Annotated in this window: 398 protein-coding genes, 2 tRNA genes, 3 pseudogenes and 4 riboswitches (2 of these 407 cut by a window edge); of the genes and pseudogenes, 212 read left to right on the top strand and 191 right to left on the bottom strand. The window is 71.6% G+C overall.

What is annotated here, in order from left to right:
• Window positions 1–1,520, top strand: the 3' portion of a protein-coding gene (locus tag OG521_05750; GenBank protein WUW20319.1) for a cytochrome P450. 67 nt of this gene lie to the left of the window's left edge; the window shows 1,520 of its 1,587 coding nt (coding positions 68–1,587); its start codon lies beyond the left edge, outside the window; it ends in the stop codon at window positions 1,518–1,520.
• Window positions 1,521–1,641: 121 nt separating this feature from the next.
• The gene (locus tag OG521_05745; GenBank protein ID WUW20318.1) at window positions 1,642–2,982 is read left to right on the top strand and encodes a 6-phospho-beta-glucosidase; all 1,341 of its coding nucleotides are present in this window, start codon (window positions 1,642–1,644) and stop codon (window positions 2,980–2,982) included.
• Between the two features lie 13 nt (window positions 2,983–2,995).
• Here the strand turns inward: OG521_05745 and OG521_05740 are convergent, their stop codons facing one another.
• Window positions 2,996–3,442, bottom strand: coding sequence for a hypothetical protein (locus tag OG521_05740; GenBank protein ID WUW20317.1), 447 nt, complete (start codon window positions 3,440–3,442; stop codon window positions 2,996–2,998).
• Window positions 3,436–3,894, bottom strand: coding sequence for an ATP-binding protein (locus OG521_05735; protein WUW20316.1), 459 nt, complete (start codon window positions 3,892–3,894; stop codon window positions 3,436–3,438). Before OG521_05735 ends, OG521_05740 begins: the two co-directional genes overlap by 7 nt.
• Window positions 3,895–4,099: 205 nt before the next feature.
• Between OG521_05735 and OG521_05730 the strand changes: the two genes are divergently transcribed.
• The 4 genes from OG521_05730 to OG521_05715 all read left to right on the top strand — a co-directional run bounded on the left by OG521_05730 (window position 4,100) and on the right by OG521_05715 (window position 6,672).
• Window positions 4,100–4,960, top strand: coding sequence for a helix-turn-helix transcriptional regulator (locus OG521_05730; protein WUW20315.1), 861 nt, complete (start codon window positions 4,100–4,102; stop codon window positions 4,958–4,960).
• Entirely contained in the window at window positions 4,960–5,196 is a 237-nt protein-coding gene (locus tag OG521_05725; GenBank protein ID WUW20314.1) for a DUF397 domain-containing protein, read from the top strand. Before OG521_05730 ends, OG521_05725 begins: the two co-directional genes overlap by 1 nt.
• Window positions 5,197–5,297: 101 nt before the next feature.
• Window positions 5,298–6,104, top strand: a complete 807-nt coding sequence (locus OG521_05720) for an SAM-dependent methyltransferase (GenBank protein ID WUW20313.1) — start codon at window positions 5,298–5,300, stop codon at window positions 6,102–6,104.
• A 127-nt stretch (window positions 6,105–6,231) separates the two neighbouring features.
• Complete coding sequence (locus OG521_05715) at window positions 6,232–6,672, top strand: YchJ family metal-binding protein (protein ID WUW20312.1); 441 nt, start codon at window positions 6,232–6,234, stop codon at window positions 6,670–6,672.
• A gap of 40 nt (window positions 6,673–6,712) precedes the next feature.
• Here the strand turns inward: OG521_05715 and OG521_05710 are convergent, their stop codons facing one another.
• Together OG521_05710 and OG521_05705 are read right to left on the bottom strand one after the other, a co-directional pair.
• Window positions 6,713–8,785 carry an MFS transporter gene (locus tag OG521_05710; GenBank protein WUW20311.1) on the bottom strand — a complete coding sequence of 691 codons (2,073 nt, stop codon included), beginning with the start codon at window positions 8,783–8,785 and terminating at the stop codon, window positions 6,713–6,715.
• 55 nt (window positions 8,786–8,840) lie between these two features.
• Window positions 8,841–9,668, bottom strand: coding sequence for a hypothetical protein (locus tag OG521_05705; protein WUW20310.1), 828 nt, complete (start codon window positions 9,666–9,668; stop codon window positions 8,841–8,843).
• Between the two features lie 78 nt (window positions 9,669–9,746).
• On the opposite strand from OG521_05705, the gene OG521_05700 reads away from it, so the two are divergent.
• A complete protein-coding gene (locus OG521_05700) occupies window positions 9,747–11,003 on the top strand; it encodes a cytochrome P450 (GenBank protein WUW20309.1) in 1,257 nt (418 codons plus the stop codon).
• 6 nt (window positions 11,004–11,009) lie between these two features.
• On the opposite strand, the gene OG521_05695 is transcribed toward OG521_05700, so the two are convergent.
• From OG521_05695 to OG521_05680, 4 genes are all read right to left on the bottom strand, one after another.
• Complete coding sequence (locus tag OG521_05695; GenBank protein WUW20308.1) at window positions 11,010–12,224, bottom strand: acyl-CoA dehydrogenase family protein; 1,215 nt, start codon at window positions 12,222–12,224, stop codon at window positions 11,010–11,012.
• A gap of 4 nt (window positions 12,225–12,228) precedes the next feature.
• Window positions 12,229–12,702 carry an SCP2 sterol-binding domain-containing protein gene (locus tag OG521_05690; protein ID WUW20307.1) on the bottom strand — a complete coding sequence of 158 codons (474 nt, stop codon included), beginning with the start codon at window positions 12,700–12,702 and terminating at the stop codon, window positions 12,229–12,231.
• 87 nt (window positions 12,703–12,789) lie between these two features.
• Window positions 12,790–13,053 (bottom strand): hypothetical protein, encoded by a 264-nt coding sequence (locus OG521_05685; GenBank protein WUW20306.1) that lies wholly within the window; start codon window positions 13,051–13,053, stop codon window positions 12,790–12,792.
• Between the two features lie 218 nt (window positions 13,054–13,271).
• The gene (locus OG521_05680; GenBank protein WUW20305.1) at window positions 13,272–14,489 is read right to left on the bottom strand and encodes a helix-turn-helix domain-containing protein; all 1,218 of its coding nucleotides are present in this window, start codon (window positions 14,487–14,489) and stop codon (window positions 13,272–13,274) included.
• A gap of 766 nt (window positions 14,490–15,255) precedes the next feature.
• On the opposite strand from OG521_05680, the gene OG521_05675 reads away from it, so the two are divergent.
• From OG521_05675 to OG521_05595, 17 genes are all read left to right on the top strand, one after another.
• Window positions 15,256–15,864 (top strand): hypothetical protein, encoded by a 609-nt coding sequence (locus tag OG521_05675; protein WUW20304.1) that lies wholly within the window; start codon window positions 15,256–15,258, stop codon window positions 15,862–15,864.
• Window positions 15,865–15,954: 90 nt separating this feature from the next.
• Window positions 15,955–17,460 carry a hypothetical protein gene (locus OG521_05670; GenBank protein WUW20303.1) on the top strand — a complete coding sequence of 502 codons (1,506 nt, stop codon included), beginning with the start codon at window positions 15,955–15,957 and terminating at the stop codon, window positions 17,458–17,460.
• Window positions 17,461–17,527: 67 nt separating this feature from the next.
• The gene (locus tag OG521_05665; protein ID WUW20302.1) at window positions 17,528–18,478 is read left to right on the top strand and encodes a hypothetical protein; all 951 of its coding nucleotides are present in this window, start codon (window positions 17,528–17,530) and stop codon (window positions 18,476–18,478) included.
• 708 nt (window positions 18,479–19,186) lie between these two features.
• Window positions 19,187–20,185: an ATP-binding cassette domain-containing protein gene (locus tag OG521_05660; protein ID WUW20301.1), complete on the top strand. Its 999-nt coding sequence runs from the start codon at window positions 19,187–19,189 to the stop codon at window positions 20,183–20,185.
• On the top strand, window positions 20,182–21,042 hold the full coding sequence (locus tag OG521_05655; protein WUW20300.1) for an ABC transporter permease: 861 nt from the start codon (window positions 20,182–20,184) through the stop codon (window positions 21,040–21,042). Before OG521_05660 ends, OG521_05655 begins: the two co-directional genes overlap by 4 nt.
• A 3-nt stretch (window positions 21,043–21,045) precedes the next feature.
• The gene (locus OG521_05650) at window positions 21,046–21,849 is read left to right on the top strand and encodes an ABC transporter permease (protein WUW20299.1); all 804 of its coding nucleotides are present in this window, start codon (window positions 21,046–21,048) and stop codon (window positions 21,847–21,849) included.
• The gene (locus OG521_05645; protein ID WUW20298.1) at window positions 21,849–23,174 is read left to right on the top strand and encodes an MCE family protein; all 1,326 of its coding nucleotides are present in this window, start codon (window positions 21,849–21,851) and stop codon (window positions 23,172–23,174) included. The genes OG521_05650 and OG521_05645 overlap by 1 nt, the downstream gene beginning before the upstream one ends.
• Complete coding sequence (locus OG521_05640) at window positions 23,171–24,202, top strand: MCE family protein (GenBank protein ID WUW20297.1); 1,032 nt, start codon at window positions 23,171–23,173, stop codon at window positions 24,200–24,202. Before OG521_05645 ends, OG521_05640 begins: the two co-directional genes overlap by 4 nt.
• Complete coding sequence (locus OG521_05635) at window positions 24,199–25,218, top strand: MCE family protein (protein ID WUW20296.1); 1,020 nt, start codon at window positions 24,199–24,201, stop codon at window positions 25,216–25,218. Before OG521_05640 ends, OG521_05635 begins: the two co-directional genes overlap by 4 nt.
• Before the next feature lies 1 nt (window position 25,219).
• Window positions 25,220–26,341, top strand: coding sequence for an MCE family protein (locus tag OG521_05630; protein WUW20295.1), 1,122 nt, complete (start codon window positions 25,220–25,222; stop codon window positions 26,339–26,341).
• Window positions 26,338–27,519 carry an MCE family protein gene (locus OG521_05625; GenBank protein WUW20294.1) on the top strand — a complete coding sequence of 394 codons (1,182 nt, stop codon included), beginning with the start codon at window positions 26,338–26,340 and terminating at the stop codon, window positions 27,517–27,519. The genes OG521_05630 and OG521_05625 overlap by 4 nt, the downstream gene beginning before the upstream one ends.
• Window positions 27,516–28,778, top strand: coding sequence for an MCE family protein (locus OG521_05620; protein WUW20293.1), 1,263 nt, complete (start codon window positions 27,516–27,518; stop codon window positions 28,776–28,778). The genes OG521_05625 and OG521_05620 overlap by 4 nt, the downstream gene beginning before the upstream one ends.
• Complete coding sequence (locus OG521_05615) at window positions 28,775–29,296, top strand: hypothetical protein (GenBank protein WUW20292.1); 522 nt, start codon at window positions 28,775–28,777, stop codon at window positions 29,294–29,296. Before OG521_05620 ends, OG521_05615 begins: the two co-directional genes overlap by 4 nt.
• A complete protein-coding gene (locus OG521_05610) occupies window positions 29,293–29,904 on the top strand; it encodes a hypothetical protein (protein ID WUW20291.1) in 612 nt (203 codons plus the stop codon). The genes OG521_05615 and OG521_05610 overlap by 4 nt, the downstream gene beginning before the upstream one ends.
• Window positions 29,905–29,996: 92 nt before the next feature.
• Window positions 29,997–30,494: a hypothetical protein gene (locus OG521_05605; GenBank protein ID WUW26582.1), complete on the top strand. Its 498-nt coding sequence runs from the start codon at window positions 29,997–29,999 to the stop codon at window positions 30,492–30,494.
• Between the two features lie 39 nt (window positions 30,495–30,533).
• Window positions 30,534–31,280: a hypothetical protein gene (locus OG521_05600; GenBank protein ID WUW20290.1), complete on the top strand. Its 747-nt coding sequence runs from the start codon at window positions 30,534–30,536 to the stop codon at window positions 31,278–31,280.
• Between the two features lie 22 nt (window positions 31,281–31,302).
• A complete protein-coding gene (locus OG521_05595) occupies window positions 31,303–32,547 on the top strand; it encodes a lytic murein transglycosylase (protein ID WUW20289.1) in 1,245 nt (414 codons plus the stop codon).
• Between the two features lie 20 nt (window positions 32,548–32,567).
• On the opposite strand, the gene OG521_05590 is transcribed toward OG521_05595, so the two are convergent.
• Window positions 32,568–33,632, bottom strand: coding sequence for an ATP-dependent DNA ligase (locus OG521_05590; protein WUW20288.1), 1,065 nt, complete (start codon window positions 33,630–33,632; stop codon window positions 32,568–32,570).
• Between the two features lie 97 nt (window positions 33,633–33,729).
• Here OG521_05590 and ligD point away from each other — a divergent pair, with 97 nt between their 5' ends.
• Both ligD and OG521_05580 read left to right on the top strand, forming a co-directional pair.
• On the top strand, window positions 33,730–34,746 hold the full coding sequence (ligD, locus tag OG521_05585) for a non-homologous end-joining DNA ligase (protein ID WUW26581.1): 1,017 nt from the start codon (window positions 33,730–33,732) through the stop codon (window positions 34,744–34,746).
• Window positions 34,743–35,834, top strand: a complete 1,092-nt coding sequence (locus OG521_05580; protein ID WUW20287.1) for an ABC transporter permease — start codon at window positions 34,743–34,745, stop codon at window positions 35,832–35,834. Before ligD ends, OG521_05580 begins: the two co-directional genes overlap by 4 nt.
• A gap of 15 nt (window positions 35,835–35,849) precedes the next feature.
• Here the strand turns inward: OG521_05580 and OG521_05575 are convergent, their stop codons facing one another.
• A complete protein-coding gene (locus OG521_05575; GenBank protein ID WUW20286.1) occupies window positions 35,850–38,087 on the bottom strand; it encodes a DUF1080 domain-containing protein in 2,238 nt (745 codons plus the stop codon).
• Window positions 38,084–40,522 carry a ThuA domain-containing protein gene (locus OG521_05570; GenBank protein WUW26580.1) on the bottom strand — a complete coding sequence of 813 codons (2,439 nt, stop codon included), beginning with the start codon at window positions 40,520–40,522 and terminating at the stop codon, window positions 38,084–38,086. Before OG521_05570 ends, OG521_05575 begins: the two co-directional genes overlap by 4 nt.
• Window positions 40,523–40,775: 253 nt before the next feature.
• On the opposite strand from OG521_05570, the gene OG521_05565 reads away from it, so the two are divergent.
• Window positions 40,776–41,789 (top strand): multicopper oxidase domain-containing protein, encoded by a 1,014-nt coding sequence (locus tag OG521_05565; GenBank protein WUW20285.1) that lies wholly within the window; start codon window positions 40,776–40,778, stop codon window positions 41,787–41,789.
• Here OG521_05565 and OG521_05560 read toward each other — a convergent pair.
• The gene (locus tag OG521_05560; GenBank protein WUW20284.1) at window positions 41,783–44,014 is read right to left on the bottom strand and encodes a DEAD/DEAH box helicase; all 2,232 of its coding nucleotides are present in this window, start codon (window positions 44,012–44,014) and stop codon (window positions 41,783–41,785) included. The two genes, OG521_05565 and OG521_05560, sit on opposite strands and share 7 nt — an antisense overlap.
• 115 nt (window positions 44,015–44,129) lie before the next feature.
• A complete protein-coding gene (locus OG521_05555) occupies window positions 44,130–44,912 on the bottom strand; it encodes an IclR family transcriptional regulator (protein WUW20283.1) in 783 nt (260 codons plus the stop codon).
• A 468-nt stretch (window positions 44,913–45,380) separates the two neighbouring features.
• On the opposite strand from OG521_05555, the gene OG521_05550 reads away from it, so the two are divergent.
• The 11 genes from OG521_05550 (at window position 45,381) to OG521_05500 (ending at window position 54,886) form a co-directional block, all read left to right on the top strand.
• Window positions 45,381–46,409 (top strand): ABC transporter substrate-binding protein, encoded by a 1,029-nt coding sequence (locus OG521_05550; GenBank protein ID WUW20282.1) that lies wholly within the window; start codon window positions 45,381–45,383, stop codon window positions 46,407–46,409.
• Window positions 46,406–47,428: an NrtA/SsuA/CpmA family ABC transporter substrate-binding protein gene (locus OG521_05545; GenBank protein ID WUW20281.1), complete on the top strand. Its 1,023-nt coding sequence runs from the start codon at window positions 46,406–46,408 to the stop codon at window positions 47,426–47,428. The genes OG521_05550 and OG521_05545 overlap by 4 nt, the downstream gene beginning before the upstream one ends.
• The gene (locus OG521_05540; GenBank protein ID WUW20280.1) at window positions 47,425–48,309 is read left to right on the top strand and encodes an ABC transporter permease; all 885 of its coding nucleotides are present in this window, start codon (window positions 47,425–47,427) and stop codon (window positions 48,307–48,309) included. The genes OG521_05545 and OG521_05540 overlap by 4 nt, the downstream gene beginning before the upstream one ends.
• The gene (locus OG521_05535) at window positions 48,306–49,064 is read left to right on the top strand and encodes an ABC transporter ATP-binding protein (GenBank protein ID WUW20279.1); all 759 of its coding nucleotides are present in this window, start codon (window positions 48,306–48,308) and stop codon (window positions 49,062–49,064) included. The genes OG521_05540 and OG521_05535 overlap by 4 nt, the downstream gene beginning before the upstream one ends.
• Window positions 49,065–49,952, top strand: a complete 888-nt coding sequence (locus OG521_05530) for an ABC transporter substrate-binding protein (GenBank protein WUW20278.1) — start codon at window positions 49,065–49,067, stop codon at window positions 49,950–49,952.
• A gap of 4 nt (window positions 49,953–49,956) precedes the next feature.
• Window positions 49,957–51,030 (top strand): LLM class flavin-dependent oxidoreductase, encoded by a 1,074-nt coding sequence (locus tag OG521_05525; GenBank protein ID WUW20277.1) that lies wholly within the window; start codon window positions 49,957–49,959, stop codon window positions 51,028–51,030.
• Between the two features lie 88 nt (window positions 51,031–51,118).
• On the top strand, window positions 51,119–51,577 hold the full coding sequence (locus tag OG521_05520) for a MarR family transcriptional regulator (GenBank protein ID WUW20276.1): 459 nt from the start codon (window positions 51,119–51,121) through the stop codon (window positions 51,575–51,577).
• The gene (locus tag OG521_05515) at window positions 51,574–53,055 is read left to right on the top strand and encodes an MFS transporter (GenBank protein ID WUW20275.1); all 1,482 of its coding nucleotides are present in this window, start codon (window positions 51,574–51,576) and stop codon (window positions 53,053–53,055) included. Before OG521_05520 ends, OG521_05515 begins: the two co-directional genes overlap by 4 nt.
• Window positions 53,052–53,606 carry a cysteine hydrolase gene (locus OG521_05510; protein ID WUW20274.1) on the top strand — a complete coding sequence of 185 codons (555 nt, stop codon included), beginning with the start codon at window positions 53,052–53,054 and terminating at the stop codon, window positions 53,604–53,606. Before OG521_05515 ends, OG521_05510 begins: the two co-directional genes overlap by 4 nt.
• 117 nt (window positions 53,607–53,723) lie before the next feature.
• Window positions 53,724–54,524 (top strand): VOC family protein, encoded by an 801-nt coding sequence (locus OG521_05505; protein ID WUW20273.1) that lies wholly within the window; start codon window positions 53,724–53,726, stop codon window positions 54,522–54,524.
• 107 nt (window positions 54,525–54,631) lie between these two features.
• The gene (locus OG521_05500; GenBank protein WUW20272.1) at window positions 54,632–54,886 is read left to right on the top strand and encodes a WhiB family transcriptional regulator; all 255 of its coding nucleotides are present in this window, start codon (window positions 54,632–54,634) and stop codon (window positions 54,884–54,886) included.
• Window positions 54,887–54,956: 70 nt separating this feature from the next.
• On the opposite strand, the gene OG521_05495 is transcribed toward OG521_05500, so the two are convergent.
• Entirely contained in the window at window positions 54,957–55,868 is a 912-nt protein-coding gene (locus OG521_05495) for a chitosanase (GenBank protein ID WUW26579.1), read from the bottom strand.
• A gap of 72 nt (window positions 55,869–55,940) precedes the next feature.
• On the opposite strand from OG521_05495, the gene OG521_05490 reads away from it, so the two are divergent.
• Window positions 55,941–59,297, top strand: a complete 3,357-nt coding sequence (locus tag OG521_05490; protein WUW20271.1) for a hypothetical protein — start codon at window positions 55,941–55,943, stop codon at window positions 59,295–59,297.
• A 133-nt stretch (window positions 59,298–59,430) separates the two neighbouring features.
• On the opposite strand, the gene OG521_05485 is transcribed toward OG521_05490, so the two are convergent.
• The 3 genes from OG521_05485 to OG521_05475 all read right to left on the bottom strand — a co-directional run bounded on the left by OG521_05485 (window position 59,431) and on the right by OG521_05475 (window position 61,752).
• Complete coding sequence (locus OG521_05485) at window positions 59,431–60,408, bottom strand: acyl-ACP desaturase (GenBank protein ID WUW20270.1); 978 nt, start codon at window positions 60,406–60,408, stop codon at window positions 59,431–59,433.
• Window positions 60,409–60,697: 289 nt separating this feature from the next.
• The gene (locus tag OG521_05480; GenBank protein WUW20269.1) at window positions 60,698–60,889 is read right to left on the bottom strand and encodes a hypothetical protein; all 192 of its coding nucleotides are present in this window, start codon (window positions 60,887–60,889) and stop codon (window positions 60,698–60,700) included.
• Window positions 60,890–60,900: 11 nt separating this feature from the next.
• The gene (locus OG521_05475; GenBank protein WUW20268.1) at window positions 60,901–61,752 is read right to left on the bottom strand and encodes a helix-turn-helix transcriptional regulator; all 852 of its coding nucleotides are present in this window, start codon (window positions 61,750–61,752) and stop codon (window positions 60,901–60,903) included.
• 165 nt (window positions 61,753–61,917) lie between these two features.
• Between OG521_05475 and OG521_05470 the strand changes: the two genes are divergently transcribed.
• Window positions 61,918–62,382 carry an ATP-binding protein gene (locus tag OG521_05470; GenBank protein ID WUW20267.1) on the top strand — a complete coding sequence of 155 codons (465 nt, stop codon included), beginning with the start codon at window positions 61,918–61,920 and terminating at the stop codon, window positions 62,380–62,382.
• A 33-nt stretch (window positions 62,383–62,415) separates the two neighbouring features.
• On the opposite strand, the gene OG521_05465 is transcribed toward OG521_05470, so the two are convergent.
• The gene (locus OG521_05465) at window positions 62,416–64,047 is read right to left on the bottom strand and encodes an ATP-binding cassette domain-containing protein (GenBank protein ID WUW20266.1); all 1,632 of its coding nucleotides are present in this window, start codon (window positions 64,045–64,047) and stop codon (window positions 62,416–62,418) included.
• 315 nt (window positions 64,048–64,362) lie between these two features.
• On the bottom strand, window positions 64,363–64,779 hold the full coding sequence (locus OG521_05460) for an SsgA family sporulation/cell division regulator (protein WUW20265.1): 417 nt from the start codon (window positions 64,777–64,779) through the stop codon (window positions 64,363–64,365).
• A 183-nt stretch (window positions 64,780–64,962) separates the two neighbouring features.
• On the opposite strand from OG521_05460, the gene OG521_05455 reads away from it, so the two are divergent.
• Window positions 64,963–66,066, top strand: a complete 1,104-nt coding sequence (locus OG521_05455) for an oxidoreductase (protein WUW20264.1) — start codon at window positions 64,963–64,965, stop codon at window positions 66,064–66,066.
• 7 nt (window positions 66,067–66,073) lie between these two features.
• Here the strand turns inward: OG521_05455 and OG521_05450 are convergent, their stop codons facing one another.
• Window positions 66,074–66,367: a YciI family protein gene (locus tag OG521_05450; protein WUW20263.1), complete on the bottom strand. Its 294-nt coding sequence runs from the start codon at window positions 66,365–66,367 to the stop codon at window positions 66,074–66,076.
• A gap of 73 nt (window positions 66,368–66,440) precedes the next feature.
• Here OG521_05450 and OG521_05445 point away from each other — a divergent pair, with 73 nt between their 5' ends.
• On the top strand, window positions 66,441–67,118 hold the full coding sequence (locus OG521_05445; GenBank protein ID WUW20262.1) for an endonuclease V: 678 nt from the start codon (window positions 66,441–66,443) through the stop codon (window positions 67,116–67,118).
• Between the two features lie 82 nt (window positions 67,119–67,200).
• Window positions 67,201–67,344, top strand: a complete 144-nt coding sequence (locus tag OG521_05440) for a hypothetical protein (protein ID WUW20261.1) — start codon at window positions 67,201–67,203, stop codon at window positions 67,342–67,344.
• A 7-nt stretch (window positions 67,345–67,351) separates the two neighbouring features.
• On the opposite strand, the gene OG521_05435 is transcribed toward OG521_05440, so the two are convergent.
• Complete coding sequence (locus tag OG521_05435) at window positions 67,352–68,542, bottom strand: saccharopine dehydrogenase NADP-binding domain-containing protein (GenBank protein ID WUW20260.1); 1,191 nt, start codon at window positions 68,540–68,542, stop codon at window positions 67,352–67,354.
• A gap of 204 nt (window positions 68,543–68,746) precedes the next feature.
• Here OG521_05435 and OG521_05430 point away from each other — a divergent pair, with 204 nt between their 5' ends.
• The 4 genes from OG521_05430 to OG521_05415 are packed head-to-tail and all read left to right on the top strand — an operon-like array spanning window position 68,747 to window position 74,554.
• The gene (locus OG521_05430) at window positions 68,747–69,907 is read left to right on the top strand and encodes a CoA transferase (GenBank protein WUW20259.1); all 1,161 of its coding nucleotides are present in this window, start codon (window positions 68,747–68,749) and stop codon (window positions 69,905–69,907) included.
• A complete protein-coding gene (locus tag OG521_05425; protein WUW20258.1) occupies window positions 69,907–71,049 on the top strand; it encodes an acyl-CoA dehydrogenase family protein in 1,143 nt (380 codons plus the stop codon). The genes OG521_05430 and OG521_05425 overlap by 1 nt, the downstream gene beginning before the upstream one ends.
• A 51-nt stretch (window positions 71,050–71,100) precedes the next feature.
• Window positions 71,101–72,315, top strand: coding sequence for an acetyl-CoA C-acetyltransferase (locus tag OG521_05420; GenBank protein ID WUW20257.1), 1,215 nt, complete (start codon window positions 71,101–71,103; stop codon window positions 72,313–72,315).
• Window positions 72,316–72,346: 31 nt separating this feature from the next.
• Window positions 72,347–74,554: a 3-hydroxyacyl-CoA dehydrogenase NAD-binding domain-containing protein gene (locus OG521_05415; protein ID WUW20256.1), complete on the top strand. Its 2,208-nt coding sequence runs from the start codon at window positions 72,347–72,349 to the stop codon at window positions 74,552–74,554.
• Window positions 74,555–74,613: 59 nt separating this feature from the next.
• On the opposite strand, the gene OG521_05410 is transcribed toward OG521_05415, so the two are convergent.
• Entirely contained in the window at window positions 74,614–75,345 is a 732-nt protein-coding gene (locus OG521_05410; protein WUW20255.1) for a MerR family transcriptional regulator, read from the bottom strand.
• A gap of 118 nt (window positions 75,346–75,463) precedes the next feature.
• Here OG521_05410 and OG521_05405 point away from each other — a divergent pair, with 118 nt between their 5' ends.
• Both OG521_05405 and OG521_05400 read left to right on the top strand, forming a co-directional pair.
• Window positions 75,464–75,940, top strand: coding sequence for a macro domain-containing protein (locus tag OG521_05405; protein ID WUW20254.1), 477 nt, complete (start codon window positions 75,464–75,466; stop codon window positions 75,938–75,940).
• A gap of 118 nt (window positions 75,941–76,058) precedes the next feature.
• Window positions 76,059–76,691, top strand: coding sequence for a TetR/AcrR family transcriptional regulator (locus tag OG521_05400; GenBank protein ID WUW20253.1), 633 nt, complete (start codon window positions 76,059–76,061; stop codon window positions 76,689–76,691).
• Here OG521_05400 and OG521_05395 read toward each other — a convergent pair.
• Window positions 76,609–77,583, bottom strand: a complete 975-nt coding sequence (locus OG521_05395; GenBank protein WUW20252.1) for a DUF2236 domain-containing protein — start codon at window positions 77,581–77,583, stop codon at window positions 76,609–76,611. The genes OG521_05400 and OG521_05395 overlap by 83 nt on opposite strands.
• 282 nt (window positions 77,584–77,865) lie before the next feature.
• On the opposite strand from OG521_05395, the gene OG521_05390 reads away from it, so the two are divergent.
• Window positions 77,866–78,738, top strand: a complete 873-nt coding sequence (locus OG521_05390) for a DUF2236 domain-containing protein (protein ID WUW20251.1) — start codon at window positions 77,866–77,868, stop codon at window positions 78,736–78,738.
• 39 nt (window positions 78,739–78,777) lie between these two features.
• Here OG521_05390 and OG521_05385 read toward each other — a convergent pair whose 3' ends face one another.
• A complete protein-coding gene (locus tag OG521_05385; GenBank protein WUW20250.1) occupies window positions 78,778–79,890 on the bottom strand; it encodes a LacI family transcriptional regulator in 1,113 nt (370 codons plus the stop codon).
• Window positions 79,891–80,032: 142 nt separating this feature from the next.
• On the opposite strand from OG521_05385, the gene OG521_05380 reads away from it, so the two are divergent.
• Window positions 80,033–81,364: a M14 family metallocarboxypeptidase gene (locus OG521_05380; protein ID WUW20249.1), complete on the top strand. Its 1,332-nt coding sequence runs from the start codon at window positions 80,033–80,035 to the stop codon at window positions 81,362–81,364.
• Between the two features lie 74 nt (window positions 81,365–81,438).
• On the top strand, window positions 81,439–83,184 hold the full coding sequence (locus OG521_05375; GenBank protein WUW20248.1) for a BCCT family transporter: 1,746 nt from the start codon (window positions 81,439–81,441) through the stop codon (window positions 83,182–83,184).
• Between the two features lie 85 nt (window positions 83,185–83,269).
• On the opposite strand, the gene OG521_05370 is transcribed toward OG521_05375, so the two are convergent.
• Window positions 83,270–84,193, bottom strand: a complete 924-nt coding sequence (locus OG521_05370; protein ID WUW20247.1) for an FAD-binding oxidoreductase — start codon at window positions 84,191–84,193, stop codon at window positions 83,270–83,272.
• 106 nt (window positions 84,194–84,299) lie between these two features.
• On the opposite strand from OG521_05370, the gene OG521_05365 reads away from it, so the two are divergent.
• The 5 genes from OG521_05365 (at window position 84,300) to OG521_05345 (ending at window position 90,719) form a co-directional block, all read left to right on the top strand.
• Complete coding sequence (locus tag OG521_05365; protein WUW20246.1) at window positions 84,300–85,346, top strand: oxidoreductase; 1,047 nt, start codon at window positions 84,300–84,302, stop codon at window positions 85,344–85,346.
• Between the two features lie 104 nt (window positions 85,347–85,450).
• A complete protein-coding gene (locus OG521_05360; protein ID WUW20245.1) occupies window positions 85,451–87,088 on the top strand; it encodes an ATP-binding cassette domain-containing protein in 1,638 nt (545 codons plus the stop codon).
• 220 nt (window positions 87,089–87,308) lie between these two features.
• Window positions 87,309–88,784: a chlorohydrolase family protein gene (locus OG521_05355; GenBank protein ID WUW20244.1), complete on the top strand. Its 1,476-nt coding sequence runs from the start codon at window positions 87,309–87,311 to the stop codon at window positions 88,782–88,784.
• Complete coding sequence (locus OG521_05350) at window positions 88,781–89,449, top strand: GntR family transcriptional regulator (GenBank protein ID WUW20243.1); 669 nt, start codon at window positions 88,781–88,783, stop codon at window positions 89,447–89,449. The genes OG521_05355 and OG521_05350 overlap by 4 nt, the downstream gene beginning before the upstream one ends.
• A gap of 61 nt (window positions 89,450–89,510) precedes the next feature.
• Window positions 89,511–90,719, top strand: a complete 1,209-nt coding sequence (locus tag OG521_05345; GenBank protein ID WUW20242.1) for an amidohydrolase family protein — start codon at window positions 89,511–89,513, stop codon at window positions 90,717–90,719.
• Window positions 90,720–90,795: 76 nt separating this feature from the next.
• Here the strand turns inward: OG521_05345 and OG521_05340 are convergent, their stop codons facing one another.
• The 7 genes from OG521_05340 to OG521_05310 form a co-directional block, all read right to left on the bottom strand.
• Window positions 90,796–91,827, bottom strand: coding sequence for an ATP-binding cassette domain-containing protein (locus tag OG521_05340; protein ID WUW20241.1), 1,032 nt, complete (start codon window positions 91,825–91,827; stop codon window positions 90,796–90,798).
• Window positions 91,824–92,900: an ABC transporter ATP-binding protein gene (locus OG521_05335; protein ID WUW20240.1), complete on the bottom strand. Its 1,077-nt coding sequence runs from the start codon at window positions 92,898–92,900 to the stop codon at window positions 91,824–91,826. The genes OG521_05340 and OG521_05335 overlap by 4 nt, the downstream gene beginning before the upstream one ends.
• On the bottom strand, window positions 92,897–93,805 hold the full coding sequence (locus tag OG521_05330) for an ABC transporter permease (GenBank protein WUW20239.1): 909 nt from the start codon (window positions 93,803–93,805) through the stop codon (window positions 92,897–92,899). Before OG521_05330 ends, OG521_05335 begins: the two co-directional genes overlap by 4 nt.
• Window positions 93,802–94,776 carry an ABC transporter permease gene (locus OG521_05325; GenBank protein WUW20238.1) on the bottom strand — a complete coding sequence of 325 codons (975 nt, stop codon included), beginning with the start codon at window positions 94,774–94,776 and terminating at the stop codon, window positions 93,802–93,804. The genes OG521_05330 and OG521_05325 overlap by 4 nt, the downstream gene beginning before the upstream one ends.
• Window positions 94,773–96,383, bottom strand: coding sequence for an ABC transporter substrate-binding protein (locus tag OG521_05320; GenBank protein ID WUW20237.1), 1,611 nt, complete (start codon window positions 96,381–96,383; stop codon window positions 94,773–94,775). Before OG521_05320 ends, OG521_05325 begins: the two co-directional genes overlap by 4 nt.
• A gap of 371 nt (window positions 96,384–96,754) precedes the next feature.
• Window positions 96,755–99,199: an RNA-binding transcriptional accessory protein gene (locus OG521_05315; GenBank protein WUW20236.1), complete on the bottom strand. Its 2,445-nt coding sequence runs from the start codon at window positions 99,197–99,199 to the stop codon at window positions 96,755–96,757.
• A gap of 155 nt (window positions 99,200–99,354) precedes the next feature.
• Complete coding sequence (locus OG521_05310; protein ID WUW20235.1) at window positions 99,355–100,212, bottom strand: hypothetical protein; 858 nt, start codon at window positions 100,210–100,212, stop codon at window positions 99,355–99,357.
• Window positions 100,213–100,345: 133 nt separating this feature from the next.
• On the opposite strand from OG521_05310, the gene OG521_05305 reads away from it, so the two are divergent.
• A complete protein-coding gene (locus tag OG521_05305) occupies window positions 100,346–101,347 on the top strand; it encodes a GlxA family transcriptional regulator (protein WUW20234.1) in 1,002 nt (333 codons plus the stop codon).
• Between the two features lie 24 nt (window positions 101,348–101,371).
• Complete coding sequence (locus OG521_05300; GenBank protein WUW20233.1) at window positions 101,372–102,007, top strand: DJ-1/PfpI family protein; 636 nt, start codon at window positions 101,372–101,374, stop codon at window positions 102,005–102,007.
• Here OG521_05300 and OG521_05295 read toward each other — a convergent pair.
• Window positions 101,994–102,791, bottom strand: a complete 798-nt coding sequence (locus OG521_05295) for an enoyl-CoA hydratase-related protein (GenBank protein WUW20232.1) — start codon at window positions 102,789–102,791, stop codon at window positions 101,994–101,996. The two genes, OG521_05300 and OG521_05295, sit on opposite strands and share 14 nt — an antisense overlap.
• 80 nt (window positions 102,792–102,871) lie before the next feature.
• On the opposite strand from OG521_05295, the gene OG521_05290 reads away from it, so the two are divergent.
• Both OG521_05290 and OG521_05285 read left to right on the top strand, forming a co-directional pair.
• The gene (locus OG521_05290) at window positions 102,872–103,495 is read left to right on the top strand and encodes a DUF308 domain-containing protein (GenBank protein ID WUW20231.1); all 624 of its coding nucleotides are present in this window, start codon (window positions 102,872–102,874) and stop codon (window positions 103,493–103,495) included.
• 135 nt (window positions 103,496–103,630) lie between these two features.
• A complete protein-coding gene (locus tag OG521_05285; GenBank protein WUW20230.1) occupies window positions 103,631–104,086 on the top strand; it encodes an ATP-binding protein in 456 nt (151 codons plus the stop codon).
• A gap of 23 nt (window positions 104,087–104,109) precedes the next feature.
• On the opposite strand, the gene idi is transcribed toward OG521_05285, so the two are convergent.
• From idi to galE, 4 genes are all read right to left on the bottom strand, one after another.
• A complete protein-coding gene (gene idi / locus OG521_05280; GenBank protein WUW20229.1) occupies window positions 104,110–104,703 on the bottom strand; it encodes an isopentenyl-diphosphate Delta-isomerase in 594 nt (197 codons plus the stop codon).
• Window positions 104,704–104,851: 148 nt separating this feature from the next.
• Window positions 104,852–105,397 carry an N-acetyltransferase gene (locus OG521_05275; protein WUW20228.1) on the bottom strand — a complete coding sequence of 182 codons (546 nt, stop codon included), beginning with the start codon at window positions 105,395–105,397 and terminating at the stop codon, window positions 104,852–104,854.
• A gap of 66 nt (window positions 105,398–105,463) precedes the next feature.
• Window positions 105,464–106,405 (bottom strand): cation transporter, encoded by a 942-nt coding sequence (locus OG521_05270; GenBank protein WUW20227.1) that lies wholly within the window; start codon window positions 106,403–106,405, stop codon window positions 105,464–105,466.
• 167 nt (window positions 106,406–106,572) lie between these two features.
• Entirely contained in the window at window positions 106,573–107,556 is a 984-nt protein-coding gene (gene galE / locus OG521_05265) for a UDP-glucose 4-epimerase GalE (protein WUW20226.1), read from the bottom strand.
• Window positions 107,557–107,784: 228 nt separating this feature from the next.
• On the opposite strand from galE, the gene OG521_05260 reads away from it, so the two are divergent.
• The 19 genes and pseudogenes from OG521_05260 (at window position 107,785) to OG521_05170 (ending at window position 128,121) form a co-directional block, all read left to right on the top strand.
• On the top strand, window positions 107,785–109,617 hold the full coding sequence (locus OG521_05260; GenBank protein ID WUW26578.1) for a CDP-alcohol phosphatidyltransferase family protein: 1,833 nt from the start codon (window positions 107,785–107,787) through the stop codon (window positions 109,615–109,617).
• A complete protein-coding gene (locus OG521_05255; GenBank protein ID WUW20225.1) occupies window positions 109,614–110,351 on the top strand; it encodes a phosphocholine cytidylyltransferase family protein in 738 nt (245 codons plus the stop codon). The genes OG521_05260 and OG521_05255 overlap by 4 nt, the downstream gene beginning before the upstream one ends.
• Window positions 110,339–111,400 (top strand): iron-containing alcohol dehydrogenase family protein, encoded by a 1,062-nt coding sequence (locus OG521_05250; protein ID WUW20224.1) that lies wholly within the window; start codon window positions 110,339–110,341, stop codon window positions 111,398–111,400. The genes OG521_05255 and OG521_05250 overlap by 13 nt, the downstream gene beginning before the upstream one ends.
• On the top strand, window positions 111,378–112,157 hold the full coding sequence (locus OG521_05245) for a CDP-alcohol phosphatidyltransferase family protein (protein ID WUW20223.1): 780 nt from the start codon (window positions 111,378–111,380) through the stop codon (window positions 112,155–112,157). The genes OG521_05250 and OG521_05245 overlap by 23 nt, the downstream gene beginning before the upstream one ends.
• Window positions 112,158–112,165: 8 nt before the next feature.
• Window positions 112,166–113,038 (top strand): glycosyltransferase family 2 protein, encoded by an 873-nt coding sequence (locus tag OG521_05240; protein WUW26577.1) that lies wholly within the window; start codon window positions 112,166–112,168, stop codon window positions 113,036–113,038.
• Between the two features lie 108 nt (window positions 113,039–113,146).
• Complete coding sequence (locus OG521_05235; protein WUW20222.1) at window positions 113,147–114,076, top strand: ABC transporter permease; 930 nt, start codon at window positions 113,147–113,149, stop codon at window positions 114,074–114,076.
• Window positions 114,069–114,854, top strand: coding sequence for an ABC transporter ATP-binding protein (locus OG521_05230; protein WUW20221.1), 786 nt, complete (start codon window positions 114,069–114,071; stop codon window positions 114,852–114,854). Before OG521_05235 ends, OG521_05230 begins: the two co-directional genes overlap by 8 nt.
• 459 nt (window positions 114,855–115,313) lie before the next feature.
• The gene (gene hpnC, locus OG521_05225) at window positions 115,314–116,234 is read left to right on the top strand and encodes a squalene synthase HpnC (protein WUW20220.1); all 921 of its coding nucleotides are present in this window, start codon (window positions 115,314–115,316) and stop codon (window positions 116,232–116,234) included.
• A 29-nt stretch (window positions 116,235–116,263) separates the two neighbouring features.
• Complete coding sequence (gene hpnD, locus OG521_05220) at window positions 116,264–117,184, top strand: presqualene diphosphate synthase HpnD (protein WUW20219.1); 921 nt, start codon at window positions 116,264–116,266, stop codon at window positions 117,182–117,184.
• A 119-nt stretch (window positions 117,185–117,303) separates the two neighbouring features.
• On the top strand, window positions 117,304–118,692 hold the full coding sequence (gene hpnE / locus OG521_05215) for a hydroxysqualene dehydroxylase HpnE (protein WUW20218.1): 1,389 nt from the start codon (window positions 117,304–117,306) through the stop codon (window positions 118,690–118,692).
• Window positions 118,689–119,792 (top strand): polyprenyl synthetase family protein, encoded by a 1,104-nt coding sequence (locus OG521_05210; GenBank protein WUW20217.1) that lies wholly within the window; start codon window positions 118,689–118,691, stop codon window positions 119,790–119,792. The genes hpnE and OG521_05210 overlap by 4 nt, the downstream gene beginning before the upstream one ends.
• 107 nt (window positions 119,793–119,899) lie before the next feature.
• Window positions 119,900–121,903 (top strand): squalene--hopene cyclase, encoded by a 2,004-nt coding sequence (gene shc / locus OG521_05205; GenBank protein ID WUW20216.1) that lies wholly within the window; start codon window positions 119,900–119,902, stop codon window positions 121,901–121,903.
• Window positions 121,903–122,562: a 1-hydroxy-2-methyl-2-butenyl 4-diphosphate reductase gene (locus OG521_05200; GenBank protein ID WUW20215.1), complete on the top strand. Its 660-nt coding sequence runs from the start codon at window positions 121,903–121,905 to the stop codon at window positions 122,560–122,562. The genes shc and OG521_05200 overlap by 1 nt, the downstream gene beginning before the upstream one ends.
• 5 nt (window positions 122,563–122,567) lie before the next feature.
• Window positions 122,568–123,587, top strand: a complete 1,020-nt coding sequence (gene hpnH, locus OG521_05195; GenBank protein WUW20214.1) for an adenosyl-hopene transferase HpnH — start codon at window positions 122,568–122,570, stop codon at window positions 123,585–123,587.
• 85 nt (window positions 123,588–123,672) lie between these two features.
• Window positions 123,673–123,822: pseudogene (locus OG521_05190) on the top strand (4-hydroxy-3-methylbut-2-en-1-yl diphosphate synthase).
• 71 nt (window positions 123,823–123,893) lie between these two features.
• Window positions 123,894–125,822: a 1-deoxy-D-xylulose-5-phosphate synthase gene (gene dxs, locus OG521_05185; protein ID WUW20213.1), complete on the top strand. Its 1,929-nt coding sequence runs from the start codon at window positions 123,894–123,896 to the stop codon at window positions 125,820–125,822.
• Entirely contained in the window at window positions 125,819–127,216 is a 1,398-nt protein-coding gene (locus tag OG521_05180; protein WUW20212.1) for an aspartate aminotransferase family protein, read from the top strand. Before dxs ends, OG521_05180 begins: the two co-directional genes overlap by 4 nt.
• A gap of 72 nt (window positions 127,217–127,288) precedes the next feature.
• Window positions 127,289–127,897 (top strand): XRE family transcriptional regulator, encoded by a 609-nt coding sequence (locus OG521_05175; protein ID WUW20211.1) that lies wholly within the window; start codon window positions 127,289–127,291, stop codon window positions 127,895–127,897.
• A gap of 47 nt (window positions 127,898–127,944) precedes the next feature.
• Complete coding sequence (locus OG521_05170) at window positions 127,945–128,121, top strand: DUF6126 family protein (protein WUW20210.1); 177 nt, start codon at window positions 127,945–127,947, stop codon at window positions 128,119–128,121.
• A gap of 20 nt (window positions 128,122–128,141) precedes the next feature.
• On the opposite strand, the gene OG521_05165 is transcribed toward OG521_05170, so the two are convergent.
• Entirely contained in the window at window positions 128,142–128,954 is an 813-nt protein-coding gene (locus OG521_05165) for a tyrosine-protein phosphatase (protein WUW20209.1), read from the bottom strand.
• Between the two features lie 468 nt (window positions 128,955–129,422).
• A riboswitch (cyclic di-AMP (ydaO/yuaA leader) is annotated at window positions 129,423–129,576 on the top strand.
• A 5-nt stretch (window positions 129,577–129,581) separates the two neighbouring features.
• Between OG521_05165 and OG521_05160 the strand changes: the two genes are divergently transcribed.
• Together OG521_05160 and OG521_05155 are read left to right on the top strand one after the other, a co-directional pair.
• Window positions 129,582–130,517, top strand: a complete 936-nt coding sequence (locus OG521_05160; GenBank protein ID WUW20208.1) for a peptidoglycan DD-metalloendopeptidase family protein — start codon at window positions 129,582–129,584, stop codon at window positions 130,515–130,517.
• Window positions 130,518–130,700: 183 nt separating this feature from the next.
• Complete coding sequence (locus OG521_05155; GenBank protein ID WUW20207.1) at window positions 130,701–131,543, top strand: SGNH/GDSL hydrolase family protein; 843 nt, start codon at window positions 130,701–130,703, stop codon at window positions 131,541–131,543.
• A 15-nt stretch (window positions 131,544–131,558) separates the two neighbouring features.
• Here the strand turns inward: OG521_05155 and OG521_05150 are convergent, their stop codons facing one another.
• From OG521_05150 to OG521_05125, 6 genes are read right to left on the bottom strand one after another with little or no spacing between them, the layout of a single operon-like run.
• Window positions 131,559–132,470, bottom strand: a complete 912-nt coding sequence (locus OG521_05150) for an STM4011 family radical SAM protein (protein ID WUW20206.1) — start codon at window positions 132,468–132,470, stop codon at window positions 131,559–131,561.
• A gap of 7 nt (window positions 132,471–132,477) precedes the next feature.
• Complete coding sequence (locus OG521_05145) at window positions 132,478–133,842, bottom strand: STM4012 family radical SAM protein (GenBank protein ID WUW20205.1); 1,365 nt, start codon at window positions 133,840–133,842, stop codon at window positions 132,478–132,480.
• Window positions 133,839–134,654: an STM4013/SEN3800 family hydrolase gene (locus OG521_05140; GenBank protein ID WUW26576.1), complete on the bottom strand. Its 816-nt coding sequence runs from the start codon at window positions 134,652–134,654 to the stop codon at window positions 133,839–133,841. The genes OG521_05145 and OG521_05140 overlap by 4 nt, the downstream gene beginning before the upstream one ends.
• Window positions 134,655–134,691: 37 nt before the next feature.
• Window positions 134,692–135,834, bottom strand: a complete 1,143-nt coding sequence (locus tag OG521_05135) for an STM4014 family protein (protein ID WUW20204.1) — start codon at window positions 135,832–135,834, stop codon at window positions 134,692–134,694.
• Complete coding sequence (locus OG521_05130) at window positions 135,815–136,786, bottom strand: STM4015 family protein (GenBank protein ID WUW20203.1); 972 nt, start codon at window positions 136,784–136,786, stop codon at window positions 135,815–135,817. Before OG521_05130 ends, OG521_05135 begins: the two co-directional genes overlap by 20 nt.
• A gap of 7 nt (window positions 136,787–136,793) precedes the next feature.
• Window positions 136,794–137,747: an STM4015 family protein gene (locus OG521_05125; protein WUW20202.1), complete on the bottom strand. Its 954-nt coding sequence runs from the start codon at window positions 137,745–137,747 to the stop codon at window positions 136,794–136,796.
• A 175-nt stretch (window positions 137,748–137,922) separates the two neighbouring features.
• Between OG521_05125 and OG521_05120 the strand changes: the two genes are divergently transcribed.
• Window positions 137,923–138,249, top strand: coding sequence for a hypothetical protein (locus tag OG521_05120; GenBank protein ID WUW20201.1), 327 nt, complete (start codon window positions 137,923–137,925; stop codon window positions 138,247–138,249).
• Between the two features lie 111 nt (window positions 138,250–138,360).
• Window positions 138,361–139,362: a hypothetical protein gene (locus OG521_05115; GenBank protein ID WUW20200.1), complete on the top strand. Its 1,002-nt coding sequence runs from the start codon at window positions 138,361–138,363 to the stop codon at window positions 139,360–139,362.
• Between the two features lie 94 nt (window positions 139,363–139,456).
• Here the strand turns inward: OG521_05115 and OG521_05110 are convergent, their stop codons facing one another.
• Complete coding sequence (locus OG521_05110; GenBank protein WUW26575.1) at window positions 139,457–140,047, bottom strand: TetR family transcriptional regulator; 591 nt, start codon at window positions 140,045–140,047, stop codon at window positions 139,457–139,459.
• Window positions 140,048–140,261: 214 nt separating this feature from the next.
• Entirely contained in the window at window positions 140,262–141,470 is a 1,209-nt protein-coding gene (locus OG521_05105) for a glutamate dehydrogenase (GenBank protein WUW20199.1), read from the bottom strand.
• Window positions 141,471–141,723: 253 nt separating this feature from the next.
• On the opposite strand from OG521_05105, the gene OG521_05100 reads away from it, so the two are divergent.
• From OG521_05100 to OG521_05055, 10 genes are all read left to right on the top strand, one after another.
• Entirely contained in the window at window positions 141,724–142,164 is a 441-nt protein-coding gene (locus OG521_05100) for a PPOX class F420-dependent oxidoreductase (GenBank protein WUW20198.1), read from the top strand.
• 111 nt (window positions 142,165–142,275) lie between these two features.
• Window positions 142,276–143,541 (top strand): MBL fold metallo-hydrolase, encoded by a 1,266-nt coding sequence (locus tag OG521_05095; protein ID WUW20197.1) that lies wholly within the window; start codon window positions 142,276–142,278, stop codon window positions 143,539–143,541.
• 129 nt (window positions 143,542–143,670) lie between these two features.
• On the top strand, window positions 143,671–144,672 hold the full coding sequence (locus OG521_05090; protein WUW20196.1) for a winged helix-turn-helix domain-containing protein: 1,002 nt from the start codon (window positions 143,671–143,673) through the stop codon (window positions 144,670–144,672).
• Window positions 144,673–144,837: 165 nt separating this feature from the next.
• Entirely contained in the window at window positions 144,838–145,551 is a 714-nt protein-coding gene (locus OG521_05085; GenBank protein ID WUW20195.1) for a C39 family peptidase, read from the top strand.
• A complete protein-coding gene (locus OG521_05080; protein WUW20194.1) occupies window positions 145,548–146,543 on the top strand; it encodes an esterase family protein in 996 nt (331 codons plus the stop codon). Before OG521_05085 ends, OG521_05080 begins: the two co-directional genes overlap by 4 nt.
• Before the next feature lie 314 nt (window positions 146,544–146,857).
• Window positions 146,858–148,771 (top strand): ATP-binding protein, encoded by a 1,914-nt coding sequence (locus OG521_05075; GenBank protein WUW20193.1) that lies wholly within the window; start codon window positions 146,858–146,860, stop codon window positions 148,769–148,771.
• A 7-nt stretch (window positions 148,772–148,778) separates the two neighbouring features.
• Window positions 148,779–149,213 (top strand): roadblock/LC7 domain-containing protein, encoded by a 435-nt coding sequence (locus tag OG521_05070; protein ID WUW20192.1) that lies wholly within the window; start codon window positions 148,779–148,781, stop codon window positions 149,211–149,213.
• A gap of 2 nt (window positions 149,214–149,215) precedes the next feature.
• Entirely contained in the window at window positions 149,216–149,587 is a 372-nt protein-coding gene (locus OG521_05065) for a DUF742 domain-containing protein (protein WUW20191.1), read from the top strand.
• A 220-nt stretch (window positions 149,588–149,807) separates the two neighbouring features.
• Window positions 149,808–150,377 carry an ATP/GTP-binding protein gene (locus OG521_05060; GenBank protein WUW26574.1) on the top strand — a complete coding sequence of 190 codons (570 nt, stop codon included), beginning with the start codon at window positions 149,808–149,810 and terminating at the stop codon, window positions 150,375–150,377.
• Window positions 150,374–150,964, top strand: coding sequence for a GAF domain-containing protein (locus OG521_05055; GenBank protein WUW20190.1), 591 nt, complete (start codon window positions 150,374–150,376; stop codon window positions 150,962–150,964). Before OG521_05060 ends, OG521_05055 begins: the two co-directional genes overlap by 4 nt.
• Before the next feature lie 21 nt (window positions 150,965–150,985).
• Here the strand turns inward: OG521_05055 and OG521_05050 are convergent, their stop codons facing one another.
• From OG521_05050 to OG521_05030, 5 genes are all read right to left on the bottom strand, one after another.
• Window positions 150,986–152,923 carry a DUF2264 domain-containing protein gene (locus OG521_05050; protein ID WUW20189.1) on the bottom strand — a complete coding sequence of 646 codons (1,938 nt, stop codon included), beginning with the start codon at window positions 152,921–152,923 and terminating at the stop codon, window positions 150,986–150,988.
• A gap of 36 nt (window positions 152,924–152,959) precedes the next feature.
• Entirely contained in the window at window positions 152,960–155,371 is a 2,412-nt protein-coding gene (locus OG521_05045) for a polysaccharide lyase 8 family protein (protein WUW20188.1), read from the bottom strand.
• Window positions 155,372–155,393: 22 nt separating this feature from the next.
• The gene (locus OG521_05040; protein ID WUW20187.1) at window positions 155,394–156,755 is read right to left on the bottom strand and encodes a M60 family metallopeptidase; all 1,362 of its coding nucleotides are present in this window, start codon (window positions 156,753–156,755) and stop codon (window positions 155,394–155,396) included.
• A 158-nt stretch (window positions 156,756–156,913) separates the two neighbouring features.
• Complete coding sequence (locus OG521_05035) at window positions 156,914–158,008, bottom strand: LacI family transcriptional regulator (protein ID WUW26573.1); 1,095 nt, start codon at window positions 158,006–158,008, stop codon at window positions 156,914–156,916.
• Window positions 158,009–158,070: 62 nt separating this feature from the next.
• Window positions 158,071–159,057 carry a hydroxyacid dehydrogenase gene (locus OG521_05030; GenBank protein WUW20186.1) on the bottom strand — a complete coding sequence of 329 codons (987 nt, stop codon included), beginning with the start codon at window positions 159,055–159,057 and terminating at the stop codon, window positions 158,071–158,073.
• 339 nt (window positions 159,058–159,396) lie between these two features.
• Here OG521_05030 and OG521_05025 point away from each other — a divergent pair, with 339 nt between their 5' ends.
• From OG521_05025 to OG521_05005, 5 genes are all read left to right on the top strand, one after another.
• On the top strand, window positions 159,397–160,410 hold the full coding sequence (locus OG521_05025; protein WUW20185.1) for an ABC transporter permease subunit: 1,014 nt from the start codon (window positions 159,397–159,399) through the stop codon (window positions 160,408–160,410).
• Between the two features lie 82 nt (window positions 160,411–160,492).
• A complete protein-coding gene (locus OG521_05020) occupies window positions 160,493–161,353 on the top strand; it encodes a carbohydrate ABC transporter permease (protein WUW26572.1) in 861 nt (286 codons plus the stop codon).
• A 57-nt stretch (window positions 161,354–161,410) separates the two neighbouring features.
• Window positions 161,411–163,084, top strand: a complete 1,674-nt coding sequence (locus OG521_05015; GenBank protein WUW20184.1) for an extracellular solute-binding protein — start codon at window positions 161,411–161,413, stop codon at window positions 163,082–163,084.
• Window positions 163,081–164,547 (top strand): M1 family metallopeptidase, encoded by a 1,467-nt coding sequence (locus OG521_05010; GenBank protein ID WUW20183.1) that lies wholly within the window; start codon window positions 163,081–163,083, stop codon window positions 164,545–164,547. The genes OG521_05015 and OG521_05010 overlap by 4 nt, the downstream gene beginning before the upstream one ends.
• Window positions 164,544–166,742: a right-handed parallel beta-helix repeat-containing protein gene (locus OG521_05005; protein WUW20182.1), complete on the top strand. Its 2,199-nt coding sequence runs from the start codon at window positions 164,544–164,546 to the stop codon at window positions 166,740–166,742. The genes OG521_05010 and OG521_05005 overlap by 4 nt, the downstream gene beginning before the upstream one ends.
• 72 nt (window positions 166,743–166,814) lie before the next feature.
• On the opposite strand, the gene OG521_05000 is transcribed toward OG521_05005, so the two are convergent.
• Window positions 166,815–167,540, bottom strand: a complete 726-nt coding sequence (locus tag OG521_05000) for a TetR/AcrR family transcriptional regulator (GenBank protein ID WUW20181.1) — start codon at window positions 167,538–167,540, stop codon at window positions 166,815–166,817.
• A 138-nt stretch (window positions 167,541–167,678) separates the two neighbouring features.
• On the opposite strand from OG521_05000, the gene OG521_04995 reads away from it, so the two are divergent.
• Entirely contained in the window at window positions 167,679–168,626 is a 948-nt protein-coding gene (locus OG521_04995) for an NAD-dependent epimerase/dehydratase family protein (protein WUW20180.1), read from the top strand.
• Between the two features lie 34 nt (window positions 168,627–168,660).
• On the opposite strand, the gene OG521_04990 is transcribed toward OG521_04995, so the two are convergent.
• Window positions 168,661–169,569, bottom strand: coding sequence for a transketolase (locus OG521_04990; GenBank protein ID WUW20179.1), 909 nt, complete (start codon window positions 169,567–169,569; stop codon window positions 168,661–168,663).
• Between the two features lie 64 nt (window positions 169,570–169,633).
• A complete protein-coding gene (locus OG521_04985) occupies window positions 169,634–170,335 on the bottom strand; it encodes a transketolase (protein ID WUW20178.1) in 702 nt (233 codons plus the stop codon).
• A gap of 128 nt (window positions 170,336–170,463) precedes the next feature.
• On the opposite strand from OG521_04985, the gene OG521_04980 reads away from it, so the two are divergent.
• A tRNA-Pro gene (locus OG521_04980) sits at window positions 170,464–170,537 on the top strand.
• A gap of 124 nt (window positions 170,538–170,661) precedes the next feature.
• Here OG521_04980 and OG521_04975 read toward each other — a convergent pair.
• Window positions 170,662–171,498 carry a hypothetical protein gene (locus tag OG521_04975; protein WUW20177.1) on the bottom strand — a complete coding sequence of 279 codons (837 nt, stop codon included), beginning with the start codon at window positions 171,496–171,498 and terminating at the stop codon, window positions 170,662–170,664.
• A 231-nt stretch (window positions 171,499–171,729) separates the two neighbouring features.
• On the opposite strand from OG521_04975, the gene OG521_04970 reads away from it, so the two are divergent.
• A complete protein-coding gene (locus OG521_04970) occupies window positions 171,730–172,929 on the top strand; it encodes a DUF2236 domain-containing protein (protein WUW20176.1) in 1,200 nt (399 codons plus the stop codon).
• 52 nt (window positions 172,930–172,981) lie between these two features.
• Here OG521_04970 and OG521_04965 read toward each other — a convergent pair whose 3' ends face one another.
• The gene (locus OG521_04965; protein WUW20175.1) at window positions 172,982–174,178 is read right to left on the bottom strand and encodes a TetR/AcrR family transcriptional regulator; all 1,197 of its coding nucleotides are present in this window, start codon (window positions 174,176–174,178) and stop codon (window positions 172,982–172,984) included.
• Window positions 174,179–174,265: 87 nt separating this feature from the next.
• On the bottom strand, window positions 174,266–174,934 hold the full coding sequence (locus OG521_04960) for a TetR/AcrR family transcriptional regulator (GenBank protein ID WUW20174.1): 669 nt from the start codon (window positions 174,932–174,934) through the stop codon (window positions 174,266–174,268).
• A gap of 269 nt (window positions 174,935–175,203) precedes the next feature.
• Between OG521_04960 and OG521_04955 the strand changes: the two genes are divergently transcribed.
• Entirely contained in the window at window positions 175,204–177,039 is a 1,836-nt protein-coding gene (locus tag OG521_04955) for an AMP-dependent synthetase/ligase (protein ID WUW20173.1), read from the top strand.
• Window positions 177,040–177,097: 58 nt separating this feature from the next.
• Here OG521_04955 and OG521_04950 read toward each other — a convergent pair whose 3' ends face one another.
• Window positions 177,098–178,237 carry an acyl-CoA/acyl-ACP dehydrogenase gene (locus OG521_04950; GenBank protein ID WUW20172.1) on the bottom strand — a complete coding sequence of 380 codons (1,140 nt, stop codon included), beginning with the start codon at window positions 178,235–178,237 and terminating at the stop codon, window positions 177,098–177,100.
• 90 nt (window positions 178,238–178,327) lie between these two features.
• Between OG521_04950 and OG521_04945 the strand changes: the two genes are divergently transcribed.
• The gene (locus OG521_04945; GenBank protein ID WUW20171.1) at window positions 178,328–178,954 is read left to right on the top strand and encodes a TetR/AcrR family transcriptional regulator; all 627 of its coding nucleotides are present in this window, start codon (window positions 178,328–178,330) and stop codon (window positions 178,952–178,954) included.
• A 31-nt stretch (window positions 178,955–178,985) separates the two neighbouring features.
• Here OG521_04945 and OG521_04940 read toward each other — a convergent pair whose 3' ends face one another.
• Together OG521_04940 and OG521_04935 are read right to left on the bottom strand one after the other, a co-directional pair.
• Complete coding sequence (locus OG521_04940) at window positions 178,986–180,491, bottom strand: aldehyde dehydrogenase family protein (protein ID WUW20170.1); 1,506 nt, start codon at window positions 180,489–180,491, stop codon at window positions 178,986–178,988.
• A gap of 190 nt (window positions 180,492–180,681) precedes the next feature.
• Entirely contained in the window at window positions 180,682–181,605 is a 924-nt protein-coding gene (locus tag OG521_04935; GenBank protein WUW20169.1) for an LLM class F420-dependent oxidoreductase, read from the bottom strand.
• A 206-nt stretch (window positions 181,606–181,811) separates the two neighbouring features.
• Between OG521_04935 and OG521_04930 the strand changes: the two genes are divergently transcribed.
• Entirely contained in the window at window positions 181,812–183,257 is a 1,446-nt protein-coding gene (locus tag OG521_04930) for a glyceraldehyde-3-phosphate dehydrogenase (protein WUW20168.1), read from the top strand.
• Window positions 183,258–183,376: 119 nt separating this feature from the next.
• On the opposite strand, the gene OG521_04925 is transcribed toward OG521_04930, so the two are convergent.
• The 5 genes from OG521_04925 to fusA all read right to left on the bottom strand — a co-directional run bounded on the left by OG521_04925 (window position 183,377) and on the right by fusA (window position 189,945).
• Window positions 183,377–184,048, bottom strand: a complete 672-nt coding sequence (locus OG521_04925; GenBank protein WUW20167.1) for a response regulator transcription factor — start codon at window positions 184,046–184,048, stop codon at window positions 183,377–183,379.
• Window positions 184,045–185,352 carry a sensor histidine kinase gene (locus OG521_04920; GenBank protein WUW20166.1) on the bottom strand — a complete coding sequence of 436 codons (1,308 nt, stop codon included), beginning with the start codon at window positions 185,350–185,352 and terminating at the stop codon, window positions 184,045–184,047. The genes OG521_04925 and OG521_04920 overlap by 4 nt, the downstream gene beginning before the upstream one ends.
• A 40-nt stretch (window positions 185,353–185,392) precedes the next feature.
• Entirely contained in the window at window positions 185,393–186,607 is a 1,215-nt protein-coding gene (locus OG521_04915; GenBank protein ID WUW20165.1) for an acyltransferase, read from the bottom strand.
• Window positions 186,600–187,601 (bottom strand): alpha/beta hydrolase family protein, encoded by a 1,002-nt coding sequence (locus tag OG521_04910; protein ID WUW20164.1) that lies wholly within the window; start codon window positions 187,599–187,601, stop codon window positions 186,600–186,602. The genes OG521_04915 and OG521_04910 overlap by 8 nt, the downstream gene beginning before the upstream one ends.
• Window positions 187,602–187,860: 259 nt before the next feature.
• Window positions 187,861–189,945, bottom strand: a complete 2,085-nt coding sequence (gene fusA / locus OG521_04905; protein WUW20163.1) for an elongation factor G — start codon at window positions 189,943–189,945, stop codon at window positions 187,861–187,863.
• A 468-nt stretch (window positions 189,946–190,413) separates the two neighbouring features.
• Here fusA and OG521_04900 point away from each other — a divergent pair, with 468 nt between their 5' ends.
• Complete coding sequence (locus OG521_04900) at window positions 190,414–192,126, top strand: hypothetical protein (GenBank protein ID WUW20162.1); 1,713 nt, start codon at window positions 190,414–190,416, stop codon at window positions 192,124–192,126.
• Here the strand turns inward: OG521_04900 and OG521_04895 are convergent.
• Window positions 192,111–192,413 (bottom strand): hypothetical protein, encoded by a 303-nt coding sequence (locus OG521_04895; protein WUW20161.1) that lies wholly within the window; start codon window positions 192,411–192,413, stop codon window positions 192,111–192,113. The genes OG521_04900 and OG521_04895 overlap by 16 nt on opposite strands.
• 107 nt (window positions 192,414–192,520) lie before the next feature.
• Window positions 192,521–193,417: a DUF2510 domain-containing protein gene (locus tag OG521_04890; protein WUW20160.1), complete on the bottom strand. Its 897-nt coding sequence runs from the start codon at window positions 193,415–193,417 to the stop codon at window positions 192,521–192,523.
• 507 nt (window positions 193,418–193,924) lie between these two features.
• Between OG521_04890 and OG521_04885 the strand changes: the two are divergent.
• The 9 genes and pseudogenes from OG521_04885 (at window position 193,925) to OG521_04845 (ending at window position 202,084) form a co-directional block, all read left to right on the top strand.
• Window positions 193,925–194,293: pseudogene (locus OG521_04885) on the top strand (cytochrome P450).
• A gap of 117 nt (window positions 194,294–194,410) precedes the next feature.
• A complete protein-coding gene (locus tag OG521_04880) occupies window positions 194,411–195,190 on the top strand; it encodes a crotonase/enoyl-CoA hydratase family protein (protein ID WUW20159.1) in 780 nt (259 codons plus the stop codon).
• Window positions 195,191–195,354: 164 nt separating this feature from the next.
• The gene (locus tag OG521_04875; protein WUW20158.1) at window positions 195,355–196,527 is read left to right on the top strand and encodes a beta-lactamase family protein; all 1,173 of its coding nucleotides are present in this window, start codon (window positions 195,355–195,357) and stop codon (window positions 196,525–196,527) included.
• Window positions 196,528–196,600: 73 nt separating this feature from the next.
• Window positions 196,601–196,984 (top strand): DUF4440 domain-containing protein, encoded by a 384-nt coding sequence (locus OG521_04870; protein WUW20157.1) that lies wholly within the window; start codon window positions 196,601–196,603, stop codon window positions 196,982–196,984.
• Between the two features lie 58 nt (window positions 196,985–197,042).
• Window positions 197,043–198,086, top strand: a complete 1,044-nt coding sequence (locus OG521_04865; GenBank protein ID WUW20156.1) for an LD-carboxypeptidase — start codon at window positions 197,043–197,045, stop codon at window positions 198,084–198,086.
• 140 nt (window positions 198,087–198,226) lie between these two features.
• Entirely contained in the window at window positions 198,227–198,958 is a 732-nt protein-coding gene (locus OG521_04860; GenBank protein ID WUW20155.1) for an FCD domain-containing protein, read from the top strand.
• 191 nt (window positions 198,959–199,149) lie between these two features.
• Window positions 199,150–199,917: a (Fe-S)-binding protein gene (locus OG521_04855; GenBank protein ID WUW20154.1), complete on the top strand. Its 768-nt coding sequence runs from the start codon at window positions 199,150–199,152 to the stop codon at window positions 199,915–199,917.
• Window positions 199,914–201,455 carry a LutB/LldF family L-lactate oxidation iron-sulfur protein gene (locus tag OG521_04850; GenBank protein ID WUW20153.1) on the top strand — a complete coding sequence of 514 codons (1,542 nt, stop codon included), beginning with the start codon at window positions 199,914–199,916 and terminating at the stop codon, window positions 201,453–201,455. Before OG521_04855 ends, OG521_04850 begins: the two co-directional genes overlap by 4 nt.
• On the top strand, window positions 201,452–202,084 hold the full coding sequence (locus tag OG521_04845) for an LUD domain-containing protein (protein WUW20152.1): 633 nt from the start codon (window positions 201,452–201,454) through the stop codon (window positions 202,082–202,084). Before OG521_04850 ends, OG521_04845 begins: the two co-directional genes overlap by 4 nt.
• Window positions 202,085–202,160: 76 nt before the next feature.
• Here the strand turns inward: OG521_04845 and OG521_04840 are convergent, their stop codons facing one another.
• The 6 genes from OG521_04840 to OG521_04815 all read right to left on the bottom strand — a co-directional run bounded on the left by OG521_04840 (window position 202,161) and on the right by OG521_04815 (window position 209,675).
• Window positions 202,161–204,071 carry a DUF2264 domain-containing protein gene (locus OG521_04840; protein WUW20151.1) on the bottom strand — a complete coding sequence of 637 codons (1,911 nt, stop codon included), beginning with the start codon at window positions 204,069–204,071 and terminating at the stop codon, window positions 202,161–202,163.
• Entirely contained in the window at window positions 204,068–205,108 is a 1,041-nt protein-coding gene (locus tag OG521_04835; protein WUW20150.1) for a hydroxyacid dehydrogenase, read from the bottom strand. Before OG521_04835 ends, OG521_04840 begins: the two co-directional genes overlap by 4 nt.
• Before the next feature lie 39 nt (window positions 205,109–205,147).
• Complete coding sequence (locus OG521_04830) at window positions 205,148–206,023, bottom strand: carbohydrate ABC transporter permease (protein WUW20149.1); 876 nt, start codon at window positions 206,021–206,023, stop codon at window positions 205,148–205,150.
• Complete coding sequence (locus OG521_04825) at window positions 206,020–207,012, bottom strand: sugar ABC transporter permease (GenBank protein WUW20148.1); 993 nt, start codon at window positions 207,010–207,012, stop codon at window positions 206,020–206,022. Before OG521_04825 ends, OG521_04830 begins: the two co-directional genes overlap by 4 nt.
• 47 nt (window positions 207,013–207,059) lie before the next feature.
• Window positions 207,060–208,418 carry a sugar ABC transporter substrate-binding protein gene (locus OG521_04820; GenBank protein WUW20147.1) on the bottom strand — a complete coding sequence of 453 codons (1,359 nt, stop codon included), beginning with the start codon at window positions 208,416–208,418 and terminating at the stop codon, window positions 207,060–207,062.
• Between the two features lie 102 nt (window positions 208,419–208,520).
• Entirely contained in the window at window positions 208,521–209,675 is a 1,155-nt protein-coding gene (locus tag OG521_04815; GenBank protein ID WUW20146.1) for a substrate-binding domain-containing protein, read from the bottom strand.
• 137 nt (window positions 209,676–209,812) lie between these two features.
• Between OG521_04815 and OG521_04810 the strand changes: the two genes are divergently transcribed.
• A complete protein-coding gene (locus tag OG521_04810) occupies window positions 209,813–210,583 on the top strand; it encodes a sulfite exporter TauE/SafE family protein (GenBank protein ID WUW20145.1) in 771 nt (256 codons plus the stop codon).
• 55 nt (window positions 210,584–210,638) lie between these two features.
• On the opposite strand, the gene OG521_04805 is transcribed toward OG521_04810, so the two are convergent.
• On the bottom strand, window positions 210,639–212,168 hold the full coding sequence (locus tag OG521_04805) for an amino acid permease (GenBank protein ID WUW20144.1): 1,530 nt from the start codon (window positions 212,166–212,168) through the stop codon (window positions 210,639–210,641).
• A 61-nt stretch (window positions 212,169–212,229) separates the two neighbouring features.
• Window positions 212,230–213,237, bottom strand: coding sequence for a hypothetical protein (locus OG521_04800; GenBank protein ID WUW20143.1), 1,008 nt, complete (start codon window positions 213,235–213,237; stop codon window positions 212,230–212,232).
• 320 nt (window positions 213,238–213,557) lie between these two features.
• Between OG521_04800 and OG521_04795 the strand changes: the two genes are divergently transcribed.
• Genes OG521_04795 through OG521_04785 form a run of 3 tightly spaced genes read left to right on the top strand, consistent with a single transcriptional unit; the run spans window position 213,558 to window position 217,667 of the window.
• Window positions 213,558–214,991, top strand: coding sequence for an FGGY family carbohydrate kinase (locus OG521_04795; GenBank protein WUW20142.1), 1,434 nt, complete (start codon window positions 213,558–213,560; stop codon window positions 214,989–214,991).
• A gap of 19 nt (window positions 214,992–215,010) precedes the next feature.
• The gene (locus OG521_04790) at window positions 215,011–216,441 is read left to right on the top strand and encodes an NAD(P)/FAD-dependent oxidoreductase (GenBank protein WUW20141.1); all 1,431 of its coding nucleotides are present in this window, start codon (window positions 215,011–215,013) and stop codon (window positions 216,439–216,441) included.
• Window positions 216,438–217,667 (top strand): NAD(P)/FAD-dependent oxidoreductase, encoded by a 1,230-nt coding sequence (locus OG521_04785; protein WUW20140.1) that lies wholly within the window; start codon window positions 216,438–216,440, stop codon window positions 217,665–217,667. The genes OG521_04790 and OG521_04785 overlap by 4 nt, the downstream gene beginning before the upstream one ends.
• Before the next feature lie 41 nt (window positions 217,668–217,708).
• Here OG521_04785 and OG521_04780 read toward each other — a convergent pair whose 3' ends face one another.
• Together OG521_04780 and OG521_04775 are read right to left on the bottom strand one after the other, a co-directional pair.
• Window positions 217,709–218,047: a hypothetical protein gene (locus tag OG521_04780; GenBank protein ID WUW20139.1), complete on the bottom strand. Its 339-nt coding sequence runs from the start codon at window positions 218,045–218,047 to the stop codon at window positions 217,709–217,711.
• A 129-nt stretch (window positions 218,048–218,176) separates the two neighbouring features.
• On the bottom strand, window positions 218,177–218,725 hold the full coding sequence (locus tag OG521_04775) for a DUF309 domain-containing protein (protein ID WUW20138.1): 549 nt from the start codon (window positions 218,723–218,725) through the stop codon (window positions 218,177–218,179).
• Window positions 218,726–218,833: 108 nt separating this feature from the next.
• Between OG521_04775 and OG521_04770 the strand changes: the two genes are divergently transcribed.
• Both OG521_04770 and OG521_04765 read left to right on the top strand, forming a co-directional pair.
• Window positions 218,834–221,467: an AAA family ATPase gene (locus tag OG521_04770; GenBank protein WUW20137.1), complete on the top strand. Its 2,634-nt coding sequence runs from the start codon at window positions 218,834–218,836 to the stop codon at window positions 221,465–221,467.
• Between the two features lie 49 nt (window positions 221,468–221,516).
• A tRNA-Pro gene (locus tag OG521_04765) sits at window positions 221,517–221,590 on the top strand.
• Window positions 221,591–221,685: 95 nt separating this feature from the next.
• On the opposite strand, the gene OG521_04760 is transcribed toward OG521_04765, so the two are convergent.
• From OG521_04760 to OG521_04725, 8 genes are all read right to left on the bottom strand, one after another.
• Complete coding sequence (locus tag OG521_04760; GenBank protein WUW20136.1) at window positions 221,686–222,264, bottom strand: type 1 glutamine amidotransferase; 579 nt, start codon at window positions 222,262–222,264, stop codon at window positions 221,686–221,688.
• Window positions 222,265–222,331: 67 nt separating this feature from the next.
• On the bottom strand, window positions 222,332–222,658 hold the full coding sequence (locus OG521_04755) for a plasmid stabilization protein (protein ID WUW20135.1): 327 nt from the start codon (window positions 222,656–222,658) through the stop codon (window positions 222,332–222,334).
• A 166-nt stretch (window positions 222,659–222,824) separates the two neighbouring features.
• Entirely contained in the window at window positions 222,825–224,321 is a 1,497-nt protein-coding gene (locus tag OG521_04750) for an MFS transporter (protein ID WUW20134.1), read from the bottom strand.
• Between the two features lie 204 nt (window positions 224,322–224,525).
• On the bottom strand, window positions 224,526–228,308 hold the full coding sequence (locus OG521_04745; protein WUW20133.1) for a discoidin domain-containing protein: 3,783 nt from the start codon (window positions 228,306–228,308) through the stop codon (window positions 224,526–224,528).
• 122 nt (window positions 228,309–228,430) lie between these two features.
• Window positions 228,431–229,264: an NAD(P)-dependent oxidoreductase gene (locus tag OG521_04740; GenBank protein WUW20132.1), complete on the bottom strand. Its 834-nt coding sequence runs from the start codon at window positions 229,262–229,264 to the stop codon at window positions 228,431–228,433.
• A complete protein-coding gene (locus OG521_04735) occupies window positions 229,264–230,139 on the bottom strand; it encodes a carbohydrate ABC transporter permease (protein ID WUW20131.1) in 876 nt (291 codons plus the stop codon). The genes OG521_04740 and OG521_04735 overlap by 1 nt, the downstream gene beginning before the upstream one ends.
• On the bottom strand, window positions 230,136–231,134 hold the full coding sequence (locus tag OG521_04730; GenBank protein ID WUW20130.1) for a sugar ABC transporter permease: 999 nt from the start codon (window positions 231,132–231,134) through the stop codon (window positions 230,136–230,138). The genes OG521_04735 and OG521_04730 overlap by 4 nt, the downstream gene beginning before the upstream one ends.
• The gene (locus tag OG521_04725) at window positions 231,131–232,486 is read right to left on the bottom strand and encodes an extracellular solute-binding protein (protein WUW20129.1); all 1,356 of its coding nucleotides are present in this window, start codon (window positions 232,484–232,486) and stop codon (window positions 231,131–231,133) included. Before OG521_04725 ends, OG521_04730 begins: the two co-directional genes overlap by 4 nt.
• A 167-nt stretch (window positions 232,487–232,653) precedes the next feature.
• Here OG521_04725 and OG521_04720 point away from each other — a divergent pair, with 167 nt between their 5' ends.
• The 4 genes from OG521_04720 (at window position 232,654) to OG521_04705 (ending at window position 240,334) form a co-directional block, all read left to right on the top strand.
• A complete protein-coding gene (locus OG521_04720; protein WUW20128.1) occupies window positions 232,654–233,463 on the top strand; it encodes an IclR family transcriptional regulator in 810 nt (269 codons plus the stop codon).
• 104 nt (window positions 233,464–233,567) lie between these two features.
• Window positions 233,568–234,839, top strand: coding sequence for a mandelate racemase (locus OG521_04715; GenBank protein ID WUW20127.1), 1,272 nt, complete (start codon window positions 233,568–233,570; stop codon window positions 234,837–234,839).
• Window positions 234,840–235,065: 226 nt separating this feature from the next.
• Window positions 235,066–238,173: a glycosyl hydrolase-related protein gene (locus tag OG521_04710; GenBank protein WUW20126.1), complete on the top strand. Its 3,108-nt coding sequence runs from the start codon at window positions 235,066–235,068 to the stop codon at window positions 238,171–238,173.
• Window positions 238,166–240,334, top strand: a complete 2,169-nt coding sequence (locus tag OG521_04705) for an ROK family protein (protein ID WUW20125.1) — start codon at window positions 238,166–238,168, stop codon at window positions 240,332–240,334. The genes OG521_04710 and OG521_04705 overlap by 8 nt, the downstream gene beginning before the upstream one ends.
• Window positions 240,335–240,378: 44 nt before the next feature.
• On the opposite strand, the gene OG521_04700 is transcribed toward OG521_04705, so the two are convergent.
• On the bottom strand, window positions 240,379–241,641 hold the full coding sequence (locus tag OG521_04700; GenBank protein WUW20124.1) for a glycoside hydrolase family 71/99-like protein: 1,263 nt from the start codon (window positions 241,639–241,641) through the stop codon (window positions 240,379–240,381).
• Window positions 241,642–242,080: 439 nt separating this feature from the next.
• Here OG521_04700 and OG521_04695 point away from each other — a divergent pair, with 439 nt between their 5' ends.
• The 4 genes from OG521_04695 to OG521_04680 all read left to right on the top strand — a co-directional run bounded on the left by OG521_04695 (window position 242,081) and on the right by OG521_04680 (window position 250,164).
• Window positions 242,081–242,740 (top strand): ThuA domain-containing protein, encoded by a 660-nt coding sequence (locus tag OG521_04695; protein ID WUW20123.1) that lies wholly within the window; start codon window positions 242,081–242,083, stop codon window positions 242,738–242,740.
• Window positions 242,725–243,813, top strand: coding sequence for a Gfo/Idh/MocA family oxidoreductase (locus OG521_04690; protein ID WUW20122.1), 1,089 nt, complete (start codon window positions 242,725–242,727; stop codon window positions 243,811–243,813). The genes OG521_04695 and OG521_04690 overlap by 16 nt, the downstream gene beginning before the upstream one ends.
• 79 nt (window positions 243,814–243,892) lie before the next feature.
• Window positions 243,893–246,919 (top strand): glycosyl hydrolase-related protein, encoded by a 3,027-nt coding sequence (locus tag OG521_04685; GenBank protein ID WUW20121.1) that lies wholly within the window; start codon window positions 243,893–243,895, stop codon window positions 246,917–246,919.
• A gap of 83 nt (window positions 246,920–247,002) precedes the next feature.
• Window positions 247,003–250,164, top strand: coding sequence for a glycosyl hydrolase-related protein (locus OG521_04680; GenBank protein ID WUW20120.1), 3,162 nt, complete (start codon window positions 247,003–247,005; stop codon window positions 250,162–250,164).
• Here the strand turns inward: OG521_04680 and OG521_04675 are convergent.
• From OG521_04675 to OG521_04650, 6 genes are all read right to left on the bottom strand, one after another.
• Window positions 250,131–251,531 carry a cytosine permease gene (locus tag OG521_04675; GenBank protein ID WUW20119.1) on the bottom strand — a complete coding sequence of 467 codons (1,401 nt, stop codon included), beginning with the start codon at window positions 251,529–251,531 and terminating at the stop codon, window positions 250,131–250,133. The genes OG521_04680 and OG521_04675 overlap by 34 nt on opposite strands.
• Window positions 251,521–251,614: riboswitch (TPP riboswitch) on the bottom strand. (Overlaps the previous gene by 11 nt.)
• Before the next feature lie 111 nt (window positions 251,615–251,725).
• A complete protein-coding gene (locus tag OG521_04670; GenBank protein ID WUW20118.1) occupies window positions 251,726–252,220 on the bottom strand; it encodes an FBP domain-containing protein in 495 nt (164 codons plus the stop codon).
• A 56-nt stretch (window positions 252,221–252,276) separates the two neighbouring features.
• Window positions 252,277–252,780 (bottom strand): NUDIX domain-containing protein, encoded by a 504-nt coding sequence (locus OG521_04665; protein WUW20117.1) that lies wholly within the window; start codon window positions 252,778–252,780, stop codon window positions 252,277–252,279.
• Window positions 252,781–252,853: 73 nt separating this feature from the next.
• Entirely contained in the window at window positions 252,854–253,753 is a 900-nt protein-coding gene (locus OG521_04660) for a hypothetical protein (GenBank protein ID WUW20116.1), read from the bottom strand.
• Window positions 253,750–254,763, bottom strand: a complete 1,014-nt coding sequence (locus OG521_04655; protein ID WUW20115.1) for an SPFH domain-containing protein — start codon at window positions 254,761–254,763, stop codon at window positions 253,750–253,752. The genes OG521_04660 and OG521_04655 overlap by 4 nt, the downstream gene beginning before the upstream one ends.
• A gap of 281 nt (window positions 254,764–255,044) precedes the next feature.
• Window positions 255,045–255,674: a TetR/AcrR family transcriptional regulator C-terminal ligand-binding domain-containing protein gene (locus OG521_04650; GenBank protein ID WUW20114.1), complete on the bottom strand. Its 630-nt coding sequence runs from the start codon at window positions 255,672–255,674 to the stop codon at window positions 255,045–255,047.
• 163 nt (window positions 255,675–255,837) lie between these two features.
• On the opposite strand from OG521_04650, the gene OG521_04645 reads away from it, so the two are divergent.
• Together OG521_04645 and OG521_04640 are read left to right on the top strand one after the other, a co-directional pair.
• Window positions 255,838–256,677, top strand: a complete 840-nt coding sequence (locus OG521_04645) for a phosphatase PAP2 family protein (GenBank protein WUW20113.1) — start codon at window positions 255,838–255,840, stop codon at window positions 256,675–256,677.
• Window positions 256,674–257,630: a hypothetical protein gene (locus tag OG521_04640; protein ID WUW20112.1), complete on the top strand. Its 957-nt coding sequence runs from the start codon at window positions 256,674–256,676 to the stop codon at window positions 257,628–257,630. The genes OG521_04645 and OG521_04640 overlap by 4 nt, the downstream gene beginning before the upstream one ends.
• 79 nt (window positions 257,631–257,709) lie before the next feature.
• Here the strand turns inward: OG521_04640 and OG521_04635 are convergent, their stop codons facing one another.
• Both OG521_04635 and OG521_04630 read right to left on the bottom strand, forming a co-directional pair.
• Window positions 257,710–258,261 carry a PadR family transcriptional regulator gene (locus OG521_04635; protein WUW20111.1) on the bottom strand — a complete coding sequence of 184 codons (552 nt, stop codon included), beginning with the start codon at window positions 258,259–258,261 and terminating at the stop codon, window positions 257,710–257,712.
• Between the two features lie 56 nt (window positions 258,262–258,317).
• On the bottom strand, window positions 258,318–260,333 hold the full coding sequence (locus OG521_04630) for an NADPH-dependent 2,4-dienoyl-CoA reductase (GenBank protein ID WUW20110.1): 2,016 nt from the start codon (window positions 260,331–260,333) through the stop codon (window positions 258,318–258,320).
• A gap of 237 nt (window positions 260,334–260,570) precedes the next feature.
• Here OG521_04630 and OG521_04625 point away from each other — a divergent pair, with 237 nt between their 5' ends.
• Window positions 260,571–261,095: a DoxX family membrane protein gene (locus tag OG521_04625; GenBank protein WUW20109.1), complete on the top strand. Its 525-nt coding sequence runs from the start codon at window positions 260,571–260,573 to the stop codon at window positions 261,093–261,095.
• A 68-nt stretch (window positions 261,096–261,163) separates the two neighbouring features.
• Here OG521_04625 and OG521_04620 read toward each other — a convergent pair whose 3' ends face one another.
• Complete coding sequence (locus OG521_04620; GenBank protein WUW20108.1) at window positions 261,164–262,810, bottom strand: FAD-dependent oxidoreductase; 1,647 nt, start codon at window positions 262,808–262,810, stop codon at window positions 261,164–261,166.
• 27 nt (window positions 262,811–262,837) lie between these two features.
• Entirely contained in the window at window positions 262,838–263,752 is a 915-nt protein-coding gene (locus OG521_04615) for a diiron oxygenase (protein ID WUW20107.1), read from the bottom strand.
• Window positions 263,753–264,326: 574 nt separating this feature from the next.
• Between OG521_04615 and OG521_04610 the strand changes: the two genes are divergently transcribed.
• The gene (locus tag OG521_04610; protein WUW20106.1) at window positions 264,327–264,986 is read left to right on the top strand and encodes a phosphatase PAP2 family protein; all 660 of its coding nucleotides are present in this window, start codon (window positions 264,327–264,329) and stop codon (window positions 264,984–264,986) included.
• Window positions 264,987–265,011: 25 nt separating this feature from the next.
• Here OG521_04610 and OG521_04605 read toward each other — a convergent pair whose 3' ends face one another.
• From OG521_04605 to OG521_04470, 28 genes are all read right to left on the bottom strand, one after another.
• Window positions 265,012–266,337, bottom strand: coding sequence for a glutamate-1-semialdehyde 2,1-aminomutase (locus OG521_04605; GenBank protein ID WUW20105.1), 1,326 nt, complete (start codon window positions 266,335–266,337; stop codon window positions 265,012–265,014).
• Window positions 266,334–266,897, bottom strand: a complete 564-nt coding sequence (locus OG521_04600; GenBank protein WUW26571.1) for a dTDP-4-dehydrorhamnose 3,5-epimerase — start codon at window positions 266,895–266,897, stop codon at window positions 266,334–266,336. The genes OG521_04605 and OG521_04600 overlap by 4 nt, the downstream gene beginning before the upstream one ends.
• Before the next feature lie 11 nt (window positions 266,898–266,908).
• A complete protein-coding gene (locus tag OG521_04595; GenBank protein WUW20104.1) occupies window positions 266,909–268,144 on the bottom strand; it encodes a polysaccharide pyruvyl transferase family protein in 1,236 nt (411 codons plus the stop codon).
• Window positions 268,141–269,088: a glycosyltransferase family 2 protein gene (locus OG521_04590; GenBank protein ID WUW20103.1), complete on the bottom strand. Its 948-nt coding sequence runs from the start codon at window positions 269,086–269,088 to the stop codon at window positions 268,141–268,143. The genes OG521_04595 and OG521_04590 overlap by 4 nt, the downstream gene beginning before the upstream one ends.
• Window positions 269,089–269,156: 68 nt before the next feature.
• Window positions 269,157–270,437, bottom strand: a complete 1,281-nt coding sequence (locus OG521_04585; GenBank protein ID WUW20102.1) for a hypothetical protein — start codon at window positions 270,435–270,437, stop codon at window positions 269,157–269,159.
• A gap of 5 nt (window positions 270,438–270,442) precedes the next feature.
• Window positions 270,443–271,765 (bottom strand): DUF4910 domain-containing protein, encoded by a 1,323-nt coding sequence (locus OG521_04580; protein ID WUW20101.1) that lies wholly within the window; start codon window positions 271,763–271,765, stop codon window positions 270,443–270,445.
• A complete protein-coding gene (locus OG521_04575) occupies window positions 271,753–272,778 on the bottom strand; it encodes an SDR family oxidoreductase (protein ID WUW20100.1) in 1,026 nt (341 codons plus the stop codon). The genes OG521_04580 and OG521_04575 overlap by 13 nt, the downstream gene beginning before the upstream one ends.
• A 3-nt stretch (window positions 272,779–272,781) precedes the next feature.
• On the bottom strand, window positions 272,782–273,429 hold the full coding sequence (locus tag OG521_04570) for a PIG-L family deacetylase (GenBank protein WUW20099.1): 648 nt from the start codon (window positions 273,427–273,429) through the stop codon (window positions 272,782–272,784).
• The gene (locus OG521_04565; GenBank protein ID WUW20098.1) at window positions 273,426–274,235 is read right to left on the bottom strand and encodes a glucose-1-phosphate cytidylyltransferase; all 810 of its coding nucleotides are present in this window, start codon (window positions 274,233–274,235) and stop codon (window positions 273,426–273,428) included. The genes OG521_04570 and OG521_04565 overlap by 4 nt, the downstream gene beginning before the upstream one ends.
• Window positions 274,232–275,467: a class I SAM-dependent methyltransferase gene (locus OG521_04560; GenBank protein ID WUW20097.1), complete on the bottom strand. Its 1,236-nt coding sequence runs from the start codon at window positions 275,465–275,467 to the stop codon at window positions 274,232–274,234. The genes OG521_04565 and OG521_04560 overlap by 4 nt, the downstream gene beginning before the upstream one ends.
• Window positions 275,468–276,739 carry a glycosyltransferase gene (locus OG521_04555; protein ID WUW20096.1) on the bottom strand — a complete coding sequence of 424 codons (1,272 nt, stop codon included), beginning with the start codon at window positions 276,737–276,739 and terminating at the stop codon, window positions 275,468–275,470. It lies immediately after the preceding gene.
• 2 nt (window positions 276,740–276,741) lie between these two features.
• Window positions 276,742–277,980 carry an O-antigen ligase domain-containing protein gene (locus tag OG521_04550; protein ID WUW20095.1) on the bottom strand — a complete coding sequence of 413 codons (1,239 nt, stop codon included), beginning with the start codon at window positions 277,978–277,980 and terminating at the stop codon, window positions 276,742–276,744.
• Complete coding sequence (locus tag OG521_04545; GenBank protein WUW20094.1) at window positions 277,980–279,506, bottom strand: right-handed parallel beta-helix repeat-containing protein; 1,527 nt, start codon at window positions 279,504–279,506, stop codon at window positions 277,980–277,982. Before OG521_04545 ends, OG521_04550 begins: the two co-directional genes overlap by 1 nt.
• Window positions 279,507–279,515: 9 nt before the next feature.
• Window positions 279,516–281,474, bottom strand: coding sequence for a heparinase II/III family protein (locus OG521_04540; GenBank protein WUW20093.1), 1,959 nt, complete (start codon window positions 281,472–281,474; stop codon window positions 279,516–279,518).
• Window positions 281,471–283,651 (bottom strand): bi-domain-containing oxidoreductase, encoded by a 2,181-nt coding sequence (locus OG521_04535; GenBank protein WUW20092.1) that lies wholly within the window; start codon window positions 283,649–283,651, stop codon window positions 281,471–281,473. Before OG521_04535 ends, OG521_04540 begins: the two co-directional genes overlap by 4 nt.
• Window positions 283,652–283,668: 17 nt before the next feature.
• On the bottom strand, window positions 283,669–285,603 hold the full coding sequence (gene asnB, locus OG521_04530; GenBank protein WUW20091.1) for an asparagine synthase (glutamine-hydrolyzing): 1,935 nt from the start codon (window positions 285,601–285,603) through the stop codon (window positions 283,669–283,671).
• A gap of 3 nt (window positions 285,604–285,606) precedes the next feature.
• Window positions 285,607–287,148: a Wzz/FepE/Etk N-terminal domain-containing protein gene (locus OG521_04525; protein ID WUW20090.1), complete on the bottom strand. Its 1,542-nt coding sequence runs from the start codon at window positions 287,146–287,148 to the stop codon at window positions 285,607–285,609.
• Entirely contained in the window at window positions 287,145–288,542 is a 1,398-nt protein-coding gene (locus OG521_04520; GenBank protein WUW20089.1) for a Wzz/FepE/Etk N-terminal domain-containing protein, read from the bottom strand. Before OG521_04520 ends, OG521_04525 begins: the two co-directional genes overlap by 4 nt.
• On the bottom strand, window positions 288,532–289,818 hold the full coding sequence (locus OG521_04515) for a glycosyltransferase family 4 protein (protein ID WUW20088.1): 1,287 nt from the start codon (window positions 289,816–289,818) through the stop codon (window positions 288,532–288,534). The genes OG521_04520 and OG521_04515 overlap by 11 nt, the downstream gene beginning before the upstream one ends.
• Entirely contained in the window at window positions 289,808–291,124 is a 1,317-nt protein-coding gene (locus OG521_04510) for a nucleotide sugar dehydrogenase (protein WUW20087.1), read from the bottom strand. The genes OG521_04515 and OG521_04510 overlap by 11 nt, the downstream gene beginning before the upstream one ends.
• A 70-nt stretch (window positions 291,125–291,194) precedes the next feature.
• On the bottom strand, window positions 291,195–292,673 hold the full coding sequence (locus OG521_04505) for a sugar transferase (protein ID WUW26570.1): 1,479 nt from the start codon (window positions 292,671–292,673) through the stop codon (window positions 291,195–291,197).
• Between the two features lie 648 nt (window positions 292,674–293,321).
• Window positions 293,322–294,359, bottom strand: coding sequence for an ABC transporter permease (locus OG521_04500; protein WUW20086.1), 1,038 nt, complete (start codon window positions 294,357–294,359; stop codon window positions 293,322–293,324).
• Entirely contained in the window at window positions 294,356–295,948 is a 1,593-nt protein-coding gene (locus OG521_04495; GenBank protein ID WUW20085.1) for a sugar ABC transporter ATP-binding protein, read from the bottom strand. Before OG521_04495 ends, OG521_04500 begins: the two co-directional genes overlap by 4 nt.
• A gap of 88 nt (window positions 295,949–296,036) precedes the next feature.
• The gene (locus OG521_04490) at window positions 296,037–297,077 is read right to left on the bottom strand and encodes a substrate-binding domain-containing protein (protein WUW20084.1); all 1,041 of its coding nucleotides are present in this window, start codon (window positions 297,075–297,077) and stop codon (window positions 296,037–296,039) included.
• Between the two features lie 339 nt (window positions 297,078–297,416).
• The gene (locus OG521_04485) at window positions 297,417–298,754 is read right to left on the bottom strand and encodes a sugar ABC transporter substrate-binding protein (GenBank protein ID WUW20083.1); all 1,338 of its coding nucleotides are present in this window, start codon (window positions 298,752–298,754) and stop codon (window positions 297,417–297,419) included.
• 63 nt (window positions 298,755–298,817) lie between these two features.
• Entirely contained in the window at window positions 298,818–299,783 is a 966-nt protein-coding gene (locus OG521_04480) for a carbohydrate ABC transporter permease (protein ID WUW20082.1), read from the bottom strand.
• A 4-nt stretch (window positions 299,784–299,787) separates the two neighbouring features.
• Window positions 299,788–300,714, bottom strand: coding sequence for a sugar ABC transporter permease (locus OG521_04475; GenBank protein ID WUW20081.1), 927 nt, complete (start codon window positions 300,712–300,714; stop codon window positions 299,788–299,790).
• Between the two features lie 508 nt (window positions 300,715–301,222).
• Complete coding sequence (locus tag OG521_04470) at window positions 301,223–302,206, bottom strand: LacI family DNA-binding transcriptional regulator (GenBank protein ID WUW20080.1); 984 nt, start codon at window positions 302,204–302,206, stop codon at window positions 301,223–301,225.
• Between the two features lie 365 nt (window positions 302,207–302,571).
• Between OG521_04470 and OG521_04465 the strand changes: the two genes are divergently transcribed.
• Both OG521_04465 and OG521_04460 read left to right on the top strand, forming a co-directional pair.
• A complete protein-coding gene (locus tag OG521_04465) occupies window positions 302,572–304,008 on the top strand; it encodes an RICIN domain-containing protein (protein ID WUW20079.1) in 1,437 nt (478 codons plus the stop codon).
• 118 nt (window positions 304,009–304,126) lie between these two features.
• Entirely contained in the window at window positions 304,127–306,565 is a 2,439-nt protein-coding gene (locus OG521_04460; protein ID WUW20078.1) for an RICIN domain-containing protein, read from the top strand.
• A gap of 69 nt (window positions 306,566–306,634) precedes the next feature.
• Here the strand turns inward: OG521_04460 and OG521_04455 are convergent, their stop codons facing one another.
• On the bottom strand, window positions 306,635–308,386 hold the full coding sequence (locus OG521_04455) for a beta-galactosidase (GenBank protein ID WUW20077.1): 1,752 nt from the start codon (window positions 308,384–308,386) through the stop codon (window positions 306,635–306,637).
• 404 nt (window positions 308,387–308,790) lie between these two features.
• A complete protein-coding gene (locus OG521_04450) occupies window positions 308,791–312,108 on the bottom strand; it encodes a tetratricopeptide repeat protein (GenBank protein WUW20076.1) in 3,318 nt (1,105 codons plus the stop codon).
• Window positions 312,109–312,292: 184 nt separating this feature from the next.
• Here OG521_04450 and OG521_04445 point away from each other — a divergent pair, with 184 nt between their 5' ends.
• From OG521_04445 to OG521_04435, 3 genes are all read left to right on the top strand, one after another.
• On the top strand, window positions 312,293–312,451 hold the full coding sequence (locus OG521_04445) for a hypothetical protein (protein WUW20075.1): 159 nt from the start codon (window positions 312,293–312,295) through the stop codon (window positions 312,449–312,451).
• 177 nt (window positions 312,452–312,628) lie between these two features.
• Window positions 312,629–313,444: an SAM-dependent methyltransferase gene (locus tag OG521_04440; GenBank protein WUW20074.1), complete on the top strand. Its 816-nt coding sequence runs from the start codon at window positions 312,629–312,631 to the stop codon at window positions 313,442–313,444.
• Between the two features lie 236 nt (window positions 313,445–313,680).
• Entirely contained in the window at window positions 313,681–313,860 is a 180-nt protein-coding gene (locus OG521_04435) for a DUF6480 family protein (GenBank protein ID WUW20073.1), read from the top strand.
• Between the two features lie 95 nt (window positions 313,861–313,955).
• Here the strand turns inward: OG521_04435 and OG521_04430 are convergent, their stop codons facing one another.
• Window positions 313,956–314,423: an SRPBCC family protein gene (locus tag OG521_04430; GenBank protein WUW20072.1), complete on the bottom strand. Its 468-nt coding sequence runs from the start codon at window positions 314,421–314,423 to the stop codon at window positions 313,956–313,958.
• Window positions 314,424–314,677: 254 nt separating this feature from the next.
• On the opposite strand from OG521_04430, the gene OG521_04425 reads away from it, so the two are divergent.
• Window positions 314,678–315,178, top strand: a complete 501-nt coding sequence (locus OG521_04425; GenBank protein ID WUW20071.1) for a GNAT family N-acetyltransferase — start codon at window positions 314,678–314,680, stop codon at window positions 315,176–315,178.
• Window positions 315,179–315,349: 171 nt separating this feature from the next.
• Here OG521_04425 and OG521_04420 read toward each other — a convergent pair whose 3' ends face one another.
• Entirely contained in the window at window positions 315,350–316,288 is a 939-nt protein-coding gene (locus OG521_04420; GenBank protein ID WUW20070.1) for a chlorophyllase, read from the bottom strand.
• A 179-nt stretch (window positions 316,289–316,467) separates the two neighbouring features.
• Between OG521_04420 and OG521_04415 the strand changes: the two genes are divergently transcribed.
• The 7 genes from OG521_04415 to OG521_04385 all read left to right on the top strand — a co-directional run bounded on the left by OG521_04415 (window position 316,468) and on the right by OG521_04385 (window position 325,704).
• Complete coding sequence (locus tag OG521_04415; protein ID WUW20069.1) at window positions 316,468–316,851, top strand: MerR family transcriptional regulator; 384 nt, start codon at window positions 316,468–316,470, stop codon at window positions 316,849–316,851.
• A 581-nt stretch (window positions 316,852–317,432) separates the two neighbouring features.
• Entirely contained in the window at window positions 317,433–318,992 is a 1,560-nt protein-coding gene (locus OG521_04410; protein ID WUW20068.1) for a gluconokinase, GntK/IdnK-type, read from the top strand.
• A gap of 199 nt (window positions 318,993–319,191) precedes the next feature.
• On the top strand, window positions 319,192–319,998 hold the full coding sequence (locus OG521_04405) for an SDR family oxidoreductase (GenBank protein WUW20067.1): 807 nt from the start codon (window positions 319,192–319,194) through the stop codon (window positions 319,996–319,998).
• Window positions 319,999–320,035: 37 nt separating this feature from the next.
• Window positions 320,036–321,505: a cytochrome ubiquinol oxidase subunit I gene (locus OG521_04400; GenBank protein ID WUW20066.1), complete on the top strand. Its 1,470-nt coding sequence runs from the start codon at window positions 320,036–320,038 to the stop codon at window positions 321,503–321,505.
• Entirely contained in the window at window positions 321,502–322,560 is a 1,059-nt protein-coding gene (locus OG521_04395) for a cytochrome d ubiquinol oxidase subunit II (protein WUW20065.1), read from the top strand. The genes OG521_04400 and OG521_04395 overlap by 4 nt, the downstream gene beginning before the upstream one ends.
• A gap of 44 nt (window positions 322,561–322,604) precedes the next feature.
• Window positions 322,605–324,383: a cation:proton antiporter gene (locus tag OG521_04390; GenBank protein ID WUW20064.1), complete on the top strand. Its 1,779-nt coding sequence runs from the start codon at window positions 322,605–322,607 to the stop codon at window positions 324,381–324,383.
• Between the two features lie 28 nt (window positions 324,384–324,411).
• Window positions 324,412–325,704, top strand: a complete 1,293-nt coding sequence (locus OG521_04385; protein ID WUW20063.1) for a DUF2254 domain-containing protein — start codon at window positions 324,412–324,414, stop codon at window positions 325,702–325,704.
• 52 nt (window positions 325,705–325,756) lie between these two features.
• Here OG521_04385 and OG521_04380 read toward each other — a convergent pair whose 3' ends face one another.
• The 3 genes from OG521_04380 to OG521_04370 form a co-directional block, all read right to left on the bottom strand.
• Window positions 325,757–326,086, bottom strand: coding sequence for a helix-turn-helix domain-containing protein (locus OG521_04380; GenBank protein ID WUW20062.1), 330 nt, complete (start codon window positions 326,084–326,086; stop codon window positions 325,757–325,759).
• Between the two features lie 24 nt (window positions 326,087–326,110).
• Window positions 326,111–326,317, bottom strand: a complete 207-nt coding sequence (locus OG521_04375) for a hypothetical protein (GenBank protein ID WUW20061.1) — start codon at window positions 326,315–326,317, stop codon at window positions 326,111–326,113.
• Window positions 326,318–327,034: 717 nt separating this feature from the next.
• Window positions 327,035–328,399 (bottom strand): glutamate decarboxylase, encoded by a 1,365-nt coding sequence (locus tag OG521_04370; protein ID WUW20060.1) that lies wholly within the window; start codon window positions 328,397–328,399, stop codon window positions 327,035–327,037.
• Window positions 328,400–328,657: 258 nt separating this feature from the next.
• Here OG521_04370 and OG521_04365 point away from each other — a divergent pair, with 258 nt between their 5' ends.
• On the top strand, window positions 328,658–330,490 hold the full coding sequence (locus OG521_04365) for a glycoside hydrolase family 15 protein (protein WUW20059.1): 1,833 nt from the start codon (window positions 328,658–328,660) through the stop codon (window positions 330,488–330,490).
• A gap of 76 nt (window positions 330,491–330,566) precedes the next feature.
• On the opposite strand, the gene OG521_04360 is transcribed toward OG521_04365, so the two are convergent.
• Together OG521_04360 and OG521_04355 are read right to left on the bottom strand one after the other, a co-directional pair.
• The gene (locus OG521_04360; protein WUW20058.1) at window positions 330,567–331,940 is read right to left on the bottom strand and encodes a chloride channel protein; all 1,374 of its coding nucleotides are present in this window, start codon (window positions 331,938–331,940) and stop codon (window positions 330,567–330,569) included.
• Complete coding sequence (locus OG521_04355; protein WUW20057.1) at window positions 331,937–332,197, bottom strand: hypothetical protein; 261 nt, start codon at window positions 332,195–332,197, stop codon at window positions 331,937–331,939. Before OG521_04355 ends, OG521_04360 begins: the two co-directional genes overlap by 4 nt.
• A 748-nt stretch (window positions 332,198–332,945) precedes the next feature.
• Between OG521_04355 and OG521_04350 the strand changes: the two genes are divergently transcribed.
• The 3 genes from OG521_04350 to OG521_04340 are packed head-to-tail and all read left to right on the top strand — an operon-like array spanning window position 332,946 to window position 334,452.
• Window positions 332,946–333,371, top strand: a complete 426-nt coding sequence (locus OG521_04350; GenBank protein ID WUW20056.1) for an aspartate 1-decarboxylase — start codon at window positions 332,946–332,948, stop codon at window positions 333,369–333,371.
• A 30-nt stretch (window positions 333,372–333,401) separates the two neighbouring features.
• Entirely contained in the window at window positions 333,402–333,764 is a 363-nt protein-coding gene (locus OG521_04345; protein ID WUW20055.1) for an N-acetyltransferase, read from the top strand.
• Window positions 333,765–333,813: 49 nt separating this feature from the next.
• Window positions 333,814–334,452 carry an arylsulfatase gene (locus OG521_04340; protein WUW20054.1) on the top strand — a complete coding sequence of 213 codons (639 nt, stop codon included), beginning with the start codon at window positions 333,814–333,816 and terminating at the stop codon, window positions 334,450–334,452.
• A 357-nt stretch (window positions 334,453–334,809) separates the two neighbouring features.
• Here OG521_04340 and OG521_04335 read toward each other — a convergent pair whose 3' ends face one another.
• The 7 genes from OG521_04335 to OG521_04305 form a co-directional block, all read right to left on the bottom strand.
• A complete protein-coding gene (locus OG521_04335) occupies window positions 334,810–335,253 on the bottom strand; it encodes a hypothetical protein (GenBank protein ID WUW20053.1) in 444 nt (147 codons plus the stop codon).
• On the bottom strand, window positions 335,250–335,735 hold the full coding sequence (locus OG521_04330; GenBank protein WUW20052.1) for a MarR family transcriptional regulator: 486 nt from the start codon (window positions 335,733–335,735) through the stop codon (window positions 335,250–335,252). Before OG521_04330 ends, OG521_04335 begins: the two co-directional genes overlap by 4 nt.
• A gap of 110 nt (window positions 335,736–335,845) precedes the next feature.
• Window positions 335,846–337,201 (bottom strand): diaminopimelate decarboxylase, encoded by a 1,356-nt coding sequence (locus OG521_04325; GenBank protein ID WUW20051.1) that lies wholly within the window; start codon window positions 337,199–337,201, stop codon window positions 335,846–335,848.
• Window positions 337,202–337,307: 106 nt separating this feature from the next.
• Window positions 337,308–338,939 carry a helix-turn-helix domain-containing protein gene (locus OG521_04320; GenBank protein ID WUW20050.1) on the bottom strand — a complete coding sequence of 544 codons (1,632 nt, stop codon included), beginning with the start codon at window positions 338,937–338,939 and terminating at the stop codon, window positions 337,308–337,310.
• Window positions 338,940–338,982: 43 nt separating this feature from the next.
• Window positions 338,983–339,780 (bottom strand): family 1 encapsulin nanocompartment shell protein, encoded by a 798-nt coding sequence (locus tag OG521_04315; protein WUW20049.1) that lies wholly within the window; start codon window positions 339,778–339,780, stop codon window positions 338,983–338,985.
• Window positions 339,780–340,850 carry a Dyp-type peroxidase gene (locus OG521_04310; GenBank protein WUW20048.1) on the bottom strand — a complete coding sequence of 357 codons (1,071 nt, stop codon included), beginning with the start codon at window positions 340,848–340,850 and terminating at the stop codon, window positions 339,780–339,782. Before OG521_04310 ends, OG521_04315 begins: the two co-directional genes overlap by 1 nt.
• A gap of 164 nt (window positions 340,851–341,014) precedes the next feature.
• Complete coding sequence (locus OG521_04305) at window positions 341,015–341,536, bottom strand: DinB family protein (GenBank protein ID WUW26569.1); 522 nt, start codon at window positions 341,534–341,536, stop codon at window positions 341,015–341,017.
• Between the two features lie 211 nt (window positions 341,537–341,747).
• Here OG521_04305 and OG521_04300 point away from each other — a divergent pair, with 211 nt between their 5' ends.
• Complete coding sequence (locus OG521_04300; protein ID WUW20047.1) at window positions 341,748–342,704, top strand: MerR family transcriptional regulator; 957 nt, start codon at window positions 341,748–341,750, stop codon at window positions 342,702–342,704.
• A gap of 4 nt (window positions 342,705–342,708) precedes the next feature.
• On the opposite strand, the gene OG521_04295 is transcribed toward OG521_04300, so the two are convergent.
• The 4 genes from OG521_04295 to OG521_04280 all read right to left on the bottom strand — a co-directional run bounded on the left by OG521_04295 (window position 342,709) and on the right by OG521_04280 (window position 346,037).
• A complete protein-coding gene (locus tag OG521_04295) occupies window positions 342,709–343,347 on the bottom strand; it encodes a LysE family translocator (GenBank protein ID WUW20046.1) in 639 nt (212 codons plus the stop codon).
• A gap of 194 nt (window positions 343,348–343,541) precedes the next feature.
• Window positions 343,542–343,982, bottom strand: coding sequence for a hypothetical protein (locus tag OG521_04290; GenBank protein WUW20045.1), 441 nt, complete (start codon window positions 343,980–343,982; stop codon window positions 343,542–343,544).
• Window positions 343,983–344,222: 240 nt separating this feature from the next.
• Window positions 344,223–344,807 (bottom strand): DoxX family membrane protein, encoded by a 585-nt coding sequence (locus OG521_04285; GenBank protein ID WUW20044.1) that lies wholly within the window; start codon window positions 344,805–344,807, stop codon window positions 344,223–344,225.
• A 225-nt stretch (window positions 344,808–345,032) separates the two neighbouring features.
• A complete protein-coding gene (locus OG521_04280) occupies window positions 345,033–346,037 on the bottom strand; it encodes a YdcF family protein (GenBank protein ID WUW20043.1) in 1,005 nt (334 codons plus the stop codon).
• Window positions 346,038–346,251: 214 nt separating this feature from the next.
• Here OG521_04280 and OG521_04275 point away from each other — a divergent pair, with 214 nt between their 5' ends.
• The 3 genes from OG521_04275 (at window position 346,252) to OG521_04265 (ending at window position 349,096) form a co-directional block, all read left to right on the top strand.
• Window positions 346,252–347,319, top strand: a complete 1,068-nt coding sequence (locus tag OG521_04275; GenBank protein WUW20042.1) for a glycoside hydrolase family 43 protein — start codon at window positions 346,252–346,254, stop codon at window positions 347,317–347,319.
• A gap of 239 nt (window positions 347,320–347,558) precedes the next feature.
• Window positions 347,559–348,167: a DUF6328 family protein gene (locus OG521_04270; protein WUW20041.1), complete on the top strand. Its 609-nt coding sequence runs from the start codon at window positions 347,559–347,561 to the stop codon at window positions 348,165–348,167.
• 337 nt (window positions 348,168–348,504) lie between these two features.
• Window positions 348,505–348,628: riboswitch (cobalamin riboswitch) on the top strand.
• A 99-nt stretch (window positions 348,629–348,727) separates the two neighbouring features.
• Window positions 348,728–349,096 (top strand): (2Fe-2S) ferredoxin domain-containing protein, encoded by a 369-nt coding sequence (locus OG521_04265; GenBank protein ID WUW26568.1) that lies wholly within the window; start codon window positions 348,728–348,730, stop codon window positions 349,094–349,096.
• A gap of 117 nt (window positions 349,097–349,213) precedes the next feature.
• On the opposite strand, the gene gndA is transcribed toward OG521_04265, so the two are convergent.
• A complete protein-coding gene (gene gndA, locus OG521_04260; protein WUW20040.1) occupies window positions 349,214–350,653 on the bottom strand; it encodes an NADP-dependent phosphogluconate dehydrogenase in 1,440 nt (479 codons plus the stop codon).
• Between the two features lie 205 nt (window positions 350,654–350,858).
• On the opposite strand from gndA, the gene OG521_04255 reads away from it, so the two are divergent.
• The 3 genes from OG521_04255 to OG521_04245 all read left to right on the top strand — a co-directional run bounded on the left by OG521_04255 (window position 350,859) and on the right by OG521_04245 (window position 353,983).
• Complete coding sequence (locus tag OG521_04255; protein ID WUW20039.1) at window positions 350,859–351,455, top strand: HD domain-containing protein; 597 nt, start codon at window positions 350,859–350,861, stop codon at window positions 351,453–351,455.
• A gap of 375 nt (window positions 351,456–351,830) precedes the next feature.
• Window positions 351,831–352,979: a DUF1996 domain-containing protein gene (locus tag OG521_04250; protein WUW20038.1), complete on the top strand. Its 1,149-nt coding sequence runs from the start codon at window positions 351,831–351,833 to the stop codon at window positions 352,977–352,979.
• Between the two features lie 410 nt (window positions 352,980–353,389).
• A complete protein-coding gene (locus tag OG521_04245; GenBank protein ID WUW20037.1) occupies window positions 353,390–353,983 on the top strand; it encodes a WHG domain-containing protein in 594 nt (197 codons plus the stop codon).
• Window positions 353,984–354,006: 23 nt separating this feature from the next.
• On the opposite strand, the gene OG521_04240 is transcribed toward OG521_04245, so the two are convergent.
• The 5 genes from OG521_04240 to OG521_04220 all read right to left on the bottom strand — a co-directional run bounded on the left by OG521_04240 (window position 354,007) and on the right by OG521_04220 (window position 359,702).
• Window positions 354,007–354,876, bottom strand: a complete 870-nt coding sequence (locus OG521_04240; GenBank protein ID WUW20036.1) for an AraC family transcriptional regulator — start codon at window positions 354,874–354,876, stop codon at window positions 354,007–354,009.
• 211 nt (window positions 354,877–355,087) lie between these two features.
• Entirely contained in the window at window positions 355,088–356,446 is a 1,359-nt protein-coding gene (locus tag OG521_04235) for a GH1 family beta-glucosidase (GenBank protein ID WUW20035.1), read from the bottom strand.
• A 20-nt stretch (window positions 356,447–356,466) separates the two neighbouring features.
• Window positions 356,467–357,306, bottom strand: coding sequence for a carbohydrate ABC transporter permease (locus OG521_04230; GenBank protein ID WUW20034.1), 840 nt, complete (start codon window positions 357,304–357,306; stop codon window positions 356,467–356,469).
• 61 nt (window positions 357,307–357,367) lie between these two features.
• Window positions 357,368–358,378 (bottom strand): sugar ABC transporter permease, encoded by a 1,011-nt coding sequence (locus OG521_04225; GenBank protein ID WUW20033.1) that lies wholly within the window; start codon window positions 358,376–358,378, stop codon window positions 357,368–357,370.
• 10 nt (window positions 358,379–358,388) lie between these two features.
• Window positions 358,389–359,702: a sugar ABC transporter substrate-binding protein gene (locus OG521_04220; protein WUW20032.1), complete on the bottom strand. Its 1,314-nt coding sequence runs from the start codon at window positions 359,700–359,702 to the stop codon at window positions 358,389–358,391.
• Window positions 359,703–359,847: 145 nt separating this feature from the next.
• Here OG521_04220 and OG521_04215 point away from each other — a divergent pair, with 145 nt between their 5' ends.
• Window positions 359,848–361,206, top strand: a complete 1,359-nt coding sequence (locus OG521_04215) for an ROK family transcriptional regulator (protein WUW20031.1) — start codon at window positions 359,848–359,850, stop codon at window positions 361,204–361,206.
• Between the two features lie 106 nt (window positions 361,207–361,312).
• Here OG521_04215 and OG521_04210 read toward each other — a convergent pair whose 3' ends face one another.
• Both OG521_04210 and OG521_04205 read right to left on the bottom strand, forming a co-directional pair.
• On the bottom strand, window positions 361,313–362,407 hold the full coding sequence (locus OG521_04210) for a LacI family transcriptional regulator (GenBank protein WUW20030.1): 1,095 nt from the start codon (window positions 362,405–362,407) through the stop codon (window positions 361,313–361,315).
• Between the two features lie 8 nt (window positions 362,408–362,415).
• Complete coding sequence (locus tag OG521_04205) at window positions 362,416–364,926, bottom strand: glycoside hydrolase family 3 C-terminal domain-containing protein (GenBank protein WUW20029.1); 2,511 nt, start codon at window positions 364,924–364,926, stop codon at window positions 362,416–362,418.
• A gap of 237 nt (window positions 364,927–365,163) precedes the next feature.
• On the opposite strand from OG521_04205, the gene OG521_04200 reads away from it, so the two are divergent.
• The gene (locus OG521_04200; GenBank protein WUW20028.1) at window positions 365,164–366,498 is read left to right on the top strand and encodes a transglycosylase family protein; all 1,335 of its coding nucleotides are present in this window, start codon (window positions 365,164–365,166) and stop codon (window positions 366,496–366,498) included.
• Here the strand turns inward: OG521_04200 and OG521_04195 are convergent.
• Entirely contained in the window at window positions 366,468–367,832 is a 1,365-nt protein-coding gene (locus OG521_04195; protein ID WUW20027.1) for a DMT family transporter, read from the bottom strand. The two genes, OG521_04200 and OG521_04195, sit on opposite strands and share 31 nt — an antisense overlap.
• Before the next feature lie 233 nt (window positions 367,833–368,065).
• On the opposite strand from OG521_04195, the gene OG521_04190 reads away from it, so the two are divergent.
• The 4 genes from OG521_04190 to OG521_04175 all read left to right on the top strand — a co-directional run bounded on the left by OG521_04190 (window position 368,066) and on the right by OG521_04175 (window position 374,817).
• Window positions 368,066–368,779: a (2Fe-2S)-binding protein gene (locus OG521_04190; GenBank protein WUW20026.1), complete on the top strand. Its 714-nt coding sequence runs from the start codon at window positions 368,066–368,068 to the stop codon at window positions 368,777–368,779.
• Window positions 368,780–368,826: 47 nt separating this feature from the next.
• Window positions 368,827–369,468 (top strand): GAP family protein, encoded by a 642-nt coding sequence (locus OG521_04185; protein ID WUW20025.1) that lies wholly within the window; start codon window positions 368,827–368,829, stop codon window positions 369,466–369,468.
• A 250-nt stretch (window positions 369,469–369,718) separates the two neighbouring features.
• Complete coding sequence (locus tag OG521_04180; protein WUW20024.1) at window positions 369,719–372,325, top strand: PA14 domain-containing protein; 2,607 nt, start codon at window positions 369,719–369,721, stop codon at window positions 372,323–372,325.
• Window positions 372,326–372,453: 128 nt separating this feature from the next.
• Complete coding sequence (locus tag OG521_04175) at window positions 372,454–374,817, top strand: GH92 family glycosyl hydrolase (GenBank protein ID WUW20023.1); 2,364 nt, start codon at window positions 372,454–372,456, stop codon at window positions 374,815–374,817.
• Window positions 374,818–374,889: 72 nt separating this feature from the next.
• Here OG521_04175 and OG521_04170 read toward each other — a convergent pair whose 3' ends face one another.
• A complete protein-coding gene (locus tag OG521_04170) occupies window positions 374,890–375,222 on the bottom strand; it encodes an STAS domain-containing protein (GenBank protein WUW20022.1) in 333 nt (110 codons plus the stop codon).
• A gap of 248 nt (window positions 375,223–375,470) precedes the next feature.
• Window positions 375,471–375,983, bottom strand: a complete 513-nt coding sequence (locus tag OG521_04165) for a MarR family transcriptional regulator (protein WUW20021.1) — start codon at window positions 375,981–375,983, stop codon at window positions 375,471–375,473.
• A gap of 80 nt (window positions 375,984–376,063) precedes the next feature.
• Between OG521_04165 and OG521_04160 the strand changes: the two genes are divergently transcribed.
• Entirely contained in the window at window positions 376,064–377,239 is a 1,176-nt protein-coding gene (locus tag OG521_04160; GenBank protein ID WUW20020.1) for a serine/threonine-protein phosphatase, read from the top strand.
• A 28-nt stretch (window positions 377,240–377,267) separates the two neighbouring features.
• Here OG521_04160 and OG521_04155 read toward each other — a convergent pair whose 3' ends face one another.
• From OG521_04155 to OG521_04130, 6 genes are all read right to left on the bottom strand, one after another.
• Window positions 377,268–377,723, bottom strand: coding sequence for an ATP-binding protein (locus tag OG521_04155; GenBank protein WUW20019.1), 456 nt, complete (start codon window positions 377,721–377,723; stop codon window positions 377,268–377,270).
• A gap of 100 nt (window positions 377,724–377,823) precedes the next feature.
• Window positions 377,824–378,267 carry a response regulator gene (locus tag OG521_04150; protein ID WUW20018.1) on the bottom strand — a complete coding sequence of 148 codons (444 nt, stop codon included), beginning with the start codon at window positions 378,265–378,267 and terminating at the stop codon, window positions 377,824–377,826.
• Window positions 378,264–379,886 (bottom strand): CHASE3 domain-containing protein, encoded by a 1,623-nt coding sequence (locus OG521_04145; protein WUW20017.1) that lies wholly within the window; start codon window positions 379,884–379,886, stop codon window positions 378,264–378,266. Before OG521_04145 ends, OG521_04150 begins: the two co-directional genes overlap by 4 nt.
• Complete coding sequence (locus tag OG521_04140; protein ID WUW20016.1) at window positions 379,883–381,136, bottom strand: SpoIIE family protein phosphatase; 1,254 nt, start codon at window positions 381,134–381,136, stop codon at window positions 379,883–379,885. The genes OG521_04145 and OG521_04140 overlap by 4 nt, the downstream gene beginning before the upstream one ends.
• A 133-nt stretch (window positions 381,137–381,269) precedes the next feature.
• A complete protein-coding gene (locus tag OG521_04135) occupies window positions 381,270–381,476 on the bottom strand; it encodes a hypothetical protein (protein ID WUW20015.1) in 207 nt (68 codons plus the stop codon).
• A gap of 28 nt (window positions 381,477–381,504) precedes the next feature.
• Window positions 381,505–382,395, bottom strand: a complete 891-nt coding sequence (locus OG521_04130) for an RNA polymerase sigma factor SigF (protein ID WUW20014.1) — start codon at window positions 382,393–382,395, stop codon at window positions 381,505–381,507.
• A gap of 334 nt (window positions 382,396–382,729) precedes the next feature.
• On the opposite strand from OG521_04130, the gene OG521_04125 reads away from it, so the two are divergent.
• Together OG521_04125 and OG521_04120 are read left to right on the top strand one after the other, a co-directional pair.
• Window positions 382,730–384,214: an SDR family NAD(P)-dependent oxidoreductase gene (locus OG521_04125; protein WUW20013.1), complete on the top strand. Its 1,485-nt coding sequence runs from the start codon at window positions 382,730–382,732 to the stop codon at window positions 384,212–384,214.
• 397 nt (window positions 384,215–384,611) lie between these two features.
• Window positions 384,612–384,788: a hypothetical protein gene (locus tag OG521_04120; protein ID WUW20012.1), complete on the top strand. Its 177-nt coding sequence runs from the start codon at window positions 384,612–384,614 to the stop codon at window positions 384,786–384,788.
• 78 nt (window positions 384,789–384,866) lie between these two features.
• Here the strand turns inward: OG521_04120 and OG521_04115 are convergent, their stop codons facing one another.
• Complete coding sequence (locus OG521_04115) at window positions 384,867–385,241, bottom strand: CrcB family protein (protein ID WUW20011.1); 375 nt, start codon at window positions 385,239–385,241, stop codon at window positions 384,867–384,869.
• Complete coding sequence (locus OG521_04110; protein WUW20010.1) at window positions 385,238–385,708, bottom strand: CrcB family protein; 471 nt, start codon at window positions 385,706–385,708, stop codon at window positions 385,238–385,240. The genes OG521_04115 and OG521_04110 overlap by 4 nt, the downstream gene beginning before the upstream one ends.
• Window positions 385,709–385,906: 198 nt before the next feature.
• Here OG521_04110 and OG521_04105 point away from each other — a divergent pair, with 198 nt between their 5' ends.
• The 10 genes from OG521_04105 to OG521_04060 all read left to right on the top strand — a co-directional run bounded on the left by OG521_04105 (window position 385,907) and on the right by OG521_04060 (window position 396,549).
• Window positions 385,907–386,869, top strand: a complete 963-nt coding sequence (locus tag OG521_04105) for an urea transporter (GenBank protein ID WUW20009.1) — start codon at window positions 385,907–385,909, stop codon at window positions 386,867–386,869.
• Window positions 386,870–386,928: 59 nt separating this feature from the next.
• Window positions 386,929–387,234 (top strand): urease subunit gamma, encoded by a 306-nt coding sequence (locus tag OG521_04100; protein WUW20008.1) that lies wholly within the window; start codon window positions 386,929–386,931, stop codon window positions 387,232–387,234.
• 4 nt (window positions 387,235–387,238) lie between these two features.
• Window positions 387,239–388,075 (top strand): cobalamin biosynthesis protein CbiX, encoded by an 837-nt coding sequence (locus OG521_04095; protein ID WUW20007.1) that lies wholly within the window; start codon window positions 387,239–387,241, stop codon window positions 388,073–388,075.
• A complete protein-coding gene (locus OG521_04090; protein ID WUW20006.1) occupies window positions 388,072–388,554 on the top strand; it encodes an urease subunit beta in 483 nt (160 codons plus the stop codon). The genes OG521_04095 and OG521_04090 overlap by 4 nt, the downstream gene beginning before the upstream one ends.
• Window positions 388,554–390,278, top strand: coding sequence for an urease subunit alpha (gene ureC / locus OG521_04085; protein ID WUW20005.1), 1,725 nt, complete (start codon window positions 388,554–388,556; stop codon window positions 390,276–390,278). Before OG521_04090 ends, ureC begins: the two co-directional genes overlap by 1 nt.
• Before the next feature lie 5 nt (window positions 390,279–390,283).
• Window positions 390,284–391,033 carry an urease accessory protein gene (locus OG521_04080; protein WUW20004.1) on the top strand — a complete coding sequence of 250 codons (750 nt, stop codon included), beginning with the start codon at window positions 390,284–390,286 and terminating at the stop codon, window positions 391,031–391,033.
• A 36-nt stretch (window positions 391,034–391,069) separates the two neighbouring features.
• Window positions 391,070–391,690 carry an urease accessory protein UreG gene (gene ureG, locus OG521_04075; GenBank protein WUW20003.1) on the top strand — a complete coding sequence of 207 codons (621 nt, stop codon included), beginning with the start codon at window positions 391,070–391,072 and terminating at the stop codon, window positions 391,688–391,690.
• Window position 391,691: 1 nt separating this feature from the next.
• Complete coding sequence (locus OG521_04070) at window positions 391,692–392,651, top strand: urease accessory protein UreD (GenBank protein WUW20002.1); 960 nt, start codon at window positions 391,692–391,694, stop codon at window positions 392,649–392,651.
• Window positions 392,652–392,701: 50 nt separating this feature from the next.
• On the top strand, window positions 392,702–394,051 hold the full coding sequence (locus OG521_04065; GenBank protein ID WUW20001.1) for an ammonium transporter: 1,350 nt from the start codon (window positions 392,702–392,704) through the stop codon (window positions 394,049–394,051).
• A gap of 143 nt (window positions 394,052–394,194) precedes the next feature.
• A complete protein-coding gene (locus OG521_04060) occupies window positions 394,195–396,549 on the top strand; it encodes an alpha-L-fucosidase (protein WUW20000.1) in 2,355 nt (784 codons plus the stop codon).
• On the opposite strand, the gene OG521_04055 is transcribed toward OG521_04060, so the two are convergent.
• The 3 genes from OG521_04055 to OG521_04045 are packed head-to-tail and all read right to left on the bottom strand — an operon-like array spanning window position 396,527 to window position 399,355.
• A complete protein-coding gene (locus OG521_04055; GenBank protein WUW19999.1) occupies window positions 396,527–397,963 on the bottom strand; it encodes a lipase maturation factor family protein in 1,437 nt (478 codons plus the stop codon). The genes OG521_04060 and OG521_04055 overlap by 23 nt on opposite strands.
• 34 nt (window positions 397,964–397,997) lie before the next feature.
• Window positions 397,998–398,525 (bottom strand): DUF1990 domain-containing protein, encoded by a 528-nt coding sequence (locus OG521_04050; GenBank protein WUW19998.1) that lies wholly within the window; start codon window positions 398,523–398,525, stop codon window positions 397,998–398,000.
• Window positions 398,522–399,355 (bottom strand): YndJ family protein, encoded by an 834-nt coding sequence (locus OG521_04045; protein ID WUW19997.1) that lies wholly within the window; start codon window positions 399,353–399,355, stop codon window positions 398,522–398,524. The genes OG521_04050 and OG521_04045 overlap by 4 nt, the downstream gene beginning before the upstream one ends.
• Window positions 399,356–399,557: 202 nt before the next feature.
• On the opposite strand from OG521_04045, the gene OG521_04040 reads away from it, so the two are divergent.
• A complete protein-coding gene (locus OG521_04040; GenBank protein ID WUW19996.1) occupies window positions 399,558–400,799 on the top strand; it encodes a hypothetical protein in 1,242 nt (413 codons plus the stop codon).
• A 34-nt stretch (window positions 400,800–400,833) separates the two neighbouring features.
• Here the strand turns inward: OG521_04040 and OG521_04035 are convergent, their stop codons facing one another.
• Window positions 400,834–402,267 (bottom strand): carotenoid oxygenase family protein, encoded by a 1,434-nt coding sequence (locus OG521_04035; GenBank protein WUW19995.1) that lies wholly within the window; start codon window positions 402,265–402,267, stop codon window positions 400,834–400,836.
• A gap of 185 nt (window positions 402,268–402,452) precedes the next feature.
• On the opposite strand from OG521_04035, the gene OG521_04030 reads away from it, so the two are divergent.
• Both OG521_04030 and OG521_04025 read left to right on the top strand, forming a co-directional pair.
• On the top strand, window positions 402,453–403,049 hold the full coding sequence (locus tag OG521_04030; protein ID WUW19994.1) for a hypothetical protein: 597 nt from the start codon (window positions 402,453–402,455) through the stop codon (window positions 403,047–403,049).
• 186 nt (window positions 403,050–403,235) lie between these two features.
• Window positions 403,236–404,228 carry a chitinase gene (locus tag OG521_04025; protein ID WUW26567.1) on the top strand — a complete coding sequence of 331 codons (993 nt, stop codon included), beginning with the start codon at window positions 403,236–403,238 and terminating at the stop codon, window positions 404,226–404,228.
• A gap of 68 nt (window positions 404,229–404,296) precedes the next feature.
• Here OG521_04025 and OG521_04020 read toward each other — a convergent pair whose 3' ends face one another.
• Window positions 404,297–405,664 (bottom strand): FAD-dependent oxidoreductase, encoded by a 1,368-nt coding sequence (locus OG521_04020; protein WUW19993.1) that lies wholly within the window; start codon window positions 405,662–405,664, stop codon window positions 404,297–404,299.
• A gap of 286 nt (window positions 405,665–405,950) precedes the next feature.
• Between OG521_04020 and OG521_04015 the strand changes: the two genes are divergently transcribed.
• The 6 genes from OG521_04015 (at window position 405,951) to OG521_03990 (ending at window position 412,729) form a co-directional block, all read left to right on the top strand.
• Window positions 405,951–408,017, top strand: a complete 2,067-nt coding sequence (locus tag OG521_04015; protein WUW19992.1) for a SpoIIE family protein phosphatase — start codon at window positions 405,951–405,953, stop codon at window positions 408,015–408,017.
• Window positions 408,018–408,164: 147 nt separating this feature from the next.
• Window positions 408,165–409,559: a wax ester/triacylglycerol synthase family O-acyltransferase gene (locus OG521_04010; GenBank protein ID WUW19991.1), complete on the top strand. Its 1,395-nt coding sequence runs from the start codon at window positions 408,165–408,167 to the stop codon at window positions 409,557–409,559.
• Window positions 409,560–409,679: 120 nt separating this feature from the next.
• Entirely contained in the window at window positions 409,680–410,663 is a 984-nt protein-coding gene (locus tag OG521_04005; protein WUW26566.1) for an aldo/keto reductase, read from the top strand.
• 1 nt (window position 410,664) lies between these two features.
• Window positions 410,665–410,976, top strand: a complete 312-nt coding sequence (locus OG521_04000; GenBank protein WUW19990.1) for an L-rhamnose mutarotase — start codon at window positions 410,665–410,667, stop codon at window positions 410,974–410,976.
• 1 nt (window position 410,977) lies between these two features.
• Entirely contained in the window at window positions 410,978–411,835 is an 858-nt protein-coding gene (locus tag OG521_03995; protein WUW19989.1) for an amidohydrolase family protein, read from the top strand.
• Between the two features lie 33 nt (window positions 411,836–411,868).
• A complete protein-coding gene (locus OG521_03990; GenBank protein ID WUW19988.1) occupies window positions 411,869–412,729 on the top strand; it encodes an Fpg/Nei family DNA glycosylase in 861 nt (286 codons plus the stop codon).
• 17 nt (window positions 412,730–412,746) lie between these two features.
• On the opposite strand, the gene OG521_03985 is transcribed toward OG521_03990, so the two are convergent.
• The gene (locus tag OG521_03985; GenBank protein WUW19987.1) at window positions 412,747–413,385 is read right to left on the bottom strand and encodes a zf-HC2 domain-containing protein; all 639 of its coding nucleotides are present in this window, start codon (window positions 413,383–413,385) and stop codon (window positions 412,747–412,749) included.
• A gap of 82 nt (window positions 413,386–413,467) precedes the next feature.
• Between OG521_03985 and OG521_03980 the strand changes: the two genes are divergently transcribed.
• The 4 genes from OG521_03980 to OG521_03965 all read left to right on the top strand — a co-directional run bounded on the left by OG521_03980 (window position 413,468) and on the right by OG521_03965 (window position 417,312).
• The gene (locus OG521_03980; GenBank protein WUW19986.1) at window positions 413,468–414,220 is read left to right on the top strand and encodes a LytTR family DNA-binding domain-containing protein; all 753 of its coding nucleotides are present in this window, start codon (window positions 413,468–413,470) and stop codon (window positions 414,218–414,220) included.
• 64 nt (window positions 414,221–414,284) lie between these two features.
• Window positions 414,285–414,647 carry a hypothetical protein gene (locus tag OG521_03975; protein WUW19985.1) on the top strand — a complete coding sequence of 121 codons (363 nt, stop codon included), beginning with the start codon at window positions 414,285–414,287 and terminating at the stop codon, window positions 414,645–414,647.
• Window positions 414,644–416,125, top strand: coding sequence for a cation acetate symporter (locus OG521_03970; GenBank protein WUW19984.1), 1,482 nt, complete (start codon window positions 414,644–414,646; stop codon window positions 416,123–416,125). The genes OG521_03975 and OG521_03970 overlap by 4 nt, the downstream gene beginning before the upstream one ends.
• Entirely contained in the window at window positions 416,122–417,312 is a 1,191-nt protein-coding gene (locus tag OG521_03965; protein ID WUW19983.1) for a histidine kinase, read from the top strand. Before OG521_03970 ends, OG521_03965 begins: the two co-directional genes overlap by 4 nt.
• A 52-nt stretch (window positions 417,313–417,364) precedes the next feature.
• Here OG521_03965 and OG521_03960 read toward each other — a convergent pair whose 3' ends face one another.
• A complete protein-coding gene (locus OG521_03960; protein ID WUW19982.1) occupies window positions 417,365–417,862 on the bottom strand; it encodes a hypothetical protein in 498 nt (165 codons plus the stop codon).
• A gap of 124 nt (window positions 417,863–417,986) precedes the next feature.
• Here OG521_03960 and OG521_03955 point away from each other — a divergent pair, with 124 nt between their 5' ends.
• The gene (locus OG521_03955; GenBank protein ID WUW19981.1) at window positions 417,987–418,184 is read left to right on the top strand and encodes a zf-HC2 domain-containing protein; all 198 of its coding nucleotides are present in this window, start codon (window positions 417,987–417,989) and stop codon (window positions 418,182–418,184) included.
• Here OG521_03955 and OG521_03950 read toward each other — a convergent pair.
• Window positions 418,118–418,687, bottom strand: a complete 570-nt coding sequence (locus tag OG521_03950; protein WUW19980.1) for a sigma-70 family RNA polymerase sigma factor — start codon at window positions 418,685–418,687, stop codon at window positions 418,118–418,120. The two genes, OG521_03955 and OG521_03950, sit on opposite strands and share 67 nt — an antisense overlap.
• A 178-nt stretch (window positions 418,688–418,865) precedes the next feature.
• Window positions 418,866–419,327, bottom strand: coding sequence for a universal stress protein (locus tag OG521_03945; protein ID WUW19979.1), 462 nt, complete (start codon window positions 419,325–419,327; stop codon window positions 418,866–418,868).
• A 164-nt stretch (window positions 419,328–419,491) separates the two neighbouring features.
• On the opposite strand from OG521_03945, the gene OG521_03940 reads away from it, so the two are divergent.
• Complete coding sequence (locus tag OG521_03940) at window positions 419,492–420,334, top strand: polysaccharide deacetylase family protein (protein WUW19978.1); 843 nt, start codon at window positions 419,492–419,494, stop codon at window positions 420,332–420,334.
• Between the two features lie 51 nt (window positions 420,335–420,385).
• Here the strand turns inward: OG521_03940 and OG521_03935 are convergent, their stop codons facing one another.
• Window positions 420,386–421,045, bottom strand: coding sequence for a class F sortase (locus tag OG521_03935; GenBank protein WUW19977.1), 660 nt, complete (start codon window positions 421,043–421,045; stop codon window positions 420,386–420,388).
• A 313-nt stretch (window positions 421,046–421,358) separates the two neighbouring features.
• Here OG521_03935 and OG521_03930 point away from each other — a divergent pair, with 313 nt between their 5' ends.
• Window positions 421,359–421,991, top strand: a complete 633-nt coding sequence (locus OG521_03930) for a hypothetical protein (protein ID WUW19976.1) — start codon at window positions 421,359–421,361, stop codon at window positions 421,989–421,991.
• 93 nt (window positions 421,992–422,084) lie between these two features.
• Here OG521_03930 and OG521_03925 read toward each other — a convergent pair whose 3' ends face one another.
• Together OG521_03925 and OG521_03920 are read right to left on the bottom strand one after the other, a co-directional pair.
• Complete coding sequence (locus OG521_03925) at window positions 422,085–422,639, bottom strand: hypothetical protein (GenBank protein WUW19975.1); 555 nt, start codon at window positions 422,637–422,639, stop codon at window positions 422,085–422,087.
• Between the two features lie 172 nt (window positions 422,640–422,811).
• Entirely contained in the window at window positions 422,812–423,579 is a 768-nt protein-coding gene (locus OG521_03920) for a DUF4239 domain-containing protein (protein WUW19974.1), read from the bottom strand.
• A 750-nt stretch (window positions 423,580–424,329) separates the two neighbouring features.
• Here OG521_03920 and OG521_03915 point away from each other — a divergent pair.
• The 3 genes from OG521_03915 to OG521_03905 all read left to right on the top strand — a co-directional run bounded on the left by OG521_03915 (window position 424,330) and on the right by OG521_03905 (window position 428,481).
• Window positions 424,330–425,289 carry an SCO0930 family lipoprotein gene (locus OG521_03915; GenBank protein WUW19973.1) on the top strand — a complete coding sequence of 320 codons (960 nt, stop codon included), beginning with the start codon at window positions 424,330–424,332 and terminating at the stop codon, window positions 425,287–425,289.
• A gap of 202 nt (window positions 425,290–425,491) precedes the next feature.
• Window positions 425,492–426,310 (top strand): SAM-dependent methyltransferase, encoded by an 819-nt coding sequence (locus OG521_03910; protein WUW19972.1) that lies wholly within the window; start codon window positions 425,492–425,494, stop codon window positions 426,308–426,310.
• Window positions 426,307–428,481 (top strand): EAL domain-containing protein, encoded by a 2,175-nt coding sequence (locus OG521_03905; protein WUW19971.1) that lies wholly within the window; start codon window positions 426,307–426,309, stop codon window positions 428,479–428,481. Before OG521_03910 ends, OG521_03905 begins: the two co-directional genes overlap by 4 nt.
• Before the next feature lie 22 nt (window positions 428,482–428,503).
• Here OG521_03905 and OG521_03900 read toward each other — a convergent pair whose 3' ends face one another.
• Window positions 428,504–429,433, bottom strand: a complete 930-nt coding sequence (locus OG521_03900) for a LysR substrate-binding domain-containing protein (GenBank protein WUW19970.1) — start codon at window positions 429,431–429,433, stop codon at window positions 428,504–428,506.
• 95 nt (window positions 429,434–429,528) lie between these two features.
• Here OG521_03900 and OG521_03895 point away from each other — a divergent pair, with 95 nt between their 5' ends.
• From OG521_03895 to OG521_03885, 3 genes are read left to right on the top strand one after another with little or no spacing between them, the layout of a single operon-like run.
• The gene (locus OG521_03895; protein WUW19969.1) at window positions 429,529–430,236 is read left to right on the top strand and encodes a succinate dehydrogenase; all 708 of its coding nucleotides are present in this window, start codon (window positions 429,529–429,531) and stop codon (window positions 430,234–430,236) included.
• Window position 430,237: 1 nt separating this feature from the next.
• Window positions 430,238–432,187 carry a fumarate reductase/succinate dehydrogenase flavoprotein subunit gene (locus OG521_03890; protein WUW19968.1) on the top strand — a complete coding sequence of 650 codons (1,950 nt, stop codon included), beginning with the start codon at window positions 430,238–430,240 and terminating at the stop codon, window positions 432,185–432,187.
• Window positions 432,184–432,930: a succinate dehydrogenase/fumarate reductase iron-sulfur subunit gene (locus tag OG521_03885; protein WUW19967.1), complete on the top strand. Its 747-nt coding sequence runs from the start codon at window positions 432,184–432,186 to the stop codon at window positions 432,928–432,930. Before OG521_03890 ends, OG521_03885 begins: the two co-directional genes overlap by 4 nt.
• A 71-nt stretch (window positions 432,931–433,001) precedes the next feature.
• On the opposite strand, the gene OG521_03880 is transcribed toward OG521_03885, so the two are convergent.
• Together OG521_03880 and uvrA are read right to left on the bottom strand one after the other, a co-directional pair.
• A complete protein-coding gene (locus tag OG521_03880) occupies window positions 433,002–434,768 on the bottom strand; it encodes a glycosyl hydrolase family 18 protein (GenBank protein WUW19966.1) in 1,767 nt (588 codons plus the stop codon).
• Window positions 434,769–434,933: 165 nt separating this feature from the next.
• The gene (gene uvrA / locus OG521_03875; protein ID WUW19965.1) at window positions 434,934–437,357 is read right to left on the bottom strand and encodes an excinuclease ABC subunit UvrA; all 2,424 of its coding nucleotides are present in this window, start codon (window positions 437,355–437,357) and stop codon (window positions 434,934–434,936) included.
• 144 nt (window positions 437,358–437,501) lie between these two features.
• Here uvrA and OG521_03870 point away from each other — a divergent pair, with 144 nt between their 5' ends.
• A complete protein-coding gene (locus tag OG521_03870) occupies window positions 437,502–437,990 on the top strand; it encodes a hypothetical protein (GenBank protein ID WUW19964.1) in 489 nt (162 codons plus the stop codon).
• A 27-nt stretch (window positions 437,991–438,017) separates the two neighbouring features.
• Here the strand turns inward: OG521_03870 and OG521_03865 are convergent, their stop codons facing one another.
• On the bottom strand, window positions 438,018–438,233 hold the full coding sequence (locus tag OG521_03865) for a dodecin family protein (GenBank protein ID WUW19963.1): 216 nt from the start codon (window positions 438,231–438,233) through the stop codon (window positions 438,018–438,020).
• Window positions 438,234–438,434: 201 nt separating this feature from the next.
• On the opposite strand from OG521_03865, the gene OG521_03860 reads away from it, so the two are divergent.
• From OG521_03860 to OG521_03850, 3 genes are all read left to right on the top strand, one after another.
• A complete protein-coding gene (locus tag OG521_03860; protein ID WUW19962.1) occupies window positions 438,435–439,691 on the top strand; it encodes an extracellular solute-binding protein in 1,257 nt (418 codons plus the stop codon).
• A 197-nt stretch (window positions 439,692–439,888) separates the two neighbouring features.
• The gene (locus OG521_03855; GenBank protein WUW19961.1) at window positions 439,889–440,719 is read left to right on the top strand and encodes a GNAT family N-acetyltransferase; all 831 of its coding nucleotides are present in this window, start codon (window positions 439,889–439,891) and stop codon (window positions 440,717–440,719) included.
• Window positions 440,716–441,561 (top strand): 1-acyl-sn-glycerol-3-phosphate acyltransferase, encoded by an 846-nt coding sequence (locus OG521_03850; protein WUW19960.1) that lies wholly within the window; start codon window positions 440,716–440,718, stop codon window positions 441,559–441,561. The genes OG521_03855 and OG521_03850 overlap by 4 nt, the downstream gene beginning before the upstream one ends.
• Here the strand turns inward: OG521_03850 and egtD are convergent.
• The 4 genes from egtD to egtA are packed head-to-tail and all read right to left on the bottom strand — an operon-like array spanning window position 441,504 to window position 445,889.
• A complete protein-coding gene (egtD, locus tag OG521_03845; GenBank protein ID WUW19959.1) occupies window positions 441,504–442,466 on the bottom strand; it encodes an L-histidine N(alpha)-methyltransferase in 963 nt (320 codons plus the stop codon). The genes OG521_03850 and egtD overlap by 58 nt on opposite strands.
• Window positions 442,463–443,218 (bottom strand): ergothioneine biosynthesis protein EgtC, encoded by a 756-nt coding sequence (gene egtC / locus OG521_03840; GenBank protein ID WUW19958.1) that lies wholly within the window; start codon window positions 443,216–443,218, stop codon window positions 442,463–442,465. The genes egtD and egtC overlap by 4 nt, the downstream gene beginning before the upstream one ends.
• Window positions 443,218–444,567 carry an ergothioneine biosynthesis protein EgtB gene (gene egtB, locus OG521_03835; GenBank protein WUW19957.1) on the bottom strand — a complete coding sequence of 450 codons (1,350 nt, stop codon included), beginning with the start codon at window positions 444,565–444,567 and terminating at the stop codon, window positions 443,218–443,220. Before egtB ends, egtC begins: the two co-directional genes overlap by 1 nt.
• Entirely contained in the window at window positions 444,564–445,889 is a 1,326-nt protein-coding gene (gene egtA, locus OG521_03830) for an ergothioneine biosynthesis glutamate--cysteine ligase EgtA (protein WUW19956.1), read from the bottom strand. Before egtA ends, egtB begins: the two co-directional genes overlap by 4 nt.
• 146 nt (window positions 445,890–446,035) lie before the next feature.
• Here egtA and OG521_03825 point away from each other — a divergent pair, with 146 nt between their 5' ends.
• On the top strand, window positions 446,036–446,872 hold the full coding sequence (locus OG521_03825; protein ID WUW19955.1) for a TIGR02452 family protein: 837 nt from the start codon (window positions 446,036–446,038) through the stop codon (window positions 446,870–446,872).
• 152 nt (window positions 446,873–447,024) lie between these two features.
• Here OG521_03825 and OG521_03820 read toward each other — a convergent pair whose 3' ends face one another.
• Window positions 447,025–447,492, bottom strand: a complete 468-nt coding sequence (locus OG521_03820; protein ID WUW19954.1) for a type II toxin-antitoxin system PemK/MazF family toxin — start codon at window positions 447,490–447,492, stop codon at window positions 447,025–447,027.
• Between the two features lie 179 nt (window positions 447,493–447,671).
• Here OG521_03820 and OG521_03815 point away from each other — a divergent pair, with 179 nt between their 5' ends.
• Both OG521_03815 and OG521_03810 read left to right on the top strand, forming a co-directional pair.
• The gene (locus OG521_03815) at window positions 447,672–448,694 is read left to right on the top strand and encodes a LacI family transcriptional regulator (GenBank protein ID WUW19953.1); all 1,023 of its coding nucleotides are present in this window, start codon (window positions 447,672–447,674) and stop codon (window positions 448,692–448,694) included.
• A 58-nt stretch (window positions 448,695–448,752) separates the two neighbouring features.
• Complete coding sequence (locus OG521_03810; protein ID WUW19952.1) at window positions 448,753–449,223, top strand: hypothetical protein; 471 nt, start codon at window positions 448,753–448,755, stop codon at window positions 449,221–449,223.
• Window positions 449,224–449,315: 92 nt separating this feature from the next.
• Here the strand turns inward: OG521_03810 and trxA are convergent, their stop codons facing one another.
• Window positions 449,316–449,687, bottom strand: a complete 372-nt coding sequence (gene trxA / locus OG521_03805) for a thioredoxin (GenBank protein ID WUW19951.1) — start codon at window positions 449,685–449,687, stop codon at window positions 449,316–449,318.
• A gap of 116 nt (window positions 449,688–449,803) precedes the next feature.
• Between trxA and OG521_03800 the strand changes: the two genes are divergently transcribed.
• Window positions 449,804–451,243, top strand: a complete 1,440-nt coding sequence (locus OG521_03800) for an NAD(P)/FAD-dependent oxidoreductase (protein ID WUW19950.1) — start codon at window positions 449,804–449,806, stop codon at window positions 451,241–451,243.
• A 59-nt stretch (window positions 451,244–451,302) separates the two neighbouring features.
• The gene (locus OG521_03795; protein ID WUW19949.1) at window positions 451,303–451,953 is read left to right on the top strand and encodes a GPP34 family phosphoprotein; all 651 of its coding nucleotides are present in this window, start codon (window positions 451,303–451,305) and stop codon (window positions 451,951–451,953) included.
• Here OG521_03795 and OG521_03790 read toward each other — a convergent pair.
• Window positions 451,911–452,537 carry a histidine phosphatase family protein gene (locus OG521_03790; protein WUW19948.1) on the bottom strand — a complete coding sequence of 209 codons (627 nt, stop codon included), beginning with the start codon at window positions 452,535–452,537 and terminating at the stop codon, window positions 451,911–451,913. The two genes, OG521_03795 and OG521_03790, sit on opposite strands and share 43 nt — an antisense overlap.
• A 123-nt stretch (window positions 452,538–452,660) precedes the next feature.
• A riboswitch (adenosylcobalamin (AdoCbl) riboswitch) is annotated at window positions 452,661–452,754 on the top strand.
• 45 nt (window positions 452,755–452,799) lie between these two features.
• Here OG521_03790 and OG521_03785 point away from each other — a divergent pair.
• Window positions 452,800–453,015: a CbtB-domain containing protein gene (locus OG521_03785; GenBank protein WUW19947.1), complete on the top strand. Its 216-nt coding sequence runs from the start codon at window positions 452,800–452,802 to the stop codon at window positions 453,013–453,015.
• A 29-nt stretch (window positions 453,016–453,044) separates the two neighbouring features.
• Complete coding sequence (locus OG521_03780) at window positions 453,045–453,824, top strand: CbtA family protein (GenBank protein ID WUW19946.1); 780 nt, start codon at window positions 453,045–453,047, stop codon at window positions 453,822–453,824.
• Between the two features lie 126 nt (window positions 453,825–453,950).
• Here the strand turns inward: OG521_03780 and OG521_03775 are convergent, their stop codons facing one another.
• Both OG521_03775 and OG521_03770 read right to left on the bottom strand, forming a co-directional pair.
• Window positions 453,951–454,460: a GNAT family N-acetyltransferase gene (locus tag OG521_03775; protein ID WUW19945.1), complete on the bottom strand. Its 510-nt coding sequence runs from the start codon at window positions 454,458–454,460 to the stop codon at window positions 453,951–453,953.
• A gap of 74 nt (window positions 454,461–454,534) precedes the next feature.
• Window positions 454,535–454,891 (bottom strand): tetratricopeptide repeat protein, encoded by a 357-nt coding sequence (locus OG521_03770; protein WUW19944.1) that lies wholly within the window; start codon window positions 454,889–454,891, stop codon window positions 454,535–454,537.
• 142 nt (window positions 454,892–455,033) lie between these two features.
• On the opposite strand from OG521_03770, the gene OG521_03765 reads away from it, so the two are divergent.
• The 3 genes and pseudogenes from OG521_03765 (at window position 455,034) to OG521_03755 (ending at window position 457,361) form a co-directional block, all read left to right on the top strand.
• Entirely contained in the window at window positions 455,034–455,999 is a 966-nt protein-coding gene (locus OG521_03765) for a pirin family protein (protein ID WUW19943.1), read from the top strand.
• Window positions 456,000–456,192: 193 nt separating this feature from the next.
• Window positions 456,193–456,548: pseudogene (locus OG521_03760) on the top strand (aldo/keto reductase).
• A 177-nt stretch (window positions 456,549–456,725) separates the two neighbouring features.
• Window positions 456,726–457,361 carry a hypothetical protein gene (locus OG521_03755; GenBank protein WUW19942.1) on the top strand — a complete coding sequence of 212 codons (636 nt, stop codon included), beginning with the start codon at window positions 456,726–456,728 and terminating at the stop codon, window positions 457,359–457,361.
• A 24-nt stretch (window positions 457,362–457,385) separates the two neighbouring features.
• Here OG521_03755 and OG521_03750 read toward each other — a convergent pair whose 3' ends face one another.
• The 3 genes in view from OG521_03750 to OG521_03740 are tightly spaced (at most 47 nt apart) and all read right to left on the bottom strand, a layout consistent with a single transcriptional unit that may run on beyond the window.
• A complete protein-coding gene (locus OG521_03750; GenBank protein ID WUW26565.1) occupies window positions 457,386–458,711 on the bottom strand; it encodes an MFS transporter in 1,326 nt (441 codons plus the stop codon).
• Window positions 458,712–458,758: 47 nt separating this feature from the next.
• Window positions 458,759–460,768, bottom strand: coding sequence for a phosphoenolpyruvate synthase (locus OG521_03745; protein ID WUW19941.1), 2,010 nt, complete (start codon window positions 460,766–460,768; stop codon window positions 458,759–458,761).
• Window positions 460,765–461,373: the end of an ATP-grasp domain-containing protein gene (locus tag OG521_03740; protein WUW19940.1), read on the bottom strand. 765 nt of this gene lie beyond the right edge of the window; the window shows 609 of its 1,374 coding nt (coding positions 766–1,374); its start codon lies off the right edge, out of view; it ends in the stop codon at window positions 460,765–460,767. The genes OG521_03745 and OG521_03740 overlap by 4 nt, the downstream gene beginning before the upstream one ends.

The raw sequence follows: 461,373 nt of genomic DNA, 5'->3' as shown, positions 1-461,373 counted from the left end.
CCCACGGCCTCGGCATCGGCCCCGGCGGCCTGCGACGGTTCTACGGCCCCGAGGCCGAACAGGACCCGCACGGCCTGTACGAGAAACTGCGCGCCGAACACGGCGCGGTGGCGCCCGTGCTGCTGCACGGGGACGTGCCCGCCTGGCTGGTCCTCGGGCACAGCGAGAACCTGCACATGACCCGTACGCCCTCGCAGTTCTCCCGCGACTCCCGCCGCTGGCGGGCCCTGCAGGACGGCAGCGTCGCCCCCGACCACCCGCTGGCCCCGATCTTCACCTGGCAGCCGATCTGCGTCTTCGCCGACGGCGCCACCCATGAGCGCCAGCGCGGCGCCGTCACCGACTCCATGGGCCGGATCGACACCCGCGGCGTGCGGCGCCACGTCAACCGCTACAGCAACCGGCTCGTCAACGACTTCTGCCGGGAGGGCCGCACCGACCTGGTCGCCGACTTCGCCGAGCGACTGCCCATGATGGTGATGTGCGCGATCCTCGGCATGCCCGAGGAGTACAACGACCGGATGGTGCAGGCCGCCCGCGACATGACCCGGGGCACCGCGACCGCCGTCGAGAGCAACGCCTACGTGCTGGCCGCGCTGAGCCGTCTCGTCGAACGGCGCCGCCGCGAGCCCGCGGACGACTTCGCCACCTGGCTCGTCGAGCACCCCGCCGACATGAACGACCAGGAGGTCGCCGAACACCTGCGGCTGATCCTGATCGCCTCCTACGAGTCGACCGCCAACCTGATCGCCAACGTGCTCCGCATGGTGCTCACCGACCCGCGCTTCCGGGCCCGGCTCAGCGGCGGGCACATGACCGTCCCCGAGGCGGTCGAGCAGACCCTGTGGGACGAGCCGCCGTTCACCGCGGTCTTCGGCCGCTGGGCGGTCGGGGACACCGAGCTGGGCGGGCAGCGCATCAAGGCGGGCGACGCGATGATCGTCGGGATCGCCCCGGCCAACACCGACCCGGTGGTCCGGCCCGACCTCAACGCCAACATGGAGGGCAACCGCGCCCACCTCGCGTTCAGCGGCGGACCCCACGAGTGCCCCGGCCAGGACATCGGGCGCGCCATCGCCGACGTCGGCGTCGACGCCCTGCTGATGCGCCTGCCCGACCTCGAACTCGCCGTGGCCGAGAGCGAACTCCAGTGGGTCGGCAACATCATGGGCCGCCATCTGGTGCAGCTCCCCGCCGAGTTCGCCCCGCGCTCCCCGCAGGACGACCGGGAACCTCCGTCCATGGGCAAGCCGAACCCGGCCCGCCAGGACTGGGAGGTGCAGTCCGCGGTCCGGCACACGGCGCCGACCCCGGTACGCGCCACCGCCCCGGCGCCCACCGAACCGGCCCGTGCGGGCACGGCCCCGGCCGGCGCCACCGCCACCGCCGACGGATCCGTCGACGCGCTGGCCGGCCCGCAGGGCGAGGGCTCCGCTGCCGGGATGATCCCGCAGCAGCGCAGGCCAGCGGCCCCGGCCCGGCTGTGGCGGGTCGTCACCCGCTGGTGGAACGGGTACTGACCTGCCGCGACCGACGGCGGACGGCCCGGTGGAGGCGGACCTGCGGGTCCCCGCCACCGGGCCGTTCCACCGGCCGGTCGCTCGCCCCGCCGCCCGGCCTGCCCACGTACCATGCGGAAGCGTGAAGCTGACAATTCTGGGCGGCGGCGGATTCCGGGTTCCACTCGTCTACGGGGCGCTGCTCGCCGACCACGCCGAGGGCCGGGTCTCGGCCGTCACCCTCTACGACACGGACGCCGACCGGCTCACCGCCGTCGCCCGGGTCCTCACCGAGCAGGCCGATTCGGTGCCCGACGCACCCACCGTCGTCGCGACCACCGAACTCGACGAGGCACTGCGCGGCGCCGACTTCGTCTTCTCCGCGATCCGGGTCGGCGGCCTCGCCGGCCGGGCGGCCGACGAACGGGTCGCGCTGGACGAAGGGGTGCTCGGCCAGGAGACCGTCGGCGCGGGCGGCATCGCCTACGGGCTGCGCACCGTCCCGGTGGCCGTCGACCTCGCCCGCCGCATCGCCCGGCTCGCCCCGCACGCCTGGGTCATCAACTTCACCAACCCGGCCGGCCTGGTCACCGAGGCCATGTCCCGGTACCTCGGCGACCGCGTCATCGGCATCTGCGACTCACCGGTCGGCCTCGGCCGGCGCATCGCCCGGGTGCTCGGAGCGGACCCCGGCCGGGCCCGGATCGACTACGTCGGACTCAACCACCTGGGCTGGGTGCGCGGGCTGTACGTGGAGGGCCGCGACGAACTCCCGCGCCTGCTGGCCGACCCCGAGCTGCTCGGCTCGTTCGAGGAGGGCCGGCTCTTCGGCACCGACTGGCTGCGCTCCCTGGGCTCGGTCCCCAACGAGTACCTGCACTACTACTACTTCAACCGGGAGGCCGTCCGCGCCTACCAGGAGGCGGACCAGACCCGGGGCGCCTTCCTCCGGGAGCAGCAGGAGGGCTTCTACGGCCGGATGAAGGACCCCGCCACGCCCGCGCTCGCCACCTGGGACCGCACCCGCGCCGAGCGCGAGGCCACGTACATGTCGGAGAACCGGGAGGTCGCAGGGGCGGGGGAGCGCGAGGAGAGCGATCTGGAATCCGGCGGCTACGAGCAGGTCGCGCTCGCCCTCATGCGGGCGGTCGCCCGCAACGAGCAGACGTCCCTGATCCTCAACGTCCGCAACCGCACGACCCTTTCGGTGCTCGACGCGGAGGCCGTGATCGAGGTCCCGTGCCTGGTCGACGCGAACGGTGCCCGCCCGGTCGCCGTGGAGCCGCTTCCGTACCACGCGGTCGGCCTGGTCACCGCGGTGAAGGCCGTCGAGCGCGCGGTGCTCGACGCGGCGGCGAGCGGCTCCCGCGCCGACGCCGTCCGGGCGTTCGCCCTGCACCCGCTGGTCGACTCCGTGTCGGTGGCCCGCCGCCTGGTGGACGGCTACACGAAGGCCCACCCGGAGCTGGCGTACCTCCACTAGCGCGAGGGGCGGGTCAGGGCGCGGAGACGACGCGCGGACCGCCCGCGGCCGCCCACGACGGCGTCACCCCGGTCACCTGGCAGACCATCAGGAACAGCGGGATGGGCGGGGTGTACGGCGTGCGGCCGCTGTCGGGCTGGTGGATCAGCCGGGGCCGCACCGCGGGGACGTACGCCCCTCGCACGTACGCGGCCTGCGCGGGCCAGTCCAGATCGAGGTCGGAGCCCGAGGGCACGATCCACCACCAGAGGTCGGCGTCCGCGAAGACGCAGCCCGTCCGCGGCAGATGGGACATCAGCCGGAAGCCGTACCGCGCGGGCACCCCCACCGCGTCGCAGCCCAGGCTCGCCGAGAGGGCGGCCGGCAGCGCGAGTTGCACCCGTCCGCCGCCGCCCGGGGGACAGCCGGGCTCGCGGGAGCGCCGGGCTCCGAGCAGATGGGACATGGCGTTCTTCAGCATGTGTGCTCCGAGCCGTGCGGCAGTTCTGCCCAGACGATGCGGCCCGAACCGTTCCCGGCGTCGCGGGACCCCCAGGCGCTGCACATCGCGTCGACGAGCAGCAGACCGCGTCCGTGCTCGTCGTCGGCACCGGCGCACAACTGCGGCCCGCCGGGCTGGTGTCCTTGGTCCTGTACGGCTATCCGCAGCCGGTGATCGAGGCAGCGGAGCTCGCACACGACGCGGTCGCTCGCGGTGTGCACCACCGCGTTGGTGAACAGTTCGGACACGATGAGGACCGCGGCCTCGTGGGCGTCGTCGTCCAGCCGCCACTCGTCCAGCCGGGCCCGCGTCAGCCGCCGGGCGCCGGCGACCGACTCGGGGTGCGCGGGCAGCGCGAAGCAGTACCGGAGCGCTTCGGTCCCGGGGCTGAGGTCCATGAGCCGGGGGATGAGCGCACTGCCAGGTGCCACGACCGAATCCTCACAGTGGGGGCTGTGTCACGCTTCGCGATCTTCCTGGAAGTGCGCGGGCACGACGAGTGAACTGGTTCACTCACCAACTCTCCCCCTGTCGCGAACACTTGGCAAGGGGCACTCTGAAAAATTCAGAGTGGCTGTGTCTTTGACGGCACGCGCATGGCACACTGCTCGCAAACAGCGCATGGGGAGGTCTGAAGTGAGCGAACCGCGGTCCGCCCCGACCGTGGGTCAGGTCGTTCTCGGCAAGCGCCTGCAGGATCTGCGGGAGCGCGTCGGCCTGAGCCGGGACCAGGCTGCCAAGGTGCTGCGCGTCGCACCCGCGACGATACGCAGGATGGAGACGGCAGAGGTCTCTCTCAAGATCCCCTATGTGCAACTGCTGCTGAAGGCCTACGGAATCAGCGAGGAGGAGGCCGACGCCTTCGTCGACCTCGCCGAGGAGGCCAACAAGCCGGGCTGGTGGCAGCGGTTCCACGACGTGCTGCCCGACTGGTTCAGCATGTACGTCAGCCTGGAGGGTGCGGCGAGCCTCCTGCGCATGTACGAGCCGCACTTCGTCCCCGGGCTGCTGCAGACCGAGGACTACGCGCGCTCGGTGATGCGCACCGGAGCGGTCGGCCAGACCAGGCCCGAGGACATCGAGCGCCATGTGGCGCTGCGGATGGAGCGGCAGTCCCTGCTCACCCGGCCGGACGCCCCGCGGCTGTGGGTCGTGATGGACGAGACGGTGCTGCGCCGCCCGGTGGGCAGCCCGGACGCCATGCGCGCCCAGGTCGACCGGCTGCTGGAAGCCACCGCGCTGCCGAACGTGACCCTGCAGATCGCCGAGTTCTCGACCGGCCATCACCCGGGCACCTACGGACCGTTCGTGCTCTTCCGGTTCGCCGTCCCCGAACTCCCCGACATGGTCTACAGCGAGTACCTCACCGGGGCCGTCTACTTCGACGCGCGCCCCGAGGTGGCCTCCTACCTCGAGGTCATGGACCGCATGGCGGCCCAGGCCGCGACTGCACAACGCACGAAGGAACTCCTCAGGGACTTCCGCAAGGAGCTGTGATGACACCCATATACAACGGCATGCCGGCCGCCGAACTCGGCTCCGAGGGCTGGTACAAGCCGTGGAGCGGTGGCAACGGGGGCAACTGTGTCGAGGCCATGAAGCTGTCCGACGGAAGAATCGCGATGCGTCAGTCCGCGGACCCCGACGGTCCGGCCCTCATCTACACCCACCGCGAGATCGCCGCTTTCATCCAGGGTGCCAAGGCCGGTCAGGCGGATTTCCTCCTGACCTGACCCTGCCTGACCTACCCTGTACCCCACCGCGTGGACGGTTCCCGGTCGCCGCGCACCCCTTCGTCCCCTGTTCGTCCGCCAACGGATCCAAGGAGCGCGCTATGACCGGGCACGAGCCCCCCGTCGAGATCGACACCAGCAAGCCGCATCCGGCGCGGATGTACGACTGGTTCCTCGGCGGCAAGGACAACTATCCGGTCGACGAGCAGATGGCCAAGCAGCTCATGGCGCTGGACTCGCGGGGCCGCGACATGGCGCGGGTCAACCGCGCGTTCATGCACCGTGCCACCCGCTGGCTCGCGGAGAACGGCATCCGGCAGTTCCTCGACATCGGCACCGGCATACCGACCGAGCCCAACCTCCACCAGATCGCCCAGCAGACGGCACCGGACGCGCGCATCGTCTACTGCGACAACGACCCGATCGTCCTCGCCCACGCGGCGGCCCTGCTGCGCTCGACTCCGGAGGGCGCCACCGAGTACATCCAGGCCGACGCCCGCAGGCCCGAAGCCATCCTGGAAGCGGCCGGCAAGGTCCTCGACTTCTCCAGGCCGATCGCCCTGTCGCTGCTGGCCCTGCTGCACTTCCTCGGTGACGAGGACGGCGCCGGCGAACTCGTGGACCGCCTGGTCGACCAGCTCGCGCCCGGCAGCTACCTCGTCCTCTCGCAGACCACCGGCGACTTCAACCCGGAGGGCGCGGCCCAGGCCGCCGCCATGTACAAGGCCCGCGGGATGACGCTGCGCCCCCGCACCCACGCCGAGTTCTCCGCCTTCTTCCACGGCCTGGAGCTCGTCGGCCCGGGCGTCTCGCTCTCCGCCGACTGGCACCCGGAGCTCGGCGAGGTCATCGACGTCCCGGGTGACGAGCCGATCCCGGGGTACGCGGGCGTGGCCCTCAAGGCCTGACCGGCACCCCGGCCCGGCACCCCGGCCCGGCACCCCGGCCCGGCACCCCGGCCCGGCACCCCGGCCCGGCACCCCGGCCCGGCGGCCCGTCGGAGGGGCGGGTGCCGCCGCAGGACACAATGGACCCATGTCCCGACGCACCTCCCGCCCCCGGCGGCCCGCCGCCGCTCCGCTCCCGCAGATCACGGACGCCTCGCCGTGCCCGTGCGGCCTGTCCGCCGCCTACGGCGCGTGCTGCGGCCGGTTCCATGCCGGGACCCCGGCGCCGACGTGCGAGGCGCTGATGCGTTCGCGGTACGCGGCCTTCGTCGTCGGGGACGCCGCCTATCTGCTGCGGACCTGGCACCCGGACCACCGGCCGGCCGTCCTCGACCTCGACCCGGGGCAGCAATGGCAGGGGCTGGAGATCCTGGAGACCACGGAGGGCAGCGCCTTCCACACCACCGGCACGGTCACCTTCCGGGCGCACTACACGGCCGGCGGACACCGCGACTCGCTCCACGAGAAGAGCCGCTTCGTCCGGCACGAGGGCGCCTGGGTCTACGAGTCGGCCGTCTTCGCGGACTGACGCCCCGCGGGTGACGGGGCCGGTCCGGGCCGGGGCGGCCTCAGACCGGTGCGCCGGCCGGGGTCACCGGGGCCAGTTCGTGCGCGAGGTCCTCCGCCAGCAGCCGCTTGGCGATCACATCGACCGCGGACCGCAGCCGGGCGTCGTCCGGGCGGCCCCCGTCCTCGCCCAGCTGGTCGTTGAGCCAGGCCGCCCACGCGTCCGTGATCGTCGCCGCTTCCCGGCTGCCCGCCTCGGTGTGCGTGAAGAGGTGGCCGTCGCCGGTCAGATAGCCCTCCTCGATCATCCGGTCGAAGACGGGCACCAGGACCTCCGGCGGAATCCGGTGCCGGGTCGCGATGAGCCGGAGCCCCGCGTGGCCGACCATCCTGGTGAACAGCTCGACCTGCATCACCGCCCAGGCCCCCGCCATGTCGAGCCGGGTGTCGGACGAGGCCACGATCCGCCGGGCCGTGTCCGGGTCCACCCGCCGCAGGACCTTGGCCACCGAGAACTCCAGCAGCCTCGCCGAGTCCCCGGCGCTCGGCGAGGCGAAGCCCTCGCCCATGTCGGTCGAGCCTGCCCGCACCGTGTCCCGCAGCTTCACCTGCTTCAGGAACAGCGCCACGACGAACCCGAGCACCGCGACCGGCACCGTCCACAGGAACACCGTGTGCAGGGTGTCCGCATACGCCTGGGCCAGCGGCGCCGACTGCGCGTCGGGCAGCGCGTGCAGCCCCTCCGGGCTCTGCGAGGCCTTCACCAGCACCGCGGGATCACCGCCCGCCCGCGCTGCCTGCGCCACCCCTTCCTCGAGATTGGGGCCGAGCGCGTTGGCGTAGATCGTGCCGAAGACCGCGGTGCCGAAGGAACTGCCGAGCGTGCGGAAGAAGGTCACGCCCGAGGTCGCCGTGCCCAGGTCCGCGTAGTCGACGGTGTTCTGCACGGCGATCGTCAGCACCTGCATGGACAGCCCGATGCCGAGGCCGAGCACCAGCATGTACAGCGACTCCAGCCACACCCCGCTGTCCGGACCCATCCGGGAGAGCAGGAACAGGCCGACGGCCATGACCAGCGAGCCCACGATGGGGAAGACGCGGTAGCGGCCGGTCTTGCTGACCACGTTGCCGCTGAAGATCGAGGCGGCGAGCAGGCCGACGACCATCGGCAGCGTCCGGACACCCGAGAGCGTGGCCGAGTCCCCGTCCACGTACTGCAGATACGTCGGAAGGAAGATCATCGCGCCGAGCATCGCGAAGCCCACGATGAAGCTGAGGATCGAGCAGACCGTGAAGACCGGATTGCCGAACAGCCGCATCGGCAGCATCGGCTCCTTCGCCCGGAACTCGACGAGGCAGAAGGCGGCCAGTGCGGCCAGACCGAGGACGAACAGGCCGATGATGACCGAGGAGCCCCAGGCGTACTGGTTGCCGCCCCAGCTCGTCGCCAGGATCAGGGCGCTCGCCCCTACCGTGACCATCGCGATGCCCAGGTAGTCGATCACCGGACGTCCCGCCGCCTTCACGGACGGAATGGTCCGGGCCGCCGCGATGACCACCACGATCGCGATCGGCACATTGACGTAGAACGCCCAGCGCCAGGTCAGATGGTCGGTGAACAGGCCGCCGAGCAGCGGCCCGATGACGGTCGAGACGCCGAAGACCGCGCCGATCGCGCCCTGGTACTTGCCGCGGTCGCGCAGCGGGATCACATCGGCGATCAGCGCCATCGACGTGACCATCAGACCGCCCGCGCCGATGCCCTGCAGACCGCGCCACACGATCAGCAGCGTCATGTTGGTCGCGAGACCGCAGAGGAACGAACCCGTGATGAAGATGATCGCCGAGAGCTGGAAGACGATCTTCCGGCCGAACAGGTCGCCGAACTTGCCGACCAGCACCGTCGCCACGGTCTCCGCCAGGAGATACGCGGTCACCACCCACGACATATGGGCCGCGCCCCCGAGGTCGGAGACGATCGTCGGCAGTGCGGTCCCCACGATCGTCTGGTCCAGGGCGGCCAGCAGAATGCCCAGCACGATGGTGGCGAAGACGATGTTGCGGCGGCGCGGATCGAGCAGGGGCGGCGCGGCGGCACTCTGCGCGGCGGGGGCGGTCTCGCTGGCAGTGGTCACCTTTGCACCCTCACACCGGCCCGTGTCACCCGCATGCGGGGGGCCGCCGGACGTGTCAGCCCAGTAGTTCCCTGAGCGACGCCTTCATCCGGGCCACGAACGCCTCCCGCACCGGCTCACCCACCCGGTCCAGCGAGAGGTACGGATTGAGGTCCTCCAGCTCGACGAGCAGCAGCTCGCCCTCGGCGGTCCGGCACGCGTCGACGCGCTGGATGCCGTGGTCGAGGGTGTTCCAGTCGATGAACGAGCGCGCGAACGCCAGATCCGCCGCACTCGTCGCGTACGGCTCCAGCACCCACCGCCGCTCCGGGTGCGGAGCGTTCAGCGCGTACTGGAAGTCGTGGTCGACGAAGTAGAAGGACACCTCGTAGCGGAAGTCGATCCGCGGCTGGACCAGTTGCGTGCCGTCCGCACCGGGCGGCAGGGACGGGGTGGGCACGAACCGCAGACCGGCCGAGTCCGCACCCAGCTTCGGCTTGACGACGTAGCTCCCGGCCTCGGGCAGCAGCCCCAGGTCCGCCGCCCGGTCCACGGTCGGGATCACCGGATAACCGGCCCGGCTCAGATCGACCAGGTACTGCTTGCCCGCCATGTCACCGCGACCGGTCAGCGGGTTGTAGACCCGGGTGCCCAGCTCCCGGGCCCGGGCGCGGAAGGTGTCGTACGCCTCCTGGTAGTGCAGCACCGGACCGCTGTTGCGCACGACGACCGCGTCGAAACGGTCCAGCAGCGCGGCGGCGTCGCGGGGGTGACAGAGAGCGATGTCGAAGTCCTCCCGCAGCCGTGACGTCAGGTGGATGTCCTCGTCGCAGTAGCGGCGTCCGCGGGCGTCGTAGGCGAGATCGGTGACGAAGAGAACGGACGGGCGCGTGGCGGCGGGCATGGTTCCCCCAGGGGGTTTCAGGTCGGACGGTCACTCAATAACCTTGGCGGCGTTGCCCGTCAACGACCCAGGAGCGTCATGACATCTGCCCCACAAGAGTCACTCGCCTCGCAAGCGCCGCCCGTTCCGGACATTCTCTCGCCCGCCTTCGCGGCCGATCCCTACGGGGCCTACCGGATCATGCGCGAGAGCCACCCGCTGATCCGGCACGAGGCCACGAACAGTTACGTCGTCTCCCGGTACGAGGACGTCGAGCGGGTCTTCAAGGACAAGGCCGGGGAGTTCACCACCGACAACTACGACTGGCAGATCGAGCCGGTCCACGGCAAGACCATCCTCCAGCTCAGCGGGCGCGAGCACGCCGTGCGCCGGGCCCTGGTCGCGCCGGCCTTCCGGGGTGCGGACCTCCAGGAGAAGTTCCTCCCGGTCATCGAACGCAACGCGCGCGAGCTCATCGACACCTTCCGGCACACCGGCGAGGCCGATCTCGTCGAGGCGTTCGCGACCCGCTTCCCCGTCCTCGTCATCGCCGACATGCTCGGCCTGGACAAGGCGGACCACGACCGCTTCCACGGCTGGTACACCAGCGTCATCGCCTTCCTCGGCAACCTCGCGGGCGACCCGGAGGTGGCGGCGGCCGGTGAACGGACCCGGCAGGAATTCGCCGCGTACATGATCCCGATCATCCAGCAGCGGCGGAAGGCACCGGGCGACGACCTACTCTCCGCGCTCTGCACCGCCGAGGTCGACGGCGTCCGGATGAGCGACGAGGACATCAAGGCGTTCTGCAGCCTGCTGCTCGCCGCCGGCGGCGAGACGACCGACAAGGCCATCGCCTCGATCTTCGCCAACCTGCTCACCCACCCCGAGCAGCTCGCCGCCGTGCGGGCGGACCGCGATCTCATCGACCTCGCGTTCGCCGAGACACTGCGGCTCACCCCGCCGGTCCACATGATCATGCGTCAGGCGGCCACCGACGTGGAGCTCGGCGGCGGCCGGGTGCCCGCGGGCTCGACCGTCACCTGTCTGATCGGCTCCGCCAACCGGGACGCGTCCCGGTACCGCGACCCGGACCGGTTCGATCTCTTCCGCACCGATCTGACCAGCACCACGGCGTTCTCCGCGGCCGCCGACCATCTGGCGTTCGCGCTGGGCCGGCACTTCTGCGTCGGCGCGCTGCTGGCCAGGGCGGAGGTGCGGACCGGGGTGAACATGCTGCTCGACGCGATGCCCGACGTACGTCTCGCGGACGGGTTCACGCCGTCCGAGCAGGGCGTCTTCACCCGGGGACCGCAGTCGCTGCCGGTGCGGTTCACCCCGGTCGCCGGGGCATGACCCACGTCAGCGGATGTGGCGTCCGGAGATCGCGCGGGCGATGACCAGCCGCTGGATCTCGCTGGTCCCCTCGAAGATCGTGTAGATCTTGGCGTCGCGGTACATCCGCTCCACCGGATGTTCCCGGCTGTACCCGGCGCCGCCGAGGATCTGGACGGCCTTCTCCGTCGCGGACACCGCGAGTTCGCCCGCGCGCAGCTTGGACATCGAGCCCTGGCCCGCGTCGAAGGTCCGGTCGTTGCGGGCCATCCACGCGGCCTGCCAGATGAGCAGCCGTACGGACTCGATCTCGGTACGGATGTCGGCCAGCGCGAACGCGATCGACTGGTTCTCGATGATGGGCCGGCCGAACGCCTCGCGCTGTCCGGCGTACTCCAACGCGTATTCGTACGCCGCGCGTGCGATGCCGAGCGCCTGGGCGCCAACGGTGGGGCGGCTGACCTCGAAGGTCGCCATCGCCGCCTGCCCCTTGGCGTTGGACCCCTCGCGGGCGCGGGCGAGCCGGGCGTCCAGCTTCTCCTTGCCGCCGAGCAGACAGTGCCCGGGCACGCGTACGTCGTCGAGGAAGACGTCCGCCGTGTGCGAGGCCCGCAGGCCCAGCTTCTTGATGGTGCGGCTCGCCTCCAGGCCCTTCGTCGCGGGCGGCACGATGAACGCGGCCTGCCCGCGCGCGCCGAGCGACGGGTCGACCGAGGCGACGACCACGTGGATCTCGGCGATGCCGCCGTTGGTGATCCACGCCTTCTGGCCGGAGAGCACCCACTCGTCCCTGGCCTCGTCGTAGCGGGCCTTCGTGGCCATCGCGGAGACGTCGGAGCCGGCCTGCGGTTCGGAGACGCAGAACGCCGCCACCTTCGGGTCGTCCTCGTCGCCGTAGCACTGCGGAACCCACTCGGCGAGCTGGTCCGGTGTCCCGGAGGCGAAGATCCCGGCGACGGCGAGGGAGGTGCCGAAGAGCGCCATGCCGATTCCGGCGTCGCCCCAGAACAGCTCCTCGTTGGCTATCTGGAGGGAGAGCCCCGACGGGTCGCCGTACATGTCGGCCAGCGACTCGAATCCGTACAGACCGATCCGGGCCGCCTCCTGGATGACGGGCCAGGGCGTCTCCTCGCGGGCGTCCCATTCGGCGGCCGCCGGGCGCACCACCTGGGCGGCGAAGCCGTGCACCCAGTTGCGCAGGTCCTGCTGTTCCTCGGTGAGGGCGAGGGAGAAGTAGCTCATCGGCTCAGGCCTTCGGGATGTCGAAGTAGCGCGTGAGGCCCGAGGCGAGACCGACGTCGCCGGCCACCTTCAGCTTGCGCATCATGAACATCGTCACGGGATTGCCGTTGCCGGAGACCAGCTTCAGGAACTCCGCGTCGCCCATCACCAGCGTGGTGCGCGGTTCGGCGTCGGAGCGGCCCGCGCTGACGGTGCAGGCGCCGTCCGCGATGGCCGTCTCGTACACCTCGTCGGTGTCACCGGTGATCTTCCAGCGGATCAGGGCCTTGAGCTGTCCGGCCGCCTCCGGGCGGAACTGCTGCCTCATCCGGCCGAAGACCTCGCCGAGCACCCGGGTGCGCAGCTCGCCGTGCATGACCTCGCCGAGCTGCCTGGCGGACAGGCCCTTCACGATCCGCGCGAACTCCGTCGGGGAGACGGCCGCGAAGTCGAGGGAGGTCAGTTCGTCGGTGAGGTTGCCGCTGCTGTTGTCGGCCACGCCAGTTCCTTACTCTGGAGTAAACTTACTTTTGAGTAAGGTAAGCGCCGTCGAGTCCCTCCGCAAGGTGGCGGCGGGGTGCGGAGGTCACCAGGAGCTGCCGGGGCGCACCGCCAGCCGGGGGTGGTGGGCGGAGAGCACCTTGTTGGCGCGGGCCAGCTCGGAGAGGGCCTGTTCGCGGTCGGCCTGGTCCTCGATGCCGAGCCGTGGGCCGCGGAACCTGCGGACCTCGCGTGCGGCGCACTCGGCGTCGAACTCCGCCTCCAGGATGTGCGGCGGGATGCAGGAGCCGATCAGCGCGGCGACGCTGTCCGGGATGGGGACGGGGACGAGCAGATGTGAGGCGGTCATGGGGGGGTTCCCTCTCGAATGGTGGCCAGGAGGTCGGGCGCCGCGTCCGCCGGGTGGGCGGACGACTCCTCCATATGTACGGGACGCAGTTCCGGGTTTCTCGTTGAGAACGTCTCCGTGTGGCAACCGTTTGGGAGTGACCGGGTATTTCCCTTTACTCGTAAGTAAGTTGACGCGCAGTGAAGGCCGTGAGTCGGCCCGAAGGCGTTCTGAGTGGACTACTGGGTGGTGGAACTCCGGGTGCGGGCCCGCAGCTGAAGCGCCCGCAGCACCGCCTCGGTGGAGAACCGGCTCTCGGGATCGACCAGTTGCTCACCGAAGATGGACTCCAGGTTGCGCATGCGGTACCGGACGGTCTGGGGATGGACGTCCAGCAGTTCGCCCATGTGGGCGGCTGTTCCCCGGGTGTCCAGCCAGATGCGCAGCGTTTCGACGAGCCGCTCCCGACGGGTCGCGCTGATGCCCGCGATGGGGGCGAGCTCCCGTTGGGCGAGCTGGTCCAGGAGGATCGGATCGGAGAGCAGCCACAGGGTGATGAGGTGGTCCGCGCACAGGATGACCGGTGCGTCGTCGATGACGCCGGCGTCGACGAGTTCGAGGATCCTCCTGGCCCAGCGGATCGAGTCCGCGGCCAGCGCGGTGGGAACGGTCAGCCCGATCGCCGTGCGGGTGCCGAGCAGCGCCTGGTCGAGCATGGTTCTTCGTGCGGCGTCGAGCGGGCCCGGGATGAGTAAATGGGGCTGGGGGTCGCTGAGATCGACCAGGATGTCGCGGTCGGCGCTGACCCGGTCGAGCCCCGCGGGGGCGCGCGCCGCGACGAGGGTGACCTCCTCCGGGAGCGTCCACCCGGTCTGCTCGCACAGTTCGGCGATGGCGGAACGGGGCACGGGGCGTCCGGCCAGGATCAGATGCAGCAGACGCCGGCGCATGGCCTCGGTCTGTTCGCCGCTCTGGGACTGGACTTCGAGGAACCCCTCACGCGAGAGTGCTTCGAGCTCGTCGACGTAGGCGAAGAGCGCGTCGGCGAAACTGAGCATCAGGGTCGGGGAGAAGTGGTAACTCCGGCCGACCTTCTTCGCCCGCCTCAGCGCCACCCGGGCGCCGAGCCGGTACGCGCCCTGGAGCGTCTCCATGGTGCGGCCCTCGTACGCCTCGAACCGGCCGAAACGGCGGCACATGTCGTCGCGCAGCGAGGTCGACGTGGACGGTTCGGCGACCAGATCCACGAACGAGGCGAGGCTCTGCTCGACGCCGACCCGAATGGCCTGGCCGTTCGGGCCGCTGAGCAGGCGGGCGTACTCCGGATAGGCCCGGGTGACCTCGACGCCTATCTCCTTGATCAGGCTGGGCAGTTCGGGTCGCATGATGGCCGCGAACTCCTGGGGAAGCGGTCCCAGCGGGTCCCCTGTGTCCAATGGCGAAATGACTCTCGGCATGGCGTTTCCCCTTGCTCTCCGGCGCCCGGTGGGGGTGAGGCAGTGGGGGAAAGCGCTCCCACGAACCGACAGGTGCGTACCAAGTTCGCGATGAAGATAGACCAAGTCAGTGGCCATGCCCACCACTTGCGCGGGATCGAAGTGCAGGGGCCACACATCTCGGCCGTGTTGTGGTGCTCCGGTGCAGGTAGGGCGGGAGTACTCACTTCCGGACAATATTTTCGGCCGTTCACCCGGAGTGCGGGGAGACGGGCATCGGCGGTTGTCCTCGTGCTCCGGCGGGCGCGCCGCGCATGGGCATTCCGGTTGAGGATGTCCCGGGCCGCGGAGGGGGCCGGGCTCGCGCGGGCTCCGGGTGATCCTTCCTGGCGGGGGCGCTCTCCGCCTCGCCGTTACGGGCAGCCGAGTGGCCCGTAACGGTGTTGCCACGGGGTGACGGCGCCGGCACCGATGTCCGGGGCGCGGGCGTGCCCCCGCCCGTGCCCCGGAGTCCGACTGTGATTTTGCGCAGCAAATGACAAGTCAACTGCGCTGGTTAGTAAGCCGGGTACGAGAAAAGAACTCGCTGAGAGCAATTTCGGCTGGCGGGATTGTGCTCCAAGTTTCCCGCAAGTAACGTCACGGCCTGTCACAGATTGTGTGTGGCCGAGCGTACGCCTTCCCCTCGGAGAAGTGGTTCATAGCCGTGCTTCGTGCCCCTTGGGCAGCCGTGAAGCACGTCCCCGCAAGCAGTGCCACCCGCATTGTCGAATCGGAGGAACTAACTGTGCGTAATACCCTCAAGAAGATCGCCGTCGCAACCGGCGTTGCTTCTGCGGCCGTCGTACTCAGCGCGACCCAGGCGATGGCATTTCCCGCCACCACGTGGACCGTCACGGGCGGGGCATTCACCGCCGTGTCGACGAACACCGTCCTGTCGGTGAACGGCCTCCCGCTGACGTGTCCGACAGCGGGCGCGGGTGGTTCCGCGGCCAGCGCCACGGGCAACCCCGCCACGGTCGGAACCATCACCTCGGCCACCTTCGGGACCACCGCGAGCCCGTGCACCAGCGCACTCGGACCGGTGACGCCCGTCGCCACCACCTCGCCGGCCTGGGAGCTCGTCGCGCAGGACTACACCTCCGGCGTGACGACCGGCTACATCAAGAACATCAAGGCCAAGCTCACCGTCCTCACCTGCACCTTCAATGTGACCGGTGAGGTCAACGCCAAGTTCACCAACAGCACGAAGAAGCTGGCCGTCTCCAACTCCACGCGCCAGCTGACCGTCTCGACCGCTACCGCGGGATGCGCCGGGATCGTGGCCGTCGGTGACCACCCGACGTTCACCGGTGACTACTCCGTCACCGGAATCACGAGCATCATCGGAACCTGACGGACCGCCGGGTGACCGAAAGCTCTGCAGACCGCACGGCGGGACTCCTGCCGTGCGGTCTGCGGCCCCGACAGAAGGGAATCACAAGGGATGACGACGCGCGGGGCAACGGGGCGGAGCCGCGGGCACCTGGCAGCACGGGGCGGAGCAGTCCTGGCCGCGGTCCTCATGGCCGGAATGATTCCGGGCGCTCAGGCGTCGGCCGGTGACCGCGAGGTCCAGGCCGAGCTGACGTACGGCTGTGACTTCCCTTCCGGGTCCCAACAGGTCGCGGTGCGTGTGTCCGCGACGGTTCCGGAGAAGGGCAAGGTCGACCGGCCACTCCAGCTCACCGACGTGAGCACTGAACTGACCGTGTCCGGGGAGGCGCTGGCCGATCTGTCGGACGGCGGAGCGGCCGGCTACACGGTGGAGACAGAGCTGAGCGTGAATGTGGCCCAGGGCGACCGGTCCGCGGTGGCCACCTGGGCCGGGACGGTCGAGGACCCGGTGGCGGTCCCGGAGTCGGGGGATCTCACGTTCTCCTCCACGGGTGACGTTCCCACGGTGACCGCCGGAGCCTCGGGTGACCTCACCTTCACCGCGGCGAAGCTGACCGCACGGCTCACTCCGCCGAAGCCGGACAGTGCCTCGGTCGAGCCGCTGGCCGTGCAACTGACCTGTGTTCCCGCGCCTGACCAGGACCTGACCCTTGCCTCGGTGCCGGTCGGCGGGGAACCGCAAGGGCCCTCGCCCGAGCCGTCCGAGTCCCAGGAAGGGAAGGCGTCCACCGCGGACGGTACCCGGAGCGCCGGTGCGACGCCCGAGGTGGGCAACACGCCGAAGGCGTCACGCCAGGACGGTGACGCGCCCCGCTGCGTGGGTGACGAGGAGGACCAGTTCAGCCTGAACGCGTATGCCACCGGTTACGCGAACGTCGCCAAACTCAAGAGCGCCACCCTGTTCCCGGTCGCCTGCACGCAGATCCATCAGGGTGCGACGGTGCTCAAGTTCCAGGACGGGCATCTGCATGTGCTCCAGGATTCGACGGCGCTGCTGGACTATCAGGGGAAGACGCAGCTGCCCCCCGCCAGCGGTACGTTCCTGACTTTCGGCTTCACGCCGACGACCGCGACCATGGAGATGACCCAGATCCCGCCGGAGGCCGGCCCCGACGGAAAGCCGTTGCCCAACATCCACTCCGACCTGACGATCCTCAGCCCCGGCAACAGCGTCGGCACGACGACGATCGACCTGATGCTCCAGCTCCGCCTGTACGACGTCGAGGTGAACGGTGTCCCGCTGGACGTCGGGCCCAACTGCCGTACGTCCAAGCCGTTCGCCCTTCCCCTGCAGGGGAAGATGGTTCTGAAGGACGGAGTCCAGACCGGATACACGCTGGTCACGGGCGGTGTCCTCGTCGGCAAGGTGACCCTGCCGCCCTTCTCCGGGTGTGGTGTCGGCGAGGATCTGGACGACCTCTTCACCGCGTCCATCTCCGGAGTCCCCGGTGCCGTGAAACAGGTCCAGGCAGCACCCTGCGCGGCGGCGCAGCACGACCCGAACGTGTGCACGCCGGAGGGCCAGCCGGTGCAGGTCCCCAAGCCACAGCGCTGAACCCGCCGCTTCCCGAACTGACATGAGTTCAACCCCATTGATCCGCCCACCATGAATTGAGGGAGTAATGAGAGCTGTCCCGAAGAGATGGCGTAACGGACTGATCGCCGCCGCCGCCGCTGCGGTGGTCGCGATCCCGCTGACTCCGCTGTCCGCCTCCGCCGCCGCCGCGAGCCTCAACGGGGACTGGGCGCCCTTCTCCCGCTGTCCCGTCGACGATCCCGCCATGCTCGCGGCGGACGGCCAGGACCTCGTCGCGTCCTGTGTCTCCTCGTACTCGCCCGGCGGTGAGTTCAAGCTGGGCACCACGGAGGCCACCACGGGCGCCAACGACATGCAGTTCGGTGTCATCCAGGACACCGCGGCCGGGACCTTCAAGGTGATTCCGCCCGCGGGCGGTGCGCTCGTGAGCGCACCGACGGAGATTCCCGGCGGGCTGCTGGGGCTCATGTGCCCCAGTGACATACCCGTCGTCAGCGCGGTCTGCGGACAGATCACCAGCGTCAGCCTGAACAGGGTGACGGCGACGGTGGAGTCGGCCGGTGCGCCCACGGAGTTCAACCTTCCGGCCGGCCTGAGCGTCGGTCAGCCGATCGTGAAGCTGCCGGTCCGCATCCACCTGGAGAACTCGCTCCTCGGCTCCAACTGCTACATAGGCAGCACCGGCTCCCCGGTGGTTCTGCGCCCGCAGAACGTCACGGCGCCGGCCGTCGCCATTCAGCGCTTCGACGGTGACGGCACACGCAACGCCACCGGCGGCGCCATGCTGAGGTTCGCCCTGACGGGGAACACCCAGGCGGACACCACCTTCGCCGCGCCGAAGGCCACCGGCTGCGGTCTGGGCGGAATCCTCAGCTGGGCGGTGAACCTCAAGGAGGGGCTGCCGTCCCTCTCGGGTGACAACCACCTCACGCTCAACAACGCCTCGACGTACAGCGCCGCGCTCACCGCACCCGGCCTCGTCCTGCCCAACGCGGGGAAGGTGCTCTCCCAGTACTGGCACTCCGCGGCGAAGTAGCACCGGCCGTACTGAGGGCTGACGCGTCACTCCTTGTCATTCCGTGCGCGTCCTCGGTGCAACGGCCTCCGCCCGCCCCGACCCGGGAAATCTCCTGGTCGGGGCGGGCTTCGGCATGCCGCGCCGCAGACCGGGGCCCGTTCCGCGTGCGGACGGGGAGGCTCATATTCGTATAGTTTCCGCGCGCCGATCAGTCACGTGGTGACAAGAATTCCCTTTCCCGGAAGTGCTGTGCAGAAAGTTCCGGAACCGCTATTGCGAAGAAAGGTTACTGACCCGTAGCGTCCCGGGTGAGCGGCACGGAAACGTGTCCCCAGCTGTTCGTTCGACGCCTGCGGAGTCCAGGTCGAGCCCCCTCGGCCCGAATTCCGCACCGGGAATGCGCCGGCCTCCGAAGCCTCTGTCCTGGGCCGGCGCTCCCACGGTCGGGACCCACGGCTCCAGCCCCTCTGGACTCGGAACCCGATCCGCACGCCGGAGAACTTGCGCAGATTCCGACAAAGCCTGCGAGCGGTTTTGTCACTCGGTGACAAGTGATCCACATCGAGCACATGGTTCGCCGATCTCTGCTGCTCAACGGCTTGTCCTGGCGGTTTCGGCGGACATAACGTGCGCCTCCTGGTGCATGTGTGACGAGCCGCCATTGGATTTCTCAGAGCCGGAGCGCTGACAGATGACATCGTTCACCGAGACGTCGAGGGAGGGCCGATGGGAATCGAAGTAGTCGTGGAAGGCCTGACGAAGTCCTTCGGCAAGCAGAACATCTGGCAGGACGTCAGCCTCACCCTGCCCGCCGGTGAAGTGAGCGTGATGCTCGGTCCTTCCGGCACCGGAAAGACCGTCTTCCTCAAGTCCATCATCGGCCTGCTCAAGCCTGAACGGGGTCGCGTCCTCGTCGATGGCGTCGACATGGTGAACGGTTCCGAGCGGGACATCATGGAGGCCCGAAAGCTTTTCGGCCTCATGTTCCAGGACGGTGCGCTCTTCGGGTCGATGTCGCTCTTCGACAACATCGCGTTCCCGCTCCGGGAGCACACCCGCAAGAAGGAATCCGAGATCCGCCGCATCGTGATGGAGCGGATCGACGTGGTGGGTCTGCTCGGTGCCGAGGACAAGCTGCCCGGCGAGATCTCCGGCGGTATGCGCAAGCGGGCCGGCCTGGCCCGGGCGCTCGTCCTGGACCCGCAGATCATCCTCTGCGACGAGCCCGACTCCGGCCTCGACCCGGTCCGCACCGCGTTCATCTCGCAGCTGCTCGTCGACCTGAACGCCCAGATCGACGCGACGATGCTCATCGTCACCCACAACCTCGACATCGCCTCCACGGTCCCGGACAACATGGGGATGCTGTTCTGCCGCAACCTCGTCACCTTCGGTCCGCGAGAGGTGCTGCTGACCAGCGATCTGCCCGTGGTCAACCAGTTCCTCGCCGGGCGCTGCGAAGGCCCCATCGGCATGTCCGAGGAGAAGGACGCCGCCACGCTCGCCGCCGAGGAGCTCAATGGCTACGGCCAGGGCATCAGTTCGGCCAACGCCCCGCGCACCGTCGTCCCGCAGCTGGAGCCCTCGCCGGGCCTGCCGGTGCGCCAGGGCGCCCTGCGCCGCCGGGAGCGGGTCATGTCGATGATGGGCCAGCTTCCCGAGGCGGCCCGTACCGCCATCCTCAACAGCTACAGCCCGGCCGCCGCGGGCGGTGGGCGCCCATGACGGCCCCCATGCCGGTGATACCCCCCGGGCCGCCGGAGGACCGGCCCCCGGCCCCGGCTCCGAATAAGGCGCCCGAGGCCCCGCGCCCCAGCAAGGCCCTCGCCCCGCTGCGCGAGACCGGCCGGCTGTTCGCGCTCGCCGGGACCGTGTGCCGGGAGACCTTCCGAAGGCCTTTCCAGGTGCGGGAGTTCATCGAGCAGTTCTGGTTCGTCGCCAGCGTCACGATCCTGCCCGCCGCCCTCGTCTCCATCCCGTTCGGCGCGGTCATCGCCCTCCAGGTCGGCTCGCTCACCCAGCAGCTCGGCGCCCAGTCCTTCACCGGCGGCGCCAGCGTCCTCGCCGTCATCCAGCAGGCCAGCCCGATCATCGTGGCTCTGCTGGTCTCCGGCGCGGCGGGCTCGGCCATCTGCGCGGACCTCGGATCGCGCAAGATCCGCGAGGAGCTCGACGCGATGGAGGTCATGGGCGTCTCGCCCGTGCAGCGCCTCGTCGTCCCGCGCGTGCTCGCCACCATGCTGGTCGCCGTCCTGCTCAACGGCCTCGTCTCCGTCGTCGGCACCCTCGGCGGCTACTTCTTCAACGTGATCATGCAGGACGGCACCCCGGGCGCCTATCTCTCCAGCTTCTCCGCCCTCGCCCAGCTGCCCGACCTGTACGTCAGCGAGATCAAGGCCCTGATCTTCGGCTTCATCGCCGGCATCGTCGCCGCCTACCGCGGACTCAACCCGCGCGGCGGACCGAAGGGCGTGGGCGACGCGGTCAACCAGTCCGTCGTCATCACCTTCATGCTGCTGTTCTTCGTGAACATGGTCCTCACGGCGATCTACCTCCAGATCGTCCCCGCGAAGGGGAGCTGACCGATGCCGATACTCAGCTGGCTCGACCGGTCGGGTGACCAGCTCACCTTCTACGTACGGGCCCTGGTCTGGATCCCCCGGACGCTGCGCCGCTACCTCAAGGAGGTGCAGCGGCTGCTCGCCGAGGTGGCCTTCGGCAGCGGCGGTCTCGGGGTCGTCGGCGGCACCATCGGCGTGATGATCGCGATGACCCTGGCCACCGGCACCGTCGTCGGACTCCAGGGGTATGCCGCCCTCAACCAGATCGGCACCGCCGCCTTCACCGGCTTCATCTCCGCGTACTTCAACACCCGTGAGATCGCCCCGCTGGTCGCCGGCCTCGCTCTCTCCGCGACCGTCGGCGCCGGCTTCACCGCGCAGCTCGGTGCCATGCGGATCAACGAGGAGATCGACGGCCTGGAGTCGATGGGTGTGCGCTCCATGCCCTACCTCGTCACCACGCGCATCATCGCCGGGGTCGTCGCCATCATCCCGCTGTACGCGATCGGGCTGCTCTCCTCGTACGTCGCCTCCCGCTACGTCACCGTCCTGTTCAACGGGCAGTCCGCGGGCACGTACGACCACTACTTCAACCTCTTCCTCTCCCCGCAGGACGTGCTGCTGTCGGTGCTCAAGGTGCTGATCTTCAGCGTGATGGTGATCCTCGCGCACTGCTACTACGGCTACCACGCCACCGGTGGACCCGCCGGAGTGGGCGTGGCCGTCGGCCGCTCGGTGCGCAACGCGATCGTGCTGATCAGCGTCACCGACTTCTTCCTCTCGCTCGCCATCTGGGGAGCCACGACGACCGTGAAGGTGGCCGGCTGATGTCATCGCGGACCACAAGGGGCAACAGGGCCGCGCGGACCGCCGGCCGCAGAACCGCCGGGGTCGCCTTCTTCCTCGTACCCGCCGTACTCATCTGGGTGTCGGTCTCCGTGTACGAGAAGGACTTCACGGATGACGCGACCGTCACCGTACGCACGTCGAGCGTCGGCAACGAGATGCACGACAACGCCGACGTGAAGCTGCGCGGCGTCGTCATCGGCCAGGTGCGCGGCATCGCGGCCGACGGCGAGGGCGCCCGCCTCACCCTGGCGATCGACCCGGACAAGCTCGACCGCGTCCCCGCCGACGTCACCGCCCAGATGCTGCCCACCACGTTGTTCGGCGAACGGTTCGTGGCCCTCGTGCCGCCCCCCGTACCGTCACCGCGGGCGTTGCGGGCGGGCGCCGTCATCCCGCAGGACCGCTCCAGCAACGCCCTCGAACTCGAAGAGGTCCTCGACAACGTCCTGCCGCTGCTGACCGCCGTGAAGCCGGAGAAGCTCTCCGCCACCCTCAACGCGGTCTCCCAGGCACTCCAGGGCCGCGGCGAGAAGCTCGGTGACACCCTCGTCACGCTCGACGCGCACCTCCAGAAGTTCAACCCGCAACTCCCCACGCTCAACGCGGACATCAAGGAACTCGTCAAGGTGAGCCGGGTGTACGGGGACGCCGCCCCCGACGTCCTGGACGCGCTCACCGACTTCACCACCACCAGCGGCACCGTCGCCGAACAGCAGGCCGAACTCGCCGACCTGTACGGCTCCACCACCGCGTCCGCCCGGGACCTCACCGCGTTCCTGGAGAAGAACAAGGACAACCTCATCCGGCTCGCGGCCTCCGGCAGGCCGACGCTGGAGACCCTCGCCACGTACTCCTCGGAATTCCCCTGCACGCTCCGCACCATGGCCGGGTTCGTCCCGGCCATGGACAAGGCGCTCGGCAAGGGCACCGACGAGCCCGGGCTCCACGTCACCCTCAAGGCCGTTCCCTCCAAGGGGAAGTACGTGGCGGGCAAGGACACGCCCGTCTACAACGCGACCGGCGGACCGCACTGCTACTCCGTCCCCTATGTCGGCCGGACGGTCCCGACCGCGGACGTCAGGACCGCCAAGGACAACGGGACCGCGGCCGAGCCGGAGACGGACGCCCCCGAAGAGGTCCCGGCCGCCGACGCGTCGCTCGGTCTGCCCAACTCCCCGCAGGAGAGCCGGCTCGTGAACGAACTGGTCGCTCCCTCACTGAAGGTCCGGCCGCAGGCCCTGCCCGAGTGGAGCAGCGTGCTCATCGGTCCGGCCTTCCGCGGTGTGGAGGTGAAGCTCAAGTGAAGCGCCGCTCCCTCGCGGGACCGCTCGCGAAATCGATCGTCTTCATCGTGGTGACGGTGCTCGCCACCACGGTGCTGGGTCTGTCCATCGCCAACACCGGTGTCGGCGACACCCGTTCGTACCGGGCCAGGTTCACGGACGCGACCGGCCTCGTCGTCGGCGACAGCGTCCGGATCGCCGGTGTGAAGGTCGGGCAGGTCGACTCCGTCAAGGTCGCCGACCGGCGGCTCGCCGAGGTCGGCTTCAGTGTCCAGAAGGGCCGCAAGCTGCCGGCGTCGGTGACCGCGTCGATCAAGTACCTCAACATGGTCGGCCAGCGCTACATCGACCTCGACCAGGGCGCCGGACCCGTCGGCGAGAGCTTCGCCGCGGGCGCCACCATCCCGCTGTCCCGGACCACCCCGGCCCTCGACCTCACCCAGCTCTTCAACGGCTTCCAGCCGCTCTTCGAGGGCCTCTCCCCGCCGGACGTCAACCAGCTGGCCGGCTCCATCGTCCAGGTGCTCCAGGGCGAGGGCGGCACCGTCGACAGCATCCTCCAGCACGTTGGCTCGCTGACCGGCACGGTCGCCGCGAAGGACAAGGTGATCGGCGAGGTGATCAAGAACCTGAACACGGTCCTGAAGACGGTCAACGACCGGGAGGCCGGCTTCAACGACCTCGTCGACACGCTCCAGGAACTCGTCACCGGGTTCGCGGGCGACCGCAAACCGCTCGGCGAGGCCGTCACGGCGATGGGCGCGCTCACCACGGTCACCGCGGACCTCTTCCAGGACGGCCGCAAACCCCTGAAGGAGGACATCAAGCAGCTCGGCCGGCTCTCCGACCGGCTCGCCGACAACTCGCCGAAGATCGAGAACTTCCTCCAGAAGACCCCGGCCAAGATGGAGGCGATCAGTCGCCTCGCCTCGTACGGCTCATGGCTCAACCTCTACCTCTGCGAGGCCAAGGTCAGCGGCGTGACGAACAGCGACGGCAGCACCCCGCCGACCGGCATCGAGATCACCCAGCCGAGGTGCCTGTCATGAGAATGAAGCCCATACGCGACCGCAACCCCGTCGCCGTCAGCGTCGTCGGACTCCTCGTACTCGCCCTCATCGGATACGGCGCCTACCGCGCCGACTCGCTGCCCTTCATCGGCGGTGGCACCACCTACAGCGCCGACTTCACCGAGTCCGCCGGGCTCGACGAGGGCGACGAGGTGCGGATCGCCGGAGTGAAGGTCGGCAAGGTCACCGGGGTCTCCCTCGACGGCGCCAAGGTGAAGGTGACCTTCAAGGTCAAGGACGCCTGGATCGGCAACGCGAGCACCGTCGGCATCGCCATCAAGACACTCCTCGGCGACAAGTACCTGGCCGTGGACCCCCTCGGCGAAGCCCGGCAGAACCCCGACGAGCGCATCACGGCGAGCCGCACCACCTCGCCGTACGACGTCACCCAGGCCTTCAACGGTCTCGGCGAGACCATCGGCGAGATCGACACCGAGCAGCTCGCCAAGAGCTTCGAGACGATCTCCGCCACCTTCAAGGACTCCCCGCCCGACGTGAAGAGTGCCGCCAAGGGGCTGTCCGCCCTCTCCAAGACCGTCTCCGAGCGCGACGCGCAGCTCGCGACCCTCCTCAAGGGCAGCAAACAGCTCACCAAGACCCTCGCCACCAAGAAGAGCAGCTTCGAGACCCTCCTCGAAGACGGCAACCTGCTCCTCGGCGAGATCCAGGCACGCCGCGACTCCATCCACCTGCTGCTCACCGGCACCCGTGACCTGGGCACCCAGCTCACCGGACTCGTCGCCGACAACAACAAGCAGCTCAAGCCCACGCTGAAGGCGCTGGGCCGGGTCACCGCCGTCCTGAACAAGAACCGCAAGAGCCTCGACAAGGTCCTCTCGATCGCCGGCTCCTACAACAGGCTCGTCGGCAACACCCTGGGCAACGGCCGCTGGTTCGACAACTACGTCTGCGGTGTCGTCCCGAAGGACTACCTGCCCGCCAACACGCCCCCGGCGACCGGCTGCATGCCTCCCAAGCAGGAAGGCGGGAGCTGAGATGAGACTCACCCGCGTCATCGGCATCGGGGCCGGCCTCGTGGTCGTGGCCGTCGCGGCCACCTCCGGGGTGATGGCCATGGAGGAAGAGGGCACGACGACCGTCACCGCGTACTTCGAGCAGGCGACCGGCGTCTACGCCGGATCCGACCTGCGGATCCTCGGAGTCCGGGTCGGCACCGTCGAATCGGTCGAACCCCGCGGCAAGGACGTCAAGGTCGTCCTGCGGGTCGACAAGGGCGTCCAGGTCCCCAAGGACGTGCACGCCGTCGTCGTCGCCCCCAGCCTCGTCGCCGACCGGTACGTCCAGCTCGCCCCCGTCTACACCGGGGGAGCGGTCCTGGAGGACGACGCCGAACTGCCCGCGTCGAAGAACGCGACACCGGTCGAGGTGGACCAGCTGTACGCGTCCATCACCGAACTCTCCACCGCGCTCGGCCCGGACGGGGCGAACGCGCAGGGAGCCTTCGCCGGACTCCTGGACACCGGCGCGAAGAACCTCAAGGGCAACGGCAAGGACATCGGCGACTCCATCGAGCAGTTCGGCAAGGCGACGAAGACCCTCGACAAGAGCAGCGGGAACCTCTTCGACACCCTGGCCTACCTCCAGACCTTCACCACCATGCTGAAGGACAACGACGGCAACGTGCGCACGGCCGAGAACCAGCTGAACTCGGTCACCGGCTTCCTGGCGGACGACAAGAAGAACCTCGGGGCCGCGCTCAAGGAACTCGGCACCGCCCTCGCCCAGGTCAAGACGTTCATCAAGGACAACCGGGGCGCGCTCAAGGAGAACGTGGACGCGCTGGTGCCGATCACCCAGACCCTCGTCGACCAGCGCGCCTCACTGGCCGAGTCGCTCGACACCCTGCCGCTGGCCGCGGGCAACGTCCTGAACGCGTACGACCCCGCCCACCGCACCCTCAACGGCCGGACCGACCTCAACGAGCTCAGCATGGGCGGCCCGCTCATCGATCCTTCCCTCACCGGGCTCACCCCGGTGGACGCCGAACGGCAGGCGGCGCTCCCCGCCCTGCCGCTGCCGGCCGTGGGCACCGTCTACGGCACACCGAAGAACGCCGCGGCGAAGAGCGGCAACGACGAGAAGGGGGCGAACCGATGAGCCGGACCCCGCGCGGACCCGGAGCCCGCGCGACGACGGGCGCCGCCACCCTGATCGCGTTCGGCCTCTGCTGCACCCTCTTCGTCACCGGCTGCCAGGCCCCGCACTTCTCCGGCATCGAGGACGTGCCGCTGCCCGGCGGTGCGGACCTCGGCGACCATCCGTACGAGATCACGGCGGACTTCGGGGACGTGCTCAGCCTCGCCCCGCAGTCCTCGGTGAAGGTCAACGACGTCGCCGTCGGCCGCGTCACCAAGATCTCCCTCGCCCCCGACACCTGGCAGGCCCGGGTCACCATGAAGGTCAACGGGAAGATCAAACTGCCCGCCAACGCCTACGCGCACCTCGAACAGTCGAGCCTCCTGGGCGAGAAGTACATCCAGCTCTCGCCCCCTGCGAGCGGCACCGCCCGCGGCACCCTCGCCTCCGGCGACCGCATCCCGCTCACCCGGACCAACCGGAACCCCGAGGTCGAAGAGGTGTTCGGGGCGCTGTCGATGCTCCTCAACGGCGGCGGCGTCCAGCAGCTGAAGACCATCACCACCGAGCTCAACAAGGCACTGGCCGGACAGGAACCCCAGGTCCGGTCCATGCTCAAGCGCGTCGACACCCTCGTCACCAACCTCGACGACCACCGCGGCGACATCACATCGGCGCTCGACGGCGTCAACCGGCTCGCCGCCACCCTCGCCACCCGCAAACAGGACGTCGGCAAGGTCCTCACCGGGCTCAGCCCCGGCATGAAGGTCCTGGAGAAGCAGCGCGGCTCGCTCCTGACCATGCTGCGCTCCCTGGACACCCTCTCCGACGTCGCCGTCACCACCATCAACAAGAGCAAGGCGGACACGATCGCCGACCTGAAGGCCATCGCCCCCACCCTCCGGGCCCTGGCCGACTCCGGCGACGACCTGCCCGACTCCCTCCAGGTGCTGCTCACCTACCCGTTCACGGACGAGGTGCTGCGCGGTGTGAAGGGCGACTACCTCAACGTGTACCTGGACATGACGGCCGCACCTGGCACCCAGATCATCCCCGCCCTCGAACCGGATCCGGACCCCCCGGCCGCCGGGGCGAAAACGGCAGCCGGCGCCGCACTCCCGCTGCCGCTCCCCGCGACCACCACGCCAGGGACGGCCACTCCCCGGACGGGCCAGGCCACGGAGGGGAGCAACCGATGATCACCTTCGCCATCCGGCTGAAGAACATCGCGTTCCTGATCATCGCGGTGCTGGTGCTCGGCTACCTGGGCGTGCGGTACGCCGACCTCGGCCACTACGTCGGCATGCGCGACTACTACACCGTCAAGATGCAGCTCCCGCGCACCGGTGGCCTGTTCACCCACTCCAACGTCACCTACCGCGGGGTCTCCGTCGGCCGGGTCGGGCCCATCGAGCTCACCGAGGACGGTGTGGAGGCCGAGCTGCGCATCGACAAGTCGGCGCCGCCCATCCCCGAGGACCTCAAGGCGGTCGTCGCCAACCTCTCCGCGGTCGGCGAGCAGTACGTCGACCTGCGGCCGGCCCGCACCGACGGCCCCGTCCTCGCGAACGGTTCGGTCATCGACCAGGCCGAGACCACCGTCCCGGCACCGGTGACCAACGTCCTCACCAGCGTCAACGGCCTCGCCTCGTCCGTCGACCTGGAGTCCCTGCGCACGGTGGTCGACGAGTTCGGCACCGCGTTCTCCGGCCGCGGCGACGACCTCCAGGTCCTGCTGGACACCGGCGGCGAGTTCGTCCAGGCCGCCGACGACGCGCTGCCCGTCAACACCAGGCTCATGCGGGACGGCGAGACCGTGCTGCGGACCCAGGCCGAACAGGGCGAGGCGCTCAAGGGCTTCGCCTCGGGCGCGAAGGAACTGGCGGCCCAGCTCAAGGGCTCGGACACCGACCTGCGCAAGCTGATCGCCGCCGCACCCGACGCGACCGGGCAGATCAGCGGACTGCTGCGCGACCTCGACCCGAGCTTCGGCGTCGTCGTCGCCAACCTCCTCACCACGTCGGACGTCGCCGTGACCCGGCAGCGCGGACTGGAGGAACTCCTCGTGAAACTCCCGGCCGTCGCGGCGGCGGGGGCCAGCGCGGTCGACGAGGACGGTGCCCGGTTCGGCATGTCGGTCACCTTCTTCGAGCCGCTGCCCTGCACCTCCGGATACGGCGGCACGACGTACCGCAACGGGCTCGACCTCGCACCCGCTCCGGCCGTCAACACCAAGGCCCGCTGCACCTCGTCGCCCGGCACCGGCATCAACGTCCGCGGCAGTGCGAACGCCCCGAAGGGCGGTCCGCTGCCCGCACCCGCCAAGCCCGGCACGCTGCTCCTCGACGACCGCGGTCAGGACCGGCTGCCCGGAGTGCTCGGCGCCGCGACGGACCCCGCGCCCGCGGCCGACGGCATGGCCGGACTGCTGGGCCTGGGACAGGGAGGCGGCGCATGACCCCCCGTACCCGCAGCATCGGCGGCTGGGCCGTCCTGCTCGTCGCCGCACTGATCTGCGCGCTTGGGGGCTGGTCGTACGCGCAGGCGCGCGGCGACGACGACCTGGCGTACGCGAAGAGCCGGGACGCCGCGCTGGCGGACGGCAAGGTGGACCTGGCCCGGCTCAACAGCCTGGACGGCAAGGACGCCACGAGCGTCGACACCGGTCTCGCCGGCTGGCTCGACGCCTCCACCGGCCCGCTGCACGACCAGCTGAAGCGCACCCGCGCCAAGGACGCCGCCGAGCTCAAGAAGTCCGGCACGACGGCGCGCGGCAAGGTCACCGACGCGGCCCTCACCGAAGTGGACGAGCGTACGGGCACGGCACTGATGATCGCGACCGTCGACATCGAGGTCACCCCGCGCACGGGCAAGGCCGGCACCGAGCGCAAACGCTTCGAGGCGACGCTCGTCCGGACCGGGGACGGCTGGAAGATCAAGGCGCTCACCGCGCTCGGCATAGGGAGCGGCACATGAGGCTGCGCAGTGTGATCGACCCCGACGACGCGGTCCAGGAGGCGTCCGGCAGCGTCCCGCCCGACGACACCGGAGCCGACACGGACACCGACATCGAGGCCGGTCCCGCCAGGCGGTGGCCCCGCGTGCTGGCCGGGGTGCTCGTCGTCGCCCTGATCGCGGCCGGCGGCGCCTTCTTCGTCGCGGGCCGGCAGCTGCGCGACACGCCCGCCACCGCCAACCGGGCGCTGACGGACAGCGCGGTGACCACCCAGGTCGCCGGCGACGTCACCAACGCACTCGGCAAGGTCTTCTCCTACGGCCCCGGCGACACGGCCGCCACCAAGGCGTCCGCGCAGCGGCTCCTGGCGGGCAAGGCGCTCCAGCAGTACGCGGCGCTCTTCGGCCAGGTCGAGAAGCAGGCCGCCGACCAGAAGCTCACCCTCACCACCCACGTCGTGCGTGCCGGGGTGACCCGGCTGACCGGCGACAGCGCCCACCTCCTGGTCTTCCTCGACCAGGTCTACGAGCGCAAGGGCAAGGCCGCGAGCACCGCGGCGGCGCAGCTGTCCGTCACGGCCCAACTCCGGGAAGGGCACTGGACGATCGTGGAGATCAAGGCCAGATAGCGCACCCCACCGCACGACGCACCGGGCGATACCGCACCACACGGCAGGGAGAGGCAGCGATGGCACGGGTACGGATGACGAGGAACCCGCTGGTGGCGGCAGCGATCGTGCTGACACTCGCGGCGGCCGGTGCCGCGGGCTGGGGCGGCGTGTCCCGGTACCAGGCGGCGCACGACGACTCGGCGGCGTACGCCCAGGCCCGCGACGACGCGCTGGCCGCCGGCGAGCAGGCCGTGCAGAACATGAACACGCTCGACCACGAGCAGCTCGCCAAGGGACTCGACAGCTGGGAGGACTCCACCACCGGGGACCTGCACCAGCAACTCGTCGACGGACGCGACGGGTTCGTGAAGCAGATCCAGGAGGCGAAGACCGTCAGCACCGCCAAGGTGCTGTCCGGCGCGGTCACCGAGCTCGACGACCGGGCCGGGAAGGCGGGCGTGATGGTGGCGCTGCGGGTGACCGTGACCGCGCCCAAGGGCAAGCCCGCGGTGAAGGAGAGCCGGATGCTGGGGCAGCTCACCCGCACCTCCGACGGGTGGAAGCTCAGCGCCCTCGGCCAGGCACCCGTCGGCAACACCGCCGGCTGACGCCACCGACTCCCCACCCGCACCGAGAGGACCCCGGACATGTCGACGACCCGTCACCTCGTCAACCGGCAGCGTCGGCTGGCCACCGTCGCCGCCGAACGCACCGCCGCTCCCGCGCCCGTGAGCAAGCCCGTGGACGCCGAGACCGTCGCGGAGGAACCACAGGACGACGCGGAGGAGCAGAAGGAAGCGAAGAAGGAACCGGAGAAGGAACCGGAGAAGGAATCGGCGCAGGAGGAGGGGAAGGCGTCGAAGTCCGGGCGGTCACCCCGTCTCCGGGTCCGGCTGCCCGCCGTGCTCTGTGTCCTGACCGTGCTCCTCGGCGCCTTCGCCGCCTGGGCGTTCACCTCGGCCGGGAGTCTGCGCGACGACCCGAGCCGGCGGAACACCGCGCTCACCGACATCGGCCGCACCAGCGAGGTGAAGGGTCAGATCACCGAGGCCGTCGGCGCGGTGTTCTCCTACGACTACGCCTCGCCCGCCAAGGCCGACGCCGCGGTGAAGAAGTACCTGACGGGTGCGGCGGTCCAGCAGCACACGGACATGCTCGCCGAGGTACGGGCGCAGGCGCCCAAGCAGAAGCTCGTGCTCACCACGACCGTCACCGAGAGCGGGGTGGAGCTGCTCGACGGCGACCGCGCCCGGCTGATCATCTTCGCCGACCAGAGCAACACCCGTACGGGCAAGTCGGAGGAGACGACGTACGCCGCGGCCATGTTCGCCGTGGACGCCGTGCGCCGCGGCGGCACCTGGCGGATATCCGGCATCGACACGTTCACCCGGTGACCCGGGGGAGAGGAGAGCACGCATGAGGTTCAACGGCACCATGCGCCGCGGACTCGGCGGCACGGCGGCCGCCGTCGCCGCGATGGCAGCGCTCACCGCGTCCCAGGCACCGGGACTCGTCGCGCAGGACAAGCCGCAGAAGCAGAACACGGAGACCGACGAGGTCACGTGGTCGTCGGTGCCCAACGACGACTCGTACCACACCGAACTCCCGCCGCTGAAGAGCCCCGAGCCGCCGAAGCCGGGGGTGAAGCAGAGCCCGGAGGCCGTTCAGTCATGGGCCGAGGCGGGCATCCCGGCCACGGTCCTCGCCGCCTACCGCAAGGCGGAGAGCGCGCTCGGACGCAGCGACCCGGGCTGCCGGCTGCCGTGGCAGTTACTGGCCGCGATCGGCAAGGTCGAGTCCGGGCACGCCGCCGGCGGCCGGGTCGACGCCCACGGCACGACGCTCTCACCGATCCTGGGACCGGTGCTCAACGGCGCCGGGTTCGCGAACATCCCGGACACCGACGGCGGCGGGTACGACGGGGACAAGACCTATGACCGCGCGGTCGGCCCCATGCAGTTCATCCCCTCGACCTGGGCGCACTGGGGCAGGGACGGCAACGGCGACGGGCGCAGGGACCCGGGCAACATCTACGACGCCGCCCTGGCCGCCGGAGCCTATCTCTGCGCCGGCACCCGCGATCTGACGGTGCGCGCCGACCTCGACCGGTCGATCCTGAGCTACAACCACTCGGACACCTATCTGCGCACCGTGCTGTCCTGGCTGGAGTTCTACCGAAACGGCAGCCACGTGGTGCCCGACGGCAAGGGTCCGATCCCGAAGAGCCCCGGCGCCGGCGGTCCGAACGAGCCGAAGAAGCCCGTGGCCGGTCCCGGCACCGGCGGCGGCAAAGACGGAGACGGAGGCGGTATCGAGGTCGGACCGCAGCCGAGCCACTCCGCACATCCGACGGCGCCGGGCTCCACGACCCCCTCACCGGGCGAAACGGACTCCCCGGACCCCGGCGGCTCCACGGACCCGGGCACGCCCGATCCCACCGGCACCGGGTCCGGCAGCCCGGACCCGACCACCACTCCCGACCCGACCACGACCCCCGACCCGGGCACCTCGCCGTCCGGTCCCAAGGACCCCGGCTGCCCGACGGACAGCGCGACGCCGGACCCGACGGACACCGAGACAGCCACCGGGGCACCGTCACCCGACCCCACGGAGACCGAGGAACCCTGCTCCACGCCCTCGGTGCCGCCGGCCGCCGACTGATCCCGGCCCCGGCCCAGAGCTCAGCCGCCCGCCGACAGCACGGCGGCCAGGTCGTACCGCACCACCTCTTCCAGCTGCGCGTACGTGCAGCCGGCGGGGGTGCGGTCCGGCCGCCACCTGCGGAACTGGGTGGTGTGCCGGAACCGGTCGCCCTCCATGTGGTCGTACGCCACCTCGCAGACCCGCTCGGGACGCAGCGCCACCCAGGACATGTCCTTCTTCCCCGACCAGCGGCTCGGCGCGCCGGGCATCCGGGACGCCGCGTGCGCCTCGGCGTCCGCCCAGGAACCCCACGGGTGCCCGGCCACATCGGTCACCAGGGGTTCGAGTTCGGTGATCAGCTCGGCGCGGCGCTTCATCGGGAAGGCGGCACAGACGCCCACGTGCTGCAGGACGCCCCCTTCGTCGTACAGTCCGAGCAGCAGCGAGCCGACGACCGGGCCGCTCTTGTGGAAGCGGTAGCCCGCCACCACGCAGTCGGCGGTCCGCTCGTGCTTGATCTTGTACATCACCCGGGTGTCCGGCCGGTACGGCAGATCGAGCGGCTTGGCCACGACCCCGTCGAGCCCCGCGCCCTCGTACCGTTCGAACCACTCCTGGGCCACGGCCGGGTCGGTGGTCGACGGGGCGAGGTGGACGGGCGCCGAGGCGTCGGCGAGCGCGGCCTCCAGCACCGCGCGCCGGTCCGACTGCCGGGTCTCCAGGAGCGAGTCGTCGCCCAGTGCGAGCAGGTCGAAGGCGACCAGGCTCGCCGGGGTCTGCTCGGCCAGCAGCCGTACCCGGGAGTCGGCGGGGTGGATGCGCTCGCTGAGCCGGTCGAAGTCCAGCCGCCCCTCGTGCGCGACCACGATCTCGCCGTCGACGACGCAGCGCGGCGGGAGACTGGCCCGGACCGCGGTGACCAGCTCCGGGAAGTAGCGGGTGAGGGGCTTGCCGGTGCGGCTGCCGATCACCACCTCGTCGCCGTCCCGGTGCACGATCGCCCGGAAGCCGTCCCACTTCGCCTCGTACTGCATGCCCGGCGGGATGCGCTTCACGGGCTTGGCGAGCATCGGCTTCACGGGCGGCATCACCGGCAGATCCATGCCCCGATTGTGGACCGTACGGCGACCGGAGTCCTCCGATATGCGGCATATGTGTGCCCGGCCTACCGTGGCCGACATGGCAGCAGCGGGCAAAGCGGTGGAGCTGGAAGCGGCGGGACGGGCCGTACGGCTGTCCAATCCGGACAAGATCTACTTCCCGGAGAAGGGCTGCACGAAGCGGGACGTCGCCGAGTACTTCCTCGCGGTCGGCCCCGGCATCCTGCGCGCCCTGCGCAACCGGCCCACCACCCTCCAGCGGTTCGTCGACGGCGTCGAGGGCGAGTTCTTCTACCAGAAGCGGGCCCCGAAGAACCTCCCCGAATGGATTCCGACCGCCGAGATCGCCTTCCCCAGCGGACGCCCCGCCCGCGAGGTCTGCCCCACCGAGGTGGCCGCCGTCATCTGGGCGGCCAACCTGGGCACCCTCACCTTCCACCCCTGGCCCGTCCGGGGCGGCGACACCGACCACCCCGACGAGCTGCGCATCGACCTCGACCCGCAGCCCGGCACCGACTACGCCGACGCGGTCCGGGCCGCCCACGAGCTGCGCTCCGTCCTGGACGACCACGGGCTGCGCGGCTGGCCCAAGACCTCCGGCGGACGCGGCATCCACGTCTTCGTCCCCATCGAGGCCCGGTGGACGTTCACCGAGGTCCGCCGGGCGACCATCGCGGCGGGGCGTGAGCTGGAGCGCCGGATGCCCGACCGGGTCACCACCGCCTGGTGGAAGGAGGAGCGCGGCGAGCGGATCTTCGTCGACTTCAACCAGACCGCCCGGGACCGGACGATCGCCTCCGCCTACTCCGTGCGCCCCTTCCCGCACGCCCCGGTCTCGGCGCCCCTGCGCTGGGACGAGATCGACGACGCGCGGCCGCACGACTTCGACATCCGGACCATGCCGGTGCGCTACGCCGAACTGGGCGACGTGCACGCGGACATGGACCAGGAGGCCTTCCGGATCGACGCGCTGCTGGAGCTGGCCGACCGCGACGAGAAGGAGCGCGGCCTCGGCGACATGCCCTACCCGCCGGAGTACCCCAAGATGCCGGGCGAACCGAAACGCGTTCAGCCGAGCCGCGCCCGCCATGACGACGACGCCGGCGGCGACGCATGAGCGAGCCCGGTCCGGAGACCGGTCCCGAGTCCGGGCCGCACCACGGTGCGCACAGCCGGCCGCCGACCCGGGGCGAGAAATGGGCGGCGTACAAGGAGTCGCCCTACTTCCCGGCCACGGTCCTGCTGTTCATCCTGGCGGCCGCCGCCGGACTCTTCGCCGGCTCCTACACGTACGCCATGGCCAATCCGACCCCGCACCGGATCCCGGCCGCGGTGGTCAGCCAGCCGGACACGGCCCGCGGCAAGGAGTTCGTCGCCGCGATGGACAAGGCGCTGGACGCCTCGCTCGTCATCCATGTCTTCCGGACGCCCGCCGAGGCCCGCGAGGCGCTGGAGGAGCAGGAGGTCTTCGCGATCGTGCGGTCCGGCAGCCGCGGGGTGGCGCTCGACGTGGCCAGTGCCTCCGGGGCGGCCGTCGCCCAGCTGCTGGGGGAGTCGGCCGTAAAAGTGGGGGACACGCTCGGTATCCCGGTCGCCGTCATGGACGTCAAACCCCTCCAGAAGGGCGACCCGCGCGGACTCGCGCTGTTCTACATCTCGCTCGCCGCCGTGATCGTCGGCTTCGTCGGCTCCATCCAGCTGAGCGTGCACGCCAGGGGCCTGATCCCGCTGGAACGGATCGCGTTCACGGTCGCCTACTCGATGCTCGGCGCGTTCTCCATCGCCGCGGTGGTGGACTGGCTGCTGGGCGCGGTCGATCTGCCCTTCGCCGAGTCCTGGGCGATCCTGGCGTTCACCATGTTCACCTCGGGCATGGTCTTCACCATGTTCAACACCCTGATGGGGCGCTGGGCCATGCTCCCGACCTGGGGCGTGATGGTGCTCCTGGGGAACCCGTCCTCCGGCGGAGCCGTGTCCTGGCCGCTGCTGCCGTCGCTGCTCGGGCACATCGGGCGCTGGCTGCCGCCGGGCGCCTCCGTCAACGCCCAGCACACCGCCGTCTACTACCAGGGGCATCAGCGGCTCTTCCCGTTCCTGGTGCTCGCGGGCTGGTCCCTGGTCTCCTGCACGGTCTTCTGGGTGTGGCGCCACCGGCACCCGGGAGGCCGCGACCACATGCCTCAGCATGCGGCCGCGGCCACCTGATGCGGAACGACGCGGTTACAGCTCCTTGATCCGGATGTCCCGGTAGGAGATCACGTCCGAGGTGCTGTGGACCTGGAGTCCGATGTAGCCGGAGGCGTACCGCCGGCCGTCGGTACCCGGGTCGTCACCCCGCGGCGGCTCGAAGACCTGACCGCCGTTGTTGTCGAACTCGTTGAGCAGGACACCGTTGCGGTAGATCGAGTAGTGCTGGTCCACCACCCGGATCTCGTAGTCGTTCCAGGTGCCCTTGGGGGTGACGCCGGCGCCGGCGAGCCCCACCCGGTCGAATCCGTAGACCGAACCGGTCTTGTACATGTCGCCGTCCGGCCGGTCGTTGACCTGGATCTCATGGCCGTACTTGATGGCGACCCACTCCGGATTCGGCTCCTCCGGGTTGTCGTGGACGTTCGGGAAGCGGACGAAGACACCGCCGTTGGCGTTGCCCGTGCCCGGGGCGTCGTCCCGCCACTGGAGCTTCAGCGAGAAGTCCCCGTACTGGCGGCCCGGGAACCACAGCATGCCCATGCCGTCCACCGTGGTGGAGCTGGTGATCGCGCTGTCCGCCTCGTTGAGCGCGAACTGCCCGCCACCCACCTGCTGCCACTTGGCGAGCGAGGCGGCCGTGCCGTCGAAGAGCTTGCGGTAGCCCTCGTCCTGGCCCGGCTTGCCGATGCCCGACTGCTTCGCCGCCTTGTAGATCTTCTTGTGCTCGCGGGCGTCGATCACCCCGGCGGTGAGCAGCTTGTCGAGGACCTTGTCGACGTGCTTGAGGAACAGCGCGTGCGACGACCAGTCCTTCTCGTCCTCGATCAGCTCGTTGATCGTGCAGCGGTTGCCGGTGATCCGGTTGGGGACACCGGTGTCGACGGTGCCCACGATGACGGTGAGGCGTTCGTCGAACTCCGGGCAGTTCGGCGCCGGAACGCCGCCGCTCTGCGCGACGGTGAACGACGTCTGCTTCGCCTCGGAGGTGTTGCCCGCCTTGTCCGTGGCCCGGTGGGCGACCGTGTGGTAGCCGATCCGGTCGACGAGAACCGTGGCCGTGTAGGCCAGGTACGGGCCGCCGTCCAGGGAGTACTCGACCTTGTCCACCCCGCTGTCGGCGTCGGTCGCGGTGACCGTCACCTTGGCACTGGTGAGGTAGGCGCCGTCCGAGTTCTTGTCGCCCTCGACCTTCGCGGACGTCTCCGGCGGCGTCGTGTCCTCGGTCGGCGGCTCGACGACGGTGAACTCCACCGTCTTCTCCGCCGCCGCGTTGCCCGCCTTGTCGGTGGCGCGGTAGCGGACCTTCTGCGCCCCCACCTCGTGCACCATCACGGGACCGTCGTACGCCTGCCAGGCGCCGTCCGCCCCGACCGCGTACTCGATGGTGTTGACGCCCGACCCGGTGTCGGACGCGGTGACGGTGACCGTCGCCATGCCCAGGTACTGCCCCTGGTCGTCCTTCTCGCCGGACACGGTCGCCGACGTCTCGGGAGCCGTCGTGTCGTCCGTCGGCGGAGCGGCGACCGTGAACTCGGCCGTCTTCTCCGCGGCCGCGTTGCCCGCCTTGTCGGTGGCGCGGTACCGGATGGCGTGCGCGCCGACCTCGTTCACGACGACCGGCACGGTGTACGGCTGCCAGGCGCCGTCCGCCCCGACCGCGTACTCGACGGTGTCGACGCCCGAACCCTCGTCGGTGGCGGCGAGGGTGACCGTCGCCTGACCGATGTACGCGCCGTCGGCGTTCTTGTCGCCGTCGACCTTCGCGGAGGTCTCGGGCGCGGTGGTGTCCTCACCACCGCCACCGTCGGTGACGGTCAGGATGCCCTGCATCGCCTCGTGCCCCGGCATCGTGCAGTGGTAGAAGTACCGGCCGGGGGTGAGCGTGACCTCCGCCGTCTGCTTGCCGCCCTGGTCGTCGCCCGGGTTGGCGAGCAGGTTCAGCGGGACGTCGTTGTTGAACTCGGGGTCCGACACGCTGAACGTCAGCGTGTGCGGCATCCCCGAGGTGTTCCCGGTCGCCTCACTGTTCTCGAAGACGATGGTCGCCTTGCCGGCCACCGCCGTCTTCGGCGCGGAGAGGTAGTGGTCGATGGCGTTGCCCGCCGTCCAGGTCAGCACCTGGTCGGCCGCCGCGTCCGCCGGGGCCGCCGTACGGCCGTAGGCCGCCGTGGAGGTCAGCCCCAGCACCATCAGGAACGAGCCCAGCAGCGCGAGCCACAGCCGCGCGGGCCGGGACCGCCTTCGGAAGAGGATCGAACGGTGTCTCACTGCACTGCCGCCTTCCTGGCCAGGTCCTTGACGGCCGGGGTGGGTGCGCCGCCCTTGTAGGTCACGCGCCACAGCGCGGACTTGGAGTCGGAGGTGAAGAAGCCGCGCCCGTAGTCGAGGACGTACAGCGAACCGTCCGGGGCGAACTTCCAGTCCATCAGGTTGCGGATGCCGTCCGCGCCCACCGGGATGATCTCCTTCAACGACTCGGCGTGCGTGGGCAGACCGCCCTTGCCGACCGTCTTCGGATCGGTGAGAACGGCGTGCCGCGGCTGGGTGTCGTCGTAGAAGTCACCGACGAACCACTTGCCGTCCCAGTACGAGGGCCACTTGTCGGCGCTCGTGCTCGCCGCGTCGTACCGGTAGACCGGGCCGTTCATCGTGGCCTGGCCACCGCCCTTGAGCCAGGGCAGGAGTTCCTTCTGGTCCTCCACCTTGTAGCTCGGGATGCCGTTCTCGTCGCGCGGGTAGTCCACGCCACCGCCCTGCGGCGAGTACCAGATGGTGTTGGAGGTGATCGGCGGCAGGTTCACGAGACCGTCGTTGTTCGGCGACTCGTTCTTGGGGTGGTCGCAGTCGTACCAGCCGAGCGGCTTGCTCGGGTCCGGCAGATTGCGGTCCCGGTAGGGCTGCTTGTTGCCCATGCAGTACGGCCAGCCGTGGTTGCCCGCCTTGGTGATCGCGGCGAACGTGTCGTACTTGGCCGGGCCCCAGGTGGTGCTCGGGGCGCCCGCGTCGGGGCCGACCCAGCCCGCGTACAGCGTGTCGGTCGACTTGTCGATGGCGATCCGGGCCGGGTTGCGCACGCCCATCACATAGATCTCGCCGCGGGTCTTGCCGCCGCCCTCGTCGGTCTCCTTGCCGGTGAAGAGGTTGCCCTCCGGCAGGGTGTAGGTGCCGTCGTCCTCGGGGTGGATCCGCAGGATCTTCCCGTTGAGGTTGTTCGTGTTGCCCGCGGTGCGCCGGGCATCGGCGAACGAGACGCCCTTGTAGTTCGGCTCCGGGTTGTTGCCGGAGTAACCGTCGCTGAAGCCGGAGGAGTTGTTGTCACCGGCCGCGATGTACAGGTTGCCCTTGGAGTCCCAGGCCATGCCGCCGCCCGCGTGGCAGCAGCTGTGGATCTGGACCGGCCAGTGCAGCAGCACCTTCTCGGAGGACAGATCCAGCTTGTTCGTCGCCAGGTCGAGGGTGAAGCGGGAGACCTGACGGACCGCCATCTGCTTGTCGCGGTCGATCTTGTCGTGGGGTGTGTAGTGCAGGTACACCCACCCGTTCTTCTCGAAGTCCGGGTCCAGCTCGATGCCCAGCAGACCCTCCTCGACCTTGACCAGTTCGTCGCCGCCGCCCTTGTTGCCGAAGATCGTCAGCTCACCGGCGAGGGTGACCTTCCTGGTCTTCGGGTCGTAGACGTGGATCTGGCCCAGACCCTTGCCGACGTTCGGGTCGGCCCAGTCGGTGACGACCGGCACGCTGCTGTCCGCGCCGCCGCGGCCGATGTACAGGACGCGCCCGTCGGGGGCGGTCACCAGGCCGTGCGGCTCGCCGATCTGGTCGTTCTTGCCGGGCTGGTTGGGCTGGGTGACCCGCTCCGCCTTGTAGTTGGAGGTGATCGTCGCCTTGCAGTCGGCCTGCGAGATCCGGGTCGTCCAGTCCAGCGCGCCGCGCAGGTGGTCACGGAAGTCGGCCTCGGCGAAGCTGTCGACCGTACCGCCCATAGCGGTGTAGAAGGACCGGCCGCCGTCGTAGTCACGGCACCAGGAGACCGGGTGGTCCCAGCCGTTGGCACTCGTGCCGGGCTTGTACGTGATCTCCCGGACCCGTGCCACGGTGTGCACGTCGCCGGACGGGTTGTCCTTCCAGTTCAGCCACTTGTCCGGACGCTTCCACTCCAGCGGCAGGTTCTTGGTCGCCGGGTGCTGCCGGTCGCCGATCTCCACCGTCGCACGCTGGACGGCGGTGGGACTGCCGGCCGCCGGACGTGCGCCGACCAGGCCGGTGAACCAGTCCGAGTACGGTTCGGTGCGCGCCGCGTCATGGATGCCGAGGAAGCCGCCGCCGGCCTCCATGTAGGCCTCCAGGCCCGCCTCCTGCTCCGGGTCCAGGACATCGCCGCCGCCCGTCAGGAAGACGACCGCGTTGTACTTGCCGAGCTGCTTGCCGTTGGTGAAGACGGCCGGGTCGTCGGACGCCACGGTCCTGAACCGGCCCGCCTCCGGGCCGGTGAGCCCGATCTTCTCGATCGCCGCGATCCCGGCGTCGACCGTCGGCGACTCCTCGGTGGCCGAGCCATGGAAGACGAGCACCTTCACGTTGGCGCCGCCCGGTGGCGACGGCAGGGACAACGTTGTCGCCATGGACCCCGGCGCTCCGGGATCCGGCCTGGCACTGGCGGCGTTGCCGCCGAGCAGGGAAGCGGTCAGTGCGCCGGCCGCCAGGGCCGCCGCAACACCGCGTCGCGATCTGGACCTGTGATGTGGTGTGCGCTGCATGTGGTCACCCACCCCTCTCTGGTCACTGCAACAGCTTTGGGCACTGCAACAGCGCATGAAGCTAGACCTCTTTTCGCGACTCGCCAATAGCTATGGCAGCAATGAAACGAACTTTGTCCTTAGTGTGGATAAACGAAGTGCTCCGGGCTACGGTATGGCCCGTCCTCCGCAACATCCGTCTCGCAGTGGGGAGTTCGACATGGACCGTAGGAGCTTCAACCGGCGGATTCTGATGGGCGGCGGGGTGGCCGCGGCGACCGGCGTGACATCGTTGTCGCTCGGAGCGATCGAGGCGACCTCCGCGGAGAACCCGCCCCGCACGGCGCCCGCGGGCGGCGAGGTCCGCCATCTCAAGCTGTACGCGGAGAAGCTGGCGGACGGCTCGATGGGGTACGGGTTCGAGAAGGGCAAGGCGTCGGTCCCCGGCCCGCTCATCGAGATCAACGAGGGCGACACCCTGCACATCGAGTTCGAGAACACGATGGACGTGGCGGCCAGCCTCCACGCGCACGGCGTCGACTACGACATCGCGAGCGACGGCACCCGGATGAACAAGAGCATCGTCGAGCCGGGCGAGACACGCACGTACACCTGGCGCACCCACGCCCCGGGCCGGCGCAAGGACGGCACCTGGCAGCCGGGCAGTGCGGGCTACTGGCACTACCACGACCACGTCGTCGGCACGGACCACGGCACCGGCGGCATCCGCAAGGGGCTGTACGGGCCGGTGATCGTCCGGCGCAAGGGCGACATCCTGCCCGACAAGACGATCACCATCGTCTTCAACGACATGACCATCAACAACAAGCCGGCCGACCAGAGCCCGGACTTCGAGGCCACCGTGGGGGACCGGCTCGAGGTCGTCATGATCACGCACGGCGAGTACTACCACACGTTCCACGTCCACGGTCACCGCTGGGCGGACAACCGCACGGGCCTGCTGACCGGGCCCGACGACCCCAGCCGCGTCATCGACACGAAGATCGTCGGCCCCGCCGACTCCTTCGGCTTCCAGGTCATCGCGGGCGAACACGTGGGCGCCGGTGCCTGGATGTACCACTGCCATGTGCAGAGCCACTCCGACATGGGCATGGCCGGAATGCTGCTCGTCGCCAAGGCGGACGGGACGGTCCCGGGGCACGAGGGGCACACCATGGCATCACCCCCGAAGGCGAAGGCCTCCGGGGCGGCTTCGGCGCACGAGGGTCACTGACCCGCCGCGTCCGCCGCCGGCTCCTCTGCCCCGGCCGCGACGGAGGAGCGAGCGGCCAGGCGCTGCTGTTCCTCCTCGACGATGCGGCGGGCCAGCGATCCGTCCGACACGTCCACGGCGTCCGGCGTCGTCTCGGCGACGTCGCTGCGCCGTGCGTACGCGTCGAACAGCCGCTCCTTGCGGGCCAGGATGTCCAGCATTCGCTGGTCGACGCTGTCCGCCGCGAGGAGCCGGTGCACCTGGACCGTGCGTATCTGTCCCATCCGGTGCGCGCGGGCCACGGCCTGGTGCTCCATCGTCGGCTTGATCTGCGGCTCGCACAGGATGACGACGGACGCGGCCTGCATGTTCAGCCCGACCCCGCCGGCCTGGATCTGGCTCAGCAGGACCGCATGGCCGTCCGCCGCGGAGAAGCCGTCGATCAACTCCTGTCGCCGGGCCGCCGGGACGCTCCCGGAGAGCGGGCCGAACACCTCGTCCCCCAGGGCCGCCCGGACCGTCTCCAGCACGTCGCGGAAGTAGGAGAAGACGACGACCTTCAGCCCGTTCCCGGCCGCCTCCGCGACCAGTTCCCGCAGCCGGTTCAGCTTGGCGGACGTCGCCGGGTGGGCGTACGCAGCCCGGCGCATCCGCATGAAGTGCCCGGCGCCCACCGCCTCGCGGTAGGCCCGGAGATCGGCCTCGCTGAACTCCTCCCACTCGTCGACCTGTACCAGTGCGGGGAGTTCGCTGAGCACGTCCTGCTGGTTGCGGCGCAGATAGGCGGGGGCGACGGCCCGGCGGAACGCCTGCGAACCGGCCACGCCGTGCGTGGTGCTGATGGCCGGCGCCAGTGCGGGCTGGAGGTGCCGGACGAGGCTGCGGAACTCCTCCACCCGGTTCTCCATCGGGGTGCCGGTCAGGAAGAGCACCCGCTCGGTCCGCTCCGACCACCCCGAGACCGCGCGGGAGCGGCGGGTGACCGGATTCTTGACGTAGTGCGCCTCGTCGACCACGAGCATGCCGGGCCGTACGCCGCTGTCGGCCGCGGGCGGCAGGCTGTGCAGGGCGTCGAAGGTGGTGAGTGCGACCCCGCCGCTCTCGCGCCACTCGGCGAACGCCTCCTGCCGCTCCGGTCCGTGCACCGGCAGGGCGCGCAGGGTGGAGCGGGCGCGGATCTCCCGCGTCCAGTTGATCAGCACACTGGCCGGGCACACCACCAGGAAGTGCGTCTCCCCGCGCGCCGCGAGATGGGCGAGGGCGGCGATGGCCTGCACGGTCTTGCCGAGCCCCATCTCGTCGCCGAGGATCACGCGCTTCTGGGCGAGCGCGAAGCGCGCGCCGAACGACTGGTACCCGCGCAGCGAGACCCGCAGCCGGGCGTCGTCCAGCCGCAGTCCACGGACCCGGTCGGCGATCCCCGACGGCAGGAACCCCTCGGCCGCGTCCCGGTCGGGACCGCTGCCTGACATCTCCGCCAGCAGGCTGTAGTACTCCGCCGACCGCAGCTCGAAGTCGACCCAGGCCGCGACGTCGGACCCCGGATCCCGCAGCAGGTCCACCGACACCTGCCCGAACAGCAGGGGGAGTTCGCGCTCCACGGCGTCCGCCACAGCGGCCCGCACGGCGGCGAGGGCCTCCAGCGCCCGGGCCCTGACCTGCCGCCGGGCGAAGACCATCCGCAGCCGGCCCCGCGCCGGACCGGCCGCGGCCAGCAGCGGCTCGAGAACCTCGGCGAGCCGGCGGGCCCCGTCCACCGCCCGCCGCACGTCCGGCCCGGCCTCGACCAGCCGGTACAACGCGGTGACCAGGGCGGTCGTGGCGTCGTCAGGGGCGTCGACGTCTATCCGCAGCGCGACCGTGTCCCGCACCGCGTCCGCGATCCGGCCCGCGGCGGCCAGCGTCTGGTCGGCCGTCTGCGCACCGACACCGGGGATCTGGCGGAGCTCGTAGCGATTGGCCCCGTACACCTGCCCCACCGTCGTGAAGCCGGCCTGCTCGACCGCGCCCAGGCGCAGCCGGCCCTCGGTGACGTCCTTGAGCCGGGACACCGGGATGGACGACAGATCCGCCCGTACGAGGGAGTCGAGGAGCGGGTCCAGGGCGGTGCGCACGGCGGTGACGGCGCGGGTGTGGTCCGCGAGGACCCCGCGCGCCGCGTCGAGCAGCGTGTCGGCCCGCGCGAGCAGTTCCCGGGCCGCCCGCCCGGTCGGCGCCCCGCCCTCCGTGGACCCGGCCTCAGTCATGTACGTCCTTCTGTCCCGCAGTCCCCGCGCCCCTGGCGCCGCTCCGCCCGGCATCCGCCCGGAGCGACTCATATCGTCCCATGCGCGACTGACAGCCGGGCCCGGCGGGCGGGGCTCAGGGCGCGGGCGGACGCCGCTCGGCCGGGGACAGCAGCAGCACCTCCAGGGCGCGCGCGCAGGAACGGGCCTGCGTCAGGAACCACTCGGTGCGCGCCTGGGTGATCACGGCCGGGGTGGCCCGTACCGCCAGGGCGAAACGGGCGTGTCCGGCACCGTCCAGCACCGGCACCGCCAGGGTCCGAACCCCGTGGGCCGACTCGCCGTCGTTGACGGCGTACGCCTCCGACCGCACCCGGGCCAGCTCCGCCTCCAGGGCGGCCGGTTCGATGATCGTGCGGTCCGTGAAGGCGGGCAGCGGCGGCAGCGAGAAGGGCCCGCCCTCACCGGGCCTCGCCCAGGCCAGCAGCACCTTGCCCAGCGCGGTCGAGTGCAGCGGCCGGCGCAGCCCCACCTTGGGCGTCACCGAACCGCCCGCGACGATCACCGCGTGCGGCCCGCTGCGCAGCGCCAGGTCGGCGGTGGCGCCCGTGCGTTCGGCGAGATCGGCCAGCTCGGGGGCGGCCAGATGCAGACCGCGCTGATGGTAGGAGAGGCGGCCGAGCTCGGTCACGGCGGGCCCGAGCCGGTAGCGGGACGTCCGCGCGTCCTGCTCCAGGAATCCGGCGCCCAGCAGGGTGCGGGCCAGCCGGTGGGCCGTGGAGACCGAGAGTGTCAGGCGCCGGGCGAGATCGGATGCGCTGAGGTCGGGGCCGTTGTCGTGGAAACAGTGCAGGACGTCCAGCGCACGCTGTACCGCCTGCGCTCCGCCGGGAGCGCGTACTGCGGCGGCCTCGGTCATGGGGTTTCACTCTCCGCTCGTGGGGATGCGGCTTGCGACGTTGCCACATTACGGGAGCCGTACCCGGCGGAGAGCCGCTGGTGAAACACTGCGTTCACACTCAATCCCACATCATGGGAAGCGAGTTGTGGGCGGGTGCGAGGCCGTGGCAGGCTGCAGCCGTCACCACCGACGAGCTGAAGGGAGCACCGCCATGGCCGGCCGCCGCACCGCGACCCCCGCCCGCACCGCTCCGGTCCTGCTCGCCCTCACGCTGCGCCGTCACATCGACCTGGCCCGCGTGTCCAGCGCCGCCTGTCGCTGACCCCCGCACCACCCCTTTTCTCTTTCCCCTCTCTCCGCGCCCCGCGCCCCGCGCCCCGCGCCCCGCCGCGCCGCAGCCCCGTGCCGTGCGCGCCCTCCGCACGGGGACACCCCGCCGCGCGCCCCGCCGGCTTCCGCCGCTTCGCCGATCCTCGGGAAGACTCCATGACACCTGCCGTCCTGCCCCGGACCCTCTGGTTCACCCGCTGTCCCGTCCCCACCGCCACCGGCATCGCCGCCGACCGGCAGTGGCTCACCGACGAGTTCGCCGCCGACGGCATCTCCGTGCGCTCCCTCCAGGAGGCCGCCCCGGACGCCGACCGCGCCGCGCACTACACCCACGCCCTGCCCGGCCTCTTCCGCGAGGGCGGCAACGTCCCCGCCCTGTGGGCCCGTTCACGGGGCGAGCACACCCGGCTGATCGGACTCACCTGGATCGAGGAGCGGCAGACCGTCCTGGTGGCACCCGGATCCGGCATCCGGGGCGCCGAAGCGCTGCGCGGGCTGCGGCTCGCCGTGCCGAAGCACGACATCGCCATCGACTTCTGGCGCGCCATGGCGCTGCGCGGCTTCGAGGGGGCGCTCGCCTCCGCCGGACTCGCCCTGGACGACGCCTCGCTCGTCGACGTGCCCGCCGACGGGCACGAGGGCCAGTGGGCGGCCGAACTGGCCGCGCTGCGCCGCGGCGACGTCGACGCCGTGTACGTCAAGGGCGCGCTGGCCGTCGAGGCGGCGCGCCGGGCCGGAGCCGAGGTGGCCGTCGAACTCGACGACCTGCCCGACCGGCGGTTCCGCGTCAACAACGGCACCCCGCGCCCCATCACCGTCCACCAGCAGCTCCTCGACGACCGCCCCGACCTCGTCGACCGCTTCCTCGGCGTGCTGCTGCGGGCGGCCGACTGGGCCGCAGGACAGCCCGGCGAGGTCGCCCGCATCCTCGGCGCCGAGACCGGGGCGGGCGCCGACGGAGTCGCCGGCGCCTACCGGCCCGGCACCCATCTGACCCTCCACCCCGACCTGTCCGCCGACCGTCTCGCCCTGCTCGCGGCACAGGAGGCCGGGCTGCGCGCCCACGGCTTCCTGCCCGAGCCCGTCGACGTCGCGGCCTGGGCCGACCCCGAGCCGCTGCGCCGCGCAGCCGCACTGGCCCGCCGAACCTCCGCCCCTCCGAGTCCAGAGGAACCCGCATCATGAACCTCCCCCGACCACTGCGTACGACAGCCGTTCCGGCGCTCCTCACGGTCACCGCGCTCGTCGCCCTCACCGCCTGCGGCACGTCCGAGGCCGACAGCGGCGCAGCGGGCTCCGGCGGCAAGGGCACCGTGACCGTCCGCATCCCCGACCCCGGCAACTCCGGGGTGCTCGCCCTCGGCAAGAAGGACGGCAGCCTCGACAAGGCCCTGTCCAAGGCCGGGGCCAAGGTGGCGTGGACCGGCAGCGCCGGACCGTTCGCCCCGGCCGCCCAGGCGATGAACGCGGACCAGCTGGACATCGCCACGGGCTCCATCACCTCCGGCATCACCTCGCTCGCCCAGCGCCCCGGCTTCAAGTTCTTCACCGCGGTCGATCCGGACGCCGCGGGCGAGGGCATCCTCGTCAGGAACGGCTCGGGGATCGGCTCGGTGGCCGATCTGGTCGGGAAGAAGGTCGCCGTCAACCAGGGCGGCACCGGTGAGTACCTGCTGCTCAAGGCCCTCGCCAAGGCCGGCATCCCGGCCGACAAGGTCACCCGGGTCTATCTGCGACCCGACCAGACAGCGGCGGTCTTCAACGCCGGCAAGGTCGACGCCTGGGCCGTCTGGGCGACGTACGCCGTCGCCGAGATCGGCAGCGGCAAGGCGCACTTCGTCGCCGACGGCGCCGCGATCGGCTCCGACAACTACAGTCTCAACGCTGTCCGGACGAAGTTCGCCGAGCAGCACCCGAAGGTCGTGAAGGCCCTCTACCAGTACCTCCACGAGGCCAGCGCCAAGGAGAAGCAGAACCCGGCCGCGTACCTCAACGTGTTCACGGACGTCGGCCCGACCGCTGTGACCGGAAAGGCCAAGGAGGTCCAGACGGAGTTCACCGCCAAGGGCGGCACCGTGGACCCCGTGGGTCCCGAGGACATCGAACGCTTCAAGGCGGTCGCCGCGTTCTACGCCGAGCAGAAGGTCACCAAGGACCGGGTCGACGTCACCGCCCACCTGCTCGACGTCGGGAAACTGACATGAGCGACACCGCCGCGGCCCCCGGCAGGGTCCGCCGGGGCGGCCCCGGGACCGGTGACCCCACCGCCCCGCCCGCCGGGCTCGTCCGCCCCCGACCCCAGCTCCGCAGGGCCCGCGGCCGGGGCTACGCGCTGACCGTCCGCACGATCGGCCCGGTCGCCCTGCTCGCCCTGTGGTGGGCGGCCTCGGCCACCGGACTCCTCACCCCCGACGTCCTGGCATCGCCCGCCGAAGTGGGCCGCGCGGTAGGGGAGCTGTGGGGGAACGGGCAGCTGCCCGACGCCCTGACCACCTCCCTCACGCGCTCCGGTCTGGGCCTCCTGATCGGACTCGCCGCCGGACTCACCCTCGGCATCACCACCGGATTCACCCGCCTCGGGGACGAACTCCTCGACTCCTCGCTCCAGACCCTGCGCACCATCCCCTTCCTCTCCCTGGTGCCGCTGTTCATGGTCTGGTTCGGGATCAACGAGACGGCGAAGATCCTCCTCATCGCCGTCGCCACCACCTTCCCGATGTACGTGTCCACATCGAGCGGCGTACGCAACACCGACCCGAAACTCGTCGAGGCCATGCGGAGCTTCGGCATGGGGCGACTCGCCCTCGTACGCGAAGTGGTCCTGCCCGGCGCGCTGCCGTCCCTGCTCGCCGGACTGCGCCTGTCGATGACACTCAGCGTCATCGCCCTGATCGCCGCCGAGGAGATCAACGCCACCGCCGGCATCGGCTATCTGATGTCCCAGGCCCAGAGCTACGCCCGCACCGACATCCTCGCCGTCTGCATCCTCGTCTACGGGCTCCTCGGACTGACCGCCGACATCCTCGTGCGGCTCCTGGAGCGTCTGCTGATGCCGTGGCGCAACCACCGCGGAGCCGCCCGATGACCGCTACTTCCTCCACGCCCGCTGTACAAGTACGCGGACTGCGAAGGGTGTTCGGCGAGCGTGCCGTCCTCGACGGTCTGCGGCTCGACATCGCCCGGGGCGAGTTCGTCGCCCTGCTCGGCGCCAGCGGCAGCGGGAAGACCACGCTGCTGCGCATCCTCGGAGCGCTCGACGGCGCCGACGGGGGAGAGGTGCTGGTCCCCGAGGCCCGCACCATCGTCTTCCAGGAGCCCCGGCTCGTCCCCTCGAAGAAGGTCCTCGCCAACGTCACGGTCGCGCTGCCCCGCAGCCGCTCGGCACACGGGCTGCGGGCCCTGGCCGAAGTCGGCCTGGAGCGGCACGCCGAGGCCTGGCCCGCCACCCTCTCGGGAGGCGAGGCCCAGCGCGTCGCACTCGCCAGGGCGCTGGTCCGGGAACCCGAACTCCTCCTGCTCGACGAGCCGTTCGCCGCACTCGACGCCCTGACCCGGCTGAAGATGCAGGACCTGGTCGGCGAGCTGTGCCGCCGCCACCGGCCCGCCGTCCTGCTGGTCACCCATGACGTCGACGAGGCCGTACGGCTGGCCGACCGGGTCGCCGTCCTGCGTGACGGCCGGCTCGTCACCGACGAGACCGTCGAGGTCGCACGGCCGCGCGATCCCGGTGACCCCGCCTTCGCCGCACTGCGCCGGCGCCTCCTCGCCGATCTCGGCGTCGAAACCCCTCCCGCACCCTCCCGTCCGTCCCCCGACCGAGCCGAAGCCGGAGTGATCTGAATGACCCTCACCATCGGTGTCCACAGCAGCAACCCGTCCCTCTACCACCTGTACCACCTCTCCCGGCTGGGCTTCGCCCAGGAGGAACTGGCCCCGCTCGGCGAGACCGTCGTCTTCCACCCGTACACCAACGGGGTGCGCACCGGAGAGCTCCTGACCCGGGGCGTCATCGACTTCGGCGGCACCGGGTCCACCCCGCCCGTCACCGCCCAGGCGGCCGGGCACGACATCGTCTACACCGCGGTCTCCGCCCCGCGCCCCGAGCACGGCGCCCTCCTCGTCGCCGAGGACAGTCCCGTGCGTACGGTCGCCGGACTCAAGGGCTCGACCGTGCACCTGGCGATCGGTTCCTGGCAGACCCACCTGATCGCCAAGGCGCTCGACGACGCCGGGCTGTCCTACGCCGAGGACATCACCGCCGTCCGCTCCACCGCGGACAGCGAACAACTGCTGCGCACCGGCGAGATCGCCGCCTGGGTCGCCCAGGGTGCCGAACTGGCGGCCGCCCGGCGCACCGGCGGACTGCGGACCCTGGTCCGTACCGGCGACGTCATCAGCGACCGCTCGGTCTTCTTCGCCCGCCGCGACCTCGCCGAATCCCGGCCCGAGGTGATCGAGGCGCTGACCCGGGCGCTGCGCCGGGCCGACGAGTGGGCCGCGGCCCACCCCCGGCAGGCGGCCGAGATCGCCGCCGCCGACCTCGGCGGCTCGGCCGACGACTGGGAGACCGCGCTCGCCTCGCTGCCGTGGACGATCGAGCCCGTCACCGACGCGTTCATCGCCGAGCAGCAGGAGGCCGCCGACATCTTCCACCGCACCGGGTTCATCGACCGGCCGGTCACCGTGGCCCACGCCCGTGCGCGTACCGCTGCCGACAAGGCGGCATGACGACATGGCGACCGAAGTCCTCTGGTACATCATTCCGCGCGAGGGCGCCTACCCCTGGGAGCCCGCGGGCCGGCGCCCCGTCGACCTCGGCTATCTCGCGCAGCTGGCCGGAACGGTCGAACGGCTCGGCTACAGCGGCGCGCTCCTCGCCACCGACCTGTACGACGTCTGGCCGCTGGGCAGCGCGCTGGCCGCCTCGACGAGTACCCGTTTCAAGCCCCTGCTCGCCGTCCACCCGGGGCTCATCGCACCGACGCTGCTCGCCAAGATGGCGCTCAGTTTCGACACCCTCTTCGGCGGCCGGCTGCGCTTCAACGTGGTCAACGGCTCCACGAAGTCGCTCCAGGAGTACGGACTCCACGTGGAGCACGACGAACGGTACGAGCTGAGCGCGGAGTACTGGTCGATCGTGAAGCGGCTGACGGCCGGCGAGGTCTTCGACCACAAGGGCCGCTTCTACGACCTGAAGAACGCCGGGGCCTCCTTCCGCGAGCTGAAGCCGGTCCAGGACGGGCACATCCCGCTCTGGTTCGGCGGCTCGTCCGACCCCGGCATCGAGATGGCGGCCGAGCACGTCGACGTCTTCCTGACCTGGGGCGAGCCGCCGCACCTGCTGAAGGAGAAGCTGGAGAAGGTCCGGGCGAGGGCCGCCGCGTACGGCCGCACGCTCCGGATCGGACTGCGGCTGCACCTGATCGTCCGGGACACCGAGGACGAGGCCTGGGCGGCGGCGGACCGGCTGCTCGACGTCACCAGCGACGCGACGTACGCCCGCCGGCTCGGCGACCGGGCGGGCGAGGACGGGGTCGGCTGGCAGCGGCAGTTCCGCCAGCACGGCGGAAAGGTCCCCGCGCACGCCCGTGAGCTGGAGGTCCACCCCAACATGTGGCCGGGCATGAGCCTCTTCCGGCCGGGCCCCGGCACCGCGGTGGTGGGATCGACGGCTCAGGTCGTCGAGCGGCTCAAGGAGTTCGAGGACCTGGGCGTCGACACCTTCATCCTCTCCGGGAACCCGCTGCTGGAGGAGGCGTACCGGGTGGCGGAGACCGTGCTGCCGGCCCTGGGGGTCACGCGCTGACGGGTCGCGCGGTCACAGGTGGCAGTGCACAGGCTGTGTTGCGCACCATGAATTGCGCAGTCCGGACTGCGCAAGTTAATCTGCGTACATGGATGAGGAGACCAGCACCCCCGACGGCGTGTCCGAGTCGGCTGTCCGCGCGGCGCACGATGTCCGCGTGGTCTACAGCCGGCTCAGGCGCCGCATGCGCGAGACGTACGACCCCGGCGACCTCACCCCGACCCAGACGTCGGTCCTCAGCCGGCTGGACAAGGACGGCGAGGCGTCGGTCACGGACCTGGCGGCCGCCGAACGCGTCCGGCACCAGTCGGTGGCCGCCACCGTCGGCATCCTGGTGGAACGCGGCCTGGTGGCCCGCCGCCCCGACCCCGAGGACGGCCGCCGTCAACTGGTCTTCGTGACCGACAGCGGCCACGTGTTCCTGGAGGACCGGCGGCGGGCCGGGGAGGGCTGGCTCACCCGCGCCCTCCAGGACGGGTGCACGGAGGAGGAGCGCCGCCTCCTGATCGAGGCGGCGGCCCTGCTGGAACGGGTCGTCCGCTCGTGAGCGGAAGCCCGGTCCGCGTTCTGCGCCGGCTGCGCCCCGGCGGGGCCAAGGGGGCGGCGGGCGGCTTCGACCGGCGGCTGCTGGCCCCGATGATGCTGGGGGCGGTGCTCAACCCGGTCAACTCCTCCATCATCTCGGTCTCGCTGGTGCCGATCGGCGCGGCCTTCGGCGCCCCGCCCTCCGAAACGGCGTGGCTCATCTCCTCCCTCTACCTGGCCACCTCCATAGGGCAGCCGGTCGTGGGACGGCTGATCGACCTCTTCGGGCCCCGCCGGCTGTTCCTGGCCGGCACCGCGCTGACCGGCATAGCCGGAGTCGTCGGCATGCTCGCCCCGAACCTGGGCGTGCTCGTCGCCGCGCGCGTCCTCCTCGGCTTCGGCACCTGCTCCGGCTATCCGGCGGCGATGTACCTCATCCGCAGCGAGTCGAAGCGCACCGGGGAGAAGAGCCCCGCCGGGGTACTCACCGCCCTCGCCGTCACCACCCAGACCATCGCCGTCATCGGCCCCGGCCTCGGCGGGCTCCTGATCGGAGCCGGCGGCTGGCGCGCGACCCTGGCCGTCAACATCCCGCTCGCCCTGGCCGGTCTGTACCTCGGGGCCCGCCGCATCCCCGCGACCCCCGCCACCCGCCGGGACGACGGCCACCACCCCGTGAGCGACCTGGACCTGCCGGGCATGGGGCTGTTCGCCTCGGCGCTGGTCTGCCTGCTGCTGTTCCTCATGAACCCCGGCGGCGGCGACTGGTACCTGCTGGTCCTGACCGCCGCCGCGGGGGCGGGCTTCACCTGGCGCGAGCTGCGTGCGCGGCAGCCCTTCATCGACGTACGCGTGCTGGGCGGCAATCTGCCGCTCCTCGCCACGTACACCAGGACGCTGCTCTGCTACGTCGTCACCTACGCCTTCCTGTACGGCTACACGCAGTGGACGGAGGAGGGGCGCGGCCTCTCCCCGTCCCAGGCCGGGCTGGTGCAGCTCCCGCTGTTCGCCACCGCGATCGTCGTGTCCACCCTCACCGGGCGGCGCCAGGCGGTCCGCGGCAAGCTCCTGGTCGGCGCCACCGGCCAGATCATCGCCTGCGCCCTGCTGTTCCTCCTGAACGACCACAGCCCCCTGTGGATGCTCCTGATGGTCGTGATCGTCCTGGGTGTCCCGCAGGGGCTCAACAACCTCGCTCTGCAGAACTCCGTCTTCCACCAGGCCGACGGCGAACGCATGGGATCCTCCGCCGGGCTGCTGCGCACCTTCGGCTATCTGGGCGCCATCATCGCCTCCGCCGCCAGTGGCAGCTTCTTCGGCGAGCGCGCCGACACCGGTGGTCTGCACCACCTCGCCGCCTTCATGATCGCCGTCAGCGTGCTGTTCCTCGTGGTGACCCTCGCTGACCGCTCGCTGCGCCGCATCGGCGACGCCGCCCCGGACGAGACCCCGGCGGCAACCCGAACCGACCCTCACTCCGCAACCAAGGACGAACGATGACCAACTCCGCCCTGCTCGTGATGGACGTCCAGAAGTCGATCACCGGGCGCCTCCCCGGCGACGTCGCCGGGTTCACGCCGCGCCTCGCCCGCGCCGTCGCCGCGGCCCGGTCGGCCGGCGTCCCCGTGGTGTTCGTCGTCGTCGGCCTGCGCCCCGGCCACCCGGAGACGAAGTCCAGCCCGCGCTTCAGCGCCCTGCCCGACGGGGCCTTCACCGCTGGCGACCCCGGGGCCGCCATCGACCCCGCCGTCGAGCCCCTTCCCGGCGAGTGCGTCGTCACCAAGAAGCGCGTGAGCGCCTTCACGGGCAGCGACCTGGAACTCGTGCTGCGCGGCGCGGCCGTCGACCACCTGGTCCTCACCGGCATCGCCACCAGTGGTGTCGTCCTGTCCACCCTGCGCCAGGCCGCCGACCTCGACTACCGGCTCACCGTCCTGGCCGACGGCTGCGCCGACGCCGATCCCGAGGTCCACCGGGTCCTGACGGAGAAGGTCTTTCCGCGCCAGGCCGATGTCACCACCGTCGACGACTGGATCGCGGCCCTGGGCTGACCCGCGCACACTCGGCGGCGCGGGTCAGCAGGCACTGCGGTTGTCAGTGCCCGGTGCGAGACTCGAAGGGTCAGGAAGGCCTGCCGGCCGGGAACGGGACCACCGAAGGAGCGCCCGATGCTCACCACCCGTTTTGTTGACGGAGCCCCCAACTGGATGGATCTCGGCACCCCGGATCTCGAAGGGGCCACGGCCTTCTACACCGCGCTTCTCGGCTGGGACTACGAGGCCGGCGGCCCCGAGACCGGCGGCTACGGGATGTTCATGCTGAACGGGAAGACGGTCGGCGGCGCGATGACGGTCACCGAGGAGCAGGCGAAGCCGTCCTGGTCGGTGTACTTCCGGTCGGCGGACGTCGACGCCACCGCGCAGGCCGTGGAGAAGGCGGGCGGTGCGGCACCGTTCGCACCGATGGACGTCCTGGACTACGGCCGGATGGGCGGATTCACCGACCGGGCCGGGGCGTATTTCGGCGTCTGGCAGCCCAGGCAGAATCCGGGGCTCGGCGTCGTGACCGCCCCGGGCAGTCTCTGCTGGGCCGAGCTCTACACCCCGGACGTGCCGGCCGCGGCCGCGTTCTACGACATGGTCTTCGGCTGGGAGACCGCCCAGATGCCCTATCCGGGCGGCGACGGCGCGTACACGATCATCAGGACCGCGGGCGGCGGTGAGGACGCCTCCTTCGGCGGCCTCGTCCCGCTCGACGCCGTGCCCGTCCGGGCCGCCGCCGGGACCCACTGGCTGCCGTACATCGAGGTGGACGACTGCGATGCCACGGTGGCGGCGGTCGAGCGGCTGGGCGGCAAGCTGACGCTGGAACCGCTGGAGATGGAGGGCGTGGGCACCTTCGCCAACGTCGCGGATCCCTACGGTGCCGCCTTCGCCGTGATCAAGAGCGCGCAGGCGCCGGCCGGCTGATCTCGGGCCGCGCGTCAGGCCGATCCCGAAGCCGCCCGTCCGGCCTCGCCCAGCGGATTGATGAATCGTTGATCAGTCGTTTATCGCGGCAGGGCACTGTGTGCCGCATGCTGATCAACACCGCGACCGACCCCGCTCTCGCCTGGCAGGAGACAGCGCTGTGCGCACAGACGGGGCCCGAGTTCTTCTTCCCCGCCCCGGGCAGCTCCACACGTGAGGCCAAGCAACTGTGCAACGCCTGCGAGGGCCGGCTGGCCTGCCTGGAGTACGCGCTCGACAACGACGAGCGCTTCGGTGTGTGGGGAGGCCTCTCCGAGAAGGAGCGCGACCGGCTCCGCAGAGTCGACCGCGACCGGGCCTGAGCCTCCTGCCCACTCCCGCTGAATCCCGGCAACTCTCACTGGTTCCCGCCGGCTCCCGCGCGAGCGGGAGTCAGGACGGGATGGTGAACGTGTCGCCGTACATCTTCCAGGTCAGCGGCGGTTCCAGGCCCAGGTTCGCGTGCTCCAGGAAGTACCGCTGGGCGGTGTCGATGCGCGAGGTGTCCTGCTGGTTCTTCTTCGACTTCATCACTTCGCGGGCGGCGTCCAGGAAGACGTTCAGATACGCCGACTCGTTGCCGCCCCCCGTGACCGTGTCCGCCCGGGCCATGGCCACCTTCCGGATGCCGTAGAAGCCGTCCTCCTCGGCCCCCGGCCCCTGGAGCACCATGGCGTCGAAGTAGACGAACTGGCCGAGCGTGCCCAGGCCGTCCAGCTTCGCCTGCCGGACCGCGGGTTCGAAGTACTGCTGGTCCCGGACCCGGTCCTGGGCCGCGCGGAACGCCGGATCCTCGGCCGACTTCTTCCAGGCGGCCGTGAAACCGGGGTCCAGCCCCTCGTGCGACGCCGATCCGTCGACCTTGCGCAGCGCCGGGACGAACGGTGCCAGCGGACTGTCCGGATGAGCGCCGGTGAACGACTCGACGAACGCGAGCATGTCGTGCGTCCCGGAGCAGAAGCCGATGATCCCGGCGTTGTACCCGGTGCCGTCGCCGTTGTCCTCGATGGAGGCGTACTGGCTGCGCCAGTCAAGGGTCGAACCCTCGGCGCTGGCCAGCAGCTTCCAGGCGACCTCGCGCATCTTCGGCGCGGCCAGCCCCGGCGGCATCGCCGCGACCCGGGCGTCCTCCTCCGCGCGTTCCGCGTCGTCCGCCCCTTCCGCCTCGTCGCCGGAGGCGGAGTCGTCGGACGCCGTGGCCGCTGCCGTGGGTGAGCTCTTGGGCAGCGCGGAGTTGCCGCCGCCGTTGAAGAGCAGGGCAGCGGCGATCGCTATCGGCGCGCCGATCAGAACAACACGGGTCACAGGTTTCACCGGCACAGAGTACGGTCCGCACATCTCTGGGGAGGGATCGCCCCCGCACGGCACAATCGCCCCATGACCGATGCCCTGCTGAACGCCCTCGACCCCCTTCCGTATCCGCAGCGCATGCGTGAACTCGCGTCACAGGCGCGCGCTTTGTCCGCATCGGGGCGACTGCGTGACGTTCTGGACGATCTGGACGAGGGCGATGCCTACGAGCGGGGGACCGCCGTCGTGGCGGCGGCCGTCGGGGGCGACCGGGAGTGGATCGGCGCCCACCTCGCCGACCCGGACCCCTTCGTGCAGGGGCACGCGCTGCGGGTCGCGCGCAGCCTCGGCGTCCCGGACGAGGCGTACGCCGCCTCCCTGGACGATGTGCCGCGCGGGGCACGCCGCCGGCTGCTCCGGGCCGTCGTCTCCGACGGGCGGACCGCGCTCGCGGACCGGCTCGCCGACGAGGTCCGGGCGAGCTGGGGCGACGCGGACGTCACCGTGCTGCTGCCGGGGTGCTCGGCGGCGACCGCGGCCCGGCTGCTGCCCGAGCTCCTGTACGCGGTGCACGGCTGGGGCGGACTCGGCAGCCGGCACCCCGGGCTCCTCCTCGACGCCTTCGAGGGGCAGCTGGCGGAGCTGTCCGCACCGCACCGGGCCGAGTGGTGGCGGCGCTACGCCCCCGGTGTCGCCGCCACCGCCGACGCCCTCCCCGACCGGGTGCTCGACCTGCTCGACCGCTTCGCTCCGGCCGACCTGCCGGCACCGCTGGCCGACCGGCTCGGAACGCTCGCCGCCGCCGGCCCCGCCCGGGTCGTCCGGCTCCTGCTGCGCCCGGAGGCCCGGCCGGTGCTGCGGGGCGCGGCGCTGAGCAGAAGCCTCCTGTACCGGCTGGCCCGCACCGCCCCCGAGGGACTCGTCGTGGAGCTCGGGCGGGCCATGGCGGGGGACTCCGCGGGGCTCTCCCGGCTGCTCGCCGCACTCCCGCCGGGCCGACGCGGCTCCTTCCACACATCCGTCACGGCCGGACGCGGACCGGGGCGGCGCGTCACCGTGGACGCCGTGATCCTCGACGCGCTGCCGCGCAGTTGCGTCGCCGACGAGGCGCGGCGCATGGCGGAACGCGCGGCCGGGCACGGCGCCGACTGGAGCACCGTGCTGCTCGCGGAGTCGTATCTGCCGGTCCCCGAGGTACGCGAACGGCTGCTGGCCGCCACCCGCAGGCCCGCGGCCGAGGACCGGGCGCGGGCGTGGCCGCTGCTGATCCGCAACGCCGGGCGGGCCGGCACCGCGGACGCGGTCGCGGAGGTGCTCACCGACATGGAGCGCCTGCGCAACGAACAGGACCCGGTCCGCTCGGCCGCCCTCCACGCCCTGGCGGCCCTCCCGGCGGCACTCTTCACCGACGCCGCGGAACCCGCCCTGGAGCGGATCACCGCCGACGCCGTCGAGGCCCGGGACTCCTCGCACGCCACCCGGCAGGCCCTGACCACCCTCGCGCTGCGCCTGCTCCGCGAGCACGCCGCCACGGGACAGCGCGCCCTGGTCAACCGGGCCCTGCGCACCCTGGTCCGGATCTCGGGGAACACCGGCGGAGCGGACTTCGGACGGCTCGACCGCTCCCTGCGGCGGGGCCAGGAGACCGAGGTGTTCGAGGCGCTGCGGCCCTGGCTGGAGGCGGGGGCCGACAAGGCCGACTACGGGCTCGTGTTCGCACTGACCAGGGCGCTCGGCCGCCGTGCGGCCGGCCTGCCCGAGCTGCAGGACCTCCTGTGGCAGGCGGTCTGCTACGGCGAGAACCACGCCGCACGGACCGCGGTCGCCCTGTGGCTGGAGCCGGTCGGCGGGCGGAGCGGGCGGGTGGAACGGATTCTGGCCGTCGACCCCTCCGCCGGGGCGCTGCCCGAGGTGCTGCGGGTGCTCACCGGCTGCCGCACCGACCTGCTGGACCCGTACCTCGGCGATCCGCCGCCGTACGGCCGGTTCCTCCCGCACGGCACGGCGTGGCATGTCGCACCCGGACGCGAGGTCCGCCGCTGGGTGCCGCGTCAGCGGCGTGCGGCACTGCGGGCGCTGGAGCGGACGGCCCGGGACGGGAAGCTCCCGCTGTACACCCGCGCCGCGGCGATCGCGGACATGGCCCGCATCCCCTCGGCCGGTGCCCGGGCGGTGCTCGGCTGGACCGGCTCGGAGGACGTCGTGCTCGCGGAGGCCGCCCTCACGGCCCTCGGCGGGACGGACCGGGCACCGGACGTCCTGGCGGAGCTGCTCGCGTACAGCGGGGGCGACCGGGCCCGGGTCGCGGTCTTCGCCGCCGGCCGCGCCTCGCAGGACGCCCGCCCCTCGGCGCTCGGCCCCCTGCTGAGGGAACGTCTCGCCCCCGGCACCGGCAAGGTGACCGGCCGCAAGGAAGCGGTGCGGCTCGCCGCGACCCGGCTGCCCCGGCCGCAGGCCGCCGAGCTGGTGGCCGAGGCGTACGCGATGCCCGACCAGCACCCCGACGTGCGGGCCGTGTGCGTGGCCTGCGGTATCGGGCTGCTCGGCGACGAGCGGATGTGGGAGATGCTGAGCGACGCGGCCACGGGAGCCACGGTGCTGCGCACCGCCGTCCTGCGGGTGCGGCCCATCGACCTGCCCGCGCCGCACCGGCCCCGCTACGGACGGCTGGTGCGTGAGGTGTGCGGGACGCACGACGAGGAGCTCGCCGCGGCGGCCCACGCCGTGGTGGCCCACTGGGTGCCGTGGGCGCCGGGCGCCTGCGATGCGCTGGTGGCCGCGACGACGGACCTCGCCCGCCGCCGCTCCTGGCGGTCGGCCGCCGACGCACTGGTCACCGCCGCGCCCGCCACCGCGGAGGCCGCGCAGGCCCTCATGCGGGCGCTGCGCACTCTCGCCGACGCCGTGGCGATGGACGACGCGGGCAGCGAACGCGACCGGCCGGGCCGGCAGCGGGTCGTCCACCTCGCGCACCGGCTCGCCGCGGCGGCCGGGGCACGGACCGGTGACGCGCTGCGGCCCGTCCTGGTCACCGCGGGCGAACTGCTGGCCCGGCACCGGGACCACGTACCGCAGGCAGCGGAGCTGCTGGTCAGGGCCGTCGATCCGGAGGAGGGGGCCGAGGCGCTGTACGCCGCGCTGGACCGGCTCGCCCGGCTGCATGACGGCCGGCCGGTGCTCGCCGCCCGCACGGCGGGCGTGCTCGGTACGCGGATCCGGCCCTCGCAGCACGAGGACGGCGCGGGGACCCTGCTGGCGGTCGTGGTCCGGCTCGCCGAGCACGGGGGCCCCGGTCACGGCCACCTGGCCGTGCAGCTCACCGCGGTGGCCGGCGGGCAGGCGGGCTGGAGCGGGGAGTGGCGGACCCAGCTCAGACTGCTGCGCCGCCACCCGGACGCGGATGTGCGCGATGCCGCCTACGCGGAGGTGACGGTGCGCGAATGACCGCCGCGCGGGCCGGACGCAGGGCCGCGGCGGGGTGCGGAAGGGGGACGTACGCGGAACGGGGACGTACGCGGAACGGGGGCGGCCCGATGGGGTCCGCCCCCGTCCGGGGTCGTGTGGGCCGCGCCTGCCGTCAGGCCTGGGCGGCGCGGGCAGCCATGCGCGACTTGCGCGCGGCGAGCTTCTCGTCGAACTTCGACGCCTCGCTGTCCAGCCCGTTCATGTACAGACCGAGCTCCTCCTGCGCCTGGAGGCCCTCCGGGCCCAGACCGTCGATGTCCAGCACCTTCAGGTAGCGCAGCACCGGCTGGATGACGTCGTCGTGGTGGATCCGCATGTTGTAGATCTCGCCGATCGCCATCTGGGCGGCGGCCCGCTCGAACCCGGGCATGCCGTGGCCGGGCATCCGGAAGTTCACGACGACATCGCGCACGGACTGCATCGTCAGGTCAGGGGCGAGCTCGAAGGCCGCGCCCAGGAGGTTGCGGTAGAACACCATGTGCAGGTTCTCGTCGGTCGCGATCCGCGCCAGCATGCGGTCGCAGACCGGGTCGCCCGACTGGTGCCCCGTGTTGCGGTGCGAGACCCGGGTGGCCAGCTCCTGGAACGCCACGTAGGCGACGGAGTGCAGCATCGAGTGACGGTTGTCGGACTCGAAGCCCTCCGCCATGTGCGCCATCCGGAACTGCTCCAGCTTGTCCGGGTCCACGGCGCGCGAGGTGAGGAGGTAGTCGCGCATCACGATGCCGTGGCGGCCCTCCTCCGCCGTCCAGCGGTGCACCCAGGTGCCCCAGGCGCCGTCGCGGCCGAAGAGCGAGGCGATCTCGTGGTGGTAGCTGGGGAGGTTGTCCTCGGTCAGCAGGTTCACCACGAGGGCGATCTTGCCGATGTCCGTGACCTTGGACTGCTCGGCCTCCCAGGCCTGGCCGTCCTCGAAGATGCCGGGGAAGTTCCGGCCGTCGGAGAACGGCACGTACTCGTGGGGCATCCAGTCCTTGGCGACCTTGAGATGGCGGTTGAGTTCCTTCTCCACCACCTCTTCCAGCGCGTACAGCAGTTGGGCGTCGGTCCACGCCTGTGAACTGCCGAGGTGGGGAGAGGTGATCGTCACGGGGGCTCCTGGGGACGGGAGAATTACCTACGGCTTCGTAGGTTACGAGACCGTAGGTTAAGGCGGAGGTAAGGCCGCCGCCAAGCCCGTCCGGGCGACTATCGCTCACGCAGTGTCATAAGTCCAGGTCAGGCGTGTATACGGAGGGTCAGCCCGGTGGGATCGAGGGGGTCGCAGAGGCTCGAAAATCGAGCTGTCGGCCGGGCCGGGCCCCTGGTGGCGATGGGCTCTGAACAGTCGGCGTACTCGGAGCTCAGGGCGCACGAGGGGCGCGGTCGCAGGGGCCGGATCAGAGCAGGTGGTCCGCCGCGCCGGACTTCACCGCGAAGATGAGTGCCCGCAGTGCCTCCATGGAGTCGCTGACGTAGGTGGCGGTGTCGGTCGTCGAGCCGATGTAGGCGCGGCCCTGTTCGTCGAGTCCGAAACGGAAGCAGTTCGCACCCTCACTGCAGAAGGCCTCGTCCCAGCAGATTTCTTTCATGGTCTCTCTCCTCAGAGGTCCTGGGCTATGCATCGGATGAAGTCGCGCGATTCCTCGACGGGCAGCGCGAGCGTGCGCAGGCGCTCCAACAGGCCCCGGTAGCGGCGAAGTTGCATGTCCGCGTCGAGCAGCATCGAACCGTGCGAGGAATCGAGCTGCACCGTATCGAGCTGGGGGACCGCCGCGCCGACATAGGTGAACGACTGCCCGGCGCCGGGGAAACCACCGGCCGAGAACGGGATGACCCGGACCGTGATCCGGGAGCGCTCCGACTGGTCGAGGATGTGGTCCAGCTGCGCCCGGCTCACCTTGGGGCCGCCGAACTGCATCCGCAGCGCGGCCTCGTGGACCACCGCCTCGTACAGCGGCGGCCGGTCGCGCACCAGCACCTCCTGGCGGCGCAGCCGCAGCGAGAGCCTGGCCAGCAGGTCGGGGCCCGGGAGCTGAGGGTCGGCGGTGTCGAAGACCGCCCGCGCGTGTTCCTCGGTCTGCAGCAGGCCGGGGATGTGCGTGGTGGTGGCGGTGACCAACTCGACTGCATGGAACTCGAGTTCGGCGATGTCCAGCAGGCTCGGCAGCAGCAGGCCGCGGTGCTCCTCCCACCACCCCCTGGCCCGCTCCTGCGCCATGTCGGCCAGCAGGTCCACCAGGCCCGTGTCGGGGCACCCGTAGTTGAAGGCCAGGGTCCGGACCCGCTCGGCGCTGATGCCGAACCGGCCGGACTCGATGTTGGGGATGCGGGTGCGGTCGACGCCGAGCAGCGCTGCGGCCTGCTGTGCCGTCATCCCCGACTGTTCGCGCAGTTTGCGCAGTTCGTACCCGAGACGCTGTTGCCGTGCGGTCGGGGTGCTCCTGGGCGGCACGGTGCACGTCCTTCCGGGGTGGGGGATTGGCGAAATGACCGGAACCACACAAGTAGTAGCACTGTGCTCCGGTCGTGCGCTACGGTCGGTAGTGCAAGTCTCACACGGGGCGACCATGCCTCTGTGTGTGATCGTCACCACACATATGAGAAATGTGAGCAGCACTTGACGAAGGGCGCACTGCGTTGTCTTCCGGCCCTCGCACCCGCCGGACCGTGCCCGCCCGCGGCGGACAACCTCAGCTATTCGTTCGCCCTGCCGGGCGGCGCGTTCTGTGCGGGCCTGGCCCGCCGCGCCGTGGGCGAACTGCTCACCCGGCACGGACTCGCGGAACTCCGCGACACGGCGGTCCTCGCCGCATCGGAACTCGTCGCCGCCGCCTACCGCTTCACCCCGGACCGGGAGATGCTCCTGCGGGTCCACTGGCAGTTCGACGCGCTGCGGATCATCCTCTACGACCAGCATCCGGCCCATGAGTCGCCCGAGAAGTCCGAGGCGTGCCGCGAACACCGCAGCGCCAGCATGTGGCTGCTGGCCGCCGCGGTGGACGCACACGGCGGGGACTGGGGACTGGCTCCCGCGCTGACGGCCTCCGGCGGCTCCAAGGCCTGGGCCTTACTCCACCGTTGACCCCTCGCAGGACAGTTCCCCCGTCCCCGGACGTCACAGCCCGGTGCGCACCTCCTCGGCCGTCGTGTCCCGGAGTCCGCCGTCGAGCAACAGCCAGCGTGTGATCCCGATCGATTCGAGGAACGGCACGTCGTGGCTCGCCACGATCAGCGCCCCCTCGTACGAATCGAGTGCCGCCGTCAGCCGGCGCACGCTCGCCATGTCGAGGTTGTTCGTCGGCTCGTCCAGCATCAGCAGCTGAGGCGCCGGCTCGGCCAGCAGCAGCGCGGCCAGAGCCGCACGGAACCGTTCGCCGCCCGACAGGGTCCCGGCGGGCCGGTCGGCCCGTGCCCCCCTGAACAGGAAATGAGCCAGCCGCGCCCTGACGCGGTTGTCCGTGGCGTCCGGTGCGAACCGCGCCACGTTCTCCACCACGCTCAGCTCGTCGTCGAGCACATCCAGCCGCTGCGGCAGAAAACGCATCGGCACCTCCACCGACGCCTCACCGGACACCGGTGCCAGCTCGCCGGCCAGGGTCCGCAGCAGAGTGGTCTTGCCCGCTCCGTTACGTCCCACCAGCGCGATGCGCTCCGGACCGCGCACCTCGAACGAGCCCTGTACCCGAGCCCCGTAGGCCAGTTCCAGACCGCTCAGCAGCAGCACGCCGCGGCCCGGATGGACCTTGGTGTGCGGCAGTTCGACCCTGATCTCGTCGTCGTCCCGCACCGCCTCGACAGCGTCGTCGAGGCGCTCCTTCGCCTCGGCCAGCTTCCCCGCGTGCATGATGCGGTGCTTGCCCGCCGACTCCTGGGCGGAGCGCTTGCGGGCGCCCATGACGATCTTCGGTTCGCGTTTGCTCTCCTGCATCTTCTGCCCGTAGCGCTTGCGCCGGGCCAGCTTGACCTGGGCCTCGGCGAGTTCGCGCTTCTGCCGGTGCACATCGGCCTCGGCGACCCGCACCATGCGCTCGGCGGCCTCCTGCTCCACCGCGAGCGCCTCCTCGTACGCCGAGAGGTTTCCGCCGTACCAGGCGACCGAGGAGTCCCGCAGGTCGGCGATCTGGTCGACCCGCTCCAGGAGTTCGCGGTCGTGGCTGACGACGACGAGGACGCCGTGCCACGCGTCGACCGCCGCGTAGAGGCGGCCGCGTGCGTACAGGTCCAGGTTGTTCGTCGGCTCGTCCAGCAGCAGGACGTCGGGCCGGGCCAGCAGCAGGGCGGCCAGCCGCAGCAGCACGCACTCGCCGCCCGACATCTCGCCGATCGTGCGGTCGAGCCCGATGTGACCGAGACCGAGCTGGTCGAGCGTGGCGAGCGCCCGCTCCTCCACGTCCCAGTCGTCACCGACGGCGGCGAACCGCTCCTCGCCGACATCGCCCGCCTCGATGGCGTGCAGTGCCGCACGGGTCCCGTCGATGCCCAGTGCCTCATCGACGCGCAACGCGGTGTCCAGGACCAGGTTCTGCGGCAGATAGCCGATCTCGCCCGCCGTCCTGATGTGGCCTTCTGAGGGGGTGAGTTCACCGGCGATCAGCCGCAGCAGGGTCGACTTGCCCGAGCCGTTCAGCCCGATGAGCCCGGTACGGCCGGGTCCCACCGTCAGATGGAAGTCGTCGAGCACCGGGCTGCCGTCGGGCCAGGAGAAGGACAGCGACGAGCAGGTGATGTGTGTGAGCGGGGTTGACATAAGGAAATCTCCCGGTTGCGAGGAAGGACAGGGGCAACGGGGCGAGACACCGGCCACTGGCGTTCCACGCAAGAAATCCGGAAGGAATCCGGAAGCGGAGAAGGAAGGCCCTGGTCGCGGAGGACGGCTCGGAGAGCTGAGGTCACACTCGGGCACGCGGACATGGCACGGCGTGCGACACGGTGTCTCAAGACCTCAGACGAGCAACGTCCTACTCCTATCGGCGACGACAAGGACAACAACGAAGGTACGGCCGGCCCCGCAGCGGGGCAAGCCGTTTTTGACGCGCCACGGCCCCGTCGGCGGGGCCCCGGGTCAGCAGGAACCGTCGAGCAGGTCCGTCAGACTCCGGTCGAGCCCCAGGAAGCGCCGCTCGTCGCCGGAAGGCACCAGCTCCTGCGCGCGCCGCAGGAAACGGCGCAGCTCGGCCGTCCGCACATGCACCATCGCGATGCCCTCGGCGGCGTGGAACTCCAACACTGTGCGGTCGTACCCGAAGGGCCTGATGCGTACGTCCCCGACCCCCGCAGGTCCGTCCATCCCCGCCGCCAGCAGCTCCCGGGAGAACGCCCAGGACACCTCGGTGCCCTCCAGTGTCGCCGGCGCGGGGAACGCCATGCGGACGGCGAAGGGATCCGTGCGGTCGTAGCTCAGGACGGCGGGAAGGGTCTCCATCTGCGGTGCGGATGCGACCATGCGGGCCTGCACGGACTGTTCGATAACGATGGACAAGACCTGCTCCCTCTCGCGACGGGACGGACGGTTCCCGGCACTCATGGAGACGACGGAACGCGCCGATCCGTGCACCGGGGCACGGCGTGAGCTGCGTCACCGCACACCGCTGCGTGATCACCTGCCCCCTTACGGATGACGCACCCTGGACGGGGCGCGGTCCGTGGGTTAGCTTCCAGCGCCATGAGGGCCAAGGGGAAGATGCGACGACTGATGTCTCCGGCGCTGTGCGGGGCGGCGCTGGCCGCCGCACTGGCCGCACCGGCGGCCCACGCGGCACCCGTCGAGGGGCACGGGCCCGCCCGCCTGCCGGCGTGGACGTCCACCGACACCGGAACCGGCGCCCGCTTCCGCGGCCTCGCGGCCGTCAGCAGCCGCACGGCCTGGCTCGCCGGATCCCTGGGCACGGTGCTGCGCACCACCGACGGCGGCAGACACTGGCGCGACGTGTCGCCGCCCGGCACGGCCCAGGAGGAGCTGGAGTTCCGCGACATCGAGGCCTTCGACGCCCGGCGGGCGGTGGCCCTGGCCATCGGCGAGGGCGAGGCGTCCCGGGTGTTCCGCACCGACGACGGCGGGGCCACCTGGACCGAGTCCTTCCGCAACACCGACGCACACGCCTTCTACGACTGCCTCACCTTCTTCGACAGCCGGCACGGACTGGCCATGAGCGACCCGGTGGACGGGCGGTTCCGCATCCTGTCCACCGCCGACGGCGGGCGCAGCTGGAAGGTGCTGCCCGGTGCGGGCATGCCGCAGGCCCAGGCCGGCGAGGCGGGGTTCGCCGCCAGTGGCCAGTGCCTGGTCAGCTCCGGTCCCAGGGACGTCTGGCTGGCGACCGGCGGGGCGGCCACCGCCCGCGTCCTGCACTCGCGCGACCGCGGACTGACCTGGACGGCGACGGAGTCGCCGGTCCCGGCCGGGGACCCGGCCAGGGGCGTCTTCGGCCTCGCCTTCCGGGACCGTACCCACGGCATCGCGGTCGGCGGCGACTACCGCGCCGACCAGCCCTCGCCCCGGGCCTCCGCCACCACATCCGACGGCGGCCGCAGCTGGCGGCCGTCACCCGCCGCGCCCGCCGCCTACCGCTCGGGAGTCGCCTGGCTGCCGCACAGCCGGTCGGCTGCGCTGGCCGTCGGCCCGACCGGCACCGACCTCACCACGGACGGCGGACGCACCTGGCGCACGGTCGGCACCGGCTCCTACGACACGGTGGACTGCACCGCGGACGGCGCCTGCTGGGCGGCCGGCGAACAGGGACGGGCGGCGCGCGCGGTGGTCCGCTGAGAAGCGGCTACGGCTGCTGGCGGTACGGGGCGAGCGCGTCCGACGTCTTCGTCGCGATGAACTCCGTGACGCGGTAGGCGCAGACGCCCGCCACGACGAAGGGGTCGGACTCCGTGAGCCGGGTGATCGCGGCCCGGTCGTCCCCGACGGCGAGAATCACCCCGCCCTCGCGGGGGTTCTTGCGCCCGGAGGCGATGATCACTCCTGCCGCGTACTGCCTGTCGAGCCAGGCGACATGATCCTTCATCACGGCGTCGACGCGGTCCAGCGGGGCGGTGTAGGAAAGATCCAGTACGAACATGATCCTCAGGCTACGGGAGCGGGACCCCGGACCGGCCGGCGACGGTCCCCGTCCCCCTAAACTGGACGGCACCATGACAACACTCCGGACGCCCGCCGACGAGGCCGAGGCCCGCGCCCTCCAGGACACCCTGCGCACCCGGGTGGTGCTCGACGAGCCGGGGCCGCCGCCGGGCACCGGCCGGGTGACGGGCGTCGACGTCGCCTACGACGACGAGCGCGATGTCGTGGCGGCGGCGGCCGTCGTGCTCGACGCGGCCACGCTGGAGGTGGTGGCGGAGTCCACCGCCGTCGGCACGATCACCTTCCCGTACGTCCCCGGCCTCCTGGCGTTCCGGGAGATCCCCACCGTGCTGGCCGCACTGGAGTCGCTGACCGTCGACCCCGGGCTCGTCGTCTGCGACGGCTACGGGCGGGCTCACCCGCGCCGTTTCGGCCTCGCCAGCCACCTGGGCGTCCTCACCGGGCTCCCGGTCATCGGCGTCGCGAAGAACCCGTTCACCTTCTCGTACGAACAGCCCGGCCCCCGCCGCGGGGACAGCTCACCGCTGCTCGACGGGGACGAGGAGGTGGGGCGGGCGCTGCGCACCCAGGACGGCACCAAACCGGTGTACGTCTCCGTCGGGCACCGCACCGGCCTGGACAACGCGTGCGCGCACACTCTGCTGTTGGCCCCGGACTTCCGGCAGCCGGAGACCACCCGCAGGGCCGACGCGCTGTGCAGGAGTGCGCTGCGCGAGGCGACCGCCTGAGCGGCGGCGCCGTGCCGGTGGCCGGGGTGCCTGAGTATCCGTACGGATAGCGCCCGGCGATCATGGTCGGCAGTCTGGACACATGAACGCAACTCGCTCGGACGTCCGGACCGCACCCCTTCACCCCGCTCAGCGCCGTGTGGCGGCGGGCCTGCTGATCGGGGGCGCGGTCGGGTTCGTCTGGGCCGGGGCGATGCTCTACACCCTGGCGTCCTGGATCCTCTAGCGGTACGTCAGCGCGCGGCCGCCACCCGGAAGCGCAGACCGGCCCCGCGCAGACGCGCCAGCAGCGCGTCCCCCATCGCGACGGCCGTGGTGACCTGCCCCGAGGTCCGCGGGAGCTCGTCCAGCGCCAGGCACAGCGCCGACTCCGCCAGCATCTTCGCCGTCTCGTCGTAGCCCGGGTCGCCGCCCGACACCTCCGTGAAGACCCGGCGGCCCCCGCCCTCGCCGACGAACCGGACCGTGAACCAGCTCCGCCGGCGGCGCTCCTTGTCCGGGCCGTCGCCCGGCTCGTAGCGGTCCATCAGCCACGACCGGGCGGCCGGCAGCTGCGCGGCACCCAGCAGGGCGCCCAGCGCCGCCGTACCCCCCAGGGCCACCGGCAGATGCTTCACCGAGGCGTAGTGGCGGTAGCGGAAGTCGGGGCCGTAGCGCGGCAGTGCCCGGGCCGAGCGCTCCACGATCTGCGCGTCGAGCGTGGGCAGCGGAAGCGCCCAGGTGCCGGTCTCCGCGCTGAAGCGCGGCGCGCCGAGCGGGGCGCGGGCGCGGCGGCCGACCAGCCGCGGCTCGTGGAGCCGGCGCTCCTTCGCGGCGCGCAGCATCTGCGGGCCGCGGCCCATGGCGGTGAGCGCGGAGGCGAACGTGCCGCCCGAGAAGACGGCGTTGGAGCGGACGAACCCGTCGATGCGCAGCGGTACGTCCTCGGGCAGCTGCCCGACGGTGAAGTACACCCCGAGGTCGTGCGGCACGGAGTCGAATCCGCAGGCGTGCACGATCCGGGCCCCGGTCTCCCGGGCCCTCGCGTCGTGCTCCAGATACATCCGGTCGGCGAACTCCGGCTCGCCCGAGAGGTCCGCGTAGTCCGTCCCCGCCTCGGCGCAGGCCGCGACCAGCCGCTCCCCGTACCAGACGTACGGGCCGACGGTCGTGGCCACCACATGGGTGGACTCGGCCAGTTCGCGCAGCGCGTCCGGGTCGTCGGCGTCCGCGTGCAGCAGCGGGACGTCCGCGCAGCGCGGATCGAGGGCGGTGAGACGGTTGCGCAACTGCTCCAGCTTGGCGCGGTTGCGGCCGGCCAGGGCCCAGCGGCAGCCGTCCGGGGCATGGGCCGCCAGATACTCGGCCGTCAGCACGCCCACGAAGCCGGTGGCGCCGAAGAGGACCACGTCATAGGGGCGTTGTGCCCCGTTCTGCCTGTTCACGAGTGCCTCCGCAGGGGCCGGCGCCGATGTAGCAGGCAGAGGGTAGCGGAGCCGGCCGTGGCGCTGTGCGGCCGGGGAGGCTTCGTGGGGGAGGATCCCGGGGAAAGAACTAAGCGCTTGCTCGCCCCAAAGGGTTGTGCGGAGCGCGGTGCGTTCTTAGCATCATCGATGTTACATCGGTTGTGTCATACCGCTGGGGGCTCGATGGCAACGACAGGGAACGGCTCACACGGTCCGCGGGGCCCGCTGGCCGGAGTGCGCGTGGTCGAGCTGGCCGGCATCGGCCCCGGCCCGTTCGCCGCGATGCTGCTGGCCGATCTCGGCGCCGACGTGGTGCGCGTCGACCGGCCCGGCGGTGCGGGGCTCGGCATCGACCCCGCCCACGACCTCACCAACCGCAACAAACGCTCCGTCCTCGTCGACCTCAAGGCCCCCGACGGCCCGGCCACGGTCCTGGACCTGGTGGAACGCGCCGACATCCTGATCGAGGGCTACCGGCCCGGCGTCGCCGAGCGCCTGGGCGTCGGCCCCGAAGCCTGCCTGGAACGCAATCCGCAGCTCGTCTACGGCCGGATGACCGGCTGGGGCCAGGACGGGCCGCTCGCCGACCGGGCCGGACACGACATCGCCTACATCGCCCTCACCGGCACCCTCTCCATGATCGGCAAGCCGGGGGAGCCGCCCACCGTCCCGGCCAACCTGCTCGGCGACTACGCCGGCGGCTCGCTCTACCTCGTCGTCGGCGTCCTCGCGGCCCTCCAGCACGCCCGGACCCCCGGCGGGGCGGGCCAGGTCGTCGACGCGGCGATCGTCGACGGCGCCTCCCACCTCGCCATGATGATCCACGGCATGCTCGCGGCCGGCGGCTGGCAGGACCGGCGCGGCTCCAACCTGCTGGACGGCGGCTGCCCGTTCTACGGCTCATACGAGACCGCCGACGGCGAGTACATGGCGGTCGGCCCGCTGGAGCAGCGGTTCTACGCGGAGTTCACCGAGCTCCTCGGCCTCGGCGACACCGCGCCGGACCGGGGCGACCCGGCACGCTGGGACGAGCTGCGCGCGGCCGTCGCCGCCCGGTTCCGCACCCGCACCCGCGCCGAGTGGACCGAGGTCTTCGACGGCTCGGACGCCTGTGTGGCACCCGTCCTCTCGCTGCGCGAGGCCCCGCACCACCCACACCTCGCGGCCCGCTCCACCTTCGTCGAACACAGCGGACTCACCCAGCCGGCGCCCGCGCCCCGGTTCTCGGCCACACCCTCCTCGGTGTACGGCGGACCGGCGCTGCCGGGCGCGGACACCGAGGCCGTCGCCGCCGACTGGGGCGTACCGGCCCTGCGGACCAACCGGAAGGACACGACCGACTGATGCAGCGGCAGATCTTCACCGAGGAGCACGACGCGTTCCGCGAGACGGTCCGCACCTTCCTGACCAAGGAGGTGCTCCCGCACTACGAGCAGTGGGAGAAGGACGGCATCGTCTCGCGCGAGGCCTGGCGAGCGGCCGGACGGCAGGGGCTCCTCGGCCTCGCCGTCCCCGAGGAGTACGGCGGCGGCGGCAACGCCGACTTCCGCTACAGCGCCGTCCTGGCCGAGGAGTTCACCCGGGCGGGCGCCCCCGGCCTCGCGCTCGGGCTGCACAACGACATCATCGGCCCCTACCTCACCGGTCTCGGCACCGAGGAGCAGAAGCGGCGCTGGCTGCCGGGCTTCTGCAGCGGCGAGATCATCACCGCCATCGCCATGACCGAACCCGGCGCGGGCTCCGACCTCCAGGGCATCCGCACCACCGCCGAGGACCGGGGCGACCACTGGCTGCTCAACGGCTCCAAGACGTTCATCTCCAACGGCATCCTCGCCGACCTGGTGGTCGTCGTCGCGAAGACCACGCCCGAGGGCGGAGCGAAGGGGCTCTCGCTGATCGTCGTCGAGCGCGGCGCCGAGGGCTTCGAACGCGGCCGCAACCTCGACAAGATCGGCCAGAAGTCCCAGGACACCGCCGAGCTGTTCTTCCACGACGTGCGCGTCCCCAAGGAGAACCTCCTCGGGGAGCCCGACGGGGCCTTCATCCACCTGATGACGAACCTCGCCCAGGAACGCATGGGCATAGCCGTCGCCGGGATCGCCGCGGCCGAGCACCTCCTGGAGATCACCACCGCGTACGTCAAGGAGCGCGAGGCCTTCGGCCGGCCGCTCTCCAAGCTCCAGCACATCCGCTTCGAGATCGCGGAGATGGCCACCGAGTGCGCCGTCACCCGCTCCTTCCTCGACCGCTGCATCGTCGACCACTCGGAGGGCACCCTCGACGCCGTGCACGCCTCGATGGCGAAGTGGTGGGCGACCGAGCTGCAGAAGCGCGTCGCCGACCGCTGCCTCCAACTGCACGGCGGCTACGGCTACATGGCGGAGTACCCGGTGGCCAGGGCGTTCACCGACGGCCGCATCCAGACCATCTACGGCGGCACGACCGAGATCATGAAGGAGATCATCGGCCGCTCGCTGCTCGCCTGACCCCCGATCGCCGGACCACGCCCGCGCCACCACCCTCGAAAGGCAGCTGTCTTGAGTACCGAAGCATTCGTCTACGACGCGATCCGCACCCCGCGCGGACGCGGCAAGGCCAACGGGGCCCTGCACGGCACCAAGCCGATCGACCTCGTCGTCGGACTGATCCACGAGCTCCGCGACCGCTTCCCGGGCCTGGACCCGGCAGCCGTCGACGACATCGTGCTCGGGGTCGTCAGCCCGCTCGGCGACCAGGGCTCCGACATCGCGCGCATCGCCGCCATCGCGGCCGGCCTCCCCGACACCGTCGCCGGCGTCCAGGAGAACCGCTTCTGTGCCTCGGGCCTGGAAGCCGTCAACATGGCCGCCGCGAAGATCCGTTCGGGCTGGGAGGACCTCATCCTCGCGGGCGGCGTCGAGTCGATGTCCCGCGTCCCGATGGGCTCCGACGGCGGTGCCTGGGCGATGGACCCGATGACGAACTACGAGACCGGCTTCGCGCCCCAGGGGGTCGGCGCCGACCTCATCGCGACCATCGAGGGCTTCTCGCGCCGCGACGTCGACGAGTTCGCCGCCCTCTCGCAGGAGCGGGCCGCGGAGGCGTGGAAGGACAACCGCTTCGCGCGCTCCGTCGTCCCCGTCAAGGACCGCAACGGTCTCGTCGTCCTCGACCACGACGAGCACATGCGCCCCGGCACCACCGCCGACTCCCTCGCCTCGCTCAAGCCGTCGTTCGCGACGATCGGCGAGATGGGCGGCTTCGACGCCGTCGCCCTGCAGAAGTACCACTGGGTGGAGAAGATCGACCACGTCCACCACGCGGGCAACTCCTCCGGCATCGTCGACGGCGCCGCCCTCGTCGCGATCGGCTCGAAGGAGATCGGCGAGCGCTACGGCCTCACCCCGCGCGCCCGGATCGTCTCCGCCGCCGTCTCCGGCTCCGAGCCCACCATCATGCTCACCGGCCCCGCCCCCGCCACCCGCAAGGCGCTCGCCAAGGCCGGACTGACCATCGACGACATCGACCTGGTCGAGATCAACGAGGCCTTCGCCGGCGTCGTCCTGCGCTTCGCCCGCGACATGGGGCTCTCCCTCGACAAGATCAACGTCAACGGCGGCGCCATCGCGCTCGGCCACCCGCTCGGCGCCACCGGCGCGATGATCCTCGGCACGCTCATCGACGAACTGGAGCGCCAGGACAAGCGCTACGGCCTCGCCACCCTCTGCGTGGGCGGCGGCATGGGCATCGCCACCGTTATCGAGCGTCTCTGACCGTCCCCCTTCCTACGGAGAAGACAGACACATGACCGAGAGCACGACCATCCGCTGGGAACAGGACGAGACCGGCGTCGTCACCCTCGTACTCGACGACCCCGCCCAGTCCGCCAACACGATGAACCAGGCGTTCAAGGACTCCATCGCGGCGACCGCCGACCGCGCCGAGGCCGAGAAGGACTCCATCCGCGGGATCATCTACACCTCCGCGAAGAAGACGTTCTTCGCCGGCGGCGACCTCAAGGACATGATCAAGGTCGGCCCCGAGAACGCCCAGCAGGCGTTCGACACCGGCACCGCCATCAAGAGGTCACTGCGCCGGATCGAGACCCTCGGCAAGCCGGTCGTCGCCGCCATCAACGGCGCCGCTCTCGGCGGCGGTTACGAGATCGCGCTCGCCTCCCACCACCGCGTCGCCCTCGACGCCCCCGGCTCCCGCATCGGACTGCCCGAGGTCACCCTCGGCCTGCTGCCCGCCGGCGGCGGCGTCACCCGCACCGTACGCCTCATGGGCATCGCCGACGCGCTGCTCAAGGTCCTCCTCCAGGGCACCCAGTACACTCCGCAGCGGGCCCTGGAGAACGGTCTGGTCCACGAGGTCGCCGCGACCCGCGAGGAGATGCTGGCGAAGGCCCGCGCCTTCATCGACGCGAACCCGGAATCCCAGCAGCCCTGGGACGTCAAGGGCTACCGGATCCCCGGCGGCACCCCGTCGAACCCCAAGTTCGCCGCCAACCTGCCGGCGTTCCCGTCCAACCTGAAGAAGCAGCTGAACGGCGCCCCCATGCCCGCGCCGCGCAACATCCTGGCCGCGGCCGTCGAGGGCTCGCAGGTCGACTTCGAGACCGCGCTGACCATCGAGGCCCGGTACTTCACCGAGCTCGTCACCGGCCAGGTCTCGAAGAACATGATCCAGGCGTTCTTCTTCGACCTCCAGGCCGTCAACTCCGGTGCCAGCCGCCCCAAGGGCGTCGAGGAGCGCCAGGTCCGCAAGGTCGCCGTCCTCGGCGCCGGGATGATGGGCGCGGGCATCGCGTACTCCTGCGCCCGGGCCGGTATCGACGTCGTCCTCAAGGACGTCTCCACGGAGGCCGCCGCCAAGGGCAAGGCGTACAGCGAGAAGCTGCTCGCCAAGGCGCTCTCCCGGGGCCGTACGACCGAGGCGAAGCGCGACGAGCTGCTGGCCCGCATCACGCCGACCGGGGACCCGGCCGACCTCGCGGGCTGCGACGCCGTCATCGAGGCCGTCTTCGAGGACACCGCGCTCAAGCACAAGGTGTTCCAGGAGATCCAGGACATCATCGAGCCCGACGCCCTGCTCTGCTCCAACACCTCCACGCTGCCCATCACGGCCCTGGCCGAAGGGGTCGAGCGCCCCGCCGACTTCATCGGGCTGCACTTCTTCTCGCCCGTCGACAAGATGCCGCTCGTCGAGATCATCAAGGGCGAGAAGACCGGGGACGAGGCGCTGGCCCGCGCCTTCGACCTGGTCCGCCGGATCAAGAAGACGCCGATCGTCGTCAACGACTCGCGCGGCTTCTTCACCTCGCGCGTCATCGGCCAGTTCATCAACGAGGGCGTCGCGATGGTCGGCGAGGGCATCGAGCCCGCCTCCGTCGAGCAGGCCGCGGCCCAGGCCGGCTACCCGGCCAAGGTGCTCTCCCTGATGGACGAGCTGACCCTCACCCTGCCGCGCAAGATCCGCAACGAGACCAGGCGGGCCGTCGAGGAGGCGGGCGGCAGCTGGGCCGGCCACCCGTCGGACGCGGTCATCGACCGCATGGTCGACGAGTTCGGCCGCCCCGGCCGCAGCGGCGGCGCGGGCTTCTACGAGTACGACGAGAACGGCAAGCGCACCCGCCTCTGGCCCGGCCTGCGCGAGCACTTCGGGCGTTCCGGGGACCGCTCCCCGGGCGGGCACAGCACGGAGCCGGACACGGACGTCTCGTTCACCGACATGCAGGAGCGGATGCTCTTCTCCGAGGCGCTGGACAGTGTCCGCTGCCTGGAGGAGAACGTCCTGATCACCGTCGCCGACGCCAACATCGGCTCCATCATGGGCATCGGCTTCCCGCCGTGGACCGGCGGCGTGCTCCAGTACATCAACGGGTACGAGGGCGGCCTGCCCGGCTTCGTCGCCCGCGCCCGGGAACTCGCCGAGCGGTACGGCGACCGCTTCCTGCCGCCCGCACTGCTCGTCGAGAAGGCGGAGAAGGGCGAGACCTTCCACGACTGACGCCGCCACGGCTGTCGACGCCACGACGGGCCGCACCACCGGTGCGGCCCGTCAGGCCGCTACTCGGCCGCGAAGGCGGCCCGCAACTCCTCCTTGAGGGAGCGCTGGAACGCGGTCACCAGCGCCTGCAGCACGATCGGCTGCATGTGAGCCGAGAGCGACTTCATCGCCTTGAGGTGCTCGGGGTCCGACTCCCGCTCCCGGTACGGATTCCACACCTCGTCCCGGAACAGCCGGGTCAGCTCGTGCGCGGCCGAGCGGGTGTGCTCCAGCAGGACGGTGCGCGCGGCGAGGATCGTCTCGTGCGCGATCGGCACGTCGAGCAGCTCCACCCCGAGCCGCAGCAGCCCCGGATCCACCCGGTACACACCGTCCCCCGGATCGGCCCGCTCCAGCACCCCCATCGCGGCCAGCCGGTCGATGTCCTGCTGCGCCAGCGGCCGCCCCGCCCGCCGCTCCAGCTCCGCCCGCGTCGCGTCCTCCGCCGAATCGGGGGCCCAAGAGGCCACGAGCGCACGGTGGATGGCCAGATCGTGGGCGCTCAGATCGGGCGGCAGCTGCTCCAGATAGCGTTCGATCGCGGCGAGCGTCATGCCCTGGTGCTGGAGCTCCTCGATGAGCGCCAGCCGGGACAGGTGCTCGTGCCCGTAGTGCCCCACCCGGCGCGGCCCGATGACCGGCGGCGGCAACAGACCCCGGGTGCTGTAGAACCGCACGGTGCGCACGGTGACTCCGGCGCGCGCCGCCAGCTCGTCCACCGTGAGCGTCGGCTCGTCGGTCCCGGTCGCCATCTCTGCTCCTCGTGTCGGACAGCATCGGTGTCTCACCACTGCTGTGAAAGTGTCCGCCACCGCGGCTGCGCCGTCCACCCCGGCCCCCGTTGTCAGTGGGCGCCCATACGGTGGGTTCATGCCGGAGATCACTTATGTACGGGGGGACGCCACGGCCCCGCAGGGCAAGGGCGTCAAGCTGATCGTCCATGTCTGCAACGACCTCGGAGGCTGGGGCAAGGGCTTCGTCCTGGCCCTCTCGCGCCGCTGGCCCGAGCCCGAGGCGGCCTACCGCCGATGGCACCGCGAGCGCGCGGCCAATGACTTCGGCCTCGGCGCCGTGCAGTTCGTGCAGGTGAGCCCCTACGTCTGGGTGGCGAACGCGGTGGGCCAGCACGGGATGCGCAGGGGGAGCAACGGGGTCCCGGTGCGGTACGAGGCGATCGACACGGCGCTGGGAGCGGTGGCGGACCGGGCGGCCGGGCTGGGGGCCTCGGTGCACATGCCCCGGATCGGCTGCGGGCTGGCGGGCGGGAAGTGGTCGCGGATCGAGCCGCTGATAGCCAAACGGCTGACCGGACGGGGTCTGCCCGTGACGGTGTACGACTTCGACTGACGGAAGGCGCCCCCACTGCCGTCAACGGCCGGCCGGGGCGCGTTACAGGAATACGGGGCACGTCACTCCGTATCGGCTCCTATGGTGGGAGAGGAAGCCACAAAACGGGGGAGGGTCCATGACGGCACGGAGCACCGACGGGACGGCGCCGGTCCTGGCGCTCGACGCGGCACCTCCCTCCGACGCGCTGAGCGAGCAGATCCTGGACGCCGCACGCGAGCAGTTCATGACCTTCGGGCTGCGACGCTCCACTGTCGACGACGTCGCCAAGCGCGCCAAGGTCTCCCGGGTGACCGTCTACCGGCGGATCGGCAACAAGGACAGCCTCGTCTCCGCCTGTCTGCTGCGCGAGTACCACCGCTTCGTCGTGGAGGTGGACGAGGCCGTGGCCGCGCTGCCCACGACGGAGGACCGGCTCGTCGAGGGCTTCACCGCCGTGCTCCGGCACATCCGCGAGCACCCGCTCATCGGCGGTCTGCTGAGGCTGGAACCCGAGACCATGCTGCCCTTCCTGACCCTGGAGAGCGGCCCGGCCTTCCTCGCCATCCGCGCCTACCTGGCCGACCGGCTGCGGGAGGCCCGGTGGGCGGAGGGCAGGCCGGCGGGTGATCCCACCCCCGTCGCCGAGCTGATGGTGCGGATCACCGTCTCCTTCCTCCTCAATCCCGTCAGCTGTTTCGAGCTGGACGACGACACCCAGGTGCGGGAGTTCGCCCGCCGCTGTCTGGTGCCGCTGCTCGCTGCCGGTTAGAGCCGTCGGGGGTCCCGCCGGCCTCGTCGGGCAGCGGCTCCAGGGGGCGGTTGCGGGCCCAGTGCGGTCCGAGGTCGTCGAGCCGCCAGCCGAAGGGGTACGAACGGGGCTGCGGGCGCGAGGGGAAGCGGCGCGGCCGGGCCGGCAGCCGGCGTACGCACCGGGCGCGCAGGCGCAGGGCTGCCGAGGCCGAGGCCTGCGCCCACTGCGGTTGCGGCCGGAAGCCCAGCGCCCTGAGCAGCGGCTCGTCGAGCAGGGCGAGCGAGAATCTGGCCACCAGGGGCCGTAACGGACGCGGATACCAGCCGGCCATGACGCGGAAGGAGGCGTTCGCGACCCGCCGGTTGGCCGGGTCGTACGCGAACATCTGCTCCTCGTAGGAGTCGAGGAGCCGCTCGAACCCCTCGTATGTGTCGGGCACATCCGCGATGCCCATGACCGAGGCCATCTTGCGGCCGACCTCGACCAGCGCCTGCACCTCCTGGTCGCACAGGGGGCGCCAGCCGAACCGGTCGATCCAGCGCTTCGGCCCCACGACCGTGGTCGCCAGGACGTAGCGGAAGTCCTCGTTCGGGATGCGGTACTTGCCGTGGATCCGGTTGAGATGGCGTGCGGCGGCCCGTCCGCGCTCCGAGTCGAAGCCGTCGGCGGCCATCTCGTACCCGAGCAGCACCGTGTCGTCGTACCGCTTCTGCCCGGCCCGTTCGAACTCCTGGGTCCGGTCCAGGAGCACGGAGATCCGCGGGACGCCGTAGTCCCGGAGGAAGGCGACGCTCACCCCCTGCCGGTAGTCCCAGGGGAACTCGTACTGCGAGATCAGCCGAAGGATCTCGGCGTAGTCGCGTGCCGGATCCATCCGGCGTATCTCGTGCAGGCGGCTGTATCGGCCCATGGTGCGCCCTCCTGTCCGTGTACCGACTCCCTGCGAGGCCACCGACGGGTCAACTCACATGAGATGCAAGGGATATGACTGACCGTCCGGTGCGAGAGTCAAAGTTACAAATACTATCGACTTGTTTCACGGGGTCCGTCAACACTGCCGGCGCCATCGAGGGAGCGGCGTGCGAGCCCGTGCCGCGGGGGCGGCTGCGCGCGGCGCGCGAAGCGCTCGCATACTGGATCACGCAGGGGCCGGGCGCCGATCCGTACGCCCGCCGAATGTCGGGAGCACCGTATGAGCAGCAGCGAGCCGGCCAGGGGTGACGACCCCGTACCGCCCCCTCCCGGGGGTGTGCTGTGGAGTCTGTCCGGGGACGTCCGGGCCCTGCTGATGCTGCCCGCCGCCCTCACCCTCCAGGTCGCCCACCCCGCGGTCGGTGCGGGCGTCGACGAGCACTCCGTGTTCCGTACGGACCCGTGGGGGCGCGGGGAACGCTCCCTGAGCTCGCTCCAGCTCTGGGTGTACGGGGGTGCGGAAGCCGCCGAGGAGGGGCGCAGGCTCCGCCGGCTGCACCGCACCATCCGGGGCACGGACACCCGGGGCCGCCCGTACCACGCACTGTCACCGGCGAACTACGCATGGGTGCACGCCACCGGATTCCCCGTGTACCAGCACGCGGCCCGGTACCTGATCCGCCCGCTCGGCGCGGCGCAGGAGCGGGCGCTGTACCGGGAGTGGCTCCAGGTGGGCCGGGTGCTCGGGATCCACGACCGGGACATGCCGCAGACGATCGAGGAGTTCTGGCCCTACTACCGCGGCATGCTCGCCACCGAGGTGGAGCGGACGGTCGTCGTCGACGAACTCGTCGCCACCGCCACCCCCGTACCGCCGCCCGACCGCGGCCCCCTGGCCCTGCGGCTGCTGCTGAGGGCGCTGTGGCCGGTTCTCCTGCCGCCCCTGACCCGGTTCCGCGGGTTCCTCACGGTCGGACTGATGCCGCCGGACGCGCGCGAGGCGATCGGTCTGGAGTGGACACAGGGGCAGGAGCGCGCACTGCGGAGGTTCTGCGCCGTGCTGCGGGTGGTGGTGCCGGTGCTGCCGGAGCGTCTGCGGTATCTGCCGCGGGCGCGTCGGGCGAGGGCGGCCCACCGGAAGGCGCGGTGCTGACCGGGCTTCTCCGCGGCGACCGGCCTCGCACGGCGACGGTCACGCCGATGCGCGGCGGATCAGCTGCGTCGGCATGATGACGGAATCGGTGTCCCCGGAGCCGGAGCCGGAACGGGCGGGTCCGGAGAGGGCCTCGGCACCCGCGCCTCTGCCCTTGCCGGCGCCTTCACCCTCGTTGAGCCGTTCCATCAGCAGCCTGACCATCAACCTGCCCATGCCCACCACGTCCTGACGGACCGTCGTCAGCGGTGGATCGGTCGTCTCGGCGACCGACTCCAGGTCGTCGAAGCCGACCAGGGCGACGTCCTGCGGTACGCGCAGGCCACGGTCGCGCAGCACCCGCAGGGCGCCGGACGCCATGAGGTCGTTGGCGGCGAAGACGGCGTCGAGGTCAGGCCGTCGCTCCAGCAGGCGCGTCATTGCCCGGGCGCCGCCATCGGCGGTGAAGTCGCCGTCCGTGATGAGGGCGGGATCGCCGTCGGGCAGTACGTCGGTGTAGCCGTCGATCCGGTCGAGCGCCGACGTCTGGTCGCGCGGACCCGCGATGTGGGCGATGTTGCGGCGGCCGAGCGAGACCAGATGCCGCACGGCCTCGCGGGCGCCGCCGCGGTTGTCGCAGTCCACATAGGGGAACGCGAGCTCGGACGCGGCACCCGGCCGCCCGGGACGGCCGCCGTAGACGGTCGGCACCCGGAACCGCCTGATGACCTCGGGGAGTTCGTCGTCGGTGTGCAGCGAGAAGGCCAGCACCCCGTCCACATGGCCGCCGGCCAGATACCGGGTGACCCGTTCGAAGTCGCCGCTGCCCTCGACCAGGAGCAGGACCAGCTGGGCGTCGTGAACGCTGAGTTCACGGCTGATGCCGCGGATGTGCTGGGAGAAGAAGGGGTCGGAGAAGATCCGGGCCTCGGGCTCGTCGATGAGCACGGCGACCGCCCCGTTGCGCCGGGTGACCAGGGTCCGGGCGGCGTGGTTCGGTATGTAGCCGAGCTCCTCGACCGCCTTGCGGACCTGGTCCACGAGCGGCTGCCGCACCCCCGCACCGCCGTTCACCACCCGGGAGGCCGTTGCCCGGGAGACACCGGCGCGGGCCGCCACCGCCTCCAGGGTGGGGCGCGCGTCACGCTGGGCATCGGGGGTCGGACCGGGCAAGGGACGCTCCTCGGGGGCACGGACGATGCAGGAAACGGCCGGGCCCGGCCGATCAGCGCGAACCTCATCACCCTAAGGGCTGTCCCGCGATTCCTGGCGGGCGCACCTGTTGCGCGGGCTGCGGCCGGGGTACCTTCCCGCCATGCCGACACGTGTGCGGGGTTCCGCGAACGGCCCCGGCCGGGGCTCCGGCCCGCACCGCGTGCGCAACCTCGCGCTCACGGCCGTCGCCGCCGCGCTCGCCGTCCCGCTCGTCACCGTCCCCTCGGAGGCCGCGCACCTGCGGCCGCGTACCGGCTTCGAGTCCGCCGAGGGTGCGCGGTGGACCGGCCAGGACGAGGAGCGGTCCCTGCTCGCCGCCGTCGACCGCCACAGCGGCCTGGTCTCCGTCGAACGGATCGGCACGACGAAGGAGGGGCGGCCGCTGCGCCTCGTCCGGATCGGCAGTGAACGTCCGGCCGCGCCGGCCGTCCTGCTGGTCTGCAGCCAGCACGGCGACGAACCCGCCGGCCGCGAGGCGTGCCTGACGCTGATCCGTGACCTCGGCTACGCCACCGACCCGGCGACCCGCGCCCTGCTCTCCCGTACCAGCGTCCTGGTCCTGCCCACGGCCAACCCCGACGGCCTGGCCGCCGGGACCCGGGGCAACGCCGACGGCCTGGACATCAACCGCGACCACCTCGCGCTGCGCACCGCCGAGGCCCGCGCGCTGGCCGCCGTCATCCGGGACCGGACGCCCGAGGTGATCGACGACCTGCACGAGTACGGCGCGACCCCGCCGTACTACGACAAGGACCTCTACGTCCTGTGGCCCCGCAACCTCAACGCCGACGAGCGGGTGCACGACGAGTCGGCGCTGCTGGCCGAGCGCCATGTGCGTACGGCCGCGGTGGACGCCGGATTCAGCAGCGGCCGGTACGGCGTGTGGACCGACCCGGTGACGGGCGACCCGGTCAGGCAGACCGCGGGCGACGGACAGGAACGCATCCTGCGCAACACCGCGGCCCTCAAACACGCGGTCGGCCTGCTCGTCGAGTCCCGCATGGACGCGCTCTCGGCCGCCGAGCGGGCCGACCCCGCACTCGGCAACCGTCGCCGCGTCACCTCCCAACTCGCCGCTCTCAAGGGGCTGTTCTCCTATCTCGAAGAGCGGCATGACGCGGTCATGGAGGTCACGGCCCGGTCCCGGGCGGCGGGGCGGACCGACCGGGGGCCCGTGTACCTCGGGGGAGCGGACAACGAGGCGGCGCGGCCCGACGAGGTCCTGCGCCACCCGCCCTGCGGCTACCGGCTCACGGCGGAACAGTTCGGCGACGTGGGGGACGAACTGGCTCTGCACGGCGTCACGTCCCGGCCCGACGGTGACGGTGTGTACGTGCCCCTGCGGCAGCCGGCCCGGAAGCTGATTCCGCTCCTCCTGGACCGGAGGGCGACATATCACCTCACAAACGGTCAAGCCGATACCGCTTGTTGATCCCGTGAGATGCACACGGTGTGTGGTACTGCCTACGGAGAGCGATTTTCCAGCTTCCGCGAAAGGTGCCATTCGTGTCGCAGGACGATGAGAGAACGGGCGGCAGGGGGGATCTGTCGGTGACGGCGGATCTGCCCGTCGATCCGACGCAGGGCCGGCGCCCCACGACCGACCGGGTGGTGTTCGGGGTCGCCGCGGTCCTCACCCTCGCCTTCGTGGTCTGGGGGGCCACGGCCACCGACTCGCTGGAGGACGTGTCCGACACCCTGCTCAACGGGCTCCTCCACAACGGTGGTTGGGCCTTCATGCTGGCAGCCACCGGGTTCGTGGTCTTCGCCCTGTGGCTCGCCATCAGCCGGTACGGAAAGATCACCCTCGGCCAGGAGGGCGAGGAGCCGGAATTCAGGACCGTGTCCTGGGTCGCGATGATGTTCAGCGCCGGCATGGGAATCGGTCTGATGTTCTACGGGGTCAGTGAGCCCCTGGCGCACTTCACCGACCCGCCGCCCGGAACCCACCCCGCGGACGCCGCCGAGGCGCTGCAGACGGCGATGGCCACCACCCTCTTCCACTGGACGCTCCACCCCTGGGCGATCTACGCGGTGGTCGGGCTGGCCATCGCCTACAGCACCTTCCGGCGCCGCAGGCGGCAGACGATCAGCGCGGTGTTCGAACCGCTCATCGGCGCCCGCCACGCCCACGGCGGCTTCGGCCGCCTGATCGACATCCTCGCCATCTTCGCCACGCTCTTCGGCTCGGCGGCCTCACTGGGCCTGGGTGCCCTCCAGATCGGCAGCGGATTCCAGGAGCTGAACTGGCAGGAGAAGACGGGCACCGGCCTCCTGGTCCTGATCATCGCCGTGCTCACCGTCGCCTTCGTCGCCTCGGCGGTCTCCGGCGTGGAGAAGGGCATTCAGTGGCTCTCCAACATCAACATGGTGCTCGCCCTGATCCTGGCCGTCTTCGTGTTCATCGCGGGCCCCACGATCATCGTGCTGGACCTGCTGCCCACCTCGCTCGGCGCCTACCTCGGTGACCTGCCGCAGCTCATCGGACGCACCGAGGCGACCGGCGAGGGCAAGGTGGCCACCTGGCTGGGCAGCTGGACCGTCTTCTACTGGGCCTGGTGGATCTCCTGGACGCCCTTCGTGGGCATGTTCATCGCACGGATCAGCCGGGGCCGGACCATCCGCCAGTTCATCGGCGGGGTCATCCTCGTCCCGAGCACCGTCAGCCTCGTCTGGTTCGCGATCTTCGGCGGAACCGCGATCAAGCTCCAGGAGGCCGGCCGGCTGAGCGGGGCGGACACCCCGGAGGCCCAGCTCTTCGGCGTCCTCGCGGAGTTCCCGATCGCCACCGTGATGAGCGTGCTGGTGATGGTTCTGGTCGGCATCTTCTTCGTCTCGGGCGCGGACGCCGCCTCCATCGTGATGGGCACCCTCTCGCAGAAGGGCATCCTCGAACCCGCCAAGTGGGTCGTCATCTTCTGGGGCGTCGTCACCGGCGCCGTGGCCGCGATCATGCTGCTGATCGGGAACGGCAAGGGCAATGCGCTGGAGGGCCTGCAGAACCTGACCATTCTGGTGGCGGCGCCGTTCACCCTCGTGATGATCGGCATGTGCGTTTCCCTGATGCGCGACCTGCGGGAGGACCCGCTGATCGTGCGGCGCGAGTTCGGCGTGGAAGCCGTCGAGTCCGCGGTCATCGAGGGCCACGCCAAGTACGACGGCGACTTCGAGATCCGGATCGGCCCCGGCGGCAGCCAGGTCACCACGGAACGCCACGACGGGCCCGGCGGCTCGACCGCGGCTGACACCTAGGGTCTTCGTCCGGATCAGGCCGGACCCCGCGAGCCCGGCATGATCCAAACGAGAGGCCCTGGGTTCCGCCGGCGGACACGGCGGCTCAGCCCACCAGCTGGGCCGCCGCCTCGGCGCAGCCCAGGGCCACCGTCACGCCCGCGCCCCCGTGCCCGTAGTTGTGCACCAGCCGCCCGCCGCCCGGCAGCGCCTCCGCCTCGATCCGCACCCCGGCCTCCCGGGCCGGCCGCAGCCCCACGCGGTGTCCGATGACCCGCGCCCGGGCGATCTCCGGCCGGATCCGGGCGCAGCGGGCCACGATCTCCTGTGCGGTACGGGGATTGGGCACCGTGCTCCAGTCGTCGGCGCCGGCCGTGCCGCCGAGCACCAGCCTGCCGGGCTGGGGGAAGAAGTACGTCGTCTCGCTCGACGCCGGGTCCGCCTCGGTGAACCACTCGTCGATCCCCGGATTCTCGACCAGCACCAACTGCCCGCGCACCGAACGCATCCCGGCGTCCGGGACCAGGGCCCGGGCACCGAGCCCCGTGCAGTTGACCACCGTCGCCGCCTCCGCGGCCGCCTCGTCGAACGAGTTGACCTTGCGCCGCTCCACCGAACCCCCGGCGGCCCTGACCCGGTTCTCCAGCCATTCCAGATGGGCCGGCATGTCGAGCAGCGGCAGCCGGCACCGCAGCCCCTCGGCGGTCTCCACGACATCCGCGAGCTGTGCGGCCCACGGCCCGAGCGCGGCGAGCCGCTCGCCCCGGTGCACCCCGGCGACCAGCCGTACACCGGTCTCGTGCGGACGGCCGGCCAGTTCCTCGTACCACCGCAGCGAGGTCAGCGACCAGTCGCCGACCCGGTCCCGCGGCTCGATCCGGTAGGGCCACCACAGGGCGCCCGCGACCGCCGACGTCGTGGTCGCGGCCGGTTCCCTGGACCAGACCCGCACGCGATGGCCGCGCTCCGCCAGGACCGTCGCCGTGGTGAGACCACTGACCCCACCGCCCACCACAATCACTTCCGACACTGCCGCCCCGCCGTATCCGTTCGACTGTTCCTCGTTCAGGTGGCGACGCTAACGGAAATCCGCCACGGCGTGCTCACAACGGGCTCCGGACGGGAATACTCGGGTCATGTCTGCCCCGTACGCGACCTTCGGTCTGGCACCCGCCATGCGGGCCGGCGGTGTCCTGGCCAACGGTGACCACCAGGTGCACCGGGACTTCATGGACTTCCTCGTCGACGGCCGCCCGCTGCTCTTCCGCCTGTCCGACCTCGACGCCGTCTCCCCGCTCGCCTCCGACGTACCGCCCGCGATCTTCACCACCCATGTGCGCCGGCTGCTGCTGGAGGCCGAGGCGCCGCTCGCGGGCGGACGCTATGTGATCTACGGCTGCCCCGAGTGCGAGAGTCTCGAATGCGGGGCGGTCACCGCCGTCATCGAACGCGACGGCACGGACATCGTGTGGCGGGACTTCGCCTGGCAGACGTACGAGTCCGTCGACCTGGAGGAGGGCGGCTACCGGGACATAGGGCCGTACCGCTTCGACGGCGAGCAGTACCGCCGCGAGCTGGAACGGCTCCTGCCGGCCGCCGACGAGGCCGCCCCGCAGGCACAGGCTCCCGCCGCCCGCCGCGTCCTGCTCATCGGCGCCCGGGTCGCCGGCCTGGCCCGGCTCGCCGCCGCCCTGCGCACCATCGGCATCGGCGCCGACATCACCGCGGACGCCGCACAGGTGCCCGGCGAGGAACTGCGCGCCTACCGCGCCGTCCTCTTCGGGCGCGCGGTCGGCGACCCGGAGCGCACCGCCGTGCGCGAGGCGTTCGGCCGGGCCGGCACGGACGTCGCGTACGTCGACGGGCTCGCCCCGGTCGTCCCCGTCCTCGTCGCCCAGATCGAGCACGCCCTGGACCGCGGCGCCCCCGCCCAGCACCGGCTGGTCCGGCTGGACGCGGCGGGCGGCACGGCCGCGGTGGAGGTCACCTCGCCCTGCCGGGTGACCCTGGTCGCCTACCGCCTCGACCTGCTGTCCCGCACCCGCGCCCACGAGCTGTTCAACGGCTTCCTGGAACCGGGCGAACACCGCATCCCGCTGGACGCGGGGGCCGTGAAGGGCCGCTCCTTCCTGGTGGCCCGCACGACGGGAAGCGTGCTGGCCGCCCCTGTGGTGCACCGCTGAACAGCCCGTCGGCGCAGGCCGCGGACCACCCGCCGACGGCAGGGCCGCCCGGGCCGCCCTGAGCGTCCGGAGCGGCCCGGCGGCCGATTAGGATCGGCACCCTGATGACTGCCACTCTCGTCGCCAAGGACCTCGCCGCCGGACACGGCGACCGCACTCTCTTCGCCGAGCTCGACCTCGTGGTCGCGCCCGGTGACGTGATCGGTCTCGTCGGAGTCAACGGGGCCGGAAAATCGTCGCTCCTCCGGCTTCTCGCCGGTCTCGACCAGCCGGAGGAGGGCGAGCTGCGGCTCTCCCCGCCCACCGCCACGGTCGGCCACCTGCCGCAGGAACCGGACCGCCGCCCCGGCGAGACCGTGCGGGAGTTCCTGGCCCGGCGCACCGGCGTCGCCGAGGCCCAGGCGACGATGGACACCGCCACCCAGGCCCTCGTCGACGGCGCCCCCGGCGCCGACGACGCGTACTCCGAGTCCCTGGAGCGCTGGCTCGCCCTCGGCGGGGCCGACCTGGACGAGCGGGCCGAGGAGATCGCGGCCGACCTCGGTCTCACCGTCGGGCTCGACCTGCCGATGACCGCACTCTCCGGCGGCCAGGCGGCCCGTGCCGGACTCGCCTCGCTGCTGCTGTCGCGCTACGACGTCTTCCTGCTCGACGAGCCCACCAACGACCTCGACCTGGACGGTCTGGAACGGCTGGAGCGGTACGTCTCCGGGCTGCGCGCCGGCACCGTCGTCATCAGCCACGACCGTGAGTTCCTGATGCGCACGGTCACCAAGGTGCTCGAACTGGACCTCGCCCAGCAGCAGATCAACCTCTACGGCGGCGGCTACGCGGCCTACCTGGAGGAGCGCGAGCGGGCCCGCAGGCACGCCCGTGAGGAGTTCGAGGAGTACTCCGACAAGCGCTCGGCGCTCGAAGGCCGCGCGCTCATGCAGCGCTCCTGGATGGACAAGGGCGTCAGGAACGCGCGCCGCAAGGCCTCCGACTCCGACAAGATGGCCCGCAAGTTCCGCAGCGAGTCCAGCGAGAAGCAGGCCGCGAAGGCCCGGCAGACCCAGCGCATGATCGAGCGCCTCGACGTCGTGGACGAGCCGCGCAAGGAGTGGGAGCTGCGGATGGAGATCGCCTCCGCGCCCCGCTCCGGCTCCGTCGTCGCCACGCTGCGCGAGGCCGAGGTGGTGCTCGGCGACTTCGCGTTCGGACCGGCCTCGCTCCAGATCGACTGGGCGGACCGGGTCGCCATCACGGGCGCCAACGGAGCCGGCAAGTCAACCCTCCTCGCGGCCCTGCTCGGCCGCCTCCCGCTGGACTCGGGGCACGCGAGCCTCGGCTCCGGCGTGGTCGTCGGCGAGGTCGACCAGGCCCGGAAGCTGTTCCACGGCTCGGAGTCGCTCCTGGAGGCCTTCTGCGCGGCCGTCCCCGAGACCGAACCCGCCGAGGTCCGCACGCTGCTCGCCAAGTTCGGACTGCGCGCCGACCATGTGATGCGCCCGGCGACCACGCTCTCCCCGGGCGAGCGCACCCGGGCGGGGCTCGCGCTCCTCCAGGGCCGCGGCGTGAATCTCCTCGTGCTGGACGAGCCGACCAACCACCTGGACCTGCCCGCTATCGAACAGCTGGAATCGGCGCTCGACTCCTACACGGGGACGCTGCTGCTCGTCACGCACGACCGCCGGATGCTGGAGGCGGTCCGTACGACGCGCCGCGTCGAGGTGACGGCCGGCCGGCTCACGGAGAGCTGACGCGTGTGACCGGTCTCCCGGACCGGTCACACGCTGGTATGCCAAGAGGTCTCACGCACTCCCTCCTCACGCATCCATTCAGGGAAGAATTCCGACTTACTCCGCATAACTCCTGAAGGCGCGATCACTTGGTATGCCAAGTGTTACTGTCGCCTTGCTCCGGCGCGAGGACTGGCGTCCGGTCGGAGCGGTCCGGTACCCCGCACCCGCAGGAGGCCCCGTGCGAACCCGCTGGCGCGCCACCCACGTCCTCGCCCACCGGAACGGCGGGCACGCGCTGCTGCGCGACGGCGAGATCGTGTGGGAGGACGACACGATCGCGTACGTCGGCACGGGGTACGACGGCCCGGTGGACGAGGAACTGGACCTCGGCGAGGCCCTGGTGATGCCCGGGCTCATCGACCTGGACGCGCTCACCGACATCGACCACCTCGTCCTGGACTCCTGGGCACCCCGTGAACGCGCCGCCGGACTCCAGTGGTCCCAGGACTACTTCGACCACCGCCGCCGCCCCGTCCTCACCCCCGCGGAACGGGCCACCGTCCGCGAGTACGCGCTCGTCCAGCTGGCCCTGCACGGCATCACCACCTACATGCCGATCGCCTCGGAGATCCACAGCGACTGGGCGGAGCCGTACGACGAACTCGTCGCGATGGCGCGGACCTCCCGCCGCATCGGCCTGCGCGGCTACCTGGGCCCCGCCTACCGCTCCGGCGTCAACGTCGCACGGCCCGACGGCGGCCGCGGCGTCGCCTTCGACGAGGAACGCGGCCGCGCGGGGCTGCGCGACGCCGTCCGCTTCCTCGACCACACCGAGGCCCTCGGCGACCCGCTGGTCAACGGGGTCCTCCTGCCGTGCCGCATCGAGACGCTCACCGAGGACCTCCTGCGCGAGACCGCCGCGACCGCCCGGCAGCGCGACGTCCTCGTACGGCTGCACTGCCTCCAGGGCCTGACCGAACGCGATCTCGTACGGGAACTGCACGGCACCACACCCCTGGAACTGCTCGCCCGCACCGGGCTGCTGGACACCCGGCTCCTCGTGCCGCACGGCATCGTGACCGACCGCCACCCCGACGTCCACGGCGAGGACCGCGGCGACCTGGCCGCCCTCGCGGCGGCGGACGTCTCCGTCGTCCACTGCCCGCAGACCTCCCTGCGCTACGGCCAGGTGCTGCACTCCTTCGACGCCTACCGGCGGGCCGGGATCAACCTGTGCCTGGGCACCGACTCCTTCCCGCCGGACCTGATCCGGGGCATGGACGTGGGCGTCCACCTCGCGAAGGTCGTCGACGGACGCGCGGACGCCGCACCCGCCGAGCACTACGTCGAGGCGGCCACGCTCGGCGGCGCCCGCGCCCTGGGACGCACCGACCTCGGACGGCTGGAGCCGGGCGCGCAGGCGGACCTGGTGGCGTTCCGGCTGGACGACATCCGCGACGGAGTCCAGGACGACCCCGTCCGTACGCTCCTGCTCAACGGCACCGCCCGGCAGGCCACCCACTCCGTCGTCGCGGGACGCCCCGTCATGACCGACGGCCGGATACCGGGCATCGACCTGGCGAACCTGCGGCGCCGGGCCCAGTCCCTGTTCGAGACAATGCGCGCGGCCTACGGCGAGCGCGACCTGCACCGCCGAGGTGCCGGCGAACTGTTCCCGCCGACGTTCCCGCCGTACGAGGAGACCTCACGATGACCGATGCGCCCGAGTCCGGTGCCTCCCATGTCGATCACGCCGAACGGACCATCCGCGCCCGCATCCTGTCCGGCGAGTACCCGCCCGGCGGCCGCCTGCGCGAACGCGAGCTCTCCGAGGCGCTTGGCTTCTCGCGCATCCCCGTCCGGGAGGCGCTGACCCGGCTCACGGGGGAGGGGCTCGTGGTGATCTCCCCGCGCCGCGGCGCGTCCGTGCGCAACCTCTCGCTGCGCGATGTGGCCGAGCTCTTCGACCTCCGGCTGAGCCTCGAGGTGTTCGCCGCCCGCAGGGCCGCGGAGGCCTGCGCCGGCGGCCGCGGCGGCGAGCGGCTGCGCGAACTCATGGAGGCGGCCGAGGACGCCACCCGGCGCGGCGACGCCCACGGGATCCCCGCCGCCAACACCGCGCTGCACGCCGAGATCGTCGCGATGACCGGGAACCGGCTGCTCCAGGACGCGCTGCAGCCCTCGCTCGGCCTGGTCCAGTGGCTGTTCACGCTCACCGGCGGCCTCGACCCGCGCGTCCAGTGCACCGAGCACCAGGACATCTGCGCGGCGATCTACGCGGGCAAGCCCGATCTGGCCGACGCCCTCGCCTACGCGCACATCGAGCGGGGCCGTGGCCCCTCGCTGGCGGCCCTGGCCGAGGTGCTTCCGGCGGAATGACCCACACCTGCATGCCGCGCGACACCTACCTCCCGCGCGACCGAACAAGGAAAGGCACCACATGCTCGTCACGAACGTCCGTCCCTGGGGCGGCGAGCCCTGCGACATCGATATCAAGGACGGCGTGATAGCCGCGATCACCCCGCACGACCCGAGCCTCGCCGCCACCGACACCGTGGCCGGACGGGGACGGCTCGCGCTGCCGTCGTTCTCCGATGTCCACTGCCACCTCGACTCCACCCGCATGGGACTGCCCTTCCGCCCGCACACCGGCGCCCCGGGCGTCTGGGGCATGACGATGAACGACCGCGCGCACTGGCGCGAGGATGAGTGGAGCGTCGCCGAGCGCGCCACGTACACCCTCGGCCGCATGATCGAGCGCGGCACCACCCGGGTGCGCAGCTACGCCCAGATCGACGCGGACTGCGGTCTGGAGCGGCTGGAGGGTGTCCTCGCGGCCAAGGAGGCGCACGCCGGCCGGTGCGAGGTCGAGATCATGGCCTTCCCGCAGGCCGGTCTGCTCAAGGAGAAGGGCGTGCCGGAGCTGATGGACCAGGCGATGTCCGCGGGCGCCGCCGTCGTCGGTGGCATCGACCCGTGCACCCTGGACCGCGACCCGGTGCGCCACCTCGACATCGTCTTCGACCTCGCCGAGCGCCACCAGGCACCTGTCGACATCCACCTCCACGAGCCCGGCGCCCTCGGCGTGTTCAGCGTCGACCTGATCCTGGAGCGGGTGCGCGCCCTGGACATGGCCAGTCAGGTGACGCTCTCGCACGCCTACGAGCTGGGCACCGTCGACGAGGCGACCACCCGGCGCCTCATCGAGGAGTTCGCCGAGCTGGACATCGCGATGGCGACGATCGCACCCGCCCAGCAGCAGAACGCCCTGCCGATGGCGCAGCTGACCGCCGCCGGTGTGCGGATCGGTCTGGGCGAGGACGGCCAGCGCGACTTCTGGTCGCCCTACGGCAACGGCGACATGCTGGACCGCACCTGGCAGCTCGCCTTCACCAACCGCTACCGGGCCGACGAGCTGATCGAGCACTGCGTCGCCGTCGCGAGCCGCGGCGGTGCCTCGATCCTGCACCCGGACCTGCCCCGCCTGTCGTCCGTCGCCGACCGCCCGGGCCTCGCCGTCGGCGACGCCGCCGATCTGCTGCTGGTCGAGGGCGAGACGGTGGCGTCCGCGGTCATGGACCGCAGCGACGACCGCACCGTCCTGCACGCCGGCCGGGTCGTCGCCGACGGCCTGCAGCTCGTCGGCTGACCCGCCGCACACACGCCGGAGCCCGTCCACCGACTGGTGGACGGGCTCCGGCGTTTCCGGCGGACGGCCGCTGAGGTCAGACCGCCGCCACCGCCTTCGCGGCATCCGGCACACTGCCGTCGTCCGCGACGAGATGGCAGGCCACCTCCCTGGGCGCGCCCCCGGCGGACAGGGTGCGCAGCACGGGCGCCTCGGTCCTGCACCGTTCGGTGGCCAGCGGGCAGCGGGTGTGGAAGTGACAGCCCGGCGGCGGGTCCAGTGGGCTGGGCAGGTCGCCGCCGAGCACGATCCGGCGGCGGCCGCGCTGCTCGGCCGGGTCGGGCACGGGCGCCGCGGACAGCAGCGCCTGGGTGTACGGGTGCTTGGGCGCGGAGAACAGCTTGGCGGCCGGGGCCTGTTCGACGATCCGCCCCAGGTACATCACCGCGATGCGGTCCGCCAGGTACTCCACGGCCGCCAGGTCGTGCGTGATGAAGAGGCAGCCGAATCCCCGGTCGCGCTGGAGGTCCGCGAGCAGGTTGAGGACGGAGGCCTGGACGGACACGTCCAGGGCCGAGGTCGGCTCGTCGGCCACCAGGAGCGCCGGATCGACCGCCAGCGCCCGCGCGATGGAGACGCGCTGGCGCTGACCGCCGGAGAGCTCGTGCGGGTTGCGGTCGGCCAGTTCGGGCCGCAGGCCCACCTGGGCGAGGAGTTCGTCCACCCGCCGCGAGGCCTCGGCGCGTGTCGCCATGCCGTGCAGCCGCAGCGGCTCGGCGATGATCTGACGGATGGTCATCCTCGGGTTGAGCGAGGACGACGGGTCCTGGAACACCAGGTGGAAGTCCTTGCGCAACGGCCTGAGCGCACGCGCCGAAAGGGCGGTGACATCCGTGCCGTTGATCTCCACGCTGCCGTCGGTCGGCCGGTCGAGGCGGACCACGCAGCGCCCCACGGTGGACTTGCCGCTGCCCGACTCACCGACGAGGCCCACGACTTCGCCGGGAAGGATGGTCAACGACACCCCGTCGACCGCCTTCACCGTGCCGCCGGACCCGTCGAAGTGCCGCTTCAGGTCGCGTACGGCCAGCACGGGGGTGACGGTCGGTGGGTCGATGGCGGCGCTCATCGGACGGCTCCCTTGCTCGCGTCGGGTGGGGACTGGTCGGACCCGGCCGCGTCGGCCGGGTGGAAACAGGCGATCAGATGGGTGCCAGCGGCCTTCTCCAGCGGCGGCCTGCCCGTCAGGCAGCCGTCGTCGGCCGAGGCGCAACGCGGTGCGAAACTGCACCCCTTGGGCTGCTCGCGCAGGTCGGGCACGAGGCCGGGGATCTCGTTCAGCCGCGCCCGTCCGCCCGCGCCCCGGCTGCCGGGGCGCAGGACGGCACCGAGCAGACCACGGGTGTACGGATGCCGGGGCGAGTCGAACAGCTCGTCCACCGAGGCCTGTTCGACCGGACGGCCCGCGTACATCACGAGGACCCGGTCCGCGGTGTCCGCGACCACCCCGAGGTCGTGGGTGATCAGGACGATGGCGGTGCCGAGCCGGTCCCGCAGCGAGCGGAGCACATCGAGGATGCCGGCCTGGACCGTCACGTCGAGCGCGGTCGTCGGCTCGTCCGCGATCAGCACCGCGGGGTCGCACGCCACCGCGATGGCGATCATCACCCGCTGCCGCATCCCGCCGGACAGCTGGTGCGGGTACTCGTCGACCCGCTTTCGCGGAGCCGGGATACCGACGATGTCGAGCAGCTCGACGGCCCGCTCCCTGGCCGCGCGGCGGCTCAGGCCCTGGTGGCGGATGAGGACCTCGGTGATCTGCCGCCCCACGGTGAGGACCGGGTTGAGCGAGGTCATCGGCTCCTGGAAGATCATCGAGAGGCGGCGGCCGCGGAGCGACCGGAGCTGCTTCTCCGGGGCGCCGACCAGTTCATGACCGTCCAGCCGGATGGACCCGCCGATCCGGGCGGTCGGCGGAAGCAGCCCCATCACGGCCATGGAGGTGACGGACTTCCCGCAGCCGGACTCGCCGACCACGGCCAGCACCTCGCCGGGCGCCAGATCGTAGGAGACGCCGTCCACGGCGTGCACGGTCCGCTCCGCCCCGTGGAAGGAGACGGTGAGGTCGCGGACCCGGAGCACCGGTTCGACGGCACCGGCCGGGGCGGGCCGGGGCACGGTGGTCGTTTCGACTTCGGTCACCGGGAACCTCCGCGGGGGTCGAGGATGTCGCGTACGCCGTCACCGAGCAGGTTGAACGCCAGGGTGGCGAGCACGATGACCAGTCCGGGGAAGACCGCCATCCAGGGCGCGTCCGCGATGAAGGGCTGGGCGCTGGAGAGCATCACGCCGAGCGAGGGGGAGGGCGGCTGCACCCCGAGGCCGAGGAAGCTGAGCACGGCCTCGCCGATGATGGCGGACGGGATGCCGACGGTGGCCTGCACGATCAGTGTCGAGGTGGCGTTCGGCAGGATGTGCCGGAACAGGATCACCCCGTCACCGCCGCCGTTGGCCACGGCGGCGCCCACGTAGTCCAGGTGCTTGAGCCGCAGCGTCTCGGCCCGGGTGACGCGGACGATCCCGGGGATCTGGGAGATGCCGATCGCGATGGTCGCGTTCTCCAGCGAGGGGCCCATGACGGCGGCGAGACCCACCGCGAGCACCAGGAAGGGGAACGCCAGCATGGTGTCGGTCAGCCGGGAGACGACCGTGTCGGCGAACCGGCCGTAGTAGCCGGCCACCAGTCCGAGCGGTACGGCGACGACGAAGGCCAGCAGCACGGCGAGCACGCCCACCTGCATGGACGCGGTGACGCCCACCAGCACCCGGGAGAGCTGGTCGCGGCCCAGGTCGTCCGTGCCGAGCCAGTGCGACCAGCTCGGCTCCATGAGCGCCGCGTCGAAGTCCGGCCGGGCCGGGTCGTACGGGGCGAGCAGCGGTGCCAGCAGCGCGACGAGCACGAACACCGCCGAGAGCACCGCACCCACCAGCGCCAGCCGGTTGCGCCGCAGCCGGCGCAGCGAGGTGGCCAGCCGTGCGACGCGGGCGGACGGCCGGGCCGCGGTGACCGGGGCGGCGGGCGGCGCCGTGGTCGGGGCGAGGGTCATCGGGAACCTCCGAGCCGGATGCGCGGGTCGACCACCGAGTACAGGAAGTCGACCAGCAGGTTGATCAGGATGTAGGCGGCCGAGGTGAACAGGACGACGCCCTGGACCATCGCGTAGTCACGGGTGAAGACCGCGTCGATGGTGAGCTTGCCGAAGCCCGGCAGGACGAAGACCTGCTCGGTGACGACGGCGCCGGAGATCAGGTGGCCGAGCTGGAGGCCCAGCACGGTGATCACGGTGACGAGCGAGTTGCGCAGCCCGTGCCGGCCGATGACGGCCGCTGGGGCCAGTCCCTTGGCCCGCGCGGTCCGCACGTAGTCCGAGGACATCGCGTCGATCATCGCCGCTCTCGTCTGGCGCATCACGACCGCGGCGAGACCGGAGCCGAGCACGACGGCGGGCAGCACCAGACGTCGCAGGTTCTCCAGCGGATCGGTGCTGAAGGGCACGAATCCGGAGGCGGCGAACACCGGCATGGCGATGGCGAAGACCAGCACCAGCACGATGCCGAGCCAGAACGAGGGGACGGACATGCCCAGCAGCGCGATGCCGTTGGCCAGCCACTCCTCGGGCTTGCCGCGCCGCACGGCGGCCATGACCCCGGCCCCGATGCCGACGACCACGGCCATCAGCAGGGACAGCGCGGCGAGTTCGAGGGTGATGGGCAGGGCCTGGGTGATGGAGTCGAGTACCGGGAGCCCGGTACGGGCCGAGGTGCCGAAGTCGCCCGTGACGGCATTGCTGACGTAACGCCAGTACTGGACGGCGATGTTGTCGTCGAGCCCGTACTCGGAGCGGATCGCGGCCAGCACCTCGGGGGAGGTCTGTTCACCGGCCAGTGCCTGGGCGGTGTCGCCGGGCATCGCACGGACCCCGAGGAACACGGTGATGCTGACCAGCACCATGGTCACCAGCGACATGCCGATCCGGCGGCTCACATAGGAGCTGAGAAGTTGGCGGAGGGTCTTCACCGGCTCCCCTTCGTGTATCCGGCTTCCTTGACCCTGATCAGGCCGTCACCGGAGAGCTTGATGCCGCTGACGTCCTGCGAGGCGGAGACGTAGTTGATGTTGCGGTAGAGGTAGATGACCCCGTGCTGCTTGTTGATCGCGACGGTGAGCCTGCGGTAGATCTCGCGGCGCTCGGCGACGTCCGATGTACTGCGGCCCTCGACGATCAGCCGGTCGATCTCGGGGTCCGAGAGCTTGCCCTGGTTGTTGCTGCCGGTCGTGCCGACGAGGCTGTCGATGTTGCCGGCGGGGTCGGGCTGGCCGCCCCAGCCGCCGGTCCGCGCCTGGAAGTCGCCGGCGAGGGTCCGGGTCAGGCCGGTGGCGAACTCGGTGGGCCGCAGCCGTACGTCGAAGCCGGCGTCGGCGGCCATGGCCTGCACGACCTGTCCGAGGCGGCTGTCCTCCGGAGTCGTGTTGATCATCAGCTCCAGCGGCACGGGCGTCTTCACGCCGGCGGCCTTCAGCAGCCGCTCGGCCTTGGCCACGTCCCGCTTCGGGCACGTGACCGGGGTGCTGAGCGGGGTCCCCGGGGGAACGGGGCCGCAGGCCGGCTCGTACATGCCCTGGAAGACCAGCTTGTTGATCAGCGCGCGGTCCAGCGACAGGTCGAAGGCCTCACGGACCCGCACATCGCGCCCGAAGGGGCTGTCGACGGGGCTGGGCGCCTTGTCGATGCCGTGCGAGTTGCCGACGTTGAGGGTGAGCGCCATGTAGCCGAGGGACGGGGTGTTGAGGAGCTGGAGGTCCTTCTCGCCCATGGAGTTGCGCACCTCGACCGGACCCATCTGGTCGCCGATCTGGACGTCGCCGGAGCGTATGTTGGCCATCCGGATGTTGCCGTCGGTGATCGTCTTGTAGATGACGTGGTCGAGGTGGACCTTGTCCGCGTCGTAGTACAGCGGGTCCTTCGCCAGCTCGATCCGGTCACCGACGACCCGCTTCTCGTACTTGAACGGGCCGACGCACGAGGGATGCGTCGCGAAATCGGCCCCGTACGTCTTCAGCGCCTTCGGCGACATGATCAGCCCGGCGGTGTTGGCGAGCCGGCCGAGCAGCGGTACGTCGGGGTGGCTCAGCGAGAGCCGCACGGTGTACGGGCCGACGGCCGTCACCTTCTGCACCGAGTCGATCTCGGAGGCGCGGCCGGAGCCGCGCAGGTGCAGATGCCGGTCGAGCGAGGTCTTCACCGCCCGGGCGTCGAGGCGGGCGCCGTCGCTGAACCTCGCGTCCTTGCGGACGTCGAAGGTGAAGGTCCGGCCGCCGTCGGTGATCTTCGGCAGGGAGGCGGCCAGCTGCGGCACGAACTTGTTCTGCTGGTCCACGTCGTAGAGCTGTTCGCACATGGACGTGAACACGGTGCGCGCGACGAGCGTCGTCGTGAGGCTCGGGTCCAGCCTGTCCGGATCGGACTTCAGCCCGATGGTGACCGTGCCGCCGTCGCGGACGGGACGCAGGTCGGTGAGCCGCGCCTGGGCGGTGGTCTCCTTGCCTGGCGGGGAGAGCGAACTGCATGCGGTGGTGATCGCCAGCAGTGCGGCCACCGACAGAGCGGCCGGAATTCGACGCATGGGATCAAGCCTCCTTGAGGACGGCAGGGCGGCAGGACGGCGGGACGAGTACCGACTCGGGTACACGTTGAGGCGTAACGGTATACCAAGCGCTTCGGTGCCAAGCTGGGGCCAAACGGCCTTGTTTGCCGTTTTTGCAGCGTATGTGGCGGAGCAAAAAGGACGGATGCGGCGACGGTTCGGCGGCAGATTCACGACTTGAGACCGACTTGGTATACCGAACACTTTCAGCCCCTCCTGCGCTCGGGGAGCGGGAGGCCGGGGCGGAGCCCCGGATACGCGAAGGGGCGGGGTGGGGAACAGGCCCGCCGCAGGCGAACCTCTCCCCACCCCGCCCCTTCCGGACCGGGCTGGTGACTACCGACTGCTGATTACCGCTTCCTGCCGCCCTGCTTGGGATCCAGCAGCCCCGCCCGGCGCAGCGCATCGGCCATCGCCCCGTTGGCCGGAGCGGCGGCAGGAGCCTGACGCCCCCCGCCACCACCGTTACCGCCACCGCGCCGGTCACGCCCCTGGCCGCCCTGGCCCTGCCCCTGCCCCTGCCGCTGCCGAGGCGGACGCCCGCCCCGCTCACCGCCGGCACCCCCGGCGCTCGCACCCGAAGCCGATCCGGCAGCATTCCCGCCGCCCGCACCCGCCTCGTCGTCCAGCCGCAGCGTCAGCGAGATCCGCTTCCGCGGGATGTCGACCTCCATCACCTTCACCCGGACGATGTCACCCGGCTTCACGACATCGCGGGGGTCCTTCACGAACGTCCTCGACATCGCCGACACATGCACCAGGCCGTCCTGGTGCACCCCGACGTCGACGAACGCGCCGAACGCCGCGACGTTCGTCACGACGCCCTCCAGCACCATGCCGGACGCCAGGTCGCCGATCTTCTCGACGCCCTCCTTGAAGGTGGCCGTCTTGAAGGCCGGACGCGGGTCGCGCCCCGGCTTCTCCAGCTCCTTGATGATGTCGGTGACCGTCGGCAGCCCGAACTTCTCGTCCACGAAGTCGTCGGCCCGCAGCGACCGCAGCACGCCCGAGTTGCCGATCAGCGAGGCGACGTCACCGCCCGTCCGCTTGACCATCGCGCGGACCACCGGGTACGCCTCCGGGTGCACGCTGGACGCGTCCAGCGGGTCGTCGCCCCGGATCCGCAGGAAGCCCGCGCACTGCTCGTACGCCTTCGGTCCCAGCCGGGCCACGTCCTTGAGTCCCTTGCGGGAGCGGAACGGGCCGTTGGCGTCACGGTGTGCCACGATGTTCTCCGCGAGCCCCGACCCGATGCCGGAGACCCGTGAAAGCAGCGGTGCGGACGCGGTGTTGACGTCGACCCCGACGCCGTTCACACAGTCCTCGACCACCGTGTCCAGTGACCGCGACAGCTTCACCTCGGACAGGTCGTGCTGGTACTGCCCGACGCCGATCGACTTCGGGTCGATCTTCACCAGCTCGGCGAGGGGGTCCTGGAGGCGGCGGGCGATCGACACGGCACCGCGCAACGACACGTCCATGTCCGGGAGTTCCTGCGAGGCGAAGGCGGACGCCGAGTACACGGACGCGCCGGCCTCCGACACCATCACCTTGGTGAGCTTCAACTCCGGGTGCTTGTCGCACAGTTCACCGGCGAGCTTGTCCGTCTCGCGGGACGCCGTGCCGTTGCCGATCGCGATCAGGTCGACATCGTGCGCCTTCGCCAGCTGCTCCAGCTTCGCCAGCGACTGGTCCCACTTGTTGGCCGGCACGTGCGGGTAGATGACATCGGTCGCGACGACCTTGCCGGTCGCGTCGACGACGGCGACCTTGACCCCGGTACGGAAGCCGGGGTCAAGACCCAGCGTGGCCCGGGTCCCGGCCGGTGCGGCGAGCAGCAGATCGCGCAGGTTGGACGCGAAGACGCGTACCGCCTCGTCCTCCGCCGCCGTACGCAGCCGCAGCCGCAGGTCGATGCCGAGGTGCACCAGGATCCGGGTCCGCCAGGCCCAGCGCACCGTGTCGCCCAGCCACTTGTCGCCGGGGCGCCCGCGGTCGTTCACCCCGAAGCGGCGCGCCACCATGTTCTCGTAACCGGACGGGCCGGGAGCCCTGGACGGATCCTCCGGCTCCTCCGGCTCCAGGACCAGGTCGAGGACGTCCTCCTTCTCGCCCCGGAGCATCGCCAGCACCCGGTGCGAGGGCAGCGCGGTGAACGGCTCCGCGAAGTCGAAGTAGTCCGCGAACTTGGCGCCCTCCTCCTCCTTGCCGTCCCGCACCCTGGCCACCAGCCGCCCGCGCGACCACATGCGCTCACGCAGCTCACCGATCAGGTCGGCGTCCTCCGAGAAGCGTTCGGTGAGGACGGCACGCGCGCCCTCCAGGGCCGCCGCGGCGTCCGCCACCCCCTTGCCGGCGTCCACGTAGGCCGCGGCCGCGGCGAGCGGATCGGCCGACGGGTCGTCCAGCAGCGCCGAGGCGAGCGGTTCGAGACCTGCCTCCCGGGCGATCTGGGCCTTCGTCCGCCGCTTCGGCTTGAACGGCAGATAGATGTCCTCGAGGCGCGCCTTGGTGTCGGCGGCCCGGATCCGGGCCTCCAGCGTCTCGTCGAGCTTGCCCTGCTCCCGTACGGATTCGAGGATCGCCGTGCGGCGCTCCTCCAGCTCCCGCAGATAGCGCAGCCGCTCCTCGAGCGTGCGCAGCTGCGCGTCGTCGAGCATCTCGGTCGCTTCCTTGCGGTAGCGCGCGATGAACGGCACGGTCGATCCGCCGTCGAGCAGCTCGACGGCCGCCTTCACCTGTCGCTCCCGTACGCCGAGCTCCTCGGCGATCCTGCCTTCGATGGACGTCGTCACGGTTCTACCGACTCGCCTTCTCCTGCTGGCTGTGCTGGTCGGGCCCGGGGCCGGCCGTTCGGACCGGCCCGGAGCCACTCGCCTGCATTGTGCCGGGTGGCCGGGCACCGTGTCGCCCGGCCACCCCACAATCCGGCCGTCGGTTCCGCCGACGGTCAGCCGGTCGCGTCCGCCGGGAACGCGCCTGCGGCGAACGCCGTTGCGAGGAAACCGCGGCCCAGCTCGGTCAGCCGGGCCGCTCCGGCGCCGCCCAGGTGCTCGTACGGGGCGAGGTCCATCCGGTCCGTCGACTCCTCGACGCCGGCCCGCAGCGCGGTGCCCTCCTCCGTCAACTCGCCCTCGGCGGTGAGCAGTCCGCGCTCGCGCAGCCGCGCGGACGCGTCCTCCCAGTCGGTGCGCCGCCAGCCGCGGGTGGCCAGGATCCAGCGCGGTGCCATGCCCTTGCCGGTGGCGGTGTGGCTGACCAGGGCCTCCAGCGGGTCGAGGCCCGCGGCGAGCAGGGCGGCGAGGTGGGCGTCGCCGCGGTGCTCCCGCAGCAGCGTCGCGGCGTGCCAGTACGCCAGGTGCGGCTGCTCCGGCACCGGGAGATCGGCGTGGGCGGCGTAGAGCGGCCGGGCGTGTCGCGTGCAGCCCTCGGTGGCGCGCAGGGCGAGCTGCGCGGCCTCCGCCATCTCGGGCGAGGCGATGATCTCCTCGCCGAGCAGCCTGCGCAGCGTCGAGTCGGCGGCGCGCAGCCGGGCCGCGAGGACCTCGCCGGGTGAGGCGATGTCCCAGACGGCGGGCACGTGCCGGGCGACGAGCTCGTGGTTGAAGTTGTAGAAGGTCGCGGTGACCGTGCCGGGGCCGACCGCGCCCAGGGCGGCCGCGCGGGCGGCGAAGTAGGCGGCGGCGGGATCGTCGATCCCGATGCCACCGAGCTCCTTGCCCAGGTCGGGGGAGAAGTAGAGCGCGGAGTGCAGGGGGTTGAGGGCGTTGTGGCAGCGGCGTCCGGCGCGGGGCGGGAGAGTACTCATACCCGCACGTTACCGACTGGTCGGTACGGTCCGGAACCCCGGGGAGCCCGTGATGTCCGCCGCAGGGCAGAGGGCAGGAAAGGTGGGGTTCTCGTCATTGCGGCCATCCGCGGGGCCGCCGAGGATGGCGGGCATGAAGCAGCGATCCGTACTCGTCGTCCTCTTCGACGGCATCCAGAGCCTCGATGTGACCGGCCCCATGGAGGTCTTCGCCGGCGCCTCCCGGTTCCCGGAGGTCTCGTACGAGCTGCGCACCGCCTCGCTGGACGGCGCCCCGGTCCGCACGTCCAGCGGCCTCACCCTGGTCCCCGACGGCACCCTGGCCGACGCCGGTCGACCGCACACCCTCCTCGTCCCCGGCGGACAGGGCACCCGCGCCCCGGACCCCGCCCTCGTCGACTGGCTCCGGACGCATGGGCCGGACCCCGAACGGCTCGTCTCCGTGTGCAGCGGTGCGCTGCTGCTCGCCGCGGCCGGACAGCTGGACGGGCACCGGGCGACCACCCACTGGAACGTCTGCGACCACCTGGCCCGCAGCTACCCGGCCGTCGAGGTCGACCCCGAGCCGATCTTCGTGCGCGACGGCAGGATCGCCACCTCGGCCGGAGTCACCGCGGGCATCGATCTCGCCCTCGCGCTCGTCGAGGAGGACCACGGCCGGGACGTGGCCCTCACGGTCGCCCGTCATCTCGTGGTCTTCCTGCGCAGACCCGGCAACCAGGCCCAGTTCAGCGCCCAGCTCACCGCCCAGACGGCCCGCCGCGAACCGCTGCGCGCCGTCCAGCACTGGATCACCGAGCACCTGGGCGAGGACCTGTCCGTGGACGCGCTCGCCGCCCGCGCCCGGCTCTCCCCGCGCCACTTCGCCCGCGCCTTCCAGACCGAGACCGGCATGACGCCCGGCCGGTACGTCGACCGCGTCCGCCTGGAACAGGCCCGCCGGCTCCTGGAGGACACCACCGACGGTGTCGCCGGGATCGCGCGGGCCTGCGGCTACGGCACACCGGAGGCGATGCGGCGGGCGTTCGTCAAGGCCCTGGACACCGCGCCGGCCGAGTACCGGCGGCGCTTCACCTCACGCCCGGCGGGCGAGCCGTCCGTCCGGCCCGGCACCACCGACTCCCTCGGTCACTGACCGAAAGAAAGGCAGACCGTCACCATGCAGATCGCCATCGTCCTCTTCGACCGCTTCACCGCGCTGGACGCCGTCGGAACGTACGAGATCCTGTCGCGCGCACCCGGCGCCGAGACCGTGTTCGTCGCCGAGTCGGCCGGCGGGGTGCGCAACGACAGCGGCAGCCTGACCCTGATCGCCGACCGGACGTTCGACGACGTCCCGGCGCCCGACCTGGTCATCGTCCCCGGCGGCCCCGGCCAGAGCGCCCAGATGGACAACGAGAGGCTCCTCGGCTGGCTGCGCCGGGCCGATGCCACCAGCACCTGGACGACCTCCGTCTGCACCGGCTCCCTGCTGCTCGCGGCCGCCGGGCTCCTGGACGGACGGCGCGCCACCTCGCACTGGCTCGCCCTGGAGACCCTGAAGGAGTACGGCGCCGAGCCGACCGGCGAACGCGTGGTCACCGACGGCAAGTACGTCACCGCCGCGGGCGTCTCCTCGGGCATCGACATGGGCCTCACCCTGCTCGGCCGCATCGCCGGCGACCGGCACGCCCAGGCCGTTCAGCTGCTGACGGAGTACGACCCGCAGCCGCCCTACGACGCGGGATCCCCGGAGAAGGCCCCGGCCGAGGTCGTGGAGGAGTGGCGCGCCAGGAGCCGCTTCATCCTTCGGTAGCGGCGGCGGGCCGTTCGGTGGGGGTGCCCACGTCGTCCGGCCAGCTGAAGCGCGGTGTGCGGCGCTCCAGGAAGGCCGCGACCCCTTCCGCGGTGTCGCCGCTGCGGCGCGCCTGGTCCGCCCAGTGGGCGTCCCGGTCCTCGCGCCCCGCCGCGAACTCCTTGGCCGCGGCCTGGGTCAGCCGGGACCGGGACACCAGGGTGCGTACGTACGCGCCGACCCGCTCCGCCAGCTCACCGGCGGGCAGCACCTCGTCCACCAGACCGGTCCGCAGTGCCCGCTCCGTCCCGATCAGCTCGCCGGAGAACAGCAGGTGCTTGGCCGTCGCCGGGCCCGTCAGTGCGACGAGCCGGCGGGTCGACGACGCGGCGTAGACGATCCCGAGCTTCGCCGGGGTGACGCCGAACGACGCGCCCTCCTCCGCGAACCGCAGATCGCAGGCGGCCGCCAACTGGCTGCCCCCGCCCACGCAGTAGCCGCGCACCGCGGCGAGCGTCGGCCGGGGGAAGGCGGCCAGCGCCTCCTCGGCCGCCACGGCGAGCCCCTGCGGGGAGCCCGAGGCGTCCCGGAGCGAGGAGATGTCCGCACCCGCGCAGAAGGTGTCGCCGGCGCCGGTCAGCACGAGGGCGCGCACCGACGGGTCGGCGGCCAGTCCTTCGAGCAGCACGGGCAGCGACTGCCACATGGCGGCCGTCATCGCGTTGCGCTTGGCGGGATTGCTGATGACGACGGTGGCGACGCCGTCCGCGACGGTGTGCACGAGGGCGGGCTCCGTACGGTCCATACGCCGGATGCTATCCATGCTGTTCGAACCTATGATCAAGGAGGGGTCGCGAAGCAGGAACGCACCCTGAGGAGTACGTGGTGGCCGATCCCGTGAAAGAGGGCAGGAAGCTCAACCGCAGTTTCAGCGGTCTGGCACTGCTCGGCATCGTGCTCGTCGTCGCCGGCCTGGTCGGTCTCGTGTACACGGGCGTCGCCACGCTCACCTCGATGATCCTCTTCGGCTGGCTGCTGCTGATCGGCGGCCTCGTCGGGCTGCTCCACGCGGTCCAGTCGCGCGGCACCAGCTACTTCTGGCTGGGCGTGGTGGTCGCCGCGCTGAACATCGCCGCCGGAGTCGTCGTGATCCGCCACCCCCACGGCACCGCCGAGGCGCTGACCATGTTCGCCGCGCTGCTCTTCCTGACGGGCGGGGTGTTCCGCCTCGTCGGGAGTGTCGTGGTGCGGGGTCCGCAGTTCGGCTGGACGCTGCTGCAGGGCGCCTTCGGGCTGCTCCTGGGGCTGCTCGTCCTCTTCGACTGGCCGCACAGCAGTCTCTACGTGCTCGGCTGCTTCTTCTCGCTCGCCCTGCTCTTCGACGGGCTGGGGCTCATCGCGATCGGCGTCGGCGGCCGCCGGATCGTCTCCATGGTCTCGGACAGGATGGTGCCCGAGGAGGAGACGGACCCACTCCCGGAAGAAGACCAGAAGCGGTCCGAAAGCTGACGCAGTCACACCAACTCGGTCAAGTTCCGTCGATAGGAGTCGACTTCTGTTCAGTGGTACGGACCGGACCGATTACGCCCCGCACCCTGTACTCGACGTGCAGTCACCATTCGAGTGGAGAGCGGGTACCGGACTATGGAGAGCCGCGGGAGTGTCCCCGCCCGGCCCGTGTCGTACGAGGGGGTCTGGCGGTTCACCGCCCCGGCCACGGACGTCTCCGTACCCCAGGCCAGGCACGCCGTACGCGATCTGCTGCACCGCCAGGGCGTGCCCCTGGACGAGGACATCGCCCAGGGTCTGCTGCTCATCGTCTCCGAGCTGGTGACCAACGCCGTGAAGCACGCCGCGCTGCTCTCGCCCGAGCTCGCCGTCGAGGTCGCGGTGGGCGCCGAATGGATCAGGGTCTCCGTCGAGGACAACCACCCCTACCGTCCGACGGCACTGGAGACGGACTACGCGCAGACCGGCGGGCGGGGACTGCTGCTGGTGCGCGAGATCACCCGGGAAGCCGGCGGCAGCTGCGACGTGGAGCACACCGCGGGCGGCGGAAAGGTCATCTGGGCGGCGCTGCCGCTCACCACCGCCCTCTGACCCTTCCGCACCGGCGTCCGCCGCTACCAGCCGGCGGCCGGTCCGGTCAGCTCCCGGATCGCGGGACGCGCGGCGTCCAGCACGGTCATGAACCAGGCGGAGAACGGCGCCTCGGCGTGACGCTCGGCGAGCTCACCCGCCGTCACGAAAGCCGTCTCGCCGACCTCCTCCGGATCGGGCCGCAGCCGCTCCTGCGCCATCCCCACGAAGAGGTGGTTGAACTCCTGCTCCACCAGGCCCGACGCGGGGTCCGGGTGGTTGTAGCGGACCGTGCCCGCCTCGGCGAGCAGCGAGGGCGAGACGCCCAGCTCCTCGTACGTCCGCCGGGCGGCGGCGGCGAAGGGCGCCTCGCCCGGGTACGGGTGACCGCAGCAGGTGTTGGACCAGACACCGGGGGAGTGGTACTTGCCGAGCGCGCGACGCTGCAGCAGCAGCCGCCCCTGCTCGTCGAAGAGGAACACGGAGAACGCCCGGTGCAGTTGACCGGGCGCCTGGTGAGCGGCGAGCTTCTCCGCCGTGCCGATGGTGGTGCCGTTCTCGTCGACCAGTTCGAGCATGATCGCTTCTGCTGCGCCGTTCGACGAGCTGTTCGCCGCGGTGGCTGGTGTGGTCGGCATACCCATCCTTCGCTATGGTCCCGGCCCCGTGCGCCGGTCCCGTCGAGTCTGCTCAAGTCTGCCGTACAAAAGAGGCTTGTCCGCACTTCGGGTCCTGGCATGTCCGGCCCCGCAGCACAGCCCGGGCGCGGCGGGACCGGACGGCGCGTCAGACCCCGAAAGCGGCCGGATACTCAATCGTGCCCTGCGGAACGGGCGCGGAATCATCGAGGACCAGAGCCATCATCGCCTCGTCCGGAACCTCGAAACCCGGCCGGATTCCGTACCGCGACGCGGGCACGAAGCAGAACTTCGGGTAGTACTCGGGATGACCGAGCACCAGGACGAGTGACTCCCCGCGCATCCGTGCGGCATCGAGCAGGGCCCGCACCACGGCTTGCCCCGCGCCCTTGCGCTGATGCTCCGGGGCGGTGGCCACCGGGGCCAGTGCCAGGGCGGGGGCTTCCCCGACCCGGCAGCGGGTGAGCAGGGCGTACGCGGCGAGTGAGCCGTCAGGGGCCTCGGCGACGTACGAGAGACCGGGCAGCCAGGCCGACGGGTCCGCGCGCAGGGCGTCGACCAGACCGGCCTCCGCCTCCGTCGGGAACGCCGCGGCGTTGACCGCGTGCACGGCGGCGAGGTCCGCGGCCGTCTCGGGACGGGCCGGCCAGCCGGCGGCGCCGGTGTCGTGGGGGAAGAGAGTGCGATCGGTCAACGTGGGAAACCCTTGGGGGATGGAGGTCGTACACCTCTGCGAAAACCTACACCCCGGGGCCCCGGGTCAGTGGCAGAGCTTCGCCTCGTGCTCGGCATGGCCGCTCGGCTCCAGCTGGAAGGTGCAGTGCTCGACGTCGAAGTGGTCCCCGAGACAGCCCTGGAGTTCATGGAGGAGCTTCTCGTGCCCGATCGAGTCGAGCAGTTCCTGGTGCACCACCACATGGGCGGAGAGGACCGGCATGCCCGAGGTGATCGTCCAGGCGTGCAGGTCATGGACGTCCAGCACTCCGGGCAGGGCCGTGATGTGGTCGCGCACCTCGCCCATGTCGACGCCCGGGGGCGCCGACTCCAGGAGCACGTTCAGCGTCTCCCGGAGCAGCTTCACCGTGCGCGGCACGATCATGAGGCCGATGACCAGCGAGGCCGCCGGGTCCGCGGCCTGCCAGCCGGTCGCCATGATGATGCCCGCCGAGACCAGGACGGTCACCGAACCCAGGGTGTCGGCGAGCACCTCCAGATAGGCGCCGCGCACATTGAGGCTGTCCTTCTGTCCGCGTACCAGCAGCGACAGCGACACCATGTTCGCGACCAGGCCGACCAGGGCGAAAGCGATCGTCAGCTCGCCCCGGGTCTCGGCCGGGGTGATGAAGCGGTCCACCGCCTCGAAGAGCAGATAGCCGCCCACCCCCAGCAGCAGCACACAGTTGGCCAGCGCGGCGAGGATCTCGGCGCGGGCGTAGCCGAAGGTGCGGTTGGGGCCGGCCGGCTTGTTGGCGAAGTGGATCGCCAGCAGCGCCATGCCCAGCCCGAGGGAGTCGGTCGCCATGTGCGCCGCGTCGGCGATCAGCGCGAGAGAGCCCGACAGCACACCGCCGACGACCTCCATGACGGTGACCGCGAGCGTGATCCCCAGGGCGATCCGCAGCCGTCCCCGGTACGCGGCGGCCGCGGTGCCGGTGGGCGGCGGCCCGCCGTGCGCATGTCCGTGATCGTGCCCTGCCCCCATGGGGACGCCTCCCGGTCGTCTGCGGATCCGGACGCGAACGGCCCGGACACTGCCAGTGAACTACGGGTGGGGGGTATCGGGCAACACGGCACTGAACACCGTTGTCAACTGCTCTGACCTGCGGAAATGCTCGCAGGTCAGAGCGGCGGGCCGACCCCCGTGGCCGACTAGGGCGCCACCGGCTCCGGGTGGTGCAGCAGCCAGCCCCGCCAGGCCGACTCGACCATCTCGCGGACCCCGTGCCGGGCGGTCCAGCCCAGCTCGCCGGAGATCCGGTCGCACGAGGCGACCGCCTTCGCGGCGTCCCCGGGGCGGCGCGGCTCGGTCTCCGGCTTCAGGCCGCGGCCGGTGACCTCCGCCACCAGGTCGGCCAGCTCCCGCACCGAGACGCCCTCGCCGCGGCCGATGTTCACCGTCAGGTCCCCGGGCACGTCCTGCCCGGCCAGGCGGCGGGCGACCGCCAGGTGCGCGTCGGCCAGATCGGCCACGTGGATGTAGTCGCGGATGCCCGTGCCGTCTGGCGTGGGGTAGTCGTCACCGAAGATCCGCGGTGCCTCGCCGCGGGTCAGCCGGTCGAAGAACATCGGGATCACGTTGAAGACACCCGTGTCCGACAGCCGGGGCTCGGCGGCGCCCGCCACGTTGAAGTAGCGCAGACAGCCGGTGGACAGCCCGTGCGCCCGCCCGGCCGCCCGCACCAGCCACTCGCCGGCGAGCTTCGTCTCGCCGTACGGATTGATGGGGGCGCAGGGAGCCTCCTCGGTGATCAGCTCCGCCTCCGGCACGCCGTAGACCGCGGCCGACGACGAGAACAGGAAGCTCCGCACCCCGGCGGCCGCGACGGCCTCCAGCAGGACGTTCAGCCCGCCGAGGTTCTCCCGGTAGTACAGCAGCGGCTCCTCGACGGACTCACCGACCTGCTTCTTCGCTGCGAGATGCACCACACCGGTCACCTCGTGCTCCGCCAGCACCCGGTCCAGCAGCGCACGGTCGGCCACCGGGCCCCGGATCAGCGGGACGTCGTCCGCGAGCCGGTCCGGATTGCCGGTCGACAGGTCGTCGAGCACGACCACCCGCTCCCCGGCCGCCGTCATCGCCCGCACCACGTGTGCCCCGATATATCCCGCTCCGCCTGTGATCAGCCATGTCATGCGGGTCAGACTAGGGGCTTTCCGGCGGCGTTTTGTCAGGCGAGGCGGCCATCGACGATGATGATCGCGGACGGCGCCGCATGATGCCGGTCCGCCCGGAACGGAGCACAAACGGGCAGTGAACTCCCGCTTCCGTTCATCCGATAGCCTCTGCCGACATGCCGCCGGCCGCATTCATGGCCGCACTGTCGCGCGCCGACCCGTGTCAGCACCAAGGAGTGAGTTCGTCTGTCGACCGCCATTCTCACAGGTGCTCCGGTACCCGGATCTCCCCTCGAGGACGATCTGAGGTCACTGGGCTTCGACGTCCGGGCCGCCGCCGATGTCACCGAGGCCGCGAAGCTGCTGTCCGCGGTGCCGGCCGACAGCCGCGTCGCCCTCGTCGACCCCCGTTTCGTCGGCCACGTCCACGCCCTGCGGCTCGGACTGACCGACCCCCGCTTCCCCGCGGCCACCGTGCCCGGAGCGCTCACCGCGCAGCCCGAGGCCCGCTCGGCCCTGGTCCGTGCCCTGCGCACCACCACCGAGGCGGTCGGCGCGGGCGTCCCCGCCGGCCCGCCCGGCAGCACCCCCGAAGTGACCGACCGCACCGTGCCGGGGCGGCTCGCCGCCACCATGGACGCCGAGGGCACCGCGGTCCAGCGTCCGGAGCTCGGCTCGCTCGTCGCCGCAGTCCCCGCGGACGAGGCCGCACGGGCCGCCGCGCGGTCCGGTACCGAGGCGGTCGACGAGGAAGCGGTGCGGCTGCGCAGCGCGGTGAAGGCCCGCGACGGCTTCTTCACCACGTACTGCATCAGCCCGTACTCCCGCTACCTCGCCCGCTGGTGCGCACGCCGCGGCTTCACCCCGAACCAGGTCACCACCGCGTCCCTGCTCACCGCGCTGGTCGCGGCGGGCTGCGCGGCGACCGGCACCCGCGGCGGATACGTCGCCGCCGGGCTGCTCCTCCTCTTCTCCTTCGTGCTGGACTGCACCGACGGGCAGCTCGCCCGCTACTCGCTGCAGTACTCCACGATGGGCGCCTGGCTGGACGCCACCTTCGACCGGGCCAAGGAGTACGCCTACTACGCGGGCCTCGCCCTGGGCGCCGCCCGCGGCGGCGACGACGTCTGGGCGCTGGCGCTCGGCGCGATGGTGCTCCAGTCCTGCCGCCACGTCATCGACTTCTCGTTCAACGAGGCGAACCACGACGCGGTCGCGAACTCCAGCCCCACCGCCGCCCTCTCCGACAAGCTCGACAGCGTCGGCTGGACGGTCTGGCTGCGCCGCATGATCGTCCTCCCGATCGGTGAGCGCTGGGCGATGATCGCGGTGCTGACCGCGGTGACCACCCCGCGGATCGTCTTCTACGCCCTGCTCGTCGGCTGCGCCTTCGCCGCCTGCTACACCACCGCGGGCCGGCTCCTGCGCTCGCTGACCCGCAAGGCCCGCCGCACCGACCGGGCCGCCCAGGCCCTCGCGGACCTCGCCGACTCCGGCCCGCTCGCCCAGCTCGTCGCGGCCCGCGGCCCCCGCATCCCCGGCGCCTGGAGCGCCCCGGTGGTGGCCGTCGTCGGCACCGGTGCGCTGATCGCCGCCGCCCTGCAGCAGCCGTTCGGCAGCCGCCAGATGATCGCCGCCGCGGTGTTCTACGCGATCTGCTCCGGCATAGCCGTGGCCCGCCCCCTCAAGGGCGCACTCGACTGGCTCGTGCCCCCGGTCTTCCGGGCGGCGGAGTACTGCACGATCCTCATCCTGGCCGCGCGGAGCGATATCGACGGAGCGCTTCCCGCGGCCTTCGGCCTGGTTTCGGCGGTCGCCTACCATCACTACGACACGGTGTACCGCATTCGGGGCGGCACCGGCGCCCCGCCCCGGTGGCTGGTCCGCACGATCGGCGGGCACGAGGGCCGGACCCTGGTGGTGGCCGTGTTCGCCGCCGTCCTGACGGGGCCCTCCGACTTCACCGTGGCTCTCACCGCCCTCGCGGTGGCCGTGGCCCTGGTCGTCCTGGTGGAGTCCATCCGCTTCTGGGTGTCCTCCGGGGCACCCGCCGTTCACGACGAAGGAGAACCCGCATGATCGGCCTCGTACTGGCAGCCGGCGCAGGACGGCGACTGCGCCCCTACACCGACACGCTCCCCAAGGCCCTCGTGCCGGTGGACGGCGAGAAGACCGTCCTCGACCTCACGCTCGCCAACTTCGCCGAGATCGGGCTCACCGAGGTCGCGATCGTCGTCGGCTACCGCAAGGAAGCCGTCTACGACCGCAAGGAGGAGCTGGAGGCGAAGTACGGCCTCAAGCTCACCCTCGTCGACAACGACAAGGCCGAGGAGTGGAACAACGCCTACTCCCTGTGGTGCGCCCGTGAGGTCCTCAAGCGCGGTGTGATCCTCGCCAACGGCGACACCGTGCACCCCGTCTCCGTCGAGCGGACCCTGCTGGACGCCCGCGGCAAGGGCCAGAAGATCATCCTCGCCCTCGACACGGTGAAGAGCCTCGCCGACGAGGAGATGAAGGTCATCACCGACGGCGACAAGGGTGTGCGGCGGATCACGAAGCTGATGGACCCGGCCACCGCAACCGGCGAGTACATCGGCGTCACCCTCATCGAGGCCGAGGCCGCCGAGGAGCTCGCCGACGCACTCAGGGCGACCTTCGAGCGCGACCCGGACCTCTACTACGAGGACGGCTACCAGGAGCTCGTCAACCGCGGCTTCACCGTCGACGTGGCCCCCATCGGCGAGGTGACCTGGGTCGAGATCGACAACCACGACGACCTCGCGAAGGGCAGGGAGATCGCGTGCCAGTACTGACCCGGCTCATCCCCTCCCCGGTCTTCGTCGACATCAGCCGGGGCGCCATGGACGACCTGGCCGGCCTCCTCGCCGACCAGCGGATCTCCGCCTCCGGCAAGCTCGCGATCGCGATCAGCGGCGGCTCGGGCCAGGCCCTGCGCGAGAAGCTCGCACCGGCCCTGCCGGGCGCCGACTGGTACTGCGTCGCCGGCGGCAACATCGACGCCGCCGTGAAGCTGGCCGACGACATCAAGGGCAAGCGGTACGACGCCGTGGTCGGCCTCGGCGGCGGCAAGATCATCGACGTGGCGAAGTACGCCGCGGCCCGGGTGGGCCTCCCGCTCGTGTCGGTCGCCACGAACCTCGCCCACGACGGCCTCTGCTCGCCGGTCGCCACCCTGGACAACGACAACGGCCGGGGCTCCTACGGTGTCCCGATGCCGATCGCCATGGTCATCGACCTCGCGGTGATCCGCGAGGCCCCGGACCGCTTCGTGCGCTCCGGCATCGGTGACGCGATCTCCAACATCTCGGCGATCGCCGACTGGGAGCTCTCGCACCAGGTCAACAACGAGCAGATCGACGGACTGGCCGCCGCCATGGCCCGTACCGCGGGCGAAGCCGTCCTGCGCCACCCCGGCACCGTCGCCGACGACGAGTTCCTCACCGTCCTCGCCGAGTCGCTGGTCCTCTCCGGCATCGCCATCTCGATCAGCGGCGACACCCGCCCGTCGTCCGGCGCGTGCCACGAGATCAGCCACGCCTTCGACCTGCTCTTCCCCAAGCGGGCCGCCAGCCACGGCGAGCAGGTCGGCCTCGGCGCCGCCTTCGCCATGCACCTGCGCGGCGCCCACGACGACTCCGGGCTCTTCGCCGACGTGCTCCGCCGGCACGGACTGCCGGTCCTGCCCGAGGAGATCGGCTTCACCGTCGACGAGTTCGTGCAGGCCGTCGCGTACGCCCCGCAGACCCGTCCGGGACGCTTCACGGTCCTGGAGCACCTCAACCTGTCCACCGACCAGATCAGGGACGCGTACGCCGACTATGCCAAGACCATCAGTAGCTGAACTCCGCCCTGTCGTTCACCCCCCGGGCGTCAAGGACCGGCGCAGCGGCGAACACTGGGCGGGCCGGATCTACATGCGCGAGGTCTCGCTGCGTGTGGACCGGTATCTGGTGAACACCAAGGTGACGCCCAACCAGCTCACCTACCTGATGACCGTCGCCGGTGTGCTCGCCGCCCCGGCCCTGCTCGTGCCCGGCATCCCCGGCGCGCTGCTCGGCGTCCTCATGGTCCAGCTCTATCTGCTGCTCGACTGCGTCGACGGCGAGCTCGCCCGCTGGAAGAAGCAGTTCTCGCTCGGCGGGGTCTACCTGGACCGGGTCGGCGCCTACCTCTGCGACGCGGCCGTGCTGGTCGGCTTCGGCCTGCGCGCCGCCGACCTGTGGGGCACCGGACGGATCGACTGGCTGTGGGCCTTCCTGGGCACGCTCGCCGCGCTGGGCGCCATCCTGATCAAGGCCGAGACCGACCTGGTCGGGGTCGCCCGCCACCAGGGCGGGCTGCCGCCGGTCAAGGAGGCGGCGTCCGAGCCGCGCTCCTCCGGCATGGCGTTCGCCCGCCGGGCCGCCGGTGCGCTCAAGTTCCACCGGCTGATCCTGTGTGTCGAGGCCTCGCTGGTGATCCTGGTCGCGGCCGTCCTGGACGCCGTCCGGGACGACCTGTACTTCAGCCGCCTCGCGGTCGCGGTACTGGCCGGCATCGCCCTGCTGCAGACCCTCCTCCACCTCGTGTCGGTCCTGGCATCGAGCAGGCTGAAGTGAGCACCCCCATGAAACTCGGCGCGGTCATCATCACGATGGGCAACCGCCCGGCCGAGCTGCGCGCCCTGCTCGATTCGGTCGCCGGACAGGACGGCGACCGGATCGAGGTGGTCGTCGTCGGCAACGGCTCGCCCGTCCCGGACGTCCCCCCGGGCGTCCGGACCGTCGAGCTGCCCGAGAACCTGGGCATCCCGGGCGGCCGCAACGTGGGCATCGAGGCCTTCGGGCCCTCCGGCGCCGACGTCGACGCGCTGCTCTTCCTCGACGACGACGGCCATCTGCCGCTCACCGACACCGCGGAGCTGTGCCGGCAGGCGTTCGAGGCCGATCCCAAGCTCGGCATCATCAGCTTCCGGATCGCCGACCCGGACACCGGCGAGACCCAGCGCCGCCACGTGCCGAGGCTGCGGGCCGCCGACCCGCTGCGCTCGTCGCGCGTGACGACGTTCCTCGGCGGTGCCAACGCCGTACGCACCCGCGTCATCGCCGAGGTCGGCCCGCTGCCGGGCGACTTCTTCTACGCGCACGAGGAGACCGACCTCGCGTGGCGGGCGCTGGACGCCGGCTGGCTGATCGACTACCGCGCGGACATGGTCCTCAACCACCCCACCACGGCCCCGTCCCGGCACGCCGTCTACCACCGCATGGTGGCGCGGAACCGGGTCTGGCTGGCCCGCCGCAACCTGCCCGCGCCGCTGGTCCCGGTGTACCTCGGGGTGTGGCTGCTGCTGACGCTGCTGCGCAGGCCGTCGGGCCCGGCCCTGAAGGCGTGGTTCGGCGGCTTCCGGGAAGGCTGGTCGACACCCTGCGGACCGCGCCGTCCCATGAAGTGGCGTACGGTGTGGCGGCTGACCAGACTAGGCCGCCCTCCGGTGATCTGAGAGGGTCCGCCTCTGGGAGCATGAGGCGTAAATTTTCTTGACGGGACCTGTCCGCCCTGAGCCGCGCCCGCGACTGGCTGCGCGTTTTGAATACGAGAGTTTCATCTGGTGAGTGACACAACCCATGAAGGTGCTGTTGCGTTGAGCACCCCGCCCTCGGCCGACGCCGGCCTGAGCCCTGCCGATCTGGCCGCCAAGTACGGCCTGACGGTCAGCGGTGCGCGGCCCGGACTCTTCGAGTACGTGCGCCAGCTCCGCGGGCGACGCCACTTCATCATGGCGTTCTCCCGGGCGAAGCTGACCGCTCAGTACAGCCAGGCCAAGCTCGGCCAGCTGTGGCAGGTGGCGACCCCGCTCCTGAACGCGGCGGTGTACTTCGTCATCTTCGGCCTGATCCTCGGGACGAAGAGGGGGATGGGGTCCGAGGTCTTCATCCCGTTCCTGGTGACCGGGGTCTTCGTCTTCACCTTCACCCAGAGCTCGGTGATGGCCGGGGTCCGCTCGATCTCCGGCAACCTGGGGCTGGTGCGGGCGCTGCACTTCCCGCGTGCCTCGCTGCCCATCTCGTTCTCGCTCCAGCAGCTCCAGCAGCTGCTGTACTCGATGATCGTGCTGGTCGCCGTGACCGTGGGATTCGGCAGCTATCCGAAGCTGTCCTGGCTGCTGGTGATCCCCGCGCTGGCGCTTCAGTTCCTCTTCAACACCGGACTGGCGCTGATCATGGCGAGGCTCGGGTCCAAGACCCCCGACCTGGCTCAGCTGATGCCGTTCATCATGCGGACCTGGATGTACGCCTCCGGAGTCATGTTCTCCATCAAGGAGATGCTCGCCGACAAGCCGGCCTGGATCACCGACGTGCTGCAGTTCAACCCCGCGGCCATCTACATGGACCTGATCCGGTTCGCGATGATCGACGGATACGGCTCCGAGAACCTGCCGGCGCACGTCTGGGTGGCGGCTCTCGGCTGGGCGCTCGTGGTGGGCGCGGCCGGCTTCGTGTACTTCTGGAAGGCAGAGGAGCGGTACGGCCGTGGCTGACGACAACACCGCGGGGCGCGTCCCCACCGTGATCGCCGACGATGTGCACATCGTGTACCGAGTCAACGGCGGCGGCGGTGGCAAGGGCGGCGCCACCGCGGCACTGAGCCGGATACTGCGCCGCGGCAAGGGCGAGGAGCGCGGGGTCCGCAAGGTGCACGCCGTGCGCGGCGTCTCCTTCACCTCCTACCGGGGCGAGGCCATCGGTCTCATCGGGACCAACGGCTCCGGCAAGTCCACCCTGCTGCGGGCCATCGCCGGACTGCTGCCGACCGAGCAGGGGAAGGTGTACACGGACGGCCAGCCGTCGCTGCTCGGGGTGAACGCGGCCCTGATGAGCGATCTGACCGGCGAGCGCAACGTCGTGCTCGGCGGCCTCGCGATGGGCATGAGCCGCGAGGAGATCCGCCAGCGGTACCAGGGCATCGTCGACTTCTCCGGCATCAACGAGAAGGGCGACTTCATCACCCTGCCGATGCGGACGTACTCCTCCGGAATGGCCGCCCGGCTGCGGTTCTCCATCGCCGCCGCCAAGAACCACGACGTCCTCATGATCGACGAGGCGCTGGCCACCGGTGACCGCAAGTTCCAGATCCGCTCCGAGGCGCGCATCCGGGAGCTCCGCAAGGAGGCCGGCACCGTCTTCCTGGTCAGCCACAGCAACAAGTCGATCAGGGACACCTGCGACCGGGTGCTGTGGCTGGAGAAGGGCGAGCTGCTGATGGACGGCCCGACCGACGAGGTCCTCAAGGCGTACGAGCGGGAGACCGGCAAGTAGCGCGCCCCTTCCGGGCACGCACAGCGGCGGCCCCTGCCGGACTCTTCCGGCGGGGGCCGTCCGTATGTCCGTCACCTGCGACGGACGACGGCCGACGGGTTTCGGACATGCACGGCTCGTCGTACGGCGCCCGGCAAGATCTCCTCCCGCCGGATGACGTCAATTTCCTTGCGCAAGGGGAAAGTTGACCGAGCGAGGCGCGCACTTGCTGCGCGCCCCACACCCCGGCGTATGGATGAGCGTTGTACAACGTAAGCTGTACCGGTGCTGATTCGTTGCAAGTGGGGCGATACCGCCTGGGTGGACGGCCCGTAGCCGTCCTCCGCACTCGGGAGAGCGGGCGGCGTGTCCGGAATGGGATGTTTTGGGTCAGCAGTGTAGAACGGGAGATGTGACGGCTATGACGGAAGATCTCCAGCTCCGAGGTGCTCACGCCGTCCCCGCGCAGGGCGGTCCGCAGTGACCCGTACCCGGCAGGCGCGGCTTGATTCCGCCGTACCCGGAACTCTTGACAAGGCCGCCGACGAGAACTTTCCGGTGGCACCCTTCTTCCTGCCCCGCGCCTGGCGCGACGACCTGATGGCGGTCTACGGCTTCGCCCGCCTCGTCGACGACATCGGTGACGGCGACCTCGCCCCCGGCGGCGCCGATGCACGGCACCTCGGTCTCGACCCGGCCGAGGGCGAGGACCGTCTCGCGATGCTCGACGCGCTGGAGACGGACCTGCGAAGGATCTTCGCCACCGCCGGCGGGGCCCCGCACCACCCCCTCCTGCAGGCACTGCGCCCCACCGTGCGGCGCCGCGCCCTCACCCCCGAACCCTTCCTCGGTCTCATCGAGGCCAACCGGCAGGACCAGAAGATCCGCCGCTACGGGACGTACGAGGAGCTCCTCGCCTACTGCGAGCTCTCCGCGAACCCCGTCGGCCGGCTGGTCCTCCAGCTGACCGGAACCGCCAGTCCCGAACGCGTCCGCCGTTCCGACGCCGTCTGCACCGCGCTGCAGATCGTCGAGCACCTGCAGGACGTCGCCGAGGACCTCGGCCGTGACCGGATCTATCTGCCGGCCGACGACATGGCCAGGTTCCACGTCACCGAATCCGACCTGGCGGCATCCTCCGGGAGCGGGTCGGTGCGGTCGCTGGTCGCGTACGAAGCGGAACGCGCCCGAGATCTGCTGAATGAAGGCACCCCTCTGGTGGGTAGCGTCCACGGCAGGCTCAAGCTGCTTCTCGCCGGATTCGTGGGAGGGGGGCGTGCCGCCCTCACCGCGATCGCGGCCGCCGGGTTCGACGTACTGCCCGGACCGCCCAAACCCACCAAGCCCAGCCTGCTGCGCGAGGTGGGAGTTGTCTTGCGAAGAGCGCGTAGAGAGGGGTGAGCCGGACCGTGGAGGGACAGACGACGTATATGTCGGCACCGGTACAGGCCGCATACAGTTACTGCGAGGCGGTCACCGGACAGCAGGCGCGTAACTTCGCGTACGGCATCCGGCTGCTGCCCCTGGAGAAGCGACAGGCCATGTCGGCGCTGTACGCCTTCTCCCGCCGGGTCGACGACATCGGTGACGGAGAGCTGGAGCCGGAGACCAAGCGGGTCCGCCTGGAGGGCACCCGCACACTCCTGGACCGGATCCGCGACGGCGCGGTCGACGAGGACGACACCGACCCGGTGGCCGTCGCGCTCGCCGACGCCGCCCGCCGCTTCCCGCTGCCGCTCGAAGGGCTCGACGAGCTCATCGACGGTGTGCTGATGGACGTGCGCGGCGCGACGTACGAGACCTGGGACGACCTCAAGATCTACTGCCGCTGCGTCGCGGGCGCCATCGGCCGCCTCAGCCTGGGCGTCTTCGGTACGGAACCCGGCGCGCCGGGCGCCGAGCGCGCCTCGGAGTACGCCGACACGCTCGGCCTCGCGCTCCAGCTGACGAACATCCTGCGCGACGTGCGCGAGGACGCGGGCAACGGGCGCACCTATCTGCCCGCCGACGACCTCGCCAAGTTCGGCTGTTCCGCGGGCTTCCACCGCGCCACCCCGCCGCCCGGCTCGGACTTCGCGGGCCTGGTCCACTTCGAGGTGCGGCGCGCCCGTGCCCTGTTCGCCGAGGGCTACCGGCTGCTGCCCATGCTCGACCGGCGCAGCGGCGCCTGCGTGGCGGCCATGGCCGGCATCTACCGCAGGCTCCTGGACCGGATCGAGCGCGACCCCGAGGCAGTACTGCGCGGCCGGGTCTCGCTCCCGGGCCATGAGAAGGCGTACGTGGCGGTGCGCGGCCTGTCGGGTCTCGACGCACGCCACATTTCGCGGCGCACCACCAGGGGGCGTGTCTGAATGCGCCACACGGACATCTCACGCACCATGTGCATCATGGATGATCACTCCGTACGGCGGGCAACCTCGCGCCGCACGGTTGCGTCCCTGACTGAAAAGACCTGGCGAGAGGGGGACGCATGACCGACGACGCGCCGCGTTCCTCCCGCGCGGTCGTGATCGGCGGCGGCCTCGCCGGCATCACGGCGGCGCTCCGCCTCGCCGACGCCGGGCTTGACGTGACCCTGCTCGAAGGCCGGCCCCGGCTCGGCGGTCTCGCCTTCTCCTTCCGGCGCGGCGAACTGACCGTCGACAACGGCCAGCACGTCTATCTGCGCTGCTGCACCGCCTACCGCTGGTTCCTCGACCGGGTCGACGGCACCCGCCTCGCACCGCTGCAGAACCGTCTCGACGTGCCGGTTCTCGATGTCGGACGGCCCTCGGGCCCGCGCCTGGGACGGCTGCGCCGCAACGCGCTCCCGGTGCCGTTCCACCTCGCCGCCGGACTCGCCGGATATCCGCACCTCTCGCTCGTCGAGCGGGCGAGCGTCGGACGCGCCGCGCTGGCCCTCGGCCGACTGGATCCGGACGACCCCGCACTCGACGACATCGACTTCGGCAGCTGGCTGGCCCGGCACGGCCAGTCGCCCCGCACCGTCGAGGCCCTCTGGGACCTGGTCGGCGTGGCCACGCTCAACGCCACCGCGCCGAACTCCTCCCTCGCGCTCGCCGCGAAGGTCTTCAAGACCGGACTCCTCTCCGAGCCCGGCGCCGCCGACATCGGCTGGGCGTCCGTGCCGCTCGGGGACGTCCACGACACACTGAGCCGCAAGGCCCTGGACTCCGCCGGTGTCCGCACCGAACTGCGGACGAAGGCCGGCGCGCTCACCCGCACCGACGACGGGCGCTGGGTGGTCGACACCGGCGCCGAGCGGATCGAGGCGGACACCGTCGTGCTGGCCGTGCCGCAGCGCGAGACCCACGACCTGCTGCCCGAGGGCGCGCTCGACGCCCCGGAACGGCTGCTGGAGATTGGCACCTCGCCGATCCTCAACGTGCACGTCGTCTACGACCGCAAGGTGCTCAGGCAGCCGTTCTTCGCGGCGCTCGGCTCCCCGGTCCAATGGGTCTTCGACCGTACCGAGGCCTCCGGTCTCGCCGGCCCCGGCCAGTACCTCGCGGTCTCCCAGTCCGCCGCCGGCGAGGAGATCGAGCTGCCCGTCGCCGAGCTCCGCGCCCGCTACCTCCCCGAGCTGGAGCGGCTGCTGCCGGCCGCCCGGGGAGCCGGGATCAGGGACTTCTTCGTCACCCGGGAACGCACGGCGACCTTCGCGCCCGCGCCCGGCGTCGGCAGGCTGCGACCAGGGACGCGCACCCGCGCACCCGGCCTCTTCCTGGCCGGCGCATGGACCGCCACCGGCTGGCCCGCCACGATGGAGGGTGCCGTCCGCAGCGGTGCCGGCGCCGCGGACGCCGCACTCCTGGCACTCGGCCGCCCCCACGAACATCCGCTGCAGGAGGCGGCATGAGCAGTACCACCGGAACAAGAGGAGAGTCAGTGACCCCGGCGAATCCGGCTTCCGACACCGTGGCCGAGACCACGGACGTCACCGCGCTTCTGGAGCGCGGACGGGCCCTTTCCACGCCGGTGCTCCGGGCCGCCGTCGACCGGCTCGCACCGCCGATGGACACCGTGTCCGCCTACCACTTCGGCTGGATCGACGCCCAGGGCAGGCCGTCCGACGGCGACGGCGGCAAGGCCGTCCGCCCGGCCCTGGCCCTGCTGTCCGCCGAGGCGGCGGGTGCCGCGGCCGAGGCCGGCATCCCCGGCGCCGTGGCCGTCGAACTCGTGCACAACTTCTCGCTGCTGCACGACGACCTGATGGACGGCGACGAGCAGCGGCGCCACCGCGACACGGTGTGGAAGGTGCACGGTCCCGCCCAGGCGATCCTGGTCGGCGACGCGCTGTTCGCGCTGGCCAACGAGATCCTGCTGGAGCTCGGCACCGTCGAGGCGGGGCGCGCGGCCCGGCGGCTGACCACGGCCACCCGCAAGCTCATCGACGGGCAGGCCCAGGACATCTCCTACGAGCACCGCGAGCGGGTCACCGTCGAGGAGTGCCTGGAGATGGAGGGCAACAAGACGGGCGCCCTGCTCGCCTGCGCCTGCTCCATCGGCGCGGTGCTCGGCGGCGCCGACGACCGCACCGCCGACGTCCTGGAGGCGTACGGCTACCACCTCGGCCTCGCCTTCCAGGCGGTCGACGACCTGCTCGGGATCTGGGGCGACCCGGAGTCCACCGGCAAGCAGACCTGGAGCGATCTGCGCCAGCGCAAGAAGTCCCTGCCGGTCGTCGCCGCGCTCGCCGCGGGCGGACCGGCCTCGGAGCGCCTGGGCGAGCTGCTCGCCGCCGACGCGAAGAGCAATGACTTCGACAGCTTCTCCGAAGAGGAGTTCGCCGCCCGTGCGGCGCTCATCGAGGAGGCGGGCGGCCGCGAGTGGACCGCCCAGGAGGCCCGTCGTCAGCATGCGGTCGCCATCGAGGCGCTGCACGGTGTCGACATGCCCGAAACCGTGCGGGCGCAGCTCACGGCGCTCGCGGACTTCGTCGTCGTACGAAAGAGATGATGACCATCCCCTCCATATAGCTCGCAGTCGCCGGCCGGTGCCCGTCACGGGCGCCGGCCGACGGAGACCCCAGCACAGCAGAGGACCAACTGCACGAAGGGGAAGCCATGACAGCGACGACCGACGGAAGCACCGGGGCCGTGGACCCCCGCGCAGCCTCGGCCAGCAGACCGACAACCGAATCGACGATCGCCGCGGACGACGTACTCGCCGCCGCGCGGCGGGCCGCGGAACGCTCGGTGGAGCATCTCCTCGGCAGGCAGGACGAGCAGGGCTGGTGGAAGGGCGACCTCGCCACCAACGTCACCATGGACGCCGAGGACCTCCTGCTCCGGCAGTTCCTCGGTATCCAGGATCCCGCCACGGTCCAGGCGGCCGGCCGCTTCATCCGCGGCGAGCAGCTCGGCGACGGAACCTGGGCCACCTTCCACGGCGGCCCCGGGGACCTCTCCGCCACCATCGAGGCGTACGTGGCACTGCGCCTGGCGGGGGACCGGCCCGACGACGCGCACATGGCCCGCGCCGCGGGCTGGGTCAGGGAACAGGGCGGGATCGCGGCGAGCCGCGTGTTCACCCGGATCTGGCTGGCCCTCTTCGGCTGGTGGAAATGGGACGACCTGCCGGAGCTCCCGCCCGAACTGATGTTCTTCCCCAAATGGGTCCCGCTCAACATCTACGACTTCGGCTGCTGGGCGCGCCAGACCATCGTGCCGCTCACCGTCGTCTCCGCGAAGCGGCCGGTCAGACCCGCCCCCTTCGCCCTGGACGAGCTGCACACCGACCCGGCCGAACCGAACCCCGCCCGGCGCCCCGCACCCGCCGCCAGCTGGGACGGCGTCTTCCAGCGCCTCGACAAGGCGCTGCACCTCTATCACCGGTTCGCCCCGCGCAGACTGCGCCGGCTCGCCATGAACGCCGCCGCCCGCTGGATCATCGAACGCCAGGAGAACGACGGCTGCTGGGGCGGCATCCAGCCACCCGCCGTCTACTCCGTCATCGCCCTCCATCTGCTCGGCTACGACCTCGACCACCCGGTGATGCGGGCCGGACTCGAGTCGCTCGACCGGTTCGCGGTCTGGCGCGAGGACGGCGCCCGCATGATCGAGGCTTGCCAGTCCCCGGTCTGGGACACCTGCCTCGCCACCATCGCGCTCGCCGACGCCGGGGTCGCCCCCGATCACCCGGCGCTTGTGAAGGCGGCCGACTGGATGCTCGACGAGGAGATCGACCGGCCCGGCGACTGGTCCGTACGCAGGCCCCAACTGGCCCCCGGCGGCTGGGCGTTCGAGTTCCACAACGACAACTACCCCGATATCGACGACACCGCCGAGGTGGTCCTCGCGCTGCGCCGGATCCGGCACCCGGAACAGGCGCGGGTCGAGGCCGCCATCGAACGCGGTGTGCGCTGGAACGTGGGCATGCAGTCGCGCAACGGGGCCTGGGGCGCCTTCGACGCTGACAACACCAGCGCCTTCCCCAACCGGCTGCCGTTCTGCGACTTCGGCGAGGTCATCGACCCGCCCTCCGCCGACGTCACCGGGCACGTGGTGGAGATGCTCGCCATCGAGGGCCACTCCCGGCACCCCGCCACCCGCCGGGGCATCGAGTGGCTGCTCGCCGAACAGGACGCGGCCGGCGGCTGGTTCGGCCGCTGGGGCGTCAACTACGTCTACGGCACGGGGTCGGTGGTGCCCGCCCTGGTCGCCGCCGGAATCGCCCCCACCCACCCCTCGATCCGCCGCGCGGTGGGCTGGCTGGAATCCGTCCAGAACGACGACGGCGGCTGGGGCGAGGACCTGCGCTCGTACAGCGAGGACAAGTGGATCGGCCACGGGGCCTCGACCGCGTCCCAGACCGCCTGGGCGCTGCTCGCACTCCTGTCCGCGGACCGGCGGGACACCGTGGCCGTGGCCCGCGGCATCGCCTGGCTCACCGAGACCCAGCAGGCCGACGGCTCCTGGGACGAGCCGTACTTCACCGGCACCGGCTTCCCGTGGGACTTCTCCATCAACTACCACCTCTACCGGCAGGTCTTCCCGCTGACCGCACTCGGACGGTACGTGCACGGCGACCCGTTCGCGGGCCGCACGGCGGTCCGGGAGGAGACCTGATGGGCGATGCCCCGGGGCCGGCCGGCCCCGCCGCCCCGCTGCTCATCGCCTGCGCGCTGGGCATCGAGCAGCTGGCCCTGCGCACCGGCAGGGCCAGGGCGGGCACCGCTCCGGGCCCGGTGACCGTACTGCGTACGGGCATGGGGCCCAAGGCGGCCGAAACGGCTGTGGCGAAGGCGCTCGGCGAGAGCCGGGCACTGGGCGCCGCAGTCATCGCCTCGGGGTTCTGCGCCGGGCTCGCGCCCGGTATGCACCCCGGTGACCTGGTGGTGGCCGACGAGGCCCGGCAAGCCGGGCAGGCGGTCGCCTGCACCGGCACGGACCTGCTCGCCGAGGCGCTGACCAGGGCGCTGCCCGGACGCACCGTCCACACCGGTCCGCTGACCGGTTCCGACCATGTCGTACGCGGACATGAACGGGCCGAGCTGCGGGCCACCGGAGCCATCGCGGTGGACATGGAGTCCGCCGCGACCCTGCGCACTTCCCTGCGGTCCGGGCCACGCCCGGTTGCGGCCGTACGGGTGGTCGTGGACGCTCCGGAGCATGAGCTCGTCCGCATCGGCACGGTCCGCGGTGGAATATCGGCATTCCGCGTTCTTCGTGCCGTCCTACCGGCTTTCTATGAATGGCACCGATCTTTGCTGCTCCCCAGGAGGTGAGCTAGATGGCCATGCCGCTCCGTCAGTCCATCAAGGTTGCGACGTACCTCATTGAACAGAAGCTCCGAAAGCGGGAGAAGTTCCCGCTGATCGTCGAACTGGAGCCCTTGTTCGCCTGCAATCTCGCCTGCGAGGGCTGCGGGAAGATCCAGCATCCGGCCGGAGTCCTCAAGCAGCGCATGCCGGTGGCCCAGGCCGTCGGCGCCGTGCTCGAATCCGGCGCCCCGATGGTCTCCATCGCGGGTGGCGAGCCGCTGATGCACCCGCAGATCGACGAGATCGTGCGGCAGCTGGTGGCGAAGAGGAAATACGTCTTCCTCTGCACCAACGCGATGCTGCTGCGCAAGAAGATCGAGAAATTCACCCCGTCGCCCTACTTCGCCTTCGCCGTCCACATCGACGGACTGCGCGAGCGCCACGACGAATCCGTCGCCAAGGAAGGGGTGTTCGACGAGGCGGTGGCGGCGATCAAGGAGGCCAAGCGCCGCGGCTTCCGGGTCACCACCAACTCGACCTTCTTCAACACCGACACGCCCCAGACCATCATCGAGGTCCTCAACTACCTCAATGACGACCTGAAGGTCGACGAGATGATGATCTCGCCCGCCTACGCGTACGAGAAGGCGCCCGACCAGGAGCACTTCCTGGGTGTCGAGCAGACCCGCGAGCTGTTCAAGAAGTCCTTCGCGGGCGGCAACCGGGCCAGGTGGCGCCTCAACCACTCGCCGCTCTTCCTGGACTTCCTGGAGGGCAAGGCGGACTTCCCCTGCACGGCGTGGGCCATTCCCAACTACTCGCTGTTCGGCTGGCAGCGGCCCTGCTACCTGATGAGCGACGGCTACGTCCCTACGTACCGGGAACTCATCGAGGAGACCGACTGGGACAAGTACGGCCGGGGCAAGGACCCGCGCTGCGCCAACTGCATGGCGCACTGCGGCTACGAGCCCACCGCCGTACTCGCCACCATGGGGTCGCTGAAGGAGTCCCTGCGTGCGGCGCGGGAGACCATCGGCGGGAACCGGTGATCTGACGACCGCCGGAGAGCCGGTCCCACCGGGTCTCCCCGGGCTGCCGGCCCGGCCGCAGGCGATGCGCCGCCCCTCGCGGCGCATCCAGGTCGGGTCGGTGGTGCAGATCCTGGAGTCGCTGAACCTGAAGCAGCGGCGGCTGGAGACCGTGTCCTGCCCGTCGCGCGGCCGTGCGCAGGTGGATGCGTACGAGCTGGCCGATCAGGTGAGTGCGGGTCCGGAGGGCATGGACGGCGCGGGGACACCCTCGGGGGTCCCCGCCGTCACCGTGAGCTGAAACAGGACCAGAGAGGGGGCCCGGGCATGACGCTGCTGCAGACCATCCGGGGGCCGCACGATCTCAAGAGGCTCAACGAACCACAGCTCGGCGAACTCGCCGAGGACATCAGGAAGTTCCTGGTCCAGGCCGTGGCCAGGACCGGTGGCCATCTGGGCCCCAACCTCGGGGTGGTGGAGCTCTCCATCGCCCTGCACCGGGTCTTCGACTCACCGGTGGACCGCATCCTGTGGGACACCGGACACCAGAGCTACGTGCACAAGCTCCTCACCGGGAGGCAGGACTTCTCCAAGCTGCGCAGCAAGGGCGGCCTCTCCGGCTATCCCTCCCGCGAGGAGTCCGAGCACGACGTCATCGAGAACTCGCACGCCTCCACCGTGCTCGGCTGGGCCGACGGGCTCGCCAAGGCGAACGAGGTGCTGGGCCGCCCCGACCACGTCGTCGCGGTCATCGGCGACGGGGCCCTGACCGGTGGCATGGCCTGGGAGGCGCTGAACAACATCGCCGCCGCCGGAGACCGGCCGCTGATCATCGTCGTCAACGACAACGAACGCTCCTACGCCCCGACCATCGGCGGCCTCGCCGACCACCTGGCGACCCTGCGCACCACGGACGGCTACGAGCGCTTCCTCTCCTGGGGCAAGGGCGTCCTGCAGCAGACCCCCGTCATCGGGCAGCCGCTGTACGAGTCGCTGCACGGGGCCAAGAAGGGGTTCAAGGACACCTTCGCCCCGCAGGGCATGTTCGAGGACCTCGGGCTGAAGTACGTCGGACCGGTCGACGGGCACGACACCGCCGCCGTCGAGTCCGCGCTCCAGCGCGCGAAACGCTTCCACGGGCCCGTGCTCGTGCACTGCATCACGGAGAAGGGCCGCGGCTACGCCCCCGCCCTGGAGGACGACGCCGACCGTTTCCACACCGTCGGCGCGATGGACCCGCTGACCTGTGCCCCGCTCGCCCCGGCGGCCGGTCCCTCCTGGACCTCCGTGTTCGGTGACGAGATCGCCGCGATCGGCGCGGAGCGGCCGGACGTCGTCGCGATCACGGCGGCGATGCTGCACCCCGTCGGACTGACGAAGTTCGCCGAGACGTTCCCCGACCGGGTCTGGGACGTGGGGATCGCCGAGCAGCACGCGACCGTATCGGCCGCCGGACTCGCCACCGGGGGACTGCACCCGGTCGTCGCCGTCTACGCCACCTTCCTCAACCGGGCCTTCGACCAGCTGCTGATGGACGTCGCCCTGCACAGGTGCGGCGTGACGTTCGTCCTCGACCGCGCCGGGATCACCGGAACGGACGGGGCCTCCCACAACGGCATGTGGGACCTGTCCCTGCTCCAGGTCGTGCCCGGGCTCCGGATCGCGGCCCCCCGTGACGCCGACCAGCTGCGGGCCGAGCTGCGCGAGGCCGTCGACGTCGACGACGCGCCCACCCTGATCCGGTTCCCGAAGGAGTCGGTGGGGGAGCCGGTACCCGCCCTCGGCAGGGTCGGCGGCATGGACGTCCTGCACCGCGCGGAGGAGGCCGATGTGCTGCTCGTCGCGGTCGGGGTGATGGCCGCCGTCTGTCTCCGGGCCGCCGACCTGTTGGCCGGCGGCGGAATCCGCTGCACCGTGGTGGATCCGCGCTGGGTCAAGCCGGTCGACGCGGAACTGGCCCCGCTCGCCGCGCGGCACCGGCTCGTCGCCGTCGTCGAGGACAACAGCCGGGCCGGAGGCGTCGGCTCGGCCGTCGGGCAGGCGCTGCGGGACGCCGGGGCCGACGTACCGCTGCGCACGTTCGGCATTCCCGAGCAGTTCCTGGCCCACGGCAAACGGGCCGAGGTCCTGGCCGACATCGGACTCACCCCGGTCGAGATCGCGGGCCGGATCAGCGCCGCACTGGCCGCCAGGGAAGCGGCCACGGGCAAGGGGCGGCACACCCAGGGCAACGGTCACAAGGAGAGCGGGGCATGAACGACGACGGGCCCAAGGGCTTCGATCTGGCACAGCTCCTCGCGGAGCGCGGCGCCGAACGCTACGAGCTGCACACCAAGCACCTCAACCACCAGCTCCCGCGCATGCTGCACACCATCGGCTTCGACAAGGTCTACGAACGGGCCGAGGGTGCGCACTTCTGGGACGCGGAGGGCAACGACTACCTGGACATGCTCGCCGGCTTCGGGGTGATGGGGCTCGGCCGGCACCACCCCGTCGTACGCAAGGCGCTGCACGACGTCCTGGATGCCTCGCTCGCCGACCTCACCCGCTTCGACTGCCAGCCCCTGCCGGGCCTGCTGGCCGAGAAGCTGCTCACGCACAGCCCGCACCTGGACCGGGTGTTCTTCGGGAACAGCGGTACGGAAGCGGTGGAGACGGCCCTCAAGTTCGCCCGGTACGCCACCGGGAAGCCGAGGATCCTGTACTGCACGCACGCCTTCCACGGGCTGACCACCGGATCCCTCTCGGTCAACGGCGAGGACGGTTTCCGTGACGGCTTCGCCCCGCTGCTGCCCGACACCGCCATCGAGCTCGGTGATCTCGACGGCCTGCGCCGTGAGCTCAGGCGCGGCGACGTGGCCGGGCTGGTCGTCGAGCCGATCCAGGGCAAGGGGGTGCACGCCTCGCCGCCCGGCTTCCTGCGGGAGGCCCAGGAACTGCTGCACAAGCACAAGGCACTGCTCATCGCGGACGAGGTGCAGACCGGTCTGGGCAGGACCGGGGACTTCTACGCGTACCAGCACGAGGACGGGGTGGAACCGGACCTGGTCTGTGTCGCCAAGGCGCTCTCCGGCGGATATGTGCCGGTCGGGGCGACGCTCGGCAAGGACTGGATCTTCAAACGCGTCTACTCCTCGATGGACCGGGTCCTGGTCCACTCGGCGAGCTTCGGCTCCAACGCCCAGGCGATGGCGGCCGGACTCGCGGTCCTCTCGGTGATGGAGGACGAGGAGACGGTGGCGCACGCCCGGCGCATCGGCGACCTGCTGCGCGAACGGCTGGCGGCGCTGGTCGACCGGTACGAGCTGCTGTACGAGGTGCGCGGGCGCGGGCTGATGATCGGCATCGAGTTCGGCCGGCCCACGTCACTGAAGCTGCGCAGCCGCTGGACCATGCTGCAGGCGGCCCGCAAGGGACTCTTCGCGCAGATGGTGGTCGTGCCGCTCCTCCAGAAGCACCGGATCCTGACGCAGGTCTCCGGCGACCACCTGGAAGTGATCAAGCTGATTCCGCCGCTGGTGATCGACGAGGCGGACGTGGACCGTTTCGTGGCCGCGTTCACGGCCGTCATGGACGACGCGCACAGTGGCGGCGGGCTGATGTGGGACTTCGGCCGGACCCTGGTGAAGCAGGCCGTCGCCAACCGCTGACCGGCCGGGTGGTGGTTTTGCCTCGGAGGCAAGAAATTTGCCTCCGAGGAAAGATCCTGGCCCAATGGAGGCATGAATCCTCCAGAAGGAGGGGCGGCCGATGAGCTGCCCGGGGTCGCACCGCGCCTGCGCGATCTGCGCCGCAGCCGTGGTCTCACCCTGGAGACCGCCGCCCAGCGGGCCGGGCTCTCGCCGGCTCACCTCTCCCGGCTCGAAACGGGCCGGCGGCAGCCCTCGCTGCCGATGCTGCTCGGTCTCGCCAGGATCTACGGTACGACGGTCTCCGAGCTGCTCGGCGAGGTCCCCCCGGAACGTGACGCGATCGTCCGCGGCCGCAGATTCGAGGGCGCCGAGGCCGACGGCTGGATGTACCAGCAGGCCGGCGGTTCCGGCCGTGCGATGCAGGCGCTGCGGGTCCGGGTCCCGCACGGCGCCCAGGGCGACCTGGTGCGCGTCCATCCCGGCGAGGAGTGGCTGTACGTCCTGGCCGGGCACCTCCGGGTGACCCTCGGGGAGACCGTGCACGACCTCGCACCCGGGGACAGCGCGCACTTCGACTCGCTCACCCCGCACCGGATCGCGGCCCTGGACCACGACGGTGCCGAGCTGCTCTTCGTCCACACCCTGCTGCAGAGCCCCGCCGCCGAGCTGTGCCTCGGCAGCGGGATCCACCGACGCTGAGGCGCCGTCCCCGCCACCGGCCCACCGGCCGCCAGAGAGGACTTCTCATGTCCGATTCCGAGAACTACGACCCGCTCGGCCCGGGCCGGCCCAAGAACTACGACCCGCAGGAGAAGAAGATGCCCCGCGGGCTCGTCATCAGGCTCTTCGCCTATCTGGTGGCCGGGCACGTCATCGCGGGCTTCCTCTACCTGCTGTTCGCGGTGGGGATGCACAACCAGTAGGCGGGGGCCCGGCGGACCGCCTAGGCCTCGTCGAGCAGGCGCTCGCGCAGCCGCTCCCGGGTCTCGGGAGTGATCTTCAGGCCGTCGGAGAGGTAGCGCTCGGTGCTGCCCCAGGTCTCGTCGATGGTGGCGAAGGACGCGGCCAGGTAGTCGGGGTGGGCGCCGAAGAGCGGATTGAGCAGCTCCATCACCTCGGGCGACATGCCGGCGGGGGAGGTGTCGCTGCGGGTGACCTTGTAGCGGCGGTGTGCGTCGTTGGACTTGAGGTAGTCGCCCTCGATGGCCTCGCGCTCGACGCCGACGGCCAGCAGGGACACCGCGATCGAGATCCCCGCGCGGTCCTTGCCCGCGGCGCAGTGCATCAGGGCGGGCATGCTGTCCTCGGCCAGGGCGTGCAGCACCCGGCTGTGCTCGGCCGTGCGGTCCAGGATGATCCGGCGGTAGGAGGCGACCATGCGGTGCGTCCCCTTGCCGTCGGCGAGGATCGACCGCAGCTCGTCCATGTTGCCGTCGCGCACCATCCGCCAGAACTCCGCGCCGTCCGCCGGGTCGCTGAGCGGAATGCTCACGTTGCGGACGCCCGGCAGCTCGACGTCCAGGCCGTCCAGCTTGTGGTCGGCGACGTTGCGGAAGTCGAAGACGGTGTGCAGCCCCAGGGTCCCGAGGAACGCGGCGTCCTCGGCCGTGGCGTGCGCCAGGTGGCCACTGCGGTAGAGCCGCCCGAACCGCACCCGGCGGCCGTCCGAGGTGGGCAGCCCGCCCACGTCACGGAAATTGCGGACACCCGCCAGCTCGGGCTCCGTCGACGGGGTCTGCGGCAGCTGCTGCGTCACGGTCACTCCTGGAGGCTCTGCCACCGGCGCGTGTCGCCGACGGGTCCACTCTCGTGACGATACGACATTGATTCCTCGGACAATCATCTCGGTCACGCCCCCGTTTCGCGCCTGCTCCGACCCCCTCGCGCGGGGGTCGGTCCCGGGTGGATGTCCCGATCGGGGGAGGGCGGTGGGCATGACATGTCCGTATTGAGGCATTTAGTCGAACATGCCCCGCTTATGCGGGAGATGATGACCCTCTCGTGAGCGGGATCATATCCGTGACGGTGTGTGGTGATGCCGCGGTGGGGTAGTCCGTGCACCGCGCGGAAAGCCAAGATCCGTAATCCACGGAGTGTGACCGGAATTCCGCACCGAATTTCCGGCCCGGAATCCGATGAGGAACCCGTGGCTTGTTTCCGCCGTCCCGGCTCGCTTACGTTCGCTGTCAATCCGGACGGACCGCCTAATCCTGCCGCCGTCCGGAATTCGCACCCACTCACCGCGTGGCAGGAGCGGGGGAACCAGGTAAGCCGCCGACCGGGTAATCCGGCCGGCTCGGGGTGAAGTCGCGCCAGTCGCGACCGGACATCTCCAGTCCGAACCCGACAGCTCACCTCGCAGGCGCCGGAGAGGAAAACCTTCATGCCCATATCGGGTAAGCACCGCCGTCCCAAGTCCAGCACCATCGCCCGTGGCGTCGTCGTCGCGAGTGCCGGCGGAGCCGTCATCGCGCTTCCGCTGCTCGGCGCCACCGGTGCCAACGCCGCGGAGCAGGCCGCTCCCGCGACCTCGAAGTCGGCCGCCGCCACGCACGCCACCCCGGCCAAGCCGGTGGCGAAGGAGCAGGCCGGCTCCAGGACGTACTCCGTGGTCTCCGGCGACTACCTCTCGAAGATCGCCGCCCAGCACAAGCTCAAGGGCGGCTGGGAGAAGCTGTACCAGGACAACCGCAAGGTCGTCGGCGACGACCCGAGCCTGATCTTCCCGGGCATGAAGCTGACGCTCGGCGGCAAGTCCGCGGCGCAGACCTCCACCGGCGCCACCACCCCGTCGAAGGCCCCCTCCAAGGCCCCGGCGAAGACCGAGACGAAGGCCTCCACGGTCTCCAACTCGTCCTCCTCCGACGCCTCCTCCTCCAAGGAGACCTCGGCCCCGGCGACCCAGAGCGACAGCTCCGGCTACGTCCACCCGGTCCCGGGCAACCACACCACCGCCTACCGTGCCTCCGGCGCCAGCTGGTCCAGCGGCAGCCACACCGGCATCGACTTCCCCGTCGCCACCGGCACGAGCGTGAAGGCCATCACCTCCGGCACCGTCGTCACCGCCGGCTGGGGCGGCGCGTACGGCAACGAGGTCGTCATCAAGCACGCCGACGGCCACTACTCGCAGTACGGCCACATGTCCTCGCTCTCCGTCTCGGCGGGCCAGACCGTGACCGCGGGCCAGCAGGTCGGCCTCTCCGGCGCCACCGGCAACGCCACCGGCCCGCACCTCCACTTCGAGGTCCGCACGGGCCCGGCGTACGGCTCGGACATCGACCCGATCGCCTACCTGGCGTCGCACGGGATCAACGTCTGATCCAGCAACCACCGGTCCGGTGATCCGGGCCTGAGCAATGCATAGAGGGACGGTGTGCGGCGGCGCACCGTCCCTCTGCTTATTCCCCCTTTACCAAAAACTGACCGGGTGGTCTATCTCACCACCCGTCAACCCCTTATTACGGTCGCGTAGGTCACATTCGGCGGTGCAGGATAAGCCCTTGTGGCAGACGATTCGAACAACATCCAGCAGGGCGTCAACAACAGACAGGGCGCCATCGGGTCGTACGCGGCGATTGGCGACAGCTTCACCGAGGGAGTCGGCGACCCCGGCCCGGACGGAACGTTCGTCGGCTGGGCCGACCGGTTCGCGGTACTCCTCGCGGACCAGCTCCCGGGCACCGGCGCGACGGGCGCCACGGGCCCCGCGCACGGGAATTTCCGATACGCCAATCTCGCCGTACGAGGACGCCTCCTCGACCAGATAGTCGAGGAGCAGGTGCCGCGCGCCAGGGAACTCGCCCCCGATCTGGTGAGCTTCTGCGCGGGCGGCAACGACATCATCCGGCCGGGCACCGACCCCGACGACGTGGCCGAACGCTTCGAGCGCGCGGTCGCCGAACTGACCAGGTCGGTCGGCACCGTCATGGTCACCACCGGCTTCGACACCCGCAACGTTCCCGTGCTGCGCCATCTGCGCGGCAAGATCGCCACCTACACGGCCCATGTGCGGTCCATCGCCGACCGCTACGACTGCCCGGTCCTCGACCTCTGGTCCCTGCGCTCGGTGCAGGACCGGCGGGCCTGGGACGACGACCGGCTGCACCTGTCGCCCGAGGGACACACCCGGGTCGCGCTGCGCGCCGCCCAGGTCCTCGGCCTCGACGTGCCGGCCGACCCGGACCAGGCGTGGCCGCCGCAGGTGCAGCGCGGAACATTCGAAGTACGGCGCGACGACATCCACTGGGCGCGCGAGTACCTGGTCCCGTGGATCGGCAGGCGGTTGCGCGGCGAGTCCTCGGGGGACCACGTCGGGGCCAAGCGGCCCGACCTGCTGCCTCTCTGAGGGACCCCGCTGTCCTCAGTCCCCCCGGGCACCCGGACCACCGGCCGGGGTGCCCGGGGGGACTGACGCCGGCGGGGGCGTCGCCGGTATGCGCTCCAGTACACCGCCCGCGAAGACGTCGTACAGCGGCAGCGTCTCCAGGTGCACATAGCCGATGTGGCAGTCGCAGACGGCCAGCGGGCAGGCCCGCGGCCCCAGCGCCCGGCGGTAGCTGCCGTCGTAGAGATTGCCGAGCTCGGCCCGGACGAAATGGCAGCGGCGCACCGTGCCGTCACCGTCCACCGAGATCACCGACTCACCGGTCCGGCACGGCAGACCGGCCGAGCGGTGCGGATGGCGGCTGTACGGGAACAGCGGGTCGACCGCCGTCCACCGGTCCGCCTCCTCGTCCGTGTAGGTGTGCCCCTCGGCGGCGTTGACCCAGAGGTAGACCTCGTCGGGCAGGGCCGCCCGCAGCCGCCGCGCCTCGTCGAGATGGCCGTCGAGACCGACCACCCCCACGCTGTGCCGGATCCCCAGGGACGCCAGCTCCCCGCACCGGGCGAGGAAACGCTCGTACGGTGTCTGGCCCGGGTGGTACGTGCACCAGAGCGCGATCTTGTCGCGGCCCGCCGCGCCCGCGGCGGCCAGCCACTGCGTACGGCCGCTGAGGTTCGTCTGGATCGCCACCCGGCGGATGTGCGGCAGCCGGGACAGCTCGACCAGTGCCCGGCGGTACCAGGAGCGCACCAGGCCCTCGCCCCACGGTGTGAACAGCACCGAGATCCGGTCCCCGGTCTGCGCCGCCGCCCACGCCGTGAACCGCTCCAGCGCGGCCCGGTCGGCCCGCAGCTGCTCCCGGCTGTCACGCCGCTTGGCGAACGGGCAGTAGGGGCAGTCGTAGTCGCACGACGCGAGGGGGCCGCGGTAGAGGATCGTCAGGTCCATACGGGGCTCACTTCAGCTCGTACGCGGCCATCGCGGCCCGTACGGCGGGGGAGAAGAGGTCGGGGCCCAGCGCGTCGGAGTGGGCGAGGCCCTCGGGGGACAGCCGCAGCAGGCCGCCGGCCGCCGCGCCCGCGTCGAGCCAGCCCCGGTCCCCGAACCGCGCCAGCTCCTCGGGGAAGTCCTCGTGGGGCGACGTACCGAAACGCTCGCGGTACTCGGACACGTGCAGCCCCTCGGCCTGCAGCACGGACTGCAGGAGGTGACGGCGGCGCGCCTCGTCCCCGTCGGTGAACCGTCCCACCTCCGCGTGCGAGAAGTCCTCGGTGGCGGTGTAGCCGTCGATGATCGCCCGCACCTCGCGCATCTCCACCGCGTAGTCGAAGGAGTAGTGCAGCCGCGAGGTGTACGAACGGGCGCCGCAGCCCAGGCCGATCATGCCGTCCGTCTGGCAGGCGTAGTCGTCGGGGCCGTCCGTCCGCGGGGCGTCCGCGCGGCGGAACATGCGCATCGACACCTGCTCGTAGCCGTGGGAGAGGAGATGATCGCGGCCGGCCCGGTACAGCCGCAGCCGCTGCTCGTCCCAGGCCGCGTCCGCCACCGCCTCCCCGGCGGCCCCGAGCCGGCCCAGACCGGTCAGCGGACGCACGTACAGCGGGTACAGATACAGCTCCTCGGGCCGCCACTCCAGGGCCGCGTCCAGTGAGGTGCGCCAGCTGCGCCCGGTCTGGCCGTCGATGCCGTAGATCAGGTCGATGTTGAGGAGCGGGATGCGGGTCTCCCTGATCAGTCCGAGGGCCTTCTCCACATCGGCGCGGCGCTGCGGACGGACCGCCGCCCGGGCCTCGGCCTCGACGAAGCTCTGCACCCCGATGCTGATCCTGGTCGTCCCCCGGTCGGCCAGGACGGCCAGCCGGTCGGCGGTGGCGGTCGACGGCGAGGTCTCCACGGACAGCGGCACGGAGCGCAGATCGGCGCCCATGCGCTTCTCCGCGATGTCGCACAGCCGCTCCAGCTCGCCCGCCGTCAGGTACGTGGGTGTCCCGCCGCCGAACGCGGCGGCGGCGAAGCGCACCGGTTCCTCGTCGCCCAGGGCGTCCCGCACGGCCGACGCCTGCCGGTCCAGCGCGTCGAGGTAGCGGGTGGTGAGCTCGTCCGGCGCGCCGATCCGGGTGAAGAGGTTGCAGAAGCCGCAGCGGACCTCGCAGAAGGGTATGTGGAGATAGAGCGAGAGCGCGTCCTTGCGCTCACCCGCCCACAGCTCGCTCAGCGCGGGCCGCCCCTCGGGGTGCTCGGAGAGTCTGCTGTACGCCGTCTTGTGCGGATAGGCGTAGACGTAGCTCTGGTACGGGCGGACGGTGTGCAGGCCGGTCATCGTGCGGAGGCCCCCGGTTCCAGGAAGAAGTGCGCGTACGGAACGGTCCACACGGACTCGTGACCGAGCCGGTGACCGGTGTAGCCGTCGTCGCCGTACGCCGTGCCGTGGTCGGAGCAGACGATGGCGAAGGCGCGGCGGCGACTGCTCACGGCGGCGAAGAGGCGCCCGATGTGGGCGTCCACGTACTCCAGTGCGGCGGCGTGGGTGGCGCGGGTGTCGCCCGCGTCGCGGGTGGCACCCGGGCGGTGGAACCAGTTCGGCTGGTGCAGGGCCGACACGTTCACGAAGAGGAAGAGCCTCTGGCCGGCCGGGAGCTCTCCGACCACCTGCTCGGCGCGGGCCACCTGGGCCTCGAACGAGGTCGGCGAGGCGACACCGAACTCCGGCTCCCAGTGCGCCTCCTGGAACATTCCGGGCAGCACCGAGCCCAGTGGCGCCCGTTGGTTGAAGAACCCCACTCCGCCGATGCACACCGTTCGATAGCCGGTCCGCGCGAGGCCCGAGACCAGATCGGGCGTGTCGAAGACGTAGGTGCGCTCCGCCGTCGTCTCACTGCCGGCGAACCGTGCGGCGAACAGCCGGGGGTGCGGGCCGGGGGAGGCGGGGGTGGGCAGGAACCCGGCGAAGATCGCCTGGTGCGAGGCGAAGGTGAAGCTGCCCGGGGCGTGGCGCTTCTCCCACACGCCGCCCGGAAGATGCCGGGCCAGATGCGGGATGCGCCCGGCGGCGGCGAGCTCCGCCGCCACGTCGTACCGCAGGGTGTCCAGGGTGACGAGCAGCAGATCGTGGCTGCCCACGACCTCGCTCATGTCGGGACCGGTGGCGGCCATGACGCCGGAGGGGGGTTCAGGACGGTGCGCTGACACGGTGGTTCCTTGATCGGTTCAGTACGGCGGCGACCTGCGCCGCGTAGGTGTCCAGGCCCTCGGCGCCGCTGCCCGGCAGACCGGTCAGCCGCGGCAGCAGATCACCGAAGGCGTTGACCTCGCCGACGGCGAAACGCCGCCAGCCGGTCGCGGGCAGCAGATCGACGCCCACGCACAGCGTGTCCGGGAAGGCGGCGGCGGCCTGCTCGCACACGGCCAGCGCCCCGGCCCAGCTGCCGCCCGCCGCCGCGACGGCGGCCCGCACCTCGTCCAGATCGCCGCGGGCGCCGCCGAGATGCAGATTGGTCATGGGGGAGCGGCTGGTGCGGACGACGGCATGGGTGGCGCGGCCGTCGACCACCACGACGCGCAGATCCGCGACCCGGCCCCGCTGCGAGGCCTTCGGCAGCCACCGTTCGACGTGCAGACCGTCCGGCGCGAGCGCGTCGACGATCGCCGCGACCTCGCGCTCCGTCGTGCAGCGGCGTACCCGGAGGGAGTTGTAGAGGCGGCCGGCCGGGTCGCGCTCGACCGAGGTGGTCGCCCGGACCCGGCCGGGGCCGGCCGTCTCCAGGGCCATCACCCCGGACGCGGAGGACCCGTGCGCGGGCTTCACGAACACGCGCGGCATGCGGTGGTCCGCCATCAGCTCACGCACATCGGCCCAGTCCCGCACGGCGGGCGCGGCCGGTCCCGATGTGGGCGATGCGGGAACGGGGACGCCCGCCGCGGCCAGGACACCGTGGCACAGCCGCTTGTCGAACAGCACCGCGATGTCGCCGGGGCCGTCCAGCAGGACGGCGCCCGCGGCCGTCGCCGCCCGGGCCACCTCTCGTACGGCGGAGGTGAAGCGTGCGTACCAGAGGGCCGAGCCCTCCACCCGGGTCGGGTCGTCGACATCGCGCAGCAGCCGCTCGACCTCGGCGTCCTCGCCAGGCGACTCGACACGCACGGTCTCCCCGGCCCGGAAGACCGCGTCGCCCTTCAGGACGTCGAGCCACGACACCGTACGGGCCGGCGGCAGCCCGGCGGCCCGCACCGCGTCCTGGAAGAGGCCGACCCGGCGGTTGCCGGGATTGCCGACGACCACCAGGCGCGGCGCGCTACTCGCTGACCGCGACATAACGGGGCTCGTCGTCCTCGGGATCCCAGTAGTCCGCCTCGTCGAGGTCCACGTGGACGCCCTCGCGGGCACACAGCTCACGGGCGCGCGCCATCACCGGATCGGTGAGGTAGTGGTGGTGCAGGTCGAGCGAGGTCAGATGGGTGAGCGGCTGACCGTCGAGCAGGGCCAGGGCGCCCGTGTCGCTGAGCGTTCCCATGGCGAGCGAGAGCGACTCCAACTGCGCGACGACCGGCGCGGACGCCACTGCCGCGGCGATCTCGTCCTGGATCTCGCTGTTCTGGAGGCCGAGATGGCGCAGCCGGGGAAAGCCGCCGCCCGCGAGGAGCGGCCTCATGTCCTCCACGGTGGCGTCACCGCCGTACCACGAGGCACCGAACCAGAGCTCCAGCCGCTCCAGCGCGGGCAGTTCGCTCGCGCCGACCGCGCGGACGACGGGCCCGGGCAGACCTCCGGACTCGAACCGCAGCGACTTCAGCGCCTGATGGCGCACCGGGCGCAGCCGCAGTCTCCCCAGCGTGTGGTCCGCCTCCCCGCCGCCGCGCACCACCAGCTCCTCCAGGTGGGGGAACGCATCGATCAGCGCGGTGACGTCCGACATCTCCAGCCAGGACACCTCGCACTCCTCGCCGACGACATCGGCCAGGAACAGCCCGCGCAACGCCGGGAAGCGGCTCGCGTCCGCGCTGATCAGCTCCGCCACCGGAGCGAAGGAGCCGTAGTCCTCGACCCACCAGGGGCCGATCAGCAGCGCACGGACCCCGGCCGGGTCGACGGAGTCCAGGAAACGCCGCCAGACCCCGGGGAAGGCCGGCTCCTCCCAGGCACAGTCCAGCCGCCAGGCCACGGAGTCCGCCGCGGGCAGGGACGCCGCGGACACATCGTCCGCCGCCGGCGGCAGGGTGAAGACCGGCAGGCCGTGGAAGGTGCCGGGGTGCTCGATGTCCGTCATCGCGCTCTCACTCCGACACCGTGACGTAGCGGCCCGCGGCCCCGCGGTCGCCCCACGGCTTGCAGCGGTCCGACAGGTCCACCCGCACCCCGTGCGGCTCCAGCGACTCCGCGACCCGGCGCTCCATCGGCTCGGTCAGGAAGTGGTGGTGCAGATCGAGGACATCGAGATGCGTCAGCGGCTGGCCCTCCAGCAGTGCCGCCGCACCCTCGTCGCCGAGCGTGCCGCAGGACAGGTCGAGGGTGCGCAGCCGGGCCACGAGCGGCGCCGATGCGACGGCGGTCGCGATCTCGTTCTCCACCTCGCTGTTGCGCAGACCGAGATGGTGCAGAGCCGGAAAACGCGTCCCCGACAGCAGCGGTGCGAGATGCGTGACATCGGTGTCGCCCCCGTAGGCGGAGACGCCGAGCCACAGGTCGAGGCGCTCCAGCGCGGGCAGTTCACTGTCGAGAACCCCGCGCACCACCTCCACCGGCAGTCCGCCCGTCTCGACGGTGAGCGCACGCAGCCGCTCGTGCTCGGTGGCCGGGAAGACGAGCCCGCTCCCGCCGCGCACCCCCAGCTCCAGCAGCGCCGGGAAAGCGGTGAGGAGTGCGGTGACATCGCTCTGCTGGATCCACGAGATCTCCGCCTCCTCCATCGTCAGGTCGCCGACGAACACCGCCTCCAGCGACGTCAGCCGCTCGGCGGCGGCGATCACGAGACCGATCGGGTACGACGAGTCCTCCTCGTACGACTCGCCCCACTGCCCGATGATCAGCGCACGGACGCCGGCCGGGTCCACCTCCTCCAGAAAGGCGGTGAACTCCTGCTCCCAGGTGCGGTCCTCGTCCTCGTACGGCTCGACGAAGACGCGCCAGGCCACCGCGTCGGCGGCGGGCCGGGGGCCGTCCTCCGTCCCGGTCTGGAAATCGACGGCCGGAAGGCCGAGCAACTCGTGCAGGTGGTGCACACCGGACATGGCCCTGAGCTCCTGATGACGGCGACGGGTTGATGTCCGCAAGGTCTATCAAGTCCCACTGACAACGCGGCGACCGGGCTCCGCCGACGGCGCGCACCGGCCGGTTGTCAGACCCCCGCCGTAGCGTTTTCCGTGTGGCCGGCACAGCGGGTGCCGGTGCGGAGGGGAGACGTCTGTGTACCGGCAGGGCGACGTACTGATCATGGCGCTGGAGGAGTCCGCGGTGCCCGCGAACCTCCTGGAGGCACCGGGCGAACTGCGCGACGGGCGCGGCCGGCTGGTCCTCGCGCTCGGCGAGGTCACCGGACACGCGCACGCGGTGCCGGGCCCGGGCCGGCTGATCCGGGAGGGCGGGGTGTTCGGTCCCATGCTGCTCCATCTCCCCGACGGGGGCCGCGTCGTCCACGAGGAGCACGCGGTGATCTCGCTGCCGAAGGGCTGGTTCCGGGTGGTGCGCCAGCGCGAGTACGCACCGGGCGCGGTCCGCATCGTCGCGGACTGAGCCGAAGCGGGAACACCCGCGGGCGCACCGGGCGTCCCGAACGCGGCATACAGAAGCGACGCGCATACGCGTGGAAGCACAGCAACTCAGGAACAGGGGACGGGGAAACCGATGCAGTACGTGGACTCATGGCGGGCCGTGGCGGCGGCGACCGGTGCGGCGGACCGGGCCGCGGCCGAGGACGGGGTGCGGCTCGCCTACCGCAGCGCCGGTCTGGCCGAGCCGGAGGAGTTCGTCTGGGCCGATTCGCCCAGGGCCGCCGTCGAGGCGGTGGGGAAGCTGACCGACCCGGGGCGCTCGGTGCGTGAGGACGTACGGACCCGGCCCTGGGCGGAGGAACGGCGCCGGATGTACGACGAGTTGGGTCCGGCCGGCTGGTCCGCGCTGTGGTCCGCCACCGGGGCCCAGCTCTGGGAGACCACGTCCGCGCTCGCCGACCGGATACGGGCCGGTGTCGTGGCCGGTCTCGCCGTGCAGCCCGAGGACGAGTCGGCTGTCCGGCTGGTGCTGCTCGACGCGGTCCTGGGCCAGCACGACGCGGCCTGGCTCGCCGCGTTCGACGGCCGGGGCGACCGGCTCGACGGCCTCGCGGCAGTGGCGAGGAACGCGGGCTGGTGGTGGCCCTACGAGCGCACCGTGGTCATCAGTGAACGCCCCGAGGCGCTCCACCGCGACGAGGCGGGCCGGCTCGACTGCGGCGAGGGGCCCGCGCTCGCCTACCGCGACGGCTTCGTGCTGTACGCCTGGCGCGGCATGCCCGTCCCCGCAGCGTTCCTCGCGGAGCTGGGCGCACTGACCCCCGAGCGCATCCGGGCCGAGGAGAACGCGGAACTGCGGCGCGTGATGCTGGAGTTCTACGGATACGACCGCTACCTCACCGAGTCCGGCGCCGAACCGGTCCACCGGGACGAGACGGGCATCCTCTGGCGGATATCGCTCGACGGTGACGAGGACGTGGCCATGGTCGAGGTGGTCAACTCCACTCCGGAGCCGGACGGGACCAGCCGCACGTACTGGCTGCGCGTGCCGCCGAGGACCCGGACCGCCAAGGAAGGCGTCGCGTGGACGTTCGGGCTCGACGGCGATTCCTACGCACCCCTGCGCCAGACCTGACCGGCGGCCAGGCTTCGGGAACGAGGGCTTCAGGGAAGGAGAGTGTCCGGGAAGGAGAGCGCCAAGGAAGGGGGGCTTGGGACGGGCCAGGGCTTCAGGCGGTCAGGGCCTCGTGGTCGATGCCCAGTTCACGGGCGAGCGCCTCCTCGGTCCACTCCAGCATCGTGGCCCGGGACAGCGGACCCGCGTACGACGTCATCTGCACCGCCAGACCGTCCAGCAGTGCGGTCAGCCGCCAGGCCACGGACATCGGGTCGTCGCACTGGAACTCGCCCGCGGCCGCGCCCTCCTCGATGACCTCGGCCAGCTCCGCCTTCCACTGCTGGTCGAGATCGCCCGCCACGTTGCGCAGGGCGGGGTCGCGGAGAGAGGCCGCCCAGCCCTCGATCCACAGCCGCCAGCCCTTGGCCTGGCCCGTCGGCGCGTACCAGCGCACGGCGGCGCGCAGTCGGCGGACCGCCGTGGTGCGGCGGCTCAACAGCTTGCGCAGATGGGCGAGATCGGCCTCGGCGGCGTGCGCGAAGGCGGCGGCCACGAGCTTCTCCTTGGTGGAGAAGTGGTAGAGCACCAGGGCGTTGCTGACCCCGAGCACGGACGCGACGTCGGCGATCCGTACCGCGGCGACACCCCGCACCTCGATCTGCTCGACGGCAGCGCGCAGCAACTCCTCGCGCCGCTCGGCCACTCCCAACCGCACCCTTGCCACGGCTTCACCCTAACCAATGCCCGTTCCCGGGCAGGCCGGGGGCGGGCACGCTACCGACTCCGCACCCTTCCCGCGACCGGGCCGGGGCGGTGCGGTGTCGCGGGTGACCGGAACGGAAACGCAACTCGCCGGTCACCCGGGGCCGGAGGACCAGGCAGTCGGGCGGGGCGAAGCGACGCGGCGGCACAGACGGTCAGCGGTACCAGCCGAACCGCTCGGCCATCACCGGCAGCCGGTCGGCGACGACGGCGTGCGCCGCCGCGCGCGGCGTGCAGCCGTCCGCGGCGGCGCGGGCCAGCACGAGGTCGATGAGAGCGCGCATCGAGCGGCGGATGTGCGCGAAGGCCTCGTCCGCGTCCGCGCCGATATCGCCGAACAGGGTCCACCACCACCAGGCGTTGGTACCGGAGTTGACGACGACATCGGGCAGCACGGTGATCCCGCGCGCGGTGAGCCGTTCCTCGGCCTCCGGCAGGACCGGCATGTTCGCGGCCTCGACCACCCAGCGGGCCGTGATCCTGGCCTGGTTGGTGAGGTCGACGGCGTAGGAGACGGCCGCGGGGACGAGCACGTCCGCGTCCTGGGCCAGCCAGGCGTCGGCGGGCAGCTCCCGGTCGGTGTCGCGCAGCGCGGCGCGGTCCACCGTGCCGTAGGAGTCACGGGCGGCCAGGAGCGCCTCGACGTCGAGGCCGGCCGGATTGGCGATCGTGCCCTTGACGTCGGCGACGGCGACCACGCGCAGCCCGGCCCGGGACAGGAACCTGGCGGTGGCCCCGCCCATCGTGCCCACCCCCTGGACGGAGACCCGTGCGTCGCGGTGGGCGACGCCGGCCCTGTCCAGCGCGGCGAGCGCGGACTCGGCGACCCCGCAGCCGCCGGCCAGCTCGTCCAGGCCGATGCCGTCCACCTCGACGGCGAAGGCGTCGGCCAGCCGGCGCCGGGCCCCGGCCTCGTCGTCGAGCAGCGGATAGACCGCCTGGACCGTCGAGACGAGCCCGGCCTCGGCGGCGGCCCGGTCGACCAGGTCCTGGGTGAGCCCGAGGTCCTCGCCGGTGGTCCAGATGTTCTCCACGTACGGCCGCACCGCCCGCAGGTAGCGCACCAGGATGCCGTACGCCGCCGGGTCGCGGGGGTCGCAGTCGATGCCGCCCTTGGCACCGCCGAGCGGTATGTAGCGGGCACCGGCCCCGTCCGCGTCGAAGTGGAGGGCTTCCTTCATGGTCATGCCGCGGGCCAGGCCGGCGACCTCGTCCAGCGTGCAGCCCGCCCGCATGCGCAGCCCGCCGCTGGCCACCCCGCGCACCAGCCGGTCGACGACGAGGTGTCCCTCGCGGCCCGTGACGTGGTCCGTCCAGGTCAGCGAGATCAGCGGGGCGGGCGGGGACACCGGCGTCGTCGTCATCGGGGGTACTCCTCGGTCACTGCGATCGGGGCGGGCCCGGGGCGGTGCCGTGGTGTCCGGGGGAGCGGACCCGCCGCCCCCGGTACCGGCTCGACGATCTCTTACTGAATGGCCATTCAGTATCCGGTGATGGCGGCACCCTGTCAACGAGGCCTTTCCCGCCGCACCGCTCCGCCGCCCGCAGCAGCCGGATCAGGGACGAGAGGGACGCCGGATGCGGAATCCTGGGGCCGCGTCGGACGTTGCATCCGGCATGACGGCATTCGACGCACAGCAGGAGTCGCTGCTACGGCTGCTCACCGAGGGGAACGGCGGCGTACTGGTCACGCTCAGGCGGGACGGCAGACCTCAGTTGTCCAACGTCACCCACTGGTACTACCCGCAGGAGCACATCGTCCGCGTCTCGGTCACCGAAGGCAGGGCGAAGACCCGGAACCTCCTCCGGGACCCGAGGGCGAGCTACCACGTGACCAGCGAGGACCGCTGGGCCTGGACGGTCGTGGACGGCAGGGCCGACCTCAGCCCGGTGGCCGCCGACCCCGACGACGCGACCGTCGAGGAGCTGATCACGCTCTACCGCGACGCCCAGGGCGAGCACCCCGACTGGGACGACTTCCGCGCAGCCATGGTCAGGGACCGGCGAATCGTCCTGCGGCTCCACGTCGAGCACGTGTACGGGCAGCCGCGTGGCTGACACGGCACTCCCGGGGCGGCGTCGTGGGCGCCATCCCGTTGGCCGCTCCGCTCTCGCACTGTCGTACCCGCTGTCCATAATGAGACGACACCGACTCCCTCAGGAGATCTTGTGACCGGCGCTGACTCCAAGCTTCCGCTCCGCACCCGGCTGCGTGCGCTGCGTCCCGCGGCCTTCGGGGCCGACCCGGGCGGAGCCCGTATGGAGCGCATCCGCCGTTCCCCCAACTTCGCCGACGGCGTCTTCCAGAACCCGGTGGGCGCCCGGACCAGACCGTCCGGATCCGCGCTGGAGTTCGCCAAGGTCTACTTCCGCAAGGAGGAGCGGGTCCTCAGGGCCCCGACCGGGACCGTGCCCGTGCACGCCACGACCCTCGCCGACCTGGCCCAGCCCCCCGCCTCCGGTCTGCGGATCACCTGGATGGGGCACTCCAGCGTGCTCGCCGAGATCGACGGCCGGCGGGTGCTCTTCGACCCGGTCTGGGGCGAGCGCTGTTCCCCCTTCGCCTTCGCAGGGCCCAAGCGGGTGCACCCGGCGCCGCTGCCCCTCGGCACGCTCGGCCCGGTCGACGTGGTCGTGATCTCGCACGACCACTACGACCACCTCGACCTGCCGACCATCCGCACCCTCGCGGACACGGCCACGGTCTTCGCGGTGCCGCTCGGCGTCGGCGCGCACCTGGAGCGCTGGGGCGTGCCGGCCGACCGGATCCACGAGCTCGACTGGAACGAGTCCACGACCGTCGCCGGGATCAGCCTCACCGCCACCCCCGCCCGGCACTTCTGCGGCCGCGGTCTGCGCAACCAGCAGCACACCCTCTGGGCGTCCTGGGCGGTCGCCGGGCCCGAGCACCGGATCTACCACAGCGGTGACACCGGCTATTTCCCCGGCTTCACGGAGATCGGCGCCGAGCACGGCCCCTTCGACGCGACCATGATCCAGATCGGCGCGTACAGCCAGTACTGGCCCAAGGACCGGACGGACAGCAAGCCGGAGCCGGGAGCGTGGCCGGACATTCACATGAGCCCCGACGAGGGGGTCCAGGCCCATCTCGACCTCCAGGGCGGCGACCCGTCGGCGGGCGTCATGCTGCCGATCCACTGGGGGACGTTCAACCTCGCCCTGCACCCGTGGGCCGAACCCGCCGAATGGTCGATGCGCGCCACCCAGGTCGCCGGAGTGACGATGGCGTCCCCGCGGCCGGGCCAGCCCTTCGAGCCCGCCGACCCGCCGGCCGTCGACCCCTGGTGGCGCGGCGTGGCGGCCGAGCCGGCCCCCGGATGGGGGAACTGGCCGCCGGTGCACGTCCAGCTTCCCGGCGGTACGGAGACCGTCGCGGCGCCCGGCCTCGACCACGACCGGGCCGCCCGGGCCTGACCGCCCGGGGCCCGCGGCCGGATACCGTCCCCGCCCCGCGGGTGCGGACGCCCGGCCGGCCCACGGGGTGGATCGGCACTCGAACGGCGGTACGCTGCGCGCAGATGCTCACTTCCCCGGGGAGCGACCATGCTGCGGGTGCACTTCACGTCCGAGGACCTGGCACGGGTCCGGGTGGCTCCCGGACCGGACTTCCTCTGGGAGATCAGCAACAGCGTGCAGACCCTGCAACGGCGCGACGGCGAGCGCGTGTTCGGCGCCTGGCGCCGCTGGGTGCGGCCGAGGCTCTCCGACGGCCCCCGGCTGCTGTCCTCGTTACTGCCCCCGCGCGGCTACTCGCCGGACTTCCTCACCCCCACGTCCGGCGACCGCGCCACGCTGCACGCGGCCGTGGACACCCTCCTGAGCACCCCGCGCCCACGGCTGCGCACCGATCTCGCGCACCTGGCCTCCTCGCTCCAGCCACCCGGCTGGGTCCGCTCGTTGGCCGGTGGTGACGCCGACGCCCTGCAGCGGCTCGGCGGAGCCCTGCGTACGTACCAGCGCGAGGCCCTCGCACCGTACTGGCAGCGCGTCCACGCCCACGTCGACGCCGACCGGGCCGTCCGGCTGCACAGCCTCCTCGACGGCGGGACCGAGGGACTGCTGGCGGGCCTCGGGCCGCAGTTCCGCTGGCGGCCGCCCGTACTGGAAGTGACGTACCCCGTCGACCAGCAGCTGCGGCTGCGCGGCCGGGGTCTCGTGCTGCAGCCCTCGTTCTTCTGCTGGCCGACGCCGATCACCCTGGCCGACGGGGACCTGCCGCCCGTCCTCGTCTACCCCATCCACCACGCCCCGGACTGGGCCGTGCCGGCCCCCGCCGCCCCCGGGTCCCGTGACACCGAGGGCTCCGGTCCGCTGGGACCCCTGCTCGGACACACCCGCGCGGGCATCCTGCGCGCCACCCGCACCGGCTGCTCCACCGTCGAGGCGGCCAGGCTCCTGGACGTGACGCACCCCGCCGTCAGCCAGCACCTGAACGTGCTGCGGGCGGCGGGCCTGGTCGCCACCGTGCGCAGGGCCGGGCGGTCCTTCCACGTCGCCACCGCCGAAGGGCGCGCCCTGCTGGCCGCCGAGCAGCGAGGCCGCTGAGGGCGGCTTCCCCAACTCCGGTCGTAAGCCTGAACTTTCGGCGCTTGCCTCGTGTGCACGGCGACGACGACGCTGATCCCTGACGTACCGCACGGCCGAGCGCTTCCCCGAAGCCGGAAGCCGTTTCTGCCCGCAAGGCACCCCCCACCCTCGTCAGGAGCCTTCATGCGCAAGAGACTTGTCTCCACCGCGATCGCCGTCGCCGCCGTCGGGGCCCTCCTCCAGCCGACCCTGGCCCAGGCATCGGCCGCACCCCGTGTCCCGTCCGTCTCCGTGCTCGCCGGCGGTTCGAAAGCCGGCACGGCCGTCGTCAGCGGGCACAACAGGCCCGGCACACGGCTGCAGGTCGACGCCGGACGCACGCAGAGCGCCCACTGGTTGCAGATCGACTACCAGGTCCAGGAGACCGGCTACTGGTGCGGTCCGGCCGCCACCCGCATCGCGCTCTCCGCCCGGATGGCCCCGCCCAGCCAGGGCGATCTGGCCTGGCAGCTCGGCACCACCGAGGCGGGCACCGACCACATCGGCCAGGTCACCGGCGTGCTCAACGCCAACCTCGGCGGGGGCTGGTACGAGACCAAGGAAATGCCGAACGACCCGCCCACCCAGGCCCAGCGGGACCTGCTCTGGTACGACATCGTCTTCGACATCGACCGCAACTACCCGCTGGTGACCAACATCGTGGCCCCGCCCGGCAACCAGCCCCCCGGCTATCCGTCGGACCAGACGATCTACCACTACTTCACCGTCTTCGGCTACGACGAGGTGGACCGCACCGTCCTCATCGCCGACCCCGCGTCCTTCAGCGGCAACCAGATCTACTGGATCTCGTTCGACCAGCTTGCCACGCTGATCCCGCCGAAGGGCTATTCGGCATGAGCGGTGAGGAGCGGCCGCCCGGCCGCAGAAGCGTCATCAGGGCGGTGGGCGGTATCTCCGCGGCGCTGGCGCTCGGCGCCGGGAACGTCCTCGCCACCGCCCCGGCGGCCCGTGCAGCCGGAGACGGCTTCGGGCTGCGCATCGTGGAACGCGGCGAGAGCGACCCCCGGATGTGGTGGTACCGGTTCGCGACCGACGCGATCGGCTGGAACCCCGCGGTGAACGTCCTGCTTCCCGACGGCTACCACACCGGCGGACGCCGCTACCCGGTGCTCTACCTGCTGCACGGCGGCGGCACGGACCAGGACTTCATCACGTTCGACCGGGCGGGCGTCCGGGAGTGGACGGCCGGCAGGCCGGTCATCGTCGTGATGCCGGACGGCGGACACGCGGGCTGGTACTCCAACCCGGTCAGCTCGAACGCCGGCCCCAGGAACTGGGAGACCTTCCACATCGCCCAGCTGCTGCCCTGGATCGACGCCAACTTCCGTACCTACGCCGAGTACGACGGGCGGGCCGTCGCCGGATTCTCGATGGGCGGCTTCGGGGCGCTGAAGTACGCGGCCAAGTACTACGGCCACTTCGCCTCGGTGAGCGCCCACTCAGGACCGGCCAGCCTGCGCCGGGACGCGGGACTGGTCACGCACTGGGCCAACGCCTCGTCGGCGGCCGTCGAACTGGCCGGCGGCACGGTCTACGGCGTTCCGCTGTGGGACGAGGCCAGGGTCGGCGCGGACAACCCGGTGGAGCGGATCGAGAGCTACCGGAACAAGCGGGTCTTCCTGGTCGCGGGCACCAGCCCCGATCCCGTCAACTGGTTCGACCAGGTCAACGAGAACCAGGTGCTCGCCGGCCAGCGGGAGTTCCGCGCCCGCCTCGGTGACGCGGGCATCGCCCACGAGTGGTACGAGGAGCCCGGCGGACACCTCTTCCGCGTCCCCCTGTTCCTCCGCGACCTCGACGGCATCATCGCCCGGCTCCGCAAGGCGTAGCGCACCCGGCACCCACGGCAAGCCCCCTCGACGGCGGTCGAGGGGGCTTGCCGTGTCGTGTGCGGGACACCGTCCAACCGCCCGGCGTAATCGGGCTCTTGTGCGAGAGGTCATACCAGAGCGGGACGGATGGTGGGCAAGTTCCACAACTCCACGTCGCACCCTCGCAGTGGGCGACTACCGTGTGTGCCCGGTGATCAACGGTGGGCTCATATTTTCCGAGCCTGCCCGGCCGATGACCCGAGAATGACCGACCACCGTAGGTGTCACCACATGAATGCCGATTCCTGGTGCCCCACGTACCGAGGACGCTGATGTCTCAACTTCGCGCACCCGACGCGCGACCGGAACGACGAGAGGGCGGGCGGCACGGCCGACCGGGTCCCCGTTCCCACTCGGCCGCGGCCAGACCGCGCGCTGCCCGGCCGTCCCCCGAGGCGCGTATACGCCCCCAACTCCTGCGCACCGCAGTGCTGCCGGCCGTCGCCGTCGCCCTGGCCGGCGCCGCTGCCGTCATCTTCACCGCCCGGGCCGGCACCGTCCGGCCGTCCACGGAGCTCTGGGTGGCGCTCGGCTCCGCCGGCGCGCTCGCGATCGCCGCGATGGCCGCCGCCTTCCTGGCGGCCAACCGGGTCGCCACCACCGTCCTCGGCCGCTGTCTGGCCCTGCGCCGGGTCAGTGCGCAGGGCCAGGCCGATCTGCAACGGGTGGTGGAACAGCTCCGCAACGGCGAACCCGTGCCCGCGCGGCGTCCCCCGCAGCCCGTGGCACCCGGCAGCGACGGCTTCGAACTGCTGGCCCAGGAACTCGGACGCCAGCAGGAGAGCGCTGTCGCCGCCGTCGTCCAGGCTGCCCGGCTCACCGAGCACACCGGCGAGGACCAGAAGGTCGAGGTCTTCGTCAATCTCGCCCGCCGCCTCCAGTCCCTGGTGCACCGGGAGATCCAGCTGCTCGACGAGCTGGAGCACCAGGTCGAGGACCCCGATCTGCTCAAGGGCCTCTTCCACGTCGACCACCTGGCCACGCGCATCCGCCGGCACGCGGAGAATCTCGCCGTCCTCGGCGGCGCCGTCTCCCGGCGGCAGTGGAGCAACCCGGTCACGATGACCGAGGTGCTGCGCTCGGCCATCGCCGAGGTCGAGCAGTACCCGCGGGTCAAGCTCGTGCCCCCGATCGACGGCACGCTCCGCGGGCACGCCGTGGCCGACGTGATCCACCTCCTCGCCGAACTGGTCGAGAACGCCACCGTGTTCTCCGCCCCGCACACCCAGGTCCTGCTCCGGGCCCAGCGCGTCACCGCGGGCCTCGCCCTGGAGGTGGAGGACCGCGGCCTCGGCCTGCCGGGCGACGAGCAGAAGCGGATGAACGCCCTGCTCGCCGATCCCGACCAGGTCAATGTCGCCCGGCTCCTCCAGGACGGCCGGATCGGTCTGTTCGTCGTGGCCTCGCTGGCCCGCAGGCACGGCATCGCCGTACGGCTGCAGAGCAACATCTACGGCGGCACCCAGGCGGTCCTCGTCCTCCCGCAGTCCCTGCTCGGGGCCGACGAGGACGCATCCGGCGAGGCCGGCGGCGCCCCGGTCCCGCCACTCGGCCCCGCGCACCGCCCGGCGCCCCAGGACGACACCGCCGACCGGCGCGTCCCGGCCCCGGAACCCGGCCCCGCTCCCGAACCGGAGCGCCGCGCCTACGTACCGAACCAGCAGCTCCGGATGCACCGGCCGGGGCAGCAGACACCGCGTCAGGGCGAGGGCCCCCCGCTTCCGCTGCGTGCCGAGCGCCTCGACCGGCCCGGACCGGCCGATACCCGCCCCGGCATCCGCGCCGTGGACGACGCGGTACCGGCCCTGCCCCAGGAGACCGGGGTCGTGCGCGGCACGATGGGCCGCCCCCAGCTTCCCCGGCGGGCCAACCAGGAGCACCTGGTCCCGCAGCTCAGGGAGGCTCCCGCGCCACGCAGCGAGGAGGAGCCGACCCTGCACGACCCGGGTCTGGTGGCGGCCTTCCGGCGGGGCATCGACCTCGCCGAGGCGCGGGCCGAGACGGAGGACGAGCCCGGTGCGGACGACGTCCCCGGATTCGCGGTCCAGGACCCCGCGCCGGACACCCGGCACCCCCTGGACCCGCTGCCGGTACGCGGCGCCGCACCCGTGGAACTCCTCGGCGCCGGCGCGTTCCACAGCGACCAGGAACCACTCGAAGCCAACGTGAACACCACCAAGGAGTAGATGCACCATGGCGACCGATATGCCGTCCGGTCAGGTCTCGGACCTCGACTGGCTGCTGAGCGGCCTGGTACAGCGCGTGCCCTACACGCGCAGCGCGGTCCTGCTCTCCGCCGACGGGCTGGTGAAATCCCTCCACGGCATGGACGCCGACAGCGCCGACCACATGGCGGCGCTGGCCGCCGGCCTGTACTCGCTGGGCCGCAGCGCCGGCGCCCGCTTCGGCGACAACGGAGAGGTCCGCCAGGTGGTGGTGGAACTCGACTCGACGCTCCTCTTCGTCACCACGGCCGGCTCCGGCACCTGTCTGGCGGTACTCGCCGGGCGGAACGCCGACGCCGCCGTGCTCGGCTACGAGATGACCATGCTGGTCAAGAGCGTCCGGCCGTATCTCATGACACCGACGAGACAAGCGGCCGGGGTGCCGGGCGCCACGGGGCTGTGACCGTGCCGGCCACGCAGGACGGGCCGTTGCTCGACGATGCGGCAGGCCGCCTCATCCGCCCGTACACCGTGAGCAACGGGCGGACCCGTCCCACGACCGTGCTCGATCTGCTCTCCCTCGTGATGGCCACCGGGGCCATCCCGCAGACCCATCTCGGGCCCGAGCACTCGGTGGCGCTCGGGCTGTGCGGCGGCCCCACATCGGTGGCCGAGATCGCCGCGCATCTGCGGCTGCCCGCGGTCGTCACCAAGGTCCTGCTCTCGGATCTGGTCGACTGCGGCGCCGTGACCGCGCACCCGCCCGCCTTCCATGACATGCCCACCGACCGATCCCTGCTGGAGGCAGTGCTCGATGGCTTACGACGACAGCTCTGACGGTTTCGACGGCTCCGCCCCGTACGCGGGGACCGCGAGCCCCGGACCCGTCGGCTACGCGGACGGCCCGGGAGACGGACGGTATGCCGACCATGCGCACCATTCGGACAGCGGTGGGTACGCGGCCCCGCCGGCCGGCGGGGGATACGCGGACAGCACCGGCACGTTCGGGTACGCGCAGGCCCCGGGCAGCCCCGAGGGCTTTCCCGTCGCACTCAAGGTGCTGGTGGCGGGCGGCTTCGGGGTCGGCAAGACGACGTTCGTCGGTGCGGTCAGCGAGATCGCCCCGCTGAGCACGGAGGAACTGCTGACCCAGGTCAGCGCGGCGACCGACAGCCTGGAGGGCATCGAGTCCAAGACCTCCACCACGGTGGCGATGGACTTCGGCCGCATCACACTGGACGAGCAGCACGTGCTCTATCTGTTCGGCACCCCCGGACAGGAGCGCTTCTGGTTCATGTGGGACGAGCTCTCGCAGGGCGCGCTCGGCGCGGTGGTGATCGCGGACACCCGACGGCTGGAGGAGTGCTTCGCGGCCGTCGACTTCTTCGAGCGGCGCGGCATCGGGTTCATCGTCGCGGTCAACGAGTTCGACGGCGCCTTCCGCTACGGCCCCGACGAGGTGCGGGCGGCCCTGGACCTGGCGCCGGAGGTGCCGGTCGTCCTCTGCGACGCCCGTATCGCCAGCTCGGGCACCGGCGCGCTGGTCACCCTGGTCCAGCACCTCATCAACGCCACCACCGAACCGGCCCCGCTCTCCGGCCACGGAAGCTACGGAGCCCGTCCGTGACGACCTCGCACACCCTCGGGCGGCTGCTGCTGACCCCCGTCGACAGCGACGCCCGGGTCCGCACCCAGCGGCTGCGCAGCCTCGGCCTGGGGGAGCGGCCCGACGCCTCGTTCGACAACTTCGACGCCTTCGCCGACCGGGTGGCCGAAGTGACCGAGGTGCCCTTCTCGATGGTCAACTTCATCGACGGGAACCGCCAGTTCTACGCCGGGCTGCACACCCCGGCGGGCACCCGCAAGGGTTCCGACCTGGGGGCCGCGGCGGCGGGCAGCGGCCGGGGCGGGCGGTATGTGGCGCTCGACCACGGCTACTGCCCGCACGTCGTCGTCCGGCGCAAGGCGCTGGTCCTGGAGGACGTCTGCGACTATCCCCGCTTCGCCGGGAACCCGGTCGTCGACGACATAGGCATCCGCTCCTACCTCGGGGCGCCACTCATCGACCGCACGGGCATCGCCCTGGGCGCCGTCTGCGCCGTGGACATCGTGCCCCGCCCGTGGGGGCGGGCGGGGCTCGACACCATCAAGTCCCTGGCGCAGGAGCTCGTCGGGCACATCCACCGGCGGGAGGACAACATCCTCGGACTCTGAACCCGCCCCCCGAGCCCGCCTTCAGGCCTCGACCGTCCGCCCGTCCAGGAAGGTGAGCACCACCGCGTCGCCGTCCACCCGCACCCGCACGGCCGTGCGCAACGCCTCGGGACGGACCCGGTCGCGGGAGAGCACGACGAGCGAGACATGCACGCTGCGGCCGCCCGGCCGGGGAGCGCTGCGCAGATACGGGATCGCCGAGTGCGGACCGTACGCGTTGGACTCGACGTCACGCGCCACGGCGGCCCCGTCCGGGCCCCCGTCCCATCCGTACAGCGCGACCACCGCGCTCGTCAGCCCCTCGGCCGTGCGCGCGAGCGCCCAGTCGGGTCCGGACGAGGCGAACGGGCTCTCCGTGTGCGCGACCGCGTGGCCGCCCTCCCGGACCACCGCACCCTCGGGCGCCTCGACCCGGTGCACCCGCACCTCCCAAGGGCCGTGCAGCACACTCGTCGTCGCGATCCGGTACGCACGGTCGTCACCGGGCAGCCGCGCGGCCGACCAGGAGGCGGCGACGCGGTCCTCGCAGCGCAGCGGATGGATCCGGCGGCGCCGGGACGGGGTGCCGTCCGGGGCGAGCAGCGCCAGGTGCCCGTCGATGGTCCTGGCCAGGGCGTGCGGGGCGGACTCCGGTGCCGTGGCCGTCGTGTACGCGAGCTTCGCGTAGTGCGGATCGTCCTCGCCCGCGCCCAGGTCCGGATCGGTGCCGGCCTCGATGTCCGCCGCGCCGGGCGCAGGCGGGTTGTGGTCGCTGCCGTGGTTGACCAGCCGGACGATGCCGTCGTGCCGGGTGCCGTGCAGCAGCCAGCCGGGCGCGGGGAGGGCGGTGTAGGTGTCCGACTCCTCGACGGGCAGCGGGAGTTCCCGCGCGGTCCACACCTCGTGGTCGGCGGGGAGCAGCAGCCCGAGGAAGCCCTTGCTCGCCCAGTACGGTGACGCCGGACCTGAGTAGGGCTGGGTGGACGGCAGGAAGGTGTCGTACCAGCCGAGGGGCAGCAGCCCCCGCTCGTCCGGCACCCCGCGCTCCACGAAGTGCCGCAGCGTGCCCGAGGCGAGCCGGCGGGTCAGGCCGGGGGCGAGCGGGGTGCAGCCGGCCAGGGCGCCCATCCAGACCGGGGCCAGCGCGGCGAACCGGTAGGAGAGGGAACGGCCCTGGTGGACCGGGGAGCCGTCGGCCCCGAAGAAGTACGGATAGTCCTCCAGGAACCGGCCGAGGCGCTGCCGGTAGGCCGCGGCCCGGCCGCCGTCGCCGCCGGGACCGGCGATCCGCGCCCACAGCAGCGGGTACAGGTGCATGGCCCAGCCGATGTAGTAGTCGAAGTTGCGGCCGTCCCCGTCGGTGTACCAGCCGTCACCGACGTACCAGTCCTCGATCCTGTCCAGCCCCTCCTCGATGTCGGACGCACGGTACGGAGCGCCGACCGAGGCGAGGAACTGCTCGGACACCACCTGGAAGAGCCGCCAGTTGTTGTCCCAGGTGCGGCCGCCGACGAAACCGGAGAACCAGTCGACGACCCGCTCCTGCACCCCGGCGTCCAGCCGGTCCCAGATCCACGGCCGGGTCTCGTGCAGCGCGACCGCGACCGACGCCGCCTCCACCATCTGCTGGGAACAGTCCGTCAGCCGCGGCCACGCCTCCCCGCTCGACGGGTCGGTCCCGGCCGCGAGCCCGGCGGCGTACCGCTCGGTCAGGGCGGGGTCGACCGCCCCGCCCGCGCCCGCGATGCGGCAGGCGGCGAGCAGGAACGACCGGGCGAACCCCTCCAGACCGTCGGAGACGACACCCGACCAGCTGCCGCGCCCCGGCAGCCGGTACTGCGCGAACCCGGGGGTCGCGTACGGCGTCAGCGCGTCCAGCATCCGGTCGGCGGTCGCCTCCCAGTGCGCCCGGGTCCAGCCGGTGCGTGACGACAGGACCCGGTCGGTCGGCGGCAGGTGCAGATGCGGGGCGACGGACATGGTGGTGCTGCTCCTGGAGATCGGTATGCGGGGTGGTTACGGGACGAGTTCGGCGTGGTGCGTGTGGCCGCGGGAGCCGCCGACGGCGACGGTGAGGACGGGCCGGCGACCCGGGGTGAGGGTCACGGTGTCATCGGCCCGGTGCACCGACCGGACCCGGAAGGGGAGTCCGACCGAGACGACGCTCCCGGTCCGGCCCGGATCGGCGACCGCGACCGACACCCGCCCGCCCTGCCGCCGCACGAGGACCGACGCCGGACCGGAGGCGGTGATCCCGGCCGCCGAACCCGCGCCCCAGAAGTGCACCGCCGTCACACCGGACCTGCGGTCCTCCACGGCCTGCGCGGTGGCGTCATTGGCGACGATCCGGACCGGACGGGAGTGCGACCAGACCGCGGTGGCCGCCGCCGACGCGCCGGGCAGCAGCACATAGGCGTACCCCGCGCCGGTGGGGGAGACCCCGTGGTCCGTCCAGAGCGTGACATAGCGGCGGGTCACCGGTTCGGCGGAACCGCCGGTGTCCGCACCGGTATTGATCGCCCGCCAGGTGCCGGTGCGCTCCTCGCGCAGAGTGCGCAGCGCGGTTCCCCCGGGGAAGACGTAGCCGCCGACGCCGTCCAGATGGGCCCAGCCGGCCCGGGACGCGCGGACACCCCGGCCCAGGTCCACGGACTGCGGTACCCCGTCCACCAGCAGACGGTTGCGGCCGGCCGCGCCGAGGCTGCGGTTCTCGATCACCGTCTCGACCGCCCTGCCGTCGCTCGCGGAGATGCCCGCCCCGAGCGCGACCACGGCGTTGTCGAGGAGGAACCAGGATTTCCTGGCCCGCAGGCTGCTGCCCGGGGCGCCGATGAGCTCCATCGCGGCGGCCCCGTACCGGCCGTCCAGCACCGCACCGCCCGCCACCGCGTTCGCCGGGCGGTAGGTGGAGGTGCCGGCGCCCGTGCCGAGATCGGTGCGCGGACGGGGGTCGACCGTGGTGCCGGGCAGGCGGTACGGGTCCACGGTCGGCCAGAAGCCGTCGTTGAACTGGCCGAGGCCGTCGCCCTCGTAGAGGTACGTCATGCCGTCGCCGGTGTACCAGCCGTGCAGGTTCTCGCCGTTGCCCGCCTCGTAGGCCGAGATCCGCTCGGAGGACAGCGAAAGGGTGCAGGCCCAGCCGGGGCGGCGGTGCACCACGCGGTCCATGTCGGCGAAGACGAAGCTGCCGGTCGTGCGGGGTGCGGCAGGGACGGCCGCGTCGTTCATGGCTGCCTTCGCCAGGGCGAGTTGGGGGAGCGTGGCCAGGGAGGCGAAGGGGGTGGTGCGGTTACGGGTCAGCCAGCCCTTGGCCAGTGCCCGCCAGCGCTCCGCCCGGTCCGCCGGCGCGCCGGACGCCAGGAGCAGGATCGCCGCGACGGCCGCGGCACCGTCCCGGTGGTCGCCCGCCCGCTCCCGGGACACGGCACGCCCGCGCACCGCGTCCATCATCAGCCCGTCGAAGACCACCGGGGCGAAGCTCCGCTCCACGGCCTCGTACATCACCGACACGTCCGGGTCGTCGACCGCCCACGGTGATCCGGCGAGGAGCGAGAGCAGATACGCGGCGCCGCCGAGCAGCACTGTGCCGTACGAGCCGGTGTACGCGACCACGTCGTGCTGTACGAACGAGCCGTCCTCGTAGAACCCGTCACCCGAACTCGTATAGCGGAAAAGGCTGTTGCGCCCTGCGTCGCGTACGTCGGAGAGCGCGTCACGGGCGGACGCCACCTTGTCCGGGTCCCTGCCGAGCAGTCCCCGCAGCGCGACGATCACGGCCTTGTCGGTGCGGTTGGCGCCGGTCTCGGACAGGGTGGGGGAGTTGGTGCGGCGGTCCGCGTCCGGGCAGAAGCGGTCGACGACAGCGAGATAGTCCGCGAGATCGGCGGCGGGCAGCCGCTCGCGCAGCAGCACGCAGCAGTCCATCAGCGCACGGGGCGCACCGATCTCCCAGAACCACCAGTTGCCGCTCTCGCGGGCGTCCGGACGGTAGGCGGTGTCGTACGTGAACCGCAGGGCGGAGAGCAGCGCGTCGGCTGTCTCCGCGCTGCCGGAGAGGGATGTGCCGGGGGTGGCCCACGCGGTGGCGAGCGAGCGCAGCCGCGTGTAGCTCTGCCCGAAGTTCCCCGGATCGGTGACAGGGGCGAGATCGGCCCACAGCGCGGTGCGTCCGGGGCTGCGGTCCAGGGTGTTCCACAGCTCCTTCGCCACATCGTCCAGAGCGGTGACGGCGGCCGCGAAGTCCGGGTCCGACCGGTCGAACCCGCCCCCGGTGAGGAGGGTTTCGGCCCGGGCCAGCAGGCCATCGAAGTCGTCGTCGACGGTCCGTGCCGCGGCCGATGGCCCGGCGGCGTGCGCCGCGCCCGCCGTCAGCGCCCCGGAGACGCTGGCACCGCCCGCGGCGAGAAGGGTCCTTCTGCTCAGTTGCATGATGACTCCTCGTCCGCGGCCCTCAGCCGGTGAGCGTGCTGGGGTCGACGGGCGGCTGAGGCAGGTTCAGCGCCGCGAGCTCCGCCCGGCCGACGGCGTTCACCGGGAACGCCCAGGTGTTCACGAAGAACTCCGTGAGGTCGTAGCCGGCGACGCGGCTGGAGTAGGTGGCCAGCGCCCGGTACCGCTTCTCGTTCTCCGTGTAGTCCGACTGCGGGTTCTCCTCGCGCACCAGCTTGTGCAGCCGGGGCCAGAAGTCGTCCCCGAAGGCGAGCTCCAGCTGCCGCAGCGGCACCAGCTTCTCGTACGCGCCGAAGGACTTCTCGTACGTCAGCCCGGCCGTGCCGAACTTCGCCCGGGACGTCTGGAAGGCGGTGAGCCCGGTCGCCGGGTCGACGGTGAGGAGGTTGGACGGCTGGTCCAGGGTGCGCTGCGCGGCCAGCGAGTAGATGTTCACCGTGACCTCGGTGAGGCCGCCCGGCTTGTACGCCATCTGCTGATGCAGGTGGCCGAGTTCGTGGTAGAGCCCCCAGCCGCGCGTCCGCAGCCCCTCGACGGTGGTGGCCCGGTCCAGGTAGGCGCGGGGGAAGCCGTTGTAGCCGTGCGTGGCGTAGGCGCCGACACCGGTCGGCACCTTGCTGACCTCGGTGAAGTGGTACGGCCCCGCCTTGCGCCGGTGCACCGGCTTCGAGCCGTCGAGCCCGCTGATCCGGGCGTGCGAGTCGATGATCGTCTCGACGAGCCCGATCAGGGCGGCGTGGTCCTCGCCGCGGTACAGCAGCGCGCCCTCACGGGTCAGCGTCATGATCGTGTGCGGGCCGTGGAGCTCCACCCAGGGCGAGGCCGTCAGGGTGTCGAGCTGGTGCTGGTAGGCGGCCTCCGTGGTGCTGCCCAGGGTGAAGACCGGCATGGGCACGGTGCCGGAACGGAACAGCACACCGGCCCGCTCACCGTTTCCGGTGAGGGTCAGATAGACCGGGCCGCCGTGCGGGTCGGTCACGGTGTTGGCGCCCGCGGTGAGCGGGTAGCCGCGCGGCTCGGTGATCTCGCCGTAGTAGTCCCAGGCACCGATCCAGAGCGTGGGCACCAGGCCGTCGTGCGGCTGGACGGTGAGCGAGAGCGGGGCGCCCGCGGGGGCGTACAGGCCGGTCGGCTGGAACTCCGAGCCGCGCAGGGCCTGCGCCAGCCGCAGCCGCTCGGCCTCGGCGGCCGGACGGGCGGTGACGGTCAGCGAGACGGGGCGGACGGCGGGGCGGCGGCCGGTGGCGGCCCGTGCGGAGGTGGTGGTGGCACCGAGTGCGACCACCGCCCCGGCGCCTGCGGCGAGTACGGCGCGGCGGCCGACCGAGGGGGAAAGCGGGGCGGAGTGGCTGGGCTGACGCATGCGGAACTCTCCCTGCAGAAACGAATGAGGGGCGGAAGCGTGCGGAACGGGGTGAGGCGTGCCGTCAGCATGTAAGCGGTTGCTGTCGAGCCGCAAGGGAAGTCGAGAAGTTACTGTGATTTTCTATGGCCAACTGCGGACAGGCGGGAAGTAACCGGTCACATACGACTGGACCGGCCCGCCCGAGGAGCCACGGAATCGCGTACCACGATGTGGGTGCCGAGCCGCAGCGCGCCGCTGGTCGGCTCCCGCCAGTCGTCCTCGTCGCCGCCCGCGACGGCAAGACGCACCGCCTGCCGACCCATCTCCTCCAGCGGGATGTGGACCGTGGTCAGCCGGGGGCGCAGCTCCTGGGCGACCGGGATGTCGTCGTAGCCCACCAGCGAGATGTCCTTCGGCACCTGGACCCCGGCTTCCTCCAGGGCCTGCGCGGCGCCCGCGGCGACCATGTCGTTGGCCGCGAAGACGGCGGTGAACTCAGGCCCGTCCCGCAGGAGTTCCGCCATCTGCCGGTAGCCGAAGCCGCGGCTGAACGCGCCGGGCCTGACCAGCTCGGGGTCGGCGGGCAGCCCGCGCAGCTCCAGCGCCCGGCGATGGCCGGCGAGCCGTTCCCGGGTGGTGGAGAGCTTGGGCGGCCCGCCGAGGTACAGGATCCGCTCGTGGCCCTGCATCAGCAGGTGGTCGGTGATGGCGAAGGCGCCGCCCTCGTTGTCGTACTCGACCGCCGCCGTCGGTGCGCCCTCGCCCAGGGGAGGCCGGCCGCACAGCACCAGCTTGGAGCCGCCGGCGTCCAGCTCCCGGGCCCGGCGGGCGAGCTCCGTCGTGTAGCCGCGGTCGGCGATGGACCCGCCGACCACCACCACCGCGTCCGCCCTGCGCTCGTGCATCAGGTCGATGAAGGCCAGTTCGCGCTGCGGGTCGCCCTGGGTGCAGCAGACCAGGCAGAGCCGTCCGCCGAGCGCCGCCTCGCGCTCCACACCGCGGGCGATGTAGGCGTAGAACGGGTCGATGACCTCGTTGACGATGATGCCGACGGTGCGGTTGGAGACACCGGCCAGGGCGCGGGCGTGGGCGTTGACCACGTAGCCGAGCTCGCGCATGGCCGACTCGACGCGGTCCCGGGTCGCCTCCGCCACGGGGTAGTTGCGGTTCAGGACGCGGGAGACGGTGGCCGTCGAGACGCCTGCGCGCCGTGCCACGTCGGTGACCGTCGCCCGCCGCTGTCCGTCCGCGGCCGTGCTCTGCCGGCGCATCCGGCTCACCCCCTGGTGGCTGTTGTGTGACGCCGAGCCTAGAGCCTGCCGCGGGACGGCGTTCATGCGATCCTCCCCAGGTCGGCCCGGTGCACCGGATGGGCGAAGGGCTCGCCCCGCGCGTACCGCGCCAGCTCGTCGACCGCGAGCGCCCCGAGCCGGCCCACCTCGTTGCCCTGGGCGCCCGCGAGGTGCGGGGTGAGGAAGACGTTGGGCAGGTCCCACAGCGGATGACCGGCGGGCAGCGGCTCGGGCGACGTGACGTCCAGGACCGCGTCGAGCCGCCCGCTGACCAGGTGTCCGGTCAGTGCCTCGGTGTCCACGAGGGGGCCGCGTGCGGTGTTGACGAGCAGTGTGCCGGGGCGCATCAGCCCGATCCGCCGCGCGTCGATGATGCCCCGGGTCTCGGGGGTGTCCGGGGCATGGACGGTCACCACGTCGCTGGTGGCCACGAGGGTGTCCAGGTCCGTGCGCGTCACCCCGAGGAGCCCGGCCTCGGCATCGCTCACGTACGGGTCGTACAGCAGCACCTCCGCGTCCAGGACCCGCAGCAGTTCGATCACCCGGCGGCCGATCCGGGACGCGCCCACCACCCCGACGGTCAGCCCGTGCGTACCGAGCCAGTGCTGCCGGTCGAGATCGGCCCCGGTGCGGTGGGTGCGCCGGGTGCGGAAGAGGCCCGCCAGCGGGAACACCCGTTTCGCGCCCATGATGATCGCGGCCAGGGTGAACTCCGCCACCGGTACGGCGTTGGCCGCGGCCGCCGAGGAGACGGCGATCCCGCGGTCGAAGGCGGCCGGTGACAGAAACGTCTTCACCGTGCCGGCGGCATGGATCACGGCCCGCAGCTCCGGCGCCCGTGCCAGCAGGGCCGGGTCCACCCTCGGGCACCCCCAGCCGGTCAGCAGTACCTCCGCGCCGGCCAGCGCCCTCGCGGCGGCGGGGGAGTCGAACTCGCTGATCACGGACGGATCGAGGAGCTCGGCCGTCTCCTCCAGGCGGGCCCGGACCGGGGGTGGGAAGACGTCGTCCAGCAGTCCGGGGCTCATGACCAGGACCGTGCGCGGACGCCTTTCGGGCGGGGCCGCAGCATCGGTACCGGACCGAGCCGGCGCCTCTTCGGTGGTTCGCACCCTGCCTCCGGACAGTAATCGCGTTCTATGGAATGACCGGCACGCTAGGGAGCGCGACAGGCGACCGTCAAGCTCCACCACTCCACAACTGACCGTTTCTGGAGCATTTATGGGACTTCGCGGGTGTGGATTTCCTTCCCGGAGCGTCATGTAACAAAGACGTTCGACCGGATCTCTTGACGCTTGGGTTAACCGCTTACTAACTTGCGGCCGCAGAAGGCTCACCACGCGCCACCCAGCCGAACAGGACGCACCATGGCTGACACAGCACCCCCGCTGCCGCGGGAAAAGCGGCGAAAGCGGGTCGAAGAACCCGCCCCGCCGGCCGACCGGGCTCCGGTCGCCGCGCGCCGGCTGACGCTCGGGCAGCGGATCAAGCGCGACCGGGTGATGCTCCTGCTCACCCTGCCCGGGCTGCTCTACTTCGTCGTCTTCCACTACGTCCCGCTGCTCGGGTACGTGGTGGCGTTCCAGGACTACCAGCCGTACCTCGGATACATGCACAGCGTCTGGGTGGGGTTCGCCAACTTCTCCGCGGCGTTCGCCGAACCGGCCTTCTGGAGCGCGACGTTCAACACCCTGGAGATCGCCCTCGTCCAGCTGGTGTTCTTCTTCCCGGTCCCAGTCGCCCTGGCCCTGCTGCTCAACAGCATCGCCAGCGACCGCATCAGGCGCTTCGTGCAGAGCGTCGTCTACCTGCCGCACTTCATCGGCTGGGTCATCATCGTCTCGATCTTCCAGCAGATCCTGGGCGGCGCCGGGGTGCTGCCCAACGTCCTGGGCGGGCTGGGCCTGCCGCGCTACGACATGATGAGCGACCCCGATGCCTTCCCCTGGCTGCTGACCCTCCAGGTCGCCTGGAAGGACGCCGGCTGGGGCACGATCATCATCCTCGCCGCGCTCCTCAACATCGACCGGCAGCAGTACGAGGCCGCCGCGATCGACGGCGCGGGACCCAGGCGCCGCCTGTGGCACGTGACGCTGCCCGGCATCGCCCCCGTGCTCATCCTGCTGCTGATCCTCAACCTCGGGCAGATCCTCTCCGTCGGCTTTGAGCAGATCCTGCTCCAGCGCGACGCGGTCGGCCCGGACGCCGGCGAGGTGCTCGACACCTACGTCTACTACCACGGCATCAAGGACAACGACTGGGGTGTCGCCGCCGCCGTCGGACTCGTCAAGGCGGTCATCGGCACCGCACTCGTGCTGGGCGCGAACAAGCTCGCCCACCGACTCGGCCACGAAGGGGTGTACCGCGGTGCTGACCGCTGAGAAGACGCGCGCCAAGACCCGGAGCACCGCACCGGCGCCCCGCCCCGCCCCCGTACGCAAGTCCGACGGCCGCCCGCCGTGGATGGAGCGGCCGACCCGCATGGGCCAGACCGCCAAGGCGGTCGCCGTCGTGGTGGTCGTCCTGGCCGTGGCCTACCCGCTGATCGGCGTGATCGGCACGAGCTTCGCCTCGCAGACCGACATCATCAAGAGCTCCGGCCTCGTCCTGTGGCCCGGGCACCCCACCCTGGACGCCTACCGCACGATCTTCACCGGTGGCGTCGTCACCCGGGCGCTGCTCGTCTCCGTCGGCATCACCGTCCTCGGCACCCTCGCCAGCCTGCTCGTGACCGTCGGCATGGCGTACGGTCTCTCCCGCCGCGAGGTCACCGGCTCCCGCTTCATCCTGATGACCGCCCTGTTCACCATGCTGTTCAACGCGGGCATCATCCCGAACTTCCTGCTGGTCAAGGGACTCGGCCTGTACGACACCTACGCGGCGCTCGTCATGCCCACCCTGGTCAGCGCCTTCAACCTGGTCGTCCTGCGGTCGTTCTTCATGAACCTGCCGGAGGAGCTGTACGACGCGGCGAAGGTCGACGGCGCCGGTGACTTCCGCATCCTGGTGCGGATCGTCCTGCCGCTGTCCAAGGCCGTCCTCGCCGTGATCAGCCTCTTCTATGCGGTGACGTACTGGAACGCCTTCTTCAACTCGCTCCTGTATCTCAACGACTCCGAGAAGTGGCCGCTGCCGATGGTGCTGCGGACCTACGTCCTCCAGGGCCAGAGCCTGAACTCCGCCTCCGCGGGCGAGGTCCTCGCCCCGCAGCAGGCCGTGCAGATGGCCGTCCTCGTGATCGCCGTCGTCCCGATCCTCTGTGTCTACCCCTTCCTCCAGCGCTACTTCACCAAGGGCGTGCTCACGGGCGCCGTCAAGGGCTGAGCGCGGCCCCGCCCCCCCCACTCCTTCCTTCCCTCTCCCACATGCAAGGAGATTCAGGTGTCGAGCTCCACCCCCATCAATCGCAGAGCACTGTTCCGCATGGGTGCGGGCGTCGGTCTGGGACTGGCCGCCGCCCCACTGCTCGCCGCCTGCGGCGACGGCGGCACCACCGCCAAGGCCGAGGCCAAGAGCGCCTCGCTGCTCCCGGACACCGCGGTGCGCAACATCGGCGTCAAGCCCGACCTGGCCGGCACCGCCGCCGGTGTCCCGCAGGGCTTCTTCAGCTATCCGGCGAAGCCCCTGCGCGCCACCGCGAACACCCCGCTCAAGGGCGCGAAGCCGATCAGCGCGACGATGGAGACGTTCTCCCCGCCGCCGCCCTCGCGCGGCAGGAACGCCGCCTGGCAGGAGATCGAGAAGCTCCTCGGCGGCCAGGTGAACATCACCGCCGTGCCCGCGGACGACTACGGCACCAAGTTCTCCACGATGGTCGCCAGCGACAGCCTTCCGGACCTGTTCATGTACCCGGAGAGCGGCGGCGTCGACAACAAGGCGGCGTTCCTCCGGGCGAAGTGCGCCGATCTGACCCCGTACCTCGCGGGGGACAAGGTCAAGGACTACCCGAACCTCGCCGCGATCCCGAAGGGCGCGTGGCAGAGCGCGATCTTCGGCGGGAAGCTGTACGGCATCCCGATCGCCAGGACCGGTACCGGCGGCGCCGGCGTCTACCGGCACGACCTGTTCGAGGAGGTCGGTGTCACGAGCCTCGACCAGATCACGGACCTGGACCGGTTCGTGGAGGTCTGCAAGGAGCTGACCCGGCCCAAGAAGGACCAGTACGCGATCATCGCGGGCGCCACCAGCATGCTCGCCATGTCCGCGGGCGCGCCCAGCTTCTGGCGGCTCGACGAGAAGACCGGGAAGTTCACGGCCGACCTGGAGACCCCGGAGTACCGCAAGGCGGTGGAGACGGCCCGGCTGCTGTACAAGGCCGGCTGCTCCTACCCGGGCACCCTCCAGATGTCCGGGGCGCAGAAGGCCCAGTACACGGACATGTTCAAGAACGGCAAGGGAGCGTACGTCTACGACGGGATGCCCACCTATCTGGCACCCGGAGTCGGGTACATCGCCGCGATGAAGGCGATCGACAAGAAGTTCGACCCGCGCCCGTTCGTGCCGGTCGGCAAGGACGCCGTCGCCTGGATGGACAACGTCGCGCTCCAGAACACCCACATCACCAAGGCGTCCGGGGACCGCGTCAAGCAGATCCTGGCGTTCGCCGACTTCGCCGCCTCGCCGTTCGGCAGCCAGGAGTACACCCTCATCAACTACGGGGTCGAGGGCAAGGACTTCACCCGCGACGCCAAGGGCAACCCGGCGCTCACCAAGCAGGGCACCCAGGACGTCACCGTGCCCTGGAAGTTCGCGGCGTCGGCGGTCCCCGCGATCTTCAGCGCCGACTCCGAGCAGGGCGTGCGTCACGTGCACGACACGTTCACCAGGATGATCCCGATGATGGTGCCGGACCCGACGCTCCAGTACTCCTCGCCCACCTGGGACTCGAAGGGCTCCGGCAGCCTCAACACGCTGAAGGGCGACGCGCTCAAGGACATCATCTCCGGCCGCAAGCCCCTGTCGGCCTACGACCAGCTGGTCAAGGACTACCTGGCCAAGGGCGGCGAGCAGGCCCGCGGCGAGTTCGAGGAAGCCTTCCAGAAGGGGAAGAAGTGACCACACGACGCTCGGTCCTCGCACTCGGCGGGGCCGCGGTCGCCGCGGCCGTCGCCGTCCCCGCCCTCGGCTCGCCCGCCTCGGCGCGGCCGCACGGCTTCGACCCGAAGCCCGGCGCCAACGGCGTCGGCGACCCGCTGTTCCCGACGCTCGGCAACGGCGGCTACCAGGTCGTCCACTACGACCTGACCTTCGACTTCACCCCGGTGACGTACGACTTCACCGCGACCGTGAAGATCAACGCCAGGGCCACCCAGGACCTCTCGGCCTTCAACCTGGACACCGACGGCCACACCATCGACTCCGTCACCGTCGCCGGCCGCCCCGCCGGGTGGGAACTGACGCCCGGTCAGAGCGGCCAGGAGTTCACCGTCACGCCGGCCCGACCGCTCCACGACGGCCAGCCCTTCACCACCGAGATCCGCTACCGGGGCAACGGCAAGGCGACCCGGCTGGGCCTCACCGGCTGGAAGTTCGGCTCCGACGGCGGCTTCGCCTCGGCCGCCCAGTCCTCGCGGGCCGACACCTTCCTGCCGTGCAACGACACCCCGTCCGACAAGGCGACGTGGACCTTCCACATCAGCGCCCCCGAGGGCTTCGTCGCCACCGCCAACGGCGAACTGACCCACAGGTCCCCGCGCGCCGACGGCTCCACCGTCTGGCACTTCGCCCTCCGCGAGCGCATGGCGACCGAACTCATCGGCATCGCCGTCGTCAAGGGCACCTACCTCTACGGCAACAGTCACCGCGGCCTGCCCCTGCGGCACATCGTCCCGCAGGGCCAGGAGGAGAAGTACGCCCCGATCGTGGCGCGCACCGCCGACCATCTCGCCTGGCTGGAGGCGAAGTTCGGCCGCTACCCCTTCTCCGTCTACGGGCTCCACGTCTACGACGGCTACACCGACGCCCTGGAGAACCAGACCCTCTCGCTCTTCTCCACCAACTGGTTCAAACTCAACGCCGCCGGCCAGCCGGGCTACGAGACCACCATGGTGCACGAGCTGGTCCACCAGTGGTTCGGCGACTCCGTCACCCCGAACGACTGGCAGCAGGCCTGGCTCAACGAGGGCCCCGCCGTGTACTACGCCGGCCGGTACGGCGAGGAGCGCGGCTGGTCCGTCTTCGCCGACAAGATGAAGGCGACGTACGAGAAGCTCGACGCGGTCCGCGCCGCCGACGGTCCGCCCGGACTGCCCAAGGCGCTCGGCGGCACGAACATCTACGACGGCGGCGCGCTCGTCCTGTACGCCCTCGGCCAGCGGATCGGCGACCGGGCCTTCGACCGGGTCATGCGCGAGTGGGTGAAGCGGTTCAAGGACTCCACCTACACCAGCGAGGCCTTCATCCGGCACACCGTCGACGTCACCGGCGACCGGACCGTCGACCCGTTCCTGCGCGACTGGCTCTTCGGGGCCGTCAACCCGCCCATGCCCGGCCACCCCGACTGGAAGGCCACCGCGTGAACCGCCCGTTGAACGCCGTACGAGGGACCGCCGCCACCGCCGCCGCGGTCTTCCTGGCCGCACTCCTCGCCGCCCCGGCCGCCCAGGCGGCACCCGGCGCCCGCACCCTGTACGCCGCCCCGGACGGCCGCGGCACCTCCTGCACCGTCGCCCGCCCCTGCACCCCGGAAGGGGCCCGCGACCGGGCCCGCACGGTGACGGAACGCGAGGTCCGCGTACTCCTCAAGGACGGTACGTACCGGCTCGACGGGCCCCTGAAGCTCGGCGCCGCCGACTCCGGCGTCTCGTGGGCCGCGGCCCCCGGCGCCCGTCCCGTGCTCTCCGGCGGGCAGGACATCACCGGCTGGCGGCAGAACACCGACGGCACCTGGAGCGCCGGCGTCCCCGCCGGTGTGACCCCGCGCCAGCTCTTCGTCGACGGCAAGCGTGCGACCCGCGCCCGCGGCGAGGCCTGCGCGGCCGCCGTCTGCGACGCGACCAAGACCGGAATGACGGGCGCCACCGCCACCGGAATCGACCGGTGGCAGCGGCCCACCGACGCCGAGGCCGTCATCCGGGTCCGCTGGCGCAACTACCACTGCCGGATCGCGGGCGTCAGCGGCGACACCCTGACCTTCGCCCAGCCCTGCTGGACCAACTCGGCGAGCGGCACGGACCGCACCGGACCCGCCTGGGACACCACCACGGTCGACTCCACCCGCTACAGCGGTGTCGCCTTCTTCGAGAACGCTCCCGAACTCCTGGACCAGCCGGGCGAGTTCGTCTGGAACTCGACGGACCGCACGGTCACCTACCTGCCGCGCAAGGGCGAGAACATGCGCCGCGCGCAGGCCGTCACTCCGCACACCGAACAGCTGCTCGTCGTCGACGGCGCCCACGACGTCACCGTCGACGGCATCGGCTTCGCGTATGCGGCGTACCGACAGCCCGGCACCGACGAGGGCTATGCGGGCATGCAGGCCGGTCTCACCCTGACCGGAGCCACCGGCCCCGTCGACCACGCGGGCCGCTACTACACCAAGCCCGCCGCCGCGGTCACCGTCCGCGGCGGCCGGCGGGTGAGCATCGACCGTGGGCGGTTCACCCATCTCGGCGGGGCGGGCGCGATCCTGGAGGCGGGCACGAAGGACAGCTCGCTGACCCGCTCGGCCTTCACCGACCTGTCGTCGGGCGCGGTGTACGTCGGCGACACCGAGCCGATGCCCGGCGCGGAACTCGCAGGTGAGCGCAACACCGTCGCGTACAACACCATCAGCCGCTCCGGCGTCGAGTACACCGACTCGGTGGGCATCTGGGCCGGTTACGAGGCCGGGCTGAGCGTCGACCACAACAGCCTGGACCACCTCCCGTACTCCGGGATCTCCGTCGGCTGGGGCTGGAACCAGCCCGAGTCGCAGAAGTCCGTCCTCCGCGACAACAAGGTGACGGACAACCGCATCACCGACGTCATGGAGGTCGCGCAGGAGCAGCACGACGGCGGCGCGATCTACACCCAGGGGGCCCAGCCGGGGACCGTGCTGAGCGGCAACTACATCAACCGTTCCGCCTACGGCAACACCGAGCGCGACGGCAACGGCATCTACCTCGACGAACAGTCCTCCCACATCACCGTCGAGAAGAACGTCATCACCCGCATCGGCTACAAGTGGGTCTCCAACTGGGCCGACTACGGGATCGAGAACACCGCGCGCGGCAACTGGACCGACACCGCGGCCCCCGCGCTCGGCGGCACCGGCTCCGTCATGACGGACAACCTCACCGGCCTGGACCGGCTGCCCGCCGAAGCGCTCGCCGTCGCCGCCCGCGCGGGTGCCGGCGGCGGACCGGTCGAGCAGCTGCGCCCGGACCTCGCGCGCACCGGCACGGCCACCCAGTCCTCCACCGACGGCACGGCCACCGCGGCCCTCGCCCTGGACGCGGACACCAACACGGACACCAGGACGCTCTCCGAAGCGGGCGCCTGGTGGCAGGCGGACCTCGGGGCCGTCCGCCACGTCCGGCAGGTGGAGGTCTGGAACAACGCCTCGTCCACCACCGCCGACTTCGACATCGTGACGGACGACAAGACCGTCCACGTCAGCGGAAAGGCGCTCCGCCCCACCGTCATCGACCTCGACAGCCGCACCCGCACGGTGCGGATCGTGACCTCCGGTACGGGCCGGGTGGCCCTGTCCCAGGTGCTGATCCACTCCTGACTCCTCCTCCGCACACGCGAACGCCGGACCGGCCCTTCAGGCCGGTCCGGCGTTCCGCGTCGTGCGCCCCGCTCACTCCAGCGCGAAGGCGTCCGCCAGCATCTCCGTCTGGGCGGTCAGCAGGGTGCCCCCGTCGTGCCCCATACCGGTGAACTGACCCGCCACCTCCAGGCCCACCGAGCCGTGCAGCTGCGCCCACGCGAGGACCGCGCCGGCCAGCGCGCGCGCCGAGGACTCCGGATCATCGGCGGCGTCCGCGGCATACGCGGCCAGCCAGTCGCCCACTCCGGGGTCCGACCCCAGCCAGGCGGCCATCTGCGCCACCACCGGGGCCACCCCCGCGCCCGGCGTCCCGCCCGCGAACACCGGCAGGAACGGACCGAGCACGGCACGGGCGCTGTCCCGCGTGTCGGCGGGAGCCACATATCCGGGCACCGGGGAGCCCTGGATCAGCAGATAGCGGTGCGGTTCGGCCACCGCCCAGTTCCGGTACGCCGTCGCCAGTGCGTGCAGCCGCTCGCGAGGACCGTCCGAGGCCGCTTCCGGCCGGGCCGCCACCGCGCCCATGGCCGTGGCGGCATCGTCGTACGCGTCCCTGATCAGCGCGTTCAGCAGATCGTCGCGGCTGGCGAAGTAGCGGTAGAGGGCCGGGCCGGAGAGCCCCATGTCCTTCGCGATCCGGGTGAGCGCCAGCGCGCCCGCCCCGCCGTCGGCGAGCTGCCGCAGCGCGGCCTCCTTGATCTCCGCACGGGTCTGCTCCCGGTACCGGGCCCGCGGCCCCTGCTGTGCCTCGGCCATTCCCGGCCCCTCTCGCTAGACAAGCTCACTTCAGTTACGGAGTCTAACAGTCGGGGTTGCGAGGCTCTATCGCGAGAGTTATAGTCTCTAACAGAAGTGAGGGGCAGTAACACTCCTCCGGATTACAGGGAGACGCTCATGACCGCAGCACACGACCTTCAGGTGGTTCTCGGCGCCGGCCCCGCCGGCACCGCACTCGCCGTCGAACTGGCCCGTCGCGGCCACCCGGTCCGCCTCGTCGACCGGGCGGCCGCCGGGACCGCGCCGACGGGCGTCGACCGGTTCGCCGCCGACGTGTCGACGCCCGAGGGCGCCCGCGCGGCCGTCGAAGGGGCGGCCGTCGTCTACCACTGCGTGAACGTCGGCTACCACCTCCAGGTCGAGGTCATGCCGCGCATCCAGCGGTCCGTCCTCGCCGCGGCCGAGGCGGCGGGCGCGCGCCTCGTCGTCCTCGACACGCTGTACCCGTACGGCGAGACGCACGGTGCGGTCATGACGGAGGACACCCCGTGGAACGCGACCACCCGCAAGGGCCGGATGCGCGCGGAACTGGACGCCCGCTACCTCGCCGCCCACGCCGACGGACGGCTGCGCGTCGTGCTGGGCAGGTCGGCCGACTTCGTCGGGCCGCACGTCCTCAACTCCACCCTGGGCGGCGCGGTGTTCCCGGCCGCGCTGACCGGGGGAGAGGTCCCGGCGTTCGGCGACATAGACCTGCCGCACAGCTACACGTACATCGGCGACGTCGCCGCCGGCCTGGCCACCCTGGGGGAGAACCCGGACGGTGACGGCCGCGTCTGGCACCTGCCCACGGCTCCCGCACTCACCACCCGGCAGATCCTGGCCATGGTGGAGGAGCGCGTCGGGCGCCTCCTGGACCTGACCGTCGTGCCGGAACCGCGGGCGTTCGGTCCGTTCGACGAGGTGTTCATGGCGGAGTACGCCGAGATGTTCTACCAGCACACGGAGGCGCAGATCGTCGACTCCTCCGCCATCGAGAAGGCGTACGGCCTGACGCCCCACCCCCTGTCGGCCACGATCGACGAGACGCTCGCGTGGTACGGGGACTTCCTGTCCGCGCACTGACCGCGCACCGGGGCACGGCCCGCGAGCACCCGGCTCAGGCGCCGAGGAATCCGCCGATACGCTGCCGCAGGCCGTGCGGGTCCAGGCCGTGCGCCGCGAGGTGCTCGTCCATCTGCCCGTACCGCCGCAGCTCCTCGCGGGCCACGCCGAGTCCCAGGACCCGGTGGGGGAGGGCGGCCAGCGCGTCATTGGCGGCGCCCGTCGAGGTGCCCGCCAGATACGGCTCGACGAGCACGACATCGGCGGTGGCCCGGTCGCCGACCGCCCGGCGCAGCCCGTCGCCGTCGAACGGCCGCACGGTGGTCGCGTACAACACGGTCACGTCGAGTCCCTCCGTCGCGGCGAGGACGTTGTCGAGCATCGGCCCGACGGCGATCACCACCCCGCCCGCGTCCGTGCCCTCGCGCACGGTGCCGAACCCGCCCGTCCCGCCGACCGGGCGCGCCCGGTCGTTGGACTGCAGCGACAGGCGTACGTACACCCGCCCGTCCCCTGCGGCGGCCTCCCGCAGCAGCGCCTCCGCCTCGTCCGGGTGGCCCGGAACGTGCACGGTCCAGCCGTCGAGGGTGTCCATGAGGGCGACGTCCCCGGGCGCCATATGGGTGAATCCGCCGGCCGGCCAGTCGTACGAGGCCCCGGCGCTCACCAGCACCCCGCCGACCCCCTGGTGGCCGAAGTCCAGCTTCACCTGCTCGAAGGGCCGCTCCACCAGGAAACTCGCGAAGGTGTGCACGATCGGCCGCATCCCGGTCAGTGCCATCCCGGCCCCGGCCCCGACGAGCAGCTGTTCGCGGATGCCGACGTTGACGACCCGGTCGAGGTGGTCCCGCTCGGCCCGGCCGAATCCGTCGCGGCTGATCTCCGCCAGGACGAGCGCCAGGCGCGGGTCCTCGTCGAGCAGCCGTGTGGTGGTGGCGATGAAACGGTCACGCATCGTGTCCATGGAGCTCTTCCTCTTCTGCTTTCGGGGTGCCGGCTTCGGCGGTGGGTTCTTCATGGCGCCCGGTTCAGCGCTTGGGAGCGACCCGGGCGACGACGGCCCGGGGCCGCCCGGGGTGGGGTGCGGTGAAGGCGGCGTACAGGGCCTCGTGATCCCGCCCGTCCACGTCCTCGACCGACCAGCCCGCGGTGGCGAACCGGTCGGCGATCCCGCCGGGGCGGCCGTACGTCGCCGAGGCGTTGTCGATCACCACGGTGTGCAGCTGCTCCAGCCCGGCCGGACCGGCGTAGGCGATCGCCTCGTGGTTGCTGCCCTCGTCCAGTTCGGCGTCGCCGGTCAGCACCCACACCCGCGGCCCGGTCAGCCCCTGGGCCCGCAGCCCCAGCACGCTGCCCACGGCCAGCGGCAGCCCGTGCCCCAGGGACCCGCTTCCGATCTCGGCCCCGGGCACCAGCAGCCGGTCGGGATGGTGCCCGAGCGGCGAACCGTACGAGCCGAAGCCCGCCAGCAGCCCCTCGTCGAGGAAGCCGTGCGCGGCGAGGACCGCGTAGTACGCCATCGGCCCGTGCCCCTTCGACAGCAGGAAGCGGTCGCGGTCCGGCGCGTCGACGGTCTCCGGTGTCACCCGCAGGACCCGGTCGTACAGCACCCACAGGGCGTCCAGCGTCGAGGTGGCGGCGGGGCCGTGCTTCTCGTCGCCGGTCATCAGGCTCATCAGCCGGGGGAGATCGCGGTACGTGTGCGCCGGTGCGGCGGTCGTGTTCGTCATGTCGCCCAGCGTTCAACATCAAGTGCGCTTGAGGTCAAGGACGGAAAGGTGTTCGTGACCACCCTTTGAAGTGCGGTATTGTTCTCATGCGCGTTCGGCCAGGGGGAAACCCCAGGTCAGGCGGGTATCGGGACGTGGCGCAGCTTGGTAGCGCACTTGACTGGGGGTCAAGGGGTCGCAGGTTCAAATCCTGTCGTCCCGACTGGAGACAGTCGCAGATCAGGGCCGGTTTCGGAGAAATCCGAAACCGGCTCTTGATCGTTTCCGGGGCCGGTCGGGGGCGGACCCCTGCCCGCCGGGCCCCCGGCCCCCGACGGCCGGCCGGTCTACGGCGTCCCTCGCCCTCCGGCCTGGTCCTTGGCCCACCACAGGAACGCGGCGGTGTGCTGCCGGTTGGCGAAGCCCTCGCCGGCGAGGGTGAGCAGGAGGTCGTTGCTCCACAGGATGAGCCGGCCGAGCGTCCAGTTCGCCGACTCGGGCTTCGGCAGCTCCAGCCCGTAGACCATCCGCGCGATCTCCCGCTTGCCGCCGGCCTCGGTCGTGTACTTCAGGATCGTCAGGAAGCGGTCGGGATACGTCACGCAGAGCACCTTGGTGAGGAGGGCCTCCTTGAATCCGGTCATGGCGAACGGCTCGGTGCCGGACAGGAGATGCTCGAGCCGGTCTTCGAGCGGCACGTCGTCGGGCCCGTGCAGGAGGTACTCGATCGTCTTGCGGGTCGCCTCCGCGGCTGCCGCGTCGCCCATGTCGTTCCACGCGGAGTTGAAGGTGGCCTGATTGCCGGGGCGGGCTCCGATCTCGGAGTTGGCGAAGTCCTTGAGGGCTCGGGGGTCGCACGTCCACAGTCCGCCCGGGGAGAAGATCCGCTGGTACTTCGCCCAGTAGTCCGCCACTTGGGGGTCGAGGTCCGGCCGGACGGCGAGGTAGCGCTCCTTCAGCCGGGCCACGCGCTTCACCTGCTCGGGACCGGCCTCCCCGGCTTTCGGGAAAAGGGAGTTGAGCTCACCGAAGGGGCGGAGTGTGTTCCTCGCAGGGATCACGGGCTCCTTGTGCTCCCATTCGTAGCCGCACCGGTGCCTCACGAGCCGGCCTCCGCCGTCGAGTTGGCGGACCGCCTCGATGTCCTCGTCGTCGCTGCACAGCGGACACATGGCCAACACCATGACCACCCCCACTTCGTCGGTGCCGGAGTCCGGCTCCGAACTGTCGCGTGCTTCGGCCGGGCCCCGCATTCTCCCACCCCGTGTCCTCACCATTGCCGACGGCGACGCGTCTCGCTATGTTAATGAGAAATCACATCTGTGTGATCTTGATCATCTCGTGTTGGCCGCGTAACTGGCTTTTCTGCGAAGGCACATAAGACCATTTGGCCCTTCAGGGAAGAAGGTAAGTCAATGGAGAATCTCAGCAGGCGCAGGATGTTGTCGCTCGGTGTCGCGCTCGGTCTCGTGGGCGTGGCGCAGCCCGCCCAGGCGTGGGCGTCGCCCGGCTCGGTGGCCGGGGCCGACGCGGGGACCGGTCCGGCGTGGATCTGGGACGACGTGGCGGACCCGCTGATGGTGTCGATGCTCGACGGCGGACACGTGCCCGCGATCAACACCGCATGGGCGTCCTGGGTGAACAATGACGACCCGCTGCCCGGCGGGCTGCCGGCCGAGTTCGCCGCGTATCTGACGCAGGTCAACCGGCTGCCCGCCTGGGCGGACCCCGTCAAGCTGGCCCGCGCCGCCGACTTCAACCGCCGCAGGGACCTGTACCTCTTCATGCTGTACGGCCTCGGCAGCGGAATCATGAGCACCGTGATCCCCCGCGAGGCCAAGAGCGTCTACTGGTCCGCGGGCGGTGCCCACATGCAGGACCGCGCGGCCAAGACGTTCACGTTCGGCTACGACCTGTCCCAGCTGGGGGCCTTCGAGCCGGCCGGGCAGTTCGTCGTCACCGCGAACAAGACGCGCGTGGTGCACGCCGCCGTGCGCCATCTGCTGCCGCAGTCGCCGCACTGGCGGGCGGTCGCCGACGAGACCGTCCCGATCAGTGCCGCCGACATCCTGGTCACCTTCCACAGCCTGGGCACCTATGTCCGCAGGCGGCTGCTCGACTGGAAGGTCCCGTTCCCGGCCGCGGACCAGGAGGCGTTCCTGCACTCGTGGCAGGTCGCCCTCCATCTGCTCGGTGTGCCGGACGAGCACATTCCGCAGACCTGGGCCGCCGCCGAGAAACAGTCCGCGCAGGTACTCACCCCGATCCTCACCCCCTCGACCGAGGGCATCGCACTCGCCGGGGAACTGCTCGGTCTGACCGCGCAGATCGACCTCGGCGTCACCCGCGGCTTCCTGAACGAATTCGTCCGCTACGTCCTCAGCGACGAGGTCGGCGACTGGCTGGGCCTCAAGCGCGACTACGTGTCCGCCGCGCTGGTCCGCACCGCGTGGCCCGCGTACATCCTGTTCCGTGAGGGGCTGTCGCCCGTCATGCCCGGCGCCTTCTACGCGATCGACCAGATGGTGCGCGCCCTGGGCATGCTGTTCCTCAACGGGGGTTCCTCCGGGACCACCACGCCCATCACCATCCCCACCGGGAACAGGGCGGGCTGAGCCGCCGCCGGTGTGCGGCCCCGCCTGCTGCCTGCCCGCGACGGACCGCTGCTCAGAGCCCCAGAGCGGCCACGACCAGCGCGGTCACGGCCGCACGGTGCTCCGGGCTGTCCTGCCACCGCAGTCTCCGTCCCGCCTCGACCGTCACGCCGAAGCCGGCGTGCACCAGCACCCGGGCCTGGCGCGGGTCCAGCTCCGGGCGGACCAGCCGCAGCTGGTGCTCCCAGACGGCGATGTGCTCCCGCTGCGCGAGGAGCAGGGGCTGCCGCAGCTGGGCCGGCAGGCCGGTGAGCTCGGCTTCGGCCACGCTGTTCAGCTCGGTGTGCCCGAAGCTGTACGCCACGTACGTCGCCGCCAGCGCGACGACGGCGTCGTGCGGACCGGCCACCTCGTGCAGGCTCCTCTCCACCCCCTGGGCCAGCAGCCCCGCCGCCTGGAGGCACGCCGCCGACAGGATGTCGATCTTGCCGGGGTAGTGGCGGTAGAGCGCGGACGTGGTCAGGCCGACCGCCTGCGCGATCTGTCCGTTGGTGACGCCGGCGAAGCCGTCCCGGGCGAACAGCGGGATGGCCGCCGCGAGGATCTCGGAGCGTCGTGTCCGCGGCACGGGCGGGGCCGGAAGTTCGAGGGGGCGTGAGCCCGGCCGTCCCGCCGCGGGGTCACGCGCGGTCACGCGCAGCGCGGACACCAGCAGCAGCTCCTCGGCGCGGCGTTGGGCGATGGAGGTGTGATGCATCGTGATGGAGGCGATCGCACCGAGTGCCGCCACCGCCCGCAGGCGCTTGTCGGGCAGCGGGTGTTCGCGCTGCACCGCCGCGTCGACCCGTTCGACGAGGCGGCCGAACTTGGCCGCGAGGCGCCGCCGGTCCTCGTGGCTGAGGTAGCGGGCCTCCCACCGGTACACGCCGCCCGACGCGCGGTGCGCGATGGTGATGCGGGTGATGGCGGTGAGCACATCGCTCAGGGACGCCCCGGCCGGCAGCTCGTCGAGCGCCGTGGCCAGTCCGTCCACCATGACGTCCGCGCACTCGGCGAACAGGGCGTACTTGTTCGGGAAGTGCCGGTACAGCGCCGCCGCGGTGATCCCCACACCGGCGGCGACCTCCTCCATCGACGCCGGGTGGTAGCCGCGCTCGCTGAACACCCGCCCGGCCGCCTCGACGATGAGCTGCCTGCGGTTGCGGGGCCGCGTGGCCGCGGTCCGGCCGGCGGGTGCGGCCGAACGGCCGGATCGGGAGGCGGGAGCCATGCGGATGAGTCAATCACACGCGGTCAGCGGGCCGGAGCGGCTGACCGGCCCGGTGGGGACGCGCCGTGGACGGTCGGCCCGGCCGGTTCAGTCCCGGGCGAACGGGAACGCGAGGCCGCCGGTGACCGCGCCGGGGTGGCCCACGGTGCCAAGGCTCAGCAGTACGTGGCGTTCGGCGACCTCCTCCGCGGTGAGCGGGCCGTCCGCACGGAACCAGTTGGCGACGCCCTGGCACATGACGAGCACCGAACGCACCGCGTCGGCCGGGATCGGTGTGGTGAACACGCCCTGGGCGCGGCCCGCTTCGACCGTGTCCAGCAGCATGTGTTCGAGGTAGTCGCGCAGGGCGACATAGCGGGCCCGGTTCTGCGGCTCCAGGCTGCGGATCTCGGTGTCCAGAAAGGCCAGTTGCTGACGATGGGCCATGTAGAGCACGATCGACTCGACCATGCCGCGGAACCGCGCCAGCGGATCGGTCCCGGCCTCCGCCGCCGCGGCCCGGCAGCGGTCCAGGACGTCCTTGATGGAGGTTTCGAGCAGCGTGGCCAGCAGCGCCTGCTTGTTCGCGTAGTGGTAGTACAGCGCGGGCACGGTGACGCCGACCCGGCCGGCTATGTCCCGGACCGAAGTGCCGTGGTACCCGTGCTCGTTGAAGGCCTCCATGGCGTGCACCAGGATCGGGTGCAGGCCGAGCGGGCCGTAGGAGCGCCAGTGCTCCGCCGGAGGTGTGGTGGTCGGGCTCGGGTCGGTGCTCAACGGCTCTCCTCGGAACGGGCGGCGACCGGCCACATCGTACGGCCGCGGCCCCGTGAGCGCCTCCGTTTCAGAACTTAGCGTTCGCTCAGGAGAGCCAGGGGCGAGTGCTGCCCGGTCTGATTCCATTCTTCGATTGAAGCCGCAATAACTGGGAACGTCCGGGTAGTTGACCGCCGGTCCGCTCACTTCTACGTTCTTAGCGAACGCTCAGTAGATGCCCTGGTCGAGCGGACCGGGCCGCCGCCCTTCCGATCCGCAAGGAGGCCCCGATGACACCGGCACCCCGCACCACCGGCGACCTGCCCGACGCCCCGGCCGACCGGACCCTGCCGCAGCTGCTGGCCCGCAATGCCCGCGAGCACCCCGGACTCCCCGCTCTCTCCTGGAAGCCGGCGGACGGCGGCGAGGACGACTGGACCACGCTGAACTGGGCGGAGGTCCATGCGCACACCCGGAGCCTGGCCGCCGGCTTCCGGGCCCTCGGGGTGGGCCGCGGCGACCGGGTCCTGCTGATGATGTCCAACCGGTCCGAACACTGGCTGTCCGACCTCGCGCTGGTCCGCCTCGGTGCGGTCCCGGTCAGCGTCTACGGCACCGCCGCCCCCGAACAGATCACCCACATCGCCCGCAACTGCCGGGCCCGCCTCGCCGTGGTGGAGGGCGCGGCCCAGGTGGCGCTGTGGGAGCCGCTGATCGCGGACGCCGGCACCCCGCTGGAGCGTCTGGTGGTGGCCGAGGCGGGCGCGGAGGGGGACCACGTCCCGTACACCGACCTGCTCGGCGAACCGGTGCCGGAGAGGGCCGGCGGAGAACTGGACACCGCCCGGCCCGATGACCCGCTGACCGTCGTCTACACCTCCGGCACCAGCGGCGAACCCAAGGGTGTCGTGCTCACCCACCGCCAGGTGATGTCCAACGCCCTGGCGCTCGACGCCGTGGTGGAGCTGCCCCCGCACGTCGAGCACATCTGCTACCTGCCCTTCGCCCACATCGCCGAACGGATGCTCGGCATCTACCTGCCCTGTCACCGGGCCTCGCACGTCTACCTCTGCCCCGACCCGACGGGCGTCGCCGCCGTCGTGCGCAAGGTGCGTCCCGCGCAGTTCTTCGGTGTGCCGAGGATCTGGGAGAAGCTGTCCGCCACCGTGCGGGGCCTCCTCGCCCTGATGCCGGACGGGCAACGGGCCCTCATCGACGAGGCGTTCGCCATCGCTCGCGAACACGTCGGGTACCGCGAGCGGGGCGAGGCGCCGCCCGAAGGGCTGGAGAAGAGTTACGCCCGGGTCCGCGCGGACGTGCTGCTGCCCATGCTGGCCGCCGGCGGACTCGACCGGGTGACCTGGGCGGCCAGTGCGTCGGCGCCGATGCCGGCCGACGTGGTGAGGTTCTGGGCCGGCTTCGGCGTCGTCATCATGGACGCCTGGGGGCTGACCGAGACCACCGGTGTGGCCACCAGCAACAGCCCGCGGGCCGGATTCCGGCTCGGCTCGGTGGGCCGGCCGGTCGACTCGGTGGAGGTCCGCATCGCCGAGGACGGCGAGATCCTCGTGCGGGGCACGTCCGTCTTCTCCGGCTACCTCCAGCAGGACGGCTCCGTGCGGTCCGACCTGGACGCCGACGGCTGGCTGGCCACCGGTGACATCGGGCGGCTGGATGTGGACGGCTACCTCTGGCTCACCGACCGCAAGAAGGAGATGATCATCACCTCCACCGGCAAGAACGTCTCGCCGGCCCTGGTGGAGAACGCGCTCAAGGAGCACCCGCTGATCGGCCAGGCGATGGTGCACGGCGACCACCGCTCCTATCTGGTCGCCCTGCTGGTGCTCGACGCGGAGGCGGCGCCAGGCTGGGCCTCGGCCAACGGCGTCGAGACGCCCCGGGGACCGGCCGGGCTCGCGGAGCACCCAGCGGTGCTGGCGGAGGTGGACCGGGCCGTCGCCGCCGCCAACTCCCGGCTCAACCGCACCGAACAGGTCAAGCGGTACGCGCTGCTGGCCGAGGAGTGGGGCCCGGCGAGCGGCGAGCTGACGCCGTCGCTGAAGATGCGGCGGCGGGTCATCCGGGACAAGTACGCCGACGAGCTCTCCGGGCTCTACGAGGACTGAGAGGGCTGGTCCGGGCGCGCTCCGTTCCCCGTGCGGCCCGGACCCGGCTCCGCCCCTCTCAGAGGCCGTACGTCTTGCCGATGACATCCCGCTGGATCTCGCTGGTGCCCCCGTAGACGGTGGACACCACGGCCGCCCGCAGATGGCGCTCCATGTCGAACTCCGTGGTGTAGCCGTAGCCGCCCATCATCTGCATGCCCTCCAGCGCCGCCCGCTTGGCGGTCTCGGTCGCCTTGAGCTTGGCCATCGAGGCCTCGCGCGGGAACACCTTGTCCGGCTGCGCGTCGCAGTCCAGGGCCGTGTCGTGCACCAGCAGCCGGGTGCACTCGATCTCCGTGGCCAGGTCGGCGATCCGGTGCCGCAGTGCCTGGAAGGAGCCGACGGGCCGGCCGAACTGCTCGCGCCCGCGGACGTAGGCGACCGTGTCGTCGAAGGCGCGGCGCGCCAGGCCCAGCATGTTCGCGGCCAGGAAGAGCCGCTCGTGGTTCAGCCCGGCCATCAGCTGCCGCCAGCCGTGGTCCACGCGGCCGACGACCGCCTCCGCAGGCAGTCGTACACCGGTGAGGAAGACGTCGTTGACCTCCCGGCCGCCCATGGTGTCGATCCGCCGCACCTCCACGCCGGGGGTGCCGGCGGGCAGGTGGAACATGGTCAGCCCGCCGTGCTTGTCCTCGCCGGTACGGGCCACCAGCAGGATGTGCTTCGCGCAGTGCGCGTTGGATATCCAGGTCTTCTGACCGTCGATCACCCACGTGCCGTCCGGTTCCTGCCGGGCCCGGCAGGACAGCGCGCCTACGTCCGACCCGGCCCCGGGCTCCGACATGGCGATGGACAGCACCTCACCGGCCACGGCCCCGGACAGCACCTCCCGCCGCTGCTCCTCGGTGCCGAACCTCTCGTACGCCTTCGCGGCGATGACCGTCGTGACGAACCCCCCTGCCGGGACCATGCCGTACGAGGTCTCCTCCAGGAACAGGCAGGCGTCGGCCAGCCCGCCGCCCGCACCCCCGTACTCCTCGGGCAGACACACCCCGAGCCAGCCAAGGCCCGCGAGCCGGCCGTACAGCTCGGGGCTGTGGGCCTCGCGCCCGCCCGCGGTCAGCGCGTCGCGCTGCTCCCGCGTACCGCACTCCCGCTTGGCGAAATCACGTACGGCCGCCACGAAATCGGCCTGTTCCTCGGTGAGACGACTGCCCATCAGATCCTCCGGGATTCGAGGTCATGTGACGAAGTTATGATAGGCGTATCAATGACTCTGCGGGGGATGTCCGCCGGTATCGTGAGCGCCATGAGAACTGACATGAACGACGCGGGGCGCACCGCGGCCGTCGCCGGGCCGGAGACCGAGGACCGTACGGCGCGGCGGATCCTCGACGCCGCACTGGAGCAGTTCACCCTCCTCGGCCTGCGCCGCTCCTCCGTGGACGATGTCGCCAAGCGCGCCGGCGTCTCCCGCGTCACCGTCTTCCGGCGCTTCCAGACCAAGGACAAGCTGGTCGAGGCCACCCTGCTGCGCGAGCTGAGCCGGTTCTTCCAGCGGCTGGACTCGGCGGTGGCGGCGCTGCCGACGATGGAGGAGCGGGTCGTCGAGGGCTTCGTGGTCGCCCTGCGCCACACCCGGGCCCATCCGCTCTTCGGCGGTCTGCTGCGTCTCGAACCCGAGGTCGTCCTGCCCTATCTGACCGTGCAGAGCGGTTTCTCGCTCTCCGCGACCGTCACCTATCTGACGGGCCATCTGCGCCGCGCCCAGCAGGCCGAGGGCCGCCCGGACGAGGACCCGCAGCCGGTCGCCGAGCTGATGGTGCGCGTCGCCGTGTCCTTCCTGCTCAACCCCGCCGGCTGCATCGAGATGGACGACGAGGACCAGGCCCGGGCCTTCGCCCGCCGGTACCTGGCCCCGCTGCTGAATGTCTGACCGGCCGGACCGCCCGGCGGGGCGCCGTCGTTCAGCGCTGCCGGTGCAGCGCCCGGGCCAGCCGCACAGCGCGTTCCCTCGTGGCGGCCGGAACGTCGAAGGAGGTCAGCGCGATCGGCGGGGTGAACCGCTGTACCGTCGTCGACTGCACGGCGGTGAAGGCGCGCAGCCCCTCCTCGCCGTGGATCCGCCCGAAGCCGGAGTCCTGCGAACCGCCGAACGGGAGCGCCGGCACCGCCGCGAAGCCCAGCACCGAGTTCACCGACACCACTCCCGCCCGCAGGCGTGCCGCGACGGCCGCACCCGCGCGCCCGTTCCGGCAGAACACCGCGGCCCCCAGGGCGTAGCGCGAGGCGTTGGCCCGCTCCACGGCCTCGTCCACGTCGGCCACCGCGTTGATGGACACGACCGGACCGAACGTCTCGTCGGTCATCGCCGCCGCGTCCTCCGGAACTCCGGTCAGCACGACCGGCGCCACGTACGGAGCGCGCACCGAATCGGGCCCGCCCAGCAGGGCCTGCCCACCCGCCTCGACCGCACCGGTCACATGCCGCTCGACGATCCCGGCCTGGCCCGGCAGTGTCATCGGACCGTACGCGGCACCGGCCCCGGCCCCCGGGCTCAGCGCACCGGCCCGCTCGACCACGCGGGCGCACAGTGCCGCGTGGATCTCACGCACCGCGTAGACACGCTCCACACCCGCGCAGGTCTGCCCCGCGTTGCTCAGCGCGCCCCACACGATCGCGTCGGCGGCCGCGTCGAGGTCCGCGTCCCCGGTGACGATCACCGCGTCCTTCCCGCCGCATTCGGCGAGGAACGGTGTCAGCGTCTCGGCGCACACCGCCATCACCTTGCGGGCCGTCCCGGGCGAACCGGTGAACGCCACCTTCTCGACGCCGGACCGGGCCAGGGCGTCCCCGGTGGAGGCGGCGCCGGTGACGGTGGTGAGGAGCCCGGCGTGCTCGGGCACGGCGGAGTCGAAGAGCCCGGCCAGCAGGGCGCCGGTGGCCGGGGTCAGCTCGGAGGGCTTGAACACCACGGCGTTCCCTGCCGCCAGGGCGTAACCGATCGAACCCATCGGGGTGAACAGCGGGTAGTTCCACGGCCCGATCACCCCGACCACCCCCAGCGGCCGGTGCACGAGCGAGGCCCGCTGGTGGACGGTGAACAGTCCGGTGCGCACCTTCCGCCGGCGCAGTACACGTGCGGCGTTGCGGGCGGCCCAGGCCAGGTGCTCCAGGGTGAGGACGACCTCCAGTGCGGCGTCACCGGCCGGCTTGCCCGTCTCGTCGGAGATGGTGCGGGCCACCGTGTCCAGGTCGGTGGCGAGGGCCTTCTTCCAGCGCAGCAGGTGGTCACGGCGGCGGGAGGCGGGCAGCGCCGCCCAGCCGGCCTGGGCGGTCCGGGCCCGGTCCACGGCGCGGGCGACCTCTTCCGGCCCGTCCAGCGGGTGCTCGGAGAGGGGCTCACCCGTCGCGGGGGAACACGTGGTGAACGTCGTGGGGCGTGAGGGGGAGGCCGGGGCGGTGTCGGTCATCGGATCTCCTGTCGGGGTGCCGACGGTTCCGTATCTCAGGGGGAGCACCCCACGAGTCATCTCAGGAGGAGCACCCCATGAGTCGAAGATACTGAAAGTATTGAACTGTTTCATCGGGCGTCAATACTCAGGCGTCAGCACTCGCGCGGCGGGCTCCGGACAACGGCACCCCGCACCCCCTGCCCGTCGCTCAGCCCGCCAGCTCCCCGAGCAGTTCCCACGTGCGACGCCGGTCCGCCTCCCCGGCCAGATCCGTCCCCGAGAACACCACCTCCGTCGCCCCCGCGTCCCGGTAGCGCCGCACCTCATCGGCCACCGCCTTCTCGTCACCGATCACGGCCACGTCGCCGGCCCGGGCGGCACCGGAGAGCTCCACGACCCGCGCGTACGAGGGGAACTGTTCGTAGAAGGCCAGCTGCTCGGTGGCGGTCCTGCGAGCGGCATCGGCGTCGCCGGTGACCACGCCGTGCACCAGCGCCACGATCCGGGGCGCCGGGCGCCCCGCGGCCTCGGCGGCGGCGGTGACCGCCGGGACGATGTGCTCCGCCAGGGCCCGGGGCCCCGCGAGATAGGGCAGGATCCCGTCCGCCAGCTCGCCGCTGACCCGGAGGGCCTGCGGACCCATCGCGGCGACGAGCAGGGGGACGCCGCCCTCGGCGCCGGGCACGCGGGCCGGGAGCGGGGTGGCCGCGGTGATCAGCTCGCCGTGGAAGTCGGCGCTGCCGGTCTCGGTGAGCTGCCGCAGCGCCGTGAGGAACTCGCGCAGGCGGGCGATGGGCCGCTCGTAGGGGATGCCGAACCCCGTCTCGGTCAGCGGCTTCGTGCCGAGGGCGAGCCCGAGGTGGTAGCGGCCGTGGGTGGCCGCCTGCGCGGTCTGGGCCTGGCTCGACACGATCAGCGGGTGGCGTCCGAAGACGGGGATCGCGGAGGTGCCCACCTGGAGGTCCGGCACCTCGCGCCCGACGATCGCGGCGAGCTGCGGGGAATCGGCCCCGAAGGTCTGGCCGAACCAGGCCGACCGCAGCCCCGCGGCGGCGGCCTCCCGGGCGAGGTCCACGGTGGCGTCGATCTGGTTCTCGGATCCGGTCGCGCTGAGCGCTACTCCCACAGTCATGTCAGGGGAAACGAAGGGGAGTCGGCCGCACATTCCGGTTCCCGTATGACACCTTCGTGTCCGCCGCGTGAAGCTGTTCGAGTCCCGGCCGACGGACCGGTCGCGGTCCGTCGTGCCCACCCGGGGGCCATCGGACGGCACCGTTTGAATGATCAAAAGAGCGACGGGTTACCATATGAGCGCCGCCTAGCTCGAAAGATAAACCTGTGACTGTCAATGACGACTCGTTCACCAACTGGATGCACCGCGAGGAGATCGCGGAGTCGATGATCCCGATCATCGGGAAGCTGCACCGCGAGAGGGACGTCACCGTCCTTCTGCACAGCCGCTCCCTGGTGAACAAGTCGGTGGTGAGCATCCTCAAGACCCACCGATTCGCCCGGCAGATCGACGGCGCGGAGCTCTCGGTCACCGAGACCCTGCCCTTCCTCCAGGCCCTCACCACGCTGGACCTCGGCCCCTCGCAGATCGACATCGGGATGCTGGCCGCGACCTACAAGGCCGACGACCGCGGACTCTCCGAGGCGGAGTTCACCGCCGGTGCCGTCGCGGGTGCCACGGGTGCCAACAAGATCGAGCGCCGTGAATCGCGCGACGTCGTGCTGTACGGCTTCGGCCGCATCGGCCGGCTGCTGGCCCGGCTGCTCATCGAGAAGGCCGGATCCGGGAACGGTCTGCGGCTGCGCGCCATCGTCGTCCGCAAGGGTGCGGGCCAGGACATCGTGAAGCGCGCCTCGCTGCTGCGCCGCGACTCCATCCACGGCCAGTTCCAGGGCACGATCACCGTGGACGAGGCGAACAACAGGATCATCGCCAATGGCAACGAGATCCAGGTGATCTACTCCGACGACCCGACGTCGGTGGACTACACGGCGTACGGCATCAACGACGCCATCCTGATCGACAACACCGGCAAGTGGCGGGACCGCGAGGGTCTCTCGAACCACCTGCGCCCGGGTGTCGCCAAGGTCGTCCTCACCGCGCCGGGCAAGGGCGACGTGCTCAACGTCGTGCACGGCGTCAACCACGACATGATCAAGCCGGACGAGCAGATCATCTCGTGCGCCTCCTGCACCACCAACGCGATCGTCCCGCCGCTGAAGGCGATGGCGGACGAGTACGGCGTCCTGCGCGGGCACGTGGAGACGATCCACTCGTTCACCAACGACCAGAATCTGCTGGACAATTACCACAACTCCGACCGCCGCGGCCGTTCCGCGCCGCTCAACATGGTGATCACCGAGACCGGTGCCGCCTCCGCCGTCGCCAAGGCGCTTCCCGACCTCGAGGCGACGATCACGGGCAGCTCCATCCGGGTGCCGGTGCCGGACGTCTCGATCGCCATCCTCAGCCTCAAGCTCGGCCGCGAGACGAACCGCGAAGAGGTCCTGGACTACCTCCGCGACGTGTCGCTGACCTCGCCGCTCAAGCGCCAGATCGACTTCACGACCGCACCCGACGCCGTGTCGAGCGACTTCATCGGCTCCCGCCACGCGTCCATCGTCGACGCGGGCCCCACCCAGGTCGACGGCGACAACGCGATCCTCTACCTCTGGTACGACAACGAGTTCGGCTACTCCTGCCAGGTCATCCGGGTCGTGCAGCACGTCTCCGGGGTGGAGTACCCGACGTACCCCGCACCCGCCCACTGACCCGGCCGCGGACTCCGGCCACGGCATCGATCCGGCAGAACGGCACGACGGTACGCAAGGCCCCCTTCAGGGACCCGCGACCGGCGCGCTCCACCTGCCCGGCCGGTGCCGTGGCGGTCTCAGTAGCCGGCCGGACGGACCAGGCCCGTCTCGTACGCGTGGATCGCGGCCTGCGTCCGGTCGCGCAGGTTCAGCTTGACCAGGATCCGGCCGACATGCGTCTTGACGGTCTGCTCCGCCACCACAAGCCGCTGCGCTATCTCCCCGTTCGCCAGGCCCTGCGCGATCAGTGACAGGACCTCCGTCTCGCGCTCGGTCAGATTGCCGATCCGGCCCTTGAGCGGGGCGTGCGGAGTGTCGGTCACCCGGGAGAACTCGGCGATGAGGCGCTTGGTTATGTTCGGCGCGAGCAGGGCCTCGCCCGTCCCCACCACCCTTACGGCGTGGGCGAGTTCCGTGGCGGACGCGTCCTTCAGCAGGAACCCGGACGCGCCGGCGCGCAGCGCCTCGTACACGTACTCGTCGAGGTCGAAGGTGGTCAGGACGAGGACCTTGGTGGTGGCCTCCGGTGCGGCCGTGATGCGGCGCGTCGCCTCGATGCCGCCGAGCCCGGGCATCCGGATGTCCATCAGGACGACGTCGGGGTCCAGTTCGCCGACCTTGGTCACCGCGTCGTTGCCGTCCACGGCCTGGCCGACGACTTCGATCCCCGGTTCGGCGTTCAGTAACACCGTGAACCCCTGGCGGACCATCACCTGGTCGTCGGCGATCAGCACGCGGATGGTCGTCATGCGGTGTCCTCCACAAGGTCGGCCTGTCGGGCGGGGGGCTTCGCGGGCAGCTCCGCGATCACTTCGTACCCCCCGTCGGGGGTGACGCCGAAAGCGAGCGTGCCGCCGAGCATCGCGGTGCGCTCGCGCATGCCCAGCAGGCCGTGGCCGGCGCCCGGCGAGGGCGGGGTGGGCCGGTCCGGTGCGGTGTTGGCCACCCTGATCGTGACGGCGGACGGCCGGTGGTCGATCTCCACGCGCACCTCCGCTCCCGGCGCGTGCCGCATCGCGTTGCTCAGTGCCTCCTGGATGATACGGAATGCCGACAGCTCGATGCCCGGGGTCAGGCGGGCCCGCTCGCCCGTGGTGTGGGTGGTCACCGTGAGCCCGGCGCCGCGCACATTGCCGACGAGCTCGTCCAGCCGGTCGAGTGTGGGCTGCGGGGAGTGCCGCTCGTCCTGCGGCACGGGGTGCTCGGAGCGCAGGACGCCGAGCACCTGACGCAGTTCGGTCAGCGCCTCCTTGGCGTTCTCCCGGATGCTCGCCAGGTTCTCCTTCAGCTCTTCGGACGGGTTCTCGACCAGGTGCGGGGCGACCTGCGCCTGGATGGAGATGACCGACATGTGGTGCGCGACCACGTCGTGCAGCTCGCGGGCGATCCGGTTGCGCTCCTCCAGGAGCGTGCGCCGGGCCCGCTCCTCCGCGGTGAGTTCCTCCAGCTCGACCAGCTGGGTACGGGCCACCCGGCGGCCGCGCAGCGAGGCGCCGACGACCGTGGCGATCACGAGGACCGCGGCGGCGAGGGGTGCGCGGTCGCCGTGGCCGGTGGCGAACGCGAAGGCCAGCCCCGGCATCGCGCCGATCACCAGCGTCTCCACCGCCGTTCTGGGGCGGGCCCGCAATGCGACGAGGAACAGCACCCATGCCTGGAAGATGAGTTCGGAGCCGGTCCAGGGGAACCTTCTGCCGCCGACGGTGTCGCCCATCTCGAACCACGCGACCAGAAGCAGCAGTTGAATCAGCGTCGACCCCCACCAGGCGGGGATCGGGCGGTACAGCGCGACGACGAGCATCGCCGCCTGGGCCACGGCGAGCACGTAGCCGAGTTCGCCCAGCTGGTAGGCCCAGGCGAACTTGTTGCCGTTGGACGCGGTGACGACCACGCCCAGCAGCACCGCCACCGTCACCGCGAGTCCCCGCTGCCACCGCGGACCCCTGGCCGTGGGCCTCGGCTCGGCGGTCCCCGTCCAGAGGTCCTCCCGCAGAACGCGCGCCGGCGTGCGCAGGCCCGCCGCTAGCCGCTCCGCCCTGTTCGAGGTCGTCATGCGGGACACAGTAGGGCGTGTCTCCTCAAGTCGCGCCGCCTCAGGGGGTGTCCGTCGGAGGGTGCTGGGCTCGCGAGGCTCCCTGGGCATGCCGTACGAGCTTCGCCGGGTCCGGACGTCCCTCGCGAACGATCCGGCCGCTCCGCCGTGTCCTTGCCGGCCGGCCTCGTTCGTACGTGTGGAACGCGCCGACGCAGACCGCCAGCGCCAGCGCGAACGCGGGCAGCCAGGCGAGCCTCGCGAGCACCCAGCCGCCGCCGTCCGGCACCGTGTGCAGTCCGGGCAGCGGCTCGCCCGCCGGGGCGCCGATCGCGGTGACCAGCATCATCGCGGTCTGGTGCCAGAGGAAGACGGTCATGGCGCAGAGGTTCACCGCCGCGACCGCCGCCCAGGCGGCGGGCCGCTCCAGCACCCGCCGCAGCGGGCCGAGCAGCAGCAGGGCCGCACCGCACTGGGCGATGCCGAACGTGACCGCCGCCAGGTTGGGCGGGTCGAGGTTGGAGATCTTCTCCCCGGGCACGCCGACCATGAAAGCGGGATAGCCGGCCCACAGGATCAGCCCGGCGGCGGCGACGGCCCCGCCGAGCAGCATCGCCCAGAGCGTCGCACGGCTGCGCAGCCCGCCGCGGGACCAGGCCGCGCCGAGGCAGTACGGGACCAGCCAGCCGGCCACCACGTTGACCGAGGAGAGCCGGTCGGGGCCGCCCAGCCCGAACCGGATCACGTCGATGTGCAGCACGACGGCGAGCGGCCAGAGCGGATGGAGCTTCGCCACCAGCGGGGTCATCGCGGTGAGCGCGGCGAACACCAGCAGGAACCAGAGCGGCGCCCAGACGAGCTTGAACAGCGCGCGCACCGTCCTCTCGTCCACTCCGGCGGCCAGCATCGCGACCGCCGCCACGGCCCACACCGCCAGCACGACGGCGACCGGCCGGAAGAGCCTGATCATGCGGGCGCCGACCCACTCCCGGTACGTCGTGCCGCGCGCGCGGGCCGAGGCGTATCCCCTCGCCCCCACCATCCCGCCCACCAGGAAGAACACCGCGAGCGTCTGGAACACCCAGGAGACGGGGGCGAGGTGGGGCATGAACGTGAGCGGACTCGCGCCCCGCAGGGTGCCGCTGTCCTCGACCAGGGCGGTCACGAGCCAGTGGCCGAGCACCACGCCCGCGATGGCGAGGGCGCGCAGGGCGTCGACAGCGCGGTCGCGGTCGGGAGGAGTCGAGGATTCGACGCGTCGGACGAAGTCACGCATGACGGCCTCCCGAAGTGCTTTCGGACGGGAACCCGAGGTCCTGTCCGCTGACGATCCGGGCGATGTTCCGCAGCGGCACGGAGCCCGGCTTCAGATAGTCGCTGTGTCCGACGTCGCCCGCCGGGAACCGCCTGGCACCGAACTCCTCCGACACCGGATCGGTCCCGAACCCGATCTCGGTGACGAGCAACGGGACCTTCAGGTGCGGTACATCGGCGATCCAGTCGCCGGAGCTGCGGCCCGTCCAGACAGTGGCCCGGGTCTTCAGCGCGGCGGCGTTGTCGTAGCCGGTGCCGGGGCTGCCGTACAGGACGACATCGGCGAGCCCCGGCGCGGAGGCGGCGCGGGCGCAGACGACGCTGCCGTAGGAGTGGCACACGAGGGAGGTCCGGGCGGCGGGCTTGAGCGTCTTCAACTCGCCCAGGAATCGGCGGAGTTCATGAGCGGCGTCCTCGGCGCGCCCGGAGGTCACCGCCGCCGCGCTGACCGTGGCCGGCGTCTCGTAGCCGAGCCAGGCGACGACCGCGGACCGGTCGCCCAGCTCCTTGTGCAGCGCCCTCGCGCCGCCCAGCAAACGCCAGTAGTTGTCGACGAGCACGCCGGCGCCCGGCACCAGCACGGCGATCCGTTCTGCACGGGCGAGGTCGCCGACGACCTCGACGGTCCGGCCTCCCTCGCGGCCGTCGAAGGACAGGAACCGGCGCGCCGGACGCGCCATGACGCGGAGCGCGTCGGCGCGCCTGTGATCGCCGTGGGCGGCGGCCATGTGCCCGGCAGCCCCGATGTCGCGGCGCGAGGCGGCGTACCGCTCGGCGAGCGCGGCGGGGGTGGCGGCCGCCGGCGGTCCGGAGACGGTCGGTGCGGGCGCCGGTACGTGCGCGGGGCTCGCCGCACCCGATAACGGCACGGCCACCGAGGCGGCGACCAGGGCGGCGAGCAGGGCCCGGCGCAGACGGCCCCTGCGGGTTCGGCCACTGCGGGTACGGAGCGCCATGGCGGACGGTGTTCCTTCCGTGCCGGATGTCTGTAGGGCTTGCGGCACCGAAGCTACGCAGCGCGCCTTGTGGCCTGCGTCCCGCCGGGGAGTGAACCCTCCTCGTAGCTCTGAAGTACTACGGGTAGGGGGCGGGTTGGCGCCGGCCGGCGCCAACCATCGCTTCCGGAAGGCCGGTTCGTCCCCGGCCGGAGCGGGTCACGTCACCCGCGCCACGAGGGCCGGTCCCACCCGCTGTGGGTGGGACCGGCCCCGTGCGCTAACCGGACACGGACGCCGGCGCCGGGGCGTAGCCGGTGGCCCGGGTCGTGAACGTGCCCCGGCCCTGCGTCCGGCTCCGCAGCCGCGTCGCGTAACCGAACAGCTCGGCCAGCGGCACGGTCGCGGTGATCACGGCCGCACCCGCCCGCGCGGTGGAGCCGGACGCCCGGCCGCGCCGTGCGGCCAGGTCACCGAGCACCCCGCCGACCGCGTCGTCCGGAACCGTGACCGTGACCTCGACGACCGGCTCCAGCAGCACCATCGCGCTGGAGCGCAGCGCCTCCCGGAGCGCGAACCGCCCGGCCGTACGGAACGCCATCTCCGACGAGTCCTTCGCATGGGTGGCGCCATCGGTCAGCGTCACCCGCACCCCGGTCACCGGATGGCCGCCCACCGGACCCTCCAGCAGCGCGTCCCGGCAGCCGGCCTCGACGGCCCGCACGTACTCCTGCGGAACCCGGCCACCGACGACGGCCGAACGGAACGCGAACTCCACCGCCCCGGGACCGCTGTCGCCCTCCGGGTCCTCCCACGGTTCGACGTCGATCACGACATGGGCGAACTGCCCGGCCCCGCCGTCCTGTTTGACGTGCCGGTAGACCAGACCGGACACGCCGCGGACGACCGTCTCCCGGTAGGCGACCTGTGGCCTGCCGACCCGCAGCTCCAGCCCGTGGGCGCGGCGGATCTTCTCCGCTGCCACCTCCAGATGCAGTTCGCCCATGCCGGAGAGCACCGTCTGACCCGTCTCGGAGTCCGTCCGCACCGCGAGCGACGGATCCTCCTCGGCCAGCCGGACCAGGGCCGCCATCAGCCGCTCCGTGTCGGTGCTCCGCAGGGCCTCGACCGCCACCGACACGACCGGATCGGCCACGGTGGGCGGTTCGAGGACCAGCGGGGCGTCCGGTGCGCACAGGGTGGCACCGGCGCGGGCGGCCTTGGGGCCGATGACCGCGACGATGTCACCGGCCACCGCCGTGTCGACATCGACATGCCGGTCCGCCTGGACCCGCAGGATCCGCCCGATGCGCTCGCTGCGCCGCGCGCCGACGTCCAGCACCGTCTCCCCCTTCCGGACCGTTCCGGAGTACACCCGCAGATAGGTCAGCCGGCCCGTCGCGGTCGCGTTCACCTTGAACGCGAGCGCGGCGAACGGCGCCGCCGGATCGGCGGCCCGCTCCTGCACCGCGTCGCCGAGCACGCCGCGCACGGGCGGCACGTCCAGCGGCGAGGGCAGATACGCCACGACTGCCTCCAGCAGCGGTTCGATCCCGCGGTTGCGGTAGGCGGAACCGCACAGCACCACGACGCCGTCACCGGTCCTGGTCAGATCGCGCAGCGCGCCGGCGAGCGTCCGCTCGGAGAGCTCCGAGCGGTCACAGAACTCCTCCAGCGCCGCCGGATGGAGCTCAGCCACCGTCTCCTCGAGCAGCCGCCTGCGCCGCCGCGCTTCCTCCCGCAGCTCCTCGGGAACCTCTCCCTCCTCGTACGTGTCCTGCCCGTCGGCCCACACCAGGGCCCGCATGCGCAGCAGGTCCACCACACCGCCGAACGCGTCCTCCCGGCCGATCGGCAGCTGGACGACGAGCGGGACGGTGTGCAGCCGGTCCCGGATCGACGCGACCGCCGTGTCGAGGTCGGCGCCGGCCCGGTCGAGCTTGTTGACGAAGGCGATACGCGGCACGGAGTGGCGGTCGGCCTGACGCCACACGGACTCGCTCTGCGGTTCCACGCCGGCCACCGCGTCGAACACGGCGATCGCACCGTCGAGCACCCGCAGCGCCCGCTCGACCTCGTCCGCGAAGTCGACGTGGCCCGGAGTGTCGATCAGGTTGATCCGGTGGCCCGCCCAGGTGCAGCTCACGGCGGCGGCGAAGATGGTGATCCCGCGGTCGCGTTCCTGGGAGTCGAAGTCGGTGATGGTCGTGCCGTCGTGGACCTCGCCGCGCTTGTGGGTGGTGCCGGTGGCGTAGAGGATCCGCTCGGTGACGGTGGTCTTGCCGGCGTCGACGTGGGCGAGGATGCCCAGGTTGCGAACGTCGGTGAGGGTGCTGGTGTGCTGACGGTGCAGTTCGGTACGCACGGTCCGTGCCTTTCGGGATGATCCGGAAGAAGACGGCGCGATGCCCGGACGAAGCGGCCTGTTCAGGACGCGGCGGAACCTCTTCGTCCACGGCGCGTGCGCACGTGGACGGTCCGTCAGGAAGCGGACAGGGCTCAGGTGTTCGTCAGGGGGTCCGGGGCCGGCCGCGCAGCCGGCGCCGGGCGGAGGTAGACACCAGGATCACCTCGAACCGCGACAGGGGGACGACGACAGCGGTGCGGTAGCGCATGGCAGGTCTCCCCTCGATGGTCACGGTGCGCGCGCCGCGGCGGAGTGCCGGGGCGCGATCGTGTGGCGAGTCTAGGGAACGGGGCGCGGGCGGGGGAACCGGTTTTCGGGCTGTGGCGACGCCGTGGCGGACCGGGGACGGAGCCGTGGCACGCCGCGTGCAACCATCCGGCTCCGTCGGCCGTCACCCCTGACACGCCACGTGCGAGGGGGAGCGCCATGAGAGCTGTCCGGATGCTTCTGCCGGTACTTCGGCCGGTGGCCGGACGGGACGGGCGCCGGCGAGGCGGGACGCTGCTCGCGGCCGCGCTGCTCCGGTGCTCCTCGTCCCACGGGACGCTGCGCCGGCCGCCGCCGCTGGAGCGACGGCTCGCCTGGTGCGAGGAGGCCGTTGCCCTGTCCCGGGCCGCCGTGTTCCGTGCGTGGTCCGGTGCCCCTGGCCTGCTCGCCCGTTCGCTCGCTCTGCACGCCCAACTGCTGCTTCAGGCAGGCAGATACGAGGAGGCGCTCGCCGCGGCCGAGGATTCCCTGACGGCCCCGGACGCCCACGTTCCCTCGCAGCGGACCGCGTTCGGCCACCTCATGAGGACCTACGCGCTGGCCCGGCTGGACCGGGCCGACGAGGCGCTCGTCGCCGCCCGCGACAGCGTGGCCGCCTACAGGTCCGCGGTGCCCCGGCGGGCCGACCTTTCCCTGGGCAGCACAGCCGCCGCTCTGCGTGCGCAGGCATGGGTCCTCGGCAGGGCCGGGCGCACAGCGGAGTCCGTGACGGTCTACGTCGAGTGTGCGGAACTGCTGCGGACGTTGTCCGTGTGGCGACAGGCCAGGCTGGTCGTGCTCCGGAGCAGGGTGCTGGCCGAACTGATCGGCGGGCTGCGCGTGCTCGGCCGTTTCGGGGACGCGGTGGCAGTGGGCGACGACTTCAGGGAGTGCGTCCCTCCCTTCGTTCCGTGGCTCCACCCGGAAGTCGGGCTGCTGCGTGCCGCGTTGCTCATCGACCTGGCATGGTGCGTCGGTGCGGGCGGAGACCTGTCCGGCGGGCGCGCCACGGCAGAGGAGTCCGTGGCATGCAGCCGGGCACTGTGCGTCAGTGACCCGGCAGTGGGCGAGCCGGTGCTCGCGCTCGCCCTGGACTGCCTGGCCCACCACCTCGACCGACTGGACGCCCACGCCGAGGAGAGGGTGGTGAGCGAGGAACTGGTCCGAACCTATGAGCGCCTGGCGGTCACGGACCCGGACGAGCACGGGCCCGGACTCGCCGCCGCCCTCGACTCGCTCGCGCGGTGCCACACCCGCGACGGGGAGGGCCCCGAGTCCGTCGCCGTCACCGAACGCGGTGTGGAACTCTGCCGTCGTGCCGTCCGGCGCGATCCCCTCCGGTACGAGGGAGAGCTGGCCCGGATGCTGTCCAACTTCAGTGTCCGGCGGCGTATGACGGACGATGCCACCGGCGCGATGGCGGCTGGGGAGGAGGGGCTGGCGATCACACGTCGCCTTGCCGGGTCCGGCGGGGAAGAGGTCCGCCCGCTGGTCGCCGACCGGCTGCGGATCCTCGGCCGGGCCCGCTACCGGGCGGCGCACGACGAAGGGGCCGCGGCCTGCTTCGAGGAGGCCGAGACGGTCTTGCGGGAACTCATGGAGACGGGGGACCCGACGGCGCACGGGGCCGGGCTCGCCGCCGCACAGTCCGCGCTCTGCAAGGCGCTGGGCGCGGCGGCCGACGGCCACCTCGGCGCCGGCCGAACCGACGAGGCGGTGGCTGCCCTGCGCCGGCTCAGGGAACTCACCGGGCGCACCGCGCTGACCGATGTCCACGCGGGATGTGTCAGCGCCTTCACGCGGTCGCGTGACCGGGACGCCGAAGGGACGGGCGCGGCCTGGCGGCGGATGACGGGGGAGCCGTGGCCGTCCTTCGTCTACCGGCTCGGCTGAGCGAGACCGAGGACCGCGCCCGCTGCCCGGTGCACACCGCGCCGGGCCCGGGGTGTCAGCGTCCTGCACCGGCGCAGCGCGCTCCTGCCGCAGCCGCGCCACTGGGCGGGCGAGACGCCGGGGCCGTGACCGGTGCGGGTGATCAGCGCGTTCACGTGGCTCATCGGGTCCAGGGCCATGGTGCGGGCCAGCAGCACGCCGATCACCAGCGGGGCGAAGGTGACGGCCAGGGTGGTGCCGGTGCTGGTCACCTGCTGGATGCGGGGGCGGGGTGCGTCGGGAGCCATGGCTCCATTCCAGCAACGGCGGAGCGGTGCGGGATCGGGTGACGTACTCAGAACGCACGGCCCGGGTACTCACCCGGGCCGTGCGGGGGCGGCCGGCGAAGCGCGCCCTATGCGTTCGTTCCCGGGCCCGAGCCCGCGCCCGAGGCGGCCTTGATGCCCTTGGTGATGGTGTCCAGGACGGACAGGGCGGGTGCCTTGGGATTGATGTCGAAGCCCGAGCGGAGCACGATCAGCAGGTCCGGGGAGTGCGGCGAGGGGAACGCCAGCGATTCGACGTAGCCGTCGTCGCCGGTCTTCGTCACCACCTTCCAGCGCACCCGGTAGCCCTGCTGGCCGGCCACCGTGACCGCCTCGGACTTCAGCTCCTGGTGCGAGGTGATGCCGCCGTAGATCTTCTCGCCGTACGACTCCTCGGCATTGGCCGCGATGTCCTTCTCGGCCGTGGCCTTCGCGGTCTTGGTGGTCAGCTTCAGCGCCGCGGCCGGAACGGAGAACACTCCGCCGCGTACACAGCTCTCCCCGCTGTCGCCGGGGCATTTGTAGGTGCCGGTGGTCACGCCCGCGCCCATCCCCGACTCGCCCTTCCAGCCGTCGGGGACCGGGATGCTGATGCCGCTCGCCATGTCCGTCGCGTAGCCGTCCTCGGCCGGCGGCTGCTGCTGCTCGGGGGACTGCTCACCGCCGCCGCCGTTGCCGCCGCTGCCGCCCGGGGCGCCGGGCTGCCGGCTGGGCGCGGGGGAGGGCGAGGCGGACGGGGACGTGGCCGTGTTCTCCGTCGTGCCGGAATCGTCGTTCAGCAGGTACACACCGCCGCCGATGGCGGCGAGGACCACCACGGCCGCGGTGATGCCCGCGCCGATGCGTATCCGGCGGCTGCGGAGCGTGGCCGGCGGGACCCGGAGCTGATCGGTCCACTGAGTGCCGTCCCACCAGCGTTCCTGGATGGGACCAAATCCTGTGTACCCGGGGTCTGGATGCCAGCCGGGCGGGCTCGTCTGCGTCACGCCCGCCACCGTAGCCCGGCTGCGTGAGAATCCTATGAACCGAAAGAACGACGACCGTCCGACATGTGGGGCATGGGTGGGCTTGAGCCGCTTCCTGTGATCAGTATCTTCGGCATTTTGCTCTGCCATATTGCTATCAATGCCTTGCCATGAGCATGTTTGTCCGTAGTCACCAAGTGTTCGGACACGTCGCTCCGCGTGGCTGGTGACTCCGAAGTGTCGATCCGTCGATCCGCCCCGCCCGCGTGCTGCCAAGGAAGATGTCGCCATGTCCCGCCCCGGGGTGTTCCGCCAGTCCCTGCCGGGGGCTCGGTGAACAGCCCGACGGGACTCCTCTCCCGCCCGCGAGGTGCCACGCTTCGCATCCGCGAACTGCCCTGTGGTGACGCCCTGCTGACGAGCCGTCGGGCGCGCTGTGCGGACCACCGCCGGCCCGTGGCCGAAGTCGCCCTCGCCGATGGTCTGTTACCCCCGTCCCCTTGCTCCCGTTCGAGGAACGGATGACCCCCGCTGCGCTACGCGGTCGAGGACATCGACCTCGGCGACGTCCGCATCAGGAAGGGCGACGCGATCCTCCTCGCGTTCGGCGCGGCGGGCCGCGACCCGTCCGTGCACGGCGACACCGCCTGCGAGTTCGACGTCACCCGGGAGTCCTCGGACCACCTGGCGTTCGGGCACGGCGTCCACTTCTGCCTGGGTGCGCCGCTGGGCAGGATGGAGGCCGGCATCGCGCTGCGCGCGCTGTTCGACGCCTTCCCGGACCTCGCCCTCGCCGTCCCGGTGAGCGAACTCGTCCCGCAGGCCTCCTTCATCGCCAACGGCTTCCAGCGGCTGCCGGTGATCCTGCGGCCGGCGGAGGTCGCAGCGGCGGTCTGAGCGGAGACCGGCGCGGGCCGTGCCCCGCTCCCGCCTCCCGTACGGTTCGCGGGAGCGGGGCACGGCGGGCGCACGGTCCACCGCCGGGCCCGACCGGCACCCGTGGGAGGGCGAACGATGAGCGAGAGCGACGCCGTACGGATCGAGCGAGAAGGCCCCGTGCTCACGGTGGTGCTGTCCCGCCCCGAGGTGCGCAATGCGGTGGACGGCCCGACCGCCCGCCAACTGGCCGATGCCTTCCGTGCGTTCGATGCCGATCCGGATGCGGCGGTCGCCGTGCTGTGGGGCGAGGGCGGCACGTTCTGCGCCGGCGCCGACCTCAAGGCGATCGGCACCGCGCGCGGCAACACGGTCGCCGCCGAGGGGGACGGGCCGATGGGCCCCACCCGGATGCGGCTCGGCAAACCCGTCATCGCCGCCGTCGCCGGGCACGCGGTCGCCGGCGGCCTCGAACTGGCCGCCTGGTGCGATCTCCGGGTCGCCGAGGAGGACGCCGTCTTCGGGGTGTTCTGCCGCCGCTGGGGTGTGCCGCTGGTGGACGGCGGCACGGTACGGCTGCCGCGCCTCATCGGTGAGAGCCGGGCCCTGGACATGATCCTCACCGGGCGGGCCGTACCGGCCCCTGAGGCGTACGGCATGGGGCTCGTCAACCGGCTCGTCCCCACGGGCGAGTCCCGGGAGGCGGCGGAGCAACTCGCCCGTGAGATGGCCGGGTTCCCCCAGCTGTGCCTGCGCCACGACCGGCTCTCCGTCCGCGAACAGCACGGACTGAGTGAACCGGACGCCCTCGCCGCGGAGCTCCGGCACGGTCTGGTGCCCCTGACGGCAGGTGAGACCGGTGCGGGGGCCGCCCGGTTCAGCCGCGGGGCCGGCCGCCACGGCTCGTTCACCGACTGAGCGGGCGCTCGCGCCACGGGGGCCGGAGCCGCGAACGGGGGGTATCCCCACGCCTCGTCGTGGGGGCAGCGCACCGGCATGCCGGGGGACAGCCGGATGGGTCCCTTCGCCCAGCGCTGGTGGGATGAGGGACGCAGGCAATCCGGACCCGGAAGGGAATCACCATGCGTGTGTCATCCAGGCGTTGGAGAGGGCTGCTCGCCCTGACCGGCGTCACCGCTGCGCTGCTCGCCCCGTCGACCGCGTCGGCGGCCGGGGCGACGGGGCGGCAGGCCGGTCCGCTGGAGCGGCAGGTGGACGCCATCCACGACAGCGGGGCCGTCGGAGTCCAAGCCGAGGTGACGTCGCCGGACGGCCGGGACAGCGCACGCGCCGGGACGGCCGAGCCGGGCACCGGACGGCAGATGCCGCACAACGGCAGGATGCGGATCGGCAGCGCCGCCAAGACGTTCACCGCGGCGGTCGTCCTGCAACTGGTCGCCGAGGGAAGCATGTCCCTGGACGACAAGGTCGAACGATGGCTGCCGGGCGTGGTCCGGGGCAACGGGAACGACGGCCGCCGGATCACCGTACGGCAGCTGTTGCAGCACACCAGCGGCATCCCCGACATCCTCCCGGAGATCGCCTCGCTCAACAGTGCGGCCGGCTACCGCGCCGAGCGGTTCCGCACCTACACCCCCGAGGAACTGGTGGCCCTGGCGATGCGGAAGCGCCGCACGTTCCGACCCGGACAGGGCTGGTCGTACTCCAACACCAACTACACGCTCGCCGCGATGATCATCCACCGGGTCACCGGCCGGAGTTGGGAGGACGAGGTGAAGGCGCGGATCATCAGCCCGCTGGGTCTGAGCGGCACCAGTACGCCAGGCACCTCCCCGTCCGTCCCCGGGCCGCACGCCCACAGCTACGCCACCTTCGGAGCGGGCGCCGGCGCCGGTATCGGCATCGACGTCACGGAGCTCAACACGAGCATGGCGGTCGGCTCCGGCTCGATCATCAGCACCGCGCACGACCTGAACCGCTTCTACGCCGCCCTGCTCGGCGGCCGGCTGCTGGCTCCGGCGCAACTGCGGGAGATGACGACCACCGTGGACGCCCCCGAGCTGGGCGTGCGGTACGGACTCGGGCTGGGCGAGATCACCCTGTCCTGCGGTGGCAGCTACTTCGGGCACCCGGGTGAACTCCTCGGCTATCACACCTGGAGCGGCAGCACCCGGGACGGGACCCGGACCGCCGTGGTGTACACGACCAGTGACGGCGGCGAGAACACCCAGGCGGCCATCGGCAGGCTCGTGGACGAGGAACTGTGCCGCGCCCGGTCTCAGGGCGTGTCCTGACAGGCGCCCGGCCCGCCTCCGACGGGGGCCGCCGGTCCGTGCACGCCCGGCCCTCTGCGCCTAGGGTTCACGCATGAGCGGAAGCGATGAGGAGCAGCGGTCCGTGCAGGCAGCCGTCGACGGCGAGTTGCGTCTGCTCGATCCGGTCGTGCGCGCGTCGCCCGAGGTGGTGACGGAACTTCTCGACCCGGAGTTCGTGGAGTTCGGGGCGTCCGGGCGGCGCTACGACCGGACGTCGATCCTCGACGTCACCTCGGCCGTGGACGAGAACGCCGGACCGAGCGTGGCCGTCGAGATGACCGGGGTGCTGCTGGCCCCGGACCTCGTCCACCTCACGTTCGTCACCGAACGCAACGGCTTCCGGGTCAGGCGCAGTTCGCTCTGGCGGCGGTCGGACGCGCGCTGGCGGATGTACTTCCACCAGGGCACGCCGACCGGTGAACCCTGGACGGGGTGACCCCGGGCCCGGCGACAATCCGGGGGACAGTGCGCGGGGTGCTGATTAGGCTCAACGGATGACGGAACCCCGCTATCCCGCCAAGCCCGTGCCCGGCGACCGCGTCGCCGTGCTGTCCCCCTCGTCCGGTCTCCCCGGCATCCTCCCGCTGCCGTACGAACTCGGCCTGCGCAGGCTCCGGGACGAGTTCGGGCTGGAGCCGGTGGAGTATCCGTGCACCCGGAAGATGGGCTCGACCCCGCAGGAGCGCGCCGCGGACATCCACGCGGCCTTCGCCGACCCGTCGATCAAGGCGGTCATCGCCACCATCGGCGGGGACGACCAGATCACCGTGCTCCCGTATCTCGACCGGGAACTGCTGCGGGCCCACCCCAAGCCCTTCTTCGGGTACAGCGACAACATCAACCTCCTGGTGTTCCTCGACAGCCTCGGCATCGTCGGCTACCACGGCGGATCGGTGATGGTCGAGCTCGGCCGCCCCGGCGCCCTGCACCCGCTGACCGCCGAGTCGCTGCGGGCGGCACTGTTCACCCGCGACGACCACGAACTGACGCCGGCGAAGGAGAGCGGCAGCGTCAACGGCCGCTGGGAGGACCCGCGCACCTTCGACGACGAACCCCGCATGCGCCCCGCCGACGGCTGGACCTGGCACAACGCCGGCCGTGTGGTCCAGGGGGCGAGCTGGGGCGGCAACCTGGAGATCCTGTCCTGGATGCTGATGGCCGACCGGGAGATCCGTCCGGCGGCCGAGTACGAGGGCCGCGTGCTGTTCCTCGAAACCAGCGAGGAGATGATCAGCGCCGACGAGGTCTACCGGATCCTGCGGAACATGGGGGAGCGCGGACTCCTGCGCCGGTTCCCCGCGCTGCTGATGGGCCGGGCCAAGAACTGGTCCTTCGAGCAGCCCCTGGACCCCGGGGCCGGGGAGCGGTACCGCGAGCGGCAGCGCGAGGCGGTGCTGCGTGCGCTGAACGAGTACGCCCCCGGCACGATGGCCGTCCTGGACGTCGACCTCGGCCACACGGACCCGCAGCTGATCATCCCGTACGGCGGCCAGGTGCGGGTGGACGGTGTGGCCCGCCGGGTCGTGGTGACGTACTAGGCAGACGGGGGAGACAGCAGGACGGGTCCGTTTCCTGCGGCGGCTTTCTGGTCCGACCACATGCCGTGTGTGACATAGTGGGAGATTCGGACAGGACTGGTCGGCAACGGAACGGCTCCGGCCGGGGCAGGGGGTGGCGGATGCCCGTCGAATGGCAGCCCGTACGGCAGTCGCGCACGCATGAGCTGGTGCTCCAGAGCATTGAGCAGCGGGTGTTCGACGGTGATCTCAAGGCCGGTGACCGGCTGCCGCCCGAACGGGAGCTCGCCCCCGTCCTCGGAGTGAGCCGCTCCGCCCTGCGCGAGGCGCTGCGCGTGCTGGAGACGATCGGTGTCCTGGTCGCCCAGCCGGGCCGGGGCCCGGACGCCGGGGCCCGTATCGTCCGCAATCCCGACGACGCGCTCGGCCGGCTGCTCCGGCTCCACTTCGCCCTGGGCAGCTACAGCCTGGAGGACGTCCTGGAGGCGCGCGTCGTGCTGGAGCGGTCCAGCTTCGAGGCCGCCGCACGGCACGCGTCGGAGGCGGGCCTGGACGAGGCCGAGGCGCTGCTCGTACGGATGGGGGAGCCGGACGTCGATGTGGCCGAGTTCAACGACCTGGACACCCGCTTCCACGTCCACATCGCCCGCAGCTCCGGCAACGAGCTGACCTCCACGCTCACCTCCGCCGTGCGCGAATCGGTCCGGCCGCTGATCCTGCGCGCCCTGGAGGCCGCCGACGACTGGCCGGCCACCGCCGCCGCCCTCAACGCCGACCACACCGAACTGCTCGGCCTGGTCCGGGCGGGCGAGGGGGAGCGGGCCGCCGACCTCGTCGAGGCGCACATCCGGGGACTGCACGGAAAACTGGTCGACGAGAAGACCGCCACCTGACCTTCCCCGCTGCCTCGTTCCTGACCTGAGCCGTCGTGGCCGCCCTGCCCGGGTGCCACGGCGGCTTTCGCGTGCCTTCCCTTCCGGGTTCCGGCTTGAGGATAGTATGGTCGGACCATAAAACGCGCGAACATCACCTGCACGGGCACCACCCGTACGGACATCACGCCGAGAACTGATCGGGGAGAACCATGCGCATCGGACTCTTCGCCACCTGTCTGGGAGACACGCTCTTCCCCGAGGCGGTGAAATCCACCGCGGTGCTGCTGGCCCGCCTGGGCCATGACGTGGTGTTCCCGCCGGGCCAGACCTGCTGCGGCCAGATGCACGTCAACACCGGCTACCAGCGCGAGCCCGTCCCCCTGGTGCGCAACTTCGCCGAGCAGTTCGGCGACGCCTCCATCGACGCCGTCGTCATGCCGTCGGGCTCCTGCGCGGGCTCGGTCCGCCACCAGCACGAGATCGTCGCCGAACGCTACGGCGACGCGGCGCTGCGCGCGGGCGTCGCCACGGTGAAGGCGAAGACGTACGAGCTCTCCGAGTTCCTCGTCGACGTGCTGGACGCCACGGATGTCGGCGCGTACTTCCCGCACCGGGTCACTTACCACCCCACCTGCCACTCCCTGCGCATGCTCCGGGTCGGCGACAAGCCGCTGCGGCTGCTGCGGGCCGTCGACTCGATCGACCTCGTCGAGCTGCCCGAGGCCGATGCCTGCTGCGGTTTCGGCGGCACCTTCGCCGTGAAGAACGCCGACACCTCGACCGCGATGCTCCAGGACAAGATGCGCAACATCGCGACCACCGGCGCCGCCGTGTGCACCGCCGGCGACTCGTCCTGTCTGATGCACATCGGCGGCGGGCTCTCCCGGATCAGGTCCGGCACCCGCACCCTGCACCTGGCGCAGATCCTCTCCTCCACCCGCACCTCGCCGCACGTCCCGACGGAGGCCGTCCGATGAGCAACACCTTTCTCGGCATGCCCGTGACCCCGCCCCGCTCCCCGTACGGAACCGGCAATCTGCGCGGGGACCGGAAGTTCCCCGCGGCGGCGCACGACGACCTGGGCAACGAGCAGCTGCGCCGCAACCTCGGCAGGGCCACCCACACCATCCGCGCCAAACGCCTCAACGTCACCGGCGAGCTGCCCGACTGGGAGGAACTGCGCGACGCGGGATCGGCCATCAAGACCGACACGATGAACCGGCTCCCCGAACTCCTGGAGGAGCTGGAGCGCAAGGTCACCGAGCGCGGCGGCACCGTCCACTGGGCGCGGGACGGCGGCGAGGCCAACGAGATCGTCGCCCGGCTGATCAAGGAGACCGGCAGCAAGGAGGTCATCAAGGTCAAGTCGATGGCCACCCAGGAGATCGGCCTCAACGAGCACCTCGAATCGATCGGGATCACCCCGTACGAGACGGACCTCGCCGAGCTCATCGTCCAGCTCGCCCACGACAAGCCCTCGCACATCCTGGTGCCCGCGATCCACCGCAACCGGGACGAGATCCGGGAGATCTTCCTCAAGGAGATCCCCGGCGTCGACCCGTCCCTGGACAACGTCCCCGCCCACCTGGCGGCCGCCGCCCGCGCCTATCTGCGCGAGAAGTTCATGACGACGAAGGTCGCCGTCTCCGGAGCCAACTTCGGCATCGCCGAGACCGGCACCCTGTCCGTCGTCGAGTCGGAGGGCAACGGGCGGATGTGCCTGACCCTGCCCGACACCCTGATCACCGTCATGGGCATCGAGAAGGTGCTGCCGCGCTACCAGGACCTGGAGGTCTTCCTCCAGCTGCTGCCGCGCTCCTCCACCGGCGAGCGGATGAACCCGTACACCTCGATGTGGACCGGAGTCACCCCCGGCGACGGGCCGCAGACCTTCCACCTCGTGCTGCTTGACAACGGACGCACCGCGGCCCTCGCGGACCGGATCGGCCGCGAGGCGCTCAACTGCATCCGCTGCTCGGCCTGTCTCAACGTCTGCCCGGTGTACGAACGGGCCGGCGGCCACGCCTACGGTTCGACGTACCCCGGCCCCATCGGCGCGGTCCTCACCCCGCAGCTCGCCGGCATGCACGAGGCCAAGGACGACCCCAACAGCTCGTTGCCGTACGCCTCCAGCCTCTGCGGCGCCTGCTTCGACGCCTGCCCCGTCAAGATCGACATTCCGTCGCTCCTGGTCGAGCTGCGCCACCAGCACACCGAACAGTCCGGTACAACGGCCGAGAAGCTCGCCATGAAGGCGGCGGCCGGAGTGATGAGGAAGCCGAAGCTGTTCACGGCCGCGCAGAAGGCGTCCGGCCTCGGCCGTGCCCTCGCCGGGAAGGACGGGAAGATCTCCCACCTGCCGCCGCCGTTCAACGGCTGGAGCGACAGCCGCGACACCCCCGCCCCGCCCAAGGAGACCTTCCGCTCGTGGCTCGCCTCGGCCGAGGGCACGGCGACGATGCGGGCCGCCGCCGACGAGTACGCGCAGAACCAGCAGCAGGAGGAGGAGAAGTGACGACCGCTCGCGAAACGGTGCTCGGCCGCGTCCGGGACGCCCTGGCCCTCGCACCCGCCGCCGACACGCCCGTCCCGCGTGACTACCGAACCGGGCGCACCCTGCCCGACGCGGAGCGCCTCGCCCTGTTCACCGACCGGCTCGTCGACTACAAGGCCCAGGTCCACCCCTGCACCGCCGACCGTACGGCCGAGGTCGTCGCCGAGGTGCTGAGGGAGCGGGGAGCCGGCCGGATCGGGGTGCCCGCCGGGCTCGATCCCGCATGGCTGACCGCCTATGAGGGGGAGGTCCGGCAGGACTCCGCCGACATCCCGGCGCCCCGGCTCGACGCCCTCGACGGCGTCGTCACCGCATCGGCCGCCGGCTGCGCCGAGACCGGCACGATCTTCCTGGACGGCTCGCCCGACCAGGGCCGGCGCGCCCTGTCACTCGTGCCCGACCTGCACGTCTGCGTGGTCGATCTGTCGACGGTCGAGGTGGGCGTACCGGAGGCGGTCGCGCGGCTGGTGCCGGAGCGGCCGACGACGCTGATCAGCGGCCCCTCGGCCACCTCCGACATCGAGCTCGAACGGGTCGAGGGCGTCCACGGCCCGCGGACCCTGGCGGTCGTGATCCGCACGGACGCCTGAGGCGACGGACGTGTGACGCGACGGAGGTGTGAGGTGACGGACGGGGGTGCGCCGGTGCGCACCCCCGTCCGCGTCGTCAGCCGTGCGTGACCGTCACCGGGCCGAAGGCGATCCGGGTCGTCGCCGAGTCCTCGGCCCAGCAGACCTCGACCGTGTCCCCGTCGACGTTCACCCCGCTCACCACCGCGTCCAGTGCGTCGAGCCCGTCCGCACCCGGCTCCGCGCTCAGCGAGGCCAGGGCCGCCAGGACCACCGTGCCCTCGGCGGCCGCGTTCAGCCGGGGCAGCACCGCCCACGGTGTGTACGCCGTGCCCTGCGGGGCGCGCACCTCGTCGCGCGAGTCCCAGCCGTGCAGACCGTGCAGCGCGGACGTGACCGCGGACTCGGGGCCGGTCGCCCAGCCCGTCTCCTCGACCCGGGCGCCGGGCGGCGCTCCGAGCACGCGGTGCACCCGGAGTTCGTACCGGCCGCGGACCACCGTCACGCTCTCCACGCGCAGGCCCGGCTCCGTCGGCGCGCCGCTCGGGAAGACCGGGCGGTGCCAGGAGGCGGCCCAGCCCCAGCCCTCGCCGCCGCCCGCGCCCAGCGGGCGGATCGCGCGGCGGCGGCTGCGGGCCCCCGCGACGATCACGGACAGGTGGTTGTCCGCCACGTTGGCCCGGGCGGTGGGACCGGTGACCGTCGAGTACGCCTGACGGCTGTACAGCGGATCGTCCTCGGCGGCCGACTCGCCCTCGTGCGGCCGGACATGGTCGCTGCCGTGGTTGTGCAGCCGCACGATCCCGTCCGCCCGCGTCGACTGCACCAGCAGACCCGGGGCCGGCAGCGCGAGCACCCGGTCGGGTCCCTCGCTGGGCGCCGGCTCCTCGGTGGCCGTCCACAGCGGGTGGTCGGCGGGGGCGAGCAGCGAGACGAAGGCCTTCGAGGCCCAGTAGGGGGACGACGGGCCCGAGTAGGGCTGGAGCGTCGCCTCGTGGGGGCCGTGCCAGCCCAGGCTGAGCAGCCCGTCGGTGCCGGTCGCACCGCGGTCCAGGAAGTAGCGCAGCGAGCCGCTGATCACCCGGCGGGACGCGCCCGGCGTGAGCGGGGTGTGGCCGGTGAGCGCGCCGAGCCCGACCGCCGCACCGGCCGCGAACCGGTATGTCAGCGAACGGCCGAAGTGGATCGGCGCCCCGTCCCCGCCGAACAGCAGCGAGAAGCTCTCCAGGTGCTCGTTCAGCCGCGCCCCGTAGTGCGCGGACAGCTCCGCGTCGCCGGACAGATGGGCGTCGAGCACCGGGTACAGGTGCAGCGCCCAGCCGTTGTAGTGGTCGAAGGCCCGGCCGTCGCCGTCCGCGTACCAGCCCTGGCCCCGGTACCAGACCTCCATCAGGTCGCGGGCCCGCTCCCTGGCCCGCGCGGTCTCCGCGTCACCACGGCCCACCGACTCCAGGAACCCGGCCACCGAGTAGGGGAACAGGTACCAGTTGTTCGGTGCGGGGACGTGCCGCAGGGCGCCGCGCAGCCACTCCTCGGCGCGGTCCTGCACCGCCGGGTCCAGCCGGTCCCAGAGCCACGGCCGGGTGAGCCGCAGCCCGATGGCGACCGAGGCGGACTCCACCATGGGCTGGCCGAAGACGGTGTGGTCGAGGATCAGCGGCCAGGACTCGGCGTCGTCCCGGCCCGGCGTACGGGTACCGGCCGCGAGCCCGTCCGCGTACCGGTCGAGCCAGCCGTGCGGGTCCTTGCCGCCCGCGCCCGCGACCCGGAAGGCGGCGGCGAGGAACGTGCGCGCGTACCCCTCCAGGCCGTCCGAGCGGACCCCGGAGGCGGACGGGCGTCCGGGCAGGTCGAGCAGGGCGCTGCCGGGGGTGGCCCACTGCCAGGCGGCCTTCAGCAGACCGTCGGCCGCGGCCTCCCAGTGGGCGCGGGTGTAGCCGGTGACCGGGCTCGCGCTCCGGTCGTCGGCGGGGAGTTCCAGCGGGGAGTTCGGGTGCGGATCGGTCATGCGAGGAAGGCCAGCCTTTCGCGTCGTACGGGATGGGCGAATCCGTCGCCCGCGGCCCAGCGTTCGGCCTCGCCCACCGCCAGGTCGACGAGCCGCTGCCACTCGTTGCCCTGGGAGCCCGCCAGGTGCGGGGTGATCAGGGCGTTCTCGCACTCCCACAGGGGGTGGCCGGCGGGCAGCGTGTCGGGGGCGGTGACGTCGAGGACCGCCCGGATGCGGTTCGTGCGCAGGACGTCGACGAGCGCGTCCTGGTCGACGACGGCGCCCCGCGAGGTGTTGAGGAGCACGCCGTCCGGGCGCATGGACATGAGCAGTTCACGGCTGACGAGGCCGTGGGTGGCGGGCAGCAGCGGCGTGTGGACGCTCACCAGATCGCTCCGCCCGAAGAGTTCCCCGAGCCCGACCGCCTCGACACCGAGCTCCGCGGCCTGCGCGTCGGAGACGTACGGGTCGTGGAGGAGCACCCGCAGGTCGTAGGGGCGCAGCAGCTCGATCACCCGGCGTCCGATGAGCGACGCGGACAGGATGCCCACGGTCCGGCCGTAGTTGCCCAGGGTGGGTGAGGTGGTGAGCGAGTCGTCGCGGCGGCGCTCCGACCGGTAGGCGTGCGCCCGCTCCAGCGCCCGCTTGCCGGAGAGCAGGATCATCGCGACGGTGTACTCCGCGACCGGGAGCGCGTTGGCGGCCGCGGCCGAGGACACCTCGATGCCGCGCTCCCAGCAGGCGTCGGTGATGTGCCCGCGGACGGTGCCCGCGGTGTGCACGACCGCGCGCAGCCGGGGTGCGGAGGCGAGCACCGCCGCGTCCAGGGGCGGACAGCCCCAGCCGGTGACCAGGAGTTCGGTGTCCGCGAGCACGGCACGGGCCCGGTCGGTGGTGAAGTCGTCGAGTACGGGCAGCGGCGCGAGGTCGCACACCTGTGAGAGCGCGGCGAGCGAGGGGGCGTTCAGCAGGGCGGTCGCTGTGTCGGGCCGCATGGCGACGGCGGCGCGCGGCCGTCGCCTCCCATCGGCCTGGGCGGGGGTGGTGCCGGTCATCTCTCTCCTGGTCCGGGTAGGGCGGGGACACGGTTCCGGCTACTTCACGGCGCCCGCGGTGAGCCCCGACTTCCAGAAGCGCTGCAGCAGCGCGAAGGCGAGGATCAGCGGCAGGACCGCGAGCAGCGAACCCATGATCACCACGGGGTAGTACTCGGGCGAGACGGTGGCGGCGCTGTTCCACGTGTACAGGCCGAGGCTGACGGGATACAGGTCCTGGTCGGAGAGCATCACCATGGGCAGGAAGAAGTTGTTCCAGATCGCGGTGAGCTGGAAGAGGAACACGGTGACCAGACCCGGACCGAGCATCCGCAGCGCGACCCGGAAGTACGTGGCCAGTTCGCCCGCCCCGTCCACCCGGGCGGCTTCGAGCACCTCGTTCGGCACGTAGCCCTGGCTGAAGATCCGGCCCAGGTACACGCCGAACGGGTTGAAGAGCACCGGGATGAAGACCGACCAGAAGGTGTTCACCAATCCGGTGCCCGACGCCATCAGATAGAGCGGCAGCGCGAGCACGGTCTGCGGCACCATCACCGCGGCGAGCACCAGACCGAACAGCTTCTCCTTGTGCGCGAAGCGGTACTTGTCGAAGGCGTACCCGCAGGCGATGCTCACCAGCGCACCGAGAGCGGCGCCCAGGACCGCGTACAGCAGGCTGTTGCCGTACCACCGCGTGTACAGACCGCCGTCCATCGCGAACAGGTCCTTGATGTTCTGCGCGAAGGAGAAGTGGTCGAGCGACAGGACGTCGCTGCCGAACAGCGCGTCGCGGTCCTTGGACGCAGCCAGCACCAGCCACAGCACCGGCAGCAGCGTGTACAGCACGGAGATGCCGACGACCACGTTGACGACGGAACGGCCCAGGAGCCGGGGCCGCAGGGTGGCGGCGGCACGGGTGGGGCTCGTCGCGCTCATCGGGCGTCCTCCTCGGAGGCGTTGGAGCGGTTGGTCCAGCGGGTCACGCCGTAGGAGAGCGCGACCGTGCAGACCAGCAGGACGACCGAGGCGGCGGCGGCCAGACCGTAGTTGTTACGGGTGAACGCGGCGTCGTAGATGTACATGCTGGGCGAGAAGCGCGAGCTGATCATCGGCGTCGACTGGCTCAGCAGCATCGGCTCGGTGAACAGCTGGAGCGCGAAGATCAGGGTGAACATGGCGACCATCACGACCGACGAGCGCACCAGGGGAGTCTTGACCTGGAGGGCCGTGCGGACGGGACCGGCGCCGTCGACGACGGACGCCTCGATGACCTCGCGCGGCACGGCCTGCAGGGCGGCGTAGAAGACCACCATGTTGTAGCCGAGGTTGCTCCACAGGGCGATGTTCACGATCGACGGCAGCACCGTGTGCACACCGAGGAAGTCGATCGTGATGTCGGCCTTGCCGAGCAGGTCGACCACCGGGCTCAGCCCCGGTGTGTAGAGGTAGAGCCAGATGACGGCGGCGATGATCCCGGGTACGGCGTGCGGCAGGAACAGCCCGAGCTGCGCCCAGGTTCGCAGCCGCACCACTCCGGAGTCCAGCAGCAGTGCCAGCGCGAGGGCGCCGATCACCATGACCGGGATGTAGATCACGCAGTACAGGACGACGGTGCCCAGACCGCTCAGGAACGTCGGATCGGTCAGGACGGCGGTGTAGCTGCGCAGTCCGACGAAGACCGTGCGCTCCGGCCCGAAGCCGAGTCCCGGCTGGTCGTCGCTGAAGAAGCTGAGCCAGACGGCGGTCCCGACGGGGATCAGGAAGACCGTCACCAGAAGGATGAAGAAGGGGGTCATCAGGGCGCCGGCCGCGCCGAGTTCGCGACGCCGGGCCGACTTGCGGGCGGCGCGCGGGGACGTGGCCGGCCGGGGCGCCGCGGCGGCTGGCGCGGGGGCGGAGGCCGCGGTGGTGAGGGGGCTGGTCATGGGAGTCACCTGCCTCTCTGCTGCGGGGAAGGGGGAGGGTTCACGGCTCAGTCACTGTGCTCGGTGGTGGACAGACCGAGCGCCTTGAGGTCGGGCATGGTGCCCCGCTGGGCGGCGCGCACGGAGTCGAGCAGCGAGCCCTGGCCGCCCTTCATCCGGGCGAAGCCGTCCTGCATGACCTTCTGCGTGGCGGTCATCCGCGGCCCCCACGTCCAGTTCCCGATCTTCCGCGCCTCCTGCTCGAACAGTGTGTAGATGTCCTGGCCGTTGTAGTAGCCGCGGTCGAAGGCCTTGCGGCCGACGGCGACGAGGCCGGGGGCGGCCGGGTACTGGCTGCTGGCCCCGCTGGAGAGCCGGGCCCGCAGCGCGTCCGGGTGCGAGACCTGCCACTCGATGAACTCCAGCGCCTGCTCCGGGTGCCGGCTGTCCTTCGTGACCGCGAAGGTCGATCCGCCGTGCGTGCCGAGGGAGGCGTCGCCCGCGTTCCACTGGGGGAGCGGTGCGACGGCCCACCTGCCCTTCTGGCCGGGCCGGGCGTTCATCTGCGCCCCGGCGTCCCAGGCACCGCTGAGCCGGGTCAGCACCTTGCCGGTGCTGAGCAGGGCGTCGTAGGACCTGCTGTCCACCGGGGTCATGACGACCAGGTCCTGGTCGATCATCCGCTGCCAGTACGCCGCGACGCGGCGGGTCGGTTCGTCGGCGAGCGAGACGTTCCAGGCGCCGCCCCCGGTGTCGAACCACCGGGCGCCCGCCTGCCAGGCGAACGAGGCGAACTGGAACGCCCCGTCCGTCGCGAAGGCCGTCAGCCGCCGTCCGGGCGCCTTGGTGCGCACCGTGCGGGACGCCTCCTCGAAGGCGTCCCACGTGCGCGGGACCTCGATGCCGTACTCGGCGAAGAGGTCGGTGCGGTAGTGCATCACCATCGGTTCGACGTCGAGCGGCACGCTGAAGACGCGCTTCTCGAACGTGGTCAGCGCCAGGGCCTGCGGCAGCAGTTCGGCCCGCAGGCGGTCGGTGAGCAGGTCCGTGAGGTCCCGGGCGACCCCGTCGATGGCGAAGCCCGGGAGCTGGGGGTACTCGATCGTCGCGACGTCCGGGGCGTTCCCGGCCCGGGATGCGTTGCTGAGCTTCGCGTAACCGCCCTGCGGTCCCGAGGGGATCTGCTGGAAGTCGACCTGGATCGTGTCGTGCGTCCGGTTGAACGCGTCCACCACCTCCTGACTCCCGCGCAGGGCGGACCAGAACGTGATGTGCGTGGCGTTGCGGCCGGCCCTGCTGCCGGCGGTGCTGGTTCTGCTCGTGCTGTCCGACCCCGATGAACCGGTGCTGCAGGCGCTCATGGCACCCGCCAGCGGTAGTGCGGTCATCGTGGCGAGCACGGATCGACGGCTCTGTCGACCGGGCATGGGCGCCTCCCGCGGCTCCTGATTCAAGACACGGGGAATCCTGATCGGCTGATCGATAGCGGTCAATAGATCGCTCAGAAGAAAATTGAAGCGGTCAAACGCTCAGTCCGTGGCAAGGGTGATCGCTTGCGTCGATCCGCGGACCTTGAGCGCAGGCAGCAACTGGGTCCTGCGCACCGGCCCCGCCGCCCCGGGCGCCCCGGACAGCCGGTGCAGCAGCAGCTCGGCGGCGGCCCTGCCGATGTCCGCCTTGGGCGGGGACACCGCGGTCAGCGGGGTGCTGCCCAGTGCGGCCACCACATCGTCGTACGCCACGACCGAGCAGTCCCGCGGCACTTGGACCCCGCTCTCGGCCAGCCGTTGCACCAGCATCAGCGCGTCCACGTCACCGTGCAGCACCGCGGCCGTCGCGCCGCGCTCGCGCAGCAGCGCGGCGAGATCGAGCGGGGCGCCCTCCGGCACGGCCCCCGCGGGCTGCTGTCCGGCCCCCGAAGGCCCGGGTCCGGGCACCGCGTCCGGCGAACTCAGCACCACCGGCCAGTCCGCCACCTCCGGCCGCGCCGCCGCGATGTCGGCGAAGGCCGCCCGCAGTGTGCGCGCCGTCGGGCTGTCGTCGCGGGCGGCCAGCACGATCCGGCGGTGCCCGAGCGAGAGCAGGTGCTCCACCGCGAGGTGCATCCCGTACCAGTGGTCGGAGCAGACCGAGTCCAGGGCGTGCAGGGCGCTGCCCGGCCGGGGCCGCCGCTCCATCAGCACGGTCGGCACGCCCACGTCCGCCAGCCAGCCGTAGTCCTGTTCCTCGGACTCGGCGCTGCGCCAGCGCGGGGCGATCAGGAGCCCGCGCGCCCCGTCGGCCAGCGCCCGCTCCGCCAGCGGCCGTTCGGCGCCCGCCAGTTGCGGTGCGATGTGCAGGGCGATGCGGATGCCGGCGTCCTCCAGGACGGTCCGGGCGCCGTGCAGCGTCTCGTACAGGTACGAATGCCGCTCCGGAACGATCAGGGCGACCGCGCCCCCGTCGCCCGGGGTCTCACCCGCCCGGGGCGACGGAACGGCCGGCGGCCCCGCCGGATCGCGCACCGGCCGCGCCGTACCGTGCCCCCGCCGCAGCCGCCCCGCCCGGGCCAACTCCTCCACGTCCCGGCGGACCGTGACGACGGAGACGGCCAGCTCCTCCGCGAGCGCGCTCACCTTGACCGCGCCGCGCGACTCCACCACCGCCAGGATTCGCTGACGCCTGAGTTCCACCGGCTCCCGCATGGTGCTGGCCCCCTCGCCGTACGCTGCGCGTTGTTCGTTTGAACGCTTCGTGTGAGCGCTTGGAGCGCAGCATAACCATGCCGCCGCCCGGGCAGCCGCAGAGCCGGAAATCAGAGATATTACGATCTACCCTTGGCATGGACACCCTTACGCTCTGGCAACTGGCGGCACTGGCCGCGGCATCCGCGCTCGTCGGCTTCTCCAAGACGGCCGTCAGCGGTGCCAACACGATCAGTCTCGCGGTCTTCGCGGCGGTACTGCCCGCCCGCGAGTCCACCGGAGTGCTGCTCCCCATCCTCATCGCCGGTGACCTGCTCGCCGTGCTCACCTACCGGCGCCATGCGCACTGGCCGACCCTGCTGCGGCTCTTCCCCGCCGTAGCGGTGGGCGTGGTGGCCGGCACGCTGTTCATGATGTGGGCCGGCGACGCTGCCGTCCGGACCTCGATCGGCGCGATCCTGCTGTTCATGGCAGGCGTCACCATGTGGCGGCGCCGGACCGCGACGGCCGGTGAGGAGCCGGAGGCCGGGACCGGACCGCCGACCGCGGCCGAGCGGGTCAAGGCCCGTTCCTACGGAGTGCTCGGCGGTTTCACGACCATGGTCGCGAACGCGGGCGGCCCCGTCATGTCGCTCTATCTGCTCTCCGCCGGGTTCCGCAAACTCGGCTTCCTCGGCACGTCGGCGTGGTTCTTCCTGATCGTCAACACGTCCAAGGTGCCGTTCAGTGTGGGCCTCGGGCTGATCGACGGCCGGTCCCTGCTGCTGGACGCCTGCATGCTGCTGTTCGTCGTGCCCGGCGCCTGGATCGGCCGGAAGTGCGTGGACCGGATCAACCAGACCCTGTTCGAGCGACTGGTCATCGGCGCCACCGTGCTGGGCGGTCTGCAACTGCTCCTGAACCCGTAGCGGCCCTCCCGGACCGCGGGGATCCGGGAGGGCCGCCGAGCGGACCGGGCGTCGGTCAGACGATGCCCTCCTCGATCTCGGCCTGCTCACGGGCGTTTCCGTACGCCGACGGGGTGCCGTACGAGCGACGCGCGACGAACCACCACACGGTCGCCAGGACCAGCACGGCGACCAGGGCTATCGAGGCGTAGTTCATCGAGTCGATCGTCACGGGCGACTTCTGCGGCAGCAGGAACAGCACGGTGACGATCACGACCCATGTGACGGCGATCCAGCCGACCGGCTTGGACCAGCGGCCCAGGTGCCACGGCCCGCGATCGAAGCGGTCACCCGCGCGCAGCTTCAGGAAGATCGGGATCGCGTACGCCGGCGTGATGCCGATGACGTTGATCGCGGTCACCGCGCCGTACGCGGTCGCCGAGTACAGCGACGGCAGGGCGAGCACCCCGGCGACGATCACCGACAGCCACACCGCGTTGACCGGCGTCTGCGTACGGGCGCTCACCTTGCGCCACAGCGAGGAGCCCGGCAGCGCGTTGTCGCGGCTGAAGGCGAACACCATCCGGCTGGTGGCGGCGACCTCGGCGTTGCCGCAGAACAGTTGCGCGGCGATCACGATCAGCAGCATCGCGGTCGCGCCCGAGGTCCCCAGCGCGTCGATGAGGATCTGGGCCGGCGGCACTCCGGTGGCGCTGTTCTGGGTGCCCGCGTAGTCCTGGATCGCGAACGTCAGCCCAGCGAGGAGCACGAAACCGGCCAGCCACGACACCCAGATCGACCGGACGATGCCGCGGGGCGCCGAGACGGAGGCGTCCGACGTCTCCTCCGACAGGTGGGCGGAGGCGTCGTAGCCGCAGAACGTGTACTGCGCCAGCAGCAGGCCGATCGCCGCCACGTAGAGCGGGTTCTCCCAGCCGGTGTCATTGACGAACTCGGTGAAGACGAACGACGGCGACTGGTGGTGCGAGGGCACGATCGCCAGTACGGACACGATCACCGCGACACCGGCCAGGTGCCACCACACGCTGATCGAGTTGAGCACGCTGACGAGCCGGACACCGAACAGGTTCAGCACGGCGTGCAGCAGCAGGATGCAGAGGAAGATGATCATCGTCTTGCCGGGGGTGGGCGAGAACCCCCACTGGAGGTTCATCAGCGCACCGGTGAACAGCGCGGCACCGTAGTCGATGCCGGCGATCGCGCCGAGCAGCCCGAGCAGATTCAGCCAGCCGGTGTACCAGCCCCACTTGCGGCCGCCGAGCCGGTCCGCCATGTAGTACAGCGCCCCGGACGTCGGATAGGCGCTGGTGACCTCGGCGAGCGCCATGCCGACGCAGAGCACGAACAGACCGACCCCGGCCCAGCCCCACAGCATCACCGACGGCCCGCCGGTGGACATGCCGAAGCCGTACAGGGTCATGCAGCCGGACAGGATCGAGATGACGGAGAAGCTGATGGCGAAGTTGCCGAAGCCGCCCATGCGGCGCGCCAGCACCGGCTGGTAGCCGAGTTCGCGCAGCCGCTGCTCCTCGTCCTTGGGTGCGGGGGCCTCGGCACCCTGCTGGGTCGAGGTGGATAGGGACATGGAAGGACCTCCGTGAGCGGTAAGGGGGAACGGGACACAGGACAGGGGGGAGCGGACCGGGTCAGCCGTGCGGGCCCCGGTCCGGATCGCGGGCGGCGGCGATGGCGCGGCTGCGGGCGCGCAGGAAAACCTCCTCGGCGCCGCCGGGATCCTTGGGGTCGCGGGTGCGGTACGCCCACGGCAACGAGGTGAAGTACGGGCCGAGTTCACGGAAGACCGGAGCGGCGTCGGCGAACTGGAGCGCCCCCCACAGCGCGTGCGCGAGATGGTTCAGATCGAGCAGGGTGTGGGTGGCCGGGGGAGTGCGCAGGAACCAGATCTCCAGGGCGCGCAGGGCCTCGCGCTCGGCGTCCTCGGTGACCCAGTGCAGGTCCAGCGCCTTCTCGTGACCGTTCTCGCGGCGGTAGCGCTCGACCCGCACATACAGCGGGAGAACGTGCAGCGCCGAGCCGTCGGGTGCCGAGGAGGCCGCCCACTGAACGAAGTTGACCGCCTCGGAGAGGACGCCCCCGGCCTTGCGCGCATAGACGAACTGGAGCATCCGGTGATAGGCCTCGCGGTTGTACGGATCGCGCTTGTCGGCCTCCGCCAGCAGCCCCCACGGCCCGGGGAAGAGCATGGGGCCCGGGGGATGCAGCCGGTGCTCCTCCAGGCGCTGGCGCTCGTCGAGCTGGGCCAGCGCCAGCAGGCACACCCAGGGCACCGGGTCCGCCGGTGAGGCGTGGGCGGCCGAGCGGCACGCCTCCCAGGCCTCCTGCCACAGCTCCTGTCCGCGCGGGTGGTCGGCGCGGTGGGCCCGTACCGCCCGCTCCACGGCGACCCGCGCGTGCATCACGGCGGCCGCGACGCTGCGCGGCTCCTCCGTCAGCCAGGCCCGAACCGCGTCCGATCCCGCCGCGACCGCCCCGAACACCTGGGTGCGCTGGGTCCACAGGGTCCAGTCCGGGGTGCTCTCCAGGAGATCACGCATCGACAGCCAGCGGCCGGTGCGTAAGTCCTGTAACGCGGAGCGGAGTGCGTTGTCGTGGCCGGCCGGATGGTAGACCGGCCGGAATTCACTGTTGGCCATGGACGTGCTCGGAGCATGGTGTCGGTCTCATCGATCCTCGGGACGTGGGGGGTGAAGCAGCAGTTGAAATGTGAACTGCTGTAAAGCGTCCGGTTGTTGCTCGGCGGTGAGTGTAGAGCCCTCCGTGCCGAACTCCCGAACGAATCGTGGATCTTCTTCAAGTCACTTGTGCAAACAGGAGGTTGAGCGGACGCGCCGGGTTCCGGCGACATCTCCTGCGGGCGCTTGACGTAACCGCTGGGCTGCACCACCCTGGGTTGCCGCGACCGATGATCACGATTCCGTTCAAGCCCGGGGGCTTGCGTACCGCTGGAGACCCGATGACAGGCCCGGTACTCGCCGTGGACCAGGGCACCTCAGGGACGAAAGCGCTGGTGATCTGTCCCGAGCGGGGCGTGATCGGTTCCGGTTCCGCTCCGGTGCGGCCGCGTTACGGACCCGGGGGAGCCGTCGAGGCGGACCCGGCCGAACTGCTCGGCTCGGTCGTCGACGCCGGGACGCAGGCCCTGGCCGCCGCGGGCGAACCGGTCGTCGCCGTGGGGCTCGCCAACCAGGGCGAGACGGTGCTCGCCTGGGACCCGGACACCGGGAAGCCGCTCACCGAGGCGATCGTCTGGCAGGACCGGCGCTCCGAGCCGCTCTGCGGGGAACTCGCGGCACACGAGGAGGAGTTGAAGCGGCTCACCGGACTGCCGCTCGATCCGTACTTCGCCGCACCCAAGATGGCCTGGATCCGCCGCGAACGGACCCGTGCCGGGGTCGTCACCACCAGCGACTCCTGGCTCGTCCACCGGCTCACCGGAGCATTCGTCACGGACGCGGCGACGGCCGGCCGGACCCAGCTGCTCGACCTCGACGAGACCGTCTGGTCGCCCGCCGCCCTCGACGTCTTCGGTCTGGGCGGCGAACGCCTGCCGGCCGTGGTGGACGCGGCCGGAACCTTCGGCACCACGACCGCGTTCGGCGGCGAACTCCCGCTGACCGGGCTGCTCGTCGACCAGCAGGCGGCCCTCCTGGCGCAGGGCGCGCTGGAACCCGGCAGCGCCAAGTGCACCTACGGCACCGGCGCGTTCCTCCTGGCCCAGACCGGCGGCGTGCCGCGCCGGGGTTCCACCGGGCTGGTCAGCTGCGTGGCCTGGCGGCTCGGCGGACGTACCAGCTACTGCCTGGACGGACAGGTCTACACGGCCGCCTCCGCCGTCCGCTGGCTCACCGACCTCAAGGTGATCTCCGGGGCGGAGGATCTCGACCCCGTCGGTGGCGGCGTCCCCGACTCCGGCGGCGTCACCTTCGTGCCCGCGCTCGCCGGTCTCGCCGCCCCCTGGTGGCGCGGCGACCTGCGCGGCTCGGTCACCGGCCTGAGCCTGGACACCACGGCCGGCCACCTCGTGCGGGCGCTGTGCGAGGGCATCGCCGCGCAGGTCGTCGAACTCGCCGACGCGGTGGCCTCCGACCTCGGCGCCCCGCTGACGGCCCTCCGCGTCGACGGCGGACTGACCCGCTCCGCACTCCTCATGCAGACCCAGGCCGATCTGCTGCAACGGCCCGTCGAGGTGTCCGCCCTGCCCGACGTCACCGCTCTCGGGGTCGGGGCCGTGGCCCGGCTCGGCAGCGACCCCGGACTCGCCCTCGCCGACGCCGTCCCCGCCTGGCGGCCGTCCGCCGTCTACGAACCGCGGATCGGCCCCTCGGAGGCGGCCGAGCGCCTCGCCGGATTCCGCGCCGCCGTCGACACCCTGCTGGAACGGTCATGACCCCGGCCGGAGCGGCCCGATGACGCAGCCCGTCACCGTCACCACCGCCGGGGACCCCCTGCCGGAACTGCCCGGCGGCGCCCCGTACGACGTCACCGTCATCGGAGCGGGCGTGGTCGGCACCGCCATCGCCCGCGCCCTCGCCCACCACCCGGTCCGCACCGCCCTGGTCGAGGCGTCGGACGACATCGGCGACGGCACGTCCAAGGCCAACACCGCGATCCTGCACACCGGCTTCGACGCCGTCCCCGGCTCCCTGGAAGCCCGCCTCGTCCGCGAGGGGCAGCGGAAACTCGCCGCGTACGCCGCCGGGACGGGGATCCCGGTCGAGCGCGTCGGCGCCCTCCTCGTCGCCTGGGACGCCGGACAACTCGCCGCGCTGCCCGCCCTGCTGGCCAAGGCGGAGGCCAACGGCTACCACGCCGCCCGGCTGCTGGACGCCGACGAGGTCGCCGAGCGGGAACCCCACCTCGGCCCGGGGGCACTCGGCGCGCTGGAGGTCCCCGACGAATCCGTCATCTGTCCCTGGACCACACCGCTCGCCTTCGCCACCCAGGCCGTCCGCGCGGGCGTCCATCTGCACCTGGACTGCCGGGTCGGCCGCATCGAGCCCGCACCGGACCACCACACCCTCACGACCGGGCGCGGCCCGCTGCGCACCCGGTACCTGATCAACGCCGCCGGGCTGCACGCCGACGAGATCGACCGGCAGTTCGGCCACGACCACTTCACCGTCACCCCGCGCCGCGGCCAGCTCATCGTGTTCGACAAGCTCGCCCGCGACCTGGTCCGGCACATCCTGCTCCCCGTCCCCACCGCCGCGGGCAAGGGCGTCCTGGTGGCCCCGACCGTCTTCGGCAACGTGCTGCTCGGCCCCACAGCGGAGGAACTCGACGACAAGACCGCCACCGAGTCGACACAGGAGGGAATCGCCCTGCTGCGGGAGAAGGGCCGAAGGATCCTGCCCCGGCTCCTCGACGAGGAGGTGACCGCCGTGTACGCGGGACTGCGGGCGGCCACCGGCCACGAGGACTACCGGATCCAGGCCCACCCCGGCCTGAACTACATCGCGGTCGGCGGAATCCGCTCCACCGGACTGACCGCCTCCATGGCCATCGCCGACCACGTCACCGCGCTCCTCGCCGACACCGGCCTCGCCCTGGGCACCCCCGTCGCGCTGGAGCCCCTCACCATGCCCGGACTCGGTGAGACGGGCGAACGCCCCTGCCTGGACGCCGGACTCATCGCCCGGGACCCCGCGTACGGCACCCTGGTCTGCCACTGCGAGCGCGTCACCGAGGGCGAGATCCGAGACGCCCTCCGCTCCACCCTCCCGCCGCGCTCCGTCGCGGGCCTGGCCCGCAGGACCAGGGCCGGCAACGGACGCTGCCAGGGCTTCTCCTGCGGCGCCGGTCTCCGCGCACGCATCGAGGAGGGGAGCCGGACATGACCCGCCGCGAGCGGAGCGTCGACGTGCTGGTCGTCGGGGCGGGCCCGGCCGGTCTGGGCGCCGCGGCCGCACTCGCCGCTTCCGGGGTGCGCCGGGTCGAGGTCCTGGAACGCGAACAGACCGCGGGCGGCATCCCGCGCCACTGCCACCACAAGGGGTTCGGCAGCCGGCGCACGAGCGGAGGGATAAGCGGCCCCGAGTACGCCCGGCGCAGCGCGGCTGCCGCGACCGGCGCCGGCGCCGTCCTGCGCACCGGCATCACCGTCACCGGCTGGGCGGGTCCACGCATCCTCGACACCACAGGACCGGGCGGACTGGAACGGATCACCGCCAGGACCGTCGTCCTCGCCACCGGAGCCCGGGAACGCCCGCGCAGCGCCCGGCTGGTCCCCGGCACCCGCCCGGCGGGCGTCTACACCACCGGAGAACTCCAGCAGGCCGTCCACCTCCACCACCAGCACATCGGCAGCCGGGCGGTGATCGTCGGCGACGAACCGGTCGCCGACGCGGCCGCCGGCACCCTGCGCGCGGCCGGCGTCGAAGTCGTCGCCCGGGTCACCGACCGGCCCCCGGTCCGGCCCGCCGCCCTGGAACCGCTCCATAGCGCCCCGCTGCTCACCCGCACCGCCGTCACCGCCCTGACCGGCCGTCCCCGGCTCACCGGCGTCGCGGTGCGCCACGAGGACGGCCGCACGACGACCCTGCCGTGCGACACCGTGGTGTTCACGGGCGACTGGATCCCCGAACACGAACTGGCGCGGCGCGCGGGCCTGCCGCTGGACGCCGGTACCCGGGGCCCCGCGCACGACGCCGCGTACCGCACGGGCGAGCCCGGTGTCTTCGCCGTGGGCAATGTGCTGCACGGCGTGGAGAGCGCCGGCACCGCGGCGGCGGAGGGCCGCGCCCTCGCCGTACCCGTACTCCGTCATCTCGCCACCGGCGACTGGCCCGCGGACCGCCCCGCGGTCGCCGTCGCGGCACCGCTGGAGTGGATCACGCCCAACCTCATCGGGCCCGGGGACGACCGGCCGCTGGGCGACCGGTTCATCCTGCGGACCGGCCGGAGCCTCACGGCCCCGCTGCTCGTCGTCCGCCAGGACGGTGTGGAGCTGCACCGCCGGCGCCTGCTGCGGCCCGCCCGGCCGGGCCGCCCCTTCCACCTGCCCGCCGGCTGGCTGGACCGGGCCGATCCGCACGGCGGGACGGTGCACGTCTCACTGGACTGACCGGGACGCGCGGAACGGGCCGCGCCAGGCAGGCCCGGCGTTCAGGGGATCAGCAGCCAGTCCGACCCGATCGCCGCCACCAGACCGACCCCCAGCAGCCAGCTGCCGAGCCGGGTCCGGCCGTTCCTGCTCAGCTCGATCACGATCCCGCACAGGATCAGCGCCAGCCCGTACACCCCGACCACCAGGACGGAGGACCGGCTCGCGATCCGCAGCCCCAGGACGACCGCCATCGCCACCATCCCGACCGAGGAGAGGACGATGCGCAGTCGTCTCGCCTGGCGTGGCGTCAGCCGCCGGTCCTCGGCCGCCGCGGTGTCCTCGGGTTCGGCTATCGGGGCGTCTAGGGCCTGGTCCTGGTCCTGGTCAGAAGTGCTCATGAGGCCGGATCGTAATGGCTCCGCACGCCCCTGTTCACCGCTCTCGGTCAAGGAGAGGGAAAGGAAGGGGAGTTCGGGCTCCGTGCCCTCCGTCCCGGTGCGCCGCGACCCGGTCCCGCTGCACCGCGGTCAGCCGCCGTCGGCCCGCAGCCGCGGCGCCTCGGCGGCCGCGTCGACGACCGGGGCCCCCTCGCCCTCCACCCGCCCGGCCAGCTCCAGCGCCCAGCCGCTCAGCGCGTCGACGTCGATCCCGTGCGCCGCCGGAACCCGAGCGGCCGGAGTGTCCGGCCCGCCGGGAGCCCCGGCGGCCCCACCGGCCCCGGCGAATCCCGCCAGCGCCCCCGCGCCCCGCCGCAGCAGCCGCGCACCGCCCGTCGCGTTGCCCCGGGCGGCATGGGTCAGACCGACGGCCAGCTGCGCCAGCCCCCGCCACAACTCCCGTTCCGCGTCGGGCCCCGACTTCCACGCGTCCTCGAACACCTCATGGGCGTGGAACGGCATTCCGGCGTCCAGCAGCCGCTGCGCCTCCCGCACCGTCTCCCCGGGCGAACGGACCACGCCCTCGGGCTGCCGCTCCACCCCCTGCGTCCCGTACGGCAGGGGGCGTCCCAGCCCGTCCCGGGGGCGCGCGTTGTGCGCCCGGCCCTCGGCGTCCCGGTCCCTGCGAGTCTCGTCCACCCCCCGATTGTGCCTCGTACCTGCGGAGAACTGCCTGAACCCCTGTCGGTGGCCCCCCGCGCACGACTAGGCTCGACTGTCATCGATCCGACTTTGGGGAGAGCAGGCATGAAGCCGTCCCGGCCGCTGTACGAACGCGAACCGGAACTCGCCGCCGCCGCACAGGCCGTTGACGCCCTCTGCGGCGCGCAGGCCGCCGGCGGGCTGCTGGTCTTCAGCGGCGAGGCGGGCATCGGCAAGACCGCGCTGCTGGCCGAGATCCAGGCCATGGCCGCCGACCGCTGCACCGTCTGGTCCGCCCGCGGCGGCGAGACGGTCACCTCGGTGCCGTTCCACGTCGTGCGCCAGCTGCTCCAGCCCGCGCTGGACCAGTTCCCCGCCGACGACGTGAAGGCCCTGTTCGGCGCCTGGTACGAGATCGCGGCACCGGCCCTGGGACTCTCCGAGCCCACCGGCCCGCAGCCCGACCCGCAGGGTGTGCGCGACGGCCTCGACTGGGTCGTCTCCCGGCTCGCCTCCCGGCTGAGCCACCGTCCGCTGCTCCTCGTCATCGACGACGCGCACTGGGCGGACGGCGAATCCCTCGCCTGGCTCGCCTCGTTCACCGCCCGGCTCGGTGAACTGAAGGTCCTGGTCGTCCAGGCGCACCGCCCGGAGGAGCTCGCGGCCCGCGAGGCCCAGCGCACCGCCGCGGGCGGCCATCCGGCGCAGGTCCGTGTCGCCCTGCGCGCACTCACCCCCGACGCCACGTCCGAACTGGTCCGGGCCACCCTCGGCGACCACGCCGACGACCCGTTCTGCCGCGAGGTGTGGGCCGTCACCGGCGGCAACCCCTACGAGGCGGTCGAGCTCGTCGCGAAGGTCCAGGACCGTGAACTGGCCCCGCTGGAGGAGTCCGCCGGACTGCTCCGCGAACTCGGCGCGTCGGCCCGGGGCAGCGGTCTCGTCGCCCGGCTCGAACGGCTCGGCACCAACGCCAACCGGTTCGCCTGGGCCGCCGCCGTCCTCGGTACCGACATCTCCCAGGAACTCGCCGCTACCCTGGCCGGAATGAGCCCCGCCGAGGCGGCGGACTGCACCGCCCGGCTGCGCGAGGCCCGTATCGTCAGCGGCTTCGACCCGCTGGAGTTCGTGCACCCGCTGATCGCCACCGCCGTGTACCGCTCCATTCCGCCCGCCACCCGCACCGCCATGCACGGCAGAGCCGCCTGGGCGATCACCCGGGCCGGCCTCGGACCCGCGGCGGCCTCCCGGCACCTGCTCGAAGTCCACCCGGACGACGACCAGGAACTCGTCGAGCAGCTGCGGGCCGCCGCCAACCAGCACCTCGCGGTCGGCGCCCCCGAAGCCGCCCGCCGCTGCCTGGAGCGGGCGCTCCAGGAACCGCCGCGCCACGACGTACGCGCCACCCTCCTGTACGAGCTGGGCTGCGCCACCCTGCTCAGCTCCCCGCCCACCACCGTGCAGCACCTGCGGGCCGCACTCGACATGCCCGGCCTCGCCGACGAACTGCGGGTCGACGCCACGTTCCGGCTGGCCGCAGCTCTGTCACACAACAACCAGCTGAAGGAAGCGGCCCTGGCACTGGCGGCCGAGGCCGAGCGCACGGCGCCGGGACCGGGCCTGATGCGCCTGCAGGCCGCCCACTTCCTCTGGGAGGGCATGCAGGCCACCGAGGAGGACGGGCCCGGCCGCTCCCGCCGGCTCGCCGCCAACGCCGACCACCTCACCGGCCGGGACAACGCCGAACGGGCGCTCCTCACGCTCCGCGCCTTCGACGCCATGCTGCGCGGCGAGAACTCCCAGCTGATCGTGGACCTGTGCGAACGCGCCCTGGTCAACGGCCACCCCGCCCGCGGCCTGGGCTGGACCGACACCGAATGGGGCTTCGAGCTCCCCACCCTGCTCGGCATCACCTACGCCTTCACCGACCAGCTCGACCGGGCCGAGGAACTCTTCGGCGAGGCCGTGCGCGCCTTCGAGATCTCCGGCTGGAGCGGCGCCCACCTGGCCTTCGCCCACACCCTGCTCGGCCTGGTCCACCGCCGTCGCGGCCGGCTGGCCGAGGCGGAGGGCTTCCTGCGCGAGGGACTGCGCCTCGCCGACCGTGTCGGCAGCGGACTGCCCGTCCACTGGGACGCCGCCTGCCTCCTCATCGACACCCTGCTGGCCCGCGGCCGGGTCACCGAGGCCCGCAAGGTCGCCGACCAGTACGACTTCGGTCTGCCCTATCCCAGTGCCATGGTCCTGCCCGACGCACCGTGCGTCCGCGGCCGCCTGCTGCTGGCCGAAGGCCGTACGAAGGAAGCCGTCACCGAGCTGGAGGCGGCCGGGCACGCCCTCGAACCACGCGGCAGGTTCAACGGCATCTGGGGCCCCTGGGCGGGCGACCTGGCCCGCGCCCTCGCCGACGACGACCCGGGCCGCGCCGCCCAGCTCGCCAACTCCGCCCGGGTGCACGCGGAGCGCTTCGGCACGGATACGGCGATCGGCGAGGCCCTGCGCTGTGTCGCCCTCTTCGCCCGCCCGGAGGAGGCGGCCCACCTGCTCGGTGAGGCCGTCCGCCACCTGGAGGCGTCACCGTCCGGCTACGAGCTGGCCCTCGCCCTCCTCGACTACGGCATCGCCACCCGGTCGCCCCGTGAGCTCGCCCGGGCACAGAAGCTGGCCACGGCCTGCGGCGCCGAGTCCCTGGCGACCCGCGCCCAGCAGGCGCGGGCGTCGATCCGGTCCACGGAGTGAGGTAATGTTTGTCCTGCGCAGCCGCCCGGCACGACCGGGGGACTGGCAGCGGGACGTGGCGCAGCTTGGTAGCGCACTTGACTGGGGGTCAAGGGGTCGCAGGTTCAAATCCTGTCGTCCCGACTGGAGACAGTCGTGGACCGAGGGCCGGTATCGGAGAAATCCGATACCGGCCCTCGGCCGTTGCGTGCACGCGCGCGAGGGCCCCCGGACGCGGATCAGAGGCCGGACAGGCCCGGGACGGCGAGCGCCGCGTCGATCTCCCGCACGAACGGTTCCAGATCGTCCGGGTTCCGTGAGGTGATGAGCTTCCAGCCGCCGGACTCGTCCGTGACGACCGGCTGATCCGTCCAGTCGCCGCCCGCGTTGCGGATGTCGGTCTGCAGCGAGGCGTAGGACGTGAGCCGCTTTCCCGGGATCACGCCGGCCTCCACCAGCACCCAGGGCCCGTGGCAGATCGCGGCGACGGGGCGGCCCGCTGCGGAGAACGCGCGCACGATCCGGCACGCGGAGCTCTGCGTGCGGAGTGTGTCGGCGTTCAGCGTCCCGCCCGGTACGAGCAGAAGGTCGTAACCGTCCGGATCGGCCTCGTCCAGCGTCAGGTCGGGCTCCAGGGTTCTGCCGGGCTCCTTGTCACCGACGAGGGTCTCGACCGAGTCCCTCGTCACGGCCGCGACATCGACCTGGGCGCCCCACCCGCGCAGGTGGTCGAGCGGGACGACGAGCTCGTCCTGCTCGACGCCGTAGTTGGTGACGATGGCCAGCACCTTGCGCTCGGCCGCATCGTGGTCGCTCATCCGCTGACGTCCTTCCTGTCGGCCAGGGGTACGGCCGCGACGCGACGCGGCCGGCGGTTTCGGTGAATCAGCGGCTGACCGCCTTGCGGAGCTGCTCCTTGTTCATCGTGGAGCGGCCCTCGATGTTCTTCTTCCTGGCCTCTTCGTACAGCTGGTCCCGGGTACGCCCCTGCGCGCCCTTGTGCGAGCGCTCCCCGCCTCGCTGGGACGCCGACTTCGGGTCCTGTGTGGATGTCCTGCTCGCCGTCTTCGACTCACCCGAGCGGGCCCGTTCCTTGTTGACGGTACGGGCGGCGATCTCCTTCGCGCGCTTCTCCGGCTCGCCGCGCTTCTCGGCGCTCTCCTTCACGTGTTCGTACTGACGCTCACGCTTGCGACTGGATCCGGCCGGCATGGCGTTCTCCTTCTCGTTCTCGGGTCTCTTCTCCGGGGCACCCGGCCCGCACCGGGGACAGCGACGCGGCCGATGCCCACCACCCGGGTTGCCGCAGTGCCCCGTCCGAAACATGGCACCGCCGCCCCGGGCGCGCACACCGGGCCGCGCGCTCGGGTGACTCCCGCTACCGGCCCGCGTCGTCGCCCCGGCCGCCGGCCTTCTCCGTCTGGGAGAGCGGTCGCGCGATGTCCTCCAGGGAGCGCTGCTCGGCGTCGACCGCGAGGAAGGCGGCGACGATGCCGGCCGCGCACATCAGCGCGGCACCGATGCAGAAGGCGAGTGCCGTGTCGCGGGCGACGCCGGACTCGGTGAGGTCGGCGAAGATGAGCGGGCCGCTGATGCCGCCGACCGCCGTGCCGACCGCGTAGAAGAAGGCGATGGCCATGGCCCTGGTCTCCATGGGAAAGATCTCGGAGACGGTCAGATAGGCACTGCTCGCCCCGGCGGATGCGAAGAACAGCACCACGCACCAGCAGGCGGTCAGGCTGTTGGCGTCGAGGGAGCCCCGGTCGAAGAGCCAGGCCGTGACGAACAGCAGGATGCCCGGAACGATGTACGTGGCCGCGATCATGATGCGCCGCCCGATCGTGTCGAACAGTTTGCCGAGTACGAGTGGTCCGACGAAGTTGCCGGCCGCGATCACCGCGAAGTAGTAGCCGGTCCGACCGCTCTCGACGTCGAAGAACTTGGTGAGGATCGCGCCGAAGCCGAACGTGATCGCGTTGTAGAGGAACGCCTGCCCGATGAAGAGGGACAGCCCGAGCACCGCACGTTTGGGATAGCTGCGGAACACGGTCTTCGCGATGAGCCCGAAGCCGATGCTCTTGCGCTCGTGGACCGTGATCTCACCGGCCGGCGGCGGCAGCTTCTCGTGACTCTCGTCCTCGATCTCCCGCTCGACGGAGGAGACGAGTTCGTCGGCGTCCTCGCGGTGGCCGTGGATGAGCTGCCACCGCGGACTCTCCGGTACGTGCCGCCGGACGAGCAGGATCACGAGGCCCAGGACGACACCCAGGGCGAAGGTGAGCCGCCAGCCCAGGTCCTTGGGGAAGTAGTCCGTGTTCAGCATGACGATCGACAGCAGCGCCCCGCCGATGGCGCCCAGCCAGTAGCTGCCGTTGATGATGAGGTCGACCCGGCCCCGGTACTTCGAGGGGATCAGTTCGTCGATCGCCGAGTTGATGGCCGCGTACTCCCCGCCGATGCCGAAACCGGTGAGGAAGCGGAAGAGGAAGAACCACCACGCGCTGAAGGACAGTGCGGTCATCGCCGTCGCCGCCAGGTAGACCGCGAGGGTCACCATGAACAGCTTCTTGCGGCCGAACCGGTCGGTGAGCCATCCGAAGAAGAGCGCACCCGCGCAGGCCCCCGCCACGTAGAGGGCCGCGGCCAGTCCGGTGACCTGGGCGGACGTGATGTCCAGCCCCGATCCCTCCTCCGAAAGCCGGCCCGCGATGTTGCCGACCGTCGTCACTTCCAGCCCGTCGAGGATCCACACCGTCCCGAGGCCGATGACGATCATCCAGTGCCAGCGTGACCACGGCAGACGGTCCAGTCGCGCCGGTAGGGCCGTCGTGACGACACCGGTTCCGGAGTCGCCCGGCGCTGCGGGGATTGTCACAGCGGTTGTCTCCTCGTCCGTGCGGAGCGGGCACTGCGTGGACGCAGTGCCTTCAATATCGGCCAGGTGCCCGCTCCTCGCCGCCGCACACGCGGGCCGGGCGCCACATCGGGTGAGGAGTCCCGGTGCGCCTCGCAGCGTGCGCGCGGCCACGCCGGCTCCCTGGCGCGGGAGCCGGCGTGGCCGGGGGAGGGAGCCGGCAGGTCAGTCGAAGGTGGCCGTCACCGTCCTGTCCGCGTCGACCGTGATCTCCAGCGAGGGACCGGTGGAGATCACCTCGCCGTCCACCGTCCAGCTCAGGAATCGGTGGCCGGGGAGCGGCTTCGCCTCGGCGGTGACCGTGGAGCCCCGTTCGTAGCGGCCCGGCTCCGTCTCGTTGCCGACGAGGGTCACGGTGCCGTGTCCCGCCGGTGCGGCCTCGGCGGTCAGGCCGTTCTGGAGCATGTTGATCGCCATGATGTTGTACGCACGCGCCGGGCCGGTGACCGAGGCGCCGTTGTAGCGCAGGAGGTTGACCACCGTGACGTCTCCGCCGTCCGCCTCGACCGTGAAGCCGTCGGTGCCGAGGTTGTCGGTGCCCAGGTTGTACGCGGTCACCTCACCGGAGCGGACGACCAGACCGTGGTGGAAGCCGTAGGCGAAGGCGTTGAGCACCGTCAGCCGGGTGGCGCCGTCGACCGTCACGATCTGCGACTGCTTGCGCATCGGGTCGTCGATCACATCGGGGAAGATGTTCGACTCCAGGACCCAGTCCGGCAGGGCGTAGGCGACCCGCGCGACCGCGTTCCCGTTGTTGAGTACCCCCTCGATCCGGCCGCCGTCGCTGCGGCCGACCGTGATGGCCCGGTTGAAGACGGCGCCGGCCAGCTTGCGGACGGTGAATCCGTCGTTGCGGTGCGCGGCCATGTCGATGCCGTTCCAGGCGTTGGGCAGGCCGAGGTCGAGGGCGTAGGTGCCCGGACCGTTGCCGCGCACGGCGAACGGATAGGGGACCGGGCCGTCCGCCGCCGCCGGGTTGTTCTCGGGGTACAGGACCCGCAGGCCGCGGACGCCCGCCCGCTTGCCGTTCAGCGTGATCAGCGCCGTCGCCGTGTCGGGACTGCCGGTGTCCCGGCCCTCGTACGCCATCAGGACGGTGCCGCCGCTCGCACCGACCAGATCGCGGTTCGGTACGGGCGACGCGCCGCGCAGCTCCACCCCGGCGGGCACCCGGAGGTGGCCGTCGACGCGGTACCAGCCGGCCGGGAGGTAGACGGTCCCGCCGCCCTCGCGGCCCGCCCGGTCCAGGGTCTGCTGGACGGCGGCCGTGGCGTCCCGCCGCGGCATGATGCCGGTCTCGCGCGGAGCCCGGTCCGCGACGTACAGCGCGGCCCGCGCGGGCCGGGGCAGCGGCTTCTGGTCGTAGCGCGGGACCGTGCCGGACATGCGGTGGACGATGCCCGAGACGGCTCCGGACACCTTGGTGTCGGTGAGCTTCACATACGCCTCGGAGCCGTTCCGGACGGCCGCCTCGCTGCCCTCCAGGACGCTGGAGGCGAAGGACATGCCCCAGCGCGAGTCGAAGCTGTCCGCCAGCAGCGCGACATCCGTGCGGCGGATCTCGCTCTGCACGAAGCTGCCGGTGAACGAGGCCCGCTGACCGGCCACGATGTGGATCCCGGTGCGGTAGTCGGCGGCCTTGATCCGGTAGAACTGGTCCCACTCCAGGTCACCGAGGACGAATCCGGTGCCGTGCGCGCGGGTCCAGGTGTCCAGCGCGGCCCGCTTCGGCGGGTGGTAGGCCGCCGGGGCGTCCGCCCAGTAACCGTTGTCCAGGGTGATGTTCTCCCAGGTGCCCACGTCCGCGCCGTTGAAGGCACGGAAGCCCTCGGACAGTACGGTCCCCTTGATGTTGCGGAGCGTCGCCGACTCGTGGACCTGGCCCGAGGAGGGCGCCACGCCCTGGTCGTTGGGCATGGTGCTGATCCCCACGCCCTTGTACGAGTTGAGCATCGTGACGTCGGAGACGGTGGCCATCATGTAGTTCTCGTTGCCGATCCACGCACCGCCGGGGATCTGGAACGTCGAGTTGTACGCGACCGGCGAGGCCGCACTCTGGCGCGGGTAGTAGGTGGTGACGCCCATGACGCCCGCGCTGCCGCCGATCCGGAACAGGACCGGTCCGTCCGCACCCGCGGGCAGGTCGGCTGAGATCACCGTGCCGTACCCGCCGCTGCCGCGGTCGGGATCGCGCCGGTCACCGCGCACGGTGCAGAAGGAGTGCACCTCGACGGTGTCGGTCACCCGGTACGTCCCCGAGGGGAGCCAGACCGTGCCGCCGCCCGCGTCGTAGCAGTCGTAGACGGCCTGCTGGATCGCGTGGGTGGAGTCCTTGCGGCCGCTCGGGTCGGCGCCGTAGTCGCGGGCGTCGAAGTCCGCGACGACCGGGGACTCCACCGGGAAGTCCGTCCTCACCGCATGCGGCCTCGGCCGTACGGTGCGCTCCTTGCGCACCTCCAGTTCGCCGATCGTGATGTTCCTGGCGCCCGGGGCGTACCCCTTGACCGCGATCCGCACATAGCGTGCGGCCGTGGTCGCGAAGCGGGTGCGGATCGTCTTCGTGGCGATGGCGCCGTTGCGGCCCACCGTGGTGAAGTCCCGGCCGTCGCGGGACACCTGCACCGTGTAGTCCTGGGCGAAGGTCGAACCCCACTGGATCCGGACGTCGTTGACGGACTTCACCGAGCCCAGGTCCGTCGTGATCCACTCGCCGGTGCCGCCGTCGCCGCTGGTCCACGCCGTCGAGGCGTCCCCGTCGACCGCGGCCGCGGGCGTGCCGCTGCTCGCGGTGGCCTTCGTGCCGCGGGCCAGGTTGGTGTTCACCGCGGACTTCCGGAAGTCCCGGAGCGAGGTGTCGAGCGCGTCCAGGGCGGCCTTCAGCTCCGCCTCCGTCGTGCCGCCGGTGTCGACGGCCTTCTGCGCGGCGGCGATCGAGTCCAGCAGCGCGGCCTTCGCGCCCGGCGGGTACTGCCCGTCTCGCCCGCCCTCGCGCGCCGCCGTCCAGGCCCGCCGCGCGTCGGCGACGAGGAGTTGCAGGCCCTCGGCCGGCTTCAGTTCGGCCGGCACGACGGTGATCCGTACCGCGGCGACCTTCAGTTCGGCGGCCCCGCCGTCCGTCGTGATGCGGAAGTCCGAGCCGTTGGAGCGGTTGGTCATGATCGCGTCGTCGAGGGCGAAGGTGTGGGTCTTCCACGTCTTCGTGTCCCCGTAGGCGAAGAGTTCCGACGGCTTGAACATGTCGCTCGTGGCGCTGCCCGGCGAGTCGTAGTGCAGGCCGAACGTGCCGTTGCCCGCGTCGAAGTAGTCGACGCTGACGAGCACCTTGTCCCGGGTGTCGTAGAGGAAGGTGTCGGAGACGTTCATGTAGAAGAAGTTCAGCCCCGGCGCCGGGGCGCTCCGGTCGGTGCCCCAGTAGCCCCGGCCGGCCTCCACCCCGGTGACGAGACCGCTGCCGGCGTCACCCGCACGCGGGGTGATCCCCGAGGGCTGCGGTGCCTCCCCGAGGGTCACGGAGGCGCCCGAGGTGCCGACGCGCACGGCGGCGACCGTGATGTCGGCCGGCGCGGTGCCGTCGCCGCCCTCCGCTCCGTCCGTTCCGGACAGGCGCAGCACGGCGGCATCGGCCGTGGCCACGTCGAAGCTGCCGGTCCTCCAGGTGTCGCTGCCGGTGAGCCGCAGCGGGGTGGCGCCGCCGAGCACGAGGGTGCCGGCGCCCGTGTCCCGGTAGGTGACGCTGACGGTCACTCCGTCGGCGTCGACGCCCTTCAGATAGTCCGCGTCGAGGGCGAGGTCCAGATGGCCGGTGCCCTTCGCCACGTCCGTCCGCCAGTACGTACGGCCGTCGAGTTCGCCGGTGCGGAGCCCGGCGGGGTCGTCGCCGGCGCTCGGCCGGATACCGAGGGTCTTCGGGGTGGGGCCGAGATCGGCCCCGACTCCGTGCGGGTACATCCCGGGCGTCGCGGCGAACGCGGCGGGGGCGGGGGCGAGGAGTGCGGTTAACAGGAGCAGGACGAGAGCGGCGAGCCGCCCGCGTCTGCGGCCGGCGGGGTCTCTGCGGGGCATGAGGGCCTCTACTGGGGTCGGTGGGGCGGGTGGAATCCGAGCAGCTCGAAGCAGGCCCGGGTGTCGAACAGGGAGGTACGGCCGGAGAGTTCGGCGAAGGCCGGCACTCCCGGGTGGAAGCGCTCCATGAGCTCGGCGGTGGGCAGCGGGGAGGAGGTGTCGGGGGCGGCGACGTTGACGATGTGGCAGCCGGTCAGCTCCCGCTCCAGGGCCAGGCGCACGGCGGTCGCCGCGTCCCGGGTGTCCAGCCAGCCCCAGAGGTCCATCCGGTGGCCGCCGGGGTCCTCGCGCACCGCGGCCAGCTGCTTGGCCAGCCGGTCGCCGGTGCCGGTGAACGGGAACCGCATGCAGACGATGCCGGTGCCCCAGCGGCGGTGGGCCGCGCGTGCGGCCTCCTCGAGGGCCAGCTTGGACAGCCCGTACGGGTCCTGGACGAGGGTCGGATGCTCCTCGTCGAGCGGCACGTACCGGGGGGACTGGGGGACGGGCGACCAGGCGAGGCCGACCGCCGCCGCGCTGGACGCGGCGACGACCCGGCCGACCCCGGTGCGGCCCGCCTCGTCCAGCACCCGGTGCGCGGTGAGGCAGTTGGTGGCGTAGAGGGCGCTGGGGTCGGGACCGTTGGGGTGGGGGATCGCCCCGAGGTGGACGACGGCCGCCACGCCGTCCATGGCCTTGCGGACCAGCTCCGGGTCGCGGAGGTCGCCGGTGTGCACCCCGTCCAGGCGCGGATCGTCCACCGGCGTCAGATCCGTTGCGACGACCTGGTGCCCGTGTGCCAGCAGGTCGTCGAGGACATGGCCGCCGATGTGTCCGGCGGCCCCGGTGACGAGGACGCGCATCAGCCCTTCACCGCCCCGACCAGGCCGTTGACGAAGTAGCGCTGGAGGCTGAGGAAGAGCACGATCACCGGGATGACCACGATCAGCGATCCCGCCATCAGGTTGTTGTAGTGCGGGACGTTCTCCGCGGACAGCGTCTGCAGGCCGAGCGGGAGGGTGTACGTCGAGGGGTCGTTCAGCGAGACCCGGGTGAGGAGGTACTCGTTCCAGGTCGGGATGGCCGTCAGCAGCGCAACGGTGATCAGCGCGGGCCGGGCGAGCGGCACGTAGATGCCGGTGAAGATGCGCAGTTCGCTCGCACCGTCGACCCGGGCCGAGTCCCGCAGCTCGGCAGGGACCGCCATGAACGCGCCGGTCATCAGCAGGATGGACAGCGGCGCGCCGCCGTTGACGAACGGCAGGACCAGACCCCAGTGACTGCCCAGGATGCCGAGCTTGTTCTCCAGCAGCACGATCGGCAGCATCACGGTCACCCCCGGCACGAACAGCAGGGAGACGAAGAGCTTCTGGAGCAGCCCCCGGCCCGGGAAGCGGAGCACGGCGAAGGCGTAGCCGGCCGCCGCGTACACGACCAGGGTCAGCACCACCGTGTACAGCGTCACCAGCAGGCTGTTCACGAAGAAGTCGAAGAAGTGCAGCGTGTTCCAGGTGTCGACGAGCGTCTGGAACGTGGGGTTCTCCGGGATCAGATGACCGCCGCGCACGACCTCGACCTGGTCCTTGAAGGCCGCCGACACCATCCACAGGAACGGGTAGACGCTGACCAGCCCGTAGATCAGCAGCAGCGCGCCGACGACCAGACGCGCGGCGGTCCTGCCCGCCGCCTTCCTGCGGGGTGTTCCGGCCGTGCCGCCGCCGAGGGAAATCGTTGTCATGTCTTGCTCCGCAGCGCTCGCAGGTTGATCAGGGCCAGGACGAGGGCCAGGGCGAAGAGGATCCAGCCCAGTGCGCTGGCCAGGCCCAGGGTGGGCGACAGGTTCTTGAGGAAGGCCAGCCGGTAGGCCTCGAGACCCATCACGTTGGTGTGGTCACCGGGACCGCCGTTGGTCATCACCAGGAAGGTCTGGAACCCCTGCAACGACTCACGGAGGTTGAGCAGCACCACGATGGCGGTGATCGGGCGTACGAGCGGCCAGATCACCGACGCGTTGGTGCGCCACCAGCCCGCGCCGTCCAGCTGCGCGGCCTCCAGCACGCTGCGGTCGATGCCCTGCAGTCCCGTCAGGTACAGCAGCATCGCCACCGGGACGTGCCCCCACACCGTCACCATGATCATGGTGGGCATCGCGGTGGTGGGATTGCCCAGCCAGCCCTGCGGCTGCTGGAGCGAGCCGAGCCCCAGGGAGTCCAGCAGGGAGTTGATGGCGCCGTCCGGCTGGAGGATGTACTGCCAGGCGAAGAAGACCGCGATGCCGCTGGTGACGTACGGCAGGAAGTACACCGAACGCAGCACGGTCTGCAGCCGTTTGACCTGGTTGAGCAGGACGGCCAGCGGGAACGACACCAGGACCGTCAGGGCAGGGGCGGCGAGCATCACGTACAGGGTGTTGAGGGCCGCGTGGCGCAGCCGCGGGGCGTAGACCGGGTCGCGCCACAGCAGGTCGGCGTAGTTGTCCAGGCCGACCCAGGTCCAGTTCGGGGTGAAGCCGTTCCAGGTGGCGAAGGAGAGCAGGAAGCCGTAGCCGACGGTGTACAGGCCCAGGACGCAGAACAGGATCACGGCGGGTGCGACGAACAGGTAGCCGCTGACCGCCTCGGCGCCGATCCGGCGACGCCTCGTGCGGAGCGGTGCCGGTGCCCCGGCCGGGAGCGGGCTCCTGCTCCCGCCCCCGGCCGTTCCCGATTCCGCCGGCCGGGAAGCGAGCGTCACTGGCCGGCCGCTTTCCAGTACGCCGCGTTCAGTTCACTGAGCTTCTTCGCGGTCTCCGGAACGGTGAACTGTTTCAGCGGGGTCAGGTCGGCGAGGATGGTGCCCGCGTCGTCCTGCTCGTAGCCGGGCGCGCGGAACTCGTTGCCCCGGGCGGGGTCGTAGGTGTTCTGCGGGGTGCCCTTGGTGCTTTCGACCAGCGCGGTGAGCGTGGGGCCCAGCACCTTGGCGGAGTCGGCGCCCAGCTCGGTGGCGGGAATGTCGGACGCGTCCTTGGCGAAGTCCGCCGCGACCTTCGGCTCGGAGAGGAACTGCATCCACTTCTTGGCGTTGTCCGGCTGCTTGCTGGTCGCGGTGACGCTGAGCCCGGTGAGGGCGAGGGCGCCCAGGGCCCGGTCGGGCACGGCTCCGTTCTCGGGAGCGGGCAGCCCGAACGCGAGGACGTCCTCGGGCTTCATGCCGTTCTCCTTGAGGAAGGCGAGCGTGAAGGTACCGCCGATGTTGAAGGTGGACTTCCCCTGGGCGAACGCCTGGTCGGCCTGGTCGATGGTCAGGCTCTGGCTGCCGGCCATCCAGTACGGCGTGAGCTCGTTGTACATCGACAGGACCTTGAGGCCGTTCGGGGAGCTGAAGTCGGCGCTCTTGTCCTTGCCGAACAGCTTCTCGTACCCCTGCTGGCCGAGCTGGGCGAAGGCGAGCGGCTGAAGCACCCAAGTGAGTCCGGTGGACTGCACCTTGAGGCCGAGCGAGAGCCCTCCGGACGCGCTGTCCTTGGCCTTGGTCGCCTTGAGTGCGGCGAGGAACTCCTCCCAGGTGGCCGGGGCCTTCGTGATTCCGGCGGCGGCGAGCTTCTTCTTGTTGGCGTAGACCGTGCCGAAGGTGCCGACGGTGAGGGGCACGCTGTAGCGGGCGCCCTTCACGATGCCGTGGTCCTTGGCGGTCTTGGGCTCGGCGTCCTTGAACCGGGCCTCGGTGATGAGCCCCGACTCCTTGACGGCCGGCTGGATGCGGTCGGCCCAGGCGCCCTTGAAGTCGCCGGCGAAGTCGGAGACGATCCCGGCCGCGCCGAAGACCCGCTCCTCACCGTCGGAGTGGATCTCCAGTACGTCGGGCAGGTTGCCGGTCTTCGCCGAACTCTGGATCTTCGTGGCGTACGCGTCGTCCGGCGTGTATGCCTGGATCTTCACGTCGATGCCGGTCTTCTTCTTGAACTCCGCCGCAGCGTGCCGGAGTCCGGTGACGTGCGACTGTTTGAACGTCCACATGGTGAGGGACTTGGAGTCGCCGGAGCCGGAGGAGCCGCCACAGGCGGCAAGGGAGCCGGCCGAGAGCACGGTCGCTGTGGCAAGGGCCACGAAACGGATATTTCTGGAGAATGGAGTACGCATGAGCCCTACCTAGGGGTTCGACCGTTCAGATAGCCGAATGGCGTTGGAGTGACCGAACTTAGGCTCGACGTGATATAGCGTCAAGAGACAGTTGAGAATTGGTGGTCGTCCGGAGGGCCGTAGGGCGCCGGTGCGTGAGCGGAGGTTCTGTGGAATCGGTGGCGGGAACGGCGCGGGCGCGCAAGCCGGAAGAGGTCAAGTCCGCAGCTCGGGTGCTGGAGGTCCTGGAACTCCTCGGGGCGGAAGGCGCGTTGCTCTCCCTCGCGGAGATGGCCCAGGCCATGGCGGTGCCGAAGAGCAGTCTGCACGCGATTCTGCGGACGATGGAGGCGCACCGCTGGGTGGACGTCGACCCCTCGGGGACGCGCTACAGCCTGGGCCTCAAGGCGCTGTTGACCGGCACCGCCTATCTGGAGGGGGACGACGTCGCGAGCCTCGCGGGACCGGTGCTCGACAGCCTCGCGGAGGAGACGGGTGAGACCGTCCACCTCGGCAGGCTCGACGGCACGGACATCGTCTACCTGGCCAAACGCGAGTCCCGGCACGCCCTTCGCATGCACTCGGCGGTCGGCCGCCGGCTGCCGGCCCACGCCACGGCGCTGGGCAAGGCCGTGCTCTCGCAGTACGACGCCCTGGAGGTCCAGCGCAGGCTCAACTGGCCGCTGGAGCAGCTCACTCCGGACACCGTGACCGACCCGGACGCGCTCGTCGCCCAGCTCGCCGAGGCGCGGCTGCGCGGGTGGGCCAGCGACGACGGCGAGAACTCGGTGGACATCCGCTGCGTGGCCGTCGCACTGGACGCGGCGCACGGCGGCGGCGACGCGATCTCCTGCTCCGCGCCCCGCAGCAGGATGGACGATGTGCGGATGGCGGAGATCGCCCGGACCGTCACCGACGCGGCCCATTCGCTGCGGACCCTGATCAAGAGACTCGGGCAGCACTGAGGGGCGCTCGCACCGGATTCATCAGCTCCGTTGACAAACGTGTTCGGCCCTCCGTACGTTCGGATGGCTGTACATCATTCGGCTATCTGCATGCGGGAGTTCGCATGGCCCCGTCCGATGCCCGTACCGGCACCCTCCTCGCCCCGGCCCCCTGGGCCGACGGGCGGGGGGACCGGATCCGCATCACGGCCGTCCGCACCTTTCTGACGGCCCCTCACGGCTGCCCCCACCTCATCGTCCGTGTCGAGACCAGCGATCCCGGACTCTACGGCCTCGGCTGCGCCAGCGATCCGCAGCGTACCCTCGCGGTCCGCTCGGTCCTCGACGACTACCTCGCCCCCCTGCTCATCGGCCGCGACCCGGACGACATCGAGGACATCCACCGGCTGCTGCTCAACAGCGCCTACTGGAGGGGTGGTTCGGTCACGGGAAACGCCCTGGGCGGGATCGACGTCGCACTCTGGGACCTCAAGGCGAAACGGCTCGGGGCGCCACTGCACTCCCTGCTCGGCGGCCGGGTCCGCACCTTCGCCGAGGCCTACACGCACGTCGACGGCGCCGACGCGCACGAGATCGCCGACAAGGTGACGGCGGCCCGCGAGCGCGGCTACCGGCACGTCCGCATCCAGGCGGCCGTCCCCGGATCGGACACCTACGGAGCCGCCGGCGCCGCCTCGTCCGACCGCACCGTCCCGTGGAACTCCGCCGCCTACCTGAAGACCGTGCCGGACGTGCTCACCCGGGTGCGTGAACGCGTCGGTGACGAGGTGGAGCTGCTCCACGACGTCCATGAGCGGCTCGATCCGCGACAGGCCAGGGATTTCCTGCGGCGGATCGAGGGCGCCGCGCTCTACTTCGTCGAGGACCTGCTCGCACCCGAGGACGCCGGGCACTTCCGCCGGCTGCACGCGAGCAGCCCGGTGCCGCTCGCCGTCGGCGAACTCTTCCACGACACGCGCCAGTTCATGGAGGTGCTGGAGGGTCCTTCCATCGACTTCGCCCGCATCCGGGTCCCCACCCTCGGCGGCCTCACCCCCGCCCGCAAGCTGGCCGCCGTCTGTGAACTGCGCGGCGTGCGCCTCGCTCCGCACGGGCCCGCCGACGTCAGCCCGGTCGCCCAGGCCGCGACCCTCGCCCTGGACATCAGCAGCCACGCCTTCGGCGTCCAGGAGGCGGCGGTCTTCAAGCCGGCCGTCCACGAGGTCTTCCCGGGCACCGTCGTGGCGCACGACGGCGGGCTCGTACCGAACGAAGCACCCGGGCACGGCGTCGACTTCGACGAGGCGGCGGCGCGCCGGTACCCGGTTCCGGAGCCGGGTGTGCACGACCGGTGGGCCCTGCTGCGCCACACCGACGGGAGTGTGGGCCGGCCCTGACCGAGGGGACCCGGCACCGCGAGGGGCGGCCACCCGGCCGCCCCTTTTCCGTGCGGAATGGTCAAGTGAATTACTTTCCGAAATGAGCCCATGGTGTTTATTTAATTGCCTGACAAAGCCTCTTCCGCAGGTCAGGACCAGGCATAGGAATGTCAGGGGAGTAAGCGTTGACTTGATAACACACATGGTTTTACATGGCTGTTACGCCTGGACAGGGAGGGCAGTCATGCATGACCGGTGGACCGCCGAAGAGGACCGCATTTCCCGCTTCCTCGACGGAATCCTGCGCCCCGCACTGCACCCGCAGCGGATTCCCCTCGATATCGGCGCATGGCAGGCGCCGGGGGAGCCCGTTCCCGTACGGATCGCGCTGCGGGCCGGCTACGCACCCTTTCTGGCCGGCGACGACTGGGGCCGGCCCTGGTCCACCACCTGGTTCCGGCTCGAGGCCCGGGTGCCCGAACGCTGGGCCGGGCGACGTGTCGAGGCGCTCGTCGACCTCGGCTCCGGCGACCCCGCCGCAGGGCCCGCCCGTCCGGCCGAGGCGCTGGTCCACGACGCGTCCGGCATCCCGCTCCAGGGACTGCACGGCGGGGGAGAGCCCGTCACCATCAGCGCGGCGGCGGACGGCGGAGAGCGCATACGCCTGCTCGTCGAGGCCGCCGCCACCCCGTTCGTGGACACCCGCCACGGCCCCGCGGCCCGGTTCGGGAACCCGGCCACCGCCGGCGGCGAACCGCTGTACCGCTTCCGGGCCGCCGACCTCGCCGTACGCGACGAGGGCGTCTGGCAGCTCATCCACGACATCGAGACCCTCGGCCGGCTCATGCGCGAACTCCCCGCGGCCGAGCCGCGCCGGCACCGCATCCGTACCGCCCTCGTCCGGGCCGCCGACGCCGTCGACCCCCAGGACATCGCGGGCACCGTGCACCGGGCCCGTACGCTCCTCGCCCCCGAACTGGCCCGCAGGGCCCATGAGTCGGCGCAGCCGGTGATCGCCTTCGGGCACGCCCGCGTCGACACCGGCCGGCTCCCGGTGCATGAGTCGATACGCCGGGCCTCACGGGCCTTCGCCACCGCGGTCAGCCTCGCCGAGGAGTATCCGGAGCTGGTCTTCGCCGCCTCGTCGGCCCAGCACTACGCCTGGATGCGCGACCATCAGCCGCACATCTTCGAACGGATACGCAAGGCGGTCGCCGACGGCAACTGGGCGCCGGTCGGCGGCATGTGGGTCGAGGCCGACCCGGGCGTCCCGGGCGGCGAGTCACTGGTCCGGCAGTTCGTCCACGGACACCGCTTCTTCCGCGACGAGTTCGCCGTGGACACCGACGGCGTCTGGCTGCCCGCCGCGCCGGAGCTGAACGGGGCGCTTCCGCAACTCGCGGCCCTCGCCGGGGCCCGCTGGCTCCTCGCCCCGGCAGCGGCGGGGAAGACACCGGCCGAAGGGATCGCCGTCCCGCCCGGCGCCGCGTTCCATTGGGAGGGCATCGACGGGACCCGCATCCCGTGCCGCCTCGCCCCCGCGGACCCGGACGGCACCGGGCCGGCCGCTCTCGGACCCGCCATCGGATCGGCCGCCGCGTCGGCCGTCGAGGCCGGACCCGAGGCTCCCGCGCTGCTGCCCCTCGGCGCGTCCGGGGCGGGCGGGGCGGTCCCCACCCGGGAGCTGCTTGAGGCGGTCCGCAGGCTCCACGACCTCGAAGGATCACCGCGCGTCACCATGGGCCGTCCCGCGGATGCCTTCAAGTACCTCGTCGGCGGCGACAGCAGCGACGGCACCGCAATGGACGACGGATCCCTCCCGGCGCACCGAGGAGAGCTCCGCCTCGCGGCCCACCACGGCACCTACTCCGCGCAGGCCCGCACCAAGCGCGGCAACCGCCGGGCGGAGGCGCTGCTGCGCGAGGCCGAACTGTGGTCGGTGACAGCGGCCGTCCACGGCGGTGTGCCCTATCCGTACCAGGAGATCGACACCCTCTGGAAGCGGGTCCTGCTCCACCAGGCGCAGGACGTCGCCGCCGGGACGGGCATCTCCTGGGTCCACCAGGAGACCGAGCTGGAGCACCGCGACATCCACCGCCGGCTGGAGGCCCTGATCCGTCGCGTCAACGGACCCGCCGACGGACCGGCGGTGCTCAACGCGGCCCCGTACGACCGCCGCGAAGTGGTCGTCGTCGACGCCGACCCCCTGATCCCGCACGGCCAGGACCTGGCCGACGGGCGCCGGGCGCATCTCGCCGAGGCACCCGCACTCGGGACCGGCCGGGCGGGGCTGCCGCTCGACGGCACCCCACCGGTCACCGTCCGGCGCACGCCGGACGGCGGATACCTCCTGGCCAACGGGCTGACATCGGTCCGCGTCGACGCCCGTGGCCTGGTCGGCTCCGTGTGCGATCTGGCCACCGGCCGCGACGCCATCGCCCCCGGCCGCCTCGGCAACCTCCTCCGGCTCCGGCCGGACGGCCCGGCCGGCCGGCCTCCCGGGCCCGGCCGCGCCGGCCGGGACCTCACCGAGGCGCTGAGCGTACGGCTCACCGACGAGGGCCCGCTGATGGTGCGGCTCCGGGTGGAACGGACCACGGGGCGCTCCACCGTCGTACAGGAACTGTCCCTGGCGGCCGGCGGTCACGCCCTCGCGATCGACACCGCCATCGACTGGCGGGAGCGGGACAGTGCGCTTCAGTCGCTGTGGCCCCTCGACGTCCACGCGGAACACGTCCTGGGAGACATCGCGTTCGGACTCGCCGGGCATGCCACCGACGTAGCCGCCGCGCACCGGACCCATCGCTGGCTGCACATCGGCGAGCACCGCTGGGGCGTAGCCCTCGCCTCGGACACCGGCCACGGATACGACGTCGTACGGCGGACGCGCGACGACGGCGGCTCCACCACCACCCTCCGGCTCACCCTGCTCGGCGCCGGGCAGGGCCGGGACCCGCACGCCGACCGGGGGCCGCAGCTCTTCCGCCACACGCTCAGGCCGGGCGCGGACCCCGGCGACGCGATCACCGAGGGATACCGCCTCGATCTGCCGCTCAGGCCCGGCCGGTCCGCCCGCCCGCTGCTCGCCGTCGATCACCCCGATGTCGTCGTCGAAGCGGTCAAACTGGCGGACGACCACTCCGGCGATGTCGTCGTGCGGCTCTACGAGGCGCGCGGCGGACGCGCCCGCACCACGCTCACCGCGGGATTCGCCCTGGCATCCGTGTGCGAGACGGACCTCCTGGAGCGGCCGCTCGCCGGACACCCCCATCACGACGGCGACGTCACCGTGTGCCTGCGCCCCTTCCAGATCCTCACCCTGCGCCTGGCCGTCGGAGGTACCGGTGCCTGACCTCGAACCCGAAACCCGGGCCGTGCTGCGCCGCTGGGAGAGCAGCAGCGGCCCCCTCGCCATCCGCGCGCGGGTCGTCCTGCTCGTGGCCGGCGGGCTGCGGGACGCCGAGATATCGCGGCGGCTCGGGGTGTCGAGGCAGACCGTGGGCACCTGGCGCCACCGCTGGCAGACCTCGGGGCTGGACGGTCTGGAGCAACGGCCGCGGACCGGAAGACCGGTCACGGTGGACGAGGGGGAGGTCGTCAGCCGCGCACTCCTCGCGCCCGGATCCAGTGGCGCCACCCGTGCCGTGGCCCGCGAACTCGGCCTGTCGCACGCCACCGTGGCCGCCGTCCGCCGCCGCTGGCGGCTGAACCCGGACGAGTCCCCGGCACCCCAGGTGCCGACGCGCCCGCCCCTGCCCTGCGCCGAGGTGTGGGTGATGGGGCTGTACGTCGACCCGCTGCGGGCGGTCCTGCTCATCGGGACCAGGCCGCCCGCCGCCGCGGCGGTCGCGGACACCCCGATCGGCCAGGACGTGCTGGACGGACTGGACCGGGCGCTGGTCGCCGCACACGACGCCCCGGCACCGTCGCTCACCACGTCACCGGACGCCGACGCCTCCGGACGGGACCTGGCCGGCTACCTCGCCGCGGCCGCAGAGAGCCATCCGGACATCGCCCTGCACGCGGTGATGCTCTGGGACCGGGAGGAGGCGCCGCCCGCGGCCGGTCCGCACGGCGGGTCCGTGACCTGGCACCGGCCGCCGGCCCGCTCCAGCTGGCGCAGCTTCGTGGGCGCGATGGCCGCACTCGACTCGACCCGGCACCCGGAGTCGTCCCGGCGCGTCTACCTCGACCTGGTCGCGGCCCTGGAGCGGTACGGCCGGCCCGCGCCGGTCAGCTGGCTGCGCGAGACGGTCGCGGGACGCCTGCGGGGCGAGCCCGCCGCTCACGGCCCCGCACAGCCCGCGCAGTCGGCGAGCGGCGTCAACCAGATCGATCTCGGTTCGTTCAACGAGTGCGTGGTCATCGAGGCCGTACGGCTCGCGGGGACCATCACCCGCGGGGAGATCGCCCACCGCACCGGCCTGACCCAGCAGTCCGTCTCCCGCATCGCCCGCTCCCTGCTCGACCGCGGCATCCTCATCGAGGACGCCCAGCGCCGCGGCACGTCCGGCAAACCGCGCACCCCCGTCCGGCTGCGCGGAAGCGCGGCGCACGCGCTGGGCATGCACATCGACCCCGAGGTGATCACCGCGGTCGTCATCGACCTCGACGGAGCGATCGTCTGCACCCGCAGCCGGCCCGTCGCCCCGGACACCGAGCCCGGCGAGTTCGTCGAGCAGGTGGCGGAGCTGGGCCGCAGGACGCTGGAACAGGCACAGGGGGCGGTGCGCGACGACGGCTTCCTGGGCGTGGGGGTCGCGGTTCCGGGCCCCGTGGACATCGCCTCGGGCACGGTCCTCGCGCCGCCCCTGATGTCCGCCTGGCACGACCTGCCCCTGCAGTACCTCCTCCAGGAACGGTTCCCCTGTCCGGTCATCATCGAGAAGGACTCCACCGCGGCAGCCGCGGGGGAGCGCTGGACCGGCCGGGACCGCAGGGCCAGGGACTTCGCGTACATCTACCTCGGTACGGGAGTCGGCACCGGTCTCTATCTCAACGGTGACCTCTACCGGGGAGTCAGCGCGAACGCGGGTGAGTTCGGGCAGCTCTGCGCGATCGCGCTCGGCCGGGTCGACGCGGAGGGCCGGCCGGAGATCCTGCCCGAGTGCAACCCGCCGTTCTCGGTGCCGGATCTCGCGGTGCGCGGCGGCCTGGACCGGGAGAACCCCGGCTACCGCACGGTCGCGGCCGCGGCGGCGGCCGGTGACCCGGCCGCGACCGCGGCCGTCCGGGCGGTGGCCAGGGCCGTGGGGCAGGGCGCGCTCGGCCTCGTCGACCTGCTGGACATCGACCTGCTGGTGCTCGGCGGCCCGTTCTTCACGGACGACGTCGCGGGCTTCTACCTGGAGGAGATCAGCCGCATGGTCAACGACTTCCCCACCGCCCGGCGGCTGCGCAGGGTCGAGGTCGAACCGTCCGTGCTGAGCGCCGAGGCGGCGGCCGTGGGCGCCGCCTCGACCATCTTCCACGCCACCTTCACCCCGCGGCTGCGCGGACGGGAGGGCCAGTAGTGGACACCCGCGCGCAGCCACGGGGGACCGTGGCGGAGGACGGATCAGACCCGCGGCGGCGTGGGCCGGGTGGCCGTCAGGGCGATCTCCTTCTTCAGCATCCGGCCGCCGTCGCCGGTCAGCCTCAGGTAGTAGTCGGACGAGCAGCTGGTGCCGTCCTCGTCGAGGGCCCAGATGCCGGAGCCGGCGGGCACCTGGGCGGCACTCTCGGCGGTCTTGGCGATCTGGTTGCCCTCGTTGTACTCGTCGAACATCGAGATGTAGATGCCCTGCGCGCCGACCCGCACCATGTTGTAGAACTGCCGCCACATGAAGTCGCCGTGCGCCCGGTGCCGTTCCTGGAGGTCACCCGGCATGACACACGGCTGGTAGTCGATGCCGTGGGCGTCGCAGTCCGCCTGGTCGGGTGTGTTCACGTTGGCGAAGAACTCGTCGGACTGCGCTGCGCTGCCGATGCGCCCCACCATCCACGGGGAGAGCATGTCGAACGCGTGGTAGACGTCGGAGAACCCGGGCCTGGAGTCCCCCTCGCCCTTGCGCCAGTGGGTCGGGACGCCACCGATCACGTAACAGCCCTGGTTCTTGAACCAGTTGACGACATCCAGGCAGGGGGCGGGTTCGAAGGGCCGCTGGTTGTCGTTGAAGCCGAAGCCCCAGATGCACACGACCGGCTTGCCGTTCTGGACCGCGTACGCGCCGGAGGCGGTGTGCGCCCGCATCTTCGACGTCCAGTCCTCCTTGATCTGCGACTGCATCGACGTCCAGTCGCTGACGTCGTACATGATGTAGAACTTCCGGCCGGTGGCCTCCGCCGCCTGGCGCACCTTCTGCGCCATGACGTCGCGGGTGGGGCCCTCGGAGCCGTACGGGTTGAAGCGCTGGAGCGCGGCCGTGTCGATGCCGTGGTCGCGCATCCAGGCGAAGTGGGTGTCCACGGACTGCTGGTCGTACGACGAGAACAGGGCCGCGGGCGCTCCGCCGCCGAGGCCGGGGAAGTCCGTCGGGTAGGTGCGGGAGTACTCCCGCACGTCCGGCCAGGACTTGATGCCCTTGTTCGTGGGCGAGGGCGCGTTCTGCGAGTTGGGGGCCCAGTGCCACCAGGCGTCGATCGGCGCTCCGTCGCCCTTGCACGCGAACCAGCCCTGGTAGCCGACGGTGATCTTCCCGACGACGTCGCCGGGTCCGCTCGCCGAGACCCGCGGGGCCGAGGGGGAGGTGCCGTAGGCGGCACGGCCTCCGGCGATGATGCCCGCGCCGGCGGTGGTGGCGAGTGCGGACCGGATGAGGGCACGTCTGGAGAGGGCCATGGGGGGACTCCTTCTGAGTGGGGTCTGCCTGAGTGCGCCGGGGCGCGTGTGGGGGTGTGCGGCAGGGGCCCGCTCAGCTCCAACGGGCCCGTGCCGCAACGTAGTCGGGCTCTCCGTCGCCGCGCAAGAGGTGATATGTCAGGCTATTTACTTTCCGGAAGCTGCCGATGGCTACGGTCCGTTCCGCCGTGACGGCGGGACGCGAGTGACGGCCGGCCCTATTCGTATGGCCCCTTGACGAATTGGTTCGGCGCTTCGTAGGTTCGAGTGGCTGTTCGCCGCGACACCACCCGTGCAGAGGAATCCACCTGCGACGGTCACCCGCCCGGCCGGCTCTCCGGCCCACGGCTCGGCGCGGCCTCCGCCCCCACCTCGATCATCATCCGACGTCCGATCGCCGCGCCCTGCCGCGTGGCGTCGATAGGAGTGTGCAAGACCCTTGAGCACCGACACCCGAAGGGCGCTCGTCGTCCGTGGTGGCTGGGACGGGCACCAGCCCGTCACGATCACCGACCTGTTCCTCCCGTTCCTCAAGGAGGAGGGCTTCGCCGTCGAGACCGCCGAGGACCTCGCGGTCTACGAGGACGCCGAACTCCTCGCCGCCACCGACCTGGTGGTGCAGTGCTGGACCATGGGAACCATCACCCGCGAGCAGACCGCGGGACTGTCCGCCGCGGTCCGGGCCGGCACCGGACTCGCCGGATGGCACGGCGGCATCGTCGACGCCTTCCGCGGCGACCTCGACTACCAGATGCTGACCGGCGGCCAGTTCGTCATGCACCCGCCCGGCTACCACGACCACACCGTGCGCCTGCTCCCGGAGCAGGCGAGCCACCCGGTCATCAGCGGCCTCCAGGACTTCACCGTCCACACCGAGCAGTACTGGATGTCCACCGACCCGCTCGTCGACGTCCTGGCCACCACGACCTTCCCGGCCGGCGAGACCCACGACCGCCCGGCCGTGATGCCCGCCGTCTGGACCCGGACCTGCGGCCGGGGCCGTGTCTTCGTCTCGACGATCGGCCACAAGCCGGACGACTTCGACGTGCCGGAAGTACGCACACTCACCGAGAGGGGACTGCTGTGGGCGAGCCGTTGAGGATCGGCATGGTCGGCGCGGGCAAGATCAGCGGCGCCTACCTCTCGACACTGGCACGACTGCCCGGCGTACGCCTGACGGCCGTCACCGACCTCGACCGCGGCCGCGCCGAGGCGGCCGCCGCCGAAGCCGGCGGAGAGGTGGCCGTGGTGGAGGACGTGGCCGGCCTGGTGGCGCGGGACGACGTGGACGCGGTCCTCAACCTCACCGTGCCCGCCGTCCACGCCGAGGTCGCCCTGGCCGCGCTGCGGGCAGGCAAGCACGTCTACGGCGAGAAGCCGCTCGCCGCTGACCGCAAGGAGGCCGGCACCGTGCTGGCGGCGGCGCGCGAACACGGACTGCGGGTGGGCTGCGCACCCGACACCGTCCTCGGCACCGGCACCCAGACCGCGCGCAGGGCCGTCGACGACGGACTCATCGGCACCCCGGTCGCCGCCACCGCGTTCATGACGACCGCGGGCCACGAGGCCTGGCACCCGGACCCCGAGTTCTACTACCGGCCCGGCGGCGGTCCCCTGCTCGACATGGGTCCCTACTACCTGTCCGCGCTGGTCCATCTGCTCGGCCCGGTCGTCCGGGTGACCGGAGCCTCCTCGCGGCCGCGCGCGGAACGCGAGATCGGCAGCGGCCCGCGTGCCGGACAGCGCTTCCCGGTCGAGGTGGACACCCATGTCACCGGCATCCTGGAACACGCCGGCGGCGCCCTGTCCACGCTCGTGATGAGCTTCGACGTCCGTGCCGCACGGCTGCCGCGGATCGAGGTGCACGGCACCGCGGCCTCCCTCTCGGTGCCCGACCCGAACGGCTTCGACGGCCCTGTCGAGATCCACCGGGGCGGCGGATGGGAGACGCTGCCCGTATCGGCCGGATACCCGGACGGCGGACGCGGCACCGGCCTCGCCGACCTCGCCGACGCCCTGGCGGCCGGGCGGCCGCACCGGGCCTCCGCGGAACTCGCCGCCCACGTCCTGGACATCATGCTCACGCTCATGGACGCGGCGGACCGGGGGACGGCGCTCCCCGTGACGAGCACCTGCGAGCGCCCGGCCCCCGTGGAGTCCGCCGGCGACTGATCCGGCCGGCAGCCCGCTGCCCCGCGCCCCCCACCACGGCCTCACCACGCATGTCTGCAGCTAACAGGAGACTGTCCTCATGCACGATGACCGCACACTGGTCGAACATCGTCTGGAGCGCGTCCTCAGGGAGCGCATCCGCCCCGCGATCCACCCCAGGACCATCCCGCTCGACGTGGAGATCTGGTCCACCACGGGGGAGCCGGTCTCCGTGGCGGAGGGGATCGCGGCCCCCACCCGTCCCATCGCCGCGGGCACGCCGTGGGGCGCGCCCTGGGGGACGAGCTGGTTCAGGGTCGGCGGCACGGTGCCCGAGGAGTGGGCCGGACTCACCGTCGAGGCCGTGCTCGACCTCGGATTCTCCCCACGCACCCCGGGATTCCAGTGCGAAGGGCTCGTCCACCGGCCCGACGGCACCCCGGTCAAGGGACTCCACCCCCGCAACTCCTACGTCCCCGTCGCCTCCCCGGCCGTCGGCGGCGAGCAGATCCACTGGCACGTCGAAGCGGCCTCCAACCCCGATCTCGAAGCCGGCGGGGTGCCGTTCCAGCCCACACTCATGGGCGACCGGCTGACCGCGGGCGACGCCCCGCAGTACGTGCTCGGCCGGATGGAACTGGCCGTACGCGACGAGGCGGTGTGGAACCTCGTCATGGACCTGGAGGTCCTGGGCGAACTCATGGCGGAACTCCCGCTCGACGGCGCACGCCGCTGGGAGATCCTGCGCGCCGTCAGCAACGCCCTGGACGCCGTCGACCTCCAGGACGTCAACGCCACGGCGGCGGCCGCCCGGCAGGAACTGGCCGCGGTGCTCGCCGCCCCCGCCCTGCCGACGGCCCACCGCATCAGCGCCGTCGGCCACGCCCACATCGACTCGGCCTGGCTGTGGCCCCTGCGCGAGACCGTGCGGAAGGTGGCCCGCACCGCCTCCAACATGACGGCCCTGCTGGAGGAGGAGCCCGACTTCGTCTTCACGATGTCCCAGGCCCAGCAGTTCGCCTGGATCAAGGAGCACCGCCCCGAGGTGTACGCCCGGGTGAAGAAGGCCGTCGCGGAGGGCAGGTTCGTACCCGCCGGAGGCATGTGGGTGGAGTCCGACACCAACATGCCGGGCTCCGAGGCCATGTCCCGGCAGTTCGTGCACGGCAAGCGCTTCTTCCTCGACGAGTTCGGCGTCGAGAACGACGAGGCGTGGCTCCCCGACACGTTCGGCTTCGCGGCGGGTCTGCCGCAGATCATCAAGGCGGCCGGCTCCAAGTGGCTGCTCACCCAGAAGATCTCGTGGAACCGCACCAACAAGTTCCCGCACCACACCTTCGACTGGGAGGGCATCGACGGAACCCGGATCTTCACCCACTTCCCGCCCGTCGACAGCTACAACTGCGAAATGTCGGGCCGTCAGATAGCCCACGCCGCACGGAACTTCAAGGAGAAGGGGGTCGCCACCCGCTCCCTCGCGCCGACAGGCTTCGGCGACGGCGGCGGCGGCACGACGCGGGAGATGGTCGCCAAGGCGGCCCGGATGCGCAGCCTGGACGGATCGGCGATCGTCGAGTGGGAGGAGCCGGCCGCCTTCTTCGCGAAGGCCGAGGCCGAATACCCCGACCCGCCCGTCTGGGTCGGCGAGTTGTACCTCGAACTGCACCGCGCCACGTTCACCAGCCAGGCGCAGACGAAGCAGGGCAACCGGCGCAGCGAGCACCTCCTCGTGGAGGCCGAACTGTGGGCGGCCACGGCGGCCGTACGGACCGGCGCCCCGTACCCGTACGAGCAACTGGACCGGATCTGGAAGACGGTGCTGCTGCACCAGTTCCACGACATCCTGCCCGGCTCCTCGACCTCGTGGGTCCACCGGGAGGCACGGGCCACCTACGCACGCGTCGCCGAGGAGCTCGGCGCGGTCATCGCCGCCGCGCAGCGCGCGCTCGCCGGAGTCGGACCGGCCACCACGGAACTCGTGTTCAACGCGGCCCCGCACACCCGCGGCGGAGTCCCGGCCGGTGGCGCGTCCGGCGCGTCCGCCCACGACCGGCCGGTCATCCCCACCGCACGCGAGGGCGGCGGCCACGTCCTCGACAACGGGCTCCTGCGGGTCGAGATCGACGCGAGGGGACTGGTGGTCTCCGCCTACGACATCGCCGCGGGCCGGGAGACGATCGCGCCGGATCAGGCGGCCAACCTGCTCCAGCTCCACCCGGACTTCCCCAACCAGTGGGACGCGTGGGACGTCGACGCCTTCTACCGGAATGTCGGCAGCGACCTCACCGACGTCGCCGAACTGACCGCCGACGCGGACGGGGTGCGGGTGGTCCGCGTCTTCGGCGACTCCCGGGTCACCCAGCTCCTGTCGCTTCCGGCCGACGTCAGACGGCTCGACATCGACACCGAGGTGGACTGGCACGAGACGGAGAAGTTCCTGAAGCTGGCCTTCCCGCTGGACGTGAAGGCCGACCGGTACGCCTCCGAGACGCAGTTCGGCCACGCCTACCGGCCCACCCACCAGAACACCAGCTGGGAGTGGGCCAAGTTCGAGGCCTGCAACCACCGCTTCGTCCACTTCGACGAGCCGGGCTGGGGCGTGGCCCTCGTCAACGACTCCACCTACGGGCACGACGTCAGCCGTTCGGTGCGCACCGCGGACGAGGGCACCACGACGACCGTGCGGGCCTCCCTGCTGCGCGCCCCGCGCTACCCCGACCCGGAGACCGACCAGGGCGTCCACCGCTTCCGGCACGCGCTGGTGCCGGGCGCGACGATCGGTGACGCGGTGCGCGAGGGATTCCGGGTGAACGTGCCCGAACGGCGGGTGACCGGTTCCGCCGAGGTGGCCCCGCTGGTGACCGTTGACAACGATGCCGTGGTGGTGAGCGCCGTGAAGCTGGCGGACGACCGCAGCGGCGACCTCGTCGTCCGGGTCTACGAGGCGAACGGAGGACGCGCCCGCGCCACGGTCACGGCGGACGCCTTCGCCGCCGGACGGGCCGCCGTGACGGATCTGCTGGAGCGCCCGATCGCCGACGCCGGGCCACCGGACACCGCGGGGGACGGGGTGGTCCTGTCCCTCCGGCCCTTCCAGATGGTGACGTTGCGCCTGCCGCGCGCCTGACCCCCGCGGCCGGCCGCCGCTTCCGGCCCACCCTCCGTGTCCCCGCCCGGACGGCGCACCTCCCCTCAGGAAGGACCCTCACCGTGCACGACGAACGCCGGATCATCGAGCAGCGGATCCGCACGCTGCTCGATCGCGTCGTCCGCCCCGCCCTGTACACCTCCGCCCTCCCGCTCACCCTGTCCGCCTGGCACGTCGACGGCGAGCCCGTGCCCGTCGCCGACGCCCTGACCGCCGTGTACGAACCGTTCACGGCCGGCGGGACCTGGGGCGGCCCCTGGTCGACGACCTGGCTGCGGGCCACCGCGCGGATTCCCGCCGCCTGGGCGGGCCGCCGTGTCGAGGCCGTCTTCGACCTCGGCTTCGACCTCGACCGGGGGCCGGGCGGCCAGGCCGAGGGGCTGGTTCACGACGCCCACGGCTCGCCCCTGCAGGGGCTGCACCCGTACCACCGCAGTGTGCTGCTGACCGATGCGGCCACGGCGGACTCGCCCGTCGACCTGCTGATCGAACTGGCCGCCAACCCGCCGATCGTCGGCAGCGCCGGCCTCCACACCCATCACGGCTCCTTGGAGACCGCGGGCGACGACCCCCTCTACCGCCTCGAACAGGCGGAGATCGCGGTCCGCGAGGACGACGTCTGGCACCTCATCCATGACATCGAGGTGCTGGACGAGCTCATGCACGAGCTCCCCGAGGGGTCCTCGCGCCGCCACGAGATCCTGCACGCCCTGCGCCGCGCGGCCGCCGCCGTCGACCCCGACGACGTGCCGCGCTCCGCGGCAGCGGCCCGCAGCCGGCTCGCCGGTGTGCTGTCCCGGCCCGCGCACGCCTCCGCGCACACCCTGAGCGCCGTCGGCCACGCCCACATCGACTCCGCCTGGCTCTGGCCGGTCCGCGAGACCGTACGCAAGTGCGCCCGCACCTTCACCAACATGACCACGATGGCCCGGGAGTACCCCGAGCTGGTCTTCGCCTGTTCCTCCGCCCAGCAGTACGCGTGGATGAAGGAGCAGCGGCCGGAGATCTTCGCCCGGATGCGGAAGGCGGCCGCCGACGGCACCTGGGTTCCGGTCGGCGGCATGTGGGTGGAGGCGGACGGCAATCTGCCCGGCGGTGAGGCGCTGGCCCGTCAGCTCGTCATGGGGCGGCGGTTCTTCGCCGAGGAGTTCGGGACCGAGCAGGACGGCGTCTGGCTGCCCGACTCCTTCGGCTACACCGCCGCCTATCCGCAGCTCGCCAGGCTGGCAGGCGCCAAGTGGTTCCTCACCCAGAAGCTCTCCTGGAACGAGACCAACAAGCTCCCGCACCACACCTTCGACTGGGAGGGCATCGACGGAACCCGGATCTTCACCCACTTCCCGCCCGTCGACACGTACAACGCCTCGCTCAGCGCGAGCGAGAACGCCCACGCCGAGGCCAACTTCGCGGACAAGGGTGTGGCGAGGCGCTCCCTCGTCCCGTTCGGCTACGGCGACGGCGGCGGCGGGCCCACCCGCACCATGCTGGAGAAGGCGCGCCGGCTCCGCGACCTCGAAGGGTCACCCAAGGTCGAGATCGTCGCCCCCGGCCGGTTCTTCGCCGAGGCCCGCGCCGAGCAGGACCGGCCGCCCGTGTGGCGCGGCGAGCTCTACCTGGAGAACCACCGGGGTACGTACACCAGCCAGGCCCGCACCAAGCGCGGCAACCGGCGCAGCGAGGCCCTGCTGCGGGAGGCCGAGCTCTGGGCCGCGACGGCATCGGTCCTGGCCGGCGCGCCCTACCCGTACGAGCGGCTGGAAGCGGTGTGGCGGCGGGTGCTGCTCAACCAGTTCCACGACATCCTGCCCGGGTCCTCCATCGCCTGGGTGCACCAGCAGGCCGAGCGGGAGTACCGGGAGATCCGCGCCGAGCTGGAAGCGATGACCGGGGCCGCCGCCGGGCATCTGCCGGGCGGCCCCGCCCTGCTCAACGCCGGTCCCTACGCCCGCCGCGAGGTCGCCGTCGTCGCAGGCGGCACCGGGCTGCCGCACGCCCAGCAGCTCTCCGACGGCAGGGAGGCGGTCCTCGCCGACGTGCCCGCGCTCGCCACCGGCGGCACGCTCGGCCGTCCCCGCCAGGCCGTCACCGCACGCGCCGACGACGGCGGATACGTCCTGGACAACGGCCTGCTGACCGTGGTCGTGGACAGCCGGGGGCTGGTCACCTCGGTGTACGACCGCACCGCCCGGCGCGAGGCGATCGCGCCCGGCGCCGCGGGCAACCTGCTCCAGATCCATCCCGACGACCCCAACCTGTGGTCCGCCTGGAACATCGACCGGTACTACCGCGACACCGTGCACGACCTCGACGAGGCCGACTCGGTGACCCTGACGGACGCGGGCCCGCTGCTCGCCTCCGTACGCGTCGAGCGCACCCACCGCGCCACCACGATCGTCCAGCACCTCGAACTGACCGCGGAGAGCCGTCAGCTGACCGTCCGCACCGACATCGACTGGCAGGAGCGCGACGCCGTGCTCAAGGCGGCCTGGCCGCTCGACGTGCACGCGGAACGGGAGAGCGCCGAGATCCAGTTCGGCCATGTGCAGCGGCCCACCCACGAGAACACCAGCTGGGACGCCGCCCGCTTCGAACTGTGGGCCCACCGCTGGGTGCACGTCGGCGAACGGCACTGGGGCGCCGCCCTGCTCAACGACTCCACCTACGGCCACGACATCGGCCGCGACACCCGCGAGGAGGACGGCGGCACCACCACGACCGTCCGGCTCTCGCTGCTGCGGGCCCCGCACAGCCCCGACCCGCAGGCGGACCGGGGGCGCCACGCGTTCAGCTACGCCCTGCTCACCGGCGCCGGTGTCGAGGAGGCCATCGCGGGCGGGTACGCGCTCAACCTGCCCCTGCGTCCCGCTCCGGCCGAGGCCCGCGCGCTGGTCACCCTCGACACGACGGATGTCGTCGTGGAGTCGGTCAAGCTCGCCGACGACCGCAGCGGAGACGTGATCGTGCGGCTGTACGAGGCCTGTGGGGGAGCGGTCACGGCACGGCTGACGGCGGGCTTCCCCGTCGCCGGGATCGCCGACTGCGACCTGCTCGAAGAACCGGACCAGGAGCTGATGCCACCGGCCGAGCCGGGTTCGGGCCCGCCCGGCCCGTCGTCGGCGGAGCTGCGGATGCGCCCCTTCCAGATCCGCACCCTGCGCCTGCGCCCGGCAGGACCGGGCGCAGGTCCCTCTCAGGAGCGTCGGCTCAACCGCAGTGGTGCGTAGACCGCCAGGGCCACCAGGAACGCCACACCGTAGGCGAGGTCGGCCCCGTGCAGCGCCGTGGCCACCGGGCCCACGTACAGGCTGGTGTTCATGAACGGCACCGCGGCCGCGAAGGCGACGGCGAACGCGGTGAGCGCCGGCCACCACGGTTGCGGGCGGGAGCTCTCGGCGGCCAGATCGACCGGCGCGCCACCGCGGGCCCTCGACCGGACGATCCAGTCGACGGCGACGATCGCGACGAAGCCGGGGATCCAGTAGCCGACGAGCAGCAGCACGTTCTGGAACCGGGCCGTGGTGTCGGCCGCGTGCATCCACAGCACCAGCGGGAATCCGAGCGCGGCGGCGAGTGCCGCCGCGACGGGGCGCGGCAGGCGGACCCCCATGGTCTGCAGCGCCAGCGATCCGCTGTAGTCGTTCATGGCGTTGCTGCACAGCGCGGCGAGCGCCACCGCGAGCAGCCCGAACCCGCCGAGGGCGCCGCCGCCCAGCAGGGTGTCGATGCCGTGCGCGGTCTGGTCGGTGAAGACGGACGCACCCCACAGCCCGAGGGTCTGGACCGCGACGAACGAGGCGCTGATGCCGAGCAGCGTGCCCCAGAACATCCGCGGCCGGGACGCGGTGGCCGGCAGATAGCGGCTGAAGTCACTGGCGTACGGCGCCCAGGACACGGCGAGGCTCAGTGCGATGGTGCAGGTCAGGACGAAGGCACCGGCCCGGTCGGCGCCGTGCACCGAGCCGGTCGAGGCGGGGTGCACACCGTCCAGGAGCTTCGTGGCGAGCACCAGGAAGGCGGCGGCCAGCGCGAACGTCATGACGGTCTGGAGCCGGTGGATCACCTCGTACCCCAGGACGCCGAGCGCCCCCTGCGCTGCCATCATGACCAGCACGCCGAGCCAGAACGGCCAGCCGCACAACTGGGCCAGCGCGTCCCCGCCGAACAGACCGATCAGCGCGTCCCAGGCGATGGACGACAGCCACTGCAGGGCGCCGGGGACGACGACGCCCCGCCCGAACGCCAGCCGTGCGAGCGGGAGTTGCCCGGCACCGGTCCGGCTGCCCCAGGTGCCCAGGTACGCGGTGGGCACGGCGCCCACCAGCGTGCCGAGCACGACGGCGGCGAGCGCCGTCGCGAAGTCCAGGCCCAGCGCGATGCCGACCGTGCCGGTGAAGACCCCGGTCATGGTCAGGTTGGGGGCGAACCAGACGGTGAACAGCCGGCCGGGCCCGCCGTAGCGGCGGTCCTCGGGCACGGGGGCTATGCCGTGCGCCTCGACGCGCAGATCGCCGGGGGCGGTGGGCATGCGCCCGCCGAAAGCGGGCCGGGCTTCCACCGCTGCGCGCTCGTCCTGGGCATACGGCAATGACATGAGACATCCCTCCGCCAGTGCTAACTGGTTCAGGTTCGACGGGTGTGTTCTCAGCCCCTTGTGGGGCACCCCGTGTCCGGTTCGGCGGTCAGGATAGCCGGACCCGCGCACCTGCCCGTGCGGCGGGGTCGCCGGCGAGGGCCGGAACGGCAGCGCGCGGCGGAACCCGCGCCGCCGCGTCCGCCGCGGCCCGCTCAGGCGAAGAGCTTGGCGACGTACGCGGTGAGGTTGGCCGTCGTGCGGGCGATCTGCTCCTCCACGGTCAGCGACTCCTTGAAGCGGGCGCCCGAGGCCACGGCCTTCTTCCCCCGCACATAGAGCGAGCAGGCCAGGTCGGTGCACATGTACAGGCCGACCGAATTGCCGTCCCGCCCCGCCGGGCCCGTCTTGCGGGCGGTCATCAGCGACACCCCGCTGCCCGGGTGCGTGGTCAGACAGAGCGAGCACATGCTCCGGTGCAGGAAGCCGCGCTGCTGGGAGGGGAAGCGCAGCGTGATGCCGGTCAGCCTGCCCTCGTGCTCGGTGACGATGTAGCTCCGTCCCGGGGCGGAGAGGTCACGCCAGCCCAGGAAGTCGAGATCGTCCCACGGCAGCTCGTCGAAGTCGCGGGGCAGCGGCAGGCGCTTGGCTTCTCCCTTGGAGCAATTCACGAACGATGTGCGGATGTCCTGCTCGGTCACGGCCTTCATGTCTACGAAGCTAACGCCGCCTATGACCCCTAGGCAAATGATTAATGGGTGTAGGTCTACGCCTGCGTGCCCTCGGTCACGATGTCCAGCCGGTGCACGGGCGGATGCGCGATGCCGAGGTCCGGGCGCCAGGCCGCGAGGATCTGTGCGGAGGGGTCGAAGAGCGCCTTCGGCAGGTCCTCGGGCCGGGTCCACCGCCAGGTGCTGATGAGGTGGGGCTCGGTCACCTGTGCGGCGCCGTCCCCGGCTGTCACCAGCGCGGCCATCGTGACCCGGTTGATCCCGTGGACCGCGTCGTGGAGCATCGCGAAGACGCGCACCTCGTGCTCCTCGGCCTCCAGGCCCGTCTCCTCGCGGAGTTCCCGCACCGCCGCCGCCGCGATCGACTCGTGCGTCGGATCGACCTTGCCGCCGGGCAGCTCCCAGGTGCCGCTGTGATGCCGGCCGAGCAGGACGCGGCCCTGCCCGTCGAGCACGAGCACGCCGACACCCAGCGCCGCCTGGGCCAGGGGCGGGCGGGAGTTGCGGGCGGGGATCCGCGAAGTCGCGTCGCTGTCCATGGTGTTCCTCACGAGGCCGGTGACGGGTACGTGCCACCGAGCCTACGGGCGGGCGGGCCGGCCCCGGCGGTGGTCAGACGGCCAGCCGCAGCGAGGTGGCCGAGATGCCGAGCCGCACGGTCTGCCCCCAGGTCAGCTCCAGCGCGTCCGCCTCCATGCCGTCGCCGAAGACCACCACCCGGTCGGACTCGACGGTCAGCCGCAGACCCTGTTCGCGGCCGAGCTCGCCCGAGACGAGCGAGGTGCCCGTGGCCGGGGACGGCCAGGCCTCCCGGACGAACCAGAGCAGCCGCGGATCGGTCGGTCCCGGCAGGGTGAGCGGGCTGCGGCGCTCCTGCCACAGGGAGCGCAGCCACCCGGTGGCACCGGTGCCCGTGCCGACCAGCACACCGGAGGAGGCCTGCGGTTCGGCGGGGGAGTCCACCCCGTCCGGGCCGAGCCGGTAGCGAGCCGTCTGGTGCCCGGACGGGCCCAGGTAGATCTCGTTGAGGGCCAGCAGCCGCTGGGTGTCGTCGGCCACCGCCTCCACCATGGTGAGTTCGTCCGCCCGGCCGCCCGGGGTGACCGCCGCCCGCAGCAGCGCGGGTGCGTCGGCCGGGCGGTGGCGGACCAGGACGCCCGGATTGCGGCCGGGATCGGTGTCGATGCCCACCACCGGCTGGCCGGAGAGGTACTTGGCGGCGTTGGCGACCAGCCCGTCCTGGCCGACGACGACCACCACGTCCTCCGGCGCGAACAGGAAGCGGTCCAGATCAGCCCGCTCCACCCGGGACCGGCGCCACTGGAGCGGCACCGCCGCCGCCACGTCGGCCAGCGCCTGCCGGGTCCTTTCGTGCCGCCGGGCCACCTCGTCGATGGACCGGCCCCGGCTGGAGAGGATGAACGCCGCCTGGCCGTGCGTCCCGTGCCGGGCCAGCAGCTCCTCGTACTCGGTCGTGCGGTGGACCAGCACCGCCCGCGGCGCCAGGCTCACGCCCGGGTCTCCGGGGCGGGCCTGCCCAGCTTGGTCAGCAGGCCGGTCAGGACGTCGGGGGAGAGGGTCAGGCTGTCGATGCGCGGCAGGTTCTCGGCGAGCCGGGTGGCGGCCAGCGCGTGCAGCGTCGCGGCCTCGACCTCGCCGTGCACCCGCAGCCAGGCCGCCTGGGACTCGGCACGGGCCGCGCCGACCTCACGCGCCGCTTCGGCCTCGGCGCGGGCCAGGCGCACCTTGCGCGCCGCCTCCGCCTCCGCGCGTACACCGTCGGCCGCCGCGTTCTCCTCGGCCTCGCGGCGGGTGTTGGTGCCGCGCTGCTCGACCAGCTGCTCCTCGCGCCGGGCCAGTTCGATCTGGCTGGCCAGCTCGTTCTCGGCGATCGTCCGCTCCCGCTCGACGGCCACCGCCCGGCGTTCGTAGGTGGCCCGGTCGGCCTCCTGCTGGATCTGCTCGCGGGCCGGGGTGCGCAGGGCCCGTTCCACCTCGGCCTCCGGGCGGATGGCGACGACGCGCACCGCCACCACGTCGATGCCGGTCGCGGGCAGCCGGGGCTCACCGGCCAGTCCGGCGGCCACCCGCTCGCGCACCGCGGCGACACCGTCCACCAGCGCACCGGCCAGCGGGGTGCGGGCCAGCACGTCGAGGGTGTGCTGCTGCGCCGTCTCGGTGAGCAGCGTCGCGATCTGCTCCAGCGGCGCGCCGCGCCAGGCGCCGGTGTCGGGGTCGACGGAGAAGTCGAGGCGCGCCGCGGCCTCGGCCGGATCGCTGATCCGGTACGTCACGGTGGCCTGCACGGTGACGTCCTGGAAGTCGGCCGTGCGCGCGTGGAACGCCATGGCCAGTTCGCGGTCGTTGACCGGTACCTCGGAGAGCGCGGCGCTGAGCGACCGGTACCAGAAGCTGAGCCCCGCGCCGTCGTGGGCGAGCAGGCCGCGCTTGTGGTGGCGGATGTGGGCCGTGGGCGCGGAGCGCAGATGACGCCAGCCGAAGCGGCGGGTGATGTCGGCCATGATGGGACCCCCTCGTTCTCGTCATGGAGACGATAAGCGGGACGGCCGCATATCGTCAAGGGGACGAGAAGAGGTGTCTGCGGCGGTGCGGCCTCGCCGCCCCGCCGGCGGCGAGGCGGTCCGGCGGTTCGGCGGTTCGGCGGTTCGGCGGTCCGGCGGGAAACACGGCCGGCCGGCGACTTCCGCAGAAGTCACCGGCCGGCCGGTGGTGCGCCGCCCCCGTCCCCACGGTGCGGCGCGGGCGGACCGTCGTCATCCGCTGGGACGACGGCCCACGTCTGTCAGGACCCGGGCGCGTGGGCGTCCAGGCCGAGTGCGGGAAAGACCGCGCCCTCCACGAAGCGAATGAGAAAGGTCTCATTCGCGTAGGCGCACTCCAGCAGCGGGCGGGCGCGCATCACGCCCAGCAACTGCGTGGAGACGAACTCCGTGGCCGGGTTGTCCGCGGCCACCTCGCCGCGCTCCACGCCGCGCGCCACCATGGCGTCGATGGCCGCCAGTTCCGGCAGGATCAGCGACTCGCGCAGCGCGCACAGCAGCTCCGGGCTCTGAAGGGCGGCATGGCTCAGGGCCAGCATCAGGGGCGTGTCACGCCCCGAGCCCAGGCCTATGGCCCGGGCCGCCTCGCGCAGGTCCCCGGCCAGGGTGCCCGTGTCGATCCGGGCCAGCAGGCCGCGCCTGGTGCCGTGCAGTGCCGCGACGACCAGTTCGGGCTTCGAGCCCCACTGGCGGTAGAGCGTGGACTTGCCGCAGCGGGACCGGTGGGCGACGCCCTCCATGGTGAGCGACTCGTAGCCGCCCTCCCGCAGCATGTCGAGCACGGCCGTGTAGAGCTCCTGGGCCCGCTCCGGCGTGATCTTCGAGCGGCGCGACGCGGTGGCCTGCTCCGGCTCCGGTTCGAGCGACGGCATGCGCTTTCCCTCTCTGCGACTCTGCGACGAGGTCCATCGATACGCCAGTGTACCGATACGCGAGTGTTCCGATACGCCTCCGTATCGGTACACTGGCGTATCGATACGGCACGGACCCGTTCCCTGCCGCCGAAACACCGCATCGTCAGCAAAGGGGCACCGGGTGATGTTCGCCGGTAGCAAGCCCGCCGATCGGGAGCCGGACACTTCTGCCCGACCGCCCCTCGTCCGCGAGCTTCTTCTCGTCGTAGGACTCTTCGTGATCTACAAGTTCGGCCGCCAGGCGGCCAACGGTCACGTCGACGAGGCGTACCACAACGCCGGGCGCGTGTGGGATCTCGAACGCGCCGTGCACCTGCCGGGCGAAGGCGCCGTGCAGGGCCTGCTGCTCCACGACGAGACCCTGATCCACGTGGCGAACACGTACTACGCCACCGTGCACTTCCCGGCCACCCTGCTCTTCCTCGGCTGGCTGTACTGGCGCCGCCCGCGCCACTACGTCTGGTCGCGCCGCATCCTCGCCGTGCTCACCGGCGCCGCACTGGCCCTGCACCTGCTCTTCCCGCTCGCCCCGCCGCGGCTGCTCGCCGCCACCGGACTGGTCGACACCGGCCAGGTCTACGGACCGACGGTGTACGGGTCGACGCCCGCCACCGATTCGATGGCGAACCAGTTCGCGGCCATGCCCTCGCTGCACTTCGGCTGGGCGGTCATGGTCGGCGTCGGCCTGGTCGTCGCCACCCGCTCGCGGTGGCGCTGGCTGTGGCTGCTGCACCCGGCGGTCACCCTGCTCGTCATAGTCGGCACCGCCAACCACTACTGGCTCGACTCGATCGTGGTGGCCGCCCTGCTCTCCGTCGCGTTCGCCGCGCTGCGGCTGCCGCGCGCGGAGCCGGTCAGGGCGCATCTGCCGTGGCCGTCCACGGCCGGTGTGCCGGCCCACGCCGTAGCCGCCCCACGCGCTGCGTCCCGTTCCTACGCATCGTCCGGGACCGGGCGATGAACGCCACTCTGGTCGCAGTCGCGCTGTCCCTCGTCTCCGCCGCCGCCTACGCGTCGGCCGCGGTGGCGCAGGCACGCCTCGCCGGACGCACCGCACCGGGCACCGGGGCACTCCGGCTGCTCGCCAGCGGCGCGTGGTGGTCGTCCGTCGGGCTCAACGCGGGCGGCGCGCTGCTGCACGTCGCCGCGCTGAAGTACGGCCCGCTGACCCTCGTCCAGCCGCTCGGCGCGCTCACGCTGGTCGCCGCCGTGCCGCTGGGCGCACGGGCCGCAGGCCGGAAGGTCTCCACGACCGAGTGGCGCGGCACGCTCCTGACCCTGCTGGGTCTGGGCGCCCTGCTGATGACCGCGGGCGGCTCCGCCCCGCACGAGACGCTGAGCCTGGCCGAGGCACTGGCCGTCGGCGCCGGGACCATGGCCGTGGTCGCAGGTCTCAGCCGCCCGGGCGCACGCCCCGGACTGCGGCACGCGGCGGCCTCCGGCATCACATCGGGCGTCGCCTCCGCACTCACCCAGACACTGACCGTCGCCGTCACCGACCACACCACGGGTCCGCTGTTCAGCTGGCGTCTGGTCACCGTCGCGGTGCTCGTGTCGGCCTTCGCGATGGGCGGGCTGCTGCTCTCCCAGACCGCCTACCGGGGCGGCCTCGGCGCACCGCTCGCCGTCGTCACCCTGGCCAACCCGGTCGCCGCGGCGGCCATCGGCCTGGCCCTGCTGGGGGAGCGGCTCCAGGGCGGCACGATCAGCCTGCTCCCGGCCCTGCTGGGCTCGGCGGCGGCCGTACGCGGAGTGATCCTGCTCAGCCGCGCCCAGGCGCAGACCACGCCCGCCGCCGCGGCCGCTGCCGGACCCGCCCCGGTCACCCCGTCGAGGGTGGTCATCAAGAGCCCGCGCGCCGCGTTCCGCCCGGACCACGGACACCTGCGCCGGATCAGGGCCGGGCGCCCGTAACGACTGCCCCCGGCACGGCGGTTCCGCGGCGGCGGGTGCGGAGGGCCGCCGCCCGGACCGTGCCGACGGCGGATCGTCCTCACCCGGCGTGCGACGCCACGGTCTCCGGGTCCTCGTCCAGCGCGCGGGTCAGCCAGCCGATCCAGAAGTTCTCCAGATCGATGCCACCGCGCAGCACCAGATGCCGCAGCCGGTCCTCCGCCGTCTCGCGCCCGGGCGGGAAGTCCCGCTCCTCGATCTCCAGGTACTCCGCGAGCTGACTCCGGTGCAGCCCCAGATGGCGCCGCAGCTCCGCGTCCAGCCCGGGCGCCCCGACGACCGCCGCCGCCCGCATCCGCAACAGCAGCGGATCGCGGACCTGCCTGGGGTCCTCCGGGCGGGCCACCCACGCGGACAGCGCCTCGCGGCCGGCGGGGAGCACCTCGTACTCCTTCTTCTGTCCCCGGGCCGGCTGCGCGGGCTCCAGGGCCCTGATCTGTCCGGCCTGCTCCAGCTTGCCCAGCTCGCGGTAGATCTGCTGATGCGTGGCCGACCAGAAGTAGCCGATCGAGCGGTCGAACCTGCGGGTCAGCTCCAGCCCCGACGAAGGCTTCTCGAGCAGGGCGGTGAGGATCGCGTGCGGGAGTGACATGGGGAGCATCCTAGGAAACGGCGGGCGGACCGGACGGTCCGCCCGCCGGGCCGTGGTCAGAGCGAGGCGGCGAGTTCCGTGCCCTGGCGGATCGCCCGCTTGGCGTCCAGTTCGGCCGCGACGTCGGCGCCGCCGATCAGGTGCGCCGGACGGCCCGCGGCGAGCAGTTCCTCGTACAGGTCCCGGCGGGGCTCCTGGCCGGCGCAGAGCACGATCGTGTCGACCGGCAGCAGCTGCTGCTCGCCGTCGACCGTGACGTGCAGTCCCTCGTCGTCGATCCGGTCGTAGCCGACTCCGGAGACCATCGTGACGCCGCGGTGGCGGAGTTCGGTGCGGTGGATCCAGCCCGTCGTCTTGCCGAGGCCCGCGCCGACCTTGCTCGCCTTGCGCTGGAGCAGGTGGACGGTGCGCGACGCCTTCGGGCGCTCGGCGGTGCCCAGTCCGCCCCGCTCGCGGTACTCGGTGTCGACGCCCCACTGCCGGAAGAACGCCTCGGGGTCCAGACTCGCCGCGTCCCCGCCGTCGGTCAGGAACTCGGCCACGTCGAAGCCGATCCCGCCCGCCCCGACGAGGGCCACCCGGTCTCCCACCGGCGCCCCGTGCCGCAGCACGTCCAGGTAGCTGACGACGCTGGGGTGGTCGACGCCCGGGATCGCCGGCGTGCGCGGGGTGACCCCGGTCGCCAGGACGACCTCGTCGAAGCCGTCGAGCCCGTCGGCGCCGACCGCCGTGCCGAGCCGCAGCTCGACCTTCTCCTCCGCCAGCCGGGTGCGGAAGTAGCGCAGCGTCTCGTTGAACTCCTCCTTGCCCGGCACCCGGCGCGCCACGTTGAGCTGGCCGCCGATCTCGTCCGCCGCGTCGAAGAGCGTGACCGCGTGCCCGCGCTCGGCGGCCGTCACGGCGCAGGCGAGCCCGGCCGGACCGGCCCCGACGACCGCGACCCTCTTACGGGTGCGCGTCGGCGACAGGACGAGTTCCGTCTCGTGGCAGGCCCGGGGGTTGACCAGGCAGGAGGTGACCTTGCCGCTGAAGATGTGGTCCAGGCAGGCCTGGTTGCAGCCGATGCAGGTGTTGATCGCGTCCGCGCGGCCCTCGCGCGCCTTCGCGACGAAGTCCGGGTCGGCGAGGAACGGCCGGGCCATCGAGACCATGTCCGCGCGGCCCGCCGCCAGGATGTCCTCGGCGACCTCGGGGGTGTTGATGCGGTTGCTCGTCACCAGCGGTACGGAGACGGCGCCGCGCACCTTCTCGGTGACCCAGGTGAAGGCGCCGCGCGGCACCGACGTCGCGATGGTGGGGATACGGGCCTCGTGCCAGCCGATGCCCGTGTTGATGATCGTCGCCCCGGCCGCCTCGATCTCCCGGGCGAGCCGCACGACCTCGTCCAGCGTGGACCCGCCGGGCACCAGGTCCAGCATCGAGAGGCGGTAGATCAGGATGAAGTCGGTGCCGACCCGCTCACGGACCCGGCGCACGATCTCGACGGGGAAGCGGATGCGGTTCTCGTACGAGCCGCCCCAGCGGTCCTCGCGACGGTTGGTCGCGGAGGCGATGAACTCGTTGATCAGGTAGCCCTCGGAGCCCATGATCTCGACGCCGTCGTAGCCCGCGCTCCGCGCGAGCGCGGCCGCCGTGACGAAGTCCTCGATCGTCGCCTCGATCTCGTCGTCGGTCAGGGCGTGCGGGACGAATCCGCTGATCGGCGCCTGGATCGCGCTCGGCGCCACCAGGCCGGGGTGGTGCGCGTACCGGCCGAAGTGCAGGATCTGCATCGCGATCCGGCCGCCCGCCTCGTGCACCGCCGAGGTCACCCGGGCGTGCTGCGCGGCCTCCGCCTCGGTGGTCATCTTGGCGCCGCCGGGGAAGGTGCAGCCGGCGTCGTTCGGCGCGATGCCGCCGGTGACCATGAGGCCGACGCCGCCGCGGGCCCGGGCGGCGTAGAACGCGGCCATCCGCTCGAAGCCGTTCTCGACCTCTTCCAGGCCGATGTGCATCGACCCCATCAGGACCCGGTTCGGGAGGGTGGTGAACCCGAGGTCGAGCGGGCTCAGCAGATGCGGGTACGGGCTCATGCGGCGGCTCCTCGCGCAGTGTCGTTACGCCAGTTCTAGACCACCGAAACGCCATTGTGCAACAAGTTGCACAATGGCGTTCGTCGCACTGTGTCACGGGTCACGCGCCGTCCGGACATCCCCCGAACGGCGTAACAACGCGACCCGCCCGGGCCCGGAGGCGCGGAGAGTGGAGCCGTACCGCACCCGGGGCCCCTTTCCGTCCGGCCGGGCCCCCGAACCCTCCCGGAGACCCCCATGGGCAGCGTCAACCGTCGCGACCTCGGTCTGCTTCTCCTGCGCGCCGGCACCGGCGCGGTGCTCGCCGCGCACGGCAGCCAGAAACTCCTCGGCTGGTTCGGCGGGGGAGGCATCGAGGGCACCACGGCCGGGATGGAGGCCATGGGCTTCCATCCGCCCAGGCACAGCGCCGTCGCGGCCGGTCTGGGTGAGGCGGGCGGCGGCGTCCTGCTGGCGCTGGGCCTGGCCACCCCGGCGGCCGGAGCGGCCGCGGCGGGCGCCATGGCGGGAGCCGTCGCCGTCCACGCCCCCGCGGGATTCTTCGCACAGGGCGGTGGCTACGAGTACCCGGCCTTCCTCGGATTCACCGCTGCCGCGATCGGGCTGACCGGACCCGGCCGCTACTCCGTCGACCACGCCACCCGGCACGCGTTCGACCAGCCCTGGATGGTCGCCCTGGCCTTCGTGGGCAGTGCCGCGGCGGCGGCCGCCGTCGTCGGCAAGCGCGCCAAGGGGCAGAGCGCGCAGCCGGAAGAGGAGTGACCCGGAGAAGGACTGAGCCGGAGGATGACTGAGCCGGGCCCCGGCTCAGTCATCCTCCGGCGTCCGGTTCAGCGCGGCGAGCGCAGCCGGTGGGTCCGTGCCGCCGCGACCAGTGCGGGGAGCGTGTCGAACTTGACCCGCGGGCGCCCGTGTTCGGCGCCCCGGGACCGCTCGGCGCGGTCGATGGCGGCGAGGCCACGGGCGTCGACGACCTGACGGACCCGGCGGCGCGCGAGCCGCCCGAACGCCTTCGCCGGGTACGCGGGGGAGGGCAGCGCACCCGCGACGGCGTCCGCCAGCAGGGTGCCGACCGTCTCGGCGGCGCAGGTGCGGTTGGCCCCGATGCCGCCCGACGGGCCGCGCTTGATCCAGCCGACGACATAGGTGCCGGGCATGCCCGTCACCCGGCCGCCCTCGTGCGGCACGGTGCCGGCCGTCTCGTCGAACGGCAGCCCGGGAACGGGCCGGCCCCGGTAGCCGATCGCCCGCAGGAACAGCCCCGCGGGGATCTCCTCCTCTCCCGCCGCGCCCGTCACCCGCACCGCCTCGACGCCGTCCCGGCCGAGCACCTCCACCGGCGAGGAGTGGAAACGGAACACGATGCGCCGCCCCGCCGGAGGCGGCTGCGACCAGTCGGCCGTCACCCGCGGCAGCCCGCGCAGCAGCGCGGCCGCGCTGCCCGGTGCCGCGCCGTCGATCGCCGCACCGGTCCGCGGGTCCTGGTCGTCGACCATCAGCTCCACGCCCGGCAGATGGGTGAGGGCGAGCAGTTCGGATGCGGTGCAGGCCGTGTCCTCGGGGCCGCGCCGCCCGAGCAGGACGACCTCGCGCACCCCGGACTCCCGCAGGGCCGCGAGCGCGTGGCCGGCGATGTCGGTACCCGCGAGCGCGGCGGGGTCCGTGACGAGGATGCGGGCCACGTCCAGCGCGACGTTGCCGTTGCCGGTGACGACCACCCGCTCCGCGGACAGGCCGACGGCCTCCGGCGGGACTTCCGGATGGGCGTTGTACCAGGACACGAACGAGGTGGCCGGGATGCTGCCGGGCAGATCCTCGCCCGGGATGCCGAGCCGGCGGTCGGCGGACGCGCCGACCGCGTAGATCACCGCGTCGTGATGGGCGGCGAGTTCCTCGGCGGTGACGTCCTTGCCCACCTCGACGCCGAGGTGCATCCGCACCCGGGGGTGGGCGTGGAACCGCGCGAAGACCTCGCCCGCCCCCTTCGTCGCGGGATGGTCGGGCGCCACGCCGTACCGGACGAGGCCGCCCGCCACCGGCAGCCGGTCGACCAGCGTCACCTCCGCGTTGGTGTGCAGCAGCAGGTCCTCGGCCGCGTACATCCCGGCGGGGCCGGTGCCGACCACCGCGACCCGGATCGGTGCGAAGTCGTGCGGCAGGCTGCGCGGGTACGAGGGTGCGCCCCAGGCGTGGAAGACCGGTCCGGCCACCGGCTCCGGTGCGCGGTCCGCGTAGTACGCCGCGTTGATGCCGGCGTACTCCTTCTGCGCCGCGGACAGGCTGTCCACCGGGACGACCGCGTCGACCGGGCAGGCGTCCGCGCAGGCCCCGCAGTCGATGCAGGTCGCCGGGTCGACGTAGAGCATCTCCGTACTGCCGAAGGCCTGTTCCTCCGGCGTCGGGTGGATGCAGTTGACGGGGCACACGGCGACACAGGTGGCGTCGCTGCAGCAGGTCTGGGTGATGGCGTAGGTCATCGCGTCAGCTCGGGCTCTCGGCTCGGATCAGATCAGGTTGGCGCGCTTGTAGAAGAACAGGGCCGGACGGGTCAGGAGCCGGGCCGAGGCCAGGAACTCCATCAGGCCCGAACAGCTGGCCCGCATCAGGGACTTGTGGTGCTCGTTGGTCCGGGCCTCGGCGCGTGCGCGGTCGCTGTCGAGCCCCGCGTTCGCGTAGACGTCCCGGTTCACCATGCTGGTGACGATGTAGTACGAGGCGATGGCGACCACCAGCGAGTTGATCTGCCGGCGCAGCGGGCCGGCGGTGCGCAGGTGCTTGCGGGTCTCGTCGCGGGCGAACTTCATGTGCCGCGACTCCTCCACCACATGGATGTTGTTGATCGTCCGGACGAAGGGCGCGACCCGCTCGTCCCGCATCCAGTCCCGCTGCATCACGTCGAGCACCTCCTCCGCGACGAGGATCGCCGCGTAGGCGGCCTCGCCGAAGGCGAGTGTCTTGAAGGCGCGGCCCAGCTCGATCACCATCCGGTGCGGCCGGTAGGCCGGGGCACCCAGTTTCGCGGCGCCGCGGGCGAACATGATGGAGTGCCGGCACTCGTCGGCGACCTCGGTGAGCGCCCACTGGAACCGCGGGTCGGTCGGGTCCTTGGCGTACATGTCGCGCAGGATCATCTGCTGGAGGATCATCTCGAACCAGATGCCGGTGCTGGCGACGGACGCGGCTTCCTGGCGCGTCAGCGCCATCCGCTGATCCTCCGTCAACTCCTGCCAGTACGCGGTGTTGTAGAGCGTGCTCCACTCCGGGCTGGCGCCGTGGTGGCCGGTGTCCAGCGGAGTGTCCCAGTCCACCTCGGTGGCCGGGTCGTACGACAGCTTCGCGGCCGAGTCGAGCAGGCGCCGGGCGACTTCCTGCTCGGCCGGCCGGTCCTGATTCTTCGGCGGAACGGTGCTGCTTGCCATGCTGCTGCTCCTTGAATCGAGACAGTTCGCCCCGACGGCCGCCCGGTCACTTCGCTCGCACCGGGCCTGCCCGGTGAGATCGACGGCCGCCGGGCGCCGCCCTCGCTTGTTAGACGCCACGTCTAGCAAGCTGTTAGACGGAAGGTATAGCAAGAGGGGTGCGCAGGCCTACCCCCGCGTAGGAAATACGCACGATCTCTCCACCGCGAGCCCGGCCTCGTCCGCACGAAGAGCCCTTGTCCGGGTGTTCCCGCCGGGAGACATGGGTAGTGCAGCGCCCGTGATCCGGAGTCCGCGACCGCGCGTACGCCCTCCTTCATGCCGCGCCACGCCAGGGTGTTCGTCCCGGCGGCGGGAAGCGTGTTCGTTCGGGTCACCGCGGCGGTTCCGGTGGCGGTGAGCTGAGGCGGGCGCCCTGGGTCCCCGGGGCGGCGGCCGCCCCGGGCGGGGTCCGGATATCGTTGCACCGGGGGCGACTTGGCCCTGACGGGGGGCGGGGGACAGTGCATCACATCTGGCGTACGGCCGACGGGAGCGCGCGGGTTCGTCCACGCCGGGCGCACGCGGTGGGCGGATGACCGGCGGCGGTCCGGGGCGCGTGCTGCTGCCCCCGGGACTGCGTGCGGGGCTCGGTGCCGTCTCCGTCCTCGCCGCGGTGACGGTCGTCGTGCTCGGCTGCCTGTACGCGGGCGACAGCGGACCAGGACCGGCGGACGCGCGGATCCTGGCCGTCGTCGACGGTGTGCGACCGCCGTGGCGCCATGTCGCCGACGCCATCGACCTCCTGGGCGAGCCGGTGGGAGCGGTGCTCCTGCTCGCCGCCGTCATGACCGGCCTCCTGCTGTCGCACCGCCCTCGTGCGGCGGTGCTCGTCGCGGCCGGTCCCGGCCTCGCCGTGGTGACGACGAGGCTACTCAAGCCCCTGGTGGGACGCACCATCCACGGCGGCAACCTGGCCTACCCGAGCGGCCACACCTCCTTCCTCACCGCGCTTGCCCTCGTGTCGGCACTGATCGTGGTCGGCCGGCCCGGTGCGGGCAGGACGGCCGGCACCCTGATCGTGCTCGGCGCGGGGCTCGCGGCCGGCGCCGCCATGGGCTGGGCGGAGGTCGCCCTGGGCTCGCACTACCCGACCGACGCCCTCGGCGGCTGCGGCACCGCACTGGCCGTCGTGCCGGCGGCCGCGTGGCTGACCGACCGCACGGCCGACTCCCTCCGGAAGAAGTCCCGCTGACGTCACGTCACGTCAGGGCGTCACCTCAGGCCAAGCGACGGAACACGGGTTTCACCGGTCGCCCGTCCAGCCACGGAACGGGGTCGTCGGCGTCGAGCGCCTTGCGGTACACCGCGCAGGCCTGGGCCACCACATCGACGGTTCGCTCGATGTCGGCGTCGGTGAGCGCGCTGCTCACCACGAACGACGGCGCCAGCACCCCGCCTTCGATGAGCTGGCGCAGAAACAGGGTGCGGTACTCCTGCGACGGCTGACCGTTCGCGTCGAGCGTGGCGAAGACCAGGTTGCTGGCCCGGCCCCGGACGACGACGTGGTCCCCCACGCCCATGGTGGCCGCGGCGTCACGGACACCCGCGGCCAACCGCTCACCGAGGCTGTGCAGCCGCGCGGTGATGCCCTCCTCGGTGTAGGTGGTGAGCACGGCCGTCGCGGCCGCCAGGGAGTGCGTCTCGGCACCGTGTGTCGTGGACAGCAGGAAGACCCGCTCGCCGGAGTGGCGCAGCCCGCCCAGCTCCATCAGCGCACGCCGCCCGGCCAGGGCGGAGACGGCGAATCCGTTGCCCAGCGCCTTGCCGAAGGTGGAGAGGTCGGGGACGACGCCGTACAGGCCCTGGGCGCCCGCCTCGGACCAGCGCAGGCCGGTGATCATCTCGTCGAAGACCAGTACGCAGCCGTGCCGGTCGGCCAGTTCGCGCAGGCCCGCGAGATAGCCGGGCGGGGGATCGGCGTGGGTGGCGGGTTCCAGGATCAGGCAGGCGACCTCGTTCCCGTACCGGGTGAGCAGCTCCTCGGTGGCGGCCAGGTCCCCGTAGGGGAACGCCACGGTGAGCTCGTTGGTCGCCGCCGGAACACCGGCGGACATCGGCGTCGTGCCGATGAACCAGTCGTCGACGGAGAAGAACGGATGGTCGGCGCAGACGGCCACCCGCGGCCGCCCGGTGGCGGCGCGGGCGAGGCGTACGGCGGCGGTGGTGGCGTCGGAGCCGTTCTTCGCGAACTTCACCATCTCCGCGGTCGGGACCGTGGCCAGGAAGCGTTCCGCGGCCTCGGCCTCCACGATGGACGGCCGGACGAAGTTGCTGCCGCGGTCGATTTCCCGCCGTACCGCCTCGATGACGCGGGGGTGGGCGTGGCCCAGGCTGACGGAGCGCAGGCCCGAGCCGTACTCCACATAGCGGTTGCCGTCGACGTCCCACACATGGGCGCCGCGGCCGTGGCTGATGACCGGCGCCAGGTTCTCGGGGTACTGGTCGTCCCCCTTGGCATACGTGTGCGCGCCCCCGGGGATCATGGCGTGCAGCCGCTCGTTCGCGATCCGCGACCGGCGGAACCGGAACTCCTCGGTGGTCACGCGGAGTTCACCTCCCCTAGGTGCTTCAGTACTTCGGTGAGGCCCGGTGCCTCCCGGTCGCGCCGGGATGTCGAGCCGGCCGGCAGCGGCCAGTCGACGGCGAGCTCCGGATCGTCGAAGGCGATCGTCACGTCCTGGGCCGGATCGTGCGGGCGGTCGATCCGGTACGAGACGTCGGCGGTCCCGGTCAGCGCCTGGAAGCCGTGCGCGCACCCCGCCGGAACGTACAGGGTCGTCTGCGCCGCGTCGGACAGCTCGAAGTAGCCCCGGCCCAGGTACGTCGGCGAGTCCGCCCGCAGGTCCACGACCACGTCGAAGATCCGCCCGTACGAACACCGCACCAGCTTCGCCTCGCCCGCACCGGAACGCAGGTGCAGTCCGCGCACCACGCCCCGCACCGAGCGGGACAGGCTGTCCTGGACGAAGGCGTGCGGGTCCAGTCCCACCGAGCGGACCACGTCGGCGTCGAAGGTGCGGCAGAAGAAGCCGCGCTCGTCGGTGTGCGGCGTCGGCTCGAACAGATAGGCGCCGGCGATCTCCGGTACCGGAGTCGCCTTCATTCCGGGTGCGGTCATGAGGTCTCCTGGAGGGAGTGGGCGCGGCCGTCGGCCGGGAACAGGGCCGTCGTCAGGGTGGTGAACTGCTGGTCGAGGAGCCGGGTCATGGCGAGGTTCCGCTCGGCGAGGATCCGCCGCAGCTCGGGGGAGCGCCGCTCCAGCTCCCGGAACTGCGTGAGCAGCCGTTCGGCGTCGACCTCCCGGGCCGGGTGGCAGTACGGGGCGAGCCCCATGCGGGACATGAGCGTGTCGCTCTTCGCCGCATAGCTGAGCGCGAGCGTCGGCGTGCCGGCCTTCAGGGCGCAGACCAGGTTGTGGAACCGGGTCGCCACCACGGCGTCGGCGGCCGCCGTCTCCCGCATCACGTCGGCGGGCGAGGCCGCCGCGGCGACGGTGACCAGCGGCGAGTCCACCGCGGCCAGGATGGCCGCGACCACCGGTTCGTCGCACGCGTCACCGATGAGCAGCCGGACGGGCCTGCCGTCCTCGGCCAGTGCGCGGACGAAGCGGGTCGTGCCGTCGAGGTAGCGCCGGTGGATCTCCCCGGCCCTGGCGCGGTCCTCGTTGCTGCCGTGGAAGGCCATGACACCGACACAGACCGTGCCGGGAGGACCGGCGGGCGCGGCGCCGGCCGGTGGCGCGGGCAGGGCGAACACGAGGTCCGGGTGGACCTCGTCGCGAGCCGTGTCCACACCCATCGCCCGCATCGCGTCGCGTGAGGGCGCGTCCCGGAAGGACCGGTAGGCGGCCAGCCGCGCCGACCAGCGCATCAGCGTCCGGGTCGGCCGGTCGCCGATCGCCGAGGCACCGACACCGACGAGCCCGACCGGGGTGCCGAACAGCCGCCCGCTCGCGCAGAGAAGGAACAGCGCGTACGGGAACCCCCACGGCCGCAGCGGCAGCGTGGTCTCCAGGACGCCCATGCCCGGCACGATCACCACGTCGTGCCGGCGCACCCAGGCGGCGGTGCGGAAGACGTCGACGAACTTGCCCAGACCCTTCGCCGCGATCCTGCCCGCACGCGAGGCGGTCCGGTACTCCCCGCGGTACCAGTGCAGCCGCGTCGCGGGGATGCCGTACCGGCCGGTGACGGCCTCGGCGCCTCCGCACAGCGCGTCCACGACCGCCTCCGGGTGCTGGGCGCGGAGAAATCCGAGCACAGCCTCCAGCGAGGCGTCGTTGCCGAGGTTGCCGGAGCCGAGGAGGCCGAACACCCCGACGCGTAAGGGAACTTCCGACGAGTGCGTCATGCCTGCCTTCCCTCGCGGCCGGCGACCAGGGCGTCGACGGAGACCGTGAGCCGGTCCGGTGCGACCGGGGCGCGGTCCTCGACGCGCTCGCCGGCGCCGGGCCGGGCCCGGCTGGTCATCCACGCGGCCAGGTGGCGGTAGCACGCGCGCCGGTCGGCGGGGGACAGCGGCGCCCGCCGGATCGCCGCGACGAAGCCCCAGACGTACTCGGCGAGCAGCCGGGGCGTCGGGTGCAGCGGCCCGGACCGGCGCGGGTCCAGGTTGACGCACCGGGCGCGCTTGCCCGGGTTCGCCCGCTCGGCGCGAGTGGCGTGGTCGCGGCGGAAGTACAGCAGCTCCGGCACCTGGTGGAAGGCCCCGTGCAGGGTGATCTCGGCGACGAACGTGCGGTCCGCGTGGTGGTAGCTGTCGAGCGGCTTCACCCGGCGGAGCACGTCGGCCCGCAGCACCCCGTAGAAGTCGTCGCCACCGGGCTCGAACAGCAGGCTCCGGAAGCGCTCCGGGGCGTGCGGCGAATCGGTGGCGAGCCCGTAGTCGTACGGGACCTTCACCCGGGCGTCACCGTCGATGACCGCCTGCCCGGAGTGCGCGAGGATCACGTCCGGGCGCTCGTCCAGCGCCTCGACGCAGCGCCGCAGCAGGTCCCGGGCGTAGAGGTCGTCGTGCGAGGCCCACTTGAACAACTCGCCGCGGGACTCGGCGAACACATGGTTGTGGTTCGGGGTCGCGCCGACGTTCCGGGGCAGCCGGAGGTACCGGATGCGCGAGTCCTGTGCGGCGTACCGGCGGCAGATGGCCTCGGTCCCGTCGGTCGACGCGTTGTCGGAGACGATCAGCTCGAAGTCCTCGTAGGTCTGGCCGAGCAGGGCGTCGAACGATTCGGCGAGATACTCCTCGCCGTTGTACACCGGCAGACCGATGCTCAGCCGGGGAAGAGCAGTCATGACGTCCTCACTTCGCGGATCGAATGCGGATCGGATGCGGATCGGAAAGCGGTTCGGCGCGCGGGCGGTCAGCCACCCCCTCGGTGGCGCTCGCGGAGAGCGGACCGCAGTTGCAGCCACCACACGGCCGAGCCGCAGACGGTCGCCGCGGCGACACCCCAGGCCGAGCCGACCGTGCCGTCCGCCAACGCCCCGCCGAGCCCGCCCGTGACATAGCAGGCGGAGGCGAACAGCTGGCAGCGCAGGCTGCGCCGGGCCGCGGCCAGCGCGCGCAGCCCGGCGGCGGCCCCGGTGCCGAGGCCGGCGGCCGCGACACCGAGCGTGACCGGCACGATGAGCGCCGACGAAGCGCTCCAGACGTCACCGAGAACGAGCTCGCCGAGCCGGTCCGGCACCAGTAGCAGCGCCGCGCCCCAGAGCAGTGCGGCGACGGCCTGCCCGGCGCCCAGCGAGAGACAGAACGGGCCCAGGCGGTGCGGGGCCTGCCGCAGCACCCGCGCCGACTCCGCGACGGTGACCAGCGACAGCCCCATCAGCAGGGCGAGGAACGGTCCGAGCAGGAGCTCGGCGCCCCGGATCACGCCCACCGCGCTGACCCCGACGATCACGCCGAGACCGTACGCCCGCAACTGGCTCGCGCCGCTGACCCCGACGTTCTCGACGAGATACCGGTAGCCGAGGTCGCGGTGGTCGCGAAGCCACGCGCGCGCTCCGGTCAGCCGGGGCAGGATGCCCGACTGGAAGCAGCCGTATCCCGCGGCCACCGCGGCGGACGCGCCCCAGGCCAGCACGAACGCGGTCACGCTGCCCACCCGGGCCGCCACCACCAGGGCCGGGACGAGCGCCACACCCCACACGACGTCGTTCACGAACGCCTTGCGGCCGTCACCGGCGGCGAAGAACGAGTACCGCCAGGCGTCCTGCAGCAGCAGTCCCGGCAGCATCAGGCCGAGGCCCGCGAACGCGCGCCCCACCGAGCCGCCCACCACCGGGCCGACCACCAGGCACACCGTGCCCAGGACGGCGCCGACGCCCAGCGCGGTCCCCGACGACCGGGCCACCGCCACCCGCCAGGCCGCTTCCGGCACGCCGCTGAAGCGCACCACGAGCGGATCGGTCGCCAGACCGCGGGAGACGCTGAGCACCACGCCGTACGTCACCCACGCCAGGCTGAACACGCCGAACGCGGCCGGACCCAGCGAGCGTGCCACGTAGATGCCCACCGCGAAGTTGGACAGGCTGGAGGCCGCCTGGTCGGCCAGCCCCCAGGAGAGCCTGCCGACGACGGCCCGCCGGGCGGGTCCGGCCGGGGCCGCCGGTGCCGTCGCGCTCTCCCCCTCGGTGGACACCGGCCTCACGCCTTGATCAGCCCGGCGCCCCGCAGGGCTCCGGCCGCCGCGGCGACGGTGTCGAACGGCAGCCCCGACCGCTCGGCGACATCCAGCAGACTGTGCTCGCCGTCGGACAGGTTGAGCACCCAGAGCATGGCCATCTGGGCCTGCTTCGCGTCGCTGCGCCCGCCGAGAGCTCCGTACAACCCGCGCCTGCCCAGCTGTGGTTCGCCGTAGGGACTGAGATTGACGTAGCTCCGGTTGCGGTCCAGTACGGCGAACGCCTCGCGGCAGACGTCGAGCGTGTCCGCCATCGCCGCCGGGGAGACGAAGTCCGGATTGTCCGCCGAGGTGTGGTACTCGGGGTATCCGGCGTACGGGGTCCGGGTGAGCGAGCCCACCCCCAGATTGAACCCGGGCGAGCAGAACTGCCGCTCGTCGTAGCCGTACGGAGTGAACTCGGTGATCCGGTGCGGGCGTTCGGAGGTGCCCAGCACGTACTGGAGCACCCGGTCGATCTCCGCGTCACCGCGCCTGCTCCGCTTGTACGTCAGTTGGCCCCGGTCGCCGGCGCAGGCCAGCACCAGTCCGTGTCTGACCTTTCCGGCGGTTCCGGGCTCCGACCGGGCGGCGGACGCCTCCGTCACCCGTTCCGTGTTGCGGGCCAGCCAGGTGATCGCCCCGATGGTGCCGGGCGCGAAGAGGAATCGGTAGGTGAAGTAGGGCGTCTCCTGCGCCAGCGCCCGGGCCAGGAACACCGCCACCGCGATGCCGGCCAGGTTGTCGTTGGCCAGCGACGGGTGGCAGACATGGCAGGAGATGATCACCTCGTCGGCGACCTGCCCCGGGACCACGTGCTCGGCGTAGGTGAGGTGTCCGTCGGCCAGGGTGGAGTCGACGTGCACCTCGTACTCGCCGTCCGGCATCGCGTCCAGGGTCTCCTGCGCCAGGCAGAAGCCCCAGTCCGGCTCGTAGTAACTGGTGCGGTACGGCACCCAGGACGGGTGGTCCGGCAGAGTGTGCAGGTGCGGGCGGAGCTCGGCCAGCGGCATGGTCCTCGACACCGGCACGCTGTAGCCGAGCACGTGCAGGCTGGACGCGGCGAAGTCGACGACCCGCTCGCCCGCGGCGTCGGCGATGTACGCGTCCCGGATGTTCCACTCCTGCGGCACCGTCCAGTCGAGCACCTGCGTCCCCGTCGGCACCTCGTGCACCCGCAGCGGAACGTACTCGTCGATGATCTCCAGAGTGGCGCGCACACCGTCGCCGGTGATGCTCCGGCACAGCGGGTACAGCCGCTCCACCAGCGCGTGCATCTGCTCGCCGGCCGCGGTCACCCGTGCCACCGCAGGGTGGCGTCGACTGCACCGGCGTCGGTCGCGGCGCGCAGCACGGCCAGCCGCGTGAAGCGCCGCTCGAAGTCCTCCCGGGTCAGCCCGTGTTTCCGGTAGGCGTCCGCGAGTTCCAGCGCGCCCCGTTTCACCGTCCACTCGCATTCGAAGCCCGGTACCGCGGCCCGGAACCGGGAGAAGTCCACCCGGTACGACCGCGGATCGGCACCGTTCTCCCCGGTGATCACCACCTTCGATCCGGGCACCGCCTCGGCGACCTGGCCGGCGATCTCGGCCACCGTGACGTTGTTGAACTCGCTGCCGATGTTGAACGCCCGGTCGTGCACGGATTCGCGCGGCGCGTCCAGCGCGGCCGTGAAGGCCCGGGCGATGTCGGCGGCGTGCACCAGCGGGCGCCACGGGGTGCCGTCGGAGAGCACCAGCACCTCGCCGGAGAGCAGCGCGTGGCCCACCAGGTTGTTCAGCACGATGTCGGCGCGCAGCCGGGGCGAGTACCCGAACGCGGTGGCGTTGCGCATGTACACCGGGCTGAAGTCGCCGTCGGACAGCGCGTGCAGGTCGTCCTCGACCCGCACCTTGGACTCCGCGTAGGGCGTGACCGGGCGCAGCGGGGCTTCCTCCGCCACCAGGTCCTCACCGCCGGCGGCGCCGTAGACCGAACACGTCGACGCGTACAGGAAGCGCCGCACCCCGGCATCGCGGGCCAGCCGGGCCAGCCGCACGGACGCGTGGTGGTTGATGTCGTACGTGAGTTCCGGCGCCAGCGAACCCAGCGGGTCGTTGGAGAGCGCGGCCAGGTGGATCACCGCATCCACCCCGGCCACGTGCTCGGCCGTGACGTCCCGCAGATCCACCCGCTGCCCCGGCGGGTCCGCGGGCGGCGGCCCCAGCACGCAGTCGGCGAACAGGCCGGCGTCGAGACCGACGACCTCGTGCCCGGCGGCCTCGAGTACGGGAGCCATCACGGTGCCGAGATAGCCCTGGTGCCCGGTCAGTAGTACGCGCAAGGTTCATTCCCCCAGGTCGAGAGTGAGTTTGGTGACGGCGAACGCCTCGGCGTAGCGCGCATGGCATTCGATGCCGCGGATCCGGGCCAGCCCGAGGAACGCCTCCCGGTCGTACCAGGGCCGGTGCCGTTGCGAGGGGTAGTGCTCCTGCAGCAGCCGCACCTTCCGCTCGGCGATCTCCGGCGACAGCGGCTGGTAGGCCGTCGGACGGCCGAGATCGGCGTCCCACTTGACGATCTCGTAGCCGAGCACGAGGTGGTCGCGGAAGGCGGTGGACACCAGCTTCGCCAGACCGCGGTGGTCCTGGTGCGCGTCCTCGGTGCGCGGCGCCAGCACGAGCGACGGATCGGTCCGCTCCCGCAGCTCCTCGACCGCGGCCTTGGCCTCGTCCCAGTGCGCCGGCAGCCGGCCGTCGGGCAGCTTGTGCACGGTCAGCCGGAGGTCGGCGCCCGGGCAGAACTCCGCGAGCGCGGCATGCTCCTCCTGCTCCCGGTCGCTGCCGCCGCCGGTGAGCACCAGCGCGTCCACGCGTACACCCGGCCGTGCGAGACACAGCGCCAGCAGGGTGCCGCCGGCGCCGATGGCGATGTCGTCGCAGTGCGCACCCACCGCCACGACCCGGTCCAGACCGCCGCCCGAGAGCCGGATCACGAGGCCCTCACCCGGGCCTCCGCACCCGCGCCGCCCCGCTCCCACAGGGCCCACGGGCGGTCGCCCCGGGCATAGGAGTCGTCGAGCGCGGCCCGCTCCTTCACCGTGTCGGTCGGCTTCCAGAAGCCGCGGTGCTGGTGCGCCACCAGGCGCCCCTGCTTGGCCAGCGCCGCGCAGCCGTCCCCGACCAGGTCGCCGTTCTCCGGAATGTGGTCGAAGACCTCCTGGCGCAGCACGAAGTAGCCGCCGTTCTCCCACAGCGGCAGCTCGCTCACCGGCGTGATGCCCCCCACCAGGCCGTCCTCGCCCAGATCCACGCAGTGGAACGAGGACTGGGGCGGCACCACCATCATCGACGCACCGGCGTCCCGCCGGGAGAACCGGTCGATCATCTCCGTCAGTGGCGCGTCGGTGAGCACGTCCGCGTAGTTGGCGAGGAACATCTCGTCGTCACCCAGGTGGTGCCGCACCCGGCGCAGCCGTTCCCCGATCGGCGACTCGATGCCGGTCTGCGCGAACGTGATCGTCCAGGAGGCGATGTCGGTGGACAGCAGCTCGGTCCGCCCGCCCCGCAGGACGAAGTCGTTGGACGTCGTCTCCTCGTAGTTGAGGAAGAAGTCCTTGATGTGGTCCGCCCCGTACCCGAGGCACAGGATGAACTCCGTGTGCCCGAAGTGCGCGTAGTAGCGCATCACATGCCAGATCAGCGGCCGCGGCCCGACCATCGCCATCGGCTTGGGCACGTCGTCGAAGGCTCCGGCGCGCATGCGCAGCCCGTAACCACCGCAGAACAGTACGACCTTCATGACTTGGCCTCGACAATGCTCAGTTCCGGTATGGGGAAGACCAGCCGGCCGCCCCAGTCGTGCACGAACGACAGCTGCTCGACCAGTTCGGCCCGCAGGTTCCACGGCAGGACGAGGACGTAGTCCGGTCGGTCCGCGGCGATCTGTTCGGGCGGCAGGATCGGGATGCGGGTGCCCGGGGTGAACCTGCCGTGCTTGTACGGATTGCGGTCGACCGTGTACGGGAGCAGGTCCGGCCGGATGCCGCAGTGGTTGAGCAGGGTGTTGCCCTTGCCGGGGGCGCCGTAGCCCACGACCGTCTCACCGCGCTCGGCCACGTCGATGAGGAACCGCAGCAGGTCCCGCCGCACCTTGGCCACCCGGTCGGAGAACTCGGTGTACCCGGACAGCTCGCCCAGCCCCGCCGCCTTCTCCCGGTCCAGCACGGCGGCCACCCTGCGGCTGGGCTCGCCGGCCACCTCGGCCGGCCGGGCCCACAGCCGGATGGAGCCGCCGTGCGTCGGCAGCAGCTCGACGTCCACGAGCGCGAGCCCCCCGCTCGCCAGCGCCCGCGCCGCCGACGCGACCGTGTAGTACTGGAAGTGCTCGTGGTAGATCGTGTCGTACTGGTTCTCCTCGATCAGCGTCAGCAGATGCTGCACCTCGATGGAGACCCAGCCGTCGTCGGCGACCAGGGCACGCAGCCCCCGGGTGAACCCGACCACGTCGGGGATGTGCGCGTACACGTTGTTGGCCACGACCAGGTCCGCCGGACCGTGCTCGGCGCGGACGCCCGCACCGGTGGCCGGGTCCAGGAACTCCGTGAGCGTGGGCACACCCGCGTCCCGGGCCGCAGCGCCCACGTTCACCGACGGCTCGATGCCGAGGCACCGGATCCCGCGGTCCACCAGGTGCTTCAGCAGGTACCCGTCGTTGCTCGCGACCTCGACCACGAAGGCGTCGGACCCGAGCCCCAGCCGCCGCACGGCATCGGCGACGAACGTGCGCGCGTGCTCCACCCAGGACGTCGAGTAGGAGGAGAAGTACGCGTACTGCGTGAACGTCTCCTCCGGCGTGATCAGCGGAGGGATCTGCGCCAGCCAGCACTCGGCGCAGACCCGCAGGTGCAGCGGGTACGCGGGCTCCGGCCGGTCCAGCTGGTCCGCGGCGAGAAAGCTCTCGCACGGCGGAGTCGCCCCGAGATCGACGACGCTCGCCAGCGCCGCCGAACCGCAGAGTCGGCATCGTGTCATCTAACTGCCCCCATCCCGCTCGCGCGGGCGACCCCGTCGCGAGCCAGTGTTCCCGTCCCCTGCCGGCGGCGGGCTGTCCCCGTCACCGGCCCGGCCCGCGATCGCGGCCCGGTATCCCTCCACCAGGTGTTCCAGCCCGACGGCCGGGCTGAAGTCCTGCTCGTAACGGCGCCTGGCCGCCTGTCCCATCTCCCGGCCCAGCACCGGATCAGCCGTGATCCGGCGCAGTGCGGACGCCAGTGCGTCGGCGTCGCCCGGCCGGTGGAGCAGCCCGCTCACCCCGTCGTCGACGAGTTCGACGAACGCGCCGTGACCGGCGGCGACGGCCGGGACCCCGGCCGCCATCGCCTCCACCACCACCAGGCCGAAAGCCTCCAGCCACGTGGAGGGAGCCACCACGGCGACCGACCGCGCGACGGCCTCCCGGCACTGAGCCGTGTCGAGCAGGCCGGCGTACCGCACGTCCTCGCGTCCCGCCGCCCAGGCGGTCACCTCCCCCTCCAGCGGTCCCGTGCCGGCGATCACGAGGGGCACCCCCACCCCGCCGTCCGCGGCCGCCCTGTCCCATGCGGCCATGAGCAGCCGCACCCCCTTGGCCTCCGCGAGCCTGCCGAGATAGAGCAGGTGCTCACCGGGGCCCGTGCGGCGGGCTCCCGGCTCGGGCACGAAGTTGTGCTTCACGGCCAGCCGCCCGGCCGGCATGCCGGCCTCCACCAGGACGGCGCGCTGCGCCGCCGAGATGCAGAAGAACCGCTCCACACCGGACCACCACCGCCGCCGGTTGACCGACAGGCTGACCGCAAGCGGCACCGTCGCCAGCCGGGAGGAGCGGTAGCAGCCGTGCCGCACGGCGGGCAGCGGCCCGGAACCGACGCACTCGGTGCACGGCAGCCCGGCCCGCTGCAGGGTGCCGGGCGGGCAGACCTGCGTGTAGTTGTGCAGCGTGGCCACGGCGGGCACGCCCGCGTCGGCGCAGGCCGCAAGCACCGCGGGTGACAGCAGCGGAAAGACGTTGTGGATGTGCACCACGTCCGGCCGCTCCGAGCGGAGCCGGCCGGCGAGTTCCGTGCGGACCGCCGGGTTCCACGGCACCAGCAGCGGCAGCGCGGCCTTGCCCAGCAGGGACATGGCGGAGATGTCGTCGCTGCGCCGCTCGAACAGCTCGACCCGGTGGCCGGCCCCGCGCAGCAGCGCCACCTCCTGGTCGACGACCTTGTTCTCCCCGCTCGGCTGTGCCGAGGCGTAGCGGTTGTGCACCACGAGGACGTGCATGCTCAGATCACCTCCGTCTTCCGGGCCCAGCGCGGGACGCGCCGACGGGGAACCGCGGGCGCCGGCAGGGCGAGGGGAGCGGCCGGGGCGGGCGTCGCCAACAGCGAGGCGGCCACGGCCAGATGCAGCAGATACGGCGAGGCGTCGCCCAGCCCGGCCTCGGTGTACGACGCGAGCGCGCAGTAGCTGATGAGGAAGATCGCACAGGCCCTCGACAGCGACGGCGGACGCAGCAGCGCGACGACGCCCAGCACGACGATGACCGCCGCCACCAGGACGACGCCGGTCATCCCCTGCTCCTGGAAGACGGCCAGCCAGCTGTTGTCGATGGGCAGCCCGCCGAACGACTTGTCGCCGAGCCCCGCGCCGAACACGTACTCGGCCGGCGTCCGCGGAGCCGCCAGCAGGGCGTCCCACACCTTGGCCCGGCCGGTGAGACTGGAGAAGTTCTCCTGGCTCTGCCCGCGCAGGAACCAGGTCTGCAGCGCCGAACCGAATCCGACCGCCACCACCGCCGCGCCCACCACCGCCCAGGTGAAGAACCGCCGGGCGGCGGCGCTGGTCAGGAAGAGCGAACCGATCGCCAGCACCAGCCCGACGAGCAGACCCAGCGTCGCCGTCCTGGTGTGCGTCAGGGCGAGCAGCGCGAGCGCCGGCACGATCACCACCGCCGCACTGCGACGGTCGGTCCGGCCCCCCAGCGCGAGCAGCACGGCGAGCCCGATGATCACGGCTGCGTACTGCCCGATCTGGGGCGGGGTGAGCGGCCACAACGCCCCGACCAGCCGCCCCCCGTACAGCTCCGGCAGGGCGGCGCCCGGCGAGATGACGAGGCCGGCGGCCACCGACCCGAGGACCACGAAGTACATCCGGATGTGGTACCTGACGAACCTCGGGCCGCCGTCCCACCAGCGGCTGAGCAGCCACAGCGTGCCGATGAAGAGAGCCAGCCGGGCGCAGCGGAACAGCGCGCCGAACCCCGACCCCAGGCCCGCGCTGGCGATCAGGCTCGGCACCAGCAGCAGGGTCAGCAGGAAGAGGAAGGCGCTCGCCCGGATCCGCAGCCGGGGGTTGGCCAGGAGCGCCAGCGCGAACGCGGCGACCAGCGAGCCCATGGTGACCATCTGGATGAGGGAGCGGGGCAGCGGGACGATGGTCTCCGCCCCGGCGGAGCCGAGCGTGTTGAGGACCAGCAGCCCCCAGGCGGTCTGTACGGCCCTCGGCGCGTGTTCCCGTTCCATCAGCCGTCCTCCCCGGTGCGGAAGGTGCTGTTCCTGTCCTGCGCGTACGGCGTGCCCTGCCACTGCCAGGAGTCGAGCACCCGGCTCGGATCGTGGGCGACGAACTTCCACGGCCCGGTGTAGACGTTGTCGTGCCAGCGGTTGTCCTGCTTGCGGGTGATCGCCTCGGCCACCCGGTCGCCCTGGTACGGCGACCAGTCCGGGTAGGTGCCGTAGTTGGCCAGCACCGCCATGCGGTCGCACTTCGCGGTGCAGTCGACGACGGACTTGTCCAGCACGAAGCGGTTGTCATGGATGTCCACCCGCTGGGTCTTCCACCGGCAGTCGGCGTAGAGCGGTGCGGAGTCGATCGCCGGCTCGGCGCAGCTGCTCTTCCGCTTCACCAGCAGCGTGCAGTCGCCGGACGAGGTGTTGGCGGGGCTGTTGCAGAACCGGTCGGCGTTCTCCCACAGGGTGATTCCGGACCAGTTGTTCTCCAGCACGTTCCGGTAGATCTCGATCTTGTCGGTGCGGGCCGGGACCCGTGGCTCGCCGCCGGACTCGGACACGTAGACGGTCGCGAACGGGAAGGTGTCACCGCGCTCGGCGTACGTGCGGCCCTGCACCCAGTTGTTCCGCCGGATCGTGTTCTTCCGGATGACCGCGTTGTAACTGGTCTCGTAGATCAGCGCGGCACCGTCGTTGTCCTCCAGCACGTTGTCCTCGATGCGGAAGTCGTTGTTGTTGGTGTCCGCCCACAGCCCGGTTCCGCGGTTGTCGTGCACCCAGTTGCCGCGGATGTCGGCCCCGTTCACCGCCCAGAACTTGACGCCACCGGTGCAGCCGCAGCCGGGCCGCCGCCGCTCCCAGTCGCCGGTGTTGTTGCCCACGATCTCGTTGCCCTCGACCACCAGGCCGGTGAGAGGACCACTGCCCTTGTACGCGTTCATCCCGTACTGCCCGTTGTCGCGCAGGCAACTGGAGCGGACCTGCTGGCGGGCACCGGCCATCAGCCCGGCGCCGGAGTTGTTCCGGATCGTGGCGTGCTCGATCACCCAGCCGTCGCCCGAGTCATGGTTGACCACGCCCTCGTCGTGCGGCGCGACGAACCCCCGCACGGTCAGGTAACGGATGGTGACGTCGCGGGCGGTGCCGCTGAACGCGTACTGGTTGGTCTTCCGCCCGTCGAGCACGGCGCCCGGTGCGCCGAGGTACACGTCTCCCCGCTTGGGCACGACCTGCGCGTAGCGGTCAGGACCGAGCCTGTGCGTGCCGGGCCGCAGCCAGAACGTCGTGCCGGCGGGGCTCCTCCTCGTCTTCGCGGCCAGGTCACCGGTGACCGCGGGGTCGACCGTCACCGACCCCGCCGGCGCCTTCGCCGGTCCGGCCGCGGGCCGGGCGCACACCCGGGCCGCGGCCGTGGGCACGGAGGGCGATGCGCTCGGCCCCGGCTTCGCGTCCGTCGGGCCGTCGCAGCCGGCCGTCGCCAGCAGGGCCAGCACCAATGGCGCGGCCGGCCATGCCCGTTGCCGCCACTTGATCCGCAAAGGTCCCCCCTAGCCGTGGAACCTGAGCACGGTGACGAACCCCTCCGCGCCGTCGGCGAAACCCGTGCCGACCAGCGTGGTGGAGGGTTCCTTGCGCCCGAAGCCGGGGGAGTACCAGCCCAGCGGCGGGTCGCTCTCACCGCGGTGCGCCCGCCAGTTCAGCCGCCCGGGCAGTTCGAGCGCCGCGGAGCGCTCCTCGCCGTCCAGGGTCCAGCTGAGCGCCGCCAGGTTCCCCGTCAGGTCCGCGGTGACGGCCGGGCCGAGGTGGAACGCCAGCCGCACGGCCCGGCCCTCGCCGCGCACCTCGTCGGTCACCTTCAGCTCCCGGCTCGCCGCCGTCAGCTCAACCCGGCGCCGGTGCACGGAACGCCCGTACCCGTCGTGCTCGGCGCACCACCGGGCCACCGCCTCGTCGGACGTGTCCGCTTCCAGGACCCGGCTGCGGGCCTGACGGGTCCACAGGAACGGGCCGCCGGAGACGGACTGGTCGTCGCCGTCCATCTCCAGGGTGTTGTGGCCGAGCGTCGACCGGAAGTACCGCCGCCACTCGGGCTGCCCGTGATAGCAGAACGTCCCCGGGTCGGCGAGAACGTCGACCCCGTCGTGCCGGACCTCCACGGACAGCGCGTCCGCGTGGGCGTGCGCGGCGATGGAGAGGAATCCGTGCGGCCCGCCGTCGCAGCGGCACCAGATCTTCTCCGGACCGCGCAGGACGGTCATGCCCGCGTCGGCGAAATGGGACGGCCGGCGCACCGGGCGGGACACGGCGGCTCCGGCCGCGTTCCGCGCGTACGGCCGGATGAGCGCGGCCAGCAGGGGAGTGCGCACATCGGTGCCGGTCACCGCCGGCCACCAGTCGAGCCGGCCGAACACCGCTTCCCCGGTGGCCAGCAGTGAGGCCCAGCGGTCGGTGCCCGGCCCGTCCACGACGAGACCGTGCCCGTCGTCCGCGTCGCCCTGCCGCGGCGGCCGCAGCCGGTCGTCCACGACGGCCGCGAGCGCGTCGGTCATCCGCAGCAGCACCAGCCGGACCGACGCGGGGACCGGCACACCGGCCGTGTCCGCCTCGGCGACCGCGGCCAGGCCGAGTTCGAGCACCAGCCCGTGGTACTCCGTGGCCAGCTCGCGGTTGAGGCCCGACGGGAAGGTGTTGCTCCGCAACTGCCTCTCCAGTGACCGCAGCGCGTCGGCCCGCCACCGCGTGGACGCGGGGAACCAGTCGAACGCGCAGGCCGCCGCGAACTGTCCGGCGGTCTCGGCGATGACGTGGTTGTTCGCCGAGGATCCCCGGCTGGGGAAGGCCGCGAGCCAGCGCTGGTGGTGCCAGATCTGGCGGACCGCCACCGGGTTGTCCTCGAACAGCCCGGCCGCGCCCGGCCAGCCGTCGAGCAGCCGGCGCACCCACACCCAGGACAGCAGCCGGATCCCCAGCTCGATGCCGCTGGTCCAGTGCACGCCGAGCAGCGGCGCGTTGGCCGCCCACCACGAACGCAGGTGCCCGGCCACACGCTCGGCGTACCGCTCGTCCCCGGTGAGGGCGTAGGCGGCGGCGAGCACGGTGAGGTACTGGTGCCGGGACAGCTCCCAGATCTGCTTGATGTCCCCCACCGCGTCCTCGTCGCGGTACGGCACGTCGAAGGCGTAACCGCCCGGCGCCCGGCGCCCGGTCCTCGGGTCGTGGCACCAGTCCGGGTCCGCCAGATCGCCGCGCTCCACCCCGAAGAACCCGGCGTGCCCCGCCATCAGCCGGTCCGCCTCGGCGACGAGGCGCTTCGCGGCGTCCGGCGGCACCGCGGCGACCGTCCCCGCGGGCAGTCCCGCGGTGAACCGGGCGCCGGTCGCTCCCGGACCGTCCGGCACTCCCGAGCGCCACCGCCGCCTGCGCACCGCGTCACCCGTCCGTCCCGCGACCTCCCGCGGTCCCATCCGGGACAGCCGCCGCAGGTACCAGCCCGCGCTCATGGTCATCGGGGCCGCGCCAGCGTCACGGGCGCGCCGCCGGCCAGACCGGCCTGCACGGCGAGGGTGGCCGCCGTGGTGGTGACCAGGGACTCCAGCGGCGTGGGCATCGGCCCGCCGGACCGCACGGCCCTGACGAACGCCGCCAGTTCGGCGGACTGGCCCTTGTCCCGGGCCCTGGGCAGCCGCGAGCTGACCCACCGCTTGCCGCGGCCGTCGTAGACCGAGGCCCGGACGAAGTCGTCGAGTTGCAGCACCTTGCCGTCGGCCACCAGGTCCAGGGTCTCCTTGGGGAAGCCGGCCGCGCCGCTCGTGACGTAGCTGAGGGTGGCGGTGGACCCGTCCGGGTAGCGCAGGACGATCTGGAGGTCCTCGTTGCCGGACGGGGCGGCCGCGTACACCGAGACCGGGTCGGCGTCGAGCAGCCAGCTCACGGTGTCGACGAAGTGGCCGCCCTCGCCGGCGAACCGGGAGCCCTCGGTGCCCTGCTGGAGGTACCAGCTGCCGTGGTCGAGCCGGCCCGCGTTGACGAGATAGCGGACGCTGGCCGGCCCGGTCCTGGTGCCGAACCGCTTCCTGGCCTCCTGCAGCAGTGGTGCGAACCTGCGGTTGAAGCCCACCTGGAGCCGGTCGTTGCCGGACTTCTCCACGGCGTCCAGTACGACGGCCAGCTCCTCCTCGGTGAGGGCCAGGGGCTTCTCCACGAACACGGATTTGCCGGCCAGCAGCGCCTTCGCGGTCAGGTCGGCGTGCGAGCTGTGCCGGGTGACCACGAACACCGCGTCGATCGCCGGGTCGCCGAGTACCGCGTCGAGATCGGTGGTCGCATCGGCGAAGCCGAACTTCCGTTGCGCGTTGGCCGCGGACAGCGCCGTCGTGGTGACGACCGTCGACAGCCGGACGCCGTCGCGCGTCGCCAGGTGCGGCAGCAGCATCGACGTCGCGTAGTTGCCGGCGCCGACGAACGCGAGGCGCACCGGGGTGTCCACGGCCCGGGCCCGGGTGGGCGCCGCGGCGTCGCGCCGCACCGCCGGCACGGCCACGGCCTCCGGCTCGACGGCCCGTTCGGGATAACGGAACAGCACCGCCACGGCCTTCAGACCGCCGTCCTTCAGCCGCTGGTACGTCTCGACGGCCTCGTCGAACGCGGCGACGTGGGAGACCAGGGGCTCCACGTCGACCCGGCCGCGGGCGAGGAGATCGAGGAAGCACGCCAGATTGCGGCGCTCGGTCCAGCGCACATAGCCGATCGGGTAGTCGCGCCCCTCCAGCTCGTACTCCGGGTCGTAGCGACCGGGGCCGTAACTGCGGGAGAACCGGACGTCGAGCTCCTTCTCGTAGTACGCGTTCCACGGCAGGTCCAGCCGGCACTTGCCGATGTCGACGACCCGCCCGCGGTCCCGGCTCAGCCGGGCGGCAAGCTCGACCGGCTGATTGCTGCCGCCGCCCGCGGCCAGGTACACCTGGTCCACGCCGTGACCGTCGGTCAGCTCCGCGACGGCGGTCTCCACGGCCGCGGACGCCGGATCCCCGCAGGCCACGGCGCCCAGCCCGGCGGCCAGTTCGCAGCGCTCCGGGTCGGGGTCGGCCCCGACGACGCGGACCCCCGACGCGGTGAGGAGCTGCACCACCAGCTGCCCGATCAGCCCGAGGCCGATGACCAGCGCGACCTCGCCGAGCTGCGGCTCCCCGCGGCGCACTCCCTGCAAAGCGATCGACCCGACGGTGCCGAAGGCCGCGTGCCGGGGCGCGAGCCCGTCCGGCACCGGGGCGTACAGGTTCTTCGGCACCCAGTTCAGCTCGGCGTGCAGTGCGTGCTCATTGCCGGCACAGGCCACGAGATCGCCGACCGCCACGTCCTCGATCCCGGCGCCGACCTGCTCGACCACCCCGCACAGCGAGTAGCCCAGCGGGGTGTACGAGTCCAGCTTGCCCATCACCTTGCGGTAGGTGGCGGGCACCCCGTTCGAGGCCACGCTCTGCACGACCTTGGCCACCTGGTCCGGCCGGGAGCGGGCCTTGCCGAGCATCGACATGCCCGCCTCGGACACCTTCATGAGCTCGGTGCCGGTGGATATGAGCGAGTAGCCGGTCCGGACCAGAACACCGCCCGGCTTGCAGCCCGGAACCGGCACGTCGAGCAGTGCCAACTCGCCGCTCCTGTAGTTCTGTACAACCTGCTTCATCGATGTCCTCTTGCTCTCTACGCCGTCGGGGAGGAGCTCTGGCCGGCTCCGGAGGTCGCGCCGCGGTACCAGTACTCGAGGGTCAGCACATGCCACAGATGCTTGGAGTGGTCCCGGTGCCCGGCGGCGTCCTCGGCGACGAGCCGCGCCAGCGCGTCGCGGCGCAGGAACCCGGACCGCACGAGCAGGCCGTCGTTCACCACCTCACGCACCAGCGGCGCCAGATCCCGGCTCATCCAGGCGCGCAGCGGGGCGCTGAAAAGGCCCTTGGGGCGGTACACGATCTCCCGCGGCAGGACCGAGGAAGCCGCCTCCTTGAGGACCGCCTTGCCCTGCCGTCCGACGATCTTGCGATCACCCGGCACGGCGAACGCGGCCCTGACCACCTCGACGTCCACGTACGGCACCCGCACCTCGGTCGAGGCGGCCATGCTCGACCGGTCCGTGTACGCGAGGTTCAGGCCCGGCAGGAACATCCGGGAGTCGGCCAGACACATGCGGTTGACGAAGTCGTCCAGGTCGTTGTCCTGGTAGATGTCCGCGTGCTCGGTCAGCACGTCGTCGACCGTCCCGGCCAGGTCCGGATTGAGCAGCGCGAGCAGCTCGTCCTGGTCGTACATGGTGTAGCTGCGCCGGAACGCGGCCTCCTCCGGCAGATCGGCGAAGGAGAGGAACCGCTTGGCGAAGCGCACCGACCGGAAGCCACGGCGGGACGTGGCGACCGGCAGCCGGTCCACGGCTCCCGACAGACCCCGCCGCAGAACGCGCGGGACGCGCTGGTAGCGCAGCGCCAGCAGGTTGGCCAGGTGCTTGCGGTACCCGGCGAACAGCTCGTCGGCGCCCATCCCCGAGAGCATCACCTTGACCCCGGCCTCCCGGGCGGCCGAGCAGATCAGGAAGGTGTTGATCGCGGCGGGGTCGCCGATCGGCTCGTCCAGGTGATACGTCATCCGCGGCAGCAGATCCAGGACGTCCGGAGCGATCTCGATCTCGTGCAGGTCGACGCCGAAGCGGGCGGCCACCTGCCGGGCGTAGCGCAGATCGTCCGGCATCGCCTCGAACCTGGCGTCCTCGGCGCGGAACCCGATCGTGTAGGCGGACATGCCGGGCTGGTGGCGGGCCGCCAGCGCGGTCAGATAGCTGGAGTCGAGCCCGCCGGACAGGAACGTCGCCACGGGTACGTCGGAGAGCAGGTGGCGCCGGGTCGAGTCCTCGACGACGGCGGCCAGGTCCGGCACTTCGCCGCTCAGGGCCCGCTCCCTGCCCTCGGCGGCGACGTCCTTCAGATTCCAGAACCGGCCGCGCTCCACCCGGCCGTCGGGCCGGCACCGCAGCCAGCTCCCCGGCGGCAGCTTCTCCGCCTCGCGGAAGGCGCAGCGGGAGTCCGGCACCCAGTAGTAGAGCAGTGAGGACACCAGCGCCGCATGGTCCACCTCCAGCGACCCGCCGGTCACCGCGGCGAGGGCCTTCAGCTCGGAGGCGAACACCAGCCCCTCGCCGCGCCGGAGCAGGAACAGCGGTTTGACGCCGAGCTGGTCGCGGGCGAGCACCAGTTCACCGGTGCGCTCGTCGAAGACCGCGAACGCGAACATGCCGCGCAGCCGGGGCAGGCAGTCCGTGCCCCAGCGACGCCACGCCTCCAGCAGCACCTCGGTGTCGGAGGTCCCGCGGAACCGCACCCCGGCGCCGGACAGTTCGGCCCGCAGTTCGGGGGCGTTGTACAGCTCGCCGTTGTACGTCAGGGAGAGGCCGCCCGAGACCATCGGCTGGGCGCCGGTGGGGGACAGGTCGACGACGGCCAGCCGGCGGTGCCCGAGGTGCACCTCGCCGTCACCGGCGGGGTGGCTGTAGCGGCCGGCCCCGTCCGGGCCGCGATGGGCGAGTACCTCGGTGAGCCGGTCGGTCACGGCCTTTCCGTCCGGCCAGCGGAACGTGCCTGCGATGCCGCACATGTGCTAGCGCGCCTCCTGTTCGGTGTCGGGTATCCGTGCGGCCGGCATCGGCGGCCGCTCCGTGCGCGGCAGACCTGTTCCGCTCGGCCGGGCCGGGCGCTCTCTCCGGTCGGGCCGCACGGTGCGCGGCCCGTCCCACAACGTCCCGTCGGACCGGTCCCGGCGGTCGGAGTCGAGCAGCACCACACCGATCACCTCGATGAGCTGATCCGCGAGCTGCCGCGCCACGGTGTGCAGCCAGGCCGTGCTGACGTGCCCGGCCCGTACGACGAGCACGGTCCGCGTGCCGAGGTGCTGGAGGTCGGCCCACACCGTGCCGGGCACCGCCGAGCCGACACCGAGCCGGCGCGTCTCGTACGGCACGGCCGCGGCCCGCTCCGCGGTGACCACGGCCGGGGCTCCCGGCTTCGGGCGGAGCCCCGCCAGCCGCCGGTCCGGGAGTCCGTCGACGACGACCACCGGCCCCTGGGCCGTCAGCGCACCGGCGAGGTCCAGGGCGATCGCGCCGGTGCCGCGCGCACATCCCAGCTCCAGCAGCGACACGGGTCCCGTGCCGTCACGGACGGCGCGGGCCAGCGAGCGGGTGAGCCGTTCGCGGGCCGCCCGGGTCCGCCGGCGCTGCCACCGCCCGGCCGGTCTGCGGGGCGGGTGGCGCAGCTCCGCGATGACCGAGGCGCCCAGACCCGCGGCGATCTCGCGGCGCAGGACGGGACGGTCGGCCACCACCGTGCCGACCGCGGCCAGCCCGAGCCCGAGGACGAGCCCCAGGGCCAGCCCGATCGCGGCGTCCGTGCCGACGGCCCTGGGCAGGGAGTGCCGGACCGCGCGCGGCGTGTCCACGATCTGCGTGCCGGCCAGGACCTGGGGCGCGCCGGTGCGCGCCTGGGCCGCGCGCTCGTCGAAATCGGCGATCCGTGAGTTGAGCTCGGCCCGGCGGGCGAAGAGCGACTCCAGACTCGCCGACGCCGCCGGGTCGCTCTCCGGGGTCCGGTCCCCGATCGACTTGTTGACCTCGTCCAACTCTCCCTGTACACGGTCACGTTGGTCCAGCAACGCCTGGGACTCGCCCTCCGCGGCCTCCCGCATCCGCGTCACGTGGTCCGCGACGAACGCGTCGGCCAGCGCCTCGGCCCGGGCCACCGCGTCCGCGTCGCTTTCGCCCGTCACCTCGATCTCCAGCACGTTGTTGGTCAGGCCCGTGCCGCGGTAGTCCCGCATGAAGTCCTCCGGCTTCTCCGTGGACTTCAGGGACTTCAGGGCCCGGCCGGCGATGCGGGTGGTGCCGAGCAGTTCGACGTCCGTACGGATCAGCGTCCCGGTGTCGTTCGGCTGGTCCGCCTGATGCGTGACCAGCACCTTCGTCACAGCGGTCGGCTCCGGCCGCAGCAGGACGGCCGCCGCCGCACCGGCCAGCAGCCCCAGCAGCGCCATGGAGCACCAGAGACGGCGTCGCCTGCGCACCGCGACCACCAGCGCCTGGAGGTCCAGCAGTGGGGCGGACGCCGGCGAGTCCGGCAGCGCCTCCGTGGTCCTGTCCGTCGTCACGCGACACCCCCCGCCGCGTGGCGGTGAACCGCGGGCGCCGCGGCGGTGTCGCCCGGAGGATGACCGGCGGACCGCGCGGCGCGGGTCCGTACCGTGCCGGCGACGACGAAGCCGAAGATCTCGTGCCCGCCGTCCTCGCACGCCTCGGCGATACCGGCCAGCTCCTCCGCGGTCCGGCTGCCCGCACTCAGCACGACCAGGGCACCTGACTCCGTGTCGCGGTCCGGCACCATCGGCCGGGACACCGACACCTCCACCACGCGCAGCGCAGGGTATCCCTTGCCCGAAGAGTTCAGGGAAAGATCGTTCCGGGCATCGGCGGCCAGTTGCGCCGCCGCCCGCAGAGCGACCGGATCGCCGTCCGGTACGACGACCAGCAGCCGCCGGGAGACCGGCAGCCGGTCCCGGAGGCGCGCGCACACCCGCCGGTAACGGAGCCGTCGGCCCGCCTCGTCGTCGGACGTCTGAGGGGCCGGCAGTTCCCAGGGCGTGTCGACGCCCAGCAGCCGGCGGAGCCGGGCCCGCGCGCCACGGGCCGGTGGCCGGTACGCGCGCCGCCCACCGGGTATGTCGACGGTGCCCAGCAGCGTGGCGCCCAGCGCCTTCGAGATCTCCGGTTCGGTGCGCAGCCTGCGGTTCATCCGCGCGGCGGTGAGATGCCCGACCACCGCGAGCAGAAGGAACAGCAGGGCCCCGGCACCGATGAGCTGAGCCCTGGTGGGCGGTGCCTCACCGGTCGGCCGGGCCGCCGGACCCATCACGACCATGCCCGCCTCGCCTGCCGTCGGGTCGGCCTCGTCCAGCTTCTTCATGGCGTCCTGCAGCGTGGTCCGCAGCTTCTCCAGCTCGGTGCGGGCCTGCACGCTCTCCACGGTCTGCCCGGGATCGGCCGCATTGGCCAGCTCGGTGATGCGGCGGTTGGTCCGCGTCACCTCCTGCCGCAGCGCCTCGGGCCCCGCCGCCGTGTCGGGGTCGGTGCTGCCGCCCGCGATCCGCGCGGCGAACGCGACGAACTCCTGGGCCACCTGGTCGGAGAGCCGCTGGGCGCGCTGCGGGGTGTCGGCCGTACCCGAGATCTTGATGATGTTCCCTTCGGCGGCCTTGGCCCGCACCTGGTCCCGCAGCTCGCCGGGGCTGACACCGGGCAGGCGGAGCGAGGCGCCCACCCGGTCGACCACGGCCGAACTGGATGCGATCTCCGCCTGGGTAAGCAGCTCACGGTCCTCCCACTGGCCCTGCATCAGGACCGAGGCCGTCGCCGTGTAGCGGGGCGGGAAGAGCATCGAGGTGCCGTAGCCCGCCAGCGCGCCCAGAACGGCGACCACGACGAGGAACCGGCTGCGCCGACGGAGCATCCGCCCGATGGTGACCAGGCGTATCGTGTCATCGCTCAACGGCGCGGCCTTCTCCCTGTCCGGTGCTCCCGCCGTCCGCCGGCGCCGCGGTGCGGTCACGGCAGGCGGCGGCGTAGGCGGCGAGCAGCGACCGCTGCGAGTTGCGCCAGGAGAGCTCGCCGCCGATGCGCTCCTGCCCGGTCTTGCCCATCCGTGCCCGCAACTCCGGATCGTCCATCAACAGCGCGATCAGCCGGGCGAATTCGGCCTCGTCGTTGGCGGGCGCGTACACGGCGGCGTCACCTGCGGAGACCCGCGCTTCCCGGAGGTCGAACGAGACGACCGGCCGGCCCATCGCCATGTACTCCAGGACCTTGTTCATCGTCGACACGTCGTTGAGCGGATTGTGCGGGTCGGGGGAGAGGCAGACGTCCGCGGTGGACAGGTACCGCACCAGGTCCTCGTCGGATATGCGCCCGGTGAACTGCACCTGTCCGTCGAGCCCGAGCCGCCCGGACAGCTCCACCATCGCGTCGAAGGCGTCACCGGAGCCGACGAACACCGCGTGCCAGTCGGTCCGCCCGAGTTCGTCGCGCAGCTTCGCCAGGGCCCGCAAGGCGTAGTCGACCCCGTCCTGAGGGCCCATCACGCCGAGATAGCACAGCAGATGAGGCTTGCCTCGCTTCAGTCCGGGCTCGGGCGGCACGGGCCGGAACCGGTCGGTCGCGGGCGCGCTGCGCACCACGAACACATCCTCGGGCCGCCGGCCGCCACGGCGCACCGCGACGTCCCGGTAGCTCTCGTTCGTGGCGAGCACGATGTCCGCGGCCCGGTAGGTCAGCCGCTCCAGCGCGCACACCGCGCGGTAGAGCAGGTCCTCGCCCCGGCCGAACCGGGAGAGATACAGCTCGGGCACCAGGTCGTGCTGGTCGAAGACGAACCGTGCGCCGCGCCGCTTCAGCCACCAGGCGGGCAGGAACAGCAGATCGGGCGGATTGCAGGCGTGGACCACGTCGACGGGGCCGACCCTGCGGGCCAGCCGGGCCGTGTGCCACAGCGCCGATCCGTACTCCCGCAGGTATCCGGCCGGCCCACCGGTCGCCGCGCGCAACGGGTAGCGGTGGATCCGCACACCGTCGATCTCGGCCTCGGCCTCCGTGTCCCGTTTGCTGCCCCGGGGGCAGATGACGTCGACCCGCCAGCCCGCGTCGCGCAGCGTCGTGCACTCCTGCCACACGCGCCGGTCGAACGGCACCGAAAGGTTCTCCACCAGGATCAGCGCGCGCCGGCCGCGACGGCCGCCGGCTATGTCATCGAACGAAGTGTCACCAGGCAAGGCCCACGTACCCCGGTTCGGCCCGACGCGCGTCGGCGTCGGGGAGGTGGATGAGGTCGACGATCACCGGGGCGTCACCGTGCGGCAGCGCCGCCAGGACGGCCGGATCACGGGTCCCGACCAGGCACACCTCGGCATGTTCGAGCACCTCGTCGACGGAGTCCGCGAGCAGATGCGCGAGGTGCGGCAGCCGGTTCTCGATGTACTCGCGGTTCGCCCCGAGCAGCCGGGAGAGGCTCACGTTGGCGTCGTGGATCCGCAGGTCGTACCCCTTGCCGAAGAGCCTCTCCGCCAGCTCGACGAGCGGACTCTCGCGGAGATCGTCGGTGCCGGGCTTGAAGGACAGACCGAACAGCCCCACCCGGCGCTTGCCGGTGCGCTCGACCAGATCCACCGCGCGCTGCAGATGGTCGGAGTTGGAGGGCAGCACATGGGACAGGATGGGCACCGAGACATCGGCCCGCTGCGCCGCGTGGACGAGACTGCGCAGGTCCTTGGGCAGGCAGGAGCCGCCGAAGGCGAAACCGGGCCTCAGATAGGCGGGGCTGATGTTGAGTTTGCGGTCGGCCAGGAACACGTCCATCACCTGGTGCGAGTCCACCCCGAGCGCCTGGCAGACCGCGCCCAGCTCGTTCGCGAAGCCGATCTTGAGCCCGTGGAACGCGTTGTCCGCGTACTTGATCGCCTCGGCCGTCGGGATCGGCACCCGGAACACCTCGCCGGGCAGTCCCTCGTACAGCTTCTGCACCGTGTCGCCGCTGGCCGGGTCGAGCTCGCCGATGACGGTCTTGGGCGGGTCGAAGAAGTCCCGCACGCTGGAGCCCTCGCGGAGGAACTCCGGGTTGACCGCGACGCCGATCCCGCCGGCCGCGGTACCGCCGACGTGTTTCTCCAGGAGCGGGACCAGCAGGTTCAGACAGGTGCCCGGGAGCATGGTGCTGCGGAACACCACGGTGTGCCGCCCGCCCCGCTCGGCCAGCGCGGCGCCGATCTGCTCGGCCACCCGCTCCAAGTACGTCGTGCAGAGGCTGCCGTTGGGCTCCGAAGGGGTGCCCACACAGACCAGCGACACCTCGCTTTCCCTGATCGCCTCGGCGACGTCCGCGGTGGCGCGTAACGCCCCGCTCCGCACCACCTCGGCGATGAGTTCACCGATCCGCTCCTCGACCACCGGGGCCTTGCCGTCGTTGACCAGGTCGATCTTCACCTGGTTGACGTCCACCCCGATGACCTCGTGACCCATGTCGGCCAGGCACGCGGCCGACACACAGCCCACGTATCCGAGCCCGAAGACACTGACTCTCATGATGCGTCCCTCCCCCCAGGCAGGCCCTGCCGGCCTGCAGTCCGCGTGCCCGCCCGATGTCTCCCGTGCATCAGTAGGCCCCCTGCCCGTAGAGCACCGCCCGCAGCGTCTTCCAGAGGATCACCGTGTCCAGGGCGAGCGACCAGTCCTCCACGTACCGCAGGTCGAGCCGGACCGCCTCGTCCCACGGCAGGTCACTGCGTCCGCTGATCTGCCACAGGCCGGTGAGCCCGGGCTTGACCAGCAGCCGCCGCCGGATGTCCGGGCCGTACGCGGCTGACTCCTCCGGCAGCGGCGGGCGCGGGCCGACGAGTGACATCGATCCGGTGAGTACGTTGAAGAGCTGCGGCAGTTCGTCGAGCGAGTACCGGCGCAGCGCCCGTCCCACCCGCGTCACCCGCGGATCCCGGCGCATCTTGAACAGCGGACCGGCGCCCTCGTTGAGGTCCGCCAGTGCGGCACGGGCTCCGCAGGCCCCGGTGACCATGGTGCGGAACTTGAGAATGGTGAACTCGCGGCCGTCCTTGCCGACCCGGCGCTGGCGGTAGAACGCACCGCCCCGGCTGTCCACGAGCACGATCAGCCCGACGCCCACCATCAGCGGCGCGAACAGCAGCAGCAGGAGCGCCGCGCCCATCCGGTCGACGACCCCCTTGATCGCCCGGCGGCCTCCGGTGAAGGCCGGCATGCTCACCCGCAGCATGGGGATGCCGAGCACCGCGTCGACGTGCAGCCGCGGACCGGCCACCTCCATCAGCACGGGGGCCACGACCATCTCGGCATCGCTGCCTTCGAGGTTCCAGGCGAGCCGCTGCAGCCGGTCCGGTGACCAGTGCGGGTCCGGTGTGACCGCGACGACGCGGTAGCCGTCCCGCTGCACGTGTCCCGCGACCTCGGCGAGCCGCCCGACGACCGGCACCCCGTCCAGCTGGTCACCGTCGAGACCGGCGCCGTCCGTCGTGCACACCGCGTCCACCCGCCAGCCCAGGTGCGGGAACTTGCGGGTCCGGGCGATCAGATCGCTGACGGTGGCCAGGCTTCCGGCGGCGAGCACCGGTCTCAGACAGCGTCCTTCCTTGCGCTGTCTGTGCAGCCACAGACGCAGCAGATACCGCGTGGTCATGGTCACGACCGCGATGGCGGGGATCGCGACGAAGATCCAGAGTTTGATGTTGCGCGAGGTCAGGGCGATTCCGCCGAGGGCCAGTACGACCGTGGCCGCGAACAGTGAGCGCCCGAGCCTGCGGAATTCCTCCGCACCCTGGCCGAGAACGGCCGGAGCCCACGCCCGGCTCACGGCCAGCGCTCCCAGCACCAGCACTTCGGTGCCGAATGCGAGAATCCCCCATTTCTCATGCCAGTTGGCCGCGTCCCGCACTCCGAAGAAATTGCCGATCACCGCCACCACAAAGGCGGTGGACACCGTGTCGCTGATGATCACGGTACGGCGGTACCGCAGTTCCCACCCGATCGCGAGCGGACTGTTCGCCCCCTTCGCCAGACGCTCGTGCGCCGACGGAAAAGGGCCGACTAATTCCCCCTGCCACACAGAACCCCCCCAGGTCATCAGTGGTTCGACGTGTCCGCCGAGCACTGTTCTCCCCCCACGAGAGGTCCCCACCTCCCGCACAGATCCTCCCAACGGGAGGCTCCGCCCCAGACACTGCGCTGTTCGTGCTCGCGGAAGGCACACGGCCTTTCCGCGCATGACGTACCGATGTTTCTCCAGCGTCTCTTGCTTCAGCGTCTCTTGAGTGACGCACCCGGGCCGTCGGACCGCCGAAGTGCGCGTCGAACCGCGGAAAGTCCAGGTGCTCCCCGCACCCGGGTATCCCTTGCAGGTCTCAGGAATCGATCATTCCCGCATGTGAAGCCGGGTATTAATCGCTGACTCGTGGCGCCGAACCTGAAGATCGTTAATAGTCGCCTTGCGGCCTCATCGCTGAAGCATGGTCAATCTAGACCACCCGGACCGGCATGTGCAGGGGATGCGCGCATTTGGTACGCAGACTGGGGAAGGAGTGCCCTATTTCCCACTGTCAACCGGTTCGGTGACCCGGCGCACCGGTGGTGATGTCCGGTATCCGGTCGGTTCGTGCCCTGGCGGCGCCGGGGGAGGAGGAGAGTCCGGGTGACGGTTGGGGAGTTGTCCACCCGCCGGCCGGGAGGCGCGGCGGACAGCGCAACGCGTGAGCGCTCAGTGGGGGAGCCCGACCGCCCTCTCGCCGTTGCGGCGCTGCTGGATGACGACGGCGATGACGAGGAGGGCGCCCTGGGCGACGTTCTGCCAGAAGGAGTTGATGCCCTGGACGGTGAGGCCGTTCTCCAGGCAGCCGAGGAGGGCGACGGCGAGGAGCGTGCCGCCGATGCCGCCCTTGCCGCCCTTGAGCGCCGCGCCGCCGAGCGCGGCGGCCGTGATCGCCTTGAGTTCGAGGCCTTCACTGCCGGAGACCGGCTGGCCCGAGCCGGTACGGGCGGTCAGCAGGATTCCGGCGACCGCGGCGACCACCCCGATGAGCGCGTAGACACAGATCAGGTACTTGTTGATGCTGATGCCGGCGAGGCGGGCAGCGGTGTCGTTGCCGCCGACGGCGTACAGATTGCGGCCGATGTCGGTGTACTTGAGCAGCAGGTGGACGGTGACGGCCACCACGATCAGGATCCAGACCATGACCGGCAGACCGGCCATCTTCCCGCGCCCGAGGAAGATGAAGACGTCGTTGTTGAGGACGTAGCCCTGGGCGCGTCCGTCGGACAGCAACTGGGCGAGCCCCTTGTACGCGGCAAGGCCGGCGAGGGTGGCGATCGTCGGATTGACCCGGCCGTAGACGATCACGAGGCCGTTCAGCGCGCCGATCAGCATGCCGACGCCCACGGCGGCGGCCATACCGAGGAACGCTCCCGATCCGGTGGCGGTGAAGGTCATGGCGCTGACCACGGACGCGACGCCGACCTGCGATCCGACGGAGATGTCGAGGCCGCCACAGATGATCACCACGGTCTGGACGATCGCGAGCAGCCCGGTGATGGTCGCCGCCTCCGCGATGACCTGCATGTTCGACAGGCTCAGATAGTTCTCGTTCAGGACCCCGAAGAGGGCCAGTACGACGGCGAGCGCGCCGATCAGGCTGATGTTCTGTCCGCCCAGGCCGGCGACGGGGTTCCGCCGGCGTGCGGCGGGGCGGTCGCCGGGGGACTCCTTCACAGCGGGGGAAGGGGTACGGGTGAGAGTCATGAGGAGGCTCCGGGGGCGGTGCCGGCGAAGTCGTCGGCCATGGCGAGTTGGAGGATGGATTCTTCGGTGGCTTCGCCGCGGTCGAGCTCGCCGGTGATCCGGCCGCCCTGCATGACGACCACGCGGTCGGCCAGGCCGAGGAGTTCGGGGAGTTCGGAGGAGATGACCAGCAGCGCGACTCCCTCGGCGGCGAGATCGGCGATGATCTTGTAGATCTCCGCCTTCGCGCCGACGTCGATGCCGCGCGTCGGCTCGTCGAGGACCAGGACCTTCGGTCTGCGGGCGAGCCAGCGGGCCAGGACCACTTTCTGCTGGTTACCGCCCGACAGTTTGCCCACCTCGTGGTCGATGGACGGGGCGCGGACCCGCAGCCGGTCGGTGTACTCCTGCGCGAGCCGGCGCTCGGCCGCGCGTCGGACGAAGCGGAAGCGCCGCAGCCGGTCCAGCACCACGAGCGACGTGTTGTCCTTGACGGACTGCCGCAGGAACAACGCCTGGGCCTTGCGCTCCTCGGGCGCCAGGCCCAGGCCCGCACCGATCACCTCGCCCGGCCGGCCGCTGCGCAGCGGCGTGCCGTCGAGGGTGACGCTGCCGCTCCGGATGGGGACGTCGCCCGCGAGAGCGAGGGCGAGTTCGGAGCGGCCGGCCCCGATCAGACCGGCCAGCCCGACGACCTCACCCGCCCGTACCTGGAGCGAGATACCGGTGACATCGTCGGTCGTGAGGTTCTGGACGTCGAGGACCAGCCGGTCGACGGCCACGCGCTGACGTACGAACGCGGCGGACAGGTCGCGGCCCACCATCCGGCGCACGAGTTCGCCCTCGTCGGTGGCCCCGGCATCCTGGACGCCGATCAGACTGCCGTCCCGCAGCACCGCGACGCGGTCGGCGAGCCGGAAGATCTCCTGCATGCGGTGCGACACGTAGACGAGCGCGATGCCCTCGTCGCGGAGCCGCCGGATGAGCGTGAAGAGTGCGTCGACCTCGTGCTCCGACAGCGACGACGTCGGTTCGTCGAACGCGATCAGCCGTGCGGTCGTGCCCCCGGTCAGCGCGCGCATGATCTCCACCAACTGCCGCTGGGCGGGAGTGAGTTGCGAGCCGAGCAGAGCCGGGTCCAGGACGTGGGCGAAGCCCAGCCGGTCCAGGTCGGCCTTGATGCGCCGGTTCAGTCCTGCCCGGTCCAGCATCCGTCCGCGGGTGCGGGGGAGCGCGCCGGCGTAGACGTTCTCCGCCACGGAGATGTGGGGGATGATCTCGGGCTCCTGCGGGATGATCCGTATCCCGGCGGCCCGTGCGCGTGCGGGGGAGTCGAGCGCGATCGGCTCCCCGTTCACGACGACGCTCCCCTCGGTGGGCTGATGGTCACCGGTCAGGATCTTCAGGAGCGTGGATTTGCCGGCACCGTTCTCACCCATCAGTGCGGTGATCTGTCCGGCGGGGAATTCCAGCGTGACGCCGCCGAGCGCCTGTACCGGGCCGAAGCGCTTGGTGACGCCCGACACCCCCAGGGGAAACGGATGGGCCGCTCTCGGCGGGGGTCCGCCCTCGGACTCCGGTGCGGCGGCCGGGTGTTGCGTGGGATCCATGGGTCGGTTCACCTCGGGGAAACGGTGCGGGCAGGGGCATGGTGCGGGTCGCCGACGGGGTGTGTGACGCCCGCCCGCGGGGGACCGCTCAGCCGCACGTGACTCCGGCGCCCTTCCACGAGGTGTGGTCGACCATGGTGGTGGGGGCGAAGGCCTCTCTGGGGAAGTCCTTGCCGTTCTTGAGCTTGTCGTACATGGTCTGGACGGCCAGGGCTCCGACGTCCTTGCCGTTGATGAAGAGCGCGGCCTTCATGCCGGTCGGCTTGTCGGACTGCCATTCCTTGCAGGCGAGGTAGGCGCCGAGCCCGACGCCGATGACGCGGTCGGGGCCGACGCCCGCGTTGGCGAGCGCGGTCACGCCGCCCATGACGTTCTCGTCGTTGCAGCCCCAGACCACCCAGTTCCTGACGCCGGAGTTGGCGGTGATCGTCGCGGCGATCCTGTCCTGGGCGCCGGTGGGGGTGTTGTCGGTGGGAACGTCGATGTTCTTCACACCGGGAACGGCCGCCCGGAACGCCTTCTTGGCACCAGCCACCCGGTCACCGCAGACGGTGACGTCCTGCTTCCAGGCCGAGATGGTCCGCGTCTCGGAGGCCTTCCAGCCGGCTTTCCGGTACTCGGCGGCTGCACGCTTCCCGACCTCCTCGCCCATCTGGGAGCCGCTGAACCCGATCCGCGGGACGAGGTCGCCCTTGCCGCAGGAGGCGGGGTCGGGGCCCGTGGCGCAGATCTGGTCGTCGGAGGTCAGGAGCGCGACCTTGCCGTCCTTCGCGGTCTGCACGACCTGCGGGCCGACGGCCGGGTCGGGAACGACGATGACGACTCCGCTCGTCTTCTGCGCGATCGCCGACTGCACCTCACTGACGGTCTTGTTGGCGTCGTTGCCCAGGTTGACCACCTTGAGGCCGACGCCCAGCTCCTTCGCCTTCTCCTTCGCGCCGGCGGCCTCGCCGATGAAGTACTCCTGGTCGCCCTGCTTCTGCAGATACGTGATCGAGAGGGGGCCGTCGGCCTTGGCGGCCGGGCCGTCCGCCGTGGACTCCTTGCCCGAGGAGCACGCGGTGCTCAGACCGAGGGTCAGCAGCAGACCGGTGGCAGCGGCCGCGCGGCTGGGGGTGGAACGGAACATCGGGATCTCCTAGGTGCTGACAGCGACCTCCGCCCGGCAGTCGCGCGGAGGTCGGTACGAGAGGAGGAAAGAAGGGGCTGCGGGGCTGAGAGAACGCCTCGTCGCAGGAACCTGGATCCTGGGAATCAAACAGGTTCAAACGTTTAGCTACATAACACAACGCGATGCTTGGAACGTCAAGAGGTGCGGCTGAGTGAGATGAGTCCGTTACAGGCAATCATCTATATCCGTGAATGGGTAATAAAAAGCCCCCAGTTCAGCCGACACGCCAACGGGTTCGAAGGCCTGCCGACTGAACTGGGGGTGCGACAATTTCAAACAGCCTGTGTGCGGTGAGGGTCAGTCGCTGACGCTGAACCCCTGGTCCTTGCCGTACTTGACGCTCGCGTCCTGCCAGGCCTTCAGGCCGTCGGTGAGCTCGGTGGAGGACACATAGGCCTTGCCCACGGTGTCGTTGAAGACCGAGTTCGCATACACCTGGTAGGGCAGGTAGGACCAGTCGGTGCCGACGTTGCGGGCCGACTCGGCGAAGACCTGGTTGGCCTTCTGGCCGCCGAAGTAGGGGAACGGGGCGTCGAGGAACGCCTTCGACTCCAGGTCGGCCCTGGTGGCCGGGAAGGCGCCCGCCGAGACGCGGGTGGTGGCGCCTGCTCCGGTGGTGGCGAACTCCGTGAAGGCGTAGGCGAGTTCCTTGTTCTTGGCGGCCTTCGGCACGGCCAGCGAGCTGCCGCCGTTCTCCGCGCTCGCCTTGTCGCCCTTCGTCCACTGGGGCAGCGGGGCGACGCGCCAGTCGCCCGAGGCGGCCGCGACTCCGGAGGTGAGGTTCGCCGGCATCCAGGCGCCGATGGAGAGGGTGGCCAGGGACCCGTCGGCCAGGCCCTTGTACCAGGCGTCGCTCCAGGAGCTGACCGGCGCGACCAGCTTCTCGTCGAGGAGCTTCTGCCAGGTGGCGGTGTACTTCTTGGTGCCCGCGTCGCCGAAGTCGACGGTCACGTCCGTACCGTCGGCCTTGTAGGGCCGGCCGCCGGCCTGCCAGATGAGACTGGTCGTGGCCCCGGCGTCACCGGTGTCGTTGGTGATGAAGATCTTGGGGTCGGCCTTGTGGAGGGCGCGGGCCGCCGCCACGTAGTCGTCCCATGTCGTCGGCACCTCGATGCGGTGCTTGTCGAACACCTTCTTGTTGTAGAAGAAGGCCATCGGGCCGGAGTCCATGGGCAGGGCGTAGACCGCCTTGTCCTGGGTGACCGCGTTCCACGGTCCGGGCGTGAACGTCTTGCCGAACTTCTCGGCACCGTAGGGGGACAGGTCCTCGACGGACTTGGCGATGGCGAACTGCCCGAGGGCGTAGTACTCCACCTGTGCGACATCGGGGGCGCCGGAGCCGGCCGCTATCGCGTTCTGCAGGGCGGTGTACTGCTTGTCGCCGGTACCCGCGTTGACCAGCTCGACGTCGACGTTCGGGTACTTCTTCTCGAAGTCCTCCGCCACCTTCTTGAGCGTGGGTTCCCAGGCCCACACCGTGACCTTTCCGCCCTTCTCCAGGGCGGACTTGACGTCCTTCGGGGCGTTGCCCCCGTCGCCGTCCCCGGCGTCGGAACCGCAGGCCGTGGCGGTCAGCGCGAGTGCGGAGGCCACGGCGAGCGCGCCGAGCAGTCTGCGGGTGGTGTGCGTTCTCATGGGCTGTGCTCCTGGTCGGTGATGCGGGTGGAGTGGGAGAGGGGAGGGTGGAGGGGCGGCGGCCTATTCCTTGACGCTGCCCGCGGCGAGACCGGACTGCCAGAACCGCTGGAGCAGCAGGAAGATCACCACGATGGGCACGATCGTCAGCAGGGAGCCGGTGATGATGAGGTCGAAGACGGCCTCGCCGCCGGCTGTCTGGGCCTGGGCGTTCCAGGCGCTGAGGCCGAGGGTCAGCGGGTACCAGTCGGGATCCTTGATCATGATCAGCGGCAGGAAGTAGTTGTTCCACGTCGCGACCATCGAGAACAGCAGGACGGTGACCGTGCCCGGCATCAGCAGTGGCAGGGCGATCGTGAAGAAGGTGCGCAGCTCCCCGGAGCCGTCGACGCGGGCGGCTTCCAGGAGTTCGGCGGGAATGGCCTCGGCGGCGAACACCCACATCAGGTAGAGCCCGAACGGGGAGATCAGGGACGGGATGATGACGGCCCACGGGGTGTTGGTGAGGCCCATCTTGCTGAACATCAAGAAGGTGGGGACGGCCAGGGCGGTGCCCGGGACCGCCACGGCTCCGAGGACGACGGCGAAGACCGCCTTGCGGCCGGGGAAGTTGAACTTGGCGAGGGCGTAGCCACCGAGAACGGCGAGGACGGTGGCGCCTCCGGCGCCCGCGGCCACGTAGAGGAGCGTGTTGAGCAGCCAGCGTACGAAGACGCCGTCGTCGTACGTGAGGGTGCGGGTGATGTTGTCCCAGAGGTTGACGTCGTCGGCGAACCAGAGCCCGAAGGAGTCGAGCAGTCCCTTCTGGTCCTTGGTGGAGTTGATGACGAGCCAGGCGAGCGGGAGCAGGGTGTAGAGCAGGGCCAGGCCGGTGACGAGGGTCAGGGGGATGCTGGGCCGGGGGTTGAGCGGGGTGTGCGGGAGCCGCTTCCGGCGTCTCGGCGTGGTGGCCGCGGGCGTGGTCACCGGAGCGCCGCCGGCGGGCTCGGCGGCCTCGGTCGCCGCCGCTGTGGTGAGAGGGGTGGTCATCGGCTCAGCCCTTCCGCATGCCGCGCAGCTGGACCGCGTAGGCGATGATCGCGGTGATCACGCCCATCACGATGGCCACGGTCGCCGCGTAGTTGTGCTGCTGGCCCGCGAAGGACAGCGAGTACGTGTAGAGGTTGGGGGTGAAATCGCTGGTGATGGCGTTGGGGGCGAGCTTCTGGAGGATGCTCGGCTCGTTGAACAGCTGGAAGCTGCCGATGATCGAGAAGATCGTGGCGATGACCAGCGCGCTGCGGATCGCCGGCAGTTTGACCGACGCCACGATGCGCCATTCGCCCGCGCCGTCGATCGCCGCGGCCTCGTACAGCGAGCGCGGGACGACCTTGAGCGCGGAGTAGAAGATCAGCATGTTGTAGCCCACGAACTCCCAGGTCACGATGTTGCCGATGGCGGCCAGGACCAGGGACGGGGAGAGCGGGTCGGGCAGTGTCACCCCGAGGGTGTCGTTGATGTTGCCGACGAGACCGAAGCGGGTGCCGTAGATGAAGCCCCAGATCAGGCTGGCCACGACGGCGGGTACCGCGTACGGCAGGAAGACCGAGACGCGGAAGAACGCCGTGCCGTACAGCCGGCCGCTGTCGATCGCCAGGGCGATGAGCAGCGCGATGCCGAGCATGATCGGCACCTGGACCAGGAGGAACAGGCCCACGCGGACCAGTCCGTCCCAGAACCGGGGGTCCGTGAGCGCCTCGCTGTAGTTGTCGAGGCCGACGAAGGAGGTGCCCCCGATCAGCCGGTCCCGGAAGACGCTGAGGTAGAGCGCGTATCCGATGGGGGCAAGGAACACGAGGCCGAAGACCGCGACGAACGGACCGACGAATCCCCAGCCGACGAAGGCCTCCTTCCGGCGCCGGAGAAGGGTTCGCCCGCGCGGCGGCTGGACCGCCTGCGCAGAGGTCGTCAGGAGCGTCATGGTGGTTCCTTGCGTCGGTGACCGACTGGTCGGGAACGGGGGAGGAGGCTGGGGCCTTGAATGGGAAGGCCGCATGAGGAGGGCCGGAAGCAGTGGGAGCCGATGGCTGATGTTTACGTAATCATCGAGTGGCTCGATGGTTGCATCACCGTCAGATGGGCGTCAAGCACAAGGAGGTAGCGATCAACCGTGATGTGCGGCGAGAGGCCGTGAGTTGACGCAGGGAACGATGGCCGGAGGCGGGCTCGGTCAGCCGGCGGAACGGTGTGAGCTCGGCGGCCCGAGGGGCGGCGTACGGGGCACGCGCGCCGAGCGCACGGATCCGCCGCCGGGGTGACGCAGGCAAAACCGCTGGTGGGGGCGGGGTGGACGGGTGCTCCGCCGGGTGGCCGAGCACCTTGCGACGGGGCGCGGCTTCAACGTACGTGTGGCGCGGCGGCGCATCCGGAGGGCGGCCGGCGGCCCGGCCCGCGAGCGGACGGCCGTCGGATCAGCAGCCCGGAATCCGTCAGACGGCGGGCGGTGCCGTGCTGGCGCGCACGACGAGAGTGGGTTCGACGGCGAGGCGCCGCGGCCCGTTGCCGCGGCGCTCGATCTGCTCCAGCAGCAGGGTCACACAGTGCCGGCCCACCACGTCGAAGTCCTGGTGCACCGTGGTCAGCGGGGGTTCGAAGAAGGGGGCTTCGGGCACGTCGTCGAAGCCGGCCACGCTGATCTCGCCCGGCACGGACCGGCCCGCCTCGTGCATGGCGCGCAGGACCCCAAGCGCCATCTGGTCGTTCGCCGCGAAGACGGCTGTGGCCTCGGGCATCTGGGCCAGGGTCCGCCCGGCCAGGTAGCCCGATTCGGCGGTCCAGTCCCCGTACAGGGTCGGACGTACCGGGGCGCCGGCCGCGACGAGCGTGCGCTCCCATGTCTCGGCTCGCCGCCGCGCGGCGAAGGAATCGCGCGGGCCGCTGACGTGGTGGACGGTCCGGTGGCCGAGCTCCAGCAGGTGCCGGACCACGCTCTGCGTGCCGCTGGCCTGGTCGAAGTCGACGTTCGGGTACTGGTGACCGGTGTCGCCGTCGGCGACGACCACCGGCATGGTGGGCGGCAGATGCAGCGACGGGGTGTCGAGCATCTGCGACTCCACCAGCACGATGCCGTCGACGGACTGCAGCATGAGATGGCGGAAGGCCTGCCGCACGGCGGCTTCGGTCTGCGCCCGGATTCCCATGAAGTTGACCGAGAACCCCGCCTCGCGCGCCGCGTCCGCGATGGCGCCGAGCGTACGGGCGTTGCCGTGCGCGCCCACGTCGAAGCTGACCACGCCGATCGCTCCGAACTTGCCGGTGACCAGCGCACGAGCTGCCGCGTTCGGGCGGTAGCCGAGCTCCTGCATCGCGGCCAGAACCCTCGCGCGCGTCGTCTCGTCGACGTTGTCGTGGTTGTTGGCCACGCGGGAGACGGTCTGTGAGGAAACACCCGCCTTCGCCGCGACCTCCGCCATGGAGGGCCACTTCCGGGGCGGTCGCGAGCGCGGCGTTCTCGTTGCCTTTTCCGCCACCTTCGACCGCTCCTTCCCAGAGGTTCTGGGGGTGCGCGCAGGCTGCACCCCCATGCAGTCATGTTGACGCAAACAGGCCCTCCGGGTCAAAAGGCGGCCGCTTTCGTCCGACTCCTTGACAGGCTTCCGCGCGCCCTCCCACACTTCCGGCTACATCGTGTTTACGAAAACATCACGTAAGCAGCGGTGCTCGGCACAGCCCGAAGGGCCGTCTCCCCCCACCCCGCCGCTCCGTGTTTCCGCGGCGGCCGTCTGCCGTGCTGTCCGCGCGGCAACCAGTCCGACGAGAGACCACGAGGTGTCGCGCCATGCGACTGAACATCCCCAGGACGGCGGCAATGATCTGCGCCCTCCTCTTCTCCCTGCTCACCACCGGGGGCACCGCCCACGCCGCCCCGGTGACCGTCGTCAACGGCACACAGTTCACCGATCCCGCCGGCAACCCCGTCCACGCGCACGGGGGCGGCGTGATCAAGGTCGGGCAGTACTACTACTGGTTCGGAGAGGACCGCAACACCGACAACACCTTCCGGTACGTCTCCGCATACCGTTCCACGGACCTGAAGTCCTGGGAGTTCCGCAACCACGTCCTGACCGAGGCCACCGATCCGGAGCTCGACCAGGCCAACATCGAGCGGCCCAAGGTCATCTACAACGCGGCCACCCGGCAGTTCGTGATGTGGATGCACAAGGAGAACACCTCCGACTACGGCGAGGCGCGCGCCGCCGTCGCGGTGTCCTCGACGGTGGACGGCGACTACGCATGGCGCGGCAGCTTCCGGCCGCTCGGCCACATGTCCCGGGACATCTCGACGTTCGTCGACACCGACGGCACCGGCTACATGATCTCCGCGGCCAACGAGAACGCCGACCTGCACGTCTACCGTCTGACCCCTGACTACACCGCGGTCGAGTCGCAGGTCCAGAAGCTGTGGCCGGGCCAGTGGCGCGAGGCGCCCGCCATGTTCAAGCGGGACGGCGTGTACTTCCTCCTGACCTCCGGCGCCACGGGCTGGGCCCCGAACCAGCAGAAGTACGCCACCGCCTCCAGCGTCACCGGTTCCTGGACCGGCCTGAAGGACGTCGGCGACCCGACGGCCTACCGCAGCCAGACCGCCTTCGTCCTCCCCGTCCAGGGCACCGGGGGCACCTCGTTCCTCTACATGGGGGACCGCTGGGGCAACGCCATGGGCGGCACGGTCAACGACTCCCAGTACGTCTGGCTCCCGATCGCCTTCCCCACCCGTACGAGCATGACGATGGACTACTCCCCGCAGATCACCGTGGACGCGGCCGCGGGAACCGTCAGCGGAATGAACGTGCCCTGGGAGACGCTGGCCGCCCGTAACAGCGGCAAGTGCGCCGACGTGGCGAACTTCGACTCGGCGGACGGCACGCAGCTGATCCAGTGGGGCTGCGGCAGCGGTGTGAACCAGAACTTCTGGATCAAGGAGCTGAGCACCGGCAACGTCCAGATCATGGCCCGGCACAGCGGGAAGTGCCTCGGTGTGGCCGGCGCCTCGACCGCCGACGGGGCGTTCGCCGTACAGAACACCTGTGACGGCTCCGCATCCCAGCAGTGGAAGGTCCGGACGACCGACACCGCGGGCTACGTCGAGTTCGTGGCCCGGCACAGCGGCAAGTGCCTCGACGTCGTCAATCAGTCGACGGCCGACGGAACCGCCCTGGAGCAGTGGACCTGCAACGCGGGCGACAACCAGAAGTGGCGGCGCTCGGCGGTCTGACCGCCCCCGAGACCACCACCCCCCACGACGGCCCCCACGTCACCGCGCCTCCCGGCCCCGGGCCGGGAGGCGCGGTGACGGACCCCGGCCGACCTCACCCCCACGTGAAGGAGCACGCGTGTTCTGCACCCGCAACCGACCGCCGGCACGTCGAACCCGGCGGCTCAGGAACCTGGCCGTCCTCGGCGCCACCACGGCCCTCGTCGCCACGGCCGTCACAGCCGTGGGCACCGGTACGCAGACGGCGAGTGCCGCGGAGACCCCCGCCGCGGCGCTGACCGTACGCCTCGACCCCAGCTACCAGCATCCGGCCTTCGAAGGATGGGGAACCGCCCTGGCCTGGTTCGCCAACGTCACCGGAGGCTGGCCGGACGCACAGCGCAACGCGCTCGCGGACGCCCTCTACGGTGCCGACGGCCTCGGCTTCACGATCGCCCGCTACAACATCGGCGGCGGGGACAGCCCCGAGACCGCCCCGTACATGCGGCCCGGCGCGGCCGTCCCCGGCTACTGGAACCGGCCAGGCCCGGAGACCCCCGACTGGTGGGACCCGGACCGTGCCGACCACTGGAACCCCGGCGCCGACGCCAACCAGCGCTGGTGGCTCACGGCCGCCAAGGCGCGCGGGGCCCGCACCTTCGAGGCGTTCTCCAACTCCGCCCCGTACTTCATGACCAACAGCGGGCTGGTCTCCGGAGCGGGCGACGGCGGGCAGGACAACCTGCGGGCCGACCAGTACGACCGGTTCGCCGCCTATCTCACCGGCGCCCTCCAACGGGCCCAGTCCGCCACCGGAGTCACCTTCGACTCCGTCTCACCGGTCAACGAGCCCGACACGGACTACTGGCACGCGGGCGGCCGCCAGGAGGGCTCGCACTGGGACCCGGCCTCCCAGGCCCGCATGATCACGACCCTGCGTGCCGCGCTCGACGCGAAGGGTGTGAAGACCCCGATCGCCGCCATGGACGAGACGAACCCGGACACCTTCCGCTCCGACTGGGAGGCGTACGCGCCCGGCGCACGCGAGGCCGTGGGCCGGCTCAACACGCACACGTACGGGACCGGCGGCCGCACCGGGGCCCGGGACATCGCCAAGGGCGAGGGCACGCCCCTGTGGATGTCCGAGGTCGACACCGGTGGCAGCGTCCCGCAGAGCTTCACGGACATGAGCCCCGCACTCGACCTCGCCCGGCACATCAACGACGACATCCGGGAGCTGGAGCCGAGCGCCTGGGTCCTGTGGCAGGCCGTCGAGGACTACGAGAACATGACGCCCGGTCACGAGAACTCGAACTGGGGCCTCATACAGACGGACCTCACCCCCGACGACGCGGCCACCGAACCGCTGCGCAAGAACAAGAAGTACTGGGCGATGGCGAACTACAGCCGTTTCGTGCGCCCCGGCGCGCACATCGTCGACACCGACGACCCGCAGACCCTGGCCGCGGTACGGCCGGGCGGGGACGGCGTGGTGGTCGTCCACTCCAACCCGACCGGCGAAGCACGCGAACTCACCCTCGACCTCGACGGCTTCCGCACGGCGGCCGACGGACCCGTCGAGCGGTGGACCACCGACGCCACCCGCAATCTCAAACGCGACACCGACGCGGCCGTGACCGGCCGGACGCTCAAGGCCACCGTCGGCCCCGGTTCCGTCACCACGTTCGTCCTGCCCACGGTCACCGGTGTGGACCCGGCGACGGCCACCGCGCCCACGGGCGCCCCGCGCCAACTGGTCAACGACAACAGCGGCAAGGCGCTCGCCGTGGCCACCGTCAACGGCGGGAACACCCCGGTGCAGCGCACCTCCGCACCCGCCGACCCCGCACAGCAGTGGACCTTCACCCCGCTGTCGGCCACGGACTGGAGCGCCGGCGCCGCCTACCGCGTCACCAGCACGAAGACGGGCCAGGCACTCTCGGCATCCGACGGAACGCTCACTCTCGCCCCACCGGGAACGTCCACCGCGCAGCAGTGGATCCGCTCGACCACCGGCGACGGCCACCACACCCTGATCAACAGGGCGAGCGGCGAACTCCTGGACGTCACCGGCGCCTCCACCGGCGACGGCGCGCCGGTCGGGGTCTACCGGCCGACGACCGGCGCCAACCAGTCCTGGACCCTCCCGAGCGCGGCACCGGACAGCTGGAGGACCCTGGCCTTCCGGCACAGCTCCCGGTGTCTCGACGTCAGCGGCGCGGGCTCCGGCGACGGGGCGGCCGTCGTGCAGTACGGCTGCACCGCCGGTACGAACCAGCAGTGGTCGCTCCGTCCCACCGGTGGCGGATACGTGAACGTCGTGGCCCGCCACAGCGGCAAGTGCCTCGACGTGAGCGACGTCTCCACGGCCGACGGCGCGGTCGTCCTCCAGTACGCGTGCAACAACGGCCGCAACCAGGAGTGGGCGGTGCGCGGCACGGGCGACGGGTACCTCACGCTCAGGGCCCGGCACAGCGCCAAGTGCCTGGACGTGGACGGCGCCTCCACCGCGGACGGCGCGAAGGCCGTGCAGCGCACCTGCGACGGATCCGGGGCACAGCAGCTCCGGCAGGACTGACGCCACAGCGGAGCGCGGGCCCGGTCGAAGGACCGGGCCCGCGCCGATGGCCCGTCGTACGGCCGCCGGCTACTCCTCGGTGGGACCGAGATCGGGCGTCGGACGGAACTCGACCGTCCGGGCCCGGTGCGCCGCGTGGAGCTCCAGCACGACGACCTCGTTGGTTCCGGCGCGCAGAACCGGGGCCGGCACGTACAGGGACCGCTGCGGGCCGCGGGACCAGTGACGGCCGAGTGCGAAGCCGTTGACCCAGGCGTTGCCCTTGGTCCAGCCGTCGAGGTGGAGGAAGGTGTCGGCCGGGTCGGTCACCTCGAAGACGCCCCGGTGGAAGGCCGGTCCGACGGGAGCGGCGGCCGCGGGAGCGAAGGGGAGGCCCTCCAGGTCCGCGAGGGGGAGGGGCCGGCTGGTCCAGCCCGCGAGCTCGGCGCCGTCCAGGAGGACCCTGCCGGGCAGACCCTTGCGGTCGTGGATGCCCGGCCCGTAGTTCACCCGTCCCTGGTTCTCGACGAGGACGGTGAGGGTGCTGCCGGCCCGGGGAACCGTGAAGGCCAGGGCGTGGTCGTGGTTCTCGCGCTCCAGGACGCCCACGGGTTGCCCGTCGACGAAGATCTGGGCGCGGTCGCGGACCTGTTCGACCTCCAGAAGCGCCGGGCCCTTGAGCGACAGCGTCGTCTCGTACAGGACGAAGCCGAAGTCCTGTTCCAGCTCCTCCATGGTGAGGGGGCGGTGCGCGTCGACGGCCGCACCGAGCGCCGCTGCATGCGGCAGCAGTGCGGCGGTCTCGGTGAGCGGCACGGTCTGCCGGGCGAGCCTGGGGCCGGGCGCGGGCGCGGGACTGTCCGGCACGGGAGCGTACTTGGCGATCACGTCGCGAAAGGCGGTGAACTTCTCCGTGGGATCGCCGGCTTCGTCGAGCGGGGCGTCGTAGTCGTACGACGTCACGGTGGGGCGGTAGGTGTGCTTGTCGTTGGCGCCGTTGGTGAAGCCGAAGTTGGTGCCGCCGTGGAACATGTAGAAGTTCACCGACGCCCCGGTGGAAAGGAGTTCGTCCAGCTCCCGCGCCGCATGGCCGGCGTCGCGCACGACGTGGTGGGCTCCCCAGCGGTCGAACCAGCCGATCCAGAACTCGGTGCACATCAGCGGCCCCTTGGGCTGGTGGGCCCTCAGAGTGGCCAGGCCCTCGTCGGAGCGGCTGCCGAAGTTGGCCGTGGCGAGGACGCCGGGCAGCGCGCCGCGCTCCAGGTCCGCGGGCTGGTCGCAGGTGAAGAGCGGCACGTCGACACCGCAGCGGCGCAGCGAGGCGGCGAGGTACTCCAGATACCCGGTGTCGTCGCCGTACGCCCCGTACTCGTTCTCCACCTGTACCGCCAGGACGGGGCCGCCCCGGGAGGCCAGGTACGGCCGGAGCGGCGTGAGCAGGCGGTCGAAGTAGTCGTCGACCGCGGCGAGGAAACGGGGGTCGCGGGAGCGGAGCCGTATGTCCGGTTCGGCGAGCAGCCAGGACGGGAGGCCGCCGCCCTCCCACTCGGCGCAGATGTAGGGGCCGGGCCGGAGCAGCACGTGCAGTCCCTCCGCGGCCGCGAGGCCGAGGAACCGGGGCAGGTCGAGGCCGCCGTCGAGGCTGAAGCTGTCGGGCCGCGGCTGGTGCAGGTTCCAGGGCACGTAGGTCTCGACGGTGTTGAGGCCCATGAGCCTGGCCTTGCGCAGCCGGTCCGACCACTGGCCGGGGTGCGTGCGGAAGTAGTGCATCCCGCCGGACAGGAGCCGGAACGGTTCGCCGTCGAGAGTGAAGCCGCCGCCGTCGGACTGGAGAAGAGGCATGTACGGGTGCTCCTGTGCTGGGGGTGGGATGCGCTGTCGAGAAGCCTGCCAGCGCTATGTTTGCGTAAACATGATTGCTGTGGCAAGTGTTCGCCGGGACCTGATCCGACCCTGCGGCATCTTGATGGGGGTGCGACAGCGCCGCGTGGCGCGGCAGGAGTTCAATCGCCACTCGGGTTCGCGAGTGTTTACGCAATCATGATGCTACGTGGCCACGCGCCCCAGGTCACCGTCGCCATGCTCACCAGGGCCTTCCGCGTCGTCAACGGCGTCGGCGGCAGGGCCCTGGACGTGGCGAACGAGCCCGACCGGCAACGGAGCCCCTGTCATCAGGTGAACCTGGACGGGCGGCGCCAACCAGCAGTGGCGGCTGCTGCGCGGCCTGAGCGTCTGCGAACCCCCGTCTACCGGGGCGGCGTCGGTGTGTCACCGTTGTCCGCCGATGCCGCAACGGCCTCCTGCGCCTGCCTGAGCCCGCTCATCGCCCTGTCCTCACCGCCCCGGTCACCGCGTGCACGGAAGAGGCCCGCGGCTGCCGTGTAGGCGTCAACCGCCTCCCGGAACCTGCGCGCTCTCACGAGTGCTTCGCCGAAGCTGCCCAACGCCATCGCCTCCAGCCGCTGTTCGCCCCGCTCCCGGCAGATCTCCACGTCCCGGGCATGGGCATCCACGGCCTCCTCGAACCGGCCGGCAGCCTGGAGGGCGCCGCCGAGCCCGTGCAGGGCCATGGCTTCGCACTCCGAGTCGTTGAGTGCGCGGAATATCTCGACGGCGGCGGTATGGGCGTCGATCGCCTCCTCGCAGCGCCCGCTCCGCGTGAAGGCGCTGCCCAACCCGTCCAGAGCGATGCCCTCGTCACGGCGTACGCCGAGGGTGCGGGACAGGTGGAGCGCCCGGGTACGCGCCTCGATCGCCTCGTCGAGGCGGCCGGCCTCCTCCAGGGTGATACCCAGCCCATTGAGTCCCATCACCTCCCCGTGCGCGTCGCCGAGTTCCCGGTGCACGGCAACGCAGTTGGCCTGAGCGTCAATGGACTCCTGCGGCCTGCCCGCCGCCTGCAACGCGAGACCGAGGCTTCCCCACGCGTCGGCCTCGCTCCGCCGGTCACCGAGTTCCTGACAGACGGCCACCTGCCGCTCGTACACGTCAACGGCCTCCTCGTACCGGTGCGCGTCCGTGAGCACATGGCCCGCGCCGCTGAGCGAGGTGTTCTCCGCATGCAGGTCGCCGCGTTCACGGTCGATGCCGATGGCGGCCATGTGGGTGCCCACGGCTTCATCGGTCCGCCGCACCGCCATGGAGGCATGCCCGAGCCGGTTGAGCGCCTGGGCCTCGCCCTGCCGGTCGCCGATCTCACGGCAGATACCGAGGCCCGCGTTGTAGGCGGCGAACGCCTCGCCGTGGCGGCCCGATTTCCTGAGGGCGTCGCCGAGCCCTCCCAGCGCTCCCGCCTCGCTCCGCCGGTCGCCGAGCGAACGGTGGAGATCCGCTGCCGTGCCGTGGAAGCGCGCAGCCTCCTCGTACCGATGCGCCCTGTCGAGGGCATGGCCGAGAAGGCTCATCCCACCGGCCATACCGTGCCGGTCGTCGATCTCGCGGCAGAGTTCGAACGCGGCACTGTGGGCGTCGATCGCCTCCTTGGAACGCCCGCATGCCACCAGAGCGCTCCCCAGGTTGTCCAGCGCGGCGGCTTCGCCGCGTGGGTCGCCCAGCTCGCGGAAGGCCTCGGCCGCGCGGCTCTGGGCTTCGATGGACTGCTGGTACCTGCGCAGGTCCAGCAGATCACGGCCCAGGTTGGCCGTCCCGGTCGCTTCGCCGTACGGATCTCCGAGGCCGTGCCACAGAGCGACGGCCGACTCGTGGGCTGTCACGGCGTCCTCGAACCGCCGCACACGCGTCAGGCCGTTGCCGAGATTGTTCAGGGCCACGGCCTGGCCGGCCCGGTCCCCCCGTTCGCCGAGGACCTCCGCGGCGGCCTCGGTGAGAACGTTCAGTTCGTCGAAGTGCCGGCACCCGATGCAGTAGCGGGTCAGGGCGGTGGCCAGCTCGGTGGCCGCGGCGTGGCCGCGCGCGGCAGGGCACACGGCCGCGGCGACGACAGCGGCCCGTTCGGTATCCAGCCATGCGAGCGCCTGCTCCCGTCCGGCGAACAGGGCCGGGACGGCGGTGTCCTCGCCGCCGGCGATCAGGGCGTCCGCCGCGCGGGCAAGGGAGAGGTAGTGGTCCAGGAGCCGGTCCATGGCGGCATCGCGCCGGTCGTCGCCGAGGTGGGCCCGGCCGAGCTCCTCGCCGTACAGCCGGATGAGATCGTGCAGCGACCAGCGGTCGGCGGACGTGCTCTGCAGGAGATGGGCCCGCGCGAGATCGGCCAGCAGCCGCCGGGCAGAGCCCTCCTCCAGAAGGGCGGTGGCCGCCTCGGTGGAGATGTCGGGCCCGGGGGCGGCGGCGAGCAGCCGAAACGTCCTCTTCTGCGGCCCGTTCAGATGCCGGTAGGACAGATCGAAGCATGCCCGGACGGCCAGGGGACTGCCGTGTTCGTCGGTGTCCTCGTACTGCAGGGCGTCCAGGCGCGTGCGGGCGTCGGCCAGTTCCTCCGCCTGGCCGGACAGGGGACGGGCGGGTTCGTCACGCAGCAGGGCCGCGATGATCCGCAGGGACAACGGAAGCTTCCCGCACAGCTCGACCAGATGGCGTGCGTCGGAGGGCCGGGCGGTGACGCGGACGTCGTCGGTGTCACCCTCGCGCAACGCCCGGTCCAGCAGCCTGACGCCCTCGTCCGCGGACAGCGGGTCCAGCTCGATGCGCCGGGCGGGCAGCGCGGCGAGCGTGTGACGGCTGGTGACGAGCATGCGGTGCGGCTGGGCGGGCAGCAGGTCGGCTATCTGAGTGACCTTGCGGACATTGTCCAGGACCACCAGCAGCGGACGGCCCTCCCCGGCCAGGCCGTTCAGGGCCAGGTGCCAGGCGTCCCGCTTGCCGTCCGAGGTGGCCGGCAGGTCCTTGTCCCCGACGCCGACCATGCGCAGGAGGCGGTCGACGACCGCTGTGGCCTCCACCTCATGGTCCGTCATATAGCCGTGCAGGTCAGCGAAGAGCACGCCTCCCGTGAACACGTTCCGCGCGCGGTGAGCGGCATGCAGGGCGAGCGCGGTCTTGCCGACCCCGCCCATGCCCGACACGACACAGACGGCTGAGGACGGTCCGCCCTCCTCCGGGGCGGCCTCGGGTACCGGGCCGAGCCACGAGAGGATCCTCTCGGCCTCCCCCTCGCGGCCGGTGAATCCGAGAGGGGGCGGCGGGAGGCTGACCGGCCCCTGGACATCGGCCTCGCGCCTCGCCGCCGTCCGGCCGCCGCGGGACTCCTCGCGCTCGGCCCGTGCCTGGGCGAGCAACTGCTGCCAGGCGCCCGGGCGCAGGGCCCGGTAGCCGCCCTTGTCCTGTGCGCGGCCTTCGAGGAAGCGGATCACGGCGAGGAAGTGGGCGTCGCGGTCGGGTGCGGGCACGCTCTCGCCGTTGAGCCAGGCGCTGATCGCGGACTTTCCGGCCGCGTACTGCGTCGATCTTCCGGGTCCCGCCGCTGCGGGCCGCCGGGTCGGTCCGTCGGCCTTCCGCGGCAGACCGAGATCCCGCGCCAGCACCTCGAGCCGGGACAGCGCAGGAGACCCAGCCGCTTCGTACACATGGCGCACGTGCTTCCAGAACCGCCCCGCAGCAGTGTCCATTACTCCCCGGTCCCCGTTGCTTCCGGAGATGAGCCCCCTCCGGAAGGTGCACATTCCGTTGCTGACCAGGCTAGTTGGCGCTCGGAGCGGGTGTGCGGCTTCGCAGGAAACCCCCCGGAAGCGCGGTCATGGGTGCCCAGTCGACCGCCGCCCCGGCAGTCGGCATCAGCCCCGGGAGCCCGACATGAACCGTAGGTCCGAGCCCGCCCACCGGAACAACCGCGCCCGCCGCGCGGCCACGTCGTTGCGCCGCCTGACCACCGCCCTGGTCCTCCGGTTCGGCGCAGCGGCGGTCACCGAGGCCGCCCGGTACCTGATCGACCGGATCCTCGACCAGGTCTGACCGGACGGCGAAAGCCCTTCGCGGGGCTTCCGATCCGATCGCGTGCCGGTAACCCGTCCCGGACGCCAGTGCGTCCGGGACGCCCGCCGACACGTTCCGGGCCGCCGCCGCGCACGCAAGTTGCTTATTCTGTCGTCGAGCTGATTATCAACTGCCTTCCGCACTCTGGAGTTCGCCATGTCCCGACCGGAGAACGACGCCACCTCGCTGCACATCGACACCAGCAAGCCGCATCCCGCGCGGATGTACGACTGGTTCCTCGGCGGCAAGGACAACTACCCGGTGGACGAGGCGATGGGCCGGCAGATGCTCGCGGTCGAACCGGGCGTCCCGGTGATGGCGAAGGTGAACCGCGCCTTCATGCACCGTGCCACCCGCTGGCTGACAAGCCAGGGCATCCGGCAGTTCCTCGACATCGGGACCGGGATACCCACCGAGCCCAACCTCCACCAGGTGGCCCAGCAGGCGGCGCCCACCACCCGGGTCGTCTACTGCGACAACGATCCGATCGTGCTGGCCCACGCCGAAGCCCTGCTGAACGGCACCCCGGAGGGTGTCATCGACTACGTGCAGGCCGACGCGCGGGACGTGGACTCCATCCTCGAACACGCGGGAAAGACACTCGACTTCAGCCGTCCTGTCGCGCTCTCGTTGATCTCGCTGCTGCACTTCGTGAGTGACGAGGACGGCGCCTACGAGCTGGTGAGCAGGCTGACCGACGTACTGGCGCCGGGCAGTCACCTGGTGATCTCGCACCTCACCGCCGACTTCCATCCGGAGCAGGCACGCAAGGTCGACGAGATGTACAAGGCCAAGGCGCTCACGCTGGTGCCGCGCAAGCGCGATGAGTTCGCCGCGTTCTTCACCGGACTCGACGTGGTCGAGCCCGGCATCGTGGCCGCCGAGGCCTGGCACCCCGAACTCGGTGAACCGGTGCCCGGCCAGGAGGACATCATCAGCGCGGGGTACGTGGCAGTGGGACGCAAGCCGTAACCCCCGCGCCGGAGGAGCCGTCGGCCGCGCGGGCCCGGAAGGGTGCCGCCTGCGAGCGCCCCGCGGCGCGGCTGACGGCGAGGCCGGGCAGGAGGGCTCCTTCCGAATCGGTGGGCAGCCCTGCGCACTCGGTGCTGTCTCCTTCAGGCATCGCCGGCCACGCTGGGTGGCGGCTCCCTCACTACCGTAGACCGGACGGAAGTGCGCAAACGGGTGAATGGCGCCACCCTTGAATCATGGCTCAGTACCTCGTACCTCCGGGCGAGACCCCTCCAGTAGAGGGCTGCATCGCCGAAGCCCATGAAGAGCGCGCAGACGGAGGCATGTGGGAGCACCCCAAAATATGGCTGGGGCTCATCGTCATTGGCGCGATCCTCATCGCGGCCTTCTTCGTCACCCGCATATTCGCTCTGTGATGGTGTCGGCACGCATCCCACCTGCGATGACAAGACGCCCGCCGCCGCGCCGACGCCCCGCCGCTCCGCTGTACGCAGCTCTGCGGGTAGCCAGGTCAGGGCTGTTGCGGCCCGGGGGCGGAGGGGCCCAGTGCCTGTTGGAGTGTTGCCGGTAGCTGTTCGGACACTTCATCCCCCAAGCGCTCGAACTCCCTCTTCAGGAGCGGCGTCGCCAGTCGGGCGATCCCGTGGAATTCGACCTGGGCGCGGTAGGTGATACGGGTGCCGCCGGAGTGCGGCTCGAAATGCAGGTCGTCCGTTGACGTCGCAGTCTTGTTGCGCCCGACGAAGGTGAGCCGGTCGTCGCTCATCCGCGTCAGTTCGTAGCGAAGCTCTGTGCAGCGCCCCCGGAACGAGGACACATTGAGCCACTCCGTACCCACCCCCAGCGGCGCATCGGCGTCGGTCGGCCGACAGGTGAGGGTGCCCGGGTCCCACTGTTCCGCGTGGGCGAAGTCGGCCATGTAGGCCACGATCGCGTCGCGCGATCGGCTTGAGTGCATGATCCGTTCGACTTTGATCACTACTGCTCCCGGTGATGTCACATCGTGCGTCGTGCCGGACTGCTCCCAATTGTCCTCCTTCTCCGTGCACGACCGTCGGACGCAGGCAGTCCCGGCCGACCAGGCACCCCGAGAACTCGTCGAACGGGCGCAGAAATCCTTCTGAGCTGCGACGCGCTGCTGCTCACGCCGTGGGCTTCGCGGTCGGCTCGGGCGGGCCCGACTGCCGCGGAAAGGGGGCGGTATCCGGGAGGCTCATGCGGTTGGATGACCCCATGAGCCCCGATATCCGCCCCCTGGAACTGAGGCCCGCACGTCCCGGCGACGCCGAGGCCGTCGCCGGCATCTGGTACCAGGGATGGGGTGACGGCCACCTGGGCAACGTGCCCGACGCATTGGTCGAAGCCCGCCCCCGCAACTCGTTCGACGTACGTGCCGCACAGCGCGTCATGGATACGGTCGTCGCCGTAGTGGGCGGCCAGGTGGCGGGCTTCATCATGGTGGCCGGTGACGAGGTCGAGCAGGTCTACGTCGATGCCCCTCACCGTGGCACAGCCGTCGCTTCCGCCCTGTTGTCCGCCGCCGAGGAACGGGTTGCGACGGCCGGCTACCGGCGGGCCTGGCTCGCAGTGGTGGCCGGCAACTCCCGTGCCCGCCGCTTCTACGCACGTCAGGGCTGGCGGGACGAGGGCCTCTTCGATCATCACGCACCCGGCCGGGACGAGCCGGTGCTGGTGCCGGCCCACCGGTACGTGAAGGACCTCACCGGCGAGTGAGACCGCGGCCCGGCGCGTACCCGAAGAGCGTAGGTGGGGGTTGAGATGCGGGCCCTGATCTTGCTTCTTTGATTCTTGCTTCTTTGATCCAAGAGGGGCGCCGGTGTGGTCGACCCACGCGGGGCGGGTGGGGCACTGGGTGGGCGAAGGCGTGCATTCAACCGCCGAGAGTCACTTGCTCTCCAATCGCCCCAGCGGGTGACCTTCGGCGAGGACGGAGCGGGCGATCTGCCAGTCGGTGTCGTCGATGCCGGTGATGTGGCGTAGGTAGGCGAGGGTGACCTGCTGGACGAGGGCGACGCGGCTGGGGTCCTCGTCGGTGGTCTCTGCGGCCCGGTAGCCGGAGATGCCGCCGAGGAAGTGCTCGCCGCCGTGGACGGTGAGCAGGCTCTTGTTGCCGCGGCTGAGGGTGTAGGGGTCGCTTGTCCAGGCGGGTCCCCGGGTGGTGAGCGGGAGGTCGTCCTTGTCGCCGGCGACCACCAGTCCGGGGGCGGTGATGTGGGAGAAGTCCTGGTCGCGGAGCCAGGGAAGGTTCTCGTGGGCGAAGGGGGTCAGTTCGTCGCCGCCCTTGCCGGCCGTGGCCAGTTGGATGCTGGCCATGACCCGGGAGTCGGACAGGTCGTCGGCGGTGCCGGTCCGGGGGTCGGTGACGCGCAGGCCTACGAGGATGCCCGCGGTCTGGCCCCCGAAGGAGTGGCCCGCTGCGACGACGCGGCTGTGATCGACCCGGCCGGAGAGGCCGGGCACGGATGTCTCCAGTGTCCTGAGCTCGTCCAGGATCTGTTTCATGTCCCGCAGGCGGTAGCGCCACAGGTGGGGCCTGCGGGGGTCGTCCGCAGCCATGGAGACCCGCTTGGAGTCGAGATGCGTGGCTTGGATCACCACGAAGCCGTGAGAGGACCAGTGGTCGACCAGAGGTGCGTAGCCGTCCAGGTCGGAGCCGAACCCGTGTGCAAGGAGCACGATCGGCAGGCGTGTACCAGTGAGCGGGGCGGAAACGCGTACGTGCAGGTCCTGGCCGCGCTCGGGGGCGGGCAGTGCGATCGGCTTGACCGTCATGATCGGTGTGGGAGCGGGGCCGGTGAGCCCGGTCGTCCGGTGGGTGGTCATGTGCGTGCTTCTCTCCGGCGTGGTGCGGGTGGCGGGTCAGGTGGTCTTGAGGTCGAGGATGCGTCCGGCGTCGACCCGAGACGTATCGGGCGAAAGCCCCCGGGTGATGTCGGCTACGCTAAAACTTGACGTTGACGTCAAAGGCAAGTCGTTGTGGCGTGGATCACATGGAGCTCGGGATGCGCATTGGGGAACTCGCCCGCCGCACAGGCGTCAGCACCCGGGCCCTGCGGTACTACGAGGAGCAGAACCTGCTCACCGCCGAACGCAGCAACAGCGGCCAGCGCCACTACCCGGAATCCGCGGTCACACGGATCCTCCTGGTTCGGGAGCTGTTCACCGCCGGCCTGTCGAGCAGGACCATCGCAGAACTCACCCCCTGCGTCATCGACGGCAGGGCCACACCCGAACTCCTCGACCGCCTGGCTGCGGAGCGCGGTCACATCGACCAGCACATCGCCGATCTCACGCGCACCCGAGACAAGCTCGACTCGGTCATCGCCGGCGCCTCCGCCTCCATGGACTCCGGGACCCCCTGCGGCGGGTGCAGCGAGCGCTCGTAGCCCTGGGGTGATCCTCCTTGCCCACTACCTCTCCGCCACCTATATGCGCCGCCCTGCCGACGTTCGGTGAGCTGCCGGTGACGTGGGCGAGTTCGACTTGGAGCCGGCGTCACCCGCCTTCGCGCTGCTGCCGCTGTCCAGCGCGCCGGAGGGGCGAAGGGAGCCGTCTCGCACGAGGCTGTGGTCGCGGGGGGCAGGGCGGAGAACATCGACCGACATTGGGTCGACCGGCGGTTGCGCACGCCGATCCAAACCAAACGGCCTGTCTGTGCCGAGCTCGCCCACCGGCGGGCGCCCGCTTCACAGGCGAGGGCAAGACGATCTGGACGGAGCAGGCGACACCCCCGTCCACTCCGTGCGCCCAGGTGTAGCGGAACGCCTTCCCCCCGGGCATCCTGCCCCCTTCCACCCGAGATGCGCCTCCTGGCCGGGTGGCCGAGATTGGAGGCACAGGTCCCCTGCCGGGGACGTCCGTGACACGGAGGAACCTCCATGACGCGAGAGACGAGAGAACAGACGGCACCCCGTACGAGTCACGGCAGCGGCCGGGTGTTCGCCGCTGTTCCGATCGTGCGTGTCGTGTGCACGGCTCCGCGCCCCCGGAGGGTCTGACGTCCGGGACACCGACGGCCGCCGCCCATGACGAGGTCCGCGGACCGTCGACCTCGCTGGTCCTGGTCGTCGGCATGTCCGGCTCAGGCAAGACCACCGTGGGCCGGCTTCTCGCCGAGCGGCTCGGCTGGTCGTACCGGGACGCGGACGAGTTCCACTCCGCGACCGCCCGCGCCAGGATGGCAGCCGGTCAGGCACTCACGGACAGTGATCGCGAGCCCTGGCTGGATGCCATCTCGGCATGGCTGGACCACGAAATCGCCGCGCACCACCCGGCGGTCGTCACCTGTTCCGCCCTCAAGCGCGCCTACCGCGACCGGCTCCTCGCCGGGAGGCCTGAAATGCGCCTGGTGTACCTGCATGGCGCACCGGAGCTGATTCGCTCCCGATTGTCCGACAGACGAGGCCACTTCTTCCCGGCGAGCCTGCTGGAGAGCCAGATCGCCGACTTCGAAGAACCGCAACCGGACGAGCGTCCCCTGGTGGTGGACATCGATCAGCCGCCGGAGACGATCGTCGCCGCGCTGACCTCGCTGCTGCTCCGCCTCCCCGCACCCGGCGGGGCACCCCACGGGCGCGCCGCGGAACCCATGGTCCCGCCCGCAGGGACTCCCGCCAGCCCGACAGGTGACCAGTGGACCCTGACGTGGAAGGGGCAGAAAGCCGTCGTGGTCCAACTGGGCGCGGCCCTGCGCCACTACGAAGTGGACGGCCGGACCCTGCTGGACGGCTTCGCCGCCAATGCACCCATCACCGGCGGCAGGGGGCAACTGCTCGTTCCCTGGCCCAACCGCATAGGCGGCGGCGGTTACCACTTCGACGGCGTGGACCTGCAACTCCCCCTCTCCGAACCGGAAAAGAGCAACGCGATCCACGGCCTCGTCCGCTGGGTCCCGTGGCAGTTGCAGGCCCGAAGCGAGGAATCGCTGCGACTGGGTACCGTACTCCGGCCGCAGCCGGGCTACCCCTTCCTGCTGGACGTGACCGCCGAGTACCGGCTTGGGCCCGCCGGCCTCGACGTCGTCGTCTGCGCCACCAACGTGGGGGACGGGCCCGCTCCCTATGGCGTGGGGCAGCATCCGTATCTGACACTCGGCACCGGCCCTGTCGACACGGTTGTGCTGACCGTTCCCGCCCGGGAGCGCTTCCTCACCGACGACCGGGGCCTGCCGGTCGGCCGGGAGCCCGTCGAAGGTTCGGACCTCGACTTCCGTACGGCTCGCCCCATCGGCTCCCGGCGACTGGACACCGCCTTCAGTCTCGACCGCTCCGACGGCGACGTGGCCGTCGTACGGCTGGCCCACCCTTCCGGGGTTCACGGGGTGGATGTCCGGCTCGGCGAAGGCGCTCGATACGTGCAGATCTACACGGGTGACACGCTTCCGGAGACCGAACGCCGCCGAGCCGTCGCGGTAGAGCCCATGTCCTGCCCGCCGGACGCCTTTCGCAGCGCCCGCGGCCCCGACATCCTGGAGCCGGGCGGCACCCATGTGCTCCGATGGGGCATCACGGCATGGCAGTCCTCCTGAACGCCGCCTGGAGCCGCGGCTGAGCCGACCGGGGGAAACCGCTCCGCCCGATGGCCCAAGAGCGGCCCGCCAGGCTGTCTCAGCGGCGAGTTGGTGATTGCCTGATCCCCGCCTGCCGGGCAATGGCCGGGTGGGTCGGAGCGGTGTAGCGAGGGGACAGGGCATCGTGGATTCTCACGTCGAGGCATCGTGGGGGGCTTTGCCGACCGACTTGCTGAAGGGCCAGACAGCTCTGGTGACCGGCGCAAATTCGGGCATCGGCAAGGCCACCGCCATCGCGCTGGGCCGGGCGGGCGCCCAGGTTGCGGTGAACTACGTGAGCAATCGGGACGCTGCCGAGCAGGTAGTGGAGGAGATCGCCTCGTTCGGGGTTCGCGCTGTGGCCTACGAGGCCGACGTGTCGCAGGAGCCCCAGGTGACCGCGATGGTGGGCCGGACGGTCCAGGATTTCGGGACCCTCGACATCCTGGTTGCCAATGCAGGCATGCAGCGGGACGCCAAGTTCACCGAAATGACTCTCGCCCAGTGGCAGAAGGTCCTCGACGTCAACCTCACAGGCCAGTTCCTGTGCGCACGGGAGGCGGCCAAGGAGTTCCGTCGGCGCGGAGTGGTCCCCGAGGTGTCCCGGGCGGCCGGGAAGATCATCTGCATGAGCTCGGTGCACCAGCTCATCCCCTGGGCGGGGCACGTGAACTACGCCTCCTCCAAGGGAGGCGTGCAGATGATGATGCAGACCCTGGCCCAAGAGCTCGCACCGGACAAGATCCGGGTGAACGCCGTCGCGCCCGGGGCGATCAAGACACCCATCAACCGCAGTGCCTGGGAGACGCCGCAGGCCCGGGACGACCTCCTGCGTCTGATCCCCTACGACCGGATCGGGGACCCCGAGGACATCGCCCACGCCGTCGTCCTTCTCGCGTCCGACCTCATGGACTACGTCGTGGGGACGACTCTCTACGTCGACGGCGGGATGACGCTCTTCCCCGGATTCGCAACAGGCGGCTGACCGCTTCCGCAGGCTCCTGAACATTGCGAAGGCGGTTATGCACACCTCGGTCCACCTGCTGGCGAGTGCTCCGGATCAACTCCTGCCGGCCCGGGAACTCATGGCCTTCACCCTGGCCTCCCACATCATCCTGGTCCCGCTGGGCGTGGCCCTGCCTTTGATCACCCTGGTCATGCACTACCGCGGGCTGCGCCACAAGGACGCGACTGCCCTCCTGCTGGCGCGGCGCTGGTCGGCGGTCATGGCGGTCCAGTTCGCCGTCGGAGTCGTCACCGGTACCGTGCTCTCCTTCGAATTCGGACTGCTCTGGCCGGGGATGATGGGCAGATGGGGTGACGTCTTCGGAATCGGCTTCGGGGTCGAGGCCTGGGCGTTCTTCCTCGAAGCGGTCCTCATCGCCATCTACCTCTACGGGTGGCGGCGGCTGAAGCCCCGGACGCACTTCCTGCTCGGGCTGCCCCTCCCGGCCGCGGCGCTGCTGGGGGCCTTCGGCATCCTGGCGGCCAACTCGTGGATGAACACACCGCAGGGCTTCTCCCTCGACAGCGCCGGCCGGCCGACGGACGTGAACATCTGGAAGGCGATCTTCACGCCGATGTTCGGGCCGCAGTACTGGCACTTCGTCGTGGCCATGCTGCTGACAGCGGGCTACGTGGTGGCTGGGGTCTACGCAGTGGGCTGGCTGAGGGGGCGTCGTGACCGTTACCACCGTCTCGGCTTCACCGTTCCCTTCACCATCGCCGCGGTGGCGACCCCGGTACAGTTCATTCTCGGCGACTCCATCGCCCGTTCGGTGTTCCACAAGCAGCCGGTGAAGTTCGCGGCCATGGAGATCGTCTGGAAGACCGACACCCGCGTACCGGAGTACCTGTTCGGCCGCATGCACTCCGACGGTTCCATCTCGGGCGGCATCAAGGTGCCGCTGCTCGACTCCGTCCTCGCCGGCTTCAGCCCGGACACCAAGGTCGTCGGACTCACCTCAGTACCGCCGGACCAACGGCCCACGGCCCTCCAGGCGACGATCGCACACTGGGCTTTCGACATCATGGTCCTCATCGGCTCCGCCCTGGTGCTCCTCGCGCTCTGGTACGGCCTGGTCTGGATGCGGCATCGCAGACTTCCCGCCTCCAAGTGGTTCTACCGCGGCGCGGCCTGCGCCGGTCCGGCCTCGGTGGTGGCTGTCGAATGCGGCTGGATCGCGACCGAGGTGGGACGCCAGCCCTGGATCGTGTACCAGAACATGCGCGTTGCTCAGGCGGTCACGGCGACGCACTCGTCCACCCTGTGGATCATGCTCGGCCTGGTGATCGTCGTCTACCTGCTCATCTTCGGCTCGTTCCTCGCCGTCCTGCTGAAGCTGCGCACCCGATGGCGCCTCGCCGACGCAGAGCAGGCCGCCGGCCGTCCGGCGGATGAGCCGGAGGCAGACAGCCCCTATGGCCCCCGGACAGCTGTCCCCGCAGGTGGCGGCCGTGGCACCGGCCCGTCCCAGGGTGAACGGCCGTGACGGCCGACCTGATGGCAGCGGTGTTGCTGCTGGCCATCGCCGCGTACACCTGCGCGGGCGGAACCGACTACGGGGCCGGCTTCTGGGACCTGACCGCGGGAGGCGCCGAACGCGGCAAGCAGCCGCGATGGCTCATCGATCACGCCATGGCACCCGTATGGGAGGTCAACAACGTCTGGCTGATCTTCGTCTTCGTCATCATGTGGACCGGCTTCCCCACCCTCTTCCAGGCCGTGTTCTCCGCCATGTGGCTGCCACTGGCGCTGGCCGCTGTGGGCCTGGTCCTGCGCGGAGCCGGCTTCGCCTTCCGAAAGGTGGCCCGGAAGCTCGCCGAACGCCGGCTTTACGGTGCCGTGTTCGCCCTGGCCTCACTCGTGACGCCGTTCTTCCTCGGCGCCGCAGTGGGGGGAGTGGCCTCAGGCCGGGTGAAACTCGGAACGGAGGCGTCGGCGGACGCCTGGTCCAACCCCACCTCCGTCATGTTCGGCCTGCTCGCCGTCGCCGCGACGGCCTTCCTGGGCGCCGTCTTCCTGGCAGGGGACGCCCGCCGCTTCGACGCGCCCCACCTGATCGCCTACTTCCGGCGGCGCGGGCTACTGAGCCTCATCGCCCTAGCGGTGCTCGCGCTGATCACCCTGTTCGTCACCAGCGAGGACGCCCCGCACATCTGGCACGGGCTCACTCATGGGGCGGGGCTGGCCTTCGCGATCGCAGCCGGAGCGGCCTCACTCAACACGGCGTGGCTGCTCACGCGGAGACCGGGAGGCTGGGCCCGCGCATCGGCCGTCGGCGCCGTCGCCTGCGCGGTCCTCGCCTGGGGCCTGGCTCAGCGCCCCTACCTCCTCCCGACGTCGATGACCGTCGCCGAAGGTGCCGGCGCATCCACCACGCTGACCTGGCTGGCGTTCGTCACCCTGGTCGCGCTGGTGATCGTGGTACCGGCCGTCGTCTTCCTGTACTGGCTCGACACCCGAGGCGATCTCGAAGAACTCAGTGAGGCCGACCTGCGCCAGGGCGACGATCCCGGGGGTGGAGGCAGAGCGGGCACCACCTGACCCGTCAGCACAGTTTCCTGCCCACCCTGCCGAAAGGAGTTGTTGTGACAGATGACGAGATCTACCTCGGGATCGCACTGACCCTGGTCCTCGCCACCGGGTCGCAGATCCTGGCGAGCAGGCTGCGCCTTCCCGCACTCATCATCCTGCTTCCCGCCGGGTTCACGGCAGGAGCGCTGACGGACGTCGTCCATCCCGACAAGCTGATGGGGCAGAACTTCGACGCCCTCGTGTCGATGGCCGTGGCGGTGATCCTCTACGACGCCGGCCTCGGGCTCAACCTGCGGAAGCTCACCGGCCGGACACGGGGGATCGTCGGACGGCTGCTGCTGCTCGGTGTGCTCGTCACGTTTCTGATCACCGCCGCCGTGGCACCGGCGATGTTCGACATGCCCCTCAGAGTGGCATCGATGCTCGGTGTGATCCTCGTCGTCTCCGGACCCACGGTCGTAGGTCCCATTCTCGACTTCGTACGGCCCACGGACAAGACGCGCCGGATCCTCATCTGGGAAGGGACCCTCACCGACCCCATCGGGGGCATCCTGGGTGCCCTGACCTTCCACGCCATCGCCACCACCCACCAGATCGACATCGGCCGCGGTTACCAACTCGGCCAGTTCGCCCTCAGCATGGCCGTGGGCCTGGCCGCCGGCGCGGTCGGCACGGCGATCCTGTGGCTGACGCTTCGTACACTTCGGCTCGGTGAGACGCTCGGGACGCTGGCCCAGCTGACCACGGTGATCGCCGTGTCCGCCGGTGCCGACGTCGTCAGGGATGACACGGGACTCATCGCCGCCATCGTCACGGGCCTCGCCGTCACCAACATCAAGGGTTTCGACATGCCCGCGCGGCGCCCCTTCTTCGAGACCCTGGCGCAGCTGATCATCGGCCTGCTGTTCGTCTCCATCTCCGCCACGATCACACCTGCCTCCCTCGTCCCCGTACTCCTCCCCGCCCTCGCCCTCATCGCCATCCTCGTCCTCGTGGTCCGTCCACTCGTCGCCTACTTGTCGACCGCTCGCGCCGGGCTGAGCCCAGGCGAACGGGCCTTCGTCGGGTGGATGGCCCCTCGCGGCATCGTCGCGGCAGCCACGGCTACGGCATTCTCGGCGAACCTCGTCGACAGGGGAGTCGACGGGGCCGCGAAAATCCTTCCCGTCACGTTTCTCGTGATCGTCGGCACGGTCCTGTTGTACGCCCTGAGCGCGGCACCGGTCGCCAGAATCCTGGGCATCGTCAAACCCGCCGGGACCCGGATCCTGCTCGTGGGCGGCGAGCCGTGGGTGGTGGATCTGGGAAGGAGCCTGCGATCCGCCGGGCTGGACCTGCTGATGTGGGCGGGCCTGGCAGAGGAGCGACAACGGATCGCGGACGCCGGTATCCAACTCGCCACGGGGGATCTGCTGGCCACCGCCACCAACCCGGGTGCCCGCCTGGAGGGGGTGACGGCGGTGTTCCTGGCCACGGACGACGACGACTTCAACGCGCTCGCCTCTGTCGTGATGCAGGACAGCGTCGAAGGGCCTGTCTATCGGGTCGGGCCTCCCCAGGACAGTCACGGAGTCGTGGCTCCTTACACCGGTGGGGACATCCTCTTCGGCAGATCGCTCGTGCGCCACACACTGGCCGCGCGGTACGAGGCGGGCGCGCGGTTCCTGGTCCAGCCGGCCCCCGCCCCCCTTCCGCCCGGGAGCGAGACCCTCTTCGTGGTGCACGAGGACCTGCGGCTGGAACCCGTCACCGAGAAGCGGCGGGTTACTCCGGGGGAAGGCGACAGAGTTGTCCTGCTGATCCCCCGCGTCGAGCAGTGCACCGAGCGGTGAGACAGGTGACGAAGCCACTGTGCGCATCATGATGTCCTGGGCCTCCGCATTCCGGCTGCGGCAGTACGTGAAAGCGAACCTGTGGATCGCACCCTTGTTCGGTCTCCTGCTGGGAGTCGTCCTGGCCGAACTGGCCATCACCGCGGACAGTGCGGACTGGCCACCGAGCGGCTGGCGCTATTCCGCGACGACGGCGAGCGGAGTTCTGAGCTCCATCGTCGGGGCGATGATCGCCCTTCTGGGATTCGTCGTGACCATCGGCGTTCTCGTCATTCAGCAGGCCACCGGAACGTTGTCCCCACGATATATGCGGCTCTGGTACCGGGACCGGTTGCAGAAGACCGTGCTGGCCACCTTCACCGGCACATTCGCCTTCGCCTTCTCCCTGCTGCGCAGCATCGAGGCGAATTCGGTGCCCGACTTCGGGGTCACCCTCGCCGGCATGGCTGTGGCCGTCAGCCTGTTGCTCCTGCTCATCTATCTCAACCGCTTCACGCACAACCTCAGGCCTGTCGCCATCGCCGATCTCGTCGGCCGTATGGGGGAGGACGTCTTCGAGCACGGGGCAGCGGCGGTCAGAGCCTCGGCCCCGCACGGCGGGGAAGCCGCAGTGCGGGACGGTCGCACGACCCTCGTCCGCGCGACTGCGGGCGGGGCCATCCAGGCGCTCCATGCAGGCGGCCTCTCGGCACTCGCCACGCGCCACGACTGCGTGTTCACCGTGCCCCACCTGATCGGTGACTACGTCCCCCGGGGCGCCGTCCTCGTCGAAATCCACGGCGGCAGGTCCACGCCCGACGACGAGCGCGTGACCGACCTCATCGCGCTCGGCCCGGAGCGGACGATCGAACAGGACCCGGCCTTCGCCCTGCGAGTGCTCGTCGACATCGCCATCCGGGCACTTTCGCCCGCCGTCAACGATCCCACCACCGCCGTTCAGGTCCTCAACCACATCGAGTCGTTCCTCACCGTGATCGGCCAGTCCCCGCTCCCCGGCCGGTACGTGCTGACCGGCGACGACGGCAGGCCGCGGCTCGTGCTGCGGGGGAGAGCGTGGGAGGACTACCTCCAGCTCGCAGTCTGCGAGATCCGCGACTACGGGGCTACGTCCGTACAGGTCTGCCGACGGCTGCGCGCGCTGTTCGACGCCCTGCTCGACAGTCTGCCGCCCACTCACCATCCGGCAGTCCTGGCGGAGGCGGACCTCCTGCGTGAGTCGCTGGAACGGGCCTTCCCCGACGCGGCTCGCCGTGCCGTCGCACGGACGGCCGACAGTCAGGGCGTGGGCGGCAGGTTCCGGTCCGACCGGCAGCCGGGGTGACCGGAGCGCCGGACCGCTCGGTCCCGGCCACCGTCCGGGACCGAGCACCCACTCAGTGGGGCTTCACCCAGCCGTGCCGGACGGCGTGACCGCCGAGCTGCATCCGCGTCCGGACTCCGGCGATGTCCATCAGGCGGCGCAGGCGCCGGTGCAGCGTGCGCGGTGAGAGTCCGAGCTGCGTCGCGGCCGTGGGGTCGGTGAGACCAGCCAGCAGCAGGGCGAGAATCTTCCGGTCGAGGTCGGTCGGGCCTTCCGCGCCGAGCTCGACGGTGGGTTCGGATTCCGCGCCGGTGCCCGACAGTTCGAGCGGGTGCGCGGTGCGCCACACGGTCTCGAACAGCGCGTCCAGCAGGCCTCGCGGCAGGTAGCCGTCCAGCCGCATGTTGGCGCTGGCGGAGGCCCACGCCTACACGTTCCAGGTCATACAGCTCTGCCACCGGGAGTTGTACACACCGAAGGACTCGCGCTGGCCGGGCCGGGCCGCCGGAGCGAACCAGTCCAGACGGGTGGTGCTGCCCTTGGCGTACCTGTTGTCGCCCGACACCATCGACCACGGAAGGGCGCCGTCGACGCCCTGGGTGTGGAACTCCCTCCAGACCTGGCCGGGGGTCACCCATTCGGTGCGGGTGCCCTGGTGCCACTCGGCCTCGGGAGGTTGAACGAGGGGCTGAGGGACATGTCGGACGGGTAACCCTCTGCCAACTTGCCGTCCGTGGCCAAGTAGTAGCCGATCCGGGCGAGGTCCTGCTTGGACGGCTTGTACACAAGGGCCCGGTTCGGCACCTGGCCGGGATAGTCCCGGGTCGGGTCGGGTCGTAGACGAACGGCGTGTACTCGGTCTGCTTCGCGGTCAGCTTCAGGACGCCGGCCTCGGTCATCGAGATGAGGGTCCTGCCCGCGTCGCGGTGCACGGTGGCGACCGGGACGAGCGCGGCACCGCGGATGCCCTTCAGCCTGCGGGTCAGTTTGCTGCCGCGGGGGGCCGACGGCTCGACGGCCGAACGGGACTTCGGCTCGTGACGGTGACGACGTCGCCGGTGACCAGGGTGACCTTGTGGGTCGCCGAGGGTCTGGCGGGAACGGTGGGCTTGCTCGGAGCGGCCTGTGCGGGCCCTTGCAGGACTGCGAGCCCGGACGCCAGCAGCGGCACCACGGTGGCGGTCGAGATCAACTGCCAGCGTCTGCGCCGGGAGGCGGAAGACTGAGAGAGGGAGAACATGCCATGGGTCTATCGGCCGCGAACACCTGAGGTGAAGGCCTGGCGACGACAAGTCCACGCCATGGCAAGGACTCGCCAACCGCGACGGCCCGAACCGCTCTGCCGCAGGGGTCAGTAGCCGGTACCGCGCTTGACCTGGTCACGCTCGATCCGGTGGGTCGCGCCCTTGTCGTCCAGAGTGCGGCACGCGTCGGCGATGTCCTGGCCCAGGCGATCGATCTGCTCGCGGCTCAGGGTCTCCTTGACCAGAGCGCGCATGATCTTCACCCGCTCCGCGTTTGGCGGGAGTGTGTATGCCGGCACCATCCAGCCGCGCTCGGCCGCGAGTTGCCAGGCGACGTCCGACTCGTCGTAGGAATGCTTGCCGGAGAGGCGGAAAGCAACCAGAGGCAACTGCTCAAGGTCACTGCCGATCACCTCGAAGCGGCCGCTGTCGCGCAGGTTGTCCGCCAATGCGTGGGCGTTCTCCTGCATCAACTTCATGACATAGGTGTAGCCCTGGCGGCCGAGCCGCACGAAGTTGTAATACTGCGCGAGCACCATCGCCGAGCCGGTGGAGAAGTTCAGGGTGAACGTCGAGTCCGTCTTGCCCAGGTAGTTCTCGTAGAACACCAGCTTCTCGGCCAGGTCGGCCTCCTCGCGGAAGATCAACCAACCGATTCCGGGATACACCAGGCCGTACTTGTGTCCCGAGACATTGATCGAACGGACCTGCTCGAGCTGGAAGTCCCATTTCGATTCCGGGTACAGGAAGGGCCACACGAACGCGCCGCTGGCGCCGTCCACGTGGATCGGGATATCGAGGTCCCGCTCCTTGCGGATCTCGCGCAGGAGTTTGTCGATCCCGACGACATCGTCCTTGTGACCGGTGAAAGTGGTGCCGAGGACGGCGACGACGCCGATCGTGTTCTCGTCGACGAGGGGCTCCACATCCTCCGGGCCGATCGTGTACTTGCCCTCGGCGAGCGGCATGATCCGCGGCTCGACATCGAAGTAGCGGCAGAACTTCTCCCACACGACGTGGACGTCCCCGCCGAAGACCAGGTTGGGGCGGTCGGCCGGGAGACTGGCCGCCTCGCGGCGCTCGCGCCACTTCCACTTCAGCGACAGCGCCCCGAGCATGATCGCTTCCGAGGAGCCCTGGGTCCGGCATCCGGTCGTCTTGCCGGGTGCGTGGAAGAGGTCGGCGAGCATGCGTACGCAACGCTGCTCGATCTCGGCGGAAATGGGGTATTCGGCGTGGTCGATAAAATTGCGGTGGAGGTTCTCGGCGATGAGCCGCTGAGCCTCCGGTTCCATCCAGGTGGTGACAAAAGTGGCGAGGTTGCGTTGTGGGTCGCCCTCCATGGCGAGATCCACATCGACGAGCCTCATCGCATCCGTCGCGGCCATGCCGTTCTCGGGGAAGGTGTCCGAGGGGGCGGGTGCGGTCAGAAACCGATTGCCGAAGAGGGCCGCGTCGTCGCGCATAGTCATGCGGCGATTCAAACAGTTCGGGTGCTTGCCTCCGGCAGGGACACGCCGACGTGCGCGGCGGGGTCATGATCGCGCACGTGGCCGCGCATCAAAGCCATTTGGAGAAATTCACCAGGAATAGGAGCGCAAGGGCGGCAGGGGTCGAGAGCAGGGTGGTAGCGCATGGGGTCCGTGGTGCTACCGGGAGTTACTTCTACGGCAGGACGCGACGTCTTCATTGGCCTAGGCTTTTTAATCGGGGTCGAAAGGGGAGTCAAGATGGATGAATACCCCCTGATCGAGAACCATGGTCTGATCGGTGATCTGCAGACCGCGGCTCTCGTCTCCACCGATGCGACGATCGACTGGTTCTGCTGTCCGCGCTTCGATTCCCCCAGCGTCTTCGGTGCTCTCCTCGACCGACAGCGGGGCGGACACTTCACCGTCAGGCCGGCCGCGGACACCTACACCACCAAACAGCTCTACCACCCGGACACCGCCGTGCTGGTGACGCGGTTCATGACCGAGGCCGGAGCAGGTGAGGTGGTCGACTTCATGCCGGTGACCGGCACGACGGCGACCGACCGGCACCGGCTGGTGCGGATGCTGCGCTGTGTCCGGGGCAGCATGACCTTCGAGGGGGAGATCGCCCCCCGCTTCGACTACGGCCGCCAGCCGCACGAGTTGCACATCACGGAGCACGGGGCCCTGTTCACCTCGCAGGACCTGAACCTCGCCGTGCATGTCGTCCGTGAGCCGCAGGACGAGCGGCTGCTGAACATCCTCTCGGGCGACAACGACCTGCGCTTCAGTCTGGACCTGCAAGCGGGACAACAGCGTGGCCTGGTCATGGAGTCGGCCCCCGGCGGGCCGCCGCACGAAGTCGGCGGCGCGGAGTTCGAGCAGCTTTTCGACGGGACGGTCCAGTTCTGGCGCTCGTGGCTCAGCCAGTCGACCTACACAGGCCGTTGGCGGGAAGCAGTCGAGCGTTCAGCCGTGACCCTGAAGCTCATGACCTACGCGCCGACCGGCGCCCTGGTCGCCGCCCCGACCACGGCTCTGCCGGAGCAGCTGGGGGGAGAGCGTAACTGGGACTACCGGTTCACCTGGATCCGTGACGCGTCCTTCTCGGTGTACGCCCTGCTGGGCATGGGTTTCAAGGAAGAGGCGGCGGCGTTCAACAGCTGGTTGCACGATCGCGTGAAGGAAGAGGCCGGCCAAGGGGACGGGGCCGGGCCGCTGAACATCATGTACCGCGTCGACGGCTCGTCCGACATGGTCGAGGAGACCCTGGAGCACTGGGAGGGGTACTGCGGCTCCGCCCCGGTCCGCATCGGCAACGGAGCGGCGACCCAGCGGCAACTGGACATCTACGGTGAGGCGCTCGACAGCATCTACTTCGCGCACCAGCACGGCATGCACCTCGACCACCGGGGCTGGACCGCGCTGCACACGCTTCTCGACTGGCTGGTCGACCACTGGGACCAGCCAGGAGAAGGGCTCTGGGAGACCCGTGGCGGCCGCAAGGACTTCACCTACGGCCGCGTGATGTCCTGGGTCGCCTTCGACCGCGCCATTCGGATCGCCTACGACGACGGCCGCCCCGCCGCCCGCGGCCGCTGGGTGGACGCGCGGGACAAGATCTACGCGCAGGTGCTCAGCCGGGGCTGGGACCCGAAGAGGCAGGCCTTCGTGCAGCATTACGGCGACGACGTGCTCGACTCGTCGCTGCTGCGGATGCCGACGGTCGGCTTCATCACGCCCGATGACCCGATGTGGAAGTCCACCCTGGACGCGATGGAGCACGAGCTGGTCAGCGACAGCCTGGTCTACCGCTACAACCCCGAGGCGTCACCCGACGGGTTGCGGGGTTCCGAGGGCACCTTCTCGCTGTGTACGTTCATGTACGTCGACGCCCTGGCGCGGGCCGGACGCGTCGATCAGGCCCGGCTGGTACTGGAGAAGATGCTCACCTACGCCAACCACCTGGGCCTGTACTCCGAGGAGATCGGCCTGACGGGGCGGCAGCTGGGCAACTTCCCGCAGGCCTTCACGCACTTGGCCCTGATCGACGCGGCGATCACCCTGGACGCGAAACTCGACCGGGCGTGAACGGGCTGGACACAGGAAGTCCGTTGGGGGAGAGGCTGTCATCGGGCCGTAAGCCCCACTCATCGCCCCTGGCAGCTCACCCGCCCGGCGATGGGGATGCCTCCTGCCCGGTGGCGGGCGCGGCTGCCGGTTGTGGGGTCAGCCTGAGTGTGAGGACGTAGGAGACCACGACCGCCACGATCACCAGCGGCATGACAGTGAGCCCGTCCTTGCCCAGGAGCAGGGTGGCCAGCAACACGGAGACCATGGGGAACTTGAGCATCGCGGCGGTCATCGCACCCACCCCCATCGCGATCCCGGCGGTCACACCGAGCCCGGGCAGATGGGAGAGCGCGATGCCACCGGCGGCGCCGACGAACATGGCGGGGAACACCGGGCCGCCTCGGAAGGCAGACATGGAGACGCAATACGCCACCGCCTTGCACACGGTGAGCACCACGAGGGTGCCTGCCGAATACTGCGCGCTCGTGGCGAGGAGGGGGCCGAGTGCGCTCTGCCCCGAGTACAGGACTCCCGATGCCGCGTGGCCGGTCCACTCGGCGTAGCCGAAGGCGATCAGACCGACCACGACGCCGGCGAGCACGGTGGCCGGCAGCCGGCGCGGGGTGACGAGTCCCAGCAGGAGGAGGGCGAGCCACCGGATTCCGACGCCGAGCAGAGCGGCTGCCACCCCGATCAGCAGAGCCCAGCCGAACCCGGCAGCATCCGGTGCGGAGGCGTGCGGGACGTCCGGCAGGGTCAGGGAGTAGGTGCCCAACCCCGTCCAGGAGCCCAGGCCCGTGAAGATGAGCGCGCCGATGCCGGAGGCGAGCAGTCCCGGTACCAGGACCACACCGAGCATCAGCCCCGCCACGCCGGTCATCTCCATGAGCAGGAACGCTCCGAGCAGCGGCGAGCCGAGCAGGGTGCTGATCGCGGCGAAGCTCCCGGACGCTCCCACGAGAGCGGTCGCCTGCTTCGGGAACGGTTTCCGCACCAGCCGAAGGGCGGCCACGGCCAGCCCGCTGCCCAGGGCGATGAGCGGGGCCTCCGGCCCGATGACCGCTCCGAGGCCCAGGGAGGCCACCGCGGCAAGCGCCACGCCGGGCACATTGACCGTCGGGGTGGGACCGGACGCAACGAATCCGTGGGCCGGTTCGTGTCCGCCGCCGCCGGGGAGATACCGGATGATCGGGCCGACGAGGAGCCCGGCCACGGCGAGCAGCGGCACCGGCCACCAGCTCGGCGTGTCGTGGAAGCCCAGAGCCTTGGGCAGGTCCGTGTAGGTCAGTGTCTGGAGCTTGTTGACCAGTGCGAGAAAGCCGAAGGCCGCCGCCGAGATCGGGACGCCCAGCACCGCGGCGATCAGGAGCAGCACCACGTACCCGCGGCTGCGGACGACCGTGAGCGGGTCCGCGGCGGCTGCCGGGTCCTTGCTTTCGGCCTCGGCCGGACGCCTGGGGGCGGTCACGCCGCCGCCTTCACGGTCCGCGCCCGCAGCAAGGACTCACCCGTTCGGCCTCGGCCGACCGGTACGCGCTCCGGGATCCGGCGCGCGTACCGGACCGCTGGACCGGCCGAGGGGCTCGGCAGGTCCTTCGCCCCCTCGTGGGTCATGTGACGTGCCAGCGGAAGGCGGTGACGGGCCGCCTTCCCGCCCACCGCCCGCCCCTCCTCGGGAACGGCGTGCACCGTCGGCCGCGGGACGGGGCCCGGCTTCTCGGACATGGCGGCCCTCCTGGCCGATTCGGACGGCTCCGTGGCCGCCTGCGGGATCCGGCGGTTACCGGGGATGGTCAGGGCACACGGCACGGCCTCCTGCCTCTCCTGAACGGTCACGCATGTGCGCCCTCAGGACCGATCATGGCGACCGGGGGACGATTCGGCACCTGCACACATGCGAAGCATCAGCGGCCGTGGTGGTGACTCGGCCTCCCCAGCCTCTGGCAGCACGAAGTCCACCAGATCCCTGGCAGTACCGCCCGCATCACGCATGGCCGGGAATCTGGCACCACTCGCCCGGAACTGCGAATACTTCAGCGGTAGTTCGGTCAACACGACGATCCGCGGCTATGTTGCCGTGCGGCTTCGGCCCCTCGCATTCCTGTTGAACCATTGGTGGCTCCTCCTGGAGGGGGCGAGGGGCTTGGGTCGGCTGACCCAAGATGGTCGCAGTCCGGATCCCCTGTGACCGCCCTCGCTCCTGCCTCGGCCCGGACCGCCGGAGTGACGGTGATCACGGACACCCTTCGGAGGCTGCTGCGTAGGCTTGTGCAGTCGTCGCGGTGAAGTCCAGGAGGGATGGCGAAGCTCTCCAGCAAAGCCTGACTGCGCGTCGGAAGAGTCAGCGATTGGTCAGCATCAGTCCTCGGAACCCCAGCGAAAGCTGACCGGACATGCGACTCGTTGTAAGGTAAGGAAAATGCACTTGACCTGCAAGAATGCAGGCAGGGAGCCTGCTTACGGGAGTGCCTCGATGTTGCGCACCATGTTCAAGTCCAAGATCCACCGTGCCACCGTGACCCAGGCCGACCTGCACTACGTCGGGTCCGTCACGGTCGACGCCGCGCTGATGGAGGCCGCCGACCTGCTGCCCGGCGAGCTCGTCCACATCGTCGACATCGACAACGGCGCCCGCCTGGAGACGTACGTCATCGAGGGCGAGCGCGGCTCCGGCGTCATCGGGATCAACGGCGCCGCCGCCCACCTCGTGCACCCCGGGGACCTGGTCATCCTGATCAGCTACGCGCAGGTCGACGACGCCGAGGCGCGCGGGCTGGTTCCGCGTATCGTCCATGTCGACGCGGGCAACCGGATCGTCGAGCTCGGTGCCGACGCCTCCGCGCCCGTGCCGGGGACCGACACCGAGCGCAGTCCGCACGCCGTACCCGCGGCGCGCTGACGCGCCCCACTCAGCGAGGGAGCGACCGCCATGGCAGAGCAGAGCGGACAGACCGGGCCCGATATCCGTGACGACCGGGCGGCGGGCAGGCTGCTCGCGTCCGTGGACGGCGAAGCGGCCGGCGTCATCGACTACTTCGTGATGGACGGGACGCCCGCCGCGCTCGTCGCCGTGCACACCGTCGTCGAGCCGGGACACGAGGGCAAGGGCATCGGCGGCGCCCTGGTCAGGGAGTTCTACGCCCTCGCGGCCCGGGACGGCGTGCCCGTCGTCCCGCTCTGCCCGTACGCCGCGAAGTGGGCGTCGCGCCACCCCGACAAGGCACCCGAGGCCCCGGCGGAACTGGTCGAGCGGGCGAAGGAGCAGCTCGCCTCCCACCCCGAGCTCTACTGAGGCACCGCCCCCGGCGGACGGGAGCGGAGGCGCCGGTAGCGTGAGGCGGATGAGCCTCGCACTCCTGCACACCTCCCCGGCCCACGTCCCCGTGTTCGACGCCCTGCGCGACGCCCACCACCCGGGGCTCGTCCTGCGCCACCTCGTGCACAAGGACCTCCTCGACCGGGCGGGGGAGTCCGGGCCGGAAACGGTGGCGGCCGACGTCGAGGCGCTGGTCGCCGACGCCGTCGCCGAGGGGGCCGCGGCCGTGCTCTGCACCTGTTCGACGCTCGGCGGGGTCGCCGAGTCCGTCGGTGTCCGGCTCGGCGTCCCGGTCCTGCGCGTCGACCGGCCGATGGCGGCCGCGGCGGTCCGTGCCGGACGGGTCACGGTCCTGGCGGCCCACCACGCCACCCTTCAGCCGACCCGCGCCCTGCTCGTCCAGGAGGCCGAGCGGGCGGGGGAGCGGGACGTGGACGTGCGCACCGTCCTGGTCGACGGGGCGTGGGAGCGCTTCGAGGCCGGGGACCACGACGGCTACCTGGAGCGGATCGCGGCCGCCGCCGACGCCGTGACGGACGCCGACGTCATCGTGCTGGCCCAGGTCTCCATGGCGGGCGCGGCAGCCCGTACGACCACCCGGATCCCCGTCCTGTCCAGCCCGCGGCCGGGTCTGGACGCCGCGAGGGCCGCGGCCGCACGCTGAGCCGGTCGGAGCATCCGCAGCCCGAACGTATGGACTCGCCGGGCGCGGGCAGCCGCTCCGGGAGACGGTGGAAGAGATCCACCCCCGACCGATCGGAGGCCCCAGATGACCCATCCGTTCCCCGACCCCGTACCGCCGGCGCCCACCCCCGGTCCGATCCCGGGGCCGCCCCAGCCGCTGCCGGAGCCGACACCGGTTCCGCCCGGCCCGGGACCGACGCCGCCGGGGCCCACGCCGCCCGGTCCGGCGCCCGACCCGATCCCGCAGCCGCCCGCGCCGAACCCCGAGCCGGTGCCGCCGCCCGAGCCGGAACCCTCACCGGTCGGCTGACCGCACCGCTGCCGGCCGCCGAAGGGCTCAGCCCTCGGCCAGCACGGCGTTGGCGCGCGCCGTGACCTCGGTCAGCACCCGGCCGGCCGTCACCAGGTCCTCGGCCGGCAGGTCCGCGTACAGCCGGGCGGTGATCCCGGCGATCCCGGACCGCTGCGCGCCGTGCGCCTCCTTGCCCGCGGCCGTCAGGACCAGCCGCGCCCCATCGGCCGGCCGCTGCTCCAGCAGTCCCTGCGCGACCAGTTCGGACAGGGCCGCTCCGACGGTCGTGGGGTCGGTCTTCAGGGTGGAGGTCATCCGCTCGACCAGCCGGTCGCGCTCGATGCCCCCGTCGCTGTCCGCCGCCGCGTTGAGCGCGACGGACTGGTGGAAGGTGGCGCCGGTCTCCGCCAGCAGCCGTTCCAGGACGGCGCGCGTGGCGTAGTGGGCCTGGCCGATGATCTGTCCGTTGACGGTCGGTGCGGTGCTCATGATGACTCCTCGGTGGACGAAGCGGAGACTGCGGGAACCGGCACATCGAGCAGTGCCGTGAGTGTCTGGGTGAAGGCCTCGGTGCCCGGGCCGTCCAGGCCGCCCAGGGGTGTGAGCAGCCCGTCGACGAGTTCGCGCACCACGTCGACCGCGCGGCCGGCGACCGCGAGGCCCTCGTCGGTCAGGGAGAGCCGGACGGCGCGGGTGTCCGCGGGGTCGGTGGCCCGCTCGACGAGGCCGGCCGCCTCCAGGCTGCGCGCCAGCTTCGAGACGTAGAGCGCTTCGAGCCCGGTGTGGTCGGCCAGGGCGCGCTGGCTGGGCCGCAGCCCCGACCGCTGCATTCCCAGCAGCGACCCCAGTACGGAGTACTGCGCGTGCGTCAGCCCGAGCGGCCCCAGTGCCCGGTCCATGGCCACCCGCCACTTCATCGACAGGCGCCAGACCAGGAAGCCGGGGGTCGGACCCTCAGGTGCGTTGCTCATGACCGATACAGTACATGGCTACTATGTACATGGCTACTAAATTGGGAGGGCGTGAACGTGACCGTTTCCCGACCGCGCGGCGGGCCGGTGGCGGTCGTCTCCCGTACGGCTCAGGAAGGAAAGTGGAGCAGCGCGTCCGCGTGGGCCAGACCGCTCTCCGCCGAGATCGAGTCCAGCGACTGGGCGTCGCGCACCGCGGCGAAACGGACCGAGGGCCCGTCCGGACCCGCCTCCGTGCGGAATCCGTACACCGCGGGCCGCGGCAGACTGTTGTAGGCCCATGGCGTGGAGAAGTAGTACGCGCCGGTGTCGTACAGCACCACGTAGTCGCCCTCCCGCAGTTCGGGCAGCTCCCTGGCGTGCGCGACGACGTCCCCGGCGAAGCAGCACGGGCCCGCGATGTCCTGCACGAGCGACGGTCCGGCCTTCGGTCGCCCGTCGGAGCCGAACGCGCCGACCCGCAGCGGCCAGGCGTCCGGCATGAAGACGGTACGGGTGGCGGTCTGGGCACCCGCGTGCGTGAGCGCGATCCGGCGGCCCCCGGCGTCCTTCGTGTACTCCACCAGCGCGCCGATGAAACCGTTCTTGGCCAGCAGCGACCTGCCGAACTCGGTGACGAGTTCGTACCGCCCGTCGAACAGCCCCGGCACCGCCGCGCGCAGGGCCGCCGCATAGGCGGCGAAGGTGGGCCGGACCTCGTCGTCGGCGAAGTTGACCGGGAGGCCGCCGCCGATGTCGAGTCCGGTGATCTGCCGGCGGCCGAGCAGGGTGTTGATCTCCTCGGCCAGCCGGTACGTCTCGCCGATGCCCGCCGCGATCAGCTCCAGGGAGCAGCCCTGCGAACCGACGTGGGCGTGCAGCCGGGTCAGCCACGGGTGCGCCGCGAACGCCTCGACGACCCGCTCGCGCGCGCCGGGATCGCGCAGCGCCACGCCGAACTTGGAGGTGGCCGTCGCCGTGCTCATCGCACCGATGGACCCGCCGCCCACCTGGGGGTTGACCCGGAGCCCGACGACGGACGCCGCGTTCGAGGGCCGCAGCGAGGCGATCCGGTCCACCTCGTCGAGGTTGTCGGCGTTGAGCGCCACCCCGAGCGCCAGCGCCCGGCGGATCTCCTCACGCGTCTTGGCGGGGGAGTCGAGGACGATCCGGGACGGCGCGAACCCGGCGTCGAGCGCGATCCGCAGCTCGCCCGGGCTCGCCACCTCGCAGCCCATGCCGCACTCCGCCAGGAGCCGCAGCACGGGCACGAGCGACGCCGCCTTCGCGGCGAACGTGTGGAGCACCCCGGGCACCCCCGCGAACGCCTCGTGGAGTGCGGCGACGGAGTCGCGTACCCCGTCCGTGTCCACGAACCCGGCGACCGGGCCGGACTCACCGAGCAGACCGGTCGCGACGGCGTGGCGGACCGCGGCCGCGACACGCACGGAGGAGGAAGGGGCGCAGGGGAACGGGGAAAGGCTCATGGAGTCAGCGTCGGACATGGTCGCCCCACAGGTCTCTGTCCGGCAGGACAACATCGGTGCAGGCCCTTGTCCGGGCGGCCAACGGACCGCACGGAGCAGGGTCAACCTATCCGGTGAGGCGGACGGCGAGCGTGATCAGCAGCCGGGTGTCGGGGTCGTCCAGGTCCACCCCGAACCGCTCCCGGACGCGCCGCAGCCGGTACCGCAGCGTGTTGGGATGCACCATGAGCCGGGCCGCCGCCCGGGCCACGTCGCCCGACGCGTCGAGGTAGGCGGACAGGGTACGGACCAGCTCACCGCCCGCCGCCAGATCGGCCCGCACCAGCTCGTGCACCGGCCCGCCGCCCGCCTCCCACACCGGCCGGACCGCGTCCAGCACCCGCACGACATCCAGCGAAGGGCCGACAGCCGCAGCGTCCGCGTACCGGTCGGGACCGGCCCCGTCCGCACGGGCCGCCCGTTCCCGCAGTACCCGTACGATCAGCGCGGCCTCCTCGCACGAGGCCCGCACCCGCAGCGCGGTGGCCGCCACCGGACCGGCACCCGCCAGCACCGGTACGCCGCCGGGCAGCGACGGGGCGAGTGTCGCGAGCTCCCTGGCCAGGCCCAGCGCGTCCCGCTCCCGGCCCACGCCGACGGGCAGCAGCGCGAACAGCCGGTCACCGTCGCGCAGCACCTGCACCGAGGGCCGGTACGACACGGCGTGCAGCGCGAGGACATCGAGCGTGCGGTCGCCCGCCGGCGCCGCGGCGTCGCGGTCGACGACCACCACCGCACAGGCCGCGTCGGGTGACAGCCCCAGCGACCAGGCATGGGTGCGGGCGTCCCCGTCCCCGTCCAGCAGACCGCGCAGCGCGAGCTCCCGGCGCCGCACCGCCCCGCTCTCGCGCAGCCGGTGCCGGACCAGGAGGGGCGCGGCGACCTCCGCCGCCCGGCGCAGCGCGCCCGATGCGTGCGGGGACAGGGCGCGCCCGTCCGCGGCGGCCCAGATGGAGCCGAGCACCTCGGGGCCGCTGCGGACCGCGATGATCAGGCGTTCGGGGCCGTCGGCGTCCGCGGCGCGGTGGATCACGTCCCGGGACGTCCACAGGAGCCGCAGCATCCCGCTCCGGCGCAGCTCGGCGACCCGCCACCGCGGCACCCGGCCGCCCAGGATCGTCGACCGGCGCAGCCCGTCCGCCTCCGGCCCGGTGGCGGAGTGGGCCAGCACCCGGAACCGGGTGTCCTCGATGGTGATCGAGCCGCCGGTGTCCGCGGCGACGGCGTCGGCGAGCGCGGTCAGGCTCTCCGCACCGCTCGCCGCGATGCCCGGCGCCCCGTCGTCGAGGCCCGCCCGCGCGCACACCAGCGCCGATCGCAACAGGGCGGCGGTGTCCGCCCAGGTGGCCCACTCGGCACGCGTCAGCAGGGCGATGCCCGTCTCCTCGGCGGCGGCCAGCACCTCCGGCGCCGTGGCCACCCCCGGCGTGTCGCGCAGCACCACCCCCGACGCGCCGTGCCGGGCGGCCTCGCGCACCGCGTCGGCGGCCCCGGCGGAGGCCGCCGGGGCACCGACGACCAGCACCAGACACCCGTCGAGCGGCTGCGCGGCGCCCTCGTCACCGACCGCCACACCCCGTACCCCGGCATCGGGGCCGGCCGGGACCAGCACGGCCCGCAAGGTTCCGCTGTCGTCGAAGGCCAGGACCTCGCGCAGCGCGATCGCGGGCTCCGGCGAGTGGGGCGTACTGCTCGTCATGGCAGCCGAGCATACGAGCGCACGGCCGGGGAACCGCCGCCGGTCAGGCGATGATCGGGACGACCGCCTCGGGGGTCAGCATCCGGAAGGTGAACGACTGGTGGAAGTACAGCCGGATGTCGGTCGCGTCGTGGTCCAGGTATCCGATGGACAGGTCCTCGCCCAGGCACAGCTCGAAGTCGCCGCCCCGGGTGGACAGCAGCACCCCGCCCGCGACAGCGGGCGCCCACAGGATCTGGTCGTCCAGCAGCCGGGCCAGATGCGTGGAGACGGGATATCCGTGGTCGGACGTCTCGGTCGCCTCCGTGAACGCGTCCGCTCCCAGCAGCAGCCGGTACGGTCCGTCGACACCGGCGAGCCGCAGCCGGGTCAGCGCCTGGCTCACCGTCGCCGGATAGTCGCGGGCATCGGCGGGCAACGGCAGCGGTGTGTGCGAGGAACCGTCCCGCAGCCCGGCGATCCCGGCCGCGGCGTAGCCGTCGATGATCGCCATGTCCTCGGCGAACGCACAGGTGCGGGCCGCGTCCTTGACGGGCTGCCAGTCACTGTCGTCCGAGCCGCGCTCGACGTCGTCGACGGCCGCCCGCGTCACGCTGAACGGCACCCGCCACTCGATGACCGGCATCGACGTACGGGCCCGGGCGAGGACGTCGGGGGTGGGCGGATCGATGTCCCGCAGATGCCCGTCGCCGACCGCCGCCAGCTGCGGACCCTCCGGACCGCTGACGTCGACGACGCGGCGCCCGGCGAGATGACGGCTGAAGGTGCGCCGGGCCTCCTCTTCGATCTGGTCCCAGGCGGCCTGGGTGACAGGGGCGAGTTCGCGGTGGAGGTTGTTCATCACTGGACGCTTTCTTGCAGGCTGCCGATGCGCAGCGAACCGTCCCGGGCCACCGGCGTGACCACGGCCCCGGCCACCGGCGCGGACGCCGGCTCCGGCCGGGGAGCGGCCGCGACGGAGGCGGGCGACGGGGGCGGTGCGCCGAGGAAGTCGGCGCCGGGGGCGTGGAAGAGCGTGCCGGTGACCGCGGTCGAGAAGTCGAGGATGCGGTCGTGGGTGCCGGGAGGATCACCGAGGAACATGTTGCGGAGCATCCGTTCGGTGACGTCGGGGTCGGCGGCGTACCCGATGAAGTACGTACCGAACTCGCCCTGCCCGAAGTTCCCGAACGGCATGTTGGCACGCAGGATGTCGCGCTCCGTGCCGTCCGGATCGGTGATGGTGTTCAGCGCGACGTGCGAGTCGGCGGGCTTGACGTCGTCGGCGAGCTCGATGTCCGTGAGCTTGGTCCGCCCGATCACCCGCTCCTGCTCCTCGGTCGACAAGGTGTTCCACGAGGTGAGGTCGTGCAGGTACTTCTGTACGACGACATAGCTGCCGCCCGCGAAATCCGGGTCCTCGTCCCCCACCAGGGCCGCCGAGCGGGCCTCGTCGCCCACCGGGTTCTCGGTACCGTCGACGAACCCGAGCAGATCCCTGTGGTCGAGGTACCGGAACCCGTGCGTCTCGTCGACGACCTTCACCGCGGCGCCCAGCCGGTCCAGCAGCTGCGACGCCCACTCCCAGCACACGTCCATCCGCTCGGCCCGGATGTGGAACAGCAGGTCGCCCGGGGTCGCGGGGGCGTGATGCCGGGGCCCGCGCAACTCCTGGAACGGGTGCAGCGAGGCCGGCCGCGGGCCGGAGAACAGCCGGTCCCAGGCGGCGGAGCCGAACCCGGTCACACAGACCAGTCCGGCATCCGGGAAGCGGAACCCGATGGAGCGGGCGAACGCCGCCAGGTCCGGCAGCGCCTCACGGACGGCCGGTTCACCGCCTGGCTCGATCGTGGCGACCAGGATCAGGGCCGCACTGGTCAGCGGCGCGACGACGGGCTGCGCCGCGGCCCGCTCCTCGGTGGTCTCGGGCATGCGGCGGCTCCATGAGCTGGCTCGGCGGTACGGCACGGTGGCAGCCCGCCGCCGATGAGGACAGCGGGACCCGCTGCCACTTACCCACACCCGCGGTCCCGCCGCACCCCGGGTCACCCGGCCGGGCGACCGCCGCCCGGCCGGTCCTGGCCGGGCGGTCCCCCCTACTGGCCCACGCGTCCGTCGATCCGCTCGCGCAGGAAGTCGGCGTGCCCGTTGTGCCGGGCGTACTCCTCGATCATGTGGACCAGCACGACCCGCAGTTCCACGGGTTCGTCACCCCCCAGGGCGACGACGCCGAGATCGGGCGCCCCGGCCACGAACTCCTCCGCGAACGCGACTTCGCCCCGCCACCTGGCCCACGCCTCCGCGACGACCTCCGCATCCGGTACCGCCCCGTTGAAGTCGGCGTCACGGTCGGCGGCGGTGCGGTAGGCGCGCTCCACGTCCTGGCCGGCCATCACGCGACGGAACCAGTGCAGCTCCACGTCGGCCAGATGGCGCACCAGGCCCAGGAGCGACAGGGTGGACGGCTCCGAGGCCCGCCGCGCCAGAGCGGCCGCGTCGAGGCCGGCGCACTTCATCTCCAGGGTGAGCCTCTGATCGCGCAGGAAGCCGGCGAGCGTGTCCCGTTCGCCGCTGAAGTTCCCGTCGGCGCGCGGCTCGTCGTCGGGGTGGACGAACATGTTGGCCCAGCCGTACTGCCGGGTGACCGCGGTCCCGGAAGCGGGCTCCGGGGACGGGCTCGTGTGGGTGCCGGTGCGGGTGGTGTCTGACATGACCACGAGCATGAACGGTCGGGGTCCGGGAAGCCACTGACATTCGGTGGGGGACCAACAAGACCGCCCGGGCCGCCCGCTTGAGTCTCCCCCCGGGGGAGACGGAAGAGTGGGGCACATGAACGGCGACACACATCTCTCGATCGGTGAGCTTGCGCGGCGGACCGGACTCACGGTCAGGACCGTCCGCTCCTACTCGGACCGCGGGATCGTGCCGCCCGCCGGCCGCAACGCGGCCGGTTACCGACGCTACGGCCCCGAGGCCGTGGCCCGTCTGAATCTGGTGCGGACGCTGCGCTCGCTCGGCATCGGGCTGTCCACGATCCGTGGGGCGCTGGACCGGGACACCCCGCTGACAGACCTCGCGGCAGCGCACGCGGAGGCGCTCGCGGTGCAGATCCGGGTGCTGAGTGCGCGACGCGCCGTACTCATGGCGGCCGCCAGACGCGAATCGACCCCTGAGGAGATGGATCGCATGCACCGACTGGCCAGGCTCTCCGAGGACGAACGACAGGCACTGATCCGCGAGTTCCTGGACGAGGTGTTCAGCGACGCCGGGGCGGTGACACATCTGGCGGGTGTCGCGCGGTCGATGACGCCGCAACTGCCCGATGACCCCTCGGAGGAGGAGACGGAGGCGTGGATCGAACTGGCCGAACTGTCCCAGGACGCCGATTTCCGCGCCTGCATGCGGCGCACGACAGGGCACCACATGGCTGACCGGACGGAAGTGGCCCGCCGTGCGGGACGTGCCGCGGGGCTCCCCGTCCGTGATGCCGAAGCGGTGATCCACGGCCATGCCGCCCCGGCCCGCGCCGCGGGTGTCGACCCGGGGTCCGCGCAGGCCGGACCCGTGGTCGACGCGGTGACGGCCGCATACGCGCAACTCTGCGGACGTCCGGACGACGCCGCTCTCCGGCGGCGGCTGGCAGCCCGTCTCGACACGGTGAACGACCCGCGCAGGGAGCGGTATCTCCGCCTGCTCGCGGTGATCAACCGATGGCCCGCACCGGAGCCGCTGTCACCCGAACTGGACTGGTTCCGGATGGCGTTGCGTACCCGCACGGCAGCTTGATCCGTCACCCCATGGGCTGTGCGCGGTCGGTCAGGAGGGAGGCGCCGAAGCCGAGGAAGGCGACGCCGGTGACCTGTTCGAGGCGGCGGCGGAACGCCGGACGTCGGATGCGCTCGCCCAGTGCCGTGGCGGCACCGGAGAGGAGCCAGTACCAGGCAGCCAGCTCGATCACATCGATGGCGGTGAAGAGCAGCGTCGTGCCGAACATCTGCGCGCCATGCGGGACGAACTGCGGGATCAGGCTCATGTAGAACACGCCCGCCTTGGGATTGAGGAGATTCGTCCCCATTCCCCTGCGAAATGCCGCCATGCGGCCGGCCGGGCCGGTGGTCCGCTCGGACGGTTCGGGGCCGGCCGGCCTTCTGGAACGCCAGAGGGCCGTGGCCCCCAGATGGACGAGGTAGGCGGCGCCGCAGATGCGGAGCGTGTCGTACGCCAGGTGCGACGCGGTCAGCACCGCGGTCAGTCCGACGGCCGTCGCGATGCCCCAGCCGACGCATCCGGTGACGATGCCCAGGGCGGCGGCCAGGCCTTCTGGCCTGCCCTGGGCCACGGACGTCCGGACAACGAGCAGCGTGTCGGGACCGGGTGCCATGTTGATGAGCATGGCCACACCGGCGAAGGCCGGTGCGGCGGTGATCAAGGGGTGCGTTTGGGGTCTCCCGGGGGACGGTCCGGAGGCGGAGACGTGGTGCCGGATCAGCCCGCGTCGACCTCCGACAGGTCCCTGCCCCGCAACGTGTGGAAGGAACCCTCGCGGTCGACGCGGTGGTAGTCCGGCAAGTGCCCTGATGCCGCGCCCGGCCGGCCGGGCTGCCGACCTCCCCGGCCCGTGGATCAGTAGCCCTGGCCGACCAGGAAGGAGTCGAAGTCGAGGGAGAGGGAACGCGCTTCGGCCGCGTGACCCTCGTCGTCCCCGTCGACGAGGACGAGAACGCAGATGTCCTGCCCGGTTCTCGCGACCCACATGACGCGGTTCCCGTCGCGCAGGAGCGCCAGGTCGAGTTCGGTCCCTGTCACCGCGTCCGCGATCCGGTCCAGTTCCTCACGGTGCCACACCACCCCGGCGAGCCGGAGCGTCGGAGAGCGGCCGGCCTCTTCGCCGGCCGTCCACAGCGCCGCCATCTCAGCCCGGTCCGGAACGTCGGCCGTGCCGGATTCCGGCTGCGGGTCTCCCTGTCCGGCGGCGCCGCCGAAGAACTGCCGGCCGTCCTCGCCCTGGCGGCCCGCAGTGGCGAAGAACCCCGATTCGGCCGAGAAGGCCGCCACCGCACGCACGGCAGGGTGGCTCCCACCCAGGGCGAAACGGGTGCTGAGTACGTCTTCCCATTGCTCGGTCACAGGAGGCATCGCTGGTGGCCTTTCGACGTGATGATGGTTCACGGACCCGCAAGGGTCTCCTCGGGGCGGTGACGCTCGGCCTCACGCCCCTCCGACTGGACATCTCTTGCCCGCGAACGCGCTGATCAGACGTATGACCGGGAGGTAAGTGCACGCATCGGGGGGACCCGACGCGTGCTACCGGTGCGGCAGCTTCGCGCGTGCGGAACCGGCGGCGGAGTGCATGGCCCGCCCCGTACCGCTCGCGGCCGCCGAGGCGCCGGAGCCGACCGTGCCGATCGCCGCGTGCACGTGTCCGCCCGCCTTCGCCGTCGCGCGGTGGGCCTTCTTCCGGCCGCGCGCGGTCACGGTGCGAGCACGGTAGGCCGCCGACGGTTTGCCGTGGGTGTCGGCCGCGCTGAGCAGCAGGGCGCCGAACAGGCCGATGCGCTGGACGAATTCGAGGAGCTGGTCCTTCCGCAGGTCCGGGTCCTCCTCCTTCCACCACGCGTGCTCGGCGAGGGTGGCCGGCACGAGGCCGGCGGCCAGGACGAGGGAGGCGGTACGAGGGAGACGCCCCAGCGCGAGCAGTCCGCCCGCACCGATCTGCACCGCGGCGTTGAGCCTCACGACGTGCGGAGGATCGTCGATACGGGCCCCGAGGCGCCGTGCCCATGACTCGGCGCCCGTCGCGAGGGGGAGCGGTTTGCGCAGCGCACGCACCCCCTCGATGACGAACGGGGTGGCCAGCAACGGGCGGGAGATTCTTCTCAGGACAGCCATGGATCCCCGTCTGCCCCTGGAAGCAGCCGTCACACGCGGCCGCCGCCCTGCCCGGTGGAGTCTTCTCCTGCTCCTCCCGCACCCGTCATCCGGGCGGTCTCGACAGGGGACGACGGTTCGTGAGCGGCCGTCACGGGGGAGGCCGCGCCGGGACAGGCGCTCGTCCGAGCAACCGCCGTCATGCGCTCGCGGGCGCCTTGCTCCAGGACACTCGGCAGGCCCTGATCAGCTGAGCAGCCAGATGCATGCACCGCCCAGGACGAGGAGCAGGCAGATGGCCAGGTTGGTGCGCCAGTACGTCAGGAAGATGGCGACGAACTCACGGATCATCGCGCTGGGCCAGAAGTACGCGGCAGTGGGCGAACCGACGACGTGGCCCCTGACCCCCGTCCGGCGGGCCGTCACCGCGGCGCGGAAGACGTGGTAGTTGTTCGTGACCACGAGACACCGGTAGTCGGGATTGGCCTTCTCCATGATCGACTTGCTGTACCGCAGATTCTCCTCGGTCGTCGTCGAGCGGTCCTCGCGTTCGATCAGGGCGGCCGGGAATCCGCGCTCGATCAGGTACTCGGCCATCGCGTGTGACTCCGGCAGCTTTTCGTCGGGCCCCTGGCCGCCGGAGGCGAGCAGTACGGGCTGCCTGCCGCGAGCCGTCAGCTTCGTGTGCACGGTCCGGGCCCGATCCAGTCGGCCGGCCAGCAGCGGCGACACCGTGGTGCCGTTGATGAGACCGGCTCCGAGCACCACCACGTAGTCGGCCCTGCGGTGGAAGTGGAGGCGGCCGTAGAGGAATGCGTAGACGACGAAGCAGACGAACAGGAAGGCGATGTAGCCGGCCAGGGCGAGCACGGTGCCTGTCACCACCACCAGCGTGTCGTTCTTCAGGATCAGCGCGGTGATCATCAGTGCGAGAAGGCCCACCAGGGCAAGGCCTGTGAGCAGGGACAGGAGGTTGGCGGGGCTTCTGCCCTCCTTGCGGACCATCGTCACGCCGTTGGAGATCAGGAACCAGGACAGGATGGCGACGCCCAGCGCCACGAGGACGAGGAGCACGATGCCGATCTCCCGCCCCGTGGCGGGCTGCGATCGGGCGAGCCCGGCGAGCCAGGCGGTCGCGGCGAAGGTGAGCGACAGTCCCAGAAGGACGGCGTTGCTGAAACGCCGGCGTTCGCGGAGTGTGCCGACACAGAAGACGACGAAGATCAGGAACGCCGGGACGTAGGCCAACATGCGCACATGCTAGGCGGAGGGCCGAGAGCGCCCTTGAGGAGGCCGGATCATCGACGCGGAGGGGCGCGGAGGGTCCGGGGCCGGAGGCGGGCGATGCGTACGAACGATTGACATGCTCAGGGCAAATTGGAATGCTGCGAGGGCGCTCGTCCAACGATGTAAACGCTGCCGCCGACTCGTGCGTCGCAGCGGAGGCCGACCTTGGAACGGGACCATGAAACTCACTCGCCATCTTTCCCGCGCCGCCGTCCTGGCGTTGTCCGGCGTGCTCGCCGTCGTCATGTCCTTGTCGTCCGCGGAGCAGGCGCGGGCGGAACAGACCATCAGGGCGGCCGACCCGAGCGTGATCCGGGTCGGCACCACCTACATATCGGTGCAGTCGGCCGGTGGCGGCATCGCCGTGCGGCAGGCGTCCTCGACGGCCGCGCTTGCATCCGCGCCCGCCCGGCAGGTGTGGTCGGACACGGCCGGACACGGTGAGGTCTGGGCTCCGGAGATCGTCACGGACGGCGACCGCTACTACATCTACTTCTCGGCCGGCCGGGGCGCGGCCCACCGGATGTACGTCATCAGCTCGGCGAACCCGGACAGCGGCTACACCGGGGAGAGCCAACTGGCCCTGCCGGACGGCAAGTGGGCCATCGACGGGACCCTGTTCACCTTCGGCGGGCAGCGCTGGTTCGTCTGGTCCGGCTGGGCCGGTGACACCAACGTCGAGCAGAACCTCTACATCGCACGCATGAGCAGTCCCACCGCACCGACCGGCGCACGCCACGTCATCTCGCAGCCGCGGGAGAGCTGGGAACGGGTGGTGGGCAACCCGTTCATCAACGAGGCCCCCGAGGCCATCAAGGACCCGAACGGGCAGTTGCACATCGTGTACTCCGCCAACGGCAGCTGGAGCGACCAGTACTGCCTGGCCGACCTGCGCCTGCGCCCCGGGGGCGACCCGACGTACGTATGGGACTGGTACAAGTCCAACGGCTGCCTGTTCGGCTCGAACCGGGCGACGATGATGTCCGGCTGGGATCCGACGCTGTACGTCAACGGGCCCGGCCACCACAGCTTCGTCCTGCTCAACGGCGACATCGGCACCAGCCCGCCCGCCGGCCCCCGATTCCCCTCGATGTTCCACGCGGTGCCGAAGGGGACGCCTTACGCGTGGGAGAACCGGTACTGGTACACCGGCACGTTCGCCTGGTGGGGCAACACCACCTACAGCCGCGCGAATGTCCCCGGCCCGACCACCGACACGGGCTGGAGCCTCAAGTTCTTCGAGTAGAGCGGCGGGGGCCCGTGGAACCGGAGCGGGCCGGTGTCCTCCCGGAAGCGGCTGATGGGCGCGCGCCGCGCGAGCGGAGGAGCGTGCGTCTCCGAGGCAACGGGAGTCAGGACGAACAGCGCTGAGCCCGGACCGTGGGGGAACGGTCCGAGCTCAGCCGGCTGTCGGGCCGGGTGCCGTGGATGCAGTGCGTAGGCATGTCCAACAAGGGCACATGAGTTCCAATGGGAGGAGGCATCATGAAGCCATTGGACTCTGCGCCCCTGGACACGAAGGGCGGCAGACCCGTCGAGCGCGGTGCGTCCGCGCCCGCGGCGGAAGGCGTGAGCCGGGAGAGGACGCACCCGCCGGCCGATGAGAACGCGGGGAACCCGAAGGGGATCGAGGAAGAGGATCCCAGGGAGCGGGTCAACCGCCGCTGGAACGAGATTCTGCAGGAGACGAGGGTCGCACAGACCGGTATCCAGATCCTCTTCGGCTTCCTGCTCAGCGTCGCGTTCACGCAGAGATTCGAAAGGCTGGGTGACTTCGACCACCGTGTCTACGTCATCACTGTCGTCCTCGGTGCCGCCGCCATCGGAGCACTCATAGCGCCCGTCGCGCTGCACCGGTTCCTTTCCGGCTCCCGGATGAAGGACGAAGTGGTGGCCGTCGCAGGCCGGTTCATGGTGTGCGGCATGGTCCTGCTCGCACTGACCATCGGCTGCACGCTCCTTCTCCTGCTGCACACCGTACTCACCGACCTTCTGGCGGAGATACTCGTCGGCGCCGTCATGGCGTGGTTCGCAGGGGCCTGGTTCGTACTCCCGCTCATCCTCAAGATGCGCTCGGGGCGCCGCGACGACTGAGCGACCGGGAAGCGGCTGCGGGGCTGCGGTCCGAGCCGGGCGGGGGAGGGGGACCGACGATCCCCGTCCTGTGCCGGCGCTTGAATCATTCGCGCTCCGGCTTGATCCTTCCCCCACCCACCCGGATCAAGAACGCAGGTCACGGGCCCTGGTTGGAGCAGCCCCGCCCCGCAAGGGTGAGTGAAGCGAGCGGTGGCTCGCGGACTCGGAAGGGAGCAACACACCGACGTATGCCGGCGGCCGGACGGGCGGCCCAGCCTGCCGTGCGGTGCGCACGAGCGTGACCAGGGGCGTCTGCCGAATGCGATGATGGCCGACGACAGGGCGACTGCGGTCCGAGGAAGCCGGTGTGAATCCGGCGCGGTCCCGCCACTGTGATCGGCGAGCGGATCCCGGAAACTCCACTGCCCCACGCGGGTGGGAAGGACGGGGCGAGCTCCGACCCGAGAGCCAGGAAACTCACGCGGTCGCCTCCTCGACGGACACCGGGGCGGATCTCCCCGGAGAGAGGGCGGTTCGGCGTGCCCGAAAGGCCGAACGAAGGAACCTCCGACGACGCCGTGGCGGCGCGGACGGTGGCCGACCCGATACCGTGCCGGATCGTCGTGTGCCGCGACTGCTGTTGCGGCAGCGCAAAGGTGACCGGAATCGATCACGCAGCGCAGACGGCGCGACTGCGCTCCGAGGCACCCGTACGTGTTTCCGCCTGCCTCGACGTGTGCGACCAGGCAAACGTCATCGTGGTGCAACCCTCCGCCGTGGGCCGGGCCGCCGGTGCCAGGCCGGTATGGCTGGGTCTGGTCAACGACCCGGAAGCCACCGAGGACATCGCGGCCTGGGTACGCGCCGGCGGCCCCGGTGTCGCCCCGCAGCCGGAGATCCTCGACCTGTACGCCTGCCCGCCGCCGCGACGGCGGGCGACCTTCTAGGCTCGCCTCGTCCGCCCACACCGGGACACCGGGCCGCGGCGCAGTTCGGGTCTCCTCAGCCCCCTCGCGAACCCCGAGCGGACCACCGACCGCCACCGGGCGGTTCCCCGGTACCGGTCAGCTTTCGACCTCGCTGCCGTCGCCGCCCCAGAGGGTGTGGAAGGTGCCCTCGCGGTCGGTGCGGTGGTAGGTGTGTGCGCCGAAGTAGTCGCGCTGGCCCTGGGTGAGCGCGGCAGGGAGGCGTTCGGCGCGCAGGGAGTCGTAGTAGGCGAGGGTGGCGGCGAAGGCGGGCGTGGGGACGCCCTGGGTGACGGCGGTGGCGATCACGGCGCGCCAGTCGTCCTGCGCGGCGGCGATCTCCTGGGCGAAGCTCTTGTCGGAGAGGAGACTCGGCATGTCGGGCTGCGCCTCGTAGGCGCTGGTGATGCGGTCCAGGAAGGCTGCCCGGATGATGCATCCGCCGCGCCAGATCGCGGCGACCTTGCCGAGGTCGATGTTCCAGTCGTACTGCTCGCTGCCGGCCGCGATCTCGTGGAAGCCCTGGGTGTAGGCGACGATCTTCGACGCGTACAGTGCCTGCTCGACCTGGTCGGCGAACGCCGCCGCCTCGTCCCCGTCGAGCTCGCGGACTGCCGGTCCGGCGAGATGGCGTGAGGCGTCCCGGAGGGCGGCGTGGCCGGAGACCGAGCGGGCGAAGACGGCCTCGGCGATGCCGGAGACGGGAACGCCCAGGTCGAGAGCGATCTGTACGGTCCAGCGGCCGGTGCCCTTCTGCTCCGCCCGGTCCTGCACGATGTCGACGAACGGCTTGCCGGTGGCGGCGTCGGTGTGGGACAGGACCTCGGCCGTGATCTCGATCAGATACGAGTCGAGGCGGCCCGTGTTCCAGTCGCGGAACGTCTCCGAGATCTTCGCGGGGGAGTATCCCGCGACCGTACGCAGCAGGTCGTAGGCCTCCGCGATGAGCTGCATGTCGGCGTACTCGATGCCGTTGTGCACCATCTTCACGAAGTGACCGGCGCCGTCCGGCCCGATGTGTGTGGTGCAGGGTGCGCCGTCCTGCGCCTTCGCCGCGATCTTCTGCAGCATCGGCCCCAGTGACTCGTACGATTCGGCGGAACCGCCCGGCATGATGCTCGGCCCGTTCAGCGCCCCCTCCTCACCGCCCGAGATGCCCGCGCCGACGAAGTGGATGCCGCGCTCGCGCAGGTCCTTCTCGCGGCGCCGGGTGTCCTCGAAGTGGGCGTTGCCGCCGTCGATGATCACATCGCCGTCGTCCAGCAACGCGGCGAACTCCTGGATCACCGCGTCCGTGGGCTCGCCCGCCTTCACCATGACGACCAGGCGCCGCGGCCGTTCCAGCGCGGCGACGAACTCCTCCGGGGTGTGCGCGGCCACGAAGGTTCCCTCGTCGCCGAACTCCTCCACCAGTGCGTCGGTCTTCGCGGCCGTGCGGTTGTGCACCGCGACCGTGTAGCCGTTGCGGGCGAAGTTGCGGGCCAGGTTGCGGCCCATCACCGCGAGTCCGGTGACGCCGATCTGCGCAGTGGCGCTCATCTGTCTGCTCCTGCTGTCTGTCGGGGAGGCGGGGGAGACCGGGCCGCCGGAGGCCTGGGGGCGGCGGCGGGCCCGAGGTGCTGCGCTGTCCAGTATGGATACGAGGACGGGGGACGGCCTGTTCAGCGCCGGGGCCGGACGGCTGACAGCCCGCCCCGGCACGGCGGGCGCCCGTACTCACGGCGGGCGCCCGTACTCTGTCGTGATGCCGGACCCCGACGCGCTGTCACGCGCCCTGGACGACGAGGGCACCCCACCGCTCAGGCCGCTCCCGCAGGACGCCGCGGACCTGCTGCGGGAGCTGTCCGCGCCACCGCGGCTCGCGGCGCACCTGCGTCTCGTCCACGATGTCGCCGTGCAGCTGGCCGACTGGGTGGTGCTCCACTGCCCCGGCCTGCCCTTCGACCGCGAGGCCGTGCTGTTCGGGGCGGCCACCCACGACGTGGGCAAGGTCCTGCACCCCGCCGAGCTCACCGGACCCGGGTCCGCGCACGAGGAGGCCGGGCGGGACCTCCTGCTGTCCCGCGGTTTCGCCCCGGCCCTGGCCCGCTTCGCCGGCACCCACGCCTCCTGGACCGACCCCGGTGCGGGTTTCGAGGACGTGCTCGTCAGTACCGCCGACAAGATCTGGAAGAACAAACGCGTCACCGCACTGGAGGACCTGGTCGTCACCCGTCTGGTCCGCGCGAGCGGCAGGGAGCGGTGGGAGGAGTTCCTCGCGCTCGACGAGATCCTCGGCAGGATCGGTGACGGGGCCGACCGGCGCCTCACCCACCAGGCGTCCTTCCCCGTATACGCCTGACGGCGCCACCCGCAGGGGATCGGCGTCGCCCGCCGGACAGGGGCCGGGCGCGACCGCACGTCAGGCCCGGCCCGGACGCCGCCGCACCGCCTTCCGCATCCGAACGCCAACCGGACGCACCCGGCCGTAGTTCACCAACTCTTGACACTCCCTCAGCGACGGCGCAACACTGACCACACTTCGGAGAGCGCTCTCCCGTCGGAACCCGGGCCCCGGCCCGGGCTCGATCGGAATTCGCTCCCGGCGCGCGGCCGCACCGGCACCAGGCCGGTACCGGCAGTACCGACACCTGATCCGCACCTGCACCATCCAGCACCACTCTTTCCCCGCGCCGCACACCCGATGGGTGCGGCGCAGAGCGGCATGGAGGTCCGCATGGAGACAAGACCGGCAAGACCCTCACCGGAACGACCCCGTCCGAGAGCGCGGCGCAGCACGAGGCTCGTATCGATCCTGGCGGGTGTGGCGTCCCTGGCCCTGGTGGCCATGGGATTCAACGCGATCACGGATGCCGGCCGCGCCGACGCGGCACCCCGCGCGGCGGAACGCCCCGCAGCGGCGACCCATGCGATGCAGGGCCACGTGATGGCCGCGGCCGCGCCGGTGGCCTTCGGGGACGACCCGGACGGCGACGGCTACATCCCCGCCGTCCCGCCGGTCACCGGCGTCCAGCCGTCCGCGGAACTGCCCCCGCACCGCTACTTCCACGAGTTCCAGGCGAACTGCTCGGTCAACCACACCGCCCCGGACGACCCGATCGTCTTCCCCGGTCAGGCCGGTAAGTCCCACAACCACACGTTCATGGGCAACGACACCACGAACGCCAACAGCACCACGGCGTCCCTCGGCGCGGGCGGCACCGCATGCAAGGCGCCCGGTGACCTGTCCGCGTACTGGATGCCGACCCTCTACAACGGCGACAAGGAGGTCCGCCCCGTCGGGCCGCAGACCATCTACTACAAGGCGGGAGTCACCGACTACACCAGCGTGCGGCCCTTCCCGAAGGGGCTGCGGTTCGTCGTCGGCAGTCCGATGCAGACGGCCGAGCAGTTCCGTGACCACCCGGGCATGGTCGAGGGCTGGGAGTGCCAGAACCAGTACCACAACGTCGACTTCCCGGCGTACTGCCCGACCGACCGCGATGTCCAGCTCAACATCCGTATGCAGGCCCCCAGTTGCTGGGACGGCCTGCACCTCGACACCCCCGACCACCAGGCACACATGGCCTATCCGAAGGCTCAGGGCGCCAACCAGAACGTCTGCCCGGCCTCCCACCCCGTCGCCCTGCCGATGATCGAGTTCAAGATGGCCTGGCCGGTCAACGGCGACATGTCGAAGGTGAGGCTGGCCAGCGGCACCGGTCACAGCTTCCACTACGACTTCTTCAACGCCTGGGACGACGCCACGCTCGACGCCCTGGTCGACCACTGCATCATCGGTGGCCTCCAGTGCGACGCCCGCGGCTACGACCAGACGAACGCGGACCGCGGCGCCGCGCTCGACGAGAACTACGAACTTCCCTGATCCAGATCCAGAATCCAGATCCAGAATCCAGAATCCAGATCCAGGATCCGGGTTCAGGATCCGGGTTCGGAGATCCAGATCCTGAACCCGGCCCTGACCGGACCGGACCGTGATTCGATCCTGGATCACCCCGGATCGCTCTTCTCGGTGGCCGCCTGACGTCCACCGAGGAGAGCGCTCTCCGTGCGCCTACGTGTCGTCCCCGGCCCGTCATCGCACCTCCTGACTGCCCGCGCCGTCCCACTCCCCGCTGTCGGCGCGGTGCACAAGCCCGCGGTGGTCACGGCCATCCGTGACCACCGCGGGCTGATGACCTGCGCAGCCGGGACGCACGCCCCCAGCGCTTCCGCCTGTGTATATTCGGGGAAAAGCTAAGGGGTCTAGGCAGCAGTACGTCGACGGGGGTGGGGATGGTTCGCGCGGGGCTCACGACCGACCGGGTCGTGGCGGCGGCGGCCGATCTGGCCGACTCGGCCGGCTTCGACAAGGTCACCATCTCCGCGCTGGCCCGCGGCTTCGGCGTCAAGGACGCCAGCCTGTACTCCCACGTGAAGAACCTGCAGGATCTCCGCACCCGGGTCGCGCTGCTGGCCGCGGGGGAGTTCATCGACCGGATCGAGGCGGCGGTGGCCGGCCGGGCCGGGAAGGACGCGCTGATCGCGTTCGCCGACGCCTACCGGTCCTTCGCGCTGGCGTGCCCGGGCCGGTACGAGGCGACACGGATGCGGGTCGACCCCGCCGTCGTCGCCGAAGCCCCCGCGTACCACCGCACCATCGAGACCACCTCGTCGATGCTGCGTGCCTACGGCCTGACGGAACCGGATCTCACGGACGCGGTACGGCTGCTGCGCAGCACCTTCCACGGATTCACCGCCCTGGAGGCCGACGGCGGATTCGGTGCGCCGCGGGCCGTGCAGACGTCCTGGGAGCGTGCGGTCGAGGCCCTGCACTTCCTGCTGGTGAACTGGCCGTCGGCGACCGGCGGGGCCGGACGCCGACCGTGAGGCCGTCCCGTGACCGTCGTGCGTCATGCCGGTTCGACGGGCAGCCACAGTTCGCAGGTCGCGGTGGTGAAGTCGTCCGCCCGTTCGAGGACCGCGACGATCGAGGGCCCTGACCGCAGGCGCCAGGGGTTGGAGGGGAACCACTCGGTCGCGGTCGCGGCCCAGGTCGTCTGCAGGGCCTGCGGATGAGGCCCGGTGGTGCGGAAGACCGCCCACCGGCCGGCCGGTACCTCGATGGCGTCCAGGTCGTCGGGGGCCGACGTGTCCCGTGAGACGGCGACCCCGTGCAGGTAGGTCAGTTCGCTCCCCTCCGTTCCGTCGGGGTCGACTTCGTCGCTGACCTGCAGCAGGCCCGCCGGTTCGGTGTCGCCGAGGGCCTTCAGCCGGGGGTGTTCCTCCGGAGGCAGTGACGTGATGTGCTGCTGGATGTGCGGGTTGACGCCCCGGTGGATGAGCGGAACCCGGGCTGCGTGCCCGATCAGGCGGAACGCGGGGCGTTCGACGAGGCGGGTGTCCATGGGGATGCTCCCTTCGACGGTCAGGCGGATCCTGATCCGTGGTTGTGTGCGCAGAGGACCTCCGTCGCGGCGCACGTCACGGGGCCCGGCGCCGTGGACCGAGCGGAACGCGCGCCCGAACGCCTCGGTCGAGCCGTATCCGTGCCGGACAGCGATGCCCAGCAGGTCGTCCTCGCCGCGGATCACGTCGGCTGCGGCGACGGTCATGCGGCGTCGGCGTACGTACTCCGACAGCGGCATACCGGCCAGTGACGAGAACATCCGGCGCAGGTGGTACTCGGTCGTGCCGAGTTCCCTGGCCAGCCGGCCGACGTCGAGCTCCTCGGTGAGGTGTTCCTCGACGAGACCGACAAGCTGGTTGAGTACCGAGATCACGAGGTCTCCTTTCGACGCCAACCCTGCCGTAAGGACGCCGGCCGCACCCGACCGATGCGGTTCGATCCGGTCAGGTGCCTTCTCGGCGGGTGACGGAGGCGGCAAGGAGTCGCTGGTCCACCCGTTGCCCGGGCAGCGCGAAACCTCCGGCGGCGGCGGTCGTCCGCCGCGGCCGGAGGTCGCTGGGGTGGTTCGCGTCAGGAGCCGGGGGTCAGGCGGCCTTGCGCGAGCGGCCCGCGGTCGCTTCCGCGATCAGCTCGGCGTAGCGCCGGCCACTGCTCTTGACGGTGCGGCGCTGCGTCGCGTAATCGACGTGGACCAGGCCGAACCGCTTGTCGTAGCCGTACGCCCACTCGAAGTTGTCCAGCAGGGACCAGGCGAAGTACCCGGCGAGCGGGGCGCCCTTGCGGACGGCGCGGGCGCAGGCGGCCAGGTGCTCCTCCAGGTACTGGGTGCGCTCCGGGTCGTGCACCGAACCGTCGGCGAGGACGACGTCCTGGTAGGCCGAGCCGTTCTCGGTGACGTACAGGCGCTGGACGCCGTACTCCTCGGTCAGGCGGAGCAGGAGCTGCTCCAGGCCCGCGGCGTGGACCTCCCAGTCCATGTGGGTGTGGCGGGAGCCGGGGAGGTAGACCTGCTTGGCGTGCGGGACGGGTCCGGTCGCGTCGGCGGTGACGACCTGGCGGAAGTAGTAGTTCACGCCCATCCAGTCGAGCGGCGCGGAGATGAGCTCCATGTCGCCGTCCTGGACCGGGAGCTCGACTCCGTACAGATCGACCATGTCCTGCGGGTAGCCGCGTCCCAGGATCGGGTCGAGCCACCAGCGGTTGATGTGCCCGTCGCCGCGCACGGCGGCTTCCCGGTCGGCCTCGCGGTCGGTGGCGGCCTCCACCGGGCTGAGGTTGTTGACGATGCCGACGCGGGCGTCCGGGGACGCGGCCCGGATCGCCTGAACGGCGAGCCCGTGGCCGAGGTGCAGGTGGTACGAGGCGCGGACGGCGGCGGTCAGGTCGGTGAGACCCGGCGCCATCGTGCCCTCGAGATGACCGATCCACGCCGAGCAGAGCGGTTCGTTGAGCGTCGCCCAGTCCTTCACGCGGTCACCGAGGCGGTCCACGACGACCGAGGTGTACGCGGCGAAGTGCTCGGCGGTCTCCCGGACCGTCCAGCCGCCGCGGTCCTGGAGTGCCTGCGGCAGGTCCCAGTGGTAGAGCGTGGCGAACGGGGTGATGCCGGCGTCGAGGAGGCCGTCCACCAGCCGGTCGTAGAAGTCGAGACCGGCTCCGTTGACCGGCCCGTCGCCGCCCGGCACGATCCGCGGCCAGGCGAGCGAGAAGCGGTACGCGCCCGCCCCCACCTCCTTGATCAGGGAGATGTCCTGCGGGACCCGGTGGTAGTGGTCGCAGGCCACGTCGCCGGTGTCGCCGCCGGCCACCTTGCCGGGGGTGTGGGAGAAGGTGTCCCAGATGGAGGGGGCGCGGCCGTCCTCGGCCACGGCTCCCTCGATCTGGTACGCGGCTGTGGCGACGCCCCAGGTGAAGTCGGCCGGGAGGGCGCTGAGGTCGTTCACTGACTTCCTTTCCGAAGTGGTCACTTGACGGCTCCAGCGGTGAGGCCGGCGACGAGGTAGCGCTGGAGGAGCAGGAATCCGGCGACGATCGGCACGCTGACGACGAGCGAGGCGGCCATGACCTGGTTCCAGTAGACGTCGTTCTGCGTGGCGTAGCCCTGCAGACCGACGGCCAGCGTGCGGGTGGTGTCGTTGGTCATGACGGAGGCGAAGAGGACCTCGCCCCAGGCCGTCATGAACGCGTAGACGGCGACGGCGACGATGCCGGGCACCGCGGCCGGCACGACGACCCGGAACAGGGCGCCGAGCGGTCCGCAGCCGTCGACGAGCGCGGCCTCGTCCAGATCCCTCGGGATCGAGTCGAAGTACCCGATGAGCATCCAGATGGAGAACGGCAGCGAGAACGTCAGATACGTGAGGATCAGTCCGCCGCGCGAGCCGTACAGGGCGATACCGGTGCTGTTCCCGATGTTGACGAAGATGAGGAACAGCGGGAGCAGGAAGAGGATGCCCGGGAACATCTGGGTGGAGAGCACCGTGACGGTGAAGACGCGCTTGCCGCGGAACTTGTAGCGGCTCACGGCGTAGGCCGAGAACACCGCGATGATCACCGAGAGAACCGTTGCGGTGCCCGCCACGACCAGCGAGTTGACGAAGTACCGGGCGAGCGGGACGGTGTCCCAGATGTCGAAGTACGGCTTGACGGTCAGCCCGGACGGGATCCAGTGGAACTTCCCCGACACGTCCTGGAGCGGCTTGAGCGAGCTGCTGACCATCACGTAGACGGGCAGCAGCGCGAAGGCCGCCAGGAAGGTCAGGATGACGCGGCGGGTCCAGAGGAAGGACTGCGGCGCGGCCATCGGCGACCGGGAACGCGATCTCGATTTCGCCGCTCTCGACAGTGCGGCCGGCTGGGCATGGCTAGGCATCTGCACCCTTCCTTCCGCGCGAGGTGATGAGCAGGTAGACGGCCGTCACGACGAGCAGGAACAGCAGCAGGAGCACGGACATCGCGGATCCGGTGCCGAAGTTCCAGGTGACGAACGACGACTGGTAGATGTGGATCGAGATGAGGTCCGCGTTCTCGGGCGCCGCCTTCCCGAACAGGACGTACGGGGTGTTGAAGTCGTTGAACGTCCACAGGAACAGGACGAGCACGAGGACCTGGTTGACCGGGCGCAGCGCCGGCAGCGTGATCTTGCGGATCTGCTGCCAGATGCCGGCGCCGTCGATGGCGGAGGCCTCGTACAGCTCGCGCGGGATGTTCTGCAGACCCGCCATCACGATGAGGAAGGCGAACGGCCAGCCCTTCCAGACCGAGACGACGATCAGCGCGTAGATGCTGTTGTCGCCGATCAGCCAGAACGACGGCTGGTCGGTGATGCCCAGCTGGTCGTGGAGTACGTGGTTGACCAGGCCGTTGTCCCGCTGGAACATGAACGCCCAGGTGATGACTGCCGCGTAGACCGGCAGGGCGTACGGGACGAGGAAGATCGCCCGCAGGAAGCCGCGGCCGCGGAAGTTCTCCTGCAGCATGATCGCCGCCGCGACACCGAACAGCCACGCCAGGCCGACGGCGAAGAACGTGAAGACGCAGGTGACGAAGAACGAGTGGAGCAGTGCCTCGCCGATCGGGGCGTTGACGTCGACGGCGATGCGGTAGTTGTCGAAGCCGGACCAGGGCGCCCCGCCCCAGTTGTTGATGTAGAACTGCGTGAGCTGGCGGAAGCTCATCACGATCCCGATGATCATCGGGATCACATGGACGAGGAGTTCGAGGAGCACGGCCGGCAGGAGCAGGAGATAGGGCAGTCCGCCCTGGCGGATCCGGTCGGGGATGCGCGGCAGTCTCCTGCGCGCACCCCCGGTGCCCCGGCTCGTCACCCTGTCCGACTTTTCCGTTCGGCTGTCGGTGGTCACGGTGGCGGTCATGAGGAGTGCCTTACTGCTGCATCGTCTGCTGGGCCTTTTCGAGGCGCGCCTTGACGGATTCGGTGGTCACGGGGCGTCCGGCTGCGGCGTCGGCCCACAGCTCCTTGACCGCGGTGCCGACGGCGGTCTCGAACTGCGACTCGTTGGGCACCTGCGGCAGCGGGGCCGCGCTCTTGGCCAGCGTGTCGCGCAGGACCGCGAGGTCGGGCGCCGAGAAGGCGGCGTCGGCCTGGGCGGTCTTGACCGGCGGGATGGACCCGTAGGTCTTGTTGAGCAGCTTCTGCTCGGCGTCGCTCGTCATGAACTTCACGAACTTCTTGGCGCCGTCGATGTTCTTGGTGTTCTTGAACACCGCCATGTTGATGCCGGCGACCATGGAGTTGATGTTCTTGCCCTGGCCGGGGGTGCCGGACGCGACGGGCACGGGGGCCGCGCCCCAGTCCTCGGGCTTCATGCCCTGGGAGGCGAAGGTCGAGGCGGCGGCCTGCCACAGCACCATCGCGGTCTTGCCCTTGGCGAAGTCCGTCAGGGACTGGTTCTGGGCGTACTCGGCGTTGCCCGGCGCGATGATCTTGTCCTTGGCCATGAAGTCGATGTACTGCTTCACGGCGGCGACGGCACCGTCGGAGGTGAACGTCGCCTTGCCGGCGGCGTCGAAGAAGTCCGAGCCGTGCTGCTGGCCCAGGACGAAGGTCTGGTGGATGTTGTTGGAGAGGTTGGCGCCCTCGGCGCCCAGGCCCCACTTGCCGTCCTTGGAGAGCTTCTTGCCGTCCTCGACCAGCTCGTCCCAGGTGGCCGGGGGCTTGCTGATGCCGGCCTCGGCGAAGCTCTTCTTGTTGTAGTACAGGGCGTACGCGAGCGAGTACAGCGGCACCGCGGAGGGGTCCTTGCCCTCCGCGCCGGCCGAGGCGACCGCCGAGTCGACGAAGCGGTCCCGGCCGCCGATCGCGTCGAAGTTCGCCTTGTCCCAGGGCAGGAGCGCGCCCGTCGCCTGGAGCGAGGCCGACCAGGTGTTGCCGATGTTCAGGACGTCCGGGCCCTGACCGGACGTGGTGGCCGCGAGGATCCGGTTGAGCAGGTCGGCCCAGGGGACGACCTCCAGCTTGACCTTGATGCCGGTCTGCTCCTCGAACTTCTTCAGCTCGGGGGTCAGGATCTTCTTGTCGGCCTCGATGCTGGGGCCCTGGTTGGACGCCCAGTACGTGAGGGTCTTGGGCGAATCGTTGCTGCCGCCGCCCGAGGACGTACCGCCTCCGCAGCCGGTGACTCCGGCGGCGATGGAGATCGCGAGGGTGGCGGCTGCTGCGGCTCTGATGTTGCGCATGAGGGATGGCCCCTTTCCGGGGACGAAGGTCGTGTTCGAGAACCGAACGACCTTCAGGGCTTAATTTATGACGTGATTTAAGAGGTGAGAGAAGGTCGCGTCAAGTCCCGCGGTCGCGGTATGTTGCGGGAAGGGAAGGAGCCACATGGCTGAGCGCAACAGACGGACCGTGCGTGACCTGCGACGGGGCAACCGGGCGAGGGTATTGCAACGGTTGTATTTCGACGGCCCGCTGAGCCGCCAGGAGCTCGGTCCCGCGACGGGGCTGAGTTCAGGTTCCATCAGCAACGTCGTCGCGGAACTCGCCGCGGAGGGCCTCCTGGAGGAGGCCGGCGTCGTCGACTCCGACGGCGGCCGTCCCCGCACGCTGCTGCGCGTCGCCCCCGGGGGCGGCCTCCTGATCGGCATCGACATCGGCGAGACCCGGATCAGGGTGGAGCTCTTCGACCTCGCCCTCACCGAACTGGCCCGCACCGAACGCCTGCTGGCCCAGCACGGCTACGATGTCGACCGCATCGTCGGCCACGTCCGCAGCGGGGTCGCCGACGTCCTGCGCGACGCCGGCGCCGACCCGCGCGCGCTGCTGGGCATCGGGATCGGCGTTCCGGGCATCATCGAGCGCGACGCGCCGGACGGTGCGGTCGGCGACGTGGGGTCCGTCGTCCACGGCCAGACGATCGACTGGAGCGCCGTCCCCTTCGAGCGGCTGCTCCGCGACGCGGTCCGGGTCCCGCCGGAGGTCCCCTTCTTCATCGACAACGGCGCCAAGACGCTCGGGCAGGCCGAGATGTGGTTCGGCGGCGGACGGGGCGCGGGGGTCTCGGCCGTGGCCCTCATCGGCTCCGGCGTCGGCGCGTGCGTCAACCACGGCGACCTGCTCGACGAGGACCGCAGCAGCATGGCCCTCGAATGGGGCCACACCACCGTGCAACTGCGCGGCCGCCGCTGCCGGTGCGGCTCGATCGGCTGCCTCGAGGCGTACGCGGGCGCAGAGGCGATGCGGGAGCGCTGGCACGAGGCGGGCGGCCCGCTGCCCGCCGACGCCGACGACGAGACCGCCCTCGCCGCCCTGCTGGCCGCCGCCTACCCCGGTCCGGGAGGCGATCCCGACCCGGTGGCCGTCTCCCTGCTCGACGAGACGGCCGAATGCCTGGGCGCGGCGCTGGGCGACCTGATCAACCTCTTCCTGCCCGAGCGCATCCTGCTCGGCGGCTGGGCGGGCCTGCTGATCGGCCCGCACCTGCTGCCCGACATCCGCCGCTACGCGCAGGAGTACGCGCTCCGGCACGCCGCGGCCCGCACGGCGATCGAGATGGGCCGTCTGGGACCCGACGCGGTCACGGTCGGCGCCGCGACACTGCCCCTCTCCGACTTCCTGGCGAGAGGCGGCACCCGTCCGTCCCCCGAGCCCCGGACCACCCCTCCGGCACCGGGTTTCCGGACCGCCGCGGACGCGGTACGGAGCAGGGAGAGCCCACGGTCGACGTCGGGCGCCACGGGGTGAGGCGAGGGGCGGGGGAGGGCCTGATCCCTTCCGCCGCGGCGGGGCAGCACGACACCCGGGGCGGCGGCCGATGCCAGGTCCGAGCCGTACTCCGTCCGGCGACGGGCTACGCCGAGTCGCGTACCACCAGCGCGGGTTCGAAGATCACCGACGTCGCCGCCCCGTCCGGCTTCGACAGCCGGTCGATCAGCAGCCGGGCCATCTCGGCGGCCATCGCCTCCACCGGCTGGCGGATCGTGGTCAGGGGCGGGCGGCAGGCGGATGCCGCGCTGCTGTCGTCGAAGCCGATCACCGCGACGTCCTCGGGCACCCGCTTGCCGTGTTCGCGCAGGACATGGCAGGCGCCCATCGCCATCAGGTCGTTGGCGGCGAACACCGCGTCCAGATCGGGGTGCTCCACCAGCAGCCGCTCCATCGCCGCCTCGCCGCTCTCCTGGGTGAACTGCCCCTCGGCGATCGGGATGTACGGATGCCCGCTGCGCGCCATCGTGTCGCGGAAGCCGGCCAGCCGCTCCTGCCCGGCCGGCACGTCGAGGGGGCCGGCGATGGTCGCGATGCGGCGGCAGCCCCGCGCCAGCAGGTGTTCGGCGGCCAGCCGGGCACCGTCCTGGTGGGCGAGGTCGACATAGCTGATCCGGACCGGCCTGGCGGGCCGGGCGTACAGCACCGCGGGCAGGCCCGCGTCCGTGAGCAGACCGGGCAGCGGGTCCTCCGCGTGGGTCGAGACGACCAGCGCCCCGTCCGCGCTGCCCTGGCGCAGGAACGAGACCACGTCCTCGCGCGCCCGTGAGGTCTCGGCGAACATCAGCACCGGGTGCATCCCGCGCGGCCTGAGGTAGTTGACCACCCCGGTCACCACCCGGCCGAAGAACGGGTCGGCGAAGACCTGCGCGGTGAAGGACGAGCCGTTCTCGGGGTCGGCCGGGTCCGCGGCCTGCCCGACGGCGGCCGGTTCCGGCTCCACACCCGCACCGGACACCACCAGGGCGATGGCGTCGGTGCGCCGGGTCACCAGCGAGCGGGCCGCGCGGTTGGGCGCGTACCCGGTGAGGGCGACCGCCCGGCGCACGGCCTCCTGGATCACCGGGTCGACATTCCGTACGCCGTTGATCACCCGGGAGACGGTGGCGCGGGAGACACCGGCCGCCCTCGCCACGTCCTCAAGGGTGGGTGTTCCGGCCGAGCGCAGATCATCCGTCATGAGCGCATTTATAGCATCAGCGGAGAGCGCTCTCCATCGCGATCCGAACCGTTACCGGAGCCCGTACCGGCCGGGGTGTGCGCCGGGACGGCGGTCAGGGAGGCGGTCAGCGGCAGATCGCCCGCCGAACGGCCGCTCAGCAGCGTGAAGCCGCCCGCCTCCGTGTCCCACCCGTGGCGCGCGACCGACCAGTGCGCGAGGGCCCGCCCCGACACCCGGACCACCGCGACCACGCTCTCGCCGGGATCCGCCTCGACCGCCGCGTACCCGATCAGGCGCAGGGCCGGCCGCTCGACCGCCGACCCGCTCCTGGTCACGTACACCTGGACCACTTCGCGGCCGCGCCGCCGTCCCGTGTTGCGGACCCGTACGCGTACGTCGAAGGCGTCCCCGGCCCGGACCGTGTCCGGGGCGGTCAGCGTCCCGTACTCCCAGTCCGTGTAGCCGAGGCCGTGCCCGAACCAGTAAGCGGGCGAGGCCCCGGACCGCAGCCAGGCCGCGTAGCCGATGTGCGGGCCCTCCTCGTAGTGCAGCCGCCCGTCGGGCGCGGGGGTGGTGCCGAGCACCGGTACGTCGTCCTGGGCGGCGCCCCAGGTGGTCGGCAGCCGGCCACCCGGCTCGGCCCGCCCGAACAGGACGTCCGCCAGCCCGTCCCCGGCCTCCTGGCCAGGGAACCAGGTGAGCAGCAGCGCGGGTACCCGGGTGTGCCAGGGCAGGGCGACCGGGCCGCCCGAGTTCACCACGACCACCGTGCGCGGATTGGCCCGCGCCACGGCCCGTACCAGCGCGTCCTGGCCCTCCGGCAGGGCGAGGCTCTCCCGGTCGTGCCCCTCCGACTCGCTCTCCTCCGTCGTGCCCACGACCACCACCGCGACATCGGCCGCCCGCGCGGCGGCCACCGCCCGGGCGAGCGCCGACGCCGCGTCCCCGGCCGGCGGCGCGGCGGCCAGCACCGTCGCCACACCCGTCCCGGGGTCGAGCGAGCGCCGTGCCACCACCTCCACCTCCTCGCCCGCGGCCAGTTCGGCCCGCACGGAGCGCAGGGGTGGGGCGACATGGACCCGGGTCGGATCGTCGCTGTCCAGCGGGAACCTTCCGGAGAGCAGCTCCCTTCCGTCCACGGTCAGTGAGAGGCTGCCCCAGCCGCCCATCGCCCAGGTCCACACGCCGCCGTCTGCGGGCCGGAACAGGGCGCGGATCTCCACGGCGGCAGCGTCGGCGAGCACGACCGAGGGCTCCACGATCCGTCCGGACAGCCGGTGCTCGGCGTGGAGTTCCTCCCCGTCGGCGTCCAGCAGCCGGACGAGCACGCCCGGTTCGCCGGTCCGCGGATCGCGCGAGTGGTCCAGGGCGAGGGGGAGCGGACGGTCGGACGGCGGCAGGCCCGGGTGGTACGTCACCGTCGCCGCTCCTTCGAGCGCCGCCTCGATCCCGGCCAGCGGTGTCACCACCGCGTCGGGGAACACCTCCGCGCTGCCCCCGCCCTGGATGCGAACCGCCGTGGCGTGCGGACCGATGACCGCGACCGAACGCAGACCCGCGCGGTCCAGCGGCAGCAGACCCCCCTCGTTGCGGAGCAGTACCGAGCCCGCCGTGACGGCCCGGCGCAGCAGCGCCCGCTGTGCCCCGGGCGCCACCACCGGCCGCCACACCGGACCGGGCGCGCCGAGCGCGCCCACCTGCCCGGCGAGCCGGAGCAGCCGCCGCACCTTGTCGTCGACCGCGCCCGGGGACACCAGGCCCTGTTCCAGTGCGGCGAGCAGACCGGCCGCCCACGGGCTGTCGGGTCCCGGCATCGCCAGGTCCTGCGCGGAGCGCGCGGTGTCCAGAAGGGTGCGCAGCCCGCCCCAGTCGGAGACCACGGGCCCCTCGAAGCCCCACTCCTCCTTCAGCGGGTCCGCCAGCAGCGGGGAGGCCGACATGGTGACGCCTCCGACCTTGTTGTACGCGGACATGACCGCCCACACGCCGGCCTCCACCGCGGCCTCGAACGGGGCGAGATAGAGCTCGTGGAGCGTCTGTTCGTCCATGCGGACATCGACATTCAGCCGGTCCGTCTCGGCGTCGTTGGCGACGAAGTGCTTGGCGGTGGCGGCGACCCCGCCGGACTGGATGCCCTTGATCAGCGCGGCACCGGTCCGCCCGGTGAGGAGCGGGTCCTCGGAGAAGCACTCGAAGTGCCGGCCGCCCAGCGGGGACCGGTGCAGATTCAGCGTGGGGGCGAGAAGCACGTCCACTCCCTTGCGCCGGGCCTCCGCCGCGAGCAGCGCACCGAGATCCGTGAGCAGGCGCTCGTCCCAGGACGCGGCCAGCGCGGTCGGGGACGGCAGGACCAGCGAGGTCTGCCGCTCGTCCCAGGTCTCGCCGCGTACCCCGGCGGGTCCGTCGGAGAGGGTGAGGGGGCGCAGTGCGACGGCCGGTTCGGCGTGTGTGCGCCAGGTGCTCGCGCCGGTCAGCAGACGTACCTTCTGCGCCGCGTCGAGCTTCTCCAGCAGCGGATCGATCTCTTCGTCCGTCATGGCGGCCCTGCCCCTTCACCCCCGCTCCCCACCGATCGGAGAGCGCTCTCCCGGTCTGTCGCGCCCAGCGTCGCTGGCCGACGGCGACCGTGTCAATGGGGGACCGCCGCGGGCGGGGGTGTCCGGAGCCCCGTGCGCGGCCGTGGCCGGAACTCGCTGTGCTCTTGTCATCACCCGCTGTCTGCACATAAGTTGACCGCTTGCGACGTGTCCTACTGCCTGTGGGGGAGCCAATTCATGGCCGCGAACGGACGGCACCGCAGATACCAGCCGAGCCGCATCAACCGTGCCTCGCTGACGGTCACGGCGGGTGGTGCGGGCCTTGCGCTCCCGCTGATCACCGCCGCATCGGCCGGCGCGGCGTCAGGTGATGTGTGGGACAAGGTCGCCGCGTGCGAATCCACCAGCAACTGGCACATCAACACCGGCAACGGCTACTTCGGCGGCCTGCAGTTCACCCGGTCGACCTGGGCGGCGTACGGCGGCACGGCCTATGCGTCGCGCGCGGACCTGGCCAGCAGGGACCAGCAGATCGCCATCGCGGAGAAGGTCCTCGACGGGCAGGGGCCGGGCGCCTGGCCGGTCTGCTCCGGCAAGGCGGGCCTCACGCGCGGCGGCGGCACCCCCGACATCAGCCCGCAGACCGAGCGGACTCGGCCCGTGACGCCGAAGAGGGCCGAGGTGAAGCGGACCTCGGCGCCCGCCACCCCGACCACGGTGCCGGGCAAGCGTGACGCGTACACCGTGGCGCGCGGCGACTCGCTCTCCGGGATCGCGGCCGACCGGCACCTCGAAGGCGGCTGGCAGCGGCTCTACTCGGCGAACCGCAAGGTCGTCGGCGACGACCCGGACCTGATCTTCCCGGGCCAGCGGCTGAGCCTCGACCTGACCGGGGCCCCGCGCACCATCGCCGGCACCGCGCCGAAGACGGACACCGCGCCCCGGGCCAGGCCGAAGGAATCGGCCGCGCCCAAGAAGCAGGCGCAGCCGGAGCACAAGGAGTCGGCCGAGCGGCAGAAGCAGCAGGCGGCCGAGCAGAAGCAGCGGACACAGCCCAAGCGGACGGCACCGCCCAAGCCGGCCGCACAGCCCAAGCAGACACAGCAGGCGAGACCGAAGCCGAAGCCGAAGAAGACCGAGAGCCACAAGACCGAGCGGGCGGAGAAGCACTCCGGGCTCACCGCCCCCGTGGCGGCGCGCACCGGGACCCCGTACCACCAGGCGGGTTCCTGGTCGAGCGGCTATCACACGGGCGTCGACTTCCCGGTGCCCACCGGCACTTCGGTGAAGGCGGTGGCGCCCGGCACCGTGGTCTCGGCGGGCTGGGCGGGGGCGTACGGCTACCAGATCGTCATCCGGCACGGCGACGGCAAGTACAGCCAGTACGCGCACCTGTCGTCGCTCCTCGTGCGTTCGGGGCAGCACGTGGGCGGGGGGCAGCGCATCGCCCGCTCCGGCTCCACCGGCAACGTCACGGGCCCGCACCTGCACTTCGAGGTCCGCACGGGCCCCGGCTACGGTTCCGACATCGACCCGCTGGCCTACCTCCGGGCGGGCGGCGTCAGGGTCTGAACGCCGGGCCGGTCACCGGCCTCGACGGCAGAAGCGGTGGACGCCGCGGACGACCCGGCCTTTCGCGCGCCGGCCGGCCGGGCGTCCGGTCCGAACTCGACCTGACCCACCCGGCGCTCCAGCGGCATCCGCACGGGCAACGGCAGTGGCGCCGGATACGTCTCCACGGCCGTCGCCGACGGCATCGGTCCCACGCGCTCGGGAAAGGTCACCACGGTCGGCGTCGTCGACCTGGCCGGCTGCGGCAGCGCGCCGCCCACCGCGTCCGCCGGCGCGAGCACCCGGTCCGCCGCGGTGCCCGCCTGGTCCGGCGAGCCGGCGGGCCCGCCGAAATCCCCGTCGCCCTCACCCGGATCACCTGCGGACGAGGACGCCGCCGACTGCGCGGCCACACCGGCTCCCGAGGCAGTGCGCCCCTGCGCCGGGGGATCGGTGGCGTCCGGAACCGGGTCCGCCTCCGCTTGCGGCCGCGTGGCGTCGTCTGCCGTACCCCGGTCCTCGCGGTGCTCCGCCCCCATCCGCTCCGTGGTGAGCATGATCAGGCCACCGGCCGCGACGGCACCGCAGAGCAGGGCGAGCAGCGTGCCCAGGGTGCCGTGCCGGAACTGCTCACCGAACAGTGTGATGCCGACCGCGGCCGCCACCACCGGGTTCACCACGGTCACCGTGGCGAGCGGGGCGGTCAGGCCCGCGCCCCGGTACGCGGCCTGGGAGAGCAGCAGCCCGGACGCCGCGAGCGCCGCGATCACCAGCAGCGTCGGCAGGCCCGCGCCGACCGAGCCCGAGGTCCATTCCATGGCCACGGTCTTCGTGTACACCGACGCGATACCGAAGGCGACGCCCGCCGCCCCGGCCAGGACCACACTGCGCATCACCGGCCGGCGCATGGCCTTCGCGAGCAGGATGAGCGCGGCCACCGCACCGAACGTCACGACGGCGAGCATCAGCTGCTGCGGACCGCCCAGGCCGTGCGCGTCGGAACCTCCGGTCAGGGCCAGCAGCCCCGCCAGACCCACGGTCGCCATGATCGCGCCGCGCCAGGCGGTCGCTCCCGCCTTGCGGCGGACGAAGACAGCGGCCATCGGCAGGGCGAAGACGATGGTCAGGGCGCCCAGCGGCTGCACGAGACTCAGCGGACCGTAGGCCAGGGCCACCACGTGGAGCACGGCGCCCACGCCGTTCAGCGCGACCGCGGCCCACCAGACCCGGTCGCGCAGCGGTGCGAGTGAGCGGCCGTCGGAGGCCGTGGCCACGCGCTCCTGGACGATCGCCCCGGCCGCGTAGGCGACCGCGGAGACCAGTGACAGCAGCACGGACAACGCGAGGGAACTCATGTACACCACGATCTCCCTTCAAAGCCGCCGCGTCGTCGTCCCTGAGACGGCGATTCGACGTACTGCTTTGGTAGTACGGGAGTGGTCCCGGTGTCCTCCTCCCGACGGTAGTCCTCCCTGTGGCCGACGTCAGAACGATCATCCCGCACGGGTACGGTGAACCGCGAGCCGCGGCACCGCGGGTATGCGGGACGTCACACCAGGTGGCCGGGCGGAGGGGGAGTGAACCGGCGATGAGCGAGGACGAGGAGGTCTCCCCGGGCGGGTTCTTCACGTTGCGGTCGGGGCCGGTGCCGGGCGACGGGCACCTGCCGCTGGCACGGCTGTACGCGGGGGAGGACGCACCGCTCACGGCCCGCATCGACACCGTCGCCGAACGCCTCGGGACGTCCGAACGGCGCGTCGCCGCGTCCGTCGCGCAGCTGGGGCTCGCCGCGCGGCTCTGGTCCGTCGCGCTGGGACCTGCGGCCGTGACGGGCGGCTTTCCCGCCGTGCGGGCCGACAGCCTGTACTGGGACCCCCGTGCGGCCGCCCCCGACGACCTGTGGCCGGCCTCCGTCGAGACCCTTCAGGGCTCCGCCGCCCGGATCCGGGAGGTCGTGCAGTACGGCCACCTCGAACCGCTCGGCGCGGCGATCCGGCGGGACACCCCGGTCCCGGTCCGGCTGCTGTGGGGCAACGCCGGATCCGCACTGGCGGGAGCGGTGCGCCAACTGATCGTGTGGGCAAGGGCCCACGGCCGTGCGGACGTCGCCGCGCGCACCCGCGCCCTGGCCGCGGAGCTCTTCGACCACCCGGACCTGCGCGACACGGGGGCGCCGCACGGACCGGCCTTCCGGCGGAACACCTGCTGCCTCTACTACCGTCTGCCGGGCGGCGGACTGTGCGGTGACTGCGTCTTCGACGAGGCCCCGCGCAGGCTGCCCGGGCGCTCCGACGGAGGTTGAGGGCGGCCGAACAGGTTGCGAAGTCGACGGAGAGCGGAGCGCCGCGCATGGTTCTGGATCTCGTCGTCATCGGGGTGGCCATCAATCTGGGTCCCCTGCACAACAGCGCGTTCATCCTGCTGCTCTCCGCGCCCCGTGGAGTGCGCAAGGGGCTGGCGTTCATCCTGGCCTGGCTCGGCTGTCTGGTCCTGGTCCTCGCCGCGGTGATCCTGCTGACCGGTGGCAAGCCGCCCGCACCCAGGAGCGCCCCCTCCACCCTCGCCCTGGCGCTCAAACTCCTGCTGGGCCTCGGCATGGTGGCGTACGCGGAGCTGAAACGGCGCCGGCGCAACCGGCCGCGCCGGACGCCCAAGTGGCTGGCGCGGCTTGACAGCGTCTCCGGGTGGACCGCCGCCGGACTGGGCGTCATCCTGCAGCCCTGGGGCCTGGTCGCGGCGGGCGCAGCCACCGTCGTCCAGGCGCACCTGACCTCCCTCGCCTCGTACGTGGCGCTGCTGGTCTTCTGTCTGCTGGCCACCTGCGGCCTGCTGGCGATGGAGCTCTACGCGACCTTCCGGCCCGCACGGGCGCGGTCGGAACTCGCCGCGCTGCGCGAGTGGATGGAGAGCCACCAGGACCAGGTGATCGTGACGTTGTCCCTGCTGGCCGGATTCTGGCTCGTCGCCAAGAGCCTCTACCAGCTCGTCTGACCCACCGTCTGGCCCGCTGCCTTTGCGCGGAGTTCCCGGGCACGCCTAAAGGCGGTGTGGCGATCCGCTCCACACCGTCCTGTCCAGGGCTCTGACCTGGGCTCTTCCGGCTCTCCTCCGCCCCGCACCGGGGCTTGTCATGGACCTGGACAGCGCCGCGTCCGGCGTGTTGTCATGCCAACTGCCATTCCTTCCAACGTTGTACATCGTGTGGCAGCGAGCCGCCACCCTTCCTCACCAAGGAGGATCCGTGCGCATCGACAAGAGACTGATTCTGTTCCTGGCAGCCGTCGTGGGGGCTGCCGGCCTGTCCGCCGTACCAGCCGCATCGGCGGCCGGAACGGACCCCGGGGACGCTCCCGAGGTGCAGGGGCTGAAGGGGGAGTACTACACCCAGTCCGCCCCCGGTGCCTTCGACTTCGGGGAGCTCAAGGCCACCGGATTCGACCCCTCCATCGACTTCCCGACCCTGGAGTCGCGGCTGACGTCGGCCACCGGGCAGGCCGACGACGCCAGCATCCGGTGGACCGGGAAGATCGTGCCGGAGAAGACCGGGAGCCATACGTTCTCGATGACCGGGGACAACGGCTTCCGGCTCTGGATCGACGGAAAGCCGGTCATCGACCACTGGGTCGACGACTGGGAGAAGGAACAGACCTCCCAGCCGGTCGAGTTGACCGCCGGGAAGGCCTACGACTTCAAGGTGGAGTACTTCGAGCACGAGGGAGGCTCCAACCTCCATCTCAAGTGGACCGAACCGGGCGGCACCAAGGTGCCCGTACCGCAGTCCGCCTTCCGGCTGCCGGACGACTTCGCGTACGACGGGGCCATCGGCGCCACCGTGCTCGCCGACGGCCGCACCCTCAAGCTCGACTTCGCCCAGAAGCTGGGCACGCTTCCGGCCGGTCTGGTGAACCACCTCGACGCCGTGATCGGCGGCGCGGAGTGGCCGCTCGGGGCGGTCAGGGCCGACCCCGCCGACCCGCGCAGCCTGACCGTCGCCCTCAAGGAGCCGGTGGTCGGGAACAAGGCGGGCGACGCCACCGGGCTCGCCGACATCCGCTACGACGGGGACGGCGCCCTGGCCGGCGAGGACGGCAAGCAGGTCGGCGCCTTCTGGTCCAGCGGGCCCAACCACTCCACGTACCAGCTGACCACGAAGTGGGCCGACGAGGTGGGGCCGAAGAACGCCCTGCCCGAGTACCCGCGCCCCCAGCTCACCCGTGACAACTGGCAGAACCTCAACGGCTCCTGGGAGTTCGCCGCGGCGAAGGCGGGGGAGCGGCCCCCGGTGGGCAGGAAGCTCGGCGAGAAGATCCTCGTCCCGTACCCGGTCGAGTCCCAGCTGTCCGGGATCGAACGGCACGAGGACCGGATGTGGTACCGCCGCACCTTCACCGTCCCGAAGAACTGGAAGGTCGGCTCCGGCCAGCGGCTCCGGCTGAACTTCGGTGCCGTGGACTGGCAGTCCGAGGTGTACGTCAACGGGCACAAGGTCACCGAACACAAGGGCGGCTACGACAAGTTCAGCGCCGATGTCACCGACGCGCTGAAGCCCGGCCGGACCCAGGAGCTGATCGTCGGCGTCTACGACCCGACGGACGCCGAGGACGGCGAGAACCCGCCGATGGGCAAGCAGCGCCTGGACCCCAGCGGCATCTGGTACACCCCGTCGTCCGGCATCTGGCAGACCGTCTGGATGGAGCCGGTCGCGGCCGACCACGCCGACTCGCTGAAGATCACCCCTGATGTCCCGGGCGGGAACGTCTCCGTCGAGGCGCGCGGCGTACGGAACGGCGTCCCGTTCACGGCGACCGTGTACGACGGCAAGCGCAAGGTGGGCTCGGCCACCGGCCGGACCGGCTCGGCGCTCAAGGTCCGCGTCCCGGACGCACACCTGTGGTCGGCTGACGACCCGCACCTCTACCAGCTGAAGGTCACCGTCGGATCCGACCGGGTCGGCAGCTACTTCGGGATGCGGTCCATCGCCGTCGAGAAGGTGAACGGCACCCAGCGCACCGTCCTCAACGGCAAGCCGGTCTTCCTGATGGCCACCCTCGACCAGGGGTTCTGGCCGGACGGGCTGCACACCGCGCCCACCGACGAGGCACTCGCGTACGACCTGAAGATGCACAAGGCGATGGGCTTCAACTCGGTCCGCAAGCACATCAAGGTCGAGCCCGACCGCTGGTTCTACTGGGCGGACAAGCTGGGCCTGATGGTCTGGCAGGACATGCCCGCGATGAACACCGTCAACCCGTCGGCCGCCGCGCGCGCCGAGTACGAGCACGAGATGAAGGAGATGATCGACGAACACGCCGGCCACCCGTCCGTCGTCATGTGGGTCACCTTCAACGAGGGCTGGGGCCAGTACGACGAGGCCCGCATCGCCGACCAGGCCAAGGCCTGGGACCCGACGCGGCTGGTCAACAGCATGTCCGGCATCAACCTGGGCGTCGACGGCGGCACCGGCGACATCATCGACGAACACGGCTACCCGAGCCCCGCGCTCCCGGAGCCGGACGGCCGACGGGCCCTGGTCAGCGGCGAGTACGGCGGACTCGGGCTCGCGGTGCCCGGCCACGCCTGGGCCGTGCAGCAGTCGTACGTCGCGGTCGACCCGGCCACCTACACCGACGACTACCTCACCAAGCTCGACGAGGTGCACGCGCTGGCCTGCAAGGGCAGCAACGGCGCCGTGTACACGCAGATCTCCGACGTGGAGGGTGAGCTCAACGGTCTGCTCACCTACGACCGCAGGGTCGTCAAGCCCGATGTGAAGCGGGTCCACGACGCCCAGCAGGCGCTGATCCGCGACGCCTCGAAGGCGGTCGTGGCGGGCTGCCCCGCGGCCTGATCCACGAGGCCGCTCCGGTCCGCCCCGCAGGGGGCGGACCGGAGCGGCGCCGTCCGACCCCTTGACGCACATCAACGGGGAACCAAGAATGATCGCGCTCTGACAACGTTGTCCGAAGGAGTATCCCCATGCACCGGATCCCACGGCCGCGCCTGCGCGGCCCGGCGGCCGCACTCGCCGCCGTCGCGCTCCTGGGCGGTGTCCTCACCACCGGGGCCACGGCCCAGGCCGCGCCCCGGGCCGACGGCCGGCTGACCGACCTGGTCAATCCGTTCATCGGCACCCAGAACGAGGGCAACACCTACCCCGGCGCATCCGTGCCCTTCGGCATGGTGCAGCTCTCCCCGGACACCGGCCACAACACCGGGTACGACTACGGCGAGAACCACATCCGCGGCTTCTCCTCGGTCCACCTCTCCGGCGTCGGCTGCGGCCTGGGCGGCGACCTGCCGACCCTGCCCACCACCGGTGACGTCACCGAGACCGACTACGCGAAGTACGCTGCCGAGTTCAGCCACGACGACGAGAAGGCGAGCCCCGGCTACTACAGGGTCGGGCTCAAGACCGGCATCGACGCCGAACTGACCGCGACGCAGCGCACCGGCGTGCAGCGCTACACCTTCCCGGCCACCGACAAGGCCAACGTCCTGCTCAACGCGGGCCAGTCGCTGCACAAGACGCTCTCCTCCGAGGTCGAGATCCTCGACAACCGGACCGTGCGGACCGCGATCAAGGGCAGCGGCTTCTGCCAGGACACCAAGGCGTACACGGTCTACACCGTCACCCACTTCGACCGGTCGTTCACCACGTCCGGCACCTGGAACGGCGACACCGTCACCGAGGGCTCGAAGAAGTCCTCGGCCACCGACGCCCGCAACGGCGCCTGGCTGCGCTTCGACACCAGCAAGGACCGCACCGTCGAGGCGACCACCGCCCTGAGCTACGTCGACGCCAAGGGCGCCGCGCTCAACCTCCGCGCCGAGGGCGGCCGCAGCTTCGACCACGTCGAACGCGCCGCGCAGCGCAGCTGGGAGGACCGTCTCGAAGGCGTGAAGGCCCAGGGCGGCAGCGACGAACTCCGCCGCACCTTCTACTCCTCCCTCTACCGGTCATTCCTCGCACCCAACGTCGGCAGCGACGTGGACGGCCGCTACACCGGCTGGGACCAGAAGACCCACCGCGCTGTCGATGCGCACGGGGCCTTCACGTACTACCAGAACTGGTCCCTCTGGGACACCTACCGCACCCAGGCCCAGCTGCTCTCGCTGCTCGCCCCGCGCGAGTCCCGCGACATGGCGATATCCGTCCTGCGGATCGACGCCGAGAGCGGCTGGCTGCCCAAGTGGGGCTACGGCACGGTCGAGACGAACATCATGACCGGTGACCCGGTCACCCCCTTCCTCACCAACGCCTACCAGCAGGGCCTGCTGAAGGGGTACGAGGAGGAGGCGTACCGCGCCCTGAAGAAGAACGCCGACGGGGTGCCGGCCACGGACTCCGCGCCGGTGGGCCGCGAGGCCAACGTCGAGTACCTGAAGGACGGCTACGCCCCGTACATCAAGGACCGTCCGCACGCCAAGCCCGGCGACTCGGACTACGACCACGGCGCCTCCGCCACGCTGGAGTACGCCCTGTCCGACGGCATGCTCGCCGAGATGGCCCGCGACCTCGGTCACAAGGCCGACGCCGCCCGCTACGACGCGCGCGCCCAGAACTACCGGAAGATATTCGACCCCTCGACCGGCTTCTTCCGGGCCCGTGACGCCTCCGGCGCCTTCACCGGCCCGGCCGACCCGGCCGAGAGCGAGGGCTTCCATGAGGGCACGTCCTGGCAGTACCAGTGGATGGTGCCGCAGGACATCCCCGGCATGGTCGACCTGATCGGCGGCAAGGACGCGGCCAACCAGCGGCTCGACTCCTTCTTCGCGTACGACCAGCTCCTCGCCGACCCGGCGAAGACCGCGCGCGAGGTGTGGGTCAACGGCCCGTACGCGTACTACAACGCCGACAAGTACAACCCGCAGAACGAGCCCGACCTGATCGCCCCGTACACCTACCTGTCCACCGGCCAGCCGTGGAAGACCACCGACGTGGTCCACGCGGCCCTGACGCTCTTCACCAACGGACCGACCGGCATGACGGGCAACGACGACCTCGGCACCATGTCCGCCTGGATGGTGCTCTCCTCGATCGGCGTCTTCCCGGTCCAGCCGGGCACCGACACCTGGGGTCTGTCCACGCCCGCCTTCGAGCGCGTCGACATCAAGCTCGACCGCCGGTACTACCCGCGCGGGTCGCTCACGGTGAGCGCGCCCGGAGCCTCGGACACCGACCGCTACATCCAGTCGGCCCGGCTCGACGGTGCGCCGCAGTCGCGCACCTACCTCACGACGGACGACATCCGCTCGGCCCGCTCGCTCTCCTTCACGGTGGGCGGCGAGCCGTCAGCGTGGGGTACGTCGCCCGAGGATGCTCCGCCCGCACTGGGCTGAGACGGCCACCGCACGGCACACGAGCGCCCTTCCCCCCGTCCGTGGGGGGAAGGGCGCTCGCGCGTCGTGGACTCAGGCGGGCAGTGGCGGGTCGATCGCCTCGGCGACGGTCGGGAAGACCGGCAGGGCGCTGTCGAGGCCCAGCACCCCGATGAGCCGCTCCATGAACGGGGACGGCGCGGCGAGCCGCAGCCGGGGACCCAGCAGGGTCTGGCCCTGAAGCAGCACGTTCACCGTCGTCGAGTCCGCGAAACTCACGTCGGAGAGGTCGACGACGACCGGCGTGTCGCCGTCCGACGCCGCGCTCTCCAGCGCGGCGCCGAGCGGACCGACGTTGTCGATGTCGAGGTCACCTGTCACGCCGAGGACCAGCGCTCCGTGGTCCTGGCGTGGGACGATTCTCATGGCTCTGCCGGCGCTGGGGGATGGAAGCACGGTCACCTCGTGATGCACTGGATGGCGGGGAGAAAGCCGGTTGATGTGGACGGTCCGGTGCAAGTCCGTCCCTGCTCGCGGCGGGTGTGGGCCAACGATAGAAGTAACAGTTGCCATTTGACAACATTCTTCATGGGGCAACAATCTGTACCCCAATGATCAACGTACGCACCCCCTCCAGGAGTGCCTCGGTACGCGGAAGCAGGGGCTGGATGAACCTAGGCGCTGTCGGCGATGTCCTCGCGGAGCCGGTCGGCCGGGCTCCGGCCGGAGGTGAGCCGCTGAGAGGCTGCCGAGCGGAACGCGGCGAGCCCGTCGGCGAGCGCCGCGACCTCGGCCGGCTGCATCCGCTCCAGCACGGCGGAGAGCTCACGCGTGCGGATCGCCCGGCACTCCTCGAGCAGGGCGCGGCCCCGTACGGTCAGCCAGAGCTCGACCTCACGGCGGCTCGTCGGGCTCGGGTCCCGCTGGACGAGGCCCATGGCCTCCATCCGGTCGCAGAGCCTGCTCACCGACGGCGCACGCGAACCGAGCGCCTCGCCGAGCGAGCGGAGGTTGCTGCCCTCCTGCCGCTCGATCACGAGCAGGGCCCGCAGCTGCGACGGCGAGACCGTGCCGGGCGGTGCGGCCTCCTGGCCCCGCCCCCACAGCACCTCCAGCAGTTCGGCGGCGGCGCAGACGTCCTCCGAAACCCGTTCGAGACGGTGAGGAAGGCCGGTGCGGTGGGGCATCCATCCACTCTGTCATCCGAAGCGTCCTCCTGTCAGCCCGGCCCCATCCCTGTCACCCGACGAAGATTGAGCGGAAGCCCGTGAACGCCCGTACCGAAATCGAACGAGCCGTACGCGCAGCCCCGCCGCACGCCTTGGCGGAGACGGTGCGCGACGCACTCGCCGCCGCGTACGGCGCCCGGTCCGTGCAGCTGCTGCTGGCGGACTACGGGATGACCGTGCTCAAGCCGGTCGGCACCGCACCGGAGCACGAACGGGCCCTGTCGATGCACAACAGCCCGCAGGGCCGGGCCTTCGGCAGCCAGCGCCACCACGAGGAGCCCGTCGGCCACGGCGGCGAGGCCGACCACCACTTTCCCGTGACGGTACGGGGCGAGCGCCTCGGAATCCTCAGCGTCCGCCTCCCGGCCGACGCGGTCACCCCGCAGACCATGGACGAACTGGCCCACGTGGCGGATCTTCTGGGTCACGAGATCGTCGTGGCCGAACGGGACACCGACCACTACCGGCGGGCCCGCCGCATCACCCGGCTCACGCTCGCCGCCGAGATGCAGTGGCAGCTGCTCCCCGCCCGGGCCTTCATCGCGGCCGAGTACGCCATCGGGGCGCAGCTGGAGCCGGCCTACGGCATCCACGGGGACAACTTCGACTGGGCCGCGGACGGCGACCACCTGACCGTCTCGGTGACCAACGGCCTGGGCGAGGGCATCCAGGCCTCCCTGCTCACCAACCTCGCCGTGAACGCGCTGCGCAACGCCAGAAGGGCCGGGATCGGCATCGCGGACCAGGCCGCCCTCGCCGACCAGGCGCTCTACGAGCAGCACCGCGGCAGCGCCCATGTGTCGACCCTGCTGCTCCGCTTCGACCTCGCCACCGGCAGGATCGGCGCGGTGGACGCGGGCTCCCCGCAGCTGTGGCGGCTGCGCGGCCGGACGGTCTCCCGGGTGGAGCTGGACGCCCAGCTGCCGCTCGGCATGTTCGAGGAGTCGCAGTACGTGGCGCAGAAGCTCCAGGCACTCCCCGGCGACCGGCTGCTGCTCGTCAGCGACGGGGTGTACGACACCGTGTCGCCTCAGGGCGAGGCGTACGCGGAACGCGGCCTGGCCCGGGTGATCCTCGCGACACGGCTGCTGCCCGCGGCGTCGGTACCGGGAGCCGTCCTGCGCGAACTCGCGGACTACCGCGAGGCGGACACGCTCGATGACGCGCTGGTCGTCTGCATCGACTGGTTCGGCAGACAGGGGAGCGACGGCTGACCGCACGGCCGTGCGACGCCGGGGCCGATCAGCTGCTGAGCATGAACTCGGCACGGATGCGCTTGCCGACCGGCACCCGCTCGGCCGTCAGACGGTCGCACAGGGCCACGACGATCTCCATGCCGTGGCCGCCGAGCCGGCCGGGGTCGGGGGAGTAGAAGACCGGGAGCGCGCTGCTGCTGTCGTACACCGTGACGCTGACGCGCTCGGCGGTGCCCTCCAGCTCCAGCAGGTAGGGACCGTGGCTGTAGCGGTCGGCGTTGGTGACCAGCTCGCTGACGGCGAGCATCAGATCGTTGCGGGTGTGCGGGCCGAGCACGGCCATCCACTCGGCCACGAGCCGCGCGAGAAAGCGGTCGGCCAGGGCGCGCGCCTGGGCGATGCACCCCGGTTCACCGCCGAACACCTCGGCGCTGTGCAGTGCCTCCGTGGGCGGACAGCTCCTGGGGGAGTCGTCCGGCCGGGAGATGGCCTGTTCGTTCATGTGCTCCAGCCAGGGCGCAGCGGGGGAGGCCTCGGACCTCTCTTCTCGCTGGTCGTGTACCCGCGTCGGGAGATCCCACTCCCGGTGATGTCAGCAGATGTTACGCACGTCCGGGGAGCCGCACCACAGTCACGAAGAACTCGTCGATCTGGCGGACCGCCGCGATGAACTGGTCGAGGTCGACCGGCTTCGTGACGTAGGCGTTGGCGTGCAGTTTGTAGCTGCGCAGGATGTCCTCCTCGGCGGAGGACGTGGTCAGCACGACGACGGGGATGAGCGAGAGCTCGGGGTCCTGCTTGATCTGCTCCAGCACCTGGCGCCCGTCGTACTTGGGCAGGTTCAGGTCGAGCAGGATCAGATCGGGACGCGGGGCGTCGCCGTACGCGCCGCGGCAGTAGAGGAAGTCGAGCGCCTCCTGCCCGTCGCGGACCACGTGGAGCGTGTTGCGGATCTTGTTGTCCTCGAACGCCTCACGCGTCATGAGTTCGTCGCCGGGGTCGTCCTCGACGAGAAGGACCTCGATGGGCTGCACGGGGTTGGTCACGCGGTGTCTCCGGGGATCTCGTCGGGGCCCGCCGTCTCCCCGGCGGCTGCCGGGGAGGTTTCGGCGTCGGCGGGCAGGCAGAAGTGGATGCGGGTTCCCTGGCGGGGTTCGGGGTCGAGCCAGATCCGGCCGCCGTGGAACTCGATGATCTTGCGGCAGAGGGCGAGTCCGATGCCCGTGCCGTCGTACTCGTCGCGGGCGTGCAGACGCTGGAAGATGACGAAGACCTTCTCGGCGAACTCGGGGGCGATCCCGATGCCGTTGTCCGTCACGGTGAAGTGCCAGACGTCCTCCTCCCGCACGCAGCCGACCGTGATGACGCTCGGCTCGTCCGGACGGCGGAACTTCACCGCGTTCCCGATCAGGTTCTGCCAGATCATCGCGAGCGTCGTCGCGTCGCCGTTCACCTCCGGCAGCGGGTCCTCCCGCACGACCGTGGTGCCCGACTCCTCGATGACCATTGCCAGATTGGCCAGGCCCCGGTCCAGCGCGCGGTCGAGATCGACGGCGTTCCAGCTGTCATGGACCCGGCCGACCCGGGAGAAGGTCAGCAGGTCGTTGATGAGCACCTGCATGCGCTTGGCGCCGTCGACCGCGAAGTCGATGTACTGCTTGCCGCGCCCGTCCAGCTCGTTCCCGTACCGCTTGTCCAGCAGCTGGCAGAAGGACGCGACCTTCCGCAGCGGCTCCTGGAGGTCGTGCGAGGCGACATAGGCGAACTGCTCCAGCTCGGAGTTGGAGCGGCGGAGCTCCTCCGTCTGCTGCGCCAGCAGCTCCTCGCGCTCCTGGGAGGCGTCGAGCTCCTCGACCAGCCGGCACCGCATGTCCTCGACGGCGGCCGCCACGGCCCGTACGTCGGACGGCCCGCGCACCTGGATCCGCCGCCGGAAGGTGCCGGACCGCACCTGGCGGGAGGCCTCGGCCAGTGCGTTCAGTGGCCGGCCCACCACCCGGTGCAGCAGCAGACTCAGGGCGATCACGCACACGATGAAGCAGGCCACCAACGCGATCAGGGCCTTGTCACGGGTGGCGCGTGCGTCATTGAGCTGGGCACGCGCGTGATCCCTGGCGGTGTCGAGATGGGTCTGCTGCGCGGTGTAGAGCCGCCGGAGCATGTCGAAGGCCGCCTTGCTTCCGGCGCTCCTGGTCGACGACCGGCTCTCCGGGCCGTCCCGCCGGACCGCGGCGATCAGCGGTTCGGCGTGCTGCTTGCGCCACTGCGCCGAGGCGGCGGCGATCCGGTCCAGATCGCGGTCGTACGGGTCGCCGCCGCCCATGGCGTCGCGGACCCGCCGCAGGCGCAGCTGCTCGTCGACCTTCCCGTCCGCGTACGGCTGGAGGAAGGAGGGGTCGCCGGTGAGGGCGAAGCCGCGGACCCCGGTCTCCTGGTCGAGCAGCGCGTTCTGCAGCTGGAAGGAGGCCGAGCGGGCGGGCTGGATGCGGTCGACGAGTTCGGTGGTCCGGTCGGATATTCGGGCCAGGACGAGTCCGCCGACCACCAGGCAGCCGCACACGACCAGGACGAAGGCGCCCAGGATCAGATGGACCCAGTTCTGGACCGACAGCCGCGCCAGCCGTCCGGGCCGCTGCGGGGTGTCGTCCGACGAGTCACTGCTCATGAGGTGTTCCTTTTCCAGGCGAGATGCAGCACGGCCACATCGTCGGCGAGGCCGCCGTAAGGGGCCGCCCCTTCGGTGGCGCCGGCGACCAGCGCGTCGACGAACGGCCGCGCCGGCAGTCGGGACCGGTCCCGGGCCATGGCCAGCAGTCCTTCCTCGCCCAGCCGGGTGTCCGGTCCGGTGCGCCCCTCGAAGAGGCCGTCGGTGAAGAGTACGAGACCGGAGCCCGGCGCCAGCGCGTGCTCGGTCGAGATCCACTGGCCGTGGCCCGGCAGCAGCCCGAGCGCGATGCCGCCCTCGGGCTCCACCCAGTCGATGTCCGTGCCGTTGCGTACCAGGAGCCCCGGGTGTCCCGCCCTGACGATGCGGACGTGGTCCCCGCCGGGCGGGAAGACGAGCGAGGTGACGGTCGCGAAGACATGGGGGTCGGAACGCTCGGCGACGAGTATCTCCTCCAGCAGCGCGAGCTGTTCGAGCTGGCCGGTGTCGCACAGCACCGCGGTGCGCCAGGCCACCCGCAGGCAGACCCCGAGGGCTGCCTCCGCCGCACCGTGCCCGGACACGTCACCGATCACGGCGTGGACGGTGCCGTCGGGTCTCTGGACCACATCGTAGAAGTCGCCGCTGAGCAGTCCGTGGGCACGGCCCGGCTCGTACGTGGCGACGGCCTCGAAGCCGTCGTCGTTGAGCAGCGGGACGGGCAGCAGCCCCCGTTCGAGGCGCGCGTTCTCCTGGGCCATCAGCTGGGTGGCGCGCAGGGCCGCCGCCGCCCGCTCGACCTGCTTGCGCTGGAGGGCGTAGCGGACCGCGCGCGACAGTGCCTGCGGGTCGATCCGCCCCTTGACGAGATAGTCCTGCGCACCGGTGGCCACCGCGTCGAGCCCCGCCTCGGCCTCCGCCAGGCCGGTCAGCACCACGATGGCGGCGTCCGGAGTGGTCTCCAGGATCCGGTTCACGGCACTCAGGCCGTTGACGTCGGGAAGGTGCAGGTCCAGCAGGACACAGACGGGGGTCCGGTGGCCGCGGAGGAAGGTGAGCGCCTCGGTCAGGTTCTTGCACCAGGTGAGCGCGGAGTCCAGCTCGCCGTCGGCGAGCATCTCCTCGACGAGCAGGGCGTCGCCGGCGTCGTCCTCGACCAGGAGGATGGCGGCGTTGAGGTCCCAGACGGAGGGCCGGCCGGCCGGTGCGGAGCCGGTCTGCAGCGGAAACGCCGCCGCAACCGGATGCCGGGTGGGGGAGCTGGTACGCATCTCAGCCACGGTTCACCCTCTCGTCGCGCCCGAGCGGGCTGCCCGTCGTCGCCCCGCAGCATATGTGAACGACGCCCGCCGCTGTGCGGTCGGGCGTCGTCCGGCTGATGAAGGTTGTCCGGGCGCTGGTGGTTCAGCTCGGGGGGATGTCCCCGGTGAGCTTCTCCAGCCTGAGCAGATCGTGCGGGGTGATGCCGGCGAGCCCGGACACCGCGTCGATGTCCGCGCCCGCGCGGACCGCGAGCACCGCTTCCAGTTCGACGTCCGCGCGCCCGGCGTCCGCTGCCGCCTCGGCGTCACGAAGCCGGTGCACGGCCAGTTCCAGTGGGGAGAGATCCATAGGACGGGATGCTCTCATGTGCCGAAGGTCACGCCTCGACGGACATCCCCGCCCGCAGCTGCTTGACGATGCGCGCGATCAGCCGGGAGACGTGCATCTGCGAGACCCCGAGCTCGGCACCGATCTGGGACTGCGTCATCTCCTGGCCGAAGCGCATCTGCACGATCCTGCGCTCGCGGTCGTCGAGCTGCTCCAGCAGCGGCGCCAGTGTGTGGAGGTTCTCGACGGTCTCCATCCCGGGGTCGGGCTCGCCGATCACGTCGGCGAAGGACCGCTGGTCGTTGCCGGCGTCGGTCTCGGCCGACGGGGTGTCCAGGGAACCGGCCGAATAGCCGTTGGCCGCGACGAGCCCCTCGATGATCTCCTCCTCGGGAAGGTCGAGGTGGTCGGCGAGCTCCTTGACCGTCGGGTCGCGGTCCAGGTCCGCGGCGAGCTGCTCCTTGGCCTTGGCGAGGTCGACCCGCAGCTCCTGGAGCCGTCGCGGCACGTGCACCGCCCAGGTGGTGTCCCGGAAGAAGCGCTTGATCTCCCCGACGATGTAGGGGACGGCGAAGGTGGCGAACTCGACCTCGCGCGAGAGGTCGAACCGGTCGATGGCCTTGATCAGCCCGATCGTGCCGACCTGGATGATGTCCTCGGTGTCGTCGCCGCCCCGGTTGCGGAACCGCGAGGCGGCGAACCGCACCAGGGTGAGGTTCATCTCGATGAGGGTGTTGCGCGCGTACTGGTACTCGTGCGTGCCCTCCTCGAGGACCTGCAGACGGTCGAGGAACACCTTCGACAGAGCACGCGCGTCCTTCGGGGCCACCTTGCCGGTGTCCTCGATCCAGGGCAGCTCCGAAGCCTCCGCACCGCTCTGCCCGGGCAGCGTGCCCGTCCCGCCGAGGATGGTGCCGGCCTGCTCCGTCGTGCTCGTCATGATGTCGCCCCTCCATGTTGCCAAGTGCGTTGGACCTCGTGTGCCCGCTAATGACGGGGTCATGCCTCCTGGATGCGATTCTTTTTCGGCCGCCGTTTCGGCACTCCCGCGGGACGGGCCCGGGCGCAGGGAGGAACCGCTCCCGCACCCGAATGGAGCAGCACCCGGGACATGGCAAACTTGACGGGGGCGTTCGGCCCGCAGTGCGGCGGCTTCGCGCAGAAGCCCGCGGCCGGACCTCAGTCCCGTGGACGTCAGTCCTCGTGAGCCCGGCTCGGCGGCGCGCCACGGTCCGCCGAGAGAATCCGGCGGCACAAGCAACAGAGGAACGGCAATGACGGTGACAGAGGACGGCCCGGAGCTCGTGCCCGGTATCGAGGAGTTCGGTCCCGGTATCGACCCGCAGCGGCTGGCCGTCTGCCTGAGCGTGCTCGACGAGCTCGACTCCATCGAGGTCGACCACCCGGACGCCATCGCGGTACGCCGCGCCACCGCCGGCGTCTACCGCACGGTGAAGCAGCGCCGCCGCCAGGAGCGCCGCGCCGCCAAGACCGCCCACGACAAGGCCGTGACCGAGGCGACGGCGACCGGCTCGGCCGAGCGCATCGACGACGAGACCCAGGGCGTCCTGCCGTCCTCCTCCGCCACCGCCGAGATCGCGGGCGTCCTCCAGCGGCCCAGGTCCTGCTACATCTGCAAGACGCGGTACGTCGAGGTCGACGCGTTCTACCACCAGCTCTGCCAGTCGTGCGCCCGGGAGAACCGCGCCCGGCGCGACGCCCGCACCGACCTCACAGGCCGCCGGGCGCTGCTCACCGGCGGCCGCGCCAAGATCGGCATGTACATCGCGCTGCGGCTGCTCCGCGACGGCGCGCACACCACGATCACCACGCGCTTCCCCAACGACGCGATCCGCCGCTTCAAGGCGATGCCGGACAGCGACGAGTGGATCCACCGCCTGAAGATCGTCGGGATCGATCTGCGGGACCCGGCCCAGGTCGTCGCGCTGGCCGACTCGGTGGCCGCCGAGGGACCGCTGGACATCCTGATCAACAACGCCGCGCAGACGGTCCGCCGCTCCCCGCAGGCGTACAGCGAACTGCTCGGCGCGGAGTCGGCCCCGCTGCCCGCGGGTGAGCTTCCGGCCGCCGAGGTGATCGGCACCTTCGGCAGCGGCAGCGTCGACCGGGTGGCGGCGCTGCCGGCCGCCCGCAAGGACGGGCTGAGCGCGCAGGACGTCACCGACCTCGCCCTGGTGACCGGTTCGGCCTCGCTGGAGCGGATCGCCGCCGGCACCGCGATCGACGCGGGCGGGCTCGTCCCGGACCTGCACCACACCAACAGCTGGATCCAGACAGTCGACGAGGTCGAGCCGATCGAGCTGCTGGAAGTCCAGCTCTGCAACTCCACCGCGCCGTTCATCCTGATCAGCAGGCTCCGCCCGGCGATGGCGGCCACGGCGGCCCGGCACGCCTACGTGGTCAACGTCTCCGCGATGGAGGGCGTGTTCGGCCGCGGCTACAAGGGCGCGGGCCACCCGCACACCAACATGGCCAAGGCCGCGCTGAACATGCTGACCCGGACCAGCGCCCAGGAGATGTTCGAGAAGGACGGCATCCTGATGACCGCCGTCGACACCGGCTGGATCACCGACGAACGCCCGCACCCCGACAAGGTGCGCCTGGCCGAGGAGGGTTTCCACGCCCCGCTCGACCTCGTCGACGGTGCCGCCCGCGTCTACGATCCGATCGTCCGCGGCGAAGCCGGCGAGGCGATGTACGGCTGCTTCCTGAAGGACTACGCCCCCGCCAACTGGTAGTCACCGGCTGCCCCACGGCTTCCGTGAGTCCCACGGCGTCCGTGGCGTCACACCCGCCGCAGCCTCACGCCCCCCTCGAAAGACCCGGCCCGGGAACACTCCCCGGCCGGGTCTTTTCGCTGCTCGGTGGCTGAAAGTGACCCAGAGCACACGTTCCATCGAGCATGGATGCGCTCATTTGGTTACTCTGAGGGGAACGGACGCCACCAAGGGATCCACGAAGGTTCCTCGGCCGTCCTGGGACAGGCCCGTCAACCGGGCCGCCGTCCCGCCCCGTACCCGGCGCCACCGCGACCGAAAAGATCCTGCCCTGCCCCGCATCACGGGCGGTCGACCACCGGATATGAAGCCGGAGCGTCGCATTCGCCCGGGGCTACGCGACACAAAGGAGTGCGCGGTGACGACACCGGAACTGACGAAGCACGAGAAGCGACCGGCCGAACGGTACGGAGAGCGGGCCCGCAGGCCCGAGAAGCTCCGCAACATCGAGGTCTGGGCCAGGTCCGCGCCGATCCGGCTGGCCGGCTACGAGGACGACCTCGCCGAGCCGCACATCCTGCCCGGCATCGACTGAGCGCTTCCACCCGAGCTCCGGTCCGCACCCCGAAGAGGGGCGGGGGCCGGAGCTCGGTCGTGCCGGGTGCCGCGCTGGTCAGAAGACGGCGTCGGCGACGGCGGCCCCGGCGAACGAGAGTCCCACCCCCGCGCACACGGTGAGCAGCAGATAGCCCGCCGCCAAGGCCAGCCGGCGGGCCGAGGTCAGGGTGAGCAGCTCGTAGGAGAACGTCGACCAGGTCGACAGGGCCCCGCAGAAGCCGGTGGCGAGCAGCAGGTTCAGCCGGGTCCCGAGGTCCCCGTCGGTCGCCGCCTCGGCGACGAAGCCGAGGATCAGGGCCGCGCCCGCGTTGGCCGCGAAGGTGCCCCAGGGAAAGAGGGAGTGGAGGCGGAACTTCGCGTCCACCCCGAGGAGATAGCGCAGCGGCGCCCCCACGAGCCCGCCGGCGAGGACGAGCAGCCAGTCGGTCATGAGGCGTCGCTCGCCGTGCCGCGGGAGCGCCCGAAGGCGACGTGGGTGGCGAAGGCGCCCGCCGTCACGGCCGCCAGTGCGGCCACCACGGTCAGCAGCAGACAGCCGACCGCGTAGCCGGGCCGATGGTTCCCGAACAGCTCCCGCACGTTGTCCGTGTAGTGCGAGAACGAGGTGAACCCGCCCAGCACACCGGTGCCGAGCAGCGGGCTGACCAGCCGGGGTGCGCCGGGGAAGCGCAGCTTCAGGGTGACCATCAGGACGCCCATCAGAAAACAGCCCACCGTGTTGACCAGCAGGATCGTCCACGGGAAGGCCGACGTCCCGTTCGGCCACAGGCGCTCGGCGCCGTACCGGGCAACGGCCCCGGCGGCGCCGCCGACCGCGACGGCGCCGACGACCGACAGCTGCACCCCCGGATGGTGATCGGGGTGGGTGCGTCGGTGCAGCGGCATCTTCCGGTCCATGCCGCGAACCTACGGAGCGGGCCCGGGCGGCCCGGACCGAGCGCGCGGGGCGGTCCGGGGCTCTACCCGAGTGGTCTACCCGGGGACGACGCAGCGCGACTATCCGATCGCCTTATGTATTGATGGCAGGAGTAGTCATATGCCTGCGCGTCGTTTGCGCCGCTGCGGCCCCCTTCTGCCGAGCCGTTGGAGCACGCCTTGCCCCTCGCCGAGCCGGACATCGTCCGGCGGCTGGAGCGCCGCCGCCCGTCCGCCTACCTGCTGGCCTCGCTGCGCGGCGTGGGCCAGGTCGACCTCCAGCCCGGCCTGGCGACCGGCGCGTTCATCCTCGCCGGACTCTGGGCGGCGGGGTGGGAGACGGGCCTGTTCGCCACCCTGGGCACCCTGATCGCCACGGCCACCGCCTGCGCGCTGGCCGTCGACCGGGGGAGCATCGCCCTCGGACTCCAGGGGTACGCGGGCTGTCTGACCGGCATCGCCCTCGTCTCCTCACTCGGCAACCACCCCGCCACCTATGTGCTGACCGTCGTGGGCGCCATCATGTGCACCCTGCTGATGGCGGCCCTCGGCACCTTCCTCGCGCCGTACGGCCTCACCCCGCTGACCGCGCCCTTCTGCCTGGTCTCCGGCGTCATGGTGGTCGGCGCCCCGTCCTTCGCCCGCGTCTGGCACGGCGCGCCGGCCGCCGTGTCGAGCACCACGACCGGCGACACCGCGTGGTCGTGGGATGCGCTGTGGCACGCGTTCTTCAACAACGTCTCCCAGATCTTCCTGGTCGAGAGCTGGTACGTCGGCCTGATCATGCTCGTCGGCCTCGCGCTGGCCGGCCTGCGCGTCGTGCTCTACGCGGCCGCCGGCAGCGCGGCCGGGATCGCCGCCGCGTGGCTGCTGGGCGCGCCGACGGAGCTGATCGCCAACGGCATCTACGGATACAACGCGGTGCTCGTCGCGATCGCCATCGGCGCCGTGTTCATGGCCAACACCGTCTGGACCGGGGTCTACGCCCTGTTCGGCGCTGCGGCCACCACCGGCCTCACCGCGTCGCTGACGTCCTTCTTCAAACCGTTCGGCGGCCACACCTTCACCTGGCCGTTCATTCTCACCACCTGGGTGCTGATGGCGGCCGTACCCCTGTTGCCCCGCCTGCGCCGGAGCGAATGACCGCCCTGCCCACCGGAGCCCCTGGCTCCACCCGTACATCACCGAGGAAGGTACTGACGATGAACCTCGCACCTCGCGAGATCGACAAACTGCTCGTCTACGTCGTGGCCGACCTGGCCCGCAAGCGCCAGGACCGCGGTCTCAAGCTCAATTACAGCGAGTCGGTCGCGCTGATCACGGAGGCGATCCTCGAGGCGGCCCGCGACGGCAGGACCGTCGCGGACTGCATGGAACTGGGCCGCCATGTCGTGGGCGAGGCCGACACCATGGACGGGGTACGGGAGATGCTCGGCCTGCTGCAGGTCGAGGCGTCCTTCGTGGACGGGACCAAGCTTGTGTCCTGCCACGACCCCATCGGCGGCTGAACCCGTGGCCGAGCACTGTGCCGTCGTCGCCGTGTGCGGCCACGAGGCCGCCCACGGGCGGGCGCTCGACGGGGTCCTCGACGCCGGCGTCGACGTCGTGTCGAACGGGCGCGAGCTGTTCCGGAGCGTCACCGCGCACGGGCGCCGGGGCGAGGAGACCGTCGTCGTCCCCATGACGCTCGGCCGCGATCCCGAACTCGTCGCGGACACCGCCCGGACGCTGCGTGCCGTACCCGCGGCCGAGCGCGGCACCACCGTGCTCGCCGAGCCGTTCGGCACCGCCCAGCACCTGACCGGCTGGCTGCGGGCGGCGGCCGGCCGGGTGCCCGAGTCCTGCGCGCTGCTGCTCACCGCCCCGTCGGGCGATCCGTTCGAGGACGCCGAGCTGTACCGGATCGCCGCACTGGTACGCCGCTACGGCCGGCGCGGACTCGTCGAGGTGGCGTTCACCGGGGGAGACCCGGACCCGGCCGAGGGCGTGCGGCGGTGCCGGCTGCTCGGCGCGGAGCGGGTGACGCTGCTCCCGGCCGCGTTCGCGCTGCCCCAGGTGCCCGAGGAGGGCGCGCTGCCGGTCGAGCCGGCCGGTCCGCTCGTACCGGCGTCCGCGCTGCGACGCGTACTGGCCGAGCGCGTCGCCGACGCCCGGCGACGGTGGCACGAACACGGCGACGACGGCATCGCGACCGGGCTGACCGCGGCCGAGAACCATGGGCACTCCCACACCCACCCACCGGGCGAGGGGCACGACCACGCGCACCCCCACGAGCACGGCACCGGGCATCCGCACCACCACCCGTCCGCAGCCCCCGGCGCGGACCCAGTCGTCAGGAGCATCGCATGACGTTCCGTCAGAAGTATCTGTACGGCAAGGACCCCATCGAGCTGAACGCGGGCCGCCGCACGCTGAAGCTCACCGTGAGCAACACCGGTGACCGTGCCGTGCAGGTCGGTTCCCACTACCACTTCTTCGAGGTCAACTCGGCGCTGTCGTTCGACCGCCAGGAGACGCTCGGCATGCACCTCAACATCGCCGCCGGCACCTCCGTGCGGTTCGAGCCCGGCGGCTCGCGCGAGGTGGAGCTGTGCGCGTACGCCGGCACCGGCCGTCTCGTCGGCTTCAGCGGCCTGCTGAACGGCAGCCTCGCCTCCCACCCCGCCCGCGTCGAGGCCGTCCGCAAGGCCATCGAGCAGGGATTCCAGGGCGCGCAGAACACCCCCGGTGCCAAGCCTCCCGCCAAGGGGCCGAAGGCTCCCGCCAAGGGATCCAAGTCCGCAGCGGCTTCGAAGGCCACCAAGGAAAAGAAGAAGGGTTCGCGCTGATGCCCATCCTGCCGCGCAAGCAGTACACCGACATGTTCGGCCCCACGGTCGGCGACCGCTTCCACCTCGCCGACACGAACCTCGTCGTCGAGGTCGAGAAGGACTACAGCGAGGGCCTGTACGGCGACGAGGTCGTCTACGGCGGCGGCAAGACCATGCGCGACGGCATGGCGGCCGACCCGCAGGCCACCGCCGCCCAGGGCGCGCTCGACACCGTCATCACCAACGTCGTGGTCATCGACCCGATGGTGGGCATCGTCAAGTGCGACATCGGCATCAAGGACGGCTTCATCGTCGGCATCGGCAAGTCCGGCAACCCGCAGACGCAGAACAACGTCGACCCGGACCTGGTCATCGGCCCGGGCACGGAGGCCATCGCGGGCGAACACCTCATCGCCACCGCCGGCGCGATCGACACCCACGTCCACCTGATCGCCCCGCAACAGGCCGAGCAGGCGCTGACCAACGGCATCACCACCCTCATCGGAGGTGGCACCGGTCCCTCGGACGGGTCCAACGGCACCACCTGCACCCCCGGCCCGTACAACATCGGCAAGCTGCTCCAGGCCGCTGAGAGCATGCCGGTCAACCTCGGCATCATGGGCAAGGGCAACGGCAGCCTGCCGGAGGCGCTCAACGAGCAGGTGGTGGCCGGTGCCTGCGGGCTCAAGGTGCACGAGGACTGGGGCGCCACGCCGGCCGTCATCGACAACGCGCTGAACGTCGCCGACGCGTACGACGTCCAGGTCTCCATCCACACCGACAGCCTGAACGAGAGCGGCTTCTTCGAGGACACCCGCTCCGCGATCGACGGCCGGGCCATCCACACCTTCCACAGCGAGGGCGCGGGCGGCGGCCACGCCCCCGACATCCTGCGCATCGCCGGTGAGCCGAACGTCCTGCCGTCCTCCACCAACCCGACGCTGCCGTACACCAAGAACTCGGTGGACGAGCTCCTCGACATGGTCATGGTCTGCCACCACCTCAGCCATGACATCCCCGAGGACGTCTCCTTCGCCGACAGCCGGGTCCGGGCCGAGACGATCGCCGCCGAGTCGGTGCTGCACGACCTCGGCGTGATCAGCATCTTCTCCTCCGACTCCCAGGCCATGGGCCGGATCGGCGAGTCCGTCACCCGGGCCTTCCAGACCGCGCACCACTGCAAGGACAAACTCGGCACGCTGGAGGGCGACTCGGCCCGCAACGACAACCAGCGGGTGCTGCGCTACCTCGCCAAGGTCACCATCAACCCGGCGATCGCCTCCGGGATCTCCGACCACGTCGGATCGATCGAGAAGGGCAAGCTCGCCGACATCGTGCTCTGGCCCATCCACTCCTTCGGCGCCAAGCCGAAGATGGTGATCAAGGGCGGCATCATCTCGTGGGCGCAGATGGGCGACCCCAACGCCTCGCTGCCGACCCCGCAGCCCGTCATCTACCGGCCGATGTTCGGCCAGTACGGCAGGGCGATGCAGGCGACGCACGCCACCTTCATGTCCCAGGCGGGCATCGCCGCCGGGGTCCCGGCCGCACTCGGCCTGGAGCGCCAGGTCCTGCCGGTGCGCCGCACCCGCACCATCGGCAAGCACAACATGGTCCGCAACGACGCCCTGCCGGACATCCAGGTCGATCCGGAGACGTTCAGGGTCACGCTCAACGGCAAGGTCGCCACCATCGACCCGGCCGAGACGCTGCCCCTCAACCACCTGTTCTTCCTGGTCTAGGGCCGATGTACCGCAACGAGGGCGACACCCCGGCGGCAGACACCGCGGGCGCGACGACCGGGGCCGGAACGGGACTCGGGCCGCTGCTGGTCAGCCTCCAGCTGACCGACTCGGCGTTCCCGAGCGGCTTCTACACGCTGTCGCACAGCCTGGAGGGCTTCGCGCAGGCCGGGGCGGTCGATCCGGACAGCCTGCCGCTGCTGCTCAGGGACCTGCTGCTGCACGGCGTCGGCCCCGCCGACGCCACCGCGCTGGCCCTCGCCCACCGCGCGACGGCGGCGGGCGACCCGGCGGCCGCCGTCCGCGTCGACGAGCACCTCTTCGCCACCAAACTGGGCCGCGAGATGCGCCAGGCCGCCACCCGGACCGGCCGTCAGCTCCTCGACCTCGGCCGGGAGGTCTTCGACCGGCCCGAGATCGGCGACTACTTCGACCGGGTGGTACGCCGCGAGGCCCCCGGCACCCAGGCGGTGGCCGCGGGGGTCATCTACGCGGCCACCCGGGTACCGGTCCGGCAGGCCGTCGCGGCGGACCTGTTCGCGTTCTGCGTCAGCTTCGCGGGCGCCGCCCTGCGGCTGCGGCTGACCGACCACCGCACGGCCCAGACCCTGATCCGGGGTGCCGCGCCGGTCATCGAGGAGACCGCCGAGGCCGCGCTGCGGCGGGAACTCGACGACGTGGGCGCCACCGTCTTCGCCTCGGACATCATGTCGGGCCGTCATGAGCGCGCCGAGGCCCGGCTCTTCGCGAGCTGACATCCACCCGACCCACCCAGCGATCACAGGAGCACCATGGACGACAACGTACTGCGGGTCGGCATCGGCGGACCGGTCGGATCCGGCAAGACCGCGCTCATCGAGGCGCTGGTCCCGCTGCTGATCGAACGCGGCCACCGCCCCGCCGTCATCACCAACGACATCTACACCCAGGAGGACGCCCAGCACGTCCGCCGCACCCTGGCCGGCGTCCTGGAACCCGGACGGGTCGTCGGCGTCGAGACGGGGGCCTGCCCGCACACCGCCGTGCGCGACGACCCCACGATGAACCTGGCGGCCGGCGCGGAGATGCTGGAGCGCTACCCGGACACGGACACGCTGCTCTACGAGTCCGGCGGCGACAACCTCACGCTCACCTTCAGCCCGGCCCTGGTGGACCTGTTCCTCTTCGTGCTGGACACCGCGGAGGGCGAGAAGATGCCCCGTAAACGCGGCCCCGGCATCACCGAGTCGGACCTGCTGGTCATCAACAAGATCGACATCGCGCAGTACGTGCGCACGGACATCAACGTCATGGAGTCGGACGCGCACCGGGTGCGGGACAACCGGCCCGTCGTCCTCACCGACTGCCTCACGGGTGTCGGGATCGAGGACATCGCCGTCTACCTCGAATCGCGCCGCAAGGTGCTGATCTGACATGCCGCTCGCCCCGCACCGGCCCCGCGCCGACCGGCTCGCCGAGGAGTACTACGCCGCGGTCCGCGTCCCCCCGGACGTGGCGGCCCTGGCCTCCGTACCGGACACCCTCGCCCCCGGTTCGCCGGCCAAGGTCGGCATCCTCGACCTCGCCTTCGCCGTACGGGGCGGGCGCACCGAACTCGTCGAGCGCTACCAGAAGACACCGCTGCAGATCATGCGGCCGCTGTGGATCGACCCGGCACTGCCCGGCATGAGCTACGTCTACGTGATGGCGACCGGCGGCGGCATCGCCCAGGCGGACCGCTACCGGATGGACTTCCGCTGCGGGCCGGAAACCCAGGTCCATCTGACCACCCAGGCCGCCACCAAGGTCTTCCGGATGGAGCACGACTACGCGAGCCAGCGGGTGCATCTGACGGCGGAGGCCGGGAGCTACGTCGAGTACCTGCCGGATCCGCTGATCCCGTTCAAGGACGCCCGCTTCTACCAGCGCACCGAGGTGACCGTCGCACCCGGCGCCACCGTCGTCGTCGGCGAGACGGTCACCGCCGGACGGCTCGCCCGCGGCGAACGGCACGCCTACCGGGTGCTCGCCACCGACCTGCACATCAGCCGCCCCGACGGCACCCTGCTCGCCGTCGACACCCTGCGTCTGGTCCCCGGCCGGCAGGGCGAGGGGGCCCTCGGTCCCGGGGTGTTCGCCGGCCACGACCATGTCGCGTCCCTCTTCGCGGTGACCGACCGGGTCCCCGCCACCGAAATCGCCGACACCCTGCACGACGCGCTGGCCGGGCTCGGCGTCCTGTACGGGGTGAGCGTCCTGCCCCGGGACTGCGGCGCCTGGGTACGGCTGCTGGACGACAGTCCGATCCGGGTCGCCGCCGCGCACGAGGCCGCCCGGCAGGCGGTCCGCCGCCTGCTCACCGGGCACCCGGCCCCCGACCTGCGCAAACCGTAGACCGCGCCGCACCACCTCCACCGTCCCCCACCCCGACGAGGTATCCGCCGATGAACACCGCTCCCGCGCCGATGCCGGCCGCGTACGACTCCGGGGACACCGCCTGGCTGCTGGCGTCCACGGCCATGGTGCTGCTGATGACGCCCGGCCTCGCGTTCTTCTACGGCGGCATGGTGCGCACCCGGCACGTGCTCATGATGATCAAGATGAGCTTCGCCGCACTGGCCTTCGGCACGCTCGTCTGGTGGGTCATCGGCTACACGCTGGCGTTCGGCCCCGACGTCGGAGGCGCCGGCATCATCGGCAACCTCGACCACGTGTTCATGCACGACATCGAGCTGAACACGCTGACCGGCGCGATCCCCACGTACGTCTACAGCACCTTCCAGATGGGCTTCGCCGTCATCACGGTGGCCCTCGTCAGCGGCTCGATCGCCGACCGCGCCACGATGCGGGGCTGGCTCGTCTTCGTCGTGCTGTGGCTGCTGATCGTCTACATCCCCATCGCGCACTGGGTGTTCGACACGGACGGCTGGATCGTGAAGCACCTCGGGGCCCTGGACTTCGCCGGCGGACTGCCGGTGGAGCTCAACTCGGGCGTCGCCGGACTCGCCGTCGCCCTCGTCCTGCGCGCACCGCGGGACTTCGCCCGCCGCGAGGAGCGGCCCAACAACATTCCGCTCGTCGTCATCGGTGTGGGTCTCCTCTGGTTCGGCTGGTTCGGCTTCAACTCCGGTTCCGCGCTGACCGACCAGGGGACCGCCGCCGCGGCCTTCATCAACACCCAGCTCGGCGCCGCCGGAGCCATGGTCACCTGGCCGCTGGTGGAGAAGTGGCGCACCGGCAGGGTCACCACCATGGGCGTCGTCTCCTCCGCAGTCGCCGGCATGGTCGCCATCACCCCGGCCTGCGGTGAGATCAACACGCTCGGCGCGGTCATCACCGGCCTCGTCGTCGGTGCGGTGTGCGCCTTCGCGGTCACGCTCAAGTTCCGCTTCAACGTGGACGACACGCTCGACGTGGTGGGCGTGCACGGGGTCGGCGGACTGATCGGCCTGATCATGGTGGGGCTCTTCGCCACCGCGCGCATCAGCGGCAAGAAGGGGCTCTTCTACGGCGGCGGCTGGGGGCTGCTGGGCAAGCAGCTCGTCGCGATCGTCTCGGTCATCGCCTTCTCGTTCATCCTCACCTGGCTCATCGCCAAGGTTGTCGACCTGACCGTCGGGTTCCGTGCCGGGGAGGAGTACGACAACGTCCCCGGCGACGAGGAGGAGCGGGCGTACGACTTCCAGACCGCCGAGCGCCTCGGCGCACTGGTGTCCGCCAAGCCGGCGTCCGAGGACGACGAACTCGTCCAGCAGATCCGTACGTTGCTGAGGAACCGCGAGGACAACCGGTAGGCGGACCGGGCCCGGCCGGGCGCCGCGCACTCGGCCGGGACCGGATTCTCTCCTCAGTCATCCGATGGCTGCGGTAGGGGTGTTTCGTTCTGTCTGGAAGATTGCATTGACAGGTTCGCGTCGCGCTCCAATCATCGGATGTCATGACCGAACTTCCCAGGCGCCATGTACTCGGAATGACGGCAGGGGCGGCAGTCGGCGCCGCCCTGCTCACCCCCGCCACCGCCGAAGCGGCCCCGCACCCCGCAGCCGCCCCCGAGCCCCTTCACCGGAATGACTGGGGGGCCGTACCCCCGGCCGTTCCCGTCCCCCTCGACGACTGGTTCGACAACGACGGCATCGACACCGCGGAGGCCCGCGGCGGCGACTTCGACGGCTCCGGCTACACCTTCCCCGGCGAGGAACTCCCGGCGGGGGAAAGGGAGATAGCCGGCACCACGTTCCGCTTCCCGGCCGCCGAGGCCGGGGCCAGGAACAACATCGTGGCGCTCGGGCAGCGCATCGGCGTCCCGCCGGGGCGCTATCTCTCCGCGCTCTTCATCACCTCGTGCAGCTACGGCGCCGCCTCGGGCAAGGCCACCGTGCACTACGCCGACGGCACCACGACGTCCCCGGGCCTCGCCGGACCGGACTGGTACGCGGGCAACGGCGAGCTGACCGCCGCCTACCGGTACACCCCCGACGGCACGAAGGACCCGCACCCGGTCTCCCTCGCCGTCTCCGAGATCGCGCTCGACCCGGCACGGGACGTCGTCGCCCTGACGCTCCCCACCACGCGGCCCGCCGAGGAGAACAAGGCCAGCCTGCACGTCTTCGCCCTCTCCCTCCAGCCGGCCGCGGAAGGAAGGGCGCTGGCGGTCCGCGACGCCCACTCCACCACCTCGCTGCTGGACCACGGGTCCCAGAGCGTCGAGGCGACCGTCGTCAACGCGGGCACGGTGGGCATCCTCGCCGCCGACGGACTCACCCTCTCGGTGGACGTCCCCGGGGCGCGTACCGTCGCCCCCGCCCGCATCACCCGCCTCGCCCCCGGCGACCAGGCCCGTGTCCGCATCGGCATCCGCAACAGGCCGGGCACCTCGCCCGGCACCGCCCGGGACGGCAGTGTGGTCGCCCACGGCCGCGGGCAGCAGGCGGCCACCGTCCGGCGCTCGCTCACCCTCGGCGTCCCCGACTACACGCCGACCGACGCGTCCCTCTCCGCCCACCAGGCGCCCTACTGGTTCCAGGACGCGAAGTTCGGCATCTTCATCCACTGGGGCGTCTACTCCGTACCGGCCTGGGCACCGGTCGGCACGCAGTACGCCGAGTGGTACTGGAACCAGATGCAGGACCCCGGCAACCCCACCTACGCCCACCACCGGGACACCTACGGCGAGTCGTTCGCCTACGACGACTTCATCCCGCGGTTCCGCGCCGAGCACTTCGACCCCCGCTCCTGGGTGGAGCTGTTCCGGGACGCGGGCGCGCAGTACCACGTCCTCACCTCCAAGCACCACGAGGGCTTCGCGCTCTGGGACACCAAGCTCTCCGACCGCAACTCGGTGAAGATGGGGCCGAAGCGCGATGTGATCAGGGAACTCTTCGACGCCTCCCGGCGCTACACCCCCGAGCTCCACCGCGGGCTGTACTTCTCCATGCCCGAGTGGTTCAACCCCGACCACCCGTGGATGGGCCACGCCCCGCGCAACCCGTACACCCTGGAGCCCGTCCCGTACACCGGCCACACGCCGGGCAGGGACTACGTCACCGAGTTCCAGGGCCCGCAGATGCTGGAGCTCATCGAGGGCTACGACCCCGAGATCATCTGGTGCGACATCGGCGGCGACAACGACAGCCACCGGGTGCTCGCCGAGTACTTCAACCGGGCCAAGAACCGGGCCCGTCCCGTCGACGTCACGGTCAACGACCGCTCGGGGATCGGGACCCACGACTTCACGACGCCCGAGTACACGACGTACGACCAGATCGTCACCGCCAAGTGGGAGTCCAGCCGCGGCCTCGATCCGTTCAGCTACGGCTACAACGCCCAGACACCGGACGAGAAGTACATGACCGCCGAGGAGATCGTGCACTCGCTCGTCGACATCGTCTCCAAGAACGGCAACTTCCTGCTGGACATCGGGCCGAAGGCCGACGGCACCATCCCCGACATCATGCAGCGCAGGCTGCGCGAGACGGGGGAGTGGCTGAAGACCAACGGGGAGGCGGTCTACGACACCACGTACTGGTCGCGGATGCCGCAGCTCGGTGAGGACCTGCGGTTCACCGTCCGCCCGGACAAGGCGTTCTACATCCACTCGCTGGCCAGGCCCGGGGCGAAGCTGACCGTCGGGGCCCCGGTGCCGGTCCGCAGCGGTGACCGGATCACGCTGCTCGGCCACGACCGGCCGCTGACCTGGCGCACCACCGGCGGCTCGCTGGTGATCGACGTGCCCGCGGCGGCCCGCGGCACCGGCGAGCATGCCTGGGTGTTCAAGATCGCCTGGTCGGGCTGACAGGGGAGGGGCCCGGCGGAGTAGGGCGCAGGAAGTCCCGCACATAGGAGCGGTGCCACCACTGCCCGGTGGCCCGCAGTTCGCGCCAGGTCGTGTACCGGTAGCGGTACACCCTGGCGCGGACGTGCGCCGGCGGCACGTCGGGGAAGGGGTTGTGCCGCAGCAGCCGCAGCGTGTCCCGGTCGTTCTCCAGCAGCCGCTCCAGGAACGGCCCGAACCAGGGCCGGGCGTACGCGGGCGAGAGCGCCGCGAACCACATCATCCAGTCGAGCCGCAGATGGTACGGGGCGAACTGGCGCGGCAGCCGCCGCGGATCTCCCGGCTTGCCCCGGAAGCCGTACTCCCGCCACACCGTGCCCGGACGGAGGACCTGATCGTCGGTTCCCTGGACCACCACCTCCAGCCGGACCCGGCTGATGCTGCCGAACGCGCCGTACGTGTTGACCAGGTGCAGCGGGTCGAAGGAGCGGTTCATCACCTGCCGGCGGGAGACCAGGTTGCGGGCCGGGTGGTAGCTGAGGACGAGCACCAGCGCCGTGACGGCGATGACCACCACCTCGAACCAGAGGGGTGCGGCGGACTGTGCGGGCGGCTCCGCGACCGGGGACCAGTCCATGGCCGACAGGGCGAGGGCGATCGTCAGCCAGTTCAGCCAGGCGAAGTTGCCCGAAAGGACCAGCCACAGCTGGGTGACGACCATCAGGCCCGCCGCAATGCCCGCCACCGGCTGCGGGGTGAACAGGAGCACCGGGAACAGGAGTTGGGTCACATGGTTGGCGGCCGCCTCGGCCCGGTGCAGGGGCCGGGGGAGCCGGTGGAAGAACCAGCTCAGCGGGCCCGGCATCGGCTGGGTCTCGTGGTGGAAGTACAGGCACGTCAGCTTCCGCCAGCACGCGTCCCCACGGATCTTGATCAGCCCGGCGCCGAACTCCACCCGGAACAGCACCCAGCGCAGCAGCCACAGCACGAGCACCGGCGGCGCCGTGTCCGCGTTGCCGAGGAAGACCGCCAGGAAACCCGTCTCCAGGAGCAGCGACTCCCAGCCGAAGCCGTACCAGACACCGCCGACCTGCACGATCGACAGGTACAGCAGCCACGGCACGGCCCACAGCAGCATGGCCGCCCCCAGCGGGACGTGCCCGTCCACTCCCGCGAGCAGTGCGACGGACAGGGCGCAGCCGGTCCAGGCGACCAGGGCGAAGAACCGGTCGGAGCAGTGGAGACGGAAGAGCCCCGGGGCGGTGCGCCAGTCCGTGCGCCGCACCTGCTCGGAAGCGGGCAGCATGCCGCGCTCACCGATCAGCGCCCGGAACTGGAGCGCGGCGGTGAGGAAGGCGGTCAGGTAGATGACGGCGAGGGTCTTCTGGAAGAGGAGACGGCCGAGCCAGTACCCGTCTGCGGTGAACCAGTCCATCCCCTCCAGTATCGGCCCGCGGATACGGCCGGGCTCATCGGCCGGCGGATTCGCGCCCTTCCGCGACGATCCTGCGCAGCGTGCGGCCGAGCCTGCGGGCGTACCAGCGCTGAGCCACCGGCACGAACGGTCCGGCGATCCGGGTGTACCAGCGGGCGGGCCTGCTGAACGCGAGGACGGTGAACGAGACCGTGCCGTCGTCCGCCAGTTCGGCCACGAAGCACTCCTCACCGCATTCGGGGTGCCGGGTCAGCGTTCCGTAGGCGAAGCCGATGCGCTCCGGGCCGTACTCGGCCCAGATCACCTGACACGGCGCCGTGAACCGGAACGGTCCCGCCCCGAGCGCCACCCGAACGGCGGCACCGGGTTCGGCGCGCGGTGCGGAGGCCCTGACCCGGGCCCCCGACAGGCGGTGCATGCGGAAATCGGTGATCGCGGCGCCCGCGGCCTCGAAGTCGGCGCGGCCGCGCCCGACCCGGGTCCGGTGGTGCAGGTGGTGGTAGCCGTCGGGGAGGGGGCCGAGGCGGGTGGCGCCGGTCTCCGGATAGCTGAGGCTGCTCATGAGGTCCTTCCTTCGTGAACGGCGGGGCGGCCCAGGCGCTGCCAGGCGAGCACCGAGCAGAGCGCGAAGCCCAGCGCGTTGCCCACCCCGTGGGTGGCGGCCATCCAGGCCAGGGTGGGGTGGGGGAGTCCGGTGGCCTCGCCCAGCGCCCAGCTCAGTGCGAGCACCATGGTCACCGCGAGGACGGCGGCCGAGGTGGCGAGCAGCAGCCGGGTGGTGCGGTCGCGGCCGGCGGGGCGGACCGTACGCCAGGTCAGCAGGGCGACGGTCCACATCCCCGCCGTCAGTACGACTGCCCCGGCCAGTTCGGCCCAGTCGCCGATGAAGTAGCCGATCAGGACCAGCAGGGTGCCCAGCGGCACGCTCAGCGCCGCGAACCGTCCGGCCGTGCTGCCCGCCACCCGGCCGACCAGTCCGGAGACCAGCGCGGCGGCGAATCCGGCGAAGTGGAAGTGCGGCACGGTCAGCGCCAGGATGCCGAGCCCGAAGCCGAACAGTGGCTGCCCCGCGCGCTCGGCGACCAGCGCGGTGGCGGCGACCACCGGTGTCACCAGGGCGGTGAGCAGGGCGATCTCGGCGGGTGCCGTGCGCGCCGAGCGCAGCCGGGGCAGGGCGTGCAGGGCGAGGAGTACGGCCCCGAGGCCGTAGCAGAGAGCCAGGGCGGTGGCGGCCGGACCGCGCGGCAGCCAGAGAGCGACGGCCCCCGGCGCGGCGAAGACCGGCCACAGCCTGGCCATCCGGGCGAGGTCCGGTGCGCCCGTCAGACGCAGCCCTGCGGGCACGATCACCAGCATCCCCAGCATCACGATCAGGTCCACCAGGACCGACATGACCGCACCTCCCCCGGTATTGAACATGTTCAAGCGCTGTCGTCGATGACTCTAGAGCCTTTCTTGAACGTGTTCAAGGCGCTGTTCTGCCCGTCCTGCGGAGCCCTGCGCCCCTCGGGCGGCGCCGGCTTGCGGCGGCGGGGGAACTGCGGCAGACATGAGGGGACCACCCGGGACCGGTGACCAGGCAGGAGACCCCTTCGTGCACCCACCGATACGCATGCGGCGCGCCGCACTCGCCGTCCTGTCCGCCGGCATCCTCGTCACCGCCGGCTGCGCGCGGGGGAGCGTGGGCGGCGACAGCGGCACCGAGGGAACGGCGGACACCGGGGAGATCCTCCTCCAGCCGGCCGCGGACCGGGGGCCCGATCCCTTCACCCGGTCGACGGCGAAGCCCGCCGGGGCGGCCCCGGCCCCGACCGCCACGGCCTCCCGGCGGTCCTCCGCCTCGGGCGGCGAGGCCCCGCACACCCTTCCCGGATCGACTCCGGGCCTCTACGGGGGCACCCGCTCCGTCGCCTCCTGCGATGTCGGCGAGCAGATCCGCTTCCTCGCCGACGACCCGGCCCGGCGGGCGGCCTTCGCGCACGCCGCCGGCGTGTCCCGGGCCGGGGTGGCGGACTTCCTGCGCGGTCTGACCCCCGTCGTGCTGAGCGCCGACACCCGGGTCGGCAACCACGGTTTCCGGGCCGGCTCCGCCACCACGTACCAGTCCGTCCTCCAGGCCGGCACCGCGGTGATGGTGGACGGCCGCGGCCTGCCGCGGGTGCGCTGTGCCTGCGGCAACCCGCTGAGCCGGCCCGCCGGAGCGGCCGGCACCGCCACCGGCGAGACGTGGGACGGCTACGACCCGGCGCGCATCGTCGTCGTCGAGCCGGCGCCGAAGGCCGTCACCGGTCTGGTCATCGTCGACGTGGCGCACGACGCCTGGATCGAACGGCCGTCGGGCGACGAGGGCGCCGGGGACCGGACGCCCGCGGTGCCGCCGCCCTATGCGCCCGGAGCCGACATCACCGGGCCGCTGCCCGAAGCGACCCCCACGAGGTCGAAGGCCCCGAAGAAGCCGGAGAAGTCGCAGAAGCCGGGGGAGCCGACGCCCTCGCGCGAGGCGCCCGCGCCGGAGGACTGCCCGCCGTCCGACGGGGCGACCCCGCCCGGCGAGGCCGTCAGGGCCACGGAGGAGCCGGCCGGTGTGCCGCTCGCACCGCCGCTGCCCTGCCCCACGCCTACCGGTGTGCCGTCGGACGACCCCACCGACGGATATCCCGAACCTTTCCCCGAGTTCCCGACGGACGAGCCGACCGGTACCCCCGTCGACCCGGACGATCCGCCGCAGGACCTGGTGCCGCCCATGACCGACGAGCCGCAGACCGCGATCCGGCTGCCCTGGCAGGACGACACGGAGAGTGGGTCCGAGGACGGTCCGGAGCCCGTCGGCGGCTGACGGACGGGCCCCGTGCGGTGGTGCGGTCCAAGGGTCACTCCTGCGTCGGCAGCCAGTTCCCGTGCAGGCCGAGGGGGACCCGGACCGGTATCCGCACCCGGGCGACCGGGCCGGACGCCGGGTCGTCGGCGGGGATGACGAGCAGCCAGCTGCTCGAATCCGTGCGGTCGGTGGCGTACGTCATCCAGTAGCCGCCGCTGCCCGGCGCGGTGCCGGGGGCGGGCGCGAAGACCGGCTCGCCGACGGACAGGTTCCCGGCCCGCCACACCACGCTCGTGCCCGACGCGTCCCCGCCGTCGTACCAGCGCAGCTCGTCGAACTCGCCCGGCAGCAGGTCCGGGTTGCCGGAGTCCCCGGCCACGGCCAGCTGCCCGTGGCGCCGGCCGATCAAGCGGTCGTCCGTGCGGGGGAGTTCCATCCTCGCCTCGTCCAGCACCGTGCGGCGCATCGTGCCCGCGACCGGATCGATGACCGCGCGGACCAGGCCCGCGGTGTTGGGCGGGCCGCTCCCGTCCGGAGCGCCCATGGAGAGGCGGGTCCACTGCACGTAGTCCAGGACGACATCACCGCCGCCGGGTTCCGTGTCGTACGCGTTGACCGTGTGCCACAGCCAGAACGCCTCGTCGGACGCCCACCGCACCGGGCCGCCGTCGCGGGGGACCAGGGCCACCCGGGTGCCCCGCTCGGGCCGCCAGTCGATCATGGACCCACCGCTCATCGCCGCGGCGATGTCGAAGAACACCGGTGCCAGCACGATCACCAGGAACCGTGCGGTCAGCCCCATGTCGTGGATCATCATCGGTTCGTCGAGCCCGTCGACGACGGTGGGACCGCGGGTCACCTCGCCGGTGGGGCCGATGGCCGACCAGGTGAGGTAGGGCGGTTCCAGGCCGTAGCAGAACACCATCATCTCGCCCGTGACCGGGTCGATCTTCGGGTGCGCGGTGATACCGGCCGGCAGTGCCCCGCCGAAGGTCTCCTTGCCGGCCGTCTCCAGCTCCGGCGTCATCAGGAACGGGCTGTCCGACTCGGCGAGCGCCAGCAGGCGCCCCGCGTGCCGCACCACGTTGATGTCCGGCAGGTCCCGGAACGTGCCCGCCAACTCCGGTTCCACATCCGGCACCTGAGGCATGATCATCGATTCGATGCCGCCCCACAGGGCGTGCCCGACGCGCTCTTCCGCGAGCACGGCGGGGGTCCGTACGAAGCGGTTGCGGTACCGGGCCCGGCCGCCGGACATCCACACCCCGTGCAGCATGCCGTCCCCGTCGATCGGATAGAGGAACGAACCGATCGGTGTGAAGCGGGGGTTGGGGCCGTTGCGCAGGAACAGCCCGTCGAGTTCGTCCGGCAGTTCGCCCAGCACCTGGAGGCCGGTCTCGTCGACCTCCTCGGTCACCGGGGCGAACCGGCCGGACAGGTGGACGACGCGGGTCGGATCGAGACTCCGCGAGGCATCTGCGGCCATGACGGCCTCCCTTGCCGGGGCGGGCGCGCACCTGGACGCGCGCCGTGCTGACCCTTCATTCAATCCCCGGCCCCGACCGGCTGCAACGCGGGTGTCCGCGGGGGTGGGGATGCGGCGGGCGGGCCCCGGCGCCACCATGGAGGGTGCGGCAGCGTGCCGTGCCGGGCCACACCGGGAGGTGTGCGGTGACCCAAGCCAATTCCGGGCGGCGGACCGGGAATCTCTTCTTCGCGTTCGCCCCGTGGATCATCTTCGACGTCATCGCGGGTCCCAGTACCTGGGAGTACGCGGCCCTGGCCGGCCTCGTCGCCGCCGTGGTGCTCAACCTGCCCGATCTGCGCCGGGGTTCCTACAAGGTGCTGGAGGTGGCGGGCATCGCCTTCTTCGCGGTCCTCAGCGTGCTGGCGCTCTTCCTCGACCGTCAGGACCTGGACTGGCTGGAGCGGTACGCCCAGGTCCTCTCCAGCGGGGTGATCGCGGTGGTGGCCCTCGGGTCGCTGGCGTTCGTCCCGTTCACGGAGCAGTACGCGCGGGACACCACACCCCGTGAGGTGTGGGGTACGCCCGTCTTCCGTCACGTCAACCAGGTGCTGACGCTGGTCTGGGGAGGGGTCTTCGTCGCCACCGCGCTGCTGGGCCTGCTCGCGATCCACACGTCGTCCGGTTCCGACTGGTACAACTGGGTCATCCCGGCGGTCCTGCTGGTCCTGGCGGTCCGGTTCACGGAGCGCTACCCGGACCAGGTGCGCGAACGGTCCCTGAGGGCGCGCGGCGCCCCGTGAGGCCGCCACAGCCTCCGCTTTTGGTCCAGACCTATTGACGGAAGGTCTGGACCACTTTACGTTGGGCGCGTCCGTGGTCCTGGCCTCGTTTGTCAGGAGCATGCCAAATCGGAAAGGGGTGTCGCCGTGTTCGGTCGTACATCACGTCTGCTGGGGGCCGGCCTCGCGGCGGCGTGCATCGTGCCGATGCTGGTGGCCGCCGCGCCGGGCTCCGCGCAGGAGGACACCTGCGCGGTCAAGCCGAAGCCGGCGGGCAAGGTGCTCCAGGGGTACTGGGAGAACTGGGACGGCGCCTCCAACGGAGTGCACCCGCCGCTGGGCTGGATCCCGGTCACCGACAGCCGCATCCCGCAGCACGGCTACAACGTGCTCAACGCGGCCTTCCCGGTGATCCTCTCCGACGGCACCGTCCTGTGGGAGGACGGGATGGACTCGACCGTGAAGGTGCCGACCCCGGCCGAGATGTGCCAGGCGAAGGCGTCCGGGCTCACCACCCTGATGTCCATCGGCGGTGCGACGGCCGGTATCGACCTCAGTTCGAGCACGGTCGCCGACCGCTTCGTCGAGACGGTGGTGCCGATCCTCAAGAAGTACAACTTCGACGGCATCGACATCGACATCGAGACCGGCCTGAGCGGCAGCGGCAACATCAACCAGCTCTCCGCCTCGCAGGCCAACCTGATCCGCATCATCGACGGCGTCCTCGCGCAGATGCCGTCCGGCTTCGGTCTGACGATGGCGCCGGAGACGGCCTACGTCACCGGCGGCAGCGTCACGTACGGCTCGATCTGGGGTGCGTACCTGCCCATCGTGAAGAAGTACGCGGACAACGGCCGGCTCTGGTGGCTGAACATGCAGTACTACAACGGCAGCATGTACGGCTGCTCCGGCGACTCGTACTCCGCGGGCACCGTCGAGGGCTTCACCGCGCAGACGGACTGTCTCGACAAGGGGCTCGTCATCCAGGGCACCACCATCAGGGTGCCGTACGACAAGCAGGTCCCCGGACTCCCGGCCCAGCCGGGCGCCGGCGGCGGTTACATGGCGCCGAACCTCGTCTCGCAGGCCTGGAACCACTACGGCGGCAGCCTGAAGGGCCTGATGACCTGGTCGCTGAACTGGGACGGATCCAAGAACTGGACCTTCGGGGACAACGTGAAGGCGCTGCAGGGCCGCTGACGTCCCGGCGACGGCGAAGGCCCCGGAGCAGCCCTGCGCAGGGCTGCTCCGGGGCCTTCGCCGCGGTGTCAGTTGCCGGGCTCGGAGGCGTCCAGCATGGCGTGACGCTCCACGACCTTCACCCGCTCGCGGCCCTGCTCCTCGCCCAGCGCGCGCTCGTGCGCGTCCAGCCGGTACCAGCCCTCGCGGGTGGTGTAGCGGACGCCGCGGGCCTCCAGGAACTCGGTCACGGCCGACGGCTCGGGCTGCGCCGGCGCCGGGAGACGGCCGGCGCCGTGGTCCTCCAGCAGGCAGGCGACCGTCTCGTTGGCGTCACCCTTGGTGTGGCCGATCAGGCCGATCGGGCCCCGCTTGATCCAGCCGGTGACGTACACCGACTCCATCGGCTCACCGCCGGAGAGCACCCGGCCCGCGGCGTGCGGGACGGTGCCGGACGCGACGTCGAACGGCAGCTTGGGCAGCTCCTGCGAGTAGTAGCCGACCGCGCGGTAGACGCTCTGCACGTCCCAGTCGTTGAACCGGCCGGTGCCCTTGACGTTGCCCGTGCCGTCCAGCTCGGTGCGCTCGGTGCGCAGCCCGACGACCCGGCCGTCCTCGCCGACGATCTCCACGGGCGACTCGAAGAAGTGCAGGAAGAGCTTGTGCGGGCGGTCGCCGACATCGCGGATCGCCCAGTTCTCCAGCGTGGAGGCGACCATGTTGGCCTGCTTGTTGCCGCGCCGGGTCTCGATCGAGCCCGCGTCGTAGTCGATGTCCTCGGGGTTGACGATGACCTCGATGTTCGGCGAGTGGTCCAGCTCCCGCAGCTCCATCGGGCTGAACTTGGCCTGGGCCGGACCGCGCCGCCCGAAGACGTGCACCTCCAGAGCCTTGTTGGCCTTGAGCCCGTCGTGGACGTTGGCGGGGATCTCGGTCGGCAGCAGCTCCTCGGCCGTCTTGGCGAGGATGCGGGCCACGTCCAGGGCCACGTTGCCGACGCCCAGTACGGCGACCTTCTCGGCCTCCAGCGGCCAGGTGCGCGGCACGTCAGGGTGGCCGTCGTACCAGGAGACGAAGTCGGCGGCCCCGTAGGAGCCGTCCAGCTCGTTGCCCGGGATGTCGAGGGCGCGGTCCGCGTCGGCGCCGGTGGAGAAGATCACGGCGTCGTAGAAGGTCCGGAGCTCGTCCAGGCCGATGTCGCCCGGGTAGTCGACGTTCCCGAAGAGCCTCAGCTGCGGCTTGTCCAGGACCTGGCGCAGCGCCTGCACGATGCCCTTGATCCGCGGGTGGTCCGGGGCAACGCCGTAACGGATCAGGCCGAAGGGGGCGGGCATCCGCTCGAACAGGTCGATGGAGACACCCGGGTCGGCGGCGGCGTCGGATTTGAGCAGCGCGTCCGCTGCGTAGATTCCGGCGGGACCGGCTCCGACGATGGCGACGCGGACGGGGCGTGTCATGGAGGGCTGTTCCTTAGGACGGGCGAGCAGGAGCAGGGCGGGCCTTGGTAAGGCTTGGCTTACTCCGCCCCGACGCACACGTTAGTCGCTGGTCCTGCCCGCTTTCGGAGGGGGGAGGTGTTCTGCGGGGATTTCCGGCACCCCGCACCCGCGCCGTTCCGGGGAATCCCTTGGGAATCCCCGGGGAACCGGCCCTCCCGGGTGGCCCGGAAATGTGTTCCATCGCACGTTCACCAGATGGACTGCTCGCTCGAACAATCGGACAAATGATGGCAGAGTGACGCATATGGATGATCGGGTAGCGGGTGCCCTGTCACTCCCGGACGACTGGCCCGCCCACCCGGACCTCAGTCTCGCCCTGAACCGTATGGGCAGCTTCGACTGGGACCTCGACAGCGGCCTCATGCACATGGACCAGGCGGCCCTCGACGTGTTCGACCTGCGGGCCGACGAGTACGACGACAAGCCGACGACGCTCGGGATCCGGGTGCCGGCGGACGAGGGCGTGCGGCTCGACGCCATGGTCACCGAGGCGCTCAAATCGGGCCTGACCAACTACGGGGCGTACTTCCGCATGCGCCGGCGCGACGGCACCCTGCAGTGGACGCACACCCAGGGCTTCGTCCGGCGTGACCCCACCGGCCGGCCGCGCCGCATCATCGGCATCGTCCGGGACGCCACCCAGGAGCTGGCCGACTCCACGGCCCGCCGCGAGCTGGACGAGGAGCGCCGGCGGCGCACCAGCCTGGTGGAGGCCACCACGGCCGCGCTCGCCCACGCCCGTACCGTCAAGGACGTCATCGACGTGCTCAAGAACTCCCAGGGGCTCGCCCACCTGGGAGCGACCAGTCTGGTCATGGGGCTGATCGAGGCCGGGCGCATCCATCTGGTCGCCGACGGGCCCGAGGGGGCCTTCGTGCCGGGGACCCGGTACACCCGCACGGACGAGCAGTACCCGATGAGCGAGGTCGTGCGCACGCTCACCCCGCGCTTCATCGACTCCGCGGAGGACTTCGCCGACTCGTACCCGATCCTGTGGCCCCACATCAGCCACCTCGGCATCACCTCCGCCGCCTATATGCCGCTGATCGCCCAGGCCCGCCCGATCGGCGCACTCGGGCTGCTCTACAGCGACAAGGACGGTTTCACCGGCGACGAGCGCAACCTGCTGGTCGCCCTCGGCAGCTCCATCGCCCAGAGCCTCCAGCGGGCCATGCTCTACGAGCAGGAGCACGACCTCGCCGAGGGGCTCCAGCAGGCCATGCTGCCCCGCCGGATCCCCGAGGTGCCGGGCGCGCAGATCGCCGTCCGCTACCGCTCGGCCCGGCTGGGCCGGGACATCGGCGGCGACTGGTACGACGTCATCCCGCTGCCCGGCGGCCGGGTCGGAACCGTCATCGGGGACGTCCAGGGCCACGACACGCACGCCGCAGCCGTCATGGGACAGCTGCGCATCGTGCTGCGGGCGTACGCCGCCGAGGGGCACAGCCCCGCCACCGTCATGGCGCGGGCCTCCGTCTTCCTGCACGAGCTGGACACGGACCGGTTCGCGACCTGTACGTACGCCGAGGCCGACCTGACCACCGGAGTGGTGCAGGTGGTCCGGGCCGGCCATGTGGACCCGCTGGTGCGGGAGGCCGACGGGAGCTGCCGCAAGGTGCCCGTCGAGGGCGGGCTGCCACTGGGGCTCTCCGCCGAGTTCGGGCGGCTGGAGTATCCCGTCAGCACGGTCGAGCTGGACCCCGGGCAGACCATGGTGCTGTTCACCGACGGCCTGGTGGAGCTGCCGGGAGCCGACCTCGACGAGGGCATGCAACTGCTCACGGCCATGATCAGGAACGGCCCCGAGGACCTTCAGCAGCTGGCCGACCGGCTCTGCGAATCGGTCGACGAGCGCGGCGGCGAGGACGACGTCGCGGTGCTGCTGCTGCGCCGGAAGGCGGCACACGCCCCGCAGCCCGGCGGACGGCTCCAGCAGCACGTGGCCCAGAACGACCCCGAGGCGCTCAGCTCGGCCCGCCACATGATCCGTGCGGCCGTCCGGGCGTGGGGCGCGAAGGAGCGGGCGGACGAGGTGGAGCTGGCCGCCGACGAACTGACCACCAACGCGCTGATGCACACCGACGGCGGCGCGATCGTCACCATCCGGGTGCTCACCGGGCCCGAGCGGCGGCTGCGCGTCGATGTCGAGGACCGGTCCAGCGCCCTTCCGCGCCGCCGGGACGCGGGCGATGCCGGGGTCTCCGGCCGCGGTCTGATGCTCGTCGACCGGCTGGCGGACGCCTGGGGTGTCGAGTCCCGGGGCACCGGCAAGTGCGTCTGGTGCGAATTCGTCATCCCGCCGCGCGGCTGATCCGGCGGTCCCGCCGGATCGGGCGTGCGGCGGCATTGAACACTACTGCAAAGTAACAGAACGTAACATGTCTGTACTTGACCGTAACCGACTGCGGGAGATTGACTGCGACTCCGTCAGTCTCGTCTTCGATGACATGAGGACCCGTTGGGCACTGAGCTACTGGCACCTCTCGATCTCGCCTTCTGGCACCTCGAGTCCGATGCGCACCCCATGCACCTCGGCGCACTCGCCGTCTTCTCGCCGGGCGCGGGCCCGGCCCCCGGACCCGAGGACCTGCTCGAACTGCTCGGCAGCCGGGCCGCGGCCATCCCCCGGCTGCGGATGCGGGTGCGTGACGTGCTGCTGCCCGTCGGCGGCGCGGCCTGGTCGGTGGACAAGGACTTCGACGTCCACCGGCACGTCAAGCGGGTGCGGCTGCCCGCGGCGGAGACCGCCGACGAGAGCGGTTTCATGGCGGCGGCCACCCGGCTCGCCGGGGAACTGATGGAGCAGCCGCTGCGCAGGGGGCTGCCGCCCTGGCAGATGTACGTCATCGGCGGCGCCCCCGACGGTCCCTTCGCCGTCCTGGTCAAGCTCCACCACGCGCTCGCCGACGGGATGCGCGCGGTCGCCATCGGGGCCGGGATCTTCGACGAGATCGCCACGGCGGCCGGCCGGGGCCGGCCCGGTGTGACGGCCGGCCGGGTGCGTCCCGTGCCGCCGCGCTCCTGGATGCCCGGCCCGCGCCAGGTCGCCGGGCTCGCCCTCGGACGGATCGAGGACCTCGGCCGGGCCTTCGGGGTCGGAGCCTCGCTGGTACGCGCCAGCCGCCTCGACCTGCGCGGCGCACCGTCCCTGAGCGCCAGCTCCAGCGGCACCCGCCGCCTGGCCACCGCCGATCTCGACCTCGAAGCCGTCCGGCGGATCCGCCGGGCCGCCGGCGGGACGGGCAACGACGTGCTGCTCGCGGTGGTGGCGGGAGCGCTGCGCCGCTGGATGCTGGAGCGCGGCGAACCGCTGCCCGGAGCCGATCCGCGCGCCCTGGTCCCGGTCTCCCGGCGCCGTCCGGGCGGTGCGGCCGCCGCCACCGGCAACCGGCTCTCCGCCTATCTTCTGGGCCTGCCCGTCTCCGAACCCGACCCCTGGGAGCGGCTGCGGGCCGTCCGCGGGGCCATGGACCGCAACAAGTCGGCAGGGCCGCTGCGCGGGGCCGGCGCGGTCGCCGTGCTCGCCGACCAGCTTCCCTCGCTGGCCCACCGGTTCGGCGCACCGATCGCGGGCAACGCCGCCCGGATGCTCTTCGACGTGCTCGTCACCAGTGTGCCGCTGCCGCGCTCGGCCCTCTCGCTCGGCGGCTGCCCGCTGCGCGCGCTCTACCCCATGGCGCCGCTGGCCCGCGGCCAGTCCCTGGCCGTCGCGCTGACCACGTACGGCTCCACCGTGCAGATCGGTCTGGTCGCCGACGGCAAGGCCCTGCCCGACCTGGACCGGCTGGGGCGCTGCGCCGAGGAGGAAGTGGCCGAACTGCTGGCGCTGCTGCCGGTGAGCGGCACTCCATAGATCGGACAGGTCACGGGGCAATCTTCGTAGTTGATCCTCCCCGGGGTGTTGACGCGCCCAAGTGATCCGATGAATATTCGCTGTGTGCAGGAAGCGATCATCGGGGAGGGCGGCGGAGTCATGCGGCGCAACAGGCTGGGAAACAGCGCGGTCGAGGTCACCGAGCTGTCCTTCGGGGCGGCCGCCATCGGCAATCTCTTCAGCGCCGTCGATCCGGCACAGGCCGCGGCCGCCGTCGACGCCGCCTGGGACGAGGGCGTCCGCTACTTCGACACCGCGCCGCACTACGGGCTCGGCCTCTCGGAGCGACGCCTCGGCGAGGCCCTGCGCGGCCGTCCCCGCGACGCGTTCGTCCTGTCGACCAAGGTCGGCCGGGTCCTCGACCCGCTGCCCGACGGCGGGGCCGCCGCGTCCGACTCGCTCTCCGAGGGCTTCGCCGTCCGCGCCACCCACCGCAGGCGCTGGGACTTCAGCGCCGCCGGGGTCCGCCGCAGCATCGAGGACAGCCTGGAACGGCTCGGCCTCGACCGCATCGACATCGCCTACCTGCACGACCCGGACGACCACGCCGAGGCCGCCTTCCACGAGGCCTACCCGGAACTGGAGAAGCTCCGCGCCGAAGGGATGATCGGGGCCATCGGGGCCGGCATGAACCAGACCGCGATGCTCACCCGGTTCGTCACCGACACCGACGCCGACGTGGTGCTCTGCGCCGGCCGCTACACCCTCCTCGACCAGTCAGCCCTGCACGACCTGCTGCCCGCCGCCGCCGCCCGCGGCCGCAGCGTCGTCGTCGGCGGCGTCTTCAACTCCGGCCTCCTCGCGGACCCGCGCCCCGGCGCGACCTACGACTACGCCGCCGCGCCCCTGAACCTCCTGGACCGGGCGCTGCGCCTGAAGGCCGTCACCGAGGGCCACGGTGTGCCGCTGCGCGCCGCCGCCCTGCACTACCCGCTCGCCCACCCCGCGGTCGCCGGCGTGCTCGTCGGCACCCGGTCCCCGGACGAGGTGCGCGACGCCGCGGCCCTGCTCCGCCGGGAGATCCCCGAGGCCCTCTGGGACGACCTGCGCGCCGAGGGCCTGCTGACCGAGAACGGACACTGACATGCGTATCGCCCTGCACACCAAGGTCCGCGCGGACCGCGTCGCGGAGTACGAGGCCGCCCACCGCGAGGTCCCCGCCGAACTGACCCGCGCCATCCGCGCCGCCGGCGCCGGCTCCTGGACCATCTGGCGCAGCGGCACCGATCTCTTCCACGTCATCGAGTGCGACGACTACGCCCGGCTCCTCGCCGAACTGGAACAGCTCCCCGTCAACGTCGCCTGGCAGGCCAGGATGGACGAACTCCTCGACGTGGCCCACGACTACTCATCGGACGGCGCCGCAGCGGGCCTCCCCGTCGCCTGGGAGCTGTGACATGACCGGCCGCCCCCGCATCGTCGACGCCCACCACCACGTGTGGGACCTCTCCGTACGCGACCAGGACTGGATCACCGGCGAGGAACTGGCCCCCCTGCGCCGCGACTTCACCGTGGCGGACCTGGAGCCGGAGGCCCGGGCCAACGGGGTGGACGCGACCGTCCTCGTCCAGACCGTCACCGTCGCCGCCGAGACCCCCGAATTCCTCGCGCTCGCCGACGGCAGCGATCTGGTCGCGGGCGTCGTGGGCTGGAGCGACCTCACCGCACCGGATATCGCCGACACCCTGGCCGCCCTGCGCGAGCTCCCCGGCGGCGACCGGCTCGTCGGGCTGCGCCACCAGGTCCAGGGCGAACCCGACCCGCGCTGGCTGCTGCGCCCGGACGTCCTGCGCGGGCTGACCGCCGTGTCCGAGGCCGGGCTCGTCTACGACCTGCTGGTCCAGCCCCACCAGCTGCCCGCCGCCGTGCGGGCCGCCGAACTGCTGCCCGGGCTCGTCCTCGTACTCGACCACTCCGGCAAACCGCCGGTCGCCGCCGGGGAACTCCACCCCTGGGCCGACGAGCTGCGGGCCCTCGCCGCCCTGCCCAACACCGTGTGCAAACTCTCCGGACTCGTCACCGAGGCGGACCCGCACAACTGGACCGTCAAGGATCTGCGCCCGTACGCGGACACCGTTCTCGAAGCCTTCGGGCCCACCCGGCTGATGTTCGGCTCGGACTGGCCGGTGTGCCGGCTCGCGGCGACGTACACCGAGGTCGTCGAGGCCGCGCTCGCCCTTCTCGACGGGCTCGCCGACGACGAGCGGGACGCGGTCCTCGCCACCACGGCCGAAGGCGTGTATGGCCTCCGGTAGGCGCCGGGGCGACGGCTGCGGCAGGCTGGAACCATGCCCGAACTGCCCGAAGTCGAAGCCCTGCGGGTCTTCCTCGACGACCACCTGGTCGGCAGGGAGATCGACCGCGTCCTGCCGCTCGCCATCAGCGTCCTGAAGACGTACGACCCACCGCTCACCGCCCTGCACGGCGGTACGGTCACCGGGGTCCGGCGGCACGGCAAGTTCCTCGACATCGCCGTCGGACCGCTGCACCTGGTCACCCACCTCGCCCGGGCCGGCTGGCTGCACTGGAAGGACTCCTTCCCCGCCAACCCGCCCCGCCCGGGCAAGGGCCCTCTCGCGCTGCGCACCGTCCTCACCGGCGGCGACGGCTTCGACCTGACCGAGGCCGGCACCACCAAGCGCCTCGCCGTCCACCTGGTGCACGACCCGGCCGAGATCCCCGGGGTGGCCCGGCTCGGGCCCGACCCGCTCGGCCCGTCCTTCGACCGGGACGCGTTCGCCGCGCTCCTCGCGGGGGAGAGGCGCCAGATCAAGGGCGCCCTGCGCGACCAGTCCCTCATCGCCGGCATCGGCAACGCCTACAGCGACGAGATCCTGCACGTCGCGAAGATGTCGCCGTTCAAGCTCACCGCGCACCTCACCGACGACGAGACCACCCGGCTGTACACCGCTCTGCGCAGCACGCTCAACGACGCAGTGGCCCGTTCCAGCGGCCTTGAGGCGGGCCGGCTCAAGGCAGAGAAGAAGAGCGCGATGCGGGTCCACGGGCGCACCGGCGAGCCCTGCCCGGTCTGCGGTGACACCGTCCGCGAGGTGTCCTTCAACGACTCATCGCTCCAGTACTGCCCGACCTGCCAGACGGGCGGCAAGCCCCTCGCCGACCGCCGCCTCTCCAAGCTGCTCAAGTAGGGCCCCGGCCCTCCCTCTCAGCGGGTGAGCCGCAGCAGCCGCTGCCCCGCCGCCGTCCGCACCTCGAACCGGGCGATGGCCCCGGGCCGCAGCGCCGCGCCGCCGCTCATCCGGACCGGCTCCGCGGGGCCGCCGGACGACCAGGTCGCGACGGTCTCCTCGTCCCCGTCGCGCCCCACCGCGACCAGCGAGCACACCCCCGGCCCGGGGACCCCCGACACCTCGAGTCCGACCTCGCTGCCCCACTCCCGCGCCCCCGCCGTCACGACGGCCGACATCCCCGAGCCCCGGTCCGCGGCCTCCCACCGCTGGGCTTCCCGCTCCCCGCCCGGCAGCGCGAACGGCGCCCCGGCCGCGAGGACCACCGCCGCCGCAACCAGGGCGAGACGCCGCCGCCGCGCCCCGCGCCGCCCGGCCGCCACCGCCTCCGTCGCCCGGCGCACCAGCCCGGGACCCGGCCGGACCACCGGATCGACGCCCGGCGGCGTCAGCCGCGCGTACCGGCCGAGCGCGGCCGTCACCCCACCGAGCTCCACCACCCCGCACGCACACCGGGCACAGCCCTCCAGATGCTCCTCGAAACGGAAGGCGTCGGCGGCGCCGAGCACGCCCAGGGCGTAGGCGCCGACATCGCGACGGTGGGGCGGGGTGCACATGCCGTCCCGTACGGAAACAACCCGTGAATCACTCAGCACCGCCCCTCCGCATCGCCCCGCGCAGCCCTTAAACTCCGGCCTCATGCTCCGCGTACTCGCCGTCGACGACGAAGAACCCGCCCTGGAGGAACTGCTGTACCTCCTGCGCGCCGATCCCCGGATCCGCAGCGCCGAGGGCGCCACCGGGGCCACCGAGGCGCTGCGCCGCATCGGCAGCGCCGTCGATGCCGGTCCGGACGACCCCGCCGCCATCGACGTCGTCTTCCTGGACATCCACATGGCGGGCCTCACCGGACTCGACGTCGCCCAGCTGCTCGCCGGTTTCGCCGCACCCCCGCTCATCGTCTTCGTCACCGCGCACGAGGGTTTCGCCGTGCACGCCTTCGACCTCAAGGCCGTCGACTACGTCCTCAAACCCGTACGCCGCGAACGCCTGGCCGAGGCCGTGCGCCGTGTCGCCGAGCAGGTCGGCGACCGCTCCGCACCCGTGCACGACACCGCGCACGATCAGATCCCCGTCGAACTGGGCGGCGTCATCCGCTTCATCCCGATCGACGACATCGCCTACGCCGAGGCCCAGGGCGACTACGCCCGGCTGCACACCGCGACCGGCAGCCACCTCGTCCGCGTCCCCCTCACCACCCTGGAGGAGCGCTGGCGCACCCGCGGATTCGTCCGCATCCACCGCCGCCACCTGGTGGCGCTCGGCCGGATCGACGAACTGCGGCTGGACGCGGGCAGCATGAGCGTGCGCATCGGCACCGCCTCCCTCCCCGTCAGCCGCCGCCACACCCGCGCCCTGCGCGATCTGCTGATGCGCCAGACCGGCCGCTGACCAGCGCCTACCCGCACCCGGAACCCTTCCCAGCGGGGCCGGGTGCTGCGTACACTCCGGCCCCATGTCCGCAGAGCCAACGCCCCGGCGCGAAGTGGTGACGGGGGAGCCCCGGCGGGTGCGTCCGCTGCCGCGCTACCGCACCCAGTCGGAGATCGACGAACAGACCGCGCTGGGCGGCGCGTACGTCCGTTCGCTGATGCGCAGCCAACTGCGCGCCGGGCTCACCGCCTTCGGTGTGCTCGCCGCCGTGGTCGGCACCCTGCCGCCGGCCTTCGAGGCACTGCACAGCGACGCCGTCGTCTGGGCCGTCCTCGGCTTCGCCGCCTATCCGCCGCTGACGCTGCTCGCCTGGTGGTACGTGCGCCGGGCCGAGCGCAACGAGCGCGACTTCGCCCGGCTCGTGGAAGGCCGCCCCGCACAGTGAGCCGCACGTACGCGGTGGCGGCCGTCGCCGCCGTCGTCCTCGCCACCGTCCTCGTCGGCGGATTCGGGCTCCGCATCTCCCGGACCACCTCCGACTTCTACGTCGCGTCGCGCACCGTGCGCCCCCGCCTCAACGCGGCCGCGATCAGCGGCGAATACCTCTCCGCCGCCTCCTTCCTCGGCATCGCCGGACTGGTCCTCGTGCACGGCCCCGACATGCTCTGGTACCCGGTCGGCTACACCGCCGGCTACCTGGTGCTGCTGGTCTTCGTCGCGGCCCCGCTGCGCCGCTCGGGGGCGTACACCCTGCCCGACTTCGCCGAGGGGCGGCTCGAGTCCCGGCAGGTGCGCCGGCTCGTCAGCGTGCTCGTCGTCGGCGCCGGCTGGCTCTACCTCGTCCCGCAGCTCCAGGGCGCCGGACTCACCCTCAAGATCCTCACCGGGGCGCCCGGCTGGCTCGGCGACGTCCTCGTCGCCTCCGTGGTCGTCCTCGCCGTCGCCGCCGGCGGCATGCGCTCCATCACCTTCGTCCAGGTGTTCCAGTACTGGCTGAAACTGACCGCGCTCCTGGTCCCCGCGATCTTCCTGGTGCTGGCCTGGCAGGGCGACGGACGGCCCCGCGTCACCTTCGACGAGCAGCTGTCCGTCTTCCGCGCCGACCATCCGCTGTACGCCACCTACGGCCTCATCGTCGCCACCTTCCTCGGCACCATGGGCCTGCCGCACGTCGTCGTCCGCTTCTACACCAGCCCCAACGGCCGCGACGCCCGCCGCACCACCGTCGCCGTCCTCGCCCTCATCGGCGTCTTCTACCTCCTGCCGCCCGTCTACGGCGCCCTCGGACGGCTGTACGCCCCCGAGCTGATCCACGGCGGCGACGCCGACGCGGCCGTGCTGCTGCTGCCCGGCCGGGTCATCGGCGGGCTCGGCGGCGACCTGCTCGGCGCGCTCATCGCGGGCGGCGCCTTCGCCGCGTTCCTGTCGACCGCCTCCGGCCTGACCATGGCCGTCGCCGGCGTCATCACCCAGGACGTCCTGCCCTCGCGCGGGGTACGGCACTTCCGGCTGGCCACCGTCCTCGCCATCTCCGTCCCGCTCGCCGGGTCGCTGATGGTCAGCCGGGTACCGGTCGCCGACTCGGTGGGGATGGCGTTCGCCGTGTCCGCGTCGTCCTTCTGCCCGCTGCTCGTCCTCGGCATCTGGTGGCGCCGCCTCACCCCGCCCGGTGCCGTGGCGGGACTCGTCCTGGGCGGCGGCTCCGCGCTGCTCTCCGTCGCCATCACCGTCAGCGGGGCGGTGCGCCCGCCCGGCTGGCCGCACGCGCTGCTCGCCTGGCCCGCCGTCTGGTCCGTGCCCGTCGGCTTCCTCGCCATGATCCTGGTCTCGCTCGCCACGCCCGGGCGGATACCCGCCGGAACCAACGCCGCCATGACCCGCTTCCACCTGCCCGAAGCGCTGACCGCAGGGAGGCACCGGTGACCGGAGCCGGATACGCCGTCATCGTCCTCCTCGTCCTTCTCCTGTTCGGCGGCGGCCTGCTGGCCGGCCGGATGACCGCTCGGCCCGTGCGCACGAGCGATGTCGGCACCCCCGTCGAGCACGCCACGTTCGAGACCCTGCACACCGCATCCCTCGCCGCGCCCCCGCTGCGCGCCGGGCTCACCGAGGAGAGCGCCCGCCGATCGGCCCGCAGGCTGCGCTCGCTGCTCGGCACCGACGCCCTGTGCCTCACCGACCGCGACCGGGTCCTGGTCTGGGACGGCGAGGGCGACCACCACGGCCGGCACGTCATGGACCAGGTGGGCGACGTCCTCGCCAGCGGCCGCGACACCGCCTTCCGCAGCGAGTGCGAGGACCTGGACTGCCCGCTGCGCTGGGCCGTCGCCGTACCGCTCACCGTCGACCACCGGGTCCTCGGCACCCTGATCGCCTACGCGCCCCGCGAATCGGCGGTCCTGGCCAGGGCGGCCGGCGAGGTGGCCCGCTGGGTCTGCGTACAGCTGGAACTCGCCGAACTCGACCGCTCGCGCACCCAGCTCATCGAGGCCGAGATCAGGGCCCTGCGCGCGCAGATCTCCCCGCACTTCATCTTCAACTCCCTGGCAGCCATCGCCTCGTTCGTCCGCACCGACCCCGAACAGGCCCGCGAACTCCTGCTGGAGTTCGCCGACTTCACCCGCTACTCGTTCCGCAGCCACGGCGACTTCACCACCCTCGCCGACGAACTGCACTCCATCGACCAGTACCTGGCCCTGGTCCGCGCCCGGTTCGGCGAACGGCTCTCGGTCACCCTCCAGGTGGCCCCCGAGGTACTGCCCGTCGCGCTGCCCTTCCTCTGCCTGCAACCGCTGGTCGAGAACGCCGTCAAGCACGGGCTGGAAGGGGCCGTCACCTCCAGCCGCATCACCATCAGCGCCCTGGACGCCGGATCGGAGGCCGAGGTCGTCATCGAGGACGACGGCACCGGCATGGACCCCGAGCGGCTGCGCCACATCCTGCGCGGCGAGGGCGGCAAGTCCACCGGCATCGGCCTGCTCAACGTCGACGAACGGCTGCGGCAGGTGTACGGGGACGACTACGGGCTCGTCATCGAGACGGGCATGGGCGCCGGCATGCGCATCACCGTACGGCTGCCGAAGTACCGCGCCGGGGTGCACGGCTCCTGAAGCGGCGACGGGCCGGCGCCCAGTACGAGCAGGCCCTTCGTGCAGCAGGCCCTCAGTACAGGTGGATCGAGAGGTGCCCCAGCGGCAGCCCCAGCTGCCAGGCGGGTGTCCACACCTGGGCCGCGGTCTCCTCCTCTTCCTCCTCCGGCTCCCACGGCGGCGGACCGATCGCGTCCAGATCGGCCGCCAGGAGCTCCGTGTCCTCCAGCCAGCGCCAGGCCGCACGGGCCAGGGCGACGTCCGGACCGGCCTCACCCGCCGCCTCCAACGCGTCGAGCCGCGCGCATACCCAGCCGCGCCACGGGGCCCCGTACGCCGTCAGCAGCCGCAGCTCGTCCACCCGGGTGGCGGGCAGCGACTCGGCCACCTCACCGTCGGAGAGGAAGACGGTGAGGGCGAGCGCGTCACGGCCCGCCCGGTACTCCAGCGTCGCCGGCTCCATCAGCTCGCCGGTCCGCAGCAGTTCGTCGGCGATGTACTCCGCGTACATCCAGGCCATCGGGATCAGCAGCCCGCCGCCACTGGATCCGTCTTGACGTTCCGGACGCATCCGGTCTCGCCCCATTCCGTTCTCGGTACGGCCCTACACGCAGCATTGAACCGGGGGAGCGCGCCCCGCGTGGCCAGAAGGACAGGATCCGTCGGACCCGTTTCGTCACAGACATGAGGTTGCGATGACCGCCGACCCCGGGGAGGGACCGCACATGCGGCAGTTGCTCGGAGCCTACGTGCTGGACGCACTCCCGGCCCCGGAGGCCCTGCGGGTCGCCCGCCATCTGCAGGCCTGCGACCGCTGCGCCGCCGACTACGCGGCGGTCGCGGAGGCCGCGGCCCTGCTGCCGCTGCTCAGCGAGGAGGACCTGCTGGAGTAGCCGGGCAGATTGCGCGACAGCAGCCGCAACGCGTAGTAAGAACGGGACTTGACGGTGCCGGCGGGGATACCGAGCACCTCGGCCGTCTCGCCGACACTCAGCCCGCGGAAGTAGATCTGCACCAGTACCGCCCGGTGCTCCGGGCTGAGGGTGCGCACCGCCTCGCGCACATCGAGCGCGGCCACGGCGGACTCTGCGGTGTCCTCCCCGTCCGGGGCGCTCTCCAGCACGGCGTCGCCCACCTCGGCCGGCCGGGCCAGCCGCGACCTGCGGGCGTCGATCGCCAGCCGGCGTCCCACGGTGAACAGCCAGGGCCGCATCGACTCGTACGGGCCGTCGAACGCCTCGGGGTGCTGCCAGGCCCGGACCAGCGTCTCCTGGAGGAGGTCCTCGGCCCGCTGCCGGTCACCGAACGTCAGCCCGAGAAGGAAGTGGAACAGGGCGGGGCCGTGCTCACGCTGCAGATCCGCGAGTGCCCGCTCATCGGTCGTCGTCGTGGTCATCGTGAACGCCCTTCCGCGCGGAGGCCCCTGCCGCCTCCCTGCTGACTGGCGTATACGAACGCATTCACGCCCGGGGGAACAGGACAAACGCCGCCCCGTGCGACGAGCGGTCGCTCAGAGCGGCGAATGGTGCGGTGAACGGTCGGGTGGCGGTGCGGCGCGGCGGCGGAGGGTGCGGTTACGGGACCACGGTGACGGGCCAGCGGCCGGCCTTCACCAGGCGCACGGCCACCGATCCGATGAACCGGTGCCCGGCCGACTCGGACGCGCCGACCACGACGGCGTCCGCCTTGAGCTCGTCGGCCGCGGTCACCAGCCCGTTGTACGGATCACCGCGGAAGGTGTGGAACTCCCAGCGCACGTCCCATATGTCCTTCATCCGCTCCGTCGACTCGCGGATCTCGTTCACCAGGCTCTCCGCCACGTCCCCGGTCGCGTCGCCGACCGGGGCGCCGAGTGCGGCACCCGCCGCCAGTACGGGCTGGACGTAGACGAGGGCGAGCATGGCCCGCTGCCGACGGGCGAGTCCTGCCGCGTACGCCGCGGCGCGCATGGAGGAATCGGAACCGTCGAGGCCCGCGACGATCACTTTCGGGCCGTCTGTGCCACGTTCGAACTGGTGAGGCTGCTGGTCTGTCACGGCAGTGAGGCTATCGGCTCCCGTCGCGGGCTCCGGTACGGGCTCCCGAGTGCCCCGGCGCGCTGCTGCCGGTTGCGCGGATGCGCTCCCTCCAACGGGTGCAAAACCCTCCGTAACCGGTGTCGTTGAGACGGGTGGGGGAGCAGGCGTGCGAGCAGTTGGTCATGAAGAACGATCAGTTGCCACCGATGCGCAGAACGCTGCTGAGGCTGGCTGCCGGGCTGGGCGCCGCCACTGCGGTGCGCCTGGTCGCGGCGGACTCCGCCGGTGCGCCGTTCCGGCCTCCCGCGCCGCCGTCCGCCGCTGCCGGTCCGCAGGCAGCCGCCGCGCGCACCCGGCCGCTCGCCTACCGGCTCCGGCCCATGACCGCGAACAACCCGCCGCACTACCGCCCGGCCGCACCGCCGGTCCGCACCCGGCCGTTCGAGCACCTGCCCGACATCGGCCGGGCCATGGTCCTGAGCTTCGACGACGGACCCGATCCGCTGTACACCCCGCACATCCTGGACACACTGCGCAAGCACGACGTGCGGGCGATGTTCTTCCTCTGCGGGGAGATGGCCCACGACAACCAGGACCTCGTCCGCAGGATCGCCGACGAGGGCCACACCGTCGGCAACCACTCCTGGACCCATCCGCTGGTCACCCGGCTCTCCCGGGCCGGCATCACCGACGAACTGGGCCGCACCAGCGAGGTGATCGAGAAGGTCACCGGCGCCCCGCCGCTCTGGTACCGGGCGCCCTACGGAGCCTGGAACCGCAATTCGTTCGAGATCGGGGCGGCGATGGGGATGGAGCCCATGGCCTGGACGGTGGACACCCTGGACTGGACGGTGCCGGGCACCGACAGCATCGTCCGGCGGGTGAAGGAGGGGGCCGCCCCCGGGGTCGTGGTGCTGTCGCACGACGCGGGCGGCAACCGTTCGCAGAGCGTCGCCGCGCTGGGCCGCTATCTGCCGGACCTGCTGGAGGACGGGTACCGGATCACGGTGCCGCAGCGCCGCTGAGCCGCGTCACGACTGCTGCCGGGGCGGGACCGCGGCCCCGGCAGCAGTCGTTCAGCGGGTTTCGACCAGGCGGGCGAAGGCGACGACGTTGCCGTCGTAGCCGTTGGCCTTCGTGTATCCGCCGCCGCAGGTGATGACCCGCAGTTCCGCCTGCCCGGTGTCGCCGTAGACCCGGGCGCCTGGGAAGTCGTTCTTGGAGAACACCTCGACGCCGTAGACCTCGAACACCGCGATCTGGTCGTCACTGCGGGTGACCTCGACGCGGTTGCCCTTCTTCAGCGAGCCCAGGCCGTAGAAGACCGCGGGTCCTGCCTGGTTGTCGACGTGTCCGACGATGACGGAGGTGCCGAGCTGCCCGGGTGCGATGCCGTTCTGGTACCAGCCCGCCAGGTTGGGATCCTGCGGGGGAGGTGTCTCGATCCAGCCGTTCTCGTCGAGGTTCACGTCGACGAGGGGGGCGTCGACCTGGATCGAGGGGATGGCCACACGGGCGGCGGGCGCGTACGCCAGGGGCTTCACGGCCGGGCCGGCCGCCGGGGCCACCGGGGCGCTCTTCTGTTGGCCCACCGAGGTGGCGGCGACCGGCTGCGGCGGTCCGGGCGAGAGGTCCGCGCCGTTCCGCATCAGCGCGAGACCGGCGAGCATCGCCAGCGCGAGCGCGCCCCACGGCGAGTGTCTGATCCGTTCGGGGCGCCAGTTGTCCCGTCCCATGGTTCTCCCTTCGTCGCGACGAGGGGAACGCTAGGCGCGGGCCGGTCGCCCGGCATTCAGGGAAGTGCGAACGGGTGGCGGCCGCGGGGCGGGCTTCTTATCGGAGTAGTGGGCGGATAAAAGTTCTGACGGTCTGTGACCTGCGGGTCCATCAGATTCACGGGTCTCCGCACGGTGTGTCGGATCACCGGGGTGGAGCAGTGCCGAAATGCGGTGGATCAAGGATCTGGTGAGGGTTCGTCATGGGAGGCGTTCTCGTCGATCCATCCCGGTGCACAGAGCTCCGGGGCGCTTCCCGCTGGAGGTTCGAACGATGCGTGCTACACGCGCTCTCGTTGTCGCCGCGACCGCCGTCGCCGCTCTCGGGCTCGGTGCCCCGATGGCCGCGGCCGGTGGAGATGTCGGGAACGGCCAGAACAACGGCAACAACCAGAACGACTGGAACGACCCGGGCGACTGGGACAACGGAGGCGGCAACGGCAACGGAAACGGCAACGGCAACGGCAACGGCAACGGCAACGGAAACGGCAACGGGAACGGCCGCAACAACGGGCCGAACAACGTGACCGTCGACCCCGAGCGTGTGCACCAGGGCGCGGCCATGCAGGTCAGCGCCGAGGGCTGCGGCCGGGGCGGCAGCGTCTCGTCCAACGCCTTCCGCACCACCCGCCTCTCGGCGGGCCGGGTCGGCCACGCCCGGGTCCGGATCCTCAACGACGCGACGCCCGGCTCGTACAACCTGACGGTGCGCTGCGACGGCACCGACCGGACGGCCGGTCACCGCTTCACCGTGCTCAACAGCCGCGGCGCACAGGGCGGCCTCGGCGGCTCGATGGCCGCGAGCCCGGCCGAGATGGGTGTCGGCGCGGGCCTGGTCGCCTCGGCGGCCCTCGGCGGAGGCATGTACATCATGCGCCGCCGGAGGACGAGCCATGGGGCGATCTGACCGTAAGGACGCTCCCGCAGGCCCGATAACCGAAGTCGCCCCGAGTCCTCCATGAGGACCCGGGGCGACTTTCGTTCCGTCGAGGACGGCCGGTCAGTGCGAGCGGCTCTCCTTGCGGCGCCGCACCACGAAGACGGTGCCGGCCGCTGCGGCCACCGCCAGCGCGGTGCCGGCCACGATCTCGCCGGAGTTCATGCTGTCGATGCTGCCGCCCATACCGCCCTGCACACCGGCCGGGGAGGCCGTGGACACCGGGGAGCTCGTCGAGCTCGTGGTGGGTGTGCTGGTGGCGGCGCTGACCGTGAGGTTCACCTTGGCCGTGGAACTCGGCGAGGTGTTGCAGATGAACGTCACTTCATAGGCCGCACCCGGCTTCGCGTCCCAGTCGACCGTCGCCCTGCCGGTGCCGTTCCTGGGGATGGTGACGGTGTCGAACACCCCCGAGGACGCGGTGGCCGTGGTGGAGCACCCCTTGGCCGCCAGGGTGACCTGGCCGCCCGGCGCGATCACCGAGGGCGTGACGGTGTATCCGCTCCCGCCGATGGGCGGGCCGCCCGTGGTAGCTGCATACGCGGTCACGGCCGGGGCGGTCAGGGCGAGTGCTGCGGCGCCGAGCAGAGCGACGGGGGTGACACGTATTGCGCGCATGGTGAATCCTCCGGGTCCCCGAGGAGCAGCTGCGGAACGGATTTCCACAAAGCGTCAGAAATGCACCTCGATGCGGGCAACGCTAGAAGTGGTGCATTTCGCCCGCGATCGGGGTGCGCCGCTCGGGGCACCGCTGTCCCCCGAGCGGCGCACCGCCCGGGGGACAGGCCCGCTATCCGCCCGCGGCGCCGGGGAACAGATCCAGGAACGGTGCGGCGGTGGCCGAGATGCCCCGGCCGAAGGGGGAGTCGAAGTCCCAGATCAGGAAGAGGAGGAAGGCGATCAGCACACTGAACAGACCCGCCAGCAGGAGTTCACGGAACGTGCGGCGGATCTGCAGGGTGAAGATCAGCCCCACCGTCACCAGCGCTCCGGTGATCAGTCCGAACCAGACGACACCCGGCATGGTGGCGCCGGCGCTCTGCCCCCGTGCGTTGCGGGCGTCGTCGGCAGCGGCGACCTGGTCGACCAGCGGCTGGTAGGCCTGTCCCTCGTGGTCCGTCTTCGGCCGGTAGTCCGTGACGTCGGCCCTGACCCGGTCCAGGAGCTCGGCGCCCCGGTCGGTGAGCGTGCCGTGCTTGCTCATGGCCCGCCACTCGTCGTGCACGACGTAGCTGACGTAGGTGTCGACATCGGCGCGGATCCGGGTGCGGACCTCGGGCGGGTAGACGGACGAGCGCGCGCTGACCTCGTGCAGTGCCTGGGCCTCCTGGCGTACGTACTCCTGGGCGGCGCCGCGGCCCTCCCAGACGCCCGCGATGGCGAGGCCCAGCACGATGGCGTAGACCACCCCGATCATCATCGTCATGTACTCGATGACGTCGGGGGTCTCGGACGGGTCGTCGTCCTCGGGCAGACGGCGGTTGTTGAGTACGGCGATGGTCAGGACGACGGCGCTGGCCGCCACCATGGCGAGGGCGAGAACAAGCCATTCCGACATGAGTGCCTCCGGAGGTCATCGGGAACGGGGCCGCAGGACGGCGACGGCGAACACCGCGGGGGCGGTGATCATCAAGGTGAGGGTGACCAGGGAGGTATGGCGTTCCGGAGCCTTCCGTACGGGTCTGCGGTACGAGGGGAGCGCGATGGGTGAGGGCGGCGCGGGGCGTGCGGACGGGGTCGGTGTGGGTGTCGGCGTGGGCGTCGGTGTCGGTGTGGGAGGCGGCGGTGGCGGCGGAGGGGGAGGGGGCGGCGGCGCCGGCTCGGGTGGCGGGGGTGGAGGCGGCGGCGGGGGTGGAGGGGGCGGAGGCGGCGGAGGCGGCGGAGGCGGTGGTGGTGGCGGGGGTTTCGGGGCCGGTGGGGGAGTGGGCTTCGGCTTCGGGCCCGCATGGCAGCTTCCGTCGCCGCTGCTGGCCACCGCCGAACCGCCGTCCCCCTCCCCGATCGAGGCATACGCGCAGTTGTCGGCCACCGCGGGCACAGGGGCGGTGAGCAGCCAGGTGAGTGCGACGGCGGCGGTGAGGCGGCCGATGAGTGATCCGTACACGACGGGGAGCATGTTCCAGTCGGCGGGGAGGCACGCCGGACACCCGTCCGGTTCGCCCGATGGAGGGGACCTGAGGCATCCGGTGTTTGCGGCTTCGGAAGAATCTGCGTACGCATTGAACAAAGCGCGCCCCGGCACCCGTATCTACGGCCATGAACGACGCGAACCCGCGTCGCAACTGATCGAAGTACCACGGGAGTTGACATGAACACCTGGCGGAACGCCTCGCTCGCGGTGACCGCGGTGGCCCTGGTGGCGCTGACGACGGCGTGCGGTCAGGAACAGGGGACCCAGTCACCCAACGGACAGAACGTGGGCAACGCGAGTCCGGCCGCGGAGGCCGGGGACGGGTACGGATCGGACAGCGGTTACGGCTCCGGCGCCACGACGGAGACGGCCGCGGCGAAGCAGGCCGGGCAGCTCGCGGTGTGGGACAGCAAGAAGCTCGGCAAAGTGGTGACGGACAGCGGGGGATTCACGCTCTACCGATTCGACAAGGACACCGCGAACCCGCCCAAGTCGAATTGCGATGGCGACTGTGCGAAAGCCTGGCCGCCGGTGCCCGCGGGCAATGTCACCGCGGCGGCCGGGACCGATGCCGCACTGATCGGGAAGGTCACCCGGGCCGACGGCACCCAGCAACTCACACTGGCCGGCTGGCCGATGTACCGGTACGCCAAGGACACCGCGCCGGGCGACGCGACGGGGCAGGGAGTGGGCGGAACCTGGTTCGCCGCGGCACCGGACGGCAAGAAGGCGGCGGTGAACGCCGACGGCCCGTCCGGGGCGCAACCGGCAGCCCTCGCGGGCCTCTCGGTGCGCAAGGATCCGAAACTCGGCGATATCGTCGTGGACAAGCGAGGCATGACGGTCTACCGCTTCAAGAAGGATGTCGCATGGCCGATGAAGTCGGCCTGCACCGGAGCCTGTCTCTCGAAGTGGCCGGTCGTCGCGCCCGTCGCGAAGAATGATGTGAAGGGCGTCACCACGAAGGGCTTCGTCACCTTCGACCGGCCGGACGGGCTCAAGCAGCAGGCCGTCGACTGCTGGCCCATCTACACCTTCTCCGGCGACGTCAGGCCCGGTGACACCAACGGCCAGGGTGTCGGGGGAACATGGTACGCAGTCTCCCCGCAGGCCAAGCTGGTCGGGGCGACAAAGTAGTTCGGAAATGAACTTCTTGCATCGCCCCGTCGCTGAATGTCACCCGCAGCGACGGGGCGGTTGCACTTGCCACTGGTGTGTGACCAATAACGGACCGCTAATTTCCGTTTCCGCTCGCTCTCCTGGCGGTGGATCAGTAGCCTCTGGTCAACACTGACCATGAACATGGCCGGATCGCCGTGGCGACTTGTTGGAGACATCGATGGAGCGTCCCGCCTGGGCACCGCAAGGCATTGACATTTCGGTGCCGAGCGTGTCCCGAATGTATGACTTCTATCTGGGCGGCTCGCACAATTTCGAAGTGGACCGGGAAGCAGCCCGCAAGGCCATGGAGTTCATGCCGGGACTTCCCAAGATCATGCAGGCGAACCGCGCCTTTATGCGCCGCGCCGTGCGCTACGCGCTGGACCGGGGAGTCACGCAGTTCCTCGACATCGGTTCCGGGATACCCACCTTCGGAAACGTCCACGAGGTCGCCCAGGCGATCGACCCGCAGGCCAAGGTGGCGTACGTCGACCACGATCCGGTCGCAGTCGCACACAGCGAGGCCGTGCTCGAAGGGAACGACCGCGCGGTGATCGCGACCGCCGATCTGCGCCGGCCCGAGGAGATCCTCGGCCACCCGGACATCGTGAAGTTCCTCGACCTGGACCGGCCGGTGGCGCTGCTGCTCGTCGCCGTACTCCATTTCATCGAGGACTCCGACGACCCGCAGACCGCCGTCGCCGCCCTGCGCGACGCCCTGGCGCCCGGCAGCCTTCTCATCGTCACGCACGCCTCGTACGAGGGCATTCCGCTGACGCAGGCGGAGGCCGACGGCACGGTCGGGGTGTACAAGAACATCCGCAACCCGCTGGTGATGCGGTCGCAGGACGAGATCGGCCGGTTCTTCGAGGGCTACGAGATGATCGAGCCCGGCCTGGTGTCGATGCCGGACTGGCACCCCGACTCCGCGGCCGCCCAGGAGAACGAGGACCCATACGCCTTCTCGGGCTTCGCTGGAGTGGGACGCAAGGCGTGAGCATTCCCGCCCAGGCGTCCGGAGCCCCGGACGCGGAGCCGGACGGCCCCGAGGACCGGCTCCGGAGATTCGCCACGATCTGGAGCCGGGCGATCTTCCCGTCGACAGCCACCTCCATGACGCGGCCCGAGTTCGAGCAGCATCTGCTCCCGCTCGCCCGCGCGCTCAGCGACACCCTGCACGCCCGCCCCTTCGACGCGGCTCCCGCGAGCCGGGTGGGCACCGCCCTCGTCGCGGCGCACTGCACGGACCCCGACGCACTCAGCTCCACGCTCGGGGTCGTCGACTCGTACCTCGTGCTCTACTGCGGCAGCAATGGGCCGGACGCCCTGTCGACCGAGGACAGCCGGTCCCGCTGCGCGCGGATCCAGCACGCCGTCGCGGGAGGCTTCTCCCAGGCCCTGCGCGAGCGGACCCTCGCCGAGCAGGAGGCCATCGCCCGCTCGGCGCTCACCGCGCGCTCGCAGGCCGAACAGGCGCTGCACGCGACGGAGGCGCGCTTCCGGGCCGTCTTCAAGGACGCCGCCATCGGCATCGGGATCGCCGACCTGGACGGCAACGTGCTGGAGGTCAACGACACCCTCACCCGGATGTTCGGCGGCCTCGAGAACCACGTCCTGAGCCACCGCGTCGACGAGTGGGTCCACCCCGAGGACTCCCCGCAGGTATGGCGGTACTACAACGAGCTGGTGCGCGGCGAACGCGAGCACTACCGGGTCGAGAAGCCGTACTACCGCAACGACGGCACCGTCCTGTGGACCAATCTGACGGTGTCTCTGCTGCGGGATTCCGAGGGCCGGCCGGAGTACCAGCTGGCCCTGATGGAGGACACCACCGAGCGGCGGCTGCTCAATCTGCGGCTGCGGTACGAGGCCACGCACGACGCGCTCACCGGCCTGCCGAACAGGACGCTCTTCTTCGAGCGTCTCGAGAAAGCGCTCTCAGCCGGGGACGGCAGCCGGTTCGGCCTCTGCTACCTGGACCTGGACGGTTTCAAGGCCATCAACGACAGCCTGGGCCACGCCTCGGGCGACCGGCTGCTGGTCGAGGTCGCGGACCGGCTGCAGAGCTGCGCGACCGCACCCGGTGAGATGGTGGCGCGGCTCGGCGGCGACGAGTTCGTGGCGCTGACCACCGGCCCCGACACCGCGTCCGAGGTCGACGACCTGGCGTGCCGGATCCTGAGTGTCCTCGGCACGCCGATCCGGCTGGACGGGCGCGAGCTGACGGTCCGCGGGTCCATCGGGGTCGTCGAGGGGCCGGCGGGCGAACGCAGCGCCGCGGAGGTGCTGCGGAGCGCCGACATCACGATGTACCGCGCCAAGTCCGCGGGCGGCAACCGCTTCGAGCTCGCCGACGCGGAGGCGGACGCCCGCGCCATCACCCGGCACGGCCTGACCACGGCGCTGCCGGCCGCGCTGGAGCGCGGTGAGTTCTTCATCGAGTACCAGCCGCTGGTGCACCTCGGTGACGGTTCGGTGCACGGCGCCGAGGCGCTGGTGCGCTGGTGCCATCCGCAGCACGGGGTGCTGGGGCCGGACCGGTTCATCGCGCTCGCCGAGCACACCGGGCTGATCGTGCCGCTGGGCCGGTGGGTGCTGGAGGAGTCGGTGCGGCAGGCCAACTTCTGGCAGGAGCGGCACACCGACGGCGGTCCGCTGCGGATCAACGTCAACCTCTCGCCCGCCCAGTTGCACCACCCGCGGCTGGTCGCGGAGACGGTGAACATCCTGGAGCGTTCGGGGCTCGAAGCCGGGGCGCTGTGCCTGGAGGTCACCGAGTCGGCCCTCATCGGGGCGGACGAGGACCTGCTGAAGCCGCTGCGGCAACTGGCCGACATGGGCGTCGACATAGCGCTCGACGACTTCGGCACGGGGTACTCGAACCTGGCGAACCTGCGGCGGCTGCCGGTGAGCGTGCTGAAGCTGGACCGTTCCTTCACGCAGGGGATGCAGCACCATCCGGCCGATCCGGTGGACCTGAAGATCGTCGAGGGGATCGTCTCGCTCGCGCACAGCCTGGACCTGGCCGTGACGGTCGAGGGCGTGGAGACGGGGGCCCAGGCGGAGCAGCTGCGGCAGCTGGGCTGCGACACGGCCCAGGGCTGGTACTACGCGCGCCCCGGGGCCCCGGACCGGATCCACTCGCTGCTGCTGGCCGACGCGGTGTGAGCCCGGCGGTGCCGCGGTGTCCTCAGCCCTGTCCGTCGCCCGGTGGCGGGCCCGAGGACACCGCGTCCGCCCGGCTGGCCAGCAGCACCCGCTGCAGCTCCCGCGCCGCCCGCGGCGGGGCCACGTCGCTGCGGTGGGCCAGCGCGATCGTGCGCCGCAGCCCCGGCCGCGCCAGCGGTGTGGTGCGCAGATCGCGGCCGGCCCGGGTCGCCACCATGCTGGGCACCACGGCGGCCCCGAGACCGGCCCGCACGAAGCCGAGGACGGCGTCCATCTCGCCGCCCTCCACGGTGAACGACGGCTCGAAGCCCTCGGCCCGGCAGGCGGCGACGGTGAGCTCCCTCAGGTCGTAGCCGTGCCGGAACATCACCAGCGGCTCGCCCTCCAGATCCGCGATCCGGACGCTGCCACCGCGGCCGGGCCGCGGGCCGTCCGCGGAAGAGACCACCACCAGGTCCTCCTGGAGCAGTTCGACGGTGGTCAGCGCCGGTGAGGCCGCGGGCAGCGGAAGCACCACCAGGGCCAGATCGAGCGCCCCGCGCGCCAGTTCCCGTACGAGGTCGTGCGAGCCGCCCTCCTCCAGCAGCAGCTGGATACCCGGGTGCAGATCGTGGAAGGCGCGGAGCACATCGGGCAGCAGGCCCGTGCAGAGGCTGGGTGTGGCGCCGAGCCTGACCCGGCCGCGGCGCAGCTGGGCCAGTTCCTGGACCTCGTGCCGGGCGGTGTCGGCGTCGGCCAGGATGCGCCGGGCGAGCGGCAGCAGGGCCTCGCCCGCGTCCGTCAGCGCGATGTTCCCCCGGGCCCGGCTGAACAGCTCGGCACCCAGCTCGTTCTCCAGGGCCCTGATCTGCTGGGAGAGCGAGGGCTGCGAGACGTGCACCTCCTCCGCGGCGCGGGTGAAGTGCCGGGCCTCGGCGACCGCCACGAAATAGGTGAGCTGCTGGAACTGCATACACTCACCCTACCCGCCTCGATAGCTCAAGCCTATGGAGATGAGCCATTCCATGTCTTGGACTGATCGGGCCCTTCGGCCCTAGCGTCGTGTTCATGGCATTGGCAACACGGACGGACCGACGGCCGTCCATGACGCGCACGCTCTGGGACTCGTCCGTCGGCAAGAAGACGATCATGGCCGTGAGCGGCCTGATCATGCTCCTCTACTTGGTCGTCCACATGGTCGGCAACCTGAAGATCTTCTTCGGGTCCGACGAGTTCAACGGCTACGCGCACTGGCTGCGCGTGATGGGCGAGCCGTTCCTGCACCACGAGTGGGCCCTGTGGATCGTCCGCGTCGTGCTCGTCGCCGCCGTGGTCCTGCACGCCGTCTCCGCGTACCAGCTCAGCCGGCGCGACCTGCGGGCCCGGCCCAGCAAGTACGTGCACAAGAAGCCGCGCGCCAGCTATGCCACGAACACGATGCGCTACGGCGGAATCATCATCGCGCTGTTCATCGTCTGGCACATCCTCGACCTGACGACCGGCACCGTGCACTCCGGCGGCTTCCAGTCCGGCCACCCGTACCAGAACGTGATCGACACCTTCTCCACCTGGTACGGCAACGTCATCTACATCGTCGCCATGCTCGCCATGGGGCTGCACGTCCAGCACGGGTTCTGGAGCGCGGCGCAGACCCTCGGCGCCGGCCGCGCGACCCGCGACCGCGCCCTGAAGACCATCGCCAACGTCCTCGCGCTGGTGCTGACGGTGGGCTTCGTCTCCGTACCCGTCGCCGTCATGACCGGAGTGGTGAGCTGACATGAACGACTACACGGACTACACGACCGGCGCCCCGGTCACCGACGCCAAGGCCCCCGAAGGCCCCGTCGCCGACCGCTGGGACACCCGCCGCTTCGAGGCGAAGCTGGTCAACCCGGCCAACCGCCGCAAGCACACCGTCATCGTCGTGGGCACCGGCCTGGCCGGCGGCTCGGCCGGGGCGACGCTCGCCGAACAGGGCTACCACGTCGTCCAGTTCTGCTTCCAGGACTCGCCCCGCCGCGCGCACTCGGTCGCGGCGCAGGGCGGCATCAACGCGGCGAAGAACTACCGCAACGACGGCGACTCCGTCCACCGGCTCTTCTACGACACCGTCAAGGGCGGCGACTTCCGCGCCCGCGAGTCCAACGTCCACCGGCTCGCGCAGATCTCCGTCGAGATCATCGACCAGTGCGTGGCCCAGGGCGTCCCCTTCGCCCGCGAGTACGGCGGTCTCCTCGACAACCGCTCCTTCGGCGGCGTCCAGGTCTCCCGCACCTTCTACGCCCGCGGCCAGACCGGACAGCAGCTGCTGCTGGGCGCCTACCAGGCACTGTCGCGGCAGATCGCCGCGAGCAACGTCGAACTGCACTCCCGTACCGAGATGCTCGATCTGGTCATCGTCGGCGGCAAGGCCCGCGGCATCGTGGCCCGCGACCTGGTCACCGGGCGGATCGACACGTACTTCGCCGACGCCGTCGTGCTGGCCAGCGGCGGCTACGGCAACGTCTTCTACCTGTCGACCAACGCGATGAACTCCAACGCCACCGCCATCTGGCGCGCCCACCGGCGCGGGGCGTACTTCGCCAACCCCTGCTTCACCCAGATCCATCCCACCTGCATCCCGCGCACCGGCGACCACCAGTCCAAGCTGACGCTGATGAGCGAGTCGCTGCGCAACGACGGCCGCATCTGGGTGCCGAAGGCCAAGGGCGACACCCGCCCCGCGGGCGAGATCCCCGAGGACGAGCGCGACTACTACCTGGAGCGGATCTACCCCGCCTTCGGCAACCTCGTGCCCCGGGACATCGCCTCCCGCGCCGCGAAGAACGTGTGCGACGAGGGCCGCGGCGTCGGACCCGGCGGCCAGGGTGTCTACCTGGACTTCGCCGAGGCCATCGAACGGATGGGCCAGGCCAAGGTCGAGGAGAAGTACGGCAACCTCTTCGACATGTATGCCCGGATCACGGCGGAGAACCCGTACGAGACCCCGATGCGGATCTACCCGGCCGTGCACTACACGATGGGCGGGCTCTGGGTCGACTACGACCTCCAGACCACGATCCCGGGCCTGTTCGCGATCGGCGAGGCCAACTTCTCCGACCACGGCGCGAACCGCCTCGGCGCCTCCGCGCTGATGCAGGGCCTCGCCGACGGCTACTTCGTCCTGCCGTCGACCATCAACGACTACCTGGCCCGCAACCCGCACCACGAGGAGGTCGACGGCTCCCACCCGGCGGTGGAGGAGGCCGTCGCGGAGACCGAGGACCGCCTCAACCTACTGCTGGCCGTCGACGGCGACCGCACCCCCGACTCCTTCCACCGCGAGATCGGTGAACTGATGTGGGAGTACTGCGGGATGGCCCGCACCGAGGAGGGGCTGCGCAAGGCGCTCGACCGGATCCCGCAGATCCGCGACGAGTTCTGGCGCCGCATCAAGGTGCCCGGGACCGGCGACGAGTTCAACCAGTCGCTGGAGAAGGCCAACCGCGTCGTCGACTACCTCGAACTCGCCGAGCTGATGTGCCTCGACGCCCTGCACCGGGCTGAGTCCTGCGGAGGCCACTTCCGCGAGGAGTCGCAGACCCCGGACGGCGAGGCCGCCCGGCGCGACGAGGAGTTCTCCTACGGAGCGGCGTGGGAGTTCACGGCCACCGGCGACGCCCCCGTCCTGCACAAGGAAGACCTCGTCTTCGAGTACGTCCACCCCACTCAGCGGAGCTACGCATGAAGCTCACCCTGCGCGTCTGGCGCCAGAAGAACGCCGACGCCCCCGGCGCCATGTCCACGTACGACGTGGACGGCATCTCGCAGGACATGTCGTTCCTGGAGATGCTCGACACCCTCAACGAGGAGCTCATCCTCGCCGGCGACGACCCCGTCGCCTTCGACCACGACTGCCGCGAGGGCATCTGCGGCGCGTGCAGCCTCGTCATCAACGGCGACGCCCACGGCCCGGAGCGCACCACCACGTGCCAGCTCCACATGCGGTCGTTCCGGGACGGCGACACGATCGACATCGAGCCCTGGCGCGCCTCGGCCTTCCCGGTCGTCAAGGACCTGGTCGTGGACCGTTCCGCCTTCGACCGGATCATCCAGGCCGGCGGCTACATCTCCGCCCCGACCGGTACGGCTCCGGACGCCCACGCGACGCCCGTGCCCAAGCCCGACGCCGACTTCGCCTTCGAGCACGCCGAGTGCATCGGCTGCGGGGCCTGCGTGGCGGCCTGCCCCAACGGCTCGGCGATGCTGTTCACCTCCGCCAAGGTCAACCACCTCAACGTCCTGCCGCAGGGCGCCCCCGAGCGGGAGACCCGGGTCCTGGACATGGTCGGGCAGATGGACAGCGAGGGCTTCGGCGGCTGCACGCTGACCGGGGAGTGCGCGACGGCCTGCCCGAAGGGCATCCCGCTGCCGTCGATCTCCGCGATGAACAAGGAGTGGCTGCGCGCGGCCCGCAAGGTCGACCGCTGACGCAGCGGAGCCCCGGCTCCGGAGGCCGCCCGCCTCCGGAGCCGGGGCTCCGTCGTGCCGTGGGTCAGGGGTCAGGAGGTCACGGAGAGGTCGTCACCGTAGACCGTGCCCTGCCCGTACCAGCCGTGCAGATAGACGGTCACCGCACCGCTCGACCCGGTGGTGAAGGCGACCGACTGCTTGGCGTAGCCGCTGGACGACCCCCAGGTGCTCGCCGTGGCACCGCCCTTGACGCCGAGGTAGCCGTAGCTGCCCTGCACCCAGCCACTGAGCGTGTACTTGGTGTTGGGGGACAGGGTGAGCGTCTGGGTGCACTCGCCGGTCTGCGAGGAGGTGGCCGCCGCGGCGAGGGCGCGCGTGCCGCCGTGCACCGGGGTGGAGACGACCGCGCCGCCGGACTCACAGGTCCAGGGACCCAGCGAGCCGGTCTCGAAGTCCCCGTTCACCAGCGAACCCGTGCCGCCGCCCGGGCCCGACACGGTCAGTGCGAAGCTCGCCGCGTGGCTGAGTGTGCCCGCGGTACCGGTGACGGTGATCGTGTACGTGCCGGGCGCCGCCGACGCCGAGGCCTTCACGGTCAGGGCCGATGTGCCCCCGGCCGTGACCGTCGCCGGGCTGAGCGTCGCCGTCACACCGGCGGGCGCCCCGCTCGTCTTCAGCGCGACGCTCTTGGCGCTGCCCGAGGTGACCGCCGTCTTCACGGTGGCCGTGGCCGTCCCGCCCGGTGCGATCGTCGCCGAAGCGGGTGACACGGCCACCGAGTAGTCGTCCGTCACCGGACCCGTGCCGCCGCTCGTGAACGGCGCGAAGGTGTGGCTGAAGTACCAGGTGTCCTGCGCGATGCCGGAGCAGGTGTCGCTTCCCCCGGTGCCCGGGCAGCCGCCGTTGTCCCGCTGGAGTGCCCAGAACGACAGGGTGCTGACACCCTTGGAGACCGCCCAGTTGTAGACCGACGTGGCATCGGCCGTCGTGAACGTCTCGGCCGGACCGTAGTCGTCGATGCCCGGCATCTCGATGATGCCCGTCATGCCCCAGAGCTGGGCGTCGGTCTTCGACGGATACAGGTCGGCGAGCTGGCCCTTCAGGCCGGTGATCGACGTCTGGGTGTCCTGCGCCATGTTGTGCGAGGCGCCGTCGTAGTAGTCGAACGTCATGAGGTTCACGACATCGACCCTGGCCCCGTTGGACACCGCGTTCTCCAGCACCGCGAGACCGCTGTCGGCCAGACCGCTCGTGGTGGTGGGCAGGGTGTACGAGATCTGCACCGAGCGTCCGTTGGCGGCCGCCCAGTCCTGGACCTTCTTGATCGCCTTGTTGCGGCGGTCGATCCCGGCGCTGTTCTCCAGCGAGTTGTCCTCGATGTCCATGTCGAGACGGGACACGTCGTAGGTCGTGATGACCTTCTCGTAGGCCGCCGCGATGGAGTCGACGTTCGTGCAGCTGTCGGCGATCTCGGTGCCGCCGTTGTCGGCCGCGTAGCCGCCGAACGACGGGATCACGTCGCCGCCGCGCGAGCGGATGGTGGTGAAGTCGGCGCCGAACTCGGACTGGGCGATGGGGGTGCCCGAATCGCCGTTCCAGTACGGGGTGCAGGAGCCCCGCGCCTCGGTCTGGATGAAGGCCATGGTCAGGTACTTGGCGCCGGACGCCTGCGAGAGCGCGGCGGGGCTGTCGCCGTTCCACGCCTCGAAGTACGGGGCGAAGACGTGGGCGGGCAGGGGAGTGGCGGCGGTGGCGGCGGCCTGTGCGCCGGCGCCCGATCCGAGGACCAGGCCTGCGGAGGCGACGACGGTGGCCAAGGCGCTCAGTACGGCGCCGACTGTTCTTGGACGTCTCATGGGGCAGCTCCCAGCGGGGTGAGGCTACGGGCGGTTTGCCGTGAGGCATGCCCATGATTGGTCTGGACCAGCTAACTGTCAACGTTCTTTACTGTTTCATGCCCGGCTGCTTGCCGGCACCACTAACTCGTGCGGCAAATAGGGGAGTTGGCGAGGATTGAGCGCTCAGTCCCGGGGGAGCGCGGCACGCAGATACGTGGCCGTCCGGCTGTCCGCGGACCCGGCCACCTCCACCGGCGGTCCCGCGGCCACGATCCGGCCGCCCCGGTCGCCGCCGCCCGGTCCGAGGTCGATCACCCAGTCGGCGCCGGCCACCACCGCCATGTCGTGCTCCACGACCACCACCGTGCTGCCCGCGTCGACCAGACCGTGCAACTGCCGCATCAGCACCTCGACATCGGCCGGATGCAGCCCCGTCGTCGGCTCGTCCAGCAGATACAGCGTGTGGCCGCGGCGGGCACGCTGCAGCTCCGCGGCCAGCTTGATCCGCTGCGCCTCGCCGCCGGACAGCTCCGTCGCCGGCTGGCCGAGGCGCAGGTAACCGAGCCCCACGTCGAGCAGCGTCCGCAGGCTGCGTGCGGCGGCGGGCGTGTCCGCGAAGAACCCGGCCGCCGACTCCACCGTCAGATCCAGCACCTGAGCGATGTTCAGGCCCCGCAGCGTGACGTCGAGGGTCTCGGGGTTGTAGCGCGCGCCGTGACAGTCCGGGCAGGGCACGTACGTACTGGGCAGGAAGAGCAGCTCCACCGAGACGAACCCCTCGCCCTGGCAGGTCTCGCACCGCCCGCCCGTCACGTTGAAGGAGAACCGGCCGGCCCGGTAGCCCCGCTCGCGAGCCGTGTCCGTCCCGGCGAACAGCTTGCGCACGACGTCGAACAGTCCCGTGTACGTGGCCAGGTTGGACCGGGGGGTACGGCCGATGGGGCGCTGGTCGACCTGGACGAGGCGGTCCACCGCGGCCAGGCCCTCCGCCGACGCGCAGCCCGGAGCGGGCCGTTCCACCTGCTCCTGGGAGGCGTCCGTGGCCTGCCGGTCGGCCAGCACACCCGCGAGCACCTGCCCTACCAGCGTCGACTTCCCCGAGCCCGAGACCCCGGTGACGGCCGTGAAGACCCCGAGCGGGAAGGCGGCGTCCACGTCGCGCACGTTGTGCCGGTCCACCCCGCGCAGCCGCAGCCATCCCGAGGGCGCACGCACCTCGCGTACGGGGACGGGGGCGTCGTCGAAGAGGAAGCGCCGCGTCGCCGACTCCGGGACCCCGGCGAGCCCGGCCGGCGGCCCGCTGTGCAGCACCCGCCCGCCGTGCTCACCGGCCAGCGGCCCCACGTCGACGAGCCAGTCGGCCTGCCGCACCACGTCCATCTGGTGTTCCACGACGAATACCGTGTTCCCGGCCTCCTTCAGCCGGCCGAGCACCGCGAGCAGCGACTCGGTGTCCGCCGGATGCAGCCCGGCCGACGGCTCGTCCAGGACGTACACCACCCCGAACAGCCCCGACCGCAGCTGGGTGGCCAGCCGCAGCCGCTGGAGCTCGCCGGAGGACAGTGTCGGAGCCGTCCGGTCCAGGCTGAGGTAGCCGAGCCCCAGCTCGGTGACCGTCCCGATCCTGGCGAGCAGGTCGGCCGTCAGCACGTGGGCGGTCTCGTCGCCGCCCGCGGCCGCGAGCACCTCGGCGAGCCCGGTGAGCGGCAGACCGGCCAGCTCCGCGATCGTCCGGCCCGCGAACGTCACCGCCATCGCCTCCGGCCGCAGCCGGCTGCCGTCGCAGACCGGGCAGGGCGCACTGGTCAGGAAGCGCTCGGCCTTCGCCCGCAGGGGGCGGCTCCGGGAGTCGGCGAAGGTGTGCATCACATAGCGCCGTGCGCTCATGTACGTACCCTGGTAAGGGCGTTGGATCCGGCCCGCGTCCCGCACCGGATGGACCGTCACCACCGGCTGCTCGTCGGTGAACAGGATCCACTCACGGTCGGCCGGGTCGAGCTCCCGCCACGGCCGGTCGACGTCGTACCCGAGCGCGTCCAGCACATCGCGCAGGTTCTTGCCCTGCCACGCACCCGGCCAGGCGGCGATGGCCCCTTCCCTGATCGACAGTCCGGGGTCGGGGACCAGCAGCTCCTGAGTGGTCCGGTGGATCCGGCCGAGACCGTGGCACTCGGGGCAGGCCCCGGCGGCGGTGTTCGGCGAGAAGGAGTCCGAGTCCAGACGCTCTGCGCCCTCCGGGTAACGCCCGGCCCGGGAGAACAGCATCCGCAGCGAGTTGGAGAGCGTGGTCACGGTGCCGACGGACGACCGGGCGCCTGGGGCGGACCTCCGCTGTTCCAGTGAGACCGCGGGCGGCAGCCCGGTGATCTCGCCGACCTTCGGTGCGCCGACCTGGTGGATGAGCCGGCGGGCGTAGGGCGCGACGGACTCGAAGTAGCGGCGCTGCGCCTCGGCGTAGATCGTGCCGAAGGCCAGCGAGGACTTCCCGGAGCCGGAGACGCCGGTGAAGACGGTGAGGGTGTCGCGCGGGATGTCGACGTCGACGTCCCGCAGGTTGTGCTCGCCGGCGCCGCGGACCCTGACGTACGGATCGTGGGGGGTGGGCATGGGGGAGGGCTCCGTACGGTTCGGGGCGGCTGACCGGGGCAAACGGTTCGATTCTAGGCGTCGGTGGCCGCCCGGACCGGGCCGGGCGGCCACCAACGCCGCGTCGGGTCGCCCGACACCGCCGCGCCTTGGTTTGCTGGGCGCATGAGAGACGACGACCGGCCGCTGGCCGTATTCGACCTGGACGGCACGCTCGCCGACACCGCCCACCGCCAGCACTTCCTGGAGGGGGCCCGCCGTGACTGGGCCGGCTTCTTCGCCGCGGCACCCGCCGACCCGCCGCTGTCCGACGGCGTCCGGCTGGCCCGGTCCAGCGCCGAGGAGTGCGAGGTCGTCTACCTCACCGGCCGGCCGGAGCGCTGCCGCAAGGACACCGTGGCCTGGCTGGCCCGGCAGGGGCTGCCCGAGGGGCGGCTCCACATGCGGCGCAACGACGACCGGCGGCCGGCCCGCCGGACCAAGCTGGAGACGCTCCGGCGGATGGGCCGCGACCGCGTGGTGCGGATGCTGGTGGACGACGACGAGCTCGTCTGCGACGCGGCCGAACTGGCCGGATTCACCGTGGTGCGGGCCCGCTGGGCACAGGCCTCGGAGGCCCTCAGGGACGCTCAGGAACGCGAGGGACGCACCTGAGCGGCCACTCCGAGTCCACCGGAGCCGTCACTCCTTCTCGTCGAGCCGGAAGCCCACCTTCAGGCCGACCTGGTAGTGCTCGATCCGGCCATCCTTGATCTGGCCGCGTACCTGGGTGATCTCGAACCAGTCGAGATTGTGCAACGTTTCCGAAGCTCTGGCGACGCCGTTGCGGATGGCCGCGTCGATGCCGTCATGGGAGGTTCCTACGATCTCCGTGACGCGATACGTGTGATTGGACATGTTTTGTCTCCTCTCGCCTCTACCAAGGTGCCCCACCTCGGCGAGGTTCGCGAGAGGTCGCGGCGCGCCGCCTTGTCCTGAACCGGCCTTGACCAAAGTATTGGTCCATACCAAAATCCAGCCACGCCCGTGCGAGCGCAGCCCGCAGTCCCCCACACCGGGTCCGCAATGTTGTCCTGCCGTTTCGCAGAAGGTGACCCCGTGAAAAACCGCATGCTCTTCGGAGCCGTTGCCCTGATTTCCACCGCCGCGCTGGGCGGGTGCGGAGTGATTCCCGGCTCGGGCGGCTCAGGCAGCGAGAAGGTCACGATCTGGCTGATGAAGGACAGTGTCACGTCCGACTTCCTGGACCGTTTCAAGAAGGCGTACGAGGAGGAGCACTCCTCGGTCGAACTGGAGTTCAGGATCCAGAGCTGGAGCGGTATCGGCCCGAAGGTGCTGGAGGCGCTGGGCGGCAAGGACACCCCGGACGTCATCGAGGTCGGCAACACCCAGGTCGCCCAGTACGCGGAGAGCGGCAATCTGCGCGACCTCACCCTGGAGTCCATGCGTGACCTGGGCAGCGAGGACTGGCTGCCCGGTCTCGCCGAACCCGGCAGCATCGGCGGCGTCCAGTACGGAATCCCCTGGTACGCGGCCAACCGCGTGGTGATCTACAACAAGGACCTGTTCGAGCAGGCCGGCATCAAGACCCCGCCGAAGACGCGCGCGCAGTGGATCGAGGACAGCGAGAAGCTGAACCGGAACGGCGATCAGGGCATGTATCTGCCCGGCCAGAACTGGTACGTACTCGCCGGCTTCATCTGGGACGAGGGCGGTGAACTCGCCACCGACAAGGGCGGCGACTGGCAGGGGGTTCTCAACAGTTCCGCCGCCCTCAAGGGCATGGACTTCTATTCCGAGCTCCAGGCGCTGGGCGACGGGCCCAAGGACGCGGACGAGGAAAAGCCCCCGCAGAGCGACGTGTTCGCCAAGGGGAATGTCGCGCAGATCATCTCCACCCCCAGCTCCGCCACCCTGATCGAGAAGGCGAACCCCGAACTCAAGGGAAAGCTGGGCTACTTCCCGATACCCGGCAAGACCGCGAAGGCGCCCGGTTCGGTATTCACCGGCGGATCCGATCTGATCGTTCCGCAGAAGGCGGACCAGCGCAGCGCGGGATTCCAGGTCATCAAGGCGCTGGCCGGCGCCAAGTGGCAGGAGGAGCTCGCCAAGACCATGAGCTACGTGCCCAACAAGCCCTCCCTGGCCCACGTCATCGAGGGCGAGGAGAGCACCGCCGCGATGGCCGAGGGTGCCGCACGCGGCCACGCCACCCCCAACTCGCCGCAGTGGGCGGCCGTCGAGGCCGACAACCCGATCAAGCCGTACATGACGGAGGTCCTCCAGGGCCAGGACCCGGCGACCGCGGCGAAGACCGCATCCGAGAAGATCACCGAGCTGCTCGCGGGCAGCTGACGCGGTTTCCGCACCGCCCACCGCGCCGCAGGGCGCCCGGGCACACCCCCGGTGAACGGCTGGATCCCGCCGCGCACCGGGGGATTCAGCCGTCGCACATCCAGGCTCTCCATGGCGGTCACGTCGAATCCAGCCGGTCACGGAAGAACTAAGAGGGTCCGGCTGCTGCCCTTGCCGACCCGTCCCCGGAGCCCGTCATGCATGTGCTGCCCTCCGCGTCCCCCGCCCCCGCCGCCCCGTCCGTTCCGTTGCGGCGGCCCCTCCTGGCCGCCCCCGCGGCCCAGCCCCGCTACCGCGTCTCCCTCGCCGTGGACCAGGCCGAGGTGCGCGCCGCCCAGCGGCTGCGTCACCAGGTCTTCGCCGCCGAGTTCGGCGCACGGCTCGACGGGCCCGAACCGGGCCTGGACAGCGACGCGTTCGACTCGTACTGCGACCACCTCCTCGTCAAGGAGTCGGCCACCGGCGAGATCGTCGCCACCTACCGGCTGCTGCCGCCCGGGCGCGCCAGGATCGCGGGCCGCCTCTACGCCGAGAGCGAGTTCGACCTGACCCGGCTCGCCCCCATCCGCGACGACCTGGTCGAGGTCGGCCGCTCCTGCGTCCACCCCGCCCACCGCGACGGCGCCGTCATCGCACTGATCTGGGCAGGCCTCGCCCGCTACATGGAACGCAGCGGGCACAACTGGCTGGCCGGCTGCTGCTCGGTCCCGCTCTCCGACGGCGGCACCGCGGCCGCCCTGGCCTGGGAGACCGTACGGACCAAGCACCTGGCGCCCGAGGAGTACTGGGTGTCCCCGCACCGCCTCTGGCAGCCCCCGGCCGCCCTCCCCGGTCCTCCGACCGGTCCCGCCGGAAGGGCAGGGCTGCCCCCGCTGCTGCGCGGCTACCTGCGGCTGGGCGCCCGGGTGTGCGGAGCCCCCGCCCACGACCCGGACTTCAACGTCGCCGACCTGTACGTCCTGCTCTCGCTGCGCGGCACCGACCCGCGCTACTTGCGCCACTTCCTCTCGCTCGCCCCGCGGAGTTGAGCGCCTGGCTGCCCGCCGCGCCCTGCACGCCGGCGGCATGCGCCACCCACGACGGCCGGTCCCGGCACCCGCTCCCGGCCGTGGCCCTGCTCTGCGCGGGCTGTGCGCTCGTCCTCACCGGCGTGCTGTGCGCCCCGCTCGCGCTCCTGCTGGGCCGGTCCCGCCGCGCGCCGCTGACCCGGACCTGGGCGCACGGGGTGGTCCGGGCCTTCGGGGTCAGGGTGCGCGTCGTCGGCCGGCCGCGGGCGCACCGGGCCGGCCCCGGCGCCCTCGTCGTCGCCAACCACGTCTCCTGGCTGGACATACCGCTGGTGGCCGCCGTGTGCCCCGGCCGGATGCTCGCCAAGAGCGACATCAGACGCTGGCCGCTGCTCGGGCCGCTCGCCGCGCTCGGCGGCACCCTCTTCGTCGAGCGCGAACGGCTGCGCGCCCTGCCCGTGACCGTGCACGCCGTCGCCTCGGCGCTGCGGAGAGGGTCGCGGGTCGTCGTCTTCCCGGAAGGCAGCACCTGGTGCGGCCGCGGGCCGGGCGGCAGGTTCCGCCCCGCGGCCTTCCAGGCGGCGATCGACGCCGGCGCCGCCGTCCAGCCGGTCCGCATCCGCTATCTCCGTGAGCCCGCCGGACACCGGGTCCCGGCGGGCGCCACGGCGTTCGTCGGCGACGATCCGCTGACCGCCTCCCTGTGGCGGGTCGTCCGGGCCGCCGGGCTGACCGCCGAGATCCACGTCATGCCGCCGATCCCGGCGGGCAGTGTCACCACCCGCCGCGCACTGGCCGCACTCGCTCAGTCCACGGTGGCCAGGGACAGCGCGAACCTGCCCTCGGAGTCCGTCCACCACTGAGCCAGCCGCAGCCCGGCACCGGCCAGCTCGTCCCGCACACCGTCCTTGCGGAACTTGGCCGACACCTCGGTCCGCACCTCCTCACCGTCCTCGAACGGCACCACCAGATCCAGCTCCGGGATCTTCACCGTCAGCGCCCGGCGGGCCCGCAGCCGCATCTCGATCCACTCCTGCTGCGGATTCCACCGGGCCACGTGCGCGAAGTCCTCCGGTACGAAGTCGGCGCCCAGCTCCCGGTCGACGACCGACAGGACGTTCCGGTTGAACGCGGCCGTCACCCCGGCCGCGTCGTCGTACGCCGCGACCAGCACCTTCTCGTCCTTCACCAGATCCGTGCCGAGCAGCAGCGCGTCACCGGGGGAGAGCAGCGCACGCACGGACGTGAGGAACGCCGCCCGCTCGTGCGGCAGCAGATTGCCGATGGTCCCGCCCAGGAACGCCACGAGCCGCGGCCCCGGCGTGTCCGGCAGGGAGAGTCCGGCCGTGAAGTCCGCGATCAGGGCGTGCACGGACAGCTCCGGCCGTTCCTCCAGCAGCGCCTTCGCCGCACCGCGAAGCGCGCTCTCGCTCACATCGACCGGTACGTAACTGTGCAGCCGGGGCAGGGCGTCGAGCAGATGCCGGGTCTTCTCCGAGGAGCCCGAGCCCAGTTCGACCAGGGTCCGGGCGCCGGACGCGGCGGCGATCTCGTCCGCCCGGTCGAGCAGGATCTCGCGTTCGGCGCGGGTCGGGTAGTACTCCGGCAGCCGGGTGATCTCCTCGAACAGTTCACTGCCCCGGGCGTCGTAGAACCACTTGGGCGGCAGTGTCTTGGGGTGCCGGGTCAGGCCGTGCAGCACATCGGCGCGCAGCGCCGCGTCCGTCGCGTCCACCGGCAGGGTGCGGGTCAGCAGGAAGGGACTCACTCGGTGGGCTCCTTGAGCGGGGTCAGCAGGACATCGGTGCCGGTCGCGGTGAGCAGTGTGCGGTCGGGGACCTCGTGCCAGCGCGGATCGTCGTCGTAGGGCTCCGAGGCGACGACCGTGTGCCGGCCGGGCTCGGCCAGCAGCCACAGGGTGTCGCCCCAGGCCGTCGCCACGATGGTGCGGCCGTCGGTGAGCAGCAGATTGAGCCGGGAGCCGGGTGCCGCCTCGGCGACCTCCCGGACGGTGTCGGCGACGGCCTGCGGGAGCGCGTCGCCCGCCTCCAGCCGGTGCAGTACGAGCGCCCACACCAGGGCGGAGTCGCAGCGGGCGGTGAGCCTGAGCAGTTCGGCCGCGGGAAGCGTCGCCGCCAGGGGGGCCATCGACTCCGGCCAGCCCTTCACCGCGCCGTTGTGACTGAACAGCACTCCGCCCCCGGTGAAGGGCGCGGCCGCCGCCTCGCCGTCCGGATCCGCCTCCGTCGCGTCCCGGACCGCCGCGAGCAGGGCATGGCTGCGCACCACCCTGGCCAGGTCCGCGAAGGTCTGGTCGCCCCAGACGGGCCCCTGCCTGCGGTAGCGTCCCGGGACCGGGTCCCCCTCCGCGTACCAGCCGACACCGAACCCGTCCGCGTTGACGGTCCCGTACCGCTGCCGGCGCGGCTCCCAGGACTGGCGCACCAGCGAGTGCACCGGCTCCGTCACCATCGTGCCCAGAGTCACCGGCGGTCCCAGGTAAGCGATATGACGGCACATCAGAGGTCCCTCGCGGTACGGAATCCGGAGAAGATCTGGCGCCTCACCGGCAGGTCCCAGTTGCGGAACGTGCCCCGGCAGGCCACCGCGTCCACCGCGAACGAACCGCCGCGCAGCACCTTGTGCTCCGGCCCGAAGAACACCTCCGAGTACTCGCGGTACGGGAACGGCGCGAAGCCCGGATAGGGCAGGAAGTCGCTCGACGTCCACTCCCAGACGTCGCCGATCAGCTGCCCGGCGCCGGACGGCGACCGCCCGGCCGGGTACGCCCCCGCGGGCGCGGGCCGCAGATGGCGCTGCCCCAGGTTGGCGTGGACCGGTGCCGGGTCATCGTCGCCCCACGGATAGCGCCGGGAGCGCCCGGACGCCGGGTCGTGGCGGGCGGCCTTCTCCCACTCCGCCTCGGTGGGCAGCCGGCGGCCGGCCCAGCGGGCGTACGCGTCCGCCTCGTACCAGCTGACGTGCAGCACCGGCTCGTCCTCCGGCACCGGTTCGGTCACCCCGAAGCGGCGGCGCAGCCACTGCCCGGCGTCGCGGTGCCAGAACAGCGGTGCGGTCAGCTCGTGCTCCCGGACCATCGCCCAGCCCTCGGGCGCCCACCAGCTCCGCTCGCCGTATCCGCCGTCCTCGATGAACGCGCGGTAGGCGCCGCAGGTCACCGGGGCGGTGTCGATGAAGAACCCGGGGACCTCGCGCCGGTGCGCGGGGCGTTCGTTGTCCAGCGCCCACGGCTCGGTCGACGTCCCCATCATGAACGGGCCGCCGGGCACCATGACTTCGGCCGCCAGGGTGGCCGCGTCGGTGGCATGCGGCGGCTCGGGCGCGCTCAGCGCGGCCGGACCCGAGCGCAGCTGATGGGTGATCAGCATGGTCTCGTCGTGCTGCTGTTCGTGCTGGGCGATCATGCCGAAGGCGAATCCGGACCGGACGAGCGCGGGACCGCCCAGCGGGGTGGACTCCAGGACGTCCAGGGCCCGTCCGCGTACCTCCGAGGCGTAGGACCGGGCCTCGGCCGGTGCCAGCAGGGGGAGCGAGGGGCGGGTGGCCCGGGGGTGCTCGAAGGCGTCGTAGAGGCCGTCGATCTCCGGGCGCATGGCCTCCCGGCCCGCCACGCCGCGCAGCAGCCACAGCTCTTCCTGATTGCCGATGTGCGCGAGGTCCCAGACCAGGGGCGACATCAACGGTGAGTGCTGGGCGGTGAGTTCGTGGTCGTCGACGCTGTCGGTGAGGAGCGTGGTGCGCCGTCGGGCGGTGAGGAGCGCGGCGAGCGCGCGCTCCCGGAGCACCTCGGGGTCCTGGAGGTCCGGGCCCCGGGTCCCGTGCGGCGAAGGTGCGGGGGAGTCGGTCATGAGAGGGTCCCCTTCGGGTGGTCCGGACCGTGTGCCCGGTCCGTCGTGAACAGTCCCCGCAGGTCGTCGGCCGGACATCGGCCCCGTGCGACGTAGCGGTCCCGGAAGTCGGCCACCGCGTCCTGGACGGCGCGGGTCGCACCCATCCGCGGCAGCGCCTCCAGCGCGAGGCCGAAGCAGACGGCGGCCGCCGTCCGCAGTTCCGGATCGGCCAGTCCGTCGCGGGCGGCCGCCACCCAGAGCGGATTGCGCGGCGCGGCCAGCGGCCCCGCCGTCTCGGCGAGGGGCTTGACGGTGCGGTACACGGTCTCGGCTGCCTCCGGGTCGTCGAACAGGGCGGTGGTGACGGCGAGCGGCACGAGCCAGCCGTCGTCACCGGGCTGCGCGTCGATCATGCGCAGCTCCAGGTGGCCGCGCGGGCGCACCGGCGGGAACAGCGTGGTGACGTGGTAGTCGAGATCGGCGCGGACCGGACGTCTGGGCACTCCGCGACGGATCCATTCACGGAAGGTGAGCCCCTCGGGCACCACCCAGACGCTGTCCTCGTCGCCCCGGATGCACATCACCGGTGTGTCGAGGACGTGCGCGCTCCACGCGTCCCGCGGCGGCAGCTGTCCCGCGGGGGCCAGCGTGCGCAGCGGGTCGAGGTCGGCCCACAGCGACTGACGCGTGGACTGCCAGGGCGTCGGCCGGCCCAGCCGGTTCGGCGAATTGGCGAACGCCGCCACCAGCACCGCGCCCAGCAGGTGGGCCAGCTGCCAGCGCCGCCCGTACCCGAGCGGTCCCGGCTCCTCCTCGCCGGCGTCCAGACAGACCTGGACGGACGCGGTCGTGCACATCATGGCGCGGCCGGCCGGGCCGAACCGGTCGAGCGAGGTCTCCATGGCGTCGTAGCGGGGCTGCCGCAGCAGCCGGCGCGGCGGATGCCAGGGATCGACACCGAGTCCGACCGGGGCGAGGCCCAGCCGGCCGAGGGTGTCACGTACGGCGATGAGGTCCGCAGCGGTGTCGTCGACGCACGCCATGAGGGAATCGGCGGGACGCGAGCTGAGCTCCAGCTGGCCGCCCGGTTCGAAGGTGAGCGCCGCGTTCAGCGGCAGCTCCCCGACGGCCGTGGCGGCCGCTTCGAGACGGTGGGGCGAGACAGGGACATGGGGCCGGTCGAGATCGTGGAGGAGCCATTCGAGCTCGACCCCCACGATGCGGGGCGGTCCTGTCTTGAAGCAGATGCCGCGCAGTAAATCCTCGGCCTCGCCCTCGCCGATGGGGGAGTCCGATTCCTGTCCGGGCGGACCGTGGCCGCCGGGTGTGTCGGATGACATGCCGGGCCTCCTGTTCCGGTGCGTCCGTCCTACCCAAACCCCTGTCGGGAGATCGCACAAGGGTGCCCCCGTGCGTCAGAAATTCGCTTGCGTCACTGCGGCGGGGCATCGACGATGCCCCGTATGCACCATAAGGGGGAGGGCCGGTGAGCGCCCGGCTGCGCGGTATCGCGCGGGAGACCGAGGCCATCGTCGACGCGGGCGTCTACCGCACACCGCAGGGCCGCGAGGTCAGCATCGAGCGGGCCCTGACCGCCGCGCTCTCGGGGACCAGGCTGTACGGCCCCGAGCCGGTGCCCGTCGCGGTACTGGACCGGGACCGCGCACCGCGCTTCGAGGTCACCGGCGAGAGCAGCCTGCGGGCGGCCGCCAGGATGACCGCCGAGGCACCGGGCAAGGTGGCCGTCCTGAGCTACGCCTCCGCCCGCAATCCGGGTGGCGGCTATCTCAACGGGGCGCAGGCGCAGGAGGAGGCCCTCTGCCGCGGCTCGGCGCTCTACACCACGCTGCTGCGCGCCCCCGAGTACTACGCCCACCACCGGGCCGAACGGGACGCGTTCTACACCGACCGGGTCATCCACTCGCCCGGGGTGCCGGTCTTCCGCGACGACCGGGGCCGGCTGCTCGACACCCCGTACACGGCGGGATTCCTCACCTCGCCCGCGCCCAACGCCGGAGTGATCCGCAGCCGGACCCCGGAGTCCGCGCACCGCATCCCCGCCGCGCTCGCCTCGCGGGCCGAACGGGTGCTGGAGGTCGCCGCGGTGCGCGGCTACCGCCGGCTGGTGCTGGGTGCCTGGGGATGCGGCGTGTTCCGCAACGACCCGGCCGAGGTCGCGGGCGTGTTCCGCGCCCTGCTCAGCGACGGCGGACGTTTCGCGGGTCACTTCGAGCAGATCGTCTTCGGGATCCTCGACCGTGACGGCGATTCGCCCACCAGGGCCGCCTTCGATCGTACGTTCGCCGATCGGGTCCAACCCTGACGCTGAGGTTGAGCCATAGGGTTGGACATCGGCGGACTCGCGACGGCTGAGCCGTTCGGGCGTGGCGGGCCCGTCACGACGGCATCGGGAGCCCGGGGGCACGCGAGCCCGGCCGTGACGGGGACCGGCGCACGCCACCGCCGGCCGGGGCGCTATTTCCAGCCGTAGCGCTCCCGCAGCCGCTCGACGACCAGATCGAACCTGTCCCGGTCCAGTGCGCACGCCTCGCGCCGCATGCCGTCCTCGTGGACACGCAGGACCCGGTCCACATCGACCCAGGACGGGCGGCCGGAACTGTCCCAGGGGCCCGCGCCCAGGGCCACCCACTCGCGGTCCCGGTCGTGCTGCTTGCTGGAGAGCTGGACGGCGAGCAGCGTGCCCGCCCCTTCGCGGGCGACCACGAGAACCGGCCGGTCCTTGCCGCGTCCGTCGTTCTCCTCGAACGGCACCCAGGTCCAGACGATCTCGCCCGGATCGGGGTCGCCGTCGCGGTCGGGGGCGTACGAGGTCCGGACCGGGCCCACGTCGTGCGGGTCGGCCTGGGAAGTGGCGGTGGGACCGGTGCGGCCGGGGAAGTCGGCCGTGCCGTCATTGCTGTCGGTGCGGTGCTGGATGGTCATCGCAACACCGTAGGACCTGTACGGCCCCGCGCGGGGAGCGGGTCCGTCGAACGGGCCACCGGCGACGGGCGTGACTGACCCTCACCCGCCCGGGTCCTGACCTCCACTTGAGGTGCACATCCGGGTCCGGGCCCCGGCGCGTTCCCGCGCCGCACGGGTCTGGAAGACTGCCCGACGCCATGAGTCAGTTACCCAAGCAGCCCGCCGAAGGCCCCGTCCCGACCAGCGCCGACGTGGCGCGGCTCGCCGGCGTCTCCCGGGCCACCGTGTCGTACGTACTCAACAACAACGCGGCCGTGCGGATCAGCGATCCGACCCGCCGCCGGGTGCGGGAGGCCGCCACCGAGCTCGGCTACGTACCCCACGCGGCGGCCCGGAGCCTGCGCGCCGGACACTCCCGCATGGTGCTCCTGCCGACGGCCGGCTTCCCCTCCGGGCCCCTGCACCACCGCTTCCTCCATGAACTCGAATCGGGCCTCCGACGGCTCGACTACACCGTCGTCCAGTACGGCTCGATCGGCCTCGACCCGGACGACGCCGCCCGCGCCTGGGCCGAACTGCGGCCCGTCGCCGTCATCGCGCCCGGCTCGGTCCCCCTCACCCCGCAGGGCATCGCCGTCCTCCGGCGCTCCGGGGCGAAGGCCGTGATCACCCTCGGACCGCAGCCGCTGGCCGGCGCCCACGCGCTGATCATGGACCAGCGCGAGGTCGGCGGCAGCGCCGTCCGGCACCTGCTGGCACGCGGCCGCCGCCGGATCGGCGTGGTGATCCCCGGCGAACCCGGCCTCGCCCTGTTCGCCGAGCCCAGACTGGCCGGTGCCCGGCGGGCCGCGGCGACGGGCGGGGTCCGGATCGAGACGCTCCCGCTGCGGTACGCGGAGGATTCCGCGGCCGACCTGGCCGCCCGGTGGCGCACCCTCGGACTGGACGGCGTGTTCGCGTACGACGACAGCTACGCGATGCTGCTGATGAGAGCCCTTCAGGACACCGGTGTCGACGTGCCCGCGGAGACCGCCGTCGTGGGCGCGGACGACTCCATGCAGGCGCGGCTGCTGAGGCCGCGGCTCAGCAGCGTACGGATGGAGCTGGCCACGGCGCAGCCACTGGCCGACCTCGTCGACCGGCTGGTGCAGAACCCCGGGACGGAGTTCGAACGGCACGATCTGCTGCGGGCCCGGACCGTCCACCGGGAGTCCAGCTGAGCCGCCCCGTCAGCGCGGCGACATGCGCGGCGGACCTCCCTTGCCTAGCGTCATGACCATGAGCCATCCGCAGAGTTACGAGATCCTGCTGGTCCCCGCGTTCGCCGACGACCGGAAGACGCGGAGCAAGGGCGCTGCCGGTACGAACGACGTCACCGCGAACGACGTGGGTACGGACGACTCCGGCGCCAACGATTCCGGTACGGGCGACTCCGGAACGGACGACTCGGGGACGAACGATTCCGGGACCAACGATTCCGGTGCGGGCGACTCCACCACCGGGACTTCCGAGCCGCAGGCTTCCGGCAGCCGGGCGGTCGGGAGCGTCGGACCCGGCTCGGCGATCCGCTCCGCCGTCGTGGTGGCCACGGGTGAAACGGGCGAGACCGGATACCCCCGCTACGCAGGCGACGGCATGGTGGCGGACATCGACCCCGAGACCCAGACGGTCGAGGGCCTGCTGATCGACGGCTCGGAGCTCGACTACGGACTCTCGGCCCGGATCTCCGAGCGGACCACGGAGGACTGAGCGGGTACCGGAACCCGGTACGGGGCACCGCAGCAGTCAGGGCCCGGCTGTCACCGGCCGGGCCCTGACACGTGGGCGAGCCCTCGGCCCGCCTACTTCTGCTCCTTCTGCTGGTCCTCGATGGACTTGCGCACCTCGTCCATGTCCAGGTTCCGCGCCTGGCCGATGACGTCCTCCAGCGCGGCCTCGGGCAGCGCGCCCGGCTGCGAGAAGACCGCCACGTTGTCCCGGACGATCATCAGCGTCGGGATGGACCGGATCTCGAAGGCGGCCGCCAGCTCCTGCTGCGCCTCCGTGTCGACCTTGGCGAAGACCAGGTCGGCGTGGCGCTCGGACGCCGAGTCGTAGACCGGGGCGAACTGCCGGCACGGGCCGCACCAGGAAGCCCAGAAGTCGATCAGGACGAACTCGTTGTCACTGACGACCTGATCGAAGTTTTCCTTGGTGAGCTCTACGGTGCTCATGTTCTGCTACCTCTTCCTGTGCCCGTATCGACGTGTCCGGGACAACGGTGCCTGTGCTTGCGCTATTCCGCCTGCCCATGTGGCCGCCGCGCACACCCATGACCAAAATGGTCCCCATGACACATGCTGTGGAGCCTGTCGCGTACGACGTCGTGGTCATCGGAGCAGGTCCGGTGGGTGAGAACGTGGCGGACCGGGCCCGGGCCGCCGGGCTCAGCGCCGCCATCGTGGAATCCGAGCTGATCGGCGGCGAGTGCTCGTACTGGGCCTGCATGCCGAGCAAGGCGCTGCTGCGCCCCGTCGTCGCCCGCGCCGACGCCCGCCGCGTCCCGGGTCTCGCCGACGCGGTGCAGGGGCCCCTGGACACCGCCGCGGTCCTCGCGCACCGCGACGCGTACGCCTCGCACTGGAAGGACGACGGCCAGGTGTCCTGGCTGGAGGGGATCGGCGCCGACATCTACCGCGGCCACGGCCGGCTCACCGGCACGAAGGCGGTCACCGTCACGGGCCCCGACGGTGCGGAACAGCGGCTCACGGCCCGGCACGCGGTGGCCGTCTGCACAGGCAGCCGGGCCGTCGTGCCCGAGCTGCCGGGCATCGACGGCGCCCGCCCCTGGACCAGCCGGGAGGCGACCAGCGCCAAGGAGGTGCCCGGTCGTCTCGTGGTCGTCGGCGGGGGAGTGGTCGGGGTGGAGATGGCCACCGTCTGGGGCGCCCTCGGTGCCCGGATCACCCTGCTGATCCGCGGCGAGGGGCTGCTGCCCCGGATGGAGCCGTTCGCCGGTGAGCTGGTCGCCGAGGCACTGACCGAGGCGGGCGCCGACATCCGTACCGGCGTCTCGGTCACCTCCGTGCGGCGTGCCGCCCCCGACGGACCGGTGACCGTCGAGCTCGACAACGGCGAAAACGTCGAGGCCGACGAGATCCTCTTCGCCACCGGCCGGGCCCCGCGCACCGAGGACCTCGGCCTGGAGACGGTCGGCCTGGAGCCGGGGTCCTGGCTGACGGTCGACGACAGCTGCCGGGTCGAGGGCACGCCCTGGCTCTACGCCGTCGGGGACGTGAACCACCGGGCACTGCTGACCCACCAGGGCAAGTACCAGGCCCGCATCGCGGGGGCCGCGATCGCCGCCCGTGCCCAGGGCGTCCCGCTCCTGGAGACGGACCGCTGGGGGGCCCACGCGGCCACCGCCGACCACGCGGCCGTGCCCCAGGTCGTCTTCACCGACCCGGAGGCGGCCTCGGTCGGCCTCACGCTCGCCGAGGCGGAGCGGGCCGGGCACCGGGTCCGGGCCGTCGACCACGACCTGGCGGCGGTGGCGGGTTCCGGTCTGTACGCGGACGGGTACCGGGGCCGGGCCCGCATGATCGTCGACCTCGACCGGGAGATCCTGCTGGGGGTCACCTTCGTCGGCCCGGGCATCGGTGAACTGCTGCACTCGGCGACGGTCGCGGTCGCGGCCGAGGTGCCCGTCGACCGCCTCTGGCACGCGGTTCCCGCGTACCCGACGATCAGCGAGATCTGGCTCCGACTGCTGGAGACGTACCGGGGGTAGCAGACCACCGCCGAACGCGGACCCGTTCGGTTGCCATCCCCGATGCCCGGAGGACGAGCGTGCGACCGAGTCTGCCCCAGCGCCTGTACCTGCTCTGCTACACCGTGGAGAAGGAGAAGTTCGAGCTCACCGATCTCCAGGGGCGCGGCCAGTTGCTGCGGGCCGGGGCGCTGACCGAGCTGGCCCTGGCCGGACTGCTCACCGCCGAGGGAGGGAAGGTCGCACGGCGTGCTGCCACGGCGCCGGGTGATCCCTTCCTCGCGGCGGTGTGGCGCGATCTGCCCGAGACGCCGAAGAGGTGGCTCTCGTACGTCCACAACAAGGCGCACACGGCGGAGAAGCCCGTCCGTGAGCAGCTTGCCGCCGCGCGCGCGATCACCGTGCGGCAGGAGAAGCGGCTGGGAGTGCTCCCCGTCGACCGGGTCGTCGTGGAGGATCCGCAGCAGGTGCGCGCCCTGCAGGACAGGGTCCGGGACGCGGTCATCGGCGGCTCCGAACCGGCCGCGATCCCCGTGGACGAACTGGCCATGGCCGTGCTCGCGGCGGAGACCGAGGTGAGCAGCGTGTTCAGCGGGAAGGAGCGCCGGGCGCACAAACCGGCGCTCAAGGCGCTCGCCGCGCACTTCGACGGCGTCGTGCCCGGCCTGCGCAAGGCATTGCGTGACTCCTACCTGTCGAGCCGGGCGGTCGGGGGTGGCTGGGGCGCCTGAGCGCCGGCCGTCTCCGCCGTGAGCGGCCGGCCGGTACGAAGGTTCCACCTCCCGGACCGGCCGCTGAGCTCCGTCAGCGTCAGAGGGGCGACGTCGATCCGCCAGAAGGCCCGTGGCGGAAGGTCCAGCGCGTGGACGACCGCGGCCCTGACCACGGCGGGCTCGACCACCGCCAGCACGCGTCCGGGTCCGCCGCCGTCCAGGGAACCGAGCCAGGCGCCGGCCCTGGCGCACAGACCGAGCAGCGACTCACCGCCGTGCGGGGCGGCGGAGGGATCCGCGAGCCAGGCGGCCACTCCCTCCGGATCACTCGCGCTCACCTCGTCCAGCCGGGCGCCCGCCCAGCGGTTCAACTCCCAGTCCCGCAGGGCATTTTCAGGGGCGGAACGGAGCCCGAGGGCGGCTGCGGTCAGGTCGCACCGACGGGACGGCCCGTGCAGCAACCGGTCGGCTGCGGGCACAGCGTCCGCGGCGGCGCGCGCCTGCCGCTGGCCGGCGTCGTCGAGGGGCGCGTCCCCCGCGAAACGGGCCTCGCGCAGTGCGGCGTTCATCGCCGGTGAGATCAACATCACCCGTACCGTCATAACCGCTCTCAACTCCCTGAACTGTGGCCACTTGGCCAAGCACACCATGGCATTCGGGGCCCCCGGTACGGCCGGCGGCACCATGGCGGCGCCCGCGTCCAGGCGGTATGGTCGCGACGACATGACGAGGGTGTGACGGAAGTCCGGTGAGAATCCGGCACGGTCGCGCCACTGTGAACCCGTACCCGTACGGGAAGTCAGACCCAGCACCTTCGTCTCAGGCACCACGATCGGGACGCGTGTTCCCCCAGGAGGTTCTGCCATGGCACAGACTGCTGCCCCCGCCACCGGCGCACCCGCCATCACTCCCATCTCGCTGAAGGCCATTGCCCCTTGGGCCGCCTTCTTCGGCATCCTCATGCTGATCCTGCTGTACTTCGTCGGCGCCGAGCAGGGCGCCACCGCGCTCATCTCCGGCGAAGGCGTGCACGAGTGGGTCCACGACGGGCGCCACCTCCTCGGTTTCCCCTGCCACTGATCCCGTCGCTTGATCCAGGGGAACCCCTCATGAACTCCATATCTGTCCGAGCCCTGCTGGTCCGCGGCATGCTGGCCGGTCTCGCCGCGGGTGCGCTCGCACTTCTCGTCGCCTACTTCCTCGGCGAGTCCCGGGTGGACGCGGCCATCGCCCTCGAAGAGGCGCACAGCCACACCCACGACCACGGCGGCGGCGAGGAACTCGTCAGCCGCACCATGCAGTCCACCGCCGGTCTCGCCACCGGTGTCCTGGTGTTCGGCGTGGCGGTCGGCGGCATCGCCGCACTCGTCTTCTGCTACGCCCTCGGCCGGATGGGCCGGTTCGGCCCCAGGGCCACGGCCGCGCTGATCGCCGGTGCGGCCCTGCTGACGGTGTACGTCGTGCCGTTCCTGAAGTACCCGGCGAACCCGCCGGCCGTCGGCAACCCCGACACCATCGGTAAACGCACCACCCTGTTCTTCCTGATGGTCGCGCTCAGCGTCCTGCTGGCCGTCGCCGCCGTCATCCTCGGCAAGCGGCTGGCTCCCCGCCTGGGCAACTGGAACGCCACCATCGCGGCGGCGGCCGGCTATGTGCTGGTGATCGGGCTGGCCTACGCCTTCCTGCCCTCGTTCAACGAGGTCGGAAAGGACTTCCCGGCCTCGCTGCTCTGGGAGTTCAGGCTGGCGACGCTCGCCGTCCAGGTGACGCTCTGGACCACCTTCGGGCTGGTCTTCGGGTATCTCACCGAGCGGTTGCTGGTGCCGAGGCCGCAGGCGGTCACGGCCGAGAACGGCAAGGCGAACCGGCCGGCCACGGTCGCCGGCTGAGCCCAGGGCAGTGCGATGTGCGGGGCCTGCCGGGAGAACCCGGCAGGCCCCGCCGCATGCGTGGGCCCGCTGCCTCACTCCGGCTGTCCCACTCCCGCGGTGGGGGCCCGTCCGACTCCCGCTGTCTCACCCCTGCGGGGCGGGCGCGTCCCACTCGATCCGGTAGTGCTTCAGCAGTGCGTCCTCCTTCACGAAGAGCATTCCCGCGGCCGTCATGACGTGCTGGGAGGCGACGTTGTCGAGGTCGGTGTCACCGTGCACGCAGACGACGCCCCGGTCACGGGCGAACCGCAACAGGCCGCGAAGCGCCTCGGAGGCGTACCCCATGCCCCGTGCCGACGGCACGAGTCCGTAACCGATCGTGACGTGCCGGTGCTCGTCGGGCGTCCCGTGGAACCCGACCCCACCGATCACCACCGCGTCCTCGCGGCGCTGTATCACGTACCCTCCGAAGGGGCCCGGATCCCCGCTCTCCGCACAGGTGTTGAGGAAACGCGTGGCCGCCGCGACCTCGCCGACGGAGGGGTAGCCGGGCGCCCAGCGCACGCCCGGCGCGGGACTGCCGGCCACCACCTGCTCGGCGTCGGCAACGGTCATCAGGCGGAGGGACAGGCGCGGTGTCACAAGGTCGGTCATGACTCCGTGGACTATCACGCGCCACGACCGGGCCGCACCCGGATTACGCGGGTGCGGCCCGGTGCACGCGGAGGTCAGGCGCCGGATGCCGGGGCGAACTCCCCGGACAGGGCGGCCGCCATCCGCAGCTGCGTGTCCGCCTCGGCCTGCCGGCCCTGCCGCTCCAGGGTGCGGCCGAGCATCAGCCGGGCGTACTGCTCGACGGGGTCACGCTCCAGCACCGCGCGCAGTTCACCCTCGGCCCGCACGAGCCGCGCCGAGTGGTAGTAGGCCCGGGCCAGCAGCAGCCGCGGCGCCACCTGCTCCGGAACCTCCTCGACCAGCCCGCCGAGAATCCGGGCGGCGCTGGTGTACTCCTTCGCGTCGAAGAAGAGCCGTGCACGGTCCCAGCGCTCGGCGGCGGTGCCGAACTCGAAGTAGGTGTCGCTCATGTGACCTCCTCGGCCGAGGGTGGTAGCCGGGCCGCTCCCGTACGTACCGATCCCCACAACACACACAGATGGTTTAACATTCCACTAAATATTCGGCGTGGGTGCCACCCGCCCGGACTCGCACGGGAATAGGTTGAGCGCCATGAGCAATCTCGATCGCCAGGCAGCACTCTCCGTCTGCGGAGGGCGCGGCTTCGTCGTCGCCGAACCCGTACGTGAACTCCTCACTCCGCGCCGGGTGCAGCTCGGCGAGTCCACCGAGGTCCGCCGGCTGCTGCCCAACCTGGGCCGCCGCATGGTCGGGGCGTGGGCCTTCGTCGACCACTACGGCCCCGACGACATCGCGGACGAGCCCGGTATGCAGGTGCCGCCCCACCCCCACATGGGCCTGCAGACGGTCAGCTGGCTGCACGACGGCGAGGTCCTGCACCGCGACAGCCTCGGCAGCCTGGCGACGGTCCGCCCGCGCGAGCTCGGCCTGATGACCTCCGGACGGGCGATCAGCCACTCCGAGGAGAGCCCCAAGCAGCACGCCGCACTGCTGCACGGCGCCCAGCTGTGGGTCGCCCTCCCCGATGCGCACCGCCAGGTCGAACCGCACTTCCAGCACCACACGGACCTCCCGTCCGTCACCGCACCCGGCCTCACGGCCACGGTGATCCTCGGCGAGCTCGACGGCGCCACCTCGCCCGGCACCGCGTACACCCCGATCGTCGGCGCCGACCTCGCCCTGAGCCGGGACGCCGAGGCACGCCTCCCGCTGAACCCGGACTTCGAGTACGCCGTGCTGTCGATGTCCGGCCGGGCGGAGGTCGACGGCGTCCCCGTGGAGCCCGGCTCGATGCTCTACCTCGGCTGCGGCCGCACGGAGCTGCCGCTGCGCGCGGACTCCGACGCGGGCCTGATGCTGCTGGGCGGTGAACCCTTCGAGGAGGAGATCGTCATGTGGTGGAACTTCGTGGCCAGGAACCAGGACGAGATCACGCAGGCCCGGGAGGACTGGATGAAGGGCGACCGGTTCGGCGCCGTGCGGGGGTACGACGGTGCGCCGCTCCCGGCTCCCGCACTGCCCGCTGTGCCCCTGAAGCCGCGTGGACGTGTGCGCTGAGCTGCGGGTTCTTACGGGTTCGTGGCTTTCGAGGTGTGCCCGATCATGCCTGCGTCGTTGCTGTGGGCGGGAGGGGTCTGGAAGCGGCTGAGAGTGCCTCGGAGGAAGGCCTTCCGCTGGACCGGCGTTCCCGTCTGTGCTCGCGTCTGACCTCGTGTGCCAGGACGGATGCTGACTCAATGCTGACTTCGCACGCGCCGACTGCCAGGGCCTCATGCGCGAACACGGGGTGCGGATCCAGTCATGGGGCGGCTTCGCCGAGGGGCGGAACGACCTGTTCACCGACCCGCTGCCGGCGGACATCGGCAAGGGACACGGCAAGTCGGTGGCGCAGGTGGTGCTGCGCCGGCTGACCCGGCGAGGTGTGGTCGCCATCCCCAAGTCGGTGCGTGCCGAGCGGATGGCGGAGAACCTCGACGTCTTCGACTTCCGGCTCACCGGCGAACAGCCGGCGCGGATCGCCACGCTCGACACCGGCGCCTCGCTGTTCTTCGACCACCGGGACCCGAGATCGTCGCCTGGCTCGCCAGGCGTCGCCCGGACGCCTGAGCCGTCCGGGCGCGGACCGGTCCACGTGCAAGTCGGCCGTCGGACGACCGGATCGGAGGACACGGGAAAGATCTTCCCGGAATGTGCGTGCCCCGAACGAAAAAGTGTGGCGTCATGTGTCATGTACTGAACATTTTCGCATCGCTGTGATGCGTCAAGGAGAAGGGCGCCGACGCCATGAGAAGAACCGCCTCCCGGGGCCTCGTCCGTCTGAGCCTCGCACTGGGTGCCGCCGTGGCGTCGACCGCGCTGGTCACGACGGCGAGTGCGGCCTTACCGGTGACCGCCGGGTCCACGGGGCCGCCCGTCGCTCCTCGGACCGGCACCGAACGCGGCTGTGTCGTCGTGTACTTCGACCTGGGCGAGACCCTGGTCCACACGGCCGACGACGCCACCACGGGCTACCGGCAGGACGCGGCCGACCACCTGGCCGCACTGCGCAAACGCCACATCAAGGTCGGGCTGATCACCAACGTGCCGTCCTCCTGGGGCACGACCGACGCCGCGCGCGCGGCCGTGCTCAAGAAGGAGGTCGACAGCACCTGGACGGGCAGCACGCCCTTCGCCTGGGACGACTTCGGTGACCGGATCCTGACCCCGCGCACCGAGGCCGAGCGCAAGCCGGCGCCCGCCCTCTGGGAACGCGCACGGCACGCGTCCGGTGGCTGTCGTCTCGTCTACCAGGCCGAGACGGCCGAGGAGACCGACACCGCCGCCTCGCTCGGCTACGTGGCGTACCGGATCGGACAGCCCGCCCGGCCCGCCTTCCTGCCGGCCCCGCTGATCGAGCTGCTCGCCCACCTGCCCGGCTGACGCCCGCCGGCGACGCGCGCCTTCCTAGGAAGGCGTGTCCGCCTGCCGGCGCCCCCCTCCGGCCGGACGGCCCGCACCGTCGGCGACGGCATCCAGCCGTACGCCCGGGGCCGTCCGGTCGGAGGGCCGCTTCACCACCCCGCTGCGCAGCACCAGTTGGAAGACCCCGAGCAGCACCGCGGTCGCCAGGGCACTGTGCCAGAGCAGGGCGTCCAGGCGCCCGGCGGAGAGGTACGCGCCCGCGGCCACCGCGGCCAGCGCACACACCGCGCGGTCCACGATGCTCTCCACCGAGAGCAGGGTGGCCCGTGGTGCGTGGGCGGGCACGGCGTCGTTCACCAGCTTGCGCTGGACCGGGTAGGCGAAGCCGGTGGCGGCGGCGAACAGGCAGAGCAGGGCGACCACCGCCCAGGGCCCGCCCAGGGTGAGCCCGGCCAGGGTGCCCGCGAGCGCGAGGCTCAGGACCGATACCCAGGCCACCGGCGTCAGCCGGCGGCTCAGCCACTGGGGCCTGGCCGATGCCACGGCCTCCGCCACCGTCATGGCGGCCAGCACCCCGCCGTGCGAGGACTCACCGATGCCGTGGTCCAGCAGGATGGGCTGGAAGAGGTTGACCTGGCAGATCCGCGAGAGCGTGAACACCGCCACGCCCTGCATCATCACCAGGGCGAGCCACGGCGAGGAGGCGACGCAGCGCAGCGCGGAGCCCGCGTCGCGCAGGAACGCCCCGCGCCGGCGCCCGCCCCCCGCCCGTCCGCCGGCCGTCCCGGCCCCGTCCCCGTCCCCCGGGACGGTCAGCCGGGGCAGGGCCACCGCACAAGCCAGGGAGCCCGCCGCGCTGGCGGCGCTCAGCACGTACGGGGCCGTGTGGGCGAGGGCCATCAGCGGCCCGACCAGCGGCCAGCACACGACCTTGGCCGCCAGCCCCAGGGCCCGCGCCGTGCCCTCCGCCTTCAGGTAGTGCTCGTCGCACTTCTCCGCCCGCAGCCCGTCGTACAGATAGGCGCTCGCCGCTCCCGAGGTGAGCGAGCGGCCCGCGGCGATCGCGAGGAAGTGGAGCAGGAATCCGGTGTACGAGGCGCTGAACACCGGTGCCAGGTTCGCCGCCGTCATCACGACGGCCCCGGCCCGCAGGCAGTTGCGGGTGCCGATCCGGTCGGCGATGAGCCCGGTCGGGATCTCGAACAGGCAGAACGCCACGTAGTAGATGCTCTGGATGCCGAAGATCTGCCCGTCCGAGAGCCCGGCCGCCTTCTGGTAGGCGTAGAACACCGGCATCCACCACAGCAGGTTGAACAGCAGCTGGAAGCCGTAGTTCAGGCGGATGATCCGGCGGGCCGTGTCGGTCAGGGCGCCGCCGGTCCGGCCGGTGGAGGGCGCCCGGGGGAGGCGGGCCCTCACAGCGCGTAGGGGCGGATCTGGACCAGGCGGAGCTCGCCCCGGTCGCTCATCAGCCACTCGATGTCCAGCGGCCGGTCCACGTCGTCCGCGCTGAAGTGGGACTGCAGGAGCCGTCCCGTCAGCGACAGGTCGGCGAGCCGGGCGCGGGTGGCGGCGGGCAGCCCCTCACCCCAGGAGCCGAGGGCCACGGTGCGGCCGCCGCCCTCCACCGTGTTGTACAGGTACTGCTGCGGCAGCACGGAGCCCTCGACGACCTGCTCGGGGGAGCCGGGGGAGCAGTTGAGGTAGACGTTGCGGAAGTCCTCGCGCCGGGTCGGGTTGCAGGTCACCAGGACGCCGCCGAGGGAGGCGGGGACGTACTCCTGGATGATCACTCCCATGTACGTGTCGTCCAGGGAGATGCCGACCTGATGACGCAGCCGGACGCTGCGCGGTGACAGCAGCGAGGCCCACACCTGCCTTACGGCATCGAGGAGTTCGGCGGTGCCGCGCACGGTGGTGACGGAGTCGTAGACACCGGCCGCGGAGAAGCCGGGGAGGTCCTCGGCGTTGGAGGAGGAGCGCACCACCAGGCGGCTGCCCGCGGCCAGTGGCGCGGGGAACGCCTGCCTGATCTGCCGGGTGACGGTCTCGGGCATGGGCGTGTGGCGGATCAGGTGCTGGAGCTGGAGACAGAGCGCGTCCAGCATGTCGGTGGCGTCGAGTTCCAGCGCCATCTTCAGCTTGCCGATGCCCTGCTGGAGCGCCGGAGAGGAGGTGAGGAAGGCGTGCTGGAGCGCGAAGGGCAGCGCGACGCCGTCCGGCGCACCGACCGTCGCCGCGACGAACGCGGCTGCTGCCGAACGCAGTTCGGCTGCGGAGGGCGCGTGCAGACCGAGCCGGACGGAGAGGTGCCCGTAGAGGTCTTCACGCGGCGGGCGGGGACGTCCGTAGAAGGCGGTGAGATCGGCTGTGCGGCTGTCCAGGACGTGGTGCAGCTCTCCCAGATTGGCCGCCTTCGTGCCGTACCGGTCGCGGTCGTCGCTGCGCAGCCGGTGCAGGGACAGCACGGGCGCGTCCTCCAGCAGGGGCGGCTCCAGACGGATGCGCTGCCGGTGCCAGGCCGGGGCCTGCAGGGCGGGCTCCCGGTCCAGCCGCTCCAGACTGATCTCGTCCTCGCGCACCCGGTAGCGGACCCACGCACCGTCCAGGCCGTCCTTCTCGACGAGCTGTTCCAGGTCGCGGACGATGGCGTTGGGGATGCCCCAGCCGGAGGCGAGGACGTTGGTGTGCGAAAGAGGCGTGATCTGTGCCGTGTTGAGGAATCCGGCCACGCGCGGTACGTCGTCCGGCAGGCAGGGCATGGCGACGATGTCGGCCCAGCCGAGCCCGGCCTCGGCGGCGGCGTACTCCTCAGGGTTCCGGAAGAAGCGCAGCCGCCCGGTGGCGTCGCCGGGGTTCAGAGGTGTCCGGTTCCGCGTGCCGAAGAGCTCGTGGCCGAGGATGCGCGGTACCCGCGGCTCGCTGATCGCCGTCAGCTCCTCTTCCTGGCCGTGGTTCGCGGGCTTGAGCAGCAGCGGCAGCCTGCCGTCGACGCGCTCCCGGACGAACTCGTAGAAGGACTCCAGCAGTGCGCCGTGCATGGTGTCGGCCTCGGTCGTCTCCAGGACGAGGAAGACCCGTTCGCGGCCCTCCGCCTCCTGCTCCGTGTGCAGGGACAGCACCCCGAGGAGGAAGCGGCGCCCGGGGTCGGTGTACACGGAGGCGTTGAACGCGTCCAGGCCGGCGTCCAGCGCGGACAGTTCCATGCCCAGGACCCGGGTGGCGATGTAGTTGACGTGGAAGGGGTGCGCGGCGGTGTCGAGCAGGTGCCAGGTGTCCTCGGTGCGGTCGACGACGACCTTGAGGTACGGGTGACCTGCCAGCACCCCCGAAAGGGTCCGGAACAGCGGCAGCGACAGGTTCCCGCCGACGACCGTACGGTCCGTCGCCGGTTCCGGTGCGCCGGTGGAGAGCGTGGCGGTCATATGGCGGCTCCCTCGGGCAGCGCGGCGGGCAGTACCCGGGGCAGGGCGTCGACCAGGGCCTCGAAGTCGCGGAGCACGGTGCGCGGGTCGGCGGCGGAGAGCAGGCACAGTGCCGCCATGGTGTTGGCCCCGGCGGCCGGGTCGTAGACCGGTACGACGCTGCCGTCGGCGAGCGAGCTCTCCGTGACCACGGACAACTCGCTGCCGCGGCTGAGCGGGACGCCCGCGGAGACCGCCGGGAAGTCCCAGACCCGCAGGTCCTGCCAGGCTTCGCCGCTGCCGTCGACCGCGAGGACGACGAGGGAGCCGGCCGCGCCGCTGGCCTGCGCGGGGGTACGCGCCTGTTGAGGCCAGTCGACCGGGCGGCCGAGGAGGTGGTCGACCAGCATGCCGACGAGGTCGAGGTGGAAGACCTCCTCGATCTGCGGGACAGTCATCGCGCCGCCCAGCCGGGCCGCCGTCTCGATCAGCCACATGCGGCCGTCCGCCCCGAGCTTGATCTCGGTGTGCGTACCGCAGTTGCTGAGCCCGAGGGCGTCCACGGCCTCCCGGGCGAGGGCCACGACACGCTCCTGGGCCTCTGGCGGCAGCAGGGCGGGGGTGAT

Source organism: Streptomyces sp. NBC_01463, assembly GCA_036227345.1.
Classification (GTDB): Bacteria; Actinomycetota; Actinomycetes; order Streptomycetales; family Streptomycetaceae; genus Streptomyces.
This window is presented reverse-complemented; position numbering and strand designations above follow the sequence as displayed.

Coding starts and splice junctions, on each gene's coding strand:
- OG521_05740 (WUW20317.1), bottom strand. CDS start 3,442: ATGCTGAAGAACGCCATGTCCCATCTGCTCGGAGCCCGGCGCTCCCGC.
- OG521_05725 (WUW20314.1), top strand. CDS start 4,960: ATGACACCCATATACAACGGCATGCCGGCCGCCGAACTCGGCTCCGAG.
- OG521_05720 (WUW20313.1), top strand. CDS start 5,298: ATGACCGGGCACGAGCCCCCCGTCGAGATCGACACCAGCAAGCCGCAT.
- OG521_05715 (WUW20312.1), top strand. CDS start 6,232: ATGTCCCGACGCACCTCCCGCCCCCGGCGGCCCGCCGCCGCTCCGCTC.
- OG521_05705 (WUW20310.1), bottom strand. CDS start 9,668: ATGCCCGCCGCCACGCGCCCGTCCGTTCTCTTCGTCACCGATCTCGCC.
- OG521_05700 (WUW20309.1), top strand. CDS start 9,747: ATGACATCTGCCCCACAAGAGTCACTCGCCTCGCAAGCGCCGCCCGTT.
- OG521_05695 (WUW20308.1), bottom strand. CDS start 12,224: ATGAGCTACTTCTCCCTCGCCCTCACCGAGGAACAGCAGGACCTGCGC.
- OG521_05685 (WUW20306.1), bottom strand. CDS start 13,053: ATGACCGCCTCACATCTGCTCGTCCCCGTCCCCATCCCGGACAGCGTC.
- OG521_05680 (WUW20305.1), bottom strand. CDS start 14,489: ATGCCGAGAGTCATTTCGCCATTGGACACAGGGGACCCGCTGGGACCG.
- OG521_05670 (WUW20303.1), top strand. CDS start 15,955: ATGACGACGCGCGGGGCAACGGGGCGGAGCCGCGGGCACCTGGCAGCA.
- OG521_05665 (WUW20302.1), top strand. CDS start 17,528: ATGAGAGCTGTCCCGAAGAGATGGCGTAACGGACTGATCGCCGCCGCC.
- OG521_05660 (WUW20301.1), top strand. CDS start 19,187: ATGGGAATCGAAGTAGTCGTGGAAGGCCTGACGAAGTCCTTCGGCAAG.
- OG521_05655 (WUW20300.1), top strand. CDS start 20,182: ATGACGGCCCCCATGCCGGTGATACCCCCCGGGCCGCCGGAGGACCGG.
- OG521_05650 (WUW20299.1), top strand. CDS start 21,046: ATGCCGATACTCAGCTGGCTCGACCGGTCGGGTGACCAGCTCACCTTC.
- OG521_05645 (WUW20298.1), top strand. CDS start 21,849: ATGTCATCGCGGACCACAAGGGGCAACAGGGCCGCGCGGACCGCCGGC.
- OG521_05635 (WUW20296.1), top strand. CDS start 24,199: ATGAGAATGAAGCCCATACGCGACCGCAACCCCGTCGCCGTCAGCGTC.
- OG521_05630 (WUW20295.1), top strand. CDS start 25,220: ATGAGACTCACCCGCGTCATCGGCATCGGGGCCGGCCTCGTGGTCGTG.
- OG521_05625 (WUW20294.1), top strand. CDS start 26,338: ATGAGCCGGACCCCGCGCGGACCCGGAGCCCGCGCGACGACGGGCGCC.
- OG521_05620 (WUW20293.1), top strand. CDS start 27,516: ATGATCACCTTCGCCATCCGGCTGAAGAACATCGCGTTCCTGATCATC.
- OG521_05615 (WUW20292.1), top strand. CDS start 28,775: ATGACCCCCCGTACCCGCAGCATCGGCGGCTGGGCCGTCCTGCTCGTC.
- OG521_05610 (WUW20291.1), top strand. CDS start 29,293: ATGAGGCTGCGCAGTGTGATCGACCCCGACGACGCGGTCCAGGAGGCG.
- OG521_05600 (WUW20290.1), top strand. CDS start 30,534: ATGTCGACGACCCGTCACCTCGTCAACCGGCAGCGTCGGCTGGCCACC.
- OG521_05595 (WUW20289.1), top strand. CDS start 31,303: ATGAGGTTCAACGGCACCATGCGCCGCGGACTCGGCGGCACGGCGGCC.
- OG521_05590 (WUW20288.1), bottom strand. CDS start 33,632: ATGGATCTGCCGGTGATGCCGCCCGTGAAGCCGATGCTCGCCAAGCCC.
- OG521_05580 (WUW20287.1), top strand. CDS start 34,743: ATGAGCGAGCCCGGTCCGGAGACCGGTCCCGAGTCCGGGCCGCACCAC.
- OG521_05565 (WUW20285.1), top strand. CDS start 40,776: ATGGACCGTAGGAGCTTCAACCGGCGGATTCTGATGGGCGGCGGGGTG.
- OG521_05560 (WUW20284.1), bottom strand. CDS start 44,014: ATGACTGAGGCCGGGTCCACGGAGGGCGGGGCGCCGACCGGGCGGGCG.
- OG521_05555 (WUW20283.1), bottom strand. CDS start 44,912: ATGACCGAGGCCGCCGCAGTACGCGCTCCCGGCGGAGCGCAGGCGGTA.
- OG521_05550 (WUW20282.1), top strand. CDS start 45,381: ATGACACCTGCCGTCCTGCCCCGGACCCTCTGGTTCACCCGCTGTCCC.
- OG521_05545 (WUW20281.1), top strand. CDS start 46,406: ATGAACCTCCCCCGACCACTGCGTACGACAGCCGTTCCGGCGCTCCTC.
- OG521_05540 (WUW20280.1), top strand. CDS start 47,425: ATGAGCGACACCGCCGCGGCCCCCGGCAGGGTCCGCCGGGGCGGCCCC.
- OG521_05535 (WUW20279.1), top strand. CDS start 48,306: ATGACCGCTACTTCCTCCACGCCCGCTGTACAAGTACGCGGACTGCGA.
- OG521_05530 (WUW20278.1), top strand. CDS start 49,065: ATGACCCTCACCATCGGTGTCCACAGCAGCAACCCGTCCCTCTACCAC.
- OG521_05525 (WUW20277.1), top strand. CDS start 49,957: ATGGCGACCGAAGTCCTCTGGTACATCATTCCGCGCGAGGGCGCCTAC.
- OG521_05520 (WUW20276.1), top strand. CDS start 51,119: ATGGATGAGGAGACCAGCACCCCCGACGGCGTGTCCGAGTCGGCTGTC.
- OG521_05510 (WUW20274.1), top strand. CDS start 53,052: ATGACCAACTCCGCCCTGCTCGTGATGGACGTCCAGAAGTCGATCACC.
- OG521_05505 (WUW20273.1), top strand. CDS start 53,724: ATGCTCACCACCCGTTTTGTTGACGGAGCCCCCAACTGGATGGATCTC.
- OG521_05500 (WUW20272.1), top strand. CDS start 54,632: ATGCTGATCAACACCGCGACCGACCCCGCTCTCGCCTGGCAGGAGACA.
- OG521_05490 (WUW20271.1), top strand. CDS start 55,941: ATGACCGATGCCCTGCTGAACGCCCTCGACCCCCTTCCGTATCCGCAG.
- OG521_05480 (WUW20269.1), bottom strand. CDS start 60,889: ATGAAAGAAATCTGCTGGGACGAGGCCTTCTGCAGTGAGGGTGCGAAC.
- OG521_05465 (WUW20266.1), bottom strand. CDS start 64,047: ATGTCAACCCCGCTCACACACATCACCTGCTCGTCGCTGTCCTTCTCC.
- OG521_05455 (WUW20264.1), top strand. CDS start 64,963: ATGAGGGCCAAGGGGAAGATGCGACGACTGATGTCTCCGGCGCTGTGC.
- OG521_05450 (WUW20263.1), bottom strand. CDS start 66,367: ATGTTCGTACTGGATCTTTCCTACACCGCCCCGCTGGACCGCGTCGAC.
- OG521_05445 (WUW20262.1), top strand. CDS start 66,441: ATGACAACACTCCGGACGCCCGCCGACGAGGCCGAGGCCCGCGCCCTC.
- OG521_05440 (WUW20261.1), top strand. CDS start 67,201: ATGAACGCAACTCGCTCGGACGTCCGGACCGCACCCCTTCACCCCGCT.
- OG521_05430 (WUW20259.1), top strand. CDS start 68,747: ATGGCAACGACAGGGAACGGCTCACACGGTCCGCGGGGCCCGCTGGCC.
- OG521_05425 (WUW20258.1), top strand. CDS start 69,907: ATGCAGCGGCAGATCTTCACCGAGGAGCACGACGCGTTCCGCGAGACG.
- OG521_05415 (WUW20256.1), top strand. CDS start 72,347: ATGACCGAGAGCACGACCATCCGCTGGGAACAGGACGAGACCGGCGTC.
- OG521_05410 (WUW20255.1), bottom strand. CDS start 75,345: ATGGCGACCGGGACCGACGAGCCGACGCTCACGGTGGACGAGCTGGCG.
- OG521_05405 (WUW20254.1), top strand. CDS start 75,464: ATGCCGGAGATCACTTATGTACGGGGGGACGCCACGGCCCCGCAGGGC.
- OG521_05400 (WUW20253.1), top strand. CDS start 76,059: ATGACGGCACGGAGCACCGACGGGACGGCGCCGGTCCTGGCGCTCGAC.
- OG521_05395 (WUW20252.1), bottom strand. CDS start 77,583: ATGGGCCGATACAGCCGCCTGCACGAGATACGCCGGATGGATCCGGCA.
- OG521_05390 (WUW20251.1), top strand. CDS start 77,866: ATGAGCAGCAGCGAGCCGGCCAGGGGTGACGACCCCGTACCGCCCCCT.
- OG521_05380 (WUW20249.1), top strand. CDS start 80,033: ATGCCGACACGTGTGCGGGGTTCCGCGAACGGCCCCGGCCGGGGCTCC.
- OG521_05365 (WUW20246.1), top strand. CDS start 84,300: ATGTCTGCCCCGTACGCGACCTTCGGTCTGGCACCCGCCATGCGGGCC.
- OG521_05360 (WUW20245.1), top strand. CDS start 85,451: ATGACTGCCACTCTCGTCGCCAAGGACCTCGCCGCCGGACACGGCGAC.
- OG521_05350 (WUW20243.1), top strand. CDS start 88,781: ATGACCGATGCGCCCGAGTCCGGTGCCTCCCATGTCGATCACGCCGAA.
- OG521_05345 (WUW20242.1), top strand. CDS start 89,511: ATGCTCGTCACGAACGTCCGTCCCTGGGGCGGCGAGCCCTGCGACATC.
- OG521_05340 (WUW20241.1), bottom strand. CDS start 91,827: ATGAGCGCCGCCATCGACCCACCGACCGTCACCCCCGTGCTGGCCGTA.
- OG521_05330 (WUW20239.1), bottom strand. CDS start 93,805: ATGACCCTCGCCCCGACCACGGCGCCGCCCGCCGCCCCGGTCACCGCG.
- OG521_05320 (WUW20237.1), bottom strand. CDS start 96,383: ATGCGTCGAATTCCGGCCGCTCTGTCGGTGGCCGCACTGCTGGCGATC.
- OG521_05310 (WUW20235.1), bottom strand. CDS start 100,212: ATGAGTACTCTCCCGCCCCGCGCCGGACGCCGCTGCCACAACGCCCTC.
- OG521_05305 (WUW20234.1), top strand. CDS start 100,346: ATGAAGCAGCGATCCGTACTCGTCGTCCTCTTCGACGGCATCCAGAGC.
- OG521_05300 (WUW20233.1), top strand. CDS start 101,372: ATGCAGATCGCCATCGTCCTCTTCGACCGCTTCACCGCGCTGGACGCC.
- OG521_05295 (WUW20232.1), bottom strand. CDS start 102,791: ATGGACCGTACGGAGCCCGCCCTCGTGCACACCGTCGCGGACGGCGTC.
- OG521_05285 (WUW20230.1), top strand. CDS start 103,631: ATGGAGAGCCGCGGGAGTGTCCCCGCCCGGCCCGTGTCGTACGAGGGG.
- idi (WUW20229.1), bottom strand. CDS start 104,703: ATGCCGACCACACCAGCCACCGCGGCGAACAGCTCGTCGAACGGCGCA.
- OG521_05270 (WUW20227.1), bottom strand. CDS start 106,405: ATGGGGGCAGGGCACGATCACGGACATGCGCACGGCGGGCCGCCGCCC.
- galE (WUW20226.1), bottom strand. CDS start 107,556: ATGACATGGCTGATCACAGGCGGAGCGGGATATATCGGGGCACACGTG.
- OG521_05255 (WUW20225.1), top strand. CDS start 109,614: ATGATCGGCCTCGTACTGGCAGCCGGCGCAGGACGGCGACTGCGCCCC.
- OG521_05245 (WUW20223.1), top strand. CDS start 111,378: ATGCCAAGACCATCAGTAGCTGAACTCCGCCCTGTCGTTCACCCCCCG.
- OG521_05240 (WUW26577.1), top strand. CDS start 112,166: ATGAAACTCGGCGCGGTCATCATCACGATGGGCAACCGCCCGGCCGAG.
- hpnD (WUW20219.1), top strand. CDS start 116,264: ATGTCGGCACCGGTACAGGCCGCATACAGTTACTGCGAGGCGGTCACC.
- hpnE (WUW20218.1), top strand. CDS start 117,304: ATGACCGACGACGCGCCGCGTTCCTCCCGCGCGGTCGTGATCGGCGGC.
- OG521_05210 (WUW20217.1), top strand. CDS start 118,689: ATGAGCAGTACCACCGGAACAAGAGGAGAGTCAGTGACCCCGGCGAAT.
- shc (WUW20216.1), top strand. CDS start 119,900: ATGACAGCGACGACCGACGGAAGCACCGGGGCCGTGGACCCCCGCGCA.
- OG521_05200 (WUW20215.1), top strand. CDS start 121,903: ATGGGCGATGCCCCGGGGCCGGCCGGCCCCGCCGCCCCGCTGCTCATC.
- hpnH (WUW20214.1), top strand. CDS start 122,568: ATGGCCATGCCGCTCCGTCAGTCCATCAAGGTTGCGACGTACCTCATT.
- dxs (WUW20213.1), top strand. CDS start 123,894: ATGACGCTGCTGCAGACCATCCGGGGGCCGCACGATCTCAAGAGGCTC.
- OG521_05180 (WUW20212.1), top strand. CDS start 125,819: ATGAACGACGACGGGCCCAAGGGCTTCGATCTGGCACAGCTCCTCGCG.
- OG521_05175 (WUW20211.1), top strand. CDS start 127,289: ATGAATCCTCCAGAAGGAGGGGCGGCCGATGAGCTGCCCGGGGTCGCA.
- OG521_05170 (WUW20210.1), top strand. CDS start 127,945: ATGTCCGATTCCGAGAACTACGACCCGCTCGGCCCGGGCCGGCCCAAG.
- OG521_05160 (WUW20208.1), top strand. CDS start 129,582: ATGCCCATATCGGGTAAGCACCGCCGTCCCAAGTCCAGCACCATCGCC.
- OG521_05150 (WUW20206.1), bottom strand. CDS start 132,470: ATGGACCTGACGATCCTCTACCGCGGCCCCCTCGCGTCGTGCGACTAC.
- OG521_05145 (WUW20205.1), bottom strand. CDS start 133,842: ATGACCGGCCTGCACACCGTCCGCCCGTACCAGAGCTACGTCTACGCC.
- OG521_05140 (WUW26576.1), bottom strand. CDS start 134,654: ATGAGCGAGGTCGTGGGCAGCCACGATCTGCTGCTCGTCACCCTGGAC.
- OG521_05135 (WUW20204.1), bottom strand. CDS start 135,834: ATGTCGCGGTCAGCGAGTAGCGCGCCGCGCCTGGTGGTCGTCGGCAAT.
- OG521_05130 (WUW20203.1), bottom strand. CDS start 136,786: ATGACGGACATCGAGCACCCCGGCACCTTCCACGGCCTGCCGGTCTTC.
- OG521_05125 (WUW20202.1), bottom strand. CDS start 137,747: ATGTCCGGTGTGCACCACCTGCACGAGTTGCTCGGCCTTCCGGCCGTC.
- OG521_05115 (WUW20200.1), top strand. CDS start 138,361: ATGCAGTACGTGGACTCATGGCGGGCCGTGGCGGCGGCGACCGGTGCG.
- OG521_05105 (WUW20199.1), bottom strand. CDS start 141,470: ATGACGACGACGCCGGTGTCCCCGCCCGCCCCGCTGATCTCGCTGACC.
- OG521_05100 (WUW20198.1), top strand. CDS start 141,724: ATGACGGCATTCGACGCACAGCAGGAGTCGCTGCTACGGCTGCTCACC.
- OG521_05090 (WUW20196.1), top strand. CDS start 143,671: ATGCTGCGGGTGCACTTCACGTCCGAGGACCTGGCACGGGTCCGGGTG.
- OG521_05085 (WUW20195.1), top strand. CDS start 144,838: ATGCGCAAGAGACTTGTCTCCACCGCGATCGCCGTCGCCGCCGTCGGG.
- OG521_05080 (WUW20194.1), top strand. CDS start 145,548: ATGAGCGGTGAGGAGCGGCCGCCCGGCCGCAGAAGCGTCATCAGGGCG.
- OG521_05075 (WUW20193.1), top strand. CDS start 146,858: ATGTCTCAACTTCGCGCACCCGACGCGCGACCGGAACGACGAGAGGGC.
- OG521_05070 (WUW20192.1), top strand. CDS start 148,779: ATGGCGACCGATATGCCGTCCGGTCAGGTCTCGGACCTCGACTGGCTG.
- OG521_05050 (WUW20189.1), bottom strand. CDS start 152,923: ATGTCCGTCGCCCCGCATCTGCACCTGCCGCCGACCGACCGGGTCCTG.
- OG521_05045 (WUW20188.1), bottom strand. CDS start 155,371: ATGCAACTGAGCAGAAGGACCCTTCTCGCCGCGGGCGGTGCCAGCGTC.
- OG521_05040 (WUW20187.1), bottom strand. CDS start 156,755: ATGCGTCAGCCCAGCCACTCCGCCCCGCTTTCCCCCTCGGTCGGCCGC.
- OG521_05035 (WUW26573.1), bottom strand. CDS start 158,008: ATGCGCCGGCAGAGCACGGCCGCGGACGGACAGCGGCGGGCGACGGTC.
- OG521_05030 (WUW20186.1), bottom strand. CDS start 159,057: ATGAGCCCCGGACTGCTGGACGACGTCTTCCCACCCCCGGTCCGGGCC.
- OG521_05025 (WUW20185.1), top strand. CDS start 159,397: ATGGCTGACACAGCACCCCCGCTGCCGCGGGAAAAGCGGCGAAAGCGG.
- OG521_05020 (WUW26572.1), top strand. CDS start 160,493: ATGGAGCGGCCGACCCGCATGGGCCAGACCGCCAAGGCGGTCGCCGTC.
- OG521_05000 (WUW20181.1), bottom strand. CDS start 167,540: ATGGCCGAGGCACAGCAGGGGCCGCGGGCCCGGTACCGGGAGCAGACC.
- OG521_04995 (WUW20180.1), top strand. CDS start 167,679: ATGACCGCAGCACACGACCTTCAGGTGGTTCTCGGCGCCGGCCCCGCC.
- OG521_04990 (WUW20179.1), bottom strand. CDS start 169,569: ATGGACACGATGCGTGACCGTTTCATCGCCACCACCACACGGCTGCTC.
- OG521_04985 (WUW20178.1), bottom strand. CDS start 170,335: ATGACGAACACGACCGCCGCACCGGCGCACACGTACCGCGATCTCCCC.
- OG521_04975 (WUW20177.1), bottom strand. CDS start 171,498: ATGGTGTTGGCCATGTGTCCGCTGTGCAGCGACGACGAGGACATCGAG.
- OG521_04970 (WUW20176.1), top strand. CDS start 171,730: ATGGAGAATCTCAGCAGGCGCAGGATGTTGTCGCTCGGTGTCGCGCTC.
- OG521_04965 (WUW20175.1), bottom strand. CDS start 174,178: ATGGCTCCCGCCTCCCGATCCGGCCGTTCGGCCGCACCCGCCGGCCGG.
- OG521_04955 (WUW20173.1), top strand. CDS start 175,204: ATGACACCGGCACCCCGCACCACCGGCGACCTGCCCGACGCCCCGGCC.
- OG521_04950 (WUW20172.1), bottom strand. CDS start 178,237: ATGGGCAGTCGTCTCACCGAGGAACAGGCCGATTTCGTGGCGGCCGTA.
- OG521_04945 (WUW20171.1), top strand. CDS start 178,328: ATGAGAACTGACATGAACGACGCGGGGCGCACCGCGGCCGTCGCCGGG.
- OG521_04940 (WUW20170.1), bottom strand. CDS start 180,491: ATGACCGACACCGCCCCGGCCTCCCCCTCACGCCCCACGACGTTCACC.
- OG521_04935 (WUW20169.1), bottom strand. CDS start 181,605: ATGACTGTGGGAGTAGCGCTCAGCGCGACCGGATCCGAGAACCAGATC.
- OG521_04925 (WUW20167.1), bottom strand. CDS start 184,048: ATGACGACCATCCGCGTGCTGATCGCCGACGACCAGGTGATGGTCCGC.
- OG521_04920 (WUW20166.1), bottom strand. CDS start 185,352: ATGACGACCTCGAACAGGGCGGAGCGGCTAGCGGCGGGCCTGCGCACG.
- OG521_04915 (WUW20165.1), bottom strand. CDS start 186,607: ATGCGTGACTTCGTCCGACGCGTCGAATCCTCGACTCCTCCCGACCGC.
- OG521_04910 (WUW20164.1), bottom strand. CDS start 187,601: ATGGCGCTCCGTACCCGCAGTGGCCGAACCCGCAGGGGCCGTCTGCGC.
- OG521_04900 (WUW20162.1), top strand. CDS start 190,414: ATGAGAGCTGTCCGGATGCTTCTGCCGGTACTTCGGCCGGTGGCCGGA.
- OG521_04895 (WUW20161.1), bottom strand. CDS start 192,413: ATGGCTCCCGACGCACCCCGCCCCCGCATCCAGCAGGTGACCAGCACC.
- OG521_04880 (WUW20159.1), top strand. CDS start 194,411: ATGAGCGAGAGCGACGCCGTACGGATCGAGCGAGAAGGCCCCGTGCTC.
- OG521_04875 (WUW20158.1), top strand. CDS start 195,355: ATGCGTGTGTCATCCAGGCGTTGGAGAGGGCTGCTCGCCCTGACCGGC.
- OG521_04870 (WUW20157.1), top strand. CDS start 196,601: ATGAGCGGAAGCGATGAGGAGCAGCGGTCCGTGCAGGCAGCCGTCGAC.
- OG521_04865 (WUW20156.1), top strand. CDS start 197,043: ATGACGGAACCCCGCTATCCCGCCAAGCCCGTGCCCGGCGACCGCGTC.
- OG521_04860 (WUW20155.1), top strand. CDS start 198,227: ATGCCCGTCGAATGGCAGCCCGTACGGCAGTCGCGCACGCATGAGCTG.
- OG521_04855 (WUW20154.1), top strand. CDS start 199,150: ATGCGCATCGGACTCTTCGCCACCTGTCTGGGAGACACGCTCTTCCCC.
- OG521_04850 (WUW20153.1), top strand. CDS start 199,914: ATGAGCAACACCTTTCTCGGCATGCCCGTGACCCCGCCCCGCTCCCCG.
- OG521_04840 (WUW20151.1), bottom strand. CDS start 204,071: ATGACCGATCCGCACCCGAACTCCCCGCTGGAACTCCCCGCCGACGAC.
- OG521_04835 (WUW20150.1), bottom strand. CDS start 205,108: ATGACCGGCACCACCCCCGCCCAGGCCGATGGGAGGCGACGGCCGCGC.
- OG521_04830 (WUW20149.1), bottom strand. CDS start 206,023: ATGAGCGCGACGAGCCCCACCCGTGCCGCCGCCACCCTGCGGCCCCGG.
- OG521_04825 (WUW20148.1), bottom strand. CDS start 207,012: ATGACCAGCCCCCTCACCACCGCGGCCTCCGCCCCCGCGCCAGCCGCC.
- OG521_04820 (WUW20147.1), bottom strand. CDS start 208,418: ATGCCCGGTCGACAGAGCCGTCGATCCGTGCTCGCCACGATGACCGCA.
- OG521_04815 (WUW20146.1), bottom strand. CDS start 209,675: ATGCGGGAGCCGGTGGAACTCAGGCGTCAGCGAATCCTGGCGGTGGTG.
- OG521_04810 (WUW20145.1), top strand. CDS start 209,813: ATGGACACCCTTACGCTCTGGCAACTGGCGGCACTGGCCGCGGCATCC.
- OG521_04805 (WUW20144.1), bottom strand. CDS start 212,168: ATGTCCCTATCCACCTCGACCCAGCAGGGTGCCGAGGCCCCCGCACCC.
- OG521_04800 (WUW20143.1), bottom strand. CDS start 213,237: ATGGCCAACAGTGAATTCCGGCCGGTCTACCATCCGGCCGGCCACGAC.
- OG521_04795 (WUW20142.1), top strand. CDS start 213,558: ATGACAGGCCCGGTACTCGCCGTGGACCAGGGCACCTCAGGGACGAAA.
- OG521_04790 (WUW20141.1), top strand. CDS start 215,011: ATGACGCAGCCCGTCACCGTCACCACCGCCGGGGACCCCCTGCCGGAA.
- OG521_04785 (WUW20140.1), top strand. CDS start 216,438: ATGACCCGCCGCGAGCGGAGCGTCGACGTGCTGGTCGTCGGGGCGGGC.
- OG521_04780 (WUW20139.1), bottom strand. CDS start 218,047: ATGAGCACTTCTGACCAGGACCAGGACCAGGCCCTAGACGCCCCGATA.
- OG521_04770 (WUW20137.1), top strand. CDS start 218,834: ATGAAGCCGTCCCGGCCGCTGTACGAACGCGAACCGGAACTCGCCGCC.
- OG521_04760 (WUW20136.1), bottom strand. CDS start 222,264: ATGAGCGACCACGATGCGGCCGAGCGCAAGGTGCTGGCCATCGTCACC.
- OG521_04755 (WUW20135.1), bottom strand. CDS start 222,658: ATGCCGGCCGGATCCAGTCGCAAGCGTGAGCGTCAGTACGAACACGTG.
- OG521_04745 (WUW20133.1), bottom strand. CDS start 228,308: ATGTACCCGCACGGAGTCGGGGCCGATCTCGGCCCCACCCCGAAGACC.
- OG521_04740 (WUW20132.1), bottom strand. CDS start 229,264: ATGCGCGTCCTCGTCACCGGGGCCGCCGGACACATCGGCGGCCATGTC.
- OG521_04735 (WUW20131.1), bottom strand. CDS start 230,139: ATGACAACGATTTCCCTCGGCGGCGGCACGGCCGGAACACCCCGCAGG.
- OG521_04715 (WUW20127.1), top strand. CDS start 233,568: ATGGCCCCGTCCGATGCCCGTACCGGCACCCTCCTCGCCCCGGCCCCC.
- OG521_04710 (WUW20126.1), top strand. CDS start 235,066: ATGCATGACCGGTGGACCGCCGAAGAGGACCGCATTTCCCGCTTCCTC.
- OG521_04700 (WUW20124.1), bottom strand. CDS start 241,641: ATGGCCCTCTCCAGACGTGCCCTCATCCGGTCCGCACTCGCCACCACC.
- OG521_04685 (WUW20121.1), top strand. CDS start 243,893: ATGCACGATGACCGCACACTGGTCGAACATCGTCTGGAGCGCGTCCTC.
- OG521_04675 (WUW20119.1), bottom strand. CDS start 251,531: ATGTCATTGCCGTATGCCCAGGACGAGCGCGCAGCGGTGGAAGCCCGG.
- OG521_04670 (WUW20118.1), bottom strand. CDS start 252,220: ATGAAGGCCGTGACCGAGCAGGACATCCGCACATCGTTCGTGAATTGC.
- OG521_04665 (WUW20117.1), bottom strand. CDS start 252,780: ATGGACAGCGACGCGACTTCGCGGATCCCCGCCCGCAACTCCCGCCCG.
- OG521_04655 (WUW20115.1), bottom strand. CDS start 254,763: ATGGCCGACATCACCCGCCGCTTCGGCTGGCGTCATCTGCGCTCCGCG.
- OG521_04650 (WUW20114.1), bottom strand. CDS start 255,674: ATGCCGTCGCTCGAACCGGAGCCGGAGCAGGCCACCGCGTCGCGCCGC.
- OG521_04640 (WUW20112.1), top strand. CDS start 256,674: ATGAACGCCACTCTGGTCGCAGTCGCGCTGTCCCTCGTCTCCGCCGCC.
- OG521_04635 (WUW20111.1), bottom strand. CDS start 258,261: ATGTCACTCCCGCACGCGATCCTCACCGCCCTGCTCGAGAAGCCTTCG.
- OG521_04630 (WUW20110.1), bottom strand. CDS start 260,333: ATGAGCCCGTACCCGCATCTGCTGAGCCCGCTCGACCTCGGGTTCACC.
- OG521_04625 (WUW20109.1), top strand. CDS start 260,571: ATGGGCAGCGTCAACCGTCGCGACCTCGGTCTGCTTCTCCTGCGCGCC.
- OG521_04620 (WUW20108.1), bottom strand. CDS start 262,810: ATGACCTACGCCATCACCCAGACCTGCTGCAGCGACGCCACCTGTGTC.
- OG521_04615 (WUW20107.1), bottom strand. CDS start 263,752: ATGGCAAGCAGCACCGTTCCGCCGAAGAATCAGGACCGGCCGGCCGAG.
- OG521_04610 (WUW20106.1), top strand. CDS start 264,327: ATGACCGGCGGCGGTCCGGGGCGCGTGCTGCTGCCCCCGGGACTGCGT.
- OG521_04600 (WUW26571.1), bottom strand. CDS start 266,897: ATGAAGGCGACTCCGGTACCGGAGATCGCCGGCGCCTATCTGTTCGAG.
- OG521_04595 (WUW20104.1), bottom strand. CDS start 268,144: ATGACGCACTCGTCGGAAGTTCCCTTACGCGTCGGGGTGTTCGGCCTC.
- OG521_04590 (WUW20103.1), bottom strand. CDS start 269,088: ATGACTGCTCTTCCCCGGCTGAGCATCGGTCTGCCGGTGTACAACGGC.
- OG521_04565 (WUW20098.1), bottom strand. CDS start 274,235: ATGAAGGTCGTACTGTTCTGCGGTGGTTACGGGCTGCGCATGCGCGCC.
- OG521_04560 (WUW20097.1), bottom strand. CDS start 275,467: ATGACACGATGCCGACTCTGCGGTTCGGCGGCGCTGGCGAGCGTCGTC.
- OG521_04555 (WUW20096.1), bottom strand. CDS start 276,739: ATGCACGTCCTCGTGGTGCACAACCGCTACGCCTCGGCACAGCCGAGC.
- OG521_04550 (WUW20095.1), bottom strand. CDS start 277,980: ATGGAACGGGAACACGCGCCGAGGGCCGTACAGACCGCCTGGGGGCTG.
- OG521_04540 (WUW20093.1), bottom strand. CDS start 281,474: ATGACCATGAGCGCGGGCTGGTACCTGCGGCGGCTGTCCCGGATGGGA.
- OG521_04535 (WUW20092.1), bottom strand. CDS start 283,651: ATGAAGCAGGTTGTACAGAACTACAGGAGCGGCGAGTTGGCACTGCTC.
- asnB (WUW20091.1), bottom strand. CDS start 285,603: ATGTGCGGCATCGCAGGCACGTTCCGCTGGCCGGACGGAAAGGCCGTG.
- OG521_04510 (WUW20087.1), bottom strand. CDS start 291,124: ATGAGAGTCAGTGTCTTCGGGCTCGGATACGTGGGCTGTGTGTCGGCC.
- OG521_04500 (WUW20086.1), bottom strand. CDS start 294,359: ATGACTCTCACCCGTACCCCTTCCCCCGCTGTGAAGGAGTCCCCCGGC.
- OG521_04495 (WUW20085.1), bottom strand. CDS start 295,948: ATGGATCCCACGCAACACCCGGCCGCCGCACCGGAGTCCGAGGGCGGA.
- OG521_04490 (WUW20084.1), bottom strand. CDS start 297,077: ATGTTCCGTTCCACCCCCAGCCGCGCGGCCGCTGCCACCGGTCTGCTG.
- OG521_04485 (WUW20083.1), bottom strand. CDS start 298,754: ATGAGAACGCACACCACCCGCAGACTGCTCGGCGCGCTCGCCGTGGCC.
- OG521_04480 (WUW20082.1), bottom strand. CDS start 299,783: ATGACCACCCCTCTCACCACAGCGGCGGCGACCGAGGCCGCCGAGCCC.
- OG521_04475 (WUW20081.1), bottom strand. CDS start 300,714: ATGACGCTCCTGACGACCTCTGCGCAGGCGGTCCAGCCGCCGCGCGGG.
- OG521_04470 (WUW20080.1), bottom strand. CDS start 302,206: ATGGCGGAGGTCGCGGCGAAGGCGGGTGTTTCCTCACAGACCGTCTCC.
- OG521_04465 (WUW20079.1), top strand. CDS start 302,572: ATGCGACTGAACATCCCCAGGACGGCGGCAATGATCTGCGCCCTCCTC.
- OG521_04455 (WUW20077.1), bottom strand. CDS start 308,386: ATGCCTCTTCTCCAGTCCGACGGCGGCGGCTTCACTCTCGACGGCGAA.
- OG521_04450 (WUW20076.1), bottom strand. CDS start 312,108: ATGGACACTGCTGCGGGGCGGTTCTGGAAGCACGTGCGCCATGTGTAC.
- OG521_04445 (WUW20075.1), top strand. CDS start 312,293: ATGAACCGTAGGTCCGAGCCCGCCCACCGGAACAACCGCGCCCGCCGC.
- OG521_04440 (WUW20074.1), top strand. CDS start 312,629: ATGTCCCGACCGGAGAACGACGCCACCTCGCTGCACATCGACACCAGC.
- OG521_04435 (WUW20073.1), top strand. CDS start 313,681: ATGGCTCAGTACCTCGTACCTCCGGGCGAGACCCCTCCAGTAGAGGGC.
- OG521_04425 (WUW20071.1), top strand. CDS start 314,678: ATGAGCCCCGATATCCGCCCCCTGGAACTGAGGCCCGCACGTCCCGGC.
- OG521_04420 (WUW20070.1), bottom strand. CDS start 316,288: ATGACCACCCACCGGACGACCGGGCTCACCGGCCCCGCTCCCACACCG.
- OG521_04415 (WUW20069.1), top strand. CDS start 316,468: ATGCGCATTGGGGAACTCGCCCGCCGCACAGGCGTCAGCACCCGGGCC.
- OG521_04400 (WUW20066.1), top strand. CDS start 320,036: ATGCACACCTCGGTCCACCTGCTGGCGAGTGCTCCGGATCAACTCCTG.
- OG521_04385 (WUW20063.1), top strand. CDS start 324,412: ATGATGTCCTGGGCCTCCGCATTCCGGCTGCGGCAGTACGTGAAAGCG.
- OG521_04380 (WUW20062.1), bottom strand. CDS start 326,086: ATGCGGCTGGACGGCTACCTGCCGCGAGGCCTGCTGGACGCGCTGTTC.
- OG521_04370 (WUW20060.1), bottom strand. CDS start 328,399: ATGACTATGCGCGACGACGCGGCCCTCTTCGGCAATCGGTTTCTGACC.
- OG521_04365 (WUW20059.1), top strand. CDS start 328,658: ATGGATGAATACCCCCTGATCGAGAACCATGGTCTGATCGGTGATCTG.
- OG521_04355 (WUW20057.1), bottom strand. CDS start 332,197: ATGTCCGAGAAGCCGGGCCCCGTCCCGCGGCCGACGGTGCACGCCGTT.
- OG521_04350 (WUW20056.1), top strand. CDS start 332,946: ATGTTGCGCACCATGTTCAAGTCCAAGATCCACCGTGCCACCGTGACC.
- OG521_04345 (WUW20055.1), top strand. CDS start 333,402: ATGGCAGAGCAGAGCGGACAGACCGGGCCCGATATCCGTGACGACCGG.
- OG521_04340 (WUW20054.1), top strand. CDS start 333,814: ATGAGCCTCGCACTCCTGCACACCTCCCCGGCCCACGTCCCCGTGTTC.
- OG521_04335 (WUW20053.1), bottom strand. CDS start 335,253: ATGAGCACCGCACCGACCGTCAACGGACAGATCATCGGCCAGGCCCAC.
- OG521_04330 (WUW20052.1), bottom strand. CDS start 335,735: ATGAGCAACGCACCTGAGGGTCCGACCCCCGGCTTCCTGGTCTGGCGC.
- OG521_04325 (WUW20051.1), bottom strand. CDS start 337,201: ATGAGCCTTTCCCCGTTCCCCTGCGCCCCTTCCTCCTCCGTGCGTGTC.
- OG521_04320 (WUW20050.1), bottom strand. CDS start 338,939: ATGACGAGCAGTACGCCCCACTCGCCGGAGCCCGCGATCGCGCTGCGC.
- OG521_04315 (WUW20049.1), bottom strand. CDS start 339,780: ATGAACAACCTCCACCGCGAACTCGCCCCTGTCACCCAGGCCGCCTGG.
- OG521_04310 (WUW20048.1), bottom strand. CDS start 340,850: ATGCCCGAGACCACCGAGGAGCGGGCCGCGGCGCAGCCCGTCGTCGCG.
- OG521_04305 (WUW26569.1), bottom strand. CDS start 341,536: ATGTTCGTCCACCCCGACGACGAGCCGCGCGCCGACGGGAACTTCAGC.
- OG521_04300 (WUW20047.1), top strand. CDS start 341,748: ATGAACGGCGACACACATCTCTCGATCGGTGAGCTTGCGCGGCGGACC.
- OG521_04285 (WUW20044.1), bottom strand. CDS start 344,807: ATGGCTGTCCTGAGAAGAATCTCCCGCCCGTTGCTGGCCACCCCGTTC.
- OG521_04280 (WUW20043.1), bottom strand. CDS start 346,037: ATGTTGGCCTACGTCCCGGCGTTCCTGATCTTCGTCGTCTTCTGTGTC.
- OG521_04275 (WUW20042.1), top strand. CDS start 346,252: ATGAAACTCACTCGCCATCTTTCCCGCGCCGCCGTCCTGGCGTTGTCC.
- OG521_04270 (WUW20041.1), top strand. CDS start 347,559: ATGAAGCCATTGGACTCTGCGCCCCTGGACACGAAGGGCGGCAGACCC.
- gndA (WUW20040.1), bottom strand. CDS start 350,653: ATGAGCGCCACTGCGCAGATCGGCGTCACCGGACTCGCGGTGATGGGC.
- OG521_04255 (WUW20039.1), top strand. CDS start 350,859: ATGCCGGACCCCGACGCGCTGTCACGCGCCCTGGACGACGAGGGCACC.
- OG521_04250 (WUW20038.1), top strand. CDS start 351,831: ATGGAGACAAGACCGGCAAGACCCTCACCGGAACGACCCCGTCCGAGA.
- OG521_04245 (WUW20037.1), top strand. CDS start 353,390: ATGGTTCGCGCGGGGCTCACGACCGACCGGGTCGTGGCGGCGGCGGCC.
- OG521_04230 (WUW20034.1), bottom strand. CDS start 357,306: ATGGCCGCGCCGCAGTCCTTCCTCTGGACCCGCCGCGTCATCCTGACC.
- OG521_04225 (WUW20033.1), bottom strand. CDS start 358,378: ATGACCGCCACCGTGACCACCGACAGCCGAACGGAAAAGTCGGACAGG.
- OG521_04220 (WUW20032.1), bottom strand. CDS start 359,702: ATGCGCAACATCAGAGCCGCAGCAGCCGCCACCCTCGCGATCTCCATC.
- OG521_04215 (WUW20031.1), top strand. CDS start 359,848: ATGGCTGAGCGCAACAGACGGACCGTGCGTGACCTGCGACGGGGCAAC.
- OG521_04210 (WUW20030.1), bottom strand. CDS start 362,407: ATGACGGATGATCTGCGCTCGGCCGGAACACCCACCCTTGAGGACGTG.
- OG521_04205 (WUW20029.1), bottom strand. CDS start 364,926: ATGACGGACGAAGAGATCGATCCGCTGCTGGAGAAGCTCGACGCGGCG.
- OG521_04200 (WUW20028.1), top strand. CDS start 365,164: ATGGCCGCGAACGGACGGCACCGCAGATACCAGCCGAGCCGCATCAAC.
- OG521_04195 (WUW20027.1), bottom strand. CDS start 367,832: ATGAGTTCCCTCGCGTTGTCCGTGCTGCTGTCACTGGTCTCCGCGGTC.
- OG521_04190 (WUW20026.1), top strand. CDS start 368,066: ATGAGCGAGGACGAGGAGGTCTCCCCGGGCGGGTTCTTCACGTTGCGG.
- OG521_04185 (WUW20025.1), top strand. CDS start 368,827: ATGGTTCTGGATCTCGTCGTCATCGGGGTGGCCATCAATCTGGGTCCC.
- OG521_04175 (WUW20023.1), top strand. CDS start 372,454: ATGCACCGGATCCCACGGCCGCGCCTGCGCGGCCCGGCGGCCGCACTC.
- OG521_04170 (WUW20022.1), bottom strand. CDS start 375,222: ATGAGAATCGTCCCACGCCAGGACCACGGAGCGCTGGTCCTCGGCGTG.
- OG521_04165 (WUW20021.1), bottom strand. CDS start 375,983: ATGCCCCACCGCACCGGCCTTCCTCACCGTCTCGAACGGGTTTCGGAG.
- OG521_04155 (WUW20019.1), bottom strand. CDS start 377,723: ATGAACGAACAGGCCATCTCCCGGCCGGACGACTCCCCCAGGAGCTGT.
- OG521_04145 (WUW20017.1), bottom strand. CDS start 379,886: ATGAGCAGTGACTCGTCGGACGACACCCCGCAGCGGCCCGGACGGCTG.
- OG521_04140 (WUW20016.1), bottom strand. CDS start 381,136: ATGCGTACCAGCTCCCCCACCCGGCATCCGGTTGCGGCGGCGTTTCCG.
- OG521_04135 (WUW20015.1), bottom strand. CDS start 381,476: ATGGATCTCTCCCCACTGGAACTGGCCGTGCACCGGCTTCGTGACGCC.
- OG521_04130 (WUW20014.1), bottom strand. CDS start 382,395: ATGACGAGCACGACGGAGCAGGCCGGCACCATCCTCGGCGGGACGGGC.
- OG521_04125 (WUW20013.1), top strand. CDS start 382,730: ATGACGGTGACAGAGGACGGCCCGGAGCTCGTGCCCGGTATCGAGGAG.
- OG521_04115 (WUW20011.1), bottom strand. CDS start 385,241: ATGACCGACTGGCTGCTCGTCCTCGCCGGCGGGCTCGTGGGGGCGCCG.
- OG521_04110 (WUW20010.1), bottom strand. CDS start 385,708: ATGGACCGGAAGATGCCGCTGCACCGACGCACCCACCCCGATCACCAT.
- OG521_04100 (WUW20008.1), top strand. CDS start 386,929: ATGAACCTCGCACCTCGCGAGATCGACAAACTGCTCGTCTACGTCGTG.
- OG521_04090 (WUW20006.1), top strand. CDS start 388,072: ATGACGTTCCGTCAGAAGTATCTGTACGGCAAGGACCCCATCGAGCTG.
- ureC (WUW20005.1), top strand. CDS start 388,554: ATGCCCATCCTGCCGCGCAAGCAGTACACCGACATGTTCGGCCCCACG.
- OG521_04080 (WUW20004.1), top strand. CDS start 390,284: ATGTACCGCAACGAGGGCGACACCCCGGCGGCAGACACCGCGGGCGCG.
- ureG (WUW20003.1), top strand. CDS start 391,070: ATGGACGACAACGTACTGCGGGTCGGCATCGGCGGACCGGTCGGATCC.
- OG521_04070 (WUW20002.1), top strand. CDS start 391,692: ATGCCGCTCGCCCCGCACCGGCCCCGCGCCGACCGGCTCGCCGAGGAG.
- OG521_04065 (WUW20001.1), top strand. CDS start 392,702: ATGAACACCGCTCCCGCGCCGATGCCGGCCGCGTACGACTCCGGGGAC.
- OG521_04060 (WUW20000.1), top strand. CDS start 394,195: ATGACCGAACTTCCCAGGCGCCATGTACTCGGAATGACGGCAGGGGCG.
- OG521_04055 (WUW19999.1), bottom strand. CDS start 397,963: ATGGACTGGTTCACCGCAGACGGGTACTGGCTCGGCCGTCTCCTCTTC.
- OG521_04050 (WUW19998.1), bottom strand. CDS start 398,525: ATGAGCAGCCTCAGCTATCCGGAGACCGGCGCCACCCGCCTCGGCCCC.
- OG521_04045 (WUW19997.1), bottom strand. CDS start 399,355: ATGTCGGTCCTGGTGGACCTGATCGTGATGCTGGGGATGCTGGTGATC.
- OG521_04035 (WUW19995.1), bottom strand. CDS start 402,267: ATGGCCGCAGATGCCTCGCGGAGTCTCGATCCGACCCGCGTCGTCCAC.
- OG521_04025 (WUW26567.1), top strand. CDS start 403,236: ATGCTGGTGGCCGCCGCGCCGGGCTCCGCGCAGGAGGACACCTGCGCG.
- OG521_04020 (WUW19993.1), bottom strand. CDS start 405,664: ATGACACGCCCCGTCCGCGTCGCCATCGTCGGAGCCGGTCCCGCCGGA.
- OG521_04015 (WUW19992.1), top strand. CDS start 405,951: ATGGATGATCGGGTAGCGGGTGCCCTGTCACTCCCGGACGACTGGCCC.
- OG521_04005 (WUW26566.1), top strand. CDS start 409,680: ATGCGGCGCAACAGGCTGGGAAACAGCGCGGTCGAGGTCACCGAGCTG.
- OG521_04000 (WUW19990.1), top strand. CDS start 410,665: ATGCGTATCGCCCTGCACACCAAGGTCCGCGCGGACCGCGTCGCGGAG.
- OG521_03995 (WUW19989.1), top strand. CDS start 410,978: ATGACCGGCCGCCCCCGCATCGTCGACGCCCACCACCACGTGTGGGAC.
- OG521_03990 (WUW19988.1), top strand. CDS start 411,869: ATGCCCGAACTGCCCGAAGTCGAAGCCCTGCGGGTCTTCCTCGACGAC.
- OG521_03985 (WUW19987.1), bottom strand. CDS start 413,385: ATGTGCACCCCGCCCCACCGTCGCGATGTCGGCGCCTACGCCCTGGGC.
- OG521_03980 (WUW19986.1), top strand. CDS start 413,468: ATGCTCCGCGTACTCGCCGTCGACGACGAAGAACCCGCCCTGGAGGAA.
- OG521_03975 (WUW19985.1), top strand. CDS start 414,285: ATGTCCGCAGAGCCAACGCCCCGGCGCGAAGTGGTGACGGGGGAGCCC.
- OG521_03960 (WUW19982.1), bottom strand. CDS start 417,862: ATGCGTCCGGAACGTCAAGACGGATCCAGTGGCGGCGGGCTGCTGATC.
- OG521_03955 (WUW19981.1), top strand. CDS start 417,987: ATGACCGCCGACCCCGGGGAGGGACCGCACATGCGGCAGTTGCTCGGA.
- OG521_03950 (WUW19980.1), bottom strand. CDS start 418,687: ATGACCACGACGACGACCGATGAGCGGGCACTCGCGGATCTGCAGCGT.
- OG521_03940 (WUW19978.1), top strand. CDS start 419,492: ATGAAGAACGATCAGTTGCCACCGATGCGCAGAACGCTGCTGAGGCTG.
- OG521_03935 (WUW19977.1), bottom strand. CDS start 421,045: ATGGGACGGGACAACTGGCGCCCCGAACGGATCAGACACTCGCCGTGG.
- OG521_03930 (WUW19976.1), top strand. CDS start 421,359: ATGCGTGCTACACGCGCTCTCGTTGTCGCCGCGACCGCCGTCGCCGCT.
- OG521_03925 (WUW19975.1), bottom strand. CDS start 422,639: ATGCGCGCAATACGTGTCACCCCCGTCGCTCTGCTCGGCGCCGCAGCA.
- OG521_03920 (WUW19974.1), bottom strand. CDS start 423,579: ATGTCGGAATGGCTTGTTCTCGCCCTCGCCATGGTGGCGGCCAGCGCC.
- OG521_03915 (WUW19973.1), top strand. CDS start 424,330: ATGAACACCTGGCGGAACGCCTCGCTCGCGGTGACCGCGGTGGCCCTG.
- OG521_03910 (WUW19972.1), top strand. CDS start 425,492: ATGGAGCGTCCCGCCTGGGCACCGCAAGGCATTGACATTTCGGTGCCG.
- OG521_03900 (WUW19970.1), bottom strand. CDS start 429,433: ATGCAGTTCCAGCAGCTCACCTATTTCGTGGCGGTCGCCGAGGCCCGG.
- OG521_03895 (WUW19969.1), top strand. CDS start 429,529: ATGGCATTGGCAACACGGACGGACCGACGGCCGTCCATGACGCGCACG.
- OG521_03890 (WUW19968.1), top strand. CDS start 430,238: ATGAACGACTACACGGACTACACGACCGGCGCCCCGGTCACCGACGCC.
- OG521_03885 (WUW19967.1), top strand. CDS start 432,184: ATGAAGCTCACCCTGCGCGTCTGGCGCCAGAAGAACGCCGACGCCCCC.
- OG521_03880 (WUW19966.1), bottom strand. CDS start 434,768: ATGAGACGTCCAAGAACAGTCGGCGCCGTACTGAGCGCCTTGGCCACC.
- uvrA (WUW19965.1), bottom strand. CDS start 437,357: ATGCCCACCCCCCACGATCCGTACGTCAGGGTCCGCGGCGCCGGCGAG.
- OG521_03870 (WUW19964.1), top strand. CDS start 437,502: ATGAGAGACGACGACCGGCCGCTGGCCGTATTCGACCTGGACGGCACG.
- OG521_03865 (WUW19963.1), bottom strand. CDS start 438,233: ATGTCCAATCACACGTATCGCGTCACGGAGATCGTAGGAACCTCCCAT.
- OG521_03855 (WUW19961.1), top strand. CDS start 439,889: ATGCATGTGCTGCCCTCCGCGTCCCCCGCCCCCGCCGCCCCGTCCGTT.
- egtC (WUW19958.1), bottom strand. CDS start 443,218: ATGTGCCGTCATATCGCTTACCTGGGACCGCCGGTGACTCTGGGCACG.
- egtB (WUW19957.1), bottom strand. CDS start 444,567: ATGACCGACTCCCCCGCACCTTCGCCGCACGGGACCCGGGGCCCGGAC.
- egtA (WUW19956.1), bottom strand. CDS start 445,889: ATGTCATCCGACACACCCGGCGGCCACGGTCCGCCCGGACAGGAATCG.
- OG521_03820 (WUW19954.1), bottom strand. CDS start 447,492: ATGACCATCCAGCACCGCACCGACAGCAATGACGGCACGGCCGACTTC.
- OG521_03815 (WUW19953.1), top strand. CDS start 447,672: ATGAGTCAGTTACCCAAGCAGCCCGCCGAAGGCCCCGTCCCGACCAGC.
- OG521_03810 (WUW19952.1), top strand. CDS start 448,753: ATGAGCCATCCGCAGAGTTACGAGATCCTGCTGGTCCCCGCGTTCGCC.
- trxA (WUW19951.1), bottom strand. CDS start 449,687: ATGAGCACCGTAGAGCTCACCAAGGAAAACTTCGATCAGGTCGTCAGT.
- OG521_03800 (WUW19950.1), top strand. CDS start 449,804: ATGACACATGCTGTGGAGCCTGTCGCGTACGACGTCGTGGTCATCGGA.
- OG521_03790 (WUW19948.1), bottom strand. CDS start 452,537: ATGACGGTACGGGTGATGTTGATCTCACCGGCGATGAACGCCGCACTG.
- OG521_03785 (WUW19947.1), top strand. CDS start 452,800: ATGGCACAGACTGCTGCCCCCGCCACCGGCGCACCCGCCATCACTCCC.
- OG521_03780 (WUW19946.1), top strand. CDS start 453,045: ATGAACTCCATATCTGTCCGAGCCCTGCTGGTCCGCGGCATGCTGGCC.
- OG521_03775 (WUW19945.1), bottom strand. CDS start 454,460: ATGACCGACCTTGTGACACCGCGCCTGTCCCTCCGCCTGATGACCGTT.
- OG521_03770 (WUW19944.1), bottom strand. CDS start 454,891: ATGAGCGACACCTACTTCGAGTTCGGCACCGCCGCCGAGCGCTGGGAC.
- OG521_03765 (WUW19943.1), top strand. CDS start 455,034: ATGAGCAATCTCGATCGCCAGGCAGCACTCTCCGTCTGCGGAGGGCGC.
- OG521_03755 (WUW19942.1), top strand. CDS start 456,726: ATGAGAAGAACCGCCTCCCGGGGCCTCGTCCGTCTGAGCCTCGCACTG.
- OG521_03745 (WUW19941.1), bottom strand. CDS start 460,768: ATGACCGCCACGCTCTCCACCGGCGCACCGGAACCGGCGACGGACCGT.